Genomic DNA, 461,373 nt, shown 5'->3' on the forward strand with positions numbered 1-461,373 from the left:
AAAAGCGTTTGTTTCTTCAATTCTGGATTCTATTTTTTCTGGCGATGATGCTCATTGATGTTCTGATACTGTTCATCTTTTTAGAGCGCAATATCACGCAAACCATCGACCAAAAAAAGCAAGCGTTGATAGCGGTCTGTGAAAAAAAAGCAAGCCTGCTGACAATGAATCCCGACAAGACGGAAAAATCGTTGATGCCGGTGTTGGTAGACCAAAACGAACGGTTTCTTTTCGTCAAAAGCCCTTTTATAGGCACAGCCTTAAACAGAATCCAGGGACGGCAGGACGAGTTAGATCGTTTGGTCCTTCAAACATTACGATCTGGAAATCAACTGGCAACAAAGCATACGATCCTATTAGGGTGGTTCTTTTTTCAGCATAAGTTTGTTATTCTCACTTATCCTGTAAAATCCAAAGGTCATACAATTGCCGCTGGCGGGGTTGAATTTTCTCTGACTGAACAGTACCGAGACTTCAATCGAATTCAGAAAATCGCCTTGGTTTTTGTCATCGTTGTCAGCTTTTTATTCGCCCTGATTGGTAATCAACAGCTTTTGCGGCTGTATTACCGGCCGTTAAAGCGACTGGCTAACCTGGCTGAAACATTTCGGGATGAGGAAAATCTGTTTTTTTCTGTTCGAAAGGAAGATAATGAATTTTCCGTCCTGTCTTCTTCTTTGAACAAGATGCTGAATCGAATTGCCGAAGATAAAAAAGTTCTTAAAGACACGATCGGATCATTGAGAAACGCCAACAAAGAGCTAAAAAAAGCGCAGAATGATGTGATTCGAGCGGAAAAGATGGCATCCGTCGGACGATTGACCTCGGGCATCGCCCATGAAATCGGCAATCCCATTGGCATCGTACTGGGATATCTGGATCTGTTGAAACAGTCGGACTTGTCTGCCGATGATCGTATCGATTTTATTGATCGTTCTGAAAAGGAAATTACCCGGATCAATAATATCATCCGGCAAATGCTCGATATGTCGCGATCATCGCCAGGGGAGACAAAGCCGGTAAGCATGCATCAGCTGCTCAAGGATCTCGTTTCTGTCTTCAGCTACCAGTCGGCAGCTGCGCACATCAATATTCATCTATCGTTGGGTGCGATGAATGACATCGTGTTTGCCGATCCCGATCAACTTCGGCAGGTTTTTTTAAATATTTTGCTCAATGCCGTGGATGAGGTCAATGCGCATTGTGCCGACGATGCGTGGATTAGAATCATTACCGAACAATCGGGATTAGAAACAAACGAGTCCCATCTTTCCGGGCAGGCGGCGATCACGGTGACGATTGAAGATAGCGGACCCGGCATTGATCCATCCCATTTGCCCCGTATTTTCGACCCTTTTTATACGACCAAGGAACCTGGCAAAGGTACCGGCTTGGGGCTCAGTGTCTCTTTTATGATCATAGAACGGTTAGGCGGGCACATCTCTGTGGATCAACATGCGGCGTCCGGTGCCGCTTTTCATGTGGTCCTGCCCTCATTTACAATGGATAACGATGACCATTGCCCGGAAGATTAGGTTGAGACCATGCAAAAACAAAAAACAACAACCCGCATTTTGATTATCGACGATGAAGAGAATATGCGTCACATGCTGCAAACCATGCTCTCACGCTATGGTTATGCGGTTTCAACCGCCAAAGATGGTGCCGCAGGACTGGCCATGCTCGATAAACAGTCTTTTGACTTTGTCCTGTGTGATGTCAAGATGCCTCAGATGAGCGGAATGGAATTTTTAAAAGCGGGCAGGGAGCGACTGCAAGACACCACGGTGATCATGATGTCTGCTTTTGGCAGTATCGATATGGCCATCGAGGCGATGAAGCTTGGTGCATACGATTTCATTTCCAAGCCCTTTAAAAATGAAGAGATACGTCTGACCATCAAAAAGGCAGAAGAACGGGAGCGGCTTAAAAAGGAAAATATCCAGCTCAAGGATCGCATTCAGCGGATGGGGGGCAATCTGTCTTTTGCAAACATGGTGGGCAGGAGCCCTGCCATCCAGGCCGTTTTTTCTGTTGCGCTTAAAGTTGCCCGGTTTGACAGCACCGTGCTGATAACAGGGGAAAGTGGTACGGGGAAAGAACTGGTTGCCCAGGGGATCCACCAGGAGAGCGAGAGACGCTCCGGCCCCATGGTCGCTGTCAATTGTGCCTCGATTCCTGAAAACCTCATGGAAAGCGAATTGTTTGGCCATGTTAAAGGCGCCTTTACCGGTGCGGATAAAGATAAAAAAGGCCTTTTTGAAGTTGCCCAGGGGGGGACCCTTTTTCTGGATGAAATTGGCGATGTGCCCACTTCCTTGCAGCCCACGCTTCTACGGGTGCTTCAGGAAAATGAAATACGCCCCATTGGTGGGGCCAAGGCCAAAACGATCGATGTCAGGGTGATTGCGGCCACGGCCAAAGATCTTGAATCGGAAATGAGTTCCGGAAAATTCAGGGAGGACCTTTTTTATCGTCTTAATGTTGTACCGATCAAACTCCCGCCGCTTCGCGAGCGATCCGAGGATATCCCATTATTATGTCAATTCTTTATAAACCGTTTCAATGATAGTCTGGGCAGCCACATCAAAAACATCTCTTCAGCGGCTATGACCAAGCTGATGCAATACAATTGGCCCGGCAACATCAGGCAGCTCGAAAATACCATCGAACGCGCCATTGTGCTTGCAGACGGGACCACCCTGGAATTGACCAATTTTGATTTTGGGACGGCCAGGCCGGCAAATGATTCGGAAACCGTTGCCAACAGTGGGTATGATGGCTTCTCATTAAAAGTCGCCAGGGCTGAACTGGAAGCGCGGATGATTCGAAAGGCATTGGCGGCAACAGATGGCAACCGCACGCATACGGCAAGTCTGCTTGAAATCAGTCACCCCTCGTTGTTAAGTAAGATGAAACTGTACGGTATCGAATAATTACAAATTCGCCTGTTGAAACAGCCGGTTGATATCCAATCGGTTGATCATTTCCGTAAAAATTTCACCCATAATCTTCTCAGCACCACCCCCACCCATAATTTTCAGTCGTTCGGCGCTACCGGTTACTGTCTCTCGGGAAGTGGTCTTTTGGTCTTGGGTCAAGTGAACTTCGTAACTGATATCCGCTATCCATTTTTGACCGACTAAATTAACACGGAACTGATTGATTTCAATTTTAAAAATGGGAGTGTTGGGGGATTGCTCTTTTTCAATGGTAATGCCCATATTCTGCAGGCGTTCTTTTAATGCCGTTTCAAAAAGCCTTGGCAGGGTGTAAGCCCCTTTTAGCGTTTGTTCGTCGTCAGATTTGACCAGCGATAGAGAAAACAGCCCGGTAAAGTTTTTGAAAACTTTTTTGGCTCGGGGATTGAACACCTCCTTATTGACTCTAAGATCGTTGGTCTCAACAAACACAGTGCGTCCTTCAAGGCTATCCATTCCCGGGGGCAAGCGATAATCAACGTAAATGAAAGGTTTTTTGGCACAGGCTATTCCGACAGCCAAAAACAATCCGACCAAAACAATCTTCAACCAAGAACGAGTGATAAGTCGAACCATATTGCCTCCGATTATTTTTCACCAATGATAGAATGTAGAATTATTTTAATGCCTACATGAGGGCAAGATCTTTGTCAATGCAGGCGTTGAATGGAAACGGCCGTAAACAAAAAGTACAACGATGGTTGTTGCCGGTCTGGTAAATAGGCTTGCCAGAGAAAAAGTTTCCATGCTATTTCAAAAATACATCTGCATTGATTGACGGCAGTTCGCCAAGCAAGCTACCCTTGGGAAAATTAACATGCGTCTTCAAACCAGTGCCCGAATCCATCTTGATCATCTGCGATTCAATTTCCACCAAATCCAGCGCGCCATCGCCCCGGCCCGGTTGATCCCCGTAGTAAAAGCGGACGCCTACGGTCATGGCGCGGTCCGCGTTTCCAAATGCTTGGTCGATGAAGGTGCCCAATTGTTGGCGGTTGCCCAATTTCAAGAGGCCATGGCGTTGCGGGACAGCGGCATTCACGTGCCCATTCTCATCTTTGGCCGTTTGTTTCCCGAAGAACTGCCCGATGCGATTCGGGCTGGATTCAGGCTCACTGTGTTTGGTGAGGAAGATATCCGCTGGATCGAAAAGGCTGCCGGAAACCGTCCGGCCCATGTCCATGTGAACATGGAAACCGGCATGGGGCGGGTCGGCGTGCTGCCCGCGCAGGAACAGACAGTTGTTGATATGTTGACCCGATCATCACACTGCGTTTGGGAGGGCGTATACAGCCATTTTGCCACGTCAGACGAAACCGACAAGACCTACGCCCATCTTCAGTTAAACTGCTTCCAGGCGATTCTACGGCGCTTGAAGGCGAATAGCCAAATTCCCCCCATGGTCCATATGGCCAATAGTGGTGCGATTCTCGACATGCCCGAAACTCGCTTTGATACCTGTCGCTGCGGTATCATGCTTTACGGGCATTATCCGTCAAAAGATACCGGCAGATCCATCCCGCTTAAGCAGGTGATGCGCCTGACCACCCGGATTGCTCACCTGCGGCGGCTGCCTGCCGGCCACAACGTGAGCTATGGCAGACGATGGCAGACTGACCGGGAAACCACCATCGCTGTTTTGCCCATCGGCTATGCGGACGGATTGCGGCGACACTTGACAGGGCAACTCCAGGTAATGATTGGCACGCGATACTATCCGGTGGTGGGGACGATCACCATGGACCAGATAATGGTCGATGTCGGGGATGACCCTGTGAACGTGGGCGATGAGGTTTTGATTTGGGGTGATACCGAAAACGGGTCCATTCAGGTAATAGATGTCGCTGAAGCCATGGGCTCGATTCCCTATGAACTGACCTGTGGTATTTCTCGCCGAGTTCCGCGGGTGGTCGTGGATGAGGAAAAATAAGGGGGTCGAGGATTCGAGGACTCAAGGGTTCAAGTGAATCAAAGTTTGCACGACCCCGGTTGCTTATTTGGGTAAACTACTACAGGCACGCGGCCCCTTGGTCCCTCGAATCCTCGACCCCTTGAACCCTTTGTCGGTATCAATCCGGCTCGCCTGCCAGTGCACGCTCCCGTAGGCGTTTGAATAACTTACGGCTAATCGATCCCGGCTTGCCCTTTCCAATCCCATTCCCATCAATGCGCACTACCGGAAGTATTTCAGTAACCGTTCCGGTGAGAAATACTTCGTCAGCGTTGTATAGTGCTTCCGTGTTGAACAAGGTGATATTCACATCCAGGCCTATCTTTTTACAGATTTGAATAATGACCATACGCGTGATTCCCGCAAGGATGTTTTCTGTGAGGGGGTGCGTCATCAACTGTTTGCCGGAAACGATAAAAACATTCGAACTGGTTCCTTCGCGGACGATGCCGTGTTGGGACACAAAGATGGCATCGTCACAACCTGCATCAAGGGCTTTTTGTTTGGCCAGGCTGTTGGCCAGTAACTGAACGGTTTTGATATCACACCGGCCCCAACGCATATCCGGGATGGTGATGGCGTTTATTCCCTTGGATCGGGCTTCTTTGGGTAACTCATGCACAGCACGGACGGTCATTACAAACTGGTGGGCAAGCTTTGCATCAAAGGCATGGTTGCGCGGTGCCACGCCCCGGGATATCTGGATGTAGATGCCGGCCCGTGGGTAACCGGCCTGGTGATTTAATTCCTCAATGGCGGTCTTGAGCTCATCCCTGGCGATGGGGGCATAATTCAATTCGCTCATGGAGCGTTCCAGGCGATCCAGATGCGCTTCCAGCATAAAAAAACGCCCATCATAGGTGGCGATATACTCGTAGACGCTGTCACCGAACTGATAACCACGGTCTTCAATGGGCACCATAGCTTTTTCAATGGGCATTATTTCCCCATTCAGATAGGCCAGATCCGGCATTGAACCCCCTTTTGTTGAAAAAAAAGGCTGATTGAAGGCAGTGCGAATTGTTTTCACAAACAAAAGGAGCATACACCATATCGCCACCCCGTAAAACCTATTTCATTGACAATTTAGGTACTTTGTTCGCTGCTTGGCTTCTTCTGGGTTTGACATGCCAATCTTACCTGGGATATAGCTTTGAAGGTTGAAGGTTGAAGGTTGAAGGTTGAAGGTTGAAGGTTGAAGGTTGAAGGTTGAAGGTTGAAGGTTGAAGGACCGCCGGTTACCGAATCGAAAGTATACCCATTTGGATAGATAGACCATGAAACCCATTGTTGCCATTGTCGGCAGACCCAATGTTGGCAAGTCGACTTTATTTAACCGGATTACGAAGTCCCGAGATGCCATCGTTGACGACCTGCCTGGTGTGACCCGGGACAGAAACTTTGGGGATGCTCGCTGGAACGACAAGCTGTTTACCCTGGTGGATACCGGCGGTTTTGCGGAAGGGGACGATGACGCCTTTGCTCCGCACATCCGGCAGCAGGTCTTCCAGGCCATTGAAGAGGCCGACGCGGTGGTCCTGGTGTTAGATGGAAAATGCGGCAGTTCGCCTTTTGATACGGACCTGATCCATAACCTGCGGGCCATGGACAAACCGGTGTTTTACGTGGTCAACAAGATTGATGGCGAACAGCAGGAAGATGCCCTGTTTGATTTTTATGGCCTGGGGATCGAGCGGTTGTTTCCCGTCTCGGCAGAGCATGGATACGGGGTCGCCGACTTTCTAGACGAACTGACCGACGTGTTTCCCCAGGATGCCGATCAGGACGAGCACCCCGATGCTGTTCGAATTGCCGTGATCGGCAAGCCCAACGCCGGAAAATCATCACTGATCAATGCAATTTTGGGGGAGGAGCGCCTGGTGGTCAGCGATGTTGCCGGCACCACTCGGGATTCCATTGATTCGGTTTTTTCCAGAGGCGGGCGCAATTATGTGCTCATCGATACGGCGGGCATCCGGCGCAAGGGCAAGGTCTCCCTGCGGCTGGAAAAGTTTTCGATCATCAAGGCGCTACGCAGCCTGGAGCGCTGTCATGTGGCACTGATCATCATCGACGCTGAAGAGGGAATATCCGACCAGGATGTTCGGATTGCCGGATACGCCCATGACCGCGGCTGCGGGGCGATTTTTCTGTTCAACAAATGGGATCTGGTGGACAACCGGGACGGTAAGGCCCTCAAGCGCATGACTGAAAACCTGCGCATGGCCTCTAAATTTTTAAGTTTTGCGCCGGTCCTGACGGTGTCGGCCAAGACCGGACAGCGCATCCCCAAAATATTTCCCGTGGTGGATCAGGTCTTTGACCAGTATGCGATCCGCATTACCACCGGCCAGTTGAACAAGGTCATGGAGCAGGCCCTGGAACGGACACCGCCGTCGCTGCACAAGGGCAAGCGGCTTAAATTCTACTATGCCACCCAGGTGTCCACCCGGCCGCCTAGCTTTGTCAGTTTTGTCAATTTTCCTGATGCCGTGCACTTTTCCTACCAACGCTATTTGGTGAACCAGATCCGCGAGGCCTTTAAATTGGACAAAACCCCCTTGCGTCTGATGCTACGGCAGCGCACCGGAAAAAATCCCGATTTCTTGAACAAAAAGCGTACGCCGCTTAAGAGAAAAAGAAAACGGCGGGATAGAAGATAGCCATCGGGGGGCAGGCTCAACGCTTTCTTACATGATATTGATCATCGTTTGGTTTTGTCACTCAACCCAAATGGTATCGAGGGCCATCCAATTTTCCCATACCGGATCCAGCTCCCATTGCTGGTTTCCGTTTTCTGCTCAGGCTCCCGACTTCTTAGAGCCGGATTCGGCTATGGATGCCAACACCTCATCTGCGGACAGGGTGCTTGATACGTTCAGGCTCCTGGGTCGCAACCCAACGGATACCAGCTTCGACAGATCCTTGGAAAACCGAAGATTTTTGATTTCTTTTCCGATTTGTTCCCGGAGGGTTTCGGCACAATTGGTCTGTTGAATGATATCCCTTGCCCAATAATTTTTAAACCGCTCTTCTTTTAGCACCCATTTGCTATCATTGTGGAACAGGTCGTCAAGTTGCTTTGCCTGCAAGTCTCCCAAGGCTTTCAACTGGTCCAGGTTGACCTCCATACGCACGACACCCCAAAGATGCACATAGATCATCCCTTTTGTATACGGCAGCATAAATACTCTGGGCTCGTGGGGCAGGACCACCATCAAATACACCACTTCGCCGGTTTCGCGGAAAAAGGGATACACCGAGCTCCCCTCCACAACGGTGTGCCCCAGCCGAATCGTTTTCTCATGCAGCAGCTTGTCCATTACCCGTATGGCAATCATGGTTTAGGCTCCCGCCCGCTGCTGCCTGCCGGTGTGCCGGAACCCTGGGCGGCCATGCCCAAGACCTGACCGCCCAGGGAATCCTGCATGCTAGAGGGCACCACCACGAGGGCGCCTTTTTCCCATTCCAGCACCATGCGCGGCGACAATGTCAGTATGGCTCCGACAAGCAAAATCCCGAAAATTGCCGGCTGGGACAGGCCCATCAGCCCGCCCAGCCCGGCGATTCCCAAAAAAAGCACTGCCACGATACCGGAGATAATATTCAGACTGCCTTTAAACATGGTCGTCCTCCTTCCACTTGGTGGTGATGAATTGAGTCAGCTCTGCACAGGTGATGCCCGCATCTCTGCTGATTTGAATGATCTGCGCCACTTTTTGCGCCAGGGCGGCAAACTCCTGCTTTGCCAAGGGCCGATCCACCCCGTCGGCCACAAAGGTGCCCACCCCTCGCTGTAAGCTTAGATGGCCTGTCGTTTGCAGATCCCGGTACACCCGGGCCACGGTGTTGACGTTGATACCCAATTGGACTGCGAGACCCCGGGTGGTGGGCATGAGATCTCCGGCCTTGAGGGAGCCGTTGCGGATCATGATACGGATCTGTTCCCATAGCTGGATGTAAACCGGTATGCCGCTGTTTTTATCGATATTGATCTGAATCTGCATGCCATAAAGATATCCGGATGATCGGTAATCAGACCGAAAAAGACCTTGGAGTCGATCAAATGGCGCAGATTGCGCCAGTTCTCGTGGCGAAGTTCCACCTTGTATGCGAAAGAGTCCAGCGGACCATAGGCAACCGGTATTTTTCGTCGCTTCAGTTCGATGAAGATATCCGGCTGATGGACATCTGCCGGGGCATCCACCTGAATGATTGCAAATCCAGAATTAATCCTTTACCCTGAAAATGATTATGGAACGGAAACAACAACAAATAATTGCCATGCAAAACGGAACAGACGATTGGTATCGGACCTTGTTTGAGCATACCGGTACCGCCATTGTCGTGCTCAACGCCGATATGTCTGTTTTTTCCTTCAACAGTGAGTTCGGGCGGCTGTCCGGTATCGGCAAGATGCGCACCGACAAGCCAATCCTTTTCCTTGATCTAGTGGCGCCGGAGGATCGTGAACGATTACAGTACTATCACGATCAAAGACGCCTGGACGGGGGGCAGGCACCGGCTGAATACAACTTTCAATTGCTATGTGGTAAGGAAAACCAGCGTCTGATCAATGTGAGCGTGGATATGGTTCCCGGTACCGATAAGAGTATCCTGTCCCTCATTGATATCACCGACCAGAAAAAGGCGGAGCGGGCCTTGCGGGAAAGCGAGCGCCTGATGGCGACCCTGCTGGACAATTTTCCGGGTATCGTTTACCAGTGTAAGTACGTCGATGGATGGCAGGTTCGGTTTATCAGTCCGGGATGCAAGGAACTGACCGGTTACGAGACACAAGCATTCACTGGGCCGCTCGATCAAGCCTTTACCCGGTTGATTCACCCCGATGATCAGCAGGTGGTCAGGCAAAAGGTTAAACAGGCCCTGCGGGAGAAAAAGAAATTCGGCGTGACCTACAGAATCCGCGCCCGTTCCGGCGAAGAAAAATGGGTCTGGGAACAGGGCCTCGGGCATTATTCGGCGCAAGGCAAAGTGATTTCCATCGAGGGCTTTATTACCGACGTCACCGAGCGCAAGCACGCAGAAATGGAACTGGCTCGCGAAAACAAGAACCTTAAAACCTCCTTCAAGGATCGCTATCGACTGGGCGTCATCATTGGCCGCAGTCCTGCCATGCAGGTCGTTTACGAACAGATCGTACGTGCTGCCGGAACCAATGCCAGTGTAGTCATCATGGGAAAATCAGGCACCGGAAAGGAACTGGTTGCCCGGGCGATTCACGATTTGAGTGATCGTAAAAAAAAGGCGTTCGTTCCGGTGAATTGTGGTGCGATACCTGACAACCTGTTGGAAAGTGAATTTTTTGGCTACCAGAAAGGCGCGTTTACCGGCGCTAGCAGTGATACACGGGGGTATTTGGATGCAGCTGATGGCGGCAGCCTGTTTCTTGATGAACTGGAAGCCTTGAGTCCCATCATGCAGGTCAAACTTCTTCGCGTGATTGATGGGTACGGCTACACGCCGGTTGGCGGCAGTGAAACCAGGAAGCCGGATCTGCGTATCATTGCCGCCACCAATGTGGATCTTCAGGAACATCTCAATCAGGGGCTGATGCGGGAGGATTTTTATTTCCGGATCAATGTATTTCCGATAGAGATGCCCACATTGCGTGAGCGGCCACAGGATATTTCTCTGCTGATCGATCATTTTCTCGAGAAATTTGGCTCGGCAGACAAGCCGCTATCCATCCCCCCGGCTGTTCGGGAGGCGCTCAAGAATTATGCCTGGCCTGGCAATGTCCGCGAACTTCAAAATACGATCCAGCGGTTTGCGGCAACCGGAAACTTCAGCTTTTTCACCCCCACCGCTGCGCTTGGCGGCAACCTGTTGGAACTTAATGAATTGTCCTCCCACCCACCTTCCTCTGGCCTTCATGCGGAAATGGAGGCCTTTGAAAGGCAGGTCATTTTAAAGGTGCTGGAACATAATCGCTGGCGTCGTGGACAGTCGGCGGCCATGTTAAAAATCGACCGCAAAACCCTGCTGAGAAAGATGAAGCGCTACGGAATCGAATAGGCCTGTTTTGTACCATTCATGCCCCATCAATTATCCCGTTGAAATATCAATTAAAATATAGTCTTTCACCGGAGAAGGGGCAGGATTGCCCCATTTTTTTGATCTACGGTGACCCTTAATTAGTTGCTTTTTCCAGTAATATCTAATTTTTACCTTCTGTCTTATCTTCAATTCGAGTCCGGCATTACTTCTGTCGTTAAAAAACTATCTGAAAAAATTATAAATACGTATTTTTTAAAGCCATGGCATGGCCATTGCTCAAGTACCCAGACACAGGCGTTCAAAAAGGCGTGTTTGCCGACCATTTTGATCCTGGCAACGATGATGATGAAATCGCCCGCGCGATAAACCGTCTTGAAGAAAAATAAAGGCCACTGTCAGGCTTTTGATAAATAAGGAGATTAAACCATTGAATCAGATCATCGAGATTACTCAGCTGACCATGCGACGACTGCTCAATTATCAGCGCGTTACAGAAAACAATGCCAGTACGGCCAATCGGCGCCAGTGGGTGGACATGACATTGGAAACCATGCGACATGCCCAAAAAAGCGGACAGACGGCCTCGCACATCAGGGCGACGGTCGACTATGCCGGTTATCTGTTCCGGGTTCAGAACAATCTGACGGCCTACCGTCCGTTTTACGCTGACGGTCATTTGCACAATGCACTGGTGAACTTAATGAACACACTGTCCATCCCCGTTGACATGGTGGATCTTGAGGATTGTTTTCAGGACAACACCGAAGGCAACAATCCGGTTGAACCGGTGACCACGCCACGAACACCGTTGGTTTTGGTCGCATCCAACGACAATGGCAATTTTCGGTGCTACAGGTAATGGATTCCGCTACCTGGCCGCTTGCATATGGAAACGTAAAAATTGCGTTTTTTACCTGCGCCCTAAGAATGAAGGGAAAAGGCCCCTCATTTTATAGGTCGTCGACTTTTTTTTAGCCGGCCGCTGGTATATATAAGCGGGTATGGACCTTTTCGATCAACAGGCAAAAGCCAGCACCGACCATCAACGGCCCCTGGCCGAGCGCATGCGCCCCCTTCGGCTTTCCGATGTTTTCGGGCAGGATGATGTCACCGGCCCGGGCAGCCTGGTGCGCCATGCCGTCGAGAACGACCGCATTTTTTCCATGATTCTATGGGGGCCACCAGGATGCGGCAAAACCACCCTGGCGCGGATTATTGCCCGTGAGACCGAGTCGCATTTCATCCATTTTTCAGCGGTCCTTTCAGGGGTCAAGCAGATCCGGGAGACCATCGAGGACGCCAAAAAACAGCGCCAGTTTCAGCGCCGACGCACGGTTTTGTTTGTGGACGAGATCCACCGTTTCAACAAGGCCCAGCAGGATGCCTTCCTCCATCATGTGGAATCCGGATTGATCACCCTGATTGGTGCTACCACCGAGAACCCATCGTTTGAAGTGATTTCAGCGCTACTTTCCCGCTGCCGGGTGATCATCCTCAATCTGTTGGACGAGGCGGCACTGGGCCAGGTGATCGATCGGGCCCTGGCAGACGAACAGGCCGGTCTAGGCGGGCTCGGACTGCATCTTGCCGGAGAAGCAAGGGCGTATTTGGTCAATATTTCCTCCGGTGATGCACGCAGCGCCCTAAACAACCTGGAGGTGGCCGCGACCCTGGCATTGGCCGATCCCAGGGAACAAGCCCAGGAAGAACGGACCATTACCCTGGCCCATGTGGAAAAGGCCCTGCAGAAAAAGGCGCTGCTTTACGACAAGCATGGCGATGAGCATTTCAACCTGATTTCCGCCTTTCACAAAAGCCTGCGGGGCAGTGATCCCGACGCGGCATTGTACTGGCTGGCGCGCATGCTCGAGGCCGGTGAAGATGCCCTTTATGTGGCCCGCCGCATGGTGCGCTTTGCCTCCGAGGACGTGGGCAACGCCGATCCCTTTGCCCTGCGCGTCGCCCTGGGGGCCGTGGAATCCTTTCGTTTTCTGGGACACCCGGAAGGGGCTCTGGCTCTGGCCCAGGCCGCGGTCTATCTGGCCACGGCGCCCAAGAGCAACAGTGTCTACAAGGCCTGGAATGCGGCCCGTAAAGTGGCCCGGGAAAAAGGCGCTCTGCCTGTGCCGCTGCATATCCGCAACGCACCCACCCGTCTGATGAAGGATCTAGGGTACGGCAAGGACTATCGTTATGCTCACGATTCCAAGGACGGTTATGCGGTTCAGGAATATCTTCCCGATGCGATTGCCGGGCGTCTGTTTTATTCACCCACGGACAGGGGATATGAAAAGATGATTGCCGGGCGGCTGAAGCAGTGGCGGGCGATCAAGGAGAAAAAAAAGTGAGTCGATAGATTCTGTTTTCCCTTCCCCCCTTAAATCAGAGCCTTGGAGGCAACTGTATGAATACTACCGATATCATCGTTCTGGCACTGATGGCTGTTGCAGCCATTATCGCTGCCGGCGCCTTTGCGGCCATTGCCAAATACCTGTTCGACCGCGGCCTGGCTGATCAGAAAAATCCTGCGCCGAATATTATTGAATTTTACAAGACATATATCGCTTCCACCCGGAAGGAGGCTGGCCGCATCGGGGGTGTATTCTGGGTTCATAGTGTCTTTACCGGCCTTTTCATTGCCATCGGGGTGATTTATTCGGTTGTGCGGTTTATTTTGCCGTTTCTGATGGGAACGTAGGTTACTTATCGATGCGAACGATTCCAATGAGTGGCTTCAATTTCAATAAGGGATGAACGGCTGCCCTATATGCCGTTCGATTGAGATTCGAAATGGACGATTTTGACGTGCTCTTTTCTGATCAGGGCGTACAGGTGGTCCCCCCGGTGAAGATCCAGACGGCGCATGGCGTGATGGGGGAGCAGCGCCTGTATGGCGATGTTGTCCACCTGCAAATCGAGCAGTGAGGACGATCCTTCGGGAACGATGTCCTGTATGGCGGCGTTTACGACATTGTCCCCATTGGCATGCGCGGGTTTGTTGCGGGTGACGCGGATGTCTTCATGGCGGATGGCAACATTGACCGCATCACCGTTGTGGGCCTGATCGAGACTCTCTAGTACAATGCCCCCCAAATCGATATTGGCGTTGCCGTTTTTACCGGTGACAACCGTGCCGCGATAAAATCCAGTGCCCACAAATTCGGCGACAAAACGATTTTTTGGCCGGTTGAACACCTCTTGTAGGGCGCCCATTTGTAGCTGACGACCGTCCTTGAATACGGCCAATTTGTTCGCCAGGGCCCATGCATCGTCGAGATCATGGGTAATGTGAATCACGGTTGTGGCGTGATCCCGAATCGCCGCTTTCAGCAGCAGACGCGCACGACGGCGTGTTTGTTGATCAAGGGCGGAGAAGGGCTCGTCCATCAAGAGCAGAGCCGGTTCAACGATGAGCACCCGGGCCAGGGCGACCCGCTGCTGTTCTCCACCGGACAGCGTGGTGGGTTTGCGGTGCAGCAAGTGGTCGATGTGCAGGGACCCAGCCATGCGGCGAATCGCTTCGTCCATATTCTCCGGCTTGTGCTTCTTCAGCCCGTAGGCGATATTTTGATAGACCGTCATATGCGGAAGCAGCGCATAATCCTGATAAACAATGCCGATATGCCGCTTTTCAGGCAGCGCGGTGGTAATTTCTTTTCCGTCCAGAATGATCCGCCCCTGGTCGGGACGCCAGAATCCGACAATACTCTCGAGAAAAATGGTTTTGCCGGCTCCGGTCGGTCCGATGATGGACAGATAGTCTCCCCGGTCCAACGACAATGAGACGCCGTTGAGGCGGAATTCTCCCAAATTGATATGCAGATTGTCGATGTCGACGAAGCTCATATCCCGACCTCTGCTTTTTCAAAGATAAAGATGGCGATGAAAGAAACGGTTGTCAGCACAATACCACTGGTCAGTGCCATGCCCATATTGCCGTAGGAGATGTTCAGGTAAAGGGTCATGGGCAGCACTTCGGTTTTCATATAGGTCCCGCCGGCAAGGATCAGTACCGTACCGAAGGTGCCGATGCACCGGGCAAAGGAAATGACCGTGGCGGCCAGAATCCCGTTTTTGGCCAGCGGCAGGGACACATTGAAAAAGGTTTCCCGCTGGGTATAGCCCAGAGACCGGGATACGAACTCCAGCCGTGGATTGATGTAATCGAACGTCGATTTCAGGATTCGGCTGGCATAGGGCAGGGCAGTGAAAAACTGGGCCGCCACAATGCCCTGTTTGGTAAAGACCAGGTCGACCGACAGGCGCCTGAACACCTCTCCCACCAGGGTGTTGCCGAAAAGCAGCAACAGGCAAAGCCCCAGGACAAGTTCCGGGAAGGCCACCGGCAGATCCAGAATGGTTTTAACAAACCCTTTGAAGGGAAAATCAAATCGCGAAAGCGCATAACCAATGGGCAGGGCAAAAACCATGACCATCAGCGTGGAGACGATGCCCGTCAGCATGGAGAGCTTGAGCGAAAAGCGCATCTCATCGCTCCACAGATTCTTCCATACGTCTTCAAGATCCGGAACCAGAAACAACGATGCGATGGCAAACACCAGCAGGAAGGTGATAAAAAGGGAGATGCCGATACAGCTGAGTTGGAAAACCGTTATTTGGCGCAAGGTTCAAACCCCCATTCTTTCCAGATGGAAAGTCCCTCGGCGGAGGCGACGTAATCATTGAATTGAAGCGCCAAGGCCCTGTTTTGCGTCCGGGTGCAAACCGCTGTGGGAATGGTTTTGATGATGTTTCGCCCTGGGTCGATGTTGATTACATCAATTTTTCCCTTGGCTTCGGCCCAGCTGGTCAGGTCTTTCCAGATGATGGTGGCATCCACCTGATTGAGCGCGACATAAATGAGCAGCTGGTTGACCGTCGGCGCATAGACCCTGATATTAGGCTGTACACGCTCCCACAACTGGGCCTTGGTCAGCAGCTTTTTGGAAACGCGACCAATGGCCGGTGCCTTGGGATCACCGATCGATACCCGAACTCCTTCACGGGCCAGATCGTCAAGTCCTTTGATCTTGGCGGGATTGCCCTTGGGAACCGCAATGGCAGGCAGGTGCAGCACCAATTTTCGGATGGTCTCTTTTTCCACCCATCCGTTTTTAAGCGCATCCTGGGTATATTTTTCAGCCCCTGGAATCAGTACGTCACAGGGTTGACCGGCGGCCACCATACCGAAGATTTCACCTGAGCTGCCGTAATGCACATCAATGGTCGCGCCATGTTGCTGCTCGAAATTTTTTCGCATGGCTTCCATCGGCTTCATCAGCCCTGCACCGCTAAATACCATGAGATCGGCGCCCCAAACCGGAGCGGTCCATATCACAGCAACCATCATCATTATCCAGACCCGTTTCATTGTTTTCTCCTCTGTTTTCTTTTGAGATGGTGGAGCATCCGCTTATGTACCATTTTGTTAGGCTATCGGATTGCAGCCTGCCGACGGACACATGGTAACCAATATCCAATGCTTTTAGGCATATGCTCATCATGTGTCAAACGAATCTTTTTTTGATTTACTATTTTTTCCATTACCAACCCAAAATAACCAAAAATGACGATATTCCGATTGATCCTACTTGATTTGAATCGTCAAGGGGGTGGGATCATCCGGGTTGCCGGCACTTGTCTTTATCTTCCGGTTTTGTCGTTAAGCGCTCTGTATCCAATTATAAAAACTGATCCACTGTTCAATCTTTGCCAATTTGTATCCCGCCAGACCATTGCCGACATTCCCGATGCGGTTGTTCATCAGGCCAAACGCGTGCTGCGCGACACCCTGGGGGTAATGGTTGCCGGGGCCGCTTCAATGGCGGTGGGACAGGTGGCCCGACAAATGCCGCTGGGTGTTTCGAGCAGGCCATCCACCTGGCCGGGACAACATGGGGAATATCATCCGATCACGGCGGCCCTGCTGGGCGGGATGGCCGGTTCCACGCTGGAGTTCGAGGAAGGTCATGCGCGGGCCATGGGGCATCCGGCCATTCAGATCGTACCGGCGGTTGTTGCCGCGGCCGAAGCCGCCGGCCTTTCCGGCACGCACCTGATCGAAGGCCTGATCAGCGGCTACGAGGTCGCCTGCCGCATCAGTCAGGCCTGCCACTTGCGCGAGGGCCTGCATCCCAACGGTCATTGGGGGATAATCGGCGCGGCCCTTGGGGTGGCCACCCTTTCCCGGCGATTGCCTGAAGCGCTCGTTCAGGTGGCCAATATTGCCGCCGGCCTGACCATGAATCCGTTGGTAAACAATTCCTTTGCCGGTTGCAGTATTGCCTGCACCTTTGCCGGCATGGCGGGCCAGGCCGGTCTGATGGCCAATCTTTTTTTCGATAGCGGCATGCGGGCCGAGCCCCACAGCCTGGCCATGACGTTTTCCCGCTTTGTATCCACGGATTTTGATCCGGTCGTGCTGGCAACCGATCTGGGCGCGCAATATGCCATTGGCGACAACTACTTCAAGCCCTATCCGACCTGCCGGTTCACCCACGCGGCCCTGGATGCGCTGCAACAGATTTTGGATGCACAGGTGATTGATCCTGAAACGATCGATGCCATTGATGTGTATAGTTTCAAGGCCGCTGTGCACCCACTCACCCCGCCGACCAACCTGGAGGCCCTGCGTTTTTCCATCCCCTATCTGATGGGGATGATGCTTGCCGGCCACGGTATCGGGTTGAGTGCTTTCACGGATCAGGTGCTGGATGATCCAATGGTCGCTCGGCTGGCCGGCAAGGTTCGTCTGATACTCGATCCGGCCTATGACGCCATGCGGCCCGGTCATAGCCCGGCACGGGTCATCATTCGGCTGAACACTGGCCGTGAGCTTGCCGCCGAGGTCCTGAGTGGCTGCGGTGATCAATCGAATCCATTACCCGAGCAGGCGCTGGTGGACAAATTTCTTTCGCTGACCACGCCGGTGCTGGGCGAAGCGCGTGCCCGGCAGGTATTGGCAAAGATCGATGGTTTGGAAAACGAAGCCGATGTCCGGGGTGTCATGCGGCTGCTACGACCGGGGGATTAGCCGCCCTGGTAATGAAAATACAGATTTTTTTAAATAATTTAAGTTAAATAACGTTGAATTGGACCTCGACGGATAGTGAAAAGGAGAACGGGTAGATGAAAAAATGGTGGGTTAGTTTGCTGACGGTGGTGGTTTTGGGTTTTATTTGCTTCCCGGCATGGGCCGCGGATGTGGTCCGCATGCGTTTCGGGCATGTGGCGCCGCCCATGCACGCCCAGGCCAAGGCGGCTGAGTATTTTGCCCAGTATGTGGAAAAAGAATCCGGAGGCCGGATCAAATGCTCCACCCATCCCCAGGGGCAATTGGGCAGCCATATCCAGATGCTCGAATCGCTTCAGGTGGGAACGCTGGAAATGGTGTCGGTGGCCGGCTCGGCCCTGACCGAATTTGTTCCGGAAATCGCCCTGACGTCCATGGCCTTTCTGTTCGACACCGAAGATGAGATGTATGCCTTGATGGCCGGTCCGGTGGGTAAAAAAATCGAGGCGGCGTTTGAGCCCAAGGGGCTCGTTTATGGCGGGATTGCCGACCACGGATTCAAGGCTTTTCTCAATCGCAAGGGCCCGGTGACCCGCATCGAGGATATGGGCCCATTCAAGTGGCGGGTGATCCCCAACGAACTGTTTCTGGATAACTACGAGGCCATGGGCGCGAGCCCGATCACACTGCCCTGGCCCGAGGTGTTCAGCGCCCTGCAGCGCGGGGTGATCGACGGCATCGATCTTACCCCCAATGAATGCTGGGGGGCCAAGACCTATGAGGCCCTTAAATACATGTCCCTGTGCAAGCTGGGCCTCAATCCCCAGGTTTATGTAGCCAGCCAGGTGTTTCTGGAGAATTTACCCGAGGACCTGCGCCAGATCATGGTCAAGGGCATGGCCGATGCAGCCCAGTGGCATACGGCCAAGATCCGCCAGGAAGATGCCACCGTCGTCCTGCCTGACCTGAAAGACAAGGGCTTTGTGATCAATCAGGTGGCCGATGCCGAACTGGCGCGCTTCAGAAAGGCAGTGGCACCGGTTCACCAGAAATGGCGTGAGAAGATCGGCCCGGCGCTGTTTGATGAGGCGCTGGCCTTTCTCAAGGCCAATCGCAAATAGTGCCATCCAGAAATGGCCAATTTGCCCGATATCGGCGTTACGCGAAAAATTTAATCCTCGGAATATCAACTATATGCACCCCAAGGGCACTTCCTTCGGGGCGCCTGTGGTTAAATTTTTTGGGCGCCTTGATCTCGACCAAATTTGCCTATTTCTGGGCAGACAATAAGAAATCCATGTCGTTATTTGAAAGAGGGGAATCGGCGTGCAGCGTTTTTTTGCTTTTATGAACCGCGTGGAAGAGGCAGTCCTGTGCTTCATGGTGCTGCAGATGGGCCTTTCCACCTTCCTTCAGGTGATTATGCGCTACACCTTTCACTCGGCCATTACCTGGCTGGATGAACTGGTACATGTGGAAGTGGTTCTGTTGACCTTTTTCGGCGCGGCGTTGGGCATCAAATACGGCTCCCACATCTATGTGGATGTGATCAAAACCAGGTTGCAGGGACGCTGGCAGACGGCTGTGGAGTTGCTCAATCACCTGTTGATTGCCGCTTACGTGCTGATGGTCGTTCGGTATGGTGCCGGCCTGATTCAGCGCATGACCGCCCATCCGCACTTTACGCCCACCTTGCGTATTCCCAAACACTACCTTTATGCGCTGGTGTGCGTTGGACTGGGGCTGATTTTCCTGCGCTGTCTGATCAAAAGCGGCCAGTTGATTGCCGGCCTGAAGCGCGGCGATATCCCGGAGGGACCATCATGACGGGGTTGCTCATCGCCGTACTGGTGCTCCTGATGGTTTTTGGGGTGCCGCTTTCCGTGGTCTGCGGTGTGGCGGCCATGGTCTGCCTGGCCCTGTTTACCCACATTCCGCCCCAGGCCGTGTTCCAGCAGCTATACCAGGGGGCGGAATACGATCTCTTACAAGCGGTGATTTTTTTCATTGCCGCCGGTTCCATCATGACCCATGGAAGCCTGGCCACACGGCTGGTCAACATCGGCCGCGCCATTGTGGGCGGGATTACCGGGGGACTGGCCATTACGTCGGTGCTGATCTGTATGTTTTTCGCAGCGGTTTCCGGGTCATCGCCGGCCACGGTGGTGGCCATCGGCACGATCATGATTCCGGCACTGACCAAGAGCGGCTATGATTCGCGTTTTGCCGTCGGCTTGCTGACTAGTGCCGGATCCATGGGCATCCTGATTCCGCCAAGCATTCCAATGATCATCTGGGCCGTGATCATGGGCGTGTCGGTCACCAAACAATTTGTGGCCGGAATTCTGCCCGGCTTGATCTTAGGCGGGGCCCTGATGGCCTATTCCTATTGCATGGCGCGCAAGCACAACTGGCGCACCCGGCGAAAGGCCTCTCTGGCTGAAATCAAGACCGCCGTAAAGGACGGCATCTTCAGTTTGTTAATGCCGGTACTGGTCCTGGGCGGTATTTACTCCGGCATGTTCACCGCCACCGAGGCAGCGTCCGTGGCCTTTGCCTACGCCCTGTTCGTGGAGCTTGTTATTCACCGCAGCCTCAAACCGAGCGATCTATTGCCCGTACTGAAAGTATCGGTGCTCACCTCCACCATGCTGCTGTTCATTATCGCCAATGCATCGGTGCTCTCCTACTATTTCAGCGCCGACCAGATTCCTCAGCGGGTGGCTGAATTTCTGATCCAGTATATCGACAACAAATACCTGTTTCTGCTGCTGGTCAATGCCGGGCTTTTAATCATGGGCTGCTTCATGGATATTGTCTCGGCCCTTCTGGTGCTGGGGCCGGTTTTCATGCCGCTTTTGCAGCAGTTCGATATCGACCCGGTACATTTTGGCATTATCATGGTGCTCAACATCGAGGTGGCTTTTCTCACGCCGCCGTTTGGTGTCAATCTGTTTGTATCGTCGGGGATCACCGGAAAAGGCATTGTCGAGGTGACCCGTGCCACGCCGCCCTATCTTTTGCTCATGTGGGGGGTGCTGTTGCTGATTACCTATGTGCCGTGGTTGTCGTTGGTGCTCACGCAATGGATTCAATGAGCGCTTGTTTGTGTTTTTTGGGGAGAAAGATAAATGGTGTTCAAGCGCTTTTCGGAAGAAGACCTCACTTTTCTCAAGACAATTCTGGATGCGGATCAGATATCCACCGGTGAGTCGAATCTGAATCTGCATTCCGCGGACCAGGCCTACCACAAGGGCTATCTTCCGGATGTGATTGTCTGGCCCCGGTCCACGGACGATGTGGCTGCGGTGATGAAAATGGCCTATGATCGCATGATTCCGGTCACCCCCTGGGGGGCGGGAACCAGTCTGGAAGGCAACTGCGTGGCCGTGCACGGGGGCATCGTCATGGATTTTCAGCAGATGGACCGCATCCTTAAAATTCGCGAGAAGGATTTTCAGGTGGATGTCCAGCCCGGTGTGACCCACAACCGGCTCAATAAGGAGATCGGGCGCTGCGGCCTGTTTTTCCCGCCTGATCCCGGCGCCGATGCCACCATCGGCGGGATGGTGGCCAACAACGCTTCCGGTATTCGCACCATCAAATACGGCGCTACCCGTGACAATGTGCTGCGACTGTCGGCCGTGCTGCCCAATGGGGAAATCATCCAGGCCGGTTCCTGCGCCACCAAAAGTTCGTCCGGTTATGACCTGGTACGCCTGTTTACCGGGTCCGAGGGGACCCTGGCCGTGATCACCCGGATCACCCTCAAGCTGGCCGGCATTCCCGAGCATTTCAGCGCCGGTGTCGCTCCCTTTGACTCGGTCGAGGCTGCCGCCGAGGCGGTGTACGATATCATGAGTTATGGCCTAACGCCGACGGCGTTAGAACTTCTCGATGCCAAGGCGATCGGCTACATCAACCGCGACGGCAGGATCCATCTGGACGAAAAGACAACCCTGTTTATCGAGTTTACCGGTTCCAATGCGGACAGCCTGGCCGAGGACATTGCCGTGGCCGAGGAACTCTGCACATCCCACGGCTGCGAGGCGTTTCGCAGCGGTGTGGGCATCAAGGAACGCAACGGACTATGGCAGGCCCGGCATCATTTCGGGGAATCTTTGATACGCTGCAATCCCGGCAAGGACGTGCTGCTGATGGATACAGCCGTGCCTCTGTCCCAGTTCCCCGCCATGGTTGCCTTTGCTACGTGCACGGCCTATGAGGCCGGGCTTGAAAATTGTGTGTCTGCCCATGCCGGAGACGGTAATCTGCATCTGAACATTATCGGTGACATGCAAGATGGGGATTTTGTCGACCGCCTGAATCAGGCCTATGAAAAAATTGTCTCGTTTGCGATTTCGGTTGGCGGAACTGCCACGGGTGAACACGGTGTCGGTATTGGCAAACGTAAATTCATGGCCCAGGAACACGGCCGGGGGCTGGATGTGATGCAACGGATCAAACAACTGCTGGATCCCAAGGGCATTCTGAATCCCGGCAAGATATTTCCGGATTCCGGTTTCCTATGAAGCCAGATTCGCATTGATGACGGCGGCCAACCGCTGAATGCCCTCTTCGATCACTGCTTCACTGCAGGCCGTGAAATTCAGCCGCAGGCTGCGCTCGCCGCCGCCTTTGGCGTGGTAGCAGGCGCCCGGCACATAAGCGACCTTGGCTTCCACCGCTTTTTCGAAAAGGACGCCGGAATCGATGCCTGGGGGCAGCGTGGGCCACAAAAAAAGCCCGCCTTGGGGGTGGTCCAGGTAACTTTAGCGGGTAGGTAGGTGGTCATGGCCTGGATCATAGCATCGCGCCGTTTTCGATAAAAATCGATCAGCCGGGCAATGTGTCCGTCAAGCCAATCCCGGCGCATGAATTCATAAATGATGTGCTGGGCCAGGTTGTCGGTATGCAGGTCAGCGGCCTGTTTGGCAAAGACGAGTTTTTCCATGAGATTTTTTTCTGCGATCAATGCGCTGACCCGGATGCCGGGGCTCAGCACCTTGGAAAAACTGCCCAGGTAAATGACCTGCCCGTCGGGATCCATGGATTTGAGCGCCGGCAGATGCTCGCCGTCATAGCGCAGCTCTCCGTAGGCGTCGTCTTCAACGACAGGCACCTGATAATACCGGACAATCTCCATCACCTGCCGGCGTCGTTCGAGGGACAGGGTCGCGCCACTGGGATTCTGGAAATTGGGCATGATGTAGATGAATTTGACGTTGCGCGCTTCCAGAATACCCGGCAGACGCTCCACCTGCATGCCTTCAGCATCCACCGGAACCGTCAGATAATCGGCCTGAAATAGATTAAACGTCTGCAGAGCGGTTAGAAACGTGGGATCGCCCACCACAATCAGATCGCCTTTGCCCACAAAGAGCTTGCTGACCAGGTCGATCCCCTGCTGTGCGCCGGAGGTAATCAAAACGTTTTCCAGGCCGATGCCAAAGCCCCGCTGATTGTAGCGCTCCACTACCGCCTGCCTGAGCGGTTCATAGCCTTCGGACGTGCCGTACTGCAATACAGCCATGCCTTTTTGATCCAGCACATCATGGGTGATCGCCTTGACCTGATCAACGGGAAACAGCTCCGAGGCCGGCAAGCCGCCACCAAAAGAAATCACCTCGGGGTTGGCGATCAGATGCATCAACTGACGCGTCATGGACCCGTAAATGCCGTTTGCCCGCTCACAATATTTCGATTCCCAATTGATTGCCATGTTTGTTCCTTAATAATGTTTGCCAAGTCGCGGACAGTCCGCCGGTGACGACAGCGCCAGATGCCGGCAGAGGCGAATCACCAATTCAGGATCGCAGTAATCGGCATCCTTTAGTGCTTTGAGTGCATCTACGGCGGCACCCGTCGCCTCGGCCAGGTCCGCAAGCGGGATGCTGTCCTGTTCCACTTTTGCGAAAATCTGCACTGTTTTGGCGCACACATGGCATTCCTTTTCATACAATGCCTTGAACGCCGGATCTTTCATCTTGCTTTGAAAATAGCGGTCAAAGCGTTGCATGGGCTATATCCTCCAGTACTTCGGGCGTCATTCGATGCATGAACGTGTCGCGATACCGTTTCACCCGCTCAATCAGTGTTTCAGGAACCTGGCGGCGGTTTTTGACAAAGGCAATATAAAAAACGATGAATTTGCGAAAACAGAAAAAATAGAGCATGCGAATCTGGTCGCCTGAAAGCTTAATACGCAGTTCGTGGATGCCGTCTCTTAAAAAGTCCGCATACGGGCGGGGCAGCGTCGGCCCCATCTCCTCTAAAAGAGATAGAAAGCGAATGATTTTGATCTGATGCTTGGGTGCCAGACGATCGATAAATTCGGTTACCGGACAGGGGTCTGTCTGCTCGTCACAATAGATGATGTGCCACTGGTTCTTCAAACCAATTTCCTCCAGATGCAGGCGGTTTCTATTTTATCAGCGCTTCATAGCAGAACCGCGGCACGGCTGTCCAGGGCCGTACATGCCTATCCGCATGCAGCCGGCCAAAAAGAAACGATGAATAGGATAGGAAAAAAAATTCATAACTATCCATTGATTAGGAAGCAAGCGTGTCATGTAGAAAAAATATCCCCTCCTATAACTCTTTTTTCCCTGTTAAAAATTTATAACTATCCGAAAAAAAATGTAAAAAAAAGAATTCAGAAATGATGTTACCTTTTTTTCTGTTGGCACTGCATTTGCTCTTCTCAAGGGGCGTGAATGAATGATGGGCTTATTTTGCTAAGTTAAAAACGCTTAATAGATGAGATAAAGGATGGGAAAAATGTTCAAACAGTCAATTCTGATGATTTTGATTATAGCGATTGCACTTACCGCGACCACTGCTTCTGCCGGTTTTGTAGAGCTTAGGATTGTTGACTCACAATCCATTGCTGAAGCGATTCAGATGCTTCTCCTGGGATCGAGCCTTTTTATCTTTGCTTCACTGGTGCGAAAGCACAAGAAGTAAGGTGATATAATCTTAATCTTGCATGAAAATCATACTGATACTGAAGCTGAAGCTGAAGCTGTGGCGCTGACTGAAGCGTGGATGGACGTTGTAAATGTTGAGCTATGTGACCTGACAGATAATACCCGTGGAAGCTGTTTTTGTGATCGATTTTCACCCTTCGGGCGAGTCGGAGGCTTGAATCTCTTGCAGATGAAATCCTCCGACTCGTGCAAGATTCACTCATTAAACACAAGAACGGTTAAAGCGCAGGGAACGTTCCCCTGCTTTTTTTTTCGATTTCGATAGCGACTTGGGTAAGGGTGCAAATGCGGTTACCCGGGGTGCCCGTACGAAAACCTTGACTGGAAAAAAAATACATGAAAAAAATAGGGCACGTTTATTGATGGTATAATTATTTTTGGAAAGGTCATAAACGATGCCGGTCAACCTCGACCCCATTGGAACGGCACATACGGATGCGGCAACCATTCCCCGTCACTGGACGGTTTCAGATGTTGAGGGGACCCTGGTCATAGACCCCCGATATACCGACGGGCTTTCGGATATCAGTGCCGGACAGCAGATCGTGGTGCTTTTTCATTTCCACAAGAGTGCTCCTTTTTCCTCCCATCTGCTAAAGCAAACACCACCGCACAAGGGGCAGTCGCTGGGTGTGTTCAGCATCTGTTCACCCAGGCGACCCAATCCCATTGGAATGTCGGTTCTGACGGTGCTGGCCCGTCATGACAATGTACTCCACGTTCGGAGCATGGACATGATCGACGGCACACCGATTCTGGATATCAAACCGTTTATTTTCGATAAGCGTCACTTGCCGAGCCGAAAAAGCGACGAGTGACACTAACCCTGAATACAGTATTGCCCCCATGGAAAAGACGGCGGATAATGCGCTATACTCTGCTTTAAGCATAACGTGCGTATCCACCATAAAAAAGGGGAGCCAATGCTTGTTTATGAATTTTTCGCTTCTGTCCTGTTTGCGGTGATGGCCAGTACATTATCCGTATATCTGTTAAGGCGAAGCGGCTACAAGATAGCGTTTTTCTGGTTGTTCCTGCTGGTGTTATTGGCCACATGGGCCGGAGGGGTATGGATCAGTCCGGTGGGACCGGATGTCGGTGGATTGTTTTTGCTGCCCTTCATCATTGCCGGCCTGCTGGTGATCCTGTTTTTGCTCGCCTTTACCAGGTCATCCGGGCCCTATGGTCGTAAACAGACCATCGAACTGCTCGAAAAGGTGCAACGAGAAAAAGACTTTCGTCAGATCACCAATATATCACTGAATCTGTTTTTCTATTTTATTCTCATTCTTTTTGTGGTGGTGATTATCGTTCACTATGTGACCAGAAGATAGGGATCGGGATGCGGCACTAGCAAGGGAGGAAACCATGGCTAAGACGTACGATGTTTTGGTAATCGGAACGGGCACGGCCGGGCAGACGGCGGCCTATGCATTGAACGAAAAGGGCTTGACCGTGGCAATGGTGGAACATAGCGATCGTCCGGGAGGAACCTGCGCCTTAAGCGGTTGCCAGGCCAAAAAGTGGTTCTACGAGGGGGCTGAGACGGTTGCCCGCTCCCGGCACCTGGAAAAAATCGGCATCGTCTCTCCGGCGGTTGCCAGCTGGCCCCAGTTGCGCGATGCCAAGAACCGGTTCACCGACAACGTGCCGGGTGGCACCGTTGCCGGACTGAAAGAAGCCGGCATTGATTTGATAAAGGGACGGGGACGGTTCGTGGATCAACAGACCATTGCCGTTGACCAGCAAACGCTTTCCGCCCGGTTTATCATCCTGGCCACTGGCGCAACGCCCATGACGCTGCCTATCCATGGCATTGAGCATGCGATCGACAGCAGCGCCTTTCTGGAACTGGATGATCTGCCAAAACGGATCATTTTCATCGGCGGTGGGTTCATCTCCTTCGAATTCGCTCACTTTGCCGTGCGCCTGGGGCTGCCGGATACCCACTGCACCATCCTCGAGGCCGGTCCGCGTCCCCTTGGACCGTTTGATGCACAAATGGTTGGCCTTTTGTCGGACGCCTCTGCCGATGAAGGGATCGATATTCACTGTGAGGTTAGCATTACCGGTATCCAAAAGACAGACAAGGGATTTATGGTCAGCACCCAAAACGGTAATTCGTTTGAAGCGGATCTGGTGGTCCATGGCGCCGGCCGGGTGCCTGATATCGACGCCCTTGATCTGGACCGGGCCGGGATCGAGCATTCCGGCAGGGGAATCAACGTCGATCCGCATATGCTGACGACCAATTCAACGGTGTACGCCATCGGTGACTGCGCCGACACCATTCAGTTGGCCCGTGTGGCGGATGCCGAAGCACAGGTGGCAGCGAACAACATTCTCAGCCGGCAAAACAGCACGGATCAGGCCGCCGCCATGGATTATTCCGCGGTACCTGCTGTGCTGTTCACCTATCCCCAGTATGGTATGGTGGGGAAGACCGAACAGGCGCTCAAAGATGAAGGCGTGAAATACAGGAAAAGTGCCGCCAGCCGGCTAAGCTGGCCAACCTATCGCCGATTGGGGTTGCGTTCAGCAGCCTATAAGGTCCTTGTGGATTTGAAGGGCCAGGTGCTTGGCGCCCACATTATCTCGGACAATGCCACCGGATTGGTCAACACGTTTGCCCTGGCCATGAAAAACCGGATTGCTGTCAACGATTTGTACAATCAGAATGTCATGTCTCCTTATCCTTCAAGAGAGAGTGACATCATCTACATGCTCAGGCCGCTTTTGGCCTGACTTGTTAATGCCTAAGTGAAGCGTGAGGCTCGATTGGTAAATCTCCAGCAATTTTAATTTTGGAGGTGTTCAGCGGGAATATCATCGATCGATAGTAAAAAATGATGATCGATTACGATTACGCGTACGAGCACGAGCACGAAAAACGTCAATGTCCGTCGTACTCGTGCTTAAGCTATGCGGTGCTCGTAATCGCAAACGGTCTGCTTTCTCGGTTTGGGTTATCCATCATGCGGGGATTCGACAAGAATGGGCAGGGTCGCCCTGATTTTGGTTCCCGTGCCGATCTCGGATTCAATATGAAACGAACCGCCGAAAATCTCACAGCGCTCGCGCATGGCGATCAGGCCATATCCGCTTAAGGGATCTTTCAGGGAAAGCGTTTCCTCAACGTTGAATCCTCTGCCATTATCTTCAATAAAAAGAGAAATGGATCCTTTGTTGTCGGTGAACGCCATATGCAGGCGAACGACGCTTGCTTCACTGTGCTTTTGCGCGTTGGTCAGGCCTTCCTGGATGATGCGGTAGATGATGATTTTCATTTCTTCGGGAACATCTTCTTCGGTGATGGCCGTCGTATAATCAACGGTGATATCCTGGTACACGCGTTTAAGCTGACGTAAATACCAATTAATCGTGGCCATCAACCCCAAGTCATCCAGGGTGGTGGGCCGCAGGTTGGCCGAAATACGCTTGGTTTCCTTGATGGTGGACAGCAGGTAAGCGATCTCCTGTTCCAGTGAGTCGTCCAGTTGCCCCCCTTTTTGTGACCGTTTGATTTCCTTGTCTTCAAGGCTGAACTTAATGGCGGCCAGACTGGCTCCCAGGCTGTCGTGCAACTCCTTTGAAATCGATCGCCGATCGGCTTCCAGAATGGTCAGGGTCCGCAAGGATAACTTTTTCAGGCGCTCGCGGGACAGGGTCAGGGCTTCACTGATGCGCTTGCGTTCCTCAACTTCATTTTGCAGGGCGTGGATGGTGCGATTGAGTGCTTCGGTGCGCTTGCATACTTCGGCTTCAAGATGCTGCTGGTAAACAATTTTACCGGTAATATCCGAGGCGATGCTGATAATCATGCGCCGGCCGTCGACTGTTTTCCCCAACGGGGCATTGAAGATTTCCCAAACCAGTGAATTGCCATTTCTGGTTTTGACCGTTACCTGAACCGGCGTGAGCGTCTTTTCAAGCGCAAAATAGTCAGCGAAACGCTTGTTCATATCATTCGACGACGTTTCCTGGAGGTCAGCCCAGTCGTCAAGGGTGGGAATCATCTCCAGTGTATATCCGGTCGCCTCTTGAAAGGCGCGGTTGACCAGCAGCAGCCGGCCATCCTCACAGGCGATGGTGACCGGTACCGGTGCGTTGTATAGCGCCTGGAAATAAGGGGCTTCAAAACTGAAATCGAGGATTTCGAGATCCTCGATCTGGCTGTTTTCAATCACGGGAGTCATGTTTTCGGCTCAACCAGTCCTTTTTCAATGGCAAACGTTGTCAACTGGGCTACATTGTGCAAGTCGAGCTTGCTGATCAGGTTGGCGCGATGTTTTTCCACTGTTTTTGCACTGATATGCAGAAAATCACCGATTTCCTTGTTGGTATACCCTTCGGCGAGCAGTTTCAGAACCTCGCGTTCACGTTGGGTGACCGTATCCCAGTTACTTTCTTTTTTCAGGGTCTTTTTTCCACTGATATACCCCTGAATCACCTGATCGGAGATGTCCGGACTGATATAGGGTTTGCCCTGCAGTACACAGTCCACGGCGTTCATCAGTTCCGCGCGACTGGCGTCCTTGATGCAATACCCATCGGTTCCGGCTTCGAATGCTTCCAGCACGAATTGATCCGATTCATGAATGGTCAGTGCCAGGATTCGGGTATCGGGCAGCTCCCGCTTGACTTCCTTCATTACCGAGATTCCGCCCATTTTGGGCATCGACAGGTCCAAGAGCACCAGCTCCGGCTTTATGTTGCGGATCAGCCGGATCGCCTCCAGCCCGTCTTCAGCCTCGCCGACAATGTCGATATCACCGCGGCTGTCAAGCATGGACTTCAAGCCTTCACGAAACAGCCGATGATCTTCGACAATAAATACACGATGTTTTTTTCCCAAGGATCTGTTTCTCCACGCATTAAATTAGATGATCGGCTAACAAAAACGCCAACAGTGAGGGAAAGTCTTACGCCAACACTATATTCATGCTTTAGGGAAATGGCAAATCAAGGTGGGGGGATGATCAGGGTAATCGCATGTAAATTTTCGGGTTGCCCTTCTTCCCCAAATTATAGCCTCCATGAATGTCAAATGGTGGTATTCTATTTCAAGCACTGTGTTGACGGCGGATCGTTTCGTGGATGACGTCTATCAATCGCAGGCCGCTCGATCGCTCTTTGGAGAGGAAAAAATCAGCGCCCTGCGCCAAGGAAGCGTCTTCATGTTCCTCGGAATCATGGCTGGTTAAGATGACAATCCTGGCTTTTGGCGCGATGCGCCTGATGGAGGCAATAAACGGGATCCCATCGTTTTGTGGAAGGGCGATATCCATGAACACGACATCCGGCGTTTTTCTGGCCATCATCGATTCGGCCTGATCGCTGCTTTCGGCTTCTAAGACTTCAACGAACGTTTCGTTGGTCTCGATCACCTCTTTCAGGGTGCGTCGAAAGATTGCCGAAGGATCAACGAGAAGTATTTTCTGTCGGTTGAACATGGTTGCTCCGCATGGTGTTCGTTTCTCCATCTGTTGCTTACCTTATCCTAAAACCAGCCATTTTTGATCATGCGGTTTCATGGTGCTGCCTAATTTACAAACTAATCGTTCGAGTCCTTATTTGACAATGGGGTGCAGACAGTAATTTGGAGTTGCTGTCAGGGTGCAGGTAAAAAATAATTACACCAGATTGTGCCGGATTTGCGCCTCGTCTACAAGGCGCATCCGCCGGTGCATATTTGGAATCTGTGCCGGTGGATGGAACGCCGTAGACGGGCACAAGGACAAGCAAGGTGGAGTAATTATTTTTTACCTGCGCCCTCAGGGAAGATGATCATGGCGCACCATGATTTTATCGGAAGAATGACTATTATTGTGCAAAATACGGTCTGTGGGGCGGTAAACCACAGCCTTTATCCGATACTCACAATAAACGGTTAGAATCAGAACCAGGATGCGGTTTCCTGAAAAAAGTGGGCCATCCCTTCCAGTACGCCGGCAGCGTAGTTGCCGTTCATACCCTTAAAATCACCTTTGGCGAGATAGAGACGTTCCGATTGCCCCTTTTGGGCGAGCTGTGCGGCAGCGGTTTGGCGAACATCATCGGCGGCATTGGCCACCAGGATGGCCTGCATGCCGCTGGTCAACACGTCCAGATCATTGCCGCTGTCTCCGGAAAATACGACCCGGTTCTCATCCAATTCCTGCTGCTTTATGAGAAATTGGATTGCCAGCAGTTTATTGGCGCGGGGCGGGAGAATGTCGATCAATAGCAGATTCTCGGCCGTATCGACGCTGCAGATGATATTGGCCGGGATCCCTTTTTGGTCGAGCACGCCGGCGACCTCTTCCCGAAGGCGGCCCATGTCGAGGGAGATGTCGGCAAAATAGCTGATTTTGAATCGATTTTGTTTTTCCGGCGGCTGAAGATAAAATTTCTCAGGCTTAACATCGGCCAGCAGGCGGGTAATGTCGTCATGCGCATATCCCTTCCACTGCCTGCCGATTTCCGTTTCCCAGGCGGGATTCGGTTTCCATATGCCCTCGTGGATATGATATAGGGTCGCCCCCACATCACAGATCGCCGCCACTGGGGTCGGTAAAGCGTACTGGTCAATCGCCGTTTTGACCAGCCGCCGGTCCCGACCGGTGACATAGACCAGGTTGACATCTGGATGAGACGCCAGCCGGGTAAAGCGTTGTCGGGCTTGCGGTGATTCCTCAGCCTCACCATTGGGAATCACGGTTCGATCCATATCACTGCACAGAAGTATTGTTTTCATAAATCCTAAACTTTACACATTTTGCCATGGTATTGTAAATACTGTCTACACCCCATTGTCGATTCGCCATTATCTTTATAGGGTTAGACCGATTGACGTTTACTCATAACCGCAAAAGGAGCATAGATGCGAAAAGCCCAGAAAGGTGATATTGTACGTTTCCATTTTACCGGTTGCCTTGAAAACGGAAATAGATTCGCTACCACGGTCGGAGAAGATCCCATGGAATTGACCATTGGTGAGGGAAAGCTGATTCGTTGTTTTGAGACAAGTCTTGTCGGAATGACAGAAGGCGAGCAGCGCACGGTTCATATCCCACCGGAAGATGCCATGGGGGCAAGGCAGCCCGAGCTGGTTTCCGAGCTTCCGCTGCACATGATCCCAGAGCAGGACGAAGACCTTAAGGTTGGCAGCAGCATACAGATCAAGGACGAAAAGGGACGGGAAGTCAAGGCGACCGTGACGCATCTTTCGGATCAGGCGGTTACCATTGACTCCAATCATCCATTGGCAGGTGAAACGTTGGTCTTTGATATTAATTTGATTGAATTTGTGTAGCGTTGACCTTTTTCAGCTGAATCAAGGCCACTTCACCAGAAACGCCAAATCGTACGGGAACGCCCGATACACCCGCACCGGCACTGGTGTAGCCCTGCATGCGGCCGAATTGCCAATGGTTCTGGCAGAACTTGCGCGGAGCACGGCAATGGGTAAACAGGGGACCGATTTTGGGAAGTTGGATCTGACCGGCGTGGGTGTGGCCACATAAATACAGTCTTGCACCATAGGATGCGGCTTGGTCGTAGACTTCCGGAGAATGGGCAAGCAGGATGCTGAACACGCGTGAGGGGACCTCGGCAAAGGCTTCTGCGAAATCGTGCGCTTCGTAATAGTGGGGGTCGTCAATGCCCACCAGCCACAGGTGGTCCTTGCCGCGTGTCAGGGCCACCGCTTCATTGATCAGAAACCGCATGCCTCTTTTTTCCAGCAAATGGACCATTTCGATACAGTCGTGATTGCCCAGAACAGCATAAACACCGTCTCGGGCGTCGATGGTGCGAAGCAATCGGCGCAACCGGAGCAGCACTTTGTTATACGGGCCGGACAGCTCGGTACGATAATCACCGCCGAACAGACACAAATCAACATGCAAGGGGGCCACCAGGGCATGGATTCGCTCATACAGGCCGGCCAGCCCGTCCAGATGCAGATCGGTGAGCAGCAAGATGGTGTAGCCATCAAACGCGGTGGGTAAATCCTCGAATTCCAGAGTTACCTGATTCAACCTGATGTTCAGGGCGTTTCGCCGGCCCCGTTCATACAGTCCCAATACGTGAAAGGCGCCCCGCATGATAAGATGATAATAAATGGCGCGTTCAAAATTGAAAAAACGATGCAAGGGGTGGTAAGCGGTATCGCAGGCCCGCCATTCGCGCAATCGTTGGCGCGGGCGAAGTTTGCGTTTATACCGTTTGATGGCATGGGTCACAAATATCCACTTGAAAAAAAACGACCCTGCGTAAGCGCCCAGACAAAACAGCAATACGAGTGCAACCGAGTTGACCAGACCCAGATTTGCATGGGGGACCAACAGAAAAAACGGAAAAGCGCCTTCGGGCAGTTGATCCAGTCCGGCGACAACCGTGCCGCTGGCTTTGCCAAGACGGCGCTTAATCAGGCTGGACGTCAGATCGCCGATCATGCTCAGGGCTCCGCAACCCAGACCAATGACCACCGGAAATCCTAACACCCATCCGATCAACCCGCCTGCCAATATCCCGGCCACCACCCCGCGAATGGTTTTATGGGGGCCAAATAGCGGCTGACCGTCTTTCATGCGGTGTCCCAGATCGACCGGCGTCTGGCACCGCTCTTTAAGCAGGATGGATAATGAGGGCGGCGCGAAGTTGATCGACCACAACAAAGCAAGTATTTTAACGGTAAGCCACATGAAAAGGCCTTTTTCCTTTTGTCTTGCCGCAACGTAACGGTTGGCAGACGCGAAGGATTTTTAAATACGTTTCAGTCTGTTGCATAAAAAAGGTGTTGTCTATCCACAACGCCCGACTGGTGCATTGCATTGAAACCCGATAAGATTTTTTACCATGAATCAAAGGCAAAGGGGAAGGGCAGGCACATCGATGCATTAAAAATACGGTAATTGGCAATTCATTTTTGATTTGCCTGTAAGATGTTGATACAAACAGAAGAGGGCGCTTGCCCGAACATTGGCTTAATTTCTTGACAATGGAGGATACCGAAGATGGTCAACAATCGCTTTGGGAAGGTTATCGTCACCCTGTTGGCTGCGGTGACGATACTCATGAGTTGTATGATTCAACCGGTTGTGGCAAAAATGCGGCTTTACAGAGGGCAGACCCTCTATGTGCCGATCTATTCGCATATTTACAGCGGCAATCGTGAACAGCCGGTTTATCTGGCGGCAACGCTTAGCCTTCGCAACACGGACCGCGAGCATTCGATTACCATCACGGCTGTGGACTATTATGACTCCCAAGGCAAGTTACTGACCCATTACCTGGAAAAACCGCTGGTACTGGGGGCCATGGCGACCCAGCGCTATGTCGTGCCTGAATCGGATAAAAGCGGTGGCTCCGGCGCCAAATTCATCGTGGTCTGGCAGTCGGACCAACCGGTTACCGAGCCTCTCATCGAATCGGTGATGATCAGTACCAAGACCCAGCAGGGGATCTCCTTTACCTCAAGGGGAAGGGTGCTGGACGAGATTTTGCCTTAGGCTGCCAGACTTTCCCCCAATCTTTTTTATGCTACATTGGGGTTTCTTCAATAGTCGATGCCGTACTTGGCATAGATTTCTATTATTCGTCCGGAAGCAATCAGTTGTCTCATTCCCTCTGAGAATATGGCCGCATATTGGGTTGACTGCGGCAGCGCCGGAGAAAATGCGATATAGAGTTTGGTGTCACCGGGTGCGCATCCGGCTTTCCTGATCCCCGACAGCTGAAGTTGGAACATGGTATATTGCAGCACATAAGGATCTGCCGGATACGCGTGTATTCTTTCTGCTTTCAGTTTCAATACGTTCTGCACCATCGCATTTTTACCATGGGCGATTTGTATTTTCCCCGTATCTTTTTGTTTTTCGATATAGTTGTCAAGCGCATCAAAGTAATGATAGCCGGCCACGATACCAAGGCTGACATCCATCAAAGACCCCAGGCCATCATAGATCCATTGACTTTTTTCATGGGTGTAGAAACAGGTTCTTCTCAAAACCACGTGCACTTCCGGAAAGATGAAATCCAGGGCATCATTTTTCGCCGCGCAGACGATTGCCGAATAATTCCCCTTTCTTGTCAGGGAAACGGCTCTTTTCCAGGGCATGTCACTAAATTGGACCTGATACCCGGCCTCTTCAAAGATCATTTTGGTGATGTCGATAGAAATACCGTGCTTATCCGGTCCATTGCCACAGATATAGGGCCGCCAGCAATCTGAAGCAAGGGTAATGGTTTCCGAAAACGCATACCCAGGTATGAGAACACAAGCGCACAGGACGATGACGATTGCTTTTTTCATCACCATCTTCTGCAACGCATCCCCACGTGCACGCTCATCCCGCTGCGGCCGTGCCGGCCTGGTATCAGGTTATCGCCTTTGCATGGAATAATTTTCGATCAGCCTTTTTTTTTAGGGGCAACCGTTTCGCATGCCATTGTATTCTCTTCTATCAGCCAGGCATACGCCATCCCTGGTCCGATGCATTTCCAGCCTTCCCGTTTCAGCTGGGTGCCAGTTTCTTTAAAATCGATACCCTCGATTTTTTCCACCACATGAACGGTGTTATCACTATCCAGCCAGAATGAAACGGCAATTCCGGCCTTGTGAAGAAGGACGCAGCGACCCGCGCTGTCTTGAAAGAGTCTTTGATGACTTGGTGAGATGTCTATGGTGTTTTTCATCGGTGCCATATTCCTTTCAGCATCTAACGGGGCTTCTTGGTTTTGGGCGCGCGCCAGTAGATCCACGCATAGATTGCAGCGTTTACGGTAAGAATAATGACGCCCAAGATGATCTGAAAACGCCGGTTGAGCGGCGTCGGAAAAAATAACGGCGTCAGATATTGCTCGATAAACCCCATTTTTTCAACAGCGACACCGGCGTTAAGGCGCAACCAGTGTTCAAGGGGATTCAGTGGATCTAATCCGCCCGTAAGCATCACCGCCATAGACCAAAGGGCGATTGGAACGTGAAAGCCGATCAAGCATCGCCATTTGAGTGCGCCAAATGCACCAAAGAGTGCAAAGATGACAAAGCCAACATGGACGACCAGGACCATATCTGCCAACGTGCGATAAAACACTTACCGTATCCCCATCCATCTTTCTATCTTTAAATCAATAAGGCGTTGCCCACGGCCGTTAATAATATTTTTTGGTTATTTTCTCAATCAACTGTTCGTTTTTTATCTTTTCGTAAGCCGTTTTCAATTTGGCAATCACGTCTTCAGGCGTTTGAAGATTGGCGACCAGCCAGGCAGTGCCATCACCCCGGACTTGAAGTGCCACGATAATATTGTCCAGAGAGTACCCTAACTGTCTAAATTCTGTCAGTACACTTGGCTCTCGGGCAAGGAACAGGTCAATCCGGCCTGCCAATAATTTTTTGTAGTTCAGGTCGTTGGTGGAGACGGGATCCAAGTCTTCAAATCCGGCTGCCTTCAGGAATGTATGTAAATTGTTACCATCTATGACTCCAATCAAGTAATGTTTGGCGTCTTCAAGCGTATTAATCGTGATGTCAGAGCGGGACTTGAGCCGTATCAACACCGATTTGACCGGCAAGGTGACCAATCCATTTGTACAAATGTTCCCGCTTAGGGTTTCGAAATAGGGCAAAACCCAATGTGTTCGGTTCTTTTGAGACCAACGTCATCATGCGTCTTAATGGATAGAGCGTGATGGGGCCGGCTTTAATATCGGCTTGTTCCAGCAACGTGGTGACCACACTGATGGCAATCCCTGTCGGTTCGCCATTCGCATCTGAAAAGACAAAGGGCTGAAACGAATTCATGGCAACGACTGTGATCTCTTTGGCCGCCGCGCTCACGTTCAAACCGACTATACACAAAAGGATTGTTCCACATTGTAGTAAAGTTTTCATGTAACTCCTTGAAACGAAAAGGTTAAATCGTACTTCATCATTAAAGGAAAATTTGCCTTTTATTGCAATGTTGATTTATTTTTTATGTTGACCCGATTATTGGTTCACAGTTTATAGAAGGTGTTGCCATGGCCATGGTGCAACCCAAAATCTTAATTATAAAGGAAGATGACCATGTCAAAAAACGTCAGCAAAAATGAGTGGGTCGATATGTTTCGAGAAATCGGATTGACCGAAGAAAATATGATGAATTGGCATTGCGTTTTCGAAAAGCGCCATCCGGAAGCGCACGAGGCCTTCTTGCAGTGGCTGGGAATCCCGGCCGACGAGATTACCGATATCAGGCGTCGGAGCAGGTAGGCCCTCGTTAAACAAAAGATGATGGTTCCGTGAGAAGTTGACATTTCCAACTTGGCGTCATTCCGGCGTAGGCCGGAATCCAGTGTCCTCAATATGTTCTGGATGCCGGATCAAGTCCGGCCTGACGAGTCTGGCAATTTTTACGAGTTTATCAAAAGATCGCCAGGCAAAAGTCATTTTTTCATAACTGCAATGATCACTTTACAACCGGTGGCCGCGTGTCGGCCACCGGTAACAACAGCTAATCATGCCGACTTATACAATTTCGCAACTGGCCCGTGAATTTGGGTTGTCCCGCAGTGCCCTGCTTTATTACGACCGTATTGGCCTGTTGAAGGCATCCCGCAGATCGGCCGCCGGTTACCGCATCTATACGCAAACCGATCACGCGCGGCTGGCGCAAATCTGCTTGTTCCGCGATGCCGGCCTTTCGCTGGCGGATGTGCAGGCGTTGTTGGCCAGTGACAACGCTCCCGGTGTCAAAATTCTTGAACGGCGTTTACAGGAGATCGGTGAGCAGATTCTGGGGTTGAAAAATCAGCAGCGCATCATTACCGCAATGCTGAAAAAGATGACCACAGAACGTTTTGAGCCGGTAGTGGACAAGAAAATGTGGGTGGGGATGCTGGAGGCCGCCGGAATGGACGAGGCTGCCATGGTCCGGTGGCATGCTCAATTCGAGCAGCTGGCACCTAAGGCCCACTACAACTTTTTGCGTCAGCTTGGTATCTCAGCGCATGAGGCAAAGCGAATTCAGGCTTGGGCCAAAGACAAGGCTGGCGGCGCGTGATGATTGGCATCGATTAGTTATTGCGGCGGTCCAGAATATACGGATCGAGTAATTCTTTCCATTTAAGATAGCCAGCTCCCAACAGGTGAAGGGAATCATTTGAATATTCCTTTTTTATAGCGCCGTTTTTATCAAGGAATGCTGGATACAAATCAATATAGGTGCAGCCATAGTGTTTGCTTAAAAGCAACAGATCATGATTGATTTTCTCGATGTGTTTTTGAAAACTGGCTTTTCTGGGGAGCAGACTTTGCACAAAAACCTTGGTGTTTGGGGATTGTTTCTGTATTGACTGAAGAATCTCGCGGTAATTTGAGATGATCTTTTCCGGGCTGATGCCAAATTTCAAATCATTGGTTCCAATCATAATAAAGATCATCTTGGGATGTCCCTTTGTAATTTGATCGAGTCTGGCAAGAACATGTTCAGTCCTGTCTGCCGACACCCCGCGATTGAATATTTTCAGTTCCGGAAATATTTCAGACCATCTGCCTTCATCCGTCAAGCTGTTTCCGAGAAAAACAACGGCATCCGATGAAACAGGCAACTCGCTAAATTGGGACAAACGGCGCTCATAAAACAATCCAAAAGGATGATCGATGGAAGATTTAGGTAGAGAAGAACAAGACGCTGTCCCAAACATGCTGAATAAAAGAATCGCAAGAGATAACAGATAAATGCTTTTTTTCATATGAGGACTCCATATTACTCAATACGAATAGACCTTTCGATTTCAAGCAAAGCCGCTAACTTCTGATACGGTCCTTCTAATGGATGAGCGAATCCGATTGTGTAGGCCAATTGGTGCGCGAAGATGATGTAGCTTTTGTTAACACATTTAAGTTCTTTTAAATTTCCATCATTCTGCTTTCTAAATAGGCTAAATATACACCTAATCCGTATTCCTGAATGACCGGAAAGAATCGCGTTTTCATTTATTTCCTCGATCTTAGCTTGCTGATCCATTTGATGGACATGTGAAACCATAGCATCAATCAGATCTTTTCGATTTTCCTGACTTGGCTCTGTTATCGGTCTGCAACAAGCTTGGACTGTTGGGAAAACGTAATCCTCACTTTGGTGATCGTAATGGCAATATACAAAAGGAACATTCGCATTCTCCATTAATTTTTTAATGTCATCTTCTTCAAATTCGTATCTTTGACGCGTCTTTAATGCCCATGCCCACTGGCTTGGTAAAAAAATCCAATCAGAAGGTTTGGTTATGCTAAATCCTAACGCTCTACTGTTAAATGTATTTTCGTCTTTCAATTTTTTCACCCAACTTGTTATTTTCGATTCTTTTTAGATGATCATGTAAGATTATTCACTCTGCCAAACGCTATAAAAAGTGTCTCTGCATTTCAAAATGTTCTCTTTGCCTATGACCTCAAGCGTAAACGGACCCCAATAGTCGTTCTGTTTACAAACGCTGAGTAACTCCTGGTAATCAATATTTCCCATACCTATATGAAGGATATAATCGATCTGTTCATGACGTTTTTTCTTCGCCAACGTTTCGATCTGGCTGGATGTAAAATCACAATTTTGTTTCCAGTCGAGCGATATCTCTATACCTTGAAATCCTTCGCGAATGGCAAGATCAACATCTTCTATAATATCAGGGGTAGTCAGTTGAGAAACGAAAAAGAGCCTTGGTGCATTCATATATAGTATGCCTCCTGTGCTAACGAACTGATTTCTTTCAAAGCCTACGGTTGAAATAATCCACCAGTTCTTTTGCAATCTGCTTATGAATCGCCACCCGATCCACACCAGGCTTGTCCTCGAACAACGCTTGCATCTTAGGTGTGGGGGAGCCGGATGGCGGCGCCAAAAAGACGTAATGGTCTCCGGGGACTGTCATTTGTTCGGGAGAAACCGGCAAGCCTGCAATAACCATATCTGCATTCCATGCATTTCGGACCCGATGGTCATCGGCAGCACGGTAGACACGCAGCGGCACAGTAATACCGGAAAGGCTGGCTGCATCATATAAAATGGCTGCCGGAGCCATGACGACCGCCGCCTTAATCCGGGTTTCGTGCGGCATCTTCCAGCCGGGACGCGTGATAAGTGGGCGTGACGAGAATAGCGATGCTAGCAGCATCGGGCAGAATTCGCTGTCGTCCGGATGCGTTTTGCAATGCGCTTCCCATAAATCAAAGTTTGGCTTGGCGCCAATTGACGCCAGCGTAGTGTAACCACCGGCCGAAAAGCCGATCATCCCTATACGTCCAGCATCGATAGCGGTCGCAAAGCGATGATCGGCAAGAACAGCGTCAAGCGCCTTTTTCACCTGCCATAGCCGCCCGATTAATTGGATGTCACTGCCGCGTCCTTCGGGTTGATCAAAGCTGTCGCCGAGATGGCGTGGCGCAACGACAATGAAGCCGTGCCGTGCTAAAAACTCAGCCCAGTCATGATGCCCGAATTCGCTGCCGCCGCTACCATGTGAGAACAGCAATACCGGGAACGGCCCCGCTGCCATCGGCGCGTTGGGGGTCGCTTCGATCCGGTAGTGGCCGGCTTTCCACGGTTTTTCGGTTGCATGCGTGGGGTACCAGACAGCCATGGGGAAGGGTTGTTCGTATGAAACCGTCATGCGGAGAAAACCTGCATGAAAAGAGGCATTCTGCGCCTGTGCAGGAACATTGCATACAACGATCAGGAAAACGATAAAAAGAATACGGTGCATCTGCGCCGCTCCTCCCCACTGTGCTATCTGTGAAATAATTTATCTGCCGTCAATTTGTAGCCCCATTACCATAATGCTTGGATTTTCTTCGAACGACAACGATGAATAAAACATTGAAGACGCGCTTTCTCGATGAGTGATCAGGTAAATTCGAGACACTTGTTTTTCTTTCAGCCTTTCAAATGCATCTTTGATATCCCAGTCTTCATTCCACGGCGATTCTTTAAAGGCAGATACAAATAGCTCGGAACAATGAACCAAATCCTCATGATCAATATCAGAAAATACTATTTCCATTACTCTTCTATACAAATAACGCACTATTGAGCGCTGAGATTAGCAGGCTTAATCAAAATTGGGCTGCCGAATACTTGAACTTGGTCGTTTACAATGACGACACTTTCATCATCATTTTTGCTTCTCCTTGCGTGGTGTCTACGGTGTTACACCCACCGGCACATATCCTGATATGCACCGGCGGATGTGCCTTGCCTGATTTTATTAAGATTGGCGAACACAAATCCGGCGCCATCTGGAGGAATTATTTCTTGCCTGCACCCTTATTGACATACATAGAGCGATAACAGATTAAAAATACTGTTTTGGGGTCGAGTATGGGATTCCCATTTGGTGAAAGATCCCAATTCTGCCGAAAAGCAATTAAAATTTATGGATCAGGATCATTTAAAAAAGTACCGTCATCTGGGGCAGACCAACCATAGTTGAAAAAGCGTTTCCTGTAAAGTTTTCTTGCTTGTGCATGGGGCAGGTTCGGAAATTGCTCAAGTGGGAAAGGAAAATTAGCGCCAGCAAACGATCGCCCACTGGCGTTGACGAGCCAATCTATAAAGCACCCGGTCAGGATTTACCGCACAGGGGCGACCTACCTGCTCAAGCATTGCCGCGTCCTGAACGGAATCGCCGTAGGCAAAACTGCGCTCAAGATCGATATTCTCTTTACGGGCAAGTCGTTGCAACAGTTGGCCTTTGCGGACGCCGTAGTATACGGAACCAAGCACACGGCCCATGTATTGGTCCCGAATGATCTCCAATCGGGTGGTAAATCTGGACGCGATTTGCACATACTCGCCGATAGGGTCGGCAAGATAATCCAGAGTGGAAGAGACGATGAAAAGACGCCTGCCGGCGCTCCGATGCCTGGTAATTTCGCGGATCGCGTCCCGGTGGAGACTGGGAATCTGGCGCTGCCTACCAAAGATGTAAAGTCGGTTCAATCATGGTCGTGGCAGTATCCGCGGCTATCTGGCACTCAACCGGCGACGGCCCGGACGCAAGCCGGCGGCCGTAATTTTTTAGATAGTGATCAATGGTTTCGATCCGGATCTTCAAGGATCCGTCCGGCTTGTTTTGATCCATGTCGTGGAATGCAAAATAGGGTGTTTTTGAGCAGCGGCAGATCTGTTCAACAACGTGAAGCGCAGCCGCATCCGGACCGCATCGAAAGCTCAGAAAATCCGCGACGGCCAGATGCGGAATACGGGCGGCAACCTTGCTCCGGTCATGGCCGACTTGCCGGCCAATATCATGAAGCACGCTTTTGGCGCTGTCCATGGGCTCTCCCTGGGCCAGCCGATAGGCGCGTGCCACCGCCGTGCCATCTTTGTCGATGGCGATCGCTTTGGTCGACGTGGATCCAGCATCCAGACCAATACAAATCTCCAACGGATGGGCAGGGCGCGTATGGATCACAGGATAGGGCGTTTTCAGCAGACATGGCGAATCACTTTTTATTGAGAAACACCGATGTTGCTTTGGGCCAGGCAGCACCTTTTGCCCGGCTGCGGTTGCACAGCGCCTGATGAAATGGTCGCGGTCGTCAAGTTCGGCCAGCAATGACGGGGTGGAGTTGTCCAGCCGGCTTCGCCCCGCCAGTATGGCTCCCCGGGCGGCCAAAAACACGGCATCATCCGGAACGATCACACGCGGTTCAGCCTGATGGCTGCTTATACCCTCCTGTTTCCAGCGTCTGTTCAATTGATACGCCCATGCCTGACAAAGGCAAGGGCAATGGGCATGGGGGCCGCCAAGCAGCACCACCGGCGGCTGGATTGGTTTGCCCCGTGTTAATGTACTCAGGTTTTGCCGCACGATGGCATCACAGATGGAAACCAGGCAGGCATCGGCCGGAATGCCCTTTTTGATTAAGCTGTTAATATCCGTTTCCGCGAAGATACCGCACTTGGATGAAACCGGATGGACCTGTTCGGGAGAATAGCAAATGCGTTTGAGTGCACGTTGGTCAAGGCCAAGTTTATGCACAATCCTGTCCAGGGTGGCGCCGCTACCACCGGCGCACTTCTTGTTCATATTGGTGAACCGTCGTCGGTGCGCTGTACCCGGATCGGTTTGCCAGACGATCAGTATGGCGTCCTGGCCGCCCAGATCGATAGCGGTCCGAGCTTGCGGGACTTCGTTTTCAACGGCCGCGGCCACTGCACTGACTTCCTGAGCATAGGATGCATTTAAAATTGGTGACAGGGCAACGCTGCCAGAGCCGGTCATCATCGCCTGAACCCGTCCAAAGATATTGAAATGCCCATGCAATTCGGTGAGTAAATCAAACACCGTTGCCGCCTGCCGGCCCTGGTGATAACGGTATTGCCGGTACAAGAATTTGGATGCATGTCTCATCTTCGAGTGGCAAGGCGATGGCGCGGATATTGGCTTTGCGCATGAAAGCGACAATCAGCTCACCCTGGGAACGGGACGGTGCGGGGAAAAGATAGGTCCGTTGAGAAATTGTGCCTGTTATAGTAAAAAATGATGATCGATTACGAGCACGAGCACGAAAAAACGCCAATGACTGTCGGTCGTGCTCGTGCTCAGCGAAGCGGTGCTCGTAATCGGAAAGCACGATTTCTACTCGAGTAAATGTATATTTTTCTTTTTGCAGATATCCTTAAGCTCCTTTGGCCATACGGAAATAGTCACCTCCCCCAGATGCGCTGTGCGCAAGAGGTACATAAATGTCCGAGCCTGTCCTATACCGCCTCCGATGCTGAGCGGAATGCGGTCATTGACAATCGCCTGGTGGTATGGGAGCTCAAGAAAATCCTCCTGGTTTGACATCTTGAGCTGGATTTTAAGGGTATCCTTGGTAACCCTAATGCCCATCGACGTCAGCTCGTGGCGTCGTTTGGTCACAGGGTTCCACACCAGGATGTCTCCGTTTAACCCGTGATATTGTTCACCCTTTTTAACAATTGTTTCCGTGGCCCAATCATCGTAATCTGCGGCGCGCATCTCATGCGGGTAGCCGTCTTTCAAGGGCCAGCCAATGCCGATAATGAAGACTGCCGGTGCGTGATCAAGAAGAATTCGGGTTTCCCGTTCTTTGCGGGGCAGATCCGGGTAGCGCTCAAGGATCTCTTCGGCATGAATAAACGTGAGCTTTTCTGGAAAGTCTGGATACTTGGACGTTTTGAGCTGGGGATACATTTGTTGCGCCATGATACCTGCGTCCCGGATGACCTCCCATATTCGCGTAACAATATCCTTGAGAAAGTCGATTGTACGTTCTTCCCGGGTAATGACCCGTTCCCAATCCCACTGATCCACGTACGCGCTATGGTCGTGGTCAAGGAAATAATCCTTGCGCACCGCTCTCATGTCGGTGCAGATGCCCTCGCCAGCCTTGCAGTGAAACTGATCGAGAGCCATCCGTTTCCACTTTGTGGCGGCCTGTACCACCTGGGCTTGGATGGGGGGATCGAGCCCCAGGCCACAGGGAAAATCAACCGGTGTTCGTGAGCCGTCACGGTCCAGGTAATCGTTCACACCACTGTCTTTATCGACAATCAGAGGGACCTGAACCATGTTCAGGTTGAGCTGCTTGCACAGGTTGGTTTCAATGTAGTTCTTGATCGCAAAAACAGCTTTCATTCTTTCCATTGGGGTAAGAATGGCTTGGTAATTATCTGGCAGCTCATTGATCAGTTTGCCGTAATCACCGATCCCCGGGCCTGCCAAGTCTGCTTTCTTATCGTTCATGGTGTTTCTCCTTGTTATCGATCAGTTGGCTGAAATAGTGTTGTAGCCTTTCTCTTTGAGTATACTATCGAGCTTGGTCTTTTTAAAGGCACTGGGGAAATTTTTAACGATTTTTAGATCATCGTCCGTTACCATGATCGACGATGGGAATTCAAAAGCCTCTGAATCGATTTTCGGTCCCCATTGAGGATGCGTGTGATATATGCGAATGATTGGAAGTCCTTTTTGCCGGAATAGCCAGATGCATCCGTTAATCATTCGAAATGCAATGGGCTTCTCCTTTTCAGACATAAATTGCAGGTGTTCATTTTGAACGTCAATCACCAGCAAAACAGGGCTCATCCGTTCATTTTTCTGATTGTGGGATTGTGGGCTTTCTGCCATTGCCGTCTGTGCGATAAAAACCATCAAAAATAGCCAGACAAGCTTTTTCATTATTCCTCCTTAATCCGACCGCAATGCCTGTGGCAAAGAAAAATTATGTGTTTGTCAATTGTCGTGAGATCCAATCGAATCTTGTTCAAGCCCCTTGATTCTATAGTGTCCGGTTAATGTATACTGAAATAAAAGATCTTCCTCTTGCATACCGTTGCCAATGTTATGAATGACGAGGGGAATACCTTTTCTGTTCAGCCTGTCGCTTACGATCATTATATGGGGCAGGTTCGGTGGAACAATGCAGGTGACGATATCGCCGGGTTTGAAATCCGCGGGCGGGTTGGAGAGTGGTAATGCCCACCCCTTTCTTTTAAAAAATGTCTGAAGATTGGGTACACGGCGGTGGTCAATATTCTTGTCCGGCTGCCTCAGCCCCCATATCTGAGGATATTTAGTGAAATTTTCTTTCATATCCTGGTGCACCGCTTTTTGTAAATCGTAATTGTAGGCGTCTCTCAATGCACGTATGATCACATCTGTGCAAACCCCTCTTTCGATGCCGACATCTCCATTGGGGTAGCCGATTACCTGATAGCTTGGATCATAGAAACGCGTTTTTCCGATCTGGCTTCTCGCAGCTTTCACGAAATCCGTTAATTGGATGGATTCAGCGGTGTTCAAGAATGCCGATAATAAGGCGATTGCGATGATGAGTATGCATTTTTTCATAGCAATATGGGCGCTTGTGTAATTCCCGAAACGTCTGCACTATGCTTTCTGGGCTTTAAACAAATAAAATGCAGGTATAAGCTGTTCACATTTAATCTCATCGAATCCTGCATCTATGAGTTTATCGCACACATTGTCCGGATGAGGCAATGGACCACAACCATCTGTCATCGACGCCCAAAGATTCATCAGTTGAATAGATGATTCATTTGCCGGGCATAGCGTGGTCAATATCAATTGGCCGCCTGTATTTAAAAAACCGCCGAGATGGCGAAGCAAATCGCTCCGCTCATATTTTGGAAAATAGTAAATAAGATTAAAAAATGTTTCAATATCAAACTGCTTGTCACTTCGGTAGCGCCGTATGTCGGTATTCTCGATTTTGACGCGATCTTGTATCTGCCAAATGGTTGTATTTTTTCTGGCAAAATCGGCGACCTTCTCTTGCAGTTCCAGGCCTGTTACCGTAAGGTTTGGGTTCCGATCACAAGCACGCTTGATGTAGATACCAGACCCACAACCCACTTCCAATAAATGGCAGGTTCCGTTTGAAGGAATTATTTTATCAACGACATCAATTATAATCGGCTCAACCGTTCTGGAGGATCGGGCAAATAACTCACCATATGAATGGTCGAGCCAGGCTTTTAGACCTTCCGGATCGAAATCCATGCCTAATTTGCTTTGGATATCTTCAAAACCGACCGGACCTTCTTTTAAAACATCATATACTCCTTAAGAAATTGCAGTTGAAATAAAACCAGCACGGTAAAACACATTCAGTGTCTTATTCATCCTAAAAATCAGTGAAATTGGATTTTTCACGATGAATTTTATTAAAGTACTAATGGCCATCCTGTTCTCCGAATTTACTTTCAAAAATTTCCAATATTTGATTCTATGGCATCTACAGCCGCAGACAGACAAATATCCTTTCTATCAATTTTATCAATCCGGCAAAGGAAATAGCGGTTCAAAAGATCAATTCGTTTCTCGATCGTTTCGCAATCGTATTGCAGCGCAGCTGGATCGTTAAAATCATTGTCGGTTTCCGATTTTGACTTGTTTTCTAATTTCTCAAGCATTTCCAATAACGGCTAATCGCTCAACTTATAGTGTTTAAGATAATGTTTTTGGCAAGGCCAGAGGGAGGAAGTTGTATAATCAATACCGCTTTCGACCGATAACGCAGCCCAAAAACATTATCTTGAATGCTATAGTTACACTTTTTCCTTTGCGTCACCAATCCTTTTGCAGGAAATAAATGGATGAAAAGCGATCTCAATTCCTTCGTGTATGCCCTCAATTGAGAATTCTTCAGGTTCCTTCAAAACCAAGGCAATGCGTCTATCACTCACAGACCCCTTTTCTATTACTTTTTGGACGAAATCGATTCCCCCAACGCTGTTAAAGATCAACTCACCATCACTGGACACGACAATCAGTCTTACCGACATCGTTTGCACGGGCGAAAATGTCCTGCCGCGACTGGTATTGATTTTAACCCTTCTTTTAACCCCTTCCCAAGTTCCGCTGGTGTATGGCTTTTGAAGGTCCAGAGGGGAGATAAAGAGAATGGGGATGACGATTGCCGAAAATTCGCTGTCCTTTTTTAAATCGGCAATCGTATAGTTTACGCAGCTTGACAAAAGCTTGGGGTCCATTTTGCCGGTTTCCTGATTAAAGAACCCACCGACTTTAGACATATTGGAGTTAAACGTGCTTTCACATTTCTCGGACGGCAGGACATTGAATCCATTCTTTTTCATGTAGGACTCGATCTCAGCCTGCACCACGCCATATACCTCTCGGAAATTGCTGTCTTTGCTAACCCTTGTGGACAGTGGCTCAATCGGTGCGACATATACAGATTTGTTTTGAGAAAATTTTTCATATGCCTTGTCATTGAGCCGATAGCTTGGATAATCAACATTGTTCAATGTGGTGCAACCTGTTGTAAATAAAAAGAAAGCTATCAGTATTGGCGTGACAATTTTCAAAATGTTGCTCCTTTCTTATTCAGGATAAGGATGCAGGCAAAAAACAATCCTGTGCCATTGGCAGCACCCCAAACCCTTTTGACAATTAGAAAGGAACTCAAGGAGAAGGTCCGGAACCACAACAGACGCAAGTGAAAATTAGCGCAGCTTCAATTTCTTGAAAATTCAAGGGCAAAAGAGTGCTTGACGTGAATTGCAAAAAATAAATCGAGGAAACAATACACGTTATAGTGAGAAAAATATACTTAAAACCCGAATGTGGATCCCCGAAATTTTGTTACCGCATGCTTCATGGCAGAGACATTTTCCACGGGGGCAAACACCGGCAGGTCGCATCCCAGCGCAAGAATAAAACCCGCATCAACGGTTTTGCCTTGCTCAAGGGTTTTCTGACAGATCTGATCCACTTTTTGGGGAGACTCGGATTGGATGATCTGGGGATCGATGTTGCCGTAGATAATATCTTCAGGGAAGAAGCGGGCCGCCTCACTGATCTCCACCTCATGGCCGATGCTGATGATGGCTGGATGGTGCCAGTCGGCTATGCCTGAAAGATAGGGCAGGTTGTGATTTTGCTCCCCGCAGACATGGAAAAAATACCGTGTGATCCCCGACCTGTTTAACCGGTTGATATATCGTTGATGGCTCGGCAGGGCAAAGCGTTCAAAATGCTTGGGGGATATCAGCTGGTTGCTTTCCATTGGACTGCTGTTATACACGGCGATGTTATGACTGCCAAAGGTATCGATCCAGTAATCCAGCACGTTGAAGATATGATCCAGCGCCATATCAATCAAATGGTCACACAGATCGGGCTTTCTGATCATCCAGCGGCCAAACCATTCCATACCACAGATATTGGCCGCCATGGTAAAGGGTGAGCGGTGGTGAAACCAGACAATGCCGCCGGTTTGATGTTGCAGTTTTGAGAACTGCATGGCGGTTTCAATCCCACCGGCGGTTTTCGGGTCCGGTGCCTCGAGTGCCAGAACACCTGATTCGTCACTGATCGGATGGGCAACCACTTTCATGGCCTGGTCAAGTGGGCTTGATGGCAGCCGGACATCCCCGCCGAAGTCATGGGCGCCCAGAAGGGTGTGGCGGATGATGCGGGGCAGGGGAGCAAAACCGAAACGCTTTTCTCCCTCAAGCCTGGCGTTAAAGCTTTTTCCCGGATCGTTAAAGGCCTCGGTGACGGACAACCCTGCCGCAACACTGGTAAAGCCGGTGTCGATGCTGCCCAGGGCCAACGTCGTCACCGGGTCAAAGCGGTACGTGGCTGCGAGTTTTTCCCACCAGTCGTCCATTGTCTTACTCCTGTGTTGTAGAGGACATCAAGCGCTCGGCTTCATTGACGCCGGCCACAATATCCGGTGCATACCCGTCTGCTCCGAATTTTCTGGCCACGTCTTGTGACATGGGGGCACCGCCAACCATGACTTTGATATCAGGATCAAGACCGCGGATGCCGTCAATGACCCTGGGCATGACCATCATGCTGGTTGTCATCAGCGCCGACAGGGCCACGATATCCGGCTGAATCTCTTTTGTCTGCTCAACAAAGGTCTGACAGGAGACATCCTTGCCCAGATCATAAACATCCCAGCCCGAAGCGATAAACATGGCCTTGAGCAGGTTTTTGCCGATGTCATGGATATCGCCTTCAACGACGCCGATGATAATTTTCCCCGCTTGTTGCGATTGGTTTTGCGCGTTAAGATGGGGTTTCAGGATATTCAGGCCGGCATATAGGGCATCCGAGCAAAGCAGCAGTTCCGGGATGAAATACCGGCCGGCCTTGTAGTATTCTCCGACCTTAGCCATGCCGACAGTCAGGCCTTGTTTGATCGCGGAAACAGGGTCCAGGCCCGCATCAATCACCTTTTTGCAAAGCTGTTCACTAAGGACTTCATCATAGTCGAGCACGGCCTGGCTCAGCTGCTGGTAAAGTGTCGGGTTCTCTTTCTGGTCTACCATTCAGGCACCGCCTTAATGTTCAATAGTCCAATCCTCACGCAGGGATTTTACGATGTTTCATCATCCCAATCCCGATAAAGCGGTGGGTGGGTGTGTCTTGGATTGAATCCCCAATGCACGATGCAGCAGGGAGGATGGGAAAGGTCTGGATAAGCCATGAATACATAGGTTTTCTTGGATGCCAGCGCGCACGGAGAATAACAGATGGACGATGTGGTGGAGACATTGGGGATGCCGAAGATATTGGCCAGCCGGCTGAGGTGATCGTTACTTGTCCCTTTGGATCTGCCGCACATGAATACTACAGCCTGGGGGCCAAGCCGTTGACGCACCCCATCCAGCGCATGGATGATTTCATCCAGGACCTCATCCCAGGTAATGCGCGTCCAGCATCCAGCCCCTCGGGGGCCCGATCGTTTCAGCGGATACCGAAGCCGGTCGAGATGATCTAAAAGCTCCAGGGCAGATCGCCCGCGCGGGCACAGGGTACCTTTGCTTAAAGGGTGATCCGGATTACCCATGATGCGGATCGGATGGCCGTTTTCAACCTGCACAAGAACTCCGCATCCATTGTAGCAAAGGCGGCAGGTGCTTTTGATAACACCACTTTTCTGTCTCTTGGCACTGGATGACAACCGCTGGATCGGGTTCATTATAACGTTCCTGGAAAAGTGAGTTTCTCATTAAAATAGAGAAACATCGTTGCTATTGAATAATTATGGCGATGTCAAATTGATAGATCCGATTGAGCGACAGATGAGAATAGAATATACGAATAGAATGAGGGCCAAAGGAATGCAACAAATTGCCTCTGGCTCTGCGGGTAGAAAGCCAATTCTTTTTTCGTTTGTCCCAAAATTTGACAGAAAAGGCCAACTAAAGGTAATCTTAATGTATCTGAAATCTCTATCCAAACTTGAAAACGATCATCATTAAAATCAGCCCGTGCCCCATCGATTTGTAACAACATGGATAACTGCTAAAAAACTTATTGGTACATGGTTTTTAGATGGATGATAACACGCTAAGACACAACGATTCCGACTTCACCATCTGCCATGAGTGCGATGTGCTGATGCGTCTGCCCAGTGGGGCCGTTTCGTCGACCTTCAGATGTCCGCGCTGTTCTTCTCCGATCAAAGGCCACGGTTTGGGGGGACTTGCCAAACCCGCGGCTGCCGTTGCAGCAGGCCTGATTTTTTTCTGGCCGGCCAATTTTTTGCCGATCCTGAGTATGTCGATTTTAGGCATCGAGTCAACCCACACCATGATCGGCGCTGTGCGCACCATGGCCGAAAGTGGAATGATCCCGGTGTCGTTGATGGTCCTTTTCTGCAGCGTATTGGCGCCACTGTTGGAATTTTCAATGCTCGGCCTGGTATTGGCGCAGGTCTTCATGGGCCGCAACATATTGTCGCTGCCCACGCTTTTCCGGTTTTATACCTACCTCGATTCCTGGGCCATGCTCGAAGTTTATATGATCGGACTGTTGGTATCCGTTATCAAATTGATCGGCATGGCCTCCGTTACGCCCGGCATCGGCCTGGTCTGTTTTGTGGGGATGATGCTGGCCAGCATTGCCGTGAAGATCAACCTCGACCATCATCATGTATGGAGAAAGATCGAAGCCATATGCAATGGTTAAGCGCCAAATCCGTGGGCCTGACCCAATGCCCCGTATGCCACAAACGGTTGCGCTGGATGGCGCCCGGGCCCGATTTCAGACAACGCTGCCCGCGCTGCGGGGCCGGCGTACGCCAGCGTCATTACGGCAGTATCGGTCAGAGCTGGGCGCTCACCCTGACTGCACTGATTCTGCTGATCCCGGCCAATCTGCTGCCGATCATGACCGTGTCCCAATTCGGTGAAGGGGAGCCCTCTACCATCATGGGTGGTGTCGCACTGTTGTTGCATCACGGCATGATTCCCATTGCCCTGATTGTGTTTATCGCCAGTATTGCGGTGCCGTTTCTGAAAATCAGCGGCATCGTCGTACTGCTCCTATCGGTTCAGTTCAGATGGCGGGTCAGCCCCCGCCAGCGAACGTTGATGTATCGTATGGTAGAGTACATCGGGAAATGGTCCATGCTGGATATTTTCGTCATCGCCATTACTGCCAAGCTGGTGGACATGGGCAAAATCGCATCTATCGAGGGCAATACCGCGGCCGTTTATTTCGGACTGGCTGTGGTAATGACCATGCTGGCCGCCATGGTGTTTGACCAGCGATTAATATGGACGGATTCGTAAAAAGCCCGATATCGGCGTTACGCTTCATCCTTCGTCACTGCGGAGTACGATTAGTACGCTGCCTACGGCACCCGCGATGGCGGTATTCCTCAGGATTCGCAAGCCTTGATCTCGGGCTTTTTACGAATCCGTCCAAAAGGCACTTTTTAAGAGCTCATCAATATGGGAGCTCCCCCCCAATGTTAGGGGAAGGATATGGAGAAATCCGATGAATGAAGAACTCAACGTCGACAGTCAGGCCTTGCCCGAAGCCATCGCCGGAACCAGACGCCGCATTTCCATCATTTGGCTGTTGCCCGTCATTGCGGCGATTATTGGTGGGTGGCTGTTTTATGACAGCATTATCAATGCCCCGGTCAACGTCGTGATTCAATTCAAGACCGCCGAGGGCATTATGGCCGATAAAACAAAAGTGCTTTACAAAGGGCTCCCGGCCGGCAGGGTCAGCGACGTCTCATTAAGCCAGAAAGGCGATACCGTCGACGTCCAGATTGAGTTCGATCCGGCTCTCGAGCATCTGATCCGCCAGGATACTGAGTTCTGGCTGGTGACGCCCACAGTGAACATGACCGGCATTACCGGCCTGGAGACCATTGTTACCGGCAACTATATCGCCATGCGGCCCGGTGGCGGGCAGCCGGCATCGGCGTTCAAAGCGCTGGATGCGCCCCCACCCCTGGATGAAAGCGCTCCCGGATTACACCTGATCCTGACGTCACCGGTGCAGCCGTCGGTTCAACACGGCAGTCCCGTCTACTACCGGCGCTACGAGGTGGGCTCGGTACAGACCCTTGCCATTGCCGAAGACAATCAATCGTTTGATATCGGCATCCATATTCTGCCGGAATATCAAAGCCTGGTGAGCAAACAATCCCGATTCTGGACCGCTAGCGGCTTTCATGTCTCGGGAAGTATTTCGGATCTGGATATCCGCATCGAATCGTTCACCGCCATGCTCAAAGGGGGCATTGCTTTCGATACCCCGAATCAGGGAAAGACATCGGCGCCCGTTGAAGATATGGAGAAATTCAAACTCTACGAAGATTATAAGGAGGCCCAGAGCGGGATTGCCATTTTTGTCCGGTTCGCCACCGGACAGGGCTTGAAACCGAAAAGCACCAGCGTCCGCTTCAAGGGCATCGACATCGGTGTGGTGGAGGATGTCGTCGTATTGCCCGATCTATCCGGCGTTACCGCTACGGTCATGATGGATCCGCGAGCCAACCGGGCCCTGCGGGAAGGCACACAGTTCTGGCTGGTGTCTCCCAAGGTCAGCCTCTCTGAGGTGTCCGGGCTTGAAACCATTGTGGGGGGGACCTATATCGATGTGAAGCCAAACCTTGACGGAAAACCCACCCGGCATTTTGTCGCCCTGAAAAGCGCGCCAGGGGAAACGGCCGAACGGGGTCAGCTTGAAATCATCCTGCAGGGAGAACGTCGCGGATCGCTCAAAGCCGGATCGCCGGTCTACTTCCGGCAAGTCCAGGTGGGTGAGGTCTCCCATTCCGAACTGGCCTCGACCGGTGATGCGGTCAATATATATGTGATCATCTACAAACGGTATGTGCCTCTGGTGCGCGAAAACAGCGTCTTTTTCAATGTCAGCGGAATGGATTTCGGGCTCTTCTCGGGGCTCAAAACCGAATCCTTGGAAGCCCTGGTTGCCGGTGGGGTGGCCTTTGCCACGCCTGAAGGTGACGCCATGGGGAAAACGGTTGCAAAGGGCTGGATTTTCGAGCTGCATGATGAAGCCCAAGGATCATGGCTCCGGTGGGCCCCACAAATCCCCTTGAAACTGAAAAAATCGCCGCCCAAAAAAAAGTTTCCCAAAAAAACGATGGAGACATCAAAAGAAACGGATGACAATGAGTCGAGCCCTTGAGTATCTCTCCCTGGGGCCGCTTCCATCGATATGTCCTCCGCTGACCATGGGCGGCTATGATCCCCACGATGCATTGCCCAGGGTAATGTCATTGAGAATCACTTCGGAATGGGGAAACAGGAATCTTCATCACTCCAGCCGCATGCGCGCGATGATTTTCTCGATCTCGCCGGATTTGCGCATGGCCTCGATTTGCGTGCGCAGTTTCTCAGCTGCTGCCGAATCGGCGGCCCCCAGCACGAAGCGCATCGCCTCGTTCCTGAATACGGCATCGTCGGCAATGTCAAGCTTGTTCACGCGAATGACACGTTTCAGGGTATCCACGTATTTCTGACCCCGTTCCGAGTAGTTTTTAAGCCCCTCGGCCAGATCCAGCGACCGCAGCGGCTTGCCGGCGGCCTTGCGTTCGGCACGGATGCGTCGGAAATCTTCATAAGCCGGATGCGAACTGAGATTGATAAAGTAACCGCGAACGCTGTCAAAAGGCCACTGGAAGCTGGCAATGCGGTGATCGCCCAGTTGCTTGCGCTGCTGCTCGGGAATCAGTCCCTCCCCGCCGAATGTCCACTGTCCGAAAAGTGCGTTCCCCTCCACGGCAAACCGCGAGGTGCCGTACGTATGCGGCCTGACCCAGCACCAGCCCCGCGGGTATCACGTCGAGTTTGTAAAGCGCCTGATCAATGACCTTGGTCAGTGCATCGGTATCGGTCACCTGCTTGATCTGATCCCGATCGGTGATGCGCAGGACGACGGCGATTTCACGCAACCAGGTGTCATCGTCAATCGTCAGCTTGTCTCCTGCCTTGATCGTATCCGCCAGGCGCTGCAGTCGCTCACGCCGGTCCACCACCATGGCGTTGGCATGCACCACCAGAGGAAGCATGAAACGGTAGAAAATTTCCTTTTTGGTGGAAACGGGAAGGGTGGGTGCGTTATCGCGCCATTGCTTGCTGATGCCTGCGATCATCGTACGCGGCACAGTAAGTTGTTCCCCATGCTTTTCCTCGCCCCACCAGTTCTGTGCCTGCAGCGAGGCGATGGTTTCATCCAGCCCCGCCAGGACAATTACGTCCTGAGCCATAACGGATGTCGTCAACCCGAGAAGTAATATCACCATTACAATTCGCTTATACCATTGCTTCATTTGAGCGGTTCCTCATTTTATTCATTAAAAATACATACATCATCGAGACCATTGCCGAGGCGAGCAGATAAGCAACCACCAATGCAAGGGCCTGCTGTCCGCGCGTATTGACCGCAATAAGCAGGGCCAGACCGATGTGCCGCGATGAACAGGAAATGGCCAATGCGGTTCGGGAAGACAGGTCAGGCCCCCCAAGCAGATGTCCGGCCAAGAGGGCGGACCCAGTGAAAAGCGCAAATGCAAGTACGGACTGCAGTCCGACAGTAAAAACCAGATGAAAACCGGTAGTCAAAGCAATGATTGCACATATCCCCATGATAATACTGGACACTTTCAGCAAAGGGTCGCTGATGATCTTTGCCAGCGCTGGACACAGCTGACGCAGCACCATGCCCGTCCCAAGGGGCAGCAGAAAGGTTTTGAGGATGACACCGGCAACCTGAAAAGGCGTTACGACCGACGCTTTAAGGGAAACGATTTTGGCCAGGACATGTAAGGAGGCGGGAACGGTAATAATCGCCAGCAGCGAGGTGGTCACAATCAGACTGAAGACATAGGATGGATCACCACCAAATCTGATGAGTTTTTTTGGCAACAATGGCGCGCCGGCACAGATGGCCAATATGATCAGCGCCAATTCGGTTTTGGGTGGCAAGTCAAACCAATAGTTCATCACAACAGCCACCATTGGCATCACCACGTACATGGCAATGATGGATTTAAACAGCAGGGCAGGCCGGGACCACAGGTAGACGATGTCTTCGGCGGTTGCCGTCATGCCGATCGCAAATATCAGTGCGCCAATGGATGTTTTCAGCAGAATCAGCAGCATTTTATTTTTCTCGATTCAATTAAAATAGTAAGTGTCCTGTTGACCCGAGATGAGCGTATCGACCAATACTGGCGTAATCGTTGCTTTGCTGGCATGCCCACGCAGTCGTTCGATGAGATGTTCAGTTTCAGGCGTGTGAACGTAGATTGCCGAGGAAAAATATTCTTTCATTTCGAGGGCTCTTCATCAATTCAGAAACTGCATGTTAAAGCCTAAAAATATCTGCCATTCAGGATACCCCGGACCGTCATCGGCAACGGAAAATTGAGGCTCGACAAAGATATTATAGACGATTTTATCGCGTTTGATCACCTGCCCGATGCCGACCCCCAGCGGCACGCTATAATCATCGTTTTGCAGGTTATAGACCCAGATTGGTGCGGCGCGAAGATAGGTCCCATGACCCAATTGATAAAAAAGAAACGGCTGAAATGCAGCGACATTCACATGGGCACGATCATCATCACCGGCAAAACTGGCCTGCCAGGTCAACAGGTAGCCGTATTGAAATTTGGGACTTCTGGCATCAAAGAGAACCTGGGCGAAGCCCGCGGACCATTTTTCGCTGCCCAACGCGTCTTCGGTAGCCGTTGGCACCGTTAGCTGTGGTCCAATACCAACGCTCAGCGCCGGATTGGGCATGTCTAACAGATAAGCGGCAAAAACATTGAAATCGCCGAGGCCTGTTTCATGGCTGACATCTGGAGGGGTAGGATACGTATTGATCGGCAGAGAGGCGCGCATCAGCCAATTGGTTTTGGCGATGGAGAAGGGCTGGGCGTAACGCAGCCAGAGCTGATTGGCATTTTCATCGGATTCGGTCAATTCACCGATATAGTAGTTTTGAATGTTGAAGGCCACCATGTTGGCCAGTGGGTTGTTGGCTTGTGCAGCGGCATTTCCTTGATCCTTGGCCAATGCCTCTGATGTCAACCAAAGGCCCACGATTAACATCTTGAGAATCAAACTTGCATTTGTTTTGTTCATGCTCTCCCTGTGGTTAATCGGGAGGTGAAACCGGCGATAAATCCATAGGAAACCCTTTTATGGACCTATCGCCGGTCAAATCCTATTTTTAATTCTTAGGTTTGAAACTGAACTTCTGACCGCCAATCGACGCCTCATACATCAGCCCGCCTTTGGCGTGAATGAATGTTGCCATCCCCTTGTGGTAGGCTGTTTTGGCCTGTTTGCCGGTGGCCGGTCCGGCGCTGGTACCGGCTGTGGCGCCTTCAGTGCCCGCTTTGGCCTGAACGCCGGCGGTGATGGCCACCGCCGAAGCCGAGGCGTCGAACTCAAATTCACCACTGGTGAATTCATCGTAGGCGCGTTTGTCCTGGAAAAAAATCATCTGGCTGAAAGCCTGGCCGCCCAACTGCAGACCAAATGTCGCCTTGATCAAAGAGGTCTCACCGGTAACCTTGCCTCCTTGATACACCAAGCCCGTACCATAAGATCCCCCAATCCCCATACCGGCTTTACCGACGGTCGGAAACACCGCATAGCCGTACGATTGATTGAAAAAGGGTTGAACCGTTTCAGACTTTTTAAATACTGAGATGGTGTCGGCATATTTGTCAGCCAGTGCCGGGTTGGAGCAGATCACCACCAAAAATGCCGCTACAAATGGTAAAAAAGAAAATAGCTTTTTCATCATTGCCGATCCTTTCATGATTATTATTTTTTGCTATTTTCCCACAGAAATTTCGACCCGGCGGTTCAGTTGCCGGCCTTGTGCGGTACCGTTGTCGGCAATCGGGTTGAGCTCACCGAACCACAGATCGACAACGCGGTCGGCATCGATCCCAACCTGGTCCACCAGAAAAGCCTTCGCGCTGGCTGCGCGGCGTTCCGACAAGGCCATGTTGTAGTCTTCATCACCAACGCTGTCGGTATACCCACTGGCAACGACATAGGCATCCGGGTTGTTTTTCAGGTAGTCGCCAAGCATGCTCAGTTTCTCCTGATACTCGCCATTAATATCGGTACTATTGAAGTCAAAGAGAATGTTCTCGAGCTCAACCCCAACCACTCGGGTGACGGGTTTCAGCCGCTGGTAGGATGTGGTCCTGGTGGTGTACAGGGCACCGCCGATGTAGTGTGGATTGTCTAAAAAAGTACTCAACGGAACCACCCGCGAGCAAGAGTTGACCGCCGTTACCCCCTCGAGCAGCCGCTTTTCAGCATCCACCTTGGCGCTGCTGATCAGATAGAAGCAGACGTCATGGTCCCTGGCGATCTCCTGGGCAATCTGCATTGGTCTTTTGATGCCCCTGTTGATGTTGAAGGTCCCATCCGTGAACATGATGACGGCGGTTTTGCCACTGAGGCCATTAAGCACTTTGCGCAGCCCGTGCAGGCCAACCTGCAACATTGTCGGCCCTTCGCCCTTATCCGGCAATTGATCGATAGCCGTGCCGAAGGCGGTCCGGTCATAGGGCTTCATGCCGTAAATCTCCTCAAAGGTCCCGGTTAGCGTCTCAAAATTGGTGTAGTTATAAAGGCCGGCATTGTATCCCAAATCAGGTAGCCAGCTGTTGCGTTCTTTCAGCATCGCCTTGGCTGCCGCAATTTTACTGACGTTTCTTCCCGGTACCATCTGGTTGACTGAGCTGGAGGTGTCGAACAGGACGATGAAATTATCCACAGTCCGGATTAAATCGGTCTGCGTGACTGTCTCTTCTTCCAACATCGCCTTGGTAATAATCCGGAAGGCCTGGACATCAACGGAAGTCCAGACAGAAAGCAAACCAAAAACTACCAGCATAATAATAATTCTTCTTTTCATGAAAGTCCTCCTTGTCAACTTGATTGCACGCCGGGCCCCCCAGCCGATGAAAAATCCAGCTATGTAGCTGCCCGTAACGACCAATGTGCCCGGCACAAGCGATTGCAACCACGATGCATCAGCACCCTGTCCCGCCCCAATTAGGGAGATACCCAAGACGCCAACGAAAAGCCCACCGGCAATCAGCACGGACTTGGCCGACAGCGGGGAACGGCCTTCTTGCCGCTTCCCCCTTGACTGAAATATTTTAGCAACGAATTGTGTTAGGCGTTTCCGCATAAATGTTTCTCTGGACATAAAAGGGTCGTCATTCCAGCGATGGCCGGAATCCAGGCATTTACTGGATGCCGGATCAAGTCCGGCATGATGATGTCATTATCTTTATCGGTGCTCGGCTAATACAATAGTATAGCATTCTATGTGCCAGATGCCGGTGTTTAGCTTATTGACATGAACATAACAGTTATTTGTTAGCCCATTATTTGTCGACAGCCTCTTTGGCGGAATCAACTGTCTCATCCACTTTCTTACCTGCTTTTTCTAACGGACCTTCCTTTTCACACCCTATGGTTGCGAAGGCTAAAAATGAGCAAAGAAGGCCTAAAAGGACGATAATTTTGAATTTTTTCATGGTTTTCTCCTTTGATTGGCTTTCATTCTTAAAATAAATTAACCCTTTGCAACTCGAACTTTTCCTTAATACAATCTTGACGTTATAGTAACAATTCCTATCACGCCGATCGCCAGCAAAATTAAGGCTGTTATTTCCGTCATTGTATGATTCCCTTTGATATCTATTGTTAATAAATTGATCGAATGACAATATGTATTATTACTTATATTTCATTACTTATATGAGTACTTATACCCAAAGAGACGTCTTGGTATTTCAAATCTTTCTTTCGGGGAATTGCAGAACCAATTGAAAAAGAACAGTTCCTTTCAATAACGATTGATATCGAGCGAAAAAATCTATTGCCACGCTGGTGCTATGTAAAAATCAAATAGGACTCCGTCAAAGCTACTCACATCCCATGATAATAAAATCAAAAACTACTTTGGTTGGAGCAAAAAAGGAACGATAAACATAAAATTAAGTTGCAATGAATAAACCGGATATTTTTTTATAAGATACACTGAGCTTGTTTTCAAACAAAGCCTATTCTTTTCATTCATGAAAATACATTGTCGCTCTGTTAGGAAGGATGCTGCCTGTTTTTTCAGCGCCAATTATAACTTCGGGGGATAGCGCATCAGTTTGAAAAAAACGTTTGTAATATTGTAAAAATAGGCTGCTTCAAAAAATATGATAAAAATGAATCTAAATTTATAAAAAGAATGCGCAAAATATAATCTAAAAACATGGTCCGATGCAATAAAAAAATAACAATGAGTGCTTTCAAATAGAATTGATTGACGCCGGAAATATGTCAACTCATTTCTATTTGTTTTCATCTATCATACTGCATTGTGGGAGGCCGCAATATCGGCAATCACTATTTCGGCGTTCACACCGATGCCAATTTCAGGGACCTGGATATTGCCGCGGCCGGACCGATTGTGAGAGATCTGTCGGATGTCTTAGACTACTTCTGGAATGGACAATGGGCATACCCCATATCGACGCTGGCAGACCGGACACATTCCACGGAAGATCTCGAAAACGCCGTGATCACCACACAGACGTTGATTCATGAAGACGCATATCCTTATCCCCTGGATCAGGACCTCGTGTAACTTACGGGACATATGAAAGCGGTTCTCGGCAGCTTTATCTGGGCCCATGGTCAGGATCTGGGACGATCCGTCGTCCATGCATACGGGCAAGGGAGCCTCGGTAATGTACGAAAAGCTGCACAACAAGCTTCAGGTTTTAGAAAATGAACTGCTTATTGAATCGGCGTACTTTGTGGTGGAAGAGCGGGGTGTTCAGGTGGCCCGAAGGCTTCACGAGAAGGGGGTCAAGATTCGCGTGTTGACCAACTCCCTGGCCTCCAACGACGTGGTGGCTGCCCACGCCGGGTATGCCAATTGCCGTGAGGCCTTGATCGAAGCCGGGGTGGAGATTTACGAACTGCGAGCCGATTCGGTTTCGATCACCGTAGTGGAGAAAAAAATGGTTGCCGGCGGCAAATCCAAGGCCGCCCTGCACACCAAAGCCATGGTTTTCGATCACGAATCCATCTTCGTTGGCAGCTTTCAATCTGGACCCCCGCTCGGCGCATATCAACACCGAGATGGGGGTGTATGTGGAAAATCCGGTTGAAAAACAGCTTTAACCCCAATCTTTTTAATGCAACTGAAAGGCAAACTGCTTCATATCCGGTATCTGTTTGAAGAGATATTGTTTCAGTTTCTCGATAATGCGCTTTTCCACCTGCCGGATTCTTTCCCGTGACACGCCAAACCGTGATCCAAGGGTTTGCAGGGTTTCCGGGCGATTGGAAAGAATTCGGCGTTCGAGGATTACTTTTTCCCTGTCGTCCAAATGTTTCGTTTTGAACTGGTTGGTGTTTTTGCGAACCAGCGAGATCACTTGATGCGTTTCAAATTCTTTTGCGGCTGAAGGCTTGTCAGACTGAATCATATCCAACCGTTCCCCCTGATCCGAATCATTACGCAGCGGTGCGTTGAGTGACGCATCCGGATGATCGAGGCGCATTTGCATCTCAAGCACATCGCCGGGTTTGACATCCAGTTCTTTGGCAATGGCCTCCGGTGTCGCATCAATGCCCATTTGGGACAATCGGGCGTGGGTTTTTTTGAGATTGAAAAACAGTTTTCGTTGGGCTTGGGTTGTACCGATGCGCACGGTGCGGTGATTGTCCATCAGGTATTTATGGATATACGCCTTAATCCAGAATGCGGCATAGTATGAAAATTTTGTCTGTTTGTCTGGGTCGAATTTTTCTGCTGCTTTGATCAATCCCACATTTCCTTCCTGGATCAGATCGAGAAGTGGAACGTTACCAATCTTATAGAAATCTTTGGCAATTTTTACAACCAGCCTCAGATTGCCGGTGATCAGCCGGCTCAGTGCCGTCTGATCATTTTTATCACGATATCGGCGGGATAGCTCTTTTTCTTCATCTCGACTAAGCAGGCTGTGGTTTTGCAGGTCATGAAAATAACGCTGGGTCGCTGATATGGTCTGTGCATTGGTGGATATTGCCATGATAACTCCTCCTTACACGTATGTTTTTCATTGCTCGAAAGAACAACATAGGGATGACATGGCGTCAGGGAAATGGGGGGAAGTGTGTATATTTTAGCGTCAGCACCCGCAACGGTTTTTTGATGCATTGTTTCGACCACACCCTGATCGTCATCGTTATCAAGGGCGTCGGGGCGGATATCATATTTGATGGTATCTCCATAAAGGATGATATCTTCCCGGCGCTTCTTCAACAACAGTAAGATTACTGGTTGTGTTTGATGGTTGCCCAGATTAATGTGGTTATGCTAAATTCTTACTAAAAATGTGTTTGACTGCACTTCCAGAAATGAAAAACGCTATTGAATACACCATGATTCTGACACCTGGGGACATCATTGAACCCCAATATTTTTCTCCCGCAGTTCGGTATATGTAGACCGAGGGTGCTCCACCGGTGCCATCAATTACTGAAGATCCCGTAACGGAATAGGAACGGATTCGTCGCGTACTTTTTTGCATTTGGAGGTAATGTATCCAAAACCGCCAAGAAATTGGGCATGCATCGATCCTAAACAATTTTCCGGCCTGGTAAGTGAGGCATTGCTTCAACGTTATATTGAGTCTGCAAAGAAACGGCTATAATTTTTCCGATGACAATCAAAATGGAAGAAATTGTCAAAGAAAAATGCGTTCTCAACACACATTAACACGTGGATGAAGGAGGAAAGTATGAAAGCGAAGTGTTACTGTCTGTTTTTTTTAGTATTCTCATCTATCGTGATGGTGGCAACGTCGGCGCAGTCTGCCGATATGGGAAGCCCTGGCCAACTGGTCAATCAACTGGAAGCGGATCTCGCCGCTGCAAAATCCAATCAAGTGGACGTGCTGTCACCGAGCTTTTTCAAGGATGCGGAATCCGCATTGATGAAAGCCAAGCGGGGCCTGGAAAGGGGGTCCAAAATATCTGCGATCCGCCAGTATGTTACCGAGGGAAATACCAGCTTAAAAAGAGCCCAAGAGATCGCCAAGGTCTCTCGGACCATCCTGCGAGATACGAATGAAGCCAGAGACAAGGCGCTCAAGGTGCAAGCGGACAAACTGGGAGAACCCTACAACAAGGTTGAAAAGGATTACCTGAGTCTTACCACGGCCATTGAAAGGGACAATTTGAGCTATGCCCAAAAGAATGCGGCCAAAGTCCAGGCCGCCTTCCGGAATGTCGAGATCATGGCCATTAAGGACCAGGCGCTGGGCAATGCCCGCCAGATGATGGATCAAGCCGAGAAAGCCAATGTCCAGAAGATTGCCCCAAAGGTGTATAACGAGGCCCTTCAGGCATTGAACGACGCCGTTGCGTTTATTGGCCAGAACCCTTACGCGTCGGAAACGATTCTCCAAAAAGCGGCCCATGCGGAGTTCATGGCCCAACGGATGGTTGCCGTCAGCGAAAGCAGTAAAAAATTCAAGGAAATGGCCCCCGAAGTATCGGCCATGTACCTGGAAAGCCTGCTGATGCGTTTGGGGAAGTCAGTGGATGCCGGTGATATAAGGAACCAGGGGGTTGAGATGCAGGTCAACTCGCTGACCCATGCGATCACAGCCATGGACCAGCGGACCCAATCCCTGACAAAAGACAATCAGGACTACCAAGCCCAGATTGCGGATATAGAGCAGCAGCTATCCAGTCTAAAAGGATATTCGCGTGATCAGGAAACCGCCAGACAAAGATTGGCTGCCGAGCGAGAATTCAATGAACAGTTCAATAAGGTTCAGGGGTATTTCCGGCCTGATGAAGCGGAAGTCTACAAGCAGGGCAAACAACTGGTCATTCGGATGCGGGGCATTCAATTCCCCGTAGGGCAGGCCATCCTGACACCGGACAACTTTAGCCTGCTCAGCAAGGTTCAGCAGGCGATTCAAACCTTTGGACAGCCAATGGTGACGATCGAGGGACATACCGACATCGTGGGTTCCGCCCAAGTCAACAAGGAACTCTCCCAGAAACGGGCCGAGGCCGTTAAAGCTTATCTGGTGGCCAATCGGACCTTGCCCGACGATCGCATTCTCACCGCCGGTTATGGACCGGATCGGCCATTGGCACCGAATACAACACCGGAAGGACGGGCCATCAACCGGCGCATCGATGTGTTGATCCAGCCGGTTGGCACCAAATAGTCAATATTTCTTCAATCCATATGAAACCGGGTCAGGCGTTTTTTCGGTTGGACCGGAGAACGATCAGAAGCATTGCACCGGCCAGAATCATGGTCAGACACAGAAGCTGGCCCATGGAAAAAGAAAAAAAGACAAATCCCAGGTGGGCATCCGGCTGCCTTGCATACTCAATGAAAAATCTTACCAGGCCATAGCCCATGAGATAAAGCCCCAGTATGGCGCCTTGGGTGGTTACCCGTTTTTTCACGGTCCACAGGACCATAAAGAGAACGATGCCCTCGAAGAATGCCTCATAAAGCTGGGACGGGTGGCGGCGTCCGGCCCCGAGTGCCAGTGGAAAAAACATGCCGATGGGATGGGTGGTCAGCCGGCCGTAAAGCTCGCCGTTGATGAAATTACCCAGGCGGCCGAAGGTGTAGCCCAGCGGAATACAGGGCACGATCAGATCGGCCATATGAAAAAACGCCAGGTCGTTTTTACGCCCGAAAATGATGGTCCCGATCACCACGCCGATCAGCCCGCCGTGATAAGACATGCCGGTGATGCCGGTAAACCGGAACCCCCCGGAAAATTCAAAGGGCAGGATGATTTCCAGGGGATGACTCAAATAGTAGGGCAGGTTGTAAAACACAACATAGCCCAAACGCGCGCCGATGATCAGGCCGAGAATCATGGCGGTCATGAGGCCCTGAAGCTGCTCCACGTTCATCTGGAACCGGTCTTCGTGTTTGATGCGATAAAGGGCCAGAAAATAGGTGAAGGCAAAGGCCACGATGTACATCAGCCCATAATATTGCAGTCTGAAGCTGCCGATCTGGAAAATGACCGGGTCCATGTGTTCCGGCAGATGCTGCCACCAGCTAAGAAAACCATCCATATTGATTTGCTCTCTTGAATAGGCTGTCAGATTCGTAAGGGCCGAGCTTACTATTCCATGGCCTGGGCGTCAACTCCACCGGATGAATTTCAAATCTCAAATCTCAAATCTCAAATTTGAAATTCACCTGGCGGGGCTGCTGGTTCCGATCGCCCACTGCACCTGTGCCAGGGCTGCGCCATAACCATAGTGCGCCTCATGGAAAGCGCTTTGGGCGCGATCGAGAAAGCTGCGGGCATCCAGCACTTGGGTGGACGTGGTCAGCTGCTGCTGGTAAAGCAGGTTGGTAATCCGCCAGTGCTCCTGCGCCTGCGTAAGGGCGGTCGTGGTGGTCTCGATATTGCGCAGGGCCACATCAAGATCCAGGCGGGCCCTTACCACCTGGAGGCGGATGTCGTCGCGGGTGGTTGTCAGCGCCTGTTCCAGCGCCCGCTTTTCCGCGGCTGCCTGGGCTGATCGGGCACGGGTTTTGCCAAAGGTGAAGACCGTCCAGCGGGCCTGGAGACCGATACTGGCGTTGTACTGGTTTGAATAATCATTGTTCCGGGCGCCTGGGTCATCGCCATCCTGCTGGTATTTTCCGGTCAATTCAATTTGTGGATAATAATCGCTTCTGGCCAGTTGCTGCTGCCTGACTTTGGATTGAATGGCCTGCGCGAGCAGGGCGACTTCGGGTCTGGCCGTCAACGCCTGATCAATCAATCGATCGAGATCGGGAACCGGGGCGGTGCCTGTTTGCATGTCTCGAATTTCAATGGATTGATCCAGGTCGCGGCCCAGCAGCAGGCACAGGGCCGTGCGCACCTGACTGACATTGGCTTCGGCCCGGTGCTGGCGCAACAGGGCATCCCCGCGGGCGACCTGGGCCTTGAGCAGATCGTTAAGCGGTCCCAGACCGTTTTCATAAAACTTGCGCACATCCGCCTCATGGGCCGCTAGCGCTGCCGTGCTGCTTCGAGCCACGGCCAGTGTTTTTTCAGCCATGAGTAAATCGTAACAGCGCTGCCTGACATTCAGGATGATCATCTGCCGGGTCTGCTGCAGTTCCAGTTCCCGTGTGGAAAGTCCCAGCTGGGCAATCCGATGGCGGGCGCTGATGGCCCAACCCGCGAAAATCGGTTGGCTGAGGGTCACCTCCCAGTGATGCTGATCCTGGCTGTTGGTGGTGACCTGGTTTCCGTTAATGTTGACAAACGGCGACTCGGACAGATTGTGATAGGCGTAGGCGCCCGACAGCCGCGGGAAAAAATCGGCCCGTGCCGCTTTTCGGCCCAATGCCGCCGCGTCCCGGTAGGCGATCTGCTCATGAATCCGGGGGCTTTTTTCAAGCGCCTCGCGGACCGCTTCGTCGATGGTCAGCGGCGCTGCGGCCCAGGCATGCGTGCCAAACAGCAGCGCGATAATGGTCAGCCAGGTGTATCGCATGATTGTCTCCTCAATTTGCACCAGGGGCTATTACAGTGTTTTCTTGAATCGGGTCACCGCCAGTGATAGAAAAACGCCGGCCAGCGTGACCTGCACGCTGATATGGGGCCACAGGGTGCGGATACCGACCCCTTTGACCACAATGCCGTGCAGAATCTGTAAAAACCAGCGCATGGGATTGAGCATGGTCAGCCACTGAATGACCACCGGCATGTTGCGGATGGGGAAGATAAACCCGCTGAGCAAAATGGCCGGCACCAGGATGAAAAAGGCGGTCAACAGGGCCTGCTGCTGGGTGTGCGCGGTGACACTGACCAGGATGGCCAGCCCCAGATTGCCCATGATGTAGATCATGGCCGACATGTATAAAAGCGGTATGCTCCCGGTGATCTGGATACCGAAAATCAGGTGCGCAATGAGAAACATCATGGTCATGGTGACCATGCCGGTCAGCAAAAAGGGCAGGGTCTTGCCCAGGATGAATTCCAGGCGCCGGATCGGTGTGACCATCACCTGTTCGATGGTGCCGATCTCTTTCTCGCGCACAATGGCCATGGACGCCAGGGCCAGACCGATGAGAATCAGCATCAGGGCGATCAGGCCGGGGATGTAGTAATACTTACTCTCCAGATTGGGGTTGTACCAGGCGCGGATGCGAAAATCGAGTGGGCCGGTGGACAAGGCCGCCGTGCCCATTTTCTCGCCGGCCAGGCGCTGATTGAAACTGGCCACGGCCTGATTGGCATAATTGAGCGTGATGGCGGAATCATTGCTCAGTGTGCCGTCCAGTAACAGCTGAACGGCCACCGTCTTACCGGCCGCAAGATCATTGGAAAAATGCTCGGGGATCCGAATCACGGCCCTGACCCGGCCGGCGTCCAGCAGACGGCGAATCCCCTTGTCCGTGGCCAGACGATGGGTAACGGCAAAATGGTTGCCACCGGTGAGTTCATCTGCCAGCAATCGGCTCTGGGGGGTGTTGTCCGGGTCGATAACGGCGGTGGCGATGTTTTTCACGTCCGTGTTGAGGACAAAGGCCAGCACCATCATCTGCACCAGGGGCATGACCAGTACTATCATGCGCATACGCACATCCCGGAACATCTGCAAAAATTCCTTGATCAGTATTTGTTTGATTCGCAGGATCATGCCAGCCGCCTACAATTTGAGTTTCATCTTGCGGTGACATAAAAGGACCATGATCACCGCGTAGATGGTCAGCAGGGCCGCATTGAGCCACAGGATTTCCAGACCGATGCCCTTGAGAAAAATACCCCGCAATAGAGTGATAAAATAGCGTGCGGGTACGATGAACGTGATCGCCTGGATGGCTTTGGGCATATTGTAGATGCCGAAAACGAACCCGGAGAGCAGCAGGGTCGGCAGGTAGCCGGTGAACAGGGCGATCTGATTGGCCAGCACCTGGTTTTTAAGAACGATACTGAGTAAAAGGCCCAGGAAGAGGGCGCCGGTGAGGAAAATAGAGGCCGACAGAAACAGTAGGCCGGTGTTGCCCCTGAGCGGCACATCGAAGAACCAGCGGCCCATGACCACGGCAATGGCGACATCCAGAAGGCCGATCACAAAATAGGGCGCCACTTTTCCAAGCACCAGTTCAGGAACACGGATCGGTGTGCTGATCAACTGCTCCATGGTACCGGTTTCCCACTCCCTTGCGACGGTAACACTGGTGAGCATGGCGGCGATGACCACCATCACCAGGGCGATGATGCCCGGGATGATGACATTGCGGCTCTCCATTTCCGGGTTGTACCAGGCCCGTGGTTCGAGGCGGATGCCGCCGGATGCGGGGTGCCGCCGTACAGGCAGCATACGGACATCGCGATTGAAGATCTGACCGATGGCATTGATGTAGCCCACGGCCAGGGTGGCATTGTTGGCATCGGCGCCGTCCACAATGGCTTGAACGGCAACCGGTCGACCGGCCCGGATGCGGTCGGCAAAGTCGGACGGGATGACCAGGGCCACCATGACCCGGCCGGCGTCGATCAGATCGGTAATCTCCCGATAATCATCGACATGCCGGTCGATGGCAAAGTATGCTGACCCGCCGAACAGACTGAGCAGTTGACGGCTCTCGGCGGTTTTGGACTGATCCCAGACCGCTGTGGGCACGTGCTTGAGATCCATGGTCAGGGCATAGCCGAACAGGGCGATCAGCAGCATGGGGATGGCGATGGCCAGCACCAGGCTGCGCCAGTCCCGCCACACATGGATGAACTCTTTGCGGGCCACGGCCATGAGACGTTGCAGTTTCACCACACGCTCCTCTGCCGGCGGCGCAGGGCCACCGCCGGACGCCTATTGCGCTTTGCCACCAAGGCGATCCTCCTTTTCGATGAGCGAGACGAACACATCCTCCATGCTGGGGGCAATGGGGGCCACGGCAACGTCCGTGCGCCCCAGGCGGCCGGCCAGCTGGCGGATCTTTTCGCTCACGATTTTGGCATCGTCCACCTGCAGGTGCAGCCCGGCGCCAAACAGGGCCACATCCCGTACACCATCGATGCCGGCCAGGTCATCCATGAGATCCTGGGGATGGGCGCAGCGCAGATCAAGGATGGTCTCTTCCACCAGTTGCTCCTTGAGCTGGCCCGGTGAGCCCAGGGCAATCATACGGCCCCGGTAGATCAGGGCCACGCGGTCGCAGTACTCGGCTTCTTCCATATAGTGGGTGGTGACAAAAACCGTGCGGCCGCGGCCGGCCATGTCGTAGATCAGGTCCCAGAAGCGTCGCCGGCTTAAGGGGTCCACACCGCTGGTGGGCTCGTCCAGAAAAACAATCGGCGGCCGGTGCAGGATGGCGCAGGCCAGGGAAAGGCGCTGTTTCCAGCCGCCGGCCAGCAGCCGCGTGGCCTGGTTCTCCCGCCCCTCGAGCCCGGCCATCTGGATCGCCCACGCTTTGCGTCCGGAAAGGCGTCGGCCGGCCAGACCATAGATGCCGCCATAGAACTCAATGTTTTCCGAGACGGTGAGATCATCGTAAAGGGAGAACTTCTGGCTCATGTAGCCGATCTTCTGTTTGATGGCTTCGGCCTGGGTGGCGATGTCAAAGCCGGCCACCCGGCCACCGCCGGCGGATGGGCTGAGCAGACCGCACAGCATGCGGATGGTGGTGCTTTTGCCCGCGCCGTTGGGCCCTAAAAAACCGAAGATCTCACCGGCCTTCACGGTCAGATCCAGACGATCGACGGCAACAAAATCACCGAATCGCCGGGTCAGGGCATCGATCTGGACGGCGATATCACTGCCGGTGCCTGCTGCGGAATTTTCCGTGGTGTCCATGGCGGTTGGCTGCCCGGTGGTGGCGGCTTCCGGGGATGCTTTTGCCGCGGCCTTGACGGTGTTGACGAAAACGTCTTCCAGGTTGGGCGTGATGGGCGCCAGATCCTTGATCGTTATTCGGGCGGTTTGCAGAATCTGCCGTATCTGCTGCATGGTTGCCTCGGGCTGCCGGCACACGATATGGACGCTGTCGCCAAAAAGATCCACGCTGGCGGCCTGGGATAATTGCTGGTGCAGAATACGGGTGGCCTGTCGGCACTTCTCGCAACGCAGAGCCAGGATGTGCATGGGCAGGGACCGGCGCACATCCTCGGGCCGGCCTTCGGCCAGAAGCCGGCCGCGGTCCATCAACCCAATGCGGTTGCAGCGCTCGGCTTCGTCCAGGTAGGCGGTGCTGACCAGGATGGCCACCCCGGATTTCAGCATGCGGTATAAAATGCGCCAGAAATCGCGGCGACTGACCGGATCCACGCCGTTGGTGGGCTCGTCCAGCAGAAGGACTTCCGGTGTATGGATCAGGGCGCAGATCAGCTGCAGCTTCTGCTTCATGCCGCCGGACAGATTGCCGGCCAGGCGCCCCCTGAAAGGGCGCATGTTGGAAAAATCGAGCAGATCCGCAAGACGCTCTGCGCGCGCGTTGCGGGTCACCCCATAAAGATCGGCATAGAAATTGATATTCTCATCCACCGTCAGATCCGGATACAGGCCGAAGCGCTGGCTCATATAGGCCATGTGGGTTTTGACCGCATCGCTTTCGGCCGGCAGCCGGCAGCCGGCCACCTGCAGGCGGCCACCCGACGGATCCAGCAGACCGGCCAGCATGCGTAAGGTGGTGGTCTTACCGGCCCCATCGGGCCCCACCAACCCGTAGATCTCACCGCGATCGACGGTCAGAGAAAGGCCATCCACCGCCGTCAGGTCGCCAAACATGCGGCTGACCCGGTCGGTAGCGATGATAGGCGTATCCGTGGAACTTCTCATGGGACCGCCTCGATCACGGCATCGGCCGGCATGCCGGGCTTGAGTGCACCGTCCGGATTGTCCAGCTGAATTTTGATGCGATAGACCAGGTTGGTGCGTTCTTTAAAGGTCTGCACCGCCCGCGGGGTAAACTCGGCAGCGCTGCTGATATAACTGACCCGGCCCTTCCATGTGCGCTGCGGATAGGCATCCACGCTGACCTCGGCTTCCTGACCGAGCCCAATCCGGCCCAGATCGGTTTCGGAAATAAAGGCACGCACCCAGGCGTTTTTGATGTCCGCCACGGTCAGGACCGTCCCGCCCGGTGTCAGATAGCTGCCCGACTCGGCCGACGTGCTTAAGACCACCCCGTCAAAGGGGCAGGTCAGCTGGGTATCCGCAAGGCGCTGCCGGGCCACATCCAGGAGTGCCAGGGCCGCGTCCTTTTTGGCCCGGGCCTGGTCGATGGCCTCCTGACGGGGACCTGTTTTTACCAGCGCATAGTTGGCTTCGGCCTGGGCCAGGGCCGAACGGGCCTGACGGATACGCTCCGCACGGCTGCCTTCACGGCGCAGGCTCAGGCGCTGGCTGGCTGCCTGTCGTTGGGATGTCGCCGCTGCGGCCGCGCCTTTGGCGGACTCCAGCCGGGTCCGGTACGTATCAAAGGTCTGCTGACTGATGCCGCCATCGGCGAATACGGCCTGGTAGCGTTCAAAATCACTTTTCGCCAGGGCCAGCTCGCTTTTGGCCGACCGTTCGCCTGCCTGGGCGCGTTTCAGGTCTGCTTCGGCTTCGGCGATTTCCTGGCTGCGACTGCCGCTTTGCAGTTCATCGAAGGCAAACCGCGCCTGTTCCACGGCGGCCGCCGCACGGCTGATCTCCTCGGGCCGGCTGCCCGCTTCAAGCTCGGCCAGCACGGCTTGTGCATAACTTGCCTCGGCCTGGGCTTTTTGCACCTCGAGCCGCTGGTCCGTGTCATCGAGCACGGCCAGGGCTTGGTCTTTGGTAACGGTATCGCCCTCGTCGACCAGGCGACTTTTCAAACGGCCGGGAATTTTAAAGGCCAGATCCACCTGGGTGACATCGATGTTGCCGGACAGCTGGATGGTTTCCTTAGGCTCATCCGAATTGATGAGTACATTCCAGATCACAATGGCCAGAACAACCACCGCCACCGGAAGGATGATACGTAGCCGTTTTTTCATGATCTGCCTCCATTTTCCGGATGGGCCGGAGAATGCGTGACCGGGTCGGTGGCGGTGCAAGCGCGCATGGCATCGATACCGGCCAGAGAAAAGCGGGTGATGTGATCGGTCAACTCCTCGATTATCGACGTATCCTGGTAATCCACAGCGGCCAGGCGACTGATAATGGGACGGGCCATGGCATAGTGGAAACATTGGCCGATCACGCTGATCTGGCAGCGCACCATCTGTTTGATCGTTGCTTTGGGGCCCAGCAGTTCTTGGATGATGGACAACAAAACGGCTGCGGTGGGACGGATGAATTCATCCACCAGATCGTCCAGAAACGGGGAGGGGTCGGCCATTTCCTTGGCCACCAGCTGCCCCTTGCCCGGGTAGCCGGACAGCCCGTCGGGTGACAGCAGACGCCGCAGGGCACCACGAACGAATGCCCGCAGACGGTTTTCAGGAGACGATTGGGGGTCGACGTCCTCGTCCACGGGATATTGCGCGAAGGTTCGTGAGAGCAGATCCTCGACCACCGTCCGGTAAAGTTCTTTTTTGCCCCCGAAGTGATAGTTGATGGATGCCACATTGACGCCGGCCGTCCGGCAGATTTCACGAATCGTGGCCGCCTTGTACCCCTTGCGGCCGAACACGTCGCCGGCGGCATTGAGAATTTTTTGTTTGACCGATTTTTCATCGGAGACCGTTGCCATGATACCTGCCTTGATTAAAATATAAACATATGTTTCAAACAAATGATTTAAACAAATGTTTAAATCAAAAAAGAGGTATCGTCAAGCTAAAAAATGCAAAAGAAGGGGGGAAGAGCAGGGCAATCGCTGGAAAGTCAGGTTCTTCGGTATCGCTATCGCAATCGGGAGCGGAATCGAAAACATATTCAGTGTGCACTTGTTATCGATTAAAAGCCGGCGACTATCAGGTCTGTATGTTCATCTATCGTTTCTTCTCGATAGTGATGCCGATGCCGATTGCGATTTGGATTATCAAAGAGATCCAAATGCGGTTGGTTGATATCCCGAGGATTAAATTTTTCGGGAAACAAAGATATCGGGCCAATTGGCCATTTTTGGATGGACCCTAGTCAAGAGGAATGCGGACTTCGGGTGGCATCCTCGCCAGGGCGACGCTTATATAGATGACCTTATCATCCAGAAAGGTTACCTGGCTGTAATCGTAAACCGAATACCACATACCGACCATGGTGCCGTCGGCATCGACGATTCTGGCGCCATTGGGAATCATCTGGTCCGCTTTGTATTCGGCGTTAAGGACATGCGAGATGCGTTTCACCAACGCTTTCAAAGATGCGGAGTCCAGATCGATCCCACGCCAGTGCTCGGATTCCAGGCGGTAGTCTTGTCTGATGGCGACGATGGCAAGCGGTTTTGATGCCGGGCCCGACACATAGTAGTCGTAGCCAGGGACAATCTCACCATCTTCAAACTGCCGCGACACATCAAGGCTCCGCCGGTAATTGCTTGAGAGCATGGCGCAACCGGCGAGCAGGCCGCCGATAAGAATCGTCAGCGCCAGCATTGATGCAGCGAAAACGCCAGGGTGGTTCTGGCCAATTGCATTGTTTTGTTCTTCGTGGTCTTTCCATAAGGGATGCTTTTTCATCGCGCTATCCTTTCAGGTTTCATTCCTAATTGCGATATGTCCTGAATTTAATCACGGTAGTCGGCAATACAACGGGGCGACAGTTTTGGTTGGAAGCGACTGGTGGCCTTCATTGAATCCAGCAACAACAAAGCAACAATAATTCAGGTATTTTTTCGACCATGGGGCACAGCCATCCGCAGTAAAAACGGCCACGTTGGCTGGCGATGACCATCAAGATTGAAATCAGTTAGAATTTCATTTGCTTTACACAGGCTTTTTTTGTGCATAAAAATTAGTACTAGTCTGCGTCTGCGACGCAAGCCATACGCATCTGCCTGATCATCCATCACATCATTGTTAAAAGTCGTTATGTATTATCCTTAAGGAACGTAGGCATAAATCGGCAATGACTTCGGGTGCGGGCTGAGGGGGGAGCGTGACTCTGTTGGAGCCACAAGAGAAGGTTCTGGTGGAAGCGGCATTTCTGGACAGCGATCATGGCGAGATCGGTTGCGAGACCTGCCATGGCGGAGATGCCGAGTCTTCAGAAAAAAATGCTGCGCATGAGGGCTTGGTGACCAGACCTTCATTGAGTGACCCGGAAAATGCCTGCGGCGACTGCCATGCGGATATTGTCTCTTCGGCTCAAATGTCGCTGCATAGGACCCTGGCCCCCTTTACCACGATTTTGAAACGTCACCAACCGGAATGATGTCGAAGACTTCAAAATCGGTCTGGCGTACGATACCGACGCCCCGGAGGCGGATTTTAACTTCATGCTCGTGAGACACGTTTCCATGGATCCCAAACTCTTCGACCACTACGAAAAAGATGTTTTCACCCGGTTCGACGAGATTCCCACCTGGAAACGCACATCCCCCCATAACATCCAGCGCAAAACCTGGCAGGCGGCCACCTGCAACCATTGCCACGGGAACCGGGATCTGTTTCTGTCCACCCGGGATCTGCTGGATTATGAGATTGCAGCCAACCGGCCCGTCGTGGTTTCCGACATCCGGGTACCTGCGAAGGTTGCCCGGCCGGGCACGCTGACGGTGGACACATCCCAAGTTAAAACCGGCCGTGTTGTCGATGCGAAGTGGCTTCGCGACAACCAGGACAAGCAGAATATCGTCATCATCGATGTCCGTAGCCCTGATGTATACGAAAAGGGTCATATTCCAGGTGCGGTTCAGTTCGATCCCATGAAAAACGGTAAATTGCGATGGCCCTGGGGAGCGGCCACCCCACAGGAATTGTATCATCCGGAGAAAATTGCCAAGGTATTCGGCGAAAAAGGCATATCGGCCGACGATCACATTGTGGTGTATGACAACGATGGGTGGACCGCCGCTTTTCTGCTCTCCGTGTTGGAGTACTGCGGCGCCGAAAACATTTCCTTTCTCAAGGGCGGCATCAAGGGGTGGTGCGAGCGGGCCTATCGGATAACGACGGATCTGCCGCTCATCAAGCCCTGCGAGTTCAAAGTCGATGCAAAGTCCCATTTTATTGTGGACAATGCCTTCGTGCGTGAGAACCTGGACAGTTTGAATGTGGCGATAGTGGATGTCCGCACCCTCGATCAGTCCAAAAAACTGGCCAAACACCCGCGTGCGTTGAGCTTTGGGAGTATTCCCGGATCGATCAAATTCCCGATATATGGGCTCATGATGGATCACGCAGCGCTCAAGCCGCCCGAACAACTGTTATGGGATCTCAAAAACCGTGGCATCACCCCGGACAAGACCATCGTGATTACGTGCAATACCGGTGCCTGGGCGGGTGCGGGATTCTTCATGATGCGGTATCTCGGCTATCCCGACGTGCGGATGCACGATGCGGCCTGGGTCAGCTGGGAAGCGTTTGTTAAATACCCGGGGTGTGGATATTGAAACCATTGATGGGAGAACGGAAATGCTGAAATATTTATTGGCCCTGATTGCATCGGCGATTGTGGTTATTGCTGGCAGCCTGACGGCAACTGCCGGGGAAAAAGAGGCGGCCATGGATGCCATTTACGTACCCGTGGGCAGGCTTGCCCTGGCGCCACCGGTTGGCGTTGTATCCAAACGCGCTGCAGTGGCTTTTCCGCACTCTCGGCATTTCGAATACACTTGCCGGACCTGCCATCACAAGTGGGACGGTCAATCAAGCGTAAAGCGTTGTAGCGCAGCGGATTGCCACGATCAACTGTCTGCGCCGCCACCGGTAAAAGGGGCGCGGTATTTCGATTATATTTCTGATTCAATCGGTTATTTCAAATTCGCTTTTCACCGCCAGTGCATCAATTGTCACAAAGAGATAGAGGCCCGCAACGCCGAGTCGGCCCGATCAGTCTTCAAGCTGAACACCCCGCCCCGGAAAACCGGGCCGACCGGCTGCGCGCAATGTCACCCCAGAGGATGAGGAAAGAGAAAATCATGAAGAAATTGTACACAGAGCTTTGGTTTCAGGTGATGACGGCCATGGTACTGGGTTTGATTGTCGGCCTGGTGCTTTCCCCCTTTGGCCTGGGTCTATTGTCGGAGGCTTCCGCAGAGCATGTCGCCCCCTGGATCGCAATGCCCGGCAATCTGTTTCTGGCATTGATCAAAATGGTGGTTATTCCCCTGGTGCTGTCATCCATCATCCTGGGGATCACTTCATCGGAGGATATCAATTTTCTGAAAAAAGTCTCCATGCGAATATTTCCCTATTTTATCGCCACCACCATGCTTGCCACGAGCATCGGTGCCGGCACGGCGCTGTTGATCCAGCCCGGGCAATACATTGATTCGGCCTTGATCGCTGATGTGATGGAAAACAGCTCGGAGGCCGATGCGACCGTTGTCGAGCCCGTAGTGGAGCAGCATCTCACGGATCGATTGATCGACTTGATTCCCACCAATTACATCAAGTCCGCCCTGGATCAGGATATGTTGGCCACCGTGATTTTGGCGCTATTTATCGGCATGGCCATGGTGGCCGTTGCACCGGCGCGTATGAAGCCGATGTTTGAATTCATCACTGCCGTCCAGGACATCTCCATGAAAATCATCGAGTGGACCATGAAAATGGCGCCGGTTGCCGTTTTTGCCCTGATCTGCAACATCACCCTGCGGGTGGGGATCGGAGCCATTGTCGGCATGGCCGCCTACATGGGATCGGTGGTGATCGGTCTGTTGCTATTGCTTTTGCTTTACCTGCTGATCGTGTGGGCACTGGGGAAAAAGTCGCCCCTTGCGTTTCTCAAACAGATCGGCGGAGTGCAGTTGCTGGCATTTTCCACGTCCAGTTCGGCAGCGACCATCCCCCTGGCTATGACCACCGCCGAACAGCGACTGAAAGTGGATGGGCCCATCGCACGGTTCATTATTCCGCTTGGTGCCACGATCAATATGGACGGTACGGCCCTGTACCAGGTCTGTGCCACGGTGTTTCTCAGCCAGGTATACGGCGTGGAAATGGGCCTGACGACCCTGGTTGCCGTGATCATTACCACGGTGGGCGCCTCCATCGGCACACCGAGTACGCCGGGCGTCGGCATCGTCATCCTGGCAACCATTCTTCAGGGTATCGGGGTGCCGGCGTCAGGCATTGCCCTGATCATCGGCGTGGACCGTATTCTTGACATGACCCGCACCACCGTTAATGTCACCGGCGATCTGACGGCCAGCGTGGTGATGAACCGGTTGCTCAAAGATGTTGCCAAATAGCGGCGGTATAGGAAAAGATAGCCTATGTGCCCCGTGCGGTCTTAGGGCGCAGGAAAAAAAATAATTACAGATACGATAAATAGAGATAAAGTTTAAGGCATTGACCACACCGTCCTTTAACCAATGTGGGGAGCAATGAAAATGCCTGGGATGATTGATTGGCAGTGGTTACGTGGATGTTGCCTATTGTTACTCTTTTTGTGTTTAACGCTGCTTCCTGCCAGTTGTGGAGATGACCAGCAGGGCCGTGTATCGGATGGACCTGATGCGACCGCATCGGCCAATCTGACGATACGCTGGCATGATACATCCGTGGCCCAGGATTCGGCGTCCTTACGGGCTGCATCTTTGGATTGCAGCGGTGTAGCGCAGGTGGTTTGCGAGGTGTACGATGCCGACGGCAACTGGCTGGTGACCGGCGGCCCGTGGGATTGCGAAGCCGGCAGCGGTAGGGTCGAGGGAATTCCGGTGGGCCAGGACCGAATCTTTGTGGTACTGGCGGTAGATAACCTCGGCAACATCCTATACCAAGGGGAGACCACCGGGGTCAGCATCGAAACCGGACAAATCGCCCAAGACGTGGTCATTGACGCTTATCTGTTTGTTCCCACCTTGTCCGCCCCCGAGAATGGCGTCCAAGATGTCGATCTCAGCGCCGTGTCCCTTGAATGGGAGCCTGTTGAAAATGCCGACGAATACCTGGTGCAGGTGGCAAAAGACGCTGATTTTGAAACCATCATGATCGATGAAACAACCCCCGCCGCGGTATACGCCCCCTCATCCCTGGAGCCGTTGACAGAATATTTCTGGAAAATCTGTGCGGTGGATATCCAAACCAACACGGGTGCCGACTCGGAAATCAGAAGCTTTGTCACTTCCGATTGCACCTACACCATTTCGCTGGAGAAAAACACGTTTACCAATACCGGCGGTACAGCCAGTATCGACGTGACCACACCGTCAAGCCACTGCACCTGGAGTGCCTCGGCCAGTGAAAGCTGGATAACAGTCACATCCGATAGTAGCGGCAGCGGTAATGGGACGGTGACCTATTCGGTTTCGGCCAACGATGGCGCAGCCCGATCAGGCACCATCACCATCTCCGGCCAACCCCATACCGTCAACCAGGAAGCGGGATCATGCACCTATACGATTTCCTCTACCAGCCGATCGGCTGATAACGACGGGGATGCCTATAACGTTACTGTTACGGCCACCCACAGCGGGTGCGAGTGGTCCACTTCTGAAGACTACGATTGGATCTCACTGTCGCCCGCCAGCGGTTCGGGCAGCGGCACGGTAGGCGTTACTGTTTCAGCCAACGCCGGCGCAACCCGATCCGCCACCATCACCATCGCCGGTCAAGACCATGCCGTCGAACAGGCAGCGGCACCGTGCACCTATACGATTTCACCGGCCAGCCGACCGGTTGATAGCAATGGGGATACCTATGCCATCACTGTTTCAGCCACTCATAGCGAGTGCGCGTGGAGCACTTCCGAAAACGAGGATTGGATCTCGTTGTCGCCCACCAGCGGCAGTGGCAGCGGTATTGTTGATGTTACCATCTCGGCCAACCCCGGTGCAGCCCGATCCGCCACCATCACCATTGCCGATCAAGATCATACCGTCGAACAGGAAGCGGCACCGTGCACCTATACGATTTCCCCCGACAGCCGATCGGTCGATAGCAGCGGGGATGCCTATAACGTCACTGTTTCCGCCACCCATAGGGGGTGCAGATGGCGTACCTCGGAAAGCGAGGATTGGTTTTCGCTGTCGCCCACCAGCGGTCGTGGCAGCGGCACTGTGCGTGTTACCGCTTTAGCCAACCCCGGCGTAGCCCGATCCGCCACCATCACCATTGCCGATCAAAACCATACCGTCAACCAGGCAGCGGCACCGTGCACGTATACGATTTCCCCAACCAGCCGATCGGTCGATAGCAACGGGGATGCCTATAACATCACTGTCACCGCCACCCACAGCGGGTGTCAGTGGAGCACCTCGGAAAGCGAGAATTGGTTTTCGCTGTCGCCTACCAGCGGCCGTGGCAGCGGTACTGTGCGTGTTACTGTTTTGGCCAACCCCGGCGAGGAGCGATCGGCCACCATCACCATCGCCGGTCGAAACCATACTGTCAATCAGTAGGTTGATAAGGATCGGAGATGCCTATAACATTACCGTTACGGCCACTCACAGCGGGTGCGAGTGGTCCACTTTTGAAACTAAAACTGTGCGATTACCATCGCTTACCAATTTTCATGCATACCAGAATTTGAATTGCCCAGTTTAGTGAAGACTACGATTGGATCTCGCTGTCGCCCACCAACGGCAGCGGTATTATAGCCGTTGCAATTGAGGCTAATCATGCGAAATATGAACAAAAAAAGCTATATTAGACTTTATACCGTTTTTATCTGTTATTCTCTCATATGGACATATGGCATTGCCATCGCCGAAGCTCAAAACTTAACGGATGAACGCACCATCCTAAAAATAGGCACGATGGACCTTCCACCCTACGGATGGAAAGATTCACACCATGAAAAACACGGAATTATCTATGAGTTGAATCAGGAAATCGGTATCAGGTCAGGAGTATCATTCACAAACGTGATTTTACCTCCTAACAGAATGTATCATTTCCTGAAGAACGGAAAAATTGACCTGATCTCGTCTCAGGCGCACCAGGCCGCTCTGGATGCCGGTGATAAGCTGGCAATACAATTTAATATTAATGTAATTGCTGTTACCAAAAAAGGCTCCGGTATTCAGAAAATTGAGGATTTTAAAGGTAAGAATTTAATTTATCACCATTCTGCATCTTATTCGCAACTGGAAGGTCTGCCTCAAAACATCCAACGGGTGAAAAGTTATCGACAAATTTTGGAACTTCTATATTTTCGGCCACACAAGGATGGCGCTGTTTTTTCTGAACCTGCTTATTACTACTGGATGCAGGCCATGGGGCTTACACCTGCTGATTTTGGAAAAATAATTATGATTGAGCGGGATAAAGAACAGTGGATATTTGTGCGTAAAGGTCTACCACATAAAATCCGAATAATTCTTAAACAAATCGTCGAAGATATTTACCGTGAGAACCTGTATGAAGAACTGCTTAAAAAATATGGGAAAAAGTAAATGTGTCATAATCTATGTCGCAATTGTTTTTTTATTATCACCTAAACTGGGCGATTGTCGAGCTTGCCGCATATACAAGGCAGATGTCTTTCCGCTATAGTCGCCTATGCGGGAAGACATCTAACGACAGAGATGCGGTGAGATCGGCAACCCCGTCAGGGGTTCAAATTTTGGGAGGTAATAATGGCCTATCGTATTACCAAGCTTGCCCATTTTCATGAATCCCAAAATTTGAATCGCCCAGTTTAGGTATCATCAACGCATTCATACGCAGGTAATACATTAATCTTCGGCCAATCTTTTGATCCGATAGCTGACATATCGGCACGAGTTCTTAAGGAGGCATATAAGCGAATTAACACTGAAGTAGAATTTAAAAAAATGCCGGCTGAAAGGTCGATAGAAAATTCAAATAATGGCTTGTTGGATGGAGAAGTGAATCGAATAACAGGGATCGAAAAAAAATATTCCAATTTAGGGGCTGTTTCTAAAAAAATCAATCTAACCAAACCAAGCAAGCAGCTATCATGACAACGGCTTTAAATGTTAGGGCCAATTTTTCATAACGAGTGGCAACACGACGGCATTGTTTAATCTTGGCAAAAAAGCATTCCACCAGATGCCGCTCTTTGTAAATATGGCGGTCGTAATCCCGCATTTCTTGTCTGTTGCGTTTGGGCGGGATTACAATCTTTATTCCCTGAGATTGCACCTGAGCAATGAACTGATCTGCGTCATAGGCTTTATCCCCGAGAAGGTTATCAGCCGATTGGCTGGAAACCAAATCCGGAGCTGGAACAATGTCGTGAACGTTTCCACCGGTCAAACCAATACGCAAAGGATTGCCCAATGCGTCTACCAAAGCATGGACTTTAGTTGTCAGGCCACCCGCGCTTCGGCCGATGTCCTGATTGAAGTGCCCCCTTTTGCGCCGGTCCCATGCTGGTGGACCTTTACATAAGAAGCGTCGATCATGATCGATTCTAAGTCGGCATCCTTCGATACCACCAAGAGGATGTCATCCCAAATGGCCAATTTGGCCCACATGGCAAACCGTTTGTAAACGGTCTGCCATGGGCCGAACGATTCAGGCAAATCGCGCCAAGGAGCTCCTGTTTTCATGATCCAAAGAATTCCGTTAAACATTAATCGGTCGTCTTTAGGCGGTCTGCCACGCGGATCCTTTTTTTCACGAACCAGCAAAGGGCCTATAATTTTCCATTTCTCATCTGATATCTCATGTCTTCTCATGCTGGGCATACCAGCATAACTGAGTAAAAATGTTAAGGCTTTTTTTAGAAACAGCCCCTAATACTGATACCATTTCCAATAAATTTTCTTGAAGGAGTTGCATTTACAAAAAAACAAAATATTACTGTCAACGGATGGGATAGCCTATTTAAAAATTGAACAATCCGCTCCAGCCGACCGCTAAACGACTCAACTGGACTTGCCGTAATAATAAATGATATCATTTTTAATGACAGGTTTTCTGTTTCCTGTACTGTTTGCTCACGCCCAATCCCCAACGAGTTAACAGAATCCAGTTTATCGCAATATTTAAAAGGGTTTGAAGAATGATCTGTCCACGCGAATCCATGTTGCCACCCACTTTTTTCCGCTGCTGAGTTCGAACTCTGCCAGCGAGAATTCGTTGGCCCTTTCCGTAGAAGAACCTTTCAACTCGATTCCCATTTTGTTCAGCTTAAACGAAACAGGTTTGGCTGAGAGCTGAAGTTTTGGTTTCTGAAGCAAATCATGCAGATGAGCCACATAATCCTTTGGAGACTTCAGCAACGTCTCTATCGATTTGATTTTTCCTTCAATTGTTTTATGCAACGCATCAAATTCTTTTTTCTTATCACTTCCATCGGCATACAGCGCCATTTTGGCCACCGCTTCATCAAGTTGCATCTCAAGCCGCGCCTTAAATTCTTTGAGGTCTGATATCTTTTCAGCAACCATGGCAAACAGATCGGCAAACAATTGATATCGAACTTGCGCGCGCGTTTCCGTCAAAACGCTGCTGGGTGCGGACACTTGATGCCTTTTAAAAAAGATGGCCTTTTTTAAAACGTCTCGCCGGAAAATCTCTCCGAATTTTTCAGATACGAAAACAGTCTTTTCTTTTTTTTCTGCGGTGAGCAATGCAAAGGCAACATCGGCGGATGAATCCTGAAAAAATTGTGTTAAAAGCTTACTATCCGTGAGCAATTCACTCGTCTGTTTTCCCGATTCACAGATAGAATTGATGACGGGGTCGCGATCCCATTGATCCGGATCAAGCACCACGGGCCCGGGAATCAAATCGATCAGCTTGTCCAAATAACGACCTGTCCGGTGAACCAACGGAACCAATTTGTCACGATAGCTCTCCAGATAGGGAATTTTGTTTCCAAATATTTCAATCATGCGATCGATAACCGCTAAATTTTCAGCCCTTATCCGTCCTCGTCGCATTTTCAAGGCGCTTTTATAGATCAAATGCTGACGTATAGGCTTGGAAAAATACATGATTAACACCTCCTGCCATCGCACGGTGAAAGGGTCAACTCATTTTGTAAAACTGAACCCCGCCTTTTCTATTTTTCATCTTGCGCAGCAGCGGCGTGGTTAAACACCCCGTGACGCAGAAAATGAATGACCTGCTCGGCAACGGCTTTCTTTTGCATGATGAAGGGATGAGAATAGGGCAGCACCAGAAAGTCAGTCATGCCCTCCACCTTGGCCCGCTCGACAGACACCTTGCCGTCGTCGTCCCCCGGAATTTCACTGGCAAACCAAACATCGAACGCGGCATGCGCGTTGCCGGTGATGATTCCCACCGGGTAGTCGACCGGTCCCAGGCCGGCCACAAACCCGTCCGGCGCGGTGCCCAACTGTTGGCCAGCCGGGCCGTTGTACCACTGGTAAAGGGAGTTGTCTTTCAGGGCATCGGCGATTTCACTGCCCTGGTTCGGGGGGCTGAGCATGACCACCCGCCCGAGATTATCCAAGGGCTGTCGGCTAATGTAGTAGCGCAGCAGGATCCCGCCCATGGAGTGGGTGACAAAATGGATTTTCTCGGCCCCCTTTGCCTGGCATAGACTGATCCCGGAGGGGATGGTGGTCATGGCCAGCGTTTCAATGGGCTCGTCACGGGAGGGATAATCCAGGTTGACCGTGCCGTATCCGGCCGTCTCCAGCGCCTCGGCCAGGTCTTCCATGGAGTCAGCGGTGCGGCCTAATCCGTGTAGCAGGATAACGCATTCGGGTCTTGGTGTGGGGGCCGAGCCGTTGGCCAGAAGAGGATTAGGGGTACATGCTGGAATAAGCCCCATCCCCAATATCAAGCATACCATTTTTCGTATAATTTGATAGACGTTCATCGTTTTTAAGAAAAACAGCGGCACCATGCATTGTCGATAACGCACTGATGATCAATGCATTTGCACCTTTTTTTATCGATACCCGATTTCTTCCGTCAAAGACATCTTGCTTCTGACAAAGATTCCGTTGGCTCTGGCGATTTCCCTGTGATTGTCATCGTACAAAACCGATTCGGCGATGAACTGGGTGTTGTTCCGGTTCACCACTTTGCCCATCGCTGTGACCACACCTTCAGAGACAGGGCGGGCAATATAGGTCGTAAAGCTGGTGGTCAGAACAAACACATCTTCAACCAGAGAATTGACTGCAAAGAAGGCCGCGTTGTCCAATGCCAGAAAATACATGGCACCGTGCATGGCCCCGGCGCCATGGTGGAAATCCCTGCGAACGGTCATGGTCAGCCGGGCCCCTCCTTTTGAAATGGAAACCCGTGCGCCATTCCATTGCATGAATGGGGCTGAATACATCATGTTCTCAAGTTTTGTAAAATGGTCCGCAGTCGTCATCACTCTCCCATCAGATCGTTCAGTATAAAAAAAATCATTTTTCCATGTATTTCACCAGCCGCAGCGTCACGGTGCCAATCCCGACTCTGGTTTTAATCTTGAGGATGTCCTTGGATTCATCCGCGGCGATAAAGATACGGGTCCTTTGTGACGCGGATGACGGTTTGTCGTCGCCGATCTTGCGGACCTCCGGCTGAATCACCCACACGGGCATTCGCTGGTCTTCAACTACCAGTGCACTTACGCCGATGCAAGCCATGGTGACCGAATATTGTTTCTCACCGATAAACACGAAAAACCCGTGTTGCTCACCGGTGCGCCAATCAAAGCTGCGGGCCAGAAAAATGGCCGAGAAGACATCCACAATGCCTTTATCGGAATGGATCTCGTAGTTTTTAACCTCATCTTGGGCATGCTTTCCCCTGGTTCGGGTTTCCTTTACCGTGACCGAACCGGAGGCCTCGTCGTATTTGGCCTCCTGGGTCTTTTTGCGGCGTTTGACTTCCTCGTCGATGACGGACTCAACCGGTGCCATGGCCGCGGCATCGATTCGTGTTTCTCCCCGATAACGCACACGGTAGATGCGATCAATGAATGGTGTGGTTCGCTGGTCTGCCGTGAGTACATAATGATCGCCTTCCTCGCGGATGGCGATGATTCCGGTTGCCACTCGCTTTTTCGCCCATCGGATCTCATAATGATATTCCCCCAGCCGAGGCTGAAATTCCACCCCTGTCTCATCCGCCAATTGTTCATTGTGTTCCGGATGCTCGGCTGCAAGGCCGGGCAGGCAGGTGGCCAGAATAGTCAGGATTATTATCAAGGCCGGGTAAAGCCTGGTGGAAGAGACCATTCCCGAGCGGCACAGGCCATCATTATTCACCGAACACCGCCTTGAAAACATCGATATCGTTGATGAAACCAAAATCAGCCTCCAGACGCAAAACGATTCCCAGATTGGGGTCGCCAAAGTCATCATCGGAAATGCCGATAATCAGCAATGCTTTCTTCGACAACCTGGGCAGCTTCAGTTGCAGGCTTACCCGGGGGCTGAAGTCGAAGCCATCGAATCGTGAATAGCCATACGCCAGCCGCAACTTGACACGTGTGGTATTCTCCTCGAGAATAGAACGGTCATCGCCAAAAAAAAGAATCCAACCAATGGGCAGCCGAGAGCAGCCACTCGGATGTTTTCTGATGGGTCGCATCGACTTTGCGTTCATATTCATCCGAAACCAGGGGGATATCGTCTCCCTGAGTGCCGGGATCTGGATCAAAGTCGGCCATTGATAGCGATGCGAAGGTTAGAAAAAGACCCATCGCAGCGAGGCAGACGCCTATTCGCGAAATTATAGTGAACGCGTTAATTGAAGCCATTTATAATCATGCAGGGCAAAAACATCAAAACCACACACAGCATACTGGAACCGATTGAATACCTCAAGTAGGTTTATGGACCGACCAGGGCAATCGCATGTAACTCAGGTTTATCGGAATCGCTATCGCCATCGGAATCGGGATCGATGTTGTATGTTGGAACCCCTTGCTTAAAAAGGGCGACAAGAAGTTCCCGGTTTCTTGTTTTCTATGGCGCCTATTACCATATGAAATTTACTTCGAAAAAAATCTGGATTCCTGCGGTACTGCTTTTTATCATTGGCGGTTTATTTCTATACAATCGGCCGGTGGAACTGCAAAAAGCGGTGCTGATGTCGACACCGTTGATTTTCAGGGACGGTTTGGCCAAACCCTATGGTCAGCTCCCGGCGGATATATCGCCGCCGGTGGTGGATGTTTTCTATGCCACAGACCGCCAGCCGTCGGACACCCATTTCCTGTATCCGGTCTTTTATGGCAATGACCGCAGCATGTCGTTGTCTCTGGGCCGTGCCCGCGTCCGCTTCGGCGATGACAGGATGACATGGTCGGATGTGGAACGTGTTAGTTTTAAAAAAGACCGCTCACGGGAGGTGCCGCTTCAGATCGAACGTATCAGGGAACTCAGCACCTTGGGTGACGCAGCGGAACTGCTGGAAGATTCCATGCGCGGGGCAAAGCGTGCCACAGATGACTTCATCACCGCTGTTACAGTGCGGGGGCACGTATTGTCAGCCAGGCGCTGCATGAATTGCGATTGATGGGCTTCGGATTCTCAGTGAGTCAACTGAAAGACAAATTAAAAATCGGGCAGGTGATTTTTGCGGCACCGGATATCGATCTGATGCTGTTTGCCGCCCGTTATCGTGACCGATTCGAAGATATCGCCGACAGGATCACCATTTACACCAATACCAATGATACGGCGCTTTACTGGGCGCTGCGCTTTCTCGGTTGGCCTCGACTCGGCGCACCCGGTGAACTGGGACTAAAGCCTGAGGACTTGCGCTCGTTCTCCATCATGGAGAACACCTGGCTCATCGATGTGGCCGCTGCCGAGGATGCCGCATCGGGCAACGGCCACGGCTATTTCATCAAGAGCCCGTGGGTGAGTACGGATTTGCTTCTGGCCTTAAAATCCGGTGCTGATCCCAAATGTCGGGGATTGACCCTGAAGCCGGAAGGTCTTGTATGGGAATTTCCCGATGCGTATCCTCAGGTAGCAGAAAGGCTGGCACGCAACAAATCGTCCAACCAATAATACCAATATTTGAAGCGCTTTGTTTGGGTATGTTGAACCAATTCATCATCGCATTGATGTTAATCCTTGTTGCACCCAATACCTGGGCTCAGGGATCGTCATCCGCACTGGACGATGCCCATCCGTCTGTTTTAAAAGCGGACCGGGTGGTTGTGAAAAAAGAAGCGCGGATTCTCATATTGATGCGTGGGAATCGTGTTTTGTATCGTTTTCACATTGCATTGGGCGGCGCACCGGAAGGGGATAAATTGGAGGAAGGGGATTGGCGTACGCCTGAAGGTCGATATATAATCGATTGGCGAAACCCCAACAGCCGTTTTTACAAATCCCTGCACATTTCCTATCCAAGCTCCGTGGATAAAAAGGAGTCGGCTGCCCAAGGGGTTGACCCGGGGGGGATGATCATGATTCACGGATATCCGCCCGAAGCAAAAACCAACCCTGATAAATACAAGGACCAGGATTGGACCAATGGATGCATCGCGTTAGAAAACAAAGATATGGATATTCTCTGGGTGGCAGTTGACGATGGTACGCCCATTGAGATTCACCCTTAACCGTTTGGATTGAGAGGATATTGATTATGTCGGAAACGATTGTCCGTGAACCGAAAAGCGGCAATTTTGTTCGGATCCTTGAGGTGGCCTACCGGCAGGACAACGATGGTTCCTGGCCTGCCCGCATTTATATGCCGCAAAGCAAAGGACCTTTTCCAGCGCTGCTCGATGTCCACGGGGGAGCCTGGAACGTTGGCGGCCGCATGGATAACGAGATGATTGACCTGTATCTGGCTGCCAGCGGTATGGTCGTTGTGGCCATCGAATGTCGCAAAGCGACCACTTATCCCTATCCATCCCAGGTGGCTGATGTGAATTATGCTACGAGATGGCTGAAAGCCCATGCCGCTGACTTTAATGCCGTCGCTGACGGCATTGGCGGCCTTGGTGCATCCAGCGGCGGACATTCTTTGATGCTCAGCGCCATGCGTCCCAATGATGCCCGTTACGGCGCCATGAATTTTTCAGAAGAAAAGAAAACGGATGCACGCCTTTCCTATCTGATCGCCCTGTGGCCGGTATTGGATCCGTATGGGCGGTACGGGTTTGCTAAAGAGAATAAACGTGAGTTTCTGGTTGAGGCGACTGACGCCTATTTTTTGAATCAAGCGGCCATGCAGGAAGGGAATCCGTTGCTCGTTCTCGAGCGTGGAGAACCGCTCGACCGGCCACCAATGCTGATTGTCCAGGGCACGGCGGATAGCAACGTGCCGCTTGATTCCGTGCATCGATTCGTTGACGCCTACCGTGCGACAGGCGGTGCGATCGAGATCGCGTGGTTTCCGGATATGCCTCACGGGTTTAACGGTTGGACGGATATTGACTGCGACCGTGCTTTGAAAATTATCAAAGACTTTGTATTGCGTCGGCAAAACCCATCGGCCGGCGTTTTGGACGATACGGAAAATGAACAGGCGTAAATTTATCAAACGTATGTGTTAAATACGATTGGGAATACCATGAAATTTGAAGCGATCAATTTTAATGATAAATTTTCCAAGTTTTCTGAGCATTGGAAACCAAAAATCATTGCCCAGATGAACGACTATCATTTCAAGGTTGTCAAATTGCAAGGCGAGTTTGTATGGCACAAACATGATGACACGGTCTGGATTTGATTCCCCGATAAAAAGAACCCCAATGGTGCAACATTGGGGATAACAGCGCAATCATGAACGGAGATAGCTGAATTGAAAATCATCGTCTTGAACGGAAGTCCCAAGGGTAACCTGAGCGTTACCATGCAATACGTAAACTATGTTCAGAAAAAAAATCCTCAGCACGAACTTAAAATCCTGAACATTTCGCAGCGAATCAGGACGATTGAGAAAAGTGAGGATGCTTTTCGGGACATTGTCGATGCGATCCGGTCTGCCGATGGTGTACTGTGGGCCTTTCCCGTGTATTTCTTCTTGGTGGATTCCAATTATAAACGATTTATCGAGCTTATCTGGGAAAGAGAAGTCTACGCTGCATTCCAGGATAAATACTCGGCTTCTTTGAGCACGTCGATTCACTTTTATGACCATGTTGCCCACAATTACGTCAATGCCATTTGTGATGATCTTGGCATGCAATACGTTGGCGGGTTTTCTGCCGACATGTATGACCTTCTGACTGAAAAAGAAAGAAAGCGGTTGATCCTTTTTGCCGAGCATTTTTTTGATGCCATCGATAAACGCGCGCCGACATCGAAGACTTTTCGCCCGATGACCCCTGGTGCGTTCGCGTATATTCCACATGATGTTCAAAAAAGGGTTGATCCCGGCAATAAAAAAGTGTCCATTCTGACGGACGCAATCGATCAGGAAACGAATCTGGGGCGCATGACTCAGCGCTTTGCGCGTGCCTTTTCCGGTAATGTCGATGTGATTGACATTCATGCATATGATATTAAGGGCGGGTGTTTGGGCTGTCTCCAGTGCGCATACGATAATCGCTGCGCGTATGGTGACAAGGACGACTACATTAAGCTTTTTAACACAAAAGTTAAGACCGCCGACATACTCATTTTTGCTGGATCGATCAAGGATCGGTATTTGTCATCACGGTGGAAGCTGTTTTTCGACAGGAGTTTTTTCAATAACCATCGGCCATTGTTAATGGGTAAGCAGATCGGATTCATCATCTCAGGCCCGTTGAGCCAGGTGCCCAACCTTCGGCAGGCACTGGAGGCCTTTATTGAGGTACAGCAGGCCGGAATCGTGGATTTCATCACCGATGAATGCGGTGAATCGGCCCAGATCGATGCCCTTTTGCAGAATCTGGCTGAACGGCTGGTCCGTTTTTCCAGCGAAGGATATAGAAAACCCGTCAGTTTTCTTGGCCTGGGGGGCAAGAAGATTTTCAGAGACGATATCTTCGGTCGCTTACGGTTTCCATTTCAGGCGGACCACAAATACTATAAAAAAAACGGATTTTACGATTTTCCCCAAAAAAAATACATGTCACGACTCGGGAATTTAATCCTGATGCTTTTAAGCCGAATACCGCCCGTGCGCAAAGAAATTTATACCAAGCGGATGAAGCAGGAGATGATCAAACCGCTACAAAAAGTAGTGGACAGAGAATGATAAAGATGCGCTAACGGTATTTGATTTTTACCGGACAGTATCCCCCAGATCCGCCAATAATGAACGGCAACATTTAATGAATGCTACTTATTTTTCGATTTTTAATATTTTCTTATAACTTCCCCTCTATTTTATTTATCAGTTATTTTCTTGCTGATCTTCCCAAAAGACATCGCTGAATCATATGAATTTATATATTTCATAACTGGTTATAGCTGTGCTGAACCTTGTTCAATCCTATTGCTTTTGATGAAACGGTCATTCTCACAAAAGACAATATAAATAGGTCAACACGACGGCAAGTAGTAAATCTTACTTTTTTGTCGAAATGCTAAATTATTTTTATTGACAACGGTATTCAATGGGCATACTGTCAAACCTTTTTTATGGTATGACATATTTTTTTAATGTAAAATTAGTATGTTACGCAGATTTGCTAATGACAAATAGATATGAAAGGAGAATGGCATGGAGACTTACAACCTCAACGTGGAAGAGTTTTTGGACAGCCACACAAAAAAACTTTCCAATGAAATGGGAACGGCCCGTCGAACTGCAAAAATGGACATCCCGGTGATCACCGTTAGCATGCAACCCGGAAGTGGCGGGCACAGCATCGCCAAACGTTTAGCAGAACGACTGGAGTTGACCTATGTCGACAAAGAAATTCTCCAACCCATGGCTATTTGTAATAACGTCAATTCCCAAGGGCTGGAGATTGCTGAAAAATACAGAACCAAAGGACTCGGGGATTTCCTTTTCTCGATGTTCAGCACCAAACATGTCCATCACAGTCAATATCTATGTTATCTGAAAGAATACGTTTCCATCCTGGGGCAGATTGGCAATACCGTTGTTGTCGGCCGTGGTGTGAATTTCATCCTTCCCAAGGAGAAACGGTTCGCTATTCGTGTAACCGCTCCTTTGGAGACACGAATTAAAAATGTGGCCTATGGCTTCAATGTTTCTTATGCAGAAGCCAAGAAACGCATTGCCAACAGGGCCGCGAAACGAAGGGAATTCGTAAGAAATAACTTCCACGCTGATATCGAAGATCCGCTGCACTACGATCTGACGGTTAACACCAGTCGTCTCGATATCGATTCCACCGTGGAAACCATCATCGGCACCATCATTGGTGCGCAAGTAAACCACGCCTTTGAGAAATCAGAATCGTACATTCTTAGAAAGCAGCAATAAAAATGAGAAAATTACTACTGCTACTTTTCATTTTGATTCCCCAAGTGGTGTTGGCAAACACGGGCCACGCGGTTTCCGATTCGGTGGATTTAACGCACACGTTTTTTGGGTATGCAGCCATTGGTTTGTTTGTGCTCGGCTATGCCATGGTGCCGCTGGAAAACAAGATCCATTTACGCAAAAGTAAACCGGTCATTCTGGCAGCGGGTCTGATCTGGGTGCTTGTGGCCGTCACATATGCCAAAATGGGTGATACGCACACGGCCCACGAGGCCGTTCAGCACAGTCTGCTGGAGTATGCCGAACTATTTCTATTTTTGCTGGTCGCCATGACCTACATTAATGCGCTGGAAGAACGAAATGTCTTTCAGTCGCTGCGCTGTTACCTGGTCAACAAGGGATTTTCCTTGCGCGCCATCTTTTGGATTACCGGCTTGTTGGCATTTTTTATCTCTCCAGTTGCCGACAACCTGACCACCGCCCTTTTGATGGGAGCCGTGGTGATGGCCGTGGGCGGTGACAATAAAAAGTTCATTGCCCTGGCATGCATCAATATCGTGGTTGCCGCCAATGCCGGCGGGGCATTTTCTCCGTTCGGCGATATTACCACGCTGATGGTATGGCAAAAAGGCAAGGTCGCATTCGGTCAGTTTTTTTTAATTCTGATCCCTTCGGTCGTCAATTGGTTGGTTCCAGCGTTTTTTATGAATTTAGCCATCGGCAAGGCGCAACCGGAAGTATCCGATGAAGTCGTTCGGATGAAAGTCGGTTCCATCACCCTCATGGCGCTTTTTCTGCTTACCATCTGCACGGCCGTCTCTTTTCATAATTTCCTTCACCTGCCACCGGCCGCCGGTATGATGTTGGGCCTCGGGTATCTCGGGATCTTTTCCTATTGGCTCAAGCGGTACGAAGGTCGATCAGAGCGATATGACAGCATTTTGATGTCGCGTGTGTCCAGCCAGGACCGACCCCTCCAGAGTCTTTTCAATCGAAAAAAGAAAAAAATCGACTTTATCAACGACCTAGACGAGGCGGTGTTCGCCCTGGACAATGATCATATCGTAACCCATTGGAGTAAGGGGATGGAAACGTTGACCGGTGTCTCCAGCAAAGAGATGGTCGGGACGCGAGACCACTGGAAGCCGGTTTACAGCAAGGAACGGTTTTTATTGGCGGATTTGGTTCTGGAACAATTTCCGGAAAAAGAGATCGGAAAATACTACAATGGTCAGCAGCACCGTATCGATTTTGCTTCGGATGGCTATGAAACGGTAGGTCATTATGACAATTTGCCCGGGGGCGGCAAAATGCTGTCCATGGCCGCTGTTCCAGTCAAAGACAAGGATGGGAATATAACCGGCGTCATCGAAGTGATCCAGGACCTGACATCCCAGGTGCAACGCAGACAACATTTCGATTTGATGCAGCGTATCGCCCAGGCCGAGTGGGACACATTGCTTTTCTTTTACGGGGTCATCCTCTGTGTGGGAGGACTGTCCCAGTTCGGATATCTGGCGATGCTTTCCCAGAGCATGTACCAGGGCATGGGCGCAACGACGGCAAACATTCTCGTGGGGTTTTTGTCCGCAATCGTGGACAACATCCCCGTCATGTTTGCCGTGTTGACCATGGATCCCTCCATGCCGCTTGGGCAATGGCTGCTCGCCACGCTAACGGCGGGTACCGGTGGTAGCCTGTTGTCCATCGGATCGGCTGCAGGGGTGGCCCTGATGGGATCTGCACGCGGCACCTATACCTTCGGGGCCCACTTGAAATGGGCACCGATTATCGCGCTGGGGTATGGTCTGAGCATTATGTGCCATGTGGCGATCAACGCAGCCCTTTTCTAAGCGCCTGTTTGATAAATCCGGCTAAGGCCCGCTAACGGCGTTGGAAATTGTCTCAAAATGCTCACATATTACATATATGCTCCGCTTTTGAGCCACTTTCCGCCTTGTTATCGGGCCTGATCCAGACTTCTCAAACAGGCGCCAAGAGCCGCCATGCCCTGACACAAATAGCTGCCCTCAGAAGATTCTACCTGCCGCATTCAATCCTCGACAGTCTTTACGAATCGTACTATTTCAGGCTTTCTTCATATCCTTCATCCTCGAGTCAGTAATTCTCTCCTGAAGGGAAGTTCCCTCAACCGGACGCCCGACGCCCTGAATATTGCGTTGGCCACCGCAGGGGCGACCGATGGGAAAACAGGCTCACCAATTCCTCCGGCCTTAAGGTTGTTTTTCACAACATACACTTCTATGTCGGGCACTTCAGACATGGTCAGAACCGGGTAATCGTCATAGTTGGCCGTTTTTACGCCGCCGTTTGAAAAACGGATCTTTTCATAAAATGCCGTACTCAATCCCATGATCACACCGCCCTCGGCCTGAGCCTGGATCGCATCCGGATACACGGCTGTTCCGCAGTCCAGAGCGCAGAAGATCTTATGCACGGTAATTGCCCCATTTTTTTCTACCGATACCTCTGCCATGTGAGCGGCAAAAGATTCAAAACATGAGGTTACGGCAACCCCTCTTGCTCTACCTTCGGGGACAGGACTGCTCCAGTCGCCCTTTTCAGCCGCAAGCGACAGAACATTATAGGGCCTGGAGTGTTTTTGCATATGATCCAGGCGGAACTGAACCGGATCCTGTCCGGCGGCATGGGCCAGTTCATCGATAAAGGATTCCACGGCAAACACATTGACGGAATATCCCACGGACCGCCACCATCCTACGGTTATGGGCAGGTTCACCATCACATAATTCACAAAAAAATTCGGGAGAGAATAGGGCATATCCCGGATGCCTGCAACCGCATCCGGGTCGATGCCGTTTTTCACAGCCTGAGGCATGACCCGGGACATGACCGATGGGGCGGCAACCTTATGTGACCAGGCAATCAACCGACCGTTTTTATCCAGGCCGGCCTTTATTTTACACTGATTGGCCGGACGGAAGCGGTCATTTGCAAAATCATCTTCGCGGGTCCATATCACTTTGACCGGCCGGTTCAGTTTTTGGGACAGCAACACCGAATCCACAACCGCATCCTGTTCCCCGCGCAGACCGAAACCACCGCCGGCCGGCAGGGTCATGACCTCCACCTTGTCAATGGGCAGTCCGGTCAGTTTGGACGCCGTGAGCTGTGTCGCGGTCTGCCCCTGGGTCGGCACCCATATGCGGCAGCGCTGTTTTTCCACATGGGCAGTGCAGTTGATCGGTTCCACCTGGGCGTGGGAAATATAGGGCAATTTATAGGATTGTTCGATGGTCCGGGCGGATTGGGCAAATGCCTTTTCTACATCACCGCTGTTTCCGGCCACAGCCCCCGACTTCTCGAGCTGTGCCTTAAACACCTTGTCAACGGTATCGTCATTCAGATCTGAATGGGAGCCTTGAGACCAATTGATGGCAAGTGCCCTGCGGCCCTTCATGGCCGCCCAGGTCGTTTCTGCACAGACCGCGATCCTGTTCTCAAGCGGCACCACGTCGATCACGCCTTTGACGGCCATGGCCGCTTTTGAATCATGAGATAAAGGGGTTGCACCATAATACGGTGGACGGGCCACCAGGGCGATGCACATACCGGGCATGGAAAAATCAATGCCGTAAACGGTTTTGCCCATCACTTTGTCCGGAATGTCCAGGCGCTTTCTTTGGGTGCCGATGATGCGGTAGTCTTCCGGCTTTTTCAGCACTGGATCAGGGGGGACCGGCTGCTGTGCGGCAGCTTCGGCCAGATTCCCATAGCTGAGGCTGCGCCCGTCGGGGTGAATGACACGGCTATCTTTGGCGACACATTGATTTGCAGAAATCTTCCATTTCTCTGCAGCGGCTTCAACAAGCATCTGCCGGGCGGCTGCACCGACCTTTCGGAGCATGTCCCATCGATGACGAATACTGCTGCTGCCTCCGGTGACCTGCATATGCCAGACAGGGCTTTTAAACGGTTCTGCGGCCAGCGCCATTTTTACCTGCACCTTTTCCCAGGCCGCATCCAGCTCATCGGCGATAATCATGGGAATACCGGTGTGGGTGCCCTGGCCGAGATTGGTCTGGCCCACCCAGACCGTGATGGTCTCATCGGTCGCAATTTCCAAAAATGCGTGGGGGGTGAACGGGGACGGCGCAGCCATTGCCGGAGAGGCATTGAACAAGTTGATTTGTCTCGAAATGAGTGTTGCCGCAATGACCAGACTGCCATTTGCTAAAAACGCTCTTCGCGTCATCTGTGTAGTCATGGTTTAGCCTCCCTGTTTGGCAATCATTTCAGCAGCCAGCCTGATGGCCTGTTTAATTCTTGGATGCGAGCCGCATCGGCAGATGACATTGTCCATCTCTGCATTGATCTGCTCCTCGGTCGGATGAGGCGAACGGGAGAGGAAATCAACCGTTTGAAGCATGATACCGGGTTGGCAGTATCCGCACTGGGGCACCTGTTTTTCGATCCAGGCGACCTTCACCGGATGATTGTCAGGCAAGCCTTCAATGGTTGTGATCTCACTTTCCTGTACGTCTTCCACATTGACCACACAGCTGCGCCTGGCTTCACCGTCGATAAGCACGGTACACATGCCGCATTCGGCAATACCGCAGGTGTACTTCACGCTGGTAATGCCCAGGTTGTCTCGCAGAACCCATAACAACGGCGTGTCCGGTTCCACATCGACCTGCCTTTTCTTTCCATTTACAATTAAAGTAAACATGGCGCCTCCTTGATTTGGTTTCCCCGCTCACGAATAAAAATGTATACCGGTTAACGATGCTCACCGGTCTTCATGATTTCACGTCACATGAAAACCGCTCATTGCACTTTTCTTGGCGTAGTGCCTACGTCTTAGCACTCCCTGCGGGCCACGGTGGTAAACTGTGAATTGGGCTCAATGTATATGCGGCAAACTCGACAATCGCGCAGTTTAGGTTTCAGAAGGTTCGGTTTGTTGATTGCTTTAGAAAGGAGAATAACGCTATTTTGCTCAGAGACAATCGGATGACTCTGTCAGAAAATTGACACTTCAATTTCTATCATTACCGATGATATCGACCCGCGATTATGAGAAAATCCTATTATAGGAGTAAAATCAGTTGTCGTAAAGCTCAATTTTGAAATGTTTTTCTGATAACGCCAGATAATGCCCATCCATAAATAACTCATCTGTCTGATGCCGGTGCCTTGGTTATAAATTTTAAATCATAATATTAGTTATATAGGTAAACATGCGTTTCCTGAAAAGGTACATTCCGGTAGAAAACGTCAGGGGCGCTGATCAAGGGCCGCATTCGCCTGTTTAAGGCCGAAAAAAAATAACTTGTCAAAATCAATTCCAACTTGCCTGCCGTATCATTTCAAATTTCTCCCGCTTGATCGCTCGCCCGGCTAAATCCGTAAAGTGTACATTGGCCTATGAATAAACACTCAACAAAACAATATGTTAATGCCAAAGGGAAATGGATTTTATTAATCTGGCAAACCAATTGCAGAAAAGAGCGAAATGCACTGATGGTTTTGATCCTGTACCTTTATCTAACCGATTAAAAAATCAAAAAAGGAAAATTGGAATTGCTTATGAAGAAAAAGCAAGGGCTTTGTCAAACCATTCGTATCGTTTCTATTCTTTTTCCCCTTTTAATAATCTTCTTTACCACATCCGCTGCCATCGCGTTCAGGGTGACCCTTGCCTGGGATACCGTTGATGGCTCCATCGATGGATACCAGCTGTTCGTACGAAAACATGGGCAGTCTTACAATTACAGCCAGCCCGCCTGGAAAGGCACCGCCACCACCTGTACAATCGACGATCTCGAAGATCAGACCGACTACTATTTCGTGGTCAGAGCCTTTGATGGCAGCCTGACAAGCAGCAATTCAAATGAATGTCACTACACAGTCGACGGCGGCGTTTTAGACTCAAGGTTCGCCGAAACCACACTTACCAGTGGTGTCGAGTACTATACGGACAGGCATTATCAGCTGACCCATGTGCCTTCTTTCTATGATGACATGGAATTGATCATTACGCCCAATGACGACCAGAATCGCACCGATGCCAGTGATTACCTGACCTTTGCCATGCCATACGACGGCACGGTTTACGTGGCCTACGACAGTCGGGCAACACAGGTCCCCAATTGGTTGAGCGGTTTTATCGACACCGGTGACATTATCGAAACATCCTTGTCTACTCAGGCATCTCTTAAAATATATTGTCGACAATACGCAGACGGGGACGTTGTCAATCTTGGCGCCAACAAAGCGGAAGGGTTTGTCGGCTATACGGTCAGTAATTATATTGTTTTTTACAGCGATGACGTTGGCGGAACAACGGCCAACTGTGAGCTGGATAGCGTGTTTGACGAAGCCTCAATGGCCGTCGGGGAATATGTATATACCGACCGAAATTATTGCATCACCGGCGGGGTGCCGGACTGGATGATCGGACGCATGTTGATTCAAACGCCCAATGACGAGAGATTCAATCGCACTGCCAGCGGCTACATCCGTTTCACCAATCCGGTTAACTGGTGGGTTTATGTGCTCTTTGACAGCCGTTCCTCAGCAATCCCAGACTGGTTGGATGGGTGGGAACGCCGCTCAAACTATGAAATTGATACGTCCCTGACTACGCAACCCTATCTGAAGGTCTACCGTAAAATGTTCAAATCCGGACAGTGTGTCGATTTAGGTGGTAATTACGGTCCAGGCGCGTCCGATGAAAACCGCAGTAACTATACAGTGGTTTATGGGCGGTAAGCGGTGTACGCTTATGAATGATGGCAACGGCAGGCGAGGGGAGCCATTCAGGTTGACATACCAATGGATACCTATCCTATAATATAGGCCTGTACCCTATACAATGATCGTCTGCAATCGCTGGTGACGGGACGATGACCGCTAACACGAGCGACTGGCAAAAGGCTGCGGGCTATGTTACCCCAGACAATGAGGTACGGCCATTGTTTTGTGTTGCGCAAGGCGCAATAGGCTTGTCCCATACGCGTGTTTTAATTTTTACCGACCTCCCAAAAGAGCATTACCATGATACACATTTCCCGAATCAAACGGCGACAATTCACCAGGGACCTTTTGCTGGTATTACTGCTGCTATCCGCTGATGACAAATGCCGGCTGCATTTCAAGAACCTTATCAATCAACACATCGGGGCCGAGTTGTATAAATATCTGAGCCTCAGCCTCGTCAGGGTCGACGGTCGGCAGATCGGCGTCGTTTCGTGCAGCCGTTCCAGCGAACCGGCTTGCCTGAAGACGGCGAAATCGGAAGACTTCTACATTCGTAACGGCCCTTCCAGTGACGCGCTGCCGGTCAGCAAAGTCATGGCCTACATTCAGAACAGACGCTGATCAATCTGCGCTTCACCGCGCGAGTGCCTGATAATTAATAATTACATTTGGTATTGAAGATGATCCAAATACTCCTTAAATAATGCCATTAAACCTTCCACGGTTCCGATTTTCTCTTTGATTTCCTCCATGGAATGATGAGTGCTGACATACCTGGCACAAGCCTCAATTAGAAATTCCATCTCTTCCTTGTCATCCGTTATGGTATCCAATGTCATCAATGTCTTGAAAGCATTCTTGAGCTCATTTAGCATTTTATACTCGACCATTGTACCTCCTTTTATCTTGCATATCTGTTGTTTCATTCAGACCAGAATCGTTCTGGTTTTTCAAATGGAATAAAAAATGACGATTATTTTAAGCCTTTGCTCCACAATCCCGCAGAAGCGTTAAGGGCTTCAAGCAGTTCCGGGTCCCGTTCGTAAATGTCGGGACGAAAGTGAACCACACCCTTTGTATCCACCGACACTGTGCCATAAAACAGGATGACCGGAAATGGTTTCTTCAGGTGGATACGCTCTGTGCGACCTGAATTTAAAATCTGTTGGAGGTGATCCGTTCCCGCCTGGCCGTCGAGGCGCAAGAGAATTTTCGCCAGTCCAAAGGGCCTCTCGAAGTGAATGCATCCGGCACTTAAATCTCTTTTTTCCAGATCGAAAAAATCGCGCTTGGGCGTATCGTGGATAAACACGAAATCCGGATTGGGAAAGATGAATTTGATCTGGCCCATGGGATTGGACGGTCCAGGCTGCTGGACCAGTCGATAGGGCAGATTCGTACCCGTATATCGATCCCAGGGAATCTCCTCAGGGTTTTCAACCACTTTGCCATTGCGGTCATAAACGAAATAGCTTTTGATCCGCTTAGCATGGGGATCTTTTCTCAGTCCGGGAAGCACGGTGGCATCGAGAATTCCCGGCGTTACGGTCCATGTGGGGTTGATTTCCATATACTGGATTCCGGCCTGGAATACCGGCGTTTTGCGGTATGCGTCCCCTACCTGAGACCGAGAGCGCCAGATTATCTGGTCATCCTCGATCAGGACTACACTGAAATTGGCGATGTCGGCAAGCAAAAAAGTTGAGGGAAGGTGGTGCATCACCCAGCGGGCACGTTGCCAGATTGATGCGGATCTTGTCCGAGACCAGCATCTCCATGCGCTGGGGGCTGGCACCGGGGAAGGTGGAGACGATGGTCAGATAACGAATCAAGAAGGGCGGCATGTCGTCCCTGGTCATGGTGTTGAAAACCGAGATGCCGAATCCGATGAGAATCACCAGGATCGAAAAAACCAGCGTCCGGTTCTTTATGGCGATATGCGTAATATTCATTGGGAAACCCGGACTTTCATCTATTCGGTGATCATGGAGATGCCGGAGATGACGATGAACTGTCCGCCTTCTAGCCCGTCCAGTATTTCAAGTCCGGCCCCGGTCAGCTCGCCCACGACGACCGGGTGGCGATGTGCGGTGGCGAGTCCGTCCTCGGGCCCCATCTCCAGCAGGTAGACGAAGCGCCCCTGGCTGTCCTCGGCCACGGCGCAGGCCGGTACGAGAATTTTCCCGTTTTCAGCACCACCACGGTCACCAAAGGCGAAACTCACTTCGGCGGGCATGCCCGGACGGAGTTTGTCGCTCTCCTCGTCGAGGAGGACCGAAACAGGATAGGTGGATGCGGCAGAGGTGACCTGCGACACCCGCGTGACCGTACCGGTATACGTCTTATCGTCATGGGCGAAGCGCACGGATGCCTGTATGCCCTGCTGAATGTGGTGGATCAGCGTGCCGGGCATGCCCACCTCCACCTCCATGCGACTGCCGGAGATGATCGACGCCACCAGTTGGCCGGCCGAGGCATTTTCGTTTTTCTCCACCGGCACCTCGGCCACATGGCCGTCGGTCGGGGCCGTCAGCACGCCATAGGAGAGCTGCCGTTTTTGCAGATCCAGCTGCTTTTGCTTGGACTGGTAGGTGGCCCTGGCCGAGGCGTACTGGTTTTTGGCCGCCTCATACTCGCTCAGGGCGATGTTGTTGTTCTTATACAGCTCGCGGACGCGGTTGAGGTTGGACCGCGCGGTTTCCTGCTGCACGCGGGCATTGGCCATACTGGCCCGGAGCTCCTCCAGTTTGAGGGTCATGTCGATGGTGTCCAGGGTGGCAATCCTGTCCCCTTTTTTTATTGGTTGTCCTTCGCGCACATCGATGGTTTGGACGATGCCCTCCACCTGGAAACTCAGGTTGGTTTCGGTCTGGGCCTTGGATACGCCGGAGAAGGTTCTCAGCCGCTTGCCGCTCGAGGATTCGACCTTCTGGAAGCATACGGGCCGGATGATCGGCTCCGTCTCCTTGGTGGTATCGCCGCAGCCGATAGCAGCCAGCACGGCAGCGGCTGTCAGCCCGGCGACAAGAAATCGTTTCATGGTCATGGGTTATCGCTTTCGTTTATCGTCCAGATAGTTGATCAGACGGCCTGAAAAATCGACCTGATCCGCTTTGGGTGCCAAAAGAACGAATCGCCCGATGGAGCGCTCCAGGTTCAGATAGCTGATGAAATACTCGTAGACGGCATTGGCGGCGGCCAGCCGGGCAGTGAGGGCCGCATTCTGTGCGTCCAACAGCCGCACAATGGACACCTGGCCTTTTTCATAGGCATCCTGCACCAGGTCGAAGTTTTTGGCCCCGGCCTCGGCTGCCTGCTTTGAGAGGGTGATGTTGAAAGACTTGGCCACGATGTCCAGAACGTTGTTGCGAAGGGTCAGTTCCAGGCCCTGGATCAGATCGGTCCGCTGGGTTTTCAGCCGGGAAATATCGATCTTGAGCTGGCGGGCACGGACGCTGATCTCACCCCCGGGAAACAGGGACCAGCTGGCGTTTACCGCCACCTGCCATGAATCCTCGTCCGGCAGGGCGACCTCGGATCCGGCGCCGGTGCGGGAGAAGATGTGATCCGCCTGGGCGCTGGCCCCCACATCGGGCAGGTAGCGTTTGCGCCGGTAGGAGGCCAGGATCCGCTCGTTGGCCTGGATGGCCTCGTCGATCTCCTTGATTTCCGGAAGGCTGGCCGTCGCCTCCTGGACCAGAAAATCGGTGGCCAGCCGCATGGCCGCCGGATTGCTCACATGCTTGCGCAGATCGGCGCTTGGGTATTGATCGAACAGATGATCGGACAAACGGATGTCGACCACCGAGAATTTTTCGTCGATGGGCCGGTAAAGGATCTGGTTCAGGCGCTGTTCGGTGGCCAGCCAGAGGAAACGCACCGTGATGCCCTTTTCCGCCAGAAGCGCGGCCAGGGGATTTTGGGTGGTGATAAGTTCCATCAGCCGGCGGTCTTTGACTAGGGCGATGCGCTTGTACGGATATAGTGTGTGAAAGGTCTCAAGCTCTGCTTCCAGAGATTGGGGAAACATGACATAGGTCAGATTGTGAACGCCGGATGTGCCCTCAACGGTAACCGGGATCTTCTGCACCTCCGGGTCGATGACCCCCACGAGAATGACCGGCTTGGGGTGCCGGCCGGCGGGCGAGCAGCGCACTGCTCAGTGGGCCCAGCCCGATAATGATATCGATCACCGGATTGTTTACCAGATGCCGGTAATTTTTCTCGATGCAGTCGGCGGACCAGTCGCAGGGCAACATGTTGGCAGGGTCGATGGAAACGGTGGTGCGGGATTGAAGCAGGCTGGTCAGTTCGATTTCAAGCTGCCGGATGAATTCCAGTGTCGCTTTTTTCCCACATCCAGAAGAATGCCGATGCTAAGGGTGTTTGTTGATATGGCCTTTTTTGATGGCGCGGTTTGGGCCACCGATTCAGCGCACAGCAGCGTTGACAGGAACAACAGCAAGACGATGGGGGGGCTGCATGCAAAACGATTCAATGTTATCACCATCTTCTCGACTAAACTGATCAGTGTGCCTGGCGGCACACTATACAAGCGCTCAGTTTAGGTCATATCAAGTGTTAGAGAGAAATTGCAGGCCCGAATGGACGAGATTGAGTTGAGCGAAATCACGATATAGTTTCGCGAATTCGCCCTATTTCGTCAATCAAAACATTTCGGTTTTCAGGCGGATTTTGCTATGGTGATCTTATTCTTGCACTTATTTCGATAAAATCAAGAAGGATAGTCTTGGCCATGATCATAAAATGCCTGTTGGCGCTGCTCTACATGGTGCTCGGTGGTGTTGTGACACTGGCACTGGTGGTGATCATCCATCTGCAAAACCGCCCGAATCTCAAGCTGTGGCACAAAGCCTATCTGGATGCCGAGTTTACTGCCGATTCACCGGTGTCGGATTTTGACGGCTACCTGGCGCAGGAGGAAAGGCTGTTTGCGCAACTGAACCGGCAGGTACTGGAGCGGTTGCCGGCGTCGGACCGTGTGCCGATCAACCGCTATCATCGTGGCAGCCTGACCGATCCGGGCCGCTGGGAGAAGAACTGGAACCGGACCTTCGAGCTGACCACGCCAGCGCCCACGGCAGGTGTGTTGCTGCTGCACGGCATGTCCGACGCGCCCTACAGCCTGCGCCGGTTGGGACTGGATCTGAACGAAAAGGGGGCCTGGGTCGTGGGACTGCGGCTGCCCGGACATGGCACCATCCCTTCCGGCCTGGTGCGCTTGAGGTGGCAAGACATGGCCGCGGCGGTCCGGTTGGCCATGCGGCACTTGCGTGACCGGCTGGGGGATAAACCGCTTGTTATCGTCGGCTATTCCACCGGCGGCAGCCTTGCCGTGGGTTACGCATTGGATCAGCTTGAAGACCGTGCACTTCCAGCGGCCCAGAAGATCGTCCTCGTTTCACCGGCCATTGGGGTGCCCCGTCTGGCCGCACTGTCGGTCTGGCAGGCCCGCCTGGGGCGCCTGCTGGGGCTTGAAAAACTGGCCTGGAACAGCATTCAGCCGGAATACAACAGCTTTAAATACAGCTCCTTTGCCATCAACGCCGGCGATCAGGTCTACAAGCTCACCGTCACCATCCAAAACCGTATCCATGCGGCGCAGCAGTCCGGCCGTCTGAAGGATTTTCCGCCGGTGCTGACCTTTCAATCGGTTGTTGATGCAACGGTGTCGACCCAGGCGGTGTTCACCGGGTTGTACAATCGGTTGGCCCATGGTGAGAATGAGATCGTCGTCTTTGATCTCAATCTTCATGCGGGCATTGACAATCTATTGACCACCGATCCGTTGGAGCGCATTGCGGCGTTGCATGCCGACGGTAATATGAATTATTCTTTTCATCTGGTGACCAATGAGAACCCCGCAAGCCGGCGCGTTCGTGTCGTCGCTTTTGAGAAAGACAAGCCTGCCGATTTCGCTGAACCATTAAACTTAACGTGGCCTGACAGCGTCCACTCGCTGTCGCATATTGCGTTGCCGTTTCCTGAAGATGACCCCCTTTACGGGATCACCCATACCGGGCCGAATCCCGGTATTCAGCTCAGTAAGATCGTGTTGCGTGGTGAGCGGGGGGTGATCCAGATTCCGGCCGCTGAGATATTGCGCCTGCGTTGGAACCCTTTCTATCCATATGTGCGTCAGCGGGTGATAAGGTTTTTAGGACTTTAAGAGGACGAGGATATGGACCCTGTGTTGATTGTGGCGGCTTTTGTACTCGGTTCCATGGCGAGCCGCATGGGCCTGCCGCCGTTGGTGGGATATCTGGTGGCCGGATTTGTGCTCAATGGTTTCGGGATCGAAGCGGGAGCACATTTGCAGACCATCGCCGATGCCGGCGTTACCCTGCTGCTCTTCACGATCGGCTTGAAATTGAAGCTCAAGGACCTGGCCAGCCCGGAGGTATGGGTCGGTGCGACGGTGCATATGCTTTGTACCGTCGCGCTGTTTGGCGCCGGGCTCGGTCTGCTCGGATTGGCCGGTATGGCTTTGCTGAGCGGTCTGACCTGGGCTCACCGACTGTTGATTGCTTTTGCCCTGAGCTTTTCCAGTACGGTTTTTGCCGTCAAGGTGTTTGAAGCCAAAAAAGAGATGGCTTCACGCCACGCTGTCACGGCCATCGGCATTTTGATCATGCAGGACATCGTTGCCGTGGTGTTTCTGGCGGTTTCATCCGGCAAGGTACCCAGCCCGTGGGCCATAGCCCTGATCACCGGGCTTTTTGTGGTCCGCCCGCTGCTGCTGCGGTTCATGTCGCGTTGCGGCCACGGTGAGCTGTTGATGCTGTTCGGCATTCTGATGCCTGCCGCCGGTTATGGCGGGTTCGAACTGGTTGGACTGAAAGGCGACCTGGGGGCGCTGGTCTTTGGTATGCTGGTGGCAACCCACCCCAAGGCCCATGAACTGGCAGCCGCTCTGCTCGGATTCAAGGACCTTTTTCTGGTCGGTTTTTTTCTCAGCATCGGTATCTCTTCCTCGCCCACGTTGGCGGCCGTGGGGGTGGCGCTTTTGCTGGCCTTGGTCATGCCCGTCAAGGCAGTATTGTTTGTCGGTATCCTCACCCGTTTCAAACTGCGTGCGCGCACCGCTTTGCTCGCCTCCCTGAGTCTGGCCAATTACAGTGAGTTCGGCCTGATTGTCGGTACCATCGGTGTGGCCCAGGGGTGGCTCGACAAAAGCTGGTTGGTGGTCCTGGCCATCGCCCTGTCATTCACATTCATCCTTGCCGCCCCGGCTAACGCTATGGCCCACGGCCTTTACGCTCGGTGGTCCACCGGCTTGAAGCGCTTTGAAAGCCGCACGCGTCTGCCCGACGAAGCCCCACTGAACGTGGATGGGGCCACCATCGCCGTCATTGGATTGGGCGGGCTTGGAACGGCAGCCTATGATGAAATGCGACGCCGCCATGGGGACGTGGTGGTCGGCATCGATTTTTCCAGGCAGACCGTGCAGAGCCATCTGCAACACGGACGGCGGGTGGCCTTGGGGGACGCCTCGGACAGCGACTTCTGGGAACGGATCAACCCGTCTGCTGCCGAGATCCGTATGGTCATGCTGACCCTGCCGGATGCCAAGGCCAGCGCATTTGCCATCCGCCAGCTGAAGGCGCGCGGCTACGGGGGACAAATTGCCGCCTCCGTGCGGTTTGAAGACGAGGTTGCTGAGCTGAAAAGCGCCGGAATCGATGCAGCTTACGTGATGTATCAAGAAGCCGGTGTCGGTTTTGCCGACTATGTCTGCAAACACATGGATCACTGTCAGCTTCAGGAAAGCGGCCTGACTTTCTGATTGCCCGTAGCTGTGAATCCGCGTTAAAAATACAAATAAACCCTGATCTATCAACGATAGAGGAAAATGGACGCCCGGCATTTCTTTAAGCGTTTTTGCGCCAAATGGAGTGCTTTTGATGCTGTTTTTATCTCTATGGAAACCACGAGTTTTCCATGTTGAACAGATTTTGTTCGCCATTCAGAAAAAAATATTTTGACAACTGCCTATTGAATAACATATTACTGAAAACGATCCGATCTCAGCCGCTGACCGCTGTCAGACAACCCGGATCAGTTAAGTTCGCTCGTTGCTTGAATGAATTTTGTTTTGCCCAATTGATGTCTTTTCAAGCATAATGGTGGGCGAATCTGGCACCTAAAGTGGCGGATATTGATTTGTGTGTCGTCCGCTGAAACTGCTTTGGAAACAAACCAAATAAGGATTGGAAACAAACCAAATAAGGAAAGGAGAGTTTTGCCATGCATAAGTCAACGGCGAAAATTGATCTGCCAGACAAGCCGTTTGTTTCGGCTAAAGAATTCAAGAAGAACCCCGACGGCTCCTGGACTTGCATTAAAAATACAGACATCAAAAATTCCTACGGGATCTATCGGATCAATCCTGGCATGACCTTTTTTAAAAAGAAACCCCACTGGGGCATGGATATCGCCGAGTTGCTCGATCAGGCGGAATAAAAATAAAAAGAACGGATAGACGGCTTACCGCTGCCCACGGTTGGTTTGGCAAGATTTATTATCCTGGGAAAGCCGGAGGACACCAGATCCATTGTTGTCCAACGAAAGGCTGCCGCTTGAATTGCAGTGTCGACCCTGATGCCCTGGCATTGGCGTCTTCCGGCTTTCGCAAGTTACTCGTTTTATGGTGCCACGCCAGGGCCCCTGATGGGTCAATCCATGATGCCACGAATAACACGGGTTAGATCTCTGGCAATAATTGGTTTGTGCAGCAGTGCACGAAGTCCCATGGCCTCGATCTGTTTTTGATCCACGGCTTCACTGAACCCGGTGCACATGATAACCGGTATCTGAGGTCTCAGCCGGTGAATATGTCGGGTCAGTATATCGCCGGTCATTTTAGGCATGGTCAAATCGGTAATCACGATGTCATACTCATCCGCGTGGGATTGAAAGTGCTCCCAGGCGGTGATGCTGTCCGAAAACACCCTCACCCGATACCCCAGCGGCCCCAGGGCATCCCTGGCCAGTTCCCCTTGGATCAATTCGTCGTCGACAAACAAGATCCTTTCTGTACCGCCAAGGGCCGTGTCCGGTTCCAAGCGATCGACAACCTCAATCGGCTCGCTGATCATAGGGAGAAAAACGCTAAATACCGATCCCTCATCAGGACGGCTGGTTACGATTACCATACCGCCCAGGTTACGGACTGTGCCATGCACGGTCGAAAGCCCCATTCCCGTGCCTTCACCCTGCGCTTTGGTGGTAAAAAAAGGATCGAATATTTTGTTCTGAATATCTGGTGAAATTCCGTGCCCTGTGTCGGCCACGGATATTTTTATAAAGTTTCCGGCTGCCATGCCCGGATGGTTGGCCACCTCGTTTTCTGTCAGGGTTACATCTTCCACGCTGACCGTAAGCAAACCACCGGCTTTGCTCATGGCATGGCCCGCATTGGTGCATAAGTTCATGACAATCTGGTGGATGCCGATCGGATCCGCTAAAACCGTGTTTTGGGAATTCAGGTCCTGCCTGATCTCAATCGTTGCCGGCAGTGACGCTCGCATGAATTTGAGTACTTCTTTAACAATAATACGGGGGCTGACCGGTCTGGGGTTGGTTTCCTGGCTGCGGCTGAAAGAGAGAATCTGTTTGATCAATTCGGTCGCGCGGGAGCTGGCATCGAGGATGCGGCCGATTTTTTTCTTGCCGGCCTCGTTGCCGGCCACATCTGCCAAGGCCAAGTCGGCATAGCCAATGATTGCCGATAAAATATTATTAAAATCGTGGGCAATCCCGCCCGCCAGTCTGCCGATGGCCTCCATTTTTTGAGACTGGCGCAATTGTTCTTCGATTTCCATTTGCTTGGTGATATCCCGCCGAACCGATGCATGACCGCTTAGCTTGCCCGCCGGGTCGTATATGGGTGTTGTCGTCACGTCCTGCAGGATTAACCGGCCATCTTTGGTCCGGTTCCAGATTCGCCCCTCCCAGATTTTGCCTGATTCAATCGTCCGTCGGATTTGGGCATAGAACGCCGCTTCATGGCGGTCGCTCTTTAGAATTCGCAGGGTCTGGCCGATCACTTCAGCGCGGGAATATCCCGTGACCTCCTCGAATCGCGGATTGACGTATTGAATAACGCCCTCCGGATCGAGAATGACAACATCTTCGGCGGCCTGTTCGACCACCGAGGCCAATTGGGCGACGCGCGTTTCGATCTGCCGGGTCCGGGAGATATCATGGGCCAAGCCTTGGGTCCCCTGGTAGGTCTCCGGCGAAACAATATCATCCGCGTAGAGTCCGTCACTGGAAACAAGGAAGGTTGACCAACCCGAATCCATCAACATGGATGAATTTTGCACTTTTTCAGAAGGCCTGATCATGAATCGGACTTCAAGTGCCTGAGTACTTCTTTCACCGGTGCGCCGTTCCCGCAGGCCATGGCCGGCCAGAGCATTATTGTCGGGGTGAAAAAAATCCGTAAACGGCTTGCCGATGAGATCATCCGGTTGATAACCAAAGTTTTTGACCGCATCACTGATATACGTGACATTGCCTTGGGGGTCCAATCGGTAGATGATGTCCGGTGTTTTGCTCAGGATACTCTTAAGTTCATCACGGGCTTGCTGAAGAGACCGTTCCGCGTGGCGACGTCGGTTACGGTGGATCAGCAGAATGAAGAGCAAAAGGCCTTCAATCAGCACCAGGCCAGTTACCCCGATGATCTGCCACTTGTAAAGATTCCATACCGAGAGTTTTTTTTCGCGTACGATGCTGCCGGCCGGTAGGTCGGCCTCCCGAATCTGCCATCGCTCGAGTTGACGCCAGTCGAACAGATACACGGTTGCACCCGAGGCCAGGGGAATGGTTGCTGGCGACGTGCCATTCAGGATGCGCAATCCCATCTCGGCAATCTGAATGCCGGCTAGTTCCGCGCTGGACAGATTCCCACCAACAATCCCGCTGCCCAGCAACGCATCCCATAGACCATACATCGGTGCATTGATCGTGCGGGAAAGCTCGGGCAGGATCATTTTAGGGATGAATGCTTCCCCGGCACCATCCATCAGCGTCAGCACGTACAGGGCAACCGTGTGATCAGGCAGCCTGGACGCCTGGTGCAAAAGGGCATCCATCGCAAGAGCGGTCAAATCGATGATCTTAACCCGGTCCTTGTAGCCCTTCAAGACATTCCAGGCGATTTCCCCATATTGGCGATCAGTATCAGAACTGCCTGAAATAATGGCAATGTTCCGTGTCCCCGGATGCAGTTTAAGGGCAATATCCAATGTGCCTTTGACATCGATGGCAGCGATGATACCCGTCATATTTGACATTAAAGGGATGCTTCGGATGTTTTCATTCCCGGAAAGAAACGCCAACGCTGCACCCGGGAAGAGGGTTTTTCCATGGACGATCATCAGGTTTGTCGCAGCGATGTCCACGGAAATGACCAGGTCTATTTTACGGCCGGCATATTTGTAGCGATAAAGATCGATCAGCTTTTGCACATAATCAGCTCCGACGTTTTCCGATAGGCCGGTGTATTCGGTGTGGATGTCGATGGAAAGATGCGGATCATTCTTCAATGTGGCGGTAATGGACTGGTTGACACGTTGCTGCCAAGGCATATCCGGGATATACGAGTTGATGATAAGCACTTGTTTGGAATTTTTTTTTCGCGGGGCCGGCATTTCTTCTGCTGCGCGAATAACAGTACCGGTTGCCAATAAGATGCTTACCCCGATCGTGAGCATAAAAACGCCCAACGCGCATTTACGTCTTATTTGAGCCACGATCATTTCACCGTATCTCCCAAAATTGGAATAGGGCTACTGTCTTGAGCTAACCGATAATTACCAAAGATGATATTACATGGTGGGTCGAAAAACAACCGTCTCAACCGATGAAATTCATTTTGGTTATTGTTGCGATTGTTGCGCTATTGGGGGTGCTGTTCAACCGGTTATTGCCGAGGATGTGACCGCCGCAGTGGATGTAAACTCAGCTTATGTGTGGAGAGGGCAGACGTTTAACGATGGCATGGTTGCCCCGCCCAGCGTCGATGTCGCTTCCGGCGGTTTTGGTTTTAACGTATGGGGTAACATTGATATCGACGATTATTATTCCACCCTGGAACTTGGCTGGGAATATGGAATCACCGAACAGCTCAGCCTGGGCCTCGGCGGCTCAATCGCCTATGCCGGAGAAGAATACTGTGCGGATGACAGTGCCGGTTTGTATGACTCCAACCTTCTATTAGAGCCCCACACACAAAAAAGCCCGCTGTATGCCCTGTGCATGCAGCGGGCTTTTTTATGGGCATACAAGGGCACCGGTTTTAAAAAAAACGTCACATGTTGCGGGATGCTGTATTTAAGGGCGCAGGAAAAAAGGATGTTATGGGCAGTCATCGAAGCATAATAACGTTGACCGTATGACCTAAAATTGACACAATTTATCGTTGGGAGAGTAATCAGAAACGTTTTTTCGTTAATATTCTTTTCTTAAGCGTCTGTTTGAGAAGTCTGGATCAGTTGAAGGTCCTGATGATTCGACGAAATTGTGAGGATAGTCGATTGAAACCCGCCATTCTTTTTCTTTTCTTTTCTGTTTTTCTATCCAGCGTTGCTTTTCATTCTTTCACCTTGGCCAAAGCGCCCAAAATTTTGTATGTCAATTCCTATCACAAAGGTTACCAATGGAGCGACGATATCGAAAAGGGACTTTTCAAGGCCCTTGGCGTTAAAATGCGTGACGATGGAACCCTGGATATATCCCGCAGCGGGATTGAACTCAAGATCGTCAGGATGGACACCAAACTCAATCCCTCCGAACGCTTCAAAAAAAATGCCGCCCTTGCGGCCAAAACGATCATCGACACATGGCAACCCGATGTTGTGGTGGCCAGCGACGACAATGCCTCCAAGTATCTGATTGTGCCTTACTTTAAAAACGCGGCGATTCCCTTTGTGTTCTGCGGGGTGAACTGGGATGCCTCGGTGTATGGATTTCCGGTGGCCAATGTGACCGGGATGGTGGAAGTTGAGGCAATGAATGATACCATTGGTATGTTAAAGCTCTATTCCAGGGGAGATCGGATTGGTTATCTGGGTGCGGATGAATATACAAACCGCAAGGTCCTGCCCTATCATGAACGTCTTTTAGGAATCCACTACAGCGAAGGCAAGCTGGTGTCGACATTCGACGAGTGGAAGCGGGAGTATGTGCGGCTTCAGGATGCGGTGGATATTCTTATTTGTCGGAATCCCATCGGCATCACGGGATGGGACCCGCAGGCGGCGATAGAATTTATCCGCACCCATACGAAAATTCCTTCAGGATGTGCGGCTGACAACACGATTCAATATGTGCTGTTGGCGTGTACCTCTATCGCCGAGGAACAGGGCTGGTGGGCCGGCAAGACAGCACTAAAGATCCTGTCGGGCACGCCTCCAGCAGACATCCCCATCACAAGAAACAAAGAATCGCGAATATATTTGAACATGCACCTAGCCGCTCGGCTGGGTATTAAATTCCCCATGTCGCTTATTGAGTACGCCACACTGGTTGAAGAACTGCCGGAAAGTGAGTAATCCATGTACCGCAACACGATCACCGTCAAGCTGCTGGTCATTATTGTCGGTGCCTTTTTCGTTACCACCGTGGTTGTTCTGGTGCTTGCCGATATCCAGCTCAAGCAGATTCTGGACAAAAGCCAGGATGCCGTGTATTCGGAACGGATCGATACCATCGTTGGTTTTCTTTCCAGACGGAATGAGCGTTTGAAAAAAACCGTCCTCGTGGAAGCCTATCTTGACGATTTCAAGGCCTCGGCGCTGGCTATTCTTCGCAATAGCTATTACAAGCTGTCAGATCCAATCATTTTTCCGTTCATTCTCGATACCGATGGTAAAATCGTCATGCACCCCTATTATCCTGCCGGCGATGGATCATTGAAATCGGTGCCAGCAACCCGACAAATTCTTTCAACCCGATCCGGACAATTCGAGGCCACTGAACAGGGCCGGACCCAATGGTACCGCTACCGGACATTCGAGGACTGGAATTGGGTGATTGTTTATACGGTTCCCCTGGACGTCAAATATCGCGATGCGATCATTTTCCGTAATACATTGATTGGGATTATGAGCGGTGTAACCGTTATTGTCCTGCTGATCCTGGCGGTTGTGGTGCGCCGTTTCACCCGGCCGATCGTCAGGCTTACCGAAGCATCCAAACAGATTGCAGCCGGAAATCTCGATTATCCCATTGATTCGCGTGGTAATGACGAAGTCGGGATTCTGGCCCGGGCGTTTTCAAGTATGCGTGATGCCATTCAACTCAAGATTGCTGATCTGAACAAGGAGATCCTCGAACGCCGGCAAGCTGAAAAAGCATTGCAGGAGAGCGAGGCGCGTCTCGGCGAAGCCCAGAAACTGGCCGGGTTGGGGTATTGGGAGTTGGATGTCAGAACAGGCAACGTCACCTGGTCGGAGGAAGTGTACAACATCTATGGCTTGACCCCTTCTGAGTTTACGCCAGGAGTCGATTCCATCATGGGCTTGTCACCCTGGCCGGAATACAACAAACGCCATGAAGAGGTCATGCACTGTGCGCTTGAATTGAAGGAAAAAGGCAGCTTTGTTCAGAAATTTCTGCGTTCCGACAAAAGCGCGGGGTACTATCATTCCACATTCAAAGGGAAATACGACCCGGACGGTAACCTGGTTGCGATCAGTGGGACCGTCATTGACATCACGGAACTGAAAACCCGTGAGTCGGAATTGCAGCAATTGCGCAACTATCTTGGCAATATCATCAACTCCATGCCTTCCATGCTGGTGGGCGTGGACGAACAAGGTATTGTTACGCATTGGAACAGCGAGGCTGAAAGAGTTACCAAGCTGTCGGCCCAAACGGCTGTGGGAAAACCTCTGGATCAGGCCGTGCCGTGGCTTTCAGCGGAAATGGACCGGATTCGCCAGGCCATCCGAAACCGTGAGGAACAGTTCGACGCCAAACGCAGCCGGAGAGAAAACGGCAAATTGGTTTTCGAGGATCTGACCATCTATCCCCTGATTGCCGATGATGTACAAGGGGCCGTTATCCGAATCGACGACGTCACCGATCAGGTGCGCATGGAAGAGATGATGATCCAAAGCGAGAAGATGCTTTCGGTGGGCGGCCTGGCTGCGGGCATGGCCCACGAAATCAACAATCCTTTGGCCGGGATGATTCAGACCACAAGAGTCATGGCCAATCGCCTGGACAAAAACAGCCGGATCCCGGCCAATCTCAAGGCTGCCGAAGCGGCAGGAATCTCCATGGAGGACATCGGTGCGTTCATGGATGCGCGGGGGATCTACGGCATGATCGAAACGATCCTTGAATCGGGTCAACGGGTGGCCAATATCGTATCCAATATGCTCAGTTTTGCCCGTAAAAGTGACGCCCAGGTATCCTCCCAGAACCTGATTGATCTGATGGACAAAACCCTGGAACTGGCGGCTGCCGACTACGATATGAAAAAGAAATATGATTTCAAATTGATCGAAATCGTTAAAACATATGCCCCCAACCTTCCTCCTGTTCCTTGTGAAAGCGGCAAGATTCAGCAGGTGTTGCTCAATATCCTGCGTAACGGCGCCGAGGCCATGCAAAGCAATCAAGACCGCAAACCCCGGTTTGTTCTGCGTGCATATGCGGAAGAGAGCTCTCAGATGGTCTGCCTGGAGATTGAGGACAACGGCCCCGGCATGGATGAAGCCGTGCGCAAACGGGTGTTCGAACCCTTCTTTACCACCAAAGCGGTGGATGTGGGTACCGGTCTGGGATTGTCGGTTTCTTACTTCATTATCACCGATAACCACAAGGGGCAGATGAGCGTAGCCTCCACGCCCGGCAAGGGCACCACCTTTTTTATCCGTCTGCCCATGGCCGGATGATCCGGTGAATCATGAATGCTGAATTGCCTGTACCCTAATCAGGCGGGTCAGTCACAGACGGGCACTATCGATTGAGAAGACCAGTCGTCCGGCAGCCGGTCAAAATAGGCGGCTTCGCCAAGTCGGCCCCGTTTGCGACAGCCCGTGGCGTAGATGGCGCATTTGCGGGTGAGGACGTCAAGCGCTGCTGCTGTCTGATCGGCCGACAACACGCCTTGACGCAGGATTTTGACGATTGCCTGGATGCGGTATCGATCCAATTGCGGCATGGCCGACAATTGATCGGCATGACCGCCGTGTTTGACGATCAGCGGCTCGTCGATCAACGCCACCGGGTACTTAAAGGTGATGCGCAACCACAGGTCATAATCCTCACAGGCCGGCAACTGCTCGTCGAAAAGTCCCACCTCGTCCAAAAGCCTCCGGCGCATCATGACCGCCGAGGGACTGATCAGGCAAAGGGGCAGACAGCGCTCAAAGATCATGCCTCGATGCTTTTTGTGGTGGCGCTTGGGGTTGACACGTCGGCCATGGCGAATCCAGATTTCTTCGGTCTGGCAGATCAAGTTCTCGGGATGGGCGTCAAAAAAATCCACCTGGGCCTGTACCTTGCCCGGCAACCAGGCATCATCCGAATCCAAAAGGGTGATCAACTCGCCTTGTGCCGCACGAATACCGGCGTTGCGTGCCGCACTGACCCCTTGATTGGCCTGGCGAATCACCCGGATACGTGTTCCGTAGGAGGACAAGAGGGCCGGCGTGTCGTCGGTGGACCCATCGTCGACCACGATGGTTTCCAGATTCGCGTATTCCTGGGAGAGCACTGAATCAATGGCTTTTTTCAATGACCACGCCCGGTTAAAAGTGGGCATGATCACACTGACTAACGGTGGTTGAATGGTTTTCATGGGACTACCATACTGCCCGCTTTCAGGCGGCGCAAGTCCGGCCATGTCCGAGCTTTACGATTACGATTCTTAAACACGAGCACGACGAGCATTGGCGTTTTTCGTGCTCGTGCACGTAATCGTAATCGATCATCATTTTTTACTATCGATCGATGAAATTCCCGCTGAACTCCTCCAAAATTACAATTGCTGTGGCACTTATGGCCAAGTTGACATAAGCGGGTTTTTGCCTTAGCATTAAAAAATTATCTATTTGATTTTCCCACCGAACCCCAAAAGGGAAGTAAAAAGGCAAAAGGTATTTTCTTTGCCTGCAAACCGGCTAATGACTGCCGTTTATTATTTTATAAACCCGATCAGGAGGAATCCCTATGAAAAAAGTCGCTTTGATGGCAACTGTTATTGCTCTGGCTCTTGCTTTTGCTACTGTTCCAGTGGATGTCCAGGCCAGAACCACTTTTGTTACCATCGGTACGGGGGGCATCACCGGGGTTTACTATCCCACCGGTGGGGCCATTGCCAAAATGGTCAATGCCAAGCGCAAAACATATGGCATCCGGGCTACCGTCGAATCCACCGGCGGGTCGGTGTTCAACGTCAATGCCGTGATGTCGGGAGATCTGGAGTTTGGTGTGGTTCAGTCTGACCGCCAGTACCAGGCCATCAAGGGGATGGCTGAATGGGAAGGTAAACCGCAGAAGGACTTAAGAGCGGTGTTCAGTATCCATCCGGAGTCCGTGACCCTTTGCGCCACCGTCGATTCCGGTATCATGGACATCAAGGACCTCACAGGCAAACGGGTCAATATCGGCAACCCCGGGTCCGGTCAACGCCAGAATTCTATTGATGCCCTCGAGACCAACGGAATCAACTGGGAAAAGGACATTAACGCCGAGCAAGTCAAAGCCGCGGAAGCACCCGGATTGCTGCAGGACGGCCGTATCGACGCATTCTTCTATACCGTTGGCCATCCCAGTGGGGCGTTCAAGGAGGCGACCGCCGGTGCCACCAAGGTGCGCTTTGTTTCCATCTCCAATGTGGATTCATTGCTCAAGAAGTATCCCTACTATGCCAAATCTTTCGTGCCGGTGGATCAATATCCGGGCGCCAAGAATGACAAGGATGTACCCACCTTTGGTGTGAAAGCCACGTTTGTGACTTCGGCCAAGGTTCCCGCCGACGTGGTGTATGCCATTACCAAGGAGGTGTTCGACAACTTCGATAAATTCAAAAAACTGCATCCGGCCTACGCCGTGCTGACCAAGGAAGGCATGCTGGAAGGTCTGTCCGCGCCCATTCACGAGGGCGCTATGAAGTATTTCAAAGAGGTCGGCCTGAAGTAATCATCCGTTGACGGCAGGTTGTGCCGGCAGATTGGGATGGCGGTGCAACCTGTTTGTTCGTGGTATAGCATTCAAGATAATGTTATTGGACTGCGTTATCGGTCGCCGCGGTATTGATTATACAGCTTCCTCCCTTAAGGCCTTGCCAAAACCATTATCTTAAACACTATAGAAACGTGTGCCTGTCCAAAAAAGATGGTGCCAGGAGCTCATTCATTCATGGATGGCGTTGAAATAACCGTTTCACAAGTGAGTATGGGTGATACCGATGATTGAAAAAGCCGTTGAACCGAACGATGATGGACTGGAAATCGCTAAACGCATGGCCGAGGAAGAGGAGGGCATGGGGCGCCGGCCCAAAGGCTGGGCCCGCTGGCTGATCCCTTCCATTGCCGTGTGCTGGAGTCTGTTCCAACTTTCCATCGCCAGCTGGCTGATCATCGATTCCACCTTTATCCGTTCCATTCATCTGGCCTTTGCCCTGCTGATCGTCTACCTTAACTATCCTCTTTTCAAACACCCCAAATTCGGTATCGCTTATTTTTCCGCCACCGACCGGATTCCCATACTGGATCTGGTCATCAGCGTCATCGCCGCTGTATCGGCCCTTTACATTGCCCTGGACTACGATGGGCTGGTAATGCGCTATGGCGCACCCATCATGCGGGATCTGGTCATGGGATCGGCCCTGGTGATATTGCTGCTCGAGGCGGCTCGCCGGGTGATCGGCCCGGCCCTGCCGGTAATCGCCATTGCGTTTTGCCTCTACGCGTTTCTGGGGCCCTACATGCCAGATCTGATTGCCTTCAAGGGAGTGTCCCTGAATCGCTTCATGGGGCAGATGACCATGTCCACCGAAGGCATTTACGGCATCCCCCTGGACGTGTCGGCAACCATTGTTTTTCTCTTCGTGCTTTTCGGCGCCATGCTGGACAAAGCCGGCGCCGGGCAGTATTTCATCCGTCTGGCTTTAAGCCTTCTGGGCGGCTTCAAAGGCGGGCCGGCCAAGGCGGCTATTATGGGCAGCGGATTGACCGGCCTGGTGTCCGGCTCCAGCATTGCCAATATCGTGACCACCGGCACCTTTACCATTCCGCTGATGAAAAAGGTGGGCTACCCGCCTACCAAGGCGGCGGCCGTGGAAGTGGCGGCCAGTACCGACGGACAGCTGGCGCCGCCGATCATGGGCGCCGCAGCCTTTATCATTGCCGAGTATGTGAACGTGCCCTATGTGGAGGTGATCAAGGCCGCCGCCGTACCGGCCTTTGCCTCTTATGCGGCGCTTTTCTACATTTCGCATATCGAGGCGTCCAAACTGGGGCTACGGGGCATGTCCCGGGCGGAACTGCCGGCCTTTTTCAAAACCCTGGTCAGCGGCACCCACTTTCTGGTGCCTATTTTGATGCTGCTCTATGAATTGATTGTGGTGCGCCATTCTCCGGAATTGGCCGCGTTTAACGCGATCTGGGTCATGGCCATCATCATGCTGTTTCAACACCCGGTCAAGGCGTACATGGCCAAAACGCCGTTAGGCCCGGCGTTCAAGGCTGGTGTGGTGGATATTTTCTCCGCCCTGGCATCGGGTGCGCGTAATATGGTTTCCGTGGCCCTGGCCACGGCGGCGGCCGGGATAATCGTCGGTGTTGTGGCCCTGGGGCTGGGCCAGTTGATCACCGCCATTATCGACACCCTTTCCGGTGGTAACATTTTCCTGATGCTCGTGATCACCGCCGTTACCAGCCTGATCATCGGCATGGGCTTGCCCACCACGGCCACCTATATCGTCATGGCGTCCCTTACTGCGCCGGCCATTGTGGAAATCGGCGGATTCAACGACTTTATCGTGCCGCTCATGTCCGCGCACCTGTTTTGTTTTTATTTCGGCATCCTGGCTGATGACACCCCGCCAGTGGGACTGGCCGCCTATGCGGCGGCGGCCATTGCCAAATCACCGCCCATCCCCACCGGACTGCAGGGGTTCATGTACGACATCCGTACCGCCATTTTACCGTTCATGTTCATTTTCAACAGTGATCTGATTCTGTACAATGTCAACAACTGGCCTCAGGGGTTGCTCATTTTCGCCATGGCCTGTTTTGGTAATTTTGCCTTTGCATCGGCAACCCAAGGGTGGTTTGTGGCCAAGAACAAGGTCTGGGAAATCCCGCTTTTTCTTTGCGTTACCCTGATACTGATGCGGCCTGATCTGATCGCCTCGCTGACCGGTATTCCCCACGATCAGCGCTATTGGGTTTACGCCATCGGCATGGCCATTTTTGGGCTGCTCTACCTGATGCAGCGGCCGCGCATACCTGCGCCGGGGGCTGCAAGCGCCTGACGTATCTCCGATCCTTAGTTTGTCATCGTGATGAGCCATTCAACCTTTGCCAAGGAGGGATAATGGGCCAGACAAAAAAGATTCTCGTGGCCATGGCATCCACCGAATATTCTCGGGGTATTTTTGATTTTGCGGCAACCCTGGCCACAGGCCTTGAGGCGCAGTTGATCATTGTCAACATCATCAACTCGCGGGACATTGATGCGGTCCGACAGGTCGCCGACATGGGCTATGCGGTTGATGGTGACAAGTACGTTGCCGGCATCAAGGACGCCCGACAGCAGGAGATCGAAGCCATTCTTCGCCATTCGACATTTCCCAAGACGCGCATTCAAACGATTCTGCGCGTGGGCAATCCCGTAGATGAGTTGATCAAGATCGCCATGGACGAATCAGTGGATATGGTGGTCATGGGCACCAAGGGCAGAACCGATTTGCAGCATATTTTAATGGGGTCCGTGGCTGAGAAGATGTTTCGCCGCAGTCCGGTGACTATTGTTTCCTATCGCGATGCGGCGCAGGCCGAAAAACTGAAAAAGCGTTTTCGTTTTTAGAGTACACCCGTTCAGATCCTGCCAATAGGAGGAAGCCAAAATGACCCGACAATGGGTTGGTGTGGGTATCGGTATGGTTATGATCATTGTTTTGGCCCTGGTGAATGCCGGGTTTGCCGGGGATCGTTTCACGGTCAACGGTGACGGCACGGTAACGGACCATGAACGGGGATTGATGTGGGCCACCCACGACAACCATGGGGACATCAACTGGCACCAGGCCGATAAATGGGTGCGCTATACCTTCCCCTATACCCTGCCGACCATGTACGACAACTGGCGCATGCCGACCCTCTCCGAATTGCAAAGCCTGGTTCAGGGAGGCAAAGGCTATGAAACCGACTGCGGTCAGTGGGTCAAAATCGTGCCACAGATTCGTTTGAGCTGTGGTTGGATCTGGACGTCAGAAAGCGGACAACTGGGGCCCACGGCAACGGTTTTCAACTTTGACAATGTCTACCATTACACGGTACGCAAAGCCCATCATCGGGCGTATCGGGCGCTGCCTGTGCGCAATCTGGATGGCCGCTAAGAGACTACTTGAAAAGTTTTCTAAATGGGTTGCCATTTCCTTGCTGTCACTCCTCATAATCGGCTCGTGGATCCAGGGTCATGGCCACGGGAGAGGTGCTTTTCATGGGCACAAACGCCACCTGATCTTCTACCGGCACAATCTCGATCTTTTCCCGTTTTCTCAAATAGATGGTGGCCACGGCCAATCCGCCATTGACCAGGCACCAAAAGGCGAACAGTCCCAACGGTGTTCCCGACAGGGTCATGATCGTGGAGGCTGCAATCGGGCTCAAGCTGGCACCGATGCTGTACGCGAACAAAAGGCCGGCACTGACGGCCACGGCATCCTGTCCGCCGAAAACATCATGGGCCCTGGCCACGGATACCGGGTAAACAGCAAACATCATCATACCGAACAGCCCCATCTGTAAAAATATGGTCACGAACGTGGTCTGCCTGCTGATGAATATCAGTGCGCTGAATATCGCAATGGCTGTGGAAATGACCCCAAGCACCATGGTCCGATCAAACCGATCGGAGATTGAGCCCACCACCCATTGGGCAGCCAATCCGCAAAAAACTGTGATGGACATGATCCAGGACAACTGGTGCAGGGACATGCCGATGCGGTTGCAAAGCACCGGCGTTAATGCGTAAAAGGCGCTGTTGCTCAATCCGGCAGCCATGCACCCCAACATCCCCAGTGGGGATTTACGGAAGATGGCAAAGAAATGATAGGGCTTGGTCTCCGGCAGACTGGGATGCACACCCTCGGTCGCCGATACGGGCACCATGCAAAGTGAGAAAATAACGCCGGTCAGGATGAACAGCTCGTTGCTTCGAATGTCGCCGATGTTGAGCAATTGCTGCCCAATGCCGATGCCAAGATAGGTGAGGGTCATGTAGATGGAGAACACCCGGCCGCGCAAGTGCGATGCGGTGCATTCATTCAGCCAGCTTTCGATCACCATGAACATACCGAAGGTAACAATACCGCTGAGAAATCGTAACACCGCCCAGAACCAGGCAGACAGGTAAAGGCCGTGCAGCAGAATCACGGCCGTGGCCGTGGCGGCGAAAACCGTGAAGGCCCGGATGTGGCCGACATGCTGGATCAGTCGATGACAAACAAAAGACCCGATCAGCAGGCCCGAGAAATAACATGACATAACAATGCCGGCCGTAGTGGATGAAAATCCTTCCATGGCCATACGTGTGCTCAGCAGCGTACTCAGCAAACCGCTACCGGTCAGGAAAATGAAGGTTGCCGCGAACAGGGCGCCAAATGCCCCGATGGTGGTGGCCATGGGCGTTGTCTCCTTTACATAACGATCGATATCATTTCGCCAGCCGCTATATCGACCAAAAAGCGCCCGAAAAAAGCAGAATTTTAAAAAATATGCAATCGGTTTTTTTTACCCATGGCTGCCCGGTATCGCTATTTTTTTATTTGTAAACTAAATGAATAGGTTAAGGATTGAAGAACGTCGGCTTAAGCGAAAGGAAACAGCAATGAATGATATAAACGCATGCAAACCTATCAGAAGAAATACGTCTGCCCATGGTGAAGATCAATCCAACGCGATAGCAACCGTTTTTCACCGAGTGCGTGTTTTAGATCCTTAGGGGGAAAGTGGACCGGTTCATCGCCCAAGCGGAATGTTCCCCAGTGAGCAATCATCAGCTGCCTGGCCTGAATCTCCTCAAAGGCCTGAATCGTTTCCGTGGGGTTCATATGGCTGGGGGCCATAAACCAGCGCGGCGCATACGCCCCTGTGTTGAAAATGGCCAGATCAATGTCGTAATCGTTGCCCAGCTGCTCGAATCCATCGAAGTAGGCACTATCACCAGAAATATATATCACCGGGCCGCCGGCAGTTTTGATCAGGTAACCGCCCCACAGGCTGCGGTTGGGCCCGACAATGGGGTTTCTCATGGTCCAGTGATTGGCGGGCAATAGGGTTATTTCACAGCTACCGTCGCTCCAGGTGCTGTACCAGTCCAGTTGCGTGCGATGGGACATCCCCATATCGTTGAATTCACTGTCGTAGCCAAGCGGTGTGATCACATGCGTCTTGGGGTCCAGCCGTTTAAGGGACGCTTCATCAAGATGATCGTAATGGCCATGAGTGATCAGCACATGATCCGGTTGAGGCATCTTTTCCAGATCAAAAGTAAGCGGTGAGAAATCTTCGATGAACCAGAAAATATCGTCAAAAACCGGATCAACAAGTAAAATACGGTTTACATCTTTTATTAAAAGTGTAGAATGTTTGATAAAAGTTACAGACACGCCACGATGGGACATGACTGATTCCCAATCGATGGCAACCGGTGTAACGGGCTGGTCATCCAAAAAGTCAGCATAGGCGTTGGTGTGAAACAGCTTCCAGGACAGCACCTGCCAGAAACGCTTGTTACGTGGCATTCCCATGGGATTGATAAACGTCTTTTTCCCATGGTGAAGCTTGCGGGCTGCGATTTGTCGCAGATCGCGCCCGTCAAGCGGCCGATAATGAAGCGGAGCAGGGCCTTGATGGCCGGCTACAGCCGACTGGACCATACGGGGAAAAAACTGGGCCGCCAACATGACCTTGAATACCGCTGTCAGTCTGCCCATAAAACGTCTCCTGCTAATCTCTTGATTCAGTTCTTCTTTTGTCACGATGGGGTTGAATGGCCTCTCCTTCCTGATGCGGTGTCGCAAAAAGTATTTTCCAACGATAACCATCTTCAGCAAAACCTGCAACCATCACGACCGTATGTGACATGCCCGGGTGCGGGTGTCAGTATACTTGAATATAAACGTACCCACCGCCGTTGTAGCCGAACGCGGTAAACATATGATGGTAGTTCGATGACAGCCCGGTATAAAAGGTCTCATAACTGACCTGATAAGGGCGTTTTTCATCGGGATCCACATCCAACAGGGTCACTTGGCCGGAGGCCGCATCATAGGCGCCCACCGGTGATATGTGGGGAATATTCAGCGTGGGGATGAACGCGCCCTGGTCAAAGTGGGCGATGATCAACCCATCCCCCTTCTGGTCAAATGCTTTCAGACGCGCTTTCAGGGTGGTGTGGATGGACGCATCGCCAAAGGTTTTGACGGGGGTCGGTACGACCGCTACGGCTCGAACCGCCAGGCCATAGGCAGCGATACTGTCCTTGACCACCTGGCCCAACAAGGGCAAGGGCAGCCCGCGGCGGCCATGATATCCGCCTTTGCTCATGCGCGCTTTCCAGTGGCCGGTGGATATCCGGTCAAGAATGTCGTGCTGGCTGATGGGGGTGATGTCGCCATTTCTCAGCGCGCGAAGGGCGTTGATACATGAGACCACACTGGCTACGGAGCACGATGATTCATGAAATTGCTTGACGTGGTATTTCCAAATGGCTTGTTTCAGCGCATTCCAGTGGCTCTGCCGGGAGGCATCCATGTACCGTGTCCGGTTCCGTGCAAAAGCACCCGTGCCGGTGATTCGATGGAAGGTGTAGCGGGCAGCCAAGTAGGGGCGGATTAGGTTGCGTAGCAGGTTCATGGCGCTTTCCTTATTTATTTCTGGACGGACACTCATTCATGTCTGCCGGACGGAGTCTCAAAAAGATGCGCATTGATTGGATCCATTCAAGATATTCGGCCTGATGCTGATAACAATACCAACGATTACGATGTTGTCATTAATTTGGTACTTGTATTGCATTAACATCCAACAAGGCGCAACCACAAACCGTGTTCGCCTAACAGAATAATCAAATTGACCCTTTTTTAGTTGAGACCGAATCAATGAAACATAATGGAGTTTAACCATGGCTGACAAGCGTTTCCTTGCCTGTATCGCCGTTGTTTGCACTTTATTTTTGGGACTGTCCGCATCTGGGTATGCCGATCAAACGCTGTTTCCCGAATATACGGAGGTTAAACCCAATGTATCTTTCTGGATAAATATCTACACCCGCTATCCCACCACCCAGGTGGTGATTCATGACAGTGTGGATCTGGATATTGTCTACGATGTGATTGATCTTGTGCCGGCTAAGGCGCCGGGCGCCCGAAAAGCAAATCGAAAACGTATGAAAGCGGCCAGTAAAAAATACTGGCAGATTCTGCGCGATCTGGCATCGGATCCATCACCCCAAGATCCCGATTCCCAGCGCGTGGCGGCTTTGTTTGGTGACAGTGCAGATGCCGCGGTGTTTCGGCAAGCCAGTCATCAAGTGCGTTGTCAACTTGGGCAGGCAGATCGTTTCAGGGATGGTCTGGTTCGGTCCGGGGAATATATCGATCAGATTCGCAGCATTTTGACTTCCTATGGCGTGCCTGAAGCGCTGGCTTACCTTCCTCATGTAGAATCCTCATTTGATACAAGTGCTTATAGTAAATTTGGTGCTGCGGGAATGTGGCAGTTTACCCGGTCCACGGGCAAACGCTTTTTAACCGTCAACCTGGTTGTGGACGAGCGGCGGGATCCCATCGCTGCCACCCATGCGGCCGCGCAACTGCTCAAGGAAAATTATGAAAAGCTGGGGAGTTGGCCCCTGGCCATCACCGCGTATAATCATGGTGCCGCCGGTATGCAACGGGCCAAGGCGATGCATGGTGATTACCCCAACATTTTCAGTGAATACAATGGGCGCACCTTCAAGTTTGCCTCGCGTAATTTCTATTCGGAATTTCTGGCCGCCCGTAAAATCGCCTCGGATCACCAGCGTTATTTTGGTGAATTGGACCTGGATGACCCTGTATCCCGCCATTCAATCCGTCTGGAAGGATTTTTGGATTATAAAGCGCTTTGTCGCCATCTCGGTTTTGATCCGGCGATCATACGCGCGATGAACCCTGCTTTGCGACCACCGGTGTTCAATGGCCAGAAATTGATTCCCAAAGATTACCGGCTTAACCTGCCGGACATGGCTGAATTTGACGGTGGAGTCAGCCTTGCCACTCTTTTGCCGGATATTTACCAGCGCGCACAAAAGCCGAGTCGTTTCTACACGGTTCAGCGTGGTGACACCGCCGGCAAAATTGCCCGCATGCACCATGTCCGTGTTGAAGACCTGGTCCTGGCCAACAACCTGAATCACCGGGCCACCGTTTATTTGCGGCAGCGGCTGCGGATTCCCCGGACCGGGGTGGCGGTTGCCAAAAAAACAACCGAATCAACAACTGGAAACGTGCCAGTAGAGGTTTCACTTGCGGTTGCAGATGCGTTGCCAAACGCAGAACCGACGCTTGCAACGCCTTCCATGGAAAATCGTGCTGCCGGCGACCGGCACCCGGGGTCAGCGTCAGCCGTCCTGCTTGCCAAGGCGAACGTTACGGACGTTCAAGATCAGCGCCCGCTGACGGTTGAGGCCAGAGTCGGCCGTGACGCCAAACCCGCGGTTGTCGACGTCGATTTCGCTTTTACACGTGTTGAGCAAACGCAGCGGCAACCGTTAGGGGTCATCAATGTGGACGTTGAAGAAACCATCGGTCATTATGCCGAGTGGGCAGGGGTACGCACCTCGCGGATTCGTCATCTGAACAACATTCCCTACGGCAAACCGCTGCGGCTGCATCAAGCCATCCAAATCCCCCTGGACAATGTGACGGCAACGGTTTTTGAAGCGCGTCGCCTGTCGTTTCATGAAAATCTGCAAAAGGAATTCTTCGCGGCCCACCGTGTGGAGGAATTGCAGCAATATCGCGTCAAGCCCGGCGATAGTTATTGGACTTTATGCCGCGATAAATTTGATCTGCCCCTATGGCTGTTACGCCACTACAATAAGGATATCAACCTGTTGGCCTTGCGGGCCAACCAGCCCCTGATCATTCCTGCGATCCAACGCATCCCGTCCGAGTCGTCGATTAGCTTTGAGCAAACCGCCTCACCGGATGTTTGACAGCTTTCAACCCGCCTTGTCTATACCGCCCCAGGGTAACCGCACTTATAATAATCCATGCCGAATCACATGATAGTAGAAATAGGCTAAAAAATTGTATGATTATAAAGTATAGAAATAATTAAAAATATATGGTCGATCGGGTCGTAGGGGCAGGCCCCTGTGCCTGCCCTGGTTTTGAAGCCGGGCCATCATCTTGTTGTGTGGATCGGCTAACAAAATCAATGGGAGGGGGAAAGGGCAACCACTGGGGGGTGCCCCTACGGTGGCCGTGATAACGACAATGCCGTGAATGGGCTTCAACCGGGTATCACCATGTCTTCAAAAAAACAGGGCTAACGGCTGATTGCTGAAAGCTGACAGCTCAGCTTGGGTTTCTTAAACCGGCATTTTCAGCCTCATAAACAGCGGGCAAATCCGTGCATTCAGAAAAAAATAGAAAAGAAATTCCAAATGCGGTCACCCTGTATATTGCCCACCCGCATCTTGACTCGATTGACCATTCTTTTTATGATACGAGGGTTAATCAAGTAATGAATCCGACTATCACGTCAAACGCCAACAGGCATCATTTTCATGACCAATAAAATTCAACTGCCAGCCAGGCTGGCCGCCATTCTTGTTTATAGTCGCCCAGCCCTGGTTTTCGGCGGCATGATCTGCGCGATCGCCGTGATGTGGGGGAAAAACCCCGTCGTTTATACCGTCGGCGTTTCCTTTTTGATTGTCGCCATGATTTTCGATTTGATGGATGGCTGGTTTTCAGCCCGGTTCCGGCCCAATGCACCGCTTGCACCGCTTGCCGACCGGCTGATGGACAAGCTGGTCTACTCGATTATTTTCCCGGTAATTTCCGCCGGCATGATGTGGCGCCTGCTGGTTTCGGAAACCGATCCCACACGCGGCCAACTGCTCAATGCCATTTTTGTCCTGGTGCTTTGCGTTACGGTTCTGGTTCGGGACAGCTTTGCCGCTTTCATGCGTGGCTTTGCCATCCGCCAGGGGGGGGAACCCGAGAGCAGCGAATACAACCGCATGCGTACCATCGTGGCTGCACCGGTCAGTGCCTTGCTCTATGCTTATGCGTTTTATATTCCTGAAGGGCCTGAGTCATGGATCTATTTCCGGATTTCCTACCTGGGTAACGTCCCTTTGCGGATCCTGCTTTTCGTGGAGATCCTGTTTTTTATTATCAACCTGGGATCGATCGCCGGTTATTGTCGAAAATACGGAACAGCATGCCTGGATGAGTTATGTTTCGGGGATCAGTTGCTGCGGCGCAAAATTTTATCGGTATTCCCCAATGCCTTGACGGTAATGAACGCGTTGATGGGGCTTATTGCTGTTTTTTTTGCTTACCAGGGGCGGATGCGTGAATCCTATTTGATGATGATCGGTGCGGCGACCTTTGACAAACTGGATGGTGCGCTGGCCCGCAGATTGGGCCTGACCGAACCGCTGCCCGATGAAGCGCCTCGAAAAAAAATCAACATGGGTAGTATTATGGACGACCTGGCGGATGCGATCAGCTTCTGCATGGTCCCCGCCTGGATTTTTTACATTATTTTGAGCCGGTTTGGAGACGACCGCTTCGCCCACTTGCCCATCGGTTGGATAGCTCTGTTTTACGCGTTGATGGGGGTGGGACGCTTGGTCTATTTCACCTTGGATAAAACACCCATTCCCGGCTTTTTCAAAGGATTGCCCTCGCCGGCAGCCGCCATGCTGGTGATGTCGCCGTTGGTCATTTTTGATCATGCACTGGCGCTTTCCTCCCAGCGAATTGATTTCTGGGGGATGTTTGCAATCGTCACGATGGTGTTTGCCGGGGTGGTGATGAATCTTTATCCGATTCATTACATTCATCTGGGACGAACCATGAGCAGGCACCCCTGGTTTGGGCGCGTTAACCTGATTTTGCTTTGTGTCAGCATGTTTACACCGATTTTTGGCCAAATCTGCCTGGGTTACATGATTCTTTATCTGCTGTCCCCCTTGTTTACCTGGCGTATTCACCCGGAAGACGCCGCCCGGGAGAGCCATCGTAAAACCGTTGCCGAAAACCATGAGCCGGTATGAAAGATGACCCATCGATCGGCCAATGTTTGCGTTTGGTTTTGCTTGACAGAATCGGCCCATACCCCGTATAGGCGGTTGCCAGAATGAAAAGGAGTGGAACTTAAGATTTCCCGCCCTTGAAATCATACCATTAACTACCTGGAGAAAACCATGACGGAACAATGCCCTTGCGGAAGTGCGATCGCGTTTGCCGAGTGTTGCAAGCCATTGATCGACGGTGAACGCGCCGCTGAAACGGCCGAAGCACTGATGCGGTCTCGCTATACCGCCCATGCGACCAAAGCCTTTGATTATATTTTCGAGACCACCCACCCTGACAGCCGTGAGGAAGATGATCGCAAAGGCACCGCTGCCTGGTCAAAACGGTTGGATTGGCAAAGCCTTCAGATCCGAAACGTCGACCGTGGCGGCGTGGATGACGATCAGGGAACGGTTGAATTCGTGGCTCGGTATCGCAAAAACGGTAAAGCCTTTGATCATCATGAAGTCGCCGAGTTTGTCCGTGAGGATGGACGCTGGTACTTTAAGGACGGCCAGGCCCCGCAGGTTGCCCAGGTGGTTCGTAAAGGACCCAAAATAGGCCGCAACGACCCGTGTAGCTGCGGCAGTGGCAAGAAATACAAGAAATGTTGTGGGAAATAGGGGAATTGCCTATGTTTATCGATTTATTACGATCGCGTCGGAGCATTCGCAAGTTCGAGCAACGCCCCGTCGAGCAGGAAAAAGTGGATATCCTCGTTGAAGCGGCACTGCGTTCACCGTCCTCACGCGGTTTCAATCCGTGGGAATTTGTCGTCGTGGACAAACCGGAAATCATTGCCGGCCTGTCCAAAGCAAAACCTCACGGTGCATCATTTCTGGCCAAGGCGCCTCTGGCCATTGCTGTTTGCGGTCACCCCAGCAAGTCGGATGTGTGGGTCGAGGACGTTTCCATCGCCGCGATCATCGTCCATCTTACCGCCGCCGATTTAGGTCTGGGCAGCTGCTGGGTTCAGTTGCGCAAACGTAATTTCGATGACACCCAAACCGCCAGCGAATACGCTGCCGAACTATTAGGCTTGCCGCCGGGGGTGGAGGTGTCGGCAATCATCGGTATCGGTTACCCGGCCCAGCACCCCAAACCCCATTCGCGTGATTCCCTCCAAGAGGAAAAGGTCAGCCTCAATCGCTACGGCAACAGTGGTTGAACAGACGGTTGCCGGATTGCCGGCAAGCCGTGAACAGCATCTTCAATACATGGGGGGTCAAGCAGGACCGAAGGCGTTTTCAAACAGGTCCCGAATCGCTTGGCGACCGTCCGCGGACAGATTGCGGGTGCCGGTTCCCACAAATGTGTTTTTTTCCAGAACCGGGTATTCCTCCACCCAGGCGTTATTCTGCCAGGTGAACCAGGCTTTTCGATCCTGGTCATAGACGTGCACCGGCCGGTTGAACAGCTTTGCCAGCTCGACCCCCCATCCGGTTCCACCCTTGACCGTGTCATCCGGTTGAATCCAGCCCACGGCAAGCACATGATAACCGTTGTTGACCATGTGAAAAATCGTCTGGATCACCTTGCGGATTTTTTCAGCCTGGGCAAACTTGCGGCCCATGCGTGCCGATACGATTTCCATGCTCACATTGCCTTTGTCCAGTTCTTCGGGGGACAGGATGCTTACGCCTTGGGTGCGTTCGATGGTGTGGCCTTCAAATGAAAAATTGACCTCCCTGATGCCCCAGGTCTCGGCCAGTCGTCCGAATTCGGATTCAGTCCCTTTGTGGCCGCCACTGTAAAGGGTGATTTGGGAACGTTCAGTCATTGAGTTCTCCTTTTTAAGTCGGTTGACGTTGGGTAAAAAAAATCGCACCCTGCCACTGGTTGGCAGAGTGCGGGAAAGACAATAAGGGTGGAAACGAAAAAAGCAACCACCAACGGGATGTTAATTTTAACATCTAACAAATTTTTAACCGATGGTTAGTTTCGACGTCTGCGATCCAAATATTCCAACAGATCGGCCATGGCGTCGGTCGTATCTTTTTGTGACAGGGTACGGCGGATTTCCACCACTGTTTTGAGTTCATCCTTGTCCAGCAGCAATTCCTCCTTGCGGGTACCGCTCTGACGGATGTCAATGGCTGGGAAAATTCGGTGCTCGGCACATTCGCGGTTGAGAACCAGATCCATATTGCCGGTTCCCTTGAACTCCTGATAGATGATATCGTCCATGCGACTGCCGGTGTTGACCAGGATCGTGGCGATAATGGTCAATGAACCGCCATACTCGATATTCCGTGCCGCACCGAAAATTTTTCGCGGAATTTCCATGGCATTGGCCCCGAGACCACCTGATAGGGTACGGCCGTAGCTTTCTGTTTCAGCATTGAACGCCCGCGCCATACGGGTCAGGGAGTCGATAAAAACAACGGTATCCCGACCGGTTTCGGCACATCGCATGGCGGTATGCACGGCCAGGCGGGTCATGCGCATATGCTGGCCAATACTTTGATCCGACGAAGAATAGAGTACATGGGCGTCTTTCAACCCGCGTTTGAAGTCGGTCACCTCTTCAGGGCGCTCATTGACCAGCAGGACGAAAACGTCCATTTCCGGGTCATTGATGGTTACTGAGTTGGCCATATGACGCAGCAACGTCGTCTTGCCTGATTTTGGTGGTGAGATAATCAATCCCCGCTGCCCACGGCCCATGGGTACGATCAGGTCCAGTGCCCGACCCGTCAGATCTTTTGGCCCTTGACTCATGCGCAGGCGCTGATTCGGGTTGATGCTGGTCATGGCATGCATGGTTTCTGTTTGGGCGTATTGCTGCAAACTGACACCATTGATCTGGTCCACGGCCGCCAGCTTCAGGTTCTGGTTGCCCGGATTGCCCGGTTCTCCGCGGCCTTCCACAAACGCGCCTTCCCGTAACCCGAATTTGGAAATGATGAACGCCGGGACAAATGTGTCGATGGAGCCGGCTTGATAATTATTGTCGATGTTTCGCAGAAAACCAAAACCCTTGTCCAGTATCTCGAGGTGTCCGCTTACCGGTTTCACAGGGATCCTCCCGGTTTTTGTTTGGGTTGGTGATTTTTATTGGCGGTCGGCGTGTCGAACCATAACCCGCCAGGGGTGGTGATGTCGTCGATGCTGATCGATGGCGTTGTTTTTTTTAACGATGTTGAGTCGCGCAGAATGATAACCATTGTTACTGGTGATTGTCCTTTCTTTTATAGAGAAGCAAGTTATTGCGTTCTGGCCGCAATGGTTGGGCCGGATCGGGGGTGCTGCTTAAAATAGTCGTACCCTTGCAATTGAAGTCAAACCGGCGGGGCTATGGTTCTATTGACGCTGGCGATGAACGAAAGCAGAAAATCGCGGCTGCGTAATTGGTTTTTCCTTAAGCGTTGGTATGATAATAGAACAGTCAAGTGCATCTGACAACCTTTTCCCTATGCTTTTAACATTAATTACAGGAGACGATAACGAAAAAATGGACCCCATTGAACGTTTTGATCCGTTTAATGATCGATTGTGTCGTAATGTGCGCAATACGCTGTGCGAGGCTTTCAAATTGGCGATTGAAGAAAAGGATCTGGATCCGGTGGATCATGTAGCCCATGCCTTCATGAATGAAACCCTGCCCGCCTGTGTCAGCGACTATATCGAGCATCGGATAGCCGCTTACGATGCCGTGCTGGCGGAACTGGACGCCAACGCCGTTTCCGATCCACTGGACGTTGCCCTGGTGATATGGGACCGGCGGCTGTTTTTCGAAACCCATGAGTATCTGGAACCGTATTGGCTGGCTGCCGGGGGTGACGATAAACGACTTCTACAGGCCCTGATTCGCTTTGCGGGAACGTATGTGCATTTGGAGCAAGGAAACCTTACCGCTGCCGAGCGCATCTCTGTCAAAGCCATCGACGGTCTGTCGCGGTTCAAGGACCGTTTGGCGTTGTATGCTGATCCACAGCGTTTGCTGGATAAACTGAAAACGCTTGACCCGGTGCCGCCCAAGCTTTCCGGCACTGCCAAAACGTCACCAGAAGGATAATCCCTTCACCTACTGTCAGCCGATAGGCCCAGTTCGGCAAGCAGCCCGAGCACACCGGACTGACGCAAGCGGATACGCATGAACTCGGAAATGGTGGGTTGCCAGGGTTGATGACGAAGTGCCATCCCGGCTTCCCTGGGCAGATGGGCGCCTTTTTTGGTGTTACATGCCCGGCAACAGGCCACACAGTTGTCAAAATTGGATTTGCCGCCCAGCGAGCGAGGAAAAACGTGGTCAACGGTTATGGGGGGCTCGCGTGAACCGCAATAGACGCAGGTAAATTGATCCCGTATCAATACGTTGCGGCGTGAAAAAGGGACATGATGCCGATAAACAATTCTCACCACTTTAACCAAGACGGCCACTGCCGGCATGAGAAATGTTCGGCCCACACTGCGAATCTTGCGTTTGGAATATTTCAAGACCTTGATCTTTTCGGCAACCAAAAGGCCCATGGCTTTTTTCCAGTCGATCAGCCCAAGTACGGTGTAATCACCATTTAGCAGAATGCAGCCCTTGTGCATGGCGTGGCTTCCTTTTGTTAACGTTTTTTCGGAACGGCGATGCAATGCGTCGAGAAATGGGCGTACCATTGATCTATTAGCGATTGATTAAAGCCTCATTTTCGGCCGAATAAATGGCTAAAAACGAAAAAGAGAATCGGAAGCGATCAGTCTATCTGACTTACAATCGATTGAATCGATCGCTTTTTTGAAAAATACGGATGGCAATGGATAAATGACGACCTGTCCCAGCTATTTCCTGGCCTTGCCGGACAGATGGTCAATGGCGATCCGGATGATCGCTGTTTGATCGAACAATTTATCCATGTAAGCCTCACCGGCATCAATATGGTCCGGGGCGTACTTGACGATCAGGGCACGCAGGGCATTCTTTCTCAGCACCGGATCATCGACGATGGTCGCATTGCCGGATACAATTACACTTTCATAGCGGGTGGCGAATTTTTCGGGAATTACATGGGCTTTGCCGACCACACATAAGGAGACCTGGCTGTTGGCGGTAATGTTGTCTATTTTTTGACCTTCTGTCGCACAGTGAAAGAAAATCGTTTCATCCATGACCGCATAGTGGACCGGGATGCCATAGGGCTGGTCGTTGCCGTTGGTGGTTGACAATATGCCGTATTCGCCACGTTGCAACAATGCCATGGCTGCCGAATCGTCCATTCGGCGGTCTTTACGTCGAAGCGGTCGGGTCATCTGAGCAGTCCTTTTCCTGGCAAAGCCGTTCAAAACGATTGTAAGGTGTTGCCGGAAGATCATCCCCGCTGTTTGGCGGCTGACTTTATCGAATAGCTTTTTTTTTTACGAATTGCAATCAAAAGCGGTTACCCTGGCAAACGGCTTGCTCCTGGTTGTAATCTAATCTAATCTAAGCTAATAAAAATGCGATGCTTGCCATATGTCAGGCAAAAATTATAATTTTTTGATCCAATGACAGCATACTGCGATATGACGCCCTGGATGCATCTGCTCTGATCGATTCATGACCTCCTTTGTGCCCACAGTTCCAACTTGCTCATCGTTGCATCGCCTGATCGCTTTCCAAACCAATGGTGCTCACTGACAGGCATGTCGTGTTCGGCAAGCACTGCATGCGGCAAAGACCATGATTGGTTTGATACCGCCAGTTGAATCAACTATTGAAAACAAATGGGAATATATGATGAACAGCCGCAATCGCAACACCCGTTGCCGTCGGATGATATGGGTGCTTTGGGCTGCCTTATGTATTTGGTCCTGCAACCCGTCCGGTCCCATCCGGATTGGCTTTATCGCCGGTACGACCGGACGGGTGGCCGATCTCGGTGCCTCTGGTCGTGATGCCGTTCAACTTGCCGTGGAACAGTGCAATCAAAATGGCGGTATTCAGGGAAGACCCATTCAGCTTTTTATCAAGGATGATCAACAGAATCCGGATATTGCCAGAAAAGCCGTCCGCGAGCTTGTAGACGAGGGGGTGGTGGCCATTGTTGGCCCCATGACCAGTGATATGGCGCTTGCCGTGATGCCGGTTTTGAATCAAGCCCGCATTCCCAATGTGAGTCCTACGGTAACCACCCAGGTGCTTTCCGGACAGGATGATTTTTTCCTTCGCGTGTCGGCAACCACCCGTGAATACGCCACAAGAAGCGCCATGTACCATGCCACAACCGCGAACCTGCGGCGGGTCGCCGCCGCGTATGATCTGGCCAATCAATCCTATAGTAAAAGCTGGTTGGAAGACTTCAGCACCACTTTCAAAGCCAACGGCGGCTTGATTGTTGCTGCCATCGGATTTGAAAAAAAACAGGGCCGGACGTTTTTTGATATCGCCCGCGAACTGTTGGCCACAGCACCGGACGGGGTACTGATCATTGCCAACTCCATGGATTCGGCACTGCTTTGCCAACAGATTCGTAAATTAACCACCGATATTCGAATCACCTTGGCCGATTGGGGCGCCACCGAACGTCTCTTAGAGCTTGGGGGCAATGCCGTGGAAGGGGTTACCGTGATCCAGGTGTTCAACCGCGCCAGCACGGCTCCGGCCTACCTGGCCTTTCGAAAGGCCTATGTTGAGCGATATCAACGGGAACCGGGATTTCCCGGGGTGTTTTCCTACGATGCGATTCAGGTTATCCTGACTGCGCTAAAAGCACAAAAAAAAGACGAGAACCTGAAAACGACGATTCTTGCATTGCGACATTTCAATGGGCTGCAAGAGCGGTTCAGCTTTGATGCATTCGGTGATGTGAAGCGATCCAATGCTTCCATCAGTGTGGTCAAGAATCAACAATTCGTTGTTTTGGAATGATCCCATGAAACGATCGATTCCACTCCGTCGCTATCTGTCGATACAATTCGCCATGATGGCTGCCCTGCCGGTGGTGATAATCATCATTCTCGCATGGCTGTTCATCTTGCCTCAGATGCGTGCCAATATCAATGCTCGTAACAAAGCCCTGGCCCTTACGATTGCCGGACAAGTGCTGGCCCACCTCAAGGGGGGGGAGAACCAGTTGACCGCCTTGGCCGATTATGTCATGGCCGAAGGGCCTTTCCCGCCAAAACAATTGACGGCGCTTTTGGATGCGAATTGCGGACAAGGCTATTTTTTTGAGACCATTTTTACCGCTACCCTTGATCAACGGCGCATTTCCAATGTCGGCCTGGCCCATGCCCGGCGCCCCGAACGTTCCGATCTCATGGGAATCGATCTGTCCGGCCGCGATTTCTTGTTCAGTACACAAAAAGACAAGCGCGCCGTCTGGTCGCAGACTTTTCTCTCCACGGTCAGCAGCCAGATGGCTGTTGCATTGACGGTTCCCTTGGCCGGCGAGGTCATCGTCGGGGAAATCACATTGACCAAGCTCTCCGAATTTGTCAGACACCTGCCGGGCGAAGAGGGGCTGTTTGCATTGGTCATGGATCGGCAGGGGCGCATTGTGGCCGACTCGAAGCGCTCGCGTGAGGGGCAGCTTTTTAACCCGGCCACGCTTCCCATAAACCAAGCGGATGCAACACAACGGCTCATCACCTTCCAAATCGACGGTCGGACCCTGGTGGGGGCAATGGCGACCATTGAACCATTGGATTGGTCCGTGTTGGTGGCGCAGTCCTACCTTGTCGCCTTGCAGCCCCTGCGTGACGCCTTTACCCTGACTGCCGTTGGGTTGGTCCTTGCCATGGGCATCGCCCTGACCCTGGCCTTGAATCGGGCCGGTCGTCTTTCCCGTCTGTTTCGATTCTACACCCAAAAGGCGCAGGCCATTTCCCGGGGAGAGTACGAGGTGCATTTATTGCCCTCCAAAACCACTGAATTTGAGGTCCTGGGTGAGAATCTCAAGGCCATGGCCCAGACCATCAGCCAGCGAGAAGCACAGCTGGTGGCCAGTGAAAAACGGATCAAAGGGGTGGTGGCCAATGTTCCCGGGGCGGTTTACCAGTTGAGTGTGACCCGTGATCATGTGTATACGAATAAATTTATCAGTGAGAACGCGATAGAGATTTTCGGTTTGGCGCCGGACCCGCAAACCATCTTTGAGGAATTTTACAATCATATTCCCGATGACGACAAAGACGATTATGTGCGGACAATCCGAGAGGCCGTGGACCAGGCCAAACCCTGGGTCTATGAAGGCCGATTTATCAAACCCAGTGGGGAGACGATCTGGTTTGCCAGCAACGCCATCCCCTATGCGGCGGGAGACGTCATTGACTTTTACGGGGTGTTGCTGGACATCACCGACCGTAAAAAAATGGAGAGTTCCTTACGGGTTACGCAGTTTTGCTTCGACAAAGCCTCCATCGGAATTTATCGCATCGGCTATGACGGACAGATATTGGACGTCAATGAAAAGGCTTGCCGCAATCTCGGCTATACACGAGAAGCGCTATTGAAACTCACGATTTTCGATATTGATCCGGATTATTCTCCCCAGCGGTACACTGAATTGATAGACAGGCTGCGCACCATACAAACGCACATGGTCGAAACCCGCCATCGGCGAAAAAATGGTGAGATTTTTCCGGTCCAAATCCGGATAAATCTCACCCAATACGAGGATCAGGAGTTTATTGTTGCCTTTGAAGAGGATATTACCGAACGCATAAAGTGGCAACGCGACCTGGAAGAGAGCGAGCAGCGCTACCGGAGTCTGTTCGACGAGGCGCCCATGATGTATGTGGTCACCGATGTAAGCGCGGATGATCTGTATATCCAAAATGTCAACAACATGTTTTTGGAAACGCTTGGCTATGACCGTGATGAGGTCGTGGGAACGCCCATATCCCGTTATTACACTGACGATTCCAAGAAAAAAATGCTCGACACCGGGTATAAAGCGGCGTTGTCTGGTGGTCAGCAATCGGTCGAGCGTGAGCTGCTGACCCGTGACAATAAAATTGTTCATTCGCTGTTGCGTACGCTACCGGACTATGACAGCGACGGCCGGGTGACCAGCATCCGGGCCATGTTCCTGGACATTACTGTACGCAAAAAGGCCTTGGAACAGGTTCAACAGCTGCGCAACTACCTGTCCAATATCAATGACTCCATGCCGTCGGTCCTGGTTGGGGTCGATGCCCGCTTGCGGGTCACCCAATGGAATAAACAGGCGCAAACGGCTACGGGAATTACTCATGAAAATGCCGTTGCCAAGCCATTGCGAGAGGTTTATCCTCAATTGATGCAAAAAGTGAAACGTATCGATGATGCCATTTCAAATCAACGGGTCATCCGGTTGGCCAAGATTGCCAGCCTAGTGGAAGGAACACGTCGTTTTGAAGATGTGACCATCTTCCCGGTGGTGGGCGATGGCATGGAGGGGGCGGTGATCCGCGTCGATGATGTGACCGAACGGGTGCGTCTGGAGGAAATGATGATCCAGAGTGAGAAAATACTCTCCGTGGGTGGCCTGGCCGCAGGCATGGCCCACGAGATTAATAATCCCCTGGCAGGCATCCTGCAAAATACCGCTGTATTACAAAACCGCCTCACCGGTGATTTGCCGGCCAACCACCAAGCGGCTGAAGCGGCCGGAACGACCCTGGTGGCGATCCAGACGTATATGCAACAGCGCAACCTTCTGACCATGTTGGACAATATTCGTGACTCGGGCAAACGCGCGGCCACCATTGTCAAAAATATGCTCAGCTTTGCCCGCAAAAGCGACCGCGCCATCTCCAGCCACAACCTTGCCGTGCTTTTGGATCAGACCCTCGAACTTTCGCAAACCGATTACGATATGAAGAAACACTACGACTTCAAACAAATCGAAATCGTTCGTGAATATGATCCATCGGTGCCGGTTGTGCCCTGCGAGTCGAGCAAGCTTCAGCAAGTACTTTTCAATATCCTTAAAAACGGGGCCGAGGCCATGGCGGAAGATCGAGACGACAAGCGATCACCGCGGTTTATCCTGCGCGTTAAAAATGAGGCTCAATGGGTGCAAGTGGAGATCGAAGATAACGGGCCAGGAATGACCAAGGATATCCGCCGGCGCATTTTCGAACCCTTTTTTACCACCAAGCCGGTGGGCAAAGGCACCGGCTTGGGATTGTCCGTCTCCTATTTCATCATCACCGAAAACCATGGGGGCGAGATGGATGCCCAGGCTGTCGAAGGCGGCGGTACCCGGTTTGTCATCCGCCTGCCCAAAGCCGGCCGAGGCGCTTGATGACCGTCGACGGCTGCATGTTAATTCTCTCAACAAGTACGGTAAACGGTATATCAATGCGACCGTGATGAGGAAAATGGGAATCAAACCCAAACCGATTTTGTTAAAAGATACCGTATTGGTTGAGACCGAGCCGTAGGCGCTAGCGATTCGTGAATAATCTAATAACCGGAAAATCTGACATGCGGCGACCATTCAAACTCTCCAATGTACGCATCCGCACCAAACTGCTGGCGATTATCGCCCTTATCATTACCGTTTTTATAATGATTGTCTTGACTGTGCTCATCTCTTTCCAACGCATTGAAAACGTGCTGGGCGGTGTGCTCGCTGGCGACATGCAAAACGTCATCACAAACGCACTGATGGAACGGGAGCTGTCATCGATTGCTGCCGATATCAATCTTTTGCTAAGCACTTTTTTCGAAGACGAGGCACATCTGAAAAGTGAAGGCCAGCGGTTACTCGAGGTGCCCCGGGGGGTGGTCCGCCGCACCAACGGCGGTGATATGGACGCATCGCTACGGTTGTTTGCCCAGCGGCTGGAATTTTTGCTTGAGCAGTGCCAGGCGGTCAACCGCGCGTTGCGTCGGTTGAGTGCTGCTGATCGACATCTGGTATCTGCAATCGATGGTCTTGAGGAAGTCATTGCCGATAAGCTGATCGACGCGGCACTTGTCGGTGACGATACCAGTATCTTGAAGCAGCTTTCAATATTGGCTGTTGGATACCGACAGAGCCTGCTCGAGATCGGTAAACTGCATGCGCAAAGATGGCCGGAGACGTATTACACAACGCTTGAGATGGATCGTGATCCACTGCTTGCCGCTATTGATGAACTGAATCTTCGTTTGCGTACTCTGATGGCCAGTGACCCGCAGATCGCGAACATGGGCCGTGAAATCATCAGCAATCTTCAGACCTATAAAGCTGCGCTTTTGGCCTTGAATGCGGTAACGGTCGAACTGAAGAATTGCATACTGGCCGTTGAAAATGCCAAATTCCAGTCAACCGGTATCATGCAAAAGCTCGACAAAGATGTCGTTCATGCCGTCAACGCGGCCAATACCAAGGTCCTGGGGACCTTGCGGGTTGCTGAAGCCTCACTGATGGCCATTTCCATGGCGCTTATTGCGGCCTTGATTTTGCTGACCACATTTTTTTTCAAGAGCATTATCAAAAAACCCATGGACGATATTTGTAATGGGATCAAGGCGTTTCGTCGCGGCAACCTTGATGCACGAATCAATCTGAATCGCAGCGATGAATGGCACCTTATCGAAGACGCATTGAATACCATGGCGGCGGACCTTTCCACTTCCTATGCGGACCTTAAAAAAGCGCAAAGCCTTGTTGCCAACTTCATTGATTCCATGCCGTCGGTGCTGGTGGGGGTGGATCGGGAAGGCCGGGTGACCCAGTGGAACCGCCGGGCCAAGCGCTTGACCGGGCTGAGTTTCGAAGCTGTCCAATCCCAGCCCTTGGCCGAGGTGTTTCCCTGTCTGAAGAATCAGATGAACCGCATCTGGACCTCAATCCGAGACCGGCGGGTAATCCGCGATCTAAAAGTGCCTCGGAAAGATAAAGACGAAACACGTTTTGAAGACATCACCATCTATCCCCTGATGGCCGATGGGGTCGAGGGGGCGGTGATCCGCGTGGACGACGTGACCGAACGGGTGCGCCTGGAGGAGATGATGATCCAGAGCGAGAAGATGCTCTCGGTGGGCGGACTGGCCGCGGGGATGGCTCACGAGATCAACAATCCGTTGGCCGGCATTTTGCAGAATATGGCCGTCTTGGAAAATCGCCTGTTGGGTGACTTACCGGCCAATCACAAGGCCGCCCAAGCGGCAGGGACCAGCCTGGCGATCATTCAAGCGTATTCGGAAAAGCGCAACCTGGCGGTCATGCTGGAGAATATTCGTGTTTCGGGCAAACGCGCAGCCACCATCGTCAAGAATATGCTCAGCTTTGCGCATAAAAGCGATCGCATGATTTCCAGCCATGATTTATGCACATTGCTGGACCAGACCCTTGAACTGGCGCAGACCGATTACGACATGAAGAAGCGATACGATTTCAAACAGATCCGCATTGTTCGCGAATACGACCGATCGGTGCCCATTATACCTTGCGAATCGAGCAAGCTTCAGCAGGTGTTTCTCAATATTCTCAAAAACGGTGCGGAGGCCATGGCCAGTGAGACGCGGCCGGCAATGTTTACGCTGCGAGTCAACGGTGAAGGGGACTGGATAACGGTGGAGATCGAGGACAACGGTCCGGGAATGAATGATGCCACCCGTCGCCGCATTTTCGAACCTTTTTTCACCACCAAGCCGGTGGGCCAGGGCACGGGCTTGGGGTTGTCCGTCTCCTACTTCATCATTACCGAAAACCATGGCGGGGAAATGGATGCCCACGCTGTCGATACCGGCGGCACCCGCTTTGTGATCCGTTTGCCCAAATCGCGTAAGGCCGCCGCTTGAAGACAGACTGTTTTCGATTATACCGATACATCGCATAATGGGGCTGAAACAAAACCCCACTGTTGCAAAAAAAGGATTGGGAGAAATCATGCCCATCATCAAACTGGAAAGGCAGCTATTATGATCCAATCGACTGCTTTTGGATCAATGACCATCGACGGCCGGACCTTTCATTCCGACCTGATCATCTTCCCTGATGGCCGTGTTCAGGACAACTGGTGGCGCAAGCGCGGTCACGTTCTGGCGGTGGATGACATTCGGTCCCTGGCCGATACGTCACCCGAGGTCATTGTCGCCGGCACCGGTACCAGCGGCCGCATGCGACCGGACTCCGATTTGCAAGCGTTTCTCGATGCACGGGGCATCGCGCTGATCGCCGAAACCAATACCCGGGCGGCCAAGATATACAATCGGAAGATCGAGGCGGGGGTCAACGTGGGGGCTTGTTTTCATCTGACGTGCTGATCCCCATGGCAGAACATCGAAACATAAATAGGTTGTCACAAGTGCCACATTGTGGTATAAAATAGTCCTCGTCGGAAAATTTGATCCGAAAAACCTGAACAACCCTTCCATTGGCGCTAATCCACAACAGGCCAATCGAAATCAGCGATCAGCGACAGCGGGAAACACGTGAATGGTAAAGCGTCGGTTGTGTGCTCAATCAATGGACAATAGGAGGACATAGACCATGCATATACAAGTTAGCGATGTTCCCATAAAGGTTAATGCGCCCGGTGCGGTTGCACGTCAGATGACAGAATTCGGAGATGCAAGCGCATATAATGTTATTGGCGCCGAGCATTTCAAGATGGATGCCGGTACCGATATTACCCCGTTGCTCCAAGGGCTTGAAAATGATTTGTGTCAGGCCCCCCATTGGGGCTATCTGATCCAGGGGGCGGTCACGGTCACTTACACCAACGGCCAAACCGAAGATGTGCATTCCGGTGATCTGTTCTACTGGCCGCCAGGCCACACGGTGCGAGTCAACCAGGATGCCGAGTTTGTCCTGTTCAGCCCGCAACACGAACACACGGCGGTGTTCGATCATATCAACCGTAAGCTAAATGCATAGGTGGCTTTGCAAACCCAGCCCTTCCTGCTTCAAGAAAAAGGCCGGCTCTGGAACATGATGGCTTCGGAGCCGGCCGCATCCCACGCCATTGGTCATTCGGTGTCATCACCGTTTGTATCGCAATGCGCAGTTCGTTGAATCGTATTGCCCCATCCATCTTTGTTCGATCCATCGACATGCATCGCCCTATCGAAAAGAAAAGTACTTATCTTTTTATAAGAAACCTCCGACCGTATTTTCAGAAATCAATGTTTTACAGTTTTGGAAGTGGAAAACCGTCTGGACGACCTGGCCGCGCGGAGATGATTTTCTATCGTGGGTAGATGATCTTCGTTGCATTTGATACAATGATACCGGGGACATGGTCGAGGTGACGCATACGGGTGGCCCTGCCTTTGTTTTTCTTTGCGGTTGGCGATCGAAGATGAAAGAACAGGCATGGGCGAGATGACTCACCGTTTCAATTTAGAGTTCACATGCAACTGTATTGGATACAGGGATCAGAATCATGACCGCTTCAAAACAGCCGACTATTCTTATTCATGAAGGACCTCGTTCACTCATTTACTATCAAACGAACAGCCAGTATGGTCAGCCTGTGGTCATCAAGGTATTAAATGCAGATCATCCAACGGACAATCAGCTGATCCGTTTCAACAACGAATATGAGTTAACCAGGGACCTGAAGATAAACGGTGTTCGCAGGGCGATAGCGCTGACCCGGTGGGAAGACAGACCGGCCTTGGTGATGGCCTACGTTCCAGGCCTGAACTTAGGGCAGGCATTTGTGGCGCAGAAAAAGTCCTTGGTTGATTTTCTTCAGGTGGCTATCAACATTGCCCACACCTTAGGCCATCTGCATCAGCAGCATATCATCCACAGAGACATTAGCAGCCACAATATTCTGGTCAATCCGGAAACAAAAAAGATTACTATCATTGACTTCAGTTTGGCCTCCACACTTGACCTGCGAATCCAGCACCTGGGCAATCCTCAAGGATTGGCCGGCACACTGGCCTATATCTCACCCGAGCAGACCGGCAGGATGAATCGCGTGGTTGATCATCGCACCGATTTGTATTCGCTGGGCGCAACATTCTATGAACTGTTGACCGGGCACCTTCCGTTCGAGATCGATGATCCACTTGCCCTGGTTCATGCCCATATGGCCAAAATCCCAACACCGGTCGTGGACATCAACCCGGACGTTCCGCCTGTCCTGTCCAGGATCGTGATGAAATTGTTGGCCAAAAATGCTGAAGAACGCTACCAATCGGCCTTTGGTGTAAAAGCGGATCTGGAGCGCTGCCTGGCCGCGCTACCATGCCTTGAGTCCGATGAAGACAATCAGGCGCTGAATTTTGAATTAGGCCAGGATGATTACTCTGGTCAATTTCATATCCCACAAACCTTGTACGGACGCTCTGCCGAGATTGCCACGTTGCTGGATGCGTTTAAGCGGACCGCGTCCGGCGATCAGGAACTGATGCTGATCGCCGGGCAGCCAGGCGTGGGCAAATCGGCTCTGGTGGCGGAAGTACATAAACCTATCACTGAGAAACGGGGCTATTACATCAGCGGCAAGTTTGACTCGTATCAACAGCACACGCCCTATGCGGCATTTCGCCAGGCCTTTAATCAATTGGTCGATTTGCTTTTAATCGAATCAAAGGCAACCCTTAAAAAGTGGCAAGTCCGGATATCGGCAGCGCTGGGTGGCAACGGTGCAGTATTGACCGAGGTCATCGTCCACCTGGAGAAAATCATCGGACCGCAGCCAGCAGTGATGCCCTTAGGTGGCTCCGAGAACCGAAATCGCTTGAACATCACCTTTCAAAACTTCGTGCGGGCCCTGAGTACTGCCGAGCATCCGCTCGTTATTTTCATTGATGACTGGCAATGGGCCGATCTGGCGTCATTGGAACTGTTGAAAACGCTTCTGATCGATGCAGACAATGCCCACCTACTGATGATTGGTGCTTACCGGGATAACGAAGTGGATCCTGCCCATCCCTTTATGCTGACCCTTGATGAACTGTCCGCCGCGGGCGTCACCATGCAGTCCATCCAGTTGGACAATCTGAAAAGGAGGGATGTCGACCAACTCGTTCAGGAAAGTCTTTTCTGTTCAACTGCCGAAAGTCAGGCGCTGACTGAACTGGTTTACACCAAAACACGCGGCAATGCCTTTTTCACGCGCCAATTTTTGCAAAATCTGGTTGAAGAGGGGGGGCTGCATTTCAATTTCGACACCTGTCACTGGGGATGGGACATTGACCAGATCCAGGCCCAACAGATTACCGATAATGTTGTTTCATTGATGGTCGCCAGACTAAAAAAACTTTCTCCAACCGCCACGCATTTACTGGCGCTGGCCGCATGTATCGGCAATGAATTTGATCTCTACACCCTGGCGCTGATCAGCCGGATGAGCCCAACCGCAGTTCTGGCCGCTTTACCGGACGCTCTTGAACAGGGTTTACTACTTCCCCTTGATGATTACTACAAACTGCCCGATACTGCTAACCGGGCACGGTTCGCTTTTCTGCACGACCGAGTGCAGCAGGCAGCCTATGCCCAGATTCCCGGTCCGCAACAGCAAGCGATTCATTTGGATATCGGTCGTCTGCTGCTTGTCAATGTGCCGGATACCGACCTGGAGCAGCGGATTTTTGGAATTGCGGAGCATTACCATCGGGCCGCCCCGCTGATTACTACCGAAACCGAGCGGCTTGAGGTTGCGGCACTGAATATCAAGGCCGCGGATTTGGCGAATCGAACGGCCGCCTTTCGTTTGGTGCAGGTCCATTTGGAGACGGCGCTCGCCCTAATGCCGTCAAACGCCTGGGAAACGCGGTATGATCAAATGTTGTCGCTTCATTCCAAGCTCTCCACAACACTGGCACTGACCGGTGATTTTGATCAACTGGAAAAGGTTTTTCAAACAGCCAAAAAGAAGGCTCGCACGACATCGGACATGACCCCGGTGACGCAGGCGAAAATCCAGGCGCTCCTATCCCAGGGTGCCTTTCTGGAAGTTCTTGCATTGGGTGTAGACTTCATCGATGGATTGGGCGTTTCATTGAATCACGATCCATCCGCTGAAGAAGCCAGATCACATTTACGGGAGACGGCCAGATGGTTGACTGAAGCCCGAATTAAGAGGATCCCTCATCTTCCTGCCGCTCCGACTGAGGAAAAATTGATTCTCCAATTTGCTTTGGGTTTGCACGGTCCGACTTATGTTGCCAGACCGTCTCTTTATATAATGCTCAATTCAAAACTGACCCGGCTTTGTATCGAAAGCGGCCTGGCGCCTGAAGCCATGCCGGTTTTGATCAATTTTGCCTTTATGCTTTGTTTGATTGTCCGTGATGTTCCCAAAGCGCTACTTGTTGTCGGTACAGTCAGAAAATTGGCAGAAGAAAAGTTTGCTTCGGACAGTATGCTCGCGTTTCTCTACGATATCATCGGCAGCTATTTTGTGCATCGGTATGATCATTTAAAAAATACGCTGCCCATATTAAGTCAAGGGCTGCAAAAAGGAATGGCTTCCGGTAATTTTGAATTCGCCAGCTATTCGATCTGGGATTTTACCTGGCATCAGTTGTTTTTGGGCACACCATTGGACCAAGTCGCGGCGATGGGAAAGCGCGCGTTGGACACATGTCAAAAAATGCAGCGGCTACGGGTTAAAGATTGGTGCGGCCTTCCTTGCCAAGCGACGCTCAATTTGCAAGGTAAAAGCCAATGGCCATGGATTCTCAAGGGTGAGATATACGATGAAGATGCGAAATTAAATCTGGCCCTGCAGGTGAACGACTTTGTCGATGTATTTTTTATTTTTTTCTACAAAGGTTGGCTGCGCTACCTGTTTGGTTATCCCAAGGAAGCAATCGGGTTTTTCCGGGAAGCTGAGCATTACGCTTTTCAGGGTGGCGCCAAATACGCGGCAGCTTTATTGTATTTTTATGACACACTGGCCTATGCCGCGCTGGATGATCATCAGACAGCTGACGAGCAAGCCAAAACGCTGCGACGCATTGACCGTAATCTGGAAGAAATTGAACTCTGGGCATGCTTTGCCCCGATGAATCATCAGCATAAAAAAGACTTCATGTTGGCTGAAAAAGCCAGGCTGAAAGGGGAGTACTGGCAGGCGGTAGAATTATACAGCCAATCCATTGAAGGTGCCAGAGACAATGGTTTTTTGTCTGAAGAGGCGTTGGCAAATGAACGCCTTGGTCAATTCTGGTTGGATCGGGGCCGGGAGGAATTGGGGCGCGTCCATCTGCGAAAAGCGCAAAAACTGTACAGCCTCTGGGGGGCAAAGGCCAAAGTCAACCAACTTCAGGTGGACTACGGGCCGTTGCTCGGTACCTCTCAAGGTCGATCCAAGGCCTCATCCAGCACGGTTTTGACGGAATCGATCCTTCACGCTTGTACATCGAGTCGATCCGAGTCCGACGGTTGGTTGGATATCGGCAGTTTGCTGAAGGCCAATCAGAGCTTATCGCAAACGGTGCAATTAACCGAACTGATGACGGAAATGATCAATATTGTGCTGGAAAACGCAGGGGCTCAGCGGGTATGGATTCTGTATCGAACAGAAGGTGACTGGTTTGTTGAGGCAAAAGGAGAAATTGAGGATCGGGCCATACAAACGATGATACATACACCCCTTGATGAGGCGGCCGGGCTTTCCCTGACGGTTTGCCGCTACGTTATTCACTCGGGGCAGGCGGTGATGCTGGAAAATGCGGCAACGGATCCCCAGTTCGGCGCTGATCCCTATTTTCAGGACGCATTCGCCAAGTCACTGTTGTGTATGCCCATATGGCGCAAAGATGAGCTCAGGCTGATCTTGTATTTGGAGAACAATGTGGCTGAGGCGGCCTTTACCACAAGGCGCATGGAAGTGCTGCAATTGCTGTCGGGGCAGATGGCCATTTCACTGGAAAACGCCTTGATGGTTGAAAAGCTGAAGACCTCCACGGAATCACTGCGTCGCACCCAGTTTTGTTTTGACAACGCGTCCATGGGGATATTTTGGTTTGGCAGGGCGGGAGAGATTCTGGACGTCAATGGACAGGCTTGCCGTAGGCTCGGATATTCAAAGGAGGCGCTTTGCCGGATGACCGTTTTCGATATCGATCCCGTCTTTACGCCCGATATGTGGGCAGCCGCCAGGGAAAAGTTAAAAAACAGAGGGGTGGTCGCTCTGGAAACGTCTCACAAAGAAAAAAATGGTCATGTTTTTCCGGTTCAAATCATTGCCAACATGATGACCTTTGAGAATCAATCACTTCATGTGGTTTTTGCCCAGGACATCACCAAACGCAAGCAGATGCAAGAGGCCCTGCTTGAAAGCGAGGAACGGTTGGACCTGGCCTTGTCAGGGGCAAATGAGAGTATCTGGGACTTTCGTATTAATGAGGACGCCCTGTACCTGGATTCCCGTTTCTACGCCATGACCGGATATGCGCCCAATGCGTTTCCATGCAACAAAGGTGAGATCTTAAAGCGCATTCATAAAGGCGACATTGAGCAAGTGACGTCGGTCAGCGACCGATATTTAAAAGGCGATTTGGAGTCCTTCGAAGTAGAGTTCAGGTTTCTGTGTAACGACCACAGCTATATGTGGATTCAGGCAAAAGGCAAAATCGTTGCCTGGGATGATGAGGGGGCTCCCACGCGCTTCGTTGGCACCCATGCCGATATCACCCGGCAAAAGCAGGCTGAAGAGGAACTTCGATGCTTGAGAAACTACCTTTCCAATATCATTGATTCCATGCCTTCGATTCTCGTCGCCGTGGACCGTGACGGTAAAGTCACCCAATGGAACAACCAGGCTGAGCAAATAACCGGATTTCGCTTTGAAGAAGCCCTTGGTCAACCCCTGTTCAAGGTACTTCCCCGTCTGGCCGATCACAAGGACCGCATTGGGATTGCTATTCGGGAACGCCGGGTGATCAGTGTACCCAAAGTTTCTCGCCGGACGGAACAGGAAACCCGTTTTGAGGATGTGACCATCTTTCCCCTGGTGGCCAATGGCGTTGACGGGGCGGTGATCCGGGTGGACGATGTGACCGAGCGGGTGCACCTGGAAGAGATGATGATCCAGAACGAGAAGATGCTTTCCGTGGGCGGCCTGGCTGCCGGCATGGCCCATGAAATCAACAATCCCCTGGCCGGCATCCTGCAAAGTGCAGCCGTTCTATCCAATCGGTTGACCAGAGAACTGCCTGCCAACCAAAAGGCTGCTGTTGCCTCAGGAACGACGATGACGGCCATCCGAAACTACATGAAGCTGCGTAAACTTCCCACCATGCTGGAGAATATCCGCAATTCTGGAACCCTTGCCGCCGACATTGTCAAGAATATGCTCAGTTTCGCCCGCAAGGGTGAACAGATCGTTTCCAAACACGATTTATGTGAACTGTTGGATCAGACCCTGGACTTGCTCAGGACCGATTACGACATGAAAAAGCATTATGACTTCAAGCAGATTGAGATTGTGCGCCAGTTCGACACGACGGCTGCGAAGGTCCCCTGCGAAGCCAGCAAGCTTCAACAGGTGTTTATGAACATACTGAAAAATGGGGCCGAGGCCATGGCGGAGTACACCGTCAACGATCGACCACCGGCCTTTATCCTACGCGTAAAAGCGGAGCAAACCTGGGTTCGGGTGGAGATCGAGGACAACGGACCGGGGATGGATGAGGCCACCCGGCGCCGTATTTTCGAACCTTTTTTCACCACCAAGCCGTTGGGGCGGGGGACGGGCCTGGGATTGTCTGTCTCTTATTTTATTATCACCGAAAACCATGGCGGCGAAATGGATGCTTACCGCGTCGATGGCGGCGGTACCCGATTTGTCATTCGCCTGCCCAAAATGGGCAAAACGATTTCATGATCCTCTGAACCGGTTGAGCGGACCTTGGGCTCGGGAATTTACTATAGCCCCGGTCCTTGGTGGCGAACAAAAATCGTGCATTTATCTTGACATGAAGATAAATGGGTTTACCTTGGTACCATGGAAACAGGATCACACGTACGATTGGTACTGGGGCGGGCAGCCAAGGCGATCGATCGGGTTGACCGAGAAAGTATCGTTGGAACCGGATTGATCGCTAGTGAATTCGGAATTCTGGAGGCGCTGCTACACAAAGGGGCGCTGCCCATCAACACGATTGGAAAAAAGGTGCTGCTCACCAGCGGATCGATGACCGCGGCGGCCAACCGCCTGGTGGATCGGGGGTTGGTTAAGCGGGTCAAGGACCCGTCAGATGGACGGCGTTTGCACCTGCGCCTGACCGCGGCCGGAACCCGTCTGATCAAAAAAGCCTATGCCAGGCACGCCCGCAACCTCGATCAGATTGTCGGTGTATTGACCGCGGATGAGCGCGATGAGCTGGTCAGATTGCTCAAAAAGATCGGCCTTCACGCACAAACCTTCAGAATCGCATAATATTAAGGAGATCTTCACTATGAAAGTGTTAATTGTATATTACTCTACCTATGGACACGTTCATCAAATGGCTGAGGCCATTGCCGAGGGCGTTCGCCAGGTTGACGGTGCCCAGGCTGTTTTGCGCCGGGTGCCTGAAACACTGCCTCAGGATGTTCTTGAAAACATGGGCGCCATTGAGGCTCAGAAGGCGTCTGCGCATGTGCCGATCTGCACGGTCGACGAACTGGCCGATGCAGATGCCGTGATCTTCGGTACGCCCACCCGGTTTGGCAACATGTGCGGTCAGATGCGTCAGTTTCTGGATGCCACCGGGCAGCTCTGGGCCCAGGGCGCGCTGGTGGGCAAGGTGGGCAGTGTGTTCACCAGTACCGGCACCCAGCACGGCGGGCAGGAATCAACGATTCTTTCCTTCCATATCTCCCTGTTGCACCACGGGTTCGTGATTGTGGGACTTCCCTATGCATTCCAGGGGCAAATGCGCAACGATGAGATTTCCGGTGGTACGCCCTATGGTGCATCGACCATCGCCGGTACGTCGGGTGAGCGGCTACCCAGTGAGAACGAACTGGATGGGGCGCGGTTTCAAGGCAAGCATGTGGCCACGATCGCTGCCAAACTGAAAGGATGATTTAAAAAAGCTGACTCGCATGGGATGATGGCGGTGGTGAGCAATGCCCACATCCTGCTCTAAATGCGGTTACCCCGGCCCATCATGGGTCAGATGTTGACAAACCAAAAAAGAGGCGGCCCAAAGGCCGCCTCTTTTTTTTTGTTGACATTTAGGAAACATTAGATATTATGTGTCATAAATTCTAAATACTATTTAGTATAATCGATGATCTCACCAGCAAGTATTTAATTTTAATAAAACAAGATAATTGTGCATTATTTTGGTGAATGAAATGGTAATATGTTCATTTTGTGGGGTACATAGTGCCCGTGTGCTGATAATAATAGTGTCTTTTTAGGAAATATTGATGCGATTCGGACGGTATGCTAATCTGTCCCTTGTTAGGCGTACGCCTTTGTCCGGGTTTGATGTGCAACGTGAATCATGCAAGGTGCAAAATGAATAATTCGTCCCATCCCGATGTGCTTGTTGTTGGTGCCGGCCCTGGCGGTTCTGTTGCTGCAAAGTATTGTGTGGAAGCAGGCTTGGAAACGGTATTAATCGAGAAAAAAACACTGCCCCGGGATAAAGTCTGTACGGGGATGATCATGGGGAAGTGGGCATTCGAACTCATTGAGGAAGCGTTTGGAAAGATTCCCCCATCGGTTTTAGCTTCCCCCCCTGAACTCACGGGCCATCGGCTTTATGTGGCCGGCGCCGATGTGCATACCCTGAAGACGCACACCTTGCTTGCCTGGAGAAAAGATCTTGACGGGTGGTTTGTCAGGCAAGCCAAGGATTCCGGGGTCAGCGTCAGGCAAAACGCACGGGCCACCCGTCTTGTCATGGACGGCGAGCGCATCCGCGTCGATCTGATCCAAAACGGGAGCCCTCGCACGCTTTTCCCGCGCTTTGTAATCGGTGCGGATGGCGCAACATCAATCATCCGCAAAGCGGTGTTCCCCGATCTGAAAGTCCCCTACTCAGGCCCTGTCAGAGTCTGGTACCAAGGAGACTTGACCCTCGATAAAAATTATATTCACTGGTTTTTTCCAAAACGGCTTCCCCGGCCTCGGTTCAACGTCAATCAAAAAGACGGTATCATTTTATTGGAAGGCGCCGGTGTCAAAGCGCTGTCAGAAGAAATAGAAAAAGCGCTTGGACCCTATGGCTTTGATCCGGCCTTAAAGCCTTTCAAGAAAGATGGGTGCGCCATTGCCCTGCTTCATCATCCGTTGATCCATGGCCGCTTCGCTCCGGCCAAGAAAAATGTATTGCTGGTTGGCGATGCCGCCGGATTGATCCTGCCCATCACTTTTGAAGGGATCGGCAGCGCCATCAAGAGCGGTATCGCTGCTGCAAGATCAATTGTCGAAAGCATCAACCGGAAAGAAGGCGCAGCGCCCATCTATCTGTCTGCCATTCAAGGGATCATCAAAACCATCCGGCATTTATATAAAGATCAATTCCAATTAAAAGGTAAAATGGATCCGGTGGGCCAAAACATGGCACCCAACCAGATTGCCGACTATCTAACCAGTGCCTACAATGAAACCTTGATCCAACAGGAATAAGGGTACAAGTAAAAAATAAAAAATGTGAAGTGTCTTTTCAGGCAACGAAGAAAAACTGCTCGATCTTATCCCTGAGTTGCCCCTCACCCCCCTTATTAAGGGCGCCGACCCGCACTCGTATATTAAAAAAGCAAACATCTCAATTGTAGTAATAATCAATTTTTATTATGGTTTAGACGTATAATTGAGCCGGAATAAATCATGCTGACTGAAATTCACTGAATGGTTTTAAGTTTTTATTAAAGATTTTTTTGTTTTTTTGTTTTGCAATCACTAGATGCTTCATGGCAATTTTTATCCATAAATGAAACATCCATTCTGAATCATCGTAAGGTCGAACAGCAACCCCCACGATGCCCCGTTTCCGGGGTAGGAGTAAAGAAAACAGGAGAAATGCCCATGTCAGCCCATCGTCCCATGTTCTGGCAAATTGAAGCGACTTCGATTTTTTACCTTCTAACGGCGGTAGCGCTGGTGTTGTTCCTCATTGGCGCGGGTAGCCATATTTGGGTGTGGCGTAAAAGCAGTAAAACCATGTCGCTGTCCGGTGTCGGACAATCGCTGAATAAAATGATCCTCGATGTGTTTACCGGAAGGCGTCTGCTCAAGGGCGACATTGCCGCCGGTTTGATGCACTTTGCCATCTTCTGGGGATTCTTTCTACTCTTCGCCGGAACTTGTGTGCTTTCTATTCATCATTACATCGTTGAATTTCTGGAAGGAGAGGCCTACCTCTGGTTTTCCCTGATAATGGAAATCGGCGGTGTTTTGCTTTTGGTCGGCATCGTCTGGGCCATGCTTCGTCGATACTGGCAGCGCGTGCCCCGGCTGGAACGACGCCTGGAGGACGCCATCCTGCCGGTGTGGTTCGTCCTGATGGTGCTTTCCGGATTCTTGCTGGAAGGCGCCAGGCTGTCTGCCGAACCGCCGCAATGGGCGGCATGGTCGTTTGTCGGCAACTGGGCCGCCGGTTTCATCCCAGCCGCCACTTCCCAGGCGCTCTACCCAACCTTTTGGTGGGTGCACGCATTGCTTTGCCTCGGCTTCATCGCGGTGGTCTGCTACTCAAAGATGTTTCACATTATCGGTGCGCCGGCCAGCATCTTTTTCAGCAGTGCCTCGACGGTTGCCCCACCGAGCCTTGACGACGAAGCCGGCAAGCTAGACGTGGCCGAGGCGGTCTTTTACGATGGCTGCATGCGTTGCGGGCGGTGTGTTGAGGCCTGCCCGTCATCCGGGGCGGGAGAGGCCTATGCGCCCAGGGATTTTGTGCAGTGGGCACGCAAGCAGATGTGGCAAACCCAGTTTCCTTACCCGGATGTGCGCCTGCTCAGTGACGGCAACACCGACGGCATCAATGAGAGCTTGTGGTACTGCACAACCTGCCGGGCCTGTCTGGAAGTCTGCCCGGTTTACGGCGCGGCCTTCGAGGCGGTGGCCAAGGAAAGACGGCAAGCGGTCGAGGAAGGCACCCTGGTTCCCGCCCTGTTGAACCAGACCCTGGAAAAGCTATTTCGCTATGACAACCCCTGGGAATCATCCAAAAAGCAGCGCGGTGCATGGGCCGAAGACCTGGATATCACCAACCTGACCAAACGGGGTGCGGAAGCCGACCTGTGTTATTTCGTTGGCTGTACCACGTCATTTGATGACAGAGCCATGGCGATCGCCCAGTCTTTCTCGAAAATACTGCAACAAACCAGTGTAAAATTCGGTATTCTCGGGAAAAAAGAGCCCTGTTGCGGAGACATTGCAAGGCGCGTGGGAGAGTTCGGGCTTTTCGAAGAGCAGAAAGAGAAATGCGAGACACTGTTCGATAAATATGGCATTACCGAGGTCGCGACCTCTTCTCCCCACTGTTACCACACGCTTGCCAATGATTATCCGGACGGCCCATTCAGGGCGCGTCACTATACCATGGTACTAAAAGAGCTTCTGGACAATAAAAAACTCTCCTTTGTAAAGCCCCTCAAGGTAATCGTCACCTTTCATGACCCTTGCTATCTCGGCCGGCACAATCGAATTTTTGATGAGCCGAGGGATGTCATTCGCGCCATTCCAGGTGTCAGGCTGGTGGAGATGGAACACTGCCGGGAAGACAGTCTGTGCTGCGGTGGCGGCGGGGGACGCATGTGGCAGGATCTGAAAGGGGAGCGCAAGATGAGTGAGGTTCGCATCGAGGAGGCCGAGGCTACCGGCGCGCAGATTCTCATCACGGCTTGTCCGCTTTGCCTCATTATGATGGAAGACGCCCGCAAGGCCGCTGGAACAAAGGAGGGGTTCCGCGTGATGGATCTCAATGAACTGCTTCTGGAAGCACTGGAAAACAAATAATTTCAAAATAGGCGAAAACTCACGGCAAGGAGGTAAGGTATGACTGAGGTTTTGATTTTAGGGGAAGTAAAAGACGAATCCCTGGACCCGAGAACACTCGAGATGCTGGGAGCCGGAAAAAAACTAACTGAAGCATCGGGCGACAAGCTATCGGTCCTGCTGATGGGGGATAGTGTCGGTGACGTCGCTGATGAGGCCACAGGCTATGGCCCGGAGATCGTTTACAAGGCCGAGCATTCGCTTCTAAAGGGGTTCAATCCGGATCTTTGGTTGGCGGCTTTGGAGCAGGCCTGCGAACAGATCAAACCCAAAATGCTTTTGATGAGCCATTCCTTTATCGGCATGGAACTGGGACCCCGGTTGGCCTGCCGGCTAAACAGCCGTTTGACCACCGACTGTATCGATCTGTCCATTGATCCGGACGATGGCGGTCTGCTAGGAACCAAACCGGTCTCGGGCGGTAATGCCATTTGCGTATACAAATGTTCGGGACAGACCCAGATGGTGACGGTCAGGGGCAATGTGTTCGAGCCGGCCGAAGCCGGCAGTGGCGGTGGTGCCGTTTCCCCCATCACCGTCAATATCGACGAATCCATGTCCCGTCTGGAATCGCTTGAAGTTGTCGAGGAGGATACGGTGGCCCTGGACAAGGCCAATATTGTTATCGCCGGCGGGGCAGGGCTTGGTGATGAAGATGGATTTGAGATGCTCGAGGAACTGGCTGAGGCGCTCGGCAAGTCATTCGGTTCCGTGATGATCGGGTGCAGCAGAATGGCCGTCGACAAGGGATGGATTTCCTCCGACCATCAGATCGGCCTCACCGGTACCATTATCGCTCCGGATATTTATGTGGCCGTGGGGATATCCGGGGCGATCCATCACCTGGTAGGCATGGTTCACTCCAAAAAGATCATTGCCATCAACACCGATCCAAGCTGCAACATTTTCAAAGTTGCCGATTACGGCATTGTCGAAGACTTTGAACAGATTGTGCCGGCCTTGGTCAAGAAACTTGAGGAGGTACTGTAATGACTGAACTAAACATTATCGTCTGTGTCAAACAGATTCCCGACCCTGAAGCACCGCTTTCCGATGTGAGCATCGATGCCGACAACATGGAAGTTGTCGTTGACGCGCCCCAGGTCATCAGCCCTTTTGATGAGAATGCCCTGGAAGCGGCCATTCAGCTGAGTGAAGAACACGATGGGAAAATCACCGTCCTGAGCATGGGCAAAAAGCTGTCGGACAGTGTGTTGCGCAAGGCCCTGGCGGCAGGGGCCGATGAGCTGGTTCTTTTGGAAGACAGCGGCTTCGATAAGCTCGACTCTCATTCCACGGCTGCCGTGCTGGCGGCAGCCATTAAAAAAATCGGGGCCTTTGATTTGGTGCTTACCGGACGGCAAGCCGGCGATTGGGACTCCGGTCAGGTCGGATTGATTTTGGGCGAGATGCTGGACCTGCCCTGCATTAGCCTGGCACGCGAAATTAAAGCCGAAGACGGCAGTGTTGTCGTTAAAAAAACCACACCCGAGGGATACGAGCGGGTCAAGGCCACGCTTCCCGCCCTGATCACGGTGAGCAACGAGGTGGGCGAATTGCGCTACATTTCCAGAACCCGGATGCTGAAGATGATGCGCGGCGGGAACATCCCGTCTTGGGATGCCGATGAAATCGGTATTGCAGGTGACGCCATCGAAACGATGAAAATCGTGTCCCTGGCCACACCTCCGGATATGACCCGAGACTGTCAGTATCTAGAAGGTGCACCCGACGAGCAGGCTGCGGCATTGGCCGAGGTATTCCTGTCACTGCGCTAAGGGCGTTTATTTGAATTTTCTCCAACTGCTTACTAACGCTTATCAACATCCAATAGAGGAGGTAGATCACCATGGCTGACAAATCCTATGATGCGATTATTATCGGCGGCGGACATCACGGCACCATCATTGCGCCTTATCTGGCCAAGGCCGGCCTATCCGTCGGTGTCTTCGAACTGCTGGACCACCTCGGCGGTGGTGCGGTGACCGAGGACGGCCCGGCACCGGGCTACCGCATGAATTTCTGTGCGCACTTTACGCGCTTCATGGGCCATCCGGCCTACAAGGAGTTCAATCTGCGCGAGGAAGGACTGGAATATCTCTTCCCCGAGACCAATGAGGCCATTATCTTCGACGATGAGACGTCTTACGCCAGCTATTCCACGTGGCGGTGTGTCGACCCCCAGACCGGGGCAGTGGAATTCAGCGACACAAACATGAAGAAAACCTATGACCAGATCTCCCAGTTTTCCAAGGAAGATGCCCAAACCTATCTGCGGCTGACGGAAATATACAAGGAAAAATGGCGTCCGGCATTTAAAAAATTCCGCTATCGTCCGCCGACACCCTGGGGCACGCCGGACTCCTTCGAAGAAATGTTTAATGACCCGGACAGTCTGATTACTCCGGCAATGCAGTTCTGGAACTGTAAACAGTTCGCCCGTTACTTCTTTAAAAGCGATGAGTTGCGCATATTGTGCATGCGGGGCTTTTTGACCTCCTGTGGTCTCTACCCCAATGATGTACCGGGAATCGGCATGATGATCGCGGCGATCCACCTGGTGCTCGGATGGGAATCGGCCGCCATCGCCAAGGGCGGGACCGGATCGATCACCAAAGCTCTAGTTTCCGCAGGGGAGAAACTTGGCGTCGAGTATCATGTCAATTCCGAAGTCAAACACATCAAGGTTGAAAACGGTAAAGCGGTGGGCATTAAACTGGCCGACGGCACCGAAATCGCCGCCAAGCAGATGGTCATCGGCGATATCGGCAACCCCCAGTTGTTCGATCGCCTGCTCGATCAGGACCTCAAAACGGACGAAATGCAACGTCAGCTGGATACCAACCTGTATGACCGCGGGCACGTCTGGTGGGGAACCATGGGGGTTCATGAGCTTCCCGTTTACAAGGCCTCCAAACACAATCCGGATATCAATGCCACGCCGCGAACCTACTGGGCACCCAAGGACCTGGCGTACATGGAAGATAAATACATGCATGAAATCATGCTGCTCGGCATGGCCTCCAAGTTCTTCTGCCTGTCGGCGCCCGACAGCTACTGGGATCCGTCGCGTGTTCCCGAGGGCAAACATTCCGTGGCCTTTGAGGACTACACCTGTCCCATGCATTTTCATTCCAGGAAAGAGTGGCGTCAGATGTCCGACGAATTTGTCGAAGAACTCCTGCGCCAATGGGTCAAGTATGCCCCCAATATGAAAAAGAGCAACGTGATCGGCTACCGGGTCATCAACCCCGTGGACCTGCAGGATACGCACCCGGATATGAAAGGCGGATGCTGGAGCGTGGGCAGCATGGCCGGTTCCCAGAATGGCCGGTTCAGAGGCAACCCCAACAGTGGTTTCAAGACCTTTATCGATAACCTCTACATGTGTTCGTCAGCCATGTTCGGCGGCGGCGGCATCGCCCGCGGATCGAGCTATAACTGTTACAAGGTGATCGCCGACGACTTCGGTCTGCGCCAACCTGAATAGCAGGTGTTGCCGGCCCTTGATATGACATAGAAAAGATGGAGAAAAATCGCCAGTTGCTTTGGAGACGGTATCACCTTTCTCCTCGGTAGCAAACGCTGACACCAGCTATCGGTTATCAGTTTGATTTTTCTCCATCTTTTTATGCAAATAGAGGGTTGCCCCCCCTTTTTGCTTTAGAGACACGATAGCGCGTATTTACAGATGAGGAGATAACCATATGTCTATAGAAAAGAGCCTGTTTAATTTGGAGGGTAAAACAGCCCTTGTCACCGGCGCCTCATATGGGATGGGTCGAAGTTTTGCACAAACGCTGGCCGAGGCCGGCGCCAATGTCGTGATCACGGCCCGGAACAAGAAATTGTTGGAGGAAACAGAGGCTGATTTGAAAAAAACGGGGAGCAAAGTGCTTTCCATTTCCATGGATGTATCCAAACCGGACGATGTGGCCCGAATGATTGAAACGACGGTGTCCAAATTCCATACCCTGGATATTGCCGTTAACAATGCCGGTATCGTCACCTCGCCCCAGCGTTTTCACGAAATGCCGCTGGAGGACTGGCAAAAAGTAATTGACGTAAACCAGACCGGCCTGTTTGTGTGTATGCAAAAGGAAATCCAGCAAATGCTGAAACAGGGCACTGGGGGCAGCATCATCAACAATTCCTCGGTGCTGGGACTGGTTGGCCTGGATCCGGACATGAAACCCCGGGTCAATTACATTGCATCCAAGCATGCGGTTAACGGTCTGACCAAGCAAGGTGCTGTTGAATACGCCGAATACGACATCAGGGTCAATGCCATTGCCCCGGCCTGGCATTCGGGGACGGCGTTGTCCAGTGTCAGATCGAATGAGCAAAGCTCCCAAGAGCAGGATGATCGGGAAAAGAACCTGGTGGCCCGAACGCCAATGGGAAGGCGCGGCAGGGTAGAAGAGTTGCAGGGGTTGGTGCTTTTTCTGGCATCGGATGCATCGTCTTATGTGACCGGTCAGATCATCGCTTCCGATGGTGGGTGGACCGCGCACTGATTACCTCTCGTTCCCACGCTCTGCGTGGGAACGTATAAGACCAATTATTCCCATCATTTTTATAGGATGTTGCATTTTTCAGCGTGCATTTCCGGTGATTCCCGCCCATGGGCACGCAAAAATCATATGCTCGACTGGTGTAGAGTGGTATTCCAGTCCACAACGACCCCTATTTTTTCCTGGCGGGCCAAAAAAGGCCTCTGGCTACAGCCAGAGGCCTTTTTTTTAATGAGCACCACTTAAAATCATAAAAGGAGGAGAGATTATGATCGGTGTATTTCTTACGTTTCGCTATGCAAATGAGTTTGACGAAGACGCTGTGCGGCGTATTGCCGATAGGGCACATGCGAGGTTCAAAGGAATGGCTGGTCTACGCTTCAAGGCATTTACCGTCAATCCCCCAAAACAGGAGGCGGTTAATTTTTACATCTGGGATTCTGAACAGGCCGCTAAGGCATTTTTTACAGATGCCCAGATAGATCGCATTGCCGGCCATTACAAGGTCTCTCCGAGTCTGGAGTTTGTCGAAATCGCCGCTTTGGTGGAAAACCAGACAGAATGAGACGATACCCCCAGCGTTGCAAAAGTCGGAGGGCTTCGGAGCAAATATACGCTATAGATTCAAATCCCATAACTGTTTTCGATGTTTTCTCCATCTTTTTTATGCAACCTGGGGGTATATTCTGACCTAGTCGATACAATGGTTGAGGCAGGCATGCTATTTGGCCAAGCGGATGTAAGGTTTTTTCTTGAACTATCTTGCAGCGCAGCAAAAAGATGCATCCTGTATTGATATCACCTAGAATTATAATAAAATATTATACTTTAATTGGAAATATATGCGGTTTTTCCATTGCCGATATGCTGTCTGGAAAATTGTGCAATGCAGCATTTTGGGTTGACAAGTGTCGTGCCGAGTCTATATTTGAATAGACAGTATAGATAATGTGGCCTACCCAGCGGTCGATTTACTAATAACTTTAACAGGCATGAAGGAAAAAAGAAATGGAACACAAACAGATCACCAAACAGATGATTCAGTTCAACAAAACCGCTTTTGATAACAGTTTCAGTGCCATGCGGATGGTCTACGAACAAAATGAAAAAATGGTTGAAGCCTTTCTCGGCCAGGCGTCATGGATGCCGGAAGAAGGCAGAAAAGCGATCAAAGACTGGCTGGCTGCCTATCGTACGGGGTGTGACGATTTTAAAAAGATGGTTGATGACAGCTATGCCAAAGTGGATGATTATTTTGACAAAGTCTAAGGCTCAGCTATAAAGACGAACTGTTAGCGGCACGCGTTTCAATTGCCTTTCAGACAGGAAAGCGACGGACCATGGCAGATGGAAAACAAACACATGTTGAAACCGATACGGCGGCCGATCATATTGCCAGCGGCGTTGCCGCCATGGGAAATTTTTTTTCCGTGGCACAAACCCAGATGGCCGGCATGGCGAAATATACCACTGATTTTTATATCCCTTACCTGTTGGCTGTAAACTATTTTCAGCGGGTTGAGAGCGGTCGACTGCTCAAGGAACACCCGCTGGACAGCCTGGATGCCTACCTGGGACTACTGGAAAACAACATCCAACTGATCACGCGTAGCCTGGATGGCAGTGCGCGGATGGTCTTGACCTATTTGCAAAACGAGGTGGACGGGTTCACCGAGGCCTTCAGGCAGTGCCTGTTTGAATTCAACCCTGCCAAAATGAACGCCTTCACCTCCCGCCAGGTCGACTTAATCAATCGGGTGGTCAAAGACTATCCTGAAGCCATCGCCGCTATTGAATCAGAGTATGGATTCCATTTCGAGCGCGGTGACCACAAATTGGTTGATGAAACCGATCGTTTCCTGCTTTATCGGGTGGCGCCGTCGCTTTCCAGTGTAAAAACCCGTCAGGATGCCAAGCCGGTCCTGATTATCCCACCCTATGTGCTGGGTGCGAATATTCTTGGGTTTTTGCCGGGTGAACAGCGAAGCTACGCCCATTGTTTCGCCAACCAAGGCTACCCAACCTACATTCGTATCCTCAAACCCATCGATACGACGCCGGCCATGCAGGTGATGACGGGTGAGGATGATGCCGAGGACACACACCGGTTTTGTGAAACCATTTTCAAGAAGCACGGTAAACCGGTTACCCTGAACGGATACTGCCAGGGCGGCTACAACGCCCTATGCACCTTGCTTACGGGGCTTCTGGATGGTTTGGTGGATGCTTTTATTACCTGTGTCTCGCCGATGGACGGCACGCGCAGCAAGGGGCTGGCACGGTTTCTGATGCGTCTGCCCAGGCGATTCAACGATTTGGAATATGGTACCAAGATTCTACCCAATGGGAATGCAGTGGCCGACGGCCAGCTCATGGGCTGGGTCTATAAACTTAAAAGTATCGATCAGGAGATTCCCGCAGCGGTTTTTTTTCGCGACCTGTTGATGTTTGCCAGGTCCCGATCCGGGCTACCCCCGGTCAACAAAACGGCCGCTGCACTGAATTACTGGTTGCAAAACGACCGCAGCGATCTGCCCATGGAGATCACACGGATCAGTTTTGTCGCTTACAACACACCCATCGATTCAGACGGCTGTTTGCCGGTGCGTTTGTTTGGTAAAAAACTTGCATTGAAGCGCATTCAGGAAAAACAAATTCCATGGCTGATTTGTTATGGGGTGCATGATGATTTGGTGGAAAAAGAGACGGCGTTGGCACCGATTGATTTTGTTGATGCCGAAGTGACACCCTTTCCCAAGGGTCATGTGGCCATTGCCACATCCTGGTCGGCGCCGACCTCCGCCTGCGCACTGCACGAGCGCTTTGACAATGGAAAATACAGGGGGCCGGTGCGCTTTCATATGGATCTGGATGCCGACATCGATCAATCCAGACGGGACACCGCCGGCGGGAAGACGAAAAAGTCGAAAGGGGAGACCCCGTCAAAAACTTAAAAACAGAGAACCTATGAGCAGACACTTTTATGAGTTCTGGGGCAACTATTACCTCAATCTTGCCCGAGGCCAACAACAGATGGATAACCTGGCAACCCTGATGAAACAGGGGCTGACGGGAATGAACGATATCGCTGCACTATTTCGTCGTTGTTACGGGTTCGAGACGGATACGGCTGCCAAGAGTGAATCGGTGCCACAATCCTGGCAACGCAGCGTGGCGGATTGCCAGCGGGTATTGAATCAATTAGCCGCGTTGTGGGGATGGGTACCCCAGACGGAATATGAGCGTGTCGTCCGCGAGCGCAATATGCTCAAGAAAAAAAATGAAGACCAGGATGCCGTTATCCGTCAGCTACGCGACCTGTTGAACGAGGAAGGCCGCGGTCACACCATGCTTATTGAGCATTGGAAGCGTTCATTTGAAGAACAAAATGCTCAGTTTCAATCGTTGATGGAGAGTATCGGCAACAGCTTCGACAAGAATCGTTAGGACGGCCACAAACGACCGGTTGGTTCAAGATTGGCCGAATACGATCTTAAAAGACGGGTGGATGCCCGGCCATGATGCAGCAACCATTGAATAAAGAAAAGGATGGTCAAGCCCCTTATGAGTGAACAAACCAACACCCCCTTTGATATGACGGCGATTTACAATACCTGGATGAAATCTATGGGTGAGATGTGGACAATGATGTCCGGTATGGCAAATGCGACGTTAAAGCAGAAACCGACTGCTGAAAAAGTGCATCCGCGGGCCACACCCAGTGCCGAGCAGACCATGGCCGCAGTGCTGAAAAATTGGCAAACCATGTCCACGGCCATGGCTTCGCCGGACTCCATGGCGGCGATATTCAAAGGCAGCGGCGCCATGCCGGAAATGCTGCTTAAGCTGGCCCAGACATCCCTGGGCAGTTTTGTCGAGCTGCAACAAAGCATGGTCCAGCAGTTTTCTCGAGTGGGAGACTCTGTTGAGGCTTATCGCTTTGAGGATATTGACGAAAACATTTTTCGTTTGTGGACCGACATTTACGAACGGGAATTCAGACGATTTTTTCAGGTTCCGCAGCTGGGCTTGATGCGTGAATACCAGGAAAAAGCCTACCAGGCTGCTGACAAATTCAACCTGTTGCAGTCCAACCTGGCCGAATTTTTGCGGATGCTGGGATTGCCGTTCAGCCGGTCCATGCAGGTCATGCAGGAGAAGTTAATCGAATTGGCTGAAAAAGGTGAGCTTTCCGATGATACCAACGCATATTATCAGATGTGGGTCAAAGTCCTGGAAGGACACTTCATGACGCTTTTCCAGACGCCTGAATACGTGGAAACACTGGCCCGTACCGTGAACGCCCTGGCGGATTTTACAGCTGCCAAGGATGCGGCGCTGGAGGATATGATGGGCATGCTGCCGGTGGCCCGCAAGACTGAAATGGACGACATGGCCAGGGAACTCTATGAGGTGAAAAAGCGCCTGAAAAAGCTTGAAAAAAAAATTGATCAGTAGCAAGTTACGTTGAAAAAATAGGCAAGCCTCCTCGAGGCACCCTAAGACAGTGGCCAAGCCAAAACCAATTCCGACTGAGACCACTTCGAAAACCAATTCGAGGGAATGCTACCACCGAACCCAACGCGAGGAGATGGCCATGACAAAAGAAATGGACTATTTCAAATCATTTTGCAAAATCAGTAAGGCGTTTGGAACCACCAAAAAAAAGCAGGAGCTGCTCAGCCTGATTGTCGAACATTCCATTGAATCCATGAAAGGTAAAGCGGCCTGTCTGTTCCTGGCCGATGAGCGCCAAGAGTTTTTCGTTCCCACTGCCCAGGCCGGTCTGTCAGAAGGCTATCTGCATGCCAGTCCGATGAAGGCCCGCCAGGTGGTGAAGGTTCTGGAAAAGGAGGGCTTTCTTTCATTTCCAGATGCCACATCGGACCCCCGGCTTGATAATCACGATGCCAAAAAGGCCGAAGGCATTGCCTCCATTTTAACCGTACCGGTGAGAGTGAAAGACCACACCATCGGTGTGCTTTCCCTGTACACGGCAACGCGCCGCGAGTTTGATCCGGAAGAAATCGAATTTTTGCGGGCTTTGGCCGATCAAGGCGGTATCGCTATTCAGAATAATCGGTTGCATCAGCGCATGCAGAAAAACGCCGTGCTGTTTCTGCAGCTTGCCTCCAGCATCAACTCGTCCCTGGATATCAAAGAAGTGCTGAACAATATGACGCTGAATATCTGCGAGGTCCTGGGCATGAAAGGGGCGCTGATCCGCCTTTGGGACGAAGACGCCGATGAGCTGAAGGTGGTGGCCAGCCACGGTCTCAGCGATGCGTTTCTCGAAGTCGGCTATGTGGCCTCTACTGAAACCGCTGCCCGGGCGTTAAGAGGGGAAACCGTCGTTATCAGCAATGCCGCCACCGACAAGCGGATAGTATTTCAGGATGCCATTAAACGCGAGGGGATCGTCTCCATGATTGTCATCCCCATCCGCACCCGGGATAAAATTATCGGGGTGATGCGTCTGTACAGTTCGGTCCAGCGTGAGTTCCCGCCGGATTTCATGGCCATGGTGGAGGCTCTGGCCCACCAGGGCGGGCTGGCGATCCAGAACGCATCCATGTTTCTTAAACTCCAGGAGGATAAAAAGTCCCTTGAGGAGGATATCTGGAGTCATCGCTCTTGGTTTTAAGTGCCGGACACACGCCAGGGCATTTGCATGCTTTGAGAAGGGGTCTGGATGAAACGGAGACCATCCAGACTCCGGTTGGCAGGCGCCGGAAACCGATCTGTCCGGAATGCCTGCCCAAGCACCATTTCCCATGGTGGAAAAATGCCAAAGATCAACGCCAAAATGTCAAATGATAGATAGCATACGCATCATTTGGCATTTGACATTCATGGACGCCCTAGTTTCGGGAAGGAAGGCAACCCGGGGATCTCCATGCGATTGTTCTGTCTTATTGGCCGCTTTTCCATTTTTGGTATTGCCGCCATTGAAGCCATTGTTGAAACTCCTCGTACTTCGGCGTTCCCACGGCGGTCTTTTTCCATTCAAGCCATTGCTGATAGTGTTCAAATTCTTCATGATCCGTCGGGGTCGGTTCGTCGGCAACCGCTTTTGGAGAAGGCTGTGGATCTTTCGCTTGGCTGTCCGGCAGTAGGCCGCCCTTGTCGGAATCATACAATACCACGCCATCCTCACCCTTGGAGAATACGCCCGGACCGTCAGGGATGTCGTCAGCTCGGGCCGGGTCAAATGGCCTGCCGGCACCGCTACAGGCAACCATGGAAAACAAATACAAACAAAATAAGAGTAGGGTTTTGGTTTTTTTCGCGTTCATGAGGCTCATTTTTTCACATAGGGTTGACCACGGTTGGTCGTGGTGATGTCCAATCTCAATGTTGTTTAAGTCACTTGTGCCCATAACAATCAAGGGGGTGGTTAACCACCCCCTTGATTGTTATGGTTTAGGTATGGAAATTAAAATTTAACCCGGGTGCCGATCATCACCACACTGATATCTTCGGCGTCTCCAGTGAGTATGGCATTGCCGCTTTCATCCACGATGGTGTTGCCCTCATCATCCTCCATTTCCCGTCCGTCACCGTCAAGCATATAGAGACGATAGGTTCCATAAAATTCGATACCTTTCCAGGGCGAGATAACGTACGCCACGCCATAGTTGCTGGATTCATCGTTTTTCTGGTCCAGGTCCTCGGTCATTCCGTACTCAACGGCAATGGCGTGCATGCCGAATTTGTATCCGATTTTACCGTAGTAGTTTACCGGATCGGTATCGGCATCATCCTCATCGATGGTCCCGTAAGACGCGGTGATATTGAAACCGGAGCTGTGCAGCCAGGACAAGGACGCGCCCATCTGGGTATATTCAGGGTCCTCCCGATCGGCCGTGTCCACGTACCCCACGGCTGCGGCGATTTCACCCAAGCCGCCGAACTCGTTGGCAAACCGAGCGGCCACTTCCCATGCATCACCGTTGGTCATGCTGCCGGAGAAAGACAAACCGCCGAATTCCGGAGTGTCATAGCGCACCCGGTCGTTACGGCTCAATCCGTCAAACGTGTCCCGTGTCGCGCTGATTTTTGCAATCTCCTGGTTGTTGCTATCGCGAAAAAGCAACGACCCGCCGGTGTCCGCCACACCGCAGTACATGACGACACTGGTACCGCTTAAATCCTCTTCAGACGTACCGTTGGCCGCACCGTCACCTTGACCGATGGAGATTTTTCCAAAAGGCATATCAAAATAGGCTTCCAATTTTCTCTGTGCCAGATTCTCATCGGAGCCATCGTCTTGCTGGCCGATATACACTTTGTTGGACGGTGTGGATTGAAATTCATTCTCCCAGACCACGCCCACTTCAATCGACGGCGTTACCTCCTGAGACCCCTTGAAACGAAAACGGGTTGATGAATTGTCATTGTCCACATGGAAAAACTCGGATTCATTACCATCGTCGGCCCACATCACCGCGCGGTTGATCTGACCGGATAATTTGACTTCAACTGCCTGAGAAATACCGGTGTTCATTAAAACCAATGCTGCTGCCGCTCCGACACAAAACACGCTCGACATCCACTTTTTCACCATTCGCTTGATCTCCTCTTTAAGTAAATCATTGGAGTTAGAGCCTGATCCAGACTTCTCAAATAGGCTCTTATTGAGAAAATAACAGTTCACGCCTTCGGACAGGTGGATCTGGCCACACCATCCGAACGGACAAAATGAAGTTGCAATTATGGGAAGAGTGTTAGAAGCGTGCTAGGATAAGAATAGGATCACATGAGGATTTGGGATTGCTTGTTGACGATTAAGGTTTGACTACGCCCGGTGCGGCTTCGTTTTCAACTTCAGCTCAAATCGTTCCACCAGCAATGAGCAGGTCAGGCATAGTACGAAGTAGATTGCCAGAATGGTAAGCCATACTTCAAAGGTGAAAAAAGTGGCCGCCATCAGCTCCATGCCCTGGAAGGTCAGTTCCTGGATGGAAATGACCGAAACGATGGCCGAATCCTTGATGGTGGAGATGAACTGACCGGCCAGCGGGGGCATCACCCGGCGCAGGGCCTGAGGAAAAATGATATGCCGCAGCTGCTGGGTGCGGGTAAGCCCCAACCCGGCCGAAGCCTCCCATTGCCCCGTGTCAATGGACTGAATGCCGGCGCGGATGATTTCGGTGATGTAGGCGCCCTCGTAGACGGCCAGGGCCACGACACCGGAAACAAAAATGGAAAGACGGGACGGATCATCCAGGAAAAAACGCAGGATCCAAGAGATCGGCCCATCGCTTATCTGCGCCAATCGGTCGATGCCCAGGGCCGGTAAGAGGCGGTCGCCAATGAAATAGTAAAAGATGAAAATCCAGACCAGCACCGGGATGTTGCGGATCAAGGCCACATAACCGCTGCCCAGCAGGTTGCGGTAGGGGCTGCGACTGATGCGAAGCAATCCCATGATCGTGCCGATGATCATGGCCAGAACAGTGGCCCAGAAGCTGAGCCGCAGGGTGACCAGCACGCCCTGAAGGATCAGGCCGGGCACCCACCGGCCGGTGCTTTCATCAAAGCGCAGCAGATACTGGGGGATCGCCTGCCAGTTCCAGTGGTACTGGGCCTGAGCCGTGGCCCGATAGATCAGCCAGGCCCCCACCGCCCCGATCCCGGCCAGCAGGATCAGGTCGATGGGGGTGATCGTGGGTTTCTTGCCGATCACTGGATCTTGGATTCCCAGTCCTTGGTTTCGAACCAATAGGTCTTGCGTTCTTTCAGCCAGCCTTCGGCGGTTACATAGCCGATCCAATTATTGAAAAAATTGAGGGTGTCCACATCACCTTTACGCACGGCAAAGCCGATGGGTTCGCGGGTGAAGGTTCCGTCAATGGGTAGAAACAGCCGCTTTGGATATTTGATGGCCTGAAACGCCGGTGTGGGGGCGGAGCCCACCACGGCGTGCACCCGGCCGTTGATCACTTCCTGGTAGGCCTGGGCTTCGTCGTCAAACATGCGAATCTCAGCCTTGGGCAGATATTTCTTGGCGGCCGTGACCGCGGTGGAGCCCAGACGGGCGGCAATGGTCACACCGGGTCGGTTGAACGCCTCCAGGCCCGTCATGCCGTCAGCCATCTTGCGGCTGGCCACCATGGACATACCCGTGAAATCGTAAGGATCGGTGAAGTTGACCTTGAGATTGCGGCTGGGCTGGATGCCCATCCCGCCAATGATCACATCGAATTTGCCGGTGAGCAGGGCCGGGATGATACCCGACCATTTGGTGGGCACAAACTCGACCTTGACTCCCATATCCTGGGCCAGACGCGTGGCCACATCGATTTCAAAACCGATGAGCTTGCCGGTCTTGTCTTTCATGGCCCAGGGCACAAAGGTGGACATTCCCACCCGCAGCACGCCGCGCTGAATCACCTGTTCAACGACGCTTTCCTGATTATCAGCGGCCAGTGCCGCAGGACCTGCGGCCATACCCAAAGCCAGCCCTACAACGATTAAAACCCAGCACAAACTGTTTTTAATTCTCATGGATAAAAGACTCCTTCCTGTAGATCGGGTTGTAAATGAAGGGGAACCATCATCGACGCCTTCTATTTGGCCGTCGCCAGGCGTTTTTGCATCATCCCGGTGACCATGGACAGGGACAGGGTGAGCAGCAGGTAGATTCCGGCGATGGTAAACCACAGCTCGAATACCAGATAGGTCTCAGCAATGATTTCCTGGCCTTTCATGGTCAGATCATAAATGGCAATGGTGCTCACCAGGGCCGAATCCTTGACCAGGGAGACGGCCTGGCTGACCAGGGGCGGTGTCATATGGCGCAGGGCCTGGGGCAGAATCACGTGGCGATAGGTATGAAATGCATTCAGACCAAGGCTGCCGGCCGCTTCCCATTGGCCCTGGGGGATCGACAGAATACCGGCCCGAATGATTTCCGAGGCATAGGCGCCTTCGAACAGGCTTAAGGCCAGTACCGCCGATGCAAAGCGACTCAGGTCCACCATGGGGGAAAACACAAAGTAGATGAAAAAAAGCTGCACCAGCAGTGGGGTGTTACGAATCAGTTCCAGATAGCCACGCGCCAGGACCCGGGCGGTAAAGGAGGTGGATAAGCGGCAAATGGCCGTCACCAGACCAAAGATGCTGGAAAGCAGAAGGGAGACAGCTGAGACTTGCAAAGTGACCGATAGTCCCTGGAGCAATGGGCCCGGCTGGATTTCCCCATCGGTGACGCTGACGATATACCGGGGTACCCGGTACCACTGCCAGTTATAACCGAGTTGCGTGCCACTGACGTAAACCAGCCCAATTACCACGCCGATGGTTACCGTGACCTGCAAGCCGGTTAACAAACGACCTCGTGTGGGCTGAGTTGATCCGGTTTGCAAAGTAATGGCCTCAGACCCCTTCATATTATTGTTGATGACCTCGTAAAAAGTCAGCGTTCGGACGGTCCCGTATAAAGTCGAAAATCTCAATCTGGCGTCATTCCGGCGCAGGCCGGAATCCTGTCTTTTCAATATGTTCTGGATACCGGATCAAGTCCGGCATGACGAGTCTGGCGCTTTTTAAGAGTCCATCAGGTTGATGGTGGGCAATGCCCACCCTACACGTTCCGGCGGTCGGTTTTATGATTCCCCAATCCCCTCCGTGCCCCCCTGTAGGAGCTGGCCATGCCTGTGACCATGCACTTGAAAATATTGTTTCATGTATTATTTTTATTGATACATGGTTGTATCAAGATAAGCGTTTTTTTAGACATTCGATTGTTGAGTGCGGTCTCAACCATGCCATTATATCAGATAAAGTTCTGATAAACATAAACAATAGGAAGGGCATGCTATCTTTGTCAACCTGTTAATGGAAATTGGCATGCATCTGGCTGTAATGGAGTACAGATAAAGACGGTGAACTGGAATTTTAGGCACTTGGGTTAGGGAATATTATTTACGACCGTTTCAATCACCTGTTTCCGCCAACCGGATGGCGGACATCAACCCATCTGGAGCCAAACAATGATGAATCTTGAAGAAATTAGACGCAATAGGGATCTGGTCAATTGCATTGACTGGGAAATGACGCCGGAAGAGGCGGTGCGCTTGTATCTGGAGTGGGGCAACAACTGGGCGCGTGGAAACTACGTGATCCGTTCCAAGGATGATGTCTCACATTATTTCGTAATCAATACATGGAAAAAAGAGCCGGTGATTTACTTTATCCGGCGCAACAGTGACGAGGCCGTTGAACTGGCCGAGATAAGAATGCCCGCCGATTTGAAGCGGCGCTACATGCATTCTCAGGGCCGCCACAAAGGTGTGTGGGCCCTTGAAGACGAGGTCAAATCCTGGCTGAAAGAAAAGCTTGACGTGAATTGACCGGCTTTGCTTCCGGCTGGTCGACGCAACTTGTTCCATCCCCCAAACCCACTCGTTCTCGTTGTCAGTAGAACGAAGCGCAGCGTTTATCGTTGTCGTAATCGAAAGGTAAAAGATCGATTACGACAACGATAACAATTGGATCATGCGATGTCGGGCAACGCACTCGGTGCAGCCTCCATTCACCCCTGTAGCTGGCCATGACTGGGATGTTAAGCCGATAGCCGTTTAGGTCGAAAGTCGAAGGTTTAAGGTGGAAGGTTAAAGGTTTGAGGTTGGGCGGAATGCTATCGGTTTTATCGTCTCCCAAATTCCTTTACTCTCCGATTTATCAGGAGCTGGCCATGTCTGCGACCATTCGCAATCACCGGTCATTTCATTGTCGCGGCCATGGACCGCTACTACAACCAACCTGCCGAACCGAAGTATATTTCTGAGGCTGAAGAAGAATCCACCAGCCATCCCATCACCGTAATTTTCTCCGTGCCACCCTGTGAGTGCTGGCCATGCCTGCGATGATAGGCTGATAGCCGTTTAGGCTGAAGGGCGGGCGGCAGGATATCCGTTAAAATAGGCGGTTAACAGGGTTGATGGTTGGCAATGCCCACCCGACAGGCTCCGGCGTCAAAGTCAGTACCTTAGTATCGCAGGTTGGGTTGAGGAACGAAACCCAACAAAATCCTGCCCGTCTTTCCGGTCTATGTCGGGTTTCGCTCAAGCTCAACCCAACCGACATTACTTATTACCGATCACTGATCACCGACCATCGATAACTGATCAACAACCAACACATCGATGAAAAAAGGCTAATCAAACGCTTTGCCCGGTTTTATCCCCAAGGGTTTCAGGATTTTTACCAACGGACAAAAACCGGTAAAACTTGACTGCAGCAAATTGGCGCCCACAAACGCTGTGAACCACAGCCAGTAGGCACTGTGAATTTGAGACAGTAACAGGGAGATTAAAATCATTATTCCTGCAAAAGCCAAAACAACACGATCAATTGTCATAAGTCACCTCCGATAGGCTGATTTATTTTCATGAATGGTCAACGGCTAACGGCTAAAAGCGAATCGCCCACTTTATTTTTTTCATATAGAGTACGAATCGGCGCAGATGTTACATTTCTTTTGTTGATTCCATCGATTTTACAAAATGGGGGGGGGGAGCACTGTTCTACTGAAAAAACCAATGGCATGTTAGTTGCTTTTCTAGTATGTTCGTTAAAGTCAACGGGTTTGACCGTCAATTGGCCCAGGGTGAGGTCCCAGGCATGGCCAACGCCTACAAAAAACCGCACATGGTTAAGCTGTTGGCGGTTGTAAGAACGGGCAATGTCCGCGAAAAACATCAAAGCGATCCAAATGGGGTTACCCCGTCAATTGACCATTTATGAATTGGCACCTACGAAAATTCTTAGAATTGATTTTGCTATCAGCTAATCGATCAATTTAGTTATTCCAATCAAGGAGGAAACATGGATTTTAATTCTTTTGAAGAAATTCTCGACTTTGCCATTGAAAGAGAAAAACAGGCGGTTAAATTTTATCAGAGATTGGTGGATCAGGAAACATTCCCGGCATCCAAACAGACATTAACCGAATTTGTCGAAGAGGAAACAAAGCATCAGCGGTTGCTTGAGGATTTCAAGAAAGGAAAACGATCCATCGTCGAATACAAATACGAATGGATTCCCGACATCAAGCGCAGCGACTACATCGTCGACATGAAATACGAACCGGGGATGGATTTTGCCGAGATCCTCAGACTGGCCATGAAGCGTGAGGAAAAAGCATTGCGGCTTTACAATGCCTTGGCCACCAAGACGGACGATGCGGAGTGTATCAAGCTGTTCAAGCTCCTGGCCCAGGAAGAGGCCAAGCACAAGCAAACGTTTGAAACCCTGTATGACGATCACATGGCCGAGTTGGGCGATTGATAGGCGCTTAACATAAGTCAATTAACAATTGTCAGGAGGGAATATGCTGCCACAAATTAAAAACATTCTCTATGCCACCGACTTGTCGGAAAACGCCCGCTATGCTTACAAATATGCGGCCAGTCTGGCTCAGCAGTACGAAGCGCGTATTACGATCCTGCACGTTATCGAAAAACCCACCGCCGAGACCTTTCTTCAGATCCAAGGGTATGTGGGCGAGGAAAAATGGAAACAGCTCCAGGAGGAGAAACAGGCTGATTTCGTGTCTCGAATTAAGGGTCGGCTCAGTGATTTTTGTAATGAAATCAGTGGAGAAGTGGATGCCTGTACATTCCAGGTGGATAAGATCATCGTCAAGGAAGGTATTGCCGCCGATGAGATCCTGTACCAGGCCGAGCTCAATGACGCGGATGTGATCATTATGGGTACGCGCGGGTTTGGCATGTTCAAGGACGCGCTGATGGGGGGGACGGCCAGGCGGGTGGTCAGAAGAAGCAGCCTGCCGGTCATGGTCATTCGGCTACCCGAATAACCCAATAAACCCAATAAACCCAATAAACTCAAGTAACCCAAGCAACTAAATAACTAAGCAACCAACTAACCAAGAAACTAAGCAACCCAAAACCCGGCATTACCGATCGGATGGAGATCACCGATGCGTTTTTCAATGTCGACCCGAGCCCATGCACGCGAACCATGCACCCCACATTCTGTTGGTCAACCCGTGGATTCACGATTTTGCCGCCTATGATTTTTGGGCCAAGCCCTTGGGGCTTCTCACCTTAGCGGGAATCTTGCGTGACCACGGCGCGCGTGTTTCGTATGTGGACTGCCTGGATCGGTTTCATCCCTTGTCGCCCACCACATCTTTGCCGGCGGCGCGGTGCGGGCGGGGACCCTACTTGAAGACGATTATTCCCAAACCGGCCGGCCTTGTGGATATTCCGCGCAACTACTGCCGTTACGGTATTCCTCCCGAGTCTTTGCGACATGACCTGAAACAGTTGGACAGGCCGGATCTGGTGCTGGTGACCTCCCTGATGACTTACTGGTATCCGGGGGTGTGTGAAACCATTCAGGCCATTCGATCGGTGTTTGCCCATGTGCCGGTGGTGTTGGGGGGCATTTATGCTACGCTGTGCCCCGAGCATGCCCGGCGTACATGCGATGCGGACCAGGTGATGACCGGCCCCGGCGAAAAGGCGCTGCTACCCTTGGTGGCCCAATATACCGGCTGGTCGCCCACACCCACGTTTGACCCGCAGGACTTGGACAGCCTGCCTTGGCCGGCCATGGATTTTGAACATCGCCTGGCCCATGTGCCTGTGATGTGCTCACGCGGATGCCCGTTTCAATGCGCCTATTGTGCCTCCCATAGGCTGCAGCCGCGCATGCTTCACCGCAGCCCGGCGTCGGTTCTAAAGGAGATTGGCCATTGGCATCACAATCATGGGGTCCGCGACTTTGCCTTTTACGATGATGCCCTGTTGGTTGCGGCTGAGCGTTACATCGTTCCGCTGCTGGAGGGTGTGATCGATGCGCATATAGGCGTTCGTTTCCACACGCCCAATGCCCTGCATATCAGAGAAATGACGCTTCCCTTGGCCCGGTTGATGCGTCGGGCCGGGTTTCATACCATCCGTCTGGGACTGGAAACCACGGCCTTTGACGGGCGGCAGGTCATGGACCGCAAGGTCACTGAAAACGAGTTTTTCCGGGCGGTGGAATATTTCAAGGCGGCTGGATTTCGCGCCGAACAGGTGGGGGCTTATCTTTTGGCCGGACTTCCCGGTCAGTCGGTGTCAGGGGTGGAGGATTCCATCAGGGTCGTCAAGCAGGCCGGGGTGACGCCGGTGATCGCCCACTACACGCCGATTCCCCACACCTCCATGTGGCCGGCCGCCGTGGCGGCCTCGCGTTACGATCTGGAGGCTGATCCGATCTATACCAACAATGCCATTTTTCCCTGCCAGAGCGAAACGTTTTCCTGGGAGGTGCTCACCCGGCTAAAAAATCTGGCACAGTCCTGAAACAGTTCAAACTGTGCAATTAGCCATTAGCATTTAGCTGTTAGCCTAAAAGATGCACAGAAATATTAGATGTCGCTTTATTCAAAAGCCAATTGCTAAAGCCTAAAAGCTAACTGCACAGGTCGAAAAAGGTGGCGGTTCGAAAAATGAGAAGCAGTCAAGTCAATCACTCAATCAGCGGTGGCGCCTAGCCAGGTCACTTTACCGCCTGTCTGTTCTCCTTGCAGGGTGATCAGGTCGCCTGTGGCGATGGAATCCAAAAAGGCCGTGTAACCGACGCTCACGCCTTCCGGCGATTCAAAGTTTTCATCGGCAATGGTCGACAGATCCACCTCGTGGCCAAGGATCGTGATTACTTCGCCCACAGGGCTGGCAAGCGTGCCTTGAAGTTTGACCTTGCTGCTGGAGCGTGCCTTGACAATGATGTGAATGGCCAGCACGGTGTGCTCAGCGGTCTGGCGGCCGATGATTTTCACGTGATGGTCGTCCGTTATTGCTTCCGCAGTGCCCGCCGCCCCGGTGACCTTGGTGATTTCGTTATATATGATGGTGATGTCGGTCAGACCGGCCAGGGTGAGGCTTGACTGATCCACCGCGTTGGATGCCACGTCCGATTCGATCTTGGCATCGTCCAGGAATATGATCGTCCCGGCGTCCAGGTTGCCATCGATGAGTTCTCCTTCCGCTTCCACACGCACGCCGCTGTTCAGGTCCTCTAACTTGCCGCCGACATAGGCGGTCCCGTCATCGATATTAACGATCACGCTGTCCAACATCAGTTGGGTATCCGTGGCTTCGAGGACAACGCCGGTGAGTTCGACGGCGTCGCTGTCCGTTACGCCGAACCGGTCGACCGATTCGATGCGTTCGGCCGTTATGGTCTGCTGATTAGCTGAAAGTATCCCGGTGACCGCCACCGCCGTTCCATCCGATGGTTGGGTCAGGTCAACCAGGGTGGCGTCTTGATAGTCGATGAGAATGCCGTTGATGGTAAATTGCTTGCCCGCTGTATCCAATTGCGCGACGGTGCCTTTTATCTTCGCCCCGTCATCGCCGGTGGTGACGCCCATATAGCTGGCGACCAGCCGTCCTGTGGCATCAACAAAGCCGCTGACCCTGACCCATGCGCCCGGATTCAAGGAGGCGAGGTCAACCCCATGGGGGCGGGTGGTGTCCGTGAGCAGTATTTCGCGGCCCAGGACGATCAGTTCCGTGGTCAGGCTGTCGATCGTGCGGATCGAATCCAACGGTCCCCTGATATCATCGTCGATGTAGATTTTTTGGGCCGTGCCGTCTTGCGCTTCGCCGATGTCGCCATTGACCCTGACGACCATCCCCAGGGCGAGATTGTCGCGCATGACCTGGGTGCCGGCGCCTTTGCTCCGGCCTTCCACGAAAATCTCGGCATCCTCGGTGGCAAAGTGCCTTCCGTTGACTTCGATGCTTCCATAATTGGATGCCGGCCCGATACTGATACCAGTGCCGCCGGTTCCGCCACCGGCCAGATCGTCAACACCGCCGTCTCCCCCACAGGCCAAGGCGAGCAAGACGACGAGCAGGCAGTACCTTATCCATGACGCTTTCCTAAAAGATAACCCCACATTAATCCTTTTCATCATAGGGTTTTTGGAAATAGTAAATGCCGATGCCGGCGATGTACCGTCCCGTGCCCCTGATTTCAGGGTTTAGATCGCGATCATTGATAGCAAGGTATCGATCCATATTGTCTAAGAATTTTTGGGCCGCTTGTCCAGACATTCTTCGAAAATCAGCCAGAATTTCTTCGGGCAGGTTGTCGTACTGGACCTTGCGCTGGAAAAACGGCTTTTGGATGTCCGGGTCGATATTGTGCCCGATGGTGGCAATCAAAAGGCCCACGTCAGTACCCAGAATATGGAATTTCATGGCTTCGTCAGCCGTGGGCGTAAAGGCATCCTGTACCAGCCGGACGCGATTGTCCGTCTCGAGCTTGAGCGCACCGAGCCGGGTCAACTCATCCAGAACCGCCCGGTGGGGCATGTCGCCGCTGAAGCGCTTGACCAGGGTTTCGAACGTCGGCCCGCTGCCGGTAATGGGAATAACAAGGGGGCGTCCGTCGTTGTCCACGAAATCGCTGTCCCTGCGCCAACCGGCGATCACCCGGGCCGCGCGGTTGTACTGTTCCCCCTGATCTCTTGTGGTGGGCGGCTCCATTTCCGACAGGCGCTTGACCTCCTTGCGTGAGAAACCGGTCACCACCGATATGCGCGACTGGGTCTGCTTTCTGCCTTTGATGATAAAATCCTTCTTGGCCACATCGTAAAACACCCATTTGGCCAGGGAAACAAAGGTTTTGTAAGAGATGCCCCGTTTCAGTGCCAGACGTACCAGTGGGCGGAGCAGCTTCAGTATGGCTGCGTACAGAACCTGTGTGGTGTTTCTACTTGTGTCCATCGGCAAATCTCCGTTGCAGAGGAAAATCCATTCCGTATGTGCATCAAATCAAGGATGGCAGGATAACCTGCCTTCAGTTGTGAATGTTGACTGTATCAGTCGAGAAACACCCCGTACTTCTTCCATTTTGCCGAAAAACCTATAACTACCTATTAATTACAGGAATTCAGCACAAGGTCAAGATGGCCGAAAGCTGTTGAGGTCGAAGGTCGAAGGTTGAAGGTCGAAGGCCGGGTGGAATGCTATCTGTTTTATCGTCTCCCAAATCCCCTCCGTGCCTCCCTGTAGGAGCTGGCTATGCCTGCGACCATACACGATGATCAACAACCATTGTCGTGGCCATGGACCGCTCCTACAACCAACCCGGATATGCCGTAGGGTGGGTTGAGGAACGAAACCCAACAAAAATAAAAGCACATGGTGTAGGGTTTCGCAATGCTCAACCCAACCTACAATACTGATCACCCATCACCCATCACCGATCACCGATAACCCCCTCCCATCCGCAATCAAGGCAACCACTGAATAACCTGACGATCGAAATCGATGCGGTAATTGGTGCCTTTCAAAAAATTCATGCCCAGCAGCCCCTGGTAACGCACCTCGGGGCCGTTGTGGGGGATGACGCTGGCCTGAAGGCCTTTCTTTTTGATCGGCCCCACGCCAACGGTGTCCAGGCTGACGATATCGCTGTCCAGGATTTTGCCGCCGGCGATCAGTAGCTTCGCTTTGCCGGCACTTTTCAGATGCAACCGATCGGCAACCTTGCGATGCAGCACCATGATGCTCGCACCGGTGTCCAACAGCATTCGGGCCTGAATCCGATGACCATTGGATTCAAGGGCTACCGGAACCAGGATATGCACACCATCCAGCAGATCCACCTTGGTTTCCGTGCCGGCGGCCTGGTGCCGGGCATTGAATGTCTCACGCTCGCGTTCCCATTCATCAAGGGCGTTCAGGTTTATGTAATATTTCGCGCCCCTGCCGGTTTGAATAAAGGTGCCTCCCGGATCACTGCCGATGGTGTAGCGGCCGGTTTCGCCCACGGCGAAATGGTCAAGATGAGTAGGATCGATATACCAGGAGCCGTTCTGATCGGTCTGCATGTAGATGCCGCCTTGATCCTTGCCGATATGATATTGGCCGCCGGCTTGAAGATTTGGAGGGAAGATGCTGACAAGGATCAGAATACCAATGGCAATCGTTGCTTGAAATCTGATTGCTCTAACTGGAATTCTCACACGCATGGCATCCAAGGCATTCCCTTTCATCCTAAAAAGCTCAGGACGCTTTTTCGTCAACGTTGAATGTATTGGTAAAATAAATCCTTGCTGCCCGCTCAAGATTCTCATTGTTGATTTCAACACGGGTTTGCTCGTAACTGCTGATCGATTCGATGATGGTGACGATGTCGGCAGGGTAGCAGGCCCGTAGCGCCTGACCGGTGGATTGGGCGCATAGCGACTGGAGAAAGTAAGCGGCGTCGGGCTCGCAAGGGTACCCCTTGCTTTTGATTATACGCTGAAAAATTTGATCAAAAACATCAGGATCGACCGGTTCGATGAAGATCTTGTTCTGAATGCGGCGCAGAAACGCTTCATCGGCCAGCGTCGATGGATCCAGGTTGGTGGAAAACACAACGGCCATTTGAAAAGGGATTTCAAACTTCACGCCGTAGGTCAGGCTCAGATAATCCACCTTGCGGTCCAGCGGCACGATCCACCGATTCAAAAGATACTCCGGTGAGAGAATCTGGCGCCCGAAATCATCGATCACGAGCATGCCGTTGTTGGCCTTCATCTGCAGGGGCGCCGCATAGACGCCGGTGTTCTGATCGATCTTCAGTTCCAGCATGTCCGCTGACAATTCTCCGCCCGCGATCACGCAGGGGCGGCGGCATAGCACCCAGCGATCGTCCAGACTGTGCACGTCCGTTTCGACGCGCTCGTGAAATACCGGATCATAGACGACGATGATCTGATTGTCGAAGGTAACGGCATAGGGGATGGCCACCAGATCATTGTAGATTCGGGTTAGCCGGCGGGCGATGCTGGTTTTGCCGTTGCCGGTGGGGCCGTACAGGAAGATCGAGTTCTGGGAAATCAGCGCCGGTCCCAACTGATCCAGCAGCTTGTCTGTGAGCACCAGGTCGGAGAACAGGGTTTGGAGCGTGGAAAGGTCCACATCCACCTTGCCGGTCTGGGAGGTCACCACCTCCCGATACGTATCCAGGGAGACCGGCGCCGGCCCGTTGTAGCGGCACATGTCGTAACTCTTACGGGCGTGCTCCCGGCCTTTGGCCGACAGCGTAAAGACATAGTCCTGGCCCTGCATGCCTTTGACCTCAAAGTAATGCTCTTTGCGAAGCCTTTCGAATATCGTCCGTACCGCAGGGTAGGGGAGTTTCAACGCCTGACTCAGCGTTTTCAGGCTGCTGGTGCCGGTTGTAAATAGGCGACGCAGGACCAGGTCTTCCACCATGGCGTCGGGGATGTCCAGGCTCTCCAATCCTTCCGGGTTTTTGGACAAGTTGAATGGAGCAAATGATTTTGCTTTATTGACGTTGGCTTCCATGATTTCCTTTCGGGCTATCTGCGATCTGATGCTCATCCCAGTCGCTCCATAAGTGTTGACTTGCTTCAGGATGAGCATTAGATCGCCTATCCAGATTAATTGATGGTTACAGTGTTGTCGCTATAAGTAACATTGCCGAAAGGCGTGGTAACCACCCCATAATAAGACCCGGCGGTAGTCAACCTTACGAAATAATCGGTATCGGAAATAGTGCTGGGTATTTCATAGGAAACAACAGAACTGTCGTCAGCCGCGTTGAAAATTTCTATGTTGGAACCTTCCGGCATGGGATTGTCGTTTACGTCGGCAATGGTAATAGACACTCCTCCTTGCACCGCTGCCAGTGTGAATGTATCAGCGAAACTTCCAGACATCACGATATTGGTTGAAGCCTGTACATACACCAATTCCTTCGAACAGTCCCCTGAAGATTCCGCTTCGTCAGAGCACAGTGATCCGTTATAGATTCCGTTGGGATTACTATCGTAACTGCCGTCGGAATTATAATCCCACCACGGTTCGAACGTATCATATGAACCGTTATCGTTGTCATCCCTGAATGGCTCGGTCCTGTCAGTGGCTTCGTCGAAATAGTCTCCTTCGTCGTAATATCCATTGCCGGTAAAGTCGGTAAAACTCTCTTCGCCAATCAGAAAAGCAGTGACGGTGGATAAAGCCGGCTGACATCCGCCGTTCTGCTCACAATAAGACGTTCTGGGGTTGCCGCTGCGCCAGATGACCGTGCACACGCCATCCTCCAACTCACAGGAATCATCGATGGATCCCAATTCGGTGGTGAAATACACGACCGTGCCGTCGGGAACAAAATTGTTGAAATGATCGGCTGCCTGGAATGTTACCTCCACTTCCACATTGTTGTAAGCCCATGCTTCGGGATTGAATGACTCCACACCGATGCTGATGCTGTTTTGGTCAGCCAGGCCGGTGCTGACGATCAAGGTGTCGGAAACCACGGTAACCAACGGATCACTATCGCTCAATGTGGCGTGGACTTTCACTTCGGTAGATACTGTGCCTGCATTGACAGTTGTATGAACCAAACCGGATGCGTCGGAGATATCGCTTGCTGCGGAAAGAAAAAGAGATCCGACTGCGGTGGACAGCCCAAAATCCACGGTTTGCCCAACAACAGGCGTGCCGGTGTTATCAACAACCTCGAACGTTAGCGTCGAGGTTTCCGATCGGGCCGGGCCGCCGGTATTTTTAAGCGCAAGAAAGAGGTTTGAGGCAGAGACGAAATTGATATGTATGGCCGTGTTACCCGCCACTTCCAAAGTGGTGGTAGCAGTCAACGTGGTGCCGTTGATAACAGCCGTTGCCGTGATGGTGTCTGTGCCAACGCCCCCAGCAGCTCTGTAAACGGCAGACGCTTCTCCGTCGACGGTCGTTTGTGTTTCTTCTATTTCGGCAAGGCCGGCATCAGAAAAGGAAGAGCTAAAAGTGACTTCAACAGGTGTTGAATAGGGATTCTCTGCTTCATCAACAATGACCGCGTTGACGCTCAGAGATCCTCCCGGAGAAAGCACTTGATTTCCATCAATACTCAGTGAAAGTTGACCAGAGTAGAAAACATCATTGACAATACATCCGATTCGTATCCCTGAAGGTTCCACACTGGTGGATGTTCCTGGGGGATTACTGTCGTTAGTTGAATAGTCAGAATCACCGCCACCACCACAAGCCGTAAACAAGATGGCAAAAAGGACTATAAAGACTTTTTGTTGAATAGTTTTTCTCATTTGGTCCTCCGGAAAACTATAAATATTAGCAAACGCTTGGTAAATGCGGTCGTTGCATGAAGCCGGCCGTTTAACAATTCCAGGCCATGGATAAAAATTAGTAGTTAAAGCTTACGCCAATCATAAAGCTGTGGGTATAGAGCTCAGGCCTTGTTTTGACATCGATGCCCAGTACATTGTCCTCGTATTCCGGCTCAAACCAGAAAAACCGGTATTCAAGATTCAACCCCCAGTTGGGCGACATCATTTTCTTTAAGCCTGCCCGAACATCGACTCCGACATCAACCTGGTCATTTTTATATTCACCAGTGAGCGTTGGCATGCCAATCATATCCGGGACGGACGATTCAGAAACTTCATATTGAATTCTCGAAAAAAATATTCCGGGGCCGGCGGTGATAAAAGGGGTCCATTCTCCGTTGGGGTATCTGGCGCTTTTCAGCAATGGCAACCGAAACATGATCTGGGGCGTCAGTGACAGTATATCGATTTCCAGGTCGTCGTCGATGGTGGTGTAATTGACCCCGAAGGCCAATCCAAGATACGGCTGGCCTTCAAACCAGAACCCAAGCCGGTAATCGATCGTATATGAAGGATCATAGCTGGTATCGACGGTTTCACTCGAATTATTCGAGGAATACTCCACGTCTGAATCCTGCACATAAGTAAAACCGGCCGACAAATCGGCGAATCGCTCGGCGTACACAGCACCGGGCAGGAAGAATATCATCAATGCAACCATAAAGCCTTTCATCAAGTATGTTTTACATCTCATTATTTTCTCTCCTTTAATAAGTGTAAGTAACCTTTGATTTAATTGCCTATCTTTAAACGTTTTTAAAATATCATGTCAGATCCCAAAATGACCTGGACACGATTTCCAGTGTTACCTAATGCGATGATCCGGCTGTTACAGTTTCCTGGCAATGCATCAGCAACCCGTTTGGCGTTGGCCGACAGTCCCTGGTTGTGAAATACAAGGGTCTGTTTATAGCTGAAATGGGTGGCGTTGGTCAGGCGGCCCACCTTGAATCCCTTGCCAATGAGATACTTGGAAACGCGTTTGGCCATTCCGCCCACACCGTTGCCGTTGGATACGTCAACGTTGAAATTGTGAGTCAAGTAGTTATTAAACGGCACTATCAGGTCCCGGCCGATTAAAACGCGGATGGGTTCCCTGTCCAAGTTAGCAGCCAATAAATGGTCTTTCCCGGAAAGCTCAGGCAGCAGACTCTTGACGTGTGAGGCCTGTTCAAAGAAACCCTTCCTATAATAGATGACCGTCTGTTGGTGGTCGAAGTGGTCAGCATTGGTCAGACGATAACCTGTGATCCCTTTTGTTCGCAGAAAATTCCCCACCATTCTCGCCATTCCAGTTACTCCGTTACCATTTGAGACCTCAATTTTTGTCGAATGCATAACTTCGGGGCTTGAGATCGCCTCCGGTTTGAGAGTTTGAGACCGATGCAAGTTTTCTGAGTTTATACCCGCTGATACCGGCTCGCTACTCTGAGTGGTCTGACTAACTACGGTTGCCCTGTTAAACGTCTGAACCGGTTTTACAACGGTGGCGATTAACCTCTCATTGGCGAAATTGCCGGCACTGAATTCAAGGACTTTTTTATTTGCAATGAATCCCGGCGGAATAGTGTAAAACCCGCCGGTATCATGGTCGAACAACGGCGTTTCTTCTATCTGTGTCGGAAGTGCTTTTTCCCTTTCCGCCTGTATCTGATCGCTCTTATGAATTTGGGCCAGGCGTGTGTTCGCCTGGCCGGCTCTGCGGATATCAGGGTCGGCTGGCTTGAGAACCGATGCCCAGGAAAGGTGAACCTCGGCCTCTTCATAATAGCCGTTTCTATAGAAAAAGCGGCCCATTTTTAAGTGGGCACTGGCATCATCGCCAACCGACTTGAACGTTTGCAAGGCGTCGTCATGTTTCCCGGACCTGGCATAGGCCAGCCCCAGGTTGTTCCGGTAGCGCGGATTGCTCCCGTCCAGTTGGATGGATTTTTTAAAGGACTCAATGGCCTGGTTCATCCGGCCCTGGAGAAGATAGGAGTACCCCAGATTGTTGAGGACATAATCGAGATTGGGGTTGATCGACAGCGCGGCTGAATAGGCCTTGACCGCCTGATCAAAGTCTCCCACCGCATCCAGGGACACGCCCAGGCCGTTGTACCCCGCTGCATTGCCGGGGTCGCCCTTGATGACGTCTTTGAATGCCTCGATGGCCAGGCGGTGTTTGTGCCTGGCTTGAAAGGCCCGGGCCAGCGCATAGCTGGATTTCCCATCCTCATGCGGCGCTATAATTTTGCCACGAAACACAGTCGTATCCTGTCCAATCACGGAAGTGTTGATGCTCTGGGGGGGCTGAAACGAGCTGCATGCGCAAAGCAAAAGAACCATCATGCAAGCTTGTATTCCGATAATCGCTATGGTTGAGTTTTGTTTGTACATCTTGTTTTCCTTTTACCGAACACTTCCCAATTCTACTTTTTTAAGGTTGTCGTAAGCCTTTTCATAGAATTTCGGGCTGGCGGCAATGGCCTTGTTAAAGGCCTGCGCGGCCTTTTGATAGTCTCCCTTTGCCATCAGTACGCACCCCAGGTTATTATACGCCCGGGCATTGTCCGAGCCGTGCTTGAAGGCTTCCAGCGCCGCATCGTAGCGGCCTGTCCGGGCCAGGACCATTCCCAGGTTGTTGAAGACTTTTTGCTTTTGCCCATCGGCGCTGAGCGCCTGTTTAAACGCCTTGATCGATTCCTCATAGCGGCCGGCCAGGCTCAGGGAAACGCCGAGGTTGTTGTAGAGCATGGCGTTTTCCGGCTTCAACAAAATGGCCTCGGCATACTCCCGGGCGGCCTTTTCGTATTGCTTCTGGAAATCATAGATGTTGCCCAGAAAATTCCTGGCCTTCCAGGACCGGGGACTCAGTTCCAATGCCTTCTGAAAATGCGGTATGGCCCGGTCATAGTCCCGCGCCTCGAACAGTGCCGTGCCCATGCCTTCATGGGCAGCGGGGTTGGCCGGCTCTTTTTCGATAACCCCGGCAAAGGCTTTCGCGGCGTCCTTGTATTTGGCGCCGGCGAGGAAAAGCATGCCCTGCTTGTATTGCAGCCGACCGTTGTCCGGATTGAGCTTGAGCGCCTTTGAATATTGCAGATAGGCCAGATAATAGTCCTTGCCCTTAAAATGGCGGTCCCCCAGGGCTTCCAGTTCCTCGGCGGTCATTTCCGGCAGCTTCTGATCGAGAATCGGGTCTTCTGCAACGTCGCCCTGATCCTGCTTTGAGAAGAACGGCTCGCGGGGCTTGGAGACGTCGCCTTGGTGCGAGGTGGCACAGCCGGATAGAAACAAGCCGGTCACAAGCATTAATAGAATCGTTCTTCCAATAACCTTTTTGCTTAATCTCTTCATACGAGATTCTCCATTCATTATTCTGAGTGTTATTTCTCTATAAAGGTTCTATAGAGCTGAATGGCCGCAGGCCCCAAAGCCACGGTGAAAAAAGCCGGAAATATAAAGATGGCTAAGGGAAATATTAACTTGGTTGCGAGTTTGGCAGCCTTTTCCTCGGCCCGTTGGAATCTTGCAGAGCGAAAGCTGTCTGCAAAAACCTTCAATGCCTGGGCGACGCTGGTGCCGAATTTGTCTGTCTGGATAAGCAAGGTAACCAGGCTGTTTACGTCATCGAGGTCTGTTCTTTCGGCCAGGTTCTTCAAGGCTGTTTGACGAGATTTGCCGCCCCTTAATTCAAGGTTCAGGTGATTCATTTCCTGGCTCAATTCCGGGTGCCCCAGCGCCAGTTCTTCCCCGGTGCGCCGAATCGCCGCGTCCAATCCCATCCCCGCTTCAATGCACACAACCAATAGATCGAGTGCGTCAGGAAAGGATTTGAACAGGTTTTCCTTTCTCTTGGAAGTTTTAAGGCGAAGCCAAAATTCTGGTATGAGCAAGCCCAGTGTCATCATAAACGCAGTGCCCAATATCACGTGGTTGAACTGCATATCTTTCATGAACCCAATCACCAGGGCCAAAAAAACCATGGGAAAGGAAACAACTGCCAGAAACTTAACCCCCCAGAAAATGGTGATTGCATTTTTATCCCGTATGCCGGCCCTCAAGAACTTGAGTTTTATATCGGCATCTTCAGCCGATTTTTTTGTGTTGGCCTTGATTCCAATGGCGCTGAGAATTTTTGCGAATGCGTTGCTTGATTTATCGGAAAGTTCAAGCCCCGATTGCTCCTGTTCCACTACCGTCCAGTCATTGTTTGTTGTGTTAATTTTCTTCAGCATGCTGCGCTTCTGGCTTAGCCCTCGAATGTAGACTGAAAGTCCCAGGCTAAAAAGAATGATAACTAAGAAGGCCAATGAAGAAACAAAAAGTGGAATGTTTTCGATTGTAAAAAACATGTGTCCCTCCGGGGTGTTAGACATCCAATCGGACAATTCTTTTGATTGCCAGATATCCTAAAAAAATCAGACAGACTGTTATGCCTACCGCGAATTTACCAGCCGGATCGAAAATGAGAGTGCCTGCATATGATGGATTTAACAGATAAAGTACGATGAAAAGAAGTATGGGAATGATTACAAGGATTTTCCCTGTCAACAACCCTTCCGCTGAGAGCGCTTGAACTTTTCTCCTGAACTTAAATCTGGCTCGCATCAGACTGGCGACCCCTTCGATGATTTCAGATAGATTCCCACCGGTTTGCCGTTGCAGGATCACCGATACAACGAAAAACCTGGTATCAGGGCAATCCACCCGATGGGCAAGGTTTGTCAGTGCATCTGCCACGCTGACGCCAAAATTGATTTCGTCCAAGGTTTCCTCGAAATAAGTACCAAGGGGATCGTCAAATTCTTCGGCAGCGAGTTTCATACCGCTCGAAAATGCATGTCCTGCCCGCAGGGCGCGGGCGATTAAATCCAGCGCTTCAGGAAATTGCTTCTCGAATTTTTGCATTCTCTTCTTTTTCTTGGACTTTATATAAAGCAGGGGCAGGCTCCCAGCGATGATCGCGCAAGCCAAAGCGAGTAGTGTGTTTTTTAATAATACGGAGGTAAATAAATAACCGATCAGGCCGCAAGTCATGCTGAGGAGGATAAAAAAGCCTAAAGTAAATTTTACGTTGGATTGGTTGAGTATCCGTTTTACCTGATCTATTCCTGGAAGAAGCGTGAGCAGGCGATTAATAAATGGAACATCGCTGAGAACTTCTTTTTTAAGAATACTTCCTCCAATTGGTGTGCTTTCCTCGGCCATGCTTTGTAACAGCCTCCGGCGCACTTCCTTCCGGTCCGGATATTTGATATTACGGTAAGAATAGAGCGACAGCTCGATTACGAGCAGCGATAAAGTGAAAATCATGAAACCAAAAAGCAGTAAACTCATATCTGGCCCCTTTTGCTTCAAATTTCGGTAATATTGGAAGGGTCGAACATAGCAGGGGAAATTTCAACGCCGGCCATTTTGAACCGGTCGATAAATTTGGGCCTGATTCCACAGAAAGCGAATCGCCCACGGACCTTGCCTTCCTGGTCGACACCTTTTCGCTGAAACGAGAAAATTTCCTGGGTGGTGATTGTGTCGCCTTCCATACCGGTAATCTCTTGCAGGCTGATCAATTTGCGTGACCCGTCCGTCAACCGGGCCAGATGAATCACCACATCGATGGCCGAGCTGATGTAGCGCCGCAGAAATTGGCTCGGGATTTCAAAATTGGCCATGGCCACCATGGTTTCGAGCCGCATCAGGGCATCCCGGGGCGAGTTGGCGTGGATGGTGGTCAGGGAGCCGTCGTGGCCGGTGTTCATGGCCTGCAGCATGTCAAACGCCTCTTTGCCACGCACCTCCCCCAGGATAATCCGGTCCGGGCGCATCCGCAGGCTGTTGATCACCAAATCCCGCTGGGTGACTTCACCCTTGCCTTCGATGTTGGGCGGGCGAGTTTCCAGGCGAACCACATGGCGCTGCTTGAGTTGCAGCTCGGCCGAGTCCTCGATGGTGACGATGCGTTCCTTGGACGGAATAAAACGTGACAGAACGTTAAGGAAGGTGGTCTTACCGCTGCCGGTCCCGCCGGCGATCAGGACGTTCAAGCGCGATTTGATGATCCCTTTCAGAAACTCGCCCACGTTGGGAACCAGAGTGTTGAACTCGATCAAATCTTCCAATTCAAGCGGATCAACGGAAAAACGCCGGATGGAAAGCATGGGGCCGTCCAGGGCCAGGGGCGGAATAATAGCGTTGACACGGGAGCCGTCCATCAGCCGGGCGTCCACCATGGGGGAGGATTCGTCGATTCGCCGACCCACGGCGGACACGATCTTGTCGATGATTTTCCTCAGGTGGTCGTCGTCCTTGAAACGTACGTCGGTTGGCTCAAGCCGTCCAAATCGCTCCACATACACCTGACGGTAGGTGTTGACCAGAATATCCGATACCGTGGGGTCCTGCAGCAACGGCTCCAGCGGCCCGAACCCCAGGACTTCATCGATGATTTCCGAGAACAGTTTTTCCTTTTCGCCTGCATTCAGTGGAATGGCTTCCAGGTCTTCACTCAGGATCTTGTTGACCACGGCGCGCAGTTCCGGTTTTAGCATGTCGGGCTCTACGCGCTCCAGGATGGAAAGGTCCACCAGGTCGAGCAGGCGGTCATGAATTTTGCTTTTGAATTCAAAATACTCTTCGGGCAGGAGATCATCTTTAATGTCCCTGTCCATGATCTCGTTTATTTCCAATGCGGTGGTTTCCACAAGCATACCCCCTTTATATTCGGTGTATTGAACACTTTTTCATTGAAGGCGATCCTTACCGCCCGAATAACCGCCATCCATTTTTAACTGGCTTTTGCTCGTTGCCATCGATCAGGGCATCTGCCAGGGCTGCCAGGCTTTTGGTAATGCCGGCCCTGGCGGAAATCTCGTAAATCGGTTTGCCCCGGTTGATGGCGGACATGGACGTCTTGTAGTCGTTGGGAATTTTCCAGAAAATCTCGCTTTTAATGCTGTCCTCGGCTTCCGGTATGGAGATGTCGGACTTTTTTAGAAAGCGATTGATCACGAGTTTAATGCGGTCTTTGGGTATATTGTCTAAGCCGGCCAGAGATTTGAAAACATTGTTGGTATTGTGCAAGCAGGGCAAGCTCAATAGGGTCAATAGTACGATCTGGTCCGACATCTCCATCGTTTTCAGGACGGGGCCTTCCAGTGACTGGCCGCCGTCGACGATAATGAAGTCAAAGGTTTTTTTCATTGCTGTCAAAAGACGCTCGATGACCTCCGCCGTTGCCGGCGGATGGCCGTTCAGATAGCTGGGGGAGGGCAGTACGTGAACGCCCGAGGGGTGCTTGGCCATGGCATTGAGCAGGAAGGTGCTGTCCAATCGGCCGATGCTTTTGATAATCTGTCCCCAGTGATAGTTGGGCTTGACGGAAAGAAAGAGCGGTATCTCGCCGAAAACGGTGTTCAGGTCCACCAGAGCCACCGATCCCGCATTTTTTAATTCAGCGATCATCATGGCCAGGTTGGCGGCTACCGTTGTGGTTCCCACGCCGCCTTTGGCGCCCATCATGTGAATGATTCGTCCATTGTGGGTTGGTTCGCTAATAGGGGATTGTAGAATCCGCTTTTTGAACGCGGCCAGTGCTGTATGAACTTCCTTTTCAATCAATGGGCAGGAAAGAAATTCCTTGACACCTAAACGCATTGCCCGGCGAAGCAAGTTTGTATCCTGCTTTTCGGAAACGATAAAAATTTCTCCGATAGCATTGGCTGCCGACAAAGATTCAATCTGGTCGAAATCTTTTTCGTATGCTTCACCCAAATGGAATATAAGGATGTCAGGTCGTTTTTTTGAGTCACTGAACCGGAATCCTCCCGCTGACAAGACAATTCGTTCAAGATCTTTCCCGATCTGTCTGCTTTGGGTTTTGATGCTTACTGAATATTGCTGGCTCATTTTTGCCTCTATTTCAACGTCTTTAATAAAGTATTTTATTTCACGAGGTTGGGTATTGTGCCTCTCAAGTTGCCATAATTCGCGCCCCCTCCTCTGGCGTCAATGACCTTCAAGTTGCAATCGATGTGCACATCAAGGCTTGAAAGGGGTGGTGGGTCGGTTGTGTAAATTACGATTTCAGCAAACCCAACAACTGTCAGTGATGTATTCGGGTTTTCACAACCATCCTCGGAATCTTCGTACACAGGTATGGTAGCAGTCCAGACGGAGTCGTTCTGATCACCGTCACGGTAACGAAAGTAATCAAACAAGGCTATCATTGGCGCAGGGTGTTTGGCATCTCCATAGGTGGTTCCAGTATCGCCATCATAATCTTCTCCCAAATAGCCACCCAGAAAAAGGCTTGAAATCGTTCCTCCCTGGAATTCGAATTCAGCATCACCAGCAAGCGTAGTTGGTGTTTCTTCAGAGTCGGGAGGGGAATTCAAATCAAAGTTGGCGGCCAGCCAGTCGGGGCCACTTGTCAAAGGTGTACCACTGTAGTCAGTTACGTCGCCTTGGATAAGCCCTAAAAGCTTTTCCTCCATTGCATTAGCGTTGATGGCATCAAAAAAGTTGTGCCAGCCGGCACAGCTATCTGTAGTCGGGGAAAAGGCAATCACATCGCTGCAGTCATTGGGGAAGACGTTTTCGGACAATCCAAATGGTGTCTTGAGCTCGCCTTCATTAACATATGCGGGGCCGGTCAGGGCGGCGATGGCCATATCAGAAATTACCGACATCTCATCAATATCAAACACCCTGCCGAAGAAAGTTGCGATCGTCCCGTTAATACCGGCTTCACGGCGTGCTATAACTCTTACGGCATCAGGTCCCACATAAGATTGTGTTACATCATCCGGATTTGCCGGATCCCAGGAACCGATCACGACATCAGCACTTTGGATATCAATGTTTACATTTGCGGCCCTGTTTTGATACGCTACTTGCTGTACAGCTTCAACAACTTCAGCCTGTGAAAATGTATGACTACCCATTTGGGAGGGCTCAAGATTTGAATACACTTCTCCAAGATATCGTGCACCAGCAAGGGCGGCCGCATCAGCTACATTTTGCAGTTCGTTGCGAGTGGTGTAAAGATAGCCCATGTCGATGGCCAGTGCGGCAAGGCCGATAAATAGAAACATGCAAATCGCAACAAATACGATTACCGAACCTTGTTGTTTTCTTCTATCCATTATTAGGTGTTTAATACTCATAGAAAACCTCTCATCCGGTTACTCACAAAACATTGTTGCCGTTGTTTCTATTGTTGGTGGATCAAAGGGGAGGAAAATAAAATTATAATCGTATGTTACATGTACGAAGAGCTTTTCTTGGAATCTAGTACAGTAATCACCTCCATCTTCAAAATCTGGATCTACATCCAAGTTGTCCTCTCCAAATGAAACAATGTTATTTTCGGCATAGCTGTTGACCTCTTGTCTTATGGCCGCGCTGTTAACCTTATAATCTTCGGGGCGAGCAACAACCCCGAGCCTGGCGCCTTCTCTTCCAGCATTGGTGATGATGTGCTGATTGTAAAACAAAAAGCCAAAATCGATGATTCCGAACACGACGAGAAACAATACAAAGGCTACAATACAAAATTCTACTAATGAAGTGCCTGCCTCATTTTTCGTTTTTTTTCGAATCATTGTAAGAATCATGAAAACCTCTAACGCGAGAGCTATTGAAAAAAGTCTGCGATTATTCCATTCTCATTACGGTTTCCGCAGAAAGGTTGATAGTCTGTCCAAATTCACCGCCAAAAAGATTTAACAACGGAGACAACAAAAAAGTGTGTGTATAGGTCACGGTTACCGTAAGAGTGCTAGGATAAGAAATCGTGCTAACGCCTGGGGCTGAGACTATAGGGCCAGCGTCTTCAGCAAACCTCAATAGATAGTGGTCATCACAATACGCACCAACAGTTTCTTGTATATCACTCTCTTGTACGATGATCTTATTTCCATCACCATCCAATTGTCTAACAATGCCCATTCTGGCGCCTTCGCGACTGGCATTCGTTAATACCTGTTTGTTATAGTAGAGAGCGCCAAAATCGATGATTCCTCCCAGAATAAGCAATAAAATCGGCAGTAGAATGGCGAACTCCACTAATGCCCCACCATCTTCTTTTTTCGTAAATAAAATCCGGTTGGAGTTGCTTTTCATGTGAGGCTTCCCTGTATTATTAAATACTACTCTTAAAGCTTCTTGGCGTTTATTGGAAACATCATTTAACTGAAGGCTTCGAGCCACTTGAAGGCCCCTTGAGGTGATCGGAAACGATGCCTTCGGCCGCCGAACCGTCGATTCCCTCAACCGGTTCGAGGTTTTTCCCCGCTTCCGGGTTCAGAGTCTGGTTATAAAGAGCGCTTTCAAAAGAGCGCCCCCAGTTTTGGTTAAGCCGGGTCTGCCTTCCGGTCGCTGTTCCCGAGCATCCGTAAAGGCCTACGACTGACGCTATGAAGATGGCACTGATTACAATATTTGTGATAGTTGTTCTCAACATGATTCCCCCTTGGTATTTCATTCTATAGTTCAAATAGCTTAAGGCTGTTCCGGCATGGCATGGCCGAACTCACCGTCAAGATCGCCTTTTATGCCCTTCGATGTTCCCTGCCTGTGACCTTCCATCATGCCCAGCATGTAGAATTCCGCATCATTGGGTTCTTCGTAAAAGTCGGTGGGCAGAGGCTGTTTGGTCATGTCCAGGGGCTTGACCAGATGAGGGGTGGCGATAATGATCAACTCGGTTTCGTTTCTCTGGAACGACCGGCTGCGGAACAGCGACCCAAGAATTGGAATGTCTCCAAGGATCGGAAATTTGCTCATCGCGTCCCTGGCAGTCTCTCTCAACAGACCGGCAATGGCAAAGCTCTGGCCGTCGGCCAGTTCAATTACGGTTTCTGCCTTTCGGGTGGTAAGTCCCGGTGTAACGTATCCTTCGAACTGAATTGCTGTGCTGAAATCGAGTTCAGACACTTCAGGAGCAACCCGGATATTGATTTTATTGTCAGCCAGGACGGTGGGGGTGAAAGCCAGTCTGACACCGAATTCACGGTAGTTGATGGTGATATCACCGTCTCCCTGGGGAACAGGAATCGGGAATTCGCCGCCGGCCAGAAAATAGGCGTTGTTGCCACTCAAGGCGATGAGGGTGGGTTCGGCAAGTACTTTAACCAAACCGTCGGATTTTAGCGCGTCGATGAAACCGGTCCAAGTCGTATCATTACTGCTGAATCGGAATAGTGCGCTAACCGCGGGGGAAACCAATGTCCCGAAAGGGGCTGATATTAAGTCATGTCCCAGGTCCACAAAACCGGGTACAGCAATATTGGCATCATCAGGACTAACGAGTTCGGTCAAACCTCCCAATTGGCTGACACCAAAATTCCCACCCTGGGTCAGATAATTGAAGTTGACGCCAATCCGTTTGGCCATGCTGCGTTGCATCTCAGCCACGCGTACTTCCAGCATAACCTGCTGGACGCCGCGCACTTCCACCAGATTATTTACCTTGCCTTCAGGAGCATAAGACTTTGCCAGGGTTAACACCCGGGAAAGATTGGCCGCGTTGGATACCCGCCCCGATAGCGTGATGGCATTGTTTACGGCCGATATACGAAGGTCATTTTCATCGGGAAGGATGCCGTGGATTTGCTGTTTCAGCAGGGAAACATCGAATCCGACCGTCAGGTCAAAGACCTGGTATCCCCCGTTGCCTTGCCACAGGGTCATGTTTGTTGTGCCGACAGCCTTTCCTGTGAGGTAAAGCTCGGTGGGTGAAATCAATACAAAGTCGGCAACATCAGGATTAGCGATGGATACTCGTTTGGTTGGTTCATAGCTCTTCAGTACAAGCGACTTGCCTACCAGAAGATCCAGCTTGTTGATCGTACGCGACTCCAGTGCGGAAAACTCTGCAGCCAGGACTATGCATGGTATCGACAGGATCAACATTGCCAGGACCATTTGAGCCGTCCATTTTTTCTTGGATTGAATAATCGGAAGCATACTGATATCCCTTTCCTTTAACCTATAATCACATGTTGAACTTCTTTTTGCCGACCTTGTCGCCCTTGATGGTTTCAACGGTCAGGCTCCGGCGTCTGGGCACCCATGTTTTGACCTTGGTTTTTGTTTCGACTTTAGGATCGGCACCCCGCAGGGAAGCCAGTGTCTTGGATACTGTGGCGCCCTTTGTGAGCACGGTTTCCATATCCATATTATTTCTCAAGGCAAACTGCAGCTTGCCCTCGGCGGATGACAGAGCCAGGCGTTCGGCCTGCTCCGGATCTACTTCCAGGGTGTAGACATCCACCGGGCTGGTTTTGCCATCAGCCTTCTCCTGGATCTCCGTGCCCGTTGCCAGGACCAGAACATTGCTGAGTACCATTTTGGTTGTCTCGTTTTTTGATCTTGGCTCTTTGAGGGTGACCAGTACGTCTACCCGGTTGCCAGGTTTGATGAAGCCTGAAATGCCGATTACCTTGTCGCCCTTGACAGCCACGGCGCGCATGCCCGGTTTGATTACGGCAGAAACACCGCCCGTGGTCACGCTCTCGGGTGCCAGCCGGGATTCCAGCACCGCCTCGGTTGCCTTGAGCGGCGAGATCACCACTCGACCCTCCAGCTTGGCTGGATCGGATTCGTAGCCAGTTGGCAGGCTTTCCATTAGAAATGGAACGGTTTTGAGCATGTCCTTTTGGAGTTTGGTGCCCCAGGGCAGATCCACGACTGCGACGACAACATTGACGACCTCAGCTTCCACCTTTTGGACTTCCGCCTTGGGAGCGGTTTTCATCTGGAGCCATTTATAGAGAAACACGCTGCCTCCAGTTGCGATCACCAGTGCAAGCACAATAGGTATAATTGCTGACCATCTTCTCATTTGTATCCCTCCTTATATTATTTAAGGATGCTGAATATCATGAATTTGTCTCCCAATAATTCGGGAAACAGATCGTAACCAAACACTTTCATATACATAAAGCCCATAGCTCCAAGAGCGATCGGTACGGCAAACTTTAAAACGGGCCTGTTTTCGTCAAAGGAAGGTGGGACCAGGATGATTTGCTTTGTCAGCACAAGCGTTTTGAGTGTGGACCACTGACGTCTCAGAAAGGAAGATGTGTATCCTGGGGTTATCAACATAAGCAGGAGACCATAAACGCCTCCAATTAAAAAGACCATGATCGAGGCGATGATGATACCTTTGGGGCCGAAAATAGCGCCGGCTGCTCCCATGAGTTTGACGTCTCCGGCACCCATTCCCCCCATGATGTAAGGGATGATAAAAAATACTGTTCCAAAAATCATGCCTCCAAGACTAAACAGAAAACCCTCATGTCCATTTATAAAGGTGTAATAAGTCACCGAAATTGCCATGGTTGGGAACGTTACTAAATTTGGTATTTTATGGTGTTTCAAATCCTCAACCACTGCGGTAGTCATGGCGATGATTAATAATATTATTAGAAAGTTGTCCATTTTATCTCAACTTTGATCAAAATTTTATGGGAGCAAAGTAACGTTATGAGAGCCACCATACTCAATTTGGCATCTATATAGTGGCTCTCATAAATTTAAATTACTAGTTGCCGTTGGCCGTGATTACACCTGCTAAACGACCAAATTCCCCCTGAATGGCTGTACTAAGACCAGTGATGGCGGCTATAAGAAGAGTAACAATCAAAGCACCCATTACCGCATACTCAGTCAGTTCCAGGCCATCTTCTTCTTTAAAAAAAGCGATCAGTTTTTTCATTTTTGTTCTCCTTCGGTAAAATTGGTTTTGAAAAAATGGTTTTGAAAATCTTACAACACCGGGAAGAATTACTTCCTTTTAAGTACTCATCCCTCTAAATGCTTCTTTCACCCCCTTTCGGTTGAATTTTTTTTCAAATGGGCTTCGGCGGCGGGAGATTGAATCGGTTCTGGCGCCCATATTGAAGAATATTGAAATGGGAAATTAATCCCAAAAACATCTACATACAAAGCACGCAATGTGCCAAAAAGGTATTTCGATCAAATTTTAAATGATTGGAGGCTGTGTTTGCAGACACGTGGGCGAGTAGAAAATGTGGACCGTGAAAGGCCGGTAGATGAAAATTGCAAAAGAAAACAATAAAATAAAATTTCAAAAGAAAATGAATGAAGATTATCGGATAAGGAGATAATATTTTTCGCTGAGCTCCTTTTTTTAAAAAAAATGTTGGGTGACCCCGACCGCAAGTCCTGGGCCAAATGTTTTGATTGGGAAATGAAATGGATAGGAGATGGGTAATTCCGGGAATATTGGGAAATTATTCCCATAGTTTTTGTGAAAGCATTCTGTTTTTACAAAATATTGGAAATATTTCAAAAAAGCTTTACCGCGAAAGTGGTGATTGTTATCCAGTTTCTTTGATAGGGGGAGAGACGGGGAGGGGGGATTGGTGATCGGTGGTCGGTGATCAGTTATCGGTTATCGGTAATGGGTGATGGGTGATGGGTGATGGGTAATGGGTAATGGGTAATGGGTAATGGGTAATGGGTAATGGGTAATGGGTAATGGGTAATGGGTAATGTAGGTTGGGTTGAGCATTGGGAAACCCGACACCATGTGCTTTTATTTTGTTGTGTTTCGTTCCTCAACCCAACCTACGGTGCTTCCGGATTTTCTGTAGGAGCGGTCCATGGCCGCGACAATGGTTTTTACCGATCGTGGATGGTCGCAGTCATGGACAGCTCCTACAGGGGGGGCATGGAGGAGGGTTGGGAATTATAAAACCGGCAACCAACCCTTTTCCATCTTACTCAAAAAGCCGGTGCAAGTACTGAACAGGAACAATCGAGACATTTGATCGTTGCTGTTCTGTTTCGCCTCCATAGACGAGGCCGCTACCGTTTGGAATGCTATCGGGAAACAGTTTGGCAAAATGGTTCAGTCCTTTAAAGTAGTCTCTGGTGATGGTCATGCCTGCTTTGATTTCGATCGGAAAAAGATCGGGTTCATTGGTGAGGATCAGATCAACCTCGTTTCCCCTGCTGTCGCGATAGAAGTATAGATTGCTTCTCTTTCCTTGATTGAACCGGTATTTCAAGGCTTCGGCGATAACCAGATTTTCAAAAAGACTGCCGCGAAGGGGATCTCTGGACAGTTGCTTTGCGTTTTCTATACCCAGCAGAAATGCTGCCAAGCCTACATCGTAAAAATAAAGTTTGGGTGATTTTACCAGCCGCTTGGAAACATTACGATGGTACGGTTGCAGGAAAAATAAGATATAACTTGCTTCGAGAATAGAGAGCCAGTTTTTTGCAGTGGTGTGGGACACGCCTGCGTCGTTTCCCAGGCTGTTGACATTGAGCAATTGACCCACACGCCCGGCGCATAACTTGATAAAACGCTGGAACAGATTTAAATCCTTGATCGTGATCAGCTGCCGCAAATCCCTTTCAATGTAGGTCTCGAAATAGTCCCCAAGTGCTTGGGTAGGATTCAGCTTTTTTTCCCATATGCGAGGGTAGAATCCCCGCACCAGTAAATGGCTTATATCCGGCAGGGAAAAGGCGGTTTGAATTTCATCAAGGGCAAACGGCATCAGTTTTACCAGGGCAGTGCGCCCTGCCAGCGATTGATTGATGGTGTTGCTGACTTCAAATTGCTGGCTGCCGGTTAAGATAAAGATCCCTTCCTTGCCGGCCTCGTCCACCATTGGCTGGATATAGGATGCAAGGTCCGGTGCTCTTTGGATTTCATCCAGCACCGCACCATCAGGGTATTGTGCCAAAAATGCCCTTGGGTCATCGATGGCAAACTGGCGAATGTCGGGCGATTCAAGATTCGCGTAAGGTTTGTCCGGGAACACCTTTCGGCATAGGGTGGTTTTGCCGCTCTGCCGCGGACCGGTAATCGTCACCACCGGGTACTGATCCGCCAAGGTTTGCAATACGGGCTCAATTGAACGGTTTACCAGTTTCATGACTTAACAATAAATTGATAGGGTGCAATTTGCAACTTTAACTTTCAAGTTGCACCCTTTTTAGAGCGGTCCATGGCTGCGATAATGGTTGTTGATCGATTGTGTTTGGTCGCAGTCATGGACAGCTCCTACAGGGGGCACGGAGGGGGGGGGAATTAAAACGGCAGCTTCAACCCTTTCAGCAGATCATCACCCAGGTCAAGGCGTTTGGTCAATTCAGCCTCGATGGCATCCAAATCGGTCAGACTGACGTTGGCTTTTTCCATGGGGCCTTTGAGGCGTGCGTTGATTTCCTCTTTGAGCGTTGCCTTGAACTTGGTGGATTCGTTTTTAACCAGGTTGCCCACGGCAGACTTGAGCACCTTGTCGATATCGGAGCTCACATCCACGGTATAGGCGTTGATGGCACCGGCAACATTGGCGTTCAGCGAGAAACGATCGATTCCGCTGATGGCCGAGGCCATGGCGCCGGCAATGCCGGTTTGCTTTTTGCCGGTATCGGACACGAACTGGACCGTGCTGAAGTCACCCTTAACCGCGGCATCCAGCACACCGTCCACGGTGGAAAAGTCCACGTTCAGGTCGCCAATGGCATGTTTGACGGTCAGGGGAAAGGAATCATTGCGAACCAGGTCCAGATTGGCCAGGCCCAGTCCCTTGAGCGTCATCTTTGCATCGGTTTTGGGCTGGGCGGGGTTGATGTAGTTGGCCGTGCCGTTGAGGCTCAAGGCGTCGATGTGCGGCATGTTTTTGCCCAAGAAAGCAAAGGTGGTGGGGCTGCCCAGGATGTTCTGATCCAATGTGATGTTCTCGGCCTTGCCGCTAAACGTTCCGGCCGACAGCTCGGCGCTGACCTTCAGGCGACGAATGAGAAAATCAGGCATGGGGGGCGTTTCCGCAAAGCGGATATTGGTTCCTTTGCCCCGGATGGGCTCCTGCTCCACCGGTTCGTCGGCCTCGTCCCCGCCCTCGGGGAGTTTATCGAGGTACGGCCGGATTTTGTCATACCACTTGGCAACCGTTCCCATCCACCGGCACAGCCGTTCACCGAAAATCAGCTGGCTGAGATTGCCAAGACCGCTGGTGGTGAGACTGTATTTTTCCGCCAGCCGCTTAATATCCTCAAGCGGTGCGCTGGTCAGCGTGTCCACCTGCTGTCGATAATTGCTGAAATCCTTGGTGAATGCGGTTTTGGCCTCGTTCAGTAATTTGAGATCCTTGCGGATGTCCGCCTGAAGCGTTTGTACATCGCCGGCGGCACCGAGCAGGGATTGCAGGCCGCCACCGGTGCCTTTCAGTTTTTTGATGCGCGCCTCATAGTCCTTCAGTTTTTTTCATCGGGCAGTTGGGTGAGCTTCTTTTTCCAGAGCTCCTTGTCCGCCTGGATCTTTTTTTCCAGGTCCTGGGCCAGCTCGACCGATGCTAATGGTTCCTTGGCCAGGATAGCCTTGACATCCGGCTGCGTCAGTGACGGCATGCTGAATTCACCACACAATTTTTCCAGGGCGCCGTCAGTCAGCGAAGAACCGTCGCCCGGTTCCTGTTCCGTTTCTTCATCCGGGCCGGAAAGTTCCGGCACTTCACCGGATGTCTTACGCGGTGTGTCAAAACGCAGACCCTCCATTACCATATCGCCGATGATCACTTTGCGGCGGATCAGATATCCCGGGTCCAGGTCCATTTGCATATGGCTGATTTCAACCGCGTTTTGCATGGGTGACTCGGGGTTAGTCACGGCCAGGCCGGTCAGTTCCAGGCCGGTGGGAAACAGCGTCAGATCAGCTTTGGCCAGGTCCACCCGCGCGCCAACGGCACGGGTGCCGGCATACTCGATGCCGCGGCGTACTACCATGTCCACCACCAGTACCCACACCACGGCGATAACGATGACGGCGACAACAAAAGCGATAAGTCCCTTCCAGCGAATCCAGCGTTTCATGCGGCACCTCCTTTCCATCCGGATACAGATTGATAGATCGTGTAAAATTTGGAGGCTTCAATGGCCTGCACAAGACGCGTCCGTTTCACCCAGGCCAGAATGTGCGCCCGGTAGCGCCGGATTAGGATGTTAAAGATAAAAAAGGCCGGGATGAACAGGGCCAGGGAAAAGGCCAGGCTGCCCATAACGACCGTGTTGTTGAGAAGATCCAACCGAAACCAGGCGGTATTGTAAAGTCCGGTCCAAAATGCCTTGAGAGCCGGGGCGGTGAGCAGCGCGAGGCCGATGGAATCAAAAACAGGATCAAGCAGGTAGGCAATGGCCGAGAAAAAAGCCCATCCCAGGCCGAAGGCCGACAGATTGACCCGCAGCACCAGTGCCAGCAGCAGCACGATCAGGTTGTGCGGAGAGAGTACCGGGGTAAAGCCGATAATCATGGAGAGACACAGCGCCAGGGAAATCTGGCCCGGCTCGGTCTCCGAATTGAGCACTTTGAGTAGGTTGGCAATGGCTTCGATCACAATATTTCTCCTTTCGTTAAATATAAACGGACGGATTTATCGGGGTGGTAGGAACGAAAAACCTATTTTAATCTTAAAAGCCGGTTTATTCAAATGGTATCCGGTAATCGGTGATGGGTGATGGGTGATGGGTGATCAGTTATCGGTGATCAGTAATGTAGGTCAGGTTGAACATTGGGAAACCCAACACCATGTGCTTTTAACCCTTCAACCTTCAATATAAACACCGATCTTTTCCTGACATTCGCATTGACATGAATCATAAGTTATCCATACACTTACCCAAGGTGAGCGATAAGCTTTTAGCAATTAGACGTTAGCTTCCGTCCGTTAAGCCTTTCTCCGCACTTTAATGTTCACCTGTTCGGTTAAATACCAAAATGCAGCAATTCTGTTGAATTATTTTCTAATCGACAACAGCTAACGGCCAGTCGCTCAAGTGAAACAATGTTCATCCAGAAATGACCAATAAGGAATCCCAGCATGGTATTCCCCATCCAAGCCATCCTTTGTGCGGTTGATTTTTCGCCTTTTTGTTCGCTGGTTTGCAATTACGGTGTGGCGCTGGCCCGGCGGGCCGGGGTCCCTTTGTATCTTTTTCATGCGGTCCACCACCCCCAGGACCGGATTCATCCCACACTGGTTTTCGAACGCGGTGGCGACCTGACCCACCATATGGCGGCCGCCAGGCAGCAAATGCAGCGGCTTATGAAAGATACGCCGGTCGACTGGGAGCCCGTGGTGCGATTTGGTGATCCAGTGGAGCAGATTACGGCGGTTGTGGATACCTTGCCCCCTTGTCTGGTGGTTTCCGCCAGCCATGGCGTATCGGGGTTTCGGCGGTTTTTTATCGGCACCGTGGTGGAACGTCTGTCACGCACCCTTGATTGTCCCATGCTGGTGGTCAAGCCCACCACGGGCAACGGGCACGAACAGGCCACGGATTTTAAGACGGTGGTCGTCAGTTGCGATGCATCCGGGCACTGGCATCAACTGGCACAGCTTATTTACCTGTTTGAGCCTGATCCCACATCGTCCATCTATCTGGTGCACGCTGTGGAAGGGCCCATGGAAATGCCCCTGGACGAACCCCGGCTGTCCTATGCACAGGCCCAGCAGGCATATCAGGCGCGTGTGGCGGACCACCTGGATCAGGCGGCCCGTAATTTGTTCGGGGATGAAAAACAGGTCTCCACCATGGTTGCACCAGGGGAACCGGAGGAGATGGTGCTGGGGGTTGCCCAGGCCCAGGCCGCGGATTTGATAGCCGTGGGCGTGCGACCCTCCGGACGGGTGGGGCGTTTGATTGCCGGTTCCACCACCGAGGCGCTGCTGCGCCACGCGCCCTGCTGTGTCCTGACCGTGCCGGAACCCAAAAAGCAGGCCGCATCCAAAGGAGGTGGCAAATGACCCATACCGGCGTGGTCTGGGATCCGGTTTATCTTGAGCATGTGACCGATGCGGGGCATCCGGATCATCCGCGCCGGCTGCGGCGTCTTTACGATTGTTTGCAGGTGCCGTCGATGGCTGATCGTTTCATCACCGTCACGCCTCAGGCTGCCGATGACCAGGAAATTTTGCTGATCCACAGCCCGGCATATTTAAATAAGGTCAAGGCGACCGTGGGCAAGGGTGGGGCGGCGCTCAGCGCCGATACCCTGACCTGCGATCGTTCCTTTCACGTGGCCGCCATGGCTGCGGGCGGGGTCATCAAGGCCATTGGCCAGGTGCTGGACGGTACCTTGGCCAATGCCCTGGTGCTTTGCCGACCTCCGGGTCACCATGCCGAACGAACCCGGGCCATGGGGTTTTGCATATTTAACAATGTCGCCATTGGCGCCATGGTGGCGCGCAAAATTATGGGCCTTGCCCGGGTGATGGTGGTGGATTGGGACCTGCATCACGGCAACGGCACCCAGCACGCCTTTGAACGTGACCCAAACGTATTTTTTTTCTCATCGCACCAGTTTCCCCATTACCCCAATACCGGTCACGCCACCGAGACCGGTCTGGGACCGGGGGAAGGGACCACCATGAACGTGCCTCTGATGAAAGGGTGCGGCGACGGTGAATTCATTGCCATTTACCAGCGCTTGTTCATGCCGGTGGTGCGGGCCTTTAAACCGGAACTGATTTTGGTGTCCGCAGGGTTGGACATTCATGCCGATGATCCACTAGGTGCCATGAACGTCAATCCGGCGGGGTTTGCCGGCCTTACCCGACTGATGCTCGATCTGGCCCGTGAGATTTGCCGCGGGCGGGTGGTGTTCTGTCTGGAGGGCGGCTACGACGCGGATGCGATGGCAAGCGGCGTACTGGCCATGATCGATGAAATGACCGGTTGCACCACCACCGATGTGAACGCCCTGGCCCTGGCAGCGGATGACAACAGGGTTAAAACGATTACCCATCGTTGTGCCCATGTTCACGGGCGTTTTTGGGAGGAATTGAGCCAATACGATTGATCCCATACGGGCCGGCCATCACGGCCAGGGGACCTTGACCGGCCAGGCCAATCCCTAATCATTCTAGGGGGTAAAATGATAAGTAAAATCAGCATTATGGAAGCGTCCGTAAGGAAATGGAACCGCATTCTGGCCGGCAAGGGGTCTGACGGAGGAGTGCTTGATTGCCCGCCCTGCCGCATTTTTTACGTGTTGATCTGCGTGGGCTGTCCCATCGCCCAATATACGGGCAAGAAATTTTGTAAAGGATCGCCTTACATCGAGTGGTATTGGCACCAGAACGATGTTCACGGCAAGATGGTACGCAAGATTTATTGTCCCGAGTGCGAGCGACTAGCCCGTAACATGCGCGATTTCATGATCGAGATTGTCGACCATCTGAAGGCCGAGAAGGCCGAGAAAGCCGTAGCCAAGGAAAGGGAGGGGGGATGAATCGAATTGCCCGGCAACCGGTGACCGCGGGTAGGAGACTCGGGTTTTGACCCAGGTGATTGCGCTTGGCCTAGCTGCCGAAACCATGCTGTTCGCCCTGGCGGGATTTTTTCTATTATGGCGGTTGGGATATACCATTGCCGAAGCCGGTGCAGGCGGTATTCTTCTGCTTTTTATGGCCCTTTCCCTGATTCATCAGGTCGATATTTTTATTGGATCGCCGTGGCCCGGACTGGTGCTGGAACTGATCATCCTGGTGGGTGTACTGACCGCTGGGGTGCGTCGACGGCACTTGCTTGCCGGCTGTTTCCGCACCGTGGGCCGGCTGATCGGCCAGGAGCAATTTGCCTGCCTGATCATTGCCGGGGGCTGGGCCGTGATGGCCATCCTGGCGGGAATCGGGTACGGAGTAGCGGAATTCCAATCCGTCAAGGGAGGGGAATTCGGCTGGTTGCACGGGAACATGGCCCTTTGGAGTTCTTTGCATCCGATTCCGCCACTCAATGCCCCGGCCTTATTCTATCACACCTCGCGTTTCGGACTTGCCCCGGGTGCCTGTGGTTTCGGGGTGCTGGCCCATATGGCGGTGGGGTTTTCCACATATGCGCTGGCCCGGCGATATGCCTGGCCGCCCATGGCGCTGACCATCACCCTGATGGTGGTGAGCATGCCGCGTATGGTGAGACTGGCCATGCATCCGTGTGCCGAGCTGATATCCGTTGCCGCCATTGTTGTGTGCGTGCTGCTGCTGTATCGGCTGGTGGAACAGCACCTGGTGTGGGATCTCTACTTTTTCCTGCTTTGCCTGAGCTTTTCCATAGACGCCCATCCCATGAGCCTGGCCCTGGTTCTTGTCCTGTTGCTGTTGCTGACGGTGGTGATGATGCGCCGGCACGGCTGGCTGTTGTGCCGCGAGCTGATAATCGCTCGGCCCATACCAATGGTCATGGTTGTTTTGCTGACTATGGGATTGGTTCAGGTGCCTGTTTTTGCGCTGAACCTGGTCCACGGCCATCCACTGCTGGGCCGGGCCGTTGTTTTTGATACGGACGGCATCATCGGCGCGACGGCCAACCTGATCCGCTACCTGTTCATCAGTATCGATCCCACCGAAGCCGTGCGCAATGCCCTTGTGTGGCTGGTCGGTCTGGATCTGAAACAGGTGATGACGGGCCTGTATAACATGACGGTGGTATCCTTGTTTGGGCGTTCCGGGGCCAGTGCCGAATTTGTGCCGGTATTTTCGGGCAGCGGTCCGGCAGGCTTTGGACCCGTGGCAGCGCTGTTGGTATTGCCGGCCATGGTTCATGCGGCGTTGCGTGGGCCCCGGCGGCTCAAAGCGTTGAGTGTGGCCTGGCTGGGATACCTATACCTGGCGGCCCTGATTCTTGCCTGGACGGCCGACAATCTCATCGTATTGAGCCCGCTTTATGTGGCCAACGGATTCATGGTCGCTTTTTTCCTGCCGCCTTGGCGACTGCGCCGGCGCGGCATGCGACTGTTGCAGGTGCTTTTTGTTTTGCTGTTGGTTTTAGCGGTAATCGGTAATCGGTGATCGGTGATCGGTGATGGGTGATGGGTAATGGGTGATGGGTAATGGGTAATGGGTAATGGGTGATGGGTGATGGGTGATGGGTGATGGGTGATCGGCGAGGGGCGAGGGGCGAGGGGCGAGGGTGGTGGGTGGTATACCACAAACCACAAACAACCAACCCTTCAGGTTAGGTGTTGAAAACCAGGGATATCTGGAATAATAACAACTGAAATTTCGTTTGTTGAATACTGCCCGTGTTGCTTGTCAAAGATGGGCACGGGTTCTATAGATCATCGATCTATCCATTGCCAGGAGGGCAGGGAAACGAAGTGTATGAAAGTGGATATTAACCGGTTGGTTCAGCGTTACGGCCAGCTTGAAAAGCGGGTCCGGCAATGGACTGAAAATGTGTGCCGGCCCTATTGTTCGGTCTGCCGGCACGTGTGTTGTCGAGACCATTTTTGTAGTGAGGTTCGGCAAAGCGTTTTTCTGTCACGCGTGGCCAATCAATTTTCTGCGCAAGCGGTTTTTGATCCCGCCCATGGCTGGCTTGGTCAAACGGGGTGCACGCTGGTTGCGGGACGGCCGCCGGTCTGTTATGAATTTGTTTGTCGGGCAATTGTCGATGGCGTTGCCGGTGATTCCCTTCGTCACCATGCCCTGCTGGTGGTGAGTATGGTCATGACATACGTGGGGAAAAAGGCCATTGGCGGCCGCCATGTGGTCGAAGTGACCCGATCCGCCGACCTGAAACGGATCAACGTCAAGCGATTCTTGAGCCGATTGGATCAAGCCGAAGCAGCGTTTGATCTGGCGGCGGATTTTTTGGATGGTCGGCAAGTGAGCGCACGGTCCGATCTTTTTTCGAGTATCGTATCGGAGCCCAGAACAAAAAAAACGTTTTACGGAGATTGACGTGAAATCCTCTAAGAACCCTTTTATGGCGATTACCGTCGTGTTTATTGTCATTGCTTCCGGGCTGGCAATTTTTTTCATGTTTAAAAAATGGCACCTGGATCAGATCACCCAAAGTCAACAACAGGCACAAAGCGAGTGTCTGGAGGTGATTCAGAAGCTTGAGGCGGATCTCGAGGAAATGCGGGCGCAGCTGCAAACAGCGAGCGAGAAAAGTTCGGAAGACGATCTTTTCCCGACTGTTTTCGGCACCGCATCATCCGAAGATGATGCCAACGATCTGCCTGCCGACTGTGAAAAGGTGGAAACGCAGTTGAAGTCCTTTTTTCAATATCTTGATCGTCAACGCTATATGGCGGACCGTGACATCGAAGGGGGAAGCGCCGGTTTCTTCAGGGACTGTGCCGCGCGTCTTTTAGCCGATCCACCGGTAAATGTTGCCGAAATGCAGGATATGTTTCGCCTGGTGAAAAACGTCACGCATTTTTATCGGGTGCTGGGCAAAGACCGGCTTGAGGTTGGCAAAGATATTCTGAATGCCGAGGATCGCGTTCTGGAGCCGGCATTGGGATTGCTTTACGCCCGAATTGTCGATTGCCGCCGTCCACTGCCCGGTGATGGCGCCCCCTTGTCCATCGAACGCATCTACGATTATGCCGGGTACTTTCTCAATACTTTGGGGGGGCGCAGCTACCTGCTGCGGCGTGAATCCAGACTGCGAATGCTCGTTACCTATTATTCGATTCTCATTGTCGACATTGCCAACGATGAAAAATACAATCGCTACGGTATCGATTTGCGTCCCTATATCGACTACCTGTTCTATGACATTTCCAATCAAAAAGGACTGGCCTACCGCGAACGCTATTTGACTCGCCTGACCGCACTCAAAGACAAATATATGTAGGGATAATAAATAAATTACCCTCAAAAGGGGATGTCTGAGATGGGGAGAGACGGGGATCGGTTATCGGTTATCGGTGATGGGTTGTCAGTAATGTAGGTTGGGTTTTGTGCCTCAACCCAACCTATGATATTTCCGGCTTGCTCTGTAGGAGCGGTCCATGGCCGCGACAATGAAATGGCCGGCGATTGTGTATGGTCGCAGTCATGGACAGCTCCTACAGGCTGGCACGGAGGAGGGTGTGGAATTAAAAAAACCGGTAACCAGCCCTTTACCCTTTACCCTTCAGCCTAAACGGCTATCCACCTATTTTCCAGTCATGGCCAACATCGCACGATCCAATCGTTATCGTTGTCGTAATCGATCTTTTACCTTTCGATTACGACAACCGCTGCGCTTCGCTCCACTGATAACGACAACGAAAAGGCTCCCCCCTGTCTCAAGTGTGTGCAAAGACTATATCCATAGGGGGGACGTTAAGTGTAAAAAATTTGTAATACTAACATTCTTTCTTGTAGCCAACCGTCTGGCCGGCTATGGATGCATCGTTAATTGGTCTGTGTTTGATCTGACATCCTTTAACGATATATAACGGTGCTGCCAATGAAAATGCCTGAACTGAAAATCGGCCATTTGATCAGTCGACTGCCAATCATCCAGGGCGGTATGGGTGTTGGAATTTCCATGTCCGGTCTGGCTTCCGCAGTGGCCAATGCGGACGGTATCGGCGTGATTGCCGGTGCAATGGCCGGTATTTGTGAAAAAGATGTAACCACCAATGGGCTGGAGGCCAACTGCCGGGCACTGGCCAGGGAAATCCGCAAGGCCAGGGAAAAAACCCGTGGCATTCTGGGTGTCAATATTATGGTTGCCCTGACCCATTTTACGGATTTGGTCAAAACCGCCATTGCCGAGAAAATTGACATTATTTTTGCCGGTGCCGGTCTTCCACTGGATCTGCCCGCATTCTTGAAAAAAGATGACCGCACACGGCTGGTGCCCATCGTTTCATCGGGTCGAGCCGCCCAACTGATCTGCAAGCGGTGGTTTCAGCGTTACCATTACCTTCCGGATGCCTTTGTGGTGGAAGGTCCCAAAGCCGGCGGACATTTGGGTTTCAAGGCCGAACAATTGGATGATCCCGCCTTTTGCCTGGAGAATTTGGTCGGTGATGTGGTTGCCGCGGTGGAAAAAGTCGAGGCCCAACATGGCGTGCGCATCCCCGTGATCGCTGCCGGTGGGGTTTACGATGGTGCCGATATCCACCGATTTTTGGAACTGGGCGCCAGTGGGGTTCAGATGGGAACCCGTTTTGTGGCCACCCACGAGTGTGATGCGGATCCGGCATTCAAACAATCCTATGTGGACGCCAGCAAGGAAGACCTGATGGTCATTAAAAGTCCGGTAGGCCTTCCCGGCCGGGCTTTGAGAAATAAGTTCCTGGTGGATGCGGCCGCCGGTACCAGGCGTCCCTTCCGCTGTCCCTACCATTGTATTAAAACCTGCGACCCGGAAAAAAGCCCCTATTGTATTGGCTTGGCCCTGGCCGCCGCTAGGCAGGGGAAGTTTAAAAACGGTTTTGCCTTTGCCGGCGCCAACGCTTACCGCGTGGACAAAATTGTTTCCGTTAAGGAACTGATGAACGCGCTGGAGCAAAGCTATGATATGGCAACGACTCCGGTCTTGGAGCCTGCCTGAAACAAACCTGTCTATAACCCGTTAACGGGGCCTGTGTCGGTCCAAATGTTGTTTTTCATAGCTCCGTTTTCGGGCTGTTTTTCTCCCGCATACTAAAAAATACCTGCCCGCTTGTTCCCGGCCGATTAGTCAAAACTGACTTTAAAAACAAGGCTTGGTTGGGGTATAATTCCACAATAATCCAACGTTTCCCGTTTTTTAATCACATGATACTGGGAGGTGCAGCATGGTCGAAAAAGTGATCATCATGGGTGCCGCGGGACGAGACTTTCATAATTTCAACGTTTATTTCAGGGACAACGAGCGGTACCAGGTGATCGCCTTTACCGCCACACAGATTCCCGATATCGATGGCCGTGTATACCCGGCCGCGCTTTCCGGGAAACGCTATCCAAAAGGCATTCCCATCTACTCGGACAGCCGGCTGGTGGAGTTGATCAACACCCACAAGATTGATCTGGTGGCTTTTTCCTATAGCGATGTTCCCCATGTGGAAGTCATGCACAAAGCCTCCCTGACCACCGCAGCCGGGGCCGACTTTATCATCATCGGTGCACCGTACACCATGCTGAACTCCAAGAAGACGGTGATTTCAGTGTGTGCCGTGCGCACCGGTTGCGGTAAATCGCAAACCAGCCGCAAGGTGATCCAGATTCTGCAGGCCATGGGCAAACGTGTGGTCTCGGTGCGTCACCCCATGCCTTACGGTGATTTGACCCAACAGATTGTTCAGCGGTTTTCATCCCGGGAGGATATTACCCGCCAGCGATGTACCATCGAGGAACGGGAGGAGTACGAGCCGGTTGTTGACATGGGTGCCGTGGTGTATGCCGGTGTCGATTATGGACTGATCCTGGAGGCGGCGGAAAAAGAGGCGGACGTGATTGTCTGGGACGGGGGCAACAACGATACCCCCTTCTTCAAGCCGGATCTGGGCATTGTGGTTTTCGATCCGCACCGGGCCGGCCATGAAACCTGCTACCATCCTGGTGAAACCAATATGCTCATGGCCGACGTGGCAGTGATCAACAAGGTGGACAGCGCCCAGCCCGAAAAGGTCGAACAGGTACGCAAGACCATTGAAGCAAACAATCCCGGGGCAGCCATTATTCTTGCCGATTCAGCGGTCAGTGTAAATGAGCCGGATCAGGTCAAAGGCAAGCGTGTGCTCGTGGTCGAGGATGGCCCCACCCTGACCCATGGCGAGATGAGCTATGGCGCCGGTGTGATCGCCGCCCGCCGATTCGGTGCCGCATCCCTGGCCAATCCGCGTCCGTACCTCAAAGGAACCCTGGTGAAAACGTTCCAATCCTACCCGCATATCGGCACCCTCTTGCCGGCCATGGGTTACAGTTCCGGCCAGATCAGGGATCTGGAGGACACCATCAACGACTGCCCCTGTGATCTGGTGCTTTCCGCCACGCCCATCGATCTGACTGCCGTGGTCAAGGTCAACAAACCGGTGGTCCGGGTGCGCTACAGCTACCAGGACAACAGTTCACCCACCCTTGAAGACGTGATCCGTAACAAACTGGGCGATCGGCTTTGATATAAGCTGTGTATGTGTATCCCCGCTGGATTGATAGGGGGCGGGGCATGGCCGCGAAAAGGCCAAATTAAACATAAAGAATGCCAACCCGTCCTTCAAGTCTTCGGCCTAAACGCCTATACAGCTATAATGTCGCAGGCATGGCCAACTCCTACAGGCCGGGGTCTGGATGGTGTTTGGGAAAGATAAAATCGGTAGTATCCTGCCCGCCCTTCAGCCTTCATCCTAAACGGCTATCCCCCTATATCCATAGTATTGCCCAATATAACCGGTAGTTTTTTGGACTTGATCGTAAGGCATATTTGCCTTACCATGAATACGTCATCAACATAAAGGTGAGCCATGACATCACTAAAGATTACCGCTAAAGGACAGGTCACCTTGCGTCAAGATATTCTCGCTCATCTTGGCGTAGAGCCGAAGCAAAAAATTGAGATTGAGAAATTACCTCATGGCAGTATCATAATTAGGGCCGCAGCACCAAAAGGCAATATTTCGGATTTTATTGGCTGCCTTGCCCAAGAAAGTGGACCGGTCTTGAAGATTGACGAATTGGCTGAAATTGCCAGCCAGGGATGGGCGGGCGAGGTTTTAACAACGAGCGGTGGCCATCATGAAATCGCAAGGTAAATCCGCTCGCTTGCCGACTGAATAATTTTCCTCACTAAATTCCTGGTATTCCATAATTGGATATATCCCTTCTGGATTGATAGGGGCATGGATGGTGTTTGGAAAAGATAAAATCGATAGTATACCGCCCTTCACCCTTCACCCTTCACCCTTCACCCTTCACCCTTCACCCTTCACCCTACAACCTACAACCTACAACCTACAACCTACTTTCGAACCACCCCCACAATCCCATCAATGATCCCGCTAATTTTCCTTTCGGCCTCCCGCTGTTCTTCAATGGATGAAAATCCAGAATCCAGCTCCCGAAAAATGGCCTCGAATGGGGAAGGGGGAATCGCCGCATTGGCCCGATGGACAGCCGGCCGCGGATAAAGCCCGTCTTCGAAAAAATAGTTGGTCATGCCCAAAGCATTCGCTTGCCGAAACGGCCAGGCCAATTTAAGGCCGGCAAAGGTGCTCAGCAATGCCGCCGCCTGAGAACCTGCCGTAAAATCATCGGGATGGACCGGTCGTGCCAAACGGCTTTCCAGGATTTCGAAAAAGGCGGTCAGCAGACGGCGCTCGGTAACGATGAGGCCGTGAAGGTGCCAGTGCGCCATGCTTTGGCGCAGGGCGGCCAGCCAGCGCGACGGCAACTGCTTAACACTGGGGCAGAAATAGGAACGGCAGGCCATGCCCCCGTAATAGCTGAGACCTCGCCAGTCGATGCCGTTGTTGCCCGCTGCCAACGGATGCAGCAAACAGCCCACCCGACGGCCTTCGTCTTCGATCATGCCCAAATACGGACAGTGATGAAAATCCGGGAAGGGGCGATCCGGGCATTCAGCGTTTTCCACCCGCGCCTTGAAGGCGTCGATGCCGGCCACGGTGCGCGGCACGCCGGCAAACCAGTGCGTGCGCCGGACAAGCATGGCCTCCAGTGCCTCCAGTGATGGATCCACCACATTGTAAAGGCCGCAACAGGCACCGCAGGACACCTCGGGGCCGGTCTGGCACAGGTAAACGGACTTGCAGTCGGCGTCAAACGGCTGGTACTTCATGATGGTGCATGCAGGACTAGACCCGCCGGCAGATCCTCCCCGAAAATTACGCTCTGTTCCTGTTCGGCCATGGCAATCACCTCGCGTAGATAACGACTATGCGTTTCCAGGAATTTATCCTGCTGGATGTTCTGGGTCATCCAGTCCATGACCTGGCCGACTAGGGCGTCGTCGATGTCGCGCGTGCGGTCGCCGGTTTTACGGCACAGCTGGCCAAGGGCCACAGCAACGGGTTTTGGATCGCGCCAGTCGATGGACAAAAGTGTCTTGATCCATAGGGCAACCTCTTGGGCTGGGATGACGCGATCGACCGATCCGTAAAGCAGTTCCCGGGCGCCGATGCGCGATAGGGACCAGAAATGCTGGGGCTTGATTTTCTTGGGTTTCAGCTCGGCCAGCAGCGCGCGTCCCCACCGGATTTTTTCATTGGCCTGCACATGCTCCATGTTGGCGGCTGCCATCCACATTTCCAAGCGTTCCTGGGGGGGGATTTTTCGGGGAGCGGTTTTTTTGGGCAACAAAAGGGGGGCCAATTCCTGGATGAACTGGCGTTGCTGGCCGGGGGTCAGACCGGCCGCCACTCGTCGCCACAAAATCCACCACTCCACGCGTGCCTGGGTTTGATTGGCAAACACCAAATCCCGGCTGTAAATTCGCCAGATGGCTTTCATGCGCATGGGATCGGCGCCGTCAGCCAGGCCCGGGCGCATACAATAGCCCAGCAAATTGAGCCAGCGGATTTCATGTTGGGGGGAAATACGGCGGGTTTTTTTTATTTCTAACAATTCATCGGCCAGGGCGCGAATGAAACTCAGGGGCCACGCCTGACGCGGCCGGTCGATCAGGCCGGCCAGGGTTTTGCCCACGGCCTCCAGCTTGCTTCCGGCCTTGCGATTCGTAAACGTTTGCTTGATCAGATCCCGGGCCTTGTCGATTATATCGCTGTCAAACACTTCCTGGTCGGCCAGGTCGGTCGGGGATGGGCCGCTGCGCAGTTGGAAATGCAGTTGCCAACGATGGTCGCTGGTCCGACTTTGACAGGCCAAAGAAAGGGTGCCCACCTCGGTGTAGCTGGCGACCAGCTGGACGGGAATGCGGGCCTTGGTTCCTTTTTTACCGTATTGAACAATCGTTTGAATGGGTGAAAGGGCCGTCAATGTATCATCGATGGTGATCAGGTCACCGGTTTGGTCTCCACTGCGATAGCTGGAGCTGTAGACATTGAACGATACCGGCTGATTGCCCCGAACCTCGAAATCGTGATCCTCGAGGGTGATGGTTGTGCCTTCCTCCACACCACGGGTCACCAAGCACAACGCCTGGCGCTTGCCGCCCTGACCCTGGGCCACTTCCAGGTAGTAGGCGCGTGGGCTGCCGCTGCCTACGCGCACCCCACTGCCGTTTTTTACCAGCCCGTAATAGGCGGCACCCAGCGATACGGCCAGGTCAGGGTTCGGGTTCTCCATGATGCGCGGCAGCTCGTCCGCTGTTTTGTCGAACCATTTGACGATGGCATGACGGATCTGCTGCTGAATGACGTCCGGCTTCAGGCTGCCGCCGTTAAATAAGATCAGGTCCGGTAGGGGATGCGCTTTTCCCAGATGGGTGGTTACATCAGCGCGATGGCGCTCCAGAAACCAGCCCAGGTGCCGGGTGACGGCGGGCTCCTGATCATAAGGCAGACCAAACTCGGTGATGCCCTTGCGCTGGGCGGATTTGCCGCTTTCGGTTGCCGCGACGATAGGAAAAAAACCGTCTAATACAGTGGACTCCACGTCCTGATGGGTCAGAACGGCGGTGAGCGTGCCGCCGATCAATCGGCCGCCTTCTCCCAGGATGGTAATCGTTTCAGTTTCGGCTTCGTTGTCCAAAATGCGTTCTTTGGCCTGGCGGCACTGATGGCAAAGGGTCTTCCAGCGGTTGCCCTTCAGTGAAAGCTGCCCGCTGGAGAACTGGCCTTCGATTCGCCGCGCAAGCGCCAGATCCACATTGTCACCACCCAGGATCAGGTGGTCGCCCACCGCCAGGCGTTCAAACCCCAGTTGGCCATCGATATCCTTCAGGTAGATGAGGGTGAAGTCCGTGGTGCCGCCGCCCACGTCACAGACCAGGATCAGCTCGCCCGGCTTGACCGACTCGTTCCAGTCCGTTTCATGGGTCATCAACCAGCTGTAAAAAGCGGCCAGCGGTTCTTCCAACAAAATGACATTGGCCAAGCCGGCCTCGGTGGCGGCTTCCAGGGTCAGTTCGCGGGCCACTTCGTCAAAGGACGCCGGCACGGTGACGATGACCACCTGCCGTTCCAATGATTCATCTTCGTCCGGGTGGGCCTGATTCCAGGCATTCCGGATATGCGCAAGATAGGCTGCGGCGGCCTGAACCGGTGAGACCTTGGCCACGTCATCACCGGCTCCCCAAGGCAGGATTTTTGCCCGCCGATCGGCATTGGCGTGGCACATCCAGCTTTTTGCCGATGCCACCAGGCGGGCCGGCACCGTGGCCCCCTGGTCCCTGGCCAGGGTGCCGGCAAAGTGGTCTGCCGGACGTTGCCAGGGCATGACCACGGCGCTTTTGGCAATATCGTACTCGCCGGGTATATAGAGAAACGACGGCAACACCGGCAGCCGATTGATCTCCCCCGGACCGGTCAGTTGAGGGATCGGGAAGGTTTGGATTTGACGGGGATGATCCTCGGCTGACAGATCAACATAGGCCACCGCCGAATTGGTGGTCCCTAAATCGATGCCTACGATATAGCGTTGGTCATTAATTTTCAAATGCCTCTTGCTCCCTTACATTGAATTCCAGTTTCCAACGGCGGCCATCGACCTTTGAAACGCACCACAAGGCCAGCGTGCCGACTTCGGTAACCTGGATTTCAAGGGTGACCGGAATGATGCTGCCGGCCTCACCATCCAGTGTGGTCTCTATTTCGGTGATTGCCCTGATTTCGCCTTCCCAATCATCGATCACATCGCCGGATTGGTCATCGTGTCGTGAGGAGCCCAAAAAATCAAATTTGGCCGGCTGCCCCACCACCAGTGCGAATTCACGGTCTTCCAACAGGATCTGGCTGCCTTCCTCCATGCCAAAGGGCGCAATGCAAAGGGCCTTGGTGGGGGCCGGGATACCAGGTACGGCAGGCATGGAAGCGGCAATGCCGATATAGTAAGATTTGTTCAGTCCGTAGCGGATGCGAACCCCCCGGCCTTTGCGGGCCAGACCATAGTAAGTCGCGCCTTTGGCAACGGAGAGGTCGAAATTCGCCGAGGTGATTTCACGCACGGCTGGGGCGTCGCCATCTGGTGTCCATTCGCTCAAAAGGTCTGTGATGCGTTGGCGGATTGGGTCGGCCTTCATGATACCGCCATTGAACAGAACGGCCGAGGGGATGCGATCGTTGTTCTGATGCAGGAACTTGGCCAGATGATGGGTCACGGACGGATCGGATTCATAGGATAGACCGAGTTCCTGCAATCCCACCCGATTGCCCTGCGCCGGCATGGTGGTGGCCTCACATTTAGGGAAAAAACCGTCCACTAGAACGCGATTGACGCTATCCCGGGTGAGCTGGGTTTTCTGGGTGCCGCCGATCAGGCTGCTGCCGCGTCCCAAGATCGTTACCGGGTATTCCTCGGCATCGGCGTCAGCCAGAAGGCGTTCCTTGGCCTGGCGGCAGCTGTGCCACAGCCCACGCATCTGCCAGTTGTCCAGGCGCGTGCCTTTTTCGGCCATTTGTTGGGCCAGGGAGTAAGCCAGGGCCAGGTCCATATTGTCCCCACCCACCAGCAGATGGTCACCCACGGCAATGCGCTCCAGCACCAGCTGGCCATCCTCCTCTGTAATTTCGATGAGGCTGAAATCCGTGGTCCCGCCACCCACGTCACAGACCAATACCAGGTCGCCCTTGGCGACATCTTCGCGCCACTGGTCGCCCATGGACTCGATCCAGGCATAGAACGCCGCCTGGGGTTCCTCCAGAAGCGTGACATTTTGCAGGCCGGCCATCTCAGCGGCTTTGACGGTGAGTTCGCGGGCCACGGCATCAAAGGATGCTGGAACGGTTAAAAGAATTTCCTGGGCTTCGATACGCAGATCGTCATCATCTTCGGCCATGGTGTAATTCCAGGCATCCCGAATATGCTCCAGAATGGACGCCGATGCCTCGACCGGTGATTTTTTGGATTCAGTTTCGATCGTGCTGCTCCAGGGCAGGATCGGCTGGGAACGATCCACCAGTGGATGACAGAGCCATGATTTGGCAGAGGCGATAAGGCGGTGGGGCAGTTCAGCACCACGGTTGCGGGCGAATTCTCCAACAATCAGCTCGTTGTCTTCGTCCCATGGCAAGGCCATGGCCGCTTCGGAAACATCGTGTTCACCCGGAACCAATAGAAACGATGGCAGCATATCCCTATCTTCCACCACGCCGGCGTCGATCAGCTGCGGAATCTCGAAAATATTGATGTCGGAGGGTTGACCAGGAACGATATCGGCCTCGGTATAAGCCACCACACTGTTGGTCGTGCCGAGGTCAATGCCTATGATGTATGTTGGTGTTGCCATTAAAAGCTCCCCTTTCCGCTGTCTGGCTAAAGTCCTGCGAGGCGATATACCGGTTTCTCCGGCTTGATTCGCTGGGCAGGAAGGCTGTCATTGTTACTTGCTTTTAGAAAATAATCGATATCAGTTCGATGATCAGGTCAATTGGTTCCGACCATATATAAAACAAGAGCAACCAATTTTAATGGCCCTTGCGATGAATGCAAGCATAAATAATCTTGAAATTTAGTTTTTACTAGATAAGTATAAGATTTAATAACAAAAATAAGTTTTCTGCAGGATGGCCCGAATCTGATGGTCGGCGTCTTGACAACTTATCTGAGAGTGGTGGGTAAACGATAAAAAAGCTTGATGGACTCGTAAAAAGTGCCAGACTCGTCATGCCGGACTTGATCCGGCATCCATAAACTATTGAAAACAATGGATTCCATCCTGCGCCGGAATGACGCCGATTTGGAATTCTCGACTTTAGATCGGCCCTATTGGTTTGCCCTTTGTGAACGGTCTGATTTGGTGAGCTTTTTCAAATCTTTTTGTGCTTCTTTGCAGCCCTTGCGGATATCATTAGGCATATTTTTAAACTCATGTTTGAATGACCGGCCAGTATGAACACCGGTATCTTTCATATTTTTCCCGATTTCCTGCCAGTCGGCTTTAAATTGTTGCCAGACGCTGCTTTCAGCAGTTTGCTGCCCATTTTTTTGTTTGTTGCCATCGTCGGCTAAGGATGGGGCTGCTATCATGACGGCGATGATGAAAAGAAAAATCAATCTAAACATTTTCATAATCATTTTCCCTCCTTTTGAGCGGCAAAATACCAAGCAAGGAAGAGACCAACTCGTCTGTTTCTAATAATATACAGAAATATTAATGGATTGGGAAGGTTTTTGAATGATACCGTCGTATCATTTTTCAAAAATGGGCATCATCCGTACAAAAAATGTCAACAATCATTTTTTCCGGGGATAAGGGACTCGAGCCAAAAAGCCGGTTTTCCAGTACTCACTGTTGAATTATTTTAAACTTGGGGCCAAGACGGCTTCCAAAAAGAAAGCACTTAGCACGTTTTGATCAAGCCCATGATATTTATTGGTGCCCCCGGCAAGAATCGAACTTGCGGCACATGGATTAGGAATCCATTGCTCTATCCACTGAGCTACGGGGGCAAAATTTTAACTTCCCGAATTTTTTGCTAATTTAAGAGCGCCCTTTCTGGTGATTGCCTTGGGGGTACTCTCTGGGGTACTCCGGTCAAGCTGATCTGGCGTATCGTCGCTTGGGGGTACTCCGGGGGTACTCTGGGGGCCAGAAAACATTCTTTTGCCGATGGCAGAAGCCACAACAGCACCGGCGGCTTCATCGCTGTGATCGTAATAATTAATCATATCGACCGACCGGTGACCAGTGGCTTCCATGATATCACGCGGCTTAAATCCCATATCACGCGCATTTGATACAAATGAATGCCGTAGGTCATGAATGCGGGCCTTTTCAGAATTTGGAAGGCCTGCGCGTTTCCAGGCGCCTTTGAACCCCTTCAGGATGCTTTGAGAGAACGGTTTGCCTTTCCACTTTCCAGTTGTATGGACAAAGACAAAATCAACCGGTTCACCGTTTACCTTTACCCTGGGTGTGCGGTCAAGCAGATTCTGCAAATATTGATCAATTTCCTTACGTTTGGGGATGGATTTGCGGCGCTTATCGTCCCAATCTTCAAAATAGATGTATCCATCACGGATCTGTGACCACTTCATTTTAAGGGCAAGGCCCTTGCGCAATCCAGACCGGGCAAGGAATTCGATCAGGAAACGGGTTTCACCAAGCTGGGCAAGTAGCTCCGGCATTTTTTCAGGTGGGACTGACATGCCGATACGGGCCTTTTTCTGTTTGTCCTCAACTGGTGATTTTTTTTCTGGTGACCTGGCGGCCAGGGCCGGATTGTATGATTCGGGTACAAGCTGGTAGGTCTCGGCCAGCTGGAATATCTGTGACAGCAACAGCCTTTCACGGTTCACCGTTTTGGCATTGGCGCCTTCCTTCAGTCGGTCAATGATGTACTGTTCGACTTTCCCCTTGCTGATATCGATCAGCGGCACATCACCGAATAAGCGCAACAGGTGATTGTTAAACCTGCCTTCCTCAGTCGAAACACCACTATAATTCTGAGCCCTGCGAGCGGGTAGGTAAGTATCTTCCATGAACGTGGCCATGGGTAACCGCTTGGTGCTGGACGCATATTTCCGCTGACGTTCTTTTTCCTCTTGTAATTGGGATTCGATTTCCTTGGCCGTGGTAAGGAAGTGGCCGGCAGATTGTTTCTTTTGCCAGACCACCTTGCCGTCAATCTTCAAGGTTTCACGGACCAGGAACAGCACCTTGGAATTCTTTTTGCCATTGGTCAGATTATACCCGCATTTGCATTTAGCTTTGCTGAGACTGTTCCCTGATTTGCATTGTGGGCATTTGGCGATGATCATTTTTTTCCCTTTTTTTTCTTTGCCATGGCTTTCTTGGCGCGAGATTCTCTGACGGTAAACCGGGTACTGCATGCTTTTGAGCAGAACCTCCTTTTATATCCACGGTTGTCGAAAAAATAATTCCCACATTCATCGCACTCTTTTATAGAATCAAATGGAAATAATTTAAAAGAGTTAAAGAACTTAGCTATTATGTAAGGTACTGATAAAACCTGCACATCGTCTTCGTATCTTTTTTGATCTTCAGCTGACCCATAAATCAATTTCCAATCGCTACGGATTGTAACCGATTGCTCCTCAAATATTTCAAGATCTTCATTGAAGATATGCTCACACCACTTGTTATTCTGAACCATAAATGGTGTTTTCTGTTCAAATTCAAATTGCCTACCTTTTTTCAACGTATCCATTAACAAGAAAAATGACTCTCTTACCTTTTTTTGCCAATGTGCAATTTCGTTGTTCAACATAGATAGAGTCTTTACTTTCAAATCAATCTCGGTACTGTCAGGCCAAACCGCACGGATTAATCTATATATGGCTGGCATGACATCTTCGAACTCAGTTTGATGTATGAAATCCAACACAGCGTGAATCAGATCAGCTGCAATATCTTCCTGACTTTTTGCCATCCTATCTCCTTTTAATTTTTCATTACTACTATTTGATAGAATCTGCCGGTGTAGCTGTCAATAATAAAAATGACAACAGTAATAAAAAAATATATTGACTTGCAAAAATAATATAATATATAAATGTAGTATCAAAAGTATAAAATGATACTACACACGAAAGGAGATACTTCAATGGGAAACGAAGTCAAATTCAAACTGAAGGGTGATGTCACCATCGGCGGGCGGGAATTCATGTCAACGGATGCTTTTGCGGAGCAGACCGGCATTGCAAAGAAGACCTTGGAGATTCACCGGTCAAAGGGCAAGGGCTGCCGTTTTTATAAGATTGCTGGCAAAGCCCTTTATGCCGTCGATGATGGCCAGGCCTTTCTTGAGTCTTTGTGCGTTGAAACTGCGGTTTAGGGATATCTGGCGACGATGGCGAAGCCAAGAAAAGGCAGCAACGAATTTGCGGAGCTTGACCCGAACTATGAAGACGAGACCAAGGTTTATCTTCGCAAGGAAATGATCCGGTCTCCCGCATTTAGGAGTCTATCAAGAGTCTCACTGCTCGTGCTTATGGACTTCATGTGCAAGCGTTGGATGGCAAAGGCGGGATCTGAACAAACAAGAGACGGCGGCAAGAGAAAAAAGTGGGTCTGCAACAACAACGGAAAAATAAAGTATGCGTACAGCGTCGCCAAGGAAAACGGAATAAGCCGGGTGCAATTTCGAAATGCTATCGATGAACTTCAAACGAAAGGTTTTATCGACATCACCCATATGGGGAAGGGCGGAAGAAAACCGGCAAATGGTGAAGGCGACTCAACGACATACCTCATTGATGACAGATGGCGTGAATTCGATCCTGAAACAAAAAAATCAACAATCCCGCCACGCAAGCCAAGGCAGAAAGACAACCGAATGGACCGTGGGTTCCAAAAATACTGGGCAGATCAAAAACAATTATAAGTATCGAAATCGATACCGGTTAAACAGTTAACCAGTATCAAAAACGATACCAGTTAGACAAAACGGGGATCGATGAGAAAAGCCAAAGCCGCTAAAAACAAGGGTTCATTGAAAACGAGTGTTCGGCTAACCGGTATCGAAAACGATACTATCTTAAAGATCTTCCCGCAGTACCCCCAAAAAAAAACCAAAAAAAGCATCAAAAACCAGCATCGGTCGATTTTGACCCCATTTTCGACCCATCAACCAACAACGAAAAGGAGCGTTTAATGATCCAAAAAGACCATTCATGGACAACCAAAAACGAGATCAATTTTATCAAAGGTCTCGGCACTGGTAAATTCACCAATGGCAACGCCACAGTCGAACAGCAGACCCGTGCTGAACTCTTGGTGAAATACATCGATGCCGCAAAACTTCGAACCAATTGGGGCGCGGTCGATCAGGAGAAGGCGATCAGCTTTGCTGAAGAATGTCTTCGGCATGAACTCAACAACTGATGAAAGGAGCAGGGCATGAAAAGATTAGAAGAAGTTGGCAAAGGCATGATGGAAAGTGAGGACGCACTGAAGCTGAAGGGGTTGGCACATGCCCTTTCCTTCGCAGCATTGCACGAGGACTTTGATCCAGGGGAAGAAGACCTCCTCGGTATCGCCCACATTATCGATGACATTTCCAAAAGCGTGGAAAAGAAATTCCAGGCAAATGTTGAAAGAATCGATGAGCTTGCTGAAATGGTAATTAAGGAGGGGTCATGAACGAAGATGCAAAACAGGTGACGGAAAACACCCCGGTAATCGATAGCGCAACGCTGAGCCAGATTGTGATGGACCACGACAAACAGCTTTTCGAATTATTGAAGACGGTTCGTAACCTTGAAGATGGCGTGCAGCGGATACTGCACCAAAAGGGTGTCGGCAGTAATGACGGCCTGATCACCGAAAATCCAATGCTTGATTTCGAGACCTGCCCAAAGTGTGGGGTGATGCTCGACGCCATTGACGAAAAGACCCACCATTGCCCTTCATGCTTGAGGGTTTATCGTGCCAAGTAAACCACGCCGATACTGTGCAGCCTATCCATGTCCCAACCTGGCCGAGCCGGGCAGCGCATACTGCCTGGCTCACCAGCCAGCATCGAGGCCGGGCACCAAGAAGGAGACCGACCCCTTTTACAATTCAACGGCGTGGAAACGATTCAGGGTATGGTATCGGAGAAAACACCCTCTTTGTGAGCAATGCCAGAAAGAAGGGCGGCTGGTACCCATGGCTATTGTCGATCATATCGTGGAACTGAAGGACGGTGGAGCGCCACTGTCTGAAGATAACGTTCAAAGCCTGTGCCGGTCATGCCATCAACGTAAAACGGCGCGTGAGGCGCGTCTGAGGCGTGAAAATCATCAGCAAGCCAGCGCTTGGCACCGGGCTGGCATCCAAATCGTGAGTTAATTTTCAATGAAAGGAAAACAATGGTCGAAAATCGACTAAAACGTTTTAAGGCAATGGGTTGTTTCAAGCTGGCCGATGATTTGAAGCCACACCCGATTAGCGAACTCATACCACCGATGGACGGGGATACTTACAAAGGGTTCAAGGCTGATATTTGGAGGCATGGGCTAATTGAACCAATAATTCTTTACCAAGGCAAAATTCTGGACGGTAAGGAACGGTACCGGGCATGTAGAGAACTCGGCGTCGATGTTTGGGCGCGAGAGTGGGAAGGCGGCATGGACCCGGTTGAGTATGTTATATCAAACAATTTGTTGCGCCATCATAAGTCCACCCAGACGCAGCTGAACCTTTTTGAAGAGTGAAAAATGGGTAAACGCGGACCAAAGAGCGCAGCGGCGAAATTTGCAGCCAACCAACACAGTGGACCCTATTATCCCGATGGCTTCCCCTGGGACAATCCGAAACTGAACCGGGCAAGCCGGGTGATCAAGTTCATCGAGTCCCTGCCGATCACCGCCGGCGTCCATGCTGGCAAGTCCCTCAGGCTTCGCCCCTGGCAGAAAAAAATAATCCGGGCCATGTACCGGACGGTGCGTAAAAAGCGCATCGTCCGTACCGCCTTGATAACGATGCCTCGCAAAAACGGCAAGTCTGCGCTGGCGGCGGCCTTGGCTCTTTGCCACCTTCTGGGCCCAGAAGCCGAGCAACGCGGCCAATGTTACAGCGCAGCGGCAGACCGTGAACAGGCCGCTATCATCTTCAAAGAAATGGAAGCCATTATCCTGGCTATCCCCGAATTTGAGGAACGGTGTCACATTCAGAGCTTTTACCGACAGATCACTGATTATCAAACAGGCAGTGTTTATAAGGCAATGAGCGCCGATGCACGCAAAGCCCACGGTCTGAGCCCATCGTTCATGATTTACGATGAATTAGCACAGGCCAAAGACCGGGAGCTGTACGACAATCTGACGACCGGTACCGGCGCCAGGGCCGAACCGCTGATGATCGTTATCAGCACGCAAAGCCCGAATCCACATCATATCATGTCCGAGTTGGTGGACTACGGCGTTTCAATCAATGACGGCACCCTGCCACCGGATCCAGCCTTCCACGCGACGATCTACGCGGCGCCCGATGATGCCGATCCCTGGGACGAAAAGGTCTGGAAGGCTTGTAACCCTGCCTTGGGTGATTTCCGGTCTTTCCCCGAAATGAAACAGTTTGCGGAACAGGCCAAACGGATGCCGACCAAGGAAGCGACTTTTCGAAACCTGTATTTGAATCAGCGGGTAGACGCTGAAGCGCGTTTCCTCAACACTGTTGACATCGATGCCTGTGCCCTGGCTGATTTCCCCGATCTGGCCGGCCGACCGTGCTATGGCGGTCTGGATTTGTCCAGCACTCAGGATTTGACCGCCTTGGTGCTGTGCTTCCCACCGGTTGAAGACCATGAGCCCTTTTATGTGATTCCTTTCGCCTGGGTGCCTTCTGATAGCATCCGGCGGCGCAGCAAAGAAGACCGGGTGCCCTATGATGTATGGCAAAAGCAAGGCCATATTGAGCCCGTGGCCGGTTCAGTGATAGATTACGGGCCGATTCTGGCCAAGATAGACGACCTGGCGCAGCTGTATGACCTGCAAGCAATCGCCTTTGACCGCTGGGGTGCGTCTCGAGTTGTCAACGACCTTACCGAGGCCGGAATGACGGTACTTGAATTTGGTCAAGGGTTCGCATCGATGAGCCCACCGTCTAAAGAGCTGGAAAAATTGATTTTAGAACGCAAGATAGCATACCCAGACAATCCGGTCATTAAGTGGTGCCTGGGTAATGTCATTGCCGAGACCGATGCCGCCGGAAACATCAAATTCAGCAAGAAAAAATCAGCGGAAAAGATAGACGTGGCCGTGGCTGCGGTCATGGCCCTGGACGGTGCTATCCGGAACGCAGCACAAAAAGTTGAACCATCAATCGTCTGGATATAGATTTGTAAAGTTGTCTTGACAAGTTTTCTAAACATGTGGTATGACGCTGAATAATTAGAGAGCTGTTGCTTGGTATAAGTTGGAAAAGGGCCGTGCGGGGCCGCACCCATCGCACGCGCCCTTTTTCTATTTTTGGAAGGACCGACATGAAAAAACGAACATTTCAGATTGAAGTCGGCAATGTCCGCGATGCCGATCAGCGCACCATCGATGCCACCTTATCAACAACCTACCCGGTAAAACGCTATGATGGTGAAGAAGTACTTTCCCACGATCCTGAAGCAGTAGACCTTTCACGCGCACCGCTTCCCCTTATTACTTCCCATGATTCACGTCAACTCCCGGTAGGCGTGGTTGAAAAGCTGGAAGTAATTGACGGAAAACTCAAAGGAGTACTTCGAATATCTTCCACAAAAGAAGAAATATGGGAAGACATCCAAGGGGGGATACTTCGCAATCTGTCAGTGGGGTATTTCGTCAAATCAAGAAAGCGGACTGCCAATGGTTTCTTGGTGACCAAATGGCAACCATACGAATGTAGCCTTGTCGCGGCCGGTGCCGATCCTGCGGCGGGTATTGGCAGATCGATCTTTAAACCGATTCGAAAGGAAAACAGATCCATGGATTTAAACGATATTTTGAAGGCGAAAAAACGGGCCGTCGATGAACTTACCGAGCTGGCCATGACCGAAAACCTTGACGACGCGGCGAACCAGCGGTTTGAAACCCTGAAGGGTGAAATCCGTGGGTATGATACCCGGATTGAAGCCCTTGAGCTGGCACAGGCCGGAAAAGACGACCTGCAGAAGCGTGGCGACGCCTTCCAGCCCACCCTGGATAAAAAGAACGATCGAAACATTCTGAATGTTTCGGGCGGGCCGGTTGCTGACCGTTCATACGCCGGGATGTTCAACCAGGGCCGGGAAATCCAGATTGATGAAGCCGAGATCCAGCGGTTCCGCGATACCATGACCAGCGGCGTAGGTGCTGATGGTGGTCTGGCCGTTCCCGAACCGGTTGCAGCCAAGTGGCTGGATGAATCCCTGCCCAATGAAATCATCAGGCCCCGTGCACAGGTTTGGCCGATGACCTCCGGCACCATTGACGTGATCGGCTGGGATACGTCCGACCTTTCCGGCGGTGATTTTTTTGGTGGTTTTGCCATGGAATTCTTGGGCGAGACGCAGGAAGGCACCAAGCAAAAAGGCAAGCTGAGAACCGTCCTGATGCGGGCCAACAAGGGCGCCATTTTCGTGGACATAAGCAACGAGCTACGCGAAGACGGAACCGGTTTCGAATCCCAGCTTGAAAGGGCCATGAAAACGTCTCTGTCCCTGGGAATGGATTATCATTTCCTGCGTGGCACTGGTGTTGCGCAACCATTGGGGATCTTGAACCATGACTCGCTGATTTCTGTTGCCAAAGAAACGGACCAGGCGGCCGATTCAATCGTTTTTGAAAACGCGGCCAAAATGTTTGCCCGGATGTACCCGGCGGGCCGATCCAAGGCTGTGTGGATTGCAAATGAAACGTGCATCCCGAGTTTGATGAGCCTTTATGTTCCCACTGGCGATACCGGGCAAGTCTTGCCTGTCTTCAAAGACTACAATGGCCAACCAACGTTATTTGGCAGGCCCGTGCTTTTTAGTTCGAATCTGCCGACCGTGGGCGATGCCAACGACCTTATTTTTGTCGATCTGAGCCAATACGCCATAGGTCTTAGGCGCGATATGCGGCTGGAAAAATCCAACATTCCCGGATGGACTCAAGACCTCATGAGCTACCGCGTGCTGGTACGCTTTGACGGTATGGGAGTCTGGGACAGCGTTTTGACACCTCGCAACGGTGATACCCTAAGCTGGTGTGTCGGTCTGGCAGAAAGAGCTTAATCCGGTAAATACGGGGCGGGTGACCGCCCCTTTCTTCATGAGGTGTTTATGGGATTTTTCGACTTTCTGAAGCGCAAGCGCGGTTCCTGGGGCAGCTATGACGCATTTCACAAGGAACGGGAAACAGACAGCGGCGCCCGCGTCACCGATGAATCGGTCATGGGTATTCCGGCGGTTTTTGCCTGTGTCCGCGTGCTGGCTGAATCCATTGCAAGCCTACCGCTGATTGTTTACGAACGGCTGGAAGATAACGACCGGCGGCGTGCAAGGGGCTTTTCCCTCTATCAACTCCTGCATGACATTCCCAACCCGCTGATGACCGCTTCAGAGCTTTGGGAAATGATGGCCGGTCACCTGGCGCTCCGTGGTAATGCCTTTGCATACATCGAACGCGATGCCGGCGATGTGGTTGCCCTGTGGCCCTTGCACCCGGGGTGCATGACCGTTGAACTCAAAGACCGGGATTTGATTTATACCTACCAGACCGAAGGCACTGAGCGGAAATACCGATCATCTGACATTTTGCATATCCGCGGCTTATCGTCCGATGGCATTATCGGGTATAGCCCACTGGCGATATGCCGGGATACCTTCGGGAGTGCCATTTCAGTACGTGAATATTCGGCCAAGTTTTTCAAGAACGGTGCGGCACCTGATGGGATTCTGACATTAGCCCACGCGGTATCGAAGGAACAGTCCGAAGTGTTGCGGGATTCATGGAATAGAGGTTTCCAGGGGTCCGGAAAAGCCCATAAGACCGCGATTCTCGGCGGTGACATGAAATGGCAGGCCGTGGGCATATCACCTGAAGATTCCCAAATGATCGATAGCGCGAAGTTTTCCGTGGTGGAGATTGCCAGAATATTCCGGGTGCCCCTGAATCTGGTCATGGATTACGAACGCAGCACATACAGCAACGTCACCGAGCAAAATCGATCTTTTTTGACCCATACCCTACGCCCTTGGTTGACCCGTATCGAGCAAGCCGTTTTTAAGGCCCTTCTGACCCAAGATGAAAAGAAACGATATTTTGCAGAGTATCTGACCGCTGACCTTCTGCGCGGTGACACCAAATCCAGATATGAAGCGTACGAGATCGGAAAGCGGGCCGGATTCCTGACCGTCAATGAAATCCGGGCGGCTGAAAATATGAACCGAATTGAAGGCGGCGATATAGTTGGCTCGCCGTCTTCATAGTGGTGGGGAGCCTGGTGAACTCTCCATTACGCCGGCCATGGTTTGTGCAGGGCCATGGCCGGCACCCCTTCCCAACAACCCACCATAGGAGCGTTTATGCAACACGCCATTTGTGAAGATTGCCAGAAAAGAGACCGATGCCGGCGGCCATGCAAAGAGGTAGAGCGTATTTTATGGTCTGAAAACCGGGTGATGGAACGGCATTATCCAGACCATATTGTCTGTTATCCAAAACGTGGCGAAGTTCATTTTTCCGAACTGACCGAGACTAAATTCAAAGACAGTGGAAAAGTACAAAAATCCGCTGATGATTTTTCCAATGACGATGCCATAGAATTCAACACCGATGATTTAACCCTCAGAAAAACACAGGTTTTTGTGGATCGGTTTTTCAACCGGATGCCGGTTTCCATTTTGGCCGATAAATATGGTGTCAAAGAAAATTCGATTTCAACCATTTACAAACAGGCGATTGAACAGGTGGGCAAGCTTGTTGATGCCATGGAATCAAGACGGGCCGGGTTGAAGGCGGTTAAGGCCGGGCGGTTCACTGATGACCAAAAATGGTTTTTGCTGGCGCATGTTTTCGGATTCAGCCAGGCCGAAATTGCCAGGATGTTCAACCTTTCTCCAAATATAGTTCACAGCCGAGTCAAACGCATGACAGACCGGTACGCTTGTTTATTCGAACATGAGGAGCCGGCGTCCGCTTGCGCCTAAAAATAAAAAGCGTGGAGCACAAGCCCTGGGTGATACCTGGGGCTTTTTTTTAGGCCATGCCGGGGGTACTCCTGGGGGTACTCCGGGAATCATAAAACGGCGTAGAACAGGAAAAAAGTATATAAAAGTATACGTTCTGGATTTAGACGAACAGCCCATTAAAAGATAGAAAAATGTAGGAATAAAAAAGGGTTGAGATACTCTGAAAAAGTTACTCAACCCTTTGAAATTGCTTCAGATATGGTTTAGGAATCCATTGCTCTATCCACTGAGCTACGGGGGCGTTTGGATTGTTGGATTGTAAAAGGCGCTCAGGCGGCCTTTCATTCATCCGGCTGGAATCATTACCAGAGAAAAGAATGAAGCTGTATTAGGCCAATCTTTTTGTCTTTGCAAGTATTTTTCACGACCTTCCAAGAAAGATGCCGCAAAAGGCCCGTAGCGCTGTTTGCCTATTCGGTTTTTACCTTTTGTCCCGGGTAAATGGTGCTACGCGAGGTTAGGTTGTTTATCTCAAGGAAATGATTGAGCGAGATGTTATGTCGACGGGCGATGAGATACGGGCTGTCGCCACGTTGGACGTAATACGTGCCGGATCCCTTGTTGGATTGCTTGGCTTGATCCTGAGCGGAAGGCACTTTCAGGACCTGATTGATCCACAAGCGGGTTGTTGAAAGGCCATTGATTTCCTGAATGCTTTGTGTTGTCGTGCCATATCGATTGGCAAGATTCCACAGGGAATCTCCTCTTTTGACGACATGCCTGCGATTCCATGTTTGATTTGAGGAATTTCCAGCCTGAGCCTGTATGACCCGTTGCGGTATCTTTATTTTACGGCCGGCCACAATATAGCTGGACCTTCTCATGTTGTTGGCCCACATGATTTTTTTAACACTGCTGTTATAACGGTGGGCGATGGAGGAGAGCGTTTCTCCTTTCCTGACGCGATGATAAACAAATGCGGGTTGGGGAGGGGATGAAACCGGCACCTGGTCAATGGATGCCAGCAACAATTCCTCTTTGCCCGAAGGCACCCTGACAGCATATTTATCGGGTGGCAACACGCTGTAGCGAAGCTCGGGATTGAGTTCTTTGAGAATTTCCAAAGACGTTCCAAGGGGAGCGACCAAGTCTTTCAGGTGAACCTGACGATGGACACTAACGGTTTCAAAATCCAGAGGAGGGAATGGCTCTATGTTGGATAGACCATACATTTCCGGGTTTTCAATAATGTGCAATGCGGCCAGGAAACGGGGGACATATCTAGCTGTTTCATAGGGCAAACGGCCAAACAAATCCCAGAAATTATCAAGGTAATTAATTTTTTGGGTTCGGATGACATGCAGCACACGCCCTTCACCACAGTTATAGGCCGCCAAAACCGTTGCCCAATCGCCAAAAATATTATGCAATTCTTTTAAGTAGGCAATGGCCGCGTCAGTTGATTTTTCAAAATCAATCCGTTCGTCAATATATTGATTTCTTTTCAGGCCAAATTTATAGCCCGTAGACGGAATAAACTGCCATAACCCAAGCGCCCGGGCCCGCGATAAAGCCTTGACTTTAAATCCACTTTCAATCAGAGGCAGCCAGGACAATTCTTCCGGTAGGCCTGCTGCCGCCAACTTCTCAAGAATCATGGGCCGATATTTACCCGCACGCTGGTAGGATGCGATGAAATAGCGGCGTTCCGGCCCTGTTGTAAACAGCTTGATTTCTTTTTCAACATTGGTGTTGATTTCACGCGGAATGGCATTGTGATTACCATTGACAACAATATTCCGCGACGCATAAATCTCAAGGATGCGTTTGGAAATCAGAAATCGTAAATCCTCTTTTTGCTGAACCAGATTGGAGGGACCGTCGGCGGTAACATCCAAGATTAAACTGTAAGCTTTATCCAGGGCTTCCAACGCGCTTTCTAACTCTCCCTTTTGCCAGAACTCCTGTGAGGATTCACAAAACACCAATGCTTCATCCAGACGTTGCTGTATCTCGTGAGTGGATAGACCGTGCTCGGTAATCGGGGCGCTGTTTTGATCCGCCGTTTCATTGGGTGTCACGTGGTCAAAGATAATCGGCGGTTGCGGCAAGCTGGCGAGCGCTATTTCATTGCCATCACCCATCGGCAATGGTTGATGGGGGATAGGTACTGCCGCATAAGTGTCGACGGCATTGGGCGCAATGGTTGCCTCGTTCAGGGCTGGCTCGAGACCATTTTGGGTTGATATGGATTCGTCCACAGTTTGATGTGCGCATCCGGACAATACAATCAAAGACACGCAAACAACGACGAATAAACGATTCATTTTCATTTGTCGGGACAATGCATCACCCTCTTTTTTGATTATTGATCGGCGATGGGACATTGCCGATGTATTGTTGTAAATCTTTATCATTAAATGATTTCTACACATTGGCCACATCTATTGTAGAGGCAGGATCGTTTATAGTCAAGGCAGGGCCGTTGCCTGTGACGAGTAATTCAAGCGTCACATTCCAGATCCAGCGTTGGATGACCGATCCGCTACTGAAGACGCCGCCAATGTCCAAAAAAAATCCAAATATTCACGTTACCATAGATTACCTGTTGATTTTATGACGATAAGGCAATAGTATAAGCTTTTATTATCAAGTGTTAAGGGTTACACCAAGATTACTTACCCAAACCGTACCGTAATTTTTATGCGACGCCTCTAAGCGAACGTTGTCCTAACATTTATCGGCCGTTGCGATAAAAAAAAAAGTGGGCAATTGAATTTTTTGCTTGAAAAAAAAAAATGAGAGGTGTAAAAAGCGTCGTTTCAATCAATCAGTCTGGTTCGGGGCTTAACGGCCAGTTGATTGATTCGTTCTTTTAGAACCGCGTTTGCCAGCGTAGCTCAGTTGGTAGAGCTACTGATTTGTAATCAGTGGGTCGGGGGTTCGAGTCCCTCCGCTGGCTTCAGTGTCAACAGCTGCTAATAAGGTGGGGTTCCCGAGTGGTCAAAGGGAACAGACTGTAAATCTGTCGGCGATGCCTTCGGAGGTTCAAATCCTCCCCCCACCACCAATTTTGGGTAAGTTAATGTAGGAGATCACTTAATGCAATAAGATCGATATTTAACTACATGGCTTGCTTGTTTGCTGCCACTATATTAGATGTGGCACACGCAAACAGAGACGCGTTAGTTGGTTTATGTTTTTTTTAGTGAAAGCGGGAGTAGCTCAGTTGGTAGAGCTTCAGCCTTCCAAGCTGAATGTCGCGAGTTCGAGCCTCGTCTCCCGCTCCAATGCTGAAAACGCCGATCTTTTCTGCCTGCCATTTTTCGTTCTTTTTGCTGTTACGACCATAAAGCCCACGTAGCTCAGTCGGTAGAGCGCTTCCTTGGTAAGGAAGAGGTTCATCGGTTCAATTCCGATCGTGGGCTCCATTTTTAACCCGCTTTCTACATAATTAAATAAATATAGTCTAGCCAGAAATTGTCCATTCATGGGAGGTTTTTAAAATGGCGAAGGAAAAATTTGAGAGGACGAAGCCGCATGTAAACGTAGGGACCATCGGTCACATTGACCATGGCAAGACGACCCTGACGGCAGCGATCACAAAGCTGAGTGGTCTGAAGGGCATGGCGGATTTTATCCCCTTTGATCAGATTGACAAGGCGCCGGAAGAGAAAGAGCGCGGGATCACGATTGCAACGGCGCACGTTGAGTATCAGACGGCGACCCGGCATTACGCGCATGTGGACTGCCCGGGCCACGCGGACTATATCAAGAACATGATCACCGGCGCGGCTCAGATGGACGGTGCGATTCTGGTGGTTGGTGCGGATGACGGTCCGATGCCGCAAACCCGTGAGCATATCCTGTTGGCCCGTCAGGTTGGTGTCCCGCGTATCATCGTGTTTCTGAACAAATGCGACATGGTGGATGACGAGGAGCTGATCGAGCTGGTGGAGCTTGAGCTTCGCGAGCTTCTGGACAAATACGAATTTCCGGGCGACGACACGCCGATTATCCGCGGCAGTGCCTTGAAGGCCCTGGAGTGTGATGATCCGGACGCCGATGATGCCAAGTGCATCTTCGAGCTGCTGGACGCGATCGACAGCTACATTCCGGAGCCGGAGCGCGATATTGACAAACCGTTCTTGATGCCGATCGAAGACGTTTTCAGTATTTCCGGTCGTGGAACGGTTGTGACGGGTCGTGTGGAGCGCGGTATCATCCATGTGGGCGACAATGTGGAGATCGTCGGTATCCGCGAGACGACAAAGACGGTGTGCACGGGTGTTGAGATGTTCCGCAAACTGCTCGATGAAGGTCAGGCGGGCGACAACATCGGCGTCCTGCTGCGTGGTACCAAGCGTGATGAGGTAGAGCGCGGTCAGGTGGTATCGGCGCCGGGGTCGATTACCCCGCATACGAAGTTCAAGGCCGAGGCGTATATTCTGAGCAAGGAAGAGGGTGGCCGCCATACACCGTTTTTCAATGGTTACCGTCCGCAGTTTTATTTCCGGACGACGGACGTTACCGGTGTGTTGGACCTGCCGGAAGGCGTCGAGATGGTGATGCCTGGGGATAACGTGGCGATCACGGCGGAGTTGATTACGCCGATTGCCATGGAGAAAGAATTGCGGTTCGCCATTCGCGAAGGTGGACGTACGGTCGGTGCCGGCGTTGTCAGCGAAATAATCGAATAGTCTTCCAAGGAGTGCCATCAAGTGAGAGTCATTATAACACTGGCCTGCACTGAGTGTAAGCGCAGAAACTATACAACCACGAAAAACAAGCGTACAACGCCTGATAAACTGGAGTTCAGCAAGTATTGCCGATTCTGCAAAAAGCATACACCGCACAAAGAAACCAAATAAGCACATTGTCAGGCGGGCGTAAACGTTGCAGGCCAGTAGCTCGAATTGGTAGAGCATCGGACTCCAAATCCGGGTGTTGGGGGTTCGAATCCCTCCTGGCCTGCCAAATTTTTGATGGAATCGGCTGCAGCCATGTCAAATTGAGGCTGAAAGAGGCTCCGACTATCTACCGTTGATAAAAACGGGGTATAATGGGACGGTTACTTCGAAAAAAAGATCCGAGTAAAAAACAAAAGAAATCGCAGTCTGAGGATGGGGCCAGCCGGGATGGGAATACATCTGCTGTAAAAGGCAGTTCGCCACCGGCCATCAAAAAACCGTATACTCCGGTTAGCAAGTCTACGGTTGCCAAGGAAAAGAACATCTTCGACAAGTCCATCCAATTTCTCCGTGAAGTCAAGGTTGAACTGAAAAAGGTGACTTGGCCGTCCAAGAAGCAGACCATCGGATCGACAGCGGTGGTACTGGTAATCGTGGCGATCATTTCCTTGTTTTTGGGCATTGTCGACTTCGGCCTTTCCGGTCTCATCCGAGCAGTACTGCAATAATGCAGGAGCGATCATAGTGGCAAAAAAATGGTACATTGTTCACGTCTATTCCGGATTCGAGAATAAGGTGAAAGCCTCTTTAGAGGAAAAGATCGCAACTTCACCCAACCCGGACAAGTTTGACGAAGTCCTCGTTCCCACCGAGGAGGTTGTTGAGCTGGTAAAGGGCAAACGCCGGACATCGTCGAGGAAATTCTATCCCGGTTATTTATTGGTCAGAATGCACCTTGATGACGAGACCTGGCATATTGTGAACAATACGCCGAAAGTTACTGGATTTCTGGGGGGCAGGGAAAAACCCACCCCGATTTCCGATGACGAAGCCAACACCATTCTCAATCGAATGGAAGCAGGTAAAAATCAGCCGCAGCCCAAGTATTTTTTTGAACCCGGCGATGAGATTCGCGTTATCGACGGACCGTTTACCAATTTCAACGGTACCGTTGAAGAGGTCAACCCCGAAAAGGGAAAGATCAAGGTGCTGGTGAGCATCTTTGGACGATCGACACCGGTGGAGCTGGATTTTGTTCAGGTAACGAAGCTTTAACAACGGTGGCAGCGGTTTACCGTCAAGTAATCAATAACAGAATTGTAGAGGAATCGATCGAAAAATGGCAAAAAAGGTAATGGCACAGATAAAGCTTCAGGTTGAAGCAGGCAAGGCGAATCCATCTCCACCCATTGGTCCGGCACTTGGCCAACATGGTGTCAATATCATGGATTTCTGCAAGGCATTTAATGCGCGAACCGCAAACGATGCAGGTATGATCATTCCTGTGGTCATTACCGTTTTTCAGGATCGTTCGTTTACCTTTATTACAAAAACACCGCCGGCAGCCGTGTTGTTGAAAAAAGCCGCAAAAATCGCCAAGGGCGCAGGTGATCCCAAACGAGATCGAGTGGGCAAAGTGAGTATGGCTCAGGTTGAAGAGATTGCAAAAATCAAAATGGAAGACCTGAATGCCAATGATCTGGCAGCTGCCTGTAAAATCATTCAGGGTACAGCCAGAAGCATGGGAATTGAGGTTGGTTAACTATCCGGTTAAAGCCTGATCGTCGGTTCTGACACTCGAGATCGCAGCAAGACGAAGGCACCAAGCTTATTAATTACCAAGGAGTAAATGTTAAAATGCCGAAGCGTGGGAAAAAATATAAAGAATCATCAAAAAAAATTGACTCCACCAAGCGTTACGATTTCAACGAAGCGATTGATGCTGCCATCTCCTCTTCTTATGCGAAATTCGATGAAACCGTTGACGTTGCTGTCCGTCTTGGCGTTGATCCGCGGCATGCTGATCAAATGGTCCGTGGAACCGTTATCCTTCCCAACGGGCTGGGTAAGGAAGTCAAAGTCCTTGTTTTTGCTAAAGGCGAAAAAGAAATGGAAGCCAAAGAAGCGGGTGCCGAGTTTGTTGGCAATGAGGACTTGGTCGAAAAGATTAAAGAAGGCTGGTTTGGGTTTGACAAGGCCATTGCCACGCCTGACATGATGGGCACTGTGGGAAAAATAGGACGGCTCCTTGGTCCCCGAGGATTGATGCCCAATGCCAAGACAGGCACCGTTACATTTGATGTCGCCAAAACCGTTCAGGAACTGAAAGCCGGAAAGATCGAATTCCGTGTGGAAAAAGCAGGAATCGTTCATGCACCGATGGGAAAAGTCTCCTTTGGATCACAAAAGATAGTAGAGAATATTGCGGCCTTTCTCGAAACCATCATGAAACTGAAACCATCCTCCAGCAAAGGAACCTACCTGAAAGCGATTGCCGTCTCCACGACCATGGGACCCGGTATAAAAATTGACACCGCGTTGGTTAAAGATTTAGTGAAATAAGAGGGTTATCGTCCTTTTTGAATTATATTTGGTCATCAATCAGTTTAATCTACAGGCGATTAAATCGCCTGTATCATAACACTGTCAAAGACTGTAGGTTCACAAAGGCCCGTTAAAATTTAGGGCTTGACGTGTATAATCGGTTATGCCGGCCTGCCGAGACGGCGTTAGCGAGCCTGATAGGCCCTGCCAGCAGCATTTATCATTTTAGTGAACGATAGATTGTGTGGTCAGGGATCTCGCAGCAAACGATGCCATGATGTGTCCTCCGGTTTTTGCAGATTAAAGGAAGGGGGTGTAGACAGACATTGGATATCACAGAAAAAAAGAGGATCGCTGAAGACCTTGAAGCGCGCTTTAAAAAGTCCTCGATTGTAATTCTGACGGATTACAAGGGGCTTGACGTCGCATCAATGAACGCACTAAGACGAAAACTCAGGGAAGCTGACGCTGAGTATCAAGTGGTTAAGAACTCCCTGCTTGTACGTGCTTCGGAAAGTAATGACGTCGCGTTGATCAAAGATCAATTCAAAGGTCCGAGTGCCGTCGCGTTAAGCAATGGTGATCCCGTTGCCCCGGCAAAAGTGTTGACCGAATTTGTAAAGGAAAACGACAAATTCGAAATCAAAGTCGGTGTGCTTAATGGGAAGATGATTGATGTTAATGGCATTAAGGCACTTTCCGCGCTTCCGTCCCGGGAAGTCCTGCTTGCCCAGGTGCTTTCGGCGATGAATGCAGTGCCGACCGCTTTGGTCACCGCTTTGAGCGATGTGCCCCGGCGCATGGTCAACGTCATTCAAGCGATCAAGGACAAAAAAGAAGCAGAAGCAGAAGGCTGATTTACCCAACTTTAATCGAAATTGGTACACGAGGACCACTACTTAGTAAAACTGGAGGAATTATACCCAATGGCTGATATTACAAAAGAAGATGTTATTGAATTTATTGCAAACATGTCCGTTCTCGAACTCTCTGAGATGGTAAAGGAGATGGAAGAAAAGTTTGGTGTCTCTGCCGCAGCCCCTGTGGCCATGATGGCTGGCGGACCTGCCGGGGATGCTGGTGCGGGTGAGGCTGCCGAAGAGAAAAACGAATTCGATGTTGTTCTGACCACCGCCGGCGACAAGAAGATCGCTGTAATCAAGGAAGTCCGCGCGATTACCGGTCTGGGTCTGAAGGAAGCCAAGGCACTGGTCGACGAAGCGCCCAAACCGGTGAAAGAGGGCGTGCCCAAGGAAGAGGCGGAAAAAATCAAAGCACAACTCGAAGAGGCCGGTGCGCAAGTTGAGTTGAAGTAAGCAAAACCTGCAATAAACCAATAGGATCCAAAATAAAATACTTTTTTTATTATAAAAAGCATTGAATCTGAAAATGGGGTGCAAAGGATCTTTATCCTTTGATCCCATTTTCATATTCCAAAATATTTCTATCGGAGTAGCCATGTCGAAAAGACCAACGGCGAACAAGAGAATTCGAAAAAGCTTTGGCAAAATAAAAAAAATTGTAGAAATCCCTGACCTGATAGGTATGCAGCGGGATTCATACCAGCGATTTCTGCAAATGAATATCGCTCCCGAAAAAAGGGAGGATATCGGTTTGCAGGCGGTTTTCAAATCCGTGTTTCCAATCAAGGATTTCACGGGGAGTGCTTCTCTGGAGTTTGTGTCTTATCGATTTGCTGAAATCAAGCATAGTGAAGAAGAATGTGTCCACCGTGGCATGACTTACGAGCTGCCGGTTCGCATTACCGTCAGACTGGTGGTTTATGACACAGATAAGGATACGGGCGTATCAAACATAAGAGACATCAAGGAGCAGGAAATTTATTTTGGCACCATCCCGCTGATGACTGAAAAGGGAACATTTATCATCAACGGTACCGAGCGGGTGGTTGTCAGCCAATTGCATCGTTCATCGGGCGTCTTTTTCGACCATGATAAAGGCAAGAGCCATTCAAGCGGCAAAATTATTTACAGCTCTCGGATAATCCCCGTTCGGGGATCATGGATCGATTTGGAAATTGATCCCAAAGATATCGTCTACATTCGAATCGATCGCCGTCGAAAGTTCCCTGTTACGGTACTATTCAAAGCATTTGGATACACCATAGAGGACCTGCTCAGTTATTTCTATAAAACGGTCAAGATTAGCCTTGAGAACAACGCGTACCACCGGGAGTTTGCGCCTGACCTGTTAAAAGGCACGCGGGCCACGAAAGATGTCATTGACCCGGAAAGTGGCGATGTCTTGGTGAAAAAAGGGCGCATGTTTACCCAACGTGCCTTGCGGCAGATGACGTCCGGCAATTTTACCCATGTGCCCATTGAACGAGAAGATATCCTCGAAAAGGCGATTGCTTTCTCCATCACCGATCCAGAGACCGGTGAAGTGTTGGCCGGTGCCAATGACGAGATTGACGAGACCCTGCTGAAAAAACTTGAAGATGCCGGCATCAATGAATTCGAAATTTTATTTATTGACGGCGCATCAAGCAGTGATTCGATTCGAAAGACCTTGCTTCTTGATAAAGTCGCCAACAAGGAAGAAGCCCTGATCGAAATCTACCGGCTGCTTCGCCCGGGGAACCCGGCCACCCCGGAAGTGGCCCAGGATTTTCTGGACCACCTCTTCTTCAAATCTGCCTACTACGATCTGTCCGGCGTCGGGCGGCTCAAGATCAACTTGCGCTTGGGCATTGATACGCCGGTTAATGTCAGAACCCTGCGCAAAGAGGACATCTTGTTGACGGCCAAAACCCTGGTTGAGCTTCGCGATACCCAAGGGGTGGTGGATGACATTGATCATTTGGGCAACAGGCGCGTGCGTGCGGTTGGTGAATTGCTGGAAAACCAGTACCGAATCGGCCTGGTTCGTATGGAGCGGGCCATCAAGGAGCGCATGAGCCTGCAAGAGGTCGATGCACTAATGCCGCATGATCTGGTAAATCCCAAACCGGTATCGGCGGTGGTCAAGGAATTTTTCGGTACCAGCCAGCTCAGCCAGTTTATGGACAAAACCAATCCACTGTCCGAAACCACCCACAAACGGCGTCTGAGTGCATTGGGACCTGGCGGTTTGACACGAGAACGTGCCGGTTTTGAAGTTCGCGATGTCCACCCGTCTCACTATGGCCGCATTTGTCCCATTGAAACACCGGAAGGACCGAATATCGGACTGATTGTTTCGCTTTCCACTTATGCTAAGGTAAACGATTTCGGCTTTATTGAAACGCCGTATCGTGTCGTGGAAAATGCTCACGTATCCAAAGATGTTAAATTCCTGAGCGCTTTTGAAGAGAAAGATCATCCCATCGCGCAGGCCAATGCGCCCCTTGATGAGGGCAACACGTACATCAATCCAACGGTTACCTCCCGTGTTGCCGGTGAATTCATGATGGTCGATCGGGAACAGATCGAGCTGATGGATATTTCGCCCAACCAGTTGGTGAGCGTCTCGGCATCGCTGATTCCTTTTTTGGAAAATGATGACGCCAACCGGGCCTTGATGGGGTCCAACATGCAGCGCCAGGCGGTTCCCCTGATCAAAGCCGAGGCGCCGCTGGTGGGAACCGGAATCGAAGGGGTGGTGGCCAAGGACTCCGGGGTCACCATCGTTGCCAAAAGGGACGGTCAGGTTGTGGATGTGGATGCATCGCGGATCGTCTTGAAACACGATTCTTCGGACGAGAGTACGGATCGACCGGTGACCATTTACAACCTATTAAAATTCGTTCGGTCCAATCAGAATACCTGCTTTAACCAGCGTCCGATTGTAAAAAAAGGACAATTCGTCGAGGCTGGCGAGATTATCGCCGACGGACCGGCCACCGAGCAGGGTGAGCTCGCCCTGGGAAAAAACGTCACCGTGGCGTTTATGCCCTGGGGGGGATACAACTTTGAAGATTCCATCTTGGTTAGCGAACGCTTGGTGAGAGATGGGGTCTATACATCGGTTCATATTGAAGAGTTCGAAGTGGTCGCCAGGGATACGAAACTGGGCAAGGAAGAGGTGACCCGGGATATACCCAATGTCGGCGAAGAAGCGCTTAGAAATCTTGATGACAGCGGAATTATTCGCTTGGGGGCCGAAGTCAAGCAGGGTGATATCCTGGTCGGTAAAATTACCCCCAAAGGCGAAACCCAATTGTCGCCGGAAGAAAAATTGCTTCGTGCGATTTTCGGTGAAAAAGCCGGTGATGTGAAAGACACGTCACTGCGTGTGCCACCGGGTGTCGAAGGTATTGTTATCGATGCCAAGATATTCTCCAGGCGCGGGGTCGAAAAAGATGAACGGACCCATAGCATCGAGGCGGCTGAAATGGCTGCCATGGAGAAAAACAAGAATGATGAAATCAAAATTATCGGCCACAGTGTGCGGTCCCAGCTGGAGCGACTGCTGGATGGGCAGCAATGTTCGGCGCCGCTGAAAAAAGGCAAGACCATCTACTTGGCCAAGAATACCGTTATCCAACCGGGGAGTTTGGCGGACATTCCGATTGCCGATCTTGAGGGGCTGCTTTTTGATGATCCAGCATCTACCGAAACGGTCCATCAGGTTCTGGACATTTACCATGAGCAGGTGGATCGCTGTCAGGAAGAGTTTGAACATCGCCTCGGACGTTTTGAGAAAGGCGACGAGTTGCCACCGGGGGTCATCAAAATGGTCAAGGTGTATGTGGCCATGAAACGCAAACTTTCCGTGGGCGACAAGATGGCCGGCCGGCACGGCAACAAGGGGGTTGTCTCCAGGATTCTACCGATTGAGGATATGCCCTATTTTGCCGATGGTCGTCCGGTTGATATGGTGCTGAATCCGCTCGGTGTTCCGTCGCGTATGAATGTGGGTCAGATTCTGGAAATTCACCTGGGTCGGGCCGCCAAGGGGTTGGGGGATCAACTCAATGCCTTGCTGGAAGAAAACAATGTCCAGATGCTGCGCCAGAAACTGAGTAATATTTTCGGGGAGGCCATTGAGGACCCGAGTTCATTGGATGACAATGAAACAACCGAATTCGCTTCCTTCTATAAAAATGGTGTGCACATGGCCACACCGGTCTTTGATGGTGCCAAAGAAGAGGAGATAAAACGGTTGCTGAACGAAGCCGAGGTCAGTCCAACGGGACAGACAACCCTTTACGACGGTCACACGGGAGAGGCCTTTAAGGAGAAAATCACGGTTGGTACGATGTATATGCTTAAGCTTCACCATTTGGTCGACGACAAAATTCACGCCCGGTCCATTGGTCCCTATTCGTTGGTGACCCAACAACCACTTGGTGGCAAGGCGCAATTCGGTGGTCAGCGATTGGGTGAAATGGAAGTTTGGGCCATGGAGGCCTATGGTGCCGCCCATGCACTTCAGGAGTTTCTGACGGTTAAATCAGACGATATGGCCGGTCGGACGCGGATGTATGAGAAAATCGTTAAGGGCCAGAACGTTTTGGAACCTGGTATTCCTGAATCGTTCAAAGTACTTACCAAAGAGCTCCAGAGTTTGGGGCTGGATGTCACCCTGCTGGAAGACTAACTGAACTGAATCCGGCGGGTGTAGCGACTTTCGAATCATCATCCTCAAGGCCTTAAAGGAAGACGATATGGAAACATTATATGATTTTTTCTCCAAACCAACAGATCCCCGACGGTATACCGGCGTCAAGGTGTCCCTGGCGTCCTCTGACCAGATTCGGCAGTGGTCTCACGGCGAAATAAAAAAGCCGGAGACCATCAATTACCGGACCTTCAAACCGGAACGCGACGGGTTGTTCTGTGCCAAAATCTTTGGCCCTACCAAGGATTATGAGTGTAATTGCGGCAAATATAAACGCATGAAGCATCGCGGTGTCATCTGCGAGAAGTGTGGTGTCGAAGTCATTCAGTCCAAAGTGCGACGGGAGCGCATGGGCCATATCGAGCTGGCGACGCCGGTTTCGCATATCTGGTTTCTCAAAAGTCTGCCCAGCAAGATCGGTAACCTTCTCGATATTACGCTGAAGAACATGGAGAAGGTTCTCTATTTCGATTCATATATTGTCATTGATCCAAAAGACACCGCGCTGACGCGTGGCCAGCTCTTGTCCGACGACAAGTATCAGGAAGCCATCGATACCTATGGATTTGGAAAATTCGAAGCGGGCATTGGGGCCGAAGCGGTTAAGGCCATGCTGGAGAATATCGAACTGGATGAGCTTTACCAGGAACTGCGCAAGGACATTCGGGCGACCAACTCCGTGGCCAAACGTCAAAAATTATCCAAGCGGCTGAAAATTGTCGATGCCTTTATGCGTTCGGGGCTGGAGCCGGTTTGGATGATCATGGATGTTATCCCTGTGCTGCCGCCGGACCTTCGACCGTTGGTTCCCCTTGAGGGGGGACGATTTGCCACCTCGGATCTCAACGATCTTTACCGTCGGGTGATCAATCGTAATAACCGGCTTAAACGACTGATGGATCTGAAGGCGCCGGAGATCATCGTGCGCAATGAAAAGCGTATGCTTCAGGAGTCCGTTGACGTTCTGTTTGACAACGGGCGGCACGGCCGGGTGATCACGGGAACCAATAAACGCCCCCTCAAATCGCTTAGCGATACCCTTAAAGGGAAACAAGGTCGGTTCCGTCAGAACCTGCTGGGCAAACGTGTGGATTATTCCGGTCGTACGGTCATCACCGTCGGCCCGAACTTAAGGCTGCACCAATGTGGCCTGCCTAAAAAAATGGCTTTGGAGTTGTTCAAGCCGTTTGTCTACTATCGGCTGGAACAAAAAGGGCTGGTTTCCACGGTAAAAAGTGCCAAGAAAATGGTCGAACGCGAGGTGCCGGAAGTATGGGATACGCTGGACGAGGTGGTAAAAGAGTATCCGGTCATGCTCAACCGCGCACCGACATTGCATCGACTGGGGATTCAAGCGTTTGAACCCACCTTGATCGAGGGCAAGGCGATCCAGTTACATCCACTGGTCTGTACCGCCTTTAATGCCGACTTTGACGGCGACCAGATGGCGGTGCATGTCCCCTTGTCCGTTGAGTCGCAGATCGAAGCGCGGGTGCTGATGCTGTCCAGCAACAACATCCTTTCCCCGGCCAATGGCAGTCCGATCATTGTGCCCAGCCAGGACATCGTGCTGGGGTTGTACTATATGACCCGCGGTAAAGACGGTATGCGCGGCGAAGGAAAGATTTTCTCCAAGCCTGAAGAAGTGCGTGCTGCTTATGATGGTCGGGCGATCGATCTACATGCCAACATTGTGGTGCGCATCGGCAAAGAGCGGGTGGAAACCACGGTGGGGCGGGTGTTGTTATGGGAGATTATGCCCAAGGATGAAGTGGTTCGCTTGCGACATATCATGGTGGGGGACGAGAAAACCATGGCCACGGTTAGAGCGGCGGCGGCCGATGGTGACGATTTTACGGAGCTGGTTGAAACCTATTCAGAAAGCCTGGATAAAGAAAATGACGGAGAAATTGGTCTGCTCAAGAAGGAAGAGGTCCTGCTTCTGTTCGAATCCGACGCTGACCAGGCTGCCCAGTTGTTCACGCTTGCTTTAAATGAGCTGTCAGAGGTGATCACCACGCGGTCGGGGCATCACCTCTTTCAAGTGATGGAAAGACGACCGGAAATACCTTTTGAGGTCATCAACAAGGTCATGGATAAGGGTGCCCTGCGTGGATTGGTCGATTACGTCTATCGAAATTTGGGTCCCAAGGCCACGGTCATTCTGGCCGACCGGTTAAAGGACATCGGCTACAAATATTCCACCAAAGGAGGGCTCTCCATCTCCATTGATGCCATGATCATTCCGGAAAAGAAGAGTGACATCCTTCAGCGGGCCGACAGTCAAGTCTCAGAAATTGGCCGTCAATATACGGAAGGTCTGATTACTCAGGGGGAAAAATACAACAAGGTGGTGGACATTTGGGCCAAGGCCACGGATGATGTGGCCAATGAAATGATGGCGGCCATGAAAGTCGAGCCACTGCTCAACAAAGATGGAATGCCGCGTCTGGATGAATCCGGCCAACCTCAGATGGCAGAAAGCTTCAATCCCATTTATATGATGGCCGATTCCGGCGCTCGGGGTAGTAAAGATCAGATGCGCCAGTTGGCGGGTATGCGTGGATTGATGGCCAAACCGTCGGGTGAAATTATCGAAACCCCCATTCAGGCCAATTTCAGGGAGGGGCTGTCGGTACTGCAGTATTTTATTTCCACTCACGGTGCGCGCAAAGGCCTTGCCGATACTGCCCTGAAAACCGCCAACTCCGGTTATCTGACCCGGCGTCTAGCCGACGTGGCGCAGGACTGCGCCGTGGTTGAAGACGACTGTGGGGTGACACAGGGGGTGGAGGTTGAACCGCTCCTCGAAGGTGGCGAAGTCATCCAGCGCCTGAGCGAGCGCATCCTCGGCCGGACCACGGTAAAGGATATCCTGGACCCGTTTACCGATGAAGTGATTGTTCGTGCCAACAAGGAAATCAACGAGAAAGATGCGCTTAAAATTGAAAATGCCGGTGTGACCAACGTGCTGATCCGATCCGTGTTGACCTGCCGGACCAAGCACGGTGTCTGCGCCAAATGCTATGGACGGGACCTGGCCCATGGGCGGACCGTAGAAATGGGGCAGGCGGTTGGTATCCTTGCCGCTCAATCCATCGGTGAGCCTGGAACCCAGTTGACCATGCGTACATTTCATATTGGTGGTACGGCCAGCCGTCGGGTTGAACAGGCGGATATCCGCGCCCGTACAGTGGGTAAAATCAAATTCGTCGATCTCAACGTGGTCAGAAATGCCGAAAATGAATTGATTGTCATGAACCGCCGGGGAGGCGAGTTTGCCGTTGTGGGTGAAACCGGTCGTGAACGTGAGCGGTGTCCGGTCATTTACGGCGCCCATATCGTTGTGCAGGAGGGACAGGAGGTAAAACCCGGTGATCTCTTGGCGGTCTGGGACCCATTCACCACGCCGATTATCACCGAGGTCGATGGATCGATCAAGTTTGGTGACTTGATTCCGGGCAAAACCATTCAGGAAAAAGTGGACCCGGTGACAGGCAAATCCAGCCGTACGGTAATTGAATCCAAAACAGCCGAAGAACGTCCCAGAATTTCCATCAAAGGAGAAGACGGTAAGACGGCCAAACTGCCCAAGGGGTCGGGGATGGCCCGGTATATGCTGCCGGTGGATGCCATTGTAATGGTGGAAGAGGGAGATCCGGTGAAAGCCGGCGACATCATCGCCAAACTACCGCGAGCAACGACCAAAACCAAGGATATTACCGGTGGTCTTCCTCGTGTGGCCGAACTGTTTGAGGTGCGCAAACCAAAGGAAGTGGCCGTCTTAAGTGAAATCGACGGTTATGTTTCCATCTCCAAGGCCACCAAAAAAGGTAAACAACGCGTCACCATTTCTCCGGTGGATGTAGGAGACAAGAAAGAATATCTGATTCCACGGGGAAAACACATCAATGTCTACGAAGGGGATTATATTCGTGCCGGTGAACCGCTCATTGGCGGTGCCGCCAATCCCCAAGACATCCTGAAAATTAAAGGCGAGGTGGCGCTGGCCAAATATTTGGTTGATGAAGTTCAGGAAGTATACCGGCTGCAGGGTGTGCGTATCAATGATAAGCATATCGAAGTGATTGTGCGCCAGATGATGCGGCGGGTCAAAGTGGTGGATATTGGAGATACGGATTTTATCCTCGAAGAGCAGGTCGATAAAACGACGTTCGAGGAAGCCAACGAGGCGATTATCGCCAAAGGCGGCAAGCCCTCCATCGCCGAGCCATTGATCCTCGGCATTACCAAAGCGTCATTGAGTACGGACAGCTTTATTTCTGCAGCATCTTTTCAGGAAACAACCAAGGTGCTGACCGATGCCAGTATCGCCGGTTCTGAAGATCGACTGCGGGGCCTCAAGGAAAATGTCATTATGGGGCGAATCATTCCCGCCGGTACAGGGGTGATTGAATACCGGGATTTATCCGTGGGTGCCAGTGGTAGGGAATGACGACTTGGCTACCTGCTTTTGGATGGTGATCTCGCCGGAAGTAAAAAACATCTTGACAATAACAAAAAAAATATATACATAGCCAGTTTCTGTGCGCGAAGAAAATCGATGTCAATGATCAGTTAAAGGGATTATTATGCCAACAATCAACCAGCTCGTGCGTAAGGGTCGGAAAAGGGTCGAAAAAAAGAAAACGACACCGGCACTCAAGGGGGCACCTCAAAAACGAGGCGTATGCACCCGTGTTTATACTTCAACACCCAAAAAGCCGAACTCGGCTTTGCGCAAAGTGGCCCGTGTTCGTCTGACCACTGGTGTGGAAGTCACCGCTTATATTCCCGGAATCGGGCACAATCTTCAGGAGCACTCTGTGGTTCTGGTTCGGGGTGGACGTGTCAAGGACTTACCGGGTGTACGCTATCATATCGTCCGGGGGACACTGGATACCTTGGGGGTGGATGGTCGCCGGCAGGGTCGATCCAAATACGGTGCCAAGAGACCAAAGTAGTCTGACTGATATTCGACATGAAATAAAAATGGTGTGAGTTATGCCGAGAAGAAGAGAAGTGCCTGAACGGGTGATCATCCCGGATGCCAAGTACAACAGCAAATTGGTGTCAAAATTCATTGCCTCAATCATGTGTGACGGCAAAAAGAGTGTGGCCGAGTCGTTGTTGTACGGCGCCTTTGATATTATCAGTGAAAAAACAAAAGAAGAGCCGCTGAAGGTATTTGAAAAGGCGCTTGATAATGTAAAGCCGATGATCGAGGTCAAATCGCGGCGGGTTGGCGGGTCAACCTATCAGGTACCCACAGAGATCAGGCCATCCCGGCGGACCGCCCTTGGAATCCGATGGGTTATCAACTACGCCCGTGCACGCAGCGAAAAGGGGTTTGGGTCCAAGCTTGCCGGTGAGTTAATGGATGCGGCCAACGGCCGTGGAGCGTCGGTTAAAAAACGTGAAGACACACACAAGATGGCCGAGGCCAACAAGGCCTTTGCTCACTATCGCTGGTAAAACGTTTTTCTGATTTTTTATCTGCATAAGGTTCTGATCATTCGATCGGCAGCACGCATTAATCGATCAATGGAGCCTTTTGCCTTGTTGGGGTGAGACCCCGCGTTAACAGGAGGGCCGGGAGATGGCGAAGGAAAAATTTGAGAGGACGAAGCCGCATGTAAACGTAGGGACCATCGGTCACATTGACCATGGCAAGACGACCCTGACGGCAGCGATCACAAAGCTGAGTGGTCTGAAGGGCATGGCGGATTTTATCCCCTTTGATCAGATTGACAAGGCGCCGGAAGAGAAAGAGCGCGGGATCACGATTGCAACGGCGCACGTTGAGTATCAGACGGCGACCCGGCATTACGCGCATGTGGACTGCCCGGGCCACGCGGACTATATCAAGAACATGATCACCGGCGCGGCTCAGATGGACGGTGCGATTCTGGTGGTTGGTGCGGATGACGGTCCGATGCCGCAAACCCGTGAGCATATCCTGTTGGCCCGTCAGGTTGGTGTCCCGCGTATCATCGTGTTTCTGAACAAATGCGACATGGTGGATGACGAGGAGCTGATCGAGCTGGTGGAGCTTGAGCTTCGCGAGCTTCTGGACAAATACGAATTTCCGGGCGACGACACGCCGATTATCCGCGGCAGTGCCTTGAAGGCCCTGGAGTGTGATGATCCGGACGCCGATGATGCCAAGTGCATCTTCGAGCTGCTGGACGCGATCGACAGCTACATTCCGGAGCCGGAGCGCGATATTGACAAACCGTTCTTGATGCCGATCGAAGACGTTTTCAGTATTTCCGGTCGTGGAACGGTTGTGACGGGTCGTGTGGAGCGCGGTATCATCCATGTGGGCGACAATGTGGAGATCGTCGGTATCCGCGAGACGACAAAGACGGTGTGCACGGGTGTTGAGATGTTCCGCAAACTGCTCGATGAAGGTCAGGCGGGCGACAACATCGGCGTCCTGCTGCGTGGTACCAAGCGTGATGAGGTAGAGCGCGGTCAGGTGGTATCGGCGCCGGGGTCGATTACCCCGCATACGAAGTTCAAGGCCGAGGCGTATATTCTGAGCAAGGAAGAGGGTGGCCGCCATACACCGTTTTTCAATGGTTACCGTCCGCAGTTTTATTTCCGGACGACGGACGTTACCGGTGTGTTGGACCTGCCGGAAGGCGTCGAGATGGTGATGCCTGGGGATAACGTGGCGATCACGGCGGAGTTGATTACGCCGATTGCCATGGAGAAAGAATTGCGGTTCGCCATTCGCGAAGGTGGACGTACGGTCGGTGCCGGCGTTGTCAGCGAAATAATCGAATAAACAGAGAGTCTGTAATCATGATAATGAACTCCAAGATCAGGATCCGGCTCAAAGCTTACGATCATAAGCTATTGGATCAGTCGGCGAGTGATATTTTTGACACTGCCAGGAAAACCGGTGCCAAAGTGGTTGGCCCGATTCCCCTGCCGACAAAAATTAATAAATTTTGTGTTCTGCGGTCACCCCATGTGGATAAGAAATCGAGGGAACAGTTCGAAATGCGGACTCACAAGCGCTTGCTTGACATCCTTGAGCCGACCCAGCAGACCGTAGATGCGCTGATGAAGCTAGATCTGTCTCCAGGCGTAGATGTGGAGATCAAACTTTAGCACAGGATGTGAGAGATGTGTAAAGGACTGGTAGCAAAAAAATTGGGCATGACCTCCATGTTCGCGTCCAATGGAACATACATCCCTGTCACTGTTTTGAAAGTCGGACCCTGCGTGGTAACTCAGGTTAAAAAGACGGAGACAGATGGATACCAGGCGTTGCAGCTTGGTTTTGACTCGAAAAAAGAGAAGAATACCACAAAGCCACTCAAGGGTCATTTCGCCAAAAGTGGTGGCAACTGCTTCCGTACATTGAAGGAAGTTGCCGTGGATGATCCGGATGCGTTCGAAGTGGGGCAGTCCATTGGACCCGAGATTTTCCAAGTCGGTGAAAAGGTCAACGTTACGGGTACCACCAAAGGACGTGGGTTTTCCGGCGTAATGAAACGGCACGGATTCGGTGGCGGCCGCCAGACCCATGGTTGCAAAAACCACAGGGTACCTGGATCGATCGGCTGTTCTGCCTGGCCTTCCAAGGTCATCAAAGGAAAACGGATGCCCGGCCAATATGGTGTCGAGACGAAGACTGTCAGGAACCTCGAGGTCATTGACATTCGCCCAGAGGAAAACATTATTCTCGTAAAAGGCCCCGTACCCGGCAGTCGTTCGGGGATCGTAACGATTAACAAGGTCCTTTTCGCCTAAAGAATCGGATCTCAAGCCGCAGAAACGGATAATGGTTGAGGAATAAGGAAGCCATCGATCTTATGAGGCGGCAGTGGACGAGGAACATTATGGCTCTTGTCGATGTATTGAATATTGCCGGAGAAGTGATATCTCAGACCGAGTTGAAGGATGAAATATTCAACGTGCCGGTTAAAAAGAGCGTCCTTCATCAGGTTGTCACCGCGCAACTTGCCGCAAAACGAGCCGGCACCGCATCCGTTAAACGACGCTCAGATGTCCAGGGCAGCCGACGCAAGCTCTACCGGCAGAAGGGAACCGGTCGGGCACGCAAAGGTGATATAAAGTCACCCGTGCTCAGAGGTGGCGGTGTCGTTTTTGGACCGGACCCAAAAGATTTTTCGAAAAAAGTGCCTAAGAAGGTCAGAAAATTAGCCTTAAAAATGGCATTGACCAGCAAGGTGCAAGACCAGCAACTGATTGTTCTGGATAACTTGGATATGTCTGAAATCAAGACCAAGGTATTTGCGGGAATGATCAATACGCTTGGCGCAGAAAAGGCGCTGTTCGTGACCGGAGAGAAAAACGAGACGGTTGAGCTTTCATCCCGCAACATTCCCGGTGTGAAAATCCTTCAAACCCAGGGGTTGAATGTATACGACATCCTGAAGTTTCCGAAACTGGTGATCGTTCAGCCGGCCATTGAAGGAATAGAGGGGAGGTTGGGCTGATGAATCCATACGATATCATTAAGCGACCGGTTATCACGGAAAAGACCAATATCCAGAAAGAAGACTGCAATCAGGTCACTTTCGAAGTGGACCGGCGGGCCAATCGCGTTGAGATTGCACGGGCGATTGAATCAATATTCAACGTCAAAGTCGCAAAAACACGGACAGCTCAGGTCAAAGGAAAAATCAAGCGCCGGGGACGGATATTGGGAAAGCGCAAAGACTGGAAAAAGGCAATTGTTAGCCTTATGCCTGGTGAGCGGATCGATTTCTTTGAAGGAGTTTAGACGCTAGGAGTTAAACATGGCAGTAAAAAAAGTGAAACCAACCAGCCCTGGGCGTCGTTTTCAGAATTACGCTGGTTTTGAAGAGATCACAAAGACAGAGCCTGAAAGAAATCTGATCAAGGCGCTCAGAAAATCCGGTGGTAGAAACGCAAATGGAAGAATCACCAGTCGGCGGCGTGGGGGTGGGCACAAGCGATATTACCGCGTCATCGATTTCAAGCGTAACAAAGACGGCGTACCAGCAACGGTTGCTGCCATTGAGTACGATCCCAATCGTTCTGCACGAATTGCACTGCTTCATTATGCGGATGGGGAAAAACGGTATATTATCGCTCCGCTGAAACTCGCCGTGGGTGATACGGTGATGTCCGGGCCGGAAGCCGACATTCAACCGGGAAACGCGTTGCCTCTGGCCAATATCCCCTTGGGAACACACATTCACAACATTGAACTGCGTCTTGGCAAGGGTGGTCAGATTGTCCGCAGTGCCGGGACCTTTGCCCAGTTAATGGCCAAAGAAGATCGCTACGCGCTGGTCAAACTGCCTTCCGGTGAAGTCCGCATGGTCCTTTTGAAATGCAAAGCCACGGTTGGGCAGCTTGGCAACGTTACCCATGAGAATGTCTCTCTTGGTAAAGCGGGGCGGACGCGCTGGAAAGGTCGGCGACCCAAAGTTCGCGGCGTGGCGATGAACCCTGTCGATCACCCCATGGGCGGTGGCGAGGGGCGTTCATCCGGCGGTCGCCATCCATGCTCTCCCTGGGGCATGCCAACCAAAGGCTATCGAACACGCAAAAACAAGCGCACTGATCGCTATATTGTCAAGCGGCGCACCAAATAGCGCCCAAGCAGGCACTCGTCAAACAATCCCCGAGCGGATGACGGGCTTAGCGGATGGGTTACGGAATATTAGCAGGAGATATTATGCCACGGTCGTTAAAAAAAGGTCCTTTCATTGACCAGAAACTAATCAACAAGGTGAATGCTGCTCAGGGATCGCGGAGTAACCAAGTCATTAAAACATGGTCCAGGCGATCGACGATTTTACCTGAAATGGTAGGTATCACGCTGGCCGTTCACAATGGGAGGAAGTTCATCCCGGTATTTGTTACTGAGAACATGGTTGGCCACAAATTGGGTGAGTTTTCACCAACGCGGACCTACTACGGACATGCAGCCGACAAAAAATCAAAGGTTAAACGATAGAAAAGGAAGGCCCTAAATGGAGGTCAAAGCCACACAACGATACGTGCGCATCTCGCCCCAAAAAGTGAGAATGATCGTTGACGCTATTAAGGGAAAGCCTGCAGAGACAGCGATTAACGCGCTGAAATTTATGCCGCAGAAATCCGCCGGTATCGTCGAAAAGATTGTTCGCTCAGCGGTCGCCAATGCAGATCAGAATACCAGCATCGATGTCGATGATTTGGTGGTTCAAAATCTGATTGTCGATCAAGGACCCACACTGAAACGGTTTAAAGCTAGAGCCAGAGGTAGAGGGGCTCGCATACTTAAAAGAACCGCTCATATTACCGTCGTGTTAGCAGAAGGTTAAGTCCAATAAGGAGGGAATTAGCTTGGGCCAGAAAGTCAACCCTATCTCGTTAAGGCTGGGGATCGTAAAAACCTGGGAATCCCGGTGGTTTGCAGGCAAAAAGTACGCTGATTATATCTTTGAGGACTATCAGATTCGAAAGTTTATCAAAGACAAACTTAAACATGCCGGTGTTTCGAAAATTGAAATCGAACGGTCCACAAAAAGGGTTCGACTTCGCATCTTTACTGCCCGTCCCGGTATCGTTATTGGAAAGAAAGGCTCAGAAATCGAGAAGCTGAAGAAAGAGCTCGAGGGACGCGTGAGCCAGGAAGTTTTAATTGATATCCAGGAAATCAGGAAGCCCGAAGTGGATGCGCAGCTGGTTGCTGAGAATGTCGCGATGCAGATCGAACGTCGGGTCGCTTTCAGAAGAGCCATGAAAAGAGGCGTTTCCTCGGCGATGCGATTCGGCGCACAGGGGGTTAAGATAATATGCTCGGGCCGTCTGGGTGGTGCTGAAATGGCTAGGACGGAATGGTACCGTGAGGGACGGGTACCACTGCACACATTAAGAGCAGATATCGATTACGGAATCACCGAAGCGCGCACGACCTATGGTGTGATTGGCGTTAAAGTGTTCGTTTTTCACGGTGAGATTCTCAATAAGGACAAGGCCGAAGTGAATAGCTAGGCTTGTGGGAGATACCAAATGCTGAGCCCCAAAAAGGTAAAATACAGAAAAAGTCAAAAAGGAAGGATGAAGGGTGCCGCCTATCGAGGGTGCAATCTGAGCTTTGGCGAATTTGGCCTGCAGGCTGTAGACTGTGGTCGAATTTCTTCAAAACAGATTGAAGCCGCACGTATTGCCATGACCCGCCATGTGAAAAGGGGGGGCAAGATTTGGATTCGCCTTTTTCCTGATAAACCGTATACCAAAAAACCCGCTGAGGTTCGCATGGGAAAAGGAAAAGGTGCACCCGAAGGATGGGTTGCAGTCATCAAGCCGGGGCGGGTCCTTTATGAGATGACTGGTGTCAGCCGGGAAATGGCCAAGGAGGCGCTTCGCCTCGCTGCTCACAAACTGCCCATCAAAACCCGGTTTGTGGAGAGGAGCGAGATATAATGAAAGCGACAGAAATTAGAGACCTTAATATAGACGAGATAAACCAAAAAGTCGCTGATTTGAAAGAGGCTCTGTTCAACCTACGGTTTCAGCATGAAATCGGGCAATTGGAAAACCCGAAAAAGATAGGGCAGACCAAAAAAGATATCGCTCGGTTGAGAACCATTTTGAACGAAAAAACAAATTAGAGATAAGAAGCGGTCATGAAAAATCGAGGAATTCAAAGACAATTGATTGGTACCGTGGTCAGCGACAAAATGGATAAAACGGCTGTCGTTCAGGTCGAACGGTTGGTCAAGCACTCACTATATAAAAAATACATCCGTCGTCGCAATAAATTCGCCGCCCACGACAAAGACAATAGCTGCGCCATTGGGGACCGTGTGCTCATTACCGAATCCAGGCCCATCAGCAAGCATAAACGGTGGCGAGTCACCGAGATTATCGAAAAAGCCGTTTAGCCACAAAGGACGATTATTATGATTCAGGCCGAAACAAAACTGACGGTTGCGGACAACTCCGGTGCACGCGCAGTATACTGCATAAAGGTCCTGGGAGGGTCTAAAAGACGATACGCAAGCATTGGCGATATCATCGTTGTTACTGTCAAAGAAGCTATCCCAAATGCCAAGGTTAAAAAGGGTGACGTCCTCAAAGCTGTCGTGGTAAGGACCAAGAAGGAGATCCGGCGCCCGGATGGTTCATATATTCGCTTTGATGACAATTCTGCTGTACTGATCAATAATCAACGTGAACCCTTGGGCACACGTATTTTCGGACCGGTCGCTCGTGAGCTTCGTGCAAAGCGATTTATGAAGATCGTTTCACTTGCACCCGAGGTGCTTTAACGTCCGTCCCGCCCTTTTCGGAGAAGAGAAAATGATCAAAGACATTATCGCAATTAAAAAAGATGACAAGGTCAAGGTCATCAGCGGCAAGGACAAAGGTAAGGTCGGTAAAGTCCTTAAAGTTATCGGTAAAAAAAACCGTCTCCTAGTTGAGAATATCAATATTGTTAAACGCCATACCAAACCTAATGCACAAAACCGGCAGGGCGGGATAATCGAGAGCGAAGCGCCAATTCATTGGTCTAACGTGATGCTGATGTGCAACAAATGCATCGAACCGGTGAGAGTTAAACACAAGACCCTTGATGATGGCAAAAAAGTACGCGTCTGCGGGAAATGTAACGAGATTATAGACGCCTAAAGGCGCTGAAAAGAGCGTTCTCGGAGGATAACCATGTCGCAGCTAAAAACATTTTACCACGATTCCGTGGTGCCGAAGCTAAAAGAAAAGTTTAATTACCAAAACCCTATGGAAATTCCTAAAATCACGAAGATTGTGGTTAACATGGGGTTGGGGGAAGCCATCCACAATATCAAAATTATTGATTCTGCAGTCGAAGAGCTAAAACAGATTTCCGGGCAGCAGCCTGTCGTCACCCGAGCAAAAAAATCGATTGCCGCCTTCAAACTTAGAGAAGGCATGCCCATTGGCTGTATGGTTACCCTTAGACGAAAACGGATGTATGATTTTCTAAATAAGTTGATCAATGTCGCCCTTCCTCGCGTCAGGGATTTTAGAGGTATTTCCGGCAAAGCCTTCGACGGTTCTGGCAACTATTCGCTGGGTATCAAAGAACAGCTTATTTTCCCAGAAATTGATTACGATAAAATAGATAAGATTAAAGGGCTTAACATTAGTATCGTTACATCGGCCAAAACCAACGAAGAGGGCAAGGAACTCCTAAAATTGATGGGAATGCCCTTTAGGAACTAATCGCGCCTGGAAGAAAGTTAGAAGGAGAAAGCATTGGCGAAGACATCACTTAGAGAAAAGGCAAAACGGAAACCGAAGTTCAGTGTAAGGGCTTATAACCGGTGTCCCATATGCGGAAGGCCGAGAGCATTTATCAGAAAGTTTGGCATTTGCCGCATCTGCTTTCGCAACATGGCTTCCCAGGGAAGACTTCCAGGTGTTGTCAAGTCCAGTTGGTAACCAACAACCCATTTAGAAAAACCGTAAAGTAGGAAATGTCCATGAGCGATCCGATTGCTGATATGTTAACCAGAATCCGGAATGCCGGGAAAGCCAAGCATAATAGCGTGGACATCCCCGGTTCAAAAATAAAAACCGAGATAGCCAAGGTCCTGAAAGAATCCGGCTACATTCGTAACTACAAGTTCATGAGCGACGGCAAGCAGGGGGTGCTGCGTGTATATCTTAAATACACAGGAGCACAGAAACATACCATTGTCAGTATTGAGCGGATCAGCAAACCCAGCCGTCGGAGTTACCTTAATGCAAAATCGGTCAAACCTGTTTACAATGGTATGGGGATTGCCATTATGTCAACCTCCCATGGGGTCATGACCGATAAAGCCGCACGAGAAAAAAATATCGGTGGTGAAGTGCTCTGCACTGTATGGTAGGTAACTGAAAACACAAATTGGGTCTTACAGGTCTGACGGTCAATTTCGACCTGAAACACATTTTAGCCGCGGACAGGCTGTAAAACGAGGTGTACAAATGTCTCGAGTTGGCAAAAAAGAAATCATCATCCCCAGCAAAACCAGTGTCGCCTACAATGACCGCGAACTGGTGGTGAAAGGGGAAAAAGGAACTTTAAAAAGAACCATTCACCCTGCCGTTGAACTTGCAATCGAGGGCGACAAAATTTCAGTAACGATTGACCAAGAAGACCGCAAAACAAGATCCATTCAAGGTTTGACCCGTAGCCTTGTAGCCAATATGGTCGATGGTGTCAGCAAAGGATTCGAGAAAACACTGGAAATTCACGGCATTGGATACCGCGCGGAAATGAAGGGGAAGTCCATCGTACTAAACTTGGGGTATTCCCATCCAATTGATTTCCCGATGCCTGAGGGAATCAGCGCAACCGTCGATAAAAACAATGTAATCAAAGTGATGGGTATCGATAAGGAAAAAGTAGGGCAGACTGCGGCGTCAATCCGAAAATTGAGGGTGCCTGAGCCATACAAAGGCAAAGGGATTAAATACGCCGAAGAGCACATTCAACGGAAAGCCGGCAAGACGGGAACCAAATAATCGTTAAAAAGGTAGCAACCGTATAGGCTGAATAAAAGACAAAGGCCATCGAGGGAATAATAAATGGGCTCAACTAACGCAAAAAAAGTAATTTGGCTGAAGAGAAAAAGAAGAATCCGTAAAAAGATCATTAGCACTGCGGAGCGCCCGAGACTAACAGTCTTTCGAAGCGCAAAACACATTTACGGCCAAATTGTCGACGACATCACTGGTTCCACCATTGTGGCTGCCTGTAGCAACGAAAAAGCTGTCAAAGAGCAGCCTTCCTTCGAAAGCAAAGTTGCCAAAGCGGTTTTTACTGGCAAACTGCTTGCTCAAAGAGCCATGGACAAAGGTGTCAAAAAAGTCGTCTTTGATCGGAATGGCTTTCTTTATCATGGTAGAATCAAGGCCTTTTCCGATGGCGCCCGTGAAGCGGGGTTGGATTTTTAGGACACACCAGTTTAAGGAGGCAGACCGTTGTTCAAACAAGATACCGAAGAAAACCAGCTGATCGACAAAGTCGTTCACATTAGCCGGGTGGCCAAGGTCGTTAAAGGCGGACGCCGCTTCAGCTTTAGCGCCATTGTGGTGGTTGGCGACGGAGAAGGCAGCGTCGGCTATGGACTTGGAAAGGCCGGCGAAGTTCCCGAAGCGATCCGCAAGGGTGTTGAAAAGGCTAAAAAATCCATGGTTAAGGTTCCGCTCAATGAAGGAACCGTACCTTTTACCGTGATCGGCAAATACGGCGCCGGACGGGTCATGTTGAAACCTGCATCTGAAGGTACGGGGGTCATCGCTGGCGGTGCTGTTCGTGCGGTGCTTGAGGCAGTGGGTGTGCAAAATATTTTGACCAAATGCATGGGAACCAACAATCCCCATAACGTGGTGAAGGCTACTGTCGATGGACTTAAACAACTCGAAAGCGTCGAGTCGGTTGCTGCCAGACGCGGACTCAAGGTGCAGGATTTGAGATAAGGAAAATTTCCGATGAGTAAAATGCTTAAAGTAAAACTGGTTAAAAGCATGATTGGACGCCCGGAAAAACACCGCAAGGTACTAAAGGGGATGGGCCTCACGAAACTCAATCGCACCGTCGAGTTGCAGGATACGCCGTCTGTCAGAGGAATGGTACAGAAAGTATCTCACTTGGTGGTTGCTGAGGAGAAATAACCAATGGAACTTTACGAATTGGCTCCTGAAAAAGGGCAGCGTAAAAATAAAAAAAGAGTTGGACGCGGTGTTGCCTCGGGCAATGGGAAAACCGCCGGCAGGGGCAGCAAAGGCCAAAACGCACGCTCAGGCGGTGGGGTTCGGCCAGGTTATGAAGGCGGCCAGATGCCCATTCACCGCAGACTGCCGAAAAGAGGCTTTAAAAATCCGTTTAAAAAGATCTTTGCGATTATTAACGTAAAAGACCTGAACCGATTTGAGAAGGACGCTATCATTGATGAAACCGCTTTAGTGAAAAGCGGCTTGGTCAAAGGCGATCGAGACGGAATCAAGCTTCTTGGCAATGGTGAGATCAGCGTTCCATTGACCTTAAAAATCGACAAGGTTAGCGAAAGCGCCAGGCAAAAGATTGAGGCTGCCGGCGGAAAGATCGAGGAGATTTAATTATGGTCGGCGGTGGCTTCGGTAATATTTTTAAGATTCCCGAACTAAAAAAGCGCATTCTATATACGCTCGCTCTGCTGTTTGTATATAGGATTGGCGTGCATGTGCCTACTCCTGGAATTGATACTGTCGCCCTGGCCTCTTTTTTCGCAAAAATGGAAGGCACCATTTTCGGAATATTCAATATGTTTTCCGGTGGTGCGCTAGAGCAGCTCTCTGTTTTCGCATTGGGTATTATGCCATACATCAGTGCGTCGATCATTCTTCAACTGCTCACGGTGGTTATTCCCCATTTAGAGCAACTCAAAAATGAGGGAGAGCAGGGAAGAAAAAAGATCACCCAATATACAAGATACGGAACCGTTCTTTTAAGTGTTATCCAAGGGATGGGAATCAGCATTGGCTTGGAAAGCATGACTTCACCAGGTGGCGCACCGATTGTGCTATTTCCCGGGTGGGGATTCAGACTGATGACGGTTCTGACGCTCACCGCAGGCACCGCATTTATCATGTGGCTTGGTGAGCAGATTACTGAAAGAGGTATCGGCAATGGAATCTCGCTGATCATTTTTGCAGGGATTGTTGCCAGAATGCCGGCTGCCATTGGGAATACCTTTCGGTTGATTTCCACCGGTGAAATGAATATTTTTGGGATGGTTGTTTTACTGGTTTTGATGATTCTGGTGGTTGGCTTTATCATTTTTGTTGAACAAGGACAGCGACGGATTCCGGTTCAGTACGCCAAAAGAGTTGTCGGGCGCAGAATGTATGGCGGGCAGAGTACGCACCTTCCCCTCAAGATCAACACATCCGGCGTTATTCCACCGATATTTGCCTCGTCGATTATCATGTTCCCGGCGACGATCGCCAGCTTCATTACGATCCCCTGGATGAAGGCGATTGCCGACTCCATGCGGCCGGGGAATGTTTTTTATGAGCTGCTGTACGTGGGATTTATCTTTTTCTTTTGCTATTTTTATACGGCGGTTACCTTTAACCCGGTGGATGTTGCCGATAATATGAAAAAAAACGGCGGTTATATCCCAGGTATCAGGCCTGGTAAACGCACGGCTGACTACATTGACCGGGTGTTGACGCGAATTACCTTAGGCGGGGCCATTTATGTGTCTGCCGTCTGCGTCCTGCCGTCGATTTTGATTTCCAGGTTCAATGTCCCGTTTTATTTCGGTGGAACTGCGCTGCTGATTGTTGTCGGCGTTGCGATCGATACCGTGGCCCAGATGGAGTCGCACATGCTTACGCGACACTACGAGGGGTTTTTAAAGAAAGGCGGCATTCGGGGTCGTCGCTAAGCAATGCCTTTTAGCAAATTTTTTACATTAGATTCAGGAGATTGTAATGCCAAAGGAAGAGGCCATAAAAGTAGAAGGTACCGTTCTTGAAACGCTGCCAAACGCCATGTTCAAGGTAGAACTTGAAAACAAGCACCAGGTCCTGGCGCACATCTCCGGAAAAATGAGAATGCATTTTATTAAAATTTTGCCTGGTGACAAGGTCACTGTAGAACTATCACCATATGACCTTTCTCGGGGAAGGATCACCTATCGTTCAAAATAAAGCAATATGTGGATTGGCGACAAAGACCAATAAAAAAAAACACTGCGCTTTTTCGAAGGATCGTTATAAAGGAGACAAAATGAAGGTCAGGGCATCCGTTAGAAAGATTTGCAGCAAATGCAAAATCATCAAACGAAAAGGTATCGTTAGAGTAATCTGCGAGAACAAAAGACACAAACAGAGACAAGGTTAGAGGAGGTTGAGCTTTGGCAAGAATCGCCGGTGTAGACTTACCTAGACGAAAACGGATAGAAATCGGACTGACCTATATATATGGTATTGGGAGAACAACCTCCAATCGGATCCTTAGCAAACTCAGTATCGACCCGAATACCAACACAGACGATCTTTCCGAGGCTGAAATCAACAGCATTCGCAAGGTAATTGACAGTGAATACAAGGTTGAAGGTGAACTTCGGACAGAAGTCTCCATGAACATTAAACGGCTGATGGACCTTGGATGCTACCGTGGGCTCAGACACAGAAGATCGTTGCCTGTCCATGGACAACGGACCAGCACCAATGCCAGGACAAGGAAAGGTCCCAAAAAGTCTGCAATTAAGAAAAAAGGTGCAGCTAAAAAGTAATCTATCACTTTTCAGGAACAGGTAAATGCCGAGAAAATCCAAAACTAAAAAGAAGGAAAGAAAGAACATCGCTAGCGGTGTTGTTCATATTCAATCCACATTCAACAACACCATTGTCACGATCAGTGATACAATGGGCAATGTTGTTTCATGGTCCAGTGCAGGTATCCATGGATTTAAAGGGTCCAGAAAAAGTACGCCGTTTGCTGCTCAAATGACCGCCGAGGATGCCGCCAAAAAGGCAATGGAACATGGCATGAAAAGTGTTGAAGTGTATGTGAAGGGGCCAGGGGCAGGTCGGGAATCCGCGCTTCGCGCCCTCCAGGCAGCTGGTTTCAACGTCACGATGATAAAAGATGTTACCCCTATTCCTCACAACGGATGCCGGCCACCCAAAAGAAGAAGGGTGTAATCAAGAGACCACACGCGTTGTCACATTAAATAATTAAAAAAACGCTACGGTCCGATTTATAAGGAGGACGATTTGGCACGATATAGAGGCTCCGTCTGCAGGATATGCCGACGTGAAAACATGAAGTTGTTTCTAAAAGGAGACCGCTGCTACTCCGATAAATGCGCCTTTGACAGAAGGGGATATGCTCCAGGCGAGCATGGTCAAAGAAGACGGGGCAAACCGTCGGATTACGGGATACAGCTTCGGGAAAAACAAAAAGTCAAGAATACTTACGGTCTTTCTGAAAAGCAGTTTCGTTTAACATTTAAAAAAGCGGACCGTAAAAAAGGCATTACCGGCACAAATTTGCTTGTTATGCTTGAACGTCGGCTGGACAACGTGGTCTATCGGCTTGGTTTCACCAATTCTCGCACACAAGGCCGCCATTTCGTCAGGCACAACCATTTTTTGGTCAACGGCAAACGTGTCAACATCCCCAGTTATTTGGTGAATACGGGTGACGTTATAGAAGTCGCTGAAAAAAGCAGAAAAGTTCAAGCCATCACAGATTCACTTGATGCGGTGGTTCGCCGGGGGTTGCCACAGTGGCTCGCTGTGGAAAAAGAGAAATTCAAAGGTGAAATCAAAAGCTTCCCAGTTCGCGAAGACCTTACTCTGCCGATGCAGGAACAACTCATTGTCGAGCTCTATTCTAAATAATTATAGTTAGAAACATAAATTGTTGAGCCCGCTGAGTAAAAGCGCTGCATTGTTATCTAATCGAATTTGGAGAAAACGTAATGTCTAAAAACGAACTTATGTACATGAACTGGCGCGAGATGATAAAATGCGACAAAGTGCGCGTCAGCAGTACCGAGGCTTATGGGAAATTTGTCTGTGAGCCTTTAGAGCGAGGGTTTGGCATAACGCTAGGGAACTCTCTGCGAAGGACGATTCTATCGTCTTTGTACGGTGCTGCCATCGTGTCTGTCCGGTTTGATTCTGTTGAACATGAGTTCAGTGTGATTCCTGGCGTGATTGAAGATGTATCTGAAATTATTTTGAATCTCAAAGAAGTTCGCTTAAAAATGGATGATGCCACGCCACGCACGGTTGAGATCAATACAAGCGGGGAGTGCGTGGTAACAGCTGGCGACATAATAAGTGAAGACGGGCGCGTTGAAATCCTTAACCCTGACCAACACATTGCCACCTTGACCGGTGATGGAAAACTAACCATGACCATGGTAGTAAAAGTTGGTAAAGGCTATGCCCTTTCGGAAGCAAACAAGGACGAAGACACACCGCTTGGAACGATTCCCATTGATGCTGTATTTTCCCCGATTCAACGCGTTAACTATGTGGTTGGCAATGCGCGGGTGGGGCAACGTACCGACTATGACAAGCTTACGCTTGAAGTCTGGACAGATGGTAGTGTAACACCAGAAGATGCAGTCGCTTATGGTTCAAAGATTCTAAAGGAGCAATTAAGCATTTTCATTAATTTTGATGAAGACGCCGAACCGCAAATTGATACTGATGATGATGAACAGGAAAAACCGGCCTTTAATGACAATTTATACCGAAGTGTAGAGGAACTCGAACTTTCCGTTAGGAGCGCAAACTGCCTCAAAAATGCCGAGATTCTCAAAATTTACCAACTGGTTCAGAAAACCGAAACCGAAATGCTGAAAACGAAAAACTTCGGTCGAAAATCATTGAACGAAATAAAAGAAGTGTTGTCAGAGATGGGGCTTTCATTAGGTATGAAACTTGAAAATTTTGTCCCACCTGAAGAATCCACGGAAGAAGGGGAGTAGAGGTTCCAATGAGACACAGAAAAAGTGGTGTAAAGCTGAATCGTACAACGAGCCACCGGCAAGCAATGTTTCGAAACATGGTGACCTCGTTATTCAAATATGACCGCATCACCACCACTGATGCCAAGGCCAAGGAATTACGTCGGTGGGCGGATCACATTGTTACGCTCGCCAAACGCGGTGATCTTCATGCGCGCCGGTTAGCCATGTCCATTGTTCGTGAGAAAGACGTTGTTCACCAAATATTTGAAGTGGCGCCTGAACGGTTTGGTAATGTTAACGGCGGTTACACGCGGATCATTAAGGTTGGGCGCCGTCCTGGCGATGCCGCTCCGATGACGGTTGTCGAGTTGATCAGCAGTGATTCGGTAAAACCGAAAAAAGCCAAATCCACACAACCGGTTGCCGCTGAAACCAAACCTGCTGTGGTCGAAACCGGTGCAGCGGAACAGGACGATCAAAACGATGTCGCTGCAACTGAGAAACAGCCGGCGGATGGTGCTGACCAAGCCGCAACTTCATCTTCTGATGATGTCCAACCGACCGATGAATCCAGTGACACCGATAAACAATAAGTTTTTGACAAACGAATAGATTCAACGTTAAGGCCCTGTCGCTACAGGGCCTTTTTTATTTTTAATCAAATATTTGATGATTTGCTTTTTATGTGATAGAAAATTAAATGTTTCAATGAATAGGGTTTATAAAATTCACTTTACTATAAAAAAAACGGATGATAAGTAGATAGGAGGCAGAAAGCAAAGTTCAATTTTAAATTGCGTGGGAAAAAAAGGAGGCGTTGAATGATCAGTACTAAAAATTTCAAAATTGTCTGGATCATTTTACTTGTTCTTGGCCTGTGGATTACCCCTGGGCTGGCCAAAAAGCCGTCATTGGATGCGTGGAAACCTAATTTTGATCCTTCTGGAGCCAAATATAAATGCATTGTTTCCAACGTCTCACACCCAGTAATCAAGGGAGTTTACGCCGGCTTTGCCATTCGGGACGAACTGTGGAAACGGACCAACGGACAAATCTACCTTGATTACAAGCCATTTTCCATGCTGGGTGGCGAAGTGGAGGTGCTGAATCAGCTTCAAATGGGGGCCATTCAGGGCATGGGCGTGAGTTCTGTGGCTGCCACCAATCTTGGCCCACGCTTCGGGTTAATCAACTTACCCTTTCTCATCAATTCTTTTGAAAAACTGGACCAGTTTATCGGTTCAGGCAAACTCTTCGACCATTACATGATGGCCATGGATCATCAGGGCATTATGGGGCTGGACATTACCGGATACGGGAATTATGGGTGGGCCACCACCTCACCCGTGACCACTCTTGAAGAAGCCAAAAAGGTTAAATTCCGAACTGCAGAAGCAGCGGTTAATCAACTGTTTTACAAGGAATGCGGATTCAATCCCGTGGTCATGCCGTGGCCAGATGTACCCGTCGCCCTCAAACAGGGAGTGATCACCGGATTGGACCATACCCCGATGGTCTGCAATATCACTAAAAAATTTGAGGTCTGCAAATACTATACATATCTGGATTACGCCCAGGGCCTGTTTATCTGGATTTTTAATAAGGCCTGGGTCAAACGATTACCAGCCGATCTGCAGGATACGTTCAAATCGGTTGTTCACGATGTTTGTGCAAACATTCGTCAAGAAACCAAGATCCAGGAAGCCGTTGAAATTACCAAGGCATCCAAGGCCGGAATTTTGTTCTACAACCTGCCAGAAAAAGATTTGGCCTGGATCCAAAAAAAGGGTAATGCAGCGCATGTTAAATATGCCGATGAGATCAACAAACTCTACCCGGGTGACACATATCGGCCAAGCAATTACCTTAAAGAGGTTCAAGATTTCGTGGGATATACGCCCTGAACCATCCATTTATCGACTGACTATGGGGGGCGGCCATTCCGTCCCCTCTTACCAATAATTACCGCTCAATAGGTTCCCGCATGGTAGGTAATACAACTTATCCGATTGTCTTTACACTTTGCGTTATTGCTATTTCATTTTTTATCTATTTTTTCCCCTATCGCAGTAAAACAAAGGTTCTGTCCGCTATTGACCGGGGGCTTTCCCAGTTCGAGGATTGGACGCTGCTCGTCAGCGTCGGCATTGCGCTGATTGCGCTCTTTTTGAACGTCGTATTGCGCTATGGTTTCAATTATACATTGGCCTGGTCTGAAGAATTGGTTCGTGAGGTAATCATTTATACGACATTCATTGGATGTTGCGTGGCGGTAAAAAACCGCTCCATGATCCGGATTGATGCCACCGTCCAGTTAATCCCAAAATTAAAAACAGCCTTGACCTATTTCAGCAATGGAGTGGTCATTATTTTTTCGATATTAATGATGTACTACGGATGGCTGATGGCTGCCATGCAGGCCAGAACTTTTCAAAAGACATTGATTCTGAAAATCCCATTGGTCTATCTTTATTCAATATTGCCACTAACCGGTGCCTTGATGCTCGTAAGGACCCTGCATGTCATTTATCAGGACGTTGCACAGCCATCTGCGGATGACTGAACCAAGGACAAGTCATTGAAATCGCAAGGAGTCAATTGTTATGCAGTTGAGCGACGTTGTTATCATGCTGATTTTGATAGGATGCATGGCCACCTACGTACCTGTGTTTATGTGCCTTTTTTTCACTGCGGTGCTGGGGTTTGTCATTTTTACGGATCTGCCCCTGCTGCTACTGTTTCAGACCATTTTTCGAAGCATGGATAACTTTGCCCTTGTTGTTGTCTTATTTTTTATTTTATGTGGCAACATCATGACGGCAGGGTCAATCGTTGAGAAACTGATCAAGGTCGCCAACGCGTTGGTCAGCTGGCTGCCGGGTGGGCTTGGTATGGCCGGTGTTCTGGCATGTGGACTGTTTGGTGCCATTTCGGGATCCACCGTTGCCACCGTCGTGGCACTGGGTGGGTTCATGATTCCTGCATTGATTGACAACGGATATCCGGAACAGTACACATTGGGGTTGATGACCACATCGCCCAACCTGGGGGTGATTATTCCACCGAGCATTGGCATGATTCTGTATTCAATGATCAGCAATGTGTCGCTTGAAGGTCTATTCCTGACCGGATTTGTTCCCGGTGTGCTGATCATGTTTCTGGTATGTCTCTATTCGTTTCTTTTCTTCAGAAATCGAAAAGAGATTGTTCGCAAGCCCGTCCCTTCGTTTACGGATATGCTTGCTGTCTTAAGGGAAGGGTTTTGGTCGTTGATGCTGCCGGTAATCATTTTTGGTGGTATTTTTTCCGGGGCCTTTACCGCCAATGAAGCCGCCGTGGTTGCCTGCGTGTATGCTTTTATTGTGGAATTGTTCATCCATAAATCCATGAAATTCAGTCAGGTCAAGCAGATTACGGTCAGTTCTGCCGTAACGTCGGCCACACTGCTGATCATCGTTGCCGGTGCCACCTGTTTCGGACGGTTGCTTACCCTGGAAGACATCCCTGGCAGAATTACCGAAACTGTCCTTTCCGCCATTACATCACCGGTCCTGTTCCTGATCGCTATGAACGCACTGCTGTTAATGGTGGGGATGTTCATGGACATCATTTCCGCCACAATGATTCTCGGGCCGGTGTTTTTGCCCATGCTCGATGCATTCAACATCAATTGGATGCATTTCGGGCTGATCATGACCGTTAATCTGGCGATCGGGTATTGTACCCCACCCATGGGGGTCAGCTTATACATCACCGGTGCCATTGCCAACCGAGATCTGATCTATGTGTCCAAATCCGTGATGCCGTTTATCGCTATCCAGATTCTGGTGCTGTTGATGATGACGTTTTTTCCGGATCTTGTGTTGTGGTTTCCCAGGCTGATGGGCTTTGCGTGATCATTGAATACTAACCGACTGGGATCTAAAGGAGTATGCCTGTGAGTGACGATGTTGTTGAAAAAACCAAGCGGACCGGTGCCCTTTATTTTAAAGGTGTTGATGAAGAAAAGCCATTTGAGCTGTGGCGGTCTTTTTCCAAGGATCTGGGCAAGGATCTATCTCTGTTTATTACCGGTAAGCTGTATGCACGGGAGAAAATTCCCCATCCGACGCGGCAACTGGTGACCGTGGCCGTGCTGACGGTACTGAACCGGCCAGAGGAGCTTAAACTGCATATTCTGGCTGCGCTGAATGTCGGTTGTACCCCCCAGGAAATTGCCGAAGTGATTTTTCAAACATTTACTTACGGCGGGATCCCGACGGTAAACACTGCATTGAAAGTGTTCAGGGAGGTGTTGAAGGAAAAGGGCCAGTGGCCGATTGATTCTTAACGTACATCCGGATTCTGTACCATTGGGTAGTATTGCCTGATTCTTGACTAATCCAAGTCGTCAACGAAACCGTTAACCGATTGAAGGGGACAATTCCATGAGACCCTATTTTGAAGAAATGCCGGTTTTCGGAAGCGCGATGAATGCCGGTCAGATCAAGAGCGCCGAGGAGAATGTTAAACATATCCGGGAGGTTGAAGGGCAGCTAAAAAAGGAGGCGGAAAAGGTTAAACTGGCTGGGTTTTCAGAAGAGAAAATCAATGCGCGTGGGCAGATGACCGTTTGGCAGCGGTTGAATTATCTTCTGGATCCAGGGACGTGGTGCCCGCTGCACTCCCTTTACAATCCTGAGGAGAATCAGGAGGGGACCACCAATGTGGTTGACGGGATTGGCAAGATATCAGGCCGATGGGCGGTCGTCATTGGTTTTGACAACAAAGTGCTGGCCGGGGCCTGGCTGCCCGGCCAGTCTGAAAATATCCTGCGGGTGACCAACCTCGCCAAGCGCCTAAACGTGCCCCTGGTTTGGCTGGTGCACTGCAGTGGGGTAAAGCTGACCCAACAGGAGAAATTTTACGCCAACCGACGCGGTGGCGGTGCGACTTTTTTTCGCCATGCCGAGCTCAACCAGGCCGGTGTGCCCATTTTAGCGGCCATTTATGGCACCAACCCCGCCGGCGGTGGATATCAGGGGATCAGCCCCACTGTGCTGTTTGCCCACAAGGATTGCAATATTGCCGTGGGGGGAGGCGGTATTCTTAGCGGTATGTCGCCCAAGGGATATTTTGACGAGGACGGCGCCGAAGCGCTGATCCATGCCGCCAAGCAGTATAAGGCCAAGCCGCCGGGATCCGTCGAGATTCATTATGATGCCACGGGCTTTTTCCGCTATGTTTACGATGAGGAAACCCAGGTGCTCGATGGCGTCAAGGAGTACATGCGCAGCATACCGGCCTATCATCCCAAATTCTTCCGGGTGGCCGAACCCAAAGCCCCGCGTTTTCAAGCCGAGGACATATACCGGCTGGTTCCCTTCAATCAAAAGCAGATTTACGATTTTGATCAGGTGTTGGCACGCATTGTAGACGGCAGTGAGCATCTGGAATTCAAGCCCGATTACGGCCCGGAGATCTACGCCGGGTTGGTGAAAATCGATGGTTTTCTGGTCGGCGTGATCGGTAACCGGCAGGGATGGCTGGGGGAGGGATACCCTGAATATGCCGATTACCCCGGCATTGGCGGAAAGCTGTACCGCCAGGGGCTGATCAAAATGAACGAGTTCGTCACCTTGTGCGGGCGCGATCGGGTGCCGATTATCTGGTTCCAGGATACGTCGGGCATTGATGTGGGGGATATTGCCGAGAAGGCCGAACTGCTGGGGTTGGGCCAATCGCTGATCTATTCCATCCAAGCCACCGATGTGCCGCAATTGCTGCTGGTCCTGCGCAAGGGAACCGCGGCGGCCCATTATGTCATGGGTGGCCCCACGGCCAATCGGCATAACGCGCTGACGTTGGGGGTCGCCACGACGGAAATCTATGTGATGCATGGCGAAACCGCGGCTGCGGCGAGTTTTTCAAGGCGTCTGGTCAAAGAAAAAGATGCCGGTAAACCATTGCAGCCGGTGATCGACAAGATGAATCAAATGGCCCAGGAATATTACGACAACTCACGGCCGGCTTACTGTGCGCGCAAAGGGTTTGTGGACGAGGTGGTCAAAATGTCTGAAATCCGGCGCTATCTGGCCGCTTTTGCCGGTTGTGTATACCAGAATCCCAAGTCGATTTGCCCCCAACATCAAATGCTCACCCCCCGGGTGATCAAAGGCTAATTTTTATCGGATTACGGCCCCTACAGCTGTCTGCTGAACCCTTTTTTACGCAGGGCAAAAAAGCTCGATCGCCTTATGTAAACCAGCGACAAATCGCTTGTCATCATCCTTTATTTCAAAACCTATCGATCACAACAATTGACACGTTAAGCCGACGCAAGGTATTCTTTATAAATGCTGGTTCCAAGAACAAATGCAAACGTAAGGCGATACTTCCTACTTCAGACCAACTCCAATCTGATTGCCTATAAAAATAGCAGTTAAAATAAAAATGTATCGGTGCGTTGATAACCACGCGTATAGGATTTAATCCATTGTTTCGCACAGCAATAAGAATATCCTTGATTATTTTGGCGTGCACCTTTTGCTTATCCAGTTGCGGGGGTACAATTTACGATTATGTGTATGATGGTGATCTTTACAGAGTGAATGCCATGATCGACAGTGACCCTTCCCTGGTTCACACAACGCTTTCCGATGAAACAACCCCTCTTCTTGCAGCCGTTTATGCCGGACAATTGGAAATAGTCAAGTACCTGGTATCCAAGGGGGCGAATGTGGATGCAAAAGATAATGCCTACCACTACACCCCGCTTCACGCGGCGGTATATACATGCAACATGGATATCGCCAAATATCTGATTGCCAATGGCGCCTCGATCAATGCAAAGACCATCTCCAAAGAAACGCCACTCCATTTGGCCGTCAACTGCGGTGATTTAAAATTTGTCAAATACCTGATCTCAAAGGGTGCGGTACGGTCTGCCGAGGACCAATACGGGCAAACGCCTTTACGTCTTGCCGAACTCATGGGGTGCCAGGAGATTGCAGTAGCCCTGAAATCCGAAAGGGGGGGCATTAAGAAAACCGAGGAAAATACCATATCGGCCAAAAGACCGAGTTTCCAGAAAAGCATGCTTTCCGAGCCAAGGGAACTCGATGCAACATCCTTTTCCGGATTTTCAGATATTGATTTTGGCAATTATTTTGCCTTGGTTATCGGCAATAACAATTACGAACAGCTTCCCAGACTCACCACCGCCAAAAATGATGCCATCGCTATCAGCGATGTACTGGAACGCGGCTATGGTTTCCGCGTCAAATTGCTGCTGGATGCAACAAGGTTTGACATCATCTCGGCGTTGAATGAATATCGGAGGAAGCTGTCTAAAGGTGACAATCTGCTGATTTACTATGCTGGTCATGGCTACCTGGACCGGGCCGGTGACGAAGGATATTGGTTGCCGGTCAATGCCGACGCAAACGTTGAAGTCAACTGGATTTCCAATTCTTCCTTAACAACATTTCTCAAAGCCATTGAAGCAAAACACGTCCTGGTGGTCGCGGATAGCTGCTATTCCGGGAAGATGGCCAGAGGACTGCACATTCAACCCAGAACACCGGATTACTACTCAAGGATATCAAAAAAGCGAGCGCGGTCCGTTCTGGCCTCCGGTGGACTTGAACCGGTGTTGGACAAAGGACCGCAAGAAGGTCATTCGGTATTTGCATCCGCCCTATTACAAGCCTTCGAGGACAACCGGGGGACGATGGACGGCACTGCTCTTTTCGGTAAGATTCGTCGTCAGGTCATGCTAAACGCCGATCAGACCCCCGAATATTCCGACATCCGAAGGGCCGGTCACGAAGGGGGCGACTTTATTTTTGTTCGGTCAAGATAGACAAGACAACAATAGCTGCAGTGACAACTGCCCAAGGAGGAGAAAAATGGGAAATTACAAGATGGGTTGGCTTTTTAGGACAAAAAGGATCAGCGTTTTAATGGTTTTGATGGGGATTGTTGCCGGATGTGCCAACACCAATACGCTTTCATCGGCAATTCGGTATGGTGATATGAAGTTGGTGGAGCAGTATCTTCCGGTAGGCGCTGACATTAATCAAAAAGACGAACAAGGCTATACCCTCTTGATGAATGCGGTTTATCGCAATCACTATGATATTGCACAGTATTTGCTTAAACGCGGGGCGAAGGTCGATTTGAAAGGGAATGACGGCTACACAGCATTGATGGTTGCCGCCGATTTCAACTACGTTGCCATTGGAAAGCTTTTGCTTGAACAAAACCCCGATGTCAATGCTCGCGCACAGGACGGCGCCACTCCCCTCATTACTGCCGTACGTCACAACTATGTGGTGTTTGCCAGGATGTTGCTGGAAAAAGGAGCAGATCCGAATTTGACAGACAATATGGGAAATTCGGCCCTGACCTATGCAGAACTCAATTATTACGAGCATAATCCTACGGCGGCAGCGGATGATATGCGCAGGTTGTTGACCCGTTAAATCAAAGAACAAGGATCGGGGATGAAATAATTCCAGCAGATTGCGTTGGATCTGTGTTCGCCAATTTTAATAGAATCAGGCAAGGCGCATCCGCCGGGGCATATTTTAAAATTTGTGTCGGCGGATTAAGCGCCGTAGACGGGAGCAAGGATAGGCAAGATGGGAGGCGTTTTTTTTACCGTGGCCCTCAAATTCGTGAACCCCAAAAGTTAAGTTTTAAAATCAAGGGCGCTGTGATGTCTGGAATATTTAAGTATTTTGGGGAAGGTATGGTGCCTGCCAAGAAAGTCGCCAAGAAGAAGCCCGTCGCAAGGAAAAACTAAGGAGATCATATTGGCTTTTCTTGATAAAATACCATACACTGCTCTGATCGTTTTTGCTGTTATTATGCTTCTTGCTCCATTCAAACCCATGCCCCATGTGATCGAAAAATTAATCATGCTGAAAAATGGAACCCTTACCAAGCCAATTGATATTTTCGATCTGTTTTATCATTTGATTCCAACAATTTTGCTGTTATTAAAGCTTTACAGAGATTATACCAAATAGGGATGGGTTTATTTTGGGGATATGTGAGTCATGCCAAGAATACTATTTGGGGGATGATCTCAAAAATTAGCAGATAGCTTGAGCATCGCTCAGTATCCGACCTCTTTTCAGCCATAGGGCCAACAAAAAACTTACACAACTTGTGTAAGTTTTTTTGTCTGTAGATGGGGTTGTTGTGCCTTACACCTGCCTTGAGAAATACAATAAATAATTAAAAAAATGAGAATCCTTGTCTGCTGGGGACGGGTGCGAAATCAGTAAAACATTTTGTTACAAACTGATACGACCATGAAAAGCATTTTTTTCGAATTTTCCTTACCTATGAGGCAAGCAATGGGCATTGCCCAACCCATCGATGCATAACCCAAGACAAGGAGACAACACGATGAAGAAAAAATGGATAATTATCGTTGGCATTATTGGCATTTTGCTGATCGGCGGCATCGGCGCCTGCAGACTTGGTTGCCATCCGGGCGGCTTTGATGAGTTTGATCTGGAAGCGATCACCAACCGTGTTGGATCCCGTTTGGACCTGACCGAATCCCAAAAGACGGAATTCGAAAGGATGGCCGGCGAGGTCACGGAAAAGGCCAAAACCATGCACGCACAGCGGGACGCCTTTCGGGAGGAACTGGCTGAGCTGGTCCGCCAGGATGACATTGACAAAGCGGTCGTCGACGAGATGATCGAGCAGAAAATGGTGAAAATGAGGGAAATGGCGGATTTTGTCACAGAGCGGTTAATTACCTTCCACAGTACCCTGACATCTGAGCAGCGGGAGAAGATCGCCACCCGCATTGAGGAACAGGATTCAGATCGGTGCCGATTCGGTTTACGTTAACGGCTGACCGCTCAGCGGCGGTGGCACGGTGGTTGTCGTGCCACCGCCATAGCGCCTGTTCAAGACACTTCCCAACGCCGTCAGCGGGACTTTTTACTGATTTATCAAACAGGCTCTCAGAAAAAAAACAGGAGGATATAATGCAGGTGATGACGAGAAGACAGTTTGTCAGAAATACGAGCGTGCTGACCGCTGGCCTTGCCCTGACAGGCATGACCGGATTGATGCCCACCCGGGCACTGGCGGCGAAACCCCAATTCCTGCAAACCCGCTGTACGGGGGGCGATGCAACAAGCCCGAAGATTCTTGTCGCCTATGCCAGTATGCATGGGTCAACCGGAGAAGTGGCCGAAACCATTGCCAAGGACTTATGCCGTGCCGGTGCATCCGTTGATGTTCGCCTGGTTGATAGGGTGAAGGATATCGGCGATTATCAGGGCGTGATCATTGGCAGCGCCATCAAAAGCGACCGATGGCTGCCGGAGGCGATCAATTTTGTTTCAGCCAATAAAAATGTTCTCAACAACCTGCCCACCGCCTATTTCTTAACCTGTCTGACGCTGGCCAAACGATCGAAAGAAAGCCAACAATTGGCCCGTTCCTTTTTGGATCCCGTTTTTGAGATCGCCCCCGAGGTCAACCCGTCCGGTATCGGTCTTTTCCCCGGTGTATTGGATTACAGTAAATACTCAAAAGGCATGGGCGCCGTCATGCACTACAAGATGTGGACCAAGGGCATCGAGGCAGGGGATTACCGCGACTGGTCCATGGTCCATGATTTTAGCCGCCGGTTCCAATCCCAGCTTGTGCAGCGAGGCTTGTTGGCTGAAGACGTTTAATACTCTATCATCAAGACCTCCTGGGAGCCGCTGCGAAATGCCGGTGCCACGGCGCGTCGGATTTAGAACTGGCTGCCGAGAAAGCAAAATGGCGACACAAGGCCACGGATGGGATGCATCAGGGGCTGGCGGCCTGCAATTTTCACGGCACCCGACTGGCTGCTGTGGCGCGAATTGCCATCCGTGAAGACTGCCGGATTCGTGTCCGCCGGGTCGACTGTGCCGTGGATTGCGGACGCGTGATCCATCCCGGTATTGTTGTCGATCAGATCACCGGCGGGATTATCTTCGGATTGACCGCCGCGCTCAAAAGTCGTATCACCATGACCCGTGGCCGGGTGGATCAGCGCAATTTTGATACATTTGCCTTGTTGCGCATGGATGAAATGCCAGACATAAAGGTCCATCTTGTGGGCAGCGTTCATCCTCCCACGGGGATCGGTGAAGCCGCCGTACCCTTGGCCGGTCCCGCACTGGCCAATGCGGTTTATGCGGCCACCGGAAAGCGGATTCGTCATCTGCCGATTTACCAGGATAATCTGAAAAATGATGAGCGTATTTAATTATGTTCCAAAAAACGATGAGGAGGAATGAATGACTCGTCCGCGCCGAGTTGCTGCGCTGTCAACACTGTTGATGTTTCTGGCTGCCATGATGATGACCGGTTTTGCAGGCGCCCAGCCCGCCGATTCCACGCCATCGGGGCCACCGCCAACCAGCTACAGATTCTCCTATACCCCTGTCTACCAGCTTGAAACCGATCTGGACTGCGGCGGACAGTTTGATGTCCAGCGCCATTTTGTAAGGTTCGACGTCTCCCGATTCATTACCCGGCAATGGATCGTCGGCCTGGGGTTGAGCTTGGACTATGAGCGTTGGAATTTTTCAGGCATCAACGGATTGGCCGGTGTCGACCTATGGGATGAAATCGTCAGGCCGGGTATCAGTATCCCGATTATATATAATACCGCCAACAGGTGGCGTTTGATGGCCATTCCCAGCCTGGAATTTGCCGGTGCGTCCGGGGCCGAGACCAGTGAGTCACTTTCCTATGGAACCGTACTTTTGGCCATGCACGCTTTTGGGCCAAATTTGATGATGGGGCTTGGTGGCGGGGTATTCGATCGATTGGATGAATGGGAGGTGTTTCCTTTTCTGGCCATTGAGTGGAAGCTCAGCGACCAGCTAAAGCTGAATAATCCATTCGAAGCCGGCCCAGCCGGCCCAGCCGGTCTGGAACTGGTTTATACGCCGACCGAACATTTGGAAATGGGTGCCGGGGGGGCATACCGGTCCTACCGTTTTCGCCTGGATGACAGCAGCGCGGTGGCGGACGGCATCGGTGAGCTTGAGACCTGGGTTGCTTTTCTGCGCGTTGGCTGGCGGTTTGGTGAGCGATACCAGCTTGACCTCAACGGCGGGGCCTTGTTTGATAGTAAGATTAAAGTTGACGATCAAGACGGCAACCATTTGGGTGAGACGGATACGGACACGGCACCGTTTGTCGGTATGACCATCAAAGGAAAATTTTAGTTTTTTATTATTTGCCTATAGCTAGTGCCCATCCAGAAATAGGCAAATTTGGTCGAAATCAAGGCGCCCGAAAAATTTAACCACAGGCATATGGTTGATATTCCGAGGATTAAATTTTTCGCGCAACGCCGATATCGGGCAAATTGGCCATTTCTGGATGAGCACTATATAGCGCACAGGGAAACCACCATGGCCATTACGATTCTTGTGGTTGACGATGATGAGAAACTCAACCAACTTCTCAAACGGTTCCTGAAAGATTACGGCTTTGATGTCTATTCGGCCATTGATGCCGACGAAGGGCTGAAAAAGGTCAGAACCGTGGCGCCGGATCTGATCATCCTGGATGTGATGCTGCCCGGCATGAACGGTTTTGATGTGTGTAAACGGATTCGCGAATCCAGCAGCGTGCCCATTATCATGCTCACCGCCCGGGGCGATGTAATGGACAAGGTGGTGGGCCTGGAATTGGGGGCTGATGACTACCTGCCCAAACCTTTTGAGCCGCGCGAACTGGTGGCTCGCATCCAGGCCGTGTTGAGACGGGTCCAGAACCGCGGAACGGATCGGCGTCGGCGATTCGGGGCCTTGACCATGGATTTTCACCGTCGGCAGGCGTTTCTGGATGATCAGGCGGTGGATCTGACCACCAGTGAATTTGCCGGTCTGGAACTGCTGGTGCGCAATGCCGGGCGCGTGCTGGACCGGGATGAGATCATGCAGGCCCTGCGGGGTATTGACAGTGAGCAGTTCAACCGCGTTGTGGACATCACCATGAGCCGTGTGCGTCAGAAGCTGGGCGATGATCCCAAGCATCCACGATTTATCAAAACCATTTGGGGCACCGGTTACATGTTCGTGGCCCAGGAGTCGGACAATGGCCAGACCGCGGATTAAGCGTCTTTTCAATTCCGTGTTCACCCGGCTGCTGCTAACCATCACGGCGGCTGGCATGGCCATTACCTTCACCGTGATTGCCGGGTTTGTCGTTATCCGCTTTCACTCCGAGTCTTCATTCGAGCGTAACCTGCTGGTGTATGTGGATTATCTGCTGGGTGACCTGGGGGATCCGCCGAGCGAGGCTCGGGCACGGGAAATAGCCCGTCGTACGGGGCTGGTGATCTGTTTCGAGCACCCTACGCATGACTGGCAGACAGGTCCGATCCCGCGTTTTTTCAACCTCAAACGGGCCTGGGTGCGCAAATACCCCTCAGGGTTGTGGATGGGCAGTTCCAAGGGGCATCATTTCATTCGATTGGTCCACGGCGGTGGCCGGCTGCTTTTTGTGGCCCCCATGGAATCCGATCACGCGCAATTTGCCATTGTAATGCTGGTTGTTATGGCCCTGACCACGTCGGGGATCCTGGCGTTGGCCTACTTTTACCTGCGCAGACAATTGGGGCCCTTACGGGTTCTTAAAAAAGGCGTGGATGAAGCCGGTGCCGGCCGGCTTGACCACCGTATCCCGGAAGCCGGGCGCAGCGAGCTTCGCGACCTGGCCCGCGCCTTCAATACCATGGCTGAGCGTCTGTCTCAACTGCTGCACAGCAAGGAGCAACTGCTGCTGGATATGAGCCACGAATTGCGTTCGCCCATTACCAGGCTTAAAGTGCAACTGGAATTTCTCACAGATGATGAGGCCCGGGAATCCTTGCGCAGCGATGTGGCGGAAATGGAATCCATGGTGACCGCTATCCTGGAATCGGCCCGTATGCGACACGCCGCCGCGGTGCTCAACCTGCAGCCCACCGATCTGGGACAGCTGGCCGGTTCTCTGGCAGCCGATTTCAAGGATCGTCTGCCTGAAATCCATCTTGGTCTCCTGGTGAATGAGCCGGTGCAGGTGGATCCGGAGAAGATACGGACGGCCCTGCGCAACTTGCTGGACAATGCCCTCAAACATACTCCTGACGACGGACCGCCGGTGACACTATCCATGGAACTGAAAAGCGAGGCATTGGACATTGTCGTTGCCGATCAGGGAGAGGGCATCCCGGCATCGGCCATCCCTCATCTTTTTGAGCCATTTTATCGTCCGGATACGTCGCGCAGCCGCAAAACCGGTGGGTACGGATTGGGCCTCAGTCTTTGCAAGGCCATTGTCGACGCCCATGGCGGCGCGATTGATCTATCCAGCACGCCTGGGGAGGGGACGCGGGTGATCGTGACGATCCCCAGAACGCGTTGAACGAGGGCGGGAACAGGACAATCGCATGTAGATTTGCGGGTTGCCTTTCTTCCCGAAAAGTGGAATCGCTACCGGTATTAATATTGGAATTGTGGGTTGTCAATCCATAGACGGTTGGTCATCGGAAGCGCACAGCAGGCTTTTAACCATGGATTTCAGGTCGGCCGTGTCGATGGGCTTGGTCATGGTCGATACCGCCCCAATGTTCTTGGCGATGTTCAGATAGGTTTTCGGATTGAGTTTTCCACCGCCGGAAATAGCGATGATGGGGATGCTGGGGTGTGTCTGTCTCATTTCCATGATTGTTTCGATCCCCTCTTTTTCCGGCATGATCAAGTCGGTGATGACTAGATCAACGGCTTGGTTTTCCAATGCCTTGAGTGCCAGGTTGCCATTGGCGGCGGTGATAACGCCATATTTTTCGCGTTTTAAAATAGCAGTAATCAGTTTTCGAATCTGAGGGTCGTCGTCAACGACCAGGATCGTTTTTTGTGCAGTCGTGGACATCGAATAAACCTGCCTTTTATAAGATTCCCGATTTTTAACACAATCATAGCACCGGCGGGTGCTCCGAGACAATAAAAATAGGCAATTGACGCTCACGGCAATGCTTGCAGGTGGTCACTATAGTCCTTGCTGCATGATAAAAATAATGATATTCATGACTTATAATGACTTCTTTCGATTCAGCCAAGATCGACCTCCAGTCACTGATCGATGTGGGAAAAATTCAGTCGATCATGGATGATTTCTACGCTCTGACCGGTATGGTAACCGCCATCCTTGATCTAAAAGGGCAGGTCCTTGAATCAACGGGGTGGCAGGATATTTGTACGAAATTTCACCGGGCTAATCCTGAAACCGCACGTAACTGTACAGACAGCGACCTTTTTTTGGCCAGCCATCTGAAGCCGGGGGAATGCGTTGATTATAAATGTAAAAATGGCCTTTGGGATGTGGTCACGCCACTGTACATTGGCGGCCGGCACATGGGAAATATCTATAGTGGTCAGTTTTTTTACGATGATGAGCAAATCGACGAATCCTTTTTTGCCAAACGGGCCGATTTGCATGGGTTCGACAAAGACGCCTATTTGCAAGCCTTGGCCCGCGTGCCACGTTACAGCAGGAAAACCATCCGGCATTTGATGGATTTTTTGATTAAATTTACCGCCTATGTTTCCGAGGTCAGTCTATCCAATTCTCAGTATGCGCAAGAGATCCGTGAACGCAAACGTGTCGAACAGGAGCGTGAGCGACTGATGACGGCCATCAGCCAGGTGGGGGAAAGCATCATCGTCACCGATGCGGATGGGATCATCCAATATGTCAATCCCACCGTTGAGACGGTGAGCGGCTACACCAGCCGGGAAGTGGTCGGTAAAACTCCACGGATGTTCCAAAGCGGCAAACAGGATAATGACTTTTATCGGCAATTATGGAAGACGATCAGCTCCGGCCACACCTGGACCGGCCGCATCGTCAACAAGCGCAAGGATGGAACCTTATACACCGAAGCGACAACGATTTCACCGGTCCGTGATGCTTTAGGGGACATTGTCAATTATGTGGCCGTGAAACGGGATATTACCGATCACCTGCGGCTTGAGCACCAGTTTCATCAAGCCCAGAAGATGGAGTCGGTTGGCCGCCTGGCCGGTGGTGTGGCCCATGATTTCAACAATGGGCTAAGCGTGATCATGGGCTACACGGAACTTGCTCTGGACCGTATGGCCGAGTCCGATCCGCTTTATGCCAACCTGCAGGAAATTCTCAAGGCCGCCAACCATTCGAAGGATATTACCCGGCAGCTGCTAGCTTTTGCCCGTAAACAGACGGTTGCGCCGAAAATATTGGATTTGAATGCCACTGTGGAAAGCATGTTGAAGATGCTGCGCCGGCTCATCGGTGAGGATATAGACATGGCCTGGTTGCCTGATTCGGGCCTGTGGCCGATTCGAATCGATCCCGCACAGGTCGACCAGATTCTAGCGAATCTTTGTGTCAACGCCCGTGATGCCATTGCCGGGGTGGGCAAGCTGACCATTGAAACCCAAACCATCCATTTGGGACCTGATTTTTGCTCGCATCATCCGGACGCTGTGTCGGGTGATTATGTGCTGTTGTCGGTAAGCGATGATGGCAGCGGCATGGACAGCGACACCCTGGATCACATTTTTGAGCCGTTTTTTACCACCAAGGCACTGGGCAAAGGTACGGGCTTGGGACTGTCCACCGTGTACGGCATCGTCAAACAAAACAACGGGTTCATCGATGCCGTCAGCCGGCCTGGCCAAGGCACGACATTCAAGCTTTATTTCCCCCGGTATCAGGGACCGACGGTGGACGAAGCAGCGGCGGCAAAGCGCGTGAAAATGGTCGAGGGACAGGGAGAGACCGTGCTGCTGGTTGAAGACGATGCATCCATTTTACAGCTGACCACGGCGATGCTTGAACGGCTTGGGTACACCGTGGTACCGGTAAATTCGCCGATTGAGGCCATGCGACGCGTCAATCAGGAACGTCTGAATATTGATCTTTTGCTCACCGATGTGGTCATGCCTGAAATGAATGGACCGGCTTTGGCCGAGAAAATGTGTAGCCTGTATCCGGATCTAAAATGTTTGTTTATGTCCGGCTATACGTTTGATGTGATGGCCTACCGTAATATTTCGAAAAAGGACCTCAATTTCATCCATAAACCGTTTACCATCAAGGACCTTTCGATCATGTTGCGCCGGATCATCGCGGCTGATTAAGCAAAGGGTCACCATCTATCCGATACCCAGCAGCCGTAAAATCATCTGTATGGGATAGAAGACAAACCGGTCCAGCACATTGAAATACATCAGGGCCAAAACGATCATGAAACCGTAAGGCTCGATGCGGCTGAAGGCCATGGCCTGCCTGGGCGGCAACAGGCCCACCAGAACGCGGCCGCCGTCCAAGGGGGGGATCGGGATCATATTGAAAACCGCCAGAAAGACGTTGAGCTGGATGGCAACAACTAAAAACAAAAGCAGGCCGTTGATAATAATGCCGGCCATGATCAGCCCCTTGAACACCAGCGACAGGGCGGCGGCCAAGAAAAGGTTGATCATCGGCCCGCCCAGGGCCGACCACATCATGCCCCGCCGGGGATCACGGAAATTGCGCGGATTGATGGGTACCGGTTTGGCCCACCCGAATACCACCGGTGATTTCATCAGGATCAAAAGGGCCGGCAACAGGATTGTGCCAAAGGGATCGATATGATCTTTGGGGTTCAGGGTCAGCCGACCCTGGGCCTCAGCCGTGCGATCGCCCAGGCGTCTGGCCACCCAGCCGTGGGCGAATTCGTGAAAGGTCAGGGCCATGAACAGCGCCACGACCTGCAGCAAAATAAAGCCTATATCCATCTGTCGTTTTCCTTATGGTGGTTCACCCGTCGGTTACGAAGACGACGCGTTCAAGCAGCACTTCTTGTATTTTTTCCCGCTGCCGCAAGGACAGGGCGCGTTGCGTCCGATCTTCCGATTTCTGGGTTTTTCGTCATTTGCTCTGGATGCCGGCGGTATATATTCCAAATCGGCATACCCTTCGGGATCACTGAGCGAATAGTAAAAATCGAGGTATGCCGAGCGCATATCTTCGACTGTCGTTCCGTCGTAAGCATTTTTAGCCTTGGCGGTCTTTAAAAACGGCAGCCCTTTATATATCTGATCCAGGGCGCCGTTGTGGTCTCCTTCCGTAGCGGCGATTTTAGCTAAATTAAAATAGCACTCGATATAGTTGGGATCGAGCCGTATCGCCTGATGATACAATGCCTTGGCTTTTTTCGACTGAGCGGTGTGACGGAATATGTTTGCCAGGCCAATATGTGTTTCCGGACTGTCAGGATCTTTTTTTAGCTGCCGCTGGTAGAGTTTAATGCCTTCGCCGATGTCCATCGTTTTTCCTTGGATCATCACAGGCAGCAGTTTAACCGGACTTCGTTCTGCGGCAGATTTCTTGGCATCATCCTTTTTTATCACCATTAGACTCATCAAAATTGCCAGGATCGCCTGATAGCCTTCTGATGTGATTTCGAAGTCGGATTCCTGGTTGCAGTTGACACAGGTCAGCTCACCGCCAATATACGGTATGCCCTTGGCTTCAGGGTTGATATAAATGTGATAGACGTCATAGCACGATTCATCCCCGCAGGATTTACAGTGTAGCTTAAGATTAAGCGACTTTTCGACCAGGGCCTCAAGCCGGCCTTCAAACATCGATTCGATCTTGTTGATCTTCTTTGCCTCGGTTGCGTTATATTGCTCGAGCAGCTTACCGTCACGCTTGGTCATGGTACCGTTCACCATCGATAACAGCAGATAGGTGCGATCGATATCACTCTGACCTTTGCTGATTTTGGGTCGCAATCGGTCCAGCCAGGGGCCTGTGGGATGTTTTTTGATGAGGTCGAGCAGCGCTTCGCGATCTGCTTTGTAGAATCGCTCGAAATGATCATTGACAATCGGGATCACCATCGGGCTATCGATATTTTCCAAAAGCTGCATCACCCCCATCAGTGCTTGGTCCGGTATTTTTTCTAGGATATCCTGCAACGGTCCCAAAATACATTCGCCATAGCGGGCTAGTGCATCCACAATACGTTCAGAATGCGGATTCATCGCCGATGGATCGGCCATTAACTGAATTAGGGACTGAATTAGACGCGCATCGTCGAATTCGCCCATAACGGCCATGATGTTTTCAGCGCCATATGTCCCCATTGATCGGGTGAGCGCATCTTGAAGGGATTGAATCATGATGTCCCGATCCCTGCTTTTGAGGCAGGCAACCACTTGAGGAAGCAATTGTGTATCATCAAACAACAGAAGATTGCATTGGAGCAGTGCAATGATGGCATCGGTATCCAGGTCATCGAAACTCGGAGACTGCCGTAGGTGGCCAGCCAGGGCGACAGCCATCAGGATTTTGAAAAACACGGGTCGATGTTTTTTCTTGTGCAAGCCTTTTAAAAAATGGCCGTCTTCGGCAAGTTCGATCAAAAATTCCAGCAAATGGTTCTTAAAACCATCAGGCTTTAAGTCCTTGGCGAACGCAAGCACAGAGCCAAACCGTCTGCGCCCTAAATCCCGCAAGCGGTCGACGATAGCACCGGCTGCTGCGATGTCTCCATAAAGAAAAACTAAATCGTCGGTTTTCAAAGCGTCGGGATTATCCATGAGATATTCGATCAAGCGAACATCAAAAAAGGAGTGTTGCAGCAGCGATAGGGCTGCTTTCAATCGTTCATCGTATGCGTCACGATCTTTTTTTCCAGCGGATGAAAATATCGCGCGGGCAATTGTGTTTAATTCAGGGTGGTCGATGGCTGACGCCGATACCAGAAGCGCGCCCAGTACAAAAAGTTCCGTATCTTCAAGGCCAGAGGAAAGGGTAAACGAACGATACGTCTTTTCGAACAATGCCATTGCCTGATTCTCGGGCAAACGGTGCAGGCATCTTAAAATGGCCGCTGTATGATCGGGATCGGCTTTTTGAGGGGATGCCAAGAAACCATTAAACATGGCTACAGCCGATTCCGGCCGGTGAGCGGAAATAATCAGTCCTGCTTCATAAAGACCCTTGTCCAGCGTGGGCCACTTGTGGATCAGAAGATCGACGGCGGATTCGAAGCAAGCGGGATCCAGCGTTTTAAAGGCTTTGGTTCGCACCATGAAATCGGCCTTGGTGAGGATCCATTCAACGGTCTGGTGGTCAAAAAAGGCATCTTCGACGTTTCGCATCTTATCCGGTGACAATACCTTGTTTTTACGGATATAATGCAAAAGCCAGTTAAGGACTATGCCTTCGGTTTTGTAGCGCGGTGATATATTATTAATCAATTCTAGCATTTGAGATTTTGTTCCATCCTTTTCGGTGATGTCTGGCATTTCAAATGCGCGCCATTGAAACACCAAGCGGTCTGAGAAGTCAAATTAAAGAAAGATTTATCTGGTATTTCCTCCTGTCTCTAGTTACAAAAATGGATAGGATCGTGTTTGTAAATACGATCCGCTATCAGTCAATTCCACCGACTACATGGGTACGCTTTGAATCACGTGGAGCATATCAATATAACATCCTATCCGTCATTTGCCGCCTTGGAAAAAAAAGAGACATGCGGGGTGGATTATGCGATCCAGATGAGATACGGGAATTCCGGTATTGCGGTGATGGCCATTCACGGCGGCGGAATCGAGCCTGGCACGACCGAAATTGCGGATGCCATTGCCGGTGATGATCACACCTTTTATTCCTTTATCGGCCTGAAGCCATCCGGCAATGCCGCGCTTCACATTTCCAGCCGCAAATTTGATGAACCCATCGGCCATGAGATTGCCGAACATGCCCGGGTTGTGGTATCCATCCATGGCTGCAAAGATAGAAAGGCCATGACCTACGTGGGCGGACGGCATGCAGCGCTGAAACTGGCGATCAAACACGCGCTTGCTGAAAAGCGTTTTCCCATAGCGGATGCCATTCGTTTTCCTGGTGTGAACCCCAAGAATATTTGTAATCGAAGCCCACATGGCAAGGGATTGCAGCTTGAAATCTCTTTTGGCATGCGTCAACAGCTCTTCGGGGATTTCTCGCGCTTTCAGAGGAATCGCGTCCAACCATCTTTTTTCGCTTATGTCCTGGCTATACAGACAGGGATCAATAGCGTTTGCCCCGCTCATCCACCATAGGTACAAACCGCACGTCCACGATTTTTTGCGCTTGGATTTTTCCTTTTTGTTTGGTCAGCAGCATGAGCCGTTGATGGCTTTTTTCTCCCACCGGGATGACCATACGGCCACCCTCGGCAAGCTGGGCCTGGAGTGGTTGGGGGATTTTCTCAGGCGCGCAGGTGACAATGATGGCATCGAACGGTGCTGCTTCGGGCCATCCCAGATAGCCGTCGCCGATTTTGATTCGGACAGATTCGTAGCCTTGGGTTTGCAGGTTGATTTTCGCCTGATCGGCAAGTGGCCGCACAATTTCGATGGTGAACACCACCGCCCCCATCTCTGCCAGAATGGCCGCCTGGTAGCCGGATCCGGTACCGATTTCCAGGATCCGCTCACCGGGCTTAACGGCCAGCACCTCGGACATCAGGGCCACGATATAGGGCTGGGAAATGGTCTGATCGTGGCCGATGGGCAGCGGTGTGTCCGCATAGGCCATCGCACTCAGCGCTTCAGGTACAAATCGGTGCCGGGGCACGGTTTGCATGGCGCTTAGCACACGGGCATCCTTGATTCCCCGGGCGTGCAACTGCCGGTCGATCATCTGCTCTCGCTGACGGTCAAAATTCGTTTCCGCGGCCCTTACAGACCACAGGTCCAGCAATAGAAACCCCATCAAAGCGAGCACGATGAAAAGGCTGCGGATCATTTGCATTCTCCTTAATAGTGAATCCGATTGAGGGGCAGACGTATTTGGAGGAAGCACAATAAAAGGGCGCGTTTTTTTACTCACTCGACGATGGCATCCGCCTCAATCTCCACCAGCCAATCCGCATCAAGGAAACGGCTGACCTCGACAATGGTGGATGCCGGGCGGATTTCGCCAAAGTACTCGCCGTGGGCCTTGGCCGCATCCTGCCAGCGATCAATATCGGTGAGCATGATGCGGGTTCGGACCACATCCGACAGGGATCCACCGGCGCGCTCGATGGCGTTTTTAATGATCTCGATGCATGCGATCGTCTGGCGGTAAAGATCTCCAGGGTAAGCTGTGCCGCCGCCGGGCGCGATGGGAGCGGTCCCCGAGACCGCGATAGTGTTGCCTATGCGCACGGCCCGGGAGAACCCGATGGGTTTTTCAAATGGAGAGCCTGAGCTGATCAATTGTTTGGGCATGATACCTCCTTAGGATCAGTCATCCGGTCTGATAAATTCGCGTAGCACTGTGGTGGCATAGGCACCGGCGGGAAGGGTGAAAGAAAACCGCACGCCTTGGGGGGCTTCGGTAATGGTCAGATCAGTCAGGTTGAGAATCGCCTCACGCCGTGAACCCGGGGCCCGCAGCGGCCGGAAATCCTCAGCGGTGAGGCCAAATTCGTCGAGCAGCGCGGTTTCCCGCTCGCCTGCCGTTTGGGTTGCCGACTTCATTTTGAAACCGAAGATCGGCCCCGTGTAAACAATGGCGCCATCGTCAAAACGCAGGCTTTCGGCCGCCAGATCCTCCACGCTAAACATGCCGCCGGTATCGGTTTTTTTGACGATGTCTCCGGCCAAAAGACGGTGAAAATCGCCGGCATCCATGCGTTTTTGCAGCCAGATATTGAACAGTGCCGATTGCACCACCGATACCATGAAGGCGTCTTTGCGCGCTTTTTTGCCTTTGGCCAGCAACGCGAATGCCCGGGGGATGTTTTGCATGTTGTGCCCGAATCGCTGGGGACCGTAAAAATTGGGGATACCGGTCTGTTTCAATTGCTCGGCAATGGCCAGGGCTTTGGAAAGGGCATCGGCATCAGGCTGGCTGACGATGATGGTGAAGCGGTTGGCCGCCACATGACCGGTCTTGATTTTATTGCGATGGCGGTTGATGGCCAGAATCTCGAAGGGTAGATCGCTCAGTGCCTGTTGGACGTCGCTCAGCTGGGCTTTGACCCCACAGCGAAAGGAAAGGGTCTGTACCACCACGGCGGTTTTATCTTTACGGCCGCCCCAACCCACATCGGACGGGGCCAGGTTCAGGCAATGCTGCATGCGTCGGGCCGCATCGGCCGTGTTCCAGCCGCTTCGACGGAAGGTGATGTACACGTGCTCGCCTTCCCCGCAGGCCGCATAGGGCAGGACCTCCTCGACCATAAAATCATCAGGGGTTTCTTTTATCGTACCGCCAATGCCGGGCAGACCGTTGGCCGCGTATGGCAGCCGGGCCAGCGTCTGCATAACGATCGTTGCCGCTTGGGTTGAGTCGATGGGATTGTCGTTTGTTGTCATTGATCTTTTTTAGGTTGTGATGTGCATGATGTTTTTTTGATTGACCAGCAGTATCACACTCCGCTAAGCTCCTTCAACCTTCCTAAAGCAGACTGATGGCCAGTTCGGAAAGCTCGCTACGCTCCCCCTTTTCCAGGTTGATGTGGGTATAAAGGGTTTGTCCCTTCATTTTTTCGATCAGAAAACTCAGCCCGTTGCTGCGGCTGTCCAGATAAGGATGATCGATCTGGTATATGTCACCGGTGAAAACGATTTTGGTCCCCTCACCGGCCCGCGTGATAATGGTTTTAACCTCATGGGGGGTGAGGTTCTGGGCCTCGTCCACAATGAAAAAGACTTTGACGATGCTTCGGCCACGGATGTAGGACAGTGGGGTAATGACGATTTTTTCTTCGTCGAGCAGTTCTTTCACCCGGCGACCACTGCCATTCCTGCCGTTTTGGTGGCTCTCGATTACGGCCAGGTTGTCGTAAAGCGGCTGCATGTAGGGATCGAGTTTACTTTGGATGTCGCCCGGCAGAAAACCGATGTCCTTGTTGCTCAAGGGAACCGACGGTCGGGCGATAAAAATCTGCCGGTATTGACGGCGTTTTTCCAGGGCGGCCGCCAGGGCCAGCAAGGTTTTGCCCGTCCCGGCCTTGCCGGTGATGGTGACCAGGGGAATGTCATGGTTGGTCAATGCATCCAGGGCAAAACACTGCTCAGCGTTGCGGGGCCGGATGCCATAGCAAACCTGGGTATCAATGCGGCGGATCAGCCGGGCCTGGGGCAGGAAAACGCCCAGGGCGGACTTGCTGCCGTTTTTCATGACGAGGTATTCGTTGGCCAAAAGGGGATTGGAAACATCCACGTCCAATATGTCGCAATCCATTTCACACGGTTTGGTGTAAAGCTGGTCGATCACATCCGCCGGGATGTTTTCCACGACGCGGGTGCCTTTATAGATGTCCGCCGGTGCCTGGACCCTGTCTGTGCTGTAATCCTGGGCCATTAGACCAATGGATTTGGCCTTCATGCGCAGGTTCACATCCTTGGTGACCAGAAAAACACGATCAAAGGATTGCTCCAAGGCGATGTGGTAAGCTGCGTTGAGGATGTGATGATCGGGCTTGTCCGGGGTAAAATTGGCTTTGAGTTTGTCATGAAAGTCGCGGTCCAGGTAGACGGTGATTTTGCCTTTGCCGGGGCCGATGGGCACTCCCCCGTTAAAGATTCGATCGCCGGTCAATGTATCCAGAGCTCTGGCAAATTCGCGGGCGTTGCAGTTAAGTATTTCCTTACCCTTTTTAAACCGATCCAACTCTTCGATGACGGCGATGGGGATAACGATGTCGTGCTCTTCAAACTGATTGATGCAGGAACTGTCATGCAGGATAATATTGGTGTCCAGTACAAAGATTTTTCGCTTACTTGACGAAAACGAAGTCATCGCACCTCCTGAATATCATGGGTTGTTCCAGATAATTCAATATCATTTAACGCTGGCAAAAAGATTTTATGAACCGAGATGACAGGTCGTTTCAAGACCGTTTGATATCGTTGCGGGGGGGAGACCGCGGGTGAGCAGTGGAAATGGGGGCTTAAATTAATCAGAGGCATCCGCTGGTGTTCAAGGGTTATAGTCAATGCCACAAATCTATTCAATATATAGCATACGAGTAAGACCGAGGCAACGACATCTTGATTTACTAGAAACGCTGATTATTTTCCGATAGTTTTGATCAACTTTATGTTGAACTTGAAGCAATGGGTATTTTAAGCTATAAATTTTATCGGCTAACGCTATCGGAAAGACAGAGTCTGCCTTTTCATGGTTAGCGTTTGATGAGGGAGATCCAAAAAAATGAAAATTGCATTCCCAGTACTGGAAAACGGCGGTATCGACAGTGTGGTTCACAATCATTTTGGTTCCGCACCCCATTTTATTTTTGTCGACCTGGATACAGACACGGTGGAGGTGTTCGAGAATCCGGATCAGGATCACCAGCATGGGGCCTGTAATCCGATGGCTGCGCTGGGTGAGCGCAAAGTTGACGGTGTTGTCGTAGGCGGGATCGGCGGTGGTGCGCTAAAAAAACTCAACGATGATGGCATTACCGTTTATCGGGCCGTTGAAGGCACGGTAAAGGAAAATGCCAGTCTGATCAAGGCCGGGAAACTACCGGTTTTTAACCCCGGTCAGACATGCGGCCACCACCATGGGGTACAGATTGAAGGCTGCGCCCATTAGCTATTGCTTATCCAGAAATGGTGAATTCATCCGATCTTGGCGGTGTAAGAAAAAAGTATTATACATCGTGTCCGTCCAGAAACAGGCAAATTGGTCATTTCTGGATGGGCACTACATAGAGGGGGAGGGGAATCATGCCATTATTTGACTTTCTGTGTGCCGATTGCGGCCATGTTGCCGAAATGCTGGTTTTTTCGGAAAAAACCACGGTCCATTGCGAGCAATGTGGCAGTAGCAATCTGAAAAAGCTCATGTCCGCCCATTCGTCTTTGTCCGGAACACCGTCGGGCGGCCTGCCCGGCCCCGGGGACACCGCGTGTTGTGGATCCACCCCGGGTCATGCCGGATGCGCCGGGCCGGGCAGTTGCTGCGGAAAAGCTTGATCCAGACTTCTCAAACAGGCGCTTACGCCACTGGTGATGCCTGTTGGTTGGATTGGCCATGATTAAGCTGTCCGATCCAATAATGTTCTTTTTTCCGATCTCCGATAAAGCGGCAACACCGAATCAGTTGATCGATCACTTGGGGATGATGGGCAAACCGTTCTAAACACTGGTAGGCCTCTTTATAGCGGTGGCGGTGGATCAGGCTGTTGGCCAGGGCTATGTGCAGGTCCACACTGTCCTGATAATGAGATATGCCTTGGTTGAGGATATCGATCGATTCTTCAAAACGGTGCTGGTGTTGATAGACAAGCCCCAATCCCCAAAAGGCGCGATGGTCCGGATGATATGTCAAAGACCGTTCAAACAGACCGACGGCAATGGTCAGGTTGTCTTTGACCAGCGGATTCATGGCGTATTCGCCATGGCTGAAGGTCATGCCCAGTCGAGAGAGAAAGTCTGCATGCAGGGCGTCGAAGGCCGGGTCATCCATCAGGTCGATCTGTTGGGTAAATTCCGGTAGCAACGCAAAATAGACTTCTCTCAGCTGACGGCCAAAATCCAGTATGGCTTGCTGGCTGAGCGTCTCGTCCGTTTCAAAATAGAGAATATCTTCGATCCGGTCGAGCCAGATATCGTCGGTCACGCCGGTGCGCCGTTTATAATCCTCGTAGAGCTGGGTCCCGGGAAACAGATCCAAAATATAGAATATCGCGGCCAGGGGCCGGATTCGCCGCAGCATGGCCAGACTATCGGCGATTGTTTGATCGGATTCGCCGGGGGCGCCATAGATAAAGTAGGCGCGGGCCATGATTCCGGCACGGGTGGTGAGGTCAAAGGCACGATGGATGTCCTTGTCGCTGATACGTTTTTGAAAGCGATCGCGGATGACCTGGCTTCCGCTTTCCACCCCGTAGCTGATCTGAGCGCATCCGGCCCGTCGCATCCAGCCCAGCATCGCCTCATCCACGCGATCCACCCGTGAGATGGCCACCCAGACAATATCGAGACCGCGGTCGATGATCCGTCGACACACGTCAATGACCAGATTCCGTTTGAGGGTAAACGTGTCGTCGGACACGAAGAAAAACGTCACCCCTTTTTCCCGCAATCGTTCCAACTGGGTGACAAAGTAGTCGGGACTGTGAAATCGCACCCGCCGTTTCCAAAAGGCTGGTGAGCCACAGAAGGTGCATGCCGACGGGCATCCCCGGGTCAGCGAGACGTGTTGAAACGTAAAATAGTCGGCGGGCATGGGCAGGCTGTCCAGATCTGCGATGGGTTCACGGTCGTCGGTTTTAACCGGTTTGTCTGCCTGGCGGAATGCCAATCCATGGATATGGGGCGGCGGTTGGGACGGTGCTTTTTCAAGCCAGCGCACCAGCTCGAGAAAACTGTGTTCCGCTTCACCCCGCACCACATAATCGATTTCAGGAAAATGGGTCAGAAAATGGTCCCAGAGAAAGGTGGCGCCCACGCCACCGAAAATGACCGTGGCGCCGGGATTGACTTTCTTGACCATGCGGGCAATGTCGATTCCTCCCCAGCGGTTGGCGTGCAGGATGGAAAATCCGACGATATCCGGCCGCTTATCCCCCAGTACCCGGTAGATACGATGGGGGGTACCCTTCAGGTTATATGCATTGAGGATGTCCACCGCATAGCCGTTGGCTCGTAGCATGGCGCCGACATAATAAAGCCCCATGGGGATGGCGCTCACATCCTCCTCGTTGATGCGCTGGTCAATAAAATAGGGGTAGACGAGCAATACTTTCATGACTCGAATGATAAACCAGTTCTTTTTTTAATTGGGCGTCAAGCGTTCTTGTCGCGGACAATCATTACCGAACAAGGCGCTTTGTGGGCGATTCGCTTAGCAACACTGCCGAATAATACAAGCCCCATGCCACTCAAGCCGAACGCGCCGACCACCGCCAGATCGGCATCGGTTTCCTCGATAAAGCGGATGATTTCCGTTGAGACATGGCCATCCCGGACCACCAATTCGTAGGCGACCGCCTCGGGAATACGGTTGGCATAAACGTCCTGCATCCGCTGGTTAAGACTAAGAATCAGATTTTCATCCGGATGTTCGGGCAACATCAGATCCGCGTCACTGAGCATGGGGTTGACCACCGGTGGTAAAATGTGAACGATGTACAATTTGGCCTGATATCGCTCGGCCAGATCCAGGGCCGTTTGAAAGGCCCCTTCAGCGTGATCGGAAAAATCCGTACAGCACACAATTTGATTAACTGCCATGGTGACCTCCTTTTATCCCTAAATGTTAAACGCGCATTTTAAGGAACGATAACTGATCAGGGAGTTCGGTCTGCGGGCAACAAGGTCCGCAGGATATCCTCTTTGCCGACCACCCCCACGAGCACCCCATTTTCCACTACAGGCAGGGTATGTAAATTTTGGTCGACCATGAGGGCGGCAACGGTTTCAATATTTGAGTCCGGGGCAACGGTTACCGGATTGGGTGTCATGGCATCGACAACGGCGGTGGCGGCAATTTTACGAACCTCTTTTTCCATACTTTTAGCGGAGCCGAGGCTGATGTAACCGTCCAGAAAGGAAAACAGCGAAGGCACGGGCAGTTTTTTTTGCTGAGCGATAATATCGCTCTGACACAGAATACCCACCAGACGGCCGGCATCATCAACGACCGGCACCCCGTTGATGCGATTTTCGAGAAGGATTTTTGCCGCTTTGAAAATTTCAGTGCCGGCGGTTACGGTAATGGGATTTTTGGTCATGATACTGTTGACCCGCATGGTGGCACCTCCGGCGAAAGGGATGACTGTTGAGCCTGGCCGTCTTTGCCGGACGGCCAGGCAATCGTATCTGATTTTCGGGTATTATTTTAAATTTTAAGTGATGGGTGGACAAACTGTCAAAACAATTCGGCCGGCGCTGGGCTATCCTCGGGCATGGATGGGAACAAAATTGTACTCTTGGTTGCCGGTGTACACCTGGCGCGGTCGGCAGATTTTCCATTGAGGATCGTCCAGACTTTCTTTCCATTGGGCAATCCATCCCGGAAGGCGCCCGATGGCAAACATCACCGTGAACATGTTGGTGGGGATGCCAATGGCACGCAGAACGATACCGCTGTAGAAATCAATGTTGGGATAGAGATTATGGTCGATAAAGTACGAATCCTTGCGGGCCACTTCTTCGAGTTCCTTGGCCAGATCCAGTAGCGGATCATTGATCTGAAGGGATTCGAGCAGTTCATCACACATCTTTTTCATGATTTTGGCCCGGGGATCGTAGGTCTTGTAGACCCGGTGACCAAAGCCCATGAGGCGGAACGGATCATTTTTGTCCTTGGCCCGTTCGATGGCTTTTTTGAAATTGCCCCCTTCTTCATGGATTTTGGTCATCATTTCAATGACGGCCTGATTGGCACCGCCGTGCAGCGGACCCCACAGGGCGGCAATCCCCGAAGAGATGGCAGCGTAAAGATTGACCCGGGCGCTGCCCACCACGCGTACGGCCGAGGTGGAGCAGTTTTGTTCATGGTCGGCATGTAGAATCCAGAAGACCCGCAAGGCATTGACCGCGGCACGATTGATTTCATAGGGCTTGACCGGCGTGTCGAACATCATGTTCAGAAAATTCTCGCAATAGGTGAGATCCGGCCGAGGGTAAATGACCTTGTGACCCCGGGATATTTTGTAAGACATGGCGGCCATGGTGCGGACCTTGGCGAGCAGTCGGGTCATGGTCAGATTGATTTCTTCTTCGAGGGTGTTCAACTCCGGGTAAAAGCTTCGCAGTGCATTGACCATGGCCGAAAGGATCCCCATGGGGTGGGACATGCGCGGGAAATTGGAAAAGAACGTCCGCATATCCTCGTGGACCAGACTGTTGTCGTTGAGCATGACTGAAAAACGGGTCAGCTGCTCCCGGTTGGGAAGCTTGCCGTTAATCAGCAGATAGGCGGTTTCCTTGAAGGTGGCATGTTCGGCTAATTGATCCACGGGGATACCGCGATAGCGCAGAATCCCTTGCTCTCCATCCATGTAAGTGATGGCGCTCGAACAACTGCCGGTGTTGGCATATCCGGGATCCAGGGTAATGAAACCGGTATCCCTACGCAGGGTGGAAATATCGATCGCCTTCTCACCTTCCGTGCCGATGGCGACCGGAAGCTTAATCTCCTGTCCATTGTAGGTAAGGGTTACAAAATCGTCCATAATGACTCCTTTCTTTCCAGAACGCCCGGATTTCCTGCGGATGCGGCTGCCCGGCGATTGATTCGATGGTCTTGTTTTTACCGGAACACGAGAACATTTGTCTTGCCTGATGGCCCGTTCTAACGCTATGGAGAATCAGGCCAATCAAAACGCCGCCAAACGATTGGAGGGGCTTAAGGGTGACTTTCCGCTTCCAAAGAACGCGTTAACCAAAACAAATATGTAAGTTTTTTTAAAAAGCTTTTCTCAATTTCAACCGAACGAAATAAAAGCGTTTATTTCAGATGGCGGCACGGGGTATGAGTGGCCGGGAAAAGCTTTTCGCAATACAGTCCGTATATCCCTTTGCATGTTCTGCCAAGGGGCCAACTCTCTACTGCGTTGATTTGTCGGCTTTCCAGTTGGATAGTTTTGACGAAACAAAGGGCAGGGACTGTTGGCAACAGAGCGTATTCATATGCAGATTCGCCACCGTTGTCAATTTGAAAATTGGTTGTCAGGTGGCTGTGATTGACTTCGAATAACTGTTTTAACATATAATATCAGGGAGTTGTATAATGTCCTATAAAGATAATCTGTTAAAGAAAATCGAAATCAACCGTATGGTGAACAGCATTTCGACGATGATTGGCCCGGTGGACAGCGGAAAGCGCATCGACACGGCGGTCTTGAATCAATTGATGGCCTATTTTCCCTGGACGCGTACGCAAGAACGGGATTTGACGCTTTTCCTTGAAACCGCTGGCGCTGAAAAAACGCGGATCCTGGTGCTTGACAACGATCTGACCATCTATCACACCACTGTGCAGGACGTGGCCTTGCGCAAAAGCCCCACAGTGAAGGAAATGGTCAGCATTAAAAATGCAATCAAAATCCTCAACGACAAAGACGTGGTGGTCAGTAAAAAAGACGCCTCCTTGGAAACCATCCAGGGCATCTGCATTGGCGAGCTGGATCTTGACTACACGCCGGCCGACATCGATGAGATTGCCCAGGAAGGCAAGGCTTCCCTGGAAAACGGCTATGCCGAAGGGGTTCAGGAGAGCCTGATGCTGTTTGCCGACCTGTTACAATTAGCGCCGGCCCCACGTGCCTTTGCGCTGCAACATCACGACATCTACGGGAAAAAAGAGATTCCCCCCAGTGGGGTGATGACGTTTGGTCCCCTGGTCATGTACTCGCTGGTGCATCATTCCTTGACCTGCCTGGAGGTCGTCTTGAGCAGCCGGGATAAAAGCCGTTTTGACCGACTCAAGGCCGCCTCGAAAGGTGAAAGCGACGTGGCTGCGTCAGGGCCGGCGGTGTTTGATTTATTGAAATCTAAAGTATTATCCGCCGGATAAACCCCACTCAAGTTGGAAATGAAAAGCTTCCGATAAGGTTGTTCTGCAAAAGTGTTAAGTGTTAAGTGTTAAGTGATGGATCGGATCTAATTTTATATAGAAATCGATAGGATGCCTTTCCTTAACACTTTAAACTTAATACTTAACACTGTTCCATCGATCAGTTAAATTCACGCGACTTGGCTGGAAAAGATGTCAGCTGAAGCTTTCCGGATATCCGGAAAACATTTTTCGACTACATGCCAAACTTGCGCAATACTTCGATGACTTTTTCCTGGCTCTGTTTTTCAACGATAATGGCCTTCTGATTGTGGGCTTTTTTGATTTTTTCCGACAGGGCATCCAGATCCGCCGGTTTTTCTACAAAATCCATGGCCCCGGCCTTCATGGCTTCCACGCCTTTTTCGACTGTGGCATGGCCGGTCAACAGGATGATCTGCATCTCCGGGCGTTTTTCTTTGATGGCTTTCAAGGCCTGGATCCCGTCCATTTCCGGCATCATGAAATCCATGATCACCGCGTCATAGGAATCGGTGGCGATCAGTTTCAGGGCTTCGGTGGCGGATGTGGAGGTGGTCACCTCCATATCGCGAGCGCGCATGCGCTCGGCCATGATTTCCAGAAATTCGAGTTCATCGTCAACCAGCAATACTCTTTCCTTCATTTTTTGCTCCTTTCAATTGACCCATGAGCCGCCCACCATCCTGATATTGATGCGGCAGCGGGTCGTTATGATAAAATAATACAGATTTCACCGGTTTCATTATCCATGATTAGCGTTGCCTCGATCAGTTGGGCCACGGCTGCATCTTGGGAAGACGGGAATCCGTCAGTGGAATCAAGTGCCGTGCCGTCCAGCCCGCAAAAACGGATCTGTGCACGGCTGTCCGTTTTTTCTACGCAGATCAAGACAGCTTTATCTGCGGGGCAGGCGGCCATGGCCTGGCACAAACAGCGCCACACCAGATTCTCGAGAAAAAAGCGGTTGATCGTAACGGTAAGCGCCTCTTCCGGCGTCTGGATATGCGGGGGCTGGCCTTGCATGCCGATCAACCGGCCTGCCAAGCGGGTCATGAATTGAACGAGCGCGCCCACATCAACCTTCTCTTTTGCATCATCAGCGCTGTGGGCAAAGCGGTTCATGCCTTTGACAATCCCGTCCCCCCGGCTGACTTGCCGGGCAATGGATTGGGCCAGCCGTGATAGACGCTCCGGTGAAAGGGGCATTCCCTTTTCATGCATGCCGAGCATGTCCTGGAGCAATCCAGCGTTTTCATTGATGATGGCCAGCACATTTTTGATTTCGTGGGAAACCGATGCAGCCATTTCACCAAAAAAGCGGACCCCCTCGATGGCCAATAACGCTTGATTATCTGTCATGCAATCATCCTTGTTTGTCTGCGGCGTTGTCTGCCGGCGGCCCTTTCAAATCCACGGCACAGGCAGTTGCCATGCCGGCCCGGGGCGGGTCCAGAGGCAGGGTCACCGTAAACCGGCTGCCTTGGTTGACCTGGCTGTGAACCGTGATGTCACCGCCCATCTCAGATACCATGCCATAGGTCACCGACAATCCCAGGCCGGTGCCGCTGAGTCCCTGACCGGTGGAAAAAAAAGGCTCGAATACCCGTTTGATATCCGCTTCAGGGATGCCGTGACCGGTGTCACTGACCGTGATGCAAACGTGTCTGTCACCTTGCCGAAAGGCGGTAATCTCCAGCTGTCCCCCTTCATCCATGGCGGCAAAGGCATTGTTGATCAGGTTCAGAAAAATTTGTTGCAGGTTGCCGCGATCGCTTTCAAAAGGGGGAATATCATCGCTGACGTTAACCCGCACAGCGATGCATCGCCGCTGGGCATCTTTTTCCATGAATGCCAGCACCTGGCGAAGGATGGCATCGATGTCGACGGTTTCCAGGGATGACTCCATGTGCCTGGAAAAGTCGAGCAGGCGCCGGGTGATGGCGCCGCAGCGACGTACCGAGGCCAGTACATCATCCACCAGGCCGATCAGTTTCTGATTGCCGGCCCACGCCGGATTGAAGGTGAACAGGTCTTTGATCAGCCCCGCCTTCTGGTTGATGATGGCCAGTGGATTGTTGACCTCATGGGCCACCCCTGAGGCCAGGCGACCGATGGACACCATCTTGTTGGCATATTCCACCTGGTGAAGCGCCTGCAATCGACGTTGGTCGGAGGCATGGATACGATTCACCATATAGGTGGCCACGCCTAAGATGGAAATTAAAATCAAGATGATACTGAACACCAAAAAGCCAATCAGGCGGATTCGGGGGCGCAGCCAGCGGTCCATCATACCCGATTCCTGACGGACCATCACCAGCCGAAAAGGGCTGGCGGCAATGGGGGCCAACCCGATGAGAACCGTTTGCCCGGCCTGATCCACCGCATTTTGAACCTGTACTGTTTTATCCGTCGGCAAAATGGTCAGCGGCACGTTGGAAAAGCGTTTGCCGTAGTGCGCTGCCGGTGTCTGCAGAATACCCTGGCTGTTGATGATAAATGCGTCGTCACCGTCATCGAGCCTGAGTTCGGACAACGGGCCATCCAGCACGCCGGCATTCAATGTCGACTGCAGCACGAAGAACCGGCCATCGGTCATATCATGGCGGACGGCAACCACCAGGTGATGGGGCTTGTCCGGCCTGGCCGTCACGTCCCCGATATAAAAACCATCTGCCACGGCCTGCTTAAATCCCGGGGCGGGGATGATCGGTCCCGCCGTTGGGTCATACGGCCCGGCATAGGCCCGGATGGTTCCGGTTTCGTCCAACACCGCCAGATCAAGGAAATCGTCCATGCCGCGTTGCAGATTGGACAGCAGTGTTTCCAGGCGCTGTTGAACCGTCAGGTCGGCAATGGCGTTATCGCGGGCAATGAAGGCCAGCACCGCCCGTCGTTGGGTCAACAGATGGGAAATATTGCGCCAGGTGTTGGACACCATGCGCGAGATGCCCAGGCGGACCTCGGATTCAAACGCCTGGCGAGTAAGGCGATAATCCACCACCGCCATCACCAAAATCGGGGTCAGGGTCACCACTGTGGTGAAAACCACGATCATCAGCCATTTGCCCCGGAAACTCAGATGACGGTCTCCGGCATTGGCGGCGCTGTCCTGGTAATCCCAGAAACGGGGTTTAAATCGGGAAAGGTTCAGCATGGTCATCGCCCTTCGCCTCCATGGAATAAAATACAGCAGGCCTTGATCAGGCATTGCGCTGTTGGACCTTTGCATGGGCTTGTCTCAGGGTATCGCTCAGCGCATCGATGTCCACAGGTTTTTGCATGTAGGCAAAGGCGCCCAGCGCCATGCATTCCTGCCGGTCTTTTTCACTACCGTGGCCGGTGAGAACGATTACCTCGATTTCCGGCCGGGTGGCTTTGACCTGCTTTAAAATCTCCATGCCGTCGATGCCCGGCATTTTCAAATCGATGATCATCACTTCGGGGTCGTCTTCATTGACCATGGTCAAGGCGGATTTTCCATCATAGGCCACGGCTGATCCCACGTCCCGCAGTTGGAGGCGTTCGGAAAGCGTTTGAACGAATTCCCGCTCATCATCCACCAGCAATACCCGCGACGGGACCTCGAAACTGTGCTTGCGATAAATGTGGGCCTCGTGAAAATCCTTGCCCACCCGGGTTTCCACGGATTCGACGCCGGGCATGTTGCCGGCAATGGCGCGAAGTTCCTCTTCCAGGCGGGCGAGCATCAATACCTGCTTGTTAATGGTCAGGGTTACCCGGCCGTCTTGTGCGCTTACCGACACGTCATGTCCGGCCTTGGACAGGGCCATCTCCACCCTGGCGGCCAATAAAAAGTCTTCCTGGGCCTTTTTCGATGCATCGGTCGGGCGGACGGCTTCCTTGATCAGGTTTTCCTCGATCAAGGCGCCGGCTTCTTCGACCGTCAAATGATTCATGGGGACAATGATATCGTATAGGCTGGCGTCCCACGGGTCTTTGAGGCCGTGCAGCGTTTCAACCCAGGCGGCACTGTCCGCATCTATGGCGTGGATGTGTTTCAGGGCTTCTTTTTGACTCGACCCGTCTTGGGCATGGGCCCGCTCGATGCGATAGGCGGTCTCAGCGATGATGCACACCCGCAATACATGGCTGATGGTCTGGGGAATCAACAAACTGGAAAACCCCTGGACAACGGCCGGACCCGTTTTCAGCGCCGTTGCCAGGGCCAGACGCAGGCAGGCAATCGAGCATTCTTTTTCATGGGTGAATTTGTTGAACACCGAGGTTTTGGCCGAGAACGCCCGCCTGACCTTGCTCTCCGGCATGCCGGAGGCCTCAGCGGCGCTGATGATCACCATTTCGTCAGTGAGCAGACGGTAGCCGGTACTGTCGATTACATCGCGGACCACGGCGTCCGCGTTGCAGAACGTACCGTTGAATATAGAAATCACAGACATGGTTATTCTCCTTTGGAATGGCTGTCGGTGGTCAGGGTTGTAACGGTGGTCAAGGGACAATGTGTCTCACTACCGCCTTTGTGCGTCTGTTTGTGGATGGCGTGAATAGCCTGTTTCAACGTCGGATAAATATGATCCTCGCCGATTTTATACAGCAGATGGGTGCGCCTTAGTACCGCCATCACCGGTTCATGAATACTGGAAAAGGAGATATCGATACCGGCGCTTCTCACTCGCTCCACCACCAGGGAAAGGGACTCCTGACCCGATGCATCCATATCGATGATGGATTCGGCGGAGATGATAATGTGTTTGAGTTCCTTTTTGTTTTTGCGGCGCTCGCGGATCTGATCTTCAAGATAACTGGCATTGGCAAAAAACAAAGGGCCGTCGAAACGCACCACATCGATGTAGCGGCACTCTCTCAGTCCGTGGGTGACGGCATCGTGAAGGGCCTTGTCCAGGCCCAGGGACAGATCCACCACATGGGGCCGCATGCTGCGATAGAGAAAAACGCTTAAGGACAGTCCCACCCCCACTAAAATACCCCGATCCAGATGCGGCGCGAAGGCCAGGGTGCAACAAAATGTGATGATAGAGATGGCGCCGTCGTACCACTGCGCCCGCCAGGCCTGAATGAATCCGTGGGCGTTGAGCAGGCCGGTCACCGCCAACATGATAATGGCCGCCAGTACGCTTTGGGGCAGGTGGTAAAGCAGCGGGGTGAAAAAGAAAAGGGTCGCAACCACCGCCAGGCTGGCAAACACACTGGAGAATCCGGAAACCGCGCCGGCCTGCAGATTGACCGCTGATCGTGAAAAAGAACCGGCCACGGGATAGCTTTGGGCCACTGAGCCGACCATGTTGGCCAGTCCCTGGCCCATGAGTTCCTGGTTGGGATCGATACGCTGGCCGGTTTTGGCTGCCATGGCTTTGGCAATGGAGATGGCCTCCATGAAACCGAGCAGGGCGATAATTACCGCCGACGGCATCAGCGTGGCCGCAGCATGGCCATTGACGGGCGGCAAGGAAAAGTCCGGAAGCCCTTTGGGGATGTCGCCGACGACATCACCTCCGCTGAAAAGGACCAGGGCCGAGGTGTCAAGGGTGTCGTTGCCAACCTTCACACGCCAGATGCCGTCGATTTTTTCCATGCTGGGCGGCCGATGGTCTTTTTCAAAAAAAAGAATTTTACCATCGGCTGTCCGACCGGCCTCGAGGAGCAGGTGGCGGATGCGATGCCGAAAGGCCCGTGCTTTTTTTATTTTCAGTTGCATCTGGTAATTGAGGATGTCCAGGTCCCGCCGGGCATCGATGGCGATCAGCGTGTGACCGGATTGGTCGGCCTGTTTGATGGCGGTGTTGATGTGGGCGCGTTGTTCGCCCATATGCTGGATCTGGGCGGTCTCGGCGTTAAAATGCACGATCAGGGTGCGGATTTCAGGATCATTGATTGTTTCCAGGGGCAGGGTGCTGCGTTGTTCGAAACCAGTGGCCCAGCTGAACAGGGTTGTCGCGGCAACCGCCACCAAAACATTGGGGATTTTCAGGGTGATTTTTTTCAGTCCCACCATGACCACAAAAGCGAAGACGGCCATCCCCAACGTGGGCCAATGGGTATAGTGCAGTGCGGATTTGAACACCTGGATGATGGTGTGCGCATGATGATCACTGCTGTCCACCGTGACACCGAACAGTTTGGCCAACTGACCGGTGGCGATGATAATGGCTGCGGCGTTGGTGAATCCATTGACCACCGGATGGGATAGAAAATTGACCACGACGCCCAATCGGAACAGACCGATGAGAAACTGAAACAATCCCACCATCATGGCCAGAAAAACGGCATAACCGATAAACGCCTGGCTGCCGACAGTGGCCAGGGGCGAGAGGGCCACAGCGGCCATCAGGGACACGACGGCCACCGGGCCGGTGGCCAGTTGACGGCTGGAACCGAACAGGGCTGCCAGGGCAGGGGGCAGAAACGCAGCGTACAGGCCATAGTACGCCGGCAATCCAGCCAGCTGGGCGTAGGCCATGGATTGGGGGATCAACACCAGGGCCACGGTCAGGCCGGCAAACAGATCGGCCTTGAGATGGCGGGCGCCATAGCCGGGCAGCCATTCCAAAAAAGGGAACAGCCGAAAGATGACGCGATTGACCGATGGAGATCGTAGACCCATAGCGGTTATCAGCCTTTGCCCAGCAGCCTGCGGCAGCTTGCGATCAGATTGTCGAAAAGGGTACCGGCATCATACACCCGATAGGTGTTCAGGCGGGCGATACCATCCACCATGGCGAAAAGAATCATCGCTGTTTTGCGCGGATCGTCGACGGTGACCGATCCGTCGCGAATGCCCTGTTTGATACCGGATTCAAAAATGTCCAACAGGCAGGTATAGATCGACTCCAGATGCCTGCGGCATACCGGACTGGTCTCGGCCATTTGGTAGGGAAAATGACGGTGCAGAATCAGAAACTGGTCTTCCATCTCTCCGGTAAGGTGAAGATAACGGGTGGCCACGTCAACCACCTGTTCCATGCCAGTGTCGCTGCTGGATTCATTCGGGGCGTTATTGAAAGCCTTTAAAACGCCATCCCGGACATCCTTGAGCACCTGTAAAAACAAGTCTTCCTTGTTCTTGAAGTGATGAAAAATCGTGCCCGTGGCCGCACCGGTAAGCGTGGACAGCTCGGCCATGGCGGTTCCCTGAAACCCGTTGTGGGAAAAAAGCCGTGTGGCCGTGGCAAGAATTGCATTTCTTTTGGACATGTGTTACCTTCAATAAAAAACCGACCGATTATTCGGTCGGTATAAAATTAAAGATTTTCACCGAATATGTCAATAATAAAAATGTTGGCTGCATACCGAAGAAATCTCGATAATTAGAACCCATTTGATAGTCGATAAGGAAATTGTTCATGGCTGCTGCCCTTCCTGAAAAGGCTGAACTTCTGGAAAAACTCAAGCAGGGTGGATTCGTTGTTCCAGATTTTATCTTTGTTACGCCCGACCAGTTTGAAAATAATGATTTTGCCGCCCTTGAATCATTTTTGGAAAAGCACCGGGAGAGCTTCAAAGTTATTGCCCGGAGTGCCCATCCGGATGAACATTGTTTCAAAGGCGGCACCTTCGATTCACTTGAAACCTACGCGGATGTGGGCGGTATCCGTTATGCGCGCAATAAAATGATCAAACTGGCGGGGTCCAGCAAGCGCCTCACCATTGCTCGTCAGCAGCATTTCAACCATGCCCCGACCCTGAATATGGACCGGATGGGGGTCATTGTCATGCCGTTTATCGACGGTTCCAGTGTGATGGCCAAAATGATCTGCGGCCATTGGGAATTCGGTTACTGCCGGGACCGGATTCATAAAGTGCAAAGCGAGCCCTATATTACCCGGACGCCCCATGACCGGCGTCTGGTTCAGCTGTCCAAGGATATTCAGGACTATCTGGGATTTCGCTGTGAAATCGAATACATCATCTCGGCGGAGGGGGACATTCATGTGGTTCAGGCCAAGGATATCTCCAATATCGATATTCTCGAAGAAAAGGAAAGCCATCAAACCATTCGGTTGGACGGTGTGCGCCGGATTCGCAAACGGCGCAACTATCGGGAACGTCCCCTTTACGTGATGGACAACAAAGCCTTTTATATCAACATCATTTCCCAATGCGAAGAACTGGTTTGCGGATGTGAAAAGACGGGTAACCCAAGCATTGGCCATATCATCGATTCCATAAACACCTATCAGGCGGATTTCGAGGCGTTTGCCCTGCGTCACCAGCGCTACGCCGTGCTTGGGCTGGCCATCCAGGATCCGGTCGACCTCTATCAGATTGCCAGTCACTACCTGGACGATATGCCTGAATTACAGGCAGAACTTTCCAAAGCCCTGCACAACAATCTTTACCAGATCGACATTTTTCTCTCTGAGGCCGATACGCTGATTGCCAAGGATAAGTTTCGAATCAATCTTTGCAGCCACGATGCCTACGGCATCGACACGGTGCGCAATCCCCTATGGAGTGTCTACTGGCATGTGGACCGCCACGATGAAGTGGTGGGGGAGTTCAAACGGGTTGGATTTAAAACCGGTGACACGGTGGGGATCCATATCAATGTGGATGATAAGCCGACCGTCCATCGATTATGAATTCTTGTATGGCGGCTGTTGATTCGATCCGGAAAGGGACAGTCCCGACACCCCCCGAAACGCCTCAAGGCTGATGACATTTCCCTTGGTTTTGCGGCTCTGATCAAGGTTTTGCCAGGCCCCGGCGCGTTTTTTCTTACGGATTTCCTCCATAATTGCCTCAAGCTTGGGATTTTCTTTGATCAATTGCTGAATTTCAACCTTCACATCTTTCCATCGGGTTTGTAACCCATCGATCTGAATGGGAAACGGTATCATTTCGGCAAGGAGTCGACCCAGATGGATCATCAGGCCATAGTGGGTAATCCCCTGCACATAGGCCGGGCAATGGCCCCAGAGGCTGACGCCGGCGATTTCCCGTTTACGGCACTGGTCAAGAATCAGGTTGTGAATCGAGCAGGGACCATGATAATTGACGGGGCCTACGTGATAGCGTTTAAAAACGTCGCTGTAGTCAACGCCGGTCGTGGCGGCGGTAATGATTCGATCCATATGCAGGACATGGTCGAGAAGGCTGCCTAATGTGATCACGGACGTGGCCCCGAAGGTGATGGCAAGATCCACCACTTCGCTTGAAAAACAGTGCCAATTGATGTGGGGTTCGTCGGCGATCAGGATCAACAGATCTTTGTTGTTATCGCCTGATGATTGAACGGCAAACAGGCGTCCGCCCGGACATTGGATGGCTTTAAGCTCGCCATTTTCGATTTTTATTATCGGGCGATTCTCGTCATAGCGATAGCATGCATCGGAATGAATATGGCCGATGGATCGACCCTGATGTTGATCGACAAGATAGGCGGCCATGTCGGCGGATACCTCAAGTGCGTTACCCCACCCCCGCAGACCGATGATCAGGCTGGGTGAACGCAGGGCCGGCATCTCTTTGATCAGAATTGTGGCATATCCCATGGCCTGTCCCTATCTCTTTTTTTGGTACAACTCAGGATAGAGCCGATTGGCACACTCCGGGCAAATCCCGTGGGAGAAATCAGCGTCTGAATGATTGGCAATGTAGTCTTCGATGGGTTGCCAACTGCCGTCCTCTTCGTTGCGGATTCGTTTGCAGGATGCGCAAATGGGAAGCAATCCACTCAATGTCTTGACCTCATCTAACGCCTTTTGCAATCTTGAGATCAGCATCTTTTGGGATTGGGTTGCCTCGTGTTTGACCACGGCGATTTCTATGGCAGAGCGTAGCTCGTTGATATCGTAGGGTTTTATTATGTATCCATAGGGGCTGGTCTTGATGGCTTCCTCAAATATGGTCTGATCGGAAAGGCAGGTCATGAAAATAATGGGGATATCCGTTTTTTGGGCGATTTTTGTTGCCGCATCGATTCCATTCATTTTGCCCTTGAGCAGAATATCCATCGTGACCAGGTCCGGGTGGTGCTGATCCACGGCACGGATGGCATCCTCGCCTGTCTCGACCGTTGCGCACACCCGGTAGCCTAAACTTTCCAGTCGGGCGGTAAGCACAATGGACACATTAACATTATCTTCAACCACCAGAATATTGATTTTTCGCGTCAAAATGCACCTCACACTGGCCAGGAATCGGCCGATGTTGAAATTATTGCACGTGTAGTTACCTTTTTGTGCACAAAATCTGTTGATGCAAACGCTGCCAGGTAAGCGCAGGGTTGAAAATTTTCTTTGTTAAAACAATTTATTAAAAGGATCTGTAAGTGATGGATGGATTCGATCGCATCATGGTTTTTTCCACCAAGAGTTATTCTTCAGCAATTTTCCTGCCATGATAAAATGTCATCCTGAACGACATTGAAAAAAATGTTTCTATGAATAAGAACAAAAAGGGCTTGACACCCACTCTAAAAGTCCATAAACATATCAATCATAATTATTTCGGGAGAGATTCGGATGAGTCATAACGGCGTGTTTCAAATGGCGTTCAGGTTTGTGCTACGATGGTGGTGGCATTTGTGGTGCCGTTTGACTGCCCGCCGGATCTGATTCGTCCAATACTCAATTAAAAAATTAAGGATCGCGGGCAAAACCGAATTCGATGTCCGCGATCGGTCATTTGAGGGTCGTGGAAACCAACACGGCCTTTTTTTGTGTGGAAGGGATACTGATGAAGCTGAAGGAATTCCCCGGCCGGGGTCAATTTCAGGCGCTGGCTGAAAAATGTAATGTGATTCCGGTATGTCGGGAAATTTTAGCCGATATGGAGACCCCCGTATCGCTGCTGAAAAAGTGCTATGATGACAACGGTAACGGACCGCGAAGGCCGATTTTTCTGCTGGAAAGTGTCGAGGGCGGTGAAAAATGGGGGCGGTACAGTTTTTTGGGAACATCCGCACGGGCCCGTGTCAAGGTGTTTGCCGACCAGGTGACCATTACCGAAAACGGCCGGAAGGATCATATTCCCCATGATGGTGACCCGTTGACCGTCTTAAAAAACTTCATGGGCCGCTTCAAACCAGCGGAGATGCCTGAATTGCCCCGCTTCTGGGGCGGTTTGGTCGGTCATCTGACCTATGAGATGGTTTCTTTCTTCGAGCGGATTCCCAACCGTCTGCCAGACGATACCGCATTGGCGGATTTTATCGTCTGCGACGAATTGCTTATTTTCGATAATATCCGCAATACCTTGATTCTGGTGGCCATTGCCTTTATCGGCGATGCGGGCCCGGATGCCGCCTTTGATGATGCCCTGGCGCGGCTGGATGAAATGCAGCAGCGCATGGCAACGCCGGTGGGTGACGATTCATGTGTGAGCTATGGCAAACGTATGACGCTGGCCCCCACGGTGGATGCCCAGACTTTTAAACACCAGGTCAGCACGGTCAAGGCTTACATTCAGGCCGGCGATATTATCCAGGCCGTGATTTCACAACCCTTTCAATGCACGGCCCCCCGGGACATTCTTTCCGTTTACCGGGCCCAGCGCTATATAAACCCCTCGCCCTACCTCTTCTTTTTTCATTTTGACGAGATGGCGCTGGTCGGCTCATCTCCGGAAACCATGGTGCGGCTGGAAAACCGCGTGGCCACCTTGAGGCCCATCGCCGGCACACGCCCCCGGGGGGACAGTGAACAGGCGGATCGGGCCATGGCCGCCGAACTTTTGGCCGATGAAAAGGAACGGGCCGAACATTTGATGCTGGTGGACCTGGGACGTAACGATCTTGGACGGGTGGGGCGTACCGGCACGGTTCAGGTGACCGACCTGATGGTGGTGGAGCGTTATTCCCACGTCATGCACCTGGTCTCCAACATCAACTGTGATTTGGAAAACGAATACGATGCCTGGGATTTGTTGCGTGCCTCGTTTCCCGCCGGTACGCTTTCGGGTGCACCCAAGGTGCGGGCCATGGAAATTATCGACGAATTGGAGCAAAGCCCGAGGGGCGCCTATGGTGGTGCGGTCGGCTATGTGTCGTTCAGCGGCAATATGGACCTGGCGATCACCATCCGCACGGCCTGCATTCAGGATGGCACCCTTACCGTAAGGGCTGGTGCGGGAATCGTGGCCGATTCGAATCCCGAGGCCGAACGCCAGGAAACCATCAACAAAGCCATGGCCATTCAACGGGCCCTGGAACTGACCTGTGAGGAGGAAGGGTAACCCCATGATACTGATGATCGACAACTACGACTCTTTTACCTATAATTTGGTTCAGTATCTGAGGCAGATTGGAGAAGGGGTCGAGGTTAAACGCAACGACATGGTTTCCATCGCCGAGATCGAGGCCATGGCCCCGCAGGCGATTGTTGTTTCCCCAGGACCGGGGCGGCCGGAATCTGCCGGTGTGTCCCTGGAAACCATTCACCAGTTTTCCGGCAAGGTGCCGATCCTGGGCGTCTGTCTGGGGCACCAGTCCATCGCCCATGCCTTTGGCGCCCGGATCGTGCCGGCCAAACGGCTTATGCATGGTAAAACCTCATCCATTGCCAGCGACGGCAAAGGCGTTTTCTGTGGTATTAAACCGAATTTTCAGGCCATGCGCTACCACAGTTTGGCTGTTGAAAAGGAAAGTCTGCCCGAATGCCTAAAAATAACCGCTCTTGCTGAGGATGGCGAAATAATGGGCATTCGTCACCGTACCCATCCGACCGAAGGCATCCAGTTTCATCCTGAATCGATCATGACGCCGGTGGGCAAGCGGCTTTTGCGCAATTTTTTAAAAAAAGTTCCAGAGCGTATAAAGGCTTGCGCCTAGCTCTTTTTGTTATTTGCAACGAATAAAAAGGAGGTGTCGGACCATGTTCAAAGATCACCTGGCAACCATCATCAGTCGAACGGACTTGAATGAAGCCCAGATGGCCGAGATGATGACTGAAATTTTTGAAGGCAAAACCACTGACGCCCAGGTCGGGGCCATGATGGCAGCGCTGTCCACCAAAGGTGAAACCTTCACCGAACTGGTTGGTGCGGCCCGGGCCATGCGTCAGAAAGCGCATCGCATCCAAGTGGCCGCATCTCCGCTGGTGGATACTGTTGGTACGGGCGGCGACGGGTTGAAGACCTTCAATATTTCAACCACCACCGCCTTCGTTGTGGCCGGTTGCGGGGTGAGCGTGGCCAAACACGGGAACCGCAGTGTTTCTTCACAGTGCGGCAGTGCCGATGTGCTTGAGCAATTGGGGGTCAAACTGGACACCGCCCCGGAGATTGTCGAGGAAGCGGTACAGACCGTCGGTATCGGTTTTCTCTTTGCCCCCCTGTACCACAGCGCCATGCGTTTTGCCGCCAAGGCGCGATCTGAAATTGGGCTGCGCAGTATTTTCAATATGCTGGGGCCGTTGACCAACCCGGCCGGGGCCAACTGCCAACTGATCGGCGTCTGGGCCCCTCAGATGACCGAGATGTTTGCCGAGGCATTGCGTCTGCTTGGCTCGAAAAGCGCTTTCGTGGTGCATGGCCACGATGGACTGGATGAAATATCCGTTTGTGCGCCCACCCGGGTGTCCCAGCTGGAAAACGATATGATTCGAACCTATGACATCTATCCCGAACAGTATTTCGGCCGTTTGGCAGCCCCGGAAACCATGACTGGCGGCGACCCCGAGGAAAACGCCAGGATTACCCGCAGTATCCTCAATGGCGAAAAAGGGCCCAAACGGGATGTGGTACTGCTCAACAGCGCTGCCGCCCTGGTCGCCTGCCAAAAGGCCGCGGACCTGAAAGCGGGCATTGCCCTTGCCGAAGAATCCATTGACCAGGGCCATGCCATGGGCAAACTGGAGGCACTGGTTGACTACACCCGTGAAAATGGATAACGCCTTAACTGGTGTCTATCCAGAAACGACCCATTTGCCTATTTCTGGATGGACACCAACCAACCAACCAACCAACCAACCAACCAACCAACTAACTAACTAACTAACTAACTAACTAACTAACTAACTAACTAACTAACTAACTAACTAACTAACTAACTAACTAACTAACTAATATGGATGTAGCAGACCATGGCAACTGATTTTCTGACGCGTATCATCCAGCATAAAGGTGACGAGATCGAAAAGGCCAGAAAGGCCATGCCCGAGGCCGAGTTAATGGAACTGGCCCGCCAGCGAACCGATTTCAGGCCTTTTTTCGAGCCCCTCTCCCATCCGGATGCCAGTGGAGTCAACATCATTGCTGAAATCAAACGGGCATCTCCCTCCAAAGGGGACATCTGTACCCAATTGAATGCCTCCCGCACCGCTGAGCGTTACCAGGCCGGTGGTGCGGCGGCGGTATCCGTGTTGACCGACAAATCATTTTTCAAGGGCAGCCTGGATGATTTACAGGCCGCGCGCGGCGCATGCGCCCTGCCGATTCTGAGAAAAGAATTTATCATCAGTGACTATCAGGTGTACGAGGCTGCCGCTGCCGGTGCAGACGCCATTTTACTCATTGCCCGGATTTTAAGGCCCGAAAAGCTCGAGCAACTCTACCGATTGTGCCGGGACCTGGGCATGGATGCGCTGGTTGAAATTCACACCGCAGCCGATGCCGGTATCGTGGCCGCCACCAGTGCCCGACTGGTGGGGATCAACAACCGCAATTTAAGCTCATTTGAGACGGATCTGTCGGTGGCCATGGACCTGGTCTCGCGGCTGGCGCCCGGCCAGGTTCCAGTGGCGGCCTCGGGCATTACCGGACCGGATGACATCCAGAAAAACAGGCACGCCGGTATTTTTAATTTCCTGGTTGGTGAAAGCATCGTGCGATCGGCCGATCCGATCCAATTTATCCAGGCGCTCAAAGGCGGCCAATGGCCATCTGATCCAGAATTATCAAACAGGTTCTTAGCCCGGAAGCGCTTACCGGTCTGATCGAGGAGAAAATATGAAATATGTTGGCGCCCATGTAAGCACTGCCGGCGGTGTTGAGAATGCGCCGTTGAATGCCAAGGCCATCGGCGCCACGGCGTTTGCGCTGTTTACCAAGAACCAGCGTCAGTGGAAGGCAAAGCCGCTCACCGATCGGTCGATCCGTCGGTTCAAGGAAAATTGTGCGTCGGCAGGTTTCACACCGGAACAGATTTTGCCTCACGACAGCTATCTGATCAACCTGGGGCATCCGGAAGCCGAAGGGCTCAAGAAGTCACGCGCGGCATTTATCGACGAAATGCAGCGCTGCCGGCAATTGGGGCTCAAGTTTCTCAACTTTCATCCGGGCAGCCATTTAAAAAAAATCAGCGAGAAGGATTGCCTTACGCGTATTGCCGAGTCCATCAACCTGGCTTTGGCAAAGACCGCCGGTGTGATTGCGGTGATTGAGAACACCGCCGGCCAGGGGACCAATCTCGGTTATCGTTTCGAGCACCTGGCGGCCATCATTGAACAGGTTGACGATCAATCCCGGGTAGGCGTCTGTCTGGATACTTGCCATACGGTTTCCGCCGGTTATGACCTGACAACGCCGGATGGTTATAAAGACACGCTGAAGCGCTTTGAGGATGTGGTTGGCTTGTCTTACTTGAAGGGATTGCATTTAAACGATGGTAAAAAACCGCTGGGCAGTCGTGTGGATCGTCATGAGCGCCTGGGAAAAGGAACGCTGGGTCTGGAAACCTTCCGGATGATCATGAACGATGCGCGTTTCGAGAACATGCCCATGATTCTGGAAACTCCCGAACCCGGCAGCTGGGCCGAGGAAATTCGAATGTTGATGGAAATGATCCGCCCAAAATAGAAAATGGGTTGGTATCATTAAAATACTGACAAAGGCGGACAATGGACGAATACGAAAAATATAAAGCTGAATGTGATAAAATAAGAGAATTTAACAACAATCTGCTGGATGAATTCAAAAAATGGTTAAAGCGCTCAAAACTGAAAGCGAAAACGATCCAACGTCATATAGAAAACGTTGATTTTTATATCAATGAGTTTCTTCTTTACGAGAGTGCCGTTGAAGCGAAAGACGGCGCGGATGGAATCGGTATGTTTTTAGGCTATTGGTTCATTAAAAAAGCGATGTGGTCAAGTACCGCTCAAATTAAAAGCAACGCCGCCAGTCTGAAAAAATTTTACACATTCCTTCATGAAAAAGGTGAGATCGATAAGGAAGATCTTGATGACCTAAAGAAACGGATAAAAGAGGACATGCCGGAATGGATAGCGACAATGCAGAGGTATGATGATCCTTCAATAACAGATATGGAAGAAGTATGGGGAATATGAGCTATCCAACCTCAATGAATTCCCCCGTTGATATCAGGCAACGCCTTTGGATTTGAAAAATGCCTGGTATTTTTTGTCGGTGCCTTTGATGTGCTTGACCAGCCAGTCTTTGAGAAAATTCATCAGATCCATGGTGATCATGCTGTTGCCGCTTTCCACCTGTTGATGCAGCTCCTTCATTTTGGAAACAAAATGCTTGTGCTGTGCCTCCTGCTCACCAAGACCATCATAGCCGTATTGGCGCATCAGTTTTTCTTCATCGCCAAAATGTTGTTTGGTGTAGTCGATCAGTTCGGCAAACACGGTTGTCATGGCTTGCCGTCCTTTTCGTAATTTCATGGCCCGGTTGAGCGAGTTGATCAGATCCACCAGCCGTCGGTGTTGGGTATCGACCGTGCGGATGCCCATCTCAATGCTGGCATCCCAGCGAATCAGGTCCGGCACATCAGTTTCCGATATTGCCGAGTGGGCGTCATCCATCAATGACTCGTCGATTCTAAATTGCTGGAGCATTTGCTTGATTCGACCGGAGGCTGAATTCAAGTTGCCGGCATCACCACTGACCCGGTTGCTGGAATCGTTGATTTCCCCTGAAATGTGGCTTACCTGGGCGATGTCCTGGGCAATTTCAGCGGCCACGGCCGTACTCTGGGCCACATTTTGGTTGACCTCACCGATGCCCTGGGAGGCCTGCGCCACATTTTCGGCAATTTCCTGGGTGGTGGCGGCTTGCTGCTCGACGGCAGAAGCAATGGATGAAACGATTTCATCCACGTTGCTGATCACTCCGCTGATCTCTTCGATTTCCGTGACCGTGGCCAAGGTGGTGTTCTGAATGCCCTCCACCTTGGCTTTGATATCCTGGGTGGCCGCGGCGGTCTGTTTGGCCAGTTCTTTGATCTCGTTGGCCACCACGGCAAAGCCCTTTCCGGCCTCGCCGGCCCGGGCCGCTTCGATGGTGGCATTGAGGGCCAGCAAATTGGTTTGCTCGGAGATTTCGGTGATCACTTCCGTCACTTTGCTGATCTCGGTGGCCGCGCCACCCAGTTCATTCACTTTGGCCGATGCGCTTAGGGCCTTGGCGACGGCTTCATTGGTAATTGCCCGCCCTTTTTCCGAGTTGCCGGCAATTTCCCTTACTGTAGCGGTCATCTCCTCGGCGGCCGTGGCCACCATGTTGACGTTGGTCGCGGCCTGTTCACTGGCGGCGGCGACCGAGTTCATATTGCTGCTCATCTCCTCGGCGGCGGCGGCGACGGTGTTGGCGCGCCCGGACATGTCTTCCGCACCTTCGGACAATTGCTGGGAAACACCAAACAATGAATCGGAAGAAGACGAAAGACTGACCACTTCTTCAATGGTGGCGCCGAACATGCGGCTTAGATCCGTCTGGGTCTTTTTCAGCGAGGCTGCCAGTCTGCCGATTTCATCCTGCTGTTCGACGTCCAGACGCCCGGTAAAATCGCCTTTGGCCATTTGAACAGAAAAATCGGTCAGTTTGGTCATGCGGGTCGTGATGTAGCGGGTCATGAAGAAACTGAAGGCAATGCCCACCACCAATGCCACCAGGGCAATGCCCACCACTTCGAATGCCGTGGCATGGCTGGTGTGCAATAGCTGATCGGCTGCTTTTCCCGATTCATGCTCCAGTACCTGATTGATCTCATGCATGATTGCACCCACGGTCTTCATTGCTGCAAGGGTCTCGTGATGATGGATGTCAATGGCTTTGGCATTGATCGTAGCATCATCCGATCGGCCCCGCGTGGCCAGCACAGCATCGATTTTTTTAGCGGATTCATGCAATCGGGCATGGGGGGCTTCCAATTTCGCGAGCAGTGGCGCCAACTGGGGAAAGGCCGACTCCGCTTGTCGGCGCTGATCACTGTAAAGCCACTCACCCAGTTTACACCGGTGATCATCGGTCTGGACCCCGAGATTGTTGCTTTTGCCTTCCATCAGCACCTGATCCACAGCGGTCAACCACTGATAATGGTCCAGAATTTTTTCTGAGAAGAGTTCATGCATCGCATCGGCTTGGTGGGCATGCTTGTTTTCATCGATGATGGTGCTGATGCCATTGTAGCTGATGCCCGCACTGAGGATCAAAAGCAGGAGCAGCGTTCCAAACGCAATGCCTAATTTTTTCCAGATTGCCAGATTATTCCAACTCACGGCAGTCTCCTTTGATTATGGTAATGGATTGATGATCAACCAACGCAGGGGTGGTGATCTATCGATCACCCCGGCGATATTTTCTAAGCTATGATCTCGTAGTAGCGGTCTACTGATGTAACTTTATTGAAGGCCTGATAAATTCCCAATCCCCGTGGCGGCGAAAGAAAGCGTGCGGAAGCTGCAATTCGAATCATTTGCGAAGTTGTCAACGATTGATTCTATTTTCGTTCTTTTCCTTTGATTCTTTAGAAAAATTCTATCTTACAGGTTTTTCTTTTTTATGCGTCATAATGCTACAGCGCTGATGCAAAAGGGCGATAGTAACCATAACGGTTCCTGTTTTAGGCTTAAACGGTTTTACCGATCGATTGGTATCGGTAATCATTCATTTTTAAATTTATTCAAATTTTGTCGTCATAAAAATGCATCCGCAAATCAAATCCATTGCCAGGCAAATCAGTAAAGTGGTGCTGGGAAAAAACGAGCAGATCCGCATGGCGTTGACCTGCCTGCTGGCAGGCGGGCATCTGCTGATCGAAGATATCCCGGGGATCGGAAAAACCACGTTGGCCAAAGTGCTCTCCGTATCCTTGGGACTCGATTTCAGGCGGGTCCAATTTACCAGCGATATGCTGCCCGGCGATATATTAGGCAGTTCCATATTTGATCAGACGACCAGCAGCTTTGTTTTCCATGAAGGGCCCATCTTCACCCAGGTGCTGCTGGCCGACGAGATCAATCGGGCCACGCCGAAAACACAAAGCGCGCTTTTGGAGGCCATGGAAGAAGGGCAGGTTTCCATCGATGGCAAAACCCATCGGTTGGCCGCTCCCTTTTTTGTGATTGCCACCCAAAACCCCCTTGAACTATCGGGTACTTTTCCGCTTCCCGAATCCCAATTGGACCGCTTTCTCATGCGTATTGAACTGGGCTATCCGGATCGCGATGCAGAACGGCAACTCCTTGGCGGGACCCCCAATCCTCATCAGGGGGCAATGCATCTGGAGCAGTGTCTGACACCGGCGGATGTTCTGGCGTTGCAGGATCAGGTGCAACAGGTTCATGTTGCCGATGCGTTTTTGACCTATCTTCAGGATCTGCTCGATTTTACCCGCAACGCCGGGCATTTTCTGATGGGGCTGAGTCCGCGGGCAGGCCTGGCATGGATGCGCGCGGCACAATCCTGGGCATTTATCAGCAACCGGGACCATGTCCTGCCTGAAGATTTACAATCGGTGATGATCAGTGTGGTGGGCCATCGCTTGCGATCCCGGGATGATCTGACAGAGATTCCAGCCAAGCGTCTGATCCAGCTGTTTGAAAAGGTTCCTGTGCCGTGATCGGCTTCTTTGCACGCCTGTTTTACCGAATGGTCGGCGGCAACACGACCATTCCCGTGACCCTGGGGCTGCGCAATATCTATATTCTACCCACCGGATATGGGCTGTTGTATTTGACCGGCCTGACCGGCATGCTGATCGGATCCATCAATTACAACAACAATCTGGGTTTTTTACTCACTTTTTTGCTGGGCAGTTTAGGCATAACGGCGATGCTGCATACCTATGGAATGCTCTACGGTATAAGGCTCTTTAGCGCTGTGGCGACACCGGTTTTTGCCGGCGAATTCATGGATGTGGAGATCCGGGTCGCCGGCGTAAAGCGTTCACGAACCGCACTGCGTTGGTTTTTTCGTCCCTATCATCCGGTGGTCGTGAATGTTTCGCCTGAAACGCCGATGCAGGTGCGGGTTTCGGCCAAGGCTTTGAAGCGGGGCTGGTTTTTACCACCCCGGCTGCGAATTGACTGCGTCTATCCGCTGGGCCTGTTCCGGGCCTGGGTTCGGATCAATACGGATGTGCGTTGTGTGGTCTATCCAAAACCCTTGGCCGCACCGGTGCCAAAAACCGAGGGCACAGCGGATAATGAAAGGGAGGGGACTATATCGGTTACGGGCACCGATGATTTTATAGGTCTGGCCGCTTATCGGCCCGGTGACCCGCTGCGACGTATTCATTGGCAGGCCTATTCCAGAGGACGCGGTCTTTTCATCAAACAGTTTGCCGGCCAGGCCAGCCGTGCAATCATGCTGGATATGCAGCAAATGAAAGGGCGTGATGTGGAAAAGCGGCTGTCGGTTCTCTGCTTTCATGTGTTAACGGCCCACCGCCGGCGGCAATACTTTGGCCTCAAGCTGATGGGGCAGGTGATCCCCCCTGACAGCGGCAGGGCCCACCGGGACCGATGCCTGCGGGCGCTGGCCCTTTTTCAAAGGCAGTGATCCATGCAAGTCCAACCCATTGGCCAATTGCTCCTTGCCCTTGCGGTTGCCACGGCGCCGCTTTGCTTTGCATTGCCATGGTGGGCCATCGGCTGGTGTATGGCGTTCTGGGGATATCTGTGGGTCCGGGGCCCCGCCCACTCGGCCGTGCCCTCCCGGTCCATCCGTTTGATTTTTTTTTCGATTGGATTGATCCTGGTTTTCATTTCTGCCGGCCTGCGGTTTGACGGCAGTGACTTTATTACCTTGTTGGCGGTCATGGCCGGCGTCAAACCATTGGAAGTGCGCGGCCATCGGGACAGCATGGTAACGGTGTTTCTGGCCTATTTCTTGACTATCACCAGTCTGTTTGTTTTTGAGAATTTGGCCATGACTGTTTATCTGTTTATATCGGTCTGGGTCACCACCGCGGTACTGATTCATGTCAATCACCCTGCCGGTTCCTTTGGGCCGCAGCTGAAACTCTCGGCCCGGTTGGTGCTTTGGGCGGTTCCGCTGATGATGGTTTTTTTTCTCGCTTTTCCCAGGCTTTCCGGCAGTTTGATGAATGCGCCATGGTCCCGCCAGAATCGTTCCGGATTTTCAACCCTAATGCGCATGGGCGATGTATCCCGCCTGGTGACCATGGATACACCCGCGTTTTCCGTTTTTTTTGACTCCTCCTTGCCCGAAGCCGACCAGCGCTATTGGCGGGGTATTGTTTTCCAATCCTTTGACGGCGATACCTGGACGCCCATCCACCGTCAACGTGCCCGGCGAAGCAGCATTAAGGGTAAAGTCCTGACCCGCTACCGAGTCGTGCTGGAGCCCCACGGCCACCGCAACCTGTTTGCTTTGGACCTGCCCGTTACGGCCACGCCGGTGGCCACGATCATGGCGGATCATACCCTGCAAACCCGGAGGCCCGTTAGGCAACGATTGACCTATGCAGTCACCACGGCCTTGGACCATCGTCAGGACCGGATCGGCCATCCAGGTGATCGATACCTGCAACTGCCGGCAAACAGGAATCCGCAAACCCTGGAATTGGGCCGGCAATTGGCCCTTGCCCATACCGACCCCACAGCCCGGGTCAGGGCCGGGCTTGATCTATTCCGCAGCGAGGGATTCACCTATACCCTGAAGCCGGATCGCCTGGGCCGGGATGCGGTGGATGACTTCCTTTTTATCAGCCGCAATGGTTTTTGTGAACATTTTGCCAGCGCCTTTACCGTGCTGATGCGCTCGGCAGGTGTACCCGTGCGAATGGTCGGGGGGTACCTGGGCGGGCGATGGAATGCCGTGGGTCATTTTCTGACGGTGCGTCAGGCCGATGCCCATGTTTGGTGCGAAGTGTGGATAAAAGGGGCCGGTTGGGTTCGGGTAGATCCGACCCTCGCCGTGGCCCCTGATCGTGTCGATGATGGTATTGATGGGTTTTTGAATACCGGGTCGTGGTTGTCGGTCATTTCCCAGGATCATTGGCTGAGGCGCTGGATCGAAACCATCCGGCTGGGGTGGCAGACTGTTAATTTCCGCTGGGACATCTGGTTTATGGGCTTTTCCGCAACGGATCAGGCCGCGCTTGTGAAAAAGGTATGGCATTGGCGGTACGGGGTGTTGTTGGTCGGTGCACTGCTTGGACTGACGATTGCCGCTTTTTTTGTGTATCGGCGGCAACGCCAGCGGCAACCGGTAGCCATTGAGGATCAAGCCCTTATCCTTTACAATCGCTTTTTAAAAAAAATGTCCCGGATTGGCTTGGCCAAGCCGCCATATCAGGGGGCATATGATTATTCCCGGCGAGTGGCCGGCGATCATCCGGCATTCGAAAAAGCGGTCGCTGAAATTGTGGACTGTTACCTGTCACTGCGATACGGTCGTGAGCCTGGTGATGATGACTTGAAAACGTTGCGTCAGTTGGTGCGACGGTTTCATCCGAGGAAAAGATTAAAAATGGATAATGAATAATGGATAACGGAAAATTGAGAATGGATAATGGTGGATAACTTCGTTTTAGCCCCCTGAACCCACCAACTAACCAACTAACCAACTAACTAACTAACTAACTAACTAACTAACTAACTAACTAACTCATTAATCTGTTGGCGTCAGTGATCCCCGATGAACAGCCGTCCGGCCAAACCGCTCGGCAATGCGGTCAATCGCATGATCCACTTTTTCCCAGCCGTCTGCCTTGCGATCAGGACTTGTAAACAGACAGCCCTGCTGGGGGGGGGTGTCGGCGATCAGGGACGAGGCCCCCACGCCGATCAGCCTTAGGGCCTTGTCCAAGCGGTGATGGCCCAGCAGCGCAGTTGCCGTCTGGTAAATCATTTCCGATGATTGAGTGGGGCGGGCAAGGGTAATGCTGCGGGTCATCAGTTTGAAATCGTGGTCCTTCATTTTTAAGGTAATGGTGCGGGCCAGGAAACCGTCGCGGCGCAACTGACGCCCGACCTCCTGGCTTTGCGCCAACAGGTGTTTTTGAAGGTCTTCCCGATTGAGCGTATCGGCGGGCAGTGTTCGTTCCGTGGAAATGGATTTGGTGGGCGTATGGGGGGTGACCCGGGTGTCGTCTTTGCCATGCGCCAGGTCCACGAGGCGTCCGCCGAACTTTCCCAATCGCGCCTTGAGCAATTCTGGATTGATGACTTGAATATCTCCCAGGCTGCGAAGCCCCATTGCTTTCAACTGACCATAAGCGGTTTTACCCACGCCGGGAACTTTTTCCAACGGCAGTGTTTTGATCGTATCGGCAACTTCTGCAGGATGGATGACGGTCAGGCCATCGGGCTTTTGCATATCCGAGGCGATTTTGGCTAAAAATTTTAAGGGGGCCACACCAATGGAGCAGGTTAGTCTGGTCTGCCGGGTGATTTCAGACTTGATGGTGCTGGCCATGGTCCGTGCCGGACCAAACAGCCGTTCGCACCCGGCGGCATCCAAATAGGCCTCGTCAATGGAAACTTGTTCCACGACTGGTGAATAGTTACTCAAAATTGCCATGATCGACCGGGATACCGCTGCATAATGGTCTTTTCGGGGTGGGACGATCGTCAGATGGCTGCAGCGCTGTTTGGCCATGAACATGGGCATGGCACTGTGGATTCCATACCGGCGGGCTTCGTAACTGGCCGCTGCCACGACACCGCGGCCGGAAGCGCCGCCCACGACCAGGGGGTTGCCCTTAAGGTCCGGGTTATCCCGCTGTTCGACAGAGGCAAAAAAAGCATCCATGTCAATATGCAAAATCATGGATGTACTTTAGCCTGCCAGCCCGTCTCTTTCAAGCTAATGGCCTTGCCAAACTCAATTGAATCCACCGTTGGGGCAAAAAATAAATCCATAGAATAGGCTTCTTGGGTTGCAAAAGATTACAAAAATGTTGTAAGCAGCACCCAATTAACTATTTTGTGACCTCAAAAGTGTCATGTTGATAAAGGAAAGTTCATGAAAGCGATCGAACAAGTCACCTTGCTTTACGAAATATCCAATGCCCTCAACGAGCATTTGGATTTGAAAAAATCCATGTTCAAAGCGTTGGATATTTTATCAAATACGCTGCAAATGGAGCGCGGCACAATATCTATCCTGAACCCCCTTAGAAATGAAATCAGTATCGAGGTGGCCCACAGTTTATCAAAAAGCGCCATGGATCGAGTCAAATACAAATTGGGAGAGGGTATCATCGGGCGGGTGATTCAGACCGGTGAAGCCGTGGCGATCCCCAAGATCAGTGAAGAACCCTTGTTCCTTAATCGGACGGCATCTCGCAAGATGAAAGACATGGGGGAGATTTCGTTCATATGCGTGCCAGTGCAAAAAGGGACGCAGGTGGTGGGGGCCTTGAGCGTGGATCGCGCGTATGATCCTGAATATTCACTTGAAGATGGTACGAAACTGCTTTCCGTTGTGGCAACCATGCTGGCCCGCCATGCCATCAATCTGGAAACCATCCAGCTGGAAAAGGAAGCCTTGCGGGATGAAAACAAACGCTTGAAAGACGAACTGGAGAATAAGTACCGCATCAACAACATCATCGGCAACAGCAACAAAATGCGCGAAGTGTTTCAGATGATCAGCCAGGTGTCGCGCAGCAACGCCACCGTGCTGATTCGCGGGGAAAGTGGGACCGGCAAGGAATTGGTGGCCAATTCCATTCACTACAATTCCAAACGGGCAAAAATGCCGTTCGTCAAGGTGAACTGTGCGGCGATTCCCAATAATTTGATCGAAAGTGAATTGTTTGGCCACGAAAAAGGGGCGTTTACCGGTGCCATCAAACAGAAAGCCGGGCGCTTTGAGTTGGCCCACAAAGGCACCATTTTCCTGGATGAAATTGGAAGCATCGAGCCCGATGTCCAGGTGCGCCTGTTGCGCGTGTTGCAGGAACGGGAGTTCGAACGGGTGGGGGGGCATAAAACCCTCAAGGTGGATGTGCGCATCATTGCCGCCACCAATAAAAATTTGGAGCAGGCTGTCGAAGAGGACACCTTCCGCGGGGACTTGTATTACCGTCTGAATGTGTTTCCCATCTATATGCCACCGTTAAGGGAACGCAAGACCGACATTTTGCTCTTGGCCGATTTCTTTCTGGAACGTTACGCTGAGGAAAATGCTCGAGAGGTCAAGCGGCTTTCCACGCCGGCCATTGATATGCTTATGGCCTACCATTGGCCGGGGAATGTGCGCGAACTGGAAAACTGTGTTGAACGCGCCGTTTTGCTCTGTGAGGAGGGGGCTATCCACAGCTATCATCTGCCGCCTACCCTGCAGACCGGCAGGGAGAGCGGTACACTGCCCGATCTTAGTCTGGAAGATGCCGTGGCCGCCCTGGAGAAAGAGATGATCATCGACGCGCTGAAAAATACGCGCGGCAATATTACCACGGCAGCGGAAGTCCTGAAAACCACCGTGCGCAAATTCGCTTACAAGGCCAAAAAGTTTGGGGTGGATTACCGCACCTATCGGTAATGACTTCTCAAACAGGCGCTAAGAGGCGGCTTCCGGATTACTGCGGATGCGTCCGATCAATACCGATTCATTACGAATGGCGTCGGCCAGCTGTCGGGTGAGCGTGCCTTTCTGAGCGTTGATTTCGCTGATTCCCCTGGCGCGGTCCACCATCCAGATAACGTACATTTTTTCGAGCGCGGCGGTTACTTCAGACATTGCCCTGGACAGCTTGTCCCGAGCCGTGTTGAGTTCTTTGGTTTGGGTGTTGATAATGCTGCTCTGGTTGGGAAATTTAGAACCAAGGCGTTTTAACCGCTTTAATTCCTTGTTCATCATGCTCACGATATCGTCTATGGTGATCAGGTTGTGGTAAAGCGCTCGAGACACATAATCATTGGTAAACCGGACGACTTCCTCTTTGACTTTGTGGGACGAAAGTTTGGTTTGCAGGGGCTTTTTTTTAAAATAGTTGGTGTAGGCCCAAAAGCCTCCTCCCCCGGCCAAGGCCAGCACCAAAACGAGTGCGATGAGAATGCCGGCAGCACTGCCGTTGCTATTGTTCACCTGATGGCAAGGGGGATGGGATGCATGGTGTGTCATGGGATTTTTGTCATTTTGCTATGCGCCGATTCGGTGACGTTTCAATTGGTCGACGGCACAGTTGTTTCAGTCGATGTTTGTGATATTTACCCTCATTATCGGCAGCCATCTTAAAATCTGTATTTTTTTACAACCGTTTCCTAATGGCTTGCATAGGAAGGAACGCGAACAAAGGGAGGCCAGCATGCATACGGCACTGACCATTGCCGGTTCCGATTCATCGGGCGGGGCCGGTATTCAGGCGGATCTGAAAACTTTTCAGGCATTGGGCGTATTTGGTATGAGCGCCGTGACGGCGGTAACCGTGCAAAACACGCAGAAGGTGTATGACATTCAGGAAATGCGCCCCCAGATTGTGCACGACCAGATCGCCTGCCTGTTTGACGATATTTCCATTGAGGCCGTTAAAATCGGCATGGTGGCCAGCATTCCGTTGATTGAATCCATCGCCAGTGCACTCGGTTCGATTGCCAGCCTTCCACCGGTAATCCTGGACCCGGTAATGATATCCAAAAGCGGGTACGCACTGCTCAAGCCTAACGCCCAGGCCGCCCTGGTCCAACACCTTTTTCCCCTGGCGCATGTGGTGACGCCCAATCTACCCGAAGCCGAAGCTTTGCTGGGAAAGGAAATCACCGACATAGAGGGGATGAAGCAAGCCGCCAGGGAGATTGCCGATTTAGGTGCTCGCATGGTGGTGGTGAAAGGTGGACATTTGGGGCAGGACAATGCCACGGATGTCCTTTTTGACGGGAATAAATGTCGGCTGCTGGAGCACCGACGCATTCAAACGGCCAATACCCATGGTACCGGATGCACTTTCTCCGCAGCCATCGCGGCATATATGGCCAAGGGACAGACCTTTTTTGATGCCGTGTCCCAGGCCAAGACCTACATTACGGGGGCCATTGAAAATGCCTTTGACCTTGGCAAAGGGTGCGGCCCGACGCATCATTTTTATGATTTATACCAAAAGGCGGGGATGGTCATTGACTGAAGGGGAGGACTTGTCGCCCCCGCCCTTCAGCACTACGCTCATAGCGCACCCATTGTCTATGGCCTGATTCAGACTTCTCAAGCAGGCTCTTAGATAGTGCCCATCCATAAATGGCCAATTTGCCCGATATCGGCGTTGCGCGAAAAATTTAATCCTCGGAATATCAACCATATGCCTGTGGTTAAATTTTTCGCGCGCCTTGATCTCGACCAAATTTGCCTATTTCTGGATAGACACTAGATAACTCGAGGATCGATACTGCTTCCTGGTACAGGTAACTCGGTAATCGAAAGCAGAACAAACTTTAAGCAAACCATATACCAAGTTTTATTTGGGCGTATGGAAGCGAAACCATTTGATATTGTTTGTATAAATAAAAGGTGAGAAGTTTGATGCCGGGAATTTGGCCGTTTAATAAAAACGGGTGGGGAAAAATGGTATTTGGGACGCACTGAAATTGTATTTGAGCGGTTGATCACCGCCGGTTAGCGGATGGTACATCGTAAAACAAAAGGCTCGGCGAATTCTTTCAGCTGCTGCATGGTTTCCGGGAGGATGGTCGGATCCTGATCTTGGCCAAATTCAGGGTCTAAACACGTGGCCCGGGGGTTGAATGGCTGGAGTACATAATGGGTGGCGCCTTCGATGGTTCTGGCAATGGATTTGATCGCCTCGGCACTGATAAAAGGGCGTACACAGGTAGTCCGAAATTCATAGGCCGGCGCATGATCCATGATCCGCCGAATACTCTCGGTCAGTCGCGCCTTGGTGTGTGAATGACGGCTAAAGGGCTGATAGGCGTCTAAGGGCGCCTTGATATCCATGGCCACAAAATCCAACAAATTCTGATCAAGAAGCCGGCCCAACGTGTCGGGGCGGCTCCCATTGGTGTCCAGTTTGACCGGATAGCCCAACGCTTTGATGGATTGGCAAAGCTCAGCCAGCCCCCTTTCCAAGGTGGGTTCGCCACCCGTGATGGTAACCCCCTCCAGCAGGCCCTTTCTTTTGGATAAAAAATCAATCACCTCACTGAAAGGGATCTGCTGCGGATACTCGCCCCGGGCCAGTTCAGGATTGTGGCAGTACGGACAGATGAAATTACAACCGGTTAGAAAAAGCACACAACTGATCTTGCCCGGGAAATCGATAAACGAGTTTTTTTGCAGCCCTGCGATGAACAATGGCTATACACTCCCCAGCTGTTTCAGCGAATCCTCGACCAATACCGTATCCCTTGATTTCAGCGGTTTATCCTGGAGCGGTTGGCTGGAACGGTTTTCTTCCATGACCACCGCTGCGGTAACCCCATCCGCCTCATGGGGAACTTTAAATGTCCGCCGTCTGCAGTATTCAGCCTGTTTGCCGTCGTTCCACTGTTTTATCGGTCTCAGGTAGCCAACCACGCGGGAATAGACTTCGGTCTCCTGATCGCAATACGAACAGCGGGGTTGCTCACCGGCAAGGTACCCGTGGGACGGGCAGACAGAGAATGTGGGGGTCAGGGTAAAATAGGGCAGACGGTAGTTGCCCGACACCTTGCGAATCAGGGATTTGACTGTTTCGATGTCACCGACCTGTTCTCCCAGGAACAGGTGCAGCACGGTGCCGCCGGTATACTTGGTCTGCAGGGTGTCCTGGAGCATCAAGGTCTCGAAGATATCATCGCTGTGGTTGACCGGCAGCTGGGTGGAGTTGGTGTAAAAGGGCGCTGCACCGTGTTGAATATCTTCCTCGTTGGCACAGACAATGTCCGGAAAGCGCCGTCTGTCGATCATGGCCAGGCGATAGGAGGTGCCTTCGGCCGGTGTGGCTTCCAGGTTGAAGATGTCTCCAGTGTGGTCCTGGATTTCGGCAATCATGGATCTCAACGCATCCATGACCCTGACGGCAAATGTCTGGCCATCGGCAGTGGTGATGTCCGTTCCCAGAAAATTCAGGCAGGCTTCGTTCATGCCTATAATGCCGATGGTCGAAAAGTGATTTTTCCAGTACACACCGGAACGATTCTTGATATCGCGCAAGTAGAATTTGGAATAGGGATAGAGATTTTTGTCGGTAAACTGCTCCAGCACCTTACGCTTGATAGCCAGGCTCTCGATGGCCAGATTCACTTTGGCCCGTAAGGTGGCGAAAAACTCATCCTCACTCATGGCCACATAGCCGATGCGCGGCAGGTTGATGGTTACCACCCCGATGGAACCGGTGAGCGGATTGGCGCCGAACAGGCCGCCGCCGCGCTTGAGCAGTTCGCGATTGTCCAGCCGCAGGCGGCAACACATGCTGCGGGCGTCCTCCGGCGACATATCCGAATTGACGAAGTTGGAGAAATAGGGAATGCCATATTTGCCGGTCATTTGCCAGACCGGTTCCAGATTGGGATTATCCCAATCAAAATCCGCAGTGATGTTGTAGGTGGGAATGGGAAAGGTAAACACCCGGCCCTTGGCATCGCCTTCGATCATGACTTCGGCAAAGGCCCGGTTGAAAATATCCATTTCCGCCTGGAACTCACCGTAGGTGGTGGTTTGGGTTTCGCCGCCGATGATTACTGGATGGTCTTTCAGGGTGCCCGGCACGTAAAGATCCATGGTGATGTTGGTAAACGGCGTCTGGAAACCGACCCGTGTGGGAATGTTGATGTTGAAGACAAATTCCTGCAGGGCCTGTTTGACCTTGTCGTAGCTTAGCTGGTCATGGCGGATAAAGGGCGCCAGCAGGGTGTCGAAATTGGACAGGGCCTGGGCGCCGGCCGCCTCTCCCTGAAGGGTATAGAAGAAATTGACAATCTGTCCCAGGGCTGAACGCAGATGTTTGGGGGGCGCGCTTTCCACTTTGCCTTCAACGCCTTTGAAACCATTACGTAACAAATCGGTGAGATCCCATCCCACGCAGTACACCGACAACAGGCTGAGGTCGTGGATGTGCAGGTCCCCGTCGGCATGGGCACGCCGGATTTCCGGTGGATAAATTTTATTGAGCCAGTATTCAGAGGTGACGTCCGAAGAAATATAGTTGTTAAGGCCCTGCAGGGAGTAACACATGTTGCTGTTTTCTTTGATTTTCCAATCCAGCTTGCGGATATAGTGCTCGACCAGATCCACATGGGCCTTGGTGGCGATGCGGCGGATCTGGGCGTGCTGCTCCCGATAGATGATATACGCTTTGGCCGTCTTGTAATACGGAGAATCGAGCAACACCCGCTCGACGATGTCCTGAATTTCCTCCACTTCAGGCGTGGGCCCCAGGCGCAGCTCATGGACCAGGGTCAATACCCGCAGGGTCATCTTCTTGGCTTCCCGCTGGCTGAATTCCCCGGTTGCCTTTCCGGCTTTGGCGATGGCTGCGGTAATCTTGGATGAATCAAATTCGACAACTCGACCATTACGCTTCTTGATTTCTTCAATCACGGGTATCTCCTCGGACCTTAAGTTTAATTTTGATGATTTGAAACGACGAAAAAACACCGCAGCCGGTATTTTTTCAGGGTGTGCATGAATTCGAGTAAGTTCTGGTAGAAGGTCTTTCCGTCACTGCTTACATGAGGCACAGTGATTTTCTTTTACAACAACATATTGTTGTGTGTCAAGGCGATTTTCCCATATATAGTGGATTTCTGGTGCCCGCTGACCTGCCTCCAACTGCTTGTGTTTGCAAAGGATATGATGAAATCGGAAAAAGTCTTTGTTCGGACGGATTCCTAAAAATCGTCTTATCCCGGTTTCCGAGGAAATATTCAAGTCCAGGAAATCACCCTATTTTGGGGTGACTTTTTTAGAAGATATGGACAATCGCCAGGGGCGCTTTATTTTTATGTAAAAATTGATGCTGAGGCTGGGTCAGGAATAATCTGCAATATATTGTGTGGAAAGTTGCTTGACACACAATATATTGTGTGAGACATTGGATCTACACGCTGGCGGGCAGGGTTGCGGCATTGACGGTTTCCATAGTGTAAGAGCCTGTTTGAGAAGTCTGGATCAGGCCCGATAACAAGGCGGAAAGTGGTTCAAAAGCGGAGCATATGTAATATGTGAGCATTTTGAGACACTTTCCAACGCCGTTAGCGGGCCTTAGACGGATTTATCAAACTGGCTCTAAGGCCCGTAATCGCAAGTTCTCCCTCTCTCCCGGTGCCATGCCAGCAGCGCCCAAGCCGGGCCGATCATCCCAAGCGTCCTGACATTGCTGAATCGAGCGTCAAACCCGAAGCGGGGCCGTTTACCATAAGGTGATGTCAGGGTGTTGCCTGGTGCATCAAGCAATTCAGACCAGCGAAAAAACGATCCAAATAACGCGTATCGGAAAATGGAGAGTTAAATGCTTATGGCACAAAAAGAGAAAATTCTCATCGTGGAAGATGGAAATGTGGACCTGACCACCCATGTCTGGGATGATCAGGCCTTTTGTAAGACCCTTGTTGGTGCCAATGCGGTCAACAAAGCGCAAGCCAAGGACATTGCCCGCTTTATCCGTTCCACGATTGACCGTATGGACCTTCGTCACATCACCTCTCCCATGGTGGATGAAATGGTCAAGGCCAAAATGGCCGAATATGGACTGGACAACCACCAGCCGCTACGCCTGACCTGCAACATGTTTGTCAGAAATGGCATTGATCTTTCCCCCAACGCCAAAACGGTCCTGGAGCGGCGCTATCTGAAAAAGGCCATGGATGGTACGCTGCAGGAGACACCGGCCCAGATGTTCCACCGCGTGGCGCGCCACATTGCCCAGGCGGAGAAAAATTATGACGCCCAGGCCGATGTGAAAAAACTCGCTGAGAAATTTTACGCACTGATGACGCGCTTTCGGTTTTTGCCCAATTCACCGACACTGATGAATGCCGGCAGAAGCCTTGGGCAACTGGCGGCCTGTTTTGTGCTGCCCATCGAAGATACCATGGAGGGAATTTTCGATGCACTGAAAAACGCGGCCATCATTCATAAATCCGGTGGTGGCACGGGATTTTCCTTTTCCCGCCTGCGTCCCAAAAGCTCGACGGTGGGCACGACCGGCGGGATTGCCTCCGGTCCGATTTCCTTTATGAAAATTTTCAACACGGCCACCGAACAGGTCAAGCAGGGGGGCACCCGCAGAGGGGCCAATATGGCCATTTTGCGTGTGGATCATCCGGATATTATCGAGTTTATCCACTGCAAGGCCACCAACACCGAGCTCAACAACTTCAACATTTCCGTAGGCATTACCGAGGCTTTCATGGAGGCCGTTAAAAACGATGGCGACTATGCGCTGTTGGATCCGCGGGACGGGAAACCTGTTCAAAACCTAAACGCCCGTGAGGTATACGACCAACTGGTAAAGCAAGCCTGGAAAAACGGTGACCCGGGAATCGTTTTTCTTGATCGGATGAACCGTGACAATCCAACGCCCGCGCTGGGTGAGATTGAAAGCACCAACCCTTGCGGCGAGCAGCCACTGCTTCCCATGGAAGCGTGCAACCTGGGCTCCATCAATCTGGGGAAGTTCGTTGCCTCCAAAAACAATACACCGCAGATCGATTACGCGGCCCTGAAAGAAACCGTCTGGACCGCCGTCCACTTTCTGGACAATACCATTGATATGTCCCGCTATCCCCTGGCGGCCATCGATCAAATGGTCAAGGCCAACCGCAAGATCGGACTGGGGATTATGGGGTTTGCCGATCTGCTGTTTCAGTTGGGCACGCCTTACAACAGTGAAGACGCATTGGCCGTCGCCGAGGAGGTCATGGGATTCGTGCAGACTGAATCCCACCAGGCCTCCCTGGCCCTGGCCGAAAAGCGCGGGGTGTTTCCCAACTACGAAAAAAGTCGCTTTGGCGGTGACGCCGCCAAGGCCTATCGCAATGCCACCACCACTACCATCGCCCCCACGGGAACGCTGAGTATTATTTGCAACTGCTCATCGGGTATTGAACCGCTGTTTGCGCTCAGTTTTGTACGGACGGTCATGGACAACGACAAGCTGGTGGAGGTCAATCCCCATTTCGAAAACGTCGCTAGAAAGCAGGGGTTTTACTCCCCATCACTGATGGAGGCGATTGCTCGATCCGGATCCGTGGCCCATCTGAAGGACATCCCCGATGATGTTAAACGGGTGTTCGTCACCGCTCACGATATTTCCCCGGAATGGCATTTGCGCATGCAGGCGGCTTTCCAGAAATACACCGACAATGCCGTATCCAAGACGGTGAACCTGGCCCATGACGCCACGGTGGCCGATGTGCGCAGGATTTATGATTTGGCCTGGAAGCTTGGCTGCAAAGGCGTCACCATTTATCGGGACGGCAGTAAAGAGAATCAGGTGCTCTCTTTTTCCTCCAATAAAAAGAAAGAGGATGCCTTCATGACCGCCGTGCGCAAACGGCCCGACACCCTGGAAGGGTTTACCACCCGTGTCAAAACCGGATTGGGCCAGCTTTACGTGACGGTGACCGAATACGATGGCAAACCATTCGAGGTTTTTGCCACAATTGGCAAATCCGGCCGCTCCACAACTGCTAAAACAGAGGCCATCGGCCGTTTGGTATCCCTGGCCTTCCGATCAGGGGTGACCGTCGATAAAGTGGTGGAACAGCTAAAAGGCATTGGCGGTGAACATCCGGTTTTTCAAAACGGTGGGTTGGTCCTGTCCATTCCCGATGCCATTGCGCGGGTGCTTGAAAAACGGTATCTCAAGGATCGTCAAAAAACCAAGTCGGTCGGCAGTCTGAGAGGGGAGGTGTGCCCTGAATGCAATCAGACGGTGAGCTTTGAAGAGGGGTGTATGACGTGTCACTTCTGCGGGTTCACCAAATGCGGATAGTCATCACCGCATGCGCATCATCCGGCGCATGGGCGACTGTGGGGTGACCCACAGGTAGTCGGCCCAGGACAGCTCGGCTTCACCGTCCACGGGTGTCAGGTAAATGGTTTTAAAGGGCGCCGGGTTGCGCGCATAAGCCCGGTTGGGGATACCGAATTTTTTTATGATATGACCGTTGCCAACCAGCACCACCATTTTCCCTGACCCCAGATGGGTGGCCACTTTATCGGCCATGGCATCTTCCCAGGTGCATTGCGCCTCATAGAAATAGGCGAATGTATCCCGCCCTTTGATGGTGTGCATTTTAAAAATATCTTCAATATAGGCCCGGTGATCGGTATTGCTGGTGTCGATTGTCTCCGGCAGATGTCGGCTGTCATCGGCAGACAGGCTGGCGATGCCTCCCACCCCGATTCGTGCGGGGATATAGGAGGGAACGTTCAGGGCGATCAGCCGAATTCCTTTTTCTTTTGCATAATCCAGGATACCGCGGTACAAGCCATAGTCAAAGCGCCAGTTGGCGTACCAATGGGTTCGCTGTAAAAATTGGGTTTCGTCGAGTTTTCCGGCAACCCAATCATCAAGCACCGGTTGGTAGGTGTAATCGAACATTTCCATGCCGATGGTCAGATCCGGTGTGATCCGGGCAAGGGCCTGGATGACTTCCAGTTGAATGGTATGGTGGGACGGGTTGGTATGCTGCTCTCCCACATAGACCACACGAACCTTGGCCAAATCTGAATAGAGCGTTTCACGCGAGACAGTTGACGCGGTATCGGTTTCTAATATCGCGTGTTCCACCAATCGGGCCTCGCTGTCCTTGATGATCAGCGTTTTTGGCTGCACTGCACATCCTCCTGCGGTTAGCATCAGCATCACGGCCATGATCCACAGCAGTGGGAAACGCCCACCGGTAAAACATAAACCGCTGCGATGCGCGTGGCGAGGCGTAAAATACGATGGAATCGAGCTCCAGCTATGGTAAAGGGTCATATCAGTCCTTGAATATCGGAGATTGATTTGAAGATAAAATTCAAAAGTGATCTGCTTTTCCGCAAAGCTTTCATCCCTTGGTATGACACGGAACTTTCCTTGATCCTGACCTTGATTTTTGCCGTGGTGGTATTGCTGTTCAGTATGGTGGGGATTGCTGCAGCCTTGGATACACTGCGCTTTACCGGCTATATCTGGCTCCCCTGCCTATTGATGGTGCTTTCACTGACACTTACCATTTCAAGCCTGATCCGCCTGATCAGAAGATGGAATATTTAAGGATCGGAAATTTTGTTAATTGATCAAAATTGCTTGTTCTTGCGCGCTTGACCAGCTTGGATGATCGGTGGGGCGCTTACGCCTTGTGTTTCTAATTGTTTTTTTCCACAAAGGTTTTAAAACTCATCGTCTGGTAGCTGTCCGAGTTAATATATTTTAAAATGGAAAGCATCTCTTTGGGGGGGATATACCCAGGTCGATTGCCGATCATGGCCCCGTTTTCCGCGATAAACCAAGTGCTGGGCAGGCCGGTGACCTTGTATTTGGTGGCGATGGCCTGCTGCCTGTCAGAGTTGACGCTGATGGGCACGAAATTGCGATTGACGTAAGCGATCACGCTGGGGTTTTGGAACGTTTCCTTTTCCATTTTAAGACAGTATCGACACCAGTCGGCATTGAAAACCAGGAACACCTTCTTTTTTTCGGTCTCGCCCCGTTTACGGCCTTCTTCATATGCCATCCATTGAATCCCATCACCGTTTTGAGCGGCTTGCGGTGCGGGATTGTAAAGAAACGGAATAACCATCAAGACCAAAACCACAATTGTCAGGTACCATTTTTTTTGCATCACGTAATGTTATCCTATGCGCTGATCAGATTCAATTGGTTGGTAACCAGGAGCAGGCCGATGATCAGCAGCAGCACGCCTGCGGTCACATTAATATACTTTATCGACCATGAGACCTTTTTTATTAAGATAATCAGCGAATCGATGAAAATGGAAAGCACCAGAAACGGAATTGCCAGTCCGGCGGCATAAACCGATAGCAACCCAATTCCTTGACCCACCGTATCCTGGTTACTGGCCACGATCAAAATCGAGCCCAACAGCGGACCGATGCACGGACTCCACCCCGCGCCAAAGGCCATGCCCACGATAAATGTGCCGATAAAAGGGAGAGGCTTTTTTTGAAGGTGCAGACGCCGTTCGAATTCCAGGGCCCTGAACCGAAAAAGGCCGGTCATATGAATACCGAACAAAATAATGGCCACCCCGCCAACGATCCGTATCCAGTCGCGATACTGGAAAATGGCGCCGCCGACAAAAGAGGCCGATGCGCCCATGAGGATGAAAATAGTTGAAAAACCAAGAATATAACTCAAGGTCGACAGGATGATCCGTATCCGTACCCCGGTGCGTTGAACACCGGTCAATTCATCCAGGGAAAAGCCGGTAATAAACGTAAAATACGCTGGGATCAGCGGAAGGATGCAGGGTGAAAAAAAAGAAAGCAGCCCTGCAACCAGAGCGGCGGAATACGAGATTGATTCAGTGAACATAGGCTGGCAATCACTTTCTTGGACAATCTTAATAGTTGCTGGTCTTAGCTATTGAGACCCTAATGTAAAGAGGGTTACAAAAAACGGGCTCGCTGTTGCAGCCTGCTTGCCCATCGTTCGACAAATTCACCAAGATCAAGGCGCCTGCCAGATGATGATCAGAACTTTTTTTGAATGTTGATCCAATCTGAAACGATCGACGGCTGTTGGGTCAAGCGGTGTGGGAAAGATTGCTTGGTTTTGTCAATACCCAGATACCGGCCGCCAGAATTGCCAGGTCGCGCAAGGTGTTCATGGCAATATTGGAAGGCTCTCGGGCAGACAGCGAAAAACAGCCGCACGCGATGTCCAGTCCCCGGTATGCGTTAAAAAAACCGATCCCGATAAAAGCGACCATCATCAAACTGACCAATAGTGCCGCCCCTTTTTCGTAACGGCCGAAAACCAGCGCAACACCGCATAGCGCTTCGATCCAGGGAAGGATGATGGCTGTCAATGTGGCCAGGGGTGGATTGACCAGCTGGTAGTTGGCCACAATGGCGGCAAAGGCGGACGGATCGGCGATTTTTGCAATACTGGAAACCAAGAACACGGCACCCAGCCCAATACTGACGCAAGCCGTTAGTTTTTTGCCGAAAAGAGGGGACACTGCTTTACGATGCCTTTCGGACCCATTTTTGTTGGATTTGATCAGTCATAGTATATTGCCAACGTAATATTACCACGCGAGCCAGACTTTTCAAATAGGCTCTTAGGGCTGGGTTTTCCCGTTGGCAAAGTTTTTAATCATGGCTTCTCCCAGGTCTTTGGAACGGTTGGTGGCTGCTTCCACAGCATCGATCAGCGTGGTGCGCAGTCCCCCTTTTTCCAATGTGTGCAGCCCGACGATGGACGTTCCCCCCGGAGACGTGACCGAATCTTTCAACTGACCGGGATGGGCCTCGGTCTCGAGGAGCAGTTTGGCGGCGCCCAGGATGGTCTGGGAGGCAAGCAGCTGGGAATCTTTTCGCGATAGGCCGACCTTAACGCCGGCATCGGCCAGGGCGTCCACGATCATGAAAATATAAGCCGGTCCGCTGCCGCTTAGGCCCGTAACGGCGTCCATGAGGTAATTTTCCTTGAGGAAAATGGATTTGCCGACGGAATTAAAAATCGCCATGGCCAGCTTGACGTCTTCTTCGGTTGCATGGTCGCCGGCGGCGATGGCAGTTGCGCCTTCGCGGACGGCAACAGCCACGTTGGGCATGACCCGGATCAGACGCAAATCCTTTTTCAGCAACGACTCAATGGCCGCCAACGGAACACCGGCGGCGATGGAGATGATCAGCTTGCTCATATCCAGATGCGCGGCGGTCTCTTTGAGCACGCTGGCCATGATCTGGGGTTTGATGGCGTAAATGATGATATCGGCCTTGTTAATGACCTCGATATTGTCCGTGGTCGTGGCCACGTTGAATTTTTTTTGGGCGGTCTCCAGCTGGCGTTCGTTAGCATCGGAACAGATGATGTTCTCGGCCTTTGTTGAACCGGAACGGAGCAACCCGTCCATAAGGGCGTTGGCCATGTTACCGGCACCGATCAGGCCGATTTTTTTGTCGTTTAACATCGTTTCAATCTCCTCTTAAATCGTGTGGGATGGTAAAGCTTTGCAATCCGTTCACCTACGTTTCCGCCCCGCACCATGTCAAGGAAAATCTGAGACCATTAAAACAGACGTCATCCGTCTGGCCGAAAATGGCCAGATCTTGCGTAAAGATGGTTTCGGTTTAAGCGGTTGCATTTCACATGGGCCAGAAAAAGGGAATAAAGATCATTAAAATAACGAACACGACCAGTGTGAGGGGTAGCCCGAGTTTGACGTAATCGATGAATCGATAACCACCGGGTCCCATGACCAGCACATTGGCCGGATGGGAAACAGGGGATGTGAAACTGGATGAGGCGGCCATGGCTATGCCCATCATCAGGGGGTAGGGGGATATCCCTAAACCGGCGGCGGTTTTCAGGGCAATGGGGACCATCAATACCACCAGGGCCGCCGTGGGGATAACGCTGGTGGCCATGAAGGTAATCAGCATCAACCCTGCCAGTACGGCATGGGGACCAAAGGGGCCTACGACGCCAACCACGCCTTCGGCCAGCAGGCGTGCAGCGCCGGTGTTGTCCAGGGCCGTGCCCAGGGGCAGCATGCCGGCGATCAGAAAAACCGCTTTCCACTCAATGTAGCGGTAGGCCTCCTCCATGGTCAGGCAACGGGTGAGCACCATCGATGCCGCGCCGACGACCACGGCGATATAAATCGGCAGCCATCCGAGGATGACTGGAACCAGCACGGCGGCCATAATGGCCAGCGCCACCTTGGCTTTTTTTTCCCGGGGTGCCTGTTGGGCGGTTTCTGTAAGCACCAGAAAATCAGGTTCGCGGCCCAAGAGGTTGAGTTTTTCCCAAGGCCCGTAAAGCAACAGGGCATCCCCGAACTGCAAGGGCATATCGCGAAGCGCGTCGCGATAGGCTTTGCCCTTGCGCCAGATGGCCAGCACCGTCAAACCGTATTTGTCGCGAAAATGGATTTCCCGCAGGGACATGCCGGAGAGCACACTGTGAGGGGAAAGCGTGGCTTCGACCAACCCCACGCGCTCGTCCTCGATGGTGGATTGATCCGGGCGATGGGTGTCCGTTTCGATGAAAATGCCTTCCAGGCCCTGCATGAGCAGTATCGAAATCATGTCCGTGGTTCCGGCAACGATCAACTGGTCGTCCGCTTCGAAGCGGTCCGAGGAAGCGGGAACCCGGGCTGTACCGTCACGGCGAATGATGACAAGGATCTGAACGTCGACCGCATCACCCAATCGGCTTTCACTCAAAGAGAGTCCGACCAGCTTGGATCTTGCCGGTACACGCAGCCGGCGCAGCCGGTCACCCAGGACCTCGAATTGGGCCACATCCTCGGGGGAAAGGATCTCTGGCGGCTGAAAAGGCGCGTGATCGCCAAGTTCAGTCAATGTTTCCAGGGATCCATGAACCAGTAGCACATCTCCGGCCCGCAGCGGCCTTGCTTTCAGATCCTCAATGATTTGACGATCGTCACGCGCGATACCCAGCACATTCAACCCAAAACGGCTACGGAACCCGATGTCCGAAAGGGTTTGATGCGCATAGGCGCTGTCGGATTTGATTTTTAACCGCGCTACCTGCATGCCATGGGTGAAAAGTACCGCCGGATCAACGGCCCCTTCTTCGGCCAGGAGTTGGCCCCAGTGATTCATCTCGTGGATCTGATCCCGGTTGCCTTCGACGATCAACTGGTCCTCGGCCTGGATCACTTCGGTAATGGGCGGGGCCAACAGGGTCTGATTGCCGCGGGTGATACCAATGACATTGAGCCTCAGGGCCGCGCCGATCCGGCTTTTGGCTAATGTTTTGCCCACAAGCACGGATTGGTCGGGAATCCTGATCTGGAAAAGATGGTCTTTGAGCCGGTAGGCGGAGCGAAAATCCCGTTCCTGCGCGGTGGTTTCCTGGGATAAATTACGTTTGGGCAGCATTCGTGTGCCGACCATGGCAATGAAGGCAATGCCGCCAACCATAACCAAAAGGCCCACGGGGGAGAAATCGAACAGGCTGAACGGCTCCAGGCCGTTATCGCGCAGCGCTTCGCTGACCAGGATGTTGGGCGGTGTACCGATCATGGTGGTCAGACCGCCTAACAGCGATCCATAGGCCAGCGGCATCAACAAAATGGATGGTGAACGGCTGGTTTTGCGGGCAATGTCCATGATCACGGGCAGCATGAGTGCGGCCACGGCCACGTTGTTCATGAATGCCGACAATCCACCGGCGATGATCATAATGATGACGATCAGTATTTTTTCCCCACCGCCGGCAACCTTGAGCAACTGGCGGCCGAGAATATTGGCGATGCCGGTGCGTGTCAGTCCGCCGCTCAAGATGAAGACGGCCCAAATGGTAACCACCGCCGGATTGCTGAAACCGGCCAAGGCCTCTTTAGGTGTGACAATACCGGTGATTGCCAGCATCCCCATGACCAGCATGGCCAACACTTCCAAGGGGGTCCACTCGGTAATGAGTAAAATGATAACGGCACCAAGGATCGCCAATACAATGATGATTTCCGCAGACATGGGATGACTCCCTTTAACCTGAGTAATGATGGATTGTGTATGTCGCTTGGTATCGATTCCGGCCGGTTGCCCTGGCTTTAAAGCCGGATGGATGTTGAAACGACCCGTTGCCGGCCGTGTAGTGATGACGTTATGCCATGGTTTTGCCAGGCAATAAATGATATTAATCATAAAACGGGAAAACGAAAATCGGGAAAAGAAATATTTTGCCGCACCATCTATTGCTGGTTGCGTTTTTGGGTCGATTGAATTCAACAGCCAAGGAGGCAGGCTATGGATTTTGGAATTGCTGGAAAAGTAGCTTTGGTGACGGCCGCCAGCCGCGGATTGGGCCGCGGATGCGCAGCGCAGTTGGCCGCTGAAGGGTGCCGGGTGGCGATCTGTGCCCGTGACGAGAAGACTGTCAAAAAAGCGGCTGAAGAGATCGCTGATCAAAGCGGTAGCCAGGTGATGGGATGGACCGCCGACATGATCCGTACCGATACCATCGACTCCTTGCTGGACAGTGTTCGACAATCCCTGGGAGAACCGGAGATCCTGGTCACCAATGCCGGCGGTCCGCCCCCGGGAAATTTCGCCACAACGCCGCTGGACCAATATGAAAAGGCCCTTCATCTAAACCTGATGAGTGCCGTGCATCTGATTCACGGCGTCGTGCCCGCCATGCAGGCCAAGGGCTGGGGCCGGATTATCGCGATTACCTCGATTTCAGTCAAACAGCCCATCGACAGCCTGCTGCTGTCCAACATGGCCCGGGCCGGATTGACGGGCTTTTTGAAAACCATTGCAACGGAACTGGCTCCCCAGGGCATTACCGTCAATGCGCTATTGCCGGGAACCCATAAAACATCCCGGATCGAACAGCTGGTGCAGCACCGTGCTGCGCAGGAGAAAAAAACACCCGAGGAGATATTGGCGCAGATGATGTCGGCCAACCCGACTCATAGCATTGGTGACCCATCTGATTTCGGTGCGGCGGCGGCCTTTCTGGCCAGTGTCCAGGCGCGGTACATCACCGGTCAGAATTTGCTGGTGGATGGGGGAAATTACCGGGGGCTGCTTTAACACCTGCGTTTTGTTTGTTTTTATTATTCATACGCCTAGTGGCCGGGACACGGATGAATGCGCTTTTTCAACGGATGATGTCGATTGATCGACGATGGGCGCTGGTGGGGCTTGCGGCACTGGTGTTGACCGCTTGCGCGACTGTTCGCGTGCGCCTTCACGAGCAAAAAGTCGATGGGCACTATCTGTACTTTCCCCAGGACGAAAATGAGATTGCCGGCCGGCTGGCGGACGAGATCGGCGACATGCTGCAATTTTTAGCGCGACATGGGCTGACGGTCACGGCCCCCGTCCATATCATCCTTGATCCGGAACTGGATGCCCCGGACCCGATGGTGTTTATGATTCCCCACCGTGAGATCCGGCTGCCCATAAAAGCGCCCGGCGTATTCGAGGATGGGTGGCTGGAACCCGATCCGTGGCGGTACTACCTTTTCAAGGGACTCTGCCTTCAGGCCTTATACGCGATGCGATCCGGTCTGCCGGCGCTGCTGCACAAGGGCTTTGGAGAGATCGTCTCGCCCAACATCGTTTTGCCGGACTGGATTACGGACGGCATCTGCCACTGGCTCTACACCCGCTTCAATCCCGCAAGCCCACCGGATCCACTCAACCTGGCCCTGTTCCAGTTGACGCCGCTTCCGGGGCTGGACGAACTCAGCAATCATCCCGAGGGCTGGCCGGGATACTACAGCTACCGGGTTTTTGGACGCCGGTTTATCCACTGGGTGGTTCAGCGTTATGGATGGCGCAGGGTGCATGATTTCCTTGCCGAGCATGGCCGCGGGATCATTCCCATAGAAATCGATCTGAAAGCCGAGCGCCGGCTGGGAAGCACATGGGCGGGCCTGTGGCGGATGTTCCAGCAGGATGTGGCCGGACCCAAGGGGACGGATGGCGGAATTCACCTGGTCGGGTACTGGCCTGATCCGTTTGTCTATTGGAACCGCAAAGGCGTGTATCCGGGGGTAGATCAGACGGGGCATCGCAGCCGATACGGGTGGCTCGAGGCGGGCCGAACCCTATGGCTGTCCCAGTACGATGAACAAGGGGTGTCCAAACGGGTCCGCACCATTGGCGATCAGCCGGTTTGGACAGCCGACGAACACGTCTGGGATCCCGGTCCTGGCGGTGTGGCCGTCACCCGTGACGGTCATCGACCGGGATTGGTGATTTTTGCAGGCAATGGGGACAGCCTGGCATCATCCGATTGGCTGTGGCTGTCGACAAAAACGCGGCTTTTCCATATCCCGGGGCCTGATGGTGTCATTCAGCTAAGCGGGCCGGTGAGGGATTCCCATGGGCGTATTGCCGTTGCCGGTAACACGGGAGGCAACTGGGATATCTGGTTGTATGACAACGGCTGGCAACGCTTGACCCAGGATACTGCAACAGACATCGACCCCTGGTTTGAGGGCCAGACAATCCTATACGCCACCGACCGAAGCGGCGTCTTCCGGATCGTCGATACGGCCGGAAACGTCCGTTCGGCCTGTGAAACCGTTGCGGTAATGCCCAGGGATAACTCCTGCCTGTGCCTGTCCGGCAATGGATGGACTCCGACGGCGCTTTTGCCGGTCAAGGAAAATGCAGCACCCGCCGGCACCGTTTCAGCGGGTGCGACAAGCGATGAACAAGGGACCCGATCAGCGCCGGCCGCCTCCCCGGATATGCCGGAACCAGAAAAAAGTGGCCGCGGCCCAGGCCATGCTGAACCGGCGCGTCGCTACCGTCCATGGCGCAGTGTACCGCCCAATTACCTGATGCCGGAGCTGTTCATCAGTGATACCGATTTCCAGTTGGGGGTTGCCACCACCGGTTATGATGCCAGCGGCGATTATCGTGTCGACGGCGGTGTCCGCTACTCGGCGGACAACGCATTCTGGTCGTTGCGGGCCGGTGTGTCGGCCATGGGGGCGGGGTTGCGTTACACGCGCTACCCGTTTAGCTACGAACCGGCGGTGGGCGACGATGTGGATGAATCCCGGCATGAGGTCAAAGCCTACTGGCGTCCCTGGGAGTCGGATAAGATCGAGCTGTCTTTCAATTACCGGTTTTTCGAGGATAATCTCAACGACAAACAAAACCATACAAAAGCCTGGGGGGCCGTGCACCTGTCGGACACCTATGGCCGGCATGGTGTCTGGTTGGATACAGAGTGGTTCGCTGATGAAAGCCTTTCGGTTTTCGGCGGTGGCCGGCTCCTGTTCGGTGAATCTATATACAGCATGCTGCACCTGCAAGCCGGGCATACCTGGGGCGATCTATCACCCGGTCATAACACCTACCGGGTCGGCGGTGATGTGGTGGAGGGCTATTTTACCCAGCGGCCATCCCGTCTTTTCCCGCTGCGAGGGTTCGATGCCAGTATTCTGGACGCAGGCCAGGCCGTCACATCGGGATTTGAAGTCTTCTGGCCCCTGGCCACACTGCAGGCCGGATACGAAACCCTGCCGCTGTTCTTGCACCGGATGATGATCGGTACCTTCGTGGACGTCGGCGTGGCCGCCGATCCGTTCACCCGTGAGGATATCCTGGTCGGCGGGGGATTCGAACTGGTCACGACCATGGAGATCGCCTGGGGACATTTTTCATCTTTTCGTGTGGGTATTGCCTGGCCCCTGAGGCAGCCCGACAGCATCGACCAGGAGGGACCCATTTTTCTCATTCAGCTTGGCAGACCGCTTTAAACCCACTTGTTTTTTCCGATACCCATCGATCAAAACTTAACTGTCAGGGTGCCGGTGACGCCCAGACGCGGTGATTGCTCGACGTAGCTTGCGGCGGGATCACCGTAAAAGGCAAGGTCGATGTCGAACCGATCCAGATTCAGGCCCATTCCCAGACTGGCCCCGGTTCCCGGCCATGGAATATCTTCCTTGAGATTACCCGCGGCAGAGGTTTTGGCAATGACCGGATAGACAAGGCCGGCCCGCAGCCGAAGGTACCGGGCCAAGCGGTACTCCACCCCGCCGCGTAAAAACCAGATGGTGGTAGATTGCTTGCTGTCCCCGCCGAACCGTCCATAGATGAGTTCACTGTCCAGAGAGAGGGTGGCCTGCCCGATGGCATGCGCCAGCGCCAGCGTGGCGTATTTTGGGGCGGAAAACCCGCTGTATTCGCTTTTAAAGGAAAATCCGATCAGGTTTTTAAACATGAGGGCCAGGCGGGTTGCATCGGAAAACCGGTAGAGGGCGGCCAGATCAATGGCCTCATATTCGACAGCCAGATTCCGGGGCGATGAGGACGCATCCGAACCACCGCTCGGACAAAGCCGTGTACTTCAATCCAGGTGGAGATAGTTGATTCCCAGCAAGAGCCGTTTGCTGTCCAGGGGCGAAAATGCCAGGGAAAAGCGAAGGTCCGTGGTGCGGGACTGAATCTCACCTGAAAAATCATCATCCGCATCCACCATTGCCATGGACAGCAAGGTGGCTGAATAGTCATCCCAGACATCCTCGCCGCTGTCCCCGTTAAAGCGCAGCCTGTTGACCATGGCCAGACCGATTGTCAACTGGCGTCGTCTCAACGCTTTCACCGGAGGGCGGTAGATGATCCCGGCATTGCTGAATACACCGGGATAGTCTACCGACAGAAAAAGCTTATTGTCGGTCAATTGGGCCAGCCCGGCCGGATTCCAAAATACGGCCGAGGCATCATCGGCCACGGCCGTAAAGGCCCCGCCCATACTCATCGCCCGGGCACCGATGCCCATGCCCAGATCGGAGCCGTGTAGGTAATCAAAGTCGACTTCGGCACGCGCCGTCGTCACCGGAACAGCCCAGGTCAAGAATACGAAAGCGATTGCCGCCCGGAAGAAACCCGTTCCTGCAGGGGATTTTAAAAAAATGCCTGGGTTCATCTATGTTTCAGTCTCTTCAAAGACCTCATGTACCCAGCTCAATGCAGCGATCATATTCGGGAAACCGGTTGTTGTCATTGCCAGTAGAACGGCATGTTCGATTTCTTTGTTTGATGCACCGGCCGATAGTGCTTTGCGCGTGCTCGACATGACACCCCCGCGGGAATTGACTCCCACTGAAATGCCCAGCTTGACAAGATTCTGGGTTTTGCCATCCAGAGGCCCTGCATTTCTGGTGGAAATTCCAAGCTGCTTGAACTCGTTGAACAGCGTTGGATAGCTTTGTTGAAATTTTTTGTATACGTCGGGTAAGTACATGGGGCCTCCTTGTTAATGGTTGCCGGGATGACAAAAATAGCATACCGGCCAATCGCACACCTTTCAAAAACAACGCGGGTCTGTGGCTTTTCCAAGCGACGCTATACTTTTGAAGTTATTGCGGTTTCAAGGCTACTGTCAAGTGCCGTTTCTATCGCAATCATCGCATTCGTCAGCTTTTCTGCAACGCTTAGCGATGATGGGGGCGGCTATGCGTTTCTTGAAGGTGTTGATTGAGAAAAAGATTATCTTCAATAACGCTTTACTGATCCTTTAGCTGACTGATCAGTTCGTTGATTTCATTTAGCTTAAAGGGCTTGTTGAGAAATGCAAAGGCGCCGTATTGAAGGGCTTCTTCCCGCGTTTTTTCTTCTCCGTGGCCTGTCATGATAATAACCTGTGAGGAAAGGTCTTCTTCTTGGCACCATTTTAAAAGCGTGATGCCATCCAAGCCCGGCATACGGATATCCAAGAAAACAACATCATATTCATTTTGTTGCATTATTTCTTGTGCGCACAGACCGTCCGGTGCACAGTCCGTTGCATGTCCAAAATGTTTCATCATGGCGGTCAATGTATCGCGAACAACGGTTTCATCATCAACAATGAGAATTTTTAACGAAGATTCTGGTTTCATCGTCTATCCTTCTTGGGCGCATATGGGTAATCTGATTTCAAAACGAGTCCATTCGTCTGCTGTACAAACATATTCAATGGTTCCTTCAAATGACTCAACAATTGATTTACAGATGGACAACCCCAGTCCGGTCCCTTTATCCGGTGCTTTGGTGGTAAAAAAAGGATCAAAGATCTTGTCGGCCACATCTTGATCGATACCGTTGCCGTTGTCATCGATCACCAACACCGCTATTGCCGGGGATCCGTTTTTACAATACGCACTCGTATTGACGCGGACACAGGGATGATAGGATTTGTCTTCAACCGCCTTGCGCTGTTCCACAGCATGGCGGGCATTGCTCAACAGATTTAAAATAACCTCCTCAACGGAAAAGGCATTGACCTTGACCCACAATGGGTGTGCAGAAAAATTTTGTTGAAGCCGCAAGCCATGAGACTTAAACTGGGCACGCAGCAGGTTTAGCGCTGAATCGGCTGTTTGGTTAAGATCAACAACGCTCGTCTCTACACCCCCGGCATCGCGGGCGAACAATCGAATATGATTGATGATGTGTACCATTCGATCCGCCTGGCTGACAATTTTTTCCGCGTAGTCACGAATCGAATCAATGGATGGGTCTTGCTCGTTATCCAAAGCGTAAATCATCAGCTCGGCAAATCCCCGAACGCCAACAAGGGGTTGATTGAGTTCATGGGCGATTCCAGCGGCCATTTCACCCAGAGACCGCAGCCGATCCGAACGGATGCGTAAGGTTCGTTGCTTGACCAATTCGCATTCCGCCTGTTCGCGTTTCTGAATCTCTGCTTTGAGCTGCTGGTTTTTGGAAAAAAGGATGGTTTGCTGTTTGGCCGCTTCATCGAAACGCGTTTTTAAAATCAGGTTCTGGGCTGAAAACCAGAGGATCGACCCCAATGCCACCAGAACAACAATTGCCAACGCGCCCATACCGATGATCAGCCGCATGGGTGTAAAACCACCGGTAATTTGATCGGTCGGTATCCAGGCCAGGTATTGTAGGCCAATGTTTGGAATGGGCAGGCAGGCCATTAGCATTTCTTGATTCCCACGACCTAGCGGATGCTGCTCATAAAATACACTGGGCTTGTTCCGTTTTTTAAGTGTTTCATGCAGTACTTGCTGAATAATCGCCTGGGGGGCTGCCGAATCAGGTAAAAGGGTATTGCCCTTATCATCAAGCAAGCCGGCTCCACTTCGCGTGTTGTTATCGTTTAAAGTCAAAAAATGAGAAAATAAGGCCCTATCGTTGAGCCAAACCACGAGTCCACCAGCCGTTTTGCCTTTATACGAGCAGCTTGTGGATATTAACAACTGGGGTTGATTGTCCTCGATCGTAAGGAAAAAATCTGGTGATCCTTGAACCGGTCGAGGAACCGCAAAATGACGATCTAATTTTCCGGCTGTGTCCACCAGGATGTTGCCGGCGTTGTCCAAAAGGACGAATCGTGAGTATATTTTAGTTCCCTGGATATTTCGCGCCGCCAGGGTCTTCTCCAATAACTGCTTGATCATGAAAAGATTGACCTTGAGTCCGTACTGCACAGACATGCCCAACGTTCTATTTATAAAGTAATTGTTGATTTCCCGGGAATGGGCAAGCATTTTGAGATCATATTTTCTTTCCGAAAAGAAGTATCCGAGTGAGGTTGCCCGTTTTTCAAGGTATAACCGAAAACGGTTCAAGGATGCCTCACGCAGGGCCATCTGACTTCGAAAATTTGAGACCACTAAAAAAATGATAAAAGCGACCAATAGCAGACTGGCGGCTGTCAAAGCCAAAATGGGTTTTTTCTGGTGAATGGTCCAGAAAACCGGTAAACGAGATGTGATTTGCTTTTTCAAGTGGCGAAGTATCATGGAAAGCCGGAGGCATCACTTTAGAAAATCAGGATAATAGGTAAAAACCGAGGGGTAATACTTCATTACCAGGCGCCGGTAGGAACCGTCAGATTTATAGCGCTTGAAAAAGGTTTCAAACGCGGCTTTGAGTTCTGGCGATGATTTTGAGAACCCAGGCGCCATTTCCTGCCGCTTTGAAACTGGCCCTACAATCTTAATGTCACCCGGCCATTTTTCAAGAGCGATCAAGGCAACCGGTACATCCATCAGGGTCGTCTCCACAATTCGGGCGATGACCAGCGGGATCATTTCACAGATATCGCGGCTCGGGTCAAGCAATTGAATGGATGCACCGGTCTCTTCGAGTTTGTATAGACTAGGGTCAAGGCAACTGTCTTCTAAAACTAGAACACTGCGACCGTTCAGCTTCTTTTTTACCGCGTTGATATCATTTTGAATACTACCCGTGGGGGTGACGGGGCTCAAATCCGAGCCTGCGTAGGTAATCAACCACACGCCGGTTGGAAAATAGGCCGATGCAAAGTCGATCAATTTCTTACGCCAAGGCAAGATGGTGAAACCGGAGGCAATCACATCTCCCTGAACCGGACATTTACCCGTAAGGATAACATCTTCGCCATGGGTTTGGAACGTTTTGCCGGTCAGGTCGGCGACAATGTCGCGCCAGGAGGAATTAACAAACTCATACTCGACGCCAAGATATGCTGAAAATTTTCTCATCAGTTCCACATCCAGTCCACTCTCGATGCTGGAAATGAAGTTGGCATAGGGGATGCCCAGGTGGCGAAGCTTGCCTGCTTTGAGAACATCCTGCAAGTCTCTGGCCAGCGATGGTGGATGGATCAGTGTGAGATTCAACGCCAACGTGAACCCCAGCAATAAACACACTTTGCGCGCAGCGGACAGCCTCGGAGCCCAAACCGTCCGCAGGTGGCAAAGATGTTGCCTTATCCGGTTCATTTAATTGCGTCCCTTTCTTCGACGCTAAAAAAACCCCCAAGATACAAATAGATGGATGGGTAGTAGGTATGAACCATCTCATCGTATGCGCCGGATGCTTTTAACTGACGAAAAAAGCGGTTGAACTCAGCAAGCAGCGCAGGGGATGATTTGGATACTGCCACGGCCATCTGTTGGGGCTCGGATATCGGGCCAATGACCTTAATTTCACCCGGCCATTGTAAGAGTGCCACCAGGGCGTTGGGGATATCAAGAAGGGCGGTTTCAGCAAACCCCTTGACGATTGCCGGCACAATATCGTCCAAACTCTCAGTGGGATCAAGTTCGCGAATGTCCGCCCATGTGGAATACAAGTCATAAAGTCGTGCGTCAAGGCAGGTGCCGTTCATGGTGAGTAACGTCTGTCCTGACAGAAGATTTTTCACTTGATCAATATCGGTTCGGATATTTTCACTTGGTTTGATCGGTTTGATTTGTGAATCCACGCGGGCAATCAGCCAAACACCGGTTGGAAAGGTCGGGATTGAAAAATCGACCACCGCTTTACGCCATGGCAATATGGTCAGTCCATTGGCAATGATATCCCCACGCACCTCTGTCTGGCCGGTTACCACCACCGAGCCATCATCCTCCGATTGAACCATTTGCCCGGTCAAATCGCCGAAAATGGTCGGCCAGGTCGTTTCCACCCATTCGTATGCCACGCCAAGATGTTCTGCAAAACGCTGCATCAGTTCCACATCCAACCCCTCAAGGCCATCGGCACTCGGGCTTACAAAATTGGCGTAAGGGATACCCAGATGACGTAATACACCGCGTTGACGGACGTCATCCAGATCATCGGCAAACGCCGCTGCTGAGATGATAAAAGCCAGCGCTGTAAAGATAAAAAGAAAACTTGGTGTTTTAAACGGATACCTGAAAAAACAAATCATAATTCAATTTCCTTAAGCACTTAAACACAAACTCCACCACACCGTTATCGTTTAAAACGTAAACGAGAAAATGTTTGCGTATCTTTAAGTCGTTATAAAATTTTAGACTTGACAAAAAGATACAATACCAAAAATTGAATATCAAAGTCTCATAACAGCAATACCAGCCAAACTCAAGACGACAATCGGAGATACAGACAAATCGATTCTCTAATTCGGAAGCCATACAAACGGTACACCCCCATGTTACAACATTGGGGTACACAAGAAAAAAGTAGAAGAGAAAATTAAAGGCGGTTGGCCTTGTAATCGGTGGGAGGCTTAATCATCATTTGGCCCTACTCGATGATTGAATCAGTATAATCGATTTCATCTGCCAAAACGAAAATACCGGGGTCGGTTTCAAAACCCAGGCTGGGATTGTTACTCAGGTAACTACGGTCAATGCTGAGGCTGCCGCTGCGGTCGTTGCTGACGAAAAAGATCGCGCCGCCCCCTTCGTTGGCTGTATTGTTGGTCAGCGTACTGCCGCATACCCAAAGGGTAAAGGTATTGCCATCGTTGTAGATCGCACCGCCGTTGCCACCGCCCGGGGTGCCGGTTTGCGCCGGATTGGCACCGTACCCAATGGCCAGATTGTGGCTCATGACGCTGTTGATCACGGTGAAGGAAACACCGATACTGCTAAGGGCCCCGCCGTTGGATCCCACGTTACCCAGGTCATCCCGGCCGCCGAAAGTCGAATTGACCACATACACCGGCTGGTTATCGTACTGGCTGAGAACACGAACCGCTGCGCCCCCAACGTCCGGTCCGGTCTCATCGCAGCGATTATTGAAGAAACGACAGTTGACGATCTTGAACCGTCCGCCGCGAACAAAAATGGCGCCGCCGCCATCCGGATCATCGCCAACCGATTGGCCATTGACAAAGGTCAGGTTTTGTATGGTCAGGCGCGGGTGATCCTGGTTCTGACAATGGCTTGTGGTCCACACCAGGTCCGCATCGCAGGTATTCATATAAAGGTTGCTTTTACAAACGCCGGTTGAAGGATCAAATTTGATATCGGCGGTTCTTTTCAAATTTTGAAGCCCAAACAGATCCAAAAGGTCACCCATTGCTCCCGGTTAAGGCAGTCAACTCAAATGCGGTTAGCCGATCCGATACCAAGTGATCCCTTGCAATCCGTTATGGGTTCACTATATAAAACGACTATCCGACTGTATCTTCCCATCTGCTGTTTCATCAGGAGCGCTGACCATTGACCGATGACCTTGAACTGTATCATCAACTGTTCCAGCATGCCCCCATCGGTATTATTCGCACCACCTTAGGTGGCCGGCTTTTGGATGTCAATCCAGCGCTGGCACAGATGCTGGGTTACCGCTCAGTCGAAGAGAATATTACCGCGATTAAAAATATTGTCAGCGAGTTGTATGTTGATCCACTGCACCGTGAAAAGCTCCTGCGCATAACCGCCGAAAAGGATCAACTCCTCAATTTCGAAAGCCAGTTCTACCGCAAGGACGGCAGTATCATGGACTGTCGCATTCATGTTCGCATCGCCCGCGGGCAAGATGGCGGGGTAAGTTACCTGGAAGGCTTTGTGGAGGACATCAGCCAGCAAAAGCGCACTTCAAAAGCCCTGGAAGATAGCGAGATCCGTTATCGATCGGTGTTTGAGAATACCGGATCCGCCACCATCATCATCGAAGCGGATATGACCATCTCCCTGGCCAATACCGGTTTTGTAAAAATGACCGGCTATTCCAAAAAGGAAATCGAGGGCAAGATGAAATGGCCGGCGATTATCGCCCGCACGGAGGACCTCGAACGCATGATGGCCTACCATTTCAATCGGAGAAAATTCGAAGAGAATGTACCCATCGAATACGAGTTCATCCTCATGGACCGCCAGGGGGTAAAGAGAAACGTTTTTGCCCGGGTGGACATGATTGCCGGGACCCAGCGTAGTGTGGCCTCGATTCTGGATGTCAGCTTTCTTAAAAAAAAGGGTGCCTTGCTGCAAAAGGAAAATTTACGTCTGCGCTCCGCCCTCAAGGACAGCTGCCGGCTCGGCAATATCATCGGCAAGAGCCTTTCCATGCAGCAGGTGTATGAGATGATTTTAAGAGCGTCGGCAACCGATGCCAATGTAATCATCTATGGGGAATCCGGCACCGGCAAGGAACTGGTCGCCCGGGCCATTCACGACATGAGTGATCGCCGGGATAGGCGTCTCGTGCCGGTCAACTGTGGCGCCATTCCCCGGGAACTGATGGAAAGCGAATTTTTCGGCTACCGCAAGGGCGGATTTACCGGCGCCGTGCACGACAAACCCGGGTTCTTTGATCTTGCTGCAGGTGGAACGCTTTTTCTGGATGAGCTTGGTGAGCTTACCGAACAGATTCAGGTGAAACTGCTGCGGGTGCTGGAAGGCGGCGGTTATACGCCCATCGGTGGGGTTGAGCCATGTCAGCCGGATGTTCGGATTGTTGCCGCGACCAATCACAATCTTTCCGACCTGGTCAGGAGCGGGCGCATGCGCGAGGATTTTTTTTACCGCATCCACATCATTCCCATTTATATGCCGCCGCTGTGCGAGCGCAAGGATGACATCCCGCTTTTGGTGGATTATTTCCTGCATAAATACGACCCTTCCCGTTCGATTGTGCTGAGCAAAGGCGAGCTTGATATGCTCAAGGCCCATGATTGGCCGGGAAACGTACGCGAACTGGAAAATACCCTCCAGCGCTACGTCAGTCTCAATGCACTGGCCTTTGCCGGAGATTCGTATGGGGCTGTCAAGGCGAGCACAAAAAAACTTGTGCATGATCTTAACGCGCCGACCCTGCATCTGCGTGAGGCGGTTCGCCGTTTTGAAAAAAGCTATATCACCGAGAGCCTGAGGCGGCATGGCTGGAACCGGACAAAAACAGCCAGTGCCTTGGGCCTGGGGCGCAAGACTCTTTATTTGAAAATGAAACAGCTCGGCATCACGCCACAGCCGGACGCTGTGTTGGAAATTACCCGATCGGGTCACTTCTAACCCACCTGTAAACTTATCCCTATTAATTCAATGGGCTATCGCCCGCCGCCGGTAATCGGTGGGGCATTGACGACCCATTACATTTCCACGCAGGTTGGCTTGATTGCCATCCAACATATCAAATTCATAGCTAAAAAAAACGATCGCAGCTTGGCACATCCAGTGCTTTGAGAAATGGCGTTCTGGCGGTGTAGCCGAGAATTTTTAATCGCCAGGCCGTTATTAGCATTTCAACAAGGGCAGACAAAACAAGGAGGGAACCATGCAAGTGCCGATGAGCCCGGTCAGAATTCTCAATCGGGCGGTGAAGCTGTATCCGGAAAAAACAGCCGTCGTCGACGGTGATCTGCGGCTGTCCTATGCTGAGGTTCAGAAAAGGGTCAACCAGGTGGTGCATGCGGTCGCGGATTTGGAGATAACGCCGGGGGGCAGGGTGGCGGTGCTCGACTTCAACACCCACCGTTATATGGAACTGTATTTCGGCATGGCGGCGTCCGGGCGGGTGCTCGCGCCGCTCAATACGCGGCTCAGCGCCGAGGAGTACACCTATATCCTCAACGATGCCGGTGCTGAAGCCATTGTTTTCCACGCTGATTTTCTGCCCATCCTGGAGCAGATTCACAGCCACATCGACAGTATTCGCTATTTTTATATCGCCGATGGGCCGGCCGAGGCCGATTGGATCACCGGGACCTATGCCGATTGGATCGATGCGGCGGCGGATACGCCCGCAGGCGGTGAGCCGGCGGACGAGAACGCCACGCTCAATCTCTACTACACCAGCGGAACCACGGGAAATCCCAAGGGGGTGATGCTCACCCATCGGAATATCTATGCCAATGCCCTTACCACGATCATCAGCTTCAAGCTGGGCGATGCCACGGTCTGGCACCATATCGCGCCGCTGTTTCATCTGGCCGACGCCTTTTTTATCTGGTCGGTGACTTACCAGCGAGAGCGTCTGGCCCGGTTCAAAGTCCCCAAAACGATTCAAATGCTTTCCGAACTCCCCAAGACCGGTTCGGGCAAGATCCTCAAGACCGAGTTGCGCCGACAGTTTTCAGGCCAGTAACAGGGCCTGGTACAACCTTTAAAACGGACTCGAAAGGAGCGACATATATGACTTCATCATCTCTTTCAGCCGAAGATAAATCCAGATACAGTATGCTCAGCAAAGCGAATATTGACTTTCTCATGGATCGCTACAACCCGGTCAACCGCTGGGTCATCGCCGACATGATCCGCCGCACTGCCTACCACCACCCTGACAAAACGGCCGTTATCTTCGGTGAGAAACGTATGAGCTACCGTGAATTGGAAGCGGCAAGCAATCAGGTGGCAGGTGCGCTACTTAGCCTGGGGGTGGAGAAATACGACCGTGTGGCCATTCTGGCCCACAATACCCTCCACCACGTGCTGACCTGGCTGGGGTGCTGCAAGATCGGGGCGGTCTATCTGGCCATCAACTATCTGCTCAAAGGTAAAGATATCTCCTACTGCATCGATCATTCCGAAAGCCGCGTGTTTATCGTCGAGGATGCCCTGTACAGCCTGGTTGAGGACGTCCTGGACGACATGAAGACTATCGAGGCCCTGGTCTGGTCCGATGACATGGCCGGCCAGGCACCACCCGATGACCGTTTCCGGAATTTCGAGACCTGGTATAAAACCTTTCCCTCTGATGTGCCCGATGCCTTGCTGCGCATCGAGGATCCCTGTCAGATGACTTATACGAGTGGGACGGAGTCCCTGCCCAAAGGAGTCATTATCAGCAACCAGGCCCTGATGGCCCAGTACATGGGGGCCATTATCGACGGCCGCTACGATGCCGACGACATCAATGTCAATGCGCTGCCCATTTATCACTGCGCCCAGCGGGATGTGTTTCTCAATCCCATCTTCTGGGTGGGGGGCACCAATATTCTGATGGCGCCGGACATCGGCGAGATTTTGAAAACCATTGCCGAGCACCGGGCCACCATGTTTTTTGCCCCGCCCACGGTCTGGATCGGCATGCTGCGCCATCCGGATTTTGATACCTTTGATCTTTCCAGCCTCAAAAAAGCTTACTACGGGGCGTCCATCATGCCGGTGGAAGTGCTCAAGGAGATGCTCGAACGACTTCCCGGCGTGGGCATTTACAACTACTACGGCCAGACCGAACTGGCGCCTTACCACACGATCCTCAAGGCTGAGGATGCCCTGACCAAACTGGGTTCGGCCGGCATGGGCGGACTCAACATGGAAACCCGTCTGGAAGCGGAAGACGGCCAGCCCATCGATGCTGTAAAGACCCCCGGTGAGATCTGTGGCAAGGGGCCCCATGCCCTGACCATGTACTTCAAGGATCCGGAGAAGACCGAGGACGTCATGCGCGGCGGGTGGTTTCATTCCGGTGATATCGGTGTGCTTGACGAGGATCGTTACATCTCGGTGGTGGACCGGAAAAAAGACATGATCAAGACCGGTGGCGAGAATGTCTCCACCCGTGAGGTGGAGGAGGCCATTTACCAGGATCGCCGGGTGGAGGAGGTGGCCGTGATCGGTGTGGATCACGTCAAATGGGTGGAGGCGGTAACTGCCATCATCGTTGTGCGCCAGGGAGAGACTATCACCGAAGAAGAGATCGTCCGCCTGTGTCGTGAACATCTGGCACCGTTCAAGGTGCCCAAAAGAATCATTTTTACCGAGGCGCTTCCAAAGACGCCCACCGGCAAAATTTTAAAACGCGAGATGCGCAGGACATATAAGGATGTTTTTGCAGATCGATAATTTAAAGCCTGTTTGAGAAGCCTCAGACAGGCTATTAGACAAGCTATCGGGTATGGGTTCCCACGCATGAGCGTGGGAACCAGAAGAACGGAATCGAAATGGTTATTCTTGATCGGGAATCTGGATCATGAGAACGTCACCCTTGGCCCGGATTTTTCCTTCAGCTGAGAGCGTGGCGTCGAGCCAAACCTTGCGCCCGCTGATTTCACGGATTTTTGCACGAATCTCAAGGGGGGTGTTGACGGGACCGGGCGCCAGGTAATCGATTTTGAGCGAGGCGGTGACAAAGCGTTCCAGCGGCTGAACTTCCAGATCGATCCCGTCTTCGCGGGCCTTGGCGGCCGAGGCGGTGGCGGCACAGTGGCAGTCGATCAGCGAGGCGATCAAACCGCCATACAGGTAATCGGGGAATCCGCCGGTATAGTATGCCTTGGGCGTGAAATGGCAGACCCCCTCATCACCGTCCCAGTAGCTTTTAATCTTCAGTCCGTGTTCGTTTAGGCGGCCGCAGCCAAAACAGTGGGAATAGTTGTCCGGATAGCAGTCCTGAAATGCCTTAGGGGCCATTTTGCTCCTCCACAGTTTACCATTTTTTCAAAAGTTAATTGCAATTGATGAAACCTTGGGTTTATGCCCGATCGATCCGAAAAAGTTCGGACCTTTCCGGCGAGACAATAATGCCGCAGATGCTTTTTTGAACATCGAACATCGAACGTCCAACATCGAATGATGAGATCACTTCGCTCCACCGTTTGACAAGGAAAACGCATGGCTTCATTTATTGTCGCTTTTGATGGCCGATACCCGCAATAGAAAACGATAGAATGCCATATTCGATGTTCGACGTTGGACGTTCAATGTTCATTTATCTGGTTATAAGCCCCCTCCGAGGGCTTCATCAAACCACCTGCTATAAAGGTGGTCGGTGATTTTGTTGTCATGCCATTATTTTCTACTTTTATCAACTCTATGAAAAAAAGAATCCCCACCGGTTAGCGCAAGGCAACCGGTGGGGACCTATTTAAAGCGAATTTTATGCTACCTATTGAATCAATTCACCCGCCGCTCCTGTCCCGCCCACTCTTTCTCTCTTAATTTAAATTTTTGAATTTTACCGGTGGCGGTTTTGGGCAATTCGCCGAATTCAACAGATTTGGGGGCCTTGAAGCGAGCCAGGTTGTCTTTGCAGAAAGCAATGATTTCTTCTTCGGTGGGATCTGTGCCCGGTTTGGTCACGACAAAGGCTTTGGGGACTTCCCCCCACTTGGTATCAGGCACCGGAACCACGGCCACCTCGAGGATTGCCGGATGGCGGTAGAGGGTGTTCTCGACCTCGACGGTGGAGATGTTCTCACCACCGCTGATGATAATGTCTTTTTTACGATCCATGATCTGGATGTAGTTGTCCGGGTGCATGACCGCCAGATCACCGCTGTGAAACCAGTCCCCTTTGAATGCGATTTCAGTGGCTTCCGGGTCGTTGTAGTATCCCAGCATGACATTGTTGCCCCGCATGACGATCTCACCCATGGTTTTTCCGTCCCGAGGCACTGGCTGCATGGTTTCGGGGTTGACCACGTCCATGTACTGGGCCACGATGTAGGGAACGCCCTGGCGGGCCTTAAGTTGGGCTTTTTCATCGGCCGACAGACCATCCCATTGGGGTTGCCACTGGCAGACGCTATGGGGGCCGAAGACCTCGGTCAATCCGTAGGTCTGCGTGATGTTGGCGCCGACGCTTTCCATGTTTTGAATGACCGTGGGGGCGGGGGGCGCGCCGGCGGTCATGATTTCGAGCTGCTTTTCAAGTTTGAGCTGATGCTCGGTGGCATAGGTGGACATGCCGATCAAAATGGTGGGCGCCGCACAAAGGTGGGTGACCCCTACCTCGGCAATGATTCTGTAAATCTCTTCCGGGACAACTTTGCGCAGGCACACATGGGTTGCGCCCATGGCAGTGATGCCCCAGGTGAAACACCAGCCGTTGCAATGAAACATGGGCAGGGTCCACAGGTAGACCGAGTCGGCGCTTGTGCCGAACTCCAACTGCTCGCCGATGGCGTTCAGGTAGGCACCGCGATGGTGGTACATGACTCCCTTGGGCAGGCCGGTCGTTCCGCTGGTGTAGTTGATGGTCGCCACCTGGCGCTCGTCATCAACGTCAATGTCGACCGGATCCGGATCGCCTTCGGCCAGAAACGCCTCGTAGTCCGGGCCGTCCAGGGGCGCCTCGGAACTGATATCGCAGATATTGACCACGGTCTGCACCTTGATCAGTTCAGACAGGCTCGGGCTCACCAGATTGGCAAACTCATTGTCCACAAAAATGGCCTTGCTGTCCGAATGATTGATAATATAGGCAATTTCTCCGGACGACAGCCGAATGTTAATGCTTACCAGGGCGGCGCCGATCATGGGCACGGCATAGTGTGCTTCGAGCATGGGCGGCGTGTTGGGGCAGATGAAGGCCACCTTGTCACCTTTGCCGATGCCCCTTTTCTTCAGGGCACTGGCCAGACGGTTGACCCGCTCGTAAAACTGGCGGTAGGTTCGACGCTGGTCATTGTAGATGACGGCTTCCTTGTCGGGAAAGACCATGGCACTGCGAACCAGGAATTTAACTGGGCTGAGTACATCATAATTGACAAAAGGGTGAGACATGGTCGGCCTTCCTTTCTTTTCGTTTATTTGAGTTTGCCAAGCAGCGCGCTGGCGATGGTGTTTTTCTGGATTTCACGGGTGCCTTCGTAAAGTTCGGTGATCTTGGCGTCGCGGGCAAAGCGTTCCACTTCATATTCCTGCATGTAACCATAACCGCCCAGCAGTTGAATCGCTTCATCACAGACCTCGACGGCCACCCGGGCCGCGCCCATCTTGGCCATGCTGGTGAGTTTGGGATCGATGCGCCCCTGGTCGAAGTTCCAAGCGGCTTTGTAGGTCATCAGACGGGCCATTTCGATGCGGGTGGCCATGTCGGCCAGTTTGTGCTGAGTGACCTGAAACTGGGCGATCTTGCGGCCGAACTGCTCCCTTGATTTCACGTAGGCCAGGGCGCGATCAAAGGCCCCCTGGGCTGTGCCCAGGGCCTGGGCCGCGATCAGGATGCGGCTTTCGTCGAAAAACTCCAGGACCTGGTAAAAGCCCTTGTTCTCCTTGCCGATCAGATTGTTCAAGGGGACCCGCACATCATTGAAGTTGACTTCGGCGGTATGCATCATGCGAATGCCCATTTTGGCGCCCACGTTGACCGTGGAAACCCCGGGACGATCCGCTTCCACCAGGATCAGACTCATCCCGCGATATCCCGGACTGGCCTCGGGGTCGGTCTGGCATAACACGCTATAGAAACCGGCCAGCGGTCCACCGTTGGTGATGAAGATTTTACTGCCGTTGATTACCCAGTGATCACCATCTTTTATGGCCACGGTGTCCAGTGAGGTAATGTCCGACCCATGATCCGGTTCGGTAAATGCGCCGCAGGAAAGTACTTCACCTTCGGCCACCTTGGGCAGCCAGGTCTGTTTTTGCTCCTCGCTGCCGAAATGCAAGATGATTTCCGAGGCAAAATCTGCCAGGATCAGACAGGCGCCCACGGTGCTGTCTCCGGCGCACAGCGCTTCGGCAACGAGGATGTTTTCCATGACGCCCATGCTCTGGCCGGAGTAGGCTTCGGGAAAGTGGATGCCGATAAACCCCAGCTCAGCCGCTTTTTTCCAGATTTTTTCAGGGTACTGATGGTTGGCTTCCATTTCCGCGATTTGCGTTTTGTCGAATTCTCCCTTGACAAAGTCCCTGACGGCTTTTTGAATCTGTTTTTGTTCGGTGGTTAGCGCAAATTCCATGTTATCTCCTTAGGCGATTTGAACCCGAATCGATTGTCGTGCTCCCCAACTGGCGGGTGCGATGGCCTTGATGATGCCCATCCTTGAATGGTTTGGTTGCCAATTTGGGGACGGACACTGGATAACGGGTTGGTCGTTGTAACAAGTTTAGGGCTTATAATTAAAACGTTGATTATTACGGTTGGCAATAAGATTCAATCGGTCAGGAACCGATTTTCGTATGACCAGGAATCTGACCGGCCATAATGTCTAAACCTACACGGATTTTTAGAGGCTGTTTGAGAAGTATGGATCAGGCCCGATAACAAGGCGGAAAGTGGCTCGATTGCTGCGCATATATTTAATATTTGAGCATTTTGAGACACTTTCCAACGCCGTTAGCGGGCCTTAGACGGATTTATCAAAGAGGCTCTTAGGCACGAACGGCCCGCTGCGATATGAACATGCATTGACTGGACTGAGAAATGCGCTTTCCGCTTATGAGCAACTATAGATAGGCGAAGTGTGAATGTAAATCAAACACAAATTTATTTCTGGGCCATTTCCAGATAGTGTACTGCGGCCTTGACCAACTCGGTGTAATGTTTCAGATTGAGTTTTTCCTTGATCCGTTCGCGATAGGTGCCAATGGTCTTGATGCTGAGTTTCATCCGTTCGGCAATCTCGCGGGTCGACAATCCCTCGCCGATCAGTCGGAATACTTCCAGCTCCCGGCTGGTCAGCTGGTCGAACGGGGTGGTATCGGTCGAGCCGTGGGGGGAGACCAGGCGTTGAAAAACCTTGTCCTTGACCCCTTCGCTGGCATAAATTTTTCCTGAGAGCACCTGGCGGATGGCCTCCACCACTACGCCGATGGCTTCCTGTTTCATCAGATAGCCCCGGGCGCCGGCCAGAAGTGCCCGCTCGGCGTACAAGGATTCGTCATACATGGAGAGCATCAGCACCGGCAGCCCCTGGAACCGGTTGTTGATGTCGGAAACCAGATCGATGCCACTGCTGTTTTTAAGGGAAATGTCCACAATCACCAGATCCGGATTGAGGCGCTGGATGGCCCGTAGCGCTTTGGCGGGTGTATCTTCACTGCCACACACTTCAAGATCGGCGGCTTTGTTGATCAGCTCGCTCATTCCCAGGCAGAAAACAGGGTGATCATCAACAATTAAAATTTTTCGTACGGACTTATTTTTCATAACACCCTTTTTGTTTATTCTTTGCCTGGTACACCCAATGAAACATGAATGGTCGTACCGGCATCGGGGGGGCTGACAATCTTGAACACGGCGCCGATTATATTGGCACGGTACTGCATGATTTGCAATCCAATACCGCTGGATTCAAGATGGCGGGGCAAGCCGTGGCCATTGTCACTGATCGACAAATAGATCCGCGATTCGTCCTCGGTCAGCGAGATTTCGATTCGGGAGGCATCGGAATGCTTGACCGCATTTTGAACAGCTTCCTGGGCGATGTAGTACAGGTGGGTGGCCACGGTATTGTCAGCCACGACAACCTGTTCGTCTCCCTTCACCCGGCAGACCAGATCAAACACCGCCTCGGTGTGCCTGGCAATGTCAACCAAAGCGACAAAAAGACCATGGGCAACCAGGTGCACCGGGCACAAGCCCCTGGCCAGACGCCTGGATTTTTCAATGGCCGACTGATTCAATTCGACTACTTTTTCAGCCAGGGCAAGACTTGGCGAGGCGACTTCACGCAGATTTTCGGTTAGTACCGTGCTGAGCCCCTGAATACCGATCAGATGCGGGCACAGGTCATCGTGCAGATCCTGCCCGATACGGCGACGCACCTGATCGCCGATTTCCATCATTTGCTTTTCCAGTTTGCGGGATTGGGTCACATCCCGAAGGATGATCACGCTCCCGTCCAGTTCGCCATTGCGGTTGCGGTAGGTAGCACCGCTGACGGTCACTTCGACAGTGGTGCCGCTTTTGGTGTACCGGCGCGTGGGAATGGATGACAGGGTCTCATTGGCGATCACCGCGGATATCATCCGGTGCGTCTCCTCCCAGTTTTCTGGAGGCACGAAATGATCCATTTTTTTGCCCAGACAATCGGCCAGTTCATATCCAAAGGTGCGGGTAAACGCCGGATTAAAATAGGTCACCAGGCCGTTCATGTCATAGACCACAATGGGGTCCGGGGCCGCTTCCATGACCAACCGATAGCGGGCTTCGCTGGCTCTCAAGGCCTCCTCGATTTCACGGCGCTGGTCCATCTGTTTTTCAAGATTGTCGCGATAATGCTCGATCTTATCCGCAAACCGGTTGTAGTAGGCGGCCAGTTGCCCGACTTCGTCGTTGGAGGAAATCACCATGCGTGAAGAAAAATCACCGGCGATCATGCGGTCGAAGTGATGTGTGAGTTTTTGCAAGGGGTTGGTGATCGACGCACCGATTTTAAATGAGATGGGCAAAACCAATAAAAAGGTCACCAGGGTGGTGGCGATGATCAGATTGCGGACGGTGCGCATGGGCGCGTAGAATTCATCCAGGTAGCTGGATGAGGCCACGATCCAGTCATACTCGGGGATATGGTTGAAGATCACCAGTTTCGAGCGGGCCGTGTACTCTCCCGGATTTTTCCATGGGTAGATAATTTTCCCTGATTTTCTCTGTTGCATTTCCTTGAGATACTGATCGGGAAGATCTTTGGCTTTGAAAAGATTGACTCCCTTTAAAATTGGATGAATGAGAATCTTGCCGTTGCCATCGATCACAAAAGAGTAGCCGGTTTTCCCGAAGCGCGGCTGCAGGACGCTTTTCTCAAAATCTCCGACATTGACCAGACTGTTGAATTCGTTGCGGTAGGTCGAGGCAGAAACAATCCAGTCCCAGGGCTCAAAATATACCATATACAGCGCTTTGGGTCTGAATTGCGATTCACCCGGATTTTTCCAATCGTATTCGATGTAACCGCTTTTGCGGGAGAGTTGCTCGCGCACAAATGCAAAATCAGCCACATTGGTGTTGATCAAAGGTGTCTGGGGGTGGACCGTGACTTTTCCCTGGCTGTCAATGCAGTAGATATATCCGGAATCGCCGATGGTTTGGGAAAGCAGAATTTGGGTGGCCATGGCTTGGGCGGCTGAGGCGGTCATGGCCCCGTTCTGGGACTGGTTATAGAAATAGCGGATGATTTCAAGATTCTTTTCCGCAACGGCCCGCAAATGGTTTTTTATGGAAACGGCCGCGGCGGTTTTGACCATATTGAGAATCGTGGTCGTGGTATTGTTCAGTTCGCTTTCCAGGCCGGCGGTCAGTTTATCGCGTACAAAAAAATAGATAAAGGAACTGCCCAAAAAAATGGAAAGGATCAGGACAATACTATAGCTGATGACCAATTTATGACGGATGCGTAACTGTTTGAACATGCGTCCCTCCCTCACTGAAAACTTATGCCATGGCCCTGGTTTTCATTCAATGGGAACTTTAGGGAAAAGCGGGTTTGATGTTGGGACGGTTGGTGATAGACTATTATCATTTATAATTCACTTATTGGCCTGTTTTTTGGATGAACACCTTTCAGGCAAAGGATAACCGATAGACAAATAAAAGAGGAGGCCAACCATGTTCGCACCCCTTTTGGACCGGATCAAATGGCTGGGGCACGATGGATTTGAAATTACCACCGACGATATCACCCTGATCATTGATCCCTTTCAGGTGCAAGGGAAAACAGCGGCGGATATCATCCTGATAACCCACGCCCACCATGATCATTGCTCGGTGGATGATATTGCCCGGCTGATCAAGCCTGGGGCGGTAATTGTCACCGAACCTGAATCCGCTTCAAAACTGACTGATATTTGCCAGGACATCCGCATTGTCAAACCCGGGGACCAGTTGACCATATCCGGCATTGCCATCGAGGCGGTCCCGGCCTACAATATCAACAAACAGTTTCATCCCAAAGCAAAAAACTGGCTGGGATTTATCGTCACCATCGATAATGTCAGGGTTTATCACGCCGGAGACACGGACCTGATTCCCGAGATGAACGATTTGTCCGTCGATATTGCCCTGCTGCCCGTTTCCGGGACCTATGTGATGACCGCCGATGAAGCGGTAAAGGCCGCCAAGGCCATCGGTCCGCGTACCGCCATTCCCATGCATTACGATTCCATTGTGGGCTCGGCGGCTGATGCACAAACGTTCAAAGAAGCGCTTACCGGTGTCTGCGAGGTGGTGATTCCGGTGCGGGAGTAAATCGTACTCATCCGGAAATGAACCATTTTAATGAGCTCGTAAAAAGTCGCTGTCCGGACAGATTCGTAAAAATAGGCTGCACCCCCTGTCAGCAATATTTACACTGTGGGAAGAAACAGGGCAGCGATACTATCGTATCAGGGGAAGGGCAATGGCTATGCATTCCTTCCATATCGATGGTCAGCAACGCATCCCAGGCCGGATCATTTCCGTGCGCGGAAATGTGGTGGACCTTGAATTTGAGGAGCGCCTGCCTCCCATTCATGCCCTGATTCATGCCGGCCATAAGGGACAGGTGCGCATCGAGGCCACCGTTCATCTGAACGACCAACAGGTCCGCGGCATTGCCTTCAACGCCACTGCCGGGCTTTATCGCGGGGGGCCGGCCTGGACCACCGGCGATTCCCTCAAGGCGCCCGTGGGTGAGGCCTTGCTGGGCCGTATGTTCAATTTTTTCGGTGAGGCTATCGACGGCGGACCGCCGTTATCGGAAATGGTGTATCGGTCCATTCATCAGCGGCCCATTGAACTGTCCCGGCGGGTGACATCGGAAGCGGTGTTTTTTACGGGCATCAAGGCCATTGATCTGCTGGTACCCCTGGAGCGGGGCGGCAAGGCCGGGCTTTTCGGTGGCGCCGGCGTGGGCAAGACCGTGGTGATCACCGAGTTGATTCACAACATGGTGGGTAAGCACAAAGGCATGAGCATTTTCTGCGGCATCGGCGAGCGCTGTCGCGAAGGTGAGGAACTGTATCGGGAGATGAAGGCCGCCGGCGTACTGCCCAACACGGTCATGGTTTTCGGCCAGATGAACGAACCGCCGGGGGCCCGCTTCCGGGTGGGCCACACGGCCCTGACCATGGCCGAGTATTTTCGCGACGATCTTGAGCGGGATGTGCTTCTGCTCATCGATAATATCTTCCGTTTCATCCAGGCCGGGTCGGAACTGTCGGGGCTGCTGGGCCGCCTGCCCTCGCGCATGGGCTATCAGCCGACCATGGCCACGGAACTGGCCGAACTGGAGGAACGCATCGCCAGCACCAGCCAGGCGGCGATTACTTCCATCCAGGCCGTTTATGTGCCGGCCGACGATCTTACCGACCCATCGGCGGTGCACACCTTCAGCCATCTGTCCGCGTCCATCGTGCTTTCCCGCAAGCGCGCCAGCGAGGGATTCTATCCGGCCATCGATCTGTTGCAGTCGCGGTCGATCATGCTGCAGCCGCGGATTATCGGGGCGCGCCACTACGAGGTGGCCCAGGCCGTGCGCAAAACCCTGGCGACCTACGAAGAACTCAAAGACATCATCGCCATGCTGGGCATCGAGGAACTGTCCCGCCAGGACCGCAAGACCGTTTACCGGGCCAGGCGCCTGGAACGTTTTTTGACCCAGCCTTTTTTTACGACCACCCAGTTTACGGGGCTTGCCGGCAAACTGGTGGATATTGCCGACACCATCGAGGGATGCGAACGGATCCTGAACGACGACTTCGCGGAGTATCCCGAAAGCGCCGTTTACATGATCGGCGCCATCGGGGAGGCCAAACCATGAAACTGTTGATTATTCTGCCGGCCGATGTGTTTCTGGACGAGGCCGTGGACAAGGTGGTGGCGTCAGGGCCGCAAGGGGCCTTTGGTATCCGTCCGCGTCATCTGGACATGGCGGCGGCGCTGGCCCCCGGCATTCTGAGCTACTGGACTTTGGATGGCGGGGAGCATTTTTTGGCCGTCAACGGCGGGATACTGGTCAAGCAGGGCCAGCAGGTGCAGGTGGCCACGCGGATGGCGGTTTCGGGGAGCCTGGGGGAACTGCACAAGGCGGTCAGCCGTTTTGTCGCCGATGTGGATGACCGCGAACGGCAGGCCCGGGGAGCGGTGGCCCGACTGGAAGCCCACTTCATCCGCCGGTTTGTGGAGTTCGGAAAAAATGCCTGATTCATATCCACCGCCTGACAAGCGTTTCTCCGATGCGGTGAAAACCTGCGAGAAACGCAAGCTGCGGGCCCGGGAGAAAAAAAAAGATCCCATCTGGTTCGGCCTGGGCATGTTTGGTGTCGTGGGCTGGGCCGTGGCCATTCCCACGGTTCTGGGGATCTTTCTGGGGGTATGGATCGACCTTGCATGGCCCGGTCCCCTGTCATGGACACTGATGCTGCTGGTAATCGGCCTGGGCGCAGGATGCCTGAATGCATGGTTCTGGTTGAACCGCGAACGGCGCAGCATCGATCGGGAAAGAGAAGATCATGACCTTTGAAGCCATCTGGCGGATAGTGGGAAGTTTTTTCGGGGGGATGGTGTTGGGGCTTTTCTATTTCGGCGGGCTGTGGATAACCCTGAAAACGACAATTGGCAAGCGCCGCGCGCCGTTCCGCCTGGCCCTTAGTTTTGTCGTTCGCCTGGCCCTGGTGCTGGCCGGCTTCTGGTGGGTGATGCGCCTGGATCTGCGCCTTTTCTTCTGCACCCTGGCCGGTTTTTTTCTGGCCCGAATCGTTCTGACCCGTGTTTTAGGGCGGGAAAAGGGAGGCGCGTGTCATGCACCTTACTCCTGACGATCAAATCTGGTGGGAATATGGACTGTTAAAGATCAACACCACCATGGTGTTCACCTGGGCCGTGATGGCCCTGCTCACCGCGGGCGCATGGATGGTCACCCGTCGCCTGAGGGCCGGGGTGCCCAATTCCCGGATCCAGCATGTACTGGAGGTGGTGGTGGGGGGAATCGATAAGCAGCTGAGTGAGATTTCGCCGCGGCGTCCCAGGGGACTTTCGGCCTTCGTGGGGACGCTTTTCCTGTTCATTGCCGTGTGCAACACCCTGGCCGTGATTCCCGGGTTCGACCCGCCCACGGGATCACTGTCCACCACCGCCGGCCTTGCCCTTTGTGTGTTCACGGCGGTACCGGCGTATGGCATCGGTGCGATCGGGCTCAAACGCTATGTGCGCAACTATCTTTATCCCACACCGTTCATGCTGCCATTTAACATCCTGGGGGAGTTCAGCCGGACCCTGGCGCTTTCCGTGCGCCTGTTCGGCAACGTGATGAGCAGTTCCATGATCGGTGCGATTCTGCTCATCATCGCACCGCTGATCGTTCCCCTTCTGATGCAGTTGCTAGGGCTTTTGACGGGCTTGGTGCAGGCGTACATTTTTGCCGTGTTGGCCGCGGTGTATATCAGTGCCGGGATGGACGTGACCACATCCGCGTGAAAGCATCCGGCCACCGGGGATGACCAAAGACACCGAACAAGGAGGACTATACATGGATGCATTGGGGTGGGTTGCCGTGGCTTCGGTTTTGGGGGCCGGCATTTGCATGGGCATTGGTGCCATCGGACCGGCGATCGGTGAAGGGCGCGCCCTGGCCCAGGCACTGAGCTCGATCGCCCAACAGCCGGACGAGACCAGCACCATCACCCGGACGTTGTTCGTGGGCATGGCCATGGTGGAATCCACGGCCATCTATTGCTTCGTGGTCACCATGATTCTCATTTTCGCCAATCCATACTGGAATTATTTTCTGTCCAAGGCAGGAGGATAGACCGTGCTCATCGACTGGTTCACGGTGATCGCCCAGATCGTCAATTTCCTCATTTTGATCTGGCTATTGAATCGGTTTCTGTTCAGGCCGATTCGTGCGGCAATTGATGCGCGGGAGAAATCCATGGCCGAGGCCCTCGGCCAGGCAAAAAAGGCGGAACAGCAGGCGCGCGCCAGAGCCCTGGAACTGGAAGAGAAACAGCGCGCCTTAGAGAATGCGCACGAGCGGATGATGAACGATGCCCGGGATCAGGTGGCCCAGTGGCGCGAGAAAGCCGTCGCGACGATCCGGGAAGAGGTGGACGCCCTGCGGCAGACCTTCATCGCCAACGTGAACCGGGACCGGCAGGCGTTTCTGGAACAGCTCAAACAGCAAATGGTGCGCCAGGTGATGCACATTGGTGAGAAGGTGCTGCGGGACCTGGCCGACGAGCAATTGAATCGCCAGGTACTGCGGGTTTTTCTTGAAAAGCTGGCTTCCCGCAAAGCGGAGTTGGGTGATCCGGCCCGCAGCCATGAAATCATCGTCCGCTCCGGGGTGGCCTTGGCGCCGGCAGACACCCGGCTGGTGCAGGACCGACTTGACCACTGGTTTCCGGCTAGCGCCGGAATCCGATTTGAGTGGTCAACGGATTTGGGGCCGGGCATTCAACTGCTGGTCGGCGACCGCAAGGTGGGCTGGCATCTGGCGGACTACCTGGGCGATCTGGAGACTGAAATCATGGCCAACCTGTTTGGCGAGGCGCGGATGAAACCATGAAAGACGACGCACAGCACATGCGGCAAAGCGGATTGGACGATGTTCTGACGTCCGTTGACAAGGCTGTCCAAAATGGGGTTGATGATTTTACAGCTGAGCTGACAACCGATGAGGTGGGCCGCGTTCTGTCCGTGGGGCAGGGGATCGTCTGGGCCGATGGCCTGGGACAGGTGCAGGCCGAGGAACAGGTTAGCGCGGGGCCGGACATTCCCGGGATGGTGCTGGACATCCTGCCCGACCGGGTGGGGATCATTCTGTTCGGTCCCAGTGAAGTGGTCCGCGCCGGAGACGAGGTGCGCCGCAGCGGCCGCGTCCTGAGCGTTCCCGTGGGAGAGGGGCTGATCGGCAGGGTGGTGGACCCCCTGGGCCGGCCGCTGGACGGCAAGGGCCCTGTGGATACCGGACAGCGCCGCATGGTGCTTGGCGATGCACCGCCGATCATGGATCGGGCCCCGGTGGTCAAACCGCTCCAGACCGGCCTGAAAGTGGTCGATGCCCTGATTCCCATCGGCCGGGGGCAACGGGAGCTGATATTAGGGGACCGCCAGACGGGCAAAACTGCAGTGGCCCTGGATACGATCGTCAACCAAAAGGGCAAGGATGTGATCTGTATCTACTGTGCCATCAGCCAGCGCAGTGCGGGAATCGCCAAGGTGGTGGACCTGCTCGATCGTCAAGGGGCCATGGGTTACAGCGCGGTGGTCGTGGTGGAAGGGAATGCGCCCCCCGGCCTGCAATACATCGCGCCCTATGCGGCTACCGCCCTGGGCGAGTATTTCATGCAGCAGGGCCGGGACGTGCTCGTGGTATATGATGACCTGACGCGCCATGCCGTGGCCTACCGTCAACTGAGCCTTTTGCTGCGGCGTCCGCCGGGCCGCGAAGCCTTTCCCGGCGATATTTTTTACATCCACTCCCGGTTATTGGAACGATCCACTCATCTGCGGCAGATGCTGGGGGGCGGATCACTTACGGCCCTGCCCATTGCCGAGACCGAGGCCCAGAACATCGCCGCCTATATCCCGACGAACCTGATTTCCATTACCGACGGACAGATCTACCTGTCGCCGGATCTTTTTCAAAAAGGGGTGCTGCCGGCGGTCGATGTCGGCAAATCCGTGTCCCGGGTGGGCGGCAAAGCCCAGCTTCCCGCCTACGGGCGGGTGGCCGGCGATCTGCGGCTGTCCTACACCCAATTCCAGGAACTGGAGTCCTTTGCCCGTTTTGGTACCCGATTGGATGCGCGCACCAAGCAAACCCTGGGGCACGGCCGGCGGGTGCGGGAGGTCCTGAAACAGCACGAGCTGTCGACCATGAGCGCCGGTGAGCAGGTTGCCGTGCTGTTCGCCGTTGTTCAGGGCTTGATGGACGACATTGACGAGGAAAAGATGAGACCGGCCGAGACCCTGATTATCGAGGCGGTCAAGACCGAGATCGCCGATTTCGATCACGCCCTGTCCCATGCGGCAAAGGACGATCCATTGTGGAAGCGGTTGACCGGTTTGATCACGGCGGCCCTTAGACCACTCAAGGAGGATCATGCCGACCCTGGAAGTGCTGAACCGCAAGATCAAGACCGCCCATGACCTGTTGGGCGTGGTGCGGACGATGAAAAGCCTGGCCGCTGTGAATATCCGGCAGTTCGAGCGGGCTGTTGCCTCGCTCGAGCAGTATCGCCAGGTGGTTGACCTGGGATGGACGGTATTTTTGCGCATGGGCCGTCCGATGGATCGCCCCGCCCGCCGTTTGGGCAGTATTTGCCTGGTGGTGGGATCCGACCAGGGCATGTGCGGCCAGTTCAATGAATCCTTATGGCTGTTCACCCAGACACAAACCACGGCGCAGGGGGCCGGTGGAGAGAACTGGGGCTATTGGAGTGTGGGCGAAAAGATGCACGGCATTCTGACCGATGCGTTGGGGGCCACGGATGCCCATTTGTCGGCCCCGGCCAGCCTGAATGCCGTCAGCGATCAGATTATAGCGGTGGTTGGCATGATCGAAGCCCGGCGATCGGCAAAAAAACTGGAGCAGTTTGCCGTCTGTCATCACGTCCTTGGTGAGCACGGGGGATACACGCCGGTATTTCAGCGTATTTTGCCCCTGGATGCATCCTGGGCCGAGGAACGCCGCTCCAGCCCCTGGCCTAACCGCTGCCTGCCCATGCTGGGGGCGTCCAGGGACGTCATGTTCGCCTATCTCTTCAGACAATATCTGTTCATTTCCTTTTACCGCGCCTTTGCCCAGTCCTTGGCAGCCGAGAACGCGGCGCGGCTGATGGCCATGCAGGCCGCCGAAAAAAATATATTGGACCTTCTGGAGGAATTGCAGGCCCGGTTCAGGGAACAGCGCCAGGCCGGCATTACCAACGAGCTGTTGGATATTATCTCCGGCTTCGAAGCCCTCAGTGATGATCCTGCCATCATTTAGCGCCAAAATAAGAATCCTGGCCTTCCAAATTGAATTGGTCCCTGATTGGCGGAAAACAATCGAGCTCCTTCAAAAGCCTTTAGCAATTAGCCGTTAGGATGAATGGATTTTCCGAATAAAAGCTAATTGCTAAAGGTTGATAGCAGATCATCGTGCGCTTCCAATTCCACGATGAGTCGATTATCTTACGCTTGAATGGCGTTGAGCCACCCGTTGAAACGGTTTTCGCCAGCCGGGCGCAACCCGAACTCGGCACCGGCTTCCAGGATAGCGTGGACCATGCTGTCACCATACCCCCGGCTGCAGGCCAGCAAGAAACCGCCATCGCCGTCAATGGTTTTCTCCAGGGTGACGATCTGGCAGGGAACATGGCAAAAAGGGCCTTGCAGCAGGAAAGGGGCTGTTTGGGCCGGGTTCATGAAATCCAGGTTGGTCAGTTTTTCGGCCAGCAAAAAGATTTTTTGGCCGAACAGGGCCAGGAAAACGGTCGCCTCGATGGTATCGGTATAAGAGGCCCCATCGGGCATGGCCGGTGCCGATGCCCCCAGGTGCCAGATGGAGGCCTGGGTGCGGTTCATGCGGTTTATCAGGGTGCCGTCTGCCAGGATGGATTGGCCCGGCGCTTCGGGTACGGCCAGATCGCACGGGGTCAGGGCGGCAATGTCGCCATCCTGCAGATCCCAACGGATTTTGTGGGCCAGATCCACAATCCAGGGCCCGCTGCCTTCATCGTCATATTCCAGGGCCACGGTCCAGTTGCCCTGCAATTCGCTCGATTTGGGCCTGACGTCGAACCGCACCGGGGATTCTCGTTTTATTTCAACCATTATCATTTCCTCATTACGGATTCCAAAATGAATTGGAGTTGTCGTTGTCCATCAGGCTGTTCAGAACCGGTAGGTTGGGGGTTCAGGGCAAGGCCGCAGGGCTTGTGCGACCGCAGGCGTAGTTTTCGCTACGTTGAGGATCGCACAAGCCAAAAGAACGCCGGCCTGGGCCGCAAGATGCCGGTTCTGAACATGCCTGACTAACTTTTCATACGTTCGCCCTTTGGATCGTAGAACGGCATCTTCACCACCCGGGCATACAGCCTGACCCCGTTACACTCGTCCTCGAAAATTTCCAAACGGGTGCCGATGTCGGCCAGCTGGGATTCCACCAGGGCCATACCGATGGCCTGGCCGGTGGTAAAGCTTTTGCGCATGGTAGCCACATAACCGCGTACCTTGCTGTCCACGATCAGTGCACCGTCCCGGGCCGGCCGGTCGTCATCCTCCATGCGGATGCCCACCAGCTTGAGCCGACCGGGCTGCTTCTCTGCCTGGCGCAGGGCCACGGCGCCCACGGTCTTGGCATCGGTCTTGGTGCGATCCCATAAAAATCCCAGCCCCACATCCAACAGGTTGGTACGCTGTTCCGACTCCTGGCCGAGGATGATGTGGCATTTTTCCATGCGCAGCACATTCTGGGCCTCCACGCCGAAGTTGCGGATGCCGAACTCGGCGCCGGCGTCCTTGAGCATATTCCACACCGCTTTCATGTAGGATGCGGGGACATGCAGCTCATAGGATAACTCGCCCACGAACCCCAGCCGCATGGCGCGCACGAAGATCGTATCCTGGATGAGAAATTCCTTGTAGCCGGAGAAGGGAAAAGCCTCGCCTGAAACATCAATGTCGACCACTTTTTCGAGTACCTTGCGGGCGTTGGGGCCCGAGAGGTTGATCACGCCCATGGCGTCGGTGAGGTTGACCAGGTTGAAGTCCCAGCCGTCAAAGCGGGTATGGTAGCGCATCCACTCCACGGTCTGGCCGGCTCGGCCGGTAGAGGTGGTGAAGTAGTAATCGTTTTCGTCTAGCTTTACTACCACACCGTCGTCGATCACGCAGCCGTCGTCGTTGCACATGGCCGAGTACTTGATGCGTCCTGTTTTGACCTTGCTCATGTCCGAGACATACACCCGCTGCAGGGCCTTTAACGCATCCGGGCCGTGAATGCGGAATTTGCCCAGGGTAGAACCGTCCAGCATACCCACATTGTTACGCACATTGAGAATTTCTTCCTTGCAGTCGAAGTCCTTGGAAAAGTAGCGCGCCCGCTGCCAGACCCCGATATTGCGGAAGATACCGCCATCTGCAATCTGGTCGTCGTGCATGGGGGTGCGTTTGAACATGTGGTGGTTGTAGCCGGCGTAGGTGGCGATGAAGGTTGGCACCATGGGCGGCCGCATGGTCGTCGGGATCGGCGTGTTGATGGACGCCGTGTATTTGGCCACATAAAGGGGCAGGTTGTGCCCGGGAATACCGCCCTGGCCCGGGCCGGTGCCGGCCGAGGTGAAACGCTTGATCAGCTCGGGCACGTCAAACCCCTGATCGATGGCCTGTTTGATATTTTTAATCGTGGCATCCTCGTCAAAACAGATGAAGCTTTTCTTGCCCTTTACCGGTGCAGTGACCAGCTTGCAGCCGCGCTCGGGGCTGGGGAGGGCAGCCAGGGCCTTTTGCGCATCGGCAACGGCTGATTGCATGTCGGCGCCGGAGGGCGATGCGGCTTTAAGACCAGCCAGGTGACCTGAGGCCTCGATGGCCGCCGGATCATTGATCCCGGTCAGGCGGCCGGCGGGGAACATTTTTTCAGGTAATTCGTTGGGGAGAAAATAACCGGTGTGGCTGTCGTAGCTCATTTTGGCGCCGGCCAGAATCAGCGGGCCCGTGACCGGAGTGAGCCCGGCCGAGGCCACCAGCAGGTCGCAGGCGAACTGACGGGTGACCGTGCCTTCCACCGTGGCCAGGGTGACCTTTTTGACCCCCTTGCAGCCGTTGACCCTTGTGGCCACCCAACCTTTAAGTACTGGAATCTGGCGCTCAGCCAGGGCCAGCAGCAGCTGCGGGTTCTGGCCGTCCTCGCGGGCGTCGGCCACGCAATGGATTTTCAGTCCCAGGTCGAACAGATCAACGGCCGCTTCCAGCCCCAGGTCGTGGCCAACGGAGAAGATCGCTGCCTTGCCTGGAAGCAATCCGTAAGTACGGGCCAGACGGTGGGCACAGGCTACCTGCATGACACCGGGCCGTTCGTTGTTCTCGAAGAGCAGGGGGCGTTCGATACAGCCCGTGGCCACCACCACGCTGTCGCTGCGGATTTCCACATAGCGCTGGGTAAAGGCATCGTCAGGACCGCCGGTCTGGAAAGCGGTGATCAGGTTGTTGGTGTAGCTGCCCACCACCGCGGTGTGCTTGAAGACCCGGATATTGGCTGTATTCTCGACCTTGTCGGCCAGGTCACGGGCTCGCTGATACAAGGGCTGGCCATCGATGGTGTGGGTTACCCGGTAGTCAAAGCAGCCGCCCAGGAAGGGACGGGATTCGAGCAGTACCACACGCCGGCCGGATTCGGCGGCAGCCAGGGCGGCGGCCATGCCGGCGGCACCACCACCGATCACGGTGACCTCGGCCATAAGATACTGTTCGTCGAAATCGCCCTTCATTTTATAATCGGCGGAGATCACCCCCAGGCCGGCGGCCTTACGGATCTGTTTCATGGCCACAGGCCAGATGGAGGCCGGTTTGTGCATGGTTTTGTAGTAGAAACCCGCCGGCATCATCCAGCTGAATTTGTCGATAAAGGACAGCCAGTCCCATTCGGCTGATCCGACCACATTCTGGGCCTTGACCGCCATGCCGTCCTCGAGCAGGGTGTTTTCGGTGCGCACATTGGGAATGCCGTCGACGTCCATGCAGGTGTTGCTGCATTCTCCGTCAAGGCTGTAGAGCCCGCGTGGCCGATGATACTTCAGGCTGCGCGCAAAGATGCGCACGCCGCCGGCAAAAAGCGCCGTTGCCACGGTATCGCCGGCAACGCCCTGAATGGTTTTGCCCCGGTAATTAAGGGTCCGCTTTTCCGATGGGTCGATGCGGAGCGTGGGCAGTTGGTTAAGCCTGTTCATTCGCTCACCTCCGGATTTTCCACTTCGATGTTTTTGGTTGTATCGCGATAGGTGGTGAACCAAGCGCCGCATCCGTCACGGTGGCACCACCATTCCTTCTGGACACCCATGGTGCACTTGTTCATATGCACGTAATCGCACCAGGCCGTCGGCGTCAGCCCGTCTTCCGCCGGGCGCGGTCCCTTGTCTTCTCCTCCGTAACGGAATTCGTAACCGTTGCGCTTGCCGCAGATGGGGCAGGTGAGGGTCAGTGCCATCAGAAAATCTCCTTTAGTTATCCGGTGTATAGCTTACCAGTGCGGCCGTTTCGCCCATCAACTGGTGGTTTTCATAGCGGCGCAGGTTGAACGGTTTGAGCATTTCCGGGCAGTGGCCGCTGGCCATGAACTGAGCCATGTATTTGCCCACGGCATTGCAGGACTTGAAGCCAAAATAGCCCCACCCGCAGTCCATGTAGAAGCCCTCATAGTGATCGTTGCCGTCCATGATCGGCGCCATGTCCGGGGTCATGTCGGCCAGACCGCCCCAGATGCGCATGAATTTCACACCACGCAGGCAGGGCAGCCAGTCGGACAGGGACTCGGCCTGGTGCTTGATATAATGGGCTGTGTTCTGGGTTGTGTAGTTGGGCCACTGGTCCATGTGGGCGCCGGTGGCAATCTCACCTTTCAGCGTCTGGTTAGCGTAGCAGTGATAGGCGCCCGATGACACCACGTGGTCGAGAATCGGTTTCAGCGGCTGGGTAACCATGGCCTGGATGGTCAGCACGCTGATGGGCAGCTTGATGCCCAGCATCTGGTGGATGATGCCGGCGCTGTAGCCGCCGGCGGTGACCAGGACCCGGTTGGTGTGAATGCGGCCGCGGTTGGTGGTCACACCGGTGATTTTGCCGCCATCCGTTTGAATGGCGGTGGCCTCGGTGTGCTGGTGGATGTGCACCCCGTGCTTGGCGCATCCCTTGGCCAGGCCCCAGACCACGGCGTCGTGGCGCACGATCCCGCCGGGGGGGTGAAACATGGCGCCGTGGATGGGAAAGGTGATGTCATCGGAGATGTTCAGGGCCGGAACCAGCTCCTTGGCCTCCTTGGCATCGATGAGGTGGCTTTCCACACCGTGAAACTGGGCCGTGGCGATGGTCGTGCGCGCGGCTTTCATGGCCGCCTCGCTGTGCATCAGGTTGAGGTTGCCGCAGTTGTTGAACATCAGATTGAAATCCAGTTCCTTGGTCAACACCGGCCATAGGTCCAAAGCCTCCTTATAAAGCGGGACATTGTACTGTGTGCGCTGGTTGGCGCGGACGATGGCCGTGTTGCGGCCGGCCCCGCCAAAGCCGATAAAGCGCTTTTCGATAATGGCCACATCGGTCATACCATGCGTTTTGGCCAAAAAGTAGGCTGTGGCCAGGCCGTGAAGCCCACCACCGATGATGACCGCATCGTAGCTGGATTTGAGTCTGGGTTTCTTGCCCCACAAGGGCTTGGATTTCCAGAACATACGCTCTCCCTAAAATAATAAGATGAATTCATGGGGTTTCGGTGAAAACAAAACGGTGAACAATGATTTGAGATGATGGTATACGAATGAAATGAAAACTGTCAACAATAAAAACAAATAAAGACAAATAAATTTCAAATACGCTTGACAATTTTTTCCTGAAGAAATAAAAAACTAAGAAAAAAGGTAGTTTAAATCTAATTTTAAATAATGAAAGAAAAATTTCATAAAATATTTCAAAGGACGTTTTAATGAAAGAATCCCAGTCCCATCCTGTGATCAAGGGGATCGTCACCCAGCTTGACACCCTGACGCCCAAGGGCAAAATTCTCGGTAACTACATTATCCAGAACCCCAGAAAAGCCGTATTCATGACCACCAAGGAACTGTCCGAAACCTGCGGGGTCAGCGAGGCTACCGTCGTGCGTTTCGTGGGGCAGTTGGGCTACAGCGGTTATGGCGAATTTTTGCAGGCCTTGCGCGATTTTGTGGATTCGGGGCTAAGCCTGCCCGACCGGGTGGACCTGCCGGGGATGAAGGGACCGGGTACCGATTTGTTGCATCGGGTGGTGTTTGAAGAGATGAATAACCTGCGGCGATTTTATGAAACCATTGATATCAGCCTGTTGGGCCGTATTGTGGACCAGTTGCATGACAGTCCCGCCGTGTATGTGATCGGTTCGCGAATTTCGTATACCTTTGCCTATTATCTGGGGTGGTCCTTGACCAAGGTCCGCAAGGGGGTCAATATTCTGAAGGGCAGTGACAGCACGGCCATCGATTGGCTGACCAACGCGCCTGAAAACGCTTTGGTAATGGTGATCACCACATCACGTTATCCCAACGAGCTGATTCGCATTGGCAAGGTTGCCCGTCGGCTGGGGCATACCCTGTTGGTGATCGCAGATAACAGCCTGTGCCCGGTGATCCCTTTTGCCCATCTTTCCCTGGTGGTGCCGTCCAGGTCTATTCCACTGATCGGTTATCCGACCACCATTTCCTGCATTATCAACTACCTGGTGCTCGAACTGGTGAGCCGCCGCCAGCCAGACATGAAAGCCCACCAGGAAAAGCTCGAGCAAATGTATCTGGAAAACGATCTCCTTTTCAATATTCATGAGCACGGTTGACCTGGGCGGTGTTTGTGCCTGGCTATAACTGGCTCATCGGCCTTGGTCAATCTGCGGCGCGCCTTTCCATTGCCCTTGAACCCAGATTTCCCTGGAATTTTCACTCTGGATTGACTAAAATAAAAATTTATAGAATCTTGAAAAAAACAAGGTTCTGACCGGGCAGTGACATGTCGTTGCCCGGATGATACGATTTCCCATAAAGTTTTCCGAAAGAATTACCGAAATATTTTTGATTGATGACTGATTATGCTTTACCATGGCCCTGAACTAGAAGTTAAACCACTATATATTCCATGCCGTCCAAATTGATTTGATTATGAAGAGATTTTTCTTTTTCCACAGTATGACTCGATGTTGGTCTGTCATGTCTATGGCCATCGCCATAGCGGTTTTATGGACAACCGGGGTGGCGGCGGAATCAGATGCAACACTGAGTTTTCCGCCCAATGTCAATACCGCTCTGCACACCTTGCTGGACCTGGTCGGTCAGGATGGCGATCCGGCACTTGATAACCGACAACTTGAATGCATCGTTGATTTTTTGTCAGCGGACAAATCCGACAAGGGTATCTACAGCGCCGACAGTTCTTTTGGTGTGCCATCCGCCTTTCATCAATTTCCGGTAAAATCAGACCTGCAGGAAATTATAGATTATACGCTTGATGCCAATATCCCTTCCTTTTTCTTTTGGCCGACATCTCTGCGATTGACCCAGTGGACCCGGGTGGATGGGGGGGATAAACAGTTCGATCGTCTTCAGGCGGCATCGCGTCAACTGGATGAGCCGTTTATCTTCAAGGGCGCCGAACGCGTTACCATTACGCCGGACCAGCATACCGGTGCGTATTACACCTATGATGTAAATAAATTGATCATTCTCAGCCCTTGCCGACAGGGGCAGGTGATGATCAGCATTTATAGGCAGCAGGCACCGTCGGCGGTGGGACGACGCGGGTGGGTACTAGGCCAGGACGATGAGTGGAGCTATCTGTATACCCAGGAAAAGGGATTGAACCTCAAGGGGTTGGGATGGGCAGACACCTATATGTACGATTCGTTCGGCATTACCGTGTATTACCAGCCATCCATTGAAGCACCTTTGGTCACCGCCGGTGTCTTCAGTTGGGTCAAGGCGGGGTGGGCGCGTATCAATATGGTTCAGCCAAAACATATTCACAACGGACTGGTACGTGTGGCGCTTGCCTTCACGGAAGTTTTGGAGGATCCAAAACTGCCTGAACCCAAAATACTGGCCGAGACGTTTTCCAAATCAAAAGATCTGCCCACGCCGGTGTTAAGGAAATACGCCAGCAACTACCTATCGGGCCTCAAGGAGCGAATTTCTTCTTCGTGCTCAGATGTCTGGAAAAAAGTGGCTGATGACTTTGACAGTCGGGAACTGCTCGATCAAATGTCCCGGGATGAGCTTTACGCCGTAGTGGCGCTCGACTATTTGAAAAAGATTCTTGGCCGCAATCCGGTGATGGATTCCCACCCGTTTTAAGTTTATTACAGCAGCGGTTTTTCTCCCTGGATTACCGGCTTTAGTACGCGACGCGCAAAATAATCCACGCCCGTTTTGTTAAAGTGCATGTGATCGTAAAAAAAACGGCGGTCGTGCATGGCATAGGAAACATTGTAGTACGCCACGTGGTCATTCATCTGGGCGACCTGCCGCAGTTTTTGGTCCACTTGATCCATCCCCGGAAAATCCGGAATCAACATGGGCAGCATCACATAGGTGATCCGTCCGCCCTGCTTTTTTACCTTTGTATTAATGATATCCACATACCGGCTGTATCGCTGGAACCCGTTGTCGGCATACTTGGACAAATAGTGCTCGCGTGCTTCGAGCAGTTTTTCTTGGTCAACGCTTTTGATCGTTCCTTGGGTCAGTCCCGGCGCTGCATAGGTGGAAATGGCCTGCCAGTTGTCGACCGCGATCATTTGCAGGTAGGAGGAAATACGATTGGACGGATATCCCTGGGCAATGAGTTTCCATAAAATGTACATCTCAAACGGTTCGTCCCGCAAAAAAAAGTCGTTTTCTTCATTGTTGATGGGGGAGAAAAAGACCCAGGGATCGACCAGATAGACCACATGGTCCACATGGTTGCCGCGGTGGTAGAAATAGGATAGGTGCAGCTCCGCAGGCATCAACCCACCACCGCCGCCTTTAGAGAGGTTGATTACCGGTTGGTCCAGAATTTTTTCCACAATAAGGTGATTGCCGTCCCTGGAAAGCACCCGTCCCCGCGACGTCCCCAACAGGGCGACACCGTAATGGGCCGGGGAATGGCCGCCGCCCATGACCAGCAGATTGGACTCGGTTTCCCAATTGTTAAGGTGCAGATCGCGATGGGCACCGGAGCAGATCCCGAGCACAACTGCCAGGATCACGGTATTTAACAGCAAAAACAAAATGCCTTTCTTGATAAACAACTTGGCCTGCATTCTTTTACCTCAAAATTGGAAGTAGATATATTCCTGCTTGACCCCGAACACCGTAGCAACGGCAACCGCCCAGCCGGTGACGGTGTAGGCGGACCAGCGCAGCCACACGGGCCAGCGATTGATGTATGCATAAAGCCGCATGCGACGCTCTTTAAGATCGGCCACAATCAGGATCGCGATGAGAAAAAGCGACAATCCAAAAACAGCCGGACTGACCACGGCGAGCCCCGGCTGGCCGGGATCCAGCACAAACAGATGGCGGGTTATATACCAGGCATCGGCAATACTGTTCGCACGAAAAAAAATCCAGCTGATACCGACCAATACGAGCGTGATACCCACCTGAATCGTGTTGTGCCAGACGGATGCTTTGTCGGCGCACAACCGGTCGGCGATTTTTTGTTGAAAACCGCCGGTGGCATATTCAAGAACGATGAAACCGCCGTGCAGGGCTCCCCAGACTACAAAGGTCCAGTTGGCACCATGCCACAGGCCACTTAACAAAAACGTCACCATCAGATTGTAATACCAGCGCCATGTCGCCACCCGCCGGCCACCCAAGGGGATGTACACGTAATCGCGAAACCAGGTCGACAGGGAAATGTGCCAGCGCTGCCAGAAATCACGAAACGATTTCGCAAAATACGGGCGCCGGAAGTTTTCCATCAAATCCACCCCCATGACCCGTGCCGCTCCCCGGGCCATATCGGTATAGCCTGAAAAGTCGCAATAGATCTGAACCGAATAAAAGGCCACCGCAATGATCAGCGGAAATCCCTGATAATCGCCCGGGTGATCAAAGACGCGGGAAACATAGATTGCCAGGGTATCGGCGATCACCACTTTTTTAAACAGGCCCCAGAGCATCAATCGCATCCCCTCGAGCACGCGTGAATAGTCAAAGGTGTGCGATTCCTTCAGTTGGGGCAGCAATTGGCCGGCCCGACCAATGGGGCCGGACAAAATTTGCGGCCAAAAGGCAACGAAAAGGGCATAATAGCCCAGATGTCGCTCCGGTGCGATACGGCCCCGGTATACATCCACGACATAGCCCGTGGATTGAAAGATGTAGAAGGAAATTCCCACCGGCAGCAACCAGTCAAGGGTCGGGACCGTGGCGGTCAAATCCAAGGATTGCAGGAGCCCGTCCAGTGAGCGACTGAAAAAATTAAAATATTTGAAAAACAGCAGGGCACCGACATTGGCCGAAAGGCAAAGGACCAAGACCATTTTTCTGGGGGCGGGACGGCTTTGCCTGGCCATTAGCAGCCCGCCCAGGTAGGTCACCAGGGTGCTGCCGGCCAATATCATCCCGTAGGTGAGCTGCCAGCTCATGTAGAAATAGTAGCTTGCCGCAAGCAGAAATATCCAGCGATAGCGCTGGGGCAGGACAAAAAGCAAACTGACCGAAAAGAGAAAAAAAAGGGCAAAGGGTAGCGAATTGAAAAACATAATCAATAACACTCACAAAAATTACAGGTTAAATATAGATGAGACTTGATCCATAGCCCCATCTTTGTGCCTTACGCAGCAGATGGCATAGAAAGTTGTGGGCCGGCTGTCAAACACAAAAACGATAAATCGGTTTTCCGGTTTGACAAGTTGATCCGTCTGTGATGGTGTGCAGCACTTGTCCGGTGGATCCAATCCTTGAATCCTAAACATGAGGGCAGATGTCTCAAGAAGGACACATGAAAAAGGAAGATAACGGTCTAATTCGAATGAATAAAAAGTGGGTTTGCGGAATTGTTGTGGCTTGCATGGCGTCCCTGATGGGGATGGGGTGTCAGGGCATGCAATCATCCGGTGGCCAGGCGGACAATACGGCAGAGAAAAATGGTGCGGCAGCAAGTGGGTGGACACCGGCTGTGTGGACCGACTATGTGGCCCATGGTCCGACCGGTGACCAGTTGCCGGATTTTTCACATGCTGGATATGCCATGGGACGACGTCCGATTCCCCTTGTATCAACGCCGCTGTTCGATGTTACCCGGCCGCCTTTTGGGGCTGTACCTGACGATGGCCAAGATGATACCATCGCCATTCAACGCGCCATCGACGCCGCCGCCAAGGCAGGGGGCGGCGTGGTATACTTGCCCCGCGGGCGCTATGACATTCACTCCACCCCGGATGCGCCGTTTTTGCAGATCAGGCATAGCGGGATTGTCTTACGCGGCCAGGGCAGTGATGCGGACGGCACCATCCTTCATCTGGGCGCGCCCGGAAAAGCCGATCGCGTTCGGCGACTGGGCAGCGTCCCGGCCGCCGAGGAAGCCCGCCATTGGGCGGCGGTAGCGATTTTGGGCGGGGAGCACCGCAAGGCCCTGACCGGTTACCGCAAGGATGTCCGGCGTGGCATGCACACTGTCGGCGTTGTGGACACCGCCGGCTTGAATTCCGGACAGACCGTGATTGTCGAGTTTGTCGATCCGGCCATTGATCCGGCCAGTCCTGCGGCCCATAAAGTCGATCTGGTCGCTCAACTGACCACGCCGTTCAGACTGGGGACGGTGCAGACCGATACCTTTGGCCCGGTTGCCAAGGCACACACATGGATGGTTAAGATCGAGGACATCATCGATTCGCAAACCATCCGTTTTAGTCGTCCGGCCCGGTTCGATCAGTGGTTACGCTACAATCCCCGGATTTACGCCTTTGGTGGCGTGCATGCGGCGGGCATTGAACACCTTCGTATCCAAAGCAGCTGGCCTGGTGAATATCGTCATCATAAACCCTTTACCGATGAAAAGGGCAATATCATCCGCACCGCCAAGGAGCAGGATTATCTGTGGAACGGTATCTGGATCAGCCATGCGACTGACGGATGGGTGAGGGATGTGGTCTTCAAGGATTTGACCCAGGGGATCATTGTGAGTCGCTCCAGTGATCTGACCATTGAGGACATCAAATTCCATGGGTTGGACGGCCACGCGGGGATTACCATCGCCCATAGCAACGATGTGCTGGTCCGCGATGTGGATTTTCATGCGCGCCTGGTTCATCCGGTGACCATGAGCATGATGGCCGCCGGCAATGTGGTCACACGTTGCAGAGTGCATTATGAAGGCCGGGACGATTACCGCCAGACCGATGCGGTCATTGATTTTCATGGTATTTTTCCATATGAGAATTTGTTTGACGACCTTAAGGGGTTTTACGTTTGCCCTGGTGGCGACCTGAGTGTTTTGCCCCACGCCGGTGTGCGCAATGTGTTCTGGAACATCGAAGCCCCCCAGCACATGTCATGTTACACCTGTGACACGGATGATGACTTTGCCCGGACCTACGATTTCGAGAACACCACCACAAAAACCCCTGCCACCATGTTCGAGCATTTTCCGCAGGCCTTTTATGTCGGTCTTGTTCGGCGGGGCAATCGCGACCTCAGTATCGGGGGGAGCAGCGGTGATCGGCATACCCCCTGGATGATTGTCGAGGGGCTCAATCGACCTGGTATCAGGGTCCCTTCGCTTTTCGAGGCACAGCGGCGACGCGGACCGTCCCAAATTGATGCAAAATATTTAAAATAATCCATTTTTCCAAGTATTTGCTTGAACTGCACCACAAAATCAAATATTCTTAAAAATTGTTTTAGGTGCCCTCTATCGATTAAAATCAGCGTTTGTGGCTTGATCACGCAACGGAATTGCAATGCAAAAGCGGTGCGTGTGCGCACGATAGGCGTCGTCATCGGAAAATAGGCCGCTTATTATCAATGGAAAGCAAATAAAGACTATGGAAAACAGCGAAATTGATGAGAAGGATCTTGAGGTTGTAAAACAACTCAGGGAAATATATAAGAAAAAAGAAATGCCGCCTCCCCCAAAAAAAGTGTTCTGGAAGATCCCTGGCGTCTGGATGACGATACTTTTTTGCGGGGGTATTGTTTTAGGCCTGGTTTTTTTCAAGCAGAGACCGACCACTGCCGTCCAGGATAGGCCAGATCAAAAACAGGCGGTCGTGGTAGAGCATACCAATGCGCCGGTTGAATCGGATGAACCCATGGTGCTGGTCGATGCCCAAAAGGTGCCGCCAGCCGCCGGAATGGATGGCTCTGCCGGTCGTGCATCCAGTGATCAAACACCTGAAACTGATCTGGATGAGACCGACGTCGTTGAAACTGAAAGGGTTGACGCCGAAACAGCTAAAACCGACCCGGCACCAACTTCATCAACGGCGGATTTTACTGCTTCTGAAAAATCAGTTGCTGATCGCAGCGACCTTGCCACCGATCCACCTGTGGAATCCGGTCCGGCCGAAGCGGGCAGTTCGTCTGACGATATTCAAATTGCTCAGCTGGTAACCTGCGGCGGTGTGCAAGATAAGCAGTATGTTTCCGAGAAGTCGAGGTTTTCTGTCGCGGCTGACCCCATCGCGATGGTTTGGATGAGAGTGTTAACCGAAACACCGCCATTTACTCTGAAACACGTCTATTTTCTCAATGGAGAACATTATTGTGACGTTCCCTTGGAGATTCGCTATCCTCACATGCGGACCTGGAGTAGAGTTACCATCAACCTTGACTCGCATATCGGGCAGTGGCGTGTTGATGTTGTCAACGAAAATGGGGAGACGCTCGATCAAATTGAGTTCACTGTAGAACCGTAGGCTGTCCTTAACCTCAACGTTGCATAAAGAAGATAGAATTTTTATTAGAGCCTGTTTGAGAAGTCTGGATCAGGCTCTTAGACTTTCCCCCTGACAACGTTAAAGGCTGTCCGTTTAACTTCCTTGCGGTGCTTGGCGTCGCCAATACCCATCTAAACGCTTACCAAGAGCGATCTTTAACGCTGCCTTCTTTCCATATCTACGTTTTTCTTAATCCTTGGGCTTATTGCGGCTTGTATTTTTTACCTTGATGGTCAATAGTAGGCGACTTGAAATCAAAAAGGAAAAAAGCCAGAAAGGACGCGTGGAGATGCACATTACGTTTTACGGGGCAGTCAGGGAAGTGACCGGGTCCATGCATCTTTTAAGTACGGACCAAGACCGGATTCTACTGGATTGCGGAATGTTTCAGGGGCGGCGCAAAACGACCAACGAGAAAAACCGGGTATTGCCTTTCAATCCGAAGATGTTGACCAATATGGTCTTGTCGCATGCCCATATCGATCATTCCGGGCGGATCCCACTGATTACCAGAAACGGCTTTACCGGACACATTTACTGTACCCGCGCCACCGCCGATGCCTGCGGCTACCTGCTTCCCGACTCGGCGCACATTCAGGAGAGTGATGCCCAATACCTTAATTACAAAGCCGTCCGATCGGCCCTGTCGCAAATGCGGCCACCGAAAGATCGCCGAAGCAGCAAACGGTATCTCCAGGACATCAAGAGCATCTTGAAAAAGAACAAGCACGGACTCAACGCCGATATGATCAACGACTACATCAAACGTTTCCATATCGATGGTGTGGAGCCCTTGTATACCATCGCCGATGCTGAGCAGGCCCTGGAATACTTTGAAGGTATTCCTTACCGCACACCGGTGACTATCGGTAAAAATATCACCTGCACTCTGTTCGAAGCCGGCCATATCCTGGGCTCGGCCATTGCGATGATTCGCTGCGGTGAGGGCGACAACACTCGCACAATTTGTTTTTCCGGGGATATCGGCCGCTATGACAAGCCCATATTGCGTGATCCGGCCAGACACTTTGACGGCCTGGGCCGAGATGTGGACCTGATGATCATGGAAAGCACCTACGGCAACCGGGAGCATGAACCGGTGGTGGATTTACGGCCGCGCCTTAAAAAGGCGCTCAACGATACCTTTGACCAGGGGGGAAGCGTACTGATTCCCTCCTTTGCCTATGGCCGCACCCAGGAACTGCTTTATGTGATCCATGAATTGTACGATGCCGGCGAAGTGCCGCGCATGCCGGTTTACGTGGATAGTCCGCTGGCCACGAATATCACCAAGGTGTTCGGTGAACATCCAGAGGTTTACGACAAGGAGACTCATCAAACATTCCTGCAGCAGGGGAAGAACCCCTTTGCCTTTCGGCAGGTTCAATTTGTGGAGAGCGTGGAGGCGTCCATGGCCCTCATGCGCGAGGAAAAATCACACATTGTCATCTCCGCTTCGGGGATGTGCGAGGCCGGCCGAATTTTGCACCACCTACGCTACAAGATTCACGATCCCAAAAATACCATTCTGATTGTGGGATACATGGCCAACCATACATTGGGCCGTCGGATTCTTGAGAAAGGAACGGCTTACCAGGAATCCGGCCGGACCGGGGAGCCGCCGATCGTAAAAATCCTCAACAAGGAGTACCCGCTCCATGCGCGGGTGGTCAAGATCGGTGGCTTTTCTGCTCACGCCGACCGTAACGAGATGCTGCGCTTTCTAAAAACATCCAACCTGAATATCCGCAAGATCGCCGTGGTCCATGGTGAAGAAGATCAGAGCCTGGCTTTTGCTGATTTATTAAACAAAGCGGGATATCCTGCGTTTGTGCCTTGGGTGGGTGAGACAATTGGGGTTTGAGGTCAACCACTGGCATGCGGTTGAAAAATTGTGGAACGAATTACTCATTGTGACTTTCATTTTATAAGGAGTAGGTAAAAAAATACATACACCCATTAGTCAACAGATACACGTAAACAAAACAATCCGGTTTTAATCAAAAAAACGGTCTCTCTATTTTTTTCTTGTTGGCTTGAATAATGCATTTTGGAAATTTGTAACTGTGGTAATTACTGAACAGAATTCAATTGAGTAGAAGGAGCGACCAATGAAGAAAGTATTGCAGTTTTTAATATCAACATGTTTTTTATTACTGATGACTACACCTGGATCTGCCGCTTTATTCAGTTTTGACAATATTACGAACAACAATGCTGGTGATGCAACCATTGGTGAAGCACAGCTTTCAATGGATGTAACTGATGCGGGGAGTGGTCAGGTTCTCTTTACCTTTTTAAACGCAGGGCCAGAAGCATCATCGATTACAGACATTTATTTCTATGATGATGTTCCTTTAATGAGTTTCAATAGCTTTGTCTATAACACGACGGGTGTCGTCAATTTTACTGATGATGGTGCACGGCCCGCCGATCTTCCCGGTGGGAATGATTCTCTCTCCAGCTTTTCTTCAAATTACAGCTATGATTCAGCCAGCCCGCATTTACAGCAAAACGGTATCAACCCCGCAGAAGCGTTGGGGATTCTTTTTGACCTATCATCAACAGATTACGATGATATTATATCATCCTTAATGGAAGAAAGTATGGTGGTCGGCATTCACGTTCAGGGTTTTACTTCTGAAGGAAGCGAAAGTTTCATCAACAATCCCGCCCCCGCCCCCGTCCCCGAACCAGCAACCATGCTATTGCTGGGAACCGGCCTGGTCGGTTTAGCCGGAGCCTCACGCAAAAAGATACTGAAGAAAAGAAGATAACTCAAAATCCATTACCCATTAATTTGAAAATCGAGGGTTGGTATGAGTCTCATACCAACCCTCGATTTTTTATTCGCCTTCCCGCAACAAAAAGTAATTGCAAAGTGTCACCAGGCTCCAGATCGCCGGCGCGGACAATGCTTCCTGGATCGAACGATCGAACAGGATGGATATCCGAGGGGGGAACTCGTTGCTTCCCAGCCAGAGCAGATAATAGATCGGAATTCTGGGGAACGGGGTAAGCCGAAAGGCTGCATCCCCCATGTTTTCCGGTTGTCCTTTCAGATGCTGCCCGGAAGCGGCAAACCCGTTGGGATCATCACCATAGCGTGCGATCAATGAACCTTTGTTGAGCCTGTCGCCTTCTTCAAAGTAGTGGGCGTCGGCCAGATCATCTGTGCCCACCATTTGGTTTCCCAGTGGGTAAAGTCGATTTACCCGTGTGAGATATTCCAATACGGATATCTCAAGCAGCGCAATGGATATCTTTTCCCACCCCTTTTTTCCCTCTACCTTTTCTTTTAGGCAGCGATGCCCTGTATCCACGAGAATATTACGATTAAGAAAGGGGAAACACAAGCAGCCCGATTCTGAGTCGATGTCGATAAGCGTGAAGTTTGACAGTTCCTTTACATCTCTGCTGCACAGGATATCCCATTGCTCGTCGGATATTTCGATCGGACGACCCGATGGGTCAACGGATGGGGGACCCTGGTTGCGACGACGCTGTTGCATCTCCAGAAATCCCTGGCCGTATGGATAGTTTGATGTGGTGAAATTATGGCAGGGAAAAGACGGGCAATCCCTTGGACAATAATCGATATGATTCAGCCGGGCGCATTCCAAGATAGCGCAGGGGTAACCTAATACCCGGGTCTGGACGGCACTTTTGGCTGCCGCCAAATCGCTTCTGCCCGGTCCGCAAGATGAGCAGTGCCTTAAAAGGTTGAGTTGGCAGACATCACAGTTGATGCCGCAGGCGCCGGTGGCCATTTCATTATCCTTTCTAACTATAAAATATTAATCTACTTTTCTCAAATCGTACCGCCCTCCGTTCTCCAGTTTTCCTTCCAGCAACAGACGGATGATTGTCGATGCCGCATGCGCCGGTGGCGTCAGGGCACCGGTCTTTTTCAATTGGACAAATTTATCGACCTGTTCAAATTGTTGCCGGCTGCAATGACGGATTTTTTCCTGCATCCGGGTGTCCAATGTGCCTGGTGCAATGGCACAGACGGAAAAGCTCGGATCGATTCGAGAAAATTCCATGGCCATGGTACGGGTGGCCATGTCTAAGCCTGCCTTGCTGGCGCAGTAGGCCGACCATCCATGATAGGGGGATTGGCTGGCTCCTGATGTCAGGTTGATGATCCATTTGCGACCAGGCAAAGACCTGCTGAAATGAAAAAAATAACGTGAGAGGATCAAGGGCGCGGTAAGATTGGTCTGGATGTGTTGGGCAAGCTGATCAGCATTGCAATCAACAATGGGCCCAATCGGATCAAGCACACCGGCATTATTGATCAACACACTATGCGTCAGCATGGTGGTGCGATCCCGCTCGATATCAATACGCTTGAATGCGGGGCCGATTTGATGCGTGCGATTGAGATCGATCTGGATTGTCTGGTGGTTGTCTTGAGTGAACGGCACGGCACGAGAGAGGCTGATCACAAAGCTGCCGGGCTGTTGCAGCGCTTCTTCAACGAGTGCACACCCCAGGCCCCGCGTGGTGCCGGTGATGAGAAATAACGTACTGATGCGGAATGGGTTCACATGTCGGCTCCCATGCCTTGGTAAGGGTGCAGGCAAAAAGGCATGCTTTTTGTCCTTCTTGGTGAAAAGGGACTATTCAATCCTGAACACCGGATAAGAGATTCGGCTTTGCCGGCACCGGGGGCAACGTCCCGGTCGGGTGAGGCGTTGTCGGTGCTTGAAAGTGAATCCACATGCTGCACAGACGCAAGGCGCGAACCGAAGTGTTCCCCCTTGCCCGGCGATGCTTTTTTCGATATGGCGCAAGTGCTCGTAAATATCCTTTTCCGATGCTCCGATAGCTTGAGAGAGATCCAGCGCCGTCATTGGGTTTTGCTTTAAAAGATCGATGATCTGCTGACGTAGGGTGCCCATGGCCTTCGTTCAGCGTATTTTTGCAGTCAATTGGTCACGGATATAGTCGATCACGGCGGGGATGCACTGGAGAATATCTTTTGCCGCGGCTTCATAGGCGTTGAATTCCAATCCGTAGGGGTCGTCAATTTCAGGACTGTCTTTTTTCGGGCCGTAGGAACCCAGAAGGCGAGCGTATTTACAGCGAAAAATCAACAGGCTATTAATGTGATCAATATGGTGTTTTTCCATCCCCAAGACCAGATCCGCGGAGCGAATCATTTTTGTATCCAGAATCCTTGCCCGATGGTCGCTGATATCGACGCCATGGGCTGCGGCGGCTCTTACCGCCAGTGGTTCGGCCCTGTTTCCGTGAAGCCCGTGGGTACCGGCCGACCGGACGTTGACGAACGGTTTCAATGTATGGGGCAGCTGGTGGGTGAGTAATCCTTCGGCCATGGGACTGCGGCATATATTGCCCGTGCAGACCATTAGTATTGAAAATACCAATATACCTCCCTATCCTGATAGACGATTAACCTGACACAGTATAAAATTGAGTGGTGCTAAAGTCAATGCGGCTTGGCTGGTTGGCCAGGGTAACCGTATTCGGATACATTTCTGTCTGGCTCTGATTGTTTGCCAGACGCCGATACCAATCTGCCCATTTAGCTGATTCTTTCTTATCTCAAATTGTTATTTGATCTTTTGGGCAGGGTTTACTATATATGCAAGAATAATCTGCTTGAAAAACCCGTGGAGAATGACATGTCTGATACACGAATCCTTTTTGTGGACGATGACCAAGACATCCTGGCCATGGTCGAACAGTACCTGACCATCAAAGGATACGATGTAACCACCGTGGATAATGGTATTGAGGCGGTCGGCATTGTTAAGGAAAAACAGATCGATATCGTCTTTACCGACTATAAGATGCCTGAATTCAACGGCCTGGAATTATTGGTGGCGATTAAAAAATATCGCCCCAATACCGAGGTTATCATTGTTACTGGTTACGGTTCAATGGAGTCGGCTATTGAGGCAATGAAATTCGGTAGTTACGATTACCTTCAAAAACCTTTCAAACTTGACCACCTCAAACTGATCATCGATCGGATTGTTGAGGAAAAGAAAATAAAGGACAAGGCGCAACTGATCCGCAAAATTGCCAAGGAAAGACACCGGCTTGGTGACATGATCGGCATCTGTCCCAGGATGCGAGAGATCTATGAGGTGATCGATACCGTCAGTCTTGATGAGCCCATGGTATTGATCCAGGGAGAGAGTGGAACCGGCAAGGAACTGGTTGCGCGAACGATTCATGAAAACAGTGCTCGTAGTGCCAAGGCGTTTGTTCCGGTCAACTGCAGCACACTTGGTAAAGACGCCAAGACGGAGAAGGAGATTGCCGTTTATTTGTCGGATATGCTCAAATCCGTAGATGGGGGCACGCTTTACCTTGACGAAATCGCCGGATTTTCATCGTCGGCGCGTGAGCAGATGATGAACTGTTTAGGTGAATGGGATGCGAATAATAAACATCGTCCCCGCCTGATTGCCGGGACCAGTAAGGATTTGGAAGAAGTCATCGCCAGCGGCGCCATGAAAAAGGACCTGCTCGATCTGTTCAATGCCGTGTTCATCAAAATGCCACCGCTTCGGGAACGCAAAGAGGACATCCCTTTGTTGATCAACCATTTTCTATACAATAATCCCCCGGCGGCCAAAACTCGAATTTATGGTATCTCTCCGGAGGCAATGAGTATCTTGCTAAAGTACCATTGGCCGGGCAATTTGATCCAGTTGCAGAATGTAATCGAAAGAGCCTTTGCCATGGGGGTTAAAAACACCATCAGTCCCGAGGATCTGCCGGAGGAGATCCGGACCTTTGGTGAGATTGAAAAGATGGGGTAGCCGTCACCAAACATGGTCGATGTTCTTTTAGTTCAGCCCCCCATAGCCGATTATTATCATACCGCCAAGCGGACCATCCCATACGGCTTGGCATCGATTGCTGCCGCCGTGAACCAGGCCGGCTTCTCCGTGGCCATTTTGGATGGCATGGCTACGGGTAAGTCACGGATTATTACTCCTCCAGCCGAGCTGGATCATCTTTCAGAATTCCATGGTCGGCCCGATCACGGTCCTTTTGGGCTATTCCATCTGTTTCGCCATTACGGGTACAGCCTGGAATATATTGGCCAGCAAATTAAAGCCGCTGGGGCATTTTTGGTCGGCATTGCATCTTTGTTTACAGCCTATAGTGACATGGCTTTGGCCGTGGCACGCATAGCCAAGGCCAGCCTGCCCGATTGTACCGTGGTTCTCGGCGGCCACCACCCCACGGTCCTGCCGGCGGCGGTGATGGCGGAACCGGCGGTTGACCTGGTCATCCGCGGGGAGGGAGAGGTCGCTCTGCCTCAGTTGGCCTCGGCATTGCGAAAAGGCCAACCCTTGGATGATATCCCCGGGATTGTTTTCCGCCAGTCCAGCAGTGCCCTGCATGTCAGTCCGCCTGCCCTGTGCCGGGATCTTGACCGGTTGCCTGTGCCGGCCTTTGGCCTGATCCGGCGTCAATTCTATCAGCGCTCAGGTCGGGATAGCATCGTGATTACTGCCAGCCGGGGGTGCCCGTTCAGGTGCAGCTATTGCGCCACTAGTGCGGATTCATGGTTAACCTATCGCAGGCGCTCGGTGGCTGGCATACTGCGCGAGATCCGAGCCGCCAGCAGTGATCGTCAGGTCGGATTTATTGATTTTGAAGATGAAAACCTGACCACGGACCGCCGCTGGTTTCTTGACCTGATGGCGGGTATCAGGGATATGTTCAGCCCCGCTTTGCCGGAATTGCGTGCCATGAACGGCTTGTTTCCCCCGTCATTGGACGAAACCGTGGTTCGGTGTATGAAGCAAAGCGGTTTTAGAACGCTCAATCTCTCTCTGGGAAGCGCCGACAAGGATCAACTAAAACGTTTTCACCGTCCGCACGTAACGGATGCCTTTGACCGGGCCCTGGCACTGGCCGGTCGGGACTCGCTCTCGGCCGTTGGCTACATCATTGTCGGTGCACCGGATCAGGATCCGCTGTCATCGGTCGATGATCTGTTGTTTTTGGCCCGGCGACGGGTGCTGGCCGGGGTCTCCGTTTTTTACCCTGCTCCGGGAAGTCTGGATTATCAGCGTTGCGATACCATGGGGCTGTTGCCAACCTGCTTTGCCGCCATGCGCGCCACAGCCCTGCCCATCGATCAGCGGACCACGCGCTGCGATGCGGTCACCTTGTTGCGCTTGGGACGGATTCTGAATTTCATTAAAAAGCTGAAGGCCGATGACATGATCATCCCCAACCCCGGAGAAGTGGGATCGCGCCTTGATCCCGCCTTGAATCGCCACCAGGCGGGCCTCAGGCTCTTGGCAGCCTTTTTTCACGATGGTGTTATCCGGGGCGTGACACCCGATGGTTCGGTTTACGATCATCAGGTGTCGATGCGGTTATCACGGCGTTTTTTAAAGGGTCTGGGGGAAAACGCAAAATTGGTGTCGCCCTGTTAACACCTTGGTCATGGGGTTGAGAGGCTGGCTATATTCCAAACCGGTTCTCAACGGCTTTGGGGCATTTCAGATCAGCGATGCCAATAACGGAGCTGGACTATGTTTCCGTATTCACCACCTGGCGAATGCGGATCGGGCGTTTTCTGGGTTTGGGATTGAGGTTATTGTTGATTAAAAACCCTTTCAGCCAGCCTTTGGCTTCCTTGGCGAGTTCTTCTCTGGGATAGTAGGCTTTGATGTTCTTGATTTCCGGATATACCGTATCGACCCGTTGCCACTGGTTGGGGGCCATTTTGGCCTCCAGTGCGTAGAGCACGGATTTGGTTTCTACAGCCACCAAGCGAATGTTTGAGCCCAGCTTCTTTTCCAAGGCCTTGACAGTTTCTAGATCCTCCGGACTTAATCTGGCAATTTTTAAATCATCCAATCCATTCATCAGGCAAGATCCTTTTTTTCGATTAGTCACCGTGGGACGAACAGATCTATAAAACCAAAATCATCCGCGCTTGTCAATTTTCACCATTGATAATGATCGGGTGGGGTTTATGACCCAACAGGCTGTCTGCAAAGAGGGGGGATCGGAAAAAAGTCGAATTCAACCCAACTGGTCAGATGAAACAACACCGACGTTTTGACAACCATCTCTTTGTGATTACCGTATAGTAATCAATACCCACGGTAGTCGTGCGTGAACGACGGCGACCAATACGTCCGGTGCCCTTTTGATACCAGTGCCAACAGTTATTTCTTGGAGCGTTATCATGGATGAAGAGCATATCTGTTCTGACGGTGCCTGCCGCACCGATGTTGAATGCCAACAGCAAGCCCGCTTGCAGCTATCTGAGATCGCCGAGCGCATTATTGATCATTGCCAGAACAGCCCATGCTACACGCACATTGACAGCGAACCCATCCCAGCGGAAGCATTTGTTGCCGACATTATCGATATGTTTCGGGAACTGCTTTTCCCCGGATATTTTACCCGAGAAAAACTGGATCCGGTGAACATGCGGTATAGTTTGGGGCAAACGGTGTCAAAGCTTTATGACCTGTTGGCCGATCTGATTACCCACAATATTCGCCATGACTGTCTGCGCTACCATCAGTCGTGCAGCAATTGCGAAACCCGGGGGCATACCATCGCGCTTGAGATGATGGACGCCATTCCCGAAATCCGTCAGACCCTGGCTTCAGATGTACGGGCCGCCTTCGATGGGGACCCGGCGGCAAAAAGCCATGATGAGATCATCTTCAGCTACCCGGGAATCTACGCCATCAGCGTATACCGCCTGGCGCATAAACTTTTTGAATTGGGGGTGCCCATGCTGCCGCGAATCATGAGTGAGCACGCCCACAGCATTACCGGAATCGATATCCATCCCGGAGCCACCATCGGCAGCCGTTTTGTGATCGACCATGGCACCGGGGTGGTGATCGGTGAAACGACCCGTATCGGCAGTAATGTGCGCATCTACCAGGGGGTAACCCTGGGCGCCCTGTCATTGCCCAAGGATGCAGGGGAAAAACTGCGCGGGAAAAGGCGCCATCCGACCATCGAGGACGATGTGATCATTTATTCCGGGGCCACGATCTTGGGGGGTGACACGGTGATCGGTGCCCGATGTGTGGTGGGCGGCAATGTCTGGTTGACCCAGTCCCTCCCGGCGGATACCACTGTGATGATGGAAATGCCCAAGTTGATTATCAAGGAAGCCCGTCGACAGGCCGAGTAAGCCTGGTCGGTGTGGGCAAAGGAGCCCAATGACCATTCAAAAGACCATAGACACGACGATCGGCAGGACGCCGTTGGTGCGATTGAATCGCCTGGGCCGTGGTTTTCAGGCTGAAATCATCGCCAAACTGGAGTTTTTCAATCCCCTGGGCAGCGTCAAGGATCGCATTGCTGCGTCCATGATCGACGCGGCCGAAAAAGAGGGCCGGCTGGGGCCGGACACACTGATCGTGGAACCCACCAGCGGAAACACCGGCATCGGCCTGGCGTTTATCTGTGCCGCTCGGGGGTATCGCTTATGCCTGACCATGCCGGATACCATGAGTGTCGAGCGACAGAAACTGCTGCGCCACCTGGGTGCCGATCTAGTGCTCACGCCCGGTTCACAAGGCATGGGCGGTGCCATTGAAAAGGCCCGGGCCATGGTGGCCGACCACCCCGGAGCCTTCATGCCCAACCAGTTCGAGAATCCAGCCAACCCAAAGGCTCACCAGGAAACCACCGCACCGGAAATCTGGAATGACACCAACGGCGATGTGGACATTCTGGTTGCCGGGGTAGGGACCGGTGGGACGATCACTGGGGTGGGTGGCTTTCTGAAAGACAAAAAGCCTGGCTTCAAGTGTGTGGCCGTGGAACCGGATGCATCGCCAGTGCTTTCCGGCGGTGAGAAAGGACCCCACAAAATTCAAGGCATTGGCGCCGGTTTTGTACCCACCGTGCTGGACCGGTCGCTGATCGACGAGGTGGTAAGGGTTTCCAACGAAGACGCCTTTGAAACTGCACGGCAGCTTGCCGGTCGGGAGGGCATTTTATGCGGGATTTCCTCGGGGGCGGCGGTGTGGGCCGCCATGCAGGTGGCATCGCGGCCGGAAAATGCCGGCAAGCGTATCGTCACCATTTTGCCGAGCACGGGGGAACGGTATCTCAGCACTGAGCTTTTTAAATGATTGTCCCCGTCGGGGCACGGTGCGCCGTGCCCCTACACCGACCATTTTGGCGAGACAATGGCAGTTTGCAATCGGCATTGGGGTCAATCGTTGAGCTGGATATCCTTTCCCTCCAATGCCCGGTTCATATTACGCACGGCGCACATTTTGCCGCACATGGTGCAGCTGTCCTCATTTTCGGGGATTGAACTCTCCCGGTAGCGCTTCGGCTTTTCCGGATCCATGGCAAGCTCCAGCATTTTCTTCCAGTCCAGGGCGGCCCTGGCCCGGGCCATCGCGTCGTCCCACTGCCGGGCGCCGGGAATCCCTTTGGCAATGTCGGCGGCATGCGCGGCGATACGCGTGGCGATGATGCCTTCTTTCATGTCTTCCAGATCAGGCAGACGCAAATGTTCTGCCGGGGTCACATAGCAGAGAAAATCCGCACCGCTGGATGCGGCGATGGCGCCGCCGATGGCGCTGGTGATGTGGTCATAACCAGGCGCCACATCTGTGACCACGGGTCCCAGCACATAAAAGGGCGCACCATGGCAAAGACGTTTTTCCAGCATCATGTTGCCGGAGATTTCATTTAGGGCCATGTGTCCCGGCCCTTCGATCATCACCTGAACGTTTTTCCCCCAGGCCCGTTTGGTCAGCTCTCCCAGGGTGATCAGTTCTTCCACCTGACAGGCGTCGGTGGAATCATGCAGGCATCCCGGCCGGCACCCGTCACCAAGGCTCAGGCTCACATCATACGCCTCACAGATGTCCAGCAGACGATCATAGTGCTCGTAAAAGGGGTTTTCACGGTCATTCATCTGCATCCAGGTAAACATCAGGCTGCCGCCCCGGGAAACGATGTTGGTGATGCGTTCGCGGCGATTGATTTTTTCCGCGGTGCTGCGATTGAGACCCGCATGGATGGTGAGAAAATCCACACCATCTTCGCAGTGGCGCTCGACCACCTCGAAAATCTCATCCACGCTCAGATCCTTGAGGTCCTTTTCATAAAAGCCTACGGCGTCATAGATGGGTACCGTACCGATCATGGCCGGTGACATGGCCACCAGCTTGCGCCTGAACGCCTGGGTTTTTCCAAAGCAGGAAAGGTCCATGATCGCTTCGGCCTGGAGATCCAGGGCCAGGCGGACTTTTTCCAGTTCCCGCTCGACGTCGCAGCAATCCTTGGATATGCCCAGATTGACATTGATCTTGGTGCGCAGGCCTTGGCCCACGCCTTGCGCCTTAAGGTTGGCGTGATTCTTATTGGACGGAATGATGACTTTGCCTGTGGCGATCAGATCACACAGGGTTTCGGGAAGGATCGATTCTTTGGCGGCCACGGCATCCATCTGGGTGGTAATGATGCCTTTGCGGGCGGCATCCATTTGGGTGGTGTATTGCATGGGGGACCTCGTTTGTAAAGGGTTCAAGGGGTCAAGGATTCAAGGGGTCAAGGGTAAAGAGGCATGTGCCTTCATTTGACCCCTCGAATCCTTGAACCCTGTTGTTCAAAATTTTTTCAATCACCGCATCCGCCTGCTTGGCCGCGGCCAGGCCGACGATGGCGGATGTGGGGGGACGGGTCGCGGATATTTCCGATTTGCCGTCGCCCACCAGACAGAATGTGTCTCGAACCAGGCGGGTGGTAATGCGGTTACTGTCACCCCAGCCACCGATGCCCGATGCGCACACCAGCAGCCGCGGATCGGTTATAAACGCCTCAGCCATCATTTTTTTACCCTGGGCATCGTCCAGCGCCTCCACAAGAATTTGGCATTTTTCTAATATTTTGTGCACATTGTCGGCGTTTAGTCGAAGGTTCAGGGCTTGTATTTCAATCTGTGGATTAACGCGGGCAAGGTTGATGGACAGGGCCTCGACTTTTGGCATGCCCACCTGATCGGAAAAAAAAAACTGGCGGTTCAGGTTGGATGGCGCCACATGGTCAAAGTCCACCACAACCAGTCGCCTGATGCCGGATCGCACCAAATGGACAGCCACATTGGACCCCAGGCCGCCGGCCCCGGCAATGCCCACGCACACCGACCCCAACCGCCGAATCTGGTCATCAGTGAAATGTGCCTTTAGACCCAATAAAAATGCGTTCGCCGTCATGGATTCATTCGACCTTCAAATTCCAAATTCCAAATTCCAAATTCCAAATTCCAAGCTCCAAGCTCCAAGCTCCAAGCTCCAATCTTCAACCTTCAACCTTCAACCTCCAACCAACCAACTAACTAACCAACCAACCAACCAACCAACTAACTAACTAACTTACCTACCCAGCGATTGCCAATCCTTGTATACCGGCTGCCAACCAGCCTGCTGGAGCATGGCCACCATCTCCGGTACGGAGCGTTCATCAGAGATTTCAAACTGACCGGTGCCGTTGTCCTCGTCAATATGACCGCCCACGGCTGTGCAGGAGCCGGCGGACATGCGAGTAACGCCCAGGGGCAACAACCGGTCGCGGAAACCAGCGCTTTCCCGGGTCGAGATGGCGATTCCCAACCGGGGCATGAACAGCCGCATGGCGGTCATGATCTGGACCAGGTGACGGTCTTCAACCACGCAGCCAGGCTGAAAACCGCCCACGTGGGGCCGGATGCGGGGCAGGGATGCGCTGATTTCGGTTTCCGGATAGCGGTCTTGCAGATAGTGGGCATGCAAGCCGGTGAAGAAGGCGTCGCGGTGCCAGTCGTCCAGTCCCAGCAGGGCGCCCACATTGACCGCCCGCATGGCTGCCCGGCAGGCGCGTTCCGGGGCGTCCAGGCGGAAACCATAGTCCCGCTTGGGGCCTTTGGGATGCAATTCGGCATACAGCCTTTCGTTGTAGGTCTCCTGGTAAAGGGTCAGGCTGTCGGCCCCGGCGGCGATCAATCGTTTGTACTCGTCTTCGGTCAGGGCGTAGATTTCGATGCCGATGGCCGTAAAATATCGATCCAGTACCCGGCAGCAGTCAGCGATGTAATCCACGCTGGCAATGGACGGTGCGTCACCGGTGAGAATCAGGATGTGCTTGAGTCCGCTGGCGCTGATGGCACGCGCTTCGTCTTCGACTTCAGCAAGGCTCAGTTGACGCCTGTCGATCCGGTTTTTATGATTGAAACTGCAGTACAGGCACCCGTTGGTGCAATAATTGGACAGGTACAGCGGGGTATAAAGCACCATGGTGCGCCCGAACTGGGCCATGGTCAGGCCGTGGGCCTTGCGGGCCATGGCTTCCAGATGGGCTTCGGCTGCCGGCGACAGCAGGCAGAGGAAATCATGGGCGGTCAGTGTGCGTTTGCTCAAGGTGCGGCGCACGTCGCTATCGGTTACCGATTGCATGCGTCCCACAAGATCCGCGTTCCGCCACATGGCATAGGTGGTGTAAAAACTCATGGTCATTTTCTTTCCGAAATAGGGCTTTCTAAAATATTTTTTTGCTAAAATAGAGCTCGCTATTCGTACAGAAAACCGGTCAGCGGTGACGATGCCGTTGCCTGGATGCCGACACTGCCGGTTCCGGACAGGCAGGCCTCGCGGCCGGCTCGGATGGCCGCGGCAAAGGCGCCGGCCATGGCCACCGGATCACCGGCACTGGCGATGGCTGTGTTGACCAGGCATGCATCGGCTCCCATCTCCATGGCATCACAGGCCTGGGATGGCTTGCCGATGCCGGCGTCCACCACCACCGGGACGTTGATCGTATCGATGATGATGTGCAGCATCTCCCGCGTGGTCAGGCCCTGGTTGGTACCAATGGGTGCTCCCAGGGGCATGACCGCCGACGCCCCGGCATCTTCCAATTGGCGGGCCACAACGGGGTCGGCATTGATGTAGGGCAGCACCACAAACCCGTCTTTGACCAGGGTTTCAGTGGCCAACAGGGTCTGGTGACCGTCGGGCAACAGGTGCAGGTTGTCCGGGATGACTTCAATTTTGATCCAGTTGCCACATCCCGTGGCCCGGGCCAGGCGGGCGATGCGCACGGCTTCCTCGGCATTGCGGGCACCGGAGGTGTTGGGCAACAGCTGCATGCTATCGGGAATATGGTGCATGACATTGTCGGTGGTGGCCCTGAAATCCACTCGACGCAGGGCCACGGTGATGATCTGTGACCCGGACGCCGTGATGATGTCGGGGATCATCTCATCCGAAGGATATTTGCCGGTACCGATCAACAAACGCGAGTCAAACGATCGGCCGCCTATGGTCAACGTATCGCTGGAATTGTTTGTATGCATGGGGTCAGCCTCCGCCCACGAATTTTAATATTTCAAGGTTGTCATTGTCTTCTAACCATACCTGGTCGAAGTCTACGGTGGTGATAATCGCCAAGTTATGCTCGACCACGACGGTTTCAGGGTCCAGCCCCTTTTCCCGGATCAGGTCGCCCACAGTGATTGCTCCCGTGAGACGTTCCGGTTTCCCATTGAGTCGGATCTCCATATTCCCCTCCTCCAAACGGAATAAAAAAAGGCCTGCCCATGAAGGACAAGCCTGACAAAAAGAAATCCAATCGTATATTCTGTCATGCTTCCCTACGGCAGCATTACCTGCATCAGGTTCAAAGGGTTGGCGCCGCTGCGCCATCTCAGCCCCCATTGGGGCACCCCCAGCATTTTTATTTTTTGTATCTACTTAATGGATCTGGGCTGGGAAATCAAGTCCGGATCACGCTGTTTTTTCTCACAACATTGGCACTGAGTGCTTGAAAACGGTTCTCGATGTCAAAATGGCCGCGTCCAATCTGGTAGATGTTGCGCACGATCGTTGTTTCCGGACAGGCCAGTCCGGCCAAAAGAATACATGACGCGGCGCGGATGTTGTCCGGACGGGTATCGGCGCCTTTGAATGTAGTGGGGCCGTTGACGATGGCCAGACCATCCTCTTCGTCCAGGTCGATGACCGCGCCCAGTTTTCTCAACTCGGAAACCTGGCTGAAACGCTTGTCGAAAATACGTTCGCGGATGTAACTCTGGCCGTCGGCAATGCAGGACAGGGCCATCATGCCGGGCTGAAAATCCGTGGCGAAACCGGGGTAGGGGCAGGTGAGCACGTTGACCGGTTTTAATTGTCGGCCTGGGGAAGAAACTTCAAGCACATACCCGTTGACGTTGATTTCAACTCCCATCTGCATCATTTTTTCGATCAGGATACGGATGTCCTCGGGTGCCACGCCGATAATGGAAATCCGTCCTCCAGCAATACCGGCGGCCATCATGAACAGGCCGGCGTCCAGACGGTCATTCATGGCATAGTATTCAATGGCATTGAGCTGGGGTACGCCTTCCACGGTGAGCGTGCGCGTGCCCAGTCCATGAATCTTGGCGCCCATTTTGATCAGAAATTTGGCAAAATCGGTGATTTCGGGATCGGCCCCGGCGTTTTCAATAATCGATATGCCTTTGGAAAAACAGGCGGCCATCATCAGATTTTCCGTTCCGGTGTGGCTGGGAAAATCCAGATACATGGTGGTCCCGGCAAACGTCTCCCCGCTGATGATAAAGGCATCCTTGGCCGTGATCTTTGCCCCCAGACGGGCAAACCCGCGGTAATGGTAGTTGAGGTTGCGGCTTCCCAAGGGGCAACCGCCGACGGAGGGCAAGCGGACTTCACCCAGTCGTTTGAGCAGGGCCGGGATGAACAGCACCGAGGCCCGTAAACGGCAGGTCAGTGATTCAGGCAGATCCGACCGGTTCAAGTGCGTGGCGTCCACACAAACCACTTTTTCACTGGCAAAATAATCCACCTTGGCACCGACGTGGCGCATGATGTCAAAGGCCACGAGAATATCGTTGAGCGGTGGCACATTGCGGATTACGCTACAACCGTGTTCGGGAAGCAGGGAGGCTGCCAGCATGGGAAGAATGGCGTTTTTCGATCCCTGAACACAAACACTGCCCGAAAGGGGCCTGCCACCATTAATTTCAATATATTCCTGATCGGACATAAGCGTTGCCTCTCTGGTTGTTCGACCTGTTGGTCAGCCCATTGGTTTTGAATTTGCTGTCAAGCGATTTTTTCGTTAAATTGGCATAAATGATTGCTGACGGCAACTGAATTTTATGGGTTGGCTTTGTTCGTGCCTGTGCTACATTAATTGAAGCGCCATCTACCGTTTGAACTTTTTCCTGTGCACCGATGTCAATGCGCCAGTATAGGTGGCAGGAAAACCAGCCGTATCAACAAGATCAAAAAAGGCATGAAAAAATGAACAACACTGCACAGGCCATTGCATTGGAAATACTTCAATCCAATCTCAAATTGCCTCCCTTTCCACCCATTGGAAGCCAATTGCTGGCCATGAATCATCAGCCGGTCCAAGAGGTCGATGTGGATCAATTTATCCGGTTGATTGAATCTGACATGAGCCTTACCACCCATTTGCTGCAGCTGGCCAACTCCGCCTACTTTGGTGCCATCCAGAAAGTATCCAGCCTCAGACAGGCGATCATGCATATCGGCCTTGAGGAATCCATCAATGCCATCAACCTGCACTTTTTCCGCACCATTTTACCTGAGTTCCCGCGCATCGAAGGCTTTTCGGGCAAGGATTTTTGGGCTCACTCATGGGCTTGCGGTATGGCCAACCGCATGCTGGGCAGGACGGACCTGCATATCAACAGCATCCCCGGAGAACTGTATATCGCCGGTCTTTTACATGGCATAGGGAAACTGATTCTGGCCCTGACCCGTCCTGAAGACTTTCTGAAATGCCTTGAAAATTCGAGCATTTACAATCAACCGATCGTTGAGGCGGAATTGGATCTGATCGGGACGACCGATACGGATATTGCCTTTGAAGTTCTCAGGTCATGGCAATTCCCACAATCCATCTGCATGGCCGTCAAGCATTATCGTGAACCTGAAAAGGCCGACAAAACCTTCTGGGAAATAGCGGCGGTCACCCAATTTGCCTATTTTATCGCCAATACCTCCGGCATTGGCAATGCCATGGATTTTTACGCCTATGATTTAGAGCAGACATGGTTGGGCAGGGACCTTGCCTCGCCGCTGGCCGACGAGGCAATCCGCAACCGTGTGGTTCAAGATATTTACGAAACGCTCAAGAAAAAGTTTGCGGCCATGTCCGATGAGAAGAAGGCCGACACTGACAAGGGATCGGGCAATGTCTCACCCAAACCAGGTAAGTCAGGGACAAAGCCTCCCCCATCCAAGAAAAAGATCAGCTGGCTGGCCAGGCTACTGAGCCTTTTCAGGTTCCACTAAATTCACTGCTCATTGATCAGCATTCCAGAGAAAATAGCTGATGAAAAGATCACATCCCACGGGCGTATCATTGGTGTGCCCCATGTAGACACTGAAATTTCTTCCCCGGGTATACTGGTCTAAAAAGAATCCCAATGGTTTTTTCTTCTCTGTACCCATGAAAATACCAGTTTCGGTCTCCTGTTCGCCAATGTGCAATGCCCCAACGTAGACAATCACCTTTGCATCGGGATGTGCATGGAAAATTTCTCTTTTGATGGTTTCAAACATTGTCCGGTCCCGGGGAAGATTGACGAATCCACTGCGCTGGCCGGCATCAATGAAGCGGATCTGATAGTCAAGATCAATGGCTTGTTTGGCCAGGTCGATCCAACCGGGCTTGGCGTGAAAAAATTGATCGTTGTCGATGGGTTGATCTTTCTTATAGGTGCGGCAGAAACGGACAATGTCACTTGAATGGGTTCCCGCTGGTGCGTTCTGATTGACCTCGAGCGCGAGATAAAGGAGATGACACGCCATGCGCGCATACGGTTTCATGTCAATGGAGATCGTGGGAACATTAGCCATTTGCCTGTGCTTGGTTTTTTCCTGTACCCATCCGGTCCGCCGATTGGTGTTTCAGCCCCATCACATTGCTTGGATACCCGATTTTCCAGATGATGCGGTGAATTTTAAGCGATTTTGGATACAATCGGATCAGGGGCCGGTTGAAGGCTGGCTCTTCAAAGGAAAAGGGGCCAATGGGGGCCATCACCGTGGACCGGCCGTCCTCATCGCCCATGGCAACCGTGAGCTGATCGATTTTTATCGAGATCGGGCTGAAGCCTATCAACGCTTGGGCATCACCGTGCTGTTGGGGGAATACCGTGGATACGGACGAAGCGCCGGGACACCCAGTCGCGCGCGTATTGCTTCGGATTTTATGGCATTTTATGACTACCTGGCATCGCAGCCATTTGTGGATCCCCAAAAAGTGGTATTTCACGGCCGTTCACTGGGCGGCGCGGTCATCAGTGAACTCAGCCGGCAGCGGCCGGCAGCGGGCATCATCGTGGAGTCGACCTTTACATCGATCAAGGCCATGGCCCACGGCGCTCCGGAGCTTTTTCTCGTGGATCGGTATGACACGCTTGGCGCACTGCTGGACTATTCAGGGCCGATTCTGATCATTCACGGCACGCGGGACAATGTGGTCCCGGTCGCCCACGCCCTGGAAGTGAAAAAGCATATTCCCCGTGCCGAACTTCTCCTTTACGATTTCGGGCACAGTGATGGACCGCCGGATTGGGATCACTACTGGAAGGATATCATGGAATTTTTGCATCGGGTGGTGGATTGAAATGTTCGGCAAAGGTTTTTTTACCTTATTATTTAGGCCTTAAAAAAAACCGGTGGTTGCAATCGCTATAACACTACCTCCGGAATATAACTATGTACATTAGGTGAGTAATGTAGACCGTAAATCTGAAATTCTACTCACTAAAGAGACGGCGAAAAAATTTTTACAAAGTGTCCTCAAGGGTGTCACCGAAACAAAAAAGGGGTTGCGCATATCGCGTAACCCCTTGTTTTTCTTGGTAGCGGGGAGAGGATTCGAACCTCTGACCTTCGGGTTATGAGCCCGACGAGCTACCAGACTGCTCCACCCCGCATCAAATTGAAGTTCGCACACTAAACGTTTTTAATCTGATTGTCAACAGGTAAAACGAGAAAAATGGATTCTTTTTCATATCTTCATTATTATCTTGCCCATGACAGGATCTTTTTCTTTATGGCATTGCGTTTGTCGCTGTTTTCCCGGCACTGCACCATGACCTGCTTGTTGCGGCCGGTATGACCGGAAACAATGCTGACTGATGATTTGGCGACCGACAGCAACCCTGCCAAAAAAACACCACATGCTTTATTGGCTGCATTGTCCACTGGCGGTGCGGTCAGATTAATTTTCAATGCATCGCCATACAGCCCCGTAATCCGGTTTTTTGAGGATCGGGGTTGAACACGGATGCGAAAAACCAGCCCTTCAGTTTTTTCCTGGATTGTAAATGCCATGGTATTGATTTATTCTGATCACCGGTCACCGGTCACCGGTCACCGATCACTGATCACCACCCGCCTGCGCAACCATCTCCCGGATAAATTGGGGCGGACGAACCACCTTGCCCTCGTCATTGACAAACGCATGCCGGGTATATCCTGTGGTATGCGTCACGCTGCCGTCCTGACTGGTAATGGCGTAGTCAAACTGCATGCCGGCACGAAATCCCGTATTGAGAGAGGCCTGGATGACGAGGACGTCGTCATACCGTGCCGGGGTGTGATATTTACATTTTACCTCGGATACCGGTAGCTTGAGCCCTCGCGCTTCGATTTCCCGATAGGGCAGTCCCAGGTGACGGAACAGCTCGGTGCGGCCCATCTCAAACCACCGCAGATAATTGGCGTGATAGACGATTCCCATGGTGTCCGTATCGCCGTAGATCACGCGGTAGGTAGTGCTATGGGTCAGATTGGGTAATGCTGATGTCATGATCTTCAACCTTCAACCTTATACCTTAAGCCTTATACCCATTTTCAAAAGACCTTGCCGAAAATGTCTCTCAGTTCCTCATACGTGGTTGTCACTGGAAATTGGGGGTACTCATCAATCACATTTTTCGGGGGCCGGAACAATATGCCCTGATGGGCTTCTTTTAGCATGGCGACATCATTATACGAATCCCCCATGGCCAGCACCTCGTAGTTCAGGTCTTTGAACGCTTGGACCACTTTGCGTTTGCCGTCGGCCTGGCGCAGGTTGTAATCGGCAATGGCGCCGCCCGCATCGATGGTCAGACCGTGGCACAGCAATGTTGGCCAACCCAGTTTTTTCATCAGCGGTTTGGCAAATTCCACGAAGGTATCCGACACAATGATCACCTGTGTCTGGGACCGCAGCCAGTCCAGAAAGTCTTTGGCGCCCGGCAACGGATCAATGGTGGCGATCACGTCGGTAATGTCCTTGAGCTTCAGACCGTTGGCATCCAAAATGGACAGGCGCCGTTTCATCAGAACGTCATAATCGGCAATGTCCCGGGTGGTCAGCCGCAAATCGTCGATACCCGTACGCTCGGCCACATTGATCCAAATTTCCGGGATAAATACACCTTCCAAATCAGAGCAGATAATATGCATGTTTCCTCACAACAAAAGTTAAACCGCATTAAATAAGATGGCCTGAAACTCAGTCTTGTCCGTCTTGGTCCTCGATTCTGACCAGCATGGGCGTGCCGGCGACCACATCCAGGGCTTCGATTTCCGCCAGGGCCTTGGCGACGTCGGCTTCGCGGGCATAATGGGTTAACATCACCACGGGTACGGATCCATCGGTTTTACGCCCCTTTTGGTGGACGCTTTTCAGGCTGATGGCGTGTTTGCCCAAAATGCCGGCGATGGTTGCCAGAACGCCGGGGCGGTCCATGGCATCGAAACGAAAATAATAGTGGGTGATGATATCATCGATGGGCATGACAGGGATCGGCTTGATTGTATCTGGCTGGTAGCCCATAACCGGCAGGCGACCGGCACCATTGACAGCCAGGTTCCTGGCAATGTCGGCGATGTCCGATACCACGGCACTGGCCGTGGGCATCATGCCTGCACCGTGTCCGTAAAGCAATATGTCTCCCACGGCATCGCCGGACACACTGATGGCGTTCAGGGTGCCGTTGACGTTGGAGAGCATGTTGGAAAATGGGATCATCGTGGGATGGACCCTTGCTTCCACGCTTTGACCGTTGAATTTTGTGATGGCCAGCAGTTTGAGGCGATAGCCAAACTGCGCCGCAAATTCAATATCCAGGGGGGTAATTTTGGATATGCCTTCGATATATACATCGTTAAAATTGATTTGCATGCCAAAGGCCAGGGCGCCAAGAATGGCCAGTTTGTGGGCGGCATCCAATCCCTCCACATCAAGCGTGGGGTCCGCCTCGGCATACCCCTTTGCCTGAGCTTCGGCCAAGGCGGCTTCGAAGACCACGCCCTCATCGGTGATTTTGGAAAGAATATAATTACAGGTCCCATTGAGAATACCGGTCATGGCACTGATCCGATTGCCGATCAAGGATTCCCGGACGGTCTTGATAATCGGCATGCATCCGCCCACACTGGCTTCATAGCCCAGATCCACCCGATTTTTCGTGGCCAGCGCGATAATCTCGTTGCCGTGTTTGGCCAGAAGGGCTTTGTTGGCGGTGACCACGTGTTTGCCGCGCTCGATTGCATCCAGCATCAGCTGTTTGGCAATGCCTTCGCCGCCAATGGTTTCCACCACGATATCAACCTGCGGATCGTTGATGGCGGTGGCTGCATCGGGTATCATTACACCGGGCGCCAGATTGATTCCCCTGTCCCGCTGAGTGTCGATATCCGCCACGTATTTCAGGTTCAGGGGACATCCAATCCGGTCGCGAATGATATCACCGTTTTCGAGCAATAGACGAGCAACACCCGTCCCAACCGTGCCGCAGCCTAAAATTGCAATATTAACCTGTCTCATTATTTTTACTTTCTAATACGCGTGGGGTTCCATCCAAAAGACATCAACCAATTCACCAATTTCTTATGAGCGGCCCGTGAAAGTCAATAAAAAAGAGACCGAGAAAACGGCCCGGATTCCAATGTTTTTTTTCATGAAGCAATCCGAACGGCCATTTTGTAGATCCGTTCAATTGAAGAAACCGGATTTGGGTTTGCTGTTTTTAATTGGCAGTTTTTTAGTGCTTTGGTTGTGAAATGTGCATATATTAATTAATATTAATTTGTTACGTTGTAATTTCGATGTCTCGTGAGCGTGGAATTGCCTTGACTTGATGGGGGGGCGAAGGATAAATTTACCCAGCAAGGCATTTCCCCAGAAAAAAGCGACAATTATCAACCATCACCCTTGGAGGGCTGAATGACCCAATCATCCACCATTGGACTTGAAGAAATATTAAATCATCCCTCGGTAATGGATGCCATTGCCGATGTCAATCTCGAACTCAAAGATAGAATGGCCTATCGGCCCCCTGTTTGTGATGTGTTTGAAAAAGCTTCGACGCATCTTAAAACCGATGCCCAGTACCAGTTTGAAATCGATCGACAGGCGCGTCAACAACTGTCGCATATTATTGGTAACACCGTGCAGCGCGTTGTGGGCAATGATTCAAAAAATGCGGAATTCGGCAAACCCAGGAAAATCGGCATTGTCTTCTCGGGGGGACCTGCACCCGGCGGACACAATGTGATTGCCGGGCTGTTTGATGCCGCCCAAAAAGCCAACCCGGACACAAAAATCTATGGGTTTTTAATGGGGCCGGACGGCATCATCGAGGGAGATTTCATCGAATTGACCCAGGATCTTGTGGATCGCTACCGGAATATCGGTGGATTTACCATGATTAAAACCGGGCGCACCAAGATCGACAATCAGAAAAAAATGTCTCTGTCTCGTGAAACCTGCAAAAAACTGGGGCTGGATGCGCTGGTGGTCGTTGGTGGCGATGATTCCAATACCAATGCGGCGTTTTTGGCCCAGGAGATGGCCAATGATGGGGTTCAGGTAATCGGGGTTCCGAAAACCATTGATGGTGATATTCAAGTGCGCGATGCCAACGGTAAGGTGCTGTGTGCCATGTCCTTTGGCTTCCATACCGCAGCGCGTGCCTTTTCTCAGGCCATTGCCAACCTTTGTACGGACGCAAGCTCCGATGTGAAATACTGGCACATCTGTAAAGTTATGGGCCGCGTGGCCAGCCATCTGGCGTTGGAAGTGGCCTTGCAAACCCATGCCAATATGACGCTGATCGGCGAAGACCTGGCAGACTATGTGGATGACGAAAGGTTGGAAAAGGCCGAAAAAAGCGGGGTGGTGGACTATACGGCCTACGGCATGACCTTAAGGCACCTTTCACGGGTGATTTGCCATGCGATCACCAGCCGGGCCGCCGTGGGTAAAAACTATGGGGTGCTGGTGATCCCTGAAGGGGTGTTGGAGTTTATTAATGAAATTCAAGTCTTCATCATCAAGCTCAACACGATCATCGCCTATTACAACAAAATGCACGACAAGGATTTTCACACGGCTTTTCCCACGCTCAACGACAAACTGGAATACTTGCGGCGCTTGGTTCGGGGAATCCGTAAGGATATTGCTTATAACGTATGGAATGCCCGGGATGATGAACTCTTCAACGATATCCCCGCATTTTTTCAGGAAGGGTTGCTGACCGAGAGAGACAGTCACGGCAATTTTCAATTCTCCCAGGTCAAGACCGAAAAGGTATTACTGGACCTGGTAACAGACTATCTAAACATTTTGAAGGAGAAAGGGCATTATATCATCGGCATCCAAGATGCGGTGTTTTTCAAGACCCTGCAAAAAGCAGGGCTTGATCCAGAACGCTATGGCCCGATTTTATTCGATAACTGGAAACAGCATGAATTTTTATTGATAAAACCGTCCATCATTTCCAAAAAGACCCTCAAGGCTGCACTGATGGACGCCGGTTTGCTCCAAGATGAAGATAAGATTCCGGCCCCTTTGGAAAAAATTTATGACCAGTCCGTCCCCAAATTTAAGACCCAGGCCCATTTTTACGGATATGATGGGCGGGGCGGTGATCCGACACGCTTTGACTGTGTTTATACCTACAATTTGGGGATGACCGTGTTTAGTCTGATTGCCAATGGTGCCACCGGCCAGATGGCCGCGATTTTAAATCTGGAACAGGATTTCCGGCATTGGCGCCCCATTGGTATCCCCATTGCACCGCTCATGCATCTTGAGGAACGCAAAGGCAAGCTCGAACTAGTGCTTGAGAAAAGCATCGTTGATGTGAATGCGCCCGCATTCAAGGTCGTCCAGCATTTTCGTGATACCTGGCTGGCCGCCGCACCCGGGGACGATCATTACCGGCATCCCGGACCGATTCGGTTCACCGGCAAAAGTGAGGAGGACCGACCGATTACCTTGTTGCTCAACGCTATGGGCGGTCATCTGTCGTCGGCCGAACCGGAACCGGACCATTAATATAAAAAACCGGGCAGCGATTGTCGCGCTGCCCGGTTTAGTTTTACAATCGGTTTATTTATTTCTTTTTCCTTATCCCCAAGCCTGCCAAACCAACCAGTCCGGTTCCCAGCAACAGCATCACTGTCGGATCGAATGCCGAGTAGTCTATTCCTGACGTGGGCGGGGCTTCGTTTTCGTTCAGAGAAGCCAGCGCGTCTGTTGCAAAGTTATAGCTGAGATCCTGAGATTTCATTGAAATATCTTCAGCATTGAAAATTTCCAAAACCATAAACATGAGCAGTGTTATGATTAAGAAGGAAAATAGCTTATTCACTTTCCCCCTCCCTTTTTTTTTGGCGTAATACAGGTGCTATCTGCTTAAGCAAATTAAGTGCCAATTTTTTATTTGGTGAATATTTAAAAAAATTACAAAGTGTTGAAGGAAAAGTGGTGGTTCGAGTGGAACTGTTGCTGAGAATAATTTTTCGTAAAAAACTGTGAAAAAAATAACATAATATGAAATAATTTTCCCAATAAAAAGCGCTTCTTCCTGGATTCCTAAGCCCGGGAAGAAGCGCTTTTGAATTGGAACTTTTTATTTTTATTACGGTAACGGTTTTTTTTACCACCTAGTGGTGACCATGACCGCCTTTGCCTTTTGCCGTGTCGATAACTGCTTTGATAATGCAGTAGGTCATGCCGATGCCAATGATGTTCAGGGCGTACCACAACCCGCCATGAAAAACCATGTGGCCAGCATCCCAGATCCATTCAAAACTGAAAGGAAACATAATTTCTCCTCCTTGAGCCGGGCTTAAGCTTCTGCCGGTTCCAGATCTGTTGAAACGATGTCCGCATCTGCCGCTACGGATGATTCAGGTTCATCATCAATGGGATTAAGCTCTGCCTCCTGGGGGAAGATGGGCAGGTAGCGGTAAGAGATCATGATCAAGATAACACCGTATGCCACAGGAAGAATCGTGGTCGCGATTTCCTGCCAGCTGGGAAAGTACAGGGCCCAGTGGTCGAAAGGCATAACCGGTATGGCCATGACCTGGAGAACCATGACCCAGCGGTTCAAGGATACACCCATGACGGCTAAAAACAGAGCGATCACCCGTGTGAGTGGGTTTTTCCGCAAGGGCCGGCTGACCAGAATGATGGCCGGAACCACACCGCCCAGAATAATCTCAGCGAACAGGATCCAGTAGCCGTAAAAGTCATTGCCGGTGTAGAAGTCAGCCAAGGTTTGACCCAAACCAGGGGCGGTGATGTTGATCCAGCGGGCCGTATCACAAATTTTGGCGATGGTGTAAGTGAAAATCATCCACCCGGATATCTTGGCCAGCAAGTCGATGACGTTGTCCTTGACCAGTTTTTTGCGGGTCACCTTCTCGGTGATCCAGGTGATCAGCAGGGTGAAGGTGGGGCCATACGCCGCAGCCGACCAGGTGAACAGGAAAAAGGTCCAGGGCCAGATAAGGAGCCCCTCGCGGAAGCCGAACGGCCGTCCGAAGAGCACGCCGGTGACCCCGCCCAGTGATCCCTGATGGAAAAAGGAGAGAAAGGCACCGGTGGCGGCGAATACAGCCATGGTTTCATGCATATTATGGCTTAAATTGTGAAAGAAGGGGACCTTGTCCAGCTGGCGGTTCTCCAGGATCAGCGGAATGTACTCGATGGTCAGCACGGAGAAATAACAAGACAGGCAGAAGGCCACCTCGGTGAGCATGGAATGGACATTTGCATGCCAAAAGATAAACCATCCACGTAGGGGCTGGCCAATGTCAATCGCCAAAATCAAAAGGGCGGAGCTGTAGCAAATAAATCCGATCAGCACCGCGTAGTTGATGATATGCTTCAGCTCATCCTTGCCGATGATGTACTTGAGCAGTCCGCTGAAGAACGCTCCACCACCAAGGGCGATGACGGCCAAGTCCGCCCAGATCCAGAGCGCGAATCCATAATAATCATTCATGTTGGTCTGATTCAATCCCTTGAACCAACACAGCAGCATGGCATAAACGCCCCACGCAAGGACAGCGCCCACAATGCCCAGTCCCAGGAGGAACTGCCACATGGGGCAACGCTTGACGCCTTTGGGTATTAAAGCAGAATCCATAGGGTAAGTACTCCTTGATCTGTACGGTTTGCCGTTTTTATTGATACATCCGGTTAGATTGGTCCGCTACAAGCACCGCGTTAGATCCCTGTCACACTTCAGTGATGGGCTTTGGCCACCTGACCGGTTTTCTCGTGTTCCAGATAATTGTCGCCTTTTCGGCGGACCCATTCACGACTGGAAAGGTAGTACACTTTAGTATTGGTACCCAGTCGTTCCAGCAAGCGGAACGCCCGTGGGTTCCTGGATTTATTGCCGTTTTTGGGATCCGGTTGAACAATCTGGTGAACCCGGTGGTCGGGGTTGTTGAGATCGCCGAAAACGATGGCGCCGGTGGGACAGGCCTGTGTGCAAGCGGTCTGGTATGCCGCTTCGGAAACCCGTCGTTCACCGTTGAGATAGGCCTCGTCCTTGGCCTGCTGATACCGGTGGAAACAGAAACTACATTTTTCGACGACCCCGCGCATGCGTGGGGAGACATCGGGGCTCAGATACTTTTCCATGCCATCCGGCCAGACCGGATCCCACCAGTTAAAATACCTGGCGTGGTAAGGGCAGGCCGCCATACAGTATCGGCAACCAAAGCAACGGGTGTAGATCTGGCTGACAATACCGGTCTCCCGGCTATAGTCGGTTGCCGTTGCCGGACAAACCGAAACGCACGGACTGTGCCCCCCGTGTCCTTCACAATGTTGACAGGGACGCGGCAGGTAGCAGATGTCTGTATCCGGGTAGGGTTTGTCATTGGTCAGTTTATAAACGCGAATCCAAGTAATGCTATCCAGCTTGTTGGACTCATCCTCCTTGAACGGCACGTTGTTTTCGGCCATACAAGCCACCATGCATGCGCCACAGCCGGTGCACTTATCGAGATCGATGGCCATTCCGTATTTCATGGGCGGATTATGTTGCTGCTCGTGTTTCATCAGAACCTCACGTCGGGTTAATTAGGCTTTGGCCAGTTTGGCTCGGATTCCCCAGGCGGCGTCATAACCGGATGACGGATCCTCAACAGGGCCGATGAGTTCGTTGATGTTGACCCCCTTGCCAGCCAGAAAACCATCATAAGCAGTATGGCCAAGTCCTTGGACCATGGCGATTACGCCGGGTTTAATGCCTTCAAAACAGTGAACCCGAACCGCGGCCGCACCGCGGGGCGTGGTTAACATTGCCAGGTCTCCATTGCTGAGTCCGGCGGCGCTGGCCGTCTGGGGATTGATTTCTACGAAACCGTCTTTGCCTTTGATTACGGTATCGGCAACGGTTTTGATCATAAAGGGCGCATCACCAATATACCCACTTGATATACGAATGGAATCATATGGAACGAGCAAGAGCGGAAAGCTGCTCTGATCACCTTCGGCATTGACCCCGGGTTGGTCCACAGCCGCCAGTTTAACGGAGTTGGAAACCGTGTCGACGTCGGATTCAACCCACACGCCGTCTTCCATGAGCGTATCCCACTTGTCTGCCAGCGTTTCTTGGAGGCAGCTTTCGTAATCATCCCATGCAAATGCCTCGGCGATACCGCCGCCCATGGTCTTGGCCATGGCCAGCAGTGTTTCTCCCAAATGGCGTGTATTGAATTGCGGAGAAACGACGGGTTTCGTGAGCCCGATGGCCGGTTGGGGCAAACAGGCACCCACGGGTACGTCTTCATAGCGCTCCAGGTAAACGTGATTGGGTAGCAGCAGATCGGCCATGGCCGCGGTTTCATCCTGAAATGAAGAGAAACTGACAATGAATCCGATTTTCGCCAGCGCCGCCTGGACCTTTTTGGCATCCGGGAGTTCATAAAAGGGGTTGGCGTCCGCCACCATCAACATCTGCAACGGATAGGGGCCGTCGCCGTCCAGTCCCTGGGCCAACCGGCTTGCCAGGTATCGGGCATCTGTATATTGGCCGCTCCCGGCCCCATCAAACCGGGGTTGGCGCAAACCCTCGGATGCCAGTTTGTCCGCTCCTACGTCCGGCCAGTCAATGTAGTCGTTTTCGCTGATGGCCCACATACCGCCGGTCTGGTTGAGATTGTCAGCCAGGGCATTGAGGGTGTATACCGCCATGGTTTCACGCAGGCTTTCCGCCTTCTGGCCTTTGCCCCGGCCGCAGATGGCCAGCGGCCGGTTGGCTTTGGCGAACCCTTTGGCCAGCTCGACGATGGTATCGGCATCCACGCCGGTAATCTGGGCGACCTCTTGCAGGTCGAACTGGGCCAGCAGATCCTTTTTCCATTTCCTCAACCCGGAAACCGAATCGCCCTCGACCCAATTTTTGGAAAGCATTACCGCAGCAATCCCCAGCGCCAGATCAGCTTCCGTGCCGGGATTGATTGGCACCCAACGGCTGGCTTTGGCCGCACTATTGGACAACCGGGGCTCGATCTGCACAACCGGAATATTTTTTTCCTTCCAATGGCTGCAGACCTTGAACATGCGCACCGGCGCTCCCCATCCGTCGGCGATGCCGCTGCCGAAACTGAGGATATAGTCCGCATTTTCAAGGTCGAAACCGGTATAGCCAGCGCCGCCGAAAAGTTTGTTGACCGCTAATTGATCGGCAAATCGGCGGGACGGTGTACACATGAAATTGGGAGACCCAACAGCGGTCATAAATCGTTTGAAAAGTGCCGGTACCGTGCCTTTGTCGGATCCGGAAATGGCGGCCACAGTATGCGCTTCACCTTTATTACGGATATCGGTGAGCTTTTCCGTGACAAGGCCAATGGCTTCCTCCCATGAGATTTTTTGCCATTTGCCTTCGCCGCGTTCACCAATACGTTTCATGGGGGACTTGATACGGGTGGGGCCGTAGAGCAGTTGAAGACCGGAAAGGCCCAACATACACATGCCGCCGTCATTGATGGGATGGCCTTTTTGCCCTTCGATTTTTACCGCCCGGTTGTCGATCTTGCGGACGGAAATACCGCAGCCGCCCGGGCATAAACTGCAGGTAGACGCTTCGTAGACCACTTCACCGTCCGGCGGCACAGGCGTCCATGGCCACATTTGTGACCAGATGGAAGAATCATCCATCAGTTTCCACGGCAGTGGCGACAGGGCCGTACCCGCTGCGCCGCCGATGACGAACGACAAGAAACTTCTTCTGTCAACTTTCATGAATTTTCCCCTCACCTTATGTGCAATGCAGACGCTGCAATTGTTTTTCTAACGTTCTTCCTTGTCGTCATTATTTATGACAGACAAAACAGGCATCCCGATTGGTTTGAACGCTGGACATGTGAATGAGTCCCGCCTCTTTGTGGCATTGCGCACAGTCATCCATTTTCATGCGGTCCCAGCTGTTTTTCTTGATACCGGCAATATTTTTTCCCCAGATATCCCGGCTGTAACCGGTGATGCGGTTGTATTCATAGGGACGGGCGCTTTCCGATTCACCAATGTGGCCATGGCAGGTCACGCAGTCCATTTCGGCACCCTTTATGTGAGCCGCATGGGAAAAGAAAACACAATCCGGTTGGCGGGAGTACGAGAGCCAGGGGACTTCTCTTTCTTTCCAAACGTATTGCTCGACAAAAACAGCCTCCGCTTCACTCTCGCCCATGGTTTCTTCATGACATTCCGTGCATTGGGCTAACTTGGGGATGCCGGAAAAACTGCCGTCATCCCTGAAAAAATGACAGCTCTCACATCCATCCGACACCTCTTCAACATGCAAGGCATGGTTAAAATTAAAAGGTTGCTCCTTCTGGGAGTAGAGCAGCTTGGGGAAAACGACCCACCCCACCACCATGCTCGCTGCGAAACCAATGATGAAGAACAGGATGATAGTCCCGCTGGCGCCGGAGTCGTTTCCGTTTTTCTTGTGTGCCGCGTCATCATCCATCACCTCTGTGGCCTTCTCGTCTAAGGTACTCATGGAATCTCCATCAACCGCTGTGTAATGATTTATATTATTTGACCATTACCAATTTTACTTAACATCCCTGCGCCGGTTTCCGCATCGACCGATATCCCGCGATTCAATCCTAAACACGCCGGATTCGTTACCGATGCTTGCCTTTGATCGATTATAGATCTTTTTCAAACGGGAACCGATCCCGCATATGGGTGAAAAAACACGGGAGGTAGAACTTGCGACTTACTATCGGCAGTCGGTGATTTTGTCAAGAAAAAATCCTTGAAAACAGGCCGTTGAACAAGGGTGCGGATGCGTCGATGACCATCGTCCATGTGTTGATTCAGTCCCTTAGCGATACCTTTTTATAAATCATTTGCAAACTATGCCCGTGCCTATCAGCTTTTAATTATATGGGATGCCTGGCCGGCGTCAACCTTCGTGCATCACTCTTGACATATGATGATGCAATGTTATTTTCTCCCTGATTCTGCAGGCTGACGATTCGGACTAACGGTTTTTATTTTTGGATGAGCATGTTCACCGTTTTTTCGTTTCATGCGAGTACTCGGCCTGCAACGCCCATCAATTCACACTTTCGGTAACCATTTCGCTGGGCTGCTCTGATACATTGGACATGGAGCGGCATCGGCCATGAAATGGTGTTGTTGTTTTTCAAGTGACTATCGAAAGGCCAAGGAGACCGCGAATTTATGATTGAAGTCAAGCATCTGACCAAACAGTTCGGTAATCATCTGGCGGTGGACAACATCTCTTTTACTGCCCGGAAAGGTGAAATATTGGGGTTTCTGGGACCCAATGGCGCAGGCAAATCCACCACCATGCGGATGATCACCGGTTTTTTTCCCCCGACCAGCGGGACGGTGATCATTGGCGGTGATGATATTTCGACCCGATCCATTGCCGCTCGTCGAAAAATGGGCTACCTGCCTGAGAACGCACCCGTCTATCCGGATATGACCGTGGTCCGCTACCTGGATTTCTGTGCTGAAATCAGAGGGCTTTCCGGGGCTGCCAAGCGAAATCGGGTGGCGCAGACCATTGAGCGGTGCTTTCTGTCCACCGTTCGCCACCAGGCGGTCAACACCCTGTCCAAGGGATACAAGCAGCGGGTCTGTTTTGCCCAAAGCATTCTGCATGATCCAGACTATTTGATTCTGGACGAACCCACCGACGGGCTTGACCCCAACCAGAAACATGAGGTGCGGTTGATGATCCGCGAAATGAGCGTCACCAAAGCCATTATTTTTTCCACCCATATTCTCGATGAGGTGGACACGGTCTGCAACCGGGCCATGATCATTGCCGATGGAAAGGTGGTTGCCGATGACACCCCCAAGGGGTTGCGCAGGCGCTCCACCTTTTATGGGGCGGTGCTTTTAACGGTGCATGGAACGTCGCACGCGGATCTGACTGACAGCCTCGGACGTCTGGATGGCGTGGCGTCGGTATCAGAAGTGGAAACGAAAAATGATCGGTTGACCTTACGGATTTTCCCCAAAGATGCCGACCTGCCCATTGCCGACAGGGTGATCGCATCGGTGGGCGAAAAGGGCATTGGCATCGCCTCGGTGTTTGTCGAACAAGGCCGGCTTGACGATGTATTCCGTACCATCACCACCAATCAATGATTTTCACCATAGATAAAATCAATCAATGGAGTGGTTCATGCCATACACCAATCTTTTAAGAAACAGTCGCATCATCATGAAGCGCGAACTGGCCGGATATTTCGGCAGCCCGGTCGCCTATGTCTTTATTGTGATCTTTCTGCTGTTGACCGGCTTTTTTACATTTTACATCAGCAACTTTTTTGAAGCCGGGCAGGCGGATCTAAAGGGCTTTTTTCAATGGCACCCATGGCTGTTCATGTTTCTGGTGCCTGCGGTGGCCATGCGGTTATGGGCCGAGGAACGCCGGTTGGGAACGATCGAGTTGCTCCTGACCCTACCTGTCACGGTGACTGAAGTGATCCTGGGCAAATTCCTGGCCGCGTGGTGTTTCATCGGTATTGCCCTGGTATTGACGTTCCCCTTGGTCCTGACCGTCATGTACCTGGGCAATCCGGATGTCGGTGTTATCCTTTGCGGCTATGTCGGATCTTTTCTCATGGCCGGCACATTTTTGAGCGTCGGCAGCATGACCTCGGCACTCACCCGCAGCCAGGTGGTGAGTTTTATTCTGGCTGTGGTGGCCTGTCTGTTTCTTATACTTGCCGGATTTGCTCCGGTAACATCTGTTCTTTCCGGTTGGGCACCTGTATGGTTGGTGGATTTTGTTTCCGCCACCAGCGTGCTTTCCCACTTTGCTTCTATTTCACGAGGGGTTTTGGATTTGCGGGATTTGCTTTACTACCTGTCGGTGATGACCCTGATGATTTTCATCAACGGTGTGATTTTGCAAAACCGGGAATCGGCATAAGGAGGCCTAAAGTCCATGAGCGATGGAAAAAAACGCATTGGCAAAACCATGTTCTCGGCCGGCAGTGCCGTGCTGGTCTTCGTCATCCTGGTGGTGGTGAATATTCTTTTCGCACGTACGACACTGCGCCTGGATGCCACCGAAGATAATCTCTATTCACTTTCAGACGGCACCCGGACGATTTTGTCGGAGCTGGACCAAGATGTTGTCATCAAGGTTTTCTACAGCAAGCATGTAACTACCATGCCTTCAAATATCAAAACCTTTGCCCAACGGGTGATCGATTTTCTCTCTGAGTATGAGCATTTCGGCAAGGGCCGGATTTCGGTTGAACAATACGATCCCCAGCCCGACTCCGAAGAGGAGGACTGGGCCGTCAAGTACGGGATGAAAGGCATTGATATGCCCACCGGCGAGACGGTCTATCTGGGACTGGTTGCGCTGGCAGCCGACCAGGAGGCGGCCATTCCATTTATCGATCCAACCCAGGAGATGCGCCTGGAATATGATCTGACGCGCATCATTGCCCGGGTACAGACAGCGGAGCGCATGAAGATTGCCGTTTACAGCGGCCTGCCCGTGTTCGGCCGGCCGGCCATGGGCATGGGCGGTCCCCAGGGCGGCCAGGAACCGTGGTTCTTCATCCAGGAGTTGAAGAAAAACTATGAGTTGATTCAGGTCCAGCCCGATGCCGATCGTATCGATCCGGCGGCCAAGCTGCTGGTGCTGTTCCATCCTAAAAACATGTCGGATACGCTGGCTTTCGCCGTGGATCAGTATGTACTGGCCGGCGGCAATGCGATTGTTTTTGCCGACCCCATGTCACTGATGGATGATCCGCGCATGGGGCCGGGCGGCTCGATTCCCGAAAAACTGCTCAAGGCCTGGGGCGTTTCCATGCCCGACGGCAAAGCCGTTGCTGACTTTAGCTTTGCCACACGGCTGAGAAATCGCAATAATCAGGTGGAGAACAATCCCTTGTGGTTATCGGCCAAGGCGGAGGCCTTCAACACCGACAACATTATCACCGCTGATCTGGAGTCCATGCTGATGCCGGTTGCCGGCGCCATTGAAATCTTGCCGGATTCGAGCACCACCGTCGAGACCCTGGTGCACAGCAGCCCCAATAACCAGATGGTGGATGCCTTCTCCCACAACATGGATGTCTCGACACTACGCCGGGATTTCAAACCGTCGCAAACCGTCCGGAATCTGGCGGTGCGTATTTCGGGAACATTTACAACCGCATTTCCCGATGGGAAGCCAAAGACCGGCGCCAAGGAGGGTCAAGCCGAGACGGAAAGTAAGGCGCCCGAAGAAACGCTAAAGGAGGGCAATGGCAAAGCAGTCGTTATTGTCGTTGGCGACAGTGATCTGCTTTATGATGGTTACTACCTGAGCCGGCAAAACTTTTTGGGGTTCAATATTTCCAACATCTTTAACGACAACCTGAACTTTTTGCTGAATACCAGTGAAATGCTCACCGGTAATCCGGCCTTGATCAGCATTCGCACCCGGGGCACATTCGAGCGACCCTTTACACGGGTGAAGGAGCTTGAGCGTATGGCCCAGGACCGCTGGCTTGACCAGGAACAGGCACTGGTTCGCAAAGTGGAGGAGACCAACGAGAAGCTGCGTATGCTCGAGCAGCAAAAAGACGCCTCCCAACGCGCCATCCTCAGCGAAGAGCAGGAAAAGGAAATCGCCCGATTCCAGGAAGAAAAGCTGAAGATCAACAAAGAACTTAAAATCGTTCGGCGTAATTTGCGGGCAGATATCGAACAGTTGGGATCAACGATTAAATTTATCAATATTTTCCTTGTGCCCATTTTAATTGGCATTGGAGGAATTATTTTCGCATTTAGTCGAAGGAGAAAGGCTTAACCAATGAAGGGCAAGACATTTTTGATACTATTGGTGGCAGCGGGTGTACTGGTGGCCTTGGCGTTTCTTCGTTTCAGTGATGATCGGCACACCGGTGACACCAATATGGGAAAAAAACTCTTCTCCGATTTGCCGGTGAATCAGGTAGCCAGCATCACGATTGCCGACACGACGAGCAGCGTCACCTTGATCAAAGGTGATAAAACCTGGCAGGTAAAGGAGCGTAGCGACTACCCGGCGGATTTCGGGGAGCTCAGGGATACCGTGGTCAAGCTTTCCCGCTTGAAGATCGGGCGCAGTTTTACCGGTACCGATGAGAGCCTTACCCGACTTTCCTTGTTGGCACCGTCAGCCGCAGAAGAAAAGGGCAGGGGAACGCAGATGATACTCAAGGATTCGTCGGGTGCAGTGCTGGCCGATGTAATCTTGGGGCAGACGCGCCAGAGCGACGGTGGCGGAAGCGGGGGACAATACCTGAAGAAGAGCGACGATGATACCGTTTATCTGGTGGATGGGAGTTTCCGTTTCCTGAAAACTGCACCTGCCGACTGGCTGCAAGACGAAATCCTCAACATCAAGGCTGATGCCATCGCATCCGTCACCTGTTATGCCGATGACGCAGCCGAGCCGGTATACTCGCTCAGCCGGCCGGAAAAAGGTCAAAAACCGCAGATGACGCCAATCCCGCCAGATAGAAACGTGGATTCAACCAAGATCGATCAGGTGTTTGATGCAATGGCACCATTGACCCTGGACGATGTTGTGTCTGCGGATGAACATCCGCAGACCGGTGATACCGGTTCCCGTCGACTGGTTTATCAGCTTTACGATGGGCGTCAGATCACGCTCTTGCCCGAATCTGACGATAAGGATCACTATTGGTTGCGCGTCACTGCTGAAACGGTTGCCGTTGAGACCACTGATACGGATGCACCGGCAACTTCTGAAACTTCCGAGAATGCAGACTCGGACAAGGCGCCCGAGGCAGACGCGGTAGAAGATAAAGCGGCTGAAGATAAAAAGGAAGCGGATGCGCCAGTGGTCAAAACCGCTGAGCAAATCGACGCTGATGTGCGCCCGTGGGTGTTCTCGGTCAAGAAATGGCAGTTTGACAGCTTTATCACCCAGCCGGATGGATTGCTGGAAGCTGTTGAAAAAGAGGGGGAGCAAGCCTCTAAATAGTTTTAAGTGTTAAGTTGCAAGTGTTAAGTGAAGGTATTCTATCGATTCCGATATAAAATTAGATTCGATCCACAACAGATAAAAAACAATACGGCCGGGAAATAAACAACCCGTCCGTATTTTTTTTCCGATTACAAAAACGACAACCGCTTCGCTGACAACGACAACGATTTTACTTTTACGGTGTTCCTTTTTTGGGGGAATTGGTTGCCTCCACTGTTGCAATACTGGCGCTTACTTTATCGTTTTTGGGTTCAATGATAAGGACCGCACGCTCGCCCGACAGGTAGGTGGCGGCAAGCTCAGAGATTTCCTGCCGGGTAATGGCGCCATAATCGCTCACCATGCTTTTCGCCCACGCATACTGCTCGGCGGCGCGCCCGGATCCGGTCATCACACTGTTCAGCCAGTAACCGTTGGTTTGCCGGTATTCTTTGATGGAGGTAAGGATCGGGTCAAGGGCGCGTAAACGCTCATCATCGTTCACACCATGTTGGGCCAGATCCTTGGCAATGGCCTCGACTTCGGCGAGCACGGTGTTGATCTGATCCGGGGCGACGTTGACATGGGCCTGAAGGGTCCCATAGCCCTCATATGCGCGGCTGCCCTGGTTGAACGCATACGGTGAATAGGATGCGCCCAATTTCTCACGGATCCGTACCCGAAGCCTTTCGGAAAAAATATCGGCAAGCACCGACAGACGCCTTGTGCGACGGATATCCCAAAAGTCTGCCGTTGGCCAGGCGACAACCACCATCGCATTGGCGATCTTCGTGTTGACGTCAATATGGTGAGTGGTTCCAACGGGCAGATGCGGCAGGTCGATTCGGGAAGCATCTGATTGACCCTTGCGATCGGGCAGGGCGCCCAGGTAGCGCCGTGCCAGTTCAATCACCTGGTCTGGGTCAAAGTCTCCCACGATGGACAGTTCCAATGGTGCGGATGCCAGAAAGGGGGCGACCCAATTGCGGATATCATTCAAATCGATCGCCTGTAGGTCTTGGGCGTTAGGTATTCCAAAGCGCGTGTCGCCAGCGGCCAGAAAGCGCAGGCCTTCAATGCGCATCATGCCTTCGATGGATCGAGACATTGTCTGGTAATTCTGACGCAATCGCTCACGGGTCAGTTGCATGGCATCATCGCGAAAACCTGGGTCCATCAGATGGGCGTAAAAGAGTTGAAACAGCAATTCCATTTCACTGGAAACGCTTTTGGCGAAGTAATTGAAATAACTGTCCATGACACTGAAATCCAGCGACGTACTCGTTCCGGCCAGCGCACGTTCAAGCTGATTGGTGTTCATTGCTCCCAGCCCGCTTTCGTTGATGGTTGTCTCGGCCAGTAGAGAAAGGCCGGGACGATTTGCCGGTTCCTGGGATTGGCCTGGACCAAAAATCAGGTTGGCCAGCACCTCGTTGGTCTTAAAATCAGTGGGTTTGAGATTAAGACGAATTCCGTTTGCAAAACGAACACAGGTGATCCCCAAATCTTCCATGACTTCTCGGGAGACGATCTCTCCTTTATCGTCGGGGATCGGCAGATATGGGAAGGTGGCCATGGTTTCGAGCTTGGATGGATGGACCGGGGTCGCGGCTGCAAGCAGGAACGTATTACGGATTTGAGCCGTGGGCGACTGGCTTGCGTTCTTTTTCAGATTGACGTCACCGGTGACCACTACCAGGCGGTGATCATCCGGCCAGTTATCCAAAAAGGCCTGGTGAAGATCATCCACGCTGACCGACTCGATCATCGGTACCAGTTGGGTCTTCTCCTGAAGCGGAGATTGGATCACCCGACCTTTGGCCAACTGGCGGATTATGCCTCTGGCCAATTGGGTACTGTTGCGGGTCGGTGCTTCTTTGACCGAATTGTCCAGCATGTTGAGCAGTTCTTTTTTAACTCGCTGCAGCTCTAGTTCAGTGAATCCAAAGCGTCTGGCCCGCCGCAGTTCCATTTCCAATATCGTTGCCGTGCGCTGCCAGTTCTGTGCGCTGGCGTCCGCCGTGATTTCGGCGTAGCGGATCTGGTTGAGATACACACCACTGCCCACAGCAGCATCGGTGTAGGGCGTGTCCGGCTTTTTTTGCAGGGTATCCAGGCGATTTTGGACGATTCTGTCGGCCATTTCAGCGATGACTTCCTGGCGCCTTTGCGATAAATCATCCGGGCGTTGCTGGTATGGGCGAACGGTTTCGATACTGACCGTTGTTCCGCCCGTCTCCGGTTCATGGTGGTAGAAGACCTTGAGCCCCTGATGGTCGATCGTGCCCAGATCGGGCGGGGTGGCTTTGGGGGCGCGTGGCGTGAAGGCTTTGAAACCGTCCTCAACAAGGGCCTGGGCCACGGGAAGTTCAAAATCACCGACCATGACCAGTACCATATTATCCGGCCGGTACCAGGTGTCATAAAAGTCCTTCAGAAGGGGCCGGTCGGCATTTCTTACAATGTCTGCCTTGCCGATGGGAAGTCGCCTGGACACCAAAAAGTTCGGGAATTCAAATTGCAAGCTGGCTGTTAAGGTGCGGTACGCCGCAGAATCACGGGCGCGCATTTCGGCGAGAATCACACCACTTTCGCGTTTAATCTCTTCTTCAAGCAACAAGGCGCCCATGGCATAATCCTGCATGACCAAAAGTCCTTTTTGAAGACTTTCTTTATCGCCGGTCGGCAGGACGATGTCGTATACGGTTTCGTCAAATCCTGTATGGGCATTGGCATCATTGCCGAATTGCATGCCGATGCTTTGAAAGTAACGGACCAGTTCGCCCGGCGGAAAATGGGTGGAGCCGTTGAATAGCATATGCTCCAAAAAATGCGCCAGTCCCTGCTGGGCATCGGTTTCATTCAGACTGCCGGCGCGAACATAAAGATGGATGCTGACCCGGTCTTGGGGATGTTGATTTTCCATCAACAGGTAGCCAAATCCGTTTTCGAGTCGGCCACAGACGATGGCCGGATCAGGCGTCAATTCACTGCCTTCCGACATGACCGTCAGGCACGAAGACGATGGCTTTGCAGGTTGATCAGAAGCGGCAACCGGTGCGGGCGAGGCAGGGCCCGAAACAGGCACGGGCTCCGTGACGCTGCTGCAACCGCCCACCAGAAGCATGGCAATCAAAAATATCGCCCATGGTTTGCAAATGACCGTTTTTTTCTTCCAGCGGAGATGAAACATAAACATGGTTGTCCTTTTTTAGTTGAATATGGCTGGCCCGCTTTTTGGGCAATGGTTATGTCGTACTATTAGTAAATAGTAATGCGGGAATGGTAAAAAGGCAATACAGGCAGGGCCGTCATAAAAAGAGAAAAGCCCTCCGCTCGATGGGTATCGATTTGAGTCGGAAGGCTTTAAAAGGAGCAGGTTCCCTTGTTTGTGTCAACAAAAGCAGTAGGCGTTTATTTTTTCTTTTTTACGTAGACACCACGGGAAAGGGTTTCAATTTTACCTTTTTTGGTCAACTTGTACAGTGCATTGCTGACCTGACGGGCTTCCAAACCGGTTCGCTTTTTCAGCCGTTCGACGGTGATCCCATTGCGACTTCTACTGATCATGGTGTAAATATTGTCCAACATGGTTGGCTGGGATCCGGACGGGGTCGTTTTTGCTGCTGCCGGTGCTTTTTTGGGTGCAGCTTTTTTCTTGGGTGCCGCTTTGGCCCCTTTTGCCTTTGCGGCTGCCTTTTTGGCGGGTTTGGCCTTTGCCGCCGGTGCTGCTCCACTTTCCGACTCAATGGCTTCCACCATTTTCTCCACCTTTGCTACCAGTGAAGACAAAGAAGTGGAAATTGCTAAAAGTTCCTTTTGAACATCTTTCATCAGCTCGAGCCTCCTTATTATATAGCGGTTTTGGCTAAGAATTAAGCTATTTATTTTGAGCCCTATTATATTTAACTTCCGATGTCAATATTTGTTTTGAGAAAATAGATGCCGAATGGTCAGATAGGGTAGAAAAGATGTCTGACCCATTGCTTCCCACATACGGTCAAACTCACATCTTTTCAGCAACCATGGTGTAGATGCAAGAGGAATTGAATCATTGCGGTAGCAATAGGTTAGGTGTCGTTTGGGGGTACGCTATGGCGTTACTGCTCTCTGATGAAGGCCCACCAAATATAGAAGAAGAAAAAGAGCCAGGCTGCGATGGCTGTGGCATAAGCTTTCCAATCTGTTTTGCGCGAAGCCATACCGTGCTTGTTGATTTTGCCGACAGGGAGTTTGCACGATGGACAGATGCTTGCATCAATGGACATATACTCCATGCATTCGGGACATTTTTTAGAAACATGGCCACTTCCATTGGCTAATTTCGTGGACGTACCAGATGATTTCATGTGACCCTCTTCTTCTTCCTATTCAACACGCATTGCTAATCCAGATAGGTTTTTTCGATGGTGATCTGGCTGTCGGCTTTACGTGAATCCATCCAATTTTGCATCACGGTTCTTTGTTTTTGTTGAAGAAGCAAATTTTGGATGTCGTCTTTTTCGGACACGTAACCATCGTCCGCCGGCGCTTTTCTTTCAAGCAGGTGAAGCAAGTAGTATCCAGCGTTTCCTTTGACGGGGGTATCGGTGCTTGCGGCTGGTGACAGGGTAAAGGCGGCCTGGCTGAAGGCGGGGTCGGATCCGATTTCAGGTATGGCGGCGTCGCGTTTAAAAAGGCCTGTTTCTTTGACTGCTACGTTGTGGGTGCGTGCAATGTCATCGAACGGTTGATTGGATTTCAGGTCGGCTGCCATGGCTTCAGCGTCTTGATTGGCTTTGTCGGCCTGCAATTTCTCGGTCAGGTCTTTGGTAACGTTTGTCTTCACGTCTTCCAGGGGCGGAATCGTTGCCGCTATGGCTTGTGTCTGTTGGATAATATAGTAGCGACCGTCGATATCCTGAATGTCGCTGATTTCATCAACATTGAGATTAAACGCCGCAGTGGCAAATTGGCCCCTGCTGCGTTTCAGGGCGTCCGGCCCCCGCCGGCTGAAGGGGCCTGCTTCCAATACAGGCCGATCAAATATTTCGGCATTTTTAACCAGATCATCCTTTTCAAAGGTTGTCTCGTAAAATTGTTCAGCCTTGTCGTAGGCCAGGTTTTTGCTTTTTCTGTCCTTGATGGTAGACGTGATGGTCTCCTTGCTTTCTTCAAGTGTTTTTGTGCTGGCATCTTCAACGGATTCGACCTTGATGACATGCCAGCCGAACTGTGTCTTTACGGGATCACTGATTTGGCCGGCAGTCATGGAAAATGCCTTATCGGCAAACGGCTTGACCATTTGCGACTGGGTGAACTTGCCCAGGTAGCCGCCTTTGTCTTTGGTGGGACCTTGGGAGTATTCTTTGGCCAGTTCTGCGAAATCCTGGCCTGCTTTTGCCATCTGGGCGATTTCTTCGGCTTTGGTCTTTGCCGCTTGATCATCCGCCTCACTGGCCTGGGGATCCAGCTTGATTAAAATATGGCGGGCCTCCACGCGCTTTTGGGTCTCAAACTCATCCGTGTGTGAATCGTAGTAATCTTTGATTTCATCTTCGTCTACTGTTACCTGGCTGGAAAAGTCCGCTGGATCAAAGACCACATAACGCACCTTGATCATCGGGTCGGTTTTGTATGTGTCCTTGTTTTTCTCAAAATAGTCGCTGATTTCTTCTGGTGATGGCTTGATATCATCATAGCGGTCCGGATTAAACAGCACATAGGCAATGTTTACCGATGTGTTTTGCCAATCATACCATTGCCGCATCTCCGCTTCCGATACTTTTGCGGCGCCAAGGATGAGCCGGGTGAGCTTCTGGGTCAACAACCCACTTTTCTGCTCCGCCTCGAACTCTTCCGGGGTCAGGTGAACTTGCGATAAGACACGCAGGTAGCGGCGGTTGTCGAATGTCCCGTTGCTCTGAAAAACCGGGATTTCCATGATTTGTTGGGCAATTTCCGTATCGCTGACAGTGAGTCCTAATTTCTTTGCCTCTTGAAGGAGAATGGCACGGTTGATTAATTGATCGACGGCCTGTTTTTTCACCTGCAGCATTTCCAGCATGCCGTCATTGAGATTGGAGCCGAATCGTTGGCGATATTGATCAATCAGGTTATTGTAAGTGCGTCTGAAATCGGTGGCATTGATAATTTCTCCATTGACCGTGGCAACTTTGGATGCCTGGCGCGAACGAAAACTGCCGACACCCCAAAATATAAATACAATTACGATGGCGAAAAGAATTACCTTGATCATCCAACTGCCGGCATGTTTCCGCATTACGTTGAGCATTCAAGACCTCTTATTGGGTTGTATCAAATGGATTCAGGATGTTGAAAGGACTCCAAAATTGACATTTGATATTGGTTTTACCTTTTTCCGTAGGATAGCGCAACTGATGAAACACAGGTTGCTTGGGATGTGTTTAACGCTCAGGCGCCCTTCCAACGGTTGGTTTTTACAACTATGCTGTATTTGTAAAACTACTCAAATTAAATAGTGCCTTCACTTTTGTCAATAGTTTAGCGCCGTTCATCCCTTATCGAACGATGCGGCGATATCAAAAGTGAAAATTAGCAAAAAATTGCGTTGACAGGGAAAAATGATTTTGTTAGGTTGCGTTTTCGTTTTTGGGGCTGTAGCTCAGCTGGGAGAGCGCATGACTGGCAGTCATGAGGTCAGGGGTTCGATCCCCCTCAGCTCCACCACATAACAAGAAAGGGTTGCGTTGATCAACGCAGCCCTTTTTGATTTGATGACGGTTCATTTCAGCGCATGGGTCAGGATGTTGGCGGCATCGTTGTAAATGCTTTGATCGTTGCTCGCTCTGGGGCCGGCGACATTGAGGATTTCAATCCGGTTCATTTCAATCCAGGAATTGATCAACGATCCTGCGTCCGATGCTTTCTGTCCTGTGGACAAATCGATGTGCAGTAATTGTTTGCCGTGTTTGAGGGCCATTTTTCGCGTGTAGTCGGTTCCCCCTGTTGGACGGCCGCGGGATATGATCAAGGTGCCGTCAGAATCTTTTACATTTTTTTCCGTTCGGGCAGCATAATCCTCCGAAGGCAGTTCCTGCATCTGATATACGTTTGATAGTGGGCCCGCTTCAGTCTGCCGGCCCTTGGGCACCCATCCGCCATGAGCGATGCCAAGGCGAATAGCCGTGTCCAGCGCAGCCTGATCCACGCCGGTCTGTCCACCGGATATTATTTTTTTCAGCATGATGATTCATCCTTTGTCTGAATTGACGTTACGGGTCAGAACGGTTTCAATTTCTTCAATCGTTGCCGGTTTGCGGATGGACCCATCAAATCCGGCTCGCTCCATTTGCTCGGCGCTATAAAGATGCGTATGGCCTGAAAATGCAAATACCGGCACCCGCGGACAAACCCCTTTGATTTGTTCACAAAGGTCGGTGCCTTCAATATCCGGCATGATCAGATCAATGAAAACCGCACTGAATGTTTCGGTTGTAATCATTTTAAGGGCTTCTTCCGGATTGTCGGTCATTTTGGCCTCATATCCGATGCGTCGCAGAATTTCCCGCATCATGTTGAGTTGGTCGGTTTCATTGTCGACAACCAAAATCTTTCCTTTGATGGGCATGTTCAGGTCCTCTTTAAGTTTACCACGGTCGCCCCCCACCCGCCGGCATCGCTCGGCGCATCCCCCATCGACGCAACCCGAGGATCTTTTTCAAGCAGGGCGCGTACCCTTGCACGCAAAACGCCCGTGCCTTTCCCATGAATAATTCTAAGGTCGTAGATGGCAGATTCAAGACAGGCTTCGATGTAATCGCCAATCAGGGTGTCAAGCACAGTGGGGGCGAAGGTGTGAAGATCAAGGACGCCATCGATCGGCACGATAACCGGATCCATCTGCTTAATCCTTTTGAAAGAATGTCAACGCTGGCCTTCACCAATAGCTGATTGATCAAAGCATAACTCAATCCTTGTATCAGGGCAAGTTGCAAAGCCCCGTGCTGTAGGGTGACCGCATTTGGAACCGAATTCTTCAAAAATAGGGTCGCAGGCATGGCCAGCTCCTACAAAAAACCGCACATAGCTATGCAGTTGGCGATTGTAAGAGCGGGCCATGCCCGCGAAAAACATCAAAGCGATCCAAATGCGGTTCCGCTGTTTGTCTTTCCCATCGAGGTTGTCTTATGCTAAAAGAGGCTTGGCTGATCGAAAAAAATGAAATGGATGAAAATGGTGGAAGAATGAAAAAGCTACTGGTCAAAGGCGCATTTGGCAGTTCCCAGATTCTCGTGGGCGAGTCGATCGACAACCTACCCCAATACATTGATCCGACGCAGACCATTATTGTTACCGACAACACCGTGGCGGGGCATTATCGCCAGCAGCTGCCTGACTGCCCAATCATCTCAATTGGCCAGGGTGAGAAGATAAAAACCCTGGAGACGGTGGCAGCGATTTTACAGCAGCTGGTAGATCTAGAGGCGGACCGGTCCACCTTTTTATTGGGTGTAGGGGGGGGGATTGTTTGTGACATCACTGGATTCGTGGCCTCCACATTCATGCGCGGAATACGCTTTGGTTTTGTTTCCACAACCTTGTTATCCCAGGTGGATGCCAGCGTGGGGGGGAAAAACGGCGTTAATTTCGGCGGCTATAAAAACATGGTCGGTGTTTTCAATCAGCCTGAATTCGTGATCTGCGACCTGGCCCTTTTGAATACCTTGCCCGTTCGAGAAGTCCTGTGCGGATTTGCCGAAATCATCAAGCACGGGGCGATCGCCGATGCCCGCATGTTAAGCATTATAGAAACCCGGCGGGATGCGGCCTTGGCCCTGGATGCGGCGATCATCGCGGACCTGGTTTACCGGTCGGTCGAGATCAAGGCCGGCGTGGTTACCCGGGATGAACGGGAGCATGGTGAACGGCGCAAACTCAACTATGGGCATACGTTTGGCCACGCCTTGGAAAAGCTGACCGGCATCCCCCACGGTGAAGCCGTGGGTATCGGTATGGTGCTGGCCGCCAGTCTGTCGGCCCAGAAGGGCTTGCTCGACTTTGCAGACGCCCAGCGGCTTGAGAAGATCATTCAAAGCTATGGCCTGCCTGTGCAGCCGCCGGTGGATGCGTCCTCGATGCTGGCCGCCTTGCGCAAGGACAAAAAGCGGGAAGGCCACCGGATCCATTTTGTCTTTTTATCGTCTTTGGGTGATGCCAGTGTTGAAGAAATCGATCTGGACGATCTGTATGACCTGGTCAAGGCAGCCGGCATCGGGTAATGCGGGCCATGCGATTCCTGTTTATTGAACCGTTCTACGGGGGCTCCCATCGGGATTTTGCCGAAGGGCTGACGGCCCATTCGACCCACGACATCCATGTGGTTCATCTTCCCGCCCGATTCTGGAAATGGCGTATGCGGGGGGCTGCGCTGCATTTTATCCGCAGCATCGACAATCTTAAGGCCTATGATGGGATGATCACGACCGGTTTGATGAGTCTGGCTGATTTTACCGCGCTCTACCCCGGCCGTCGTCCCCCGGCCCTGGTTTATCTGCACGAGAACCAGTTGACCTATCCCCTGGCGCCGGGTGAGCAGATGGACTTGCAGTTCGGCTTTACCGATATCACCACCGCGCTTTGCGCGGATCGGGTGCTGTTCAATTCGCGTTTTCACTTCGACCATTTTTTCAAAACGCTACCTGGATTTATCGCGCAGATGCCGGAATTCAAACCCGGCTGGGTCGTTGACGCCATCCGAAACAAGGCCGGGATACTGCACCCGGGCTGCCGTTTTACTGACGATTGGATTGAGCCCGCACCACTGCCGGCAGGGCCGCCGATTATCATTTGGAACCATCGCTGGGAGTTTGACAAACAGCCGGACACGTTTTTCGGCGCACTGGATCAAGTCGCGCGCATGGGCATTGACTTCCGCCTGGCCTTGATGGGCGAAAATTACCAGGCTGCGCCACGCGCCTTCGCGTATGCCAAACGCCGCTTTACCGACAAGATTGTCCAATACGGTTATGTCCGTTCCAAGGACGCGTATGTGAACTGGCTCAAAAAAGGATACCTCGCCGTCAGCACTGCCATTCAGGAGAACTTTGGTATTGCCATGGTCGAAGCCATGCGGTTCGGCTGCCTGCCCCTGCTACCCCATCGGCTGGCTTATCCGGAAGTCCTCCCAAAGGAGTTTCATGCCGATTTTTTATACCAGGATGATGCGGACTTGGTACAAAAGCTGGCGACCCTGCTACGCGATCCCCAGCAGTTTGTCTGCCATCGGCCTGTCCTGGCCGGTATGATGGCCAGGCACGCCTGGTCAGACGTGGCCGTTTGTTATGACCGGGAATTGGCGTTGTTGGCAAAGGCAAGATAATCATTCTCTGAAATGGGATTCACCGCATTTGTTGACACTAAGTGCGGATGTTCCTATATTGTTTTTTATTTTAGCCATGTTTCCCACGCTCTTTGGTGGCGTGGTTTTTTTATTTTATCATTCAGAAGGAGAGAAGAATGGCCAACCAGAAGGACAGTTACAAGGAAGAGATTGATCGGGCAACAGCGGTATTCGAGACCAACATGGGAACGTTTGAAGCCGAGTTGTACGCCAAGGAATGCCCGGAAACCGTATGGAACTTTATCAATCTTGCCGAAGGACGGCAAGAGACGGCCCGGGGGGGGAATTATTATGATGGATTGAGTTTTCACCGGGTGATCGAAGGCTTTGTCATCCAGGGCGGATGCCCCTTTGGCAACGGCACCGGTGGTCCGGGCTACCAGTTCAAGGATGAATTTCATCCGGATCTCAAACACGATGGGCCTGGTGTGCTCTCCATGGCCAATGCCGGTCCGGGAACCAATGGCAGCCAGTTTTTTGTTACGCTGGCGCCCACGCCGCATTTGGACAACCGTCATTCAGTATTTGGCAAGGTTGTCGAAGGCATGGATGTGGTCATGAAAATCGGTTCCATTGCCACCGGCCCCATGGATAAACCCAAAGAAGCGGTGATCATGGAAAAGGTGACCATCAAGAGATGATGGGATGACTTTCAAAGAAGAGACAACCGTCTTCACACGTTAACTAATTACAAAATTGAGCGGTTAGCCATTAGCTTTTAGCGATTACCATGTGATTCAAGAGAATTGCTGTTAAGGGCTAACGGCTAATGCCTAAAAGCTAATGGCTCAATTTGGGTAATACTCCCGGAGAAAGAGGCGCTGAATGATCGAAATCAAAACTGTCAACCTGAAACGTGCCAAGGTGAACACCCTGGTGGTGCCGGTTTGTGAGGACCAGGATATTCACACGGATTCATCTGTCGCATCCCTGATCGATATGGCCAAGGCCTATGACGAGTTCAACGGCAAAAAGGGAGAGACTTTGACCCTGTTTCAGCCGGACGGCACCCAGATTGTTCGAGCGCTTTTTTTCGGGCTTGGAAACGCTGAGAAGATCAACGCAGAGTCGTTCAGATGTGTTGCCGGCAAGGCGGTCGGTTTCGGAATCAAGACCGGGCTGGCCGCCCTGACCATTGCCACGCCTTCTGCTGCCAACCTTTTGATCGATGCACAAACGATTTTCAAGGCATTGATGGAAGGCGCGGTGCTGGGCAATCATGTTTTCGACCACTACAAAGAGAAGAAAGAGAAGAAAGCGCTCAAACAGGTGGTGCTGATGGCCACCGCCGCCCAGAAGAAAGCCTACAGCGGTCTGGCCAAAACCGTGGCGGCCGTGTGCGGCGCCAGTATAACCGCCCGGCAGTGGATATCCACGCCGTCAAATGACAAACAACCCGATACCTTTGCGCAAATGATCAAACACGCATCAACATTGCCGGGGCTGAAGACGACCATCATGGATGAACGCTGGTTGGAAAAACAAAAGTTCGGTGCCATGCTGGCGGTCGGTCAGGGCTCCAGTGCATCTCCGCGTCTGGTTATCGTGGAATACGCCCCCAAAGGGAAAAAGGCCCGGCAAACCGTGGTGCTGGTCGGCAAGGGAGTAACCTTTGACTCTGGCGGAATCAACCTAAAGCCTTCCGGCAGCATCGAAACCATGAAAATGGATATGTCCGGAGCGGCGGCCGTTGCCGGTACCATGCTTGCCGTGGCAGCCCTGAAGCCCGATATCAAGGTGGTCGGCGTCATGCCCCTGGTGGAAAACATGCCTTCGGGAACGGCCATTCGTCCGGGTGATATTGTGCGTTCCTTTGCCGGTAAAACGATTGAAATCGGCAATACCGATGCCGAAGGCCGTCTGATTCTTATCGATGCCATGGCCTGGGCGATCAAAAAATACAAACCGGACACGATGATCGACCTGGCCACGCTGACCGGTGCCTGCATGATCGCCCTGGGCGAAAAAATCGCCGGTGTGTTTTCCAACGATCAACAGCTTGCCGAGCGCATCGTGGCTTCCGGGGAGGCGACCCATGAACGCTGCTGGTCGCTGCCCTTGCCCGAGGATTACAAAGAGCTGTTGAAAAACGATTTTGCCGATCTGAACAACATGAGCAGTAGCCGTTATGGCGGCGCCATTACCGCCGCCCTGTTCCTCTCTGAATTTGTCGGCGATACCCGCTGGGCCCATATTGATATCGCCGGCCCGGCGTGGATCAAGAAGGCCTCGGATTACTGCGGTGCCGGTGGGACGGGCTTTGGGGTGCGGTTGCTGTGCGATTGGATCGGCGGGGTCTGAGATCCCACGCTTGCACAATAGTCGATCATGCTGCAGGAAAAAGAAAGATGGCTTTTCGATCGTCACCGTTGCGAAAAGCCATCCGAGCTATCTAGTGTCCATCCACGAATAGGAAAATTTGGTCGAGATCAAGGCGCCCGAAAAATTTAACCACAGGCATATAGTTGATATTCCGAGGATTAAATTTTTCGGGCAACGCCGATATCGGGCAAATTGGCCATTCGTGGATGGGCACTATCTAAAAATAATCGCCAAACCGGAAAATAATGACGGCATTGAAATAAAGTTCGGTGGATGAACCATCGAAATCATAATCTTCGTATGTATGGCTGTCATTTTCTATCACACCAAGAAAATTGCTGAATATATATCCGGCTTTCAATCCCAGGGTCACGGTCGAGCCGATATTGAAATTCGCCCCGATGACCGGACCGATCCCATACTCAAATGAATAGACATCGGCATAGGGGTTGCGGTCGATGTCACCCGACGCATAGGCAAATCTTAATTCCGGCCCCAGCCATAGCCTCACGGCTGGAGTTCTTAAAACGCCAAAGCCGAAATCGTGACTCATGGAAATGCCACTCATATCAAACTCGCCGAATCCACTGACTTCATCTTCCCAGGTTTCATAACCGATTTGAAAGCGGTAATTGAACAGCTGATCCCGGGCAACCGTGGTGTCCAGAACAAAGCCGAAAGCCCTTCGTGAGCGATCTCCATCAAAATCCCGGGTCCAGCTCTCGTCTTCATCATAATAATAGTAATGATCGTCATCTTCATATTCGATGGTCCATTCCGGTGATGCATTCCCTAATTCATAAAAGAACCCTATGCCAATCGCACTGGCCGTGGTGGTGAAAAAAAAGGTGGCAACAAAAGCAGAAGCAAGACAAGCAAAAAACAGTTTCTTCATCAAATCCCCCTCAAAGCAATAAAAAGTTGATGGATTTACTTCATCACAAATTCGTCAAGCCGAACAGACATCCGCCATTCTTCAGAATTTGAGATTAAAAACAAATATTATATTACTGCGTTGGGTTTAGAAAATAGGAGTGAACAAATACTCTTTAAGTGAAAAGGTGATGTGTGTCAACTGTAAATCAGCAATTGTAATTTTGGAGGTGTTCAGCAGGAATTTCATCGATCGATAGTAAAAAATGACGATCGATTACGATTACGAGCACGAGCACGAAAAACGCCAATGCCCGTCGTGCTCAGCGAAGCGTTGCTCGTAATCGGAAAATTCGCCATGGCATAATTACAATTGCTGATTGCAAAAGTGAAGTACGTAGAGTTTCAATCCTTGTTCTAATGGATCGGTTCCCTCAAGCCGATGGAACGTATTATCTCTGGTATTCGATCGATGGGAACAGTGGGGGGAAAGTGCCAATGGCTCTGTGCAGAAGATAGCCAGCAACGATAATTACATAGGCGAGATTCCGTTCATGTGGGGTCAGAATATCAAGTCGATTATCAATCCGTTGCATGGCAAATTTGAACAAGAAAGCTGAGAATATTACCGAAACTGAAAATAATATTAGGCTCCTCGCTATTTCATGTCGGTAAATCGAAGTTCAGTTTGCCTGCAATAAGATAAATCATGGTGGTAAGTGCTCGTTCTGTCCGATACCCACGGGCTCTGGCTTTTGCTGCTTGAATAAGACTGTTTATCCCTTCCAGAATCCCGTTGTTGATTCTGGATTCAAACCAACGCAGGACACCATCCCAGTGGTTCTTGATGATGTAAGCAGCCTTCTTCATAGGTTCCAGAAGGATGTGGGTTGCCCAGAAATACCATTTCTTCAAAAAGGTTTCAGCGGTCTGGAGGGACTTCTGATAGAATCCCTGAAAATTGAGTTTTATATTGGGGTGTCTAAAAAGCGGGTTTTTGAATCATTTTTTTTACCCGTAATTTGTGTTTGAAAAGATACAAAGGAGTGTGTCGGCAATACTTTTTTTCTTGAAACGGTACTGATATATGGTACTATTTGTCTTGTGAAACGCAAATACCAAAAGACATTGAACGCAATCTTCGCTAGACCGGTGGGCGGAAATATAAAATGGCAGGATATTGAAGCCCTATTTGTTGAACTGGGCGGAGATTTGACCCAACGAGAGGGTTCACGAATCGGTGTTCGCCTTTTTGGTGAAAGGAGAGTGTTTCACCGACCGCATCCCTCGCCAAATACGGACAAAGGCGCCGTAGCCAGCATTCGAAAATGGTTAGCGGACAATGGAGTAACACCATGATGAACATTATGGAAATCAATGGCTATCAGGCTGTCATCAAATACGACCCGGAAATTGAAATGTTTCGTGGAGAATTCATTGGCCTAAACGGTGGTGCCGATTTTTATGCCAGCGATATTGATGGGCTTCGCAGAGAAGGAGAGACGTCTTTAAAGGTGTTTCTTGAGATGTGCAAAGAAGACGGGGTAGAGCCGCGCAAGGCGTTTTCCGGCAAATTCAACCTGCGTGTATCACCGGAGTTGCATGCTCGTCTCGTTACCCGCGCTACAGCAGAAGGAAAAAGTTTGAATAAGTGGGTAGCGGATCTTCTTGATGAGTCGATCGGTGCTGATTAAAAAACGTCGCCAATATTTCATTCCAAGCTGACCCGCTACGCCTTTCGAGAGTGCTGACTATCTTTCACCTAACCGAGGATGGGTTCCCACGCAGCGCGTGGGAACCAGAAACACCCTATTTATGCCGTTCCACCATCCCTTCAGCCAGTTTTTCCGCTGAGCGGCCGAACAAGTCGTCCGCCGGTACTTCGTCCAGGTAAGTATCAGACCAGGAGACATTGTTTTCTTGCATGATACTTTTCATGTGCTCATGTTCACCCAACAATGCCTTGATTTTGTTTCCAAGCGGGATCGTCTCTTTAAGTCCGTTTTTTGTACTGAGTCAGAATCGGATTTTTAATGCGATATCTATATTAAATGAGCCATCTGTTTGATCATAGCTGCTTGAATTATCCGGGTAATCATATTCATCGAGTTCTCCGAAAAGGTTGATATCCATGCTCACATGGTCACCAAACCAGAACCTGGGGTTGATGCCGAAAACCAAATTGTACCGATCGTATAATTCGGCTTGGTCCGGATCCCAGGTGGTAAAGTCAAAATAAAAATAAATGGCAAAACGGCTAAAAGCGGGTCCGAAATTGAGTCCAAAATTATACGCAGTCCATTCATCAGTGTCTGTGCTATACTCATATTCTTCTTGGCCGTAACCGAAAGTTAAATCTAAAACAAATCGGGCGCCACCCCCGTAGGCGGCTTTGTAGTTCAAAAGATACCAATTGGTTGTGTAATCATTTTCCCAACTAAATCCATTGGAATTTTTATAGCTGCGCTCTTTAAGAAAGTTGGAATAGCTGAACCGTAGGCGATGCTTGCCCTCCAGGTATTGGTCCACCCAAAGTTTGAATTTGCGACGATCACCATCAGCATCATATGAATAACTATCACTATAACCATAATAATTGCTTTCATCGGTTGAAAATGAATAATCGTATTCTTTTTCTTCACTGCCTAAAGCAACGGCAATCCCCAACCCGGTATTGGAGGGGAAATAATAGGATCCGCCGAGCTCAAAATCTTGATAGCTCGTTTCCCAACTCTTTTTGCCAGTTCCATAATGATATCCGACTTCTATGTCCCTATCCTCCTCATAGGTGCCCCCGGAAAAGCTGGCGTAGATCCTCGCCGGGTGCTGGAGGAACACCTTCAGGTCGTTGGGTACTTCCGCAATCAAAAGCTCGTTAAAATAAAAAGTGTAGCCGAGCTTGTAACGATTACCGCTAATATCCCCGTCCTCATCATAATCATGACCATACTCTTCACTATCTGCGTCTAACTCGACTGCTCCGCCAAAAAAGCCAACATTTGCATCAATGTCGTGACGGGCGGCCAAGGCCCCGCTGGTCATAAACATTGATAATACTACCGCCAACATCCATTCAACTTTTCCTTGCCAACATTTCCCCATGGTGGTTGTCCTTTCTAAAAAGATTTGGTGTAGATTGGAAACAAAAAGTAATTTTAGATGTTATATTATTGGTAATCGGTAATCGGTAATCGGTAATCGGTAATCGGTGAGCGGTGAGCAGCGATCGGTGAACAAACGGGGAACCAATGCTGAGGTCTGGGGGCTTGGCGCATTAGACGCCAACCCCCACCCCTTGAATCCTACTTATGTCGCTGAAGCCTCTCCTCAGCCGGTAGGGTGGGCACCGCCCACCATTTAAGATACGAGATGGGCCTGACGGCGGGCATTGCCCGCCCTACGCGAGAAGATTGGTCTTGTAAAAAACCAACAATCTATTTATGTTTTTGGACCATCCCTTCAGCCAGTTTTTCCGCTGAGCGGCCGAACAAGTCGTCCACCGGAACTTCGTCCAGGTAAGTGTCGGACCAGGAGACACTGTTTTCGTACACAATGTTCTTCATGTGCTCGTATTTGCCCCCCAATGCCTTGATTTTGGTCCCCAGCGGGATCGTCTCTTTAAATCCGATGTTGAGCAGCAGCAGGTAGCGAATGCGGCTGCCGTCGGTGGGGTCTTCGGACGTGGCCGGAATCACCACGATACTGCGCCCGTCTTTTCTGCCCTTGCCGATATAGACATTGCCCTGGCGCACAATGATGCGCTTGGTGCCTTTCAGGACCGAATCCTTTTCCACCCGGGACGGCAGCTCGGCCAAAATTCCCGTCTTTTTCAGGATCGTGATGGTGGTTTGGTCCGTGGGATCACCAAACAGGCCAAGGCCATCGATACGGTAGAGAATACTACCCTTGACATGATCGATAACGCCTTGAATATTTCTCATGACGATGACGTTACGGTTGATCACCTGGGCGATGTCCAGGTCATGGGCGGTCAGCGCGTCGAAGAGGACCCCTTCCACCCGTTCGCTGATCCGGCTGGTGCCCACGGTTACGGTTTTGGCCTGGTGCTTGATGGCATCCACGGGCCTGGACATGAGATTGATCGACTCGCCTAGCACGCGAAAAAGGGTGTCCAGCACATTTTTGGCCGTGCCCTTCAAACCGAAATCCAGTTCGAAATCGGTGAGCGGCAGGTGGCCCGACAGGTACTTGAACAAAAGGGTCAGATCCGATGCATGGGTAATGGCCGTGGGAAACTGTTCGGCTCTGCGCTTTTCACGAAAGGCTCTGTAGAATTGAGCGATTTTCTCTCTAAAGCTTTTCTCAAGGACCACTTCATAGATGTCCAGGCCTTGTTTGGCCAGGCCATCCACGGTGTCTTGGATGGATTCCCGGACTTCGTGTAGAAATCGAGATCCTTCATGAATGGCCAGGGCCGCGTGATAGCCCCAGATGTGGCCCACCAGGGTGTTGAGAATGGGGGCGAACTGGGGACTGACCTGAGGCACATGGAATACGTCCTCGGCATATGGATCGAAGCGCTCCTCGCCTTCGTCGGCAATGATTACCGGCGCCGCCTTGTGGGCCTTGAAGATCGCCGTGTCCTTGATGATATCGCCGATCACGGTACCCTTGGAGCCGGCTGCGCAGACGATGATCAGGGGTTCGGACGAAAGATCGATATGCTTTTTGTCTTCCACATAGTCCGATGAAATGGTTTTGTAACACAGCTCACTGAGTTTGATGCGGATTTCATCAGCCGATGACTTGTTGGGGCCGCTACCCACGGCAGCCCAGTAGGTTTTGGTGGCGGCCAGTCGCCGGGCCGAGGCCTGGATTGTTTCTCCCATATCAAACACGGTGCGCATATGATTGGGGATGCTGAGGAGTTCGGCAATCTGATCCGAGAGAAATTCTTTGGATCGTTTGCCGCGGATGCTGGCCACCTTCAGGCCCAGCAGGGCGCCGGCGACGATCTGGGAGTAAAAGGCCTTGGTGGAGGCCACGCTCATCTCAATATCCCGGCCGCTGGATGTATAGATCACACCGTCCACTTTAAAGGTGATATCCGAGTCGCGCCGGTTGACGATGGCCAGGGTATGGGCCCCGCGCGCCCGGACCATGTCCACGGTGCGGTTGGTATCGGTGGTGGTGCCTGACTGGCTGATGGCCACGACCAGGGTGTCGGCCATGCTTTGATCATCGTCGCCCTCGGTAAGCTCGAAGCCGGAAAGTTCCGATGCTTTGAGCGCGCGCAGTTGAATGGTCGGATCCGCCAGATAGGATTTGAGGATATCGGCGCAGGCCTGGGCAGCCACGCCGGCTGTTCCCTGGCCGACGAAGAAGACCCGCCGGATGCGATCACCCTTGAATGCATCTTCCAGTGACTTCGGGAAAATACCTTCGTCCAGGTGAATGACATAGTGCTGGCCCTGGCTGTCCTCGGCGATCTTCCAGCGATTAAGCAGCGTTCGTTCCACAGACAGCGGCGCTTCGGAGATTTCTTTGAGAAAATAGTGAGGAAATTGCTGGCGATCGATATCCCGAGAGGTGATTTCCGTATGCTTGATGTCGGCATCGGTCAGCTGGATGGGCGTGCCATCGTAGTACATGGCCGTGATGCCGGATATACCGCCGGTGGATCGTTGGTCGAGCACGAAAATCTGCCCCTGGGTTTTGCCGTTTTTACCATCCACGACCTTCTCGCCGTTCATTTTCAAAAAGGAGGGCGTTTCTTCGATGAACCCGTACACCTCTGATGCCGGCATGTAATGGTCTTCGGCCAATCCGATGAAAACGGCCTGGCCGCTGCCCTTCTGGGCCAGGAAGAATCGTCCCGGTGCCAGATCGGTGTGCATGGCAATGGCATGAGACCCCTGAAAGTCGCTTACCGCCAGTCGGAACGCTTCGGTAACGTCGACGCCGCTGGTCAGGTAGTGCTCGATCAACAGTGGAATGATCTTGGTATCCGTAGTGATCGACTCGGGAATGACTTGCCCGGATGTTTCCACGATCGCCCTGAGTTCCATGTAGTTGTCGATATCACCGTTCAGGCAGGCGTGAATAATGGGGCGGTCTTTCAAGGTGGCGCCGGCCATGGTATTGTCCACCGGGTGGCAGTTGGGTTCGGTAATGGCACCAATGGAGGCCCAGCGGGTATGGGAAGATACCGTGTGAAACAAGTGGGGCGTGGAAGCGACCTGCCGCAAAATGGCATCCTCGGTGATCTGCCCGCGCAAAAACCGGATATTGTCTCCCAGACTGCCGATTTCTGCGGCAATTTTATAGACCATGGTCAAGGCCACGATCGGCTCTCCATCCTTACTGGTGGACGGGTTCATGCTGATGCTGGTGTTGCCCAGTACATCATGGTTCATGCGCGCTTGGAAATCATCGGTCAGGCCGCTTTTATCCAGCGCCGTGGCCAGGGCATCATAGTCGCTTTGGGGAAAAATAAACAGAATCGAAATGCCCGCTGAATCACGGCCCCGGACTTCAAGCCGGTCAATACTGTTGAGCACGGCATTGATTTGCCGGAAAACCGTAATACAGGTGTCCGGTCTCTGGCCGGCATCCTCTCCCATCAACGCTTTGATGCGGGAAAGATTGCCGGCCAGTTCCACGTTGATCGTCCAGATAATGTCCTTGAGTGCATCAATCCGTGTGGAGATCATATCCACGGCCTGGGTCTCCAGACTGCCGGCCTGGTTGGCCAGCTGTTCCTGTTCCCGCTGCAGTACCGTTGACAAACGGCCCGCCAGATCCATGAGTGTCTGCTTCGCTGTTTCATCCTTGTACAGGTCCAGGAAGGCCGGTTCCTGTTTAAAGACCCGGACCGCGGTCAACAGGTGCTCGAGGGTGTCTGCTCCCCCCAGATAGCTGTCCTGGAGCGTTTGGGGTGGCACGGGTTGGGACGTCAGGCCGGCGGTTTCCACCGCATCGACCAGTTTGCCCAGGGCCGGCAGATCAACAGCCGCATCGCGGTCTGATTTGCCTTTGACGGCGATCAGCCCGGCCAGGCCACAGCAAAGCTGGCGGGTTGAGCAGGGAAAAAGGATAATCGCCGGCCCGGTTACCGCACTTGGATAACGGCCCCAGTAAACAGATGGCAGGGGCGGCATGCGGCGGCGGAGTTGTTGGCATACACGTAACATCAGATCGGCAGCGCGAGCGGCGCGCCCGCGTGCGTTCGCAAATCGATTTTTTTGCATGATCTTCCTCAATGGATTGTGGCCTTTGGGCAGTGCCCAATGGCCGGTTACATCTTCAGGTAAAGTTCCCTGATTTTGTCGCGGGTCATGATGGTTTTCCAATCTTTGCCCAGGGCATTTTCCCACAGGGGTTCCAGTACCAGGGATACATCGATCATCTGGTTCATCTGCGCATCGGTCAGGCCGGATGTCAGATTGCGCGGCAGCTGGATACTGCCACGGTCCATCATCTGCCGGAATTCGTCGACCCCTTCCGGGTAATAATCTTCCAGCACGTCAAAGGCCACGCAATTGCCGATGCCATGGTGCAGCCCCAGCACAAATGCCAGGCCGTAGGACAGGGCGTGACAGATACCCACCTGGGAGTAGGCGATGCTCATTCCTCCGCAGTAGGAGGCCATCATCAGCTTGTCGTCCGCATCCTCAAAATCATTTAAAAATACGTCCTGGCAAAGCTGCATGGATTTTTCACCATACGCCTGGGAAAAGCTGTTGAGATAGGTGCCGGTCAGCGATTCCACGCAGTGGATGTAACAGTCCATGCCTGTGTAAAAACGCTGCGGGTTGGGCGCGTCGGCAATCATCTCCGGGTCCAGGACGATCTGGTCGAATACCGTGTGATCCGAGTTGAGACCCAACTTTTTCTCAGGACCGGTCAGCACCGTGGTACGGGACACTTCGGCACCGGTACCGGACAGTGTGGGCACGGCGGCGTGGTAGACGGCCGGTTTCTTGATCAGATCCCAGCCCTGGTAGTCGGCGGAGGACCCGTCATTGGTGAGCATGAGGGCCACGGCCTTGGAAAGGTCCATGGTACTGCCCCCGCCGATTCCGATCACACCGCAGGGCAGCGCGTCCTGTTTGGCAGCCATATGATTTTTCACATCCAGGGTCAGCTGATCCACGTAGGTGGTTTTGGGTTCATCGTCAACATTGACCCAAATCAGCATATCATCGGCACCAAGCGGCAACCGGTCTTTGAGTGGCTTGTCTTTGAACACGTCATCCACCAGAAATACCATTACCGATTCATTGCCCTGCCGTTTTTCGCGCAGAATATCCCCCAGCTGGGCAAAGCATCCCCGGCCAAAGATCACTTTGGAAACCATTTTAAAATTGCGAAACATAATTAGTCCTTTATCGGTAGTTAGTTCTTTTTTCTGAAATTCAGTTTTCCTTTTCGGATGCCTAAGCACGCCTTTGAAAGTGCTGGATAAGGCCCGATAACAAGGCGGAAAACGGCTCGGAAGCGGAGCATATATGACAATATGTGAGCATTTCGAGTCGTTTTCTAACGCCGTTAGCGGGCCTTAGACGGTGCTTTCAAAGGCGTGCCTAAATGTCTTGCAGTACTTTCGCAGTCGTCCGGGCCCGTTCTTCCAACTGCTCGGGTGTCCATCCCAGTTTGATCTGCATGGAAATGGCCCGCTGCATGATGGCATCGGATTGCGGCAGGTGGATGCGGTTGTAGTCCGGAATGTTGGGCAGCGCCTCAACCGCCAGTCGGGCCGATGCTTTCAGGCTATGAAAGTGATTCCATTTGCGGATGTAGTGCCAGTTGTTGTCGAACCAGTGAAAACAGCCGTCCACACCGGCAGCAGACAGGGCCGCGACCGCCTGGCGGGCCTTGTCCAGATCGGGCATGAAAAAGGTCAGAAAGGTTGCCGAATCACCGGCCGGGTCCGGCAGCTGACGAAAGGCGACCCCGGAAACACCGGTTATGGCTTCTTTGATCACGGCTTTGTTGTGGCGCTGGGTGTCCAGAATCCAGTCCAGCTTGCGCAGCTGGGCCAGGCCCACGGCGGCGTTGAGCTCGCTGATGCGGTAGTTGGTGCCGATGATCAGGTGGTCTTCGGCGCCGCGATCGGTGCCGATGTGATCGTGGCCATGATCGGCATAGGCATCGGCTGCCAGATAGATGTCCTTGTCGTTGGTGATCACGGCTCCACCTTCGCCGCAGGTAATCGTCTTGACCGGATCAAAGGAAAAGCACCCGGCCTTGCCAAAGCTGCCCAGCGCATCGCCCTGGTAGGTGGCGCCCACACTCTGGCAGGCGTCCTCCAACAGAATCAGGCCCTTGCTGTCGCAAAGCTGTTTGAGCTCGTCAATGCGGGCCATGGAACCGCACATGTGCACGGGGATGACCGCTTTGGTGGCCGGGGTCAGGGCGGCTTCCACCGCCTCGGGCGAAAGGCACAGGGTCTCGTCGATTTCGGCGAACACCGGCACGGCGCCGGCCATGAGTACCGCTTCGACGGTGGCCACGAAGGTGAATGGGGGCACGATGACTTCATCGCCGGCTCCCACGCCGCAGGCGGCCATGGCGGTGCCAAGGGCTGCCGTGCCACTGGCGCAAAGGTGTGCATAGGAAACGCCCAATCGCTGGGCCAGTTCCGTTTCAAAGGTTTTGGCTTTCCAGTGGTCCTTGCGGGCACCGTCGAAACCGTAGCGAAAAAGAACACCGGTTTCCAATACGTCGCCTACCTGCTCGCGTTCCTCCTGGCCGAATATTTCAAAGCCGGGCATGGTATGCCTCCTTATCTTGAATTGAAAAGTCTCTGAAAATAAAAAAATAAAATTAGCATAATCTGAAAGTCGAATAAAATTGAAACGCCCAGTTGGGGGTGAAATGCGGTCTATTATGATATCATCAAGTATATTTATCCCACCCGCATGAATTTGAAAAGGTCGGATTTGGGGCCGATCAGCTGCTGGAATCTGTTCCGGTTTGACTTTTTTTGGTGAAATAGTCTTTGAAATGACGTTTGATGATCATGCGGCCATACTGGCTGGCCCGGATGCCAATGTATTTTTCATGGGCCACCACGACCGATACCACAATTTTTTCGGATCCTTTTTTTTCCGTGGCATAGCCCACAAACCAGTCAAAGCGGACATCGTTGGTCCGGTTGTTGATGGAGCCGGTTTTACCCCCTACGTTGAGACGGGACAGCACTTTGTCGCGGGAGTAACCGCGAAAGGGTTTTCTGGCCGTTCCTTTCTTTACGGTTGCGATCATCAGTTGATCCAGTACCTCAGCGGTTTCAGGGGAAACCGCCGGTGGCAAGAAACGGGGACTGCTTTGGTAGACCATGCGGCCGCTCGGGTCATCGATGCGGTCCACCAGCGTCGGTTCCGCGGGTTTGCCGTTGTTGACGATGGCGGACACGATCACGGCGCCGTGCAGGGGCGAAATGGTGGTCTGATTGTTAAACCCACTGGCGATTTCCGCCCGCCTGTAGGAATCCGGCCCCACTTCCAGATGGCTGGTGGGCCAGGGCAGCTCGAATCCGACGTCACGATTGAAAAAAAACGCATCACCGAAAGTCGCCAGCGCCTGTTGATCCAGATAAAGGGCGCCGATTTTTCCAAATACCGGATTGACCGATTGGGCAAAAGAATCCTTGAAGGAGATGGCGTTGGTATAGCGATTGGTCCGATCGGTCAGTTGGCGTTTATACAAGGTGTGCTTGTAGCCGTTGAATTTTAAACGGGTTCGAGCCGTATAGCCTTTCTCCTGGATGGCGGCCGCGGCAGTGATGATTTTAAACAGGCTGGCCGCCGGATAGTCCGCCCGCAGGCAGGCATCCTGATCCGGATCGATTTTGTTGAATCCGGCCATGGTCAGCAATCGGCCGGTGTCGGGCTGCATGGTGACGATGCCGATATAGCGCGAGTTGACCCGGTCCATTTTCTTGAGCAGGTACTGTTGCAGATCCAGGTCCAGGCTGGTGTAAACCCGGTAAGGACGATGGTCAAAGGATATCTCGACCGGCTGCTCGACCACATTCGTCAGCCGCGTGTTGCCCAGAAATATCCGAACATCGGACTTCTGGATCAATTTTTTCGGTTGACCTGTTTTTGACAGTGGCACAGCCGGGGGGGCGGCCGGTGCCGGCTCGGCGATCCTCACCGCTGGGGCTGGCGCCTTTTCCTTATCGGTGAAAAAGACCTTGCCCACGAGCACCACCATCAGGGCGACCATACCACCTAAGATCAGGCGTTGACACAGTCGTCGCAGACGAATCTTGTCGACCTGTTTTTGATTCCGCCTGAGGTATTCCTGGTAAGCTCTCCAGCCCGTTTGGTGCGGATATTTATCAGGATTATGGGAAAAAGTCATCGGCGAAAAAGCATTCCTGTCAGCTCAGCGGTGTGCCTGCCTTGACGGGTTTGTCCAGGGTGGCCACGGTCACGCCGGAATCGTCACTGGCCGCGATGAGCATGCCTTTGGACAAGACCCCCATGAGTTTGGCGGGCTTGAGATTGGCGACTACGATAACCTGTTTGCCAACCAGCGATTCAGGGTCGTAGCTGCCGGCGATACCGGAAACGATGGTTCGTTTTTCGCCCAGATCCACTTCCAGTTGCAACAGCTTTTTGGCCCGGGGAACGGCCTGGGCAGAGATCACCGTGGCCACACGTAAATCCACTTTGGCAAAGTCGTCAATGGTGATTTCGGGTTTAATGGGACTGGCCATGGCACTTTCGCTTTCTGCTGACTGGTTTTTTTGTTGCCTGTCTTTCAGCTCTACGCGGGGGAACAGGGAAATCGATTTTTTCAGTTTGATGCCCGGTGTCAGACCGCCCCAGATTGTCAGCCGGTCCATCTTGTAAAACGCATCATCGCCGTCAAGGCCCAAGTGTTTCTGCATGCTGGTGGCGGTGTCGGGCATCACGGGATAGATCAGCCCGGAGATGATGCGCAGTCCTTCCAACAGATTGTAGATCACCGTTTCCAGCTGTTTGTGGGCCGCCTTGTTTTTGGCCAGGGTCCAGGGGGCGGTGATGTCCACGTATTTGTTCATGTGAGTAATGAATTCCCAGACTGCCGCCAGGGCCTTATGAAAAGCAAAGGTATCCATGTTGGCCGCATAGGCATCGATGGCATTACGGGCCTTTTGGGCCAGTCCCAGATCCATTTCCTTTTCCACATCCAGGGCCGGCTCGGGCACCACCCCCTTGAAATACTTGTGGGCCATGGAGAGCACCCGTGAAAACAGGTTGCCCAGATCATTGGCCAGATCCGCGTTGATGCGTCCGACCAGGGCCTCTTCGCTGAAGTTCGAATCCAGGCCAAAGGCCATGTCGCGCATCAGAAAGAAACGAAACGCGTCCAGACCGTAGATGTTTTTCATTTCAAGGGGTTCGATTACATTGCCGATGCTTTTGGACATCTTGCTCTGATCCACGTTCCAGTAGCCGTGAACATTGAGATGCTGGTAGATCGGCAGACCGGCCGCTTTGAGCATGATCGGCCAGTAGATCCCGTGGGGTTTGAGGATGTCCTTGGCCACGACATGCTGGGCCACGGGCCAAAAGGTATGGTACAGCTCACCGTCCGGGTATCCCAGGGCCGAGACATAGTTGAGCAGGGCGTCGAACCACACATAGGTCACATAGTCATGGTCAAAGGGCAGGGTGATGCCCCATTTTAACCGGGATTTGGGCCTGGAGATACAAAGATCCCCCAGCGGCTCGCGCAAAAACGCCAACACCTCGTTTTTGTAGCGTTCGGGCCGGATAAAATCCGGGTTCGCATTGATGTAGTCGATCAGCCACTGCTGATAACGGCTCATTTTGAAAAAGTAATTGGATTCCTTGATGGTTTCCGGGGGCGTCTGATGATCCGGGCACCGGCCGTCCACCAGTTCGCGCTCGGTGTAGAACCGCTCACAGCCAAAACAGTACAGTCCTTCATATTCGGCGAAATAGATGTCGCCGGCATCGTAAATACGCTGCAAAATGCTTTCCACAACGGCTATGTGGGATGGATCGGTGGTGCGGATAAAGGCATTGTTGGAGATGTTCATCTCGGGCCACAGACTGCTGAACAGACCGCTGATCTTATCCACATACTCACGCGGCGTGCAGTTTTCTTTTTTGGCGGCGCGTACAATTTTGTCCCCATGTTCGTCGGTGCCGGTCAGAAAATAGGTTTGCTCCCTGGACATGGATTGAAAGCGGTTGACCACATCGGCGACAATGGTGGTATAGGCATGCCCCAGATGGGGCCGGGCATTCACATAGTAGATCGGGGTGGTGATATAAAACGGCGCAGCCATGGTTTATCTCCTGTTTTCAATAATATCGTCGAGGCTGATTTCAACTTCGCCGCCTTGTTCCAGTTTGACGGTCAGGCGGTTGCAGATCACGTTGTGGCGGGTCACCTTACCGGACCCACTTTTGGTGTTGATGACCTTGCCAATTTTTGGGAAATTTTTCTTTAGTTGGCGATAGGTTTCGTTCTCAAAGGTCAGGCAGCACATCAGGCGGCCGCATTGGCCTGATATTTTGGTCGGGTTGAGGGACAGCCCCTGCTGTTTGGCCATGCGGATCGATACCGGATCAAATTTTTCCATGAATGAAGAGCAGCAAAACACTCGCCCGCAGCGGCCGATGCCCCCGCACATTTTGGCTTGGTTGCGAATGCCCACCTGGCGCATTTCAATGCGTACCCGGAACTGTTTGACCAGGATTTTAACCAGCTGCCTGAAATCCACGCGCCCATCGGCGGTAAAGAAAAATGTCAGCCGGCTGGCATCAAAGGTGCTCTCGACGCTGAAAAGGTTCATGTGCAGGCCGAGGGATTTGATGCTTTTCAAACAGAAGGCGTGCGCCTCACGCTCCAGGGTTTTGTTGTTTTCGACCTGTTTAAGGTCTTTATCATTGGCTTTGCGAAAGACTTTTTTCAGGGGTTTGCCCGATCGCTTGGCTTCATCAATCACCTCCGGAGGGGTCTCCACCGTGCCAAAGCCCAGACCTTTTTCTGTTTCCACGATAACCTTTTCACCCACATTGAGTACAAAGGCACCGCAGCTGAAATCGTAAATTTTACCGCCTTTTTTAAAGCGGATTCCCACTTTTTTAATCATGCTGTCACACCAGACATCGTCAGGACCATGGCGTCCAGGGTTAACCTCAGGTTGGTATTGGACTTCAGTGATTCCCGCGCATGATCGACCGCATCGATGTATGCCAACAGCTGTACCGGCGTGACGGTTTGCGCGGTTTTGCTCAGGGTATCCAACCGATCCTTGTTCAATACATGCGCCGGTGCATGGCGGGCCACCAACAGGTCCCGCAACCACATTGTAATGATTTCCAGGGATTCTTCAACAAGATCCTTGCGCCTGGCCAAGATTTCCGATAACGCCATCCAAGGCTCAATGTGGGTCGGGCCGGTCGCCAGCACATGACTCAGCGCTTCAATGATCCATTCTCGCCGTTTTATCCATTTGGGGTCAACCCATTTGCGCGCCCGCGCGATGCTGCCGCCGCACAAACCGGCAACGGTTCGGGCGGATTGGGCCTCGACTTGATCCACCTGGATCAGCACTTGTTCAATATCCGCCGCATCCAGCGGGGAAAAATGGATGTGCCGGCAGCGGGACACAATGGTGGGCAATAAATCGGACGTCTGCCGGGCCGTGAGTACGATCAGCGTCCGGTCCGGGGGCTCTTCCAATACTTTGAGCAGTGCATTGCCCGATTCCGGATTCATGCATTGTGCATTTGAGATAATCACCACCCGTTTGTCCGCCTCGTTGGGTTTAAGGGCCAGGTTTTCGAGCAGGGCCCGGATCTGGTCAATTTTTATCACCGATGGCATGGGAGCAATCTGAATGATGTCCGGGTGGTGGCCGCCGATGATTTTTTTACAAGGCGCACACTCACCACAGGCATCAATGGCATTGGGTTTGACAGGGGAGGCGAGTGCCGATTTCAGTGTCCGGCAGTTACAGGCCATGGCAAACGCCATGGCCGTTGTTTGTTTGCCCACGCCATCGTCACCGGTAAAGAGCAGGGCGTGGGGCAAGGTCCCATTGCGAATGAGCGTTTTAAGCAGCGTGATAGGGTGGTGTTGGCCAACGATGGCGTCAAATCCGATTGCCGTCGTCATGTTATATTTTCCAAAGCGGTTGGATTGGCCCGCCACCGCCATTGAGACAACGGGTGGTCGGGCACAGCCGGCCCTCCAGCGCTGGATGCTTGCGGGGATCTATTGATCCACCCGTTCCTTGAGTTCTTTGCCGGCTTTGAAAAAAGGAAGTTTCTTGGGCTTGATGGTAACCTTTTCGCCGGTTTTGGGGTTTCTTCCTGTATAGCTTTTGTACTCTTTCACGAAAAAGCTGCATAAGCCACGAATTTCAACACGTTCTCCATCAGACATGGCGTCGGCCATGCTGTCAAAAAAGATCTGGACCACTTTTGCCGCTTCGGACTTGGATATATCGGCTTTCGTTTTCAAAGCGGAGATGAGCTCCAGTTTGTTCATATACCCTCCTTGAACAATCGGTGATGTGCGCGAATCAAAGCTGTTCCTATAAAACAGAACTTAATACAAAGTCAAGCAGTTATCTTAATATTTCCGGCAGCTTTTCCACGTCTTCAGCATTGACATTTACAGCGGCAAACTGGCCCAGGGCCTCGATGTTGACGATTACCCGGCCGTCCCCCCGGTAGCTTGAGAAAACGCCCATCACCCCGGCAAACGGGCCGTTGATGACGACGACGCGATCCCCTTTTTTAAAGCGGGTGCCGGTGATCACTTCTTCATCTGTGGCGACCATGATTTTCAGTGAATGGATCGTGTCGTCGGCGATGGCTACCGGACCGCGGGCACTGCCGATCAGCCGTACCGCACCGGTGGTTTTCAGGATTTCCACATGCTCGTACGGATTAAGATCGGTGCGCACAAAAACGTAGCCGGGGAAAAGCGGCACGCGAATCATCTTGTGGCGATCGCGGCGCCGACTCTTTACCGTGATTTTGGGCAAAAAGACGTCTAATGATTTTTTGGTGAGTCCCTCATTGACGACATTTTCAAACCGGCTTTTTGTGTGTAGGGCATACCATGCCTGGGTAAGTTTGTCTCCGGCCATAACGCTAAGGTTCCGTTCCAATAAAATAGCCAATGAATCTGAAATTTTCAGTGATTATATACCATCGGCATCAAAGGGCAACTCGTGTATCATCCCTGATGATAAAAGGCAATGGTGTTCATACATGACCTGAGCCTAACCGGAAATCTTACCAAGCCCACCAAGGTTGATCAGAAAATCATATTTTTCATCATTATCTTCCTTGGTGTAAAACACACCAATGGCCCAACAGGGGGTTTTATAGATGAATCCACCGCCTCTGCTGATATTCTCATCATTCAGAAGATCGCGTTCGTAGGTGCCGCGGAGTAGCAACGAATCGGTCAGGTTGAGCAACAGGGCGCTGCGGACAGATTCATTGACGCTGGTTTCGTAACGATGTTCCACGAATAATCGATCACCGCGCCAGTCGGTCAGGGTTGTGCCCACATTGTGGGATGAAAAACGGGTGTCGTAGGTGTCGTACTCTGCATCGGCATTGAACGACAAATAGCGGTTCAGCTTGAACTCCAATTCTCCGTATACGTCTGACAAGGTTTCCGATTCGTTGTTTCTGGCTTTGGTGATATCATAACTCTGTTCCAGGTAGAAGCGACAGAATCGCAAGTAATTGTAAAGCATGATATCATCTTCCTGCCGGGCCCTTTGCCGGGCCGCCTGTCTGGCCGTTTGCGGGGTGGTTTGAATGTCTGTGGGCATGCCGGTGGGCAGCGATGGAAAGCTGTCCGCCTGCCTGGTGGGGGATGGCGGCGGGTCATGATCCAGTCGGGCGGTGAAGGTGTTGGTCAGTGAATAGGTGATCTGGTTGGCGGCGTCAATACGGTCCTCATCGGTAAAATAAGGCAATTCCGATTGATCCTCATCGGGAATGTAGGTGTAGGTCACCTGGGGCTTGATGCTGTGACGGATACGATCCACATTTTTGATGGACGTGTCCATGACTTTGGACAGTTTTGTTGAAACATCCAATTCCAGATCGTAGATCTGGCGGTAGGTGGACCGGTCGATGTTTTCATCATCCCAGCGATCCATGCGCCAGGTGGTTTCGCGCCACCCCGCCGAGGGCTCCACCGACAGATAATTTTCCCACCGCAGCGGCAGGTAGACGCGCGGGTGCACATCGGCCCGATAGCCGCGCTGTCCGTCCTCACGGTAAAAGTAGGTGGCTTCGGACTCGATATCCCAGTATATACCGGTGCCAAAGGCCGACTGCTTCAAACTGTCGAACATGATCATCGGCATTTGTTGAAGCGTGGTGTCGGTCTCATTCCAGCGCCGGTTAATCACATTGTCGTTCCACAACAATTCCCCGTTGAAGGCATAGTATGTCCAGGTTTTATTGATGTTCAGCCGGTTGGTGCGTGTATTTTCATCATAGGTATCCAGATCGCGGCCATAGGTTTCCAAAAAATATTTATAGGTTGCGTCATATCCGCTGCTGCCGTCCTGAAATTCGACCAGGTAATCCTGATCGCTGACCAGATCCAGATCCAGGCGGGCCATGGCATCGCCGGGCAGTTTCTGGTCCAGTTTGGCGCGCAGCCAGTATCGATCCGCGTTGGGGCGGGTGTAGGCGTCGTCGTTGTACCCCCACTTATCGCTGGCGTACTCGGAACCGTCATCGACCTGCCGATCGTTCAGGCCGTCGGCCATAATGGTGCCGAAACTTTCGTCAGACAGGGCATAGCGATACTCCAGACCCATTTTGACACCGCGCTGCTGCATGATATGGGTATAAAGGGTGGCATCCGAGTGATCGTTGATGGCCCAGAAAAAGGGCTGGTCCCAGATTACGCCTTTGCGGCTCGAATATCCCGGCATCGGAATCAGGAGCCCGGTCTGGCGTTTGGATTTGGCCGGGAACAGGAGGTACGGCGTATACACCAGCGGCACATCCGCGGCCCGGAAAACGGCGTGGCTGGCCGTGCCATAGCCTTCGATGGTCACGTTGACGCGCCGCGCGGTAATGGCCCAGTCCGGATCATCCCCATCGCAACTGGTAAGGGACGCGTTTTCCGCCTGGTAAGATTCTTTGCCGGTTTTTTCGATGCGATCGCCCCGGATGTAAAAATGAGTATCCGACAAGAAAACGCCGCCATTTTGGATTGCCCCGGTTTCGCGCCGCATATCCATCTGTAGACTATCGCCGGTAATCACATCCTTGCCCACGGTCATCATCACATGGCCGGAGGCTGAAGCATGCTGGGCCTTGCGATTAAACGCCACCCGATCGGCGGTAAGCCGGATGGCCTGCTTTTCGATGATCACATTGCCCCGTAAATGAATGGTTTCCGATAGGGTGTCGTACCCTATTGTATCGGCCTCCATTTGCCATGGCACCGAAGGGTCGCCTTTGACTTTGTCGAGAGAAAGCGATTTTGAATACGTAAAAGAGGGCGCAAGCATCTGTAAACATACCGTGGCAAGCAGGATGCCCAAGCTCATAAACCAAGGGTTGGTGACTGGAAGAAGGACTTTCAAGATTAACGACCGCATCAATGATTATAAGATATCGCTGGATTGGGAAACCGGTTGTCGATGTATGGATCACGGTAAGCAGGTGCAGGATCAGGGTCCCGGAAACAAATAATTCCATATCTTTCTTGCTTGTGGCCCGTCTACAAGCCACCATCTTATGGTGGAATTATTTCTTACCGTGACCCTAACCGCTTGCACCCAAACAAAAAATTAAATATAAAGCTATCCAAATTGAAATTGCAACAACAGTTTTCTCAATCCATCAGGCCAGGGCGCTCTATTTGCCGGGGCGACCCGAGCGATGAAAGTGTGTTGTATTTATGCAAGTGCTTTTAACCAACGATGATGGCATCCACGCGCCCGGGTTATGGGCGTTGTATCATGCCTTTTCCTCATCACAATGCCAGGTGACGGTGGTGGCACCGGATCGTGAACGCAGCGCCGTTGGGCACGGGATTACCCTTCACCAGCCGCTGCGGTATGAGAAAGTTCAGGTCAATGGGTCAATGACGGGATTTGCCGTGAATGGGACACCGGCGGACTGTGTCAAACTGGGTTTGGCGGAGCTGATGGCCACGCCCCCGGGGCTGGTGGTATCCGGGATCAATCCCGGCGCCAATGTGGGCATCAATGTCAATTACTCGGGTACTGTGGCTGGCGCCAAAGAAGCCGCCATGGCCGGCATTCCTGCCATGGCGGTGTCGATCATGGCGCCCGGCAACGGTCATGTGGCCGATGTGGCCCGTTGTGCCACAACCATTTCCATGCAGATGATGGCACGAGGGCTCCCGGCGGGCACATTCCTCAACGTCAATTTTCCCAATCTGCCCATGGAACAGATCCGTGGCATCCGCTGGAGCCGGCAGGGAACCCGCGTGTTTGCCCAGCCTTTTGAGAAAAGAAAGGATCCATGGGACCGGACCTATTATTGGCCGGGATGTGACCGTCAGGTAGCCTACGATCAATCCGACATCGATGGTGCCGTCATCGAAGATCGCTTCATCTCGATCACCCCCATCAAATGCGATATGACCGACTATGATGCCCTGCGCGAATTGACTGGATGGGATCTGGGGGAAATTGCTAATAGCTAACCGCTAACGGCTAATCGCTCAATTACGGAGATAATGATGAGTAAACGGTTTGTTTCTGAACTGGTTGCCGGCGATGCCGTCGACGATGTGTTTCTGCTGGCCGAGCGCAATGTGGCCCATAAAAAAGATGGGAATCCGTTCCTCAACGTGACCCTGGCCGATCGTACCGGTCAGGTCAAAGGCGTGGTATGGGATCAGGTGGAGCGCATTCTTGCCGCTGCCGCCGAGGGGGATTTCGTGCATGTACGTGCTCAGGTGGGGGAATACCGCGGCAACCTGCAGCTGGTGGTCAAAGATATGGCGGGGGTACCGGCGGATCAGGTGGATGCCGCGGATTTTCTGGCCGCCACCACCCGCGATGTGACCAAAATGATGGATCGCCTGCAGGAGATGACCGGCCGCATGCAGGATCCGCATCTTGCGGCCCTGTTCGCGCTATTCTGGCAGGATGCGGACTTTGTGTCTGATTTCATGCGTGCGCCGGCAGCCAAAATGATGCACCATGCCTATATTGGAGGCCTTTTGGAACATACGCTTTCCATGGCCGTGCTGGCGGAAATGGTCGGCAGCCATTACAGCGGTGTGGATCGGGATATGCTGCTGGCCGGGGTGATTCTCCACGATGTGGGCAAACTTCGCGAACTGGAATACACCAGTCGCATCGATTACACGGATCAGGGGCGCCTGCTCAGTCATATTGTAATCGGTCTTGCCATGCTGGATGAGAAACTGAAACAGGTGCCTGATTTTCCCGAAACCAAGGCCCACCTGCTCAAGCATATGCTGGTCAGCCACCATGGTGAGCGGGCGTTTGGGTCACCCGAGCCGCCCAAGACCATCGAGGCCGTGCTGCTCAACTACATTGATGAAATCGACTCGCGGGTCAACAGTATCCGCGAATTTGTCGCCAAGGATACGTCGGAGGGTAATTGGACATCCTATCATCGGCTGCTTGAGCGACATTTGTATAAAAAATAAAAGTGTTAAGTTTTAAGTGGTTAAGTGTTAAGTGGTGGATCGGGTCTGATTTTATATAAAATCGATAAAATACATTTACTTAACACTTAACACTTAACACTTGTTACTGTTTTGGCATCCAATACCCGAAAACGATGAAATAGCAAACAAAATAAGGATTTATGTTTATTACCCTCGAAGGTATCGAAGGCAGCGGAAAAACCACCCAAATCCAGACCCTTGTCCGGTTCCTGACGGCTGCCGGTCTTGATTGTTTGACCACGCGGGAACCGGGGGGAACGCCTATCGGCAGTCAGATTCGATCGGTGCTGCTCAATCCGGATAACGGGGCCCTGGCGCCCACCGCCGAAATGTTGCTATATATGGCCGATCGGGTGCAGCATCTGGAAACCGTGGTCCGTCCGGCCCTTTCGGCCGGTAAAGTCGTGGTGTGCGATCGTTATTTCGATGCGACCCTGGTTTACCAGGGCTATGCCCGCGGACTGGATCGGGACATGATCAATCGGTTGCACCGGTTGGCCTGCAATGGGATGATGCCCGATTTCACGCTGCTATTGGACCTGCCGCCTGAAATCGGGCTGGATCGGGCCTGGAGCAGAATCCATGCCGATGACGCCCATGCCCGGGAGTCGCGTTTTGAAACCGAGGCCCTGGCGTTTCACCAGCGCGTCCGCGACGGATATCTGGATCTGGCCCGCCGGGAGCCCCAGCGTTTTGCCGTGATTGATGCGGCCCTTGATGCGGCGGCCGTGGGCGAGCAGATCACCGCCGTCCTGGCAACCTTTATCAAAGCGCGGTTTCCCAGTGGAGGATAGAAAAAATCGCTTCTCCGGGGAGTTTCAGCTCCCTTCTGATTCGGTGCAGCATCACAAAAGAATGGACATTTTACAATGACCCAAACGATCCTCGATCATATCGGCAATACACCGCTGGTTGAGATATGGCATTTAAATCCCAACCCCCATGTACGCATTCTGGCCAAGCTGGAGTATCTGAACCCGGGGGGATCGATCAAGGACCGGCCGGCGCTTTCCATGATCGAGGCCGGTGAGCGTGCCGGCGAACTCAAACCGGGCAAGACGGTCATCGAGGCCACCAGCGGCAACACCGGCATCGGCCTGGCCATGGTTTGTTCGGTCAAAGGGTATCCGCTGCTGCTGGCCATGAGCGAGGCGGCCAGCGTGGAGCGCCAGAAAATTTTGCGGGCGCGGGGTGCCGACATCCTGTTGACCCCTGGCCATATGGGCACCGATGGCGCTATCGAGGAAGTCTACCGTTTGGCCAGGGAGAATCCCGACACCTATTTCATGACCGACCAGTACAACAATCCGGCCAACTGGCAGGCCCATTACCACGGCACGGCGGTCGAGATCTGGGAACAGACCGGCGGGCGCCTGACCCACCTGGTGGCCACCATGGGCACCTCGGGGACCCTGATGGGGCTGTCCCGACGGCTCAAGGAATACAATCCGAATGTCTGCATTATCGGGGTGGAGCCATACCTGGGCCACCGGCTGCAAGGGCTGAAAAACATGAAAGAGGCCTACCAGCCGGAGCTGTTTGAAAAAAACCGGTTGGACGAAAAGGTCAATGTCGAGGATGAGCCGGCTTTTGAGATGACCCGCCGTCTGGCCCGGGAAGAGGGGCTCATGGTGGGGATGAGCAGCGGGGCGGCCATGGTCGTGGCTGCCGAGACCGCCAAAACCATGGACCAGGGCACACTGGTGGTTATTTTTCCCGATGGCGGAGAACGGTATCTGTCCACACCCCTGTTTGACGTACGCGAGAAAAATGATCTGACGCTGTTCAACACCATGACCCGTAAAAAAGAGCGGTTCGTGCCCATCAATCCGGGCAAGGTGTCCATGTACGCCTGTGGTCCCACGGCCCATGCGCGCATGCATGTGGGCGAGGCGCGCCGTTTCATTTTTACCGATCTGCTGGCCCGCTACCTGGCCTTTCGGGGCTATATGGTCAAGCATGTGATGAACATCACCGACCTGGATGACAAAACCATCACGGGGTCTGAAGCCGCAGGCATGTCCATCGAGGATTTTACCGGCATGCATATCGAGGCGTTTCACAAGGATCTGGCCACGTTGGGGATTCAACCGGCCAATCACTACCCAAAAGCCAGCGAACATGTGGACGACATGGTGAGCCTGGCCGAGCGGCTGGTCAAAAAAGGCTATGCCTACGAAAAACTGCGCTCCATTTATTTTGATATTTCGCGTTTCAAGGACTACGGCCGGCTATCGGGCGTGGATTTGAACAAGATTCGCGTCGGTGCCACCGTTGATCTGGAAGAGTACGAAAAAGAAAATCCGCGCGACTTCACCTTGCTCAAGCGCACCCGCCTGTCGGAACTCAAGCGCGGGATCTACACCAAGACCGAATGGGGCAGTATGCGCCCCTCCTGGCACCTGCAATGCGCGGCCATGTCCATGCGTTACCTGGGGGATTATTATGATATCCATTGTGCCGGCCGGGAACTGGTGTTCCCGCACCATGAAAACGAGATTGCCATCGCAGGCGCTTTAGGCGGCACGAGCTTGGCCAAATACTGGGTTCACTGCGACCGGGTGCTGGTGGACGGCAAAAAGGTGGACGATAAAGGCGACGGCTTGACGGTCCAGGCGCTCCTGGACATGGGGCTGACCGGGCGTGAAATCCGCTATTGGCTGCTTTCGGTGAACTATCGTAAACCGGTGATTTTTTCCAAAGGCCGGGTCGAGCGGGTGCGCAAGACCCTGGATCGTCTGGATGCCTGCGTGCATGCCCTGAAAAGCGTGCGGGGAGGGGCACCGTATGCCGATCTGGATCAGCTTTGCTACGACATTAAAAATGGATTCACCACGGCCATGGACGACGATCTGAATATTTCCGCGGCCCTGGCATCCCTTTTTACGGTGATCAAGCGCATCAATACCCTTATCGTCAATGGAGATATCGATGGGGCTGGGGCCAAAAAGGTGCTGGAAACCCTGTCCCGTCTCAACACGGTGGTCAATATTTTCGACTTTGAAGATCAAACCCAGGATCCGGCCGTCCAGCAGCTGATGGACGAACGGGACCGTGCCCGGCAAGAAAAGAATTGGGCCCTGGCCGACCAACTGCGTGATCAACTCAAGGCCATGGGGGTAGTCGTGCGGGATGAAAAAATTTAAAAATCAAATGGAGCATCTGTAATATGAAACCTGTTTATATGCCCTTTACTTATTTGACTGAACCCACGGCCCGCATACTATCCGCCCTTATCGGACCGGTGGTGGTGTACCAGCCTTTGCAGAACCGGGTTGACGACAGCCTGACCGCCCTGGCGGACCAAGGGGTGATCGACATCCGCTTCCCCTTGACCGGAGACGATGCGCGGCTGGCGGCGGCCCTTTCGGAATTTACCCAATGGGCCGGACAGAATCCCGGACGGACAACGGCCGGCGCTGATTTCGTCGGGGCGCAGCAGGGCAAGGTTCCCTATTTCGACGACAGTTCCATCAGTCGTATCCGTTCGGAAATCAAACAATATAAAGACCAGCCGGCCGAGGCAGATGGCGACGAAACAGGGTTCAGTGCAAGGCTCTTTTTGGCCGCTGCCGAACAGAATGACCGCACCACGGTCAATCTTGACCAGGAGCTAAAACAATTCAAGTCCCTGGAACAGGGGTTTCTGGATTCTCTGGTCGAGGGGGATGAGGCCAATTTCGATCGCCACGGTCTGGGTTCGCAACTGTGGCGGGAAGACCCGGGCGCCAAGCGCACCGAGCAGCGAATTCGTTCCTGGGCCACCCTGGCTGCGGCCGATCCTGAATTGCCGGATTTTTTTATCACCACCAGCCCGGCAGTGGTGGATACTCTGGTTGAGACCTGGGATGAGGTAATGCCGATCGAACAACTGGCCAAAATCCGTCTGGCGATTGCATCAAGCGAAGCGCCTCCCGTCCTGAATACGGTGTTGGCCGAGCTGACCCTGCGAGAATCCCTGACCGCCGATGCCTGCGATGCGCTGGTTGCCCTAAAAACCAATGATCCGGATGCGCCGGCAGTTGTCGTTACCCTCTATGCTGCCATCGACTGTCCCCCAGCGTCCATGGTGCGGCAAATGGCGCCGGCAGCGGCCAGGTTGGCTGAGAAAAAAACAAGCCCGGCAAAGGCGCATCACAACACACTGATCGTTCTGGTCGAACCTGACTCAAAATCTGAATAAATGCACAACTGACGCGGAATTGGGGACAACCTGGCCGCCCATTGAAAAAAACAGTTTCAACGCTTGACTGGCTGTTTTATTTGGTATAAGGCCTTTTTCATTACGAAGAGAAAAAACTGTTGATAATTGGATCAACAAGATTAGAACCTATTGAAAGGAGGCTTTTAAAATGGCTTTTACCCCAACTGTTGATGAATCAAAATGCGTTGGCTGTGAAGAGTGCGTCGATGTTTGTCCTGTAGAGGTGTTTGAGATGCAGGATGAAAAATCCGTACCGGTGAACGCGGAAGAGTGCCTCGGCTGCGAAAGCTGCGTGGAAGTATGCGAAGAAGGCGCTATCACCGTCGAAGAAACCTAATCTTTTACGGCTCGCACAAAAGGTTCCGACCCCCGGCGGATGTATCCGACGGGGGTTTTTTGTTTTTGAGATAGGTTCTATTTTTTCTACTTAACCGTCAGAGGGCTGTTATGAACTATTATCGGATCGTCAAGACTGCGTTCGGCCATACCGCTGTGGCGTTTTGCGACCTGCCATTCGGTTTGCTCGAGGTGCGGCTGCCCACCCTCAGCCTGGATGACTTGTGCCAACCGTTTGACCATCGCGGCTGGCAGATCGATCATCAACATCCGGATGCTGCGGCCGTGGCCAATATGCTGGTGCGCTATTTTGATGGAGAACAGGTTGATATCCCCTGGCCGGTGATGGATTTTTCCTGCTTCACCGCTGCCCAGCAGGCTGTTTACCGCGCGGTGGCGACTATTCCTTACGGCTCTACGGCTTCTTATAAACAGGTGGCGCGCATGGCCGGGCTGCCCCGGGCCGCCCGTTTCGTGGGCACGACCATGGCCAAAAATCCTTATCCGGTTTTCATTCCCTGCCACCGGGTGATCAAAAGTGACGGCAGTTTGGGTGGTTTTGGCGGAGCCGTGCAGGCCATCGATCTCAAACGGCGCATGCTGGCGCTGGAGAATCAGGCCGGCGAATAATGCCGCATTCGTATTCCATCTGATTCGGTATGGTAGTAAAAAATGGTCAGCAGATTAGTGTTAAGTTGAAAGTGTAAAGTAAATTTATCCTGCCGATTACTTGTCAGAAATGTCAGCCGTGGCAAGGGTTTTTGGAATCTTGACCGTAAAGGTGGTTCCTTCTCCAAGTTTGCTCTTCACTGAAATATCACCGCCATGCTGACTGACAATACGGTGAGTAATGAAAAGGCCCAGGCCTGTGCCCTTTCTCTCTTTGGTGGAATAAAAGAGGGTGAATATTTTTTCGCGGGTTTCATCGTCCATGCCGGCCCCGTCGTCGGCAATGGAGAATACGATGCAATCATTTTTGGCCGTCATGGAAAAGTCAATGCGATGAGATGATGAGGCATTGTCCTTGTGACAGGCATCCACGGCATTGTCCAGGATGTTGATCAGGGCGGCCTGCAGGTAGTCGGCGTCCACGGTTATGGTGCCAACCTGTCGGTCGATGTGGCATCCCAACTGGATGTCGCTACCGTCGATTTTGGGTCGAACAACGCTGATCAGGGTATCGGCGAAGTCCGATGCGTCAACCTCGGCCAGCTTCAATTGGCGTTCCTTGGCGTAGTAGAGAATGTCCAGCACCATCTTGCGGATCCGCTCGGCGGTCTGCCGGGCGGCTTTGCATCCCTCCTGGGCACGCTGGATATCGTTTTTGTTAAGGCCCGATGATACCAGGTAAAGCCCGCCGTCCAGACTGGTTAAAAGACCTTTCATGCCATGGGAAATAGAACCGATCATCAGACCCAGGGAGGCCAGATGGTCCTGAAGTTCGGTTTTTTCGCGAACCAATTGCTCCAGGCTGCGCGTGTAATCCTGAAGCCGCTTGCGCATGGCGATTTTTTCCAGCGCCCGGTTCAGGGCGATGTCAAGGGCGTCCACATTGATGGGCTTGGTGATAAAATCGGTGGCATCGTACTTCAGGCTGCGGATGGCCAGGTTCATGTCACCGTGGCCGGTGATCATGATCACTTCGGTTTCCGGGTTTTCGTGTTTGATTTTCCTGAGTAGCTCGATGCCGTCACCACCGGGCATCTTGATATCAGTGACCACGATCGAGGGGCTTTCCTTCACAAACACGTCAAACGCCTGGGTGGCATTTTCAGCTTCCAGGGTACGGTAGCCCATGTCCATCAATGAAATGCCCAGCACTTCCCGGATATCCGGTTCGTCATCGACGATCAAGATCGTTTTTGAAAAGGACTCATTCATCGGTGGATTCCGTTTCAAAGGGTTGCGGCGGCGTCTTTTTCAGGCGAATCGTCAATTACGGGAAAACGAAGCACAAAACAGGTGCCGTGGGGCGCGTGGGACACTGCCTCGATGGTGCCGCCGCATTCCTTGACGATGCCGTAGCTGATGGAAAGTCCCAGGCCGGTGCCCTTGCCCACCTCCTTGGTGGTAAAAAACGGCTCAAAAATCTTTTCTACCATATTTTCCGGAATTCCGGTACCCGTATCGCATACCCGACAGACCACCACCTTCCCTTGGGTGCCGGTCCACAGGTGAATCCGCTTGTCCGGCTGGGCGCCATCGTCCGGCCGGTCTCCCCAATGCGACTCAATGGCATCGCGGGCATTGAGCAGCAGATTGATGAAGACCTGCTCCAGCCGGCTAGGGTCGCCATGAATGCGGGGCAGTGTCTCGTCGATTTCCCACGCCACCTGGATGCCTCTGACTTTGAGTTGCTGGCTGAAAATCTCAAAGGCACTTTTGAGTACATCGTTGAGCTGCACCATGACCATTTCCATGTCTGACTTGCGGGCAAACTGGCGCATGTGGTTGATGATGCGGGTGGCCCGGTCCACGTTGCTGTCGACCTTGCCCAGCATGTTGGAGAGAATATCCTCGGCAATGGGCTCATGGGCGCCGAGTTTTTTCATGAAAAAACTGCTCACGGTTTTGATGACCGACAGCGGCTGGTTGAGTTCGTGGGCCACACCGGTGGCCATCTCACCCAGCGTGGCCATTTTACTGGCCTGGATCAGCTGCTGCTCGGTTTCCAGCCGTTTGGTGATATCGCTGGTGGTGACCAGCAGTACTTTTTGGCCTGAATACTCGGACGGAGAGATGCGAATGTTGACAAACAACCCTTTGCCATCGCGGTCCAGGTGGCGGGCCTGATTGATCACCGAGGAGGTGGCCACCTTGAATGCATAATGATCCTGCTCATCCGGGTGGAACAGGGTCATGAACGAGCGGCCGATCAACTCGTCCACAGTAAACCCGTAAACAGGCATAACGCTTTGATTGCAGTCCAGGATCTGGAGGGTCTCCATATCCAGCACAAACACCGGGTTGGGAATATTGCTGAAAATGGCGTGGTATTTTTTCTCGGACGTTTGCAGGTCCACTTCCAGCTGGCGGCGTTGGGTGATGTCCAGAGAAATCTCCATGGCGGCCACGATCTCACCATCACTGTTTTTGATGGGCGATGTGCGTACCAGCCAGTGCTTGGGTGATCCGTCCTTGTCTACACCGCTTTCCTCGGCCTGATGAGACAGGCCATCGGCAAAGGTTTTTTCCACCGGGCAGGACACGCATTTTTCCGTTCGGCCTTTGTAGGCGTGGTAACACCAGTCATCCGGCGTTGGCGCAAACCGTTTGGAAAATTCACGGTTGAAACGCAACAGACGATAATTGTGATCCTGAACCGTGATCAGGCAGGGGACCCGTTCAAAAAGATTCTGATACTCGTCGCGCTGGTTGTTCAATTCTCTTTGGCTGGTGGCGATGTCATCGGACATCTGGTTGACGGCCGTGGCCAACTGGCCCAGCTCGTCGGTCTGGTGCAGTTTGACTTTGCTGGCATAGTCTCCCCGGGCGATAAGGCGGGTGCCGTCGATCAGACGTTTGATGGGCTGGTTGACAAAGCGCAGAACGAAGACCAGGATGATCATTGATGTGATCAGAAAAACAAATCCGGCCAGGGCGATGATGCCCCGTTCTTCCATGGTGATTTCACGATCGGTGTTCTCAAGCGAAATGACGACATCCAGGGCGCCCAAAATTTGTTTGTCTTCCGGATGAACATGGCAGTCGCCGGTGCTGCATCCGGGTTCGTTTTTAATGGGGCTGATGATGCCCAAAAGCCGGTATCCCGTTTGAGCGGAGAAAATACGGGTGCGTTCTTCCAGCGGCACCGATGTCATCGGTGGGTCGGTGCGATGGCAGATATGGCAGGCCTCGGCCTTGATGTTGGTCGTCTTCTCGACTTCGTTCGGGTTGTTGGAGTATTTTATTTCTCCTTCCTTGTTGTAAATGCGGATATTCTTGATTTCCGGCTGGCGGCTGATGTTGTTGATGATCTGGTTGATCTCATCGCGGGAGTTGAGCATCATGGCGTAATGCGTTCCCAGGCGGATGGTATTGGTGAGCCGGTCTGTGCCGGCCACCATGTTTTTCATCATTTTTTCTTTTTGGTAGCGAATATTGAAAAATGCCCAGGTGGCGATCGTGACCAGCAGTACAATGCCAACCGACAGGATCAGCTTGGCGGCGAGGCTGTTGTGAAGGTTTTGGAATAGCTTGAACATAGAACCCTTAAGCTCACCATCAGCGCTTTAAAAGCCATTTGAGGCCGATTTGAGTGTTAAGTTTAAAGTGTTAAGTGTTAAGCGGCGGATCGTATCTTTTTTATAATCGATAGCATACCTTTCCTTAACCCTTAACCCTTAACCCTTAACCCTTAACCCTTAACCCTTAACCCTTAACCCTTAACCCTTAACCCTTAACCCTTAACCCTTAACCCTTAACCCTTAACCCTTAACCCTTAACCCTTAACCCTTAACCCTTAACCCTTAACACTGTTCACCGTCATGAGGCGATGCTTTCCAAAAAAGGACCAGACACCGCTAAATTCATATTGATCCCCAATTCTTCCGCTGTCAATCCCATGGCCAGTCCCAGCAGTTGGGGCAGATAAAGCACGGTGATGGCCAGATCCTCACCGGTGGTCTGTGATGCCTTTGCCTGCCAGGCATCCAGGTTCATCTGGCACATGGGACACACGGTGACGATCAGATCCGCGCCCTTGGCCGCTTTGAGGATGGATGCCACCCGTTTGAGGCCGTCGTCCGGCTGCGTGCTGACCAAGGCCGCACCGCAGCAGCGGGCGCCCATGTCCCAATCAAACACGGTTGCACCGGTCGCCTCGATGAGCGGCTGCATGCTGACGGGCTGTTCAGGATCATCGAATTCCACGTAAGGGCGCAGGCACTGGCAGCCATAGTAGGGGGCCACGGTCAGCCCGGAGAGTGACCGGGTGACGTGAGCGGCCAGCCGGTTCGCCCCGAGATCCACAAACAGAACGTCCAACAGGTGCCGTACCTTAACCTGGCCGCTGGCTTTGAGCGCCACGGCGGACAGGGCCTCGTTGATGCGGTCGCGGGAGTCGGCGTCATTGGCAAGCTTATCCTGGGCTTTTTTCAGGTTTAAATAACAGGCGCTGCAAGGCACCAGAATTTGGCTGTCCGGCGCCATCTGTTCGGCCAGGGCCAGGTTACGCGCCCCAAGGCAAAGCGACAAGAGATGGCTGATCGGGGCAGCGGCGCTGGCGCCGCAGCAGGTCCAGCCGTCGATTTCGGTCAGCTGTTGACCGACTGCGTGCATGGTGGCCCGGGTGGACAGATCATACTCGCGGGCCGAGGCCGTGAGACTGCAACCCGGATAGTAAAGGTAGCTCATGAGTGGGTCTCCTTTGCATGGGAGGCTGTGGCGGCGGCCTGGTCCATGGACGACACCTTGTCGAAGAGAGCGCCAAGGGGCGTGGCGGTTGACTTGTCGCCTTTCAGCTCGATTTTGCCTTTGCGCATCAGCTTGAAGCCCAACGGGGCAAAGCGCAGGGAGGTCATTGGATTCTTCATGGCCGTGAAATAACGGGTCATGAATTCCATTTCATGGATGCGGCCGTGCCGCCGGACGGTCTGCATGAATTGCTCGTAAAACAACCGTGGTGCCTGGTGGCGTTTTTCCTTGCGGGTAAAAGCGATGCCCTTGAGGGTTTCCATGGCCTCGGTCAGTGGCAGTCCGCGCGGACAACGCAGGGTGCAGGTGTAGCAGTCAGAGCAGAGAATGAACGTCCGACTGGCCATGACGCGCTGCAGATGACCCATGATCACCAAGCGCCACATGTGCCGCGGTGTGAGGTCCATTTCCAGGGCATTGGGGCAAGACCCGGTACAGGTGCCGCACTGAATACAGGCCCTGACCTTTTCGCGGACGGCGTCCAGGGCGCTATTATCGGATTCTGAAAGAGGATGTGGGGGCATGGGTTGAAATCCTTTATTTATTCGAAGCGATTGTAGGGGCGAAAAATTTTTCGCCCTGATATATCTCTCAAGCAGGGGCGAAAGATTTTTCGCCCCTACAAGCCAGATCAAACCATGGTTTCTGGTTACATGGCCGCCATCGCACCGTCGATGGTGGCAAACAGACTGCGCTGGGAAAATCCTTCCACGATGGACGCTTTGTTGGGGCAGACGGTGGCGCAATCTCCACATCCCTGGCACAGATTGGGGTTGACCGTCACCTGCTGCTGGGTTTCATCCAGGTAACGTGCGCCGTACGGGCAGGTGTCGATACAACGCAGGCATTGGGTGCACAGGCTGTGGCGCACGCGGGCCGTGGTTCGGGCCACGGCCCGCTGGCCGGCGTTTAATACGGCCAGGGCGCGTCCGGCAGCGGCCTCGGCCGTGGCAACAGATTCGGCAATGGATCGCGGCGACAAGGCGATGCCACAGGCAAATACGCCGGCCTGCATGGCCTCTACCGGACGCCATTTGGAATCGGCCTCCTGGAAAAATCCGTCCTTGTCCGGTTCGGCGCCGTAGGACGCCACCAATTCTTCGGGCAGATGCGCCTCGATTCCGGTGGCCAGGACCAACAGATCGACGGCGATCTCAACCGGTGCATCCAGGATGGGATCATGATGCTGGATGCGCACCGGCGTTTTCTCATCGTCGGTGATTTTTACCTGGGGTTTCTCCTCGGGCTTGTACTGGAAGAACAGGATGCCTTTGCGTCTGGCCTCGGTAAACCAGCGCTCGCTGGTCCCGCAGGTCATCATGTCGCGGTAGAGAATATAGATCGGCAGATCCGGGTGGCGGTCTTTCAGCCACAAGGCCTGTTTGAGGGCTGTGGGACAGCACACCCGGCTGCAGTAGTTGCGGGGCTCTTCCCGTGAGCCGACGCACAAAATCATAGCCACCGCGCCCAAGGCATCGCCGCTCATCTGATCGCCTGAAATGCGCTGCTCCAATTCGCGCTGGGTCACGATCGCCGGGCTGGCGCCATAGCCATAGGCATCGGTGGTCGCCTCGCGGCCGCCGGTGGCCAGAATAACCGCGCCGTGTTCGATGGTGGTGGCCGGCGCATCCTTGGTTTCGATGGATGAGAAGAAATGCCCGGCCTGCCCAAAGGCACCGACCACACGGCTGTCGGTCATCACCGTGATTCCGGGATGCTGACCGATGCGATTAACGGTTTCATCCAGAAACGGTGCAACCGCCTGCCCATCAATGGTCTGGTGCAGCCAGGCCAGGTTGCCGCCCAGCCGGTCTGTGCCTTCCACAAGGGTGACCGGGACACCATGGTCGGCCACGGCCAGAGCCGCATGCATGCCGGCGATGCCGCCGCCCACCACTAGGGCATGGCGGTGGTTGGGTATACAGAACTCTTCTTCTATAGAACTGTTCTTCAGCTTGGCGATGCCGGCCGTGATCGTGGCTACGGTGGCCGGCGCGTCCAGTCCCTGACGGTCATCCACCACCACGGCTTCGATCAACGCCGGGCCAAGCTTGTAGGCGTCTTTCAGCGCGCTGGCGTTTTGGCCATAGACAAAGGTCCGACAGGCACCGATCAGCACCCGGTTGACGTCCGATGTATCGATTTTTTCCAGTGCCGACCATCCCTGACTGGTACACACCGTGTCCATGACCATCACCCGCGCCACCGCTGGATCCTTCATCAGTTGTTGGGTCAGGGCCGTGCCGGCCGCCTCGTTTTCCGGCTGGTCGTGGCAGCGACAGACGACCACCAGAATACGCGGTGCCTGCCACGACACATCGCGGTAATCGGCTGGTGAGGCCGGGGTCGTTTGTGCCAGGCCGCCCCCGGCGCGGTGAATCGCCCGTGAGGCGTTGGTGGCCGCCGATGCGGCGCGGAGCACGGATTCGGCAATATCCGTGGGGCCGGTAAGCGTGCCCCCGGCAAAGATTCCAGGCCGGTTGGTGGCGTTTTCCGAGAAGGCGGCGGTTTCCACAAAGCCGAAGGCATCGGTCTCAATCTCCAGTCTTTCGGCCAGTTCACTGACCCCTTCCCCGGGACGCTGGCCCACCGACAAAACAGCCAGATCAAACGTCTCTTCGTGGATGCCGCCGTCTGCACTGGTCCAGCGCAGGGCGACATCCTCCCCGCCTGGGTTCAGGGCAAGGGAATGCACCCGCCCCCGGACCAGACGCACACCGTCTTGGGATTCAATCTCCTTTTCATAACGCTGGAAGGATTTGCCGAACGTGCGCAGGTCCATGTAAATGATGGTCGCCTCAAAATCCTCACCTGCGACTTTACGCGCCAGGGCCACTTCTTTGAGGGCGAACATACAGCAGATGGTGCTGCAATAATCCGCTCCGGATTGCAGGTCCCGGGACCCCACGCATTGAATCCAGACGGCCTTTTTTACCGGGCGTTTGTCCGACGGGCGCAGCAGCCGGCCCTGATCCGGTCCGCTGCCGCTGAGCATGCGCTCAAGTTCCAGGCCGGTGACCACATTGGGGACCACGCCATAGCCCATGGTGTTTTTTCCCGCCGCCGGGTCGATGCAGGTGGTGCCCGTGGCCAGGACAATGGCGCCTACCTCGCGTTTGAGATGGGCCGATTCCTGAAACGTCTCATAGACGCCGTTTATTTTCGGAATCAGATCGTCAGGCTCGAAGGGCTTGATCAAATAGTCCATGGCACCGATCTTCATGGCGTCCACAGCGGTTTCCACGGTGGCGTAAGCGGTCATCATCAACACCGGCAGATCCGGCTGGATGGCTTTGGCTTTTTCCAGCACTTCCACGCCGCTCATGCCCGGCATCTTGATATCCAGCAGCATGAGATGAAACGGTGCGTCGGCCAGCTTTTCCAGCGCCATGGCCCCGGATTCAGCCATTTCGACCGTGTATCCTTCTTCCGTGCCCAGCCAGGCGTCGAGTGAACTTCTCACAATTAATTCGTCGTCCACCACAAGAATACGAAATCCGCCGCGTCCCAACACCGACAGGTCGATGGCACGGGTGGGACACACCGGCTGACAAGCACCGCAGCGGGTACATACCTCGGCATCGATGGTGTAGGTATTGGGGATGTTGTGCGGGACCGGCAGATAAATCGCCTTGCGGCGGGTCAACCCGGCGTTGAAGATATCCGGACATTCCACCGGGCACACCTCGGCACACTGGCCGCAGCCGATACAGCGCGTTTTGTCCACAGGCGCGGGAGCTTTTTTCAGGGTCACCTCGAATTTTCCTGGCTCGCCTTCCACCGCTTCCAGTTGGGTGCCCAGCAGGATGTCGATTTTTTCGTGAAAAAGACCTTTGCGCAAACAGGTCTGCATGCCGGCATCCCGGTCCATCATGGGCAACATGCGGCACATGCCGCAGCGGTTGGTGGGAAACTGGTAATCCAACTGGCTGAGGATGCCGCCCATGTGAGCCGCCCGATCGATCAGGGTGACGCCGTAGCCCTGCTGCGCCAGATCGATGGATGCGCGAATACCACTGATTCCCGCACCGACGACCAAGGCTTTGCCGATTTTCTCATCCATAATAACTCCAATGTATAGGTGAACAGGTTTTTAGGTTTCGCTGTTCTCGAGAACGCTCAAGTCGGAGACGAAAAGCTCCCGACAAGGTTGTTTTGTAAAAGGGTTAAGTTTCAAGTGTTAAGTGTTAAGTGGTGGATCGGATCTAATTTTATATAAGAATCGATAGGATACCTTTTCTTAACACTTTAAAATTAACACTTAACACTGGGCCATAGACCAGTTACATCATGCTGCTATGCTGGAACAGATGTCAGCTCGAGCTTTCCGGGGAACCGGATTCGGTTTTTTCCTTGAAGTCGACATGATTACAATCCCACGACGTCCTGGTACTCTTCTTCGGCAAATTCGCTCATGGGCGGCCGCTGATTGACATCCATCCCCGCGTTGTATCCAAACGCCGTTTGGGTATGCGCGGCCATGTAGATGAACAGGTCCGATAAGGGGATGTCGTTGGGACAGGCATTGGTGCACTGGCCACACCCCACGCAGGCCCAGCTCATGTGGGCCATGCGCGTGAGATGGAAGAAAAGCGTGTCCGTGGGCATCTTGATGCCGCCCTTGCGGCGGGCCCACGAAAGGTATTGAAAGGGGTCGTGGCGAAAGGTGTCCGTGCTGAACACGCAGGTATTGCAGTAGCATACCGGACATGCCCCGCGGCAGTTATAACAATTGACGCAGTCGGCCAGATAGGTACTCAACCCACCAATGCTGCCGGTGGTCTCGGCGACTTTTGAAAACATGGCTTCCCGGTATTGCCGGCGCTGGTCTTTCAGATTCGCCAGGACGGTTTTGCGCTGTGCCGGGGCTTTGTCGGCCGGTGGCAGGCCGCATTGGGCCAAAGCGGAACGCCCGGCATCGGTATGGGCGCGGATGGTCAGTGTGCCCGCATCGCTGCCAAACAGTTCAATGGCCAGGTCCGCCCCGCTGGGAACGGGATGGTCGCAGGCCTGGCAGGCACTGGTCAAGGACAGCGGCGTGGGGGCCGACTCACCGGCGAAGGCGGTTTTGCAAAAGGCCTGCGTTGCGGCATCCATGGTCTCGTGCTGGTCGGCAAACGTTCTGAAATCACTGTTGGACAGGGCGCCGGCACAATCCAGACCAATGATGATCAAGTCTTCCCGGTGGCCCTGGTTCAGTTTGACCAGTTCGTTGAAGGCCCGTAGCTCGCAGGGCCGCAGCACGGCCGCCAAGCGGCCGCCGGCCGGCATGCGGGTGAGTTTGGCCAGTTGCTGGGCGGCATTGACCGGGAACGCCGGTGAAAGCGGATCAGCCTGCTCCAGCCGTTTTGGATCCGACACCAGCGTGGGCATGATACGGTTTTTTACAGACAGGCGGGCGGGAACCAGAAGGGCCTCGATGCCTGTCTCTTCCATCATGGTGGCCAGAAACGACCGCACTCCCGTAAGCCAGTCCTGATTGTCGGTTGAAATGAGAATTGCCTCTGTCATATTGCCTCCGATTCGGTTCAAATCAAGAAGTAAATGGTCAATCCACTGGGTTTGGAAACGAGGTGTTTTGTTCAAGATCAAGGCTTTCGAAAAAATATTACCACAGACATATAGGGTATAT

Annotated in this window: 437 protein-coding genes, 8 tRNA genes, 2 pseudogenes and 1 riboswitch (1 of these 448 cut by a window edge); of the genes and pseudogenes, 232 read left to right on the forward strand and 215 right to left on the reverse strand. The window is 52.1% G+C overall.

Annotated features, from left to right (window positions below):
* Positions 1-1,535, forward strand: partial view of a sensor histidine kinase gene (locus tag Dvar_RS08705; protein ID WP_419661290.1) — the 3' portion only. It extends 19 nt beyond the left edge of the window; only the last 1,535 of its 1,554 coding nucleotides appear in the window; its start codon lies beyond the left edge, outside the window; the stop codon is at positions 1,533-1,535.
* Positions 1,536-1,544: 9 nt separating this feature from the next.
* Entirely contained in the window at positions 1,545-2,936 is a 1,392-nt protein-coding gene (locus tag Dvar_RS08710) for a sigma-54-dependent transcriptional regulator (protein WP_419661291.1), read from the forward strand.
* On the opposite strand, the gene Dvar_RS08715 is transcribed toward Dvar_RS08710, so the two are convergent.
* Entirely contained in the window at positions 2,937-3,413 is a 477-nt protein-coding gene (locus Dvar_RS08715; RefSeq protein WP_419661292.1) for a hypothetical protein, read from the reverse strand.
* Positions 3,414-3,798: 385 nt separating this feature from the next.
* Here Dvar_RS08715 and alr point away from each other — a divergent pair, with 385 nt between their 5' ends.
* On the forward strand, positions 3,799-4,911 hold the full coding sequence (gene alr / locus Dvar_RS08720) for an alanine racemase (protein ID WP_419661293.1): 1,113 nt from the start codon (positions 3,799-3,801) through the stop codon (positions 4,909-4,911).
* A gap of 139 nt (positions 4,912-5,050) precedes the next feature.
* Here the strand turns inward: alr and Dvar_RS08725 are convergent, their stop codons facing one another.
* The gene (locus Dvar_RS08725; RefSeq protein ID WP_419661294.1) at positions 5,051-5,905 is read right to left on the reverse strand and encodes a D-amino acid aminotransferase; all 855 of its coding nucleotides are present in this window, start codon (positions 5,903-5,905) and stop codon (positions 5,051-5,053) included.
* Positions 5,906-6,209: 304 nt separating this feature from the next.
* Here Dvar_RS08725 and der point away from each other — a divergent pair, with 304 nt between their 5' ends.
* The gene (gene der / locus Dvar_RS08730; RefSeq protein WP_419661295.1) at positions 6,210-7,595 is read left to right on the forward strand and encodes a ribosome biogenesis GTPase Der; all 1,386 of its coding nucleotides are present in this window, start codon (positions 6,210-6,212) and stop codon (positions 7,593-7,595) included.
* Between the two features lie 138 nt (positions 7,596-7,733).
* Here der and Dvar_RS08735 read toward each other — a convergent pair whose 3' ends face one another.
* Genes Dvar_RS08735 through Dvar_RS08745 form a run of 3 tightly spaced genes read right to left on the reverse strand, consistent with a single transcriptional unit; the run spans position 7,734 to position 8,939 of the window.
* Positions 7,734-8,273: a hypothetical protein gene (locus tag Dvar_RS08735; RefSeq protein ID WP_419661296.1), complete on the reverse strand. Its 540-nt coding sequence runs from the start codon at positions 8,271-8,273 to the stop codon at positions 7,734-7,736.
* The gene (locus Dvar_RS08740; RefSeq protein WP_419661297.1) at positions 8,270-8,557 is read right to left on the reverse strand and encodes a hypothetical protein; all 288 of its coding nucleotides are present in this window, start codon (positions 8,555-8,557) and stop codon (positions 8,270-8,272) included. The genes Dvar_RS08735 and Dvar_RS08740 overlap by 4 nt, the downstream gene beginning before the upstream one ends.
* Positions 8,550-8,939, reverse strand: coding sequence for a GntR family transcriptional regulator (locus Dvar_RS08745; protein ID WP_419661298.1), 390 nt, complete (start codon positions 8,937-8,939; stop codon positions 8,550-8,552). Before Dvar_RS08745 ends, Dvar_RS08740 begins: the two co-directional genes overlap by 8 nt.
* A gap of 17 nt (positions 8,940-8,956) precedes the next feature.
* Here Dvar_RS08745 and Dvar_RS08750 point away from each other — a divergent pair, with 17 nt between their 5' ends.
* The 5 genes from Dvar_RS08750 (at position 8,957) to Dvar_RS08770 (ending at position 13,651) form a co-directional block, all read left to right on the forward strand.
* Entirely contained in the window at positions 8,957-9,178 is a 222-nt protein-coding gene (locus Dvar_RS08750; RefSeq protein WP_419661299.1) for a hypothetical protein, read from the forward strand.
* Positions 9,179-9,186: 8 nt separating this feature from the next.
* Entirely contained in the window at positions 9,187-10,971 is a 1,785-nt protein-coding gene (locus Dvar_RS08755) for a sigma 54-interacting transcriptional regulator (RefSeq protein WP_419661300.1), read from the forward strand.
* 409 nt (positions 10,972-11,380) lie between these two features.
* The gene (locus Dvar_RS08760; protein ID WP_419661301.1) at positions 11,381-11,812 is read left to right on the forward strand and encodes a hypothetical protein; all 432 of its coding nucleotides are present in this window, start codon (positions 11,381-11,383) and stop codon (positions 11,810-11,812) included.
* Between the two features lie 142 nt (positions 11,813-11,954).
* On the forward strand, positions 11,955-13,301 hold the full coding sequence (locus Dvar_RS08765; RefSeq protein ID WP_419661302.1) for a replication-associated recombination protein A: 1,347 nt from the start codon (positions 11,955-11,957) through the stop codon (positions 13,299-13,301).
* 56 nt (positions 13,302-13,357) lie between these two features.
* Positions 13,358-13,651 carry a hypothetical protein gene (locus tag Dvar_RS08770; protein WP_419661303.1) on the forward strand — a complete coding sequence of 98 codons (294 nt, stop codon included), beginning with the start codon at positions 13,358-13,360 and terminating at the stop codon, positions 13,649-13,651.
* 65 nt (positions 13,652-13,716) lie between these two features.
* Here Dvar_RS08770 and Dvar_RS08775 read toward each other — a convergent pair whose 3' ends face one another.
* Genes Dvar_RS08775 through modA form a run of 3 tightly spaced genes read right to left on the reverse strand, consistent with a single transcriptional unit; the run spans position 13,717 to position 16,324 of the window.
* Positions 13,717-14,799, reverse strand: a complete 1,083-nt coding sequence (locus Dvar_RS08775; RefSeq protein ID WP_419661304.1) for an ABC transporter ATP-binding protein — start codon at positions 14,797-14,799, stop codon at positions 13,717-13,719.
* Entirely contained in the window at positions 14,796-15,578 is a 783-nt protein-coding gene (locus Dvar_RS08780) for an ABC transporter permease (RefSeq protein WP_419661305.1), read from the reverse strand. The genes Dvar_RS08775 and Dvar_RS08780 overlap by 4 nt, the downstream gene beginning before the upstream one ends.
* Complete coding sequence (modA, locus tag Dvar_RS08785; RefSeq protein ID WP_419661306.1) at positions 15,566-16,324, reverse strand: molybdate ABC transporter substrate-binding protein; 759 nt, start codon at positions 16,322-16,324, stop codon at positions 15,566-15,568. The genes Dvar_RS08780 and modA overlap by 13 nt, the downstream gene beginning before the upstream one ends.
* Before the next feature lie 210 nt (positions 16,325-16,534).
* Here modA and Dvar_RS08790 point away from each other — a divergent pair, with 210 nt between their 5' ends.
* From Dvar_RS08790 to Dvar_RS08810, 5 genes are all read left to right on the forward strand, one after another.
* Positions 16,535-17,986: an MmgE/PrpD family protein gene (locus tag Dvar_RS08790; protein ID WP_419661307.1), complete on the forward strand. Its 1,452-nt coding sequence runs from the start codon at positions 16,535-16,537 to the stop codon at positions 17,984-17,986.
* Between the two features lie 95 nt (positions 17,987-18,081).
* The gene (locus Dvar_RS08795) at positions 18,082-19,086 is read left to right on the forward strand and encodes a TRAP transporter substrate-binding protein (RefSeq protein WP_419661308.1); all 1,005 of its coding nucleotides are present in this window, start codon (positions 18,082-18,084) and stop codon (positions 19,084-19,086) included.
* A gap of 205 nt (positions 19,087-19,291) precedes the next feature.
* Positions 19,292-19,792, forward strand: coding sequence for a TRAP transporter small permease (locus Dvar_RS08800; protein WP_419661309.1), 501 nt, complete (start codon positions 19,292-19,294; stop codon positions 19,790-19,792).
* Positions 19,789-21,063 (forward strand): TRAP transporter large permease, encoded by a 1,275-nt coding sequence (locus Dvar_RS08805; protein WP_419661310.1) that lies wholly within the window; start codon positions 19,789-19,791, stop codon positions 21,061-21,063. Before Dvar_RS08800 ends, Dvar_RS08805 begins: the two co-directional genes overlap by 4 nt.
* Positions 21,064-21,096: 33 nt before the next feature.
* Complete coding sequence (locus Dvar_RS08810) at positions 21,097-22,497, forward strand: FAD-binding oxidoreductase (RefSeq protein ID WP_419661311.1); 1,401 nt, start codon at positions 21,097-21,099, stop codon at positions 22,495-22,497.
* A gap of 77 nt (positions 22,498-22,574) precedes the next feature.
* On the opposite strand, the gene Dvar_RS08815 is transcribed toward Dvar_RS08810, so the two are convergent.
* Genes Dvar_RS08815 through Dvar_RS08825 form a run of 3 tightly spaced genes read right to left on the reverse strand, consistent with a single transcriptional unit; the run spans position 22,575 to position 24,360 of the window.
* Positions 22,575-23,687 (reverse strand): PLP-dependent aminotransferase family protein, encoded by a 1,113-nt coding sequence (locus tag Dvar_RS08815; RefSeq protein WP_419661312.1) that lies wholly within the window; start codon positions 23,685-23,687, stop codon positions 22,575-22,577.
* Positions 23,688-23,696: 9 nt separating this feature from the next.
* A complete protein-coding gene (locus Dvar_RS08820; RefSeq protein ID WP_419661313.1) occupies positions 23,697-23,984 on the reverse strand; it encodes a hypothetical protein in 288 nt (95 codons plus the stop codon).
* A complete protein-coding gene (locus Dvar_RS08825) occupies positions 23,971-24,360 on the reverse strand; it encodes a type II toxin-antitoxin system RelE/ParE family toxin (RefSeq protein WP_419661314.1) in 390 nt (129 codons plus the stop codon). Before Dvar_RS08825 ends, Dvar_RS08820 begins: the two co-directional genes overlap by 14 nt.
* Positions 24,361-24,736: 376 nt before the next feature.
* On the opposite strand from Dvar_RS08825, the gene Dvar_RS08830 reads away from it, so the two are divergent.
* From Dvar_RS08830 to Dvar_RS08845, 4 genes are all read left to right on the forward strand, one after another.
* Entirely contained in the window at positions 24,737-24,931 is a 195-nt protein-coding gene (locus tag Dvar_RS08830) for a hypothetical protein (RefSeq protein ID WP_419661315.1), read from the forward strand.
* Between the two features lie 418 nt (positions 24,932-25,349).
* A complete protein-coding gene (tsaA, locus tag Dvar_RS08835; RefSeq protein WP_419661316.1) occupies positions 25,350-25,772 on the forward strand; it encodes a tRNA (N6-threonylcarbamoyladenosine(37)-N6)-methyltransferase TrmO in 423 nt (140 codons plus the stop codon).
* A gap of 105 nt (positions 25,773-25,877) precedes the next feature.
* Positions 25,878-26,288 carry a hypothetical protein gene (locus Dvar_RS08840; protein ID WP_419661317.1) on the forward strand — a complete coding sequence of 137 codons (411 nt, stop codon included), beginning with the start codon at positions 25,878-25,880 and terminating at the stop codon, positions 26,286-26,288.
* A 34-nt stretch (positions 26,289-26,322) separates the two neighbouring features.
* On the forward strand, positions 26,323-27,699 hold the full coding sequence (locus Dvar_RS08845) for a dihydrolipoyl dehydrogenase family protein (protein WP_419661318.1): 1,377 nt from the start codon (positions 26,323-26,325) through the stop codon (positions 27,697-27,699).
* A 221-nt stretch (positions 27,700-27,920) separates the two neighbouring features.
* Here the strand turns inward: Dvar_RS08845 and Dvar_RS08850 are convergent, their stop codons facing one another.
* From Dvar_RS08850 to Dvar_RS08865, 4 genes are all read right to left on the reverse strand, one after another.
* On the reverse strand, positions 27,921-29,150 hold the full coding sequence (locus tag Dvar_RS08850; RefSeq protein WP_419661319.1) for an ATP-binding protein: 1,230 nt from the start codon (positions 29,148-29,150) through the stop codon (positions 27,921-27,923).
* Complete coding sequence (locus tag Dvar_RS08855; RefSeq protein ID WP_419661320.1) at positions 29,147-29,809, reverse strand: response regulator; 663 nt, start codon at positions 29,807-29,809, stop codon at positions 29,147-29,149. The genes Dvar_RS08850 and Dvar_RS08855 overlap by 4 nt, the downstream gene beginning before the upstream one ends.
* A gap of 208 nt (positions 29,810-30,017) precedes the next feature.
* Positions 30,018-30,407, reverse strand: coding sequence for a response regulator transcription factor (locus Dvar_RS08860; protein ID WP_419661321.1), 390 nt, complete (start codon positions 30,405-30,407; stop codon positions 30,018-30,020).
* 443 nt (positions 30,408-30,850) lie between these two features.
* Positions 30,851-31,690: an HAD-IIB family hydrolase gene (locus Dvar_RS08865; protein ID WP_419661322.1), complete on the reverse strand. Its 840-nt coding sequence runs from the start codon at positions 31,688-31,690 to the stop codon at positions 30,851-30,853.
* 126 nt (positions 31,691-31,816) lie between these two features.
* On the opposite strand from Dvar_RS08865, the gene Dvar_RS08870 reads away from it, so the two are divergent.
* Complete coding sequence (locus Dvar_RS08870) at positions 31,817-32,248, forward strand: FKBP-type peptidyl-prolyl cis-trans isomerase (protein WP_419661323.1); 432 nt, start codon at positions 31,817-31,819, stop codon at positions 32,246-32,248.
* Here the strand turns inward: Dvar_RS08870 and Dvar_RS08875 are convergent.
* Positions 32,226-33,641, reverse strand: a complete 1,416-nt coding sequence (locus Dvar_RS08875; protein WP_419661324.1) for a CDP-archaeol synthase — start codon at positions 33,639-33,641, stop codon at positions 32,226-32,228. The two genes, Dvar_RS08870 and Dvar_RS08875, sit on opposite strands and share 23 nt — an antisense overlap.
* Positions 33,642-33,953: 312 nt before the next feature.
* Here Dvar_RS08875 and Dvar_RS08880 point away from each other — a divergent pair, with 312 nt between their 5' ends.
* Complete coding sequence (locus tag Dvar_RS08880; protein ID WP_419661325.1) at positions 33,954-34,448, forward strand: DUF3124 domain-containing protein; 495 nt, start codon at positions 33,954-33,956, stop codon at positions 34,446-34,448.
* Between the two features lie 47 nt (positions 34,449-34,495).
* Here the strand turns inward: Dvar_RS08880 and Dvar_RS08885 are convergent, their stop codons facing one another.
* From Dvar_RS08885 to Dvar_RS08905, 5 genes are all read right to left on the reverse strand, one after another.
* Positions 34,496-35,251, reverse strand: coding sequence for a substrate-binding periplasmic protein (locus Dvar_RS08885; protein ID WP_419661326.1), 756 nt, complete (start codon positions 35,249-35,251; stop codon positions 34,496-34,498).
* A gap of 98 nt (positions 35,252-35,349) precedes the next feature.
* A complete protein-coding gene (locus Dvar_RS08890) occupies positions 35,350-35,634 on the reverse strand; it encodes a hypothetical protein (protein ID WP_419661327.1) in 285 nt (94 codons plus the stop codon).
* Between the two features lie 23 nt (positions 35,635-35,657).
* Positions 35,658-36,035: a DUF2784 domain-containing protein gene (locus tag Dvar_RS08895; protein ID WP_419661328.1), complete on the reverse strand. Its 378-nt coding sequence runs from the start codon at positions 36,033-36,035 to the stop codon at positions 35,658-35,660.
* A gap of 58 nt (positions 36,036-36,093) precedes the next feature.
* Positions 36,094-36,516, reverse strand: coding sequence for a hypothetical protein (locus Dvar_RS08900; RefSeq protein ID WP_419661329.1), 423 nt, complete (start codon positions 36,514-36,516; stop codon positions 36,094-36,096).
* The gene (locus tag Dvar_RS08905) at positions 36,473-36,835 is read right to left on the reverse strand and encodes a hypothetical protein (RefSeq protein WP_419661330.1); all 363 of its coding nucleotides are present in this window, start codon (positions 36,833-36,835) and stop codon (positions 36,473-36,475) included. Before Dvar_RS08905 ends, Dvar_RS08900 begins: the two co-directional genes overlap by 44 nt.
* A gap of 174 nt (positions 36,836-37,009) precedes the next feature.
* Between Dvar_RS08905 and Dvar_RS08910 the strand changes: the two genes are divergently transcribed.
* Together Dvar_RS08910 and Dvar_RS08915 are read left to right on the forward strand one after the other, a co-directional pair.
* The gene (locus tag Dvar_RS08910; protein WP_419661331.1) at positions 37,010-37,195 is read left to right on the forward strand and encodes a hypothetical protein; all 186 of its coding nucleotides are present in this window, start codon (positions 37,010-37,012) and stop codon (positions 37,193-37,195) included.
* Positions 37,196-37,442: 247 nt separating this feature from the next.
* Positions 37,443-37,985, forward strand: a complete 543-nt coding sequence (locus tag Dvar_RS08915) for a MerR family transcriptional regulator (RefSeq protein ID WP_419661332.1) — start codon at positions 37,443-37,445, stop codon at positions 37,983-37,985.
* Positions 37,986-37,998: 13 nt separating this feature from the next.
* Here the strand turns inward: Dvar_RS08915 and Dvar_RS08920 are convergent, their stop codons facing one another.
* The 16 genes from Dvar_RS08920 to Dvar_RS08995 all read right to left on the reverse strand — a co-directional run bounded on the left by Dvar_RS08920 (position 37,999) and on the right by Dvar_RS08995 (position 50,431).
* The gene (locus tag Dvar_RS08920) at positions 37,999-38,676 is read right to left on the reverse strand and encodes a GDSL-type esterase/lipase family protein (RefSeq protein ID WP_419661333.1); all 678 of its coding nucleotides are present in this window, start codon (positions 38,674-38,676) and stop codon (positions 37,999-38,001) included.
* Between the two features lie 14 nt (positions 38,677-38,690).
* On the reverse strand, positions 38,691-39,257 hold the full coding sequence (locus tag Dvar_RS08925) for a hypothetical protein (RefSeq protein WP_419661334.1): 567 nt from the start codon (positions 39,255-39,257) through the stop codon (positions 38,691-38,693).
* A 51-nt stretch (positions 39,258-39,308) separates the two neighbouring features.
* A complete protein-coding gene (locus Dvar_RS08930; protein WP_419661335.1) occupies positions 39,309-39,653 on the reverse strand; it encodes a hypothetical protein in 345 nt (114 codons plus the stop codon).
* 37 nt (positions 39,654-39,690) lie between these two features.
* Entirely contained in the window at positions 39,691-40,683 is a 993-nt protein-coding gene (locus Dvar_RS08935) for an alpha/beta hydrolase family protein (RefSeq protein ID WP_419661336.1), read from the reverse strand.
* A gap of 39 nt (positions 40,684-40,722) precedes the next feature.
* The gene (locus Dvar_RS08940; protein WP_419661337.1) at positions 40,723-40,980 is read right to left on the reverse strand and encodes a hypothetical protein; all 258 of its coding nucleotides are present in this window, start codon (positions 40,978-40,980) and stop codon (positions 40,723-40,725) included.
* A gap of 503 nt (positions 40,981-41,483) precedes the next feature.
* The gene (locus tag Dvar_RS08945; RefSeq protein WP_419661338.1) at positions 41,484-41,918 is read right to left on the reverse strand and encodes an HAD family hydrolase; all 435 of its coding nucleotides are present in this window, start codon (positions 41,916-41,918) and stop codon (positions 41,484-41,486) included.
* A complete protein-coding gene (locus Dvar_RS08950; RefSeq protein WP_419661339.1) occupies positions 41,893-43,335 on the reverse strand; it encodes a BadF/BadG/BcrA/BcrD ATPase family protein in 1,443 nt (480 codons plus the stop codon). The genes Dvar_RS08945 and Dvar_RS08950 overlap by 26 nt, the downstream gene beginning before the upstream one ends.
* Positions 43,336-43,563: 228 nt before the next feature.
* Positions 43,564-44,694 (reverse strand): aspartate--ammonia ligase, encoded by a 1,131-nt coding sequence (gene asnA / locus Dvar_RS08955; RefSeq protein ID WP_419661340.1) that lies wholly within the window; start codon positions 44,692-44,694, stop codon positions 43,564-43,566.
* 21 nt (positions 44,695-44,715) lie between these two features.
* A complete protein-coding gene (locus Dvar_RS08960) occupies positions 44,716-45,129 on the reverse strand; it encodes an isochorismatase family protein (RefSeq protein WP_419661341.1) in 414 nt (137 codons plus the stop codon).
* A 54-nt stretch (positions 45,130-45,183) separates the two neighbouring features.
* Entirely contained in the window at positions 45,184-45,801 is a 618-nt protein-coding gene (locus tag Dvar_RS08965; RefSeq protein WP_419661342.1) for a DUF1287 domain-containing protein, read from the reverse strand.
* Between the two features lie 39 nt (positions 45,802-45,840).
* Entirely contained in the window at positions 45,841-46,473 is a 633-nt protein-coding gene (locus tag Dvar_RS08970) for an SAM-dependent methyltransferase (RefSeq protein ID WP_419661343.1), read from the reverse strand.
* A gap of 203 nt (positions 46,474-46,676) precedes the next feature.
* On the reverse strand, positions 46,677-46,886 hold the full coding sequence (locus Dvar_RS08975; RefSeq protein WP_419661344.1) for a hypothetical protein: 210 nt from the start codon (positions 46,884-46,886) through the stop codon (positions 46,677-46,679).
* A gap of 135 nt (positions 46,887-47,021) precedes the next feature.
* Positions 47,022-47,801: a hypothetical protein gene (locus Dvar_RS08980; RefSeq protein ID WP_419661345.1), complete on the reverse strand. Its 780-nt coding sequence runs from the start codon at positions 47,799-47,801 to the stop codon at positions 47,022-47,024.
* 245 nt (positions 47,802-48,046) lie between these two features.
* Positions 48,047-49,108 (reverse strand): uroporphyrinogen decarboxylase family protein, encoded by a 1,062-nt coding sequence (locus Dvar_RS08985; protein ID WP_419661346.1) that lies wholly within the window; start codon positions 49,106-49,108, stop codon positions 48,047-48,049.
* A 4-nt stretch (positions 49,109-49,112) separates the two neighbouring features.
* Entirely contained in the window at positions 49,113-49,778 is a 666-nt protein-coding gene (locus Dvar_RS08990; protein ID WP_419661347.1) for a cobalamin B12-binding domain-containing protein, read from the reverse strand.
* A gap of 47 nt (positions 49,779-49,825) precedes the next feature.
* Positions 49,826-50,431, reverse strand: a complete 606-nt coding sequence (locus Dvar_RS08995; protein WP_419661348.1) for a molybdopterin-dependent oxidoreductase — start codon at positions 50,429-50,431, stop codon at positions 49,826-49,828.
* Positions 50,432-50,787: 356 nt separating this feature from the next.
* Between Dvar_RS08995 and Dvar_RS09000 the strand changes: the two genes are divergently transcribed.
* From Dvar_RS09000 to Dvar_RS09010, 3 genes are all read left to right on the forward strand, one after another.
* Complete coding sequence (locus Dvar_RS09000; protein ID WP_419661349.1) at positions 50,788-51,423, forward strand: paraquat-inducible protein A; 636 nt, start codon at positions 50,788-50,790, stop codon at positions 51,421-51,423.
* Positions 51,411-52,028 carry a paraquat-inducible protein A gene (locus Dvar_RS09005; protein ID WP_419661350.1) on the forward strand — a complete coding sequence of 206 codons (618 nt, stop codon included), beginning with the start codon at positions 51,411-51,413 and terminating at the stop codon, positions 52,026-52,028. Before Dvar_RS09000 ends, Dvar_RS09005 begins: the two co-directional genes overlap by 13 nt.
* Before the next feature lie 208 nt (positions 52,029-52,236).
* Positions 52,237-53,910 (forward strand): intermembrane transport protein PqiB, encoded by a 1,674-nt coding sequence (locus Dvar_RS09010; protein WP_419661351.1) that lies wholly within the window; start codon positions 52,237-52,239, stop codon positions 53,908-53,910.
* A gap of 129 nt (positions 53,911-54,039) precedes the next feature.
* On the opposite strand, the gene Dvar_RS09015 is transcribed toward Dvar_RS09010, so the two are convergent.
* The 8 genes from Dvar_RS09015 to Dvar_RS09050 all read right to left on the reverse strand — a co-directional run bounded on the left by Dvar_RS09015 (position 54,040) and on the right by Dvar_RS09050 (position 59,305).
* Positions 54,040-54,504 carry a hypothetical protein gene (locus Dvar_RS09015; protein WP_419661352.1) on the reverse strand — a complete coding sequence of 155 codons (465 nt, stop codon included), beginning with the start codon at positions 54,502-54,504 and terminating at the stop codon, positions 54,040-54,042.
* Entirely contained in the window at positions 54,389-55,054 is a 666-nt protein-coding gene (locus Dvar_RS09020; protein ID WP_419661353.1) for a hypothetical protein, read from the reverse strand. The genes Dvar_RS09015 and Dvar_RS09020 overlap by 116 nt, the downstream gene beginning before the upstream one ends.
* A complete protein-coding gene (locus tag Dvar_RS09025) occupies positions 55,038-55,886 on the reverse strand; it encodes a bile acid:sodium symporter family protein (protein ID WP_419661354.1) in 849 nt (282 codons plus the stop codon). Before Dvar_RS09025 ends, Dvar_RS09020 begins: the two co-directional genes overlap by 17 nt.
* Positions 55,887-55,901: 15 nt before the next feature.
* Positions 55,902-56,057 carry a hypothetical protein gene (locus Dvar_RS09030; protein WP_419661355.1) on the reverse strand — a complete coding sequence of 52 codons (156 nt, stop codon included), beginning with the start codon at positions 56,055-56,057 and terminating at the stop codon, positions 55,902-55,904.
* A gap of 15 nt (positions 56,058-56,072) precedes the next feature.
* Entirely contained in the window at positions 56,073-56,873 is an 801-nt protein-coding gene (locus tag Dvar_RS09035) for a hypothetical protein (protein ID WP_419661356.1), read from the reverse strand.
* An 88-nt stretch (positions 56,874-56,961) separates the two neighbouring features.
* Complete coding sequence (locus Dvar_RS09040; protein WP_419661357.1) at positions 56,962-57,543, reverse strand: hypothetical protein; 582 nt, start codon at positions 57,541-57,543, stop codon at positions 56,962-56,964.
* A gap of 30 nt (positions 57,544-57,573) precedes the next feature.
* A complete protein-coding gene (locus tag Dvar_RS09045; protein WP_419661358.1) occupies positions 57,574-58,674 on the reverse strand; it encodes an OmpA family protein in 1,101 nt (366 codons plus the stop codon).
* Between the two features lie 478 nt (positions 58,675-59,152).
* Entirely contained in the window at positions 59,153-59,305 is a 153-nt protein-coding gene (locus Dvar_RS09050; RefSeq protein WP_419661359.1) for a hypothetical protein, read from the reverse strand.
* 839 nt (positions 59,306-60,144) lie between these two features.
* Here Dvar_RS09050 and Dvar_RS09055 point away from each other — a divergent pair.
* On the forward strand, positions 60,145-60,411 hold the full coding sequence (locus tag Dvar_RS09055) for a hypothetical protein (protein WP_419661360.1): 267 nt from the start codon (positions 60,145-60,147) through the stop codon (positions 60,409-60,411).
* A gap of 103 nt (positions 60,412-60,514) precedes the next feature.
* Positions 60,515-60,940, forward strand: a complete 426-nt coding sequence (locus tag Dvar_RS09060) for a phospholipase D-like domain-containing protein (RefSeq protein WP_419661361.1) — start codon at positions 60,515-60,517, stop codon at positions 60,938-60,940.
* A 24-nt stretch (positions 60,941-60,964) separates the two neighbouring features.
* Here the strand turns inward: Dvar_RS09060 and Dvar_RS09065 are convergent, their stop codons facing one another.
* Positions 60,965-61,849 carry a sigma-70 family RNA polymerase sigma factor gene (locus Dvar_RS09065; protein ID WP_419661362.1) on the reverse strand — a complete coding sequence of 295 codons (885 nt, stop codon included), beginning with the start codon at positions 61,847-61,849 and terminating at the stop codon, positions 60,965-60,967.
* Between the two features lie 497 nt (positions 61,850-62,346).
* Between Dvar_RS09065 and Dvar_RS09070 the strand changes: the two are divergent.
* Together Dvar_RS09070 and Dvar_RS09075 are read left to right on the forward strand one after the other, a co-directional pair.
* A pseudogene (locus Dvar_RS09070) lies at positions 62,347-62,403 on the forward strand (helix-turn-helix domain-containing protein); the annotation flags it as partial.
* 157 nt (positions 62,404-62,560) lie between these two features.
* Positions 62,561-64,006 (forward strand): OmpA family protein, encoded by a 1,446-nt coding sequence (locus Dvar_RS09075; RefSeq protein ID WP_419661363.1) that lies wholly within the window; start codon positions 62,561-62,563, stop codon positions 64,004-64,006.
* A 31-nt stretch (positions 64,007-64,037) separates the two neighbouring features.
* On the opposite strand, the gene lgt is transcribed toward Dvar_RS09075, so the two are convergent.
* From lgt to Dvar_RS09120, 9 genes are all read right to left on the reverse strand, one after another.
* Complete coding sequence (lgt, locus tag Dvar_RS09080; RefSeq protein ID WP_419661364.1) at positions 64,038-64,883, reverse strand: prolipoprotein diacylglyceryl transferase; 846 nt, start codon at positions 64,881-64,883, stop codon at positions 64,038-64,040.
* A gap of 123 nt (positions 64,884-65,006) precedes the next feature.
* On the reverse strand, positions 65,007-66,308 hold the full coding sequence (locus Dvar_RS09085; protein WP_419661365.1) for a TolC family protein: 1,302 nt from the start codon (positions 66,306-66,308) through the stop codon (positions 65,007-65,009).
* Between the two features lie 30 nt (positions 66,309-66,338).
* Positions 66,339-67,457 carry an ABC transporter permease gene (locus tag Dvar_RS09090; RefSeq protein WP_419661366.1) on the reverse strand — a complete coding sequence of 373 codons (1,119 nt, stop codon included), beginning with the start codon at positions 67,455-67,457 and terminating at the stop codon, positions 66,339-66,341.
* A 9-nt stretch (positions 67,458-67,466) separates the two neighbouring features.
* Positions 67,467-68,588: an ABC transporter permease gene (locus tag Dvar_RS09095; RefSeq protein WP_419661367.1), complete on the reverse strand. Its 1,122-nt coding sequence runs from the start codon at positions 68,586-68,588 to the stop codon at positions 67,467-67,469.
* A 42-nt stretch (positions 68,589-68,630) separates the two neighbouring features.
* Positions 68,631-70,595 (reverse strand): ATP-binding cassette domain-containing protein, encoded by a 1,965-nt coding sequence (locus tag Dvar_RS09100; protein WP_419661368.1) that lies wholly within the window; start codon positions 70,593-70,595, stop codon positions 68,631-68,633.
* Positions 70,592-71,779, reverse strand: coding sequence for an efflux RND transporter periplasmic adaptor subunit (locus tag Dvar_RS09105; RefSeq protein ID WP_419661369.1), 1,188 nt, complete (start codon positions 71,777-71,779; stop codon positions 70,592-70,594). Before Dvar_RS09105 ends, Dvar_RS09100 begins: the two co-directional genes overlap by 4 nt.
* A complete protein-coding gene (locus Dvar_RS09110; RefSeq protein WP_419661370.1) occupies positions 71,776-72,477 on the reverse strand; it encodes a CerR family C-terminal domain-containing protein in 702 nt (233 codons plus the stop codon). The genes Dvar_RS09105 and Dvar_RS09110 overlap by 4 nt, the downstream gene beginning before the upstream one ends.
* A 385-nt stretch (positions 72,478-72,862) precedes the next feature.
* Positions 72,863-73,405 (reverse strand): hypothetical protein, encoded by a 543-nt coding sequence (locus tag Dvar_RS09115; protein WP_419661371.1) that lies wholly within the window; start codon positions 73,403-73,405, stop codon positions 72,863-72,865.
* 109 nt (positions 73,406-73,514) lie between these two features.
* Complete coding sequence (locus tag Dvar_RS09120) at positions 73,515-73,622, reverse strand: 4Fe-4S binding protein (RefSeq protein ID WP_419661372.1); 108 nt, start codon at positions 73,620-73,622, stop codon at positions 73,515-73,517.
* 201 nt (positions 73,623-73,823) lie between these two features.
* Between Dvar_RS09120 and Dvar_RS09125 the strand changes: the two genes are divergently transcribed.
* The 6 genes from Dvar_RS09125 to Dvar_RS09150 all read left to right on the forward strand — a co-directional run bounded on the left by Dvar_RS09125 (position 73,824) and on the right by Dvar_RS09150 (position 80,229).
* Positions 73,824-74,099 carry a hypothetical protein gene (locus Dvar_RS09125; RefSeq protein WP_419661373.1) on the forward strand — a complete coding sequence of 92 codons (276 nt, stop codon included), beginning with the start codon at positions 73,824-73,826 and terminating at the stop codon, positions 74,097-74,099.
* Positions 74,100-74,163: 64 nt separating this feature from the next.
* Positions 74,164-75,279, forward strand: coding sequence for a sulfurtransferase (locus Dvar_RS09130; protein WP_419661374.1), 1,116 nt, complete (start codon positions 74,164-74,166; stop codon positions 75,277-75,279).
* Positions 75,280-75,301: 22 nt separating this feature from the next.
* Positions 75,302-75,793 carry a cytochrome c3 family protein gene (locus Dvar_RS09135; RefSeq protein WP_419661375.1) on the forward strand — a complete coding sequence of 164 codons (492 nt, stop codon included), beginning with the start codon at positions 75,302-75,304 and terminating at the stop codon, positions 75,791-75,793.
* A gap of 14 nt (positions 75,794-75,807) precedes the next feature.
* Complete coding sequence (locus tag Dvar_RS09140) at positions 75,808-77,082, forward strand: dicarboxylate/amino acid:cation symporter (protein WP_419661376.1); 1,275 nt, start codon at positions 75,808-75,810, stop codon at positions 77,080-77,082.
* 186 nt (positions 77,083-77,268) lie between these two features.
* The gene (locus Dvar_RS09145) at positions 77,269-79,233 is read left to right on the forward strand and encodes a BACON domain-containing protein (RefSeq protein ID WP_419661377.1); all 1,965 of its coding nucleotides are present in this window, start codon (positions 77,269-77,271) and stop codon (positions 79,231-79,233) included.
* Positions 79,234-79,452: 219 nt separating this feature from the next.
* Positions 79,453-80,229: a substrate-binding periplasmic protein gene (locus Dvar_RS09150; RefSeq protein ID WP_419661378.1), complete on the forward strand. Its 777-nt coding sequence runs from the start codon at positions 79,453-79,455 to the stop codon at positions 80,227-80,229.
* Between the two features lie 499 nt (positions 80,230-80,728).
* Here the strand turns inward: Dvar_RS09150 and Dvar_RS09155 are convergent.
* The 6 genes and pseudogenes from Dvar_RS09155 to Dvar_RS09180 all read right to left on the reverse strand — a co-directional run.
* Positions 80,729-81,453 (reverse strand): annotated as a pseudogene (locus tag Dvar_RS09155) (transposase); the annotation flags it as partial.
* Between the two features lie 336 nt (positions 81,454-81,789).
* On the reverse strand, positions 81,790-82,743 hold the full coding sequence (locus Dvar_RS09160; RefSeq protein WP_419661379.1) for a hypothetical protein: 954 nt from the start codon (positions 82,741-82,743) through the stop codon (positions 81,790-81,792).
* A gap of 68 nt (positions 82,744-82,811) precedes the next feature.
* On the reverse strand, positions 82,812-83,549 hold the full coding sequence (locus tag Dvar_RS09165) for an esterase/lipase family protein (RefSeq protein WP_419661380.1): 738 nt from the start codon (positions 83,547-83,549) through the stop codon (positions 82,812-82,814).
* A 120-nt stretch (positions 83,550-83,669) separates the two neighbouring features.
* Complete coding sequence (locus tag Dvar_RS09170) at positions 83,670-84,104, reverse strand: PaaI family thioesterase (protein WP_419661381.1); 435 nt, start codon at positions 84,102-84,104, stop codon at positions 83,670-83,672.
* Positions 84,105-84,138: 34 nt separating this feature from the next.
* Positions 84,139-84,987 (reverse strand): DUF3108 domain-containing protein, encoded by an 849-nt coding sequence (locus tag Dvar_RS09175; RefSeq protein ID WP_419661382.1) that lies wholly within the window; start codon positions 84,985-84,987, stop codon positions 84,139-84,141.
* Positions 84,980-85,312 (reverse strand): hypothetical protein, encoded by a 333-nt coding sequence (locus tag Dvar_RS09180; protein WP_419661383.1) that lies wholly within the window; start codon positions 85,310-85,312, stop codon positions 84,980-84,982. The genes Dvar_RS09175 and Dvar_RS09180 overlap by 8 nt, the downstream gene beginning before the upstream one ends.
* Positions 85,313-85,708: 396 nt before the next feature.
* Here Dvar_RS09180 and Dvar_RS09185 point away from each other — a divergent pair, with 396 nt between their 5' ends.
* The 7 genes from Dvar_RS09185 to nhaD all read left to right on the forward strand — a co-directional run bounded on the left by Dvar_RS09185 (position 85,709) and on the right by nhaD (position 92,925).
* Entirely contained in the window at positions 85,709-86,242 is a 534-nt protein-coding gene (locus Dvar_RS09185; RefSeq protein WP_419661384.1) for a hypothetical protein, read from the forward strand.
* Positions 86,242-86,742, forward strand: coding sequence for an alpha/beta hydrolase (locus tag Dvar_RS09190; RefSeq protein ID WP_419661385.1), 501 nt, complete (start codon positions 86,242-86,244; stop codon positions 86,740-86,742). The genes Dvar_RS09185 and Dvar_RS09190 overlap by 1 nt, the downstream gene beginning before the upstream one ends.
* A 29-nt stretch (positions 86,743-86,771) precedes the next feature.
* Positions 86,772-87,299 (forward strand): L,D-transpeptidase family protein, encoded by a 528-nt coding sequence (locus tag Dvar_RS09195; protein ID WP_419661386.1) that lies wholly within the window; start codon positions 86,772-86,774, stop codon positions 87,297-87,299.
* A 26-nt stretch (positions 87,300-87,325) separates the two neighbouring features.
* Positions 87,326-88,219, forward strand: a complete 894-nt coding sequence (locus Dvar_RS09200; RefSeq protein WP_419661387.1) for an alpha/beta hydrolase — start codon at positions 87,326-87,328, stop codon at positions 88,217-88,219.
* A gap of 270 nt (positions 88,220-88,489) precedes the next feature.
* Entirely contained in the window at positions 88,490-89,872 is a 1,383-nt protein-coding gene (locus Dvar_RS09205; RefSeq protein ID WP_419661388.1) for an NAD(P)H-dependent oxidoreductase, read from the forward strand.
* A gap of 468 nt (positions 89,873-90,340) precedes the next feature.
* Positions 90,341-91,072 (forward strand): AAA family ATPase, encoded by a 732-nt coding sequence (locus tag Dvar_RS09210; RefSeq protein ID WP_419661389.1) that lies wholly within the window; start codon positions 90,341-90,343, stop codon positions 91,070-91,072.
* A gap of 2 nt (positions 91,073-91,074) precedes the next feature.
* On the forward strand, positions 91,075-92,925 hold the full coding sequence (nhaD, locus tag Dvar_RS09215) for a sodium:proton antiporter NhaD (protein WP_419661390.1): 1,851 nt from the start codon (positions 91,075-91,077) through the stop codon (positions 92,923-92,925).
* A 254-nt stretch (positions 92,926-93,179) separates the two neighbouring features.
* Here nhaD and Dvar_RS09220 read toward each other — a convergent pair whose 3' ends face one another.
* Positions 93,180-95,321: a molybdopterin cofactor-binding domain-containing protein gene (locus Dvar_RS09220; protein WP_419661391.1), complete on the reverse strand. Its 2,142-nt coding sequence runs from the start codon at positions 95,319-95,321 to the stop codon at positions 93,180-93,182.
* A 3-nt stretch (positions 95,322-95,324) separates the two neighbouring features.
* Positions 95,325-95,786 carry a (2Fe-2S)-binding protein gene (locus Dvar_RS09225; protein WP_419661392.1) on the reverse strand — a complete coding sequence of 154 codons (462 nt, stop codon included), beginning with the start codon at positions 95,784-95,786 and terminating at the stop codon, positions 95,325-95,327.
* Between the two features lie 860 nt (positions 95,787-96,646).
* On the opposite strand from Dvar_RS09225, the gene Dvar_RS09230 reads away from it, so the two are divergent.
* Positions 96,647-97,831 carry a fibronectin type III domain-containing protein gene (locus Dvar_RS09230; RefSeq protein WP_419661393.1) on the forward strand — a complete coding sequence of 395 codons (1,185 nt, stop codon included), beginning with the start codon at positions 96,647-96,649 and terminating at the stop codon, positions 97,829-97,831.
* A gap of 285 nt (positions 97,832-98,116) precedes the next feature.
* Positions 98,117-98,440, forward strand: coding sequence for a hypothetical protein (locus Dvar_RS09235; protein ID WP_419661394.1), 324 nt, complete (start codon positions 98,117-98,119; stop codon positions 98,438-98,440).
* 41 nt (positions 98,441-98,481) lie between these two features.
* On the opposite strand, the gene Dvar_RS09240 is transcribed toward Dvar_RS09235, so the two are convergent.
* From Dvar_RS09240 to Dvar_RS09260, 5 genes are all read right to left on the reverse strand, one after another.
* Complete coding sequence (locus Dvar_RS09240; RefSeq protein WP_419661395.1) at positions 98,482-98,709, reverse strand: hypothetical protein; 228 nt, start codon at positions 98,707-98,709, stop codon at positions 98,482-98,484.
* Positions 98,710-98,792: 83 nt separating this feature from the next.
* Positions 98,793-99,539, reverse strand: coding sequence for a L,D-transpeptidase family protein (locus Dvar_RS09245; protein ID WP_419661396.1), 747 nt, complete (start codon positions 99,537-99,539; stop codon positions 98,793-98,795).
* Complete coding sequence (locus Dvar_RS09250; protein ID WP_419661397.1) at positions 99,469-99,771, reverse strand: hypothetical protein; 303 nt, start codon at positions 99,769-99,771, stop codon at positions 99,469-99,471. The genes Dvar_RS09245 and Dvar_RS09250 overlap by 71 nt, the downstream gene beginning before the upstream one ends.
* 20 nt (positions 99,772-99,791) lie before the next feature.
* Entirely contained in the window at positions 99,792-100,865 is a 1,074-nt protein-coding gene (locus Dvar_RS09255; RefSeq protein ID WP_419661398.1) for an efflux RND transporter periplasmic adaptor subunit, read from the reverse strand.
* A gap of 3 nt (positions 100,866-100,868) precedes the next feature.
* Positions 100,869-101,930, reverse strand: a complete 1,062-nt coding sequence (locus tag Dvar_RS09260) for a TolC family protein (protein ID WP_419661399.1) — start codon at positions 101,928-101,930, stop codon at positions 100,869-100,871.
* Between Dvar_RS09260 and Dvar_RS09265 the strand changes: the two genes are divergently transcribed.
* The 4 genes from Dvar_RS09265 (at position 101,920) to Dvar_RS09280 (ending at position 106,303) form a co-directional block, all read left to right on the forward strand.
* On the forward strand, positions 101,920-102,387 hold the full coding sequence (locus Dvar_RS09265; RefSeq protein ID WP_419661400.1) for a hypothetical protein: 468 nt from the start codon (positions 101,920-101,922) through the stop codon (positions 102,385-102,387). The genes Dvar_RS09260 and Dvar_RS09265 overlap by 11 nt on opposite strands.
* 188 nt (positions 102,388-102,575) lie before the next feature.
* Complete coding sequence (locus tag Dvar_RS09270; RefSeq protein WP_419661401.1) at positions 102,576-104,009, forward strand: alpha/beta hydrolase; 1,434 nt, start codon at positions 102,576-102,578, stop codon at positions 104,007-104,009.
* 12 nt (positions 104,010-104,021) lie between these two features.
* Positions 104,022-105,626, forward strand: a complete 1,605-nt coding sequence (locus tag Dvar_RS09275; protein WP_419661402.1) for a cation:proton antiporter — start codon at positions 104,022-104,024, stop codon at positions 105,624-105,626.
* Positions 105,627-106,087: 461 nt separating this feature from the next.
* On the forward strand, positions 106,088-106,303 hold the full coding sequence (locus Dvar_RS09280) for a hypothetical protein (RefSeq protein WP_419661403.1): 216 nt from the start codon (positions 106,088-106,090) through the stop codon (positions 106,301-106,303).
* A gap of 212 nt (positions 106,304-106,515) precedes the next feature.
* On the opposite strand, the gene Dvar_RS09285 is transcribed toward Dvar_RS09280, so the two are convergent.
* Positions 106,516-109,602, reverse strand: a complete 3,087-nt coding sequence (locus tag Dvar_RS09285; protein WP_419661404.1) for a PAS domain S-box protein — start codon at positions 109,600-109,602, stop codon at positions 106,516-106,518.
* A gap of 79 nt (positions 109,603-109,681) precedes the next feature.
* Here Dvar_RS09285 and Dvar_RS09290 point away from each other — a divergent pair, with 79 nt between their 5' ends.
* The 3 genes from Dvar_RS09290 (at position 109,682) to Dvar_RS09300 (ending at position 113,754) form a co-directional block, all read left to right on the forward strand.
* Positions 109,682-110,230, forward strand: a complete 549-nt coding sequence (locus Dvar_RS09290; protein WP_419661405.1) for a hypothetical protein — start codon at positions 109,682-109,684, stop codon at positions 110,228-110,230.
* Between the two features lie 155 nt (positions 110,231-110,385).
* A complete protein-coding gene (locus tag Dvar_RS09295; protein ID WP_419661406.1) occupies positions 110,386-111,402 on the forward strand; it encodes an ABC transporter substrate-binding protein in 1,017 nt (338 codons plus the stop codon).
* A 3-nt stretch (positions 111,403-111,405) separates the two neighbouring features.
* Positions 111,406-113,754 (forward strand): ATP-binding protein, encoded by a 2,349-nt coding sequence (locus Dvar_RS09300; protein ID WP_419661407.1) that lies wholly within the window; start codon positions 111,406-111,408, stop codon positions 113,752-113,754.
* A gap of 47 nt (positions 113,755-113,801) precedes the next feature.
* Here the strand turns inward: Dvar_RS09300 and Dvar_RS09305 are convergent, their stop codons facing one another.
* A complete protein-coding gene (locus Dvar_RS09305; RefSeq protein ID WP_419661408.1) occupies positions 113,802-114,662 on the reverse strand; it encodes a glycosyltransferase family 2 protein in 861 nt (286 codons plus the stop codon).
* Between the two features lie 371 nt (positions 114,663-115,033).
* Between Dvar_RS09305 and Dvar_RS09310 the strand changes: the two genes are divergently transcribed.
* The 4 genes from Dvar_RS09310 (at position 115,034) to Dvar_RS09325 (ending at position 119,429) form a co-directional block, all read left to right on the forward strand.
* The gene (locus tag Dvar_RS09310) at positions 115,034-116,005 is read left to right on the forward strand and encodes a TAXI family TRAP transporter solute-binding subunit (RefSeq protein ID WP_419661409.1); all 972 of its coding nucleotides are present in this window, start codon (positions 115,034-115,036) and stop codon (positions 116,003-116,005) included.
* A 268-nt stretch (positions 116,006-116,273) separates the two neighbouring features.
* Positions 116,274-118,343, forward strand: coding sequence for a TRAP transporter permease (locus Dvar_RS09315; RefSeq protein WP_419661410.1), 2,070 nt, complete (start codon positions 116,274-116,276; stop codon positions 118,341-118,343).
* Between the two features lie 62 nt (positions 118,344-118,405).
* Positions 118,406-118,897: a universal stress protein gene (locus tag Dvar_RS09320; RefSeq protein ID WP_419661411.1), complete on the forward strand. Its 492-nt coding sequence runs from the start codon at positions 118,406-118,408 to the stop codon at positions 118,895-118,897.
* A 40-nt stretch (positions 118,898-118,937) separates the two neighbouring features.
* Positions 118,938-119,429 carry a DUF1566 domain-containing protein gene (locus Dvar_RS09325; protein WP_419661412.1) on the forward strand — a complete coding sequence of 164 codons (492 nt, stop codon included), beginning with the start codon at positions 118,938-118,940 and terminating at the stop codon, positions 119,427-119,429.
* A 46-nt stretch (positions 119,430-119,475) separates the two neighbouring features.
* On the opposite strand, the gene Dvar_RS09330 is transcribed toward Dvar_RS09325, so the two are convergent.
* From Dvar_RS09330 to Dvar_RS09340, 3 genes are all read right to left on the reverse strand, one after another.
* Positions 119,476-120,717, reverse strand: a complete 1,242-nt coding sequence (locus tag Dvar_RS09330) for an MFS transporter (RefSeq protein ID WP_419661413.1) — start codon at positions 120,715-120,717, stop codon at positions 119,476-119,478.
* Positions 120,718-120,950: 233 nt separating this feature from the next.
* Positions 120,951-122,030, reverse strand: a complete 1,080-nt coding sequence (locus Dvar_RS09335; RefSeq protein ID WP_419661414.1) for an MBL fold metallo-hydrolase — start codon at positions 122,028-122,030, stop codon at positions 120,951-120,953.
* A gap of 166 nt (positions 122,031-122,196) precedes the next feature.
* The gene (locus Dvar_RS09340; protein WP_419661415.1) at positions 122,197-122,952 is read right to left on the reverse strand and encodes a phytochelatin synthase family protein; all 756 of its coding nucleotides are present in this window, start codon (positions 122,950-122,952) and stop codon (positions 122,197-122,199) included.
* 268 nt (positions 122,953-123,220) lie between these two features.
* Here Dvar_RS09340 and Dvar_RS09345 point away from each other — a divergent pair, with 268 nt between their 5' ends.
* The 4 genes from Dvar_RS09345 to Dvar_RS09360 all read left to right on the forward strand — a co-directional run bounded on the left by Dvar_RS09345 (position 123,221) and on the right by Dvar_RS09360 (position 128,562).
* The gene (locus tag Dvar_RS09345; RefSeq protein ID WP_419661416.1) at positions 123,221-125,296 is read left to right on the forward strand and encodes a transglycosylase SLT domain-containing protein; all 2,076 of its coding nucleotides are present in this window, start codon (positions 123,221-123,223) and stop codon (positions 125,294-125,296) included.
* Positions 125,297-125,872: 576 nt separating this feature from the next.
* Positions 125,873-127,375: a CDP-alcohol phosphatidyltransferase family protein gene (locus Dvar_RS09350; protein ID WP_419661417.1), complete on the forward strand. Its 1,503-nt coding sequence runs from the start codon at positions 125,873-125,875 to the stop codon at positions 127,373-127,375.
* 150 nt (positions 127,376-127,525) lie between these two features.
* Positions 127,526-128,017, forward strand: coding sequence for a YchJ family protein (locus Dvar_RS09355; protein ID WP_419661418.1), 492 nt, complete (start codon positions 127,526-127,528; stop codon positions 128,015-128,017).
* An 11-nt stretch (positions 128,018-128,028) separates the two neighbouring features.
* A complete protein-coding gene (locus Dvar_RS09360) occupies positions 128,029-128,562 on the forward strand; it encodes a nitroreductase family protein (protein ID WP_419661419.1) in 534 nt (177 codons plus the stop codon).
* 57 nt (positions 128,563-128,619) lie between these two features.
* On the opposite strand, the gene Dvar_RS09365 is transcribed toward Dvar_RS09360, so the two are convergent.
* From Dvar_RS09365 to Dvar_RS09375, 3 genes are all read right to left on the reverse strand, one after another.
* The gene (locus Dvar_RS09365; protein WP_419661420.1) at positions 128,620-129,174 is read right to left on the reverse strand and encodes a hypothetical protein; all 555 of its coding nucleotides are present in this window, start codon (positions 129,172-129,174) and stop codon (positions 128,620-128,622) included.
* Between the two features lie 155 nt (positions 129,175-129,329).
* A complete protein-coding gene (gene rho / locus Dvar_RS09370; RefSeq protein ID WP_419661421.1) occupies positions 129,330-130,412 on the reverse strand; it encodes a transcription termination factor Rho in 1,083 nt (360 codons plus the stop codon).
* On the reverse strand, positions 130,409-130,561 hold the full coding sequence (locus tag Dvar_RS09375; RefSeq protein ID WP_419661422.1) for a hypothetical protein: 153 nt from the start codon (positions 130,559-130,561) through the stop codon (positions 130,409-130,411). The genes rho and Dvar_RS09375 overlap by 4 nt, the downstream gene beginning before the upstream one ends.
* A 287-nt stretch (positions 130,562-130,848) precedes the next feature.
* On the opposite strand from Dvar_RS09375, the gene Dvar_RS09380 reads away from it, so the two are divergent.
* Positions 130,849-131,412, forward strand: coding sequence for a DUF309 domain-containing protein (locus Dvar_RS09380; RefSeq protein ID WP_419661423.1), 564 nt, complete (start codon positions 130,849-130,851; stop codon positions 131,410-131,412).
* A gap of 5 nt (positions 131,413-131,417) precedes the next feature.
* Here Dvar_RS09380 and Dvar_RS09385 read toward each other — a convergent pair whose 3' ends face one another.
* Both Dvar_RS09385 and Dvar_RS09390 read right to left on the reverse strand, forming a co-directional pair.
* A complete protein-coding gene (locus Dvar_RS09385; RefSeq protein WP_419661424.1) occupies positions 131,418-131,936 on the reverse strand; it encodes an HNH endonuclease in 519 nt (172 codons plus the stop codon).
* A gap of 231 nt (positions 131,937-132,167) precedes the next feature.
* Complete coding sequence (locus Dvar_RS09390) at positions 132,168-132,635, reverse strand: pyridoxamine 5'-phosphate oxidase family protein (RefSeq protein WP_419661425.1); 468 nt, start codon at positions 132,633-132,635, stop codon at positions 132,168-132,170.
* Positions 132,636-133,044: 409 nt separating this feature from the next.
* Between Dvar_RS09390 and Dvar_RS09395 the strand changes: the two genes are divergently transcribed.
* The 20 genes from Dvar_RS09395 (at position 133,045) to Dvar_RS09490 (ending at position 163,352) form a co-directional block, all read left to right on the forward strand.
* Complete coding sequence (locus tag Dvar_RS09395; RefSeq protein ID WP_419661426.1) at positions 133,045-134,232, forward strand: ABC transporter substrate-binding protein; 1,188 nt, start codon at positions 133,045-133,047, stop codon at positions 134,230-134,232.
* A 4-nt stretch (positions 134,233-134,236) separates the two neighbouring features.
* Positions 134,237-137,596 carry a PAS domain S-box protein gene (locus tag Dvar_RS09400; RefSeq protein ID WP_419661427.1) on the forward strand — a complete coding sequence of 1,120 codons (3,360 nt, stop codon included), beginning with the start codon at positions 134,237-134,239 and terminating at the stop codon, positions 137,594-137,596.
* A gap of 182 nt (positions 137,597-137,778) precedes the next feature.
* The gene (locus tag Dvar_RS09405) at positions 137,779-140,085 is read left to right on the forward strand and encodes an ATP-binding protein (RefSeq protein ID WP_419661428.1); all 2,307 of its coding nucleotides are present in this window, start codon (positions 137,779-137,781) and stop codon (positions 140,083-140,085) included.
* A gap of 120 nt (positions 140,086-140,205) precedes the next feature.
* Positions 140,206-140,550, forward strand: coding sequence for an Mth938-like domain-containing protein (locus Dvar_RS09410; RefSeq protein WP_419661429.1), 345 nt, complete (start codon positions 140,206-140,208; stop codon positions 140,548-140,550).
* 226 nt (positions 140,551-140,776) lie between these two features.
* Entirely contained in the window at positions 140,777-141,163 is a 387-nt protein-coding gene (locus Dvar_RS09415; RefSeq protein ID WP_419661430.1) for a cupin domain-containing protein, read from the forward strand.
* 508 nt (positions 141,164-141,671) lie between these two features.
* A complete protein-coding gene (locus Dvar_RS09420; RefSeq protein ID WP_419661431.1) occupies positions 141,672-148,079 on the forward strand; it encodes a PAS domain S-box protein in 6,408 nt (2,135 codons plus the stop codon).
* A gap of 120 nt (positions 148,080-148,199) precedes the next feature.
* On the forward strand, positions 148,200-148,634 hold the full coding sequence (locus Dvar_RS09425) for a MarR family winged helix-turn-helix transcriptional regulator (RefSeq protein WP_419661432.1): 435 nt from the start codon (positions 148,200-148,202) through the stop codon (positions 148,632-148,634).
* A gap of 19 nt (positions 148,635-148,653) precedes the next feature.
* The gene (gene wrbA / locus Dvar_RS09430; protein ID WP_419661433.1) at positions 148,654-149,265 is read left to right on the forward strand and encodes an NAD(P)H:quinone oxidoreductase; all 612 of its coding nucleotides are present in this window, start codon (positions 148,654-148,656) and stop codon (positions 149,263-149,265) included.
* 440 nt (positions 149,266-149,705) lie between these two features.
* Positions 149,706-150,821, forward strand: a complete 1,116-nt coding sequence (locus Dvar_RS09435; protein WP_419661434.1) for an NAD(P)/FAD-dependent oxidoreductase — start codon at positions 149,706-149,708, stop codon at positions 150,819-150,821.
* A gap of 399 nt (positions 150,822-151,220) precedes the next feature.
* Entirely contained in the window at positions 151,221-153,155 is a 1,935-nt protein-coding gene (locus tag Dvar_RS09440) for a heterodisulfide reductase-related iron-sulfur binding cluster (RefSeq protein ID WP_419661435.1), read from the forward strand.
* Positions 153,156-153,194: 39 nt separating this feature from the next.
* Complete coding sequence (locus Dvar_RS09445; protein WP_419661436.1) at positions 153,195-154,184, forward strand: electron transfer flavoprotein subunit alpha/FixB family protein; 990 nt, start codon at positions 153,195-153,197, stop codon at positions 154,182-154,184.
* Positions 154,184-154,972: an electron transfer flavoprotein subunit beta/FixA family protein gene (locus tag Dvar_RS09450; RefSeq protein WP_419661437.1), complete on the forward strand. Its 789-nt coding sequence runs from the start codon at positions 154,184-154,186 to the stop codon at positions 154,970-154,972. Before Dvar_RS09445 ends, Dvar_RS09450 begins: the two co-directional genes overlap by 1 nt.
* Before the next feature lie 71 nt (positions 154,973-155,043).
* Positions 155,044-156,684 carry a phytoene desaturase family protein gene (locus Dvar_RS09455; protein ID WP_419661438.1) on the forward strand — a complete coding sequence of 547 codons (1,641 nt, stop codon included), beginning with the start codon at positions 155,044-155,046 and terminating at the stop codon, positions 156,682-156,684.
* Positions 156,685-156,901: 217 nt separating this feature from the next.
* Complete coding sequence (locus Dvar_RS09460) at positions 156,902-157,711, forward strand: SDR family NAD(P)-dependent oxidoreductase (protein ID WP_419661439.1); 810 nt, start codon at positions 156,902-156,904, stop codon at positions 157,709-157,711.
* Positions 157,712-157,976: 265 nt separating this feature from the next.
* On the forward strand, positions 157,977-158,273 hold the full coding sequence (locus Dvar_RS09465) for a hypothetical protein (protein WP_419661440.1): 297 nt from the start codon (positions 157,977-157,979) through the stop codon (positions 158,271-158,273).
* A 443-nt stretch (positions 158,274-158,716) separates the two neighbouring features.
* Entirely contained in the window at positions 158,717-158,977 is a 261-nt protein-coding gene (locus Dvar_RS09470; protein ID WP_419661441.1) for a hypothetical protein, read from the forward strand.
* A 71-nt stretch (positions 158,978-159,048) separates the two neighbouring features.
* Positions 159,049-160,662, forward strand: a complete 1,614-nt coding sequence (locus Dvar_RS09475; RefSeq protein WP_419661442.1) for a metal transporter — start codon at positions 159,049-159,051, stop codon at positions 160,660-160,662.
* A 13-nt stretch (positions 160,663-160,675) separates the two neighbouring features.
* Positions 160,676-161,155, forward strand: coding sequence for a hypothetical protein (locus tag Dvar_RS09480; RefSeq protein ID WP_419661443.1), 480 nt, complete (start codon positions 160,676-160,678; stop codon positions 161,153-161,155).
* A 117-nt stretch (positions 161,156-161,272) separates the two neighbouring features.
* On the forward strand, positions 161,273-162,166 hold the full coding sequence (locus Dvar_RS09485) for a poly(R)-hydroxyalkanoic acid synthase subunit PhaE (protein WP_419661444.1): 894 nt from the start codon (positions 161,273-161,275) through the stop codon (positions 162,164-162,166).
* A gap of 139 nt (positions 162,167-162,305) precedes the next feature.
* The gene (locus Dvar_RS09490) at positions 162,306-163,352 is read left to right on the forward strand and encodes a GAF domain-containing protein (protein WP_419661445.1); all 1,047 of its coding nucleotides are present in this window, start codon (positions 162,306-162,308) and stop codon (positions 163,350-163,352) included.
* 268 nt (positions 163,353-163,620) lie between these two features.
* On the opposite strand, the gene Dvar_RS09495 is transcribed toward Dvar_RS09490, so the two are convergent.
* From Dvar_RS09495 to Dvar_RS09515, 5 genes are all read right to left on the reverse strand, one after another.
* A complete protein-coding gene (locus tag Dvar_RS09495) occupies positions 163,621-164,004 on the reverse strand; it encodes a hypothetical protein (RefSeq protein ID WP_419661446.1) in 384 nt (127 codons plus the stop codon).
* 140 nt (positions 164,005-164,144) lie between these two features.
* The gene (locus tag Dvar_RS09500) at positions 164,145-165,275 is read right to left on the reverse strand and encodes a porin (RefSeq protein WP_419661447.1); all 1,131 of its coding nucleotides are present in this window, start codon (positions 165,273-165,275) and stop codon (positions 164,145-164,147) included.
* Positions 165,276-165,506: 231 nt separating this feature from the next.
* The gene (locus tag Dvar_RS09505) at positions 165,507-166,397 is read right to left on the reverse strand and encodes an amino acid ABC transporter permease (RefSeq protein WP_419661448.1); all 891 of its coding nucleotides are present in this window, start codon (positions 166,395-166,397) and stop codon (positions 165,507-165,509) included.
* Positions 166,394-167,218: a transporter substrate-binding domain-containing protein gene (locus tag Dvar_RS09510; protein WP_419661449.1), complete on the reverse strand. Its 825-nt coding sequence runs from the start codon at positions 167,216-167,218 to the stop codon at positions 166,394-166,396. Before Dvar_RS09510 ends, Dvar_RS09505 begins: the two co-directional genes overlap by 4 nt.
* A gap of 62 nt (positions 167,219-167,280) precedes the next feature.
* Complete coding sequence (locus Dvar_RS09515) at positions 167,281-168,042, reverse strand: amino acid ABC transporter permease (RefSeq protein WP_419661450.1); 762 nt, start codon at positions 168,040-168,042, stop codon at positions 167,281-167,283.
* 663 nt (positions 168,043-168,705) lie between these two features.
* On the opposite strand from Dvar_RS09515, the gene Dvar_RS09520 reads away from it, so the two are divergent.
* On the forward strand, positions 168,706-169,065 hold the full coding sequence (locus Dvar_RS09520) for a DVU0772 family protein (RefSeq protein WP_419661451.1): 360 nt from the start codon (positions 168,706-168,708) through the stop codon (positions 169,063-169,065).
* 806 nt (positions 169,066-169,871) lie between these two features.
* Here the strand turns inward: Dvar_RS09520 and Dvar_RS09525 are convergent.
* Together Dvar_RS09525 and Dvar_RS09530 are read right to left on the reverse strand one after the other, a co-directional pair.
* Entirely contained in the window at positions 169,872-170,075 is a 204-nt protein-coding gene (locus tag Dvar_RS09525) for a YgaP family membrane protein (protein ID WP_419661452.1), read from the reverse strand.
* Between the two features lie 38 nt (positions 170,076-170,113).
* On the reverse strand, positions 170,114-170,416 hold the full coding sequence (locus Dvar_RS09530; RefSeq protein ID WP_419661453.1) for a hypothetical protein: 303 nt from the start codon (positions 170,414-170,416) through the stop codon (positions 170,114-170,116).
* 126 nt (positions 170,417-170,542) lie between these two features.
* Between Dvar_RS09530 and Dvar_RS09535 the strand changes: the two genes are divergently transcribed.
* The 3 genes from Dvar_RS09535 to Dvar_RS09545 all read left to right on the forward strand — a co-directional run bounded on the left by Dvar_RS09535 (position 170,543) and on the right by Dvar_RS09545 (position 173,034).
* On the forward strand, positions 170,543-171,004 hold the full coding sequence (locus Dvar_RS09535; protein ID WP_419661454.1) for a ferritin-like domain-containing protein: 462 nt from the start codon (positions 170,543-170,545) through the stop codon (positions 171,002-171,004).
* 43 nt (positions 171,005-171,047) lie between these two features.
* Positions 171,048-171,536 carry a universal stress protein gene (locus Dvar_RS09540; RefSeq protein WP_419661455.1) on the forward strand — a complete coding sequence of 163 codons (489 nt, stop codon included), beginning with the start codon at positions 171,048-171,050 and terminating at the stop codon, positions 171,534-171,536.
* Positions 171,537-171,687: 151 nt separating this feature from the next.
* Complete coding sequence (locus tag Dvar_RS09545) at positions 171,688-173,034, forward strand: B12-binding domain-containing radical SAM protein (RefSeq protein ID WP_419661456.1); 1,347 nt, start codon at positions 171,688-171,690, stop codon at positions 173,032-173,034.
* 170 nt (positions 173,035-173,204) lie between these two features.
* On the opposite strand, the gene Dvar_RS09550 is transcribed toward Dvar_RS09545, so the two are convergent.
* The 24 genes from Dvar_RS09550 to Dvar_RS09665 form a co-directional block, all read right to left on the reverse strand.
* Positions 173,205-174,635, reverse strand: a complete 1,431-nt coding sequence (locus Dvar_RS09550) for a DUF5666 domain-containing protein (protein ID WP_419661457.1) — start codon at positions 174,633-174,635, stop codon at positions 173,205-173,207.
* Position 174,636: 1 nt separating this feature from the next.
* A complete protein-coding gene (locus Dvar_RS09555) occupies positions 174,637-175,467 on the reverse strand; it encodes a DUF6502 family protein (RefSeq protein WP_419661458.1) in 831 nt (276 codons plus the stop codon).
* Positions 175,468-175,976: 509 nt separating this feature from the next.
* Positions 175,977-176,741 (reverse strand): retropepsin-like aspartic protease family protein, encoded by a 765-nt coding sequence (locus Dvar_RS09560; protein ID WP_419661459.1) that lies wholly within the window; start codon positions 176,739-176,741, stop codon positions 175,977-175,979.
* 10 nt (positions 176,742-176,751) lie between these two features.
* A complete protein-coding gene (locus tag Dvar_RS09565; protein ID WP_419661460.1) occupies positions 176,752-178,080 on the reverse strand; it encodes an ATPase in 1,329 nt (442 codons plus the stop codon).
* Between the two features lie 59 nt (positions 178,081-178,139).
* A complete protein-coding gene (locus tag Dvar_RS09570; RefSeq protein WP_419661461.1) occupies positions 178,140-179,804 on the reverse strand; it encodes an Ig-like domain-containing protein in 1,665 nt (554 codons plus the stop codon).
* Positions 179,805-179,901: 97 nt separating this feature from the next.
* Positions 179,902-180,579, reverse strand: a complete 678-nt coding sequence (locus tag Dvar_RS09575; protein WP_419661462.1) for an outer membrane protein — start codon at positions 180,577-180,579, stop codon at positions 179,902-179,904.
* A 62-nt stretch (positions 180,580-180,641) separates the two neighbouring features.
* The gene (locus Dvar_RS09580; protein ID WP_419661463.1) at positions 180,642-182,264 is read right to left on the reverse strand and encodes a LytR C-terminal domain-containing protein; all 1,623 of its coding nucleotides are present in this window, start codon (positions 182,262-182,264) and stop codon (positions 180,642-180,644) included.
* A 12-nt stretch (positions 182,265-182,276) separates the two neighbouring features.
* Positions 182,277-183,224: a tetratricopeptide repeat protein gene (locus tag Dvar_RS09585; RefSeq protein ID WP_419661464.1), complete on the reverse strand. Its 948-nt coding sequence runs from the start codon at positions 183,222-183,224 to the stop codon at positions 182,277-182,279.
* 29 nt (positions 183,225-183,253) lie between these two features.
* A complete protein-coding gene (locus Dvar_RS09590; protein WP_419661465.1) occupies positions 183,254-184,105 on the reverse strand; it encodes a type II secretion system F family protein in 852 nt (283 codons plus the stop codon).
* A gap of 133 nt (positions 184,106-184,238) precedes the next feature.
* Positions 184,239-185,207 carry a type II secretion system F family protein gene (locus Dvar_RS09595; RefSeq protein WP_419661466.1) on the reverse strand — a complete coding sequence of 323 codons (969 nt, stop codon included), beginning with the start codon at positions 185,205-185,207 and terminating at the stop codon, positions 184,239-184,241.
* A gap of 17 nt (positions 185,208-185,224) precedes the next feature.
* A complete protein-coding gene (locus Dvar_RS09600) occupies positions 185,225-186,571 on the reverse strand; it encodes a CpaF family protein (RefSeq protein WP_419661467.1) in 1,347 nt (448 codons plus the stop codon).
* Between the two features lie 55 nt (positions 186,572-186,626).
* The gene (locus Dvar_RS09605) at positions 186,627-187,775 is read right to left on the reverse strand and encodes an AAA family ATPase (protein WP_419661468.1); all 1,149 of its coding nucleotides are present in this window, start codon (positions 187,773-187,775) and stop codon (positions 186,627-186,629) included.
* Positions 187,776-187,810: 35 nt separating this feature from the next.
* A complete protein-coding gene (locus Dvar_RS09610) occupies positions 187,811-189,034 on the reverse strand; it encodes a pilus assembly protein TadG-related protein (protein ID WP_419661469.1) in 1,224 nt (407 codons plus the stop codon).
* Positions 189,035-189,052: 18 nt separating this feature from the next.
* On the reverse strand, positions 189,053-189,484 hold the full coding sequence (locus Dvar_RS09615) for a TadE/TadG family type IV pilus assembly protein (RefSeq protein ID WP_419661470.1): 432 nt from the start codon (positions 189,482-189,484) through the stop codon (positions 189,053-189,055).
* A gap of 40 nt (positions 189,485-189,524) precedes the next feature.
* Positions 189,525-189,992 carry a TadE/TadG family type IV pilus assembly protein gene (locus Dvar_RS09620; RefSeq protein WP_419661471.1) on the reverse strand — a complete coding sequence of 156 codons (468 nt, stop codon included), beginning with the start codon at positions 189,990-189,992 and terminating at the stop codon, positions 189,525-189,527.
* A gap of 61 nt (positions 189,993-190,053) precedes the next feature.
* Positions 190,054-190,332 (reverse strand): hypothetical protein, encoded by a 279-nt coding sequence (locus Dvar_RS09625; RefSeq protein ID WP_419661472.1) that lies wholly within the window; start codon positions 190,330-190,332, stop codon positions 190,054-190,056.
* Between the two features lie 38 nt (positions 190,333-190,370).
* On the reverse strand, positions 190,371-191,837 hold the full coding sequence (locus Dvar_RS09630; RefSeq protein WP_419661473.1) for a type II and III secretion system protein family protein: 1,467 nt from the start codon (positions 191,835-191,837) through the stop codon (positions 190,371-190,373).
* Between the two features lie 28 nt (positions 191,838-191,865).
* Positions 191,866-192,714 carry a Flp pilus assembly protein CpaB gene (gene cpaB / locus Dvar_RS09635; protein WP_419661474.1) on the reverse strand — a complete coding sequence of 283 codons (849 nt, stop codon included), beginning with the start codon at positions 192,712-192,714 and terminating at the stop codon, positions 191,866-191,868.
* A 17-nt stretch (positions 192,715-192,731) separates the two neighbouring features.
* On the reverse strand, positions 192,732-193,313 hold the full coding sequence (locus tag Dvar_RS09640; protein WP_419661475.1) for an A24 family peptidase: 582 nt from the start codon (positions 193,311-193,313) through the stop codon (positions 192,732-192,734).
* A 103-nt stretch (positions 193,314-193,416) separates the two neighbouring features.
* Positions 193,417-193,590: a Flp family type IVb pilin gene (locus Dvar_RS09645; protein WP_419661476.1), complete on the reverse strand. Its 174-nt coding sequence runs from the start codon at positions 193,588-193,590 to the stop codon at positions 193,417-193,419.
* Positions 193,591-194,617: 1,027 nt separating this feature from the next.
* A complete protein-coding gene (locus Dvar_RS09650; RefSeq protein WP_419661477.1) occupies positions 194,618-195,787 on the reverse strand; it encodes an ATP-binding protein in 1,170 nt (389 codons plus the stop codon).
* A 155-nt stretch (positions 195,788-195,942) separates the two neighbouring features.
* Positions 195,943-197,115, reverse strand: coding sequence for a TIGR03545 family protein (locus tag Dvar_RS09655; protein ID WP_419664092.1), 1,173 nt, complete (start codon positions 197,113-197,115; stop codon positions 195,943-195,945).
* A complete protein-coding gene (locus tag Dvar_RS09660; protein WP_419661478.1) occupies positions 197,112-197,726 on the reverse strand; it encodes a hypothetical protein in 615 nt (204 codons plus the stop codon). Before Dvar_RS09660 ends, Dvar_RS09655 begins: the two co-directional genes overlap by 4 nt.
* On the reverse strand, positions 197,723-198,247 hold the full coding sequence (locus Dvar_RS09665; RefSeq protein ID WP_419661479.1) for a TIGR03546 family protein: 525 nt from the start codon (positions 198,245-198,247) through the stop codon (positions 197,723-197,725). The genes Dvar_RS09660 and Dvar_RS09665 overlap by 4 nt, the downstream gene beginning before the upstream one ends.
* A gap of 483 nt (positions 198,248-198,730) precedes the next feature.
* Between Dvar_RS09665 and Dvar_RS09670 the strand changes: the two genes are divergently transcribed.
* The 9 genes from Dvar_RS09670 to Dvar_RS09710 all read left to right on the forward strand — a co-directional run bounded on the left by Dvar_RS09670 (position 198,731) and on the right by Dvar_RS09710 (position 208,374).
* Positions 198,731-199,657 carry a universal stress protein gene (locus Dvar_RS09670; RefSeq protein ID WP_419661480.1) on the forward strand — a complete coding sequence of 309 codons (927 nt, stop codon included), beginning with the start codon at positions 198,731-198,733 and terminating at the stop codon, positions 199,655-199,657.
* Positions 199,654-200,712 (forward strand): histone deacetylase, encoded by a 1,059-nt coding sequence (locus tag Dvar_RS09675; RefSeq protein WP_419661481.1) that lies wholly within the window; start codon positions 199,654-199,656, stop codon positions 200,710-200,712. Before Dvar_RS09670 ends, Dvar_RS09675 begins: the two co-directional genes overlap by 4 nt.
* Positions 200,713-200,787: 75 nt before the next feature.
* The gene (locus tag Dvar_RS09680) at positions 200,788-201,144 is read left to right on the forward strand and encodes a hypothetical protein (RefSeq protein ID WP_419661482.1); all 357 of its coding nucleotides are present in this window, start codon (positions 200,788-200,790) and stop codon (positions 201,142-201,144) included.
* A gap of 46 nt (positions 201,145-201,190) precedes the next feature.
* Positions 201,191-202,699, forward strand: coding sequence for a hypothetical protein (locus Dvar_RS09685; protein WP_419661483.1), 1,509 nt, complete (start codon positions 201,191-201,193; stop codon positions 202,697-202,699).
* Between the two features lie 312 nt (positions 202,700-203,011).
* Entirely contained in the window at positions 203,012-203,593 is a 582-nt protein-coding gene (locus tag Dvar_RS09690; RefSeq protein ID WP_419661484.1) for a hypothetical protein, read from the forward strand.
* A 1-nt stretch (position 203,594) separates the two neighbouring features.
* Complete coding sequence (locus Dvar_RS09695) at positions 203,595-204,500, forward strand: hypothetical protein (RefSeq protein WP_419661485.1); 906 nt, start codon at positions 203,595-203,597, stop codon at positions 204,498-204,500.
* 600 nt (positions 204,501-205,100) lie between these two features.
* The gene (locus tag Dvar_RS09700; RefSeq protein WP_419661486.1) at positions 205,101-206,195 is read left to right on the forward strand and encodes an NAD(P)H-dependent flavin oxidoreductase; all 1,095 of its coding nucleotides are present in this window, start codon (positions 205,101-205,103) and stop codon (positions 206,193-206,195) included.
* A 226-nt stretch (positions 206,196-206,421) separates the two neighbouring features.
* On the forward strand, positions 206,422-207,744 hold the full coding sequence (locus Dvar_RS09705) for a cyclic 2,3-diphosphoglycerate synthase (protein WP_419661487.1): 1,323 nt from the start codon (positions 206,422-206,424) through the stop codon (positions 207,742-207,744).
* A 342-nt stretch (positions 207,745-208,086) separates the two neighbouring features.
* Positions 208,087-208,374 carry an AbrB/MazE/SpoVT family DNA-binding domain-containing protein gene (locus Dvar_RS09710; protein WP_419661488.1) on the forward strand — a complete coding sequence of 96 codons (288 nt, stop codon included), beginning with the start codon at positions 208,087-208,089 and terminating at the stop codon, positions 208,372-208,374.
* 206 nt (positions 208,375-208,580) lie between these two features.
* Here the strand turns inward: Dvar_RS09710 and Dvar_RS09715 are convergent, their stop codons facing one another.
* The 7 genes from Dvar_RS09715 to Dvar_RS09745 form a co-directional block, all read right to left on the reverse strand.
* Positions 208,581-209,417, reverse strand: a complete 837-nt coding sequence (locus Dvar_RS09715) for a hypothetical protein (protein WP_419661489.1) — start codon at positions 209,415-209,417, stop codon at positions 208,581-208,583.
* A complete protein-coding gene (locus Dvar_RS09720) occupies positions 209,414-212,194 on the reverse strand; it encodes an Hsp70 family protein (protein WP_419661490.1) in 2,781 nt (926 codons plus the stop codon). The genes Dvar_RS09715 and Dvar_RS09720 overlap by 4 nt, the downstream gene beginning before the upstream one ends.
* On the reverse strand, positions 212,184-213,983 hold the full coding sequence (locus Dvar_RS09725; protein ID WP_419661491.1) for an Hsp70 family protein: 1,800 nt from the start codon (positions 213,981-213,983) through the stop codon (positions 212,184-212,186). The genes Dvar_RS09720 and Dvar_RS09725 overlap by 11 nt, the downstream gene beginning before the upstream one ends.
* A 476-nt stretch (positions 213,984-214,459) precedes the next feature.
* Positions 214,460-214,771, reverse strand: coding sequence for a hypothetical protein (locus Dvar_RS09730; protein ID WP_419661492.1), 312 nt, complete (start codon positions 214,769-214,771; stop codon positions 214,460-214,462).
* Between the two features lie 299 nt (positions 214,772-215,070).
* A tRNA-Arg gene (locus tag Dvar_RS09735) sits at positions 215,071-215,146 on the reverse strand.
* A gap of 6 nt (positions 215,147-215,152) precedes the next feature.
* Entirely contained in the window at positions 215,153-216,457 is a 1,305-nt protein-coding gene (locus Dvar_RS09740; RefSeq protein ID WP_419661493.1) for a tyrosine-type recombinase/integrase, read from the reverse strand.
* Entirely contained in the window at positions 216,454-217,089 is a 636-nt protein-coding gene (locus tag Dvar_RS09745) for a hypothetical protein (protein WP_419661494.1), read from the reverse strand. Before Dvar_RS09745 ends, Dvar_RS09740 begins: the two co-directional genes overlap by 4 nt.
* Before the next feature lie 174 nt (positions 217,090-217,263).
* Here Dvar_RS09745 and Dvar_RS09750 point away from each other — a divergent pair, with 174 nt between their 5' ends.
* From Dvar_RS09750 to Dvar_RS09800, 11 genes are all read left to right on the forward strand, one after another.
* On the forward strand, positions 217,264-217,494 hold the full coding sequence (locus Dvar_RS09750; RefSeq protein WP_419661495.1) for a hypothetical protein: 231 nt from the start codon (positions 217,264-217,266) through the stop codon (positions 217,492-217,494).
* Positions 217,495-217,509: 15 nt separating this feature from the next.
* Positions 217,510-218,043 (forward strand): hypothetical protein, encoded by a 534-nt coding sequence (locus Dvar_RS09755; protein WP_419661496.1) that lies wholly within the window; start codon positions 217,510-217,512, stop codon positions 218,041-218,043.
* A 269-nt stretch (positions 218,044-218,312) separates the two neighbouring features.
* Positions 218,313-218,543: a hypothetical protein gene (locus Dvar_RS09760; RefSeq protein ID WP_419661497.1), complete on the forward strand. Its 231-nt coding sequence runs from the start codon at positions 218,313-218,315 to the stop codon at positions 218,541-218,543.
* A 15-nt stretch (positions 218,544-218,558) separates the two neighbouring features.
* A complete protein-coding gene (locus Dvar_RS09765) occupies positions 218,559-218,801 on the forward strand; it encodes a hypothetical protein (RefSeq protein ID WP_419661498.1) in 243 nt (80 codons plus the stop codon).
* Entirely contained in the window at positions 218,798-219,097 is a 300-nt protein-coding gene (locus Dvar_RS09770; protein ID WP_419661499.1) for a hypothetical protein, read from the forward strand. Before Dvar_RS09765 ends, Dvar_RS09770 begins: the two co-directional genes overlap by 4 nt.
* Positions 219,087-219,491 (forward strand): HNH endonuclease signature motif containing protein, encoded by a 405-nt coding sequence (locus tag Dvar_RS09775; RefSeq protein ID WP_419661500.1) that lies wholly within the window; start codon positions 219,087-219,089, stop codon positions 219,489-219,491. The genes Dvar_RS09770 and Dvar_RS09775 overlap by 11 nt, the downstream gene beginning before the upstream one ends.
* A 20-nt stretch (positions 219,492-219,511) precedes the next feature.
* Positions 219,512-219,856, forward strand: a complete 345-nt coding sequence (locus Dvar_RS09780) for a ParB N-terminal domain-containing protein (RefSeq protein ID WP_419661501.1) — start codon at positions 219,512-219,514, stop codon at positions 219,854-219,856.
* A 3-nt stretch (positions 219,857-219,859) separates the two neighbouring features.
* On the forward strand, positions 219,860-221,479 hold the full coding sequence (locus Dvar_RS09785; RefSeq protein ID WP_419661502.1) for a terminase large subunit: 1,620 nt from the start codon (positions 219,860-219,862) through the stop codon (positions 221,477-221,479).
* 146 nt (positions 221,480-221,625) lie between these two features.
* Complete coding sequence (locus Dvar_RS09790; RefSeq protein WP_419661503.1) at positions 221,626-223,368, forward strand: phage major capsid protein; 1,743 nt, start codon at positions 221,626-221,628, stop codon at positions 223,366-223,368.
* A gap of 48 nt (positions 223,369-223,416) precedes the next feature.
* The gene (locus Dvar_RS09795; protein ID WP_419661504.1) at positions 223,417-224,565 is read left to right on the forward strand and encodes a phage portal protein; all 1,149 of its coding nucleotides are present in this window, start codon (positions 223,417-223,419) and stop codon (positions 224,563-224,565) included.
* Positions 224,566-224,661: 96 nt separating this feature from the next.
* The gene (locus Dvar_RS09800) at positions 224,662-225,285 is read left to right on the forward strand and encodes a sigma factor-like helix-turn-helix DNA-binding protein (protein WP_419661505.1); all 624 of its coding nucleotides are present in this window, start codon (positions 224,662-224,664) and stop codon (positions 225,283-225,285) included.
* Positions 225,286-225,737: 452 nt separating this feature from the next.
* Here the strand turns inward: Dvar_RS09800 and Dvar_RS09805 are convergent, their stop codons facing one another.
* Positions 225,738-227,528 (reverse strand): LysM peptidoglycan-binding domain-containing protein, encoded by a 1,791-nt coding sequence (locus Dvar_RS09805; protein ID WP_419661507.1) that lies wholly within the window; start codon positions 227,526-227,528, stop codon positions 225,738-225,740.
* Between the two features lie 628 nt (positions 227,529-228,156).
* Here Dvar_RS09805 and Dvar_RS09810 point away from each other — a divergent pair.
* From Dvar_RS09810 to Dvar_RS10110, 61 genes are all read left to right on the forward strand, one after another.
* A tRNA-Thr gene (locus Dvar_RS09810) sits at positions 228,157-228,229 on the forward strand.
* A gap of 23 nt (positions 228,230-228,252) precedes the next feature.
* Positions 228,253-228,337, forward strand: a tRNA-Tyr gene (locus Dvar_RS09815).
* 144 nt (positions 228,338-228,481) lie between these two features.
* A tRNA-Gly gene (locus Dvar_RS09820) sits at positions 228,482-228,557 on the forward strand.
* Positions 228,558-228,621: 64 nt separating this feature from the next.
* Positions 228,622-228,698 (forward strand) — tRNA-Thr (locus Dvar_RS09825).
* Positions 228,699-228,773: 75 nt separating this feature from the next.
* Entirely contained in the window at positions 228,774-229,967 is a 1,194-nt protein-coding gene (gene tuf / locus Dvar_RS09830; RefSeq protein ID WP_419661508.1) for an elongation factor Tu, read from the forward strand.
* 21 nt (positions 229,968-229,988) lie between these two features.
* Positions 229,989-230,138, forward strand: coding sequence for a 50S ribosomal protein L33 (rpmG, locus tag Dvar_RS09835; protein WP_419661510.1), 150 nt, complete (start codon positions 229,989-229,991; stop codon positions 230,136-230,138).
* 29 nt (positions 230,139-230,167) lie between these two features.
* Positions 230,168-230,244: transfer RNA gene (locus tag Dvar_RS09840), tRNA-Trp, on the forward strand.
* An 85-nt stretch (positions 230,245-230,329) separates the two neighbouring features.
* Entirely contained in the window at positions 230,330-230,686 is a 357-nt protein-coding gene (gene secE / locus Dvar_RS09845) for a preprotein translocase subunit SecE (protein WP_419661511.1), read from the forward strand.
* A gap of 16 nt (positions 230,687-230,702) precedes the next feature.
* A complete protein-coding gene (gene nusG / locus Dvar_RS09850) occupies positions 230,703-231,233 on the forward strand; it encodes a transcription termination/antitermination protein NusG (RefSeq protein WP_419661512.1) in 531 nt (176 codons plus the stop codon).
* Positions 231,234-231,297: 64 nt separating this feature from the next.
* On the forward strand, positions 231,298-231,720 hold the full coding sequence (rplK, locus tag Dvar_RS09855) for a 50S ribosomal protein L11 (protein WP_419661513.1): 423 nt from the start codon (positions 231,298-231,300) through the stop codon (positions 231,718-231,720).
* A gap of 95 nt (positions 231,721-231,815) precedes the next feature.
* Entirely contained in the window at positions 231,816-232,520 is a 705-nt protein-coding gene (gene rplA / locus Dvar_RS09860; RefSeq protein ID WP_419661514.1) for a 50S ribosomal protein L1, read from the forward strand.
* A 308-nt stretch (positions 232,521-232,828) separates the two neighbouring features.
* On the forward strand, positions 232,829-233,359 hold the full coding sequence (rplJ, locus tag Dvar_RS09865; protein ID WP_419661515.1) for a 50S ribosomal protein L10: 531 nt from the start codon (positions 232,829-232,831) through the stop codon (positions 233,357-233,359).
* Between the two features lie 78 nt (positions 233,360-233,437).
* Positions 233,438-233,818, forward strand: coding sequence for a 50S ribosomal protein L7/L12 (rplL, locus tag Dvar_RS09870; RefSeq protein WP_419664093.1), 381 nt, complete (start codon positions 233,438-233,440; stop codon positions 233,816-233,818).
* Between the two features lie 142 nt (positions 233,819-233,960).
* The gene (rpoB, locus tag Dvar_RS09875) at positions 233,961-238,046 is read left to right on the forward strand and encodes a DNA-directed RNA polymerase subunit beta (RefSeq protein WP_419661516.1); all 4,086 of its coding nucleotides are present in this window, start codon (positions 233,961-233,963) and stop codon (positions 238,044-238,046) included.
* 67 nt (positions 238,047-238,113) lie between these two features.
* Positions 238,114-242,523 carry a DNA-directed RNA polymerase subunit beta' gene (gene rpoC / locus Dvar_RS09880; RefSeq protein ID WP_419661517.1) on the forward strand — a complete coding sequence of 1,470 codons (4,410 nt, stop codon included), beginning with the start codon at positions 238,114-238,116 and terminating at the stop codon, positions 242,521-242,523.
* 136 nt (positions 242,524-242,659) lie between these two features.
* Entirely contained in the window at positions 242,660-243,031 is a 372-nt protein-coding gene (gene rpsL, locus Dvar_RS09885) for a 30S ribosomal protein S12 (protein ID WP_419661518.1), read from the forward strand.
* Positions 243,032-243,071: 40 nt separating this feature from the next.
* Positions 243,072-243,542, forward strand: a complete 471-nt coding sequence (gene rpsG, locus Dvar_RS09890) for a 30S ribosomal protein S7 (protein WP_419661519.1) — start codon at positions 243,072-243,074, stop codon at positions 243,540-243,542.
* Positions 243,543-243,666: 124 nt separating this feature from the next.
* Positions 243,667-244,860: an elongation factor Tu gene (gene tuf, locus Dvar_RS09895; RefSeq protein ID WP_419661508.1), complete on the forward strand. Its 1,194-nt coding sequence runs from the start codon at positions 243,667-243,669 to the stop codon at positions 244,858-244,860.
* A gap of 23 nt (positions 244,861-244,883) precedes the next feature.
* Entirely contained in the window at positions 244,884-245,189 is a 306-nt protein-coding gene (rpsJ, locus tag Dvar_RS09900; RefSeq protein ID WP_231716440.1) for a 30S ribosomal protein S10, read from the forward strand.
* 15 nt (positions 245,190-245,204) lie between these two features.
* Positions 245,205-245,834, forward strand: a complete 630-nt coding sequence (gene rplC / locus Dvar_RS09905) for a 50S ribosomal protein L3 (RefSeq protein ID WP_419661520.1) — start codon at positions 245,205-245,207, stop codon at positions 245,832-245,834.
* 89 nt (positions 245,835-245,923) lie between these two features.
* Positions 245,924-246,544 carry a 50S ribosomal protein L4 gene (rplD, locus tag Dvar_RS09910; protein ID WP_419661521.1) on the forward strand — a complete coding sequence of 207 codons (621 nt, stop codon included), beginning with the start codon at positions 245,924-245,926 and terminating at the stop codon, positions 246,542-246,544.
* A complete protein-coding gene (gene rplW / locus Dvar_RS09915) occupies positions 246,544-246,831 on the forward strand; it encodes a 50S ribosomal protein L23 (protein ID WP_419661522.1) in 288 nt (95 codons plus the stop codon). The genes rplD and rplW overlap by 1 nt, the downstream gene beginning before the upstream one ends.
* 16 nt (positions 246,832-246,847) lie before the next feature.
* Positions 246,848-247,672: a 50S ribosomal protein L2 gene (gene rplB / locus Dvar_RS09920; RefSeq protein ID WP_419661523.1), complete on the forward strand. Its 825-nt coding sequence runs from the start codon at positions 246,848-246,850 to the stop codon at positions 247,670-247,672.
* 83 nt (positions 247,673-247,755) lie between these two features.
* Positions 247,756-248,037: a 30S ribosomal protein S19 gene (gene rpsS / locus Dvar_RS09925; RefSeq protein ID WP_419664094.1), complete on the forward strand. Its 282-nt coding sequence runs from the start codon at positions 247,756-247,758 to the stop codon at positions 248,035-248,037.
* 16 nt (positions 248,038-248,053) lie between these two features.
* Complete coding sequence (gene rplV / locus Dvar_RS09930) at positions 248,054-248,386, forward strand: 50S ribosomal protein L22 (protein WP_419661524.1); 333 nt, start codon at positions 248,054-248,056, stop codon at positions 248,384-248,386.
* A gap of 22 nt (positions 248,387-248,408) precedes the next feature.
* Positions 248,409-249,059 (forward strand): 30S ribosomal protein S3, encoded by a 651-nt coding sequence (gene rpsC, locus Dvar_RS09935; protein WP_419661525.1) that lies wholly within the window; start codon positions 248,409-248,411, stop codon positions 249,057-249,059.
* A gap of 18 nt (positions 249,060-249,077) precedes the next feature.
* Positions 249,078-249,491: a 50S ribosomal protein L16 gene (gene rplP, locus Dvar_RS09940; protein ID WP_419661526.1), complete on the forward strand. Its 414-nt coding sequence runs from the start codon at positions 249,078-249,080 to the stop codon at positions 249,489-249,491.
* Entirely contained in the window at positions 249,491-249,679 is a 189-nt protein-coding gene (gene rpmC, locus Dvar_RS09945; protein ID WP_419661527.1) for a 50S ribosomal protein L29, read from the forward strand. Before rplP ends, rpmC begins: the two co-directional genes overlap by 1 nt.
* A 15-nt stretch (positions 249,680-249,694) precedes the next feature.
* On the forward strand, positions 249,695-249,952 hold the full coding sequence (gene rpsQ / locus Dvar_RS09950; RefSeq protein WP_419661528.1) for a 30S ribosomal protein S17: 258 nt from the start codon (positions 249,695-249,697) through the stop codon (positions 249,950-249,952).
* A gap of 18 nt (positions 249,953-249,970) precedes the next feature.
* Positions 249,971-250,339: a 50S ribosomal protein L14 gene (gene rplN, locus Dvar_RS09955; protein WP_419661529.1), complete on the forward strand. Its 369-nt coding sequence runs from the start codon at positions 249,971-249,973 to the stop codon at positions 250,337-250,339.
* Between the two features lie 31 nt (positions 250,340-250,370).
* Positions 250,371-250,700 carry a 50S ribosomal protein L24 gene (rplX, locus tag Dvar_RS09960; protein WP_419661531.1) on the forward strand — a complete coding sequence of 110 codons (330 nt, stop codon included), beginning with the start codon at positions 250,371-250,373 and terminating at the stop codon, positions 250,698-250,700.
* A 33-nt stretch (positions 250,701-250,733) separates the two neighbouring features.
* Positions 250,734-251,273, forward strand: a complete 540-nt coding sequence (gene rplE, locus Dvar_RS09965; protein WP_419661532.1) for a 50S ribosomal protein L5 — start codon at positions 250,734-250,736, stop codon at positions 251,271-251,273.
* 33 nt (positions 251,274-251,306) lie between these two features.
* Positions 251,307-251,492 carry a type Z 30S ribosomal protein S14 gene (locus tag Dvar_RS09970; RefSeq protein WP_419661533.1) on the forward strand — a complete coding sequence of 62 codons (186 nt, stop codon included), beginning with the start codon at positions 251,307-251,309 and terminating at the stop codon, positions 251,490-251,492.
* 35 nt (positions 251,493-251,527) lie between these two features.
* Positions 251,528-251,926, forward strand: a complete 399-nt coding sequence (rpsH, locus tag Dvar_RS09975) for a 30S ribosomal protein S8 (protein WP_419661534.1) — start codon at positions 251,528-251,530, stop codon at positions 251,924-251,926.
* A 97-nt stretch (positions 251,927-252,023) separates the two neighbouring features.
* Positions 252,024-252,563, forward strand: a complete 540-nt coding sequence (gene rplF, locus Dvar_RS09980) for a 50S ribosomal protein L6 (protein WP_419661535.1) — start codon at positions 252,024-252,026, stop codon at positions 252,561-252,563.
* Positions 252,564-252,626: 63 nt separating this feature from the next.
* A complete protein-coding gene (gene rplR, locus Dvar_RS09985; RefSeq protein WP_419661536.1) occupies positions 252,627-252,995 on the forward strand; it encodes a 50S ribosomal protein L18 in 369 nt (122 codons plus the stop codon).
* A gap of 27 nt (positions 252,996-253,022) precedes the next feature.
* Positions 253,023-253,520 carry a 30S ribosomal protein S5 gene (gene rpsE, locus Dvar_RS09990; RefSeq protein WP_419661537.1) on the forward strand — a complete coding sequence of 166 codons (498 nt, stop codon included), beginning with the start codon at positions 253,023-253,025 and terminating at the stop codon, positions 253,518-253,520.
* Positions 253,521-253,532: 12 nt separating this feature from the next.
* A complete protein-coding gene (gene rpmD, locus Dvar_RS09995; RefSeq protein ID WP_419661538.1) occupies positions 253,533-253,715 on the forward strand; it encodes a 50S ribosomal protein L30 in 183 nt (60 codons plus the stop codon).
* Positions 253,716-253,718: 3 nt separating this feature from the next.
* Entirely contained in the window at positions 253,719-254,159 is a 441-nt protein-coding gene (rplO, locus tag Dvar_RS10000; RefSeq protein ID WP_419661539.1) for a 50S ribosomal protein L15, read from the forward strand.
* 2 nt (positions 254,160-254,161) lie between these two features.
* Positions 254,162-255,472 carry a preprotein translocase subunit SecY gene (secY, locus tag Dvar_RS10005; RefSeq protein WP_419661540.1) on the forward strand — a complete coding sequence of 437 codons (1,311 nt, stop codon included), beginning with the start codon at positions 254,162-254,164 and terminating at the stop codon, positions 255,470-255,472.
* 46 nt (positions 255,473-255,518) lie between these two features.
* Positions 255,519-255,737, forward strand: coding sequence for a translation initiation factor IF-1 (gene infA / locus Dvar_RS10010; RefSeq protein WP_410289540.1), 219 nt, complete (start codon positions 255,519-255,521; stop codon positions 255,735-255,737).
* Positions 255,738-255,816: 79 nt separating this feature from the next.
* Entirely contained in the window at positions 255,817-255,930 is a 114-nt protein-coding gene (gene rpmJ / locus Dvar_RS10015) for a 50S ribosomal protein L36 (RefSeq protein ID WP_419661541.1), read from the forward strand.
* A 13-nt stretch (positions 255,931-255,943) separates the two neighbouring features.
* Positions 255,944-256,324 (forward strand): 30S ribosomal protein S13, encoded by a 381-nt coding sequence (gene rpsM, locus Dvar_RS10020; protein WP_419661542.1) that lies wholly within the window; start codon positions 255,944-255,946, stop codon positions 256,322-256,324.
* 25 nt (positions 256,325-256,349) lie between these two features.
* Complete coding sequence (gene rpsK / locus Dvar_RS10025) at positions 256,350-256,736, forward strand: 30S ribosomal protein S11 (protein ID WP_419661543.1); 387 nt, start codon at positions 256,350-256,352, stop codon at positions 256,734-256,736.
* A 72-nt stretch (positions 256,737-256,808) separates the two neighbouring features.
* Positions 256,809-257,438 (forward strand): 30S ribosomal protein S4, encoded by a 630-nt coding sequence (rpsD, locus tag Dvar_RS10030; protein WP_419661544.1) that lies wholly within the window; start codon positions 256,809-256,811, stop codon positions 257,436-257,438.
* An 80-nt stretch (positions 257,439-257,518) separates the two neighbouring features.
* Entirely contained in the window at positions 257,519-258,538 is a 1,020-nt protein-coding gene (locus Dvar_RS10035; RefSeq protein WP_419661545.1) for a DNA-directed RNA polymerase subunit alpha, read from the forward strand.
* Between the two features lie 8 nt (positions 258,539-258,546).
* Entirely contained in the window at positions 258,547-259,113 is a 567-nt protein-coding gene (gene rplQ, locus Dvar_RS10040) for a 50S ribosomal protein L17 (protein WP_419661546.1), read from the forward strand.
* A gap of 228 nt (positions 259,114-259,341) precedes the next feature.
* Positions 259,342-260,424 carry a TRAP transporter substrate-binding protein gene (locus Dvar_RS10045; protein WP_419661548.1) on the forward strand — a complete coding sequence of 361 codons (1,083 nt, stop codon included), beginning with the start codon at positions 259,342-259,344 and terminating at the stop codon, positions 260,422-260,424.
* Between the two features lie 80 nt (positions 260,425-260,504).
* On the forward strand, positions 260,505-261,083 hold the full coding sequence (locus tag Dvar_RS10050) for a TRAP transporter small permease (protein ID WP_419661550.1): 579 nt from the start codon (positions 260,505-260,507) through the stop codon (positions 261,081-261,083).
* Positions 261,084-261,123: 40 nt separating this feature from the next.
* Positions 261,124-262,416 (forward strand): TRAP transporter large permease, encoded by a 1,293-nt coding sequence (locus Dvar_RS10055; RefSeq protein ID WP_419661551.1) that lies wholly within the window; start codon positions 261,124-261,126, stop codon positions 262,414-262,416.
* Between the two features lie 41 nt (positions 262,417-262,457).
* Positions 262,458-262,850: a carboxymuconolactone decarboxylase family protein gene (locus tag Dvar_RS10060; RefSeq protein ID WP_419661552.1), complete on the forward strand. Its 393-nt coding sequence runs from the start codon at positions 262,458-262,460 to the stop codon at positions 262,848-262,850.
* Positions 262,851-262,947: 97 nt separating this feature from the next.
* Positions 262,948-264,681 carry an acyl-CoA carboxylase subunit beta gene (locus tag Dvar_RS10065; protein WP_419661554.1) on the forward strand — a complete coding sequence of 578 codons (1,734 nt, stop codon included), beginning with the start codon at positions 262,948-262,950 and terminating at the stop codon, positions 264,679-264,681.
* 401 nt (positions 264,682-265,082) lie between these two features.
* Positions 265,083-266,363, forward strand: a complete 1,281-nt coding sequence (locus Dvar_RS10070; protein ID WP_419664095.1) for an ankyrin repeat domain-containing protein — start codon at positions 265,083-265,085, stop codon at positions 266,361-266,363.
* Between the two features lie 46 nt (positions 266,364-266,409).
* A complete protein-coding gene (locus Dvar_RS10075; RefSeq protein ID WP_419661555.1) occupies positions 266,410-266,985 on the forward strand; it encodes an ankyrin repeat domain-containing protein in 576 nt (191 codons plus the stop codon).
* Positions 266,986-267,318: 333 nt separating this feature from the next.
* Positions 267,319-267,534, forward strand: coding sequence for a hypothetical protein (locus tag Dvar_RS10080; RefSeq protein ID WP_419661556.1), 216 nt, complete (start codon positions 267,319-267,321; stop codon positions 267,532-267,534).
* A gap of 385 nt (positions 267,535-267,919) precedes the next feature.
* Positions 267,920-268,375 carry a Spy/CpxP family protein refolding chaperone gene (locus Dvar_RS10085; protein WP_419661557.1) on the forward strand — a complete coding sequence of 152 codons (456 nt, stop codon included), beginning with the start codon at positions 267,920-267,922 and terminating at the stop codon, positions 268,373-268,375.
* Between the two features lie 140 nt (positions 268,376-268,515).
* Positions 268,516-269,214, forward strand: a complete 699-nt coding sequence (locus Dvar_RS10090; protein WP_419661558.1) for a flavodoxin domain-containing protein — start codon at positions 268,516-268,518, stop codon at positions 269,212-269,214.
* Between the two features lie 68 nt (positions 269,215-269,282).
* Positions 269,283-269,777 carry a molybdopterin cofactor-binding domain-containing protein gene (locus Dvar_RS10095; protein ID WP_419664096.1) on the forward strand — a complete coding sequence of 165 codons (495 nt, stop codon included), beginning with the start codon at positions 269,283-269,285 and terminating at the stop codon, positions 269,775-269,777.
* 31 nt (positions 269,778-269,808) lie between these two features.
* Complete coding sequence (locus Dvar_RS10100) at positions 269,809-270,747, forward strand: hypothetical protein (protein WP_419661559.1); 939 nt, start codon at positions 269,809-269,811, stop codon at positions 270,745-270,747.
* Between the two features lie 189 nt (positions 270,748-270,936).
* Positions 270,937-271,644: a response regulator gene (locus Dvar_RS10105; RefSeq protein WP_419661560.1), complete on the forward strand. Its 708-nt coding sequence runs from the start codon at positions 270,937-270,939 to the stop codon at positions 271,642-271,644.
* Positions 271,625-272,935, forward strand: a complete 1,311-nt coding sequence (locus Dvar_RS10110; RefSeq protein WP_419661561.1) for a sensor histidine kinase — start codon at positions 271,625-271,627, stop codon at positions 272,933-272,935. The genes Dvar_RS10105 and Dvar_RS10110 overlap by 20 nt, the downstream gene beginning before the upstream one ends.
* A gap of 99 nt (positions 272,936-273,034) precedes the next feature.
* On the opposite strand, the gene Dvar_RS10115 is transcribed toward Dvar_RS10110, so the two are convergent.
* A complete protein-coding gene (locus Dvar_RS10115; RefSeq protein WP_419661562.1) occupies positions 273,035-273,442 on the reverse strand; it encodes a response regulator in 408 nt (135 codons plus the stop codon).
* A gap of 164 nt (positions 273,443-273,606) precedes the next feature.
* Here Dvar_RS10115 and Dvar_RS10120 point away from each other — a divergent pair, with 164 nt between their 5' ends.
* On the forward strand, positions 273,607-275,694 hold the full coding sequence (locus Dvar_RS10120; RefSeq protein WP_419661563.1) for a PocR ligand-binding domain-containing protein: 2,088 nt from the start codon (positions 273,607-273,609) through the stop codon (positions 275,692-275,694).
* Positions 275,695-275,709: 15 nt separating this feature from the next.
* Here Dvar_RS10120 and Dvar_RS10125 read toward each other — a convergent pair whose 3' ends face one another.
* Both Dvar_RS10125 and Dvar_RS10130 read right to left on the reverse strand, forming a co-directional pair.
* On the reverse strand, positions 275,710-276,333 hold the full coding sequence (locus Dvar_RS10125) for a site-2 protease family protein (RefSeq protein ID WP_419661564.1): 624 nt from the start codon (positions 276,331-276,333) through the stop codon (positions 275,710-275,712).
* A 33-nt stretch (positions 276,334-276,366) separates the two neighbouring features.
* Positions 276,367-278,817, reverse strand: a complete 2,451-nt coding sequence (locus Dvar_RS10130) for an SEC-C metal-binding domain-containing protein (RefSeq protein ID WP_419661565.1) — start codon at positions 278,815-278,817, stop codon at positions 276,367-276,369.
* Positions 278,818-279,024: 207 nt separating this feature from the next.
* Between Dvar_RS10130 and Dvar_RS10135 the strand changes: the two genes are divergently transcribed.
* On the forward strand, positions 279,025-279,654 hold the full coding sequence (locus Dvar_RS10135; RefSeq protein ID WP_419664097.1) for a poly-gamma-glutamate hydrolase family protein: 630 nt from the start codon (positions 279,025-279,027) through the stop codon (positions 279,652-279,654).
* On the opposite strand, the gene Dvar_RS10140 is transcribed toward Dvar_RS10135, so the two are convergent.
* From Dvar_RS10140 to Dvar_RS10155, 4 genes are all read right to left on the reverse strand, one after another.
* Positions 279,623-280,342, reverse strand: coding sequence for a protein-L-isoaspartate(D-aspartate) O-methyltransferase (locus Dvar_RS10140; RefSeq protein WP_419661566.1), 720 nt, complete (start codon positions 280,340-280,342; stop codon positions 279,623-279,625). The two genes, Dvar_RS10135 and Dvar_RS10140, sit on opposite strands and share 32 nt — an antisense overlap.
* A gap of 80 nt (positions 280,343-280,422) precedes the next feature.
* Positions 280,423-280,809 carry a RidA family protein gene (locus Dvar_RS10145; protein ID WP_419661567.1) on the reverse strand — a complete coding sequence of 129 codons (387 nt, stop codon included), beginning with the start codon at positions 280,807-280,809 and terminating at the stop codon, positions 280,423-280,425.
* Positions 280,810-280,824: 15 nt separating this feature from the next.
* Positions 280,825-281,901 (reverse strand): tRNA pseudouridine(13) synthase TruD, encoded by a 1,077-nt coding sequence (truD, locus tag Dvar_RS10150; protein WP_419661569.1) that lies wholly within the window; start codon positions 281,899-281,901, stop codon positions 280,825-280,827.
* An 82-nt stretch (positions 281,902-281,983) separates the two neighbouring features.
* On the reverse strand, positions 281,984-283,330 hold the full coding sequence (locus tag Dvar_RS10155) for a PhoH family protein (protein WP_419661570.1): 1,347 nt from the start codon (positions 283,328-283,330) through the stop codon (positions 281,984-281,986).
* Between the two features lie 414 nt (positions 283,331-283,744).
* Between Dvar_RS10155 and Dvar_RS10160 the strand changes: the two genes are divergently transcribed.
* Both Dvar_RS10160 and Dvar_RS10165 read left to right on the forward strand, forming a co-directional pair.
* Positions 283,745-284,131 carry a NifB/NifX family molybdenum-iron cluster-binding protein gene (locus Dvar_RS10160; RefSeq protein ID WP_419661571.1) on the forward strand — a complete coding sequence of 129 codons (387 nt, stop codon included), beginning with the start codon at positions 283,745-283,747 and terminating at the stop codon, positions 284,129-284,131.
* 134 nt (positions 284,132-284,265) lie between these two features.
* Positions 284,266-284,514: an FmdB family zinc ribbon protein gene (locus Dvar_RS10165; RefSeq protein ID WP_419661572.1), complete on the forward strand. Its 249-nt coding sequence runs from the start codon at positions 284,266-284,268 to the stop codon at positions 284,512-284,514.
* A 22-nt stretch (positions 284,515-284,536) separates the two neighbouring features.
* On the opposite strand, the gene Dvar_RS10170 is transcribed toward Dvar_RS10165, so the two are convergent.
* From Dvar_RS10170 to Dvar_RS10185, 4 genes are all read right to left on the reverse strand, one after another.
* The gene (locus Dvar_RS10170) at positions 284,537-286,291 is read right to left on the reverse strand and encodes a radical SAM protein (protein ID WP_419661573.1); all 1,755 of its coding nucleotides are present in this window, start codon (positions 286,289-286,291) and stop codon (positions 284,537-284,539) included.
* A gap of 38 nt (positions 286,292-286,329) precedes the next feature.
* Positions 286,330-286,776: a universal stress protein gene (locus Dvar_RS10175; RefSeq protein WP_419661574.1), complete on the reverse strand. Its 447-nt coding sequence runs from the start codon at positions 286,774-286,776 to the stop codon at positions 286,330-286,332.
* A gap of 56 nt (positions 286,777-286,832) precedes the next feature.
* Entirely contained in the window at positions 286,833-287,294 is a 462-nt protein-coding gene (locus tag Dvar_RS10180; RefSeq protein WP_419661575.1) for a CBS domain-containing protein, read from the reverse strand.
* Between the two features lie 144 nt (positions 287,295-287,438).
* The gene (locus Dvar_RS10185; RefSeq protein WP_419661576.1) at positions 287,439-288,722 is read right to left on the reverse strand and encodes a citrate synthase; all 1,284 of its coding nucleotides are present in this window, start codon (positions 288,720-288,722) and stop codon (positions 287,439-287,441) included.
* A 557-nt stretch (positions 288,723-289,279) separates the two neighbouring features.
* Here Dvar_RS10185 and Dvar_RS10190 point away from each other — a divergent pair.
* Complete coding sequence (locus tag Dvar_RS10190; protein ID WP_419661577.1) at positions 289,280-290,065, forward strand: hypothetical protein; 786 nt, start codon at positions 289,280-289,282, stop codon at positions 290,063-290,065.
* Between the two features lie 235 nt (positions 290,066-290,300).
* On the opposite strand, the gene Dvar_RS10195 is transcribed toward Dvar_RS10190, so the two are convergent.
* The 6 genes from Dvar_RS10195 to Dvar_RS10220 all read right to left on the reverse strand — a co-directional run bounded on the left by Dvar_RS10195 (position 290,301) and on the right by Dvar_RS10220 (position 297,280).
* Positions 290,301-290,729: a response regulator gene (locus Dvar_RS10195; protein WP_419661578.1), complete on the reverse strand. Its 429-nt coding sequence runs from the start codon at positions 290,727-290,729 to the stop codon at positions 290,301-290,303.
* A 65-nt stretch (positions 290,730-290,794) separates the two neighbouring features.
* On the reverse strand, positions 290,795-291,445 hold the full coding sequence (locus tag Dvar_RS10200) for a hypothetical protein (protein WP_419661579.1): 651 nt from the start codon (positions 291,443-291,445) through the stop codon (positions 290,795-290,797).
* A gap of 4 nt (positions 291,446-291,449) precedes the next feature.
* Entirely contained in the window at positions 291,450-293,249 is a 1,800-nt protein-coding gene (locus Dvar_RS10205) for a sensor histidine kinase (RefSeq protein ID WP_419661580.1), read from the reverse strand.
* 40 nt (positions 293,250-293,289) lie between these two features.
* Complete coding sequence (locus tag Dvar_RS10210) at positions 293,290-294,507, reverse strand: response regulator (RefSeq protein WP_419661581.1); 1,218 nt, start codon at positions 294,505-294,507, stop codon at positions 293,290-293,292.
* Between the two features lie 2 nt (positions 294,508-294,509).
* Positions 294,510-296,690 (reverse strand): SulP family inorganic anion transporter, encoded by a 2,181-nt coding sequence (locus Dvar_RS10215; protein ID WP_419661582.1) that lies wholly within the window; start codon positions 296,688-296,690, stop codon positions 294,510-294,512.
* 8 nt (positions 296,691-296,698) lie between these two features.
* A complete protein-coding gene (locus Dvar_RS10220) occupies positions 296,699-297,280 on the reverse strand; it encodes a TetR/AcrR family transcriptional regulator (protein WP_419661583.1) in 582 nt (193 codons plus the stop codon).
* A 149-nt stretch (positions 297,281-297,429) separates the two neighbouring features.
* Here Dvar_RS10220 and Dvar_RS10225 point away from each other — a divergent pair, with 149 nt between their 5' ends.
* The gene (locus tag Dvar_RS10225) at positions 297,430-298,668 is read left to right on the forward strand and encodes a hypothetical protein (protein ID WP_419661584.1); all 1,239 of its coding nucleotides are present in this window, start codon (positions 297,430-297,432) and stop codon (positions 298,666-298,668) included.
* Here Dvar_RS10225 and Dvar_RS10230 read toward each other — a convergent pair.
* Positions 298,663-299,580 (reverse strand): PAC2 family protein, encoded by a 918-nt coding sequence (locus Dvar_RS10230; protein WP_419661585.1) that lies wholly within the window; start codon positions 299,578-299,580, stop codon positions 298,663-298,665. The genes Dvar_RS10225 and Dvar_RS10230 overlap by 6 nt on opposite strands.
* A 9-nt stretch (positions 299,581-299,589) precedes the next feature.
* A complete protein-coding gene (locus Dvar_RS10235) occupies positions 299,590-300,204 on the reverse strand; it encodes a response regulator (RefSeq protein WP_419661586.1) in 615 nt (204 codons plus the stop codon).
* A 562-nt stretch (positions 300,205-300,766) separates the two neighbouring features.
* On the opposite strand from Dvar_RS10235, the gene Dvar_RS10240 reads away from it, so the two are divergent.
* From Dvar_RS10240 to Dvar_RS10265, 6 genes are all read left to right on the forward strand, one after another.
* Positions 300,767-302,263 carry an anthranilate synthase component I family protein gene (locus tag Dvar_RS10240; RefSeq protein ID WP_419661587.1) on the forward strand — a complete coding sequence of 499 codons (1,497 nt, stop codon included), beginning with the start codon at positions 300,767-300,769 and terminating at the stop codon, positions 302,261-302,263.
* A 4-nt stretch (positions 302,264-302,267) separates the two neighbouring features.
* Positions 302,268-302,858, forward strand: coding sequence for an anthranilate synthase component II (locus Dvar_RS10245; RefSeq protein WP_419661588.1), 591 nt, complete (start codon positions 302,268-302,270; stop codon positions 302,856-302,858).
* A 43-nt stretch (positions 302,859-302,901) separates the two neighbouring features.
* Positions 302,902-303,918: an anthranilate phosphoribosyltransferase gene (trpD, locus tag Dvar_RS10250; protein ID WP_419661589.1), complete on the forward strand. Its 1,017-nt coding sequence runs from the start codon at positions 302,902-302,904 to the stop codon at positions 303,916-303,918.
* Between the two features lie 192 nt (positions 303,919-304,110).
* Positions 304,111-304,962 carry an indole-3-glycerol phosphate synthase TrpC gene (gene trpC, locus Dvar_RS10255; RefSeq protein WP_419661590.1) on the forward strand — a complete coding sequence of 284 codons (852 nt, stop codon included), beginning with the start codon at positions 304,111-304,113 and terminating at the stop codon, positions 304,960-304,962.
* 13 nt (positions 304,963-304,975) lie between these two features.
* A complete protein-coding gene (gene nfo / locus Dvar_RS10260; protein ID WP_419661591.1) occupies positions 304,976-305,824 on the forward strand; it encodes a deoxyribonuclease IV in 849 nt (282 codons plus the stop codon).
* A 41-nt stretch (positions 305,825-305,865) separates the two neighbouring features.
* Positions 305,866-306,315: a hypothetical protein gene (locus Dvar_RS10265; protein WP_419661592.1), complete on the forward strand. Its 450-nt coding sequence runs from the start codon at positions 305,866-305,868 to the stop codon at positions 306,313-306,315.
* A gap of 33 nt (positions 306,316-306,348) precedes the next feature.
* Here Dvar_RS10265 and Dvar_RS10270 read toward each other — a convergent pair whose 3' ends face one another.
* The gene (locus tag Dvar_RS10270) at positions 306,349-308,490 is read right to left on the reverse strand and encodes a bacteriohemerythrin (RefSeq protein ID WP_419661593.1); all 2,142 of its coding nucleotides are present in this window, start codon (positions 308,488-308,490) and stop codon (positions 306,349-306,351) included.
* 425 nt (positions 308,491-308,915) lie between these two features.
* On the opposite strand from Dvar_RS10270, the gene Dvar_RS10275 reads away from it, so the two are divergent.
* Genes Dvar_RS10275 through Dvar_RS10285 form a run of 3 tightly spaced genes read left to right on the forward strand, consistent with a single transcriptional unit; the run spans position 308,916 to position 312,724 of the window.
* Positions 308,916-309,833: an AAA family ATPase gene (locus tag Dvar_RS10275; RefSeq protein WP_419661594.1), complete on the forward strand. Its 918-nt coding sequence runs from the start codon at positions 308,916-308,918 to the stop codon at positions 309,831-309,833.
* Positions 309,830-310,774 carry a DUF58 domain-containing protein gene (locus tag Dvar_RS10280; RefSeq protein WP_419661595.1) on the forward strand — a complete coding sequence of 315 codons (945 nt, stop codon included), beginning with the start codon at positions 309,830-309,832 and terminating at the stop codon, positions 310,772-310,774. Before Dvar_RS10275 ends, Dvar_RS10280 begins: the two co-directional genes overlap by 4 nt.
* 3 nt (positions 310,775-310,777) lie before the next feature.
* Entirely contained in the window at positions 310,778-312,724 is a 1,947-nt protein-coding gene (locus tag Dvar_RS10285; protein ID WP_419661596.1) for a transglutaminase TgpA family protein, read from the forward strand.
* Positions 312,725-312,850: 126 nt separating this feature from the next.
* Here Dvar_RS10285 and Dvar_RS10290 read toward each other — a convergent pair whose 3' ends face one another.
* Complete coding sequence (locus tag Dvar_RS10290; RefSeq protein ID WP_419661597.1) at positions 312,851-314,011, reverse strand: DNA polymerase IV; 1,161 nt, start codon at positions 314,009-314,011, stop codon at positions 312,851-312,853.
* 195 nt (positions 314,012-314,206) lie between these two features.
* Between Dvar_RS10290 and nifA the strand changes: the two genes are divergently transcribed.
* A complete protein-coding gene (gene nifA / locus Dvar_RS10295; RefSeq protein WP_419661598.1) occupies positions 314,207-315,730 on the forward strand; it encodes a nif-specific transcriptional activator NifA in 1,524 nt (507 codons plus the stop codon).
* Between the two features lie 18 nt (positions 315,731-315,748).
* Here nifA and Dvar_RS10300 read toward each other — a convergent pair whose 3' ends face one another.
* Positions 315,749-316,312: a hypothetical protein gene (locus Dvar_RS10300; protein ID WP_419661599.1), complete on the reverse strand. Its 564-nt coding sequence runs from the start codon at positions 316,310-316,312 to the stop codon at positions 315,749-315,751.
* 184 nt (positions 316,313-316,496) lie between these two features.
* On the opposite strand from Dvar_RS10300, the gene thiD reads away from it, so the two are divergent.
* The gene (gene thiD, locus Dvar_RS10305) at positions 316,497-317,309 is read left to right on the forward strand and encodes a bifunctional hydroxymethylpyrimidine kinase/phosphomethylpyrimidine kinase (protein ID WP_419661600.1); all 813 of its coding nucleotides are present in this window, start codon (positions 316,497-316,499) and stop codon (positions 317,307-317,309) included.
* Between the two features lie 485 nt (positions 317,310-317,794).
* On the opposite strand, the gene Dvar_RS10310 is transcribed toward thiD, so the two are convergent.
* Positions 317,795-318,490 carry an anaerobic ribonucleoside-triphosphate reductase activating protein gene (locus tag Dvar_RS10310; RefSeq protein ID WP_419661601.1) on the reverse strand — a complete coding sequence of 232 codons (696 nt, stop codon included), beginning with the start codon at positions 318,488-318,490 and terminating at the stop codon, positions 317,795-317,797.
* Between the two features lie 3 nt (positions 318,491-318,493).
* Positions 318,494-320,716: a ribonucleoside triphosphate reductase gene (locus Dvar_RS10315; RefSeq protein ID WP_419661602.1), complete on the reverse strand. Its 2,223-nt coding sequence runs from the start codon at positions 320,714-320,716 to the stop codon at positions 318,494-318,496.
* A gap of 910 nt (positions 320,717-321,626) precedes the next feature.
* On the opposite strand from Dvar_RS10315, the gene Dvar_RS10320 reads away from it, so the two are divergent.
* A complete protein-coding gene (locus Dvar_RS10320) occupies positions 321,627-324,113 on the forward strand; it encodes a vitamin B12-dependent ribonucleotide reductase (RefSeq protein WP_419661603.1) in 2,487 nt (828 codons plus the stop codon).
* Between the two features lie 3 nt (positions 324,114-324,116).
* Here Dvar_RS10320 and Dvar_RS10325 read toward each other — a convergent pair whose 3' ends face one another.
* Complete coding sequence (locus tag Dvar_RS10325; protein ID WP_419661604.1) at positions 324,117-325,106, reverse strand: ChaN family lipoprotein; 990 nt, start codon at positions 325,104-325,106, stop codon at positions 324,117-324,119.
* 27 nt (positions 325,107-325,133) lie between these two features.
* Between Dvar_RS10325 and Dvar_RS10330 the strand changes: the two genes are divergently transcribed.
* Complete coding sequence (locus tag Dvar_RS10330; protein ID WP_419661605.1) at positions 325,134-325,385, forward strand: hypothetical protein; 252 nt, start codon at positions 325,134-325,136, stop codon at positions 325,383-325,385.
* A gap of 91 nt (positions 325,386-325,476) precedes the next feature.
* On the opposite strand, the gene Dvar_RS10335 is transcribed toward Dvar_RS10330, so the two are convergent.
* The 5 genes from Dvar_RS10335 to Dvar_RS10355 all read right to left on the reverse strand — a co-directional run bounded on the left by Dvar_RS10335 (position 325,477) and on the right by Dvar_RS10355 (position 330,808).
* Positions 325,477-325,953, reverse strand: coding sequence for a thioredoxin family protein (locus tag Dvar_RS10335; protein WP_419661606.1), 477 nt, complete (start codon positions 325,951-325,953; stop codon positions 325,477-325,479).
* Between the two features lie 14 nt (positions 325,954-325,967).
* Positions 325,968-326,666 (reverse strand): cytochrome c biogenesis CcdA family protein, encoded by a 699-nt coding sequence (locus tag Dvar_RS10340; protein WP_419661607.1) that lies wholly within the window; start codon positions 326,664-326,666, stop codon positions 325,968-325,970.
* Between the two features lie 211 nt (positions 326,667-326,877).
* Positions 326,878-327,315: a MauE/DoxX family redox-associated membrane protein gene (locus tag Dvar_RS10345; protein WP_419661608.1), complete on the reverse strand. Its 438-nt coding sequence runs from the start codon at positions 327,313-327,315 to the stop codon at positions 326,878-326,880.
* 102 nt (positions 327,316-327,417) lie between these two features.
* On the reverse strand, positions 327,418-328,272 hold the full coding sequence (proC, locus tag Dvar_RS10350) for a pyrroline-5-carboxylate reductase (RefSeq protein ID WP_419661609.1): 855 nt from the start codon (positions 328,270-328,272) through the stop codon (positions 327,418-327,420).
* Positions 328,273-328,447: 175 nt separating this feature from the next.
* Positions 328,448-330,808 carry an SLC13 family permease gene (locus Dvar_RS10355; RefSeq protein WP_419661610.1) on the reverse strand — a complete coding sequence of 787 codons (2,361 nt, stop codon included), beginning with the start codon at positions 330,806-330,808 and terminating at the stop codon, positions 328,448-328,450.
* Positions 330,809-331,081: 273 nt separating this feature from the next.
* Here Dvar_RS10355 and Dvar_RS10360 point away from each other — a divergent pair, with 273 nt between their 5' ends.
* Positions 331,082-331,873 carry an SDR family oxidoreductase gene (locus Dvar_RS10360; RefSeq protein ID WP_419661611.1) on the forward strand — a complete coding sequence of 264 codons (792 nt, stop codon included), beginning with the start codon at positions 331,082-331,084 and terminating at the stop codon, positions 331,871-331,873.
* Between the two features lie 53 nt (positions 331,874-331,926).
* Positions 331,927-334,563 (forward strand): hypothetical protein, encoded by a 2,637-nt coding sequence (locus Dvar_RS10365; protein ID WP_419661612.1) that lies wholly within the window; start codon positions 331,927-331,929, stop codon positions 334,561-334,563.
* A gap of 29 nt (positions 334,564-334,592) precedes the next feature.
* On the opposite strand, the gene Dvar_RS10370 is transcribed toward Dvar_RS10365, so the two are convergent.
* The 3 genes from Dvar_RS10370 to Dvar_RS10380 form a co-directional block, all read right to left on the reverse strand.
* The gene (locus tag Dvar_RS10370; RefSeq protein WP_419661613.1) at positions 334,593-335,030 is read right to left on the reverse strand and encodes a hypothetical protein; all 438 of its coding nucleotides are present in this window, start codon (positions 335,028-335,030) and stop codon (positions 334,593-334,595) included.
* A 126-nt stretch (positions 335,031-335,156) separates the two neighbouring features.
* Positions 335,157-335,735, reverse strand: a complete 579-nt coding sequence (locus Dvar_RS10375) for a UPF0164 family protein (protein WP_419661614.1) — start codon at positions 335,733-335,735, stop codon at positions 335,157-335,159.
* Entirely contained in the window at positions 335,736-336,053 is a 318-nt protein-coding gene (locus tag Dvar_RS10380; RefSeq protein ID WP_419661615.1) for a carboxymuconolactone decarboxylase family protein, read from the reverse strand.
* Positions 336,054-336,080: 27 nt separating this feature from the next.
* On the opposite strand from Dvar_RS10380, the gene Dvar_RS10385 reads away from it, so the two are divergent.
* On the forward strand, positions 336,081-336,290 hold the full coding sequence (locus tag Dvar_RS10385; RefSeq protein WP_419661616.1) for a hypothetical protein: 210 nt from the start codon (positions 336,081-336,083) through the stop codon (positions 336,288-336,290).
* A 25-nt stretch (positions 336,291-336,315) separates the two neighbouring features.
* Here the strand turns inward: Dvar_RS10385 and Dvar_RS10390 are convergent, their stop codons facing one another.
* The 5 genes from Dvar_RS10390 to Dvar_RS10410 form a co-directional block, all read right to left on the reverse strand.
* Positions 336,316-336,690 carry a response regulator gene (locus Dvar_RS10390; protein ID WP_419661617.1) on the reverse strand — a complete coding sequence of 125 codons (375 nt, stop codon included), beginning with the start codon at positions 336,688-336,690 and terminating at the stop codon, positions 336,316-336,318.
* 3 nt (positions 336,691-336,693) lie between these two features.
* Positions 336,694-338,553 carry a sensor histidine kinase gene (locus Dvar_RS10395; protein ID WP_419661618.1) on the reverse strand — a complete coding sequence of 620 codons (1,860 nt, stop codon included), beginning with the start codon at positions 338,551-338,553 and terminating at the stop codon, positions 336,694-336,696.
* 30 nt (positions 338,554-338,583) lie between these two features.
* Positions 338,584-339,531, reverse strand: coding sequence for a transporter substrate-binding domain-containing protein (locus Dvar_RS10400; RefSeq protein ID WP_419661619.1), 948 nt, complete (start codon positions 339,529-339,531; stop codon positions 338,584-338,586).
* Positions 339,528-340,466, reverse strand: a complete 939-nt coding sequence (locus tag Dvar_RS10405) for a transporter substrate-binding domain-containing protein (protein ID WP_419661620.1) — start codon at positions 340,464-340,466, stop codon at positions 339,528-339,530. Before Dvar_RS10405 ends, Dvar_RS10400 begins: the two co-directional genes overlap by 4 nt.
* Before the next feature lie 338 nt (positions 340,467-340,804).
* Positions 340,805-341,485 carry a hypothetical protein gene (locus tag Dvar_RS10410; RefSeq protein WP_419661621.1) on the reverse strand — a complete coding sequence of 227 codons (681 nt, stop codon included), beginning with the start codon at positions 341,483-341,485 and terminating at the stop codon, positions 340,805-340,807.
* A gap of 242 nt (positions 341,486-341,727) precedes the next feature.
* Here Dvar_RS10410 and Dvar_RS10415 point away from each other — a divergent pair, with 242 nt between their 5' ends.
* The 3 genes from Dvar_RS10415 to Dvar_RS10425 all read left to right on the forward strand — a co-directional run bounded on the left by Dvar_RS10415 (position 341,728) and on the right by Dvar_RS10425 (position 346,287).
* Positions 341,728-343,515, forward strand: a complete 1,788-nt coding sequence (locus tag Dvar_RS10415; RefSeq protein ID WP_419661622.1) for a sigma 54-interacting transcriptional regulator — start codon at positions 341,728-341,730, stop codon at positions 343,513-343,515.
* A 262-nt stretch (positions 343,516-343,777) separates the two neighbouring features.
* Positions 343,778-344,587: an AMP-binding protein gene (locus Dvar_RS10420; RefSeq protein ID WP_419661623.1), complete on the forward strand. Its 810-nt coding sequence runs from the start codon at positions 343,778-343,780 to the stop codon at positions 344,585-344,587.
* 47 nt (positions 344,588-344,634) lie between these two features.
* On the forward strand, positions 344,635-346,287 hold the full coding sequence (locus Dvar_RS10425) for an acyl-CoA synthetase (RefSeq protein ID WP_419661624.1): 1,653 nt from the start codon (positions 344,635-344,637) through the stop codon (positions 346,285-346,287).
* A gap of 102 nt (positions 346,288-346,389) precedes the next feature.
* Here Dvar_RS10425 and Dvar_RS10430 read toward each other — a convergent pair whose 3' ends face one another.
* The 5 genes from Dvar_RS10430 to Dvar_RS10450 form a co-directional block, all read right to left on the reverse strand.
* On the reverse strand, positions 346,390-346,854 hold the full coding sequence (locus tag Dvar_RS10430; protein ID WP_419661625.1) for a PaaI family thioesterase: 465 nt from the start codon (positions 346,852-346,854) through the stop codon (positions 346,390-346,392).
* 483 nt (positions 346,855-347,337) lie between these two features.
* The gene (locus tag Dvar_RS10435) at positions 347,338-348,948 is read right to left on the reverse strand and encodes an acyl--CoA ligase family protein (RefSeq protein WP_419661626.1); all 1,611 of its coding nucleotides are present in this window, start codon (positions 348,946-348,948) and stop codon (positions 347,338-347,340) included.
* Between the two features lie 23 nt (positions 348,949-348,971).
* Positions 348,972-350,129 carry an acyl-CoA dehydrogenase family protein gene (locus tag Dvar_RS10440; RefSeq protein ID WP_419661627.1) on the reverse strand — a complete coding sequence of 386 codons (1,158 nt, stop codon included), beginning with the start codon at positions 350,127-350,129 and terminating at the stop codon, positions 348,972-348,974.
* 527 nt (positions 350,130-350,656) lie between these two features.
* A complete protein-coding gene (locus tag Dvar_RS10445; protein WP_419661628.1) occupies positions 350,657-351,319 on the reverse strand; it encodes a response regulator transcription factor in 663 nt (220 codons plus the stop codon).
* Between the two features lie 14 nt (positions 351,320-351,333).
* On the reverse strand, positions 351,334-353,520 hold the full coding sequence (locus tag Dvar_RS10450; RefSeq protein ID WP_419661629.1) for a cache domain-containing protein: 2,187 nt from the start codon (positions 353,518-353,520) through the stop codon (positions 351,334-351,336).
* 196 nt (positions 353,521-353,716) lie between these two features.
* Here Dvar_RS10450 and Dvar_RS10455 point away from each other — a divergent pair, with 196 nt between their 5' ends.
* The 10 genes from Dvar_RS10455 to Dvar_RS10500 all read left to right on the forward strand — a co-directional run bounded on the left by Dvar_RS10455 (position 353,717) and on the right by Dvar_RS10500 (position 361,079).
* Positions 353,717-354,355, forward strand: coding sequence for an MBL fold metallo-hydrolase (locus tag Dvar_RS10455; protein ID WP_419661631.1), 639 nt, complete (start codon positions 353,717-353,719; stop codon positions 354,353-354,355).
* A 157-nt stretch (positions 354,356-354,512) separates the two neighbouring features.
* Entirely contained in the window at positions 354,513-355,907 is a 1,395-nt protein-coding gene (gene atpD, locus Dvar_RS10460; protein WP_419664098.1) for a F0F1 ATP synthase subunit beta, read from the forward strand.
* Positions 355,904-356,290, forward strand: coding sequence for a F0F1 ATP synthase subunit epsilon (locus Dvar_RS10465; protein WP_419661632.1), 387 nt, complete (start codon positions 355,904-355,906; stop codon positions 356,288-356,290). The genes atpD and Dvar_RS10465 overlap by 4 nt, the downstream gene beginning before the upstream one ends.
* A complete protein-coding gene (locus Dvar_RS10470) occupies positions 356,283-356,609 on the forward strand; it encodes an AtpZ/AtpI family protein (RefSeq protein ID WP_419661633.1) in 327 nt (108 codons plus the stop codon). The genes Dvar_RS10465 and Dvar_RS10470 overlap by 8 nt, the downstream gene beginning before the upstream one ends.
* Positions 356,599-356,904 (forward strand): ATP synthase subunit I, encoded by a 306-nt coding sequence (locus Dvar_RS10475; RefSeq protein ID WP_419661634.1) that lies wholly within the window; start codon positions 356,599-356,601, stop codon positions 356,902-356,904. Before Dvar_RS10470 ends, Dvar_RS10475 begins: the two co-directional genes overlap by 11 nt.
* Positions 356,888-357,562 (forward strand): F0F1 ATP synthase subunit A, encoded by a 675-nt coding sequence (locus Dvar_RS10480; RefSeq protein WP_419661635.1) that lies wholly within the window; start codon positions 356,888-356,890, stop codon positions 357,560-357,562. The genes Dvar_RS10475 and Dvar_RS10480 overlap by 17 nt, the downstream gene beginning before the upstream one ends.
* Before the next feature lie 52 nt (positions 357,563-357,614).
* Positions 357,615-357,893 carry a F0F1 ATP synthase subunit C gene (locus Dvar_RS10485; RefSeq protein WP_419664099.1) on the forward strand — a complete coding sequence of 93 codons (279 nt, stop codon included), beginning with the start codon at positions 357,615-357,617 and terminating at the stop codon, positions 357,891-357,893.
* Positions 357,894-357,896: 3 nt separating this feature from the next.
* The gene (locus Dvar_RS10490; protein ID WP_419661636.1) at positions 357,897-358,652 is read left to right on the forward strand and encodes a hypothetical protein; all 756 of its coding nucleotides are present in this window, start codon (positions 357,897-357,899) and stop codon (positions 358,650-358,652) included.
* The gene (locus Dvar_RS10495) at positions 358,649-360,238 is read left to right on the forward strand and encodes a F0F1 ATP synthase subunit alpha (RefSeq protein ID WP_419661637.1); all 1,590 of its coding nucleotides are present in this window, start codon (positions 358,649-358,651) and stop codon (positions 360,236-360,238) included. Before Dvar_RS10490 ends, Dvar_RS10495 begins: the two co-directional genes overlap by 4 nt.
* Positions 360,192-361,079: a F0F1 ATP synthase subunit gamma gene (locus tag Dvar_RS10500; protein WP_419661638.1), complete on the forward strand. Its 888-nt coding sequence runs from the start codon at positions 360,192-360,194 to the stop codon at positions 361,077-361,079. The genes Dvar_RS10495 and Dvar_RS10500 overlap by 47 nt, the downstream gene beginning before the upstream one ends.
* Before the next feature lie 185 nt (positions 361,080-361,264).
* Here Dvar_RS10500 and Dvar_RS10505 read toward each other — a convergent pair whose 3' ends face one another.
* The 4 genes from Dvar_RS10505 to Dvar_RS10520 form a co-directional block, all read right to left on the reverse strand.
* Positions 361,265-361,906: a sarcosine oxidase subunit gamma SoxG gene (locus Dvar_RS10505; RefSeq protein WP_419661639.1), complete on the reverse strand. Its 642-nt coding sequence runs from the start codon at positions 361,904-361,906 to the stop codon at positions 361,265-361,267.
* Between the two features lie 200 nt (positions 361,907-362,106).
* Positions 362,107-365,022, reverse strand: coding sequence for a 2Fe-2S iron-sulfur cluster-binding protein (locus Dvar_RS10510; RefSeq protein ID WP_419661640.1), 2,916 nt, complete (start codon positions 365,020-365,022; stop codon positions 362,107-362,109).
* On the reverse strand, positions 365,019-365,279 hold the full coding sequence (locus Dvar_RS10515) for a sarcosine oxidase subunit delta (RefSeq protein ID WP_419661641.1): 261 nt from the start codon (positions 365,277-365,279) through the stop codon (positions 365,019-365,021). Before Dvar_RS10515 ends, Dvar_RS10510 begins: the two co-directional genes overlap by 4 nt.
* Positions 365,280-365,292: 13 nt before the next feature.
* Positions 365,293-366,516, reverse strand: coding sequence for an NAD(P)/FAD-dependent oxidoreductase (locus Dvar_RS10520; RefSeq protein ID WP_419661642.1), 1,224 nt, complete (start codon positions 366,514-366,516; stop codon positions 365,293-365,295).
* A 251-nt stretch (positions 366,517-366,767) separates the two neighbouring features.
* Between Dvar_RS10520 and Dvar_RS10525 the strand changes: the two genes are divergently transcribed.
* A complete protein-coding gene (locus Dvar_RS10525) occupies positions 366,768-367,646 on the forward strand; it encodes a MurR/RpiR family transcriptional regulator (protein WP_419661643.1) in 879 nt (292 codons plus the stop codon).
* A 367-nt stretch (positions 367,647-368,013) separates the two neighbouring features.
* Positions 368,014-369,153 (forward strand): hypothetical protein, encoded by a 1,140-nt coding sequence (locus Dvar_RS10530; RefSeq protein ID WP_419661644.1) that lies wholly within the window; start codon positions 368,014-368,016, stop codon positions 369,151-369,153.
* A gap of 5 nt (positions 369,154-369,158) precedes the next feature.
* Here Dvar_RS10530 and Dvar_RS10535 read toward each other — a convergent pair whose 3' ends face one another.
* The gene (locus Dvar_RS10535) at positions 369,159-370,103 is read right to left on the reverse strand and encodes a hypothetical protein (protein ID WP_419661645.1); all 945 of its coding nucleotides are present in this window, start codon (positions 370,101-370,103) and stop codon (positions 369,159-369,161) included.
* A gap of 9 nt (positions 370,104-370,112) precedes the next feature.
* The gene (locus tag Dvar_RS10540) at positions 370,113-371,555 is read right to left on the reverse strand and encodes an MBOAT family O-acyltransferase (RefSeq protein ID WP_419661646.1); all 1,443 of its coding nucleotides are present in this window, start codon (positions 371,553-371,555) and stop codon (positions 370,113-370,115) included.
* A 239-nt stretch (positions 371,556-371,794) separates the two neighbouring features.
* Between Dvar_RS10540 and Dvar_RS10545 the strand changes: the two genes are divergently transcribed.
* From Dvar_RS10545 to Dvar_RS10560, 4 genes are all read left to right on the forward strand, one after another.
* Positions 371,795-373,633 carry a glycosyl hydrolase family 28-related protein gene (locus Dvar_RS10545; RefSeq protein WP_419661648.1) on the forward strand — a complete coding sequence of 613 codons (1,839 nt, stop codon included), beginning with the start codon at positions 371,795-371,797 and terminating at the stop codon, positions 373,631-373,633.
* A 205-nt stretch (positions 373,634-373,838) separates the two neighbouring features.
* A complete protein-coding gene (locus Dvar_RS10550) occupies positions 373,839-374,711 on the forward strand; it encodes a DUF2914 domain-containing protein (protein ID WP_419661649.1) in 873 nt (290 codons plus the stop codon).
* A gap of 310 nt (positions 374,712-375,021) precedes the next feature.
* Positions 375,022-376,596, forward strand: coding sequence for an MBL fold metallo-hydrolase RNA specificity domain-containing protein (locus tag Dvar_RS10555; protein ID WP_419661650.1), 1,575 nt, complete (start codon positions 375,022-375,024; stop codon positions 376,594-376,596).
* A gap of 247 nt (positions 376,597-376,843) precedes the next feature.
* Positions 376,844-377,509 (forward strand): PEP-CTERM sorting domain-containing protein, encoded by a 666-nt coding sequence (locus Dvar_RS10560; RefSeq protein ID WP_419661651.1) that lies wholly within the window; start codon positions 376,844-376,846, stop codon positions 377,507-377,509.
* A gap of 69 nt (positions 377,510-377,578) precedes the next feature.
* On the opposite strand, the gene Dvar_RS10565 is transcribed toward Dvar_RS10560, so the two are convergent.
* The 4 genes from Dvar_RS10565 to Dvar_RS10580 all read right to left on the reverse strand — a co-directional run bounded on the left by Dvar_RS10565 (position 377,579) and on the right by Dvar_RS10580 (position 380,128).
* A complete protein-coding gene (locus Dvar_RS10565; RefSeq protein ID WP_419661652.1) occupies positions 377,579-378,502 on the reverse strand; it encodes a DUF3786 domain-containing protein in 924 nt (307 codons plus the stop codon).
* 27 nt (positions 378,503-378,529) lie between these two features.
* Entirely contained in the window at positions 378,530-379,285 is a 756-nt protein-coding gene (locus tag Dvar_RS10570; RefSeq protein WP_419661653.1) for an SDR family NAD(P)-dependent oxidoreductase, read from the reverse strand.
* Between the two features lie 72 nt (positions 379,286-379,357).
* A complete protein-coding gene (locus Dvar_RS10575; RefSeq protein WP_419661654.1) occupies positions 379,358-379,639 on the reverse strand; it encodes a transcriptional regulator in 282 nt (93 codons plus the stop codon).
* A 9-nt stretch (positions 379,640-379,648) separates the two neighbouring features.
* A complete protein-coding gene (locus tag Dvar_RS10580; protein ID WP_419661655.1) occupies positions 379,649-380,128 on the reverse strand; it encodes a low molecular weight protein-tyrosine-phosphatase in 480 nt (159 codons plus the stop codon).
* Positions 380,129-380,386: 258 nt separating this feature from the next.
* Here Dvar_RS10580 and Dvar_RS10585 point away from each other — a divergent pair, with 258 nt between their 5' ends.
* Both Dvar_RS10585 and Dvar_RS10590 read left to right on the forward strand, forming a co-directional pair.
* Positions 380,387-381,535, forward strand: a complete 1,149-nt coding sequence (locus Dvar_RS10585) for a sigma-54-dependent transcriptional regulator (RefSeq protein ID WP_419661656.1) — start codon at positions 380,387-380,389, stop codon at positions 381,533-381,535.
* Between the two features lie 12 nt (positions 381,536-381,547).
* The gene (locus Dvar_RS10590; RefSeq protein ID WP_419661657.1) at positions 381,548-383,173 is read left to right on the forward strand and encodes a B12-binding domain-containing radical SAM protein; all 1,626 of its coding nucleotides are present in this window, start codon (positions 381,548-381,550) and stop codon (positions 383,171-383,173) included.
* A 97-nt stretch (positions 383,174-383,270) separates the two neighbouring features.
* Here the strand turns inward: Dvar_RS10590 and Dvar_RS10595 are convergent, their stop codons facing one another.
* The gene (locus Dvar_RS10595; protein WP_419661658.1) at positions 383,271-383,609 is read right to left on the reverse strand and encodes a hypothetical protein; all 339 of its coding nucleotides are present in this window, start codon (positions 383,607-383,609) and stop codon (positions 383,271-383,273) included.
* A 325-nt stretch (positions 383,610-383,934) separates the two neighbouring features.
* Here Dvar_RS10595 and epsC point away from each other — a divergent pair, with 325 nt between their 5' ends.
* Together epsC and cysK are read left to right on the forward strand one after the other, a co-directional pair.
* Entirely contained in the window at positions 383,935-384,906 is a 972-nt protein-coding gene (gene epsC / locus Dvar_RS10600) for a serine O-acetyltransferase EpsC (protein WP_419661659.1), read from the forward strand.
* A gap of 28 nt (positions 384,907-384,934) precedes the next feature.
* Positions 384,935-385,855 (forward strand): cysteine synthase A, encoded by a 921-nt coding sequence (cysK, locus tag Dvar_RS10605; RefSeq protein ID WP_419661660.1) that lies wholly within the window; start codon positions 384,935-384,937, stop codon positions 385,853-385,855.
* An 83-nt stretch (positions 385,856-385,938) separates the two neighbouring features.
* On the opposite strand, the gene thiC is transcribed toward cysK, so the two are convergent.
* From thiC to murA, 6 genes are all read right to left on the reverse strand, one after another.
* The gene (gene thiC, locus Dvar_RS10610; RefSeq protein ID WP_419661661.1) at positions 385,939-387,243 is read right to left on the reverse strand and encodes a phosphomethylpyrimidine synthase ThiC; all 1,305 of its coding nucleotides are present in this window, start codon (positions 387,241-387,243) and stop codon (positions 385,939-385,941) included.
* Between the two features lie 31 nt (positions 387,244-387,274).
* A complete protein-coding gene (gene thiF, locus Dvar_RS10615) occupies positions 387,275-387,955 on the reverse strand; it encodes a sulfur carrier protein ThiS adenylyltransferase ThiF (protein WP_419661662.1) in 681 nt (226 codons plus the stop codon).
* Positions 387,956-388,114: 159 nt separating this feature from the next.
* Positions 388,115-389,224, reverse strand: coding sequence for a 2-iminoacetate synthase ThiH (thiH, locus tag Dvar_RS10620; RefSeq protein WP_419661663.1), 1,110 nt, complete (start codon positions 389,222-389,224; stop codon positions 388,115-388,117).
* Positions 389,225-389,283: 59 nt separating this feature from the next.
* Positions 389,284-390,069 (reverse strand): thiazole synthase, encoded by a 786-nt coding sequence (locus Dvar_RS10625; RefSeq protein WP_419661664.1) that lies wholly within the window; start codon positions 390,067-390,069, stop codon positions 389,284-389,286.
* Between the two features lie 4 nt (positions 390,070-390,073).
* Positions 390,074-390,274 carry a sulfur carrier protein ThiS gene (gene thiS / locus Dvar_RS10630; RefSeq protein ID WP_419661665.1) on the reverse strand — a complete coding sequence of 67 codons (201 nt, stop codon included), beginning with the start codon at positions 390,272-390,274 and terminating at the stop codon, positions 390,074-390,076.
* A gap of 72 nt (positions 390,275-390,346) precedes the next feature.
* Positions 390,347-390,452, reverse strand: a riboswitch (TPP riboswitch).
* Positions 390,453-390,488: 36 nt separating this feature from the next.
* Entirely contained in the window at positions 390,489-391,778 is a 1,290-nt protein-coding gene (gene murA / locus Dvar_RS10635) for a UDP-N-acetylglucosamine 1-carboxyvinyltransferase (protein ID WP_419661666.1), read from the reverse strand.
* A gap of 260 nt (positions 391,779-392,038) precedes the next feature.
* On the opposite strand from murA, the gene Dvar_RS10640 reads away from it, so the two are divergent.
* Positions 392,039-393,058: an HDOD domain-containing protein gene (locus Dvar_RS10640; RefSeq protein ID WP_419661667.1), complete on the forward strand. Its 1,020-nt coding sequence runs from the start codon at positions 392,039-392,041 to the stop codon at positions 393,056-393,058.
* Positions 393,059-393,067: 9 nt separating this feature from the next.
* Here Dvar_RS10640 and Dvar_RS10645 read toward each other — a convergent pair whose 3' ends face one another.
* On the reverse strand, positions 393,068-393,577 hold the full coding sequence (locus Dvar_RS10645; RefSeq protein ID WP_419661668.1) for a hypothetical protein: 510 nt from the start codon (positions 393,575-393,577) through the stop codon (positions 393,068-393,070).
* On the opposite strand from Dvar_RS10645, the gene Dvar_RS10650 reads away from it, so the two are divergent.
* Entirely contained in the window at positions 393,576-394,397 is an 822-nt protein-coding gene (locus Dvar_RS10650; protein ID WP_419661669.1) for an alpha/beta hydrolase, read from the forward strand. The two genes, Dvar_RS10645 and Dvar_RS10650, sit on opposite strands and share 2 nt — an antisense overlap.
* A gap of 236 nt (positions 394,398-394,633) precedes the next feature.
* Here Dvar_RS10650 and Dvar_RS10655 read toward each other — a convergent pair.
* The 5 genes from Dvar_RS10655 to Dvar_RS10675 all read right to left on the reverse strand — a co-directional run bounded on the left by Dvar_RS10655 (position 394,634) and on the right by Dvar_RS10675 (position 397,598).
* Positions 394,634-394,710: transfer RNA gene (locus Dvar_RS10655), tRNA-Met, on the reverse strand.
* Positions 394,711-394,798: 88 nt separating this feature from the next.
* Positions 394,799-395,110, reverse strand: coding sequence for a DUF167 domain-containing protein (locus Dvar_RS10660; RefSeq protein WP_419661670.1), 312 nt, complete (start codon positions 395,108-395,110; stop codon positions 394,799-394,801).
* A 46-nt stretch (positions 395,111-395,156) separates the two neighbouring features.
* A complete protein-coding gene (locus Dvar_RS10665; RefSeq protein ID WP_419661671.1) occupies positions 395,157-395,588 on the reverse strand; it encodes an acyl-CoA thioesterase in 432 nt (143 codons plus the stop codon).
* 44 nt (positions 395,589-395,632) lie between these two features.
* On the reverse strand, positions 395,633-396,232 hold the full coding sequence (gene thrH, locus Dvar_RS10670) for a bifunctional phosphoserine phosphatase/homoserine phosphotransferase ThrH (protein WP_419661672.1): 600 nt from the start codon (positions 396,230-396,232) through the stop codon (positions 395,633-395,635).
* Positions 396,233-396,281: 49 nt separating this feature from the next.
* On the reverse strand, positions 396,282-397,598 hold the full coding sequence (locus Dvar_RS10675; RefSeq protein ID WP_419661673.1) for a homoserine dehydrogenase: 1,317 nt from the start codon (positions 397,596-397,598) through the stop codon (positions 396,282-396,284).
* Positions 397,599-397,997: 399 nt separating this feature from the next.
* Here Dvar_RS10675 and Dvar_RS10680 point away from each other — a divergent pair, with 399 nt between their 5' ends.
* Positions 397,998-400,112, forward strand: a complete 2,115-nt coding sequence (locus Dvar_RS10680; RefSeq protein WP_419661674.1) for a 6-phosphofructokinase — start codon at positions 397,998-398,000, stop codon at positions 400,110-400,112.
* 58 nt (positions 400,113-400,170) lie between these two features.
* Here Dvar_RS10680 and Dvar_RS10685 read toward each other — a convergent pair whose 3' ends face one another.
* The 6 genes from Dvar_RS10685 to qrcA form a co-directional block, all read right to left on the reverse strand.
* Complete coding sequence (locus Dvar_RS10685) at positions 400,171-400,428, reverse strand: hypothetical protein (RefSeq protein WP_419661675.1); 258 nt, start codon at positions 400,426-400,428, stop codon at positions 400,171-400,173.
* Between the two features lie 295 nt (positions 400,429-400,723).
* Positions 400,724-400,885: a hypothetical protein gene (locus Dvar_RS10690; RefSeq protein WP_419661677.1), complete on the reverse strand. Its 162-nt coding sequence runs from the start codon at positions 400,883-400,885 to the stop codon at positions 400,724-400,726.
* A gap of 23 nt (positions 400,886-400,908) precedes the next feature.
* Positions 400,909-402,216 (reverse strand): menaquinone reductase integral membrane subunit QrcD, encoded by a 1,308-nt coding sequence (qrcD, locus tag Dvar_RS10695; protein WP_419661678.1) that lies wholly within the window; start codon positions 402,214-402,216, stop codon positions 400,909-400,911.
* 98 nt (positions 402,217-402,314) lie between these two features.
* Complete coding sequence (gene qrcC, locus Dvar_RS10700; protein ID WP_419661679.1) at positions 402,315-403,142, reverse strand: menaquinone reductase iron-sulfur cluster-binding subunit QrcC; 828 nt, start codon at positions 403,140-403,142, stop codon at positions 402,315-402,317.
* Positions 403,143-403,163: 21 nt separating this feature from the next.
* Positions 403,164-405,332 (reverse strand): menaquinone reductase molybdopterin-binding-like subunit QrcB, encoded by a 2,169-nt coding sequence (gene qrcB, locus Dvar_RS10705; RefSeq protein WP_419661680.1) that lies wholly within the window; start codon positions 405,330-405,332, stop codon positions 403,164-403,166.
* Positions 405,333-405,402: 70 nt separating this feature from the next.
* Entirely contained in the window at positions 405,403-406,092 is a 690-nt protein-coding gene (qrcA, locus tag Dvar_RS10710) for a menaquinone reductase multiheme cytochrome c subunit QrcA (protein ID WP_419661681.1), read from the reverse strand.
* Between the two features lie 692 nt (positions 406,093-406,784).
* On the opposite strand from qrcA, the gene Dvar_RS10715 reads away from it, so the two are divergent.
* The 4 genes from Dvar_RS10715 to Dvar_RS10730 are packed head-to-tail and all read left to right on the forward strand — an operon-like array spanning position 406,785 to position 411,579.
* The gene (locus tag Dvar_RS10715) at positions 406,785-407,723 is read left to right on the forward strand and encodes an ABC transporter ATP-binding protein (protein ID WP_419661682.1); all 939 of its coding nucleotides are present in this window, start codon (positions 406,785-406,787) and stop codon (positions 407,721-407,723) included.
* 37 nt (positions 407,724-407,760) lie between these two features.
* The gene (locus tag Dvar_RS10720; RefSeq protein WP_419661683.1) at positions 407,761-408,513 is read left to right on the forward strand and encodes an ABC transporter permease; all 753 of its coding nucleotides are present in this window, start codon (positions 407,761-407,763) and stop codon (positions 408,511-408,513) included.
* A 15-nt stretch (positions 408,514-408,528) separates the two neighbouring features.
* The gene (locus Dvar_RS10725) at positions 408,529-410,397 is read left to right on the forward strand and encodes a Gldg family protein (protein WP_419661684.1); all 1,869 of its coding nucleotides are present in this window, start codon (positions 408,529-408,531) and stop codon (positions 410,395-410,397) included.
* A 3-nt stretch (positions 410,398-410,400) separates the two neighbouring features.
* Complete coding sequence (locus Dvar_RS10730) at positions 410,401-411,579, forward strand: DUF4340 domain-containing protein (RefSeq protein ID WP_419661685.1); 1,179 nt, start codon at positions 410,401-410,403, stop codon at positions 411,577-411,579.
* A 178-nt stretch (positions 411,580-411,757) separates the two neighbouring features.
* Here Dvar_RS10730 and Dvar_RS10735 read toward each other — a convergent pair whose 3' ends face one another.
* From Dvar_RS10735 to Dvar_RS10750, 4 genes are all read right to left on the reverse strand, one after another.
* A complete protein-coding gene (locus tag Dvar_RS10735; RefSeq protein ID WP_419661686.1) occupies positions 411,758-414,760 on the reverse strand; it encodes a M16 family metallopeptidase in 3,003 nt (1,000 codons plus the stop codon).
* Between the two features lie 215 nt (positions 414,761-414,975).
* A complete protein-coding gene (locus Dvar_RS10740; protein WP_419661687.1) occupies positions 414,976-415,395 on the reverse strand; it encodes a type IV toxin-antitoxin system AbiEi family antitoxin domain-containing protein in 420 nt (139 codons plus the stop codon).
* A gap of 266 nt (positions 415,396-415,661) precedes the next feature.
* Positions 415,662-415,910 (reverse strand): hypothetical protein, encoded by a 249-nt coding sequence (locus Dvar_RS10745; protein WP_419661688.1) that lies wholly within the window; start codon positions 415,908-415,910, stop codon positions 415,662-415,664.
* Positions 415,911-415,945: 35 nt separating this feature from the next.
* Positions 415,946-417,835, reverse strand: a complete 1,890-nt coding sequence (locus Dvar_RS10750) for a SurA N-terminal domain-containing protein (protein ID WP_419661689.1) — start codon at positions 417,833-417,835, stop codon at positions 415,946-415,948.
* A gap of 340 nt (positions 417,836-418,175) precedes the next feature.
* Here Dvar_RS10750 and Dvar_RS10755 point away from each other — a divergent pair.
* Positions 418,176-418,251: transfer RNA gene (locus Dvar_RS10755), tRNA-Ala, on the forward strand.
* Positions 418,252-418,306: 55 nt separating this feature from the next.
* Here the strand turns inward: Dvar_RS10755 and Dvar_RS10760 are convergent.
* Genes Dvar_RS10760 through Dvar_RS10770 form a run of 3 tightly spaced genes read right to left on the reverse strand, consistent with a single transcriptional unit; the run spans position 418,307 to position 419,424 of the window.
* On the reverse strand, positions 418,307-418,768 hold the full coding sequence (locus Dvar_RS10760; protein ID WP_419661691.1) for a putative molybdenum carrier protein: 462 nt from the start codon (positions 418,766-418,768) through the stop codon (positions 418,307-418,309).
* Positions 418,769-418,774: 6 nt separating this feature from the next.
* Complete coding sequence (locus tag Dvar_RS10765; protein WP_419661692.1) at positions 418,775-419,152, reverse strand: response regulator; 378 nt, start codon at positions 419,150-419,152, stop codon at positions 418,775-418,777.
* Between the two features lie 2 nt (positions 419,153-419,154).
* On the reverse strand, positions 419,155-419,424 hold the full coding sequence (locus Dvar_RS10770) for a Smr/MutS family protein (protein ID WP_419661693.1): 270 nt from the start codon (positions 419,422-419,424) through the stop codon (positions 419,155-419,157).
* Positions 419,425-419,711: 287 nt separating this feature from the next.
* Between Dvar_RS10770 and aroB the strand changes: the two genes are divergently transcribed.
* The 4 genes from aroB to Dvar_RS10790 all read left to right on the forward strand — a co-directional run bounded on the left by aroB (position 419,712) and on the right by Dvar_RS10790 (position 424,225).
* Positions 419,712-420,803, forward strand: coding sequence for a 3-dehydroquinate synthase (aroB, locus tag Dvar_RS10775; protein ID WP_419661694.1), 1,092 nt, complete (start codon positions 419,712-419,714; stop codon positions 420,801-420,803).
* An 8-nt stretch (positions 420,804-420,811) separates the two neighbouring features.
* Positions 420,812-421,903 carry a tRNA-queuosine alpha-mannosyltransferase domain-containing protein gene (locus Dvar_RS10780; RefSeq protein WP_419661695.1) on the forward strand — a complete coding sequence of 364 codons (1,092 nt, stop codon included), beginning with the start codon at positions 420,812-420,814 and terminating at the stop codon, positions 421,901-421,903.
* A 137-nt stretch (positions 421,904-422,040) separates the two neighbouring features.
* Complete coding sequence (locus Dvar_RS10785; protein ID WP_419661696.1) at positions 422,041-422,565, forward strand: peptidylprolyl isomerase; 525 nt, start codon at positions 422,041-422,043, stop codon at positions 422,563-422,565.
* A gap of 184 nt (positions 422,566-422,749) precedes the next feature.
* The gene (locus Dvar_RS10790) at positions 422,750-424,225 is read left to right on the forward strand and encodes a leucyl aminopeptidase (protein WP_419661697.1); all 1,476 of its coding nucleotides are present in this window, start codon (positions 422,750-422,752) and stop codon (positions 424,223-424,225) included.
* Between the two features lie 238 nt (positions 424,226-424,463).
* Here the strand turns inward: Dvar_RS10790 and Dvar_RS10795 are convergent, their stop codons facing one another.
* Both Dvar_RS10795 and Dvar_RS10800 read right to left on the reverse strand, forming a co-directional pair.
* Positions 424,464-425,141 carry a hypothetical protein gene (locus Dvar_RS10795; RefSeq protein WP_419661698.1) on the reverse strand — a complete coding sequence of 226 codons (678 nt, stop codon included), beginning with the start codon at positions 425,139-425,141 and terminating at the stop codon, positions 424,464-424,466.
* Positions 425,142-425,782: 641 nt separating this feature from the next.
* Entirely contained in the window at positions 425,783-426,091 is a 309-nt protein-coding gene (locus Dvar_RS10800; protein WP_419664100.1) for an ISL3 family transposase, read from the reverse strand.
* 180 nt (positions 426,092-426,271) lie between these two features.
* Here Dvar_RS10800 and Dvar_RS10805 point away from each other — a divergent pair, with 180 nt between their 5' ends.
* Both Dvar_RS10805 and Dvar_RS10810 read left to right on the forward strand, forming a co-directional pair.
* On the forward strand, positions 426,272-426,478 hold the full coding sequence (locus Dvar_RS10805; protein WP_419664101.1) for a type II toxin-antitoxin system HicA family toxin: 207 nt from the start codon (positions 426,272-426,274) through the stop codon (positions 426,476-426,478).
* A complete protein-coding gene (locus tag Dvar_RS10810; protein ID WP_419661699.1) occupies positions 426,475-426,813 on the forward strand; it encodes a type II toxin-antitoxin system HicB family antitoxin in 339 nt (112 codons plus the stop codon). Before Dvar_RS10805 ends, Dvar_RS10810 begins: the two co-directional genes overlap by 4 nt.
* A gap of 322 nt (positions 426,814-427,135) precedes the next feature.
* Here the strand turns inward: Dvar_RS10810 and Dvar_RS10815 are convergent, their stop codons facing one another.
* Positions 427,136-428,221 (reverse strand): hypothetical protein, encoded by a 1,086-nt coding sequence (locus Dvar_RS10815; protein ID WP_419661700.1) that lies wholly within the window; start codon positions 428,219-428,221, stop codon positions 427,136-427,138.
* Positions 428,222-428,348: 127 nt separating this feature from the next.
* Between Dvar_RS10815 and Dvar_RS10820 the strand changes: the two genes are divergently transcribed.
* Positions 428,349-428,480, forward strand: a complete 132-nt coding sequence (locus Dvar_RS10820; protein ID WP_419661701.1) for a hypothetical protein — start codon at positions 428,349-428,351, stop codon at positions 428,478-428,480.
* A 73-nt stretch (positions 428,481-428,553) separates the two neighbouring features.
* Here Dvar_RS10820 and Dvar_RS10825 read toward each other — a convergent pair whose 3' ends face one another.
* The 10 genes from Dvar_RS10825 to Dvar_RS10870 form a co-directional block, all read right to left on the reverse strand.
* Entirely contained in the window at positions 428,554-432,330 is a 3,777-nt protein-coding gene (locus Dvar_RS10825; RefSeq protein WP_419661702.1) for an SIS domain-containing protein, read from the reverse strand.
* A gap of 47 nt (positions 432,331-432,377) precedes the next feature.
* Positions 432,378-433,457: an iron-containing alcohol dehydrogenase family protein gene (locus Dvar_RS10830; protein ID WP_419661704.1), complete on the reverse strand. Its 1,080-nt coding sequence runs from the start codon at positions 433,455-433,457 to the stop codon at positions 432,378-432,380.
* 208 nt (positions 433,458-433,665) lie between these two features.
* A complete protein-coding gene (locus tag Dvar_RS10835) occupies positions 433,666-434,856 on the reverse strand; it encodes a DegT/DnrJ/EryC1/StrS family aminotransferase (protein WP_419661706.1) in 1,191 nt (396 codons plus the stop codon).
* 178 nt (positions 434,857-435,034) lie between these two features.
* Positions 435,035-436,453, reverse strand: a complete 1,419-nt coding sequence (locus Dvar_RS10840; RefSeq protein WP_419661707.1) for a penicillin-binding transpeptidase domain-containing protein — start codon at positions 436,451-436,453, stop codon at positions 435,035-435,037.
* A gap of 19 nt (positions 436,454-436,472) precedes the next feature.
* On the reverse strand, positions 436,473-438,395 hold the full coding sequence (gene metG, locus Dvar_RS10845; RefSeq protein ID WP_419661708.1) for a methionine--tRNA ligase: 1,923 nt from the start codon (positions 438,393-438,395) through the stop codon (positions 436,473-436,475).
* 3 nt (positions 438,396-438,398) lie between these two features.
* Positions 438,399-439,205 (reverse strand): PSP1 domain-containing protein, encoded by an 807-nt coding sequence (locus Dvar_RS10850; protein WP_419661709.1) that lies wholly within the window; start codon positions 439,203-439,205, stop codon positions 438,399-438,401.
* A complete protein-coding gene (gene holB / locus Dvar_RS10855) occupies positions 439,202-440,233 on the reverse strand; it encodes a DNA polymerase III subunit delta' (protein ID WP_419661710.1) in 1,032 nt (343 codons plus the stop codon). The genes Dvar_RS10850 and holB overlap by 4 nt, the downstream gene beginning before the upstream one ends.
* Positions 440,234-440,332: 99 nt before the next feature.
* Positions 440,333-440,608, reverse strand: a complete 276-nt coding sequence (locus tag Dvar_RS10860) for an HU family DNA-binding protein (protein ID WP_419661711.1) — start codon at positions 440,606-440,608, stop codon at positions 440,333-440,335.
* Positions 440,609-440,687: 79 nt separating this feature from the next.
* Entirely contained in the window at positions 440,688-441,215 is a 528-nt protein-coding gene (gene nusG, locus Dvar_RS10865; RefSeq protein WP_419661712.1) for a transcription termination/antitermination protein NusG, read from the reverse strand.
* 135 nt (positions 441,216-441,350) lie between these two features.
* Positions 441,351-443,555 carry an LPS-assembly protein LptD gene (locus Dvar_RS10870; RefSeq protein ID WP_419661713.1) on the reverse strand — a complete coding sequence of 735 codons (2,205 nt, stop codon included), beginning with the start codon at positions 443,553-443,555 and terminating at the stop codon, positions 441,351-441,353.
* Positions 443,556-444,013: 458 nt separating this feature from the next.
* On the opposite strand from Dvar_RS10870, the gene surE reads away from it, so the two are divergent.
* The 7 genes from surE (at position 444,014) to Dvar_RS10905 (ending at position 450,956) form a co-directional block, all read left to right on the forward strand.
* Positions 444,014-444,787, forward strand: a complete 774-nt coding sequence (gene surE, locus Dvar_RS10875) for a 5'/3'-nucleotidase SurE (protein WP_419661714.1) — start codon at positions 444,014-444,016, stop codon at positions 444,785-444,787.
* Between the two features lie 33 nt (positions 444,788-444,820).
* A complete protein-coding gene (locus Dvar_RS10880) occupies positions 444,821-445,765 on the forward strand; it encodes a 3'-5' exoribonuclease YhaM family protein (RefSeq protein WP_419661715.1) in 945 nt (314 codons plus the stop codon).
* 161 nt (positions 445,766-445,926) lie between these two features.
* Entirely contained in the window at positions 445,927-446,580 is a 654-nt protein-coding gene (gene tmk / locus Dvar_RS10885; RefSeq protein WP_419661716.1) for a dTMP kinase, read from the forward strand.
* Between the two features lie 75 nt (positions 446,581-446,655).
* Positions 446,656-448,932: a cysteine--tRNA ligase gene (cysS, locus tag Dvar_RS10890; protein WP_419661717.1), complete on the forward strand. Its 2,277-nt coding sequence runs from the start codon at positions 446,656-446,658 to the stop codon at positions 448,930-448,932.
* Positions 448,933-448,955: 23 nt separating this feature from the next.
* Positions 448,956-449,969, forward strand: coding sequence for a hypothetical protein (locus tag Dvar_RS10895; RefSeq protein WP_419661718.1), 1,014 nt, complete (start codon positions 448,956-448,958; stop codon positions 449,967-449,969).
* A gap of 169 nt (positions 449,970-450,138) precedes the next feature.
* On the forward strand, positions 450,139-450,327 hold the full coding sequence (locus Dvar_RS10900) for a ferredoxin (protein ID WP_155307513.1): 189 nt from the start codon (positions 450,139-450,141) through the stop codon (positions 450,325-450,327).
* Between the two features lie 110 nt (positions 450,328-450,437).
* The gene (locus Dvar_RS10905) at positions 450,438-450,956 is read left to right on the forward strand and encodes a methylated-DNA--[protein]-cysteine S-methyltransferase (protein WP_419661719.1); all 519 of its coding nucleotides are present in this window, start codon (positions 450,438-450,440) and stop codon (positions 450,954-450,956) included.
* A 96-nt stretch (positions 450,957-451,052) separates the two neighbouring features.
* On the opposite strand, the gene Dvar_RS10910 is transcribed toward Dvar_RS10905, so the two are convergent.
* The 6 genes from Dvar_RS10910 to Dvar_RS10935 all read right to left on the reverse strand — a co-directional run bounded on the left by Dvar_RS10910 (position 451,053) and on the right by Dvar_RS10935 (position 461,252).
* Positions 451,053-452,207, reverse strand: coding sequence for a response regulator (locus Dvar_RS10910; protein WP_419661720.1), 1,155 nt, complete (start codon positions 452,205-452,207; stop codon positions 451,053-451,055).
* A 14-nt stretch (positions 452,208-452,221) separates the two neighbouring features.
* Positions 452,222-454,531 (reverse strand): PAS domain S-box protein, encoded by a 2,310-nt coding sequence (locus Dvar_RS10915; RefSeq protein WP_419661721.1) that lies wholly within the window; start codon positions 454,529-454,531, stop codon positions 452,222-452,224.
* Positions 454,532-454,811: 280 nt separating this feature from the next.
* Entirely contained in the window at positions 454,812-455,681 is an 870-nt protein-coding gene (locus Dvar_RS10920; RefSeq protein ID WP_419661722.1) for a CoB--CoM heterodisulfide reductase iron-sulfur subunit B family protein, read from the reverse strand.
* Entirely contained in the window at positions 455,678-456,265 is a 588-nt protein-coding gene (locus Dvar_RS10925) for a 4Fe-4S dicluster domain-containing protein (RefSeq protein ID WP_419661724.1), read from the reverse strand. The genes Dvar_RS10920 and Dvar_RS10925 overlap by 4 nt, the downstream gene beginning before the upstream one ends.
* A gap of 125 nt (positions 456,266-456,390) precedes the next feature.
* A complete protein-coding gene (locus tag Dvar_RS10930; protein WP_419661725.1) occupies positions 456,391-459,804 on the reverse strand; it encodes a response regulator in 3,414 nt (1,137 codons plus the stop codon).
* 305 nt (positions 459,805-460,109) lie between these two features.
* Positions 460,110-461,252: a Coenzyme F420 hydrogenase/dehydrogenase, beta subunit C-terminal domain gene (locus Dvar_RS10935; protein ID WP_419661727.1), complete on the reverse strand. Its 1,143-nt coding sequence runs from the start codon at positions 461,250-461,252 to the stop codon at positions 460,110-460,112.
* Positions 461,253-461,373 lie beyond the last annotated feature (121 nt).

The organism is Desulfosarcina variabilis str. Montpellier, assembly GCF_048565275.1.
GTDB lineage: Bacteria > Desulfobacterota > Desulfobacteria > Desulfobacterales > Desulfosarcinaceae > Desulfosarcina > Desulfosarcina variabilis.

Excerpts from the sequence above, each read along its gene's own strand:
- Dvar_RS10565 (WP_419661652.1), bottom strand. The coding sequence starts at position 378,502 with ATGGCCACCGGCGCCTGCGGCATCAACTGTGATGTCTGCCAACTCAAC.
- nhaD (WP_419661390.1), top strand. The coding sequence starts at position 91,075 with ATGAGAAAATTACTACTGCTACTTTTCATTTTGATTCCCCAAGTGGTG.
- Dvar_RS09085 (WP_419661365.1), bottom strand. The coding sequence starts at position 66,308 with ATGCGATACACCTGGCTGACCATTATCGCGCTGCTGTTTGGCACGCAT.
- Dvar_RS10180 (WP_419661575.1), bottom strand. The coding sequence starts at position 287,294 with ATGCGGGTCAACAGTATCATGACCAAAAATCCCATTACCGTAACCGCC.
- Dvar_RS10055 (WP_419661551.1), top strand. The coding sequence starts at position 261,124 with ATGCAGTTGAGCGACGTTGTTATCATGCTGATTTTGATAGGATGCATG.
- Dvar_RS09030 (WP_419661355.1), bottom strand. The coding sequence starts at position 56,057 with ATGAAAGAATATTTTTCCTCGGCAATCTACGTTCACACGCCTGAAACT.
- nfo (WP_419661591.1), top strand. The coding sequence starts at position 304,976 with ATGAAATATGTTGGCGCCCATGTAAGCACTGCCGGCGGTGTTGAGAAT.
- Dvar_RS09590 (WP_419661465.1), bottom strand. The coding sequence starts at position 184,105 with ATGCTGAAGAAAATTAACACAACAAACAATGACTGGACGGTAGTGGAA.
- Dvar_RS08775 (WP_419661304.1), bottom strand. The coding sequence starts at position 14,799 with ATGAGCTTCGTCGACATCGACAATCTGCATATCAATTTGGGAGAATTC.
- Dvar_RS09305 (WP_419661408.1), bottom strand. The coding sequence starts at position 114,662 with ATGAAAACCATTCAACCACCGTTAGTCAGTGTGATCATGCCCACTTTT.
- Dvar_RS10205 (WP_419661580.1), bottom strand. The coding sequence starts at position 293,249 with ATGACCATGCTGAACCTTTCCCGATTTAAACCCCGTTTCTGGGATTAC.
- Dvar_RS09650 (WP_419661477.1), bottom strand. The coding sequence starts at position 195,787 with ATGAAACTGGTAAACCGTTCAATTGAGCCCGTATTGCAAACCTTGGCG.
- Dvar_RS10500 (WP_419661638.1), top strand. The coding sequence starts at position 360,192 with ATGCCGACCCTGGAAGTGCTGAACCGCAAGATCAAGACCGCCCATGAC.
- Dvar_RS09195 (WP_419661386.1), top strand. The coding sequence starts at position 86,772 with ATGTTGAACCAATTCATCATCGCATTGATGTTAATCCTTGTTGCACCC.
- Dvar_RS09570 (WP_419661461.1), bottom strand. The coding sequence starts at position 179,804 with ATGAGAAAAACTATTCAACAAAAAGTCTTTATAGTCCTTTTTGCCATC.
- thiS (WP_419661665.1), bottom strand. The coding sequence starts at position 390,274 with ATGGAGATCCGACTCAATGGGAAACCGGAACGTCTCACGGGAGCAATC.
- modA (WP_419661306.1), bottom strand. The coding sequence starts at position 16,324 with ATGAAACGGGTCTGGATAATGATGATGGTTGCTGTGATATGGACCGCT.
- Dvar_RS09510 (WP_419661449.1), bottom strand. The coding sequence starts at position 167,218 with ATGAGAATTAAAAACAGTTTGTGCTGGGTTTTAATCGTTGTAGGGCTG.
- Dvar_RS09580 (WP_419661463.1), bottom strand. The coding sequence starts at position 182,264 with ATGTACAAACAAAACTCAACCATAGCGATTATCGGAATACAAGCTTGC.
- Dvar_RS10780 (WP_419661695.1), top strand. The coding sequence starts at position 420,812 with ATGCGATTCCTGTTTATTGAACCGTTCTACGGGGGCTCCCATCGGGAT.
- metG (WP_419661708.1), bottom strand. The coding sequence starts at position 438,395 with ATGGCTGCGCCGTTTTATATCACCACCCCGATCTACTATGTGAATGCC.
- Dvar_RS08890 (WP_419661327.1), bottom strand. The coding sequence starts at position 35,634 with ATGAAAAACACCATAGACATCTCACCAAGTCATCAAAGACTCTTTCAA.
- Dvar_RS10445 (WP_419661628.1), bottom strand. The coding sequence starts at position 351,319 with ATGAAAAATAAGTCCGTACGAAAAATTTTAATTGTTGATGATCACCCT.
- thiD (WP_419661600.1), top strand. The coding sequence starts at position 316,497 with ATGCATACGGCACTGACCATTGCCGGTTCCGATTCATCGGGCGGGGCC.
- Dvar_RS09395 (WP_419661426.1), top strand. The coding sequence starts at position 133,045 with ATGATTGGTTTGATACCGCCAGTTGAATCAACTATTGAAAACAAATGG.
- Dvar_RS10215 (WP_419661582.1), bottom strand. The coding sequence starts at position 296,690 with ATGGGTCTACGATCTCCATCGGTCAATCGCGTCATCTTTCGGCTGTTC.
- Dvar_RS09770 (WP_419661499.1), top strand. The coding sequence starts at position 218,798 with ATGAACGAAGATGCAAAACAGGTGACGGAAAACACCCCGGTAATCGAT.
- Dvar_RS09290 (WP_419661405.1), top strand. The coding sequence starts at position 109,682 with ATGGTGGGTCGAAAAACAACCGTCTCAACCGATGAAATTCATTTTGGT.
- Dvar_RS08820 (WP_419661313.1), bottom strand. The coding sequence starts at position 23,984 with ATGCAACGCTTTGACCGCTATTTTCAAAGCAAGATGAAAGATCCGGCG.
- Dvar_RS09320 (WP_419661411.1), top strand. The coding sequence starts at position 118,406 with ATGGGCCAGACAAAAAAGATTCTCGTGGCCATGGCATCCACCGAATAT.
- Dvar_RS10585 (WP_419661656.1), top strand. The coding sequence starts at position 380,387 with ATGTCTGATACACGAATCCTTTTTGTGGACGATGACCAAGACATCCTG.
- Dvar_RS09690 (WP_419661484.1), top strand. The coding sequence starts at position 203,012 with ATGAAAGTGGATATTAACCGGTTGGTTCAGCGTTACGGCCAGCTTGAA.
- Dvar_RS10640 (WP_419661667.1), top strand. The coding sequence starts at position 392,039 with ATGAACAACACTGCACAGGCCATTGCATTGGAAATACTTCAATCCAAT.
- Dvar_RS09220 (WP_419661391.1), bottom strand. The coding sequence starts at position 95,321 with ATGACTACACAGATGACGCGAAGAGCGTTTTTAGCAAATGGCAGTCTG.
- rplB (WP_419661523.1), top strand. The coding sequence starts at position 246,848 with ATGGCAGTAAAAAAAGTGAAACCAACCAGCCCTGGGCGTCGTTTTCAG.
- Dvar_RS10325 (WP_419661604.1), bottom strand. The coding sequence starts at position 325,106 with ATGACCCTTTACCATAGCTGGAGCTCGATTCCATCGTATTTTACGCCT.
- Dvar_RS09110 (WP_419661370.1), bottom strand. The coding sequence starts at position 72,477 with ATGGCAACGGTCTCCGATGAAAAATCGGTCAAACAAAAAATTCTCAAT.
- Dvar_RS10145 (WP_419661567.1), bottom strand. The coding sequence starts at position 280,809 with ATGCCCAAACAATTGATCAGCTCAGGCTCTCCATTTGAAAAACCCATC.
- Dvar_RS10840 (WP_419661707.1), bottom strand. The coding sequence starts at position 436,453 with ATGACTTTTTCCCATAATCCTGATAAATATCCGCACCAAACGGGCTGG.
- atpD (WP_419664098.1), top strand. The coding sequence starts at position 354,513 with ATGCATTCCTTCCATATCGATGGTCAGCAACGCATCCCAGGCCGGATC.
- rpsH (WP_419661534.1), top strand. The coding sequence starts at position 251,528 with ATGTCCATGAGCGATCCGATTGCTGATATGTTAACCAGAATCCGGAAT.
- tuf (WP_419661508.1), top strand. The coding sequence starts at position 228,774 with ATGGCGAAGGAAAAATTTGAGAGGACGAAGCCGCATGTAAACGTAGGG.
- Dvar_RS10930 (WP_419661725.1), bottom strand. The coding sequence starts at position 459,804 with ATGGATGAGAAAATCGGCAAAGCCTTGGTCGTCGGTGCGGGAATCAGT.
- Dvar_RS09180 (WP_419661383.1), bottom strand. The coding sequence starts at position 85,312 with ATGCGACCCATCAGAAAACATCCGAGTGGCTGCTCTCGGCTGCCCATT.
- Dvar_RS10525 (WP_419661643.1), top strand. The coding sequence starts at position 366,768 with ATGAAAGAATCCCAGTCCCATCCTGTGATCAAGGGGATCGTCACCCAG.
- Dvar_RS10405 (WP_419661620.1), bottom strand. The coding sequence starts at position 340,466 with ATGATTTGTTTTTTCAGGTATCCGTTTAAAACACCAAGTTTTCTTTTT.
- Dvar_RS09755 (WP_419661496.1), top strand. The coding sequence starts at position 217,510 with ATGGCGAAGCCAAGAAAAGGCAGCAACGAATTTGCGGAGCTTGACCCG.
- rpmD (WP_419661538.1), top strand. The coding sequence starts at position 253,533 with ATGAGTAAAATGCTTAAAGTAAAACTGGTTAAAAGCATGATTGGACGC.
- wrbA (WP_419661433.1), top strand. The coding sequence starts at position 148,654 with ATGAAAGTGTTAATTGTATATTACTCTACCTATGGACACGTTCATCAA.
- qrcB (WP_419661680.1), bottom strand. The coding sequence starts at position 405,332 with ATGAAAGTTGACAGAAGAAGTTTCTTGTCGTTCGTCATCGGCGGCGCA.
- Dvar_RS09560 (WP_419661459.1), bottom strand. The coding sequence starts at position 176,741 with ATGAAAGGGAATGCCTTGGATGCCATGCGTGTGAGAATTCCAGTTAGA.
- Dvar_RS10300 (WP_419661599.1), bottom strand. The coding sequence starts at position 316,312 with ATGACACACCATGCATCCCATCCCCCTTGCCATCAGGTGAACAATAGC.
- cysK (WP_419661660.1), top strand. The coding sequence starts at position 384,935 with ATGACCATTCAAAAGACCATAGACACGACGATCGGCAGGACGCCGTTG.
- nusG (WP_419661712.1), bottom strand. The coding sequence starts at position 441,215 with ATGGCCGGAGACAAACTTACCCAGGCATGGTATGCCCTACACACAAAA.
- Dvar_RS10360 (WP_419661611.1), top strand. The coding sequence starts at position 331,082 with ATGGATTTTGGAATTGCTGGAAAAGTAGCTTTGGTGACGGCCGCCAGC.
- Dvar_RS10510 (WP_419661640.1), bottom strand. The coding sequence starts at position 365,022 with ATGAACAGGCTTAACCAACTGCCCACGCTCCGCATCGACCCATCGGAA.
- rplP (WP_419661526.1), top strand. The coding sequence starts at position 249,078 with ATGCTGAGCCCCAAAAAGGTAAAATACAGAAAAAGTCAAAAAGGAAGG.
- Dvar_RS09745 (WP_419661494.1), bottom strand. The coding sequence starts at position 217,089 with ATGGCAAAAAGTCAGGAAGATATTGCAGCTGATCTGATTCACGCTGTG.
- Dvar_RS10390 (WP_419661617.1), bottom strand. The coding sequence starts at position 336,690 with ATGAAACCAGAATCTTCGTTAAAAATTCTCATTGTTGATGATGAAACC.
- Dvar_RS10435 (WP_419661626.1), bottom strand. The coding sequence starts at position 348,948 with ATGTCTCACCCTTTTGTCAATTATGATGTACTCAGCCCAGTTAAATTC.
- Dvar_RS09345 (WP_419661416.1), top strand. The coding sequence starts at position 123,221 with ATGGCTGACAAGCGTTTCCTTGCCTGTATCGCCGTTGTTTGCACTTTA.
- Dvar_RS10035 (WP_419661545.1), top strand. The coding sequence starts at position 257,519 with ATGTCTAAAAACGAACTTATGTACATGAACTGGCGCGAGATGATAAAA.
- infA (WP_410289540.1), top strand. The coding sequence starts at position 255,519 with ATGCCAAAGGAAGAGGCCATAAAAGTAGAAGGTACCGTTCTTGAAACG.
- Dvar_RS09150 (WP_419661378.1), top strand. The coding sequence starts at position 79,453 with ATGCGAAATATGAACAAAAAAAGCTATATTAGACTTTATACCGTTTTT.
- Dvar_RS10790 (WP_419661697.1), top strand. The coding sequence starts at position 422,750 with ATGATCGAAATCAAAACTGTCAACCTGAAACGTGCCAAGGTGAACACC.
- Dvar_RS09105 (WP_419661369.1), bottom strand. The coding sequence starts at position 71,779 with ATGAAAAAACGGCTACGTATCATCCTTCCGGTGGCGGTGGTTGTTCTG.
- Dvar_RS10425 (WP_419661624.1), top strand. The coding sequence starts at position 344,635 with ATGACTTCATCATCTCTTTCAGCCGAAGATAAATCCAGATACAGTATG.
- Dvar_RS09780 (WP_419661501.1), top strand. The coding sequence starts at position 219,512 with ATGGTCGAAAATCGACTAAAACGTTTTAAGGCAATGGGTTGTTTCAAG.
- Dvar_RS09380 (WP_419661423.1), top strand. The coding sequence starts at position 130,849 with ATGGACCCCATTGAACGTTTTGATCCGTTTAATGATCGATTGTGTCGT.
- secE (WP_419661511.1), top strand. The coding sequence starts at position 230,330 with ATGGGACGGTTACTTCGAAAAAAAGATCCGAGTAAAAAACAAAAGAAA.
- thiF (WP_419661662.1), bottom strand. The coding sequence starts at position 387,955 with ATGACGGCGAACGCATTTTTATTGGGTCTAAAGGCACATTTCACTGAT.
- Dvar_RS09485 (WP_419661444.1), top strand. The coding sequence starts at position 161,273 with ATGAGTGAACAAACCAACACCCCCTTTGATATGACGGCGATTTACAAT.
- Dvar_RS10680 (WP_419661674.1), top strand. The coding sequence starts at position 397,998 with ATGACCCAATCATCCACCATTGGACTTGAAGAAATATTAAATCATCCC.
- Dvar_RS10290 (WP_419661597.1), bottom strand. The coding sequence starts at position 314,011 with ATGATTTTGCATATTGACATGGATGCTTTTTTTGCCTCTGTCGAACAG.
- Dvar_RS09670 (WP_419661480.1), top strand. The coding sequence starts at position 198,731 with ATGGTATTCCCCATCCAAGCCATCCTTTGTGCGGTTGATTTTTCGCCT.
- Dvar_RS08875 (WP_419661324.1), bottom strand. The coding sequence starts at position 33,641 with ATGTGGCTTACCGTTAAAATACTTGCTTTGTTGTGGTCGATCAACTTC.
- Dvar_RS08885 (WP_419661326.1), bottom strand. The coding sequence starts at position 35,251 with ATGAAAAAAGCAATCGTCATCGTCCTGTGCGCTTGTGTTCTCATACCT.
- Dvar_RS09270 (WP_419661401.1), top strand. The coding sequence starts at position 102,576 with ATGATCATAAAATGCCTGTTGGCGCTGCTCTACATGGTGCTCGGTGGT.
- Dvar_RS09470 (WP_419661441.1), top strand. The coding sequence starts at position 158,717 with ATGGAACACAAACAGATCACCAAACAGATGATTCAGTTCAACAAAACC.
- Dvar_RS10450 (WP_419661629.1), bottom strand. The coding sequence starts at position 353,520 with ATGTTCAAACAGTTACGCATCCGTCATAAATTGGTCATCAGCTATAGT.
- Dvar_RS10665 (WP_419661671.1), bottom strand. The coding sequence starts at position 395,588 with ATGACATCAGCATTACCCAATCTGACCCATAGCACTACCTACCGCGTG.
- Dvar_RS10595 (WP_419661658.1), bottom strand. The coding sequence starts at position 383,609 with ATGAATGGATTGGATGATTTAAAAATTGCCAGATTAAGTCCGGAGGAT.
- Dvar_RS09790 (WP_419661503.1), top strand. The coding sequence starts at position 221,626 with ATGAAAAAACGAACATTTCAGATTGAAGTCGGCAATGTCCGCGATGCC.
- rplX (WP_419661531.1), top strand. The coding sequence starts at position 250,371 with ATGATCAAAGACATTATCGCAATTAAAAAAGATGACAAGGTCAAGGTC.
- Dvar_RS09160 (WP_419661379.1), bottom strand. The coding sequence starts at position 82,743 with ATGTATTTTTCCAAGCCTATACGTCAGCATTTGATCTATAAAAGCGCC.
- Dvar_RS08735 (WP_419661296.1), bottom strand. The coding sequence starts at position 8,273 with ATGATTGCCATACGGGTAATGGACAAGCTGCTGCATGAGAAAACGATT.
- Dvar_RS09410 (WP_419661429.1), top strand. The coding sequence starts at position 140,206 with ATGATCCAATCGACTGCTTTTGGATCAATGACCATCGACGGCCGGACC.
- Dvar_RS10495 (WP_419661637.1), top strand. The coding sequence starts at position 358,649 with ATGAAAGACGACGCACAGCACATGCGGCAAAGCGGATTGGACGATGTT.
- Dvar_RS09725 (WP_419661491.1), bottom strand. The coding sequence starts at position 213,983 with ATGGCAACACCAACATACATCATAGGCATTGACCTCGGCACGACCAAC.
- Dvar_RS09100 (WP_419661368.1), bottom strand. The coding sequence starts at position 70,595 with ATGAGAAGTTCCACGGATACGCCTATCATCGCTACCGACCGGGTCAGC.
- Dvar_RS10625 (WP_419661664.1), bottom strand. The coding sequence starts at position 390,069 with ATGCATACAAACAATTCCAGCGATACGTTGACCATAGGCGGCCGATCG.
- Dvar_RS09710 (WP_419661488.1), top strand. The coding sequence starts at position 208,087 with ATGACATCACTAAAGATTACCGCTAAAGGACAGGTCACCTTGCGTCAA.
- qrcA (WP_419661681.1), bottom strand. The coding sequence starts at position 406,092 with ATGAGTACCTTAGACGAGAAGGCCACAGAGGTGATGGATGATGACGCG.
- Dvar_RS09610 (WP_419661469.1), bottom strand. The coding sequence starts at position 189,034 with ATGAGTATTAAACACCTAATAATGGATAGAAGAAAACAACAAGGTTCG.
- Dvar_RS09540 (WP_419661455.1), top strand. The coding sequence starts at position 171,048 with ATGCTGCCACAAATTAAAAACATTCTCTATGCCACCGACTTGTCGGAA.
- Dvar_RS09465 (WP_419661440.1), top strand. The coding sequence starts at position 157,977 with ATGATCGGTGTATTTCTTACGTTTCGCTATGCAAATGAGTTTGACGAA.
- Dvar_RS08860 (WP_419661321.1), bottom strand. The coding sequence starts at position 30,407 with ATGTTCAACCGACAGAAAATACTTCTCGTTGATCCTTCGGCAATCTTT.
- Dvar_RS10720 (WP_419661683.1), top strand. The coding sequence starts at position 407,761 with ATGCCATACACCAATCTTTTAAGAAACAGTCGCATCATCATGAAGCGC.
- Dvar_RS10380 (WP_419661615.1), bottom strand. The coding sequence starts at position 336,053 with ATGTACTTACCCGACGTATACAAAAAATTTCAACAAAGCTATCCAACG.
- proC (WP_419661609.1), bottom strand. The coding sequence starts at position 328,272 with ATGTTAAACGACAAAAAAATCGGCCTGATCGGTGCCGGTAACATGGCC.
- Dvar_RS09050 (WP_419661359.1), bottom strand. The coding sequence starts at position 59,305 with ATGAAAAAATTCAAAATTATCGTCCTTTTAGGCCTTCTTTGCTCATTT.
- Dvar_RS09335 (WP_419661414.1), bottom strand. The coding sequence starts at position 122,030 with ATGGGCAGACTGACAGCGGTATTCAAGGTCATGTTGGCGGCCCAGTTT.
- Dvar_RS08710 (WP_419661291.1), top strand. The coding sequence starts at position 1,545 with ATGCAAAAACAAAAAACAACAACCCGCATTTTGATTATCGACGATGAA.
- Dvar_RS09200 (WP_419661387.1), top strand. The coding sequence starts at position 87,326 with ATGTCGGAAACGATTGTCCGTGAACCGAAAAGCGGCAATTTTGTTCGG.
- rplN (WP_419661529.1), top strand. The coding sequence starts at position 249,971 with ATGATTCAGGCCGAAACAAAACTGACGGTTGCGGACAACTCCGGTGCA.
- Dvar_RS09585 (WP_419661464.1), bottom strand. The coding sequence starts at position 183,224 with ATGAAGAGATTAAGCAAAAAGGTTATTGGAAGAACGATTCTATTAATG.
- Dvar_RS10195 (WP_419661578.1), bottom strand. The coding sequence starts at position 290,729 with ATGAAGGAAAGAGTATTGCTGGTTGACGATGAACTCGAATTTCTGGAA.
- Dvar_RS08930 (WP_419661335.1), bottom strand. The coding sequence starts at position 39,653 with ATGAATGCACCAAGGCTCTTTTTCGTTTCTCAACTGACTACCCCTGAT.
- Dvar_RS09010 (WP_419661351.1), top strand. The coding sequence starts at position 52,237 with ATGAATGAAGAACTCAACGTCGACAGTCAGGCCTTGCCCGAAGCCATC.
- aroB (WP_419661694.1), top strand. The coding sequence starts at position 419,712 with ATGCTAAAAGAGGCTTGGCTGATCGAAAAAAATGAAATGGATGAAAAT.
- Dvar_RS09210 (WP_419661389.1), top strand. The coding sequence starts at position 90,341 with ATGGAGACTTACAACCTCAACGTGGAAGAGTTTTTGGACAGCCACACA.
- Dvar_RS09025 (WP_419661354.1), bottom strand. The coding sequence starts at position 55,886 with ATGCTGCTGATTCTGCTGAAAACATCCATTGGCGCACTGATATTTGCG.
- Dvar_RS10910 (WP_419661720.1), bottom strand. The coding sequence starts at position 452,207 with ATGAATGAGTCCTTTTCAAAAACGATCTTGATCGTCGATGACGAACCG.
- Dvar_RS10550 (WP_419661649.1), top strand. The coding sequence starts at position 373,839 with ATGGAAAACAGCGAAATTGATGAGAAGGATCTTGAGGTTGTAAAACAA.
- Dvar_RS08870 (WP_419661323.1), top strand. The coding sequence starts at position 31,817 with ATGCGAAAAGCCCAGAAAGGTGATATTGTACGTTTCCATTTTACCGGT.
- Dvar_RS09400 (WP_419661427.1), top strand. The coding sequence starts at position 134,237 with ATGAAACGATCGATTCCACTCCGTCGCTATCTGTCGATACAATTCGCC.
- rpsG (WP_419661519.1), top strand. The coding sequence starts at position 243,072 with ATGCCGAGAAGAAGAGAAGTGCCTGAACGGGTGATCATCCCGGATGCC.
- Dvar_RS08940 (WP_419661337.1), bottom strand. The coding sequence starts at position 40,980 with ATGGAAATAGTATTTTCTGATATTGATCATGAGGATTTGGTTCATTGT.
- Dvar_RS08750 (WP_419661299.1), top strand. The coding sequence starts at position 8,957 with ATGATCGGTAATCAGACCGAAAAAGACCTTGGAGTCGATCAAATGGCG.
- secY (WP_419661540.1), top strand. The coding sequence starts at position 254,162 with ATGGTCGGCGGTGGCTTCGGTAATATTTTTAAGATTCCCGAACTAAAA.
- Dvar_RS10905 (WP_419661719.1), top strand. The coding sequence starts at position 450,438 with ATGAACTATTATCGGATCGTCAAGACTGCGTTCGGCCATACCGCTGTG.
- Dvar_RS10650 (WP_419661669.1), top strand. The coding sequence starts at position 393,576 with ATGCGCGCATACGGTTTCATGTCAATGGAGATCGTGGGAACATTAGCC.
- Dvar_RS09350 (WP_419661417.1), top strand. The coding sequence starts at position 125,873 with ATGACCAATAAAATTCAACTGCCAGCCAGGCTGGCCGCCATTCTTGTT.
- Dvar_RS08845 (WP_419661318.1), top strand. The coding sequence starts at position 26,323 with ATGGCTAAGACGTACGATGTTTTGGTAATCGGAACGGGCACGGCCGGG.
- Dvar_RS09675 (WP_419661481.1), top strand. The coding sequence starts at position 199,654 with ATGACCCATACCGGCGTGGTCTGGGATCCGGTTTATCTTGAGCATGTG.
- Dvar_RS09500 (WP_419661447.1), bottom strand. The coding sequence starts at position 165,275 with ATGGTGAAAAAGTGGATGTCGAGCGTGTTTTGTGTCGGAGCGGCAGCA.
- Dvar_RS10880 (WP_419661715.1), top strand. The coding sequence starts at position 444,821 with ATGATGAGTAAACGGTTTGTTTCTGAACTGGTTGCCGGCGATGCCGTC.
- Dvar_RS10335 (WP_419661606.1), bottom strand. The coding sequence starts at position 325,953 with ATGCAAAAAAAATGGTACCTGACAATTGTGGTTTTGGTCTTGATGGTT.
- Dvar_RS10265 (WP_419661592.1), top strand. The coding sequence starts at position 305,866 with ATGGACGAATACGAAAAATATAAAGCTGAATGTGATAAAATAAGAGAA.
- Dvar_RS09360 (WP_419661419.1), top strand. The coding sequence starts at position 128,029 with ATGTTTATCGATTTATTACGATCGCGTCGGAGCATTCGCAAGTTCGAG.
- Dvar_RS09455 (WP_419661438.1), top strand. The coding sequence starts at position 155,044 with ATGGCTGACAAATCCTATGATGCGATTATTATCGGCGGCGGACATCAC.
- Dvar_RS09135 (WP_419661375.1), top strand. The coding sequence starts at position 75,302 with ATGCTGAAATATTTATTGGCCCTGATTGCATCGGCGATTGTGGTTATT.
- Dvar_RS10225 (WP_419661584.1), top strand. The coding sequence starts at position 297,430 with ATGGCTGCTGCCCTTCCTGAAAAGGCTGAACTTCTGGAAAAACTCAAG.
- Dvar_RS08745 (WP_419661298.1), bottom strand. The coding sequence starts at position 8,939 with ATGCAGATTCAGATCAATATCGATAAAAACAGCGGCATACCGGTTTAC.
- Dvar_RS10645 (WP_419661668.1), bottom strand. The coding sequence starts at position 393,577 with ATGGCGTGTCATCTCCTTTATCTCGCGCTCGAGGTCAATCAGAACGCA.
- Dvar_RS10275 (WP_419661594.1), top strand. The coding sequence starts at position 308,916 with ATGCATCCGCAAATCAAATCCATTGCCAGGCAAATCAGTAAAGTGGTG.
- Dvar_RS10160 (WP_419661571.1), top strand. The coding sequence starts at position 283,745 with ATGAAAATTGCATTCCCAGTACTGGAAAACGGCGGTATCGACAGTGTG.
- rpmJ (WP_419661541.1), top strand. The coding sequence starts at position 255,817 with ATGAAGGTCAGGGCATCCGTTAGAAAGATTTGCAGCAAATGCAAAATC.
- Dvar_RS09460 (WP_419661439.1), top strand. The coding sequence starts at position 156,902 with ATGTCTATAGAAAAGAGCCTGTTTAATTTGGAGGGTAAAACAGCCCTT.
- Dvar_RS09115 (WP_419661371.1), bottom strand. The coding sequence starts at position 73,405 with ATGAAAAAGCATCCCTTATGGAAAGACCACGAAGAACAAAACAATGCA.
- Dvar_RS10920 (WP_419661722.1), bottom strand. The coding sequence starts at position 455,681 with ATGAGCTACCTTTACTATCCGGGTTGCAGTCTCACGGCCTCGGCCCGC.
- Dvar_RS09165 (WP_419661380.1), bottom strand. The coding sequence starts at position 83,549 with ATGGGGCTTATTCCAGCATGTACCCCTAATCCTCTTCTGGCCAACGGC.
- Dvar_RS10370 (WP_419661613.1), bottom strand. The coding sequence starts at position 335,030 with ATGTTTAAAAACCTGATCGGATTTTCCTTTAAAAGCGAATACAGCGGG.
- Dvar_RS08995 (WP_419661348.1), bottom strand. The coding sequence starts at position 50,431 with ATGAACCCGATCCAGCGGTTGTCATCCAGTGCCAAGAGACAGAAAAGT.
- Dvar_RS10555 (WP_419661650.1), top strand. The coding sequence starts at position 375,022 with ATGCACATTACGTTTTACGGGGCAGTCAGGGAAGTGACCGGGTCCATG.
- Dvar_RS09060 (WP_419661361.1), top strand. The coding sequence starts at position 60,515 with ATGTACGAAAAGCTGCACAACAAGCTTCAGGTTTTAGAAAATGAACTG.
- Dvar_RS09475 (WP_419661442.1), top strand. The coding sequence starts at position 159,049 with ATGGCAGATGGAAAACAAACACATGTTGAAACCGATACGGCGGCCGAT.
- Dvar_RS10750 (WP_419661689.1), bottom strand. The coding sequence starts at position 417,835 with ATGCTCAACGTAATGCGGAAACATGCCGGCAGTTGGATGATCAAGGTA.
- Dvar_RS09275 (WP_419661402.1), top strand. The coding sequence starts at position 104,022 with ATGGACCCTGTGTTGATTGTGGCGGCTTTTGTACTCGGTTCCATGGCG.
- Dvar_RS10895 (WP_419661718.1), top strand. The coding sequence starts at position 448,956 with ATGAAACCTGTTTATATGCCCTTTACTTATTTGACTGAACCCACGGCC.
- rpoC (WP_419661517.1), top strand. The coding sequence starts at position 238,114 with ATGGAAACATTATATGATTTTTTCTCCAAACCAACAGATCCCCGACGG.
- Dvar_RS09075 (WP_419661363.1), top strand. The coding sequence starts at position 62,561 with ATGAAAGCGAAGTGTTACTGTCTGTTTTTTTTAGTATTCTCATCTATC.
- Dvar_RS10130 (WP_419661565.1), bottom strand. The coding sequence starts at position 278,817 with ATGCTAGAATTGATTAATAATATATCACCGCGCTACAAAACCGAAGGC.
- Dvar_RS08960 (WP_419661341.1), bottom strand. The coding sequence starts at position 45,129 with ATGAAAAAGCTTGTCTGGCTATTTTTGATGGTTTTTATCGCACAGACG.
- Dvar_RS10795 (WP_419661698.1), bottom strand. The coding sequence starts at position 425,141 with ATGAAGAAACTGTTTTTTGCTTGTCTTGCTTCTGCTTTTGTTGCCACC.
- Dvar_RS09310 (WP_419661409.1), top strand. The coding sequence starts at position 115,034 with ATGAAAAAAGTCGCTTTGATGGCAACTGTTATTGCTCTGGCTCTTGCT.
- Dvar_RS09630 (WP_419661473.1), bottom strand. The coding sequence starts at position 191,837 with ATGCTTCCGATTATTCAATCCAAGAAAAAATGGACGGCTCAAATGGTC.
- Dvar_RS10815 (WP_419661700.1), bottom strand. The coding sequence starts at position 428,221 with ATGGGGAAATGTTGGCAAGGAAAAGTTGAATGGATGTTGGCGGTAGTA.
- Dvar_RS10915 (WP_419661721.1), bottom strand. The coding sequence starts at position 454,531 with ATGTTCAAGCTATTCCAAAACCTTCACAACAGCCTCGCCGCCAAGCTG.
- Dvar_RS09385 (WP_419661424.1), bottom strand. The coding sequence starts at position 131,936 with ATGCACAAGGGCTGCATTCTGCTAAATGGTGATTACACCGTACTTGGG.
- thiH (WP_419661663.1), bottom strand. The coding sequence starts at position 389,224 with ATGAGTTTTTACACCACCTATGCCATGTGGCGGAACGCGGATCTTGTG.
- rplF (WP_419661535.1), top strand. The coding sequence starts at position 252,024 with ATGTCTCGAGTTGGCAAAAAAGAAATCATCATCCCCAGCAAAACCAGT.
- Dvar_RS10455 (WP_419661631.1), top strand. The coding sequence starts at position 353,717 with ATGTTCGCACCCCTTTTGGACCGGATCAAATGGCTGGGGCACGATGGA.
- Dvar_RS09330 (WP_419661413.1), bottom strand. The coding sequence starts at position 120,717 with ATGGCCACCACCATCGGGGCATTTGGCGCCCTGTTCGCGGCAACCTTC.
- Dvar_RS08905 (WP_419661330.1), bottom strand. The coding sequence starts at position 36,835 with ATGAAAACTTTACTACAATGTGGAACAATCCTTTTGTGTATAGTCGGT.
- Dvar_RS10540 (WP_419661646.1), bottom strand. The coding sequence starts at position 371,555 with ATGTTTTTCAATTCGCTACCCTTTGCCCTTTTTTTTCTCTTTTCGGTC.
- Dvar_RS08805 (WP_419661310.1), top strand. The coding sequence starts at position 19,789 with ATGACGGGGTTGCTCATCGCCGTACTGGTGCTCCTGATGGTTTTTGGG.
- Dvar_RS10410 (WP_419661621.1), bottom strand. The coding sequence starts at position 341,485 with ATGAATACCTGCGATGCGGACCTGGTGTGGACCACAAGCCATTGTCAG.
- cpaB (WP_419661474.1), bottom strand. The coding sequence starts at position 192,714 with ATGAGAAGATGGTCAGCAATTATACCTATTGTGCTTGCACTGGTGATC.
- Dvar_RS08770 (WP_419661303.1), top strand. The coding sequence starts at position 13,358 with ATGAATACTACCGATATCATCGTTCTGGCACTGATGGCTGTTGCAGCC.
- Dvar_RS10045 (WP_419661548.1), top strand. The coding sequence starts at position 259,342 with ATGATCAGTACTAAAAATTTCAAAATTGTCTGGATCATTTTACTTGTT.
- Dvar_RS09555 (WP_419661458.1), bottom strand. The coding sequence starts at position 175,467 with ATGGACACAAGTAGAAACACCACACAGGTTCTGTACGCAGCCATACTG.
- Dvar_RS09225 (WP_419661392.1), bottom strand. The coding sequence starts at position 95,786 with ATGTTTACTTTAATTGTAAATGGAAAGAAAAGGCAGGTCGATGTGGAA.
- Dvar_RS09535 (WP_419661454.1), top strand. The coding sequence starts at position 170,543 with ATGGATTTTAATTCTTTTGAAGAAATTCTCGACTTTGCCATTGAAAGA.
- Dvar_RS10835 (WP_419661706.1), bottom strand. The coding sequence starts at position 434,856 with ATGCCCGGCTTTGAAATATTCGGCCAGGAGGAACGCGAGCAGGTAGGC.
- Dvar_RS10120 (WP_419661563.1), top strand. The coding sequence starts at position 273,607 with ATGACTTCTTTCGATTCAGCCAAGATCGACCTCCAGTCACTGATCGAT.
- Dvar_RS10355 (WP_419661610.1), bottom strand. The coding sequence starts at position 330,808 with ATGTCTGCGGAAATCATCATTGTATTGGCGATCCTTGGTGCCGTTATC.
- Dvar_RS09250 (WP_419661397.1), bottom strand. The coding sequence starts at position 99,771 with ATGAATATTACGCATATCGCCATAAAGAACCGGACGCTGGTTTTTTCG.
- Dvar_RS10320 (WP_419661603.1), top strand. The coding sequence starts at position 321,627 with ATGCTTATGGCACAAAAAGAGAAAATTCTCATCGTGGAAGATGGAAAT.
- Dvar_RS10285 (WP_419661596.1), top strand. The coding sequence starts at position 310,778 with ATGCAAGTCCAACCCATTGGCCAATTGCTCCTTGCCCTTGCGGTTGCC.
- Dvar_RS10420 (WP_419661623.1), top strand. The coding sequence starts at position 343,778 with ATGCAAGTGCCGATGAGCCCGGTCAGAATTCTCAATCGGGCGGTGAAG.
- rplA (WP_419661514.1), top strand. The coding sequence starts at position 231,816 with ATGCCGAAGCGTGGGAAAAAATATAAAGAATCATCAAAAAAAATTGAC.
- Dvar_RS10545 (WP_419661648.1), top strand. The coding sequence starts at position 371,795 with ATGAAAAAGGAAGATAACGGTCTAATTCGAATGAATAAAAAGTGGGTT.
- thiC (WP_419661661.1), bottom strand. The coding sequence starts at position 387,243 with ATGCAATACACCACCCAAATGGATGCCGCCCGCAAAGGCATCATTACC.
- Dvar_RS08815 (WP_419661312.1), bottom strand. The coding sequence starts at position 23,687 with ATGGCAATCAATTGGGAATCGAAATATTGTGAGCGGGCAAACGGCATT.
- Dvar_RS10065 (WP_419661554.1), top strand. The coding sequence starts at position 262,948 with ATGAGACCCTATTTTGAAGAAATGCCGGTTTTCGGAAGCGCGATGAAT.
- Dvar_RS09435 (WP_419661434.1), top strand. The coding sequence starts at position 149,706 with ATGAATAATTCGTCCCATCCCGATGTGCTTGTTGTTGGTGCCGGCCCT.
- Dvar_RS10715 (WP_419661682.1), top strand. The coding sequence starts at position 406,785 with ATGATTGAAGTCAAGCATCTGACCAAACAGTTCGGTAATCATCTGGCG.
- Dvar_RS09425 (WP_419661432.1), top strand. The coding sequence starts at position 148,200 with ATGGAAACAGGATCACACGTACGATTGGTACTGGGGCGGGCAGCCAAG.
- Dvar_RS08975 (WP_419661344.1), bottom strand. The coding sequence starts at position 46,886 with ATGCTTGAGAAATTAGAAAACAAGTCAAAATCGGAAACCGACAATGAT.
- Dvar_RS10465 (WP_419661632.1), top strand. The coding sequence starts at position 355,904 with ATGAAACTGTTGATTATTCTGCCGGCCGATGTGTTTCTGGACGAGGCC.
- Dvar_RS09530 (WP_419661453.1), bottom strand. The coding sequence starts at position 170,416 with ATGTTTTTCGCGGACATTGCCCGTTCTTACAACCGCCAACAGCTTAAC.
- Dvar_RS09490 (WP_419661445.1), top strand. The coding sequence starts at position 162,306 with ATGACAAAAGAAATGGACTATTTCAAATCATTTTGCAAAATCAGTAAG.
- rpsL (WP_419661518.1), top strand. The coding sequence starts at position 242,660 with ATGCCAACAATCAACCAGCTCGTGCGTAAGGGTCGGAAAAGGGTCGAA.
- Dvar_RS10340 (WP_419661607.1), bottom strand. The coding sequence starts at position 326,666 with ATGTTCACTGAATCAATCTCGTATTCCGCCGCTCTGGTTGCAGGGCTG.
- Dvar_RS09170 (WP_419661381.1), bottom strand. The coding sequence starts at position 84,104 with ATGACGACTGCGGACCATTTTACAAAACTTGAGAACATGATGTATTCA.
- Dvar_RS10925 (WP_419661724.1), bottom strand. The coding sequence starts at position 456,265 with ATGCCCCCACATCCTCTTTCAGAATCCGATAATAGCGCCCTGGACGCC.
- Dvar_RS09575 (WP_419661462.1), bottom strand. The coding sequence starts at position 180,579 with ATGAGATGTAAAACATACTTGATGAAAGGCTTTATGGTTGCATTGATG.
- Dvar_RS09365 (WP_419661420.1), bottom strand. The coding sequence starts at position 129,174 with ATGACTGAACGTTCCCAAATCACCCTTTACAGTGGCGGCCACAAAGGG.
- Dvar_RS10575 (WP_419661654.1), bottom strand. The coding sequence starts at position 379,639 with ATGGGCACCCTACGTCAGCAGATCATCGATCTTTTAAAGCAAAACCCA.
- Dvar_RS09495 (WP_419661446.1), bottom strand. The coding sequence starts at position 164,004 with ATGAACGCGAAAAAAACCAAAACCCTACTCTTATTTTGTTTGTATTTG.
- asnA (WP_419661340.1), bottom strand. The coding sequence starts at position 44,694 with ATGAACGATAAGAAAGCAGACTTGGCAGGCCCGGGGATCGGTGATTAC.
- Dvar_RS08970 (WP_419661343.1), bottom strand. The coding sequence starts at position 46,473 with ATGGATTTCGATCCGGAAGGTCTAAAAGCCTGGCTCGACCATTCATAT.
- Dvar_RS09620 (WP_419661471.1), bottom strand. The coding sequence starts at position 189,992 with ATGAAAAGCAACTCCAACCGGATTTTATTTACGAAAAAAGAAGATGGT.
- Dvar_RS10725 (WP_419661684.1), top strand. The coding sequence starts at position 408,529 with ATGAGCGATGGAAAAAAACGCATTGGCAAAACCATGTTCTCGGCCGGC.
- Dvar_RS10090 (WP_419661558.1), top strand. The coding sequence starts at position 268,516 with ATGCAGGTGATGACGAGAAGACAGTTTGTCAGAAATACGAGCGTGCTG.
- Dvar_RS10900 (WP_155307513.1), top strand. The coding sequence starts at position 450,139 with ATGGCTTTTACCCCAACTGTTGATGAATCAAAATGCGTTGGCTGTGAA.
- Dvar_RS09245 (WP_419661396.1), bottom strand. The coding sequence starts at position 99,539 with ATGCACCACCTTCCCTCAACTTTTTTGCTTGCCGACATCGCCAATTTC.
- Dvar_RS10675 (WP_419661673.1), bottom strand. The coding sequence starts at position 397,598 with ATGAGACAGGTTAATATTGCAATTTTAGGCTGCGGCACGGTTGGGACG.
- rplO (WP_419661539.1), top strand. The coding sequence starts at position 253,719 with ATGGAACTTTACGAATTGGCTCCTGAAAAAGGGCAGCGTAAAAATAAA.
- Dvar_RS10105 (WP_419661560.1), top strand. The coding sequence starts at position 270,937 with ATGGCCATTACGATTCTTGTGGTTGACGATGATGAGAAACTCAACCAA.
- Dvar_RS09230 (WP_419661393.1), top strand. The coding sequence starts at position 96,647 with ATGAAGAAAAAGCAAGGGCTTTGTCAAACCATTCGTATCGTTTCTATT.
- Dvar_RS09190 (WP_419661385.1), top strand. The coding sequence starts at position 86,242 with ATGGGCTTCGGATTCTCAGTGAGTCAACTGAAAGACAAATTAAAAATC.
- Dvar_RS08725 (WP_419661294.1), bottom strand. The coding sequence starts at position 5,905 with ATGCCGGATCTGGCCTATCTGAATGGGGAAATAATGCCCATTGAAAAA.
- Dvar_RS09325 (WP_419661412.1), top strand. The coding sequence starts at position 118,938 with ATGACCCGACAATGGGTTGGTGTGGGTATCGGTATGGTTATGATCATT.
- Dvar_RS09700 (WP_419661486.1), top strand. The coding sequence starts at position 205,101 with ATGAAAATGCCTGAACTGAAAATCGGCCATTTGATCAGTCGACTGCCA.
- Dvar_RS09760 (WP_419661497.1), top strand. The coding sequence starts at position 218,313 with ATGATCCAAAAAGACCATTCATGGACAACCAAAAACGAGATCAATTTT.
- Dvar_RS09450 (WP_419661437.1), top strand. The coding sequence starts at position 154,184 with ATGACTGAACTAAACATTATCGTCTGTGTCAAACAGATTCCCGACCCT.
- Dvar_RS10470 (WP_419661633.1), top strand. The coding sequence starts at position 356,283 with ATGCCTGATTCATATCCACCGCCTGACAAGCGTTTCTCCGATGCGGTG.
- Dvar_RS09800 (WP_419661505.1), top strand. The coding sequence starts at position 224,662 with ATGCAACACGCCATTTGTGAAGATTGCCAGAAAAGAGACCGATGCCGG.
- Dvar_RS08755 (WP_419661300.1), top strand. The coding sequence starts at position 9,187 with ATGGAACGGAAACAACAACAAATAATTGCCATGCAAAACGGAACAGAC.
- Dvar_RS09605 (WP_419661468.1), bottom strand. The coding sequence starts at position 187,775 with ATGAGCCAGCAATATTCAGTAAGCATCAAAACCCAAAGCAGACAGATC.
- Dvar_RS08985 (WP_419661346.1), bottom strand. The coding sequence starts at position 49,108 with ATGGACGACTGGTGGGAAAAACTCGCAGCCACGTACCGCTTTGACCCG.
- Dvar_RS10745 (WP_419661688.1), bottom strand. The coding sequence starts at position 415,910 with ATGAAATCATCTGGTACGTCCACGAAATTAGCCAATGGAAGTGGCCAT.
- Dvar_RS09000 (WP_419661349.1), top strand. The coding sequence starts at position 50,788 with ATGGATGATAACACGCTAAGACACAACGATTCCGACTTCACCATCTGC.
- truD (WP_419661569.1), bottom strand. The coding sequence starts at position 281,901 with ATGACAACAAACGACAATCCCATCGACTCAACCCAAGCGGCAACGATC.
- Dvar_RS09715 (WP_419661489.1), bottom strand. The coding sequence starts at position 209,417 with ATGAAGTACCAGCCGTTTGACGCCGACTGCAAGTCCGTTTACCTGTGC.
- Dvar_RS10165 (WP_419661572.1), top strand. The coding sequence starts at position 284,266 with ATGCCATTATTTGACTTTCTGTGTGCCGATTGCGGCCATGTTGCCGAA.
- Dvar_RS09035 (WP_419661356.1), bottom strand. The coding sequence starts at position 56,873 with ATGAACAAAACAAATGCAAGTTTGATTCTCAAGATGTTAATCGTGGGC.
- Dvar_RS08990 (WP_419661347.1), bottom strand. The coding sequence starts at position 49,778 with ATGGTAGACCAGAAAGAGAACCCGACACTTTACCAGCAGCTGAGCCAG.
- Dvar_RS10590 (WP_419661657.1), top strand. The coding sequence starts at position 381,548 with ATGGTCGATGTTCTTTTAGTTCAGCCCCCCATAGCCGATTATTATCAT.
- Dvar_RS10740 (WP_419661687.1), bottom strand. The coding sequence starts at position 415,395 with ATGAAAGATGTTCAAAAGGAACTTTTAGCAATTTCCACTTCTTTGTCT.
- Dvar_RS10400 (WP_419661619.1), bottom strand. The coding sequence starts at position 339,531 with ATGAACCGGATAAGGCAACATCTTTGCCACCTGCGGACGGTTTGGGCT.
- cysS (WP_419661717.1), top strand. The coding sequence starts at position 446,656 with ATGACCCAAACGATCCTCGATCATATCGGCAATACACCGCTGGTTGAG.
- tsaA (WP_419661316.1), top strand. The coding sequence starts at position 25,350 with ATGCCGGTCAACCTCGACCCCATTGGAACGGCACATACGGATGCGGCA.
- rplV (WP_419661524.1), top strand. The coding sequence starts at position 248,054 with ATGGAGGTCAAAGCCACACAACGATACGTGCGCATCTCGCCCCAAAAA.
- rpsS (WP_419664094.1), top strand. The coding sequence starts at position 247,756 with ATGCCACGGTCGTTAAAAAAAGGTCCTTTCATTGACCAGAAACTAATC.
- Dvar_RS08740 (WP_419661297.1), bottom strand. The coding sequence starts at position 8,557 with ATGTTTAAAGGCAGTCTGAATATTATCTCCGGTATCGTGGCAGTGCTT.
- Dvar_RS09405 (WP_419661428.1), top strand. The coding sequence starts at position 137,779 with ATGCGGCGACCATTCAAACTCTCCAATGTACGCATCCGCACCAAACTG.
- trpC (WP_419661590.1), top strand. The coding sequence starts at position 304,111 with ATGGCAACTGATTTTCTGACGCGTATCATCCAGCATAAAGGTGACGAG.
- Dvar_RS09645 (WP_419661476.1), bottom strand. The coding sequence starts at position 193,590 with ATGAAAAAACTGATCGCTTTTTTTAAAGAAGAAGATGGCCTGGAACTG.
- Dvar_RS08765 (WP_419661302.1), top strand. The coding sequence starts at position 11,955 with ATGGACCTTTTCGATCAACAGGCAAAAGCCAGCACCGACCATCAACGG.
- rpmC (WP_419661527.1), top strand. The coding sequence starts at position 249,491 with ATGAAAGCGACAGAAATTAGAGACCTTAATATAGACGAGATAAACCAA.
- rplW (WP_419661522.1), top strand. The coding sequence starts at position 246,544 with ATGAATCCATACGATATCATTAAGCGACCGGTTATCACGGAAAAGACC.
- Dvar_RS10175 (WP_419661574.1), bottom strand. The coding sequence starts at position 286,776 with ATGGCAGTTAATCAAATTGTGTGCTGTACGGATTTTTCCGATCACGCT.
- Dvar_RS10385 (WP_419661616.1), top strand. The coding sequence starts at position 336,081 with ATGACAAAAATAGCATACCGGCCAATCGCACACCTTTCAAAAACAACG.
- Dvar_RS10935 (WP_419661727.1), bottom strand. The coding sequence starts at position 461,252 with ATGACAGAGGCAATTCTCATTTCAACCGACAATCAGGACTGGCTTACG.
- Dvar_RS10765 (WP_419661692.1), bottom strand. The coding sequence starts at position 419,152 with ATGCCCATCAAAGGAAAGATTTTGGTTGTCGACAATGAAACCGACCAA.
- Dvar_RS09795 (WP_419661504.1), top strand. The coding sequence starts at position 223,417 with ATGGGATTTTTCGACTTTCTGAAGCGCAAGCGCGGTTCCTGGGGCAGC.
- Dvar_RS09520 (WP_419661451.1), top strand. The coding sequence starts at position 168,706 with ATGATGAATCTTGAAGAAATTAGACGCAATAGGGATCTGGTCAATTGC.
- Dvar_RS08915 (WP_419661332.1), top strand. The coding sequence starts at position 37,443 with ATGCCGACTTATACAATTTCGCAACTGGCCCGTGAATTTGGGTTGTCC.
- Dvar_RS08810 (WP_419661311.1), top strand. The coding sequence starts at position 21,097 with ATGGTGTTCAAGCGCTTTTCGGAAGAAGACCTCACTTTTCTCAAGACA.
- Dvar_RS09785 (WP_419661502.1), top strand. The coding sequence starts at position 219,860 with ATGGGTAAACGCGGACCAAAGAGCGCAGCGGCGAAATTTGCAGCCAAC.
- Dvar_RS10660 (WP_419661670.1), bottom strand. The coding sequence starts at position 395,110 with ATGGCATTTACAATCCAGGAAAAAACTGAAGGGCTGGTTTTTCGCATC.
- qrcC (WP_419661679.1), bottom strand. The coding sequence starts at position 403,142 with ATGAAACACGAGCAGCAACATAATCCGCCCATGAAATACGGAATGGCC.
- Dvar_RS09420 (WP_419661431.1), top strand. The coding sequence starts at position 141,672 with ATGACCGCTTCAAAACAGCCGACTATTCTTATTCATGAAGGACCTCGT.
- qrcD (WP_419661678.1), bottom strand. The coding sequence starts at position 402,216 with ATGGATTCTGCTTTAATACCCAAAGGCGTCAAGCGTTGCCCCATGTGG.
- Dvar_RS08920 (WP_419661333.1), bottom strand. The coding sequence starts at position 38,676 with ATGAAAAAAAGCATTTATCTGTTATCTCTTGCGATTCTTTTATTCAGC.
- Dvar_RS10485 (WP_419664099.1), top strand. The coding sequence starts at position 357,615 with ATGGATGCATTGGGGTGGGTTGCCGTGGCTTCGGTTTTGGGGGCCGGC.
- Dvar_RS09730 (WP_419661492.1), bottom strand. The coding sequence starts at position 214,771 with ATGATTATGAAAATGTTTAGATTGATTTTTCTTTTCATCATCGCCGTC.
- Dvar_RS10140 (WP_419661566.1), bottom strand. The coding sequence starts at position 280,342 with ATGATCCGCAGCCTTTTCATCGTGCTCGCTTTGATGGGGTTTCTATTG.
- Dvar_RS09415 (WP_419661430.1), top strand. The coding sequence starts at position 140,777 with ATGCATATACAAGTTAGCGATGTTCCCATAAAGGTTAATGCGCCCGGT.
- Dvar_RS08795 (WP_419661308.1), top strand. The coding sequence starts at position 18,082 with ATGAAAAAATGGTGGGTTAGTTTGCTGACGGTGGTGGTTTTGGGTTTT.
- Dvar_RS09765 (WP_419661498.1), top strand. The coding sequence starts at position 218,559 with ATGAAAAGATTAGAAGAAGTTGGCAAAGGCATGATGGAAAGTGAGGAC.
- Dvar_RS09340 (WP_419661415.1), bottom strand. The coding sequence starts at position 122,952 with ATGAACCTGCTACGCAACCTAATCCGCCCCTACTTGGCTGCCCGCTAC.
- Dvar_RS10155 (WP_419661570.1), bottom strand. The coding sequence starts at position 283,330 with ATGACTTCGTTTTCGTCAAGTAAGCGAAAAATCTTTGTACTGGACACC.
- rplE (WP_419661532.1), top strand. The coding sequence starts at position 250,734 with ATGTCGCAGCTAAAAACATTTTACCACGATTCCGTGGTGCCGAAGCTA.
- Dvar_RS09625 (WP_419661472.1), bottom strand. The coding sequence starts at position 190,332 with ATGTTGAGAACAACTATCACAAATATTGTAATCAGTGCCATCTTCATA.
- Dvar_RS10245 (WP_419661588.1), top strand. The coding sequence starts at position 302,268 with ATGATACTGATGATCGACAACTACGACTCTTTTACCTATAATTTGGTT.
- Dvar_RS09445 (WP_419661436.1), top strand. The coding sequence starts at position 153,195 with ATGACTGAGGTTTTGATTTTAGGGGAAGTAAAAGACGAATCCCTGGAC.
- Dvar_RS08910 (WP_419661331.1), top strand. The coding sequence starts at position 37,010 with ATGTCAAAAAACGTCAGCAAAAATGAGTGGGTCGATATGTTTCGAGAA.
- Dvar_RS08830 (WP_419661315.1), top strand. The coding sequence starts at position 24,737 with ATGGGAAAAATGTTCAAACAGTCAATTCTGATGATTTTGATTATAGCG.
- Dvar_RS10530 (WP_419661644.1), top strand. The coding sequence starts at position 368,014 with ATGTCTATGGCCATCGCCATAGCGGTTTTATGGACAACCGGGGTGGCG.
- Dvar_RS09130 (WP_419661374.1), top strand. The coding sequence starts at position 74,164 with ATGCTCGTGAGACACGTTTCCATGGATCCCAAACTCTTCGACCACTAC.
- trpD (WP_419661589.1), top strand. The coding sequence starts at position 302,902 with ATGTTCAAAGATCACCTGGCAACCATCATCAGTCGAACGGACTTGAAT.
- Dvar_RS09185 (WP_419661384.1), top strand. The coding sequence starts at position 85,709 with ATGAAATTTACTTCGAAAAAAATCTGGATTCCTGCGGTACTGCTTTTT.
- Dvar_RS09595 (WP_419661466.1), bottom strand. The coding sequence starts at position 185,207 with ATGAGTTTACTGCTTTTTGGTTTCATGATTTTCACTTTATCGCTGCTC.
- Dvar_RS09045 (WP_419661358.1), bottom strand. The coding sequence starts at position 58,674 with ATGAAAAGAAGAATTATTATTATGCTGGTAGTTTTTGGTTTGCTTTCT.
- rplC (WP_419661520.1), top strand. The coding sequence starts at position 245,205 with ATGTGTAAAGGACTGGTAGCAAAAAAATTGGGCATGACCTCCATGTTC.
- Dvar_RS10690 (WP_419661677.1), bottom strand. The coding sequence starts at position 400,885 with ATGTTTCCTTTCAGTTTTGAATGGATCTGGGATGCTGGCCACATGGTT.
- Dvar_RS09705 (WP_419661487.1), top strand. The coding sequence starts at position 206,422 with ATGGTCGAAAAAGTGATCATCATGGGTGCCGCGGGACGAGACTTTCAT.
- Dvar_RS10785 (WP_419661696.1), top strand. The coding sequence starts at position 422,041 with ATGGCCAACCAGAAGGACAGTTACAAGGAAGAGATTGATCGGGCAACA.
- Dvar_RS10730 (WP_419661685.1), top strand. The coding sequence starts at position 410,401 with ATGAAGGGCAAGACATTTTTGATACTATTGGTGGCAGCGGGTGTACTG.
- Dvar_RS09265 (WP_419661400.1), top strand. The coding sequence starts at position 101,920 with ATGACCCCCACGAGAATGACCGGCTTGGGGTGCCGGCCGGCGGGCGAG.
- Dvar_RS10505 (WP_419661639.1), bottom strand. The coding sequence starts at position 361,906 with ATGGTTGAAATAAAACGAGAATCCCCGGTGCGGTTCGACGTCAGGCCC.
- Dvar_RS10220 (WP_419661583.1), bottom strand. The coding sequence starts at position 297,280 with ATGTCCAAAAGAAATGCAATTCTTGCCACGGCCACACGGCTTTTTTCC.
- Dvar_RS09005 (WP_419661350.1), top strand. The coding sequence starts at position 51,411 with ATGCAATGGTTAAGCGCCAAATCCGTGGGCCTGACCCAATGCCCCGTA.
- Dvar_RS10520 (WP_419661642.1), bottom strand. The coding sequence starts at position 366,516 with ATGTTCTGGAAATCCAAGCCCTTGTGGGGCAAGAAACCCAGACTCAAA.
- Dvar_RS10085 (WP_419661557.1), top strand. The coding sequence starts at position 267,920 with ATGAAGAAAAAATGGATAATTATCGTTGGCATTATTGGCATTTTGCTG.
- Dvar_RS09140 (WP_419661376.1), top strand. The coding sequence starts at position 75,808 with ATGAAGAAATTGTACACAGAGCTTTGGTTTCAGGTGATGACGGCCATG.
- Dvar_RS09390 (WP_419661425.1), bottom strand. The coding sequence starts at position 132,635 with ATGACCCGACCGCTTCGACGTAAAGACCGCCGAATGGACGATTCGGCA.
- rplD (WP_419661521.1), top strand. The coding sequence starts at position 245,924 with ATGGCTCTTGTCGATGTATTGAATATTGCCGGAGAAGTGATATCTCAG.
- murA (WP_419661666.1), bottom strand. The coding sequence starts at position 391,778 with ATGTCCGATCAGGAATATATTGAAATTAATGGTGGCAGGCCCCTTTCG.
- Dvar_RS08880 (WP_419661325.1), top strand. The coding sequence starts at position 33,954 with ATGGTCAACAATCGCTTTGGGAAGGTTATCGTCACCCTGTTGGCTGCG.
- Dvar_RS10185 (WP_419661576.1), bottom strand. The coding sequence starts at position 288,722 with ATGGACGATTTTGTAACCCTTACCTACAATGGACAGGAGATTAAGCTT.
- rplQ (WP_419661546.1), top strand. The coding sequence starts at position 258,547 with ATGAGACACAGAAAAAGTGGTGTAAAGCTGAATCGTACAACGAGCCAC.
- Dvar_RS09090 (WP_419661366.1), bottom strand. The coding sequence starts at position 67,457 with ATGATCCTGCGAATCAAACAAATACTGATCAAGGAATTTTTGCAGATG.
- rpsK (WP_419661543.1), top strand. The coding sequence starts at position 256,350 with ATGCCGAGAAAATCCAAAACTAAAAAGAAGGAAAGAAAGAACATCGCT.
- Dvar_RS08840 (WP_419661317.1), top strand. The coding sequence starts at position 25,878 with ATGCTTGTTTATGAATTTTTCGCTTCTGTCCTGTTTGCGGTGATGGCC.
- Dvar_RS09525 (WP_419661452.1), bottom strand. The coding sequence starts at position 170,075 with ATGACAATTGATCGTGTTGTTTTGGCTTTTGCAGGAATAATGATTTTA.
- Dvar_RS09440 (WP_419661435.1), top strand. The coding sequence starts at position 151,221 with ATGTCAGCCCATCGTCCCATGTTCTGGCAAATTGAAGCGACTTCGATT.
- Dvar_RS09660 (WP_419661478.1), bottom strand. The coding sequence starts at position 197,726 with ATGAAACGCTGGATTCGCTGGAAGGGACTTATCGCTTTTGTTGTCGCC.
- Dvar_RS09750 (WP_419661495.1), top strand. The coding sequence starts at position 217,264 with ATGGGAAACGAAGTCAAATTCAAACTGAAGGGTGATGTCACCATCGGC.
- tuf (WP_419661508.1), top strand. The coding sequence starts at position 243,667 with ATGGCGAAGGAAAAATTTGAGAGGACGAAGCCGCATGTAAACGTAGGG.
- Dvar_RS10200 (WP_419661579.1), bottom strand. The coding sequence starts at position 291,445 with ATGACAGATAATCAAGCGTTATTGGCCATCGAGGGGGTCCGCTTTTTT.
- Dvar_RS08950 (WP_419661339.1), bottom strand. The coding sequence starts at position 43,335 with ATGAGACATGCATCCAAATTCTTGTACCGGCAATACCGTTATCACCAG.
- Dvar_RS09615 (WP_419661470.1), bottom strand. The coding sequence starts at position 189,484 with ATGATTCTTACAATGATTCGAAAAAAAACGAAAAATGAGGCAGGCACT.
- Dvar_RS10475 (WP_419661634.1), top strand. The coding sequence starts at position 356,599 with ATGACCTTTGAAGCCATCTGGCGGATAGTGGGAAGTTTTTTCGGGGGG.
- rpsJ (WP_231716440.1), top strand. The coding sequence starts at position 244,884 with ATGAACTCCAAGATCAGGATCCGGCTCAAAGCTTACGATCATAAGCTA.
- Dvar_RS09040 (WP_419661357.1), bottom strand. The coding sequence starts at position 57,543 with ATGATGAAAAAGCTATTTTCTTTTTTACCATTTGTAGCGGCATTTTTG.
- Dvar_RS10770 (WP_419661693.1), bottom strand. The coding sequence starts at position 419,424 with ATGGATCCGGTTATCGTGCCGATCGATGGCGTCCTTGATCTTCACACC.
- Dvar_RS10830 (WP_419661704.1), bottom strand. The coding sequence starts at position 433,457 with ATGTTTCGCAATTTTAAAATGGTTTCCAAAGTGATCTTTGGCCGGGGA.
- Dvar_RS10760 (WP_419661691.1), bottom strand. The coding sequence starts at position 418,768 with ATGCTGAAAAAAATAATATCCGGTGGACAGACCGGCGTGGATCAGGCT.
- Dvar_RS10440 (WP_419661627.1), bottom strand. The coding sequence starts at position 350,129 with ATGGAATTTGCGCTAACCACCGAACAAAAACAGATTCAAAAAGCCGTC.
- Dvar_RS10535 (WP_419661645.1), bottom strand. The coding sequence starts at position 370,103 with ATGCAGGCCAAGTTGTTTATCAAGAAAGGCATTTTGTTTTTGCTGTTA.
- epsC (WP_419661659.1), top strand. The coding sequence starts at position 383,935 with ATGGATGAAGAGCATATCTGTTCTGACGGTGCCTGCCGCACCGATGTT.
- tmk (WP_419661716.1), top strand. The coding sequence starts at position 445,927 with ATGTTTATTACCCTCGAAGGTATCGAAGGCAGCGGAAAAACCACCCAA.
- Dvar_RS10115 (WP_419661562.1), bottom strand. The coding sequence starts at position 273,442 with ATGTCCACGACTGCACAAAAAACGATCCTGGTCGTTGACGACGACCCT.
- Dvar_RS09020 (WP_419661353.1), bottom strand. The coding sequence starts at position 55,054 with ATGAAGCAATGGTATAAGCGAATTGTAATGGTGATATTACTTCTCGGG.
- Dvar_RS10375 (WP_419661614.1), bottom strand. The coding sequence starts at position 335,735 with ATGAACCCAGGCATTTTTTTAAAATCCCCTGCAGGAACGGGTTTCTTC.
- Dvar_RS10110 (WP_419661561.1), top strand. The coding sequence starts at position 271,625 with ATGGCCAGACCGCGGATTAAGCGTCTTTTCAATTCCGTGTTCACCCGG.
- surE (WP_419661714.1), top strand. The coding sequence starts at position 444,014 with ATGCAAGTGCTTTTAACCAACGATGATGGCATCCACGCGCCCGGGTTA.
- Dvar_RS10125 (WP_419661564.1), bottom strand. The coding sequence starts at position 276,333 with ATGGATATAGGCTTTATTTTGCTGCAGGTCGTGGCGCTGTTCATGGCC.
- Dvar_RS10515 (WP_419661641.1), bottom strand. The coding sequence starts at position 365,279 with ATGGCACTGACCCTCACCTGCCCCATCTGCGGCAAGCGCAACGGTTAC.
- Dvar_RS09680 (WP_419661482.1), top strand. The coding sequence starts at position 200,788 with ATGATAAGTAAAATCAGCATTATGGAAGCGTCCGTAAGGAAATGGAAC.
- Dvar_RS10860 (WP_419661711.1), bottom strand. The coding sequence starts at position 440,608 with ATGAACAAACTGGAGCTCATCTCCGCTTTGAAAACGAAAGCCGATATA.
- nifA (WP_419661598.1), top strand. The coding sequence starts at position 314,207 with ATGAAAGCGATCGAACAAGTCACCTTGCTTTACGAAATATCCAATGCC.
- Dvar_RS09255 (WP_419661398.1), bottom strand. The coding sequence starts at position 100,865 with ATGACCATGAAACGATTTCTTGTCGCCGGGCTGACAGCCGCTGCCGTG.
- Dvar_RS09375 (WP_419661422.1), bottom strand. The coding sequence starts at position 130,561 with ATGGTTATCATTCTGCGCGACTCAACATCGTTAAAAAAAACAACGCCA.
- Dvar_RS10480 (WP_419661635.1), top strand. The coding sequence starts at position 356,888 with ATGCACCTTACTCCTGACGATCAAATCTGGTGGGAATATGGACTGTTA.
- Dvar_RS09480 (WP_419661443.1), top strand. The coding sequence starts at position 160,676 with ATGAGCAGACACTTTTATGAGTTCTGGGGCAACTATTACCTCAATCTT.
- Dvar_RS09740 (WP_419661493.1), bottom strand. The coding sequence starts at position 216,457 with ATGATCATCGCCAAATGCCCACAATGCAAATCAGGGAACAGTCTCAGC.
- Dvar_RS09545 (WP_419661456.1), top strand. The coding sequence starts at position 171,688 with ATGCACGCGAACCATGCACCCCACATTCTGTTGGTCAACCCGTGGATT.
- rpoB (WP_419661516.1), top strand. The coding sequence starts at position 233,961 with ATGTCGAAAAGACCAACGGCGAACAAGAGAATTCGAAAAAGCTTTGGC.
- Dvar_RS10810 (WP_419661699.1), top strand. The coding sequence starts at position 426,475 with ATGATGAACATTATGGAAATCAATGGCTATCAGGCTGTCATCAAATAC.
- Dvar_RS10100 (WP_419661559.1), top strand. The coding sequence starts at position 269,809 with ATGACTCGTCCGCGCCGAGTTGCTGCGCTGTCAACACTGTTGATGTTT.
- rplR (WP_419661536.1), top strand. The coding sequence starts at position 252,627 with ATGGGCTCAACTAACGCAAAAAAAGTAATTTGGCTGAAGAGAAAAAGA.
- Dvar_RS09565 (WP_419661460.1), bottom strand. The coding sequence starts at position 178,080 with ATGAGCATCAGATCGCAGATAGCCCGAAAGGAAATCATGGAAGCCAAC.
- rpsQ (WP_419661528.1), top strand. The coding sequence starts at position 249,695 with ATGAAAAATCGAGGAATTCAAAGACAATTGATTGGTACCGTGGTCAGC.
- Dvar_RS08935 (WP_419661336.1), bottom strand. The coding sequence starts at position 40,683 with ATGCACCGTATTCTTTTTATCGTTTTCCTGATCGTTGTATGCAATGTT.
- Dvar_RS09300 (WP_419661407.1), top strand. The coding sequence starts at position 111,406 with ATGTACCGCAACACGATCACCGTCAAGCTGCTGGTCATTATTGTCGGT.
- Dvar_RS09235 (WP_419661394.1), top strand. The coding sequence starts at position 98,117 with ATGATACACATTTCCCGAATCAAACGGCGACAATTCACCAGGGACCTT.
- Dvar_RS10050 (WP_419661550.1), top strand. The coding sequence starts at position 260,505 with ATGGTAGGTAATACAACTTATCCGATTGTCTTTACACTTTGCGTTATT.
- Dvar_RS08865 (WP_419661322.1), bottom strand. The coding sequence starts at position 31,690 with ATGAAAACAATACTTCTGTGCAGTGATATGGATCGAACCGTGATTCCC.
- Dvar_RS10850 (WP_419661709.1), bottom strand. The coding sequence starts at position 439,205 with ATGATTAAAAAAGTGGGAATCCGCTTTAAAAAAGGCGGTAAAATTTAC.
- Dvar_RS09240 (WP_419661395.1), bottom strand. The coding sequence starts at position 98,709 with ATGGTCGAGTATAAAATGCTAAATGAGCTCAAGAATGCTTTCAAGACA.
- Dvar_RS10075 (WP_419661555.1), top strand. The coding sequence starts at position 266,410 with ATGGGAAATTACAAGATGGGTTGGCTTTTTAGGACAAAAAGGATCAGC.
- Dvar_RS08965 (WP_419661342.1), bottom strand. The coding sequence starts at position 45,801 with ATGAAAAAATGCATACTCATCATCGCAATCGCCTTATTATCGGCATTC.
- der (WP_419661295.1), top strand. The coding sequence starts at position 6,210 with ATGAAACCCATTGTTGCCATTGTCGGCAGACCCAATGTTGGCAAGTCG.
- rplK (WP_419661513.1), top strand. The coding sequence starts at position 231,298 with ATGGCAAAAAAGGTAATGGCACAGATAAAGCTTCAGGTTGAAGCAGGC.
- Dvar_RS09065 (WP_419661362.1), bottom strand. The coding sequence starts at position 61,849 with ATGGCAATATCCACCAATGCACAGACCATATCAGCGACCCAGCGTTAT.
- Dvar_RS08850 (WP_419661319.1), bottom strand. The coding sequence starts at position 29,150 with ATGACTCCCGTGATTGAAAACAGCCAGATCGAGGATCTCGAAATCCTC.
- Dvar_RS10230 (WP_419661585.1), bottom strand. The coding sequence starts at position 299,580 with ATGGGATATGCCACAATTCTGATCAAAGAGATGCCGGCCCTGCGTTCA.
- Dvar_RS09280 (WP_419661403.1), top strand. The coding sequence starts at position 106,088 with ATGCATAAGTCAACGGCGAAAATTGATCTGCCAGACAAGCCGTTTGTT.
- Dvar_RS09640 (WP_419661475.1), bottom strand. The coding sequence starts at position 193,313 with ATGGACAACTTTCTAATAATATTATTAATCATCGCCATGACTACCGCA.
- lgt (WP_419661364.1), bottom strand. The coding sequence starts at position 64,883 with ATGGATGGTTTTCTTAGCTGGTGGCAGCATCTGCCGGAACACATGGAC.
- Dvar_RS10560 (WP_419661651.1), top strand. The coding sequence starts at position 376,844 with ATGAAGAAAGTATTGCAGTTTTTAATATCAACATGTTTTTTATTACTG.
- alr (WP_419661293.1), top strand. The coding sequence starts at position 3,799 with ATGCGTCTTCAAACCAGTGCCCGAATCCATCTTGATCATCTGCGATTC.
- Dvar_RS10825 (WP_419661702.1), bottom strand. The coding sequence starts at position 432,330 with ATGCAAAAAAATCGATTTGCGAACGCACGCGGGCGCGCCGCTCGCGCT.
- thrH (WP_419661672.1), bottom strand. The coding sequence starts at position 396,232 with ATGCATATTATCTGCTCTGATTTGGAAGGTGTATTTATCCCGGAAATT.
- holB (WP_419661710.1), bottom strand. The coding sequence starts at position 440,233 with ATGACGACGGCAATCGGATTTGACGCCATCGTTGGCCAACACCACCCT.
- Dvar_RS10190 (WP_419661577.1), top strand. The coding sequence starts at position 289,280 with ATGTCCTATAAAGATAATCTGTTAAAGAAAATCGAAATCAACCGTATG.
- Dvar_RS10430 (WP_419661625.1), bottom strand. The coding sequence starts at position 346,854 with ATGGCCCCTAAGGCATTTCAGGACTGCTATCCGGACAACTATTCCCAC.
- Dvar_RS10210 (WP_419661581.1), bottom strand. The coding sequence starts at position 294,507 with ATGTCTGTGATTTCTATATTCAACGGTACGTTCTGCAACGCGGACGCC.
- Dvar_RS10735 (WP_419661686.1), bottom strand. The coding sequence starts at position 414,760 with ATGTTTATGTTTCATCTCCGCTGGAAGAAAAAAACGGTCATTTGCAAA.
- Dvar_RS09355 (WP_419661418.1), top strand. The coding sequence starts at position 127,526 with ATGACGGAACAATGCCCTTGCGGAAGTGCGATCGCGTTTGCCGAGTGT.
- Dvar_RS10170 (WP_419661573.1), bottom strand. The coding sequence starts at position 286,291 with ATGAAAGTATTGCTCGTCTACCCCTATTTTATTGACCAGCGCATCAAC.
- Dvar_RS10240 (WP_419661587.1), top strand. The coding sequence starts at position 300,767 with ATGAAGCTGAAGGAATTCCCCGGCCGGGGTCAATTTCAGGCGCTGGCT.
- Dvar_RS10365 (WP_419661612.1), top strand. The coding sequence starts at position 331,927 with ATGAATGCGCTTTTTCAACGGATGATGTCGATTGATCGACGATGGGCG.
- Dvar_RS09315 (WP_419661410.1), top strand. The coding sequence starts at position 116,274 with ATGATTGAAAAAGCCGTTGAACCGAACGATGATGGACTGGAAATCGCT.